The sequence below is a fragment of the Bacillus sp. BSL6 genome (assembly GCF_052928345.1).
In genome coordinates, this window is the sequence record NZ_JAVGCW010000004.1 from 173,015 (window position 1) to 512,398 (window position 339,384).

At 34.0% G+C, this 339,384-nt stretch carries 360 protein-coding genes, 13 pseudogenes, 1 riboswitch and 4 other annotated features (1 of these 378 running past the window's edge); of the genes and pseudogenes, 99 read left to right on the forward strand and 274 right to left on the reverse strand.

Going from position 1 to position 339,384, the window contains the following annotated elements:
* The 6 genes from RCJ96_RS14960 to RCJ96_RS14985 all read right to left on the reverse strand — a co-directional run.
* Positions 1-593, reverse strand: the 5' portion of a protein-coding gene (locus tag RCJ96_RS14960; RefSeq protein ID WP_000010584.1) for an undecaprenyl-diphosphatase. 7 nt of this gene lie to the left of the window's left edge; the window shows 593 of its 600 coding nt (coding positions 1-593); it begins with the start codon at positions 591-593; the stop codon falls past the left edge of the window.
* 370 nt (positions 594-963) lie between these two features.
* Positions 964-3,510, reverse strand: coding sequence for a type I pullulanase (gene pulA / locus RCJ96_RS14965; RefSeq protein ID WP_416504779.1), 2,547 nt, complete (start codon positions 3,508-3,510; stop codon positions 964-966).
* Positions 3,511-3,993: 483 nt separating this feature from the next.
* Complete coding sequence (locus tag RCJ96_RS14970) at positions 3,994-5,697, reverse strand: M4 family metallopeptidase (RefSeq protein WP_242303818.1); 1,704 nt, start codon at positions 5,695-5,697, stop codon at positions 3,994-3,996.
* 452 nt (positions 5,698-6,149) lie between these two features.
* A complete protein-coding gene (locus RCJ96_RS14975) occupies positions 6,150-7,127 on the reverse strand; it encodes a DUF4179 domain-containing protein (protein ID WP_074610986.1) in 978 nt (325 codons plus the stop codon).
* A complete protein-coding gene (locus RCJ96_RS14980; RefSeq protein ID WP_074610985.1) occupies positions 7,128-7,658 on the reverse strand; it encodes an RNA polymerase sigma factor SigX in 531 nt (176 codons plus the stop codon). It lies immediately after the preceding gene.
* A gap of 251 nt (positions 7,659-7,909) precedes the next feature.
* On the reverse strand, positions 7,910-8,389 hold the full coding sequence (locus RCJ96_RS14985) for an AraC family transcriptional regulator (RefSeq protein WP_242303817.1): 480 nt from the start codon (positions 8,387-8,389) through the stop codon (positions 7,910-7,912).
* A gap of 219 nt (positions 8,390-8,608) precedes the next feature.
* Between RCJ96_RS14985 and RCJ96_RS14990 the strand changes: the two genes are divergently transcribed.
* Together RCJ96_RS14990 and secY are read left to right on the forward strand one after the other, a co-directional pair.
* Complete coding sequence (locus RCJ96_RS14990; protein WP_074611000.1) at positions 8,609-9,076, forward strand: VOC family protein; 468 nt, start codon at positions 8,609-8,611, stop codon at positions 9,074-9,076.
* Positions 9,077-9,429: 353 nt separating this feature from the next.
* A complete protein-coding gene (gene secY, locus RCJ96_RS14995; RefSeq protein ID WP_078438494.1) occupies positions 9,430-10,734 on the forward strand; it encodes a preprotein translocase subunit SecY in 1,305 nt (434 codons plus the stop codon).
* Between the two features lie 18 nt (positions 10,735-10,752).
* On the opposite strand, the gene RCJ96_RS15000 is transcribed toward secY, so the two are convergent.
* The gene (locus RCJ96_RS15000) at positions 10,753-11,778 is read right to left on the reverse strand and encodes a DnaA N-terminal domain-containing protein (RefSeq protein ID WP_242303816.1); all 1,026 of its coding nucleotides are present in this window, start codon (positions 11,776-11,778) and stop codon (positions 10,753-10,755) included.
* Positions 11,779-11,912: 134 nt separating this feature from the next.
* Complete coding sequence (locus RCJ96_RS15005) at positions 11,913-12,830, reverse strand: DMT family transporter (protein WP_000234361.1); 918 nt, start codon at positions 12,828-12,830, stop codon at positions 11,913-11,915.
* Between the two features lie 146 nt (positions 12,831-12,976).
* Between RCJ96_RS15005 and pdxR (RCJ96_RS15010) the strand changes: the two genes are divergently transcribed.
* Positions 12,977-14,410: a MocR-like pyridoxine biosynthesis transcription factor PdxR gene (pdxR, locus tag RCJ96_RS15010; protein WP_416504778.1), complete on the forward strand. Its 1,434-nt coding sequence runs from the start codon at positions 12,977-12,979 to the stop codon at positions 14,408-14,410.
* Between the two features lie 177 nt (positions 14,411-14,587).
* Here the strand turns inward: pdxR (RCJ96_RS15010) and RCJ96_RS15015 are convergent.
* A pseudogene (locus RCJ96_RS15015) lies at positions 14,588-14,680 on the reverse strand (NADP-dependent oxidoreductase); the annotation flags it as partial.
* A gap of 180 nt (positions 14,681-14,860) precedes the next feature.
* On the opposite strand from RCJ96_RS15015, the gene RCJ96_RS15020 reads away from it, so the two are divergent.
* Positions 14,861-15,724, forward strand: a complete 864-nt coding sequence (locus tag RCJ96_RS15020; protein ID WP_416504777.1) for an alpha/beta fold hydrolase — start codon at positions 14,861-14,863, stop codon at positions 15,722-15,724.
* Between the two features lie 110 nt (positions 15,725-15,834).
* On the opposite strand, the gene RCJ96_RS15025 is transcribed toward RCJ96_RS15020, so the two are convergent.
* Both RCJ96_RS15025 and RCJ96_RS15030 read right to left on the reverse strand, forming a co-directional pair.
* Positions 15,835-16,170: a hypothetical protein gene (locus RCJ96_RS15025; RefSeq protein WP_001257754.1), complete on the reverse strand. Its 336-nt coding sequence runs from the start codon at positions 16,168-16,170 to the stop codon at positions 15,835-15,837.
* A gap of 11 nt (positions 16,171-16,181) precedes the next feature.
* A complete protein-coding gene (locus RCJ96_RS15030; RefSeq protein WP_000025611.1) occupies positions 16,182-17,351 on the reverse strand; it encodes a ParM/StbA family protein in 1,170 nt (389 codons plus the stop codon).
* A gap of 210 nt (positions 17,352-17,561) precedes the next feature.
* On the opposite strand from RCJ96_RS15030, the gene RCJ96_RS15035 reads away from it, so the two are divergent.
* The gene (locus tag RCJ96_RS15035) at positions 17,562-17,966 is read left to right on the forward strand and encodes a hypothetical protein (protein ID WP_071735896.1); all 405 of its coding nucleotides are present in this window, start codon (positions 17,562-17,564) and stop codon (positions 17,964-17,966) included.
* 44 nt (positions 17,967-18,010) lie between these two features.
* Here the strand turns inward: RCJ96_RS15035 and RCJ96_RS15040 are convergent, their stop codons facing one another.
* The 7 genes from RCJ96_RS15040 to sleB form a co-directional block, all read right to left on the reverse strand.
* Positions 18,011-18,547: a DUF1697 domain-containing protein gene (locus tag RCJ96_RS15040; protein ID WP_416504776.1), complete on the reverse strand. Its 537-nt coding sequence runs from the start codon at positions 18,545-18,547 to the stop codon at positions 18,011-18,013.
* Between the two features lie 16 nt (positions 18,548-18,563).
* Positions 18,564-19,631: an aromatic acid exporter family protein gene (locus tag RCJ96_RS15045; protein WP_416504775.1), complete on the reverse strand. Its 1,068-nt coding sequence runs from the start codon at positions 19,629-19,631 to the stop codon at positions 18,564-18,566.
* 108 nt (positions 19,632-19,739) lie between these two features.
* Complete coding sequence (locus RCJ96_RS15050) at positions 19,740-20,237, reverse strand: GNAT family N-acetyltransferase (protein ID WP_416504774.1); 498 nt, start codon at positions 20,235-20,237, stop codon at positions 19,740-19,742.
* 25 nt (positions 20,238-20,262) lie between these two features.
* A complete protein-coding gene (locus tag RCJ96_RS15055) occupies positions 20,263-20,619 on the reverse strand; it encodes a hypothetical protein (RefSeq protein WP_071735899.1) in 357 nt (118 codons plus the stop codon).
* Between the two features lie 112 nt (positions 20,620-20,731).
* A complete protein-coding gene (locus tag RCJ96_RS15060) occupies positions 20,732-21,328 on the reverse strand; it encodes a YhcN/YlaJ family sporulation lipoprotein (RefSeq protein ID WP_074611031.1) in 597 nt (198 codons plus the stop codon).
* Positions 21,329-21,354: 26 nt separating this feature from the next.
* Positions 21,355-22,695 (reverse strand): germination protein YpeB, encoded by a 1,341-nt coding sequence (ypeB, locus tag RCJ96_RS15065; RefSeq protein WP_416504773.1) that lies wholly within the window; start codon positions 22,693-22,695, stop codon positions 21,355-21,357.
* A 15-nt stretch (positions 22,696-22,710) separates the two neighbouring features.
* Complete coding sequence (sleB, locus tag RCJ96_RS15070; RefSeq protein WP_001249053.1) at positions 22,711-23,490, reverse strand: spore cortex-lytic enzyme; 780 nt, start codon at positions 23,488-23,490, stop codon at positions 22,711-22,713.
* Between the two features lie 143 nt (positions 23,491-23,633).
* Here sleB and RCJ96_RS15075 point away from each other — a divergent pair, with 143 nt between their 5' ends.
* Positions 23,634-23,966, forward strand: coding sequence for a DUF3889 domain-containing protein (locus tag RCJ96_RS15075; protein WP_416504772.1), 333 nt, complete (start codon positions 23,634-23,636; stop codon positions 23,964-23,966).
* Between the two features lie 112 nt (positions 23,967-24,078).
* Here RCJ96_RS15075 and RCJ96_RS15080 read toward each other — a convergent pair whose 3' ends face one another.
* From RCJ96_RS15080 to kynU, 4 genes are all read right to left on the reverse strand, one after another.
* Complete coding sequence (locus tag RCJ96_RS15080) at positions 24,079-24,996, reverse strand: serine hydrolase domain-containing protein (protein WP_416504771.1); 918 nt, start codon at positions 24,994-24,996, stop codon at positions 24,079-24,081.
* 117 nt (positions 24,997-25,113) lie between these two features.
* Positions 25,114-25,953: a tryptophan 2,3-dioxygenase gene (kynA, locus tag RCJ96_RS15085; RefSeq protein ID WP_074608709.1), complete on the reverse strand. Its 840-nt coding sequence runs from the start codon at positions 25,951-25,953 to the stop codon at positions 25,114-25,116.
* A gap of 32 nt (positions 25,954-25,985) precedes the next feature.
* Positions 25,986-26,615 (reverse strand): arylformamidase, encoded by a 630-nt coding sequence (gene kynB / locus RCJ96_RS15090; RefSeq protein ID WP_074608708.1) that lies wholly within the window; start codon positions 26,613-26,615, stop codon positions 25,986-25,988.
* Between the two features lie 2 nt (positions 26,616-26,617).
* Entirely contained in the window at positions 26,618-27,904 is a 1,287-nt protein-coding gene (gene kynU / locus RCJ96_RS15095) for a kynureninase (RefSeq protein WP_074608706.1), read from the reverse strand.
* 159 nt (positions 27,905-28,063) lie between these two features.
* Between kynU and RCJ96_RS15100 the strand changes: the two genes are divergently transcribed.
* Entirely contained in the window at positions 28,064-28,675 is a 612-nt protein-coding gene (locus tag RCJ96_RS15100) for a TetR/AcrR family transcriptional regulator (RefSeq protein ID WP_416504770.1), read from the forward strand.
* 35 nt (positions 28,676-28,710) lie between these two features.
* Here the strand turns inward: RCJ96_RS15100 and RCJ96_RS15105 are convergent, their stop codons facing one another.
* From RCJ96_RS15105 to RCJ96_RS15165, 13 genes and pseudogenes are all read right to left on the reverse strand, one after another.
* Entirely contained in the window at positions 28,711-29,148 is a 438-nt protein-coding gene (locus RCJ96_RS15105) for an NUDIX hydrolase (RefSeq protein WP_074608703.1), read from the reverse strand.
* Positions 29,149-29,447: 299 nt separating this feature from the next.
* On the reverse strand, positions 29,448-30,524 hold the full coding sequence (locus RCJ96_RS15110; RefSeq protein WP_074608701.1) for a YkvI family membrane protein: 1,077 nt from the start codon (positions 30,522-30,524) through the stop codon (positions 29,448-29,450).
* Positions 30,525-30,606: 82 nt separating this feature from the next.
* On the reverse strand, positions 30,607-31,713 hold the full coding sequence (gene menC / locus RCJ96_RS15115) for an o-succinylbenzoate synthase (protein ID WP_074608700.1): 1,107 nt from the start codon (positions 31,711-31,713) through the stop codon (positions 30,607-30,609).
* 53 nt (positions 31,714-31,766) lie between these two features.
* Positions 31,767-32,573, reverse strand: coding sequence for a GNAT family N-acetyltransferase (locus tag RCJ96_RS15120; RefSeq protein WP_074608715.1), 807 nt, complete (start codon positions 32,571-32,573; stop codon positions 31,767-31,769).
* 41 nt (positions 32,574-32,614) lie between these two features.
* Positions 32,615-33,754: a M20 peptidase aminoacylase family protein gene (locus RCJ96_RS15125; RefSeq protein WP_074608698.1), complete on the reverse strand. Its 1,140-nt coding sequence runs from the start codon at positions 33,752-33,754 to the stop codon at positions 32,615-32,617.
* A 17-nt stretch (positions 33,755-33,771) separates the two neighbouring features.
* On the reverse strand, positions 33,772-34,614 hold the full coding sequence (locus RCJ96_RS15130; RefSeq protein ID WP_000364407.1) for a MurR/RpiR family transcriptional regulator: 843 nt from the start codon (positions 34,612-34,614) through the stop codon (positions 33,772-33,774).
* Positions 34,615-34,905: 291 nt separating this feature from the next.
* Positions 34,906-35,069 (reverse strand): annotated as a pseudogene (locus RCJ96_RS15135) (ABC-F type ribosomal protection protein); the annotation flags it as partial.
* 105 nt (positions 35,070-35,174) lie between these two features.
* Positions 35,175-35,432 (reverse strand): DUF3977 family protein, encoded by a 258-nt coding sequence (locus RCJ96_RS15140; RefSeq protein WP_074608696.1) that lies wholly within the window; start codon positions 35,430-35,432, stop codon positions 35,175-35,177.
* A gap of 112 nt (positions 35,433-35,544) precedes the next feature.
* Entirely contained in the window at positions 35,545-37,395 is a 1,851-nt protein-coding gene (locus RCJ96_RS15145; protein WP_446699812.1) for a sigma-54-dependent Fis family transcriptional regulator, read from the reverse strand.
* Between the two features lie 123 nt (positions 37,396-37,518).
* Positions 37,519-37,686: a hypothetical protein gene (locus tag RCJ96_RS15150; RefSeq protein ID WP_416504584.1), complete on the reverse strand. Its 168-nt coding sequence runs from the start codon at positions 37,684-37,686 to the stop codon at positions 37,519-37,521.
* A 23-nt stretch (positions 37,687-37,709) separates the two neighbouring features.
* On the reverse strand, positions 37,710-38,048 hold the full coding sequence (locus RCJ96_RS15155; RefSeq protein WP_416504555.1) for an NIPSNAP family protein: 339 nt from the start codon (positions 38,046-38,048) through the stop codon (positions 37,710-37,712).
* 27 nt (positions 38,049-38,075) lie between these two features.
* Positions 38,076-38,618 (reverse strand): GNAT family N-acetyltransferase, encoded by a 543-nt coding sequence (locus RCJ96_RS15160; protein ID WP_270795808.1) that lies wholly within the window; start codon positions 38,616-38,618, stop codon positions 38,076-38,078.
* Between the two features lie 12 nt (positions 38,619-38,630).
* Positions 38,631-39,401 carry a DeoR/GlpR family DNA-binding transcription regulator gene (locus tag RCJ96_RS15165; protein WP_074608691.1) on the reverse strand — a complete coding sequence of 257 codons (771 nt, stop codon included), beginning with the start codon at positions 39,399-39,401 and terminating at the stop codon, positions 38,631-38,633.
* Positions 39,402-39,651: 250 nt separating this feature from the next.
* Here RCJ96_RS15165 and RCJ96_RS15170 point away from each other — a divergent pair, with 250 nt between their 5' ends.
* A complete protein-coding gene (locus RCJ96_RS15170) occupies positions 39,652-40,149 on the forward strand; it encodes a hypothetical protein (protein WP_416504556.1) in 498 nt (165 codons plus the stop codon).
* 59 nt (positions 40,150-40,208) lie between these two features.
* Here RCJ96_RS15170 and RCJ96_RS15175 read toward each other — a convergent pair whose 3' ends face one another.
* The 4 genes from RCJ96_RS15175 to RCJ96_RS15190 all read right to left on the reverse strand — a co-directional run bounded on the left by RCJ96_RS15175 (position 40,209) and on the right by RCJ96_RS15190 (position 42,983).
* On the reverse strand, positions 40,209-40,814 hold the full coding sequence (locus tag RCJ96_RS15175) for a class I SAM-dependent methyltransferase (RefSeq protein WP_270795814.1): 606 nt from the start codon (positions 40,812-40,814) through the stop codon (positions 40,209-40,211).
* Positions 40,815-40,843: 29 nt separating this feature from the next.
* Positions 40,844-41,749: an NAD(P)/FAD-dependent oxidoreductase gene (locus RCJ96_RS15180; protein WP_242303813.1), complete on the reverse strand. Its 906-nt coding sequence runs from the start codon at positions 41,747-41,749 to the stop codon at positions 40,844-40,846.
* A 93-nt stretch (positions 41,750-41,842) separates the two neighbouring features.
* Positions 41,843-42,244 carry an Rrf2 family transcriptional regulator gene (locus tag RCJ96_RS15185; RefSeq protein WP_074608684.1) on the reverse strand — a complete coding sequence of 134 codons (402 nt, stop codon included), beginning with the start codon at positions 42,242-42,244 and terminating at the stop codon, positions 41,843-41,845.
* 85 nt (positions 42,245-42,329) lie between these two features.
* A complete protein-coding gene (locus RCJ96_RS15190) occupies positions 42,330-42,983 on the reverse strand; it encodes a DUF4085 family protein (RefSeq protein ID WP_242303812.1) in 654 nt (217 codons plus the stop codon).
* A 220-nt stretch (positions 42,984-43,203) separates the two neighbouring features.
* Here RCJ96_RS15190 and RCJ96_RS15195 point away from each other — a divergent pair, with 220 nt between their 5' ends.
* Complete coding sequence (locus tag RCJ96_RS15195; RefSeq protein ID WP_000914447.1) at positions 43,204-43,800, forward strand: hypothetical protein; 597 nt, start codon at positions 43,204-43,206, stop codon at positions 43,798-43,800.
* An 82-nt stretch (positions 43,801-43,882) separates the two neighbouring features.
* Here RCJ96_RS15195 and lpdA read toward each other — a convergent pair whose 3' ends face one another.
* From lpdA to RCJ96_RS15220, 5 genes are all read right to left on the reverse strand, one after another.
* Positions 43,883-45,262 carry a dihydrolipoyl dehydrogenase gene (gene lpdA, locus RCJ96_RS15200; RefSeq protein WP_074608680.1) on the reverse strand — a complete coding sequence of 460 codons (1,380 nt, stop codon included), beginning with the start codon at positions 45,260-45,262 and terminating at the stop codon, positions 43,883-43,885.
* A 15-nt stretch (positions 45,263-45,277) separates the two neighbouring features.
* The gene (locus tag RCJ96_RS15205) at positions 45,278-46,477 is read right to left on the reverse strand and encodes a dihydrolipoamide acetyltransferase family protein (RefSeq protein WP_242303811.1); all 1,200 of its coding nucleotides are present in this window, start codon (positions 46,475-46,477) and stop codon (positions 45,278-45,280) included.
* Between the two features lie 27 nt (positions 46,478-46,504).
* Positions 46,505-47,539, reverse strand: a complete 1,035-nt coding sequence (acoB, locus tag RCJ96_RS15210; protein WP_074608677.1) for an acetoin:2,6-dichlorophenolindophenol oxidoreductase subunit beta — start codon at positions 47,537-47,539, stop codon at positions 46,505-46,507.
* A 17-nt stretch (positions 47,540-47,556) separates the two neighbouring features.
* The gene (gene acoA / locus RCJ96_RS15215; protein ID WP_416504558.1) at positions 47,557-48,555 is read right to left on the reverse strand and encodes an acetoin:2,6-dichlorophenolindophenol oxidoreductase subunit alpha; all 999 of its coding nucleotides are present in this window, start codon (positions 48,553-48,555) and stop codon (positions 47,557-47,559) included.
* A 169-nt stretch (positions 48,556-48,724) separates the two neighbouring features.
* A complete protein-coding gene (locus RCJ96_RS15220) occupies positions 48,725-49,204 on the reverse strand; it encodes a DinB family protein (protein ID WP_000951609.1) in 480 nt (159 codons plus the stop codon).
* Positions 49,205-49,369: 165 nt separating this feature from the next.
* Between RCJ96_RS15220 and RCJ96_RS15225 the strand changes: the two genes are divergently transcribed.
* Positions 49,370-50,215, forward strand: coding sequence for an oxidoreductase (locus RCJ96_RS15225; protein ID WP_217695697.1), 846 nt, complete (start codon positions 49,370-49,372; stop codon positions 50,213-50,215).
* A 37-nt stretch (positions 50,216-50,252) separates the two neighbouring features.
* Positions 50,253-50,762, forward strand: a complete 510-nt coding sequence (locus RCJ96_RS15230; RefSeq protein WP_074608673.1) for a GrpB family protein — start codon at positions 50,253-50,255, stop codon at positions 50,760-50,762.
* A 47-nt stretch (positions 50,763-50,809) separates the two neighbouring features.
* Here RCJ96_RS15230 and RCJ96_RS15235 read toward each other — a convergent pair whose 3' ends face one another.
* The 9 genes and pseudogenes from RCJ96_RS15235 to RCJ96_RS15275 form a co-directional block, all read right to left on the reverse strand.
* Complete coding sequence (locus tag RCJ96_RS15235) at positions 50,810-51,406, reverse strand: uridine kinase family protein (protein WP_074608671.1); 597 nt, start codon at positions 51,404-51,406, stop codon at positions 50,810-50,812.
* A gap of 44 nt (positions 51,407-51,450) precedes the next feature.
* Positions 51,451-51,831: a DUF4181 domain-containing protein gene (locus tag RCJ96_RS15240; RefSeq protein WP_016717673.1), complete on the reverse strand. Its 381-nt coding sequence runs from the start codon at positions 51,829-51,831 to the stop codon at positions 51,451-51,453.
* 19 nt (positions 51,832-51,850) lie between these two features.
* A pseudogene (locus RCJ96_RS15245) lies at positions 51,851-52,291 on the reverse strand (NUDIX domain-containing protein).
* A 35-nt stretch (positions 52,292-52,326) separates the two neighbouring features.
* Positions 52,327-52,665 carry a DUF4181 domain-containing protein gene (locus RCJ96_RS15250; RefSeq protein ID WP_242303903.1) on the reverse strand — a complete coding sequence of 113 codons (339 nt, stop codon included), beginning with the start codon at positions 52,663-52,665 and terminating at the stop codon, positions 52,327-52,329.
* Between the two features lie 41 nt (positions 52,666-52,706).
* A complete protein-coding gene (locus tag RCJ96_RS15255) occupies positions 52,707-53,543 on the reverse strand; it encodes a PP2C family serine/threonine-protein phosphatase (RefSeq protein ID WP_242303809.1) in 837 nt (278 codons plus the stop codon).
* Positions 53,527-54,012 (reverse strand): HIT family protein, encoded by a 486-nt coding sequence (locus tag RCJ96_RS15260; protein WP_139302818.1) that lies wholly within the window; start codon positions 54,010-54,012, stop codon positions 53,527-53,529. The genes RCJ96_RS15255 and RCJ96_RS15260 overlap by 17 nt, the downstream gene beginning before the upstream one ends.
* Positions 54,013-54,114: 102 nt before the next feature.
* Positions 54,115-54,288 (reverse strand): septum formation initiator, encoded by a 174-nt coding sequence (locus RCJ96_RS15265; protein ID WP_074608712.1) that lies wholly within the window; start codon positions 54,286-54,288, stop codon positions 54,115-54,117.
* 284 nt (positions 54,289-54,572) lie between these two features.
* Positions 54,573-55,409 (reverse strand): ABC transporter permease, encoded by an 837-nt coding sequence (locus RCJ96_RS15270; RefSeq protein ID WP_001084757.1) that lies wholly within the window; start codon positions 55,407-55,409, stop codon positions 54,573-54,575.
* Positions 55,402-56,607 carry a quaternary amine ABC transporter ATP-binding protein gene (locus RCJ96_RS15275; protein WP_074608663.1) on the reverse strand — a complete coding sequence of 402 codons (1,206 nt, stop codon included), beginning with the start codon at positions 56,605-56,607 and terminating at the stop codon, positions 55,402-55,404. The genes RCJ96_RS15270 and RCJ96_RS15275 overlap by 8 nt, the downstream gene beginning before the upstream one ends.
* 171 nt (positions 56,608-56,778) lie before the next feature.
* On the opposite strand from RCJ96_RS15275, the gene RCJ96_RS15280 reads away from it, so the two are divergent.
* Positions 56,779-57,636 (forward strand): glycine betaine ABC transporter substrate-binding protein, encoded by an 858-nt coding sequence (locus tag RCJ96_RS15280; protein WP_074608662.1) that lies wholly within the window; start codon positions 56,779-56,781, stop codon positions 57,634-57,636.
* Between the two features lie 45 nt (positions 57,637-57,681).
* Here the strand turns inward: RCJ96_RS15280 and clpP are convergent, their stop codons facing one another.
* Positions 57,682-58,263 carry an ATP-dependent Clp endopeptidase proteolytic subunit ClpP gene (gene clpP, locus RCJ96_RS15285; RefSeq protein WP_000991625.1) on the reverse strand — a complete coding sequence of 194 codons (582 nt, stop codon included), beginning with the start codon at positions 58,261-58,263 and terminating at the stop codon, positions 57,682-57,684.
* 21 nt (positions 58,264-58,284) lie between these two features.
* Positions 58,285-58,971: an RNA polymerase subunit sigma-70 gene (locus RCJ96_RS15290; RefSeq protein WP_000337493.1), complete on the reverse strand. Its 687-nt coding sequence runs from the start codon at positions 58,969-58,971 to the stop codon at positions 58,285-58,287.
* 143 nt (positions 58,972-59,114) lie between these two features.
* Between RCJ96_RS15290 and RCJ96_RS15295 the strand changes: the two genes are divergently transcribed.
* The 3 genes from RCJ96_RS15295 to RCJ96_RS15305 all read left to right on the forward strand — a co-directional run bounded on the left by RCJ96_RS15295 (position 59,115) and on the right by RCJ96_RS15305 (position 60,644).
* Positions 59,115-59,435: a 2Fe-2S iron-sulfur cluster-binding protein gene (locus RCJ96_RS15295; RefSeq protein WP_001125378.1), complete on the forward strand. Its 321-nt coding sequence runs from the start codon at positions 59,115-59,117 to the stop codon at positions 59,433-59,435.
* A gap of 4 nt (positions 59,436-59,439) precedes the next feature.
* Positions 59,440-60,102 carry a ribose 5-phosphate isomerase A gene (rpiA, locus tag RCJ96_RS15300; protein ID WP_416504559.1) on the forward strand — a complete coding sequence of 221 codons (663 nt, stop codon included), beginning with the start codon at positions 59,440-59,442 and terminating at the stop codon, positions 60,100-60,102.
* A 107-nt stretch (positions 60,103-60,209) separates the two neighbouring features.
* On the forward strand, positions 60,210-60,644 hold the full coding sequence (locus tag RCJ96_RS15305) for a GNAT family N-acetyltransferase (RefSeq protein WP_242303807.1): 435 nt from the start codon (positions 60,210-60,212) through the stop codon (positions 60,642-60,644).
* A gap of 130 nt (positions 60,645-60,774) precedes the next feature.
* Here the strand turns inward: RCJ96_RS15305 and RCJ96_RS15310 are convergent, their stop codons facing one another.
* The 11 genes and pseudogenes from RCJ96_RS15310 to RCJ96_RS15360 form a co-directional block, all read right to left on the reverse strand.
* Positions 60,775-62,142: a lytic polysaccharide monooxygenase gene (locus RCJ96_RS15310; RefSeq protein WP_270795832.1), complete on the reverse strand. Its 1,368-nt coding sequence runs from the start codon at positions 62,140-62,142 to the stop codon at positions 60,775-60,777.
* Between the two features lie 357 nt (positions 62,143-62,499).
* The gene (locus tag RCJ96_RS15315; RefSeq protein WP_270795834.1) at positions 62,500-63,693 is read right to left on the reverse strand and encodes a macrolide family glycosyltransferase; all 1,194 of its coding nucleotides are present in this window, start codon (positions 63,691-63,693) and stop codon (positions 62,500-62,502) included.
* 84 nt (positions 63,694-63,777) lie between these two features.
* Complete coding sequence (locus RCJ96_RS15320; RefSeq protein ID WP_416504583.1) at positions 63,778-64,422, reverse strand: formylglycine-generating enzyme family protein; 645 nt, start codon at positions 64,420-64,422, stop codon at positions 63,778-63,780.
* A 65-nt stretch (positions 64,423-64,487) separates the two neighbouring features.
* A complete protein-coding gene (locus RCJ96_RS15325) occupies positions 64,488-65,006 on the reverse strand; it encodes a DNA topology modulation protein (protein ID WP_416504561.1) in 519 nt (172 codons plus the stop codon).
* Between the two features lie 2 nt (positions 65,007-65,008).
* On the reverse strand, positions 65,009-65,932 hold the full coding sequence (locus RCJ96_RS15330) for a phosphotransferase enzyme family protein (protein WP_074608649.1): 924 nt from the start codon (positions 65,930-65,932) through the stop codon (positions 65,009-65,011).
* Between the two features lie 26 nt (positions 65,933-65,958).
* A complete protein-coding gene (locus tag RCJ96_RS15335) occupies positions 65,959-66,345 on the reverse strand; it encodes a ribosomal maturation YjgA family protein (protein ID WP_242303804.1) in 387 nt (128 codons plus the stop codon).
* Positions 66,346-66,410: 65 nt separating this feature from the next.
* Positions 66,411-67,118 (reverse strand): class I SAM-dependent methyltransferase, encoded by a 708-nt coding sequence (locus RCJ96_RS15340; protein ID WP_242303803.1) that lies wholly within the window; start codon positions 67,116-67,118, stop codon positions 66,411-66,413.
* 21 nt (positions 67,119-67,139) lie between these two features.
* A pseudogene (locus RCJ96_RS15345) lies at positions 67,140-67,277 on the reverse strand (MmcQ/YjbR family DNA-binding protein); the annotation flags it as partial.
* A gap of 104 nt (positions 67,278-67,381) precedes the next feature.
* A complete protein-coding gene (locus RCJ96_RS15350; RefSeq protein ID WP_416504562.1) occupies positions 67,382-68,185 on the reverse strand; it encodes a DUF1835 domain-containing protein in 804 nt (267 codons plus the stop codon).
* 75 nt (positions 68,186-68,260) lie between these two features.
* Positions 68,261-68,596, reverse strand: a complete 336-nt coding sequence (locus tag RCJ96_RS15355) for an MmcQ/YjbR family DNA-binding protein (RefSeq protein ID WP_074608633.1) — start codon at positions 68,594-68,596, stop codon at positions 68,261-68,263.
* Positions 68,597-68,611: 15 nt separating this feature from the next.
* Positions 68,612-69,016, reverse strand: coding sequence for a GNAT family N-acetyltransferase (locus RCJ96_RS15360; protein ID WP_000288943.1), 405 nt, complete (start codon positions 69,014-69,016; stop codon positions 68,612-68,614).
* Between the two features lie 247 nt (positions 69,017-69,263).
* Here RCJ96_RS15360 and RCJ96_RS15365 point away from each other — a divergent pair, with 247 nt between their 5' ends.
* Both RCJ96_RS15365 and RCJ96_RS15370 read left to right on the forward strand, forming a co-directional pair.
* Complete coding sequence (locus RCJ96_RS15365; protein ID WP_270795845.1) at positions 69,264-70,649, forward strand: S-layer homology domain-containing protein; 1,386 nt, start codon at positions 69,264-69,266, stop codon at positions 70,647-70,649.
* 2 nt (positions 70,650-70,651) lie between these two features.
* Entirely contained in the window at positions 70,652-70,864 is a 213-nt protein-coding gene (locus tag RCJ96_RS15370) for a DUF3006 domain-containing protein (protein ID WP_416504563.1), read from the forward strand.
* A gap of 140 nt (positions 70,865-71,004) precedes the next feature.
* Here RCJ96_RS15370 and RCJ96_RS15375 read toward each other — a convergent pair whose 3' ends face one another.
* The 8 genes and pseudogenes from RCJ96_RS15375 to RCJ96_RS15410 all read right to left on the reverse strand — a co-directional run bounded on the left by RCJ96_RS15375 (position 71,005) and on the right by RCJ96_RS15410 (position 76,730).
* Positions 71,005-71,421 carry a GNAT family N-acetyltransferase gene (locus tag RCJ96_RS15375; protein WP_044792169.1) on the reverse strand — a complete coding sequence of 139 codons (417 nt, stop codon included), beginning with the start codon at positions 71,419-71,421 and terminating at the stop codon, positions 71,005-71,007.
* A gap of 26 nt (positions 71,422-71,447) precedes the next feature.
* A complete protein-coding gene (locus tag RCJ96_RS15380; RefSeq protein WP_074567961.1) occupies positions 71,448-71,810 on the reverse strand; it encodes a hypothetical protein in 363 nt (120 codons plus the stop codon).
* Positions 71,807-71,962, reverse strand: a pseudogene (locus tag RCJ96_RS15385) (serine hydrolase); the annotation flags it as partial. The gene RCJ96_RS15380 and the pseudogene RCJ96_RS15385, both read right to left, overlap by 4 nt.
* Before the next feature lie 242 nt (positions 71,963-72,204).
* A complete protein-coding gene (locus tag RCJ96_RS15390) occupies positions 72,205-72,717 on the reverse strand; it encodes a GNAT family N-acetyltransferase (protein ID WP_242303800.1) in 513 nt (170 codons plus the stop codon).
* Between the two features lie 34 nt (positions 72,718-72,751).
* Positions 72,752-73,762 carry an HAAS signaling domain-containing protein gene (locus tag RCJ96_RS15395; protein ID WP_242303799.1) on the reverse strand — a complete coding sequence of 337 codons (1,011 nt, stop codon included), beginning with the start codon at positions 73,760-73,762 and terminating at the stop codon, positions 72,752-72,754.
* The gene (locus RCJ96_RS15400; protein WP_074608623.1) at positions 73,749-74,096 is read right to left on the reverse strand and encodes a PadR family transcriptional regulator; all 348 of its coding nucleotides are present in this window, start codon (positions 74,094-74,096) and stop codon (positions 73,749-73,751) included. The genes RCJ96_RS15395 and RCJ96_RS15400 overlap by 14 nt, the downstream gene beginning before the upstream one ends.
* Positions 74,097-74,265: 169 nt before the next feature.
* A complete protein-coding gene (locus RCJ96_RS15405) occupies positions 74,266-74,598 on the reverse strand; it encodes a DUF952 domain-containing protein (protein WP_242303798.1) in 333 nt (110 codons plus the stop codon).
* A gap of 62 nt (positions 74,599-74,660) precedes the next feature.
* Positions 74,661-76,730: a HelD family protein gene (locus RCJ96_RS15410; RefSeq protein WP_416504564.1), complete on the reverse strand. Its 2,070-nt coding sequence runs from the start codon at positions 76,728-76,730 to the stop codon at positions 74,661-74,663.
* A 363-nt stretch (positions 76,731-77,093) separates the two neighbouring features.
* Between RCJ96_RS15410 and RCJ96_RS15415 the strand changes: the two genes are divergently transcribed.
* Positions 77,094-77,960, forward strand: coding sequence for a CPBP family glutamic-type intramembrane protease (locus tag RCJ96_RS15415; RefSeq protein WP_074608618.1), 867 nt, complete (start codon positions 77,094-77,096; stop codon positions 77,958-77,960).
* A 19-nt stretch (positions 77,961-77,979) separates the two neighbouring features.
* Here the strand turns inward: RCJ96_RS15415 and RCJ96_RS15420 are convergent, their stop codons facing one another.
* The 3 genes from RCJ96_RS15420 to recQ all read right to left on the reverse strand — a co-directional run bounded on the left by RCJ96_RS15420 (position 77,980) and on the right by recQ (position 81,434).
* A complete protein-coding gene (locus RCJ96_RS15420; protein ID WP_001004298.1) occupies positions 77,980-78,723 on the reverse strand; it encodes a class I SAM-dependent methyltransferase in 744 nt (247 codons plus the stop codon).
* A gap of 184 nt (positions 78,724-78,907) precedes the next feature.
* Complete coding sequence (locus RCJ96_RS15425) at positions 78,908-79,291, reverse strand: gamma-glutamylcyclotransferase family protein (protein ID WP_076870772.1); 384 nt, start codon at positions 79,289-79,291, stop codon at positions 78,908-78,910.
* A gap of 25 nt (positions 79,292-79,316) precedes the next feature.
* On the reverse strand, positions 79,317-81,434 hold the full coding sequence (recQ, locus tag RCJ96_RS15430; RefSeq protein ID WP_416504565.1) for a DNA helicase RecQ: 2,118 nt from the start codon (positions 81,432-81,434) through the stop codon (positions 79,317-79,319).
* 1,073 nt (positions 81,435-82,507) lie between these two features.
* Between recQ and RCJ96_RS15435 the strand changes: the two genes are divergently transcribed.
* The 3 genes from RCJ96_RS15435 to RCJ96_RS15445 all read left to right on the forward strand — a co-directional run bounded on the left by RCJ96_RS15435 (position 82,508) and on the right by RCJ96_RS15445 (position 84,204).
* Positions 82,508-83,131, forward strand: coding sequence for an acetylglutamate kinase (locus RCJ96_RS15435; protein ID WP_416504566.1), 624 nt, complete (start codon positions 82,508-82,510; stop codon positions 83,129-83,131).
* Between the two features lie 128 nt (positions 83,132-83,259).
* On the forward strand, positions 83,260-83,616 hold the full coding sequence (locus RCJ96_RS15440) for a cytoplasmic protein (RefSeq protein ID WP_071728930.1): 357 nt from the start codon (positions 83,260-83,262) through the stop codon (positions 83,614-83,616).
* Positions 83,617-83,751: 135 nt separating this feature from the next.
* Entirely contained in the window at positions 83,752-84,204 is a 453-nt protein-coding gene (locus tag RCJ96_RS15445) for a hypothetical protein (protein WP_074608608.1), read from the forward strand.
* Here the strand turns inward: RCJ96_RS15445 and RCJ96_RS15450 are convergent.
* The 5 genes from RCJ96_RS15450 to RCJ96_RS15470 all read right to left on the reverse strand — a co-directional run bounded on the left by RCJ96_RS15450 (position 84,189) and on the right by RCJ96_RS15470 (position 88,500).
* On the reverse strand, positions 84,189-84,377 hold the full coding sequence (locus RCJ96_RS15450; RefSeq protein ID WP_416504567.1) for a hypothetical protein: 189 nt from the start codon (positions 84,375-84,377) through the stop codon (positions 84,189-84,191). The genes RCJ96_RS15445 and RCJ96_RS15450 overlap by 16 nt on opposite strands.
* Positions 84,378-84,594: 217 nt before the next feature.
* Positions 84,595-85,425, reverse strand: a complete 831-nt coding sequence (locus RCJ96_RS15455; RefSeq protein WP_242303793.1) for a GH25 family lysozyme — start codon at positions 85,423-85,425, stop codon at positions 84,595-84,597.
* Positions 85,426-85,850: 425 nt separating this feature from the next.
* Positions 85,851-86,585, reverse strand: coding sequence for an N-acetylmuramoyl-L-alanine amidase (locus RCJ96_RS15460; protein WP_000135293.1), 735 nt, complete (start codon positions 86,583-86,585; stop codon positions 85,851-85,853).
* Between the two features lie 239 nt (positions 86,586-86,824).
* On the reverse strand, positions 86,825-87,274 hold the full coding sequence (locus RCJ96_RS15465) for a DUF6884 domain-containing protein (protein WP_074608604.1): 450 nt from the start codon (positions 87,272-87,274) through the stop codon (positions 86,825-86,827).
* A gap of 20 nt (positions 87,275-87,294) precedes the next feature.
* Positions 87,295-88,500: a peptide ABC transporter permease gene (locus tag RCJ96_RS15470; RefSeq protein ID WP_242303792.1), complete on the reverse strand. Its 1,206-nt coding sequence runs from the start codon at positions 88,498-88,500 to the stop codon at positions 87,295-87,297.
* Positions 88,501-88,661: 161 nt separating this feature from the next.
* Between RCJ96_RS15470 and RCJ96_RS15475 the strand changes: the two genes are divergently transcribed.
* Positions 88,662-88,859, forward strand: a complete 198-nt coding sequence (locus tag RCJ96_RS15475; RefSeq protein WP_000790449.1) for a DUF4017 family protein — start codon at positions 88,662-88,664, stop codon at positions 88,857-88,859.
* 18 nt (positions 88,860-88,877) lie between these two features.
* Here the strand turns inward: RCJ96_RS15475 and RCJ96_RS15480 are convergent, their stop codons facing one another.
* From RCJ96_RS15480 to RCJ96_RS15495, 4 genes are all read right to left on the reverse strand, one after another.
* Positions 88,878-90,524, reverse strand: a complete 1,647-nt coding sequence (locus RCJ96_RS15480) for a M3 family oligoendopeptidase (RefSeq protein ID WP_416504568.1) — start codon at positions 90,522-90,524, stop codon at positions 88,878-88,880.
* A gap of 105 nt (positions 90,525-90,629) precedes the next feature.
* The gene (gene ppaC / locus RCJ96_RS15485; protein WP_000416844.1) at positions 90,630-91,559 is read right to left on the reverse strand and encodes a manganese-dependent inorganic pyrophosphatase; all 930 of its coding nucleotides are present in this window, start codon (positions 91,557-91,559) and stop codon (positions 90,630-90,632) included.
* Positions 91,560-91,720: 161 nt separating this feature from the next.
* Complete coding sequence (locus RCJ96_RS15490) at positions 91,721-92,386, reverse strand: lytic polysaccharide monooxygenase (RefSeq protein ID WP_000850061.1); 666 nt, start codon at positions 92,384-92,386, stop codon at positions 91,721-91,723.
* A 224-nt stretch (positions 92,387-92,610) separates the two neighbouring features.
* A complete protein-coding gene (locus tag RCJ96_RS15495) occupies positions 92,611-93,114 on the reverse strand; it encodes a GNAT family N-acetyltransferase (protein ID WP_071728925.1) in 504 nt (167 codons plus the stop codon).
* Between the two features lie 106 nt (positions 93,115-93,220).
* Here RCJ96_RS15495 and RCJ96_RS15500 point away from each other — a divergent pair, with 106 nt between their 5' ends.
* Complete coding sequence (locus tag RCJ96_RS15500; RefSeq protein ID WP_000875269.1) at positions 93,221-93,862, forward strand: HD domain-containing protein; 642 nt, start codon at positions 93,221-93,223, stop codon at positions 93,860-93,862.
* A 67-nt stretch (positions 93,863-93,929) separates the two neighbouring features.
* Here the strand turns inward: RCJ96_RS15500 and RCJ96_RS15505 are convergent, their stop codons facing one another.
* The 7 genes from RCJ96_RS15505 to RCJ96_RS15535 all read right to left on the reverse strand — a co-directional run bounded on the left by RCJ96_RS15505 (position 93,930) and on the right by RCJ96_RS15535 (position 101,591).
* Complete coding sequence (locus RCJ96_RS15505) at positions 93,930-94,298, reverse strand: carboxymuconolactone decarboxylase family protein (protein WP_074608600.1); 369 nt, start codon at positions 94,296-94,298, stop codon at positions 93,930-93,932.
* A 93-nt stretch (positions 94,299-94,391) separates the two neighbouring features.
* The gene (locus RCJ96_RS15510; RefSeq protein ID WP_446699813.1) at positions 94,392-95,891 is read right to left on the reverse strand and encodes an alanine/glycine:cation symporter family protein; all 1,500 of its coding nucleotides are present in this window, start codon (positions 95,889-95,891) and stop codon (positions 94,392-94,394) included.
* 130 nt (positions 95,892-96,021) lie between these two features.
* Positions 96,022-97,506, reverse strand: a complete 1,485-nt coding sequence (locus tag RCJ96_RS15515; protein WP_074608597.1) for an aldehyde dehydrogenase family protein — start codon at positions 97,504-97,506, stop codon at positions 96,022-96,024.
* A gap of 18 nt (positions 97,507-97,524) precedes the next feature.
* Positions 97,525-98,421, reverse strand: coding sequence for a 4-hydroxy-tetrahydrodipicolinate synthase (dapA, locus tag RCJ96_RS15520; protein ID WP_074608596.1), 897 nt, complete (start codon positions 98,419-98,421; stop codon positions 97,525-97,527).
* Positions 98,422-98,443: 22 nt separating this feature from the next.
* Positions 98,444-99,385, reverse strand: coding sequence for a proline racemase family protein (locus tag RCJ96_RS15525; protein ID WP_353823125.1), 942 nt, complete (start codon positions 99,383-99,385; stop codon positions 98,444-98,446).
* The gene (locus RCJ96_RS15530) at positions 99,382-100,419 is read right to left on the reverse strand and encodes a proline racemase family protein (protein ID WP_270795871.1); all 1,038 of its coding nucleotides are present in this window, start codon (positions 100,417-100,419) and stop codon (positions 99,382-99,384) included. Before RCJ96_RS15530 ends, RCJ96_RS15525 begins: the two co-directional genes overlap by 4 nt.
* Positions 100,416-101,591 carry an NAD(P)/FAD-dependent oxidoreductase gene (locus tag RCJ96_RS15535; RefSeq protein ID WP_270795872.1) on the reverse strand — a complete coding sequence of 392 codons (1,176 nt, stop codon included), beginning with the start codon at positions 101,589-101,591 and terminating at the stop codon, positions 100,416-100,418. Before RCJ96_RS15535 ends, RCJ96_RS15530 begins: the two co-directional genes overlap by 4 nt.
* 180 nt (positions 101,592-101,771) lie before the next feature.
* On the opposite strand from RCJ96_RS15535, the gene RCJ96_RS15540 reads away from it, so the two are divergent.
* The 4 genes from RCJ96_RS15540 to RCJ96_RS15555 all read left to right on the forward strand — a co-directional run bounded on the left by RCJ96_RS15540 (position 101,772) and on the right by RCJ96_RS15555 (position 105,341).
* Positions 101,772-103,433, forward strand: coding sequence for a sigma-54 interaction domain-containing protein (locus tag RCJ96_RS15540; protein ID WP_242303784.1), 1,662 nt, complete (start codon positions 101,772-101,774; stop codon positions 103,431-103,433).
* 74 nt (positions 103,434-103,507) lie between these two features.
* On the forward strand, positions 103,508-103,780 hold the full coding sequence (locus RCJ96_RS15545; protein ID WP_000182232.1) for a (2Fe-2S)-binding protein: 273 nt from the start codon (positions 103,508-103,510) through the stop codon (positions 103,778-103,780).
* Positions 103,777-104,109, forward strand: a complete 333-nt coding sequence (locus tag RCJ96_RS15550) for a (2Fe-2S)-binding protein (RefSeq protein ID WP_074608588.1) — start codon at positions 103,777-103,779, stop codon at positions 104,107-104,109. The genes RCJ96_RS15545 and RCJ96_RS15550 overlap by 4 nt, the downstream gene beginning before the upstream one ends.
* A complete protein-coding gene (locus RCJ96_RS15555; RefSeq protein ID WP_416504569.1) occupies positions 104,106-105,341 on the forward strand; it encodes an NAD(P)/FAD-dependent oxidoreductase in 1,236 nt (411 codons plus the stop codon). The genes RCJ96_RS15550 and RCJ96_RS15555 overlap by 4 nt, the downstream gene beginning before the upstream one ends.
* Before the next feature lie 24 nt (positions 105,342-105,365).
* Here the strand turns inward: RCJ96_RS15555 and RCJ96_RS15560 are convergent, their stop codons facing one another.
* Together RCJ96_RS15560 and RCJ96_RS15565 are read right to left on the reverse strand one after the other, a co-directional pair.
* Positions 105,366-105,674, reverse strand: a complete 309-nt coding sequence (locus RCJ96_RS15560) for a YxcD family protein (RefSeq protein WP_000447759.1) — start codon at positions 105,672-105,674, stop codon at positions 105,366-105,368.
* Positions 105,662-106,111, reverse strand: coding sequence for a hypothetical protein (locus tag RCJ96_RS15565; protein ID WP_000914472.1), 450 nt, complete (start codon positions 106,109-106,111; stop codon positions 105,662-105,664). Before RCJ96_RS15565 ends, RCJ96_RS15560 begins: the two co-directional genes overlap by 13 nt.
* Before the next feature lie 259 nt (positions 106,112-106,370).
* Between RCJ96_RS15565 and RCJ96_RS15570 the strand changes: the two genes are divergently transcribed.
* On the forward strand, positions 106,371-107,135 hold the full coding sequence (locus RCJ96_RS15570) for a DUF1836 domain-containing protein (RefSeq protein ID WP_016087514.1): 765 nt from the start codon (positions 106,371-106,373) through the stop codon (positions 107,133-107,135).
* Between the two features lie 180 nt (positions 107,136-107,315).
* On the opposite strand, the gene RCJ96_RS15575 is transcribed toward RCJ96_RS15570, so the two are convergent.
* The 3 genes from RCJ96_RS15575 to RCJ96_RS15585 all read right to left on the reverse strand — a co-directional run bounded on the left by RCJ96_RS15575 (position 107,316) and on the right by RCJ96_RS15585 (position 109,862).
* Complete coding sequence (locus RCJ96_RS15575; protein ID WP_416504570.1) at positions 107,316-108,152, reverse strand: metallophosphoesterase family protein; 837 nt, start codon at positions 108,150-108,152, stop codon at positions 107,316-107,318.
* 64 nt (positions 108,153-108,216) lie between these two features.
* Entirely contained in the window at positions 108,217-108,714 is a 498-nt protein-coding gene (locus tag RCJ96_RS15580) for a GNAT family N-acetyltransferase (protein ID WP_416504571.1), read from the reverse strand.
* A gap of 35 nt (positions 108,715-108,749) precedes the next feature.
* Positions 108,750-109,862, reverse strand: a complete 1,113-nt coding sequence (locus RCJ96_RS15585; protein ID WP_416504572.1) for an HD domain-containing protein — start codon at positions 109,860-109,862, stop codon at positions 108,750-108,752.
* A gap of 276 nt (positions 109,863-110,138) precedes the next feature.
* Between RCJ96_RS15585 and RCJ96_RS15590 the strand changes: the two genes are divergently transcribed.
* Positions 110,139-110,744 (forward strand): DedA family protein, encoded by a 606-nt coding sequence (locus RCJ96_RS15590; RefSeq protein ID WP_270795880.1) that lies wholly within the window; start codon positions 110,139-110,141, stop codon positions 110,742-110,744.
* Between the two features lie 78 nt (positions 110,745-110,822).
* On the opposite strand, the gene RCJ96_RS15595 is transcribed toward RCJ96_RS15590, so the two are convergent.
* Positions 110,823-111,272 carry a DinB family protein gene (locus tag RCJ96_RS15595; RefSeq protein WP_416504573.1) on the reverse strand — a complete coding sequence of 150 codons (450 nt, stop codon included), beginning with the start codon at positions 111,270-111,272 and terminating at the stop codon, positions 110,823-110,825.
* A 140-nt stretch (positions 111,273-111,412) separates the two neighbouring features.
* On the opposite strand from RCJ96_RS15595, the gene RCJ96_RS15600 reads away from it, so the two are divergent.
* A complete protein-coding gene (locus RCJ96_RS15600; RefSeq protein WP_074608582.1) occupies positions 111,413-111,637 on the forward strand; it encodes a hypothetical protein in 225 nt (74 codons plus the stop codon).
* Positions 111,638-111,676: 39 nt separating this feature from the next.
* Here RCJ96_RS15600 and dltD read toward each other — a convergent pair whose 3' ends face one another.
* From dltD to RCJ96_RS15660, 12 genes and pseudogenes are all read right to left on the reverse strand, one after another.
* Positions 111,677-112,858 carry a D-alanyl-lipoteichoic acid biosynthesis protein DltD gene (gene dltD, locus RCJ96_RS15605; protein WP_000782319.1) on the reverse strand — a complete coding sequence of 394 codons (1,182 nt, stop codon included), beginning with the start codon at positions 112,856-112,858 and terminating at the stop codon, positions 111,677-111,679.
* A 266-nt stretch (positions 112,859-113,124) separates the two neighbouring features.
* Entirely contained in the window at positions 113,125-113,652 is a 528-nt protein-coding gene (locus RCJ96_RS15610) for a GNAT family N-acetyltransferase (RefSeq protein ID WP_000461339.1), read from the reverse strand.
* 116 nt (positions 113,653-113,768) lie between these two features.
* Positions 113,769-115,391, reverse strand: coding sequence for a peptide ABC transporter substrate-binding protein (locus RCJ96_RS15615; RefSeq protein ID WP_416504574.1), 1,623 nt, complete (start codon positions 115,389-115,391; stop codon positions 113,769-113,771).
* A 20-nt stretch (positions 115,392-115,411) separates the two neighbouring features.
* Positions 115,412-116,413, reverse strand: a complete 1,002-nt coding sequence (locus RCJ96_RS15620) for a C40 family peptidase (RefSeq protein ID WP_416504575.1) — start codon at positions 116,411-116,413, stop codon at positions 115,412-115,414.
* Positions 116,414-116,452: 39 nt separating this feature from the next.
* Entirely contained in the window at positions 116,453-117,514 is a 1,062-nt protein-coding gene (locus RCJ96_RS15625; RefSeq protein ID WP_416504576.1) for a dipeptide epimerase, read from the reverse strand.
* A gap of 143 nt (positions 117,515-117,657) precedes the next feature.
* A complete protein-coding gene (locus tag RCJ96_RS15630; RefSeq protein ID WP_000271324.1) occupies positions 117,658-117,984 on the reverse strand; it encodes a DUF3870 domain-containing protein in 327 nt (108 codons plus the stop codon).
* Positions 117,985-118,243: 259 nt separating this feature from the next.
* Complete coding sequence (locus tag RCJ96_RS15635; RefSeq protein WP_416504577.1) at positions 118,244-118,600, reverse strand: FtsB family cell division protein; 357 nt, start codon at positions 118,598-118,600, stop codon at positions 118,244-118,246.
* Positions 118,601-118,988: 388 nt separating this feature from the next.
* Positions 118,989-119,585, reverse strand: a complete 597-nt coding sequence (locus RCJ96_RS15640; protein WP_270795890.1) for a DJ-1/PfpI family protein — start codon at positions 119,583-119,585, stop codon at positions 118,989-118,991.
* Positions 119,582-119,668 (reverse strand): annotated as a pseudogene (locus RCJ96_RS15645) (ankyrin repeat domain-containing protein); the annotation flags it as partial. The pseudogene RCJ96_RS15645 and the gene RCJ96_RS15640, both read right to left, overlap by 4 nt.
* Positions 119,669-120,155: 487 nt before the next feature.
* Positions 120,156-120,389 carry a hypothetical protein gene (locus RCJ96_RS15650; RefSeq protein ID WP_270795891.1) on the reverse strand — a complete coding sequence of 78 codons (234 nt, stop codon included), beginning with the start codon at positions 120,387-120,389 and terminating at the stop codon, positions 120,156-120,158.
* A gap of 310 nt (positions 120,390-120,699) precedes the next feature.
* On the reverse strand, positions 120,700-120,963 hold the full coding sequence (locus RCJ96_RS15655) for a hypothetical protein (protein ID WP_416504578.1): 264 nt from the start codon (positions 120,961-120,963) through the stop codon (positions 120,700-120,702).
* A gap of 201 nt (positions 120,964-121,164) precedes the next feature.
* The gene (locus RCJ96_RS15660; protein ID WP_416504579.1) at positions 121,165-121,929 is read right to left on the reverse strand and encodes a class I SAM-dependent methyltransferase; all 765 of its coding nucleotides are present in this window, start codon (positions 121,927-121,929) and stop codon (positions 121,165-121,167) included.
* A 204-nt stretch (positions 121,930-122,133) separates the two neighbouring features.
* On the opposite strand from RCJ96_RS15660, the gene RCJ96_RS15665 reads away from it, so the two are divergent.
* On the forward strand, positions 122,134-122,412 hold the full coding sequence (locus tag RCJ96_RS15665; protein ID WP_242303780.1) for a hypothetical protein: 279 nt from the start codon (positions 122,134-122,136) through the stop codon (positions 122,410-122,412).
* Between the two features lie 58 nt (positions 122,413-122,470).
* On the opposite strand, the gene RCJ96_RS15670 is transcribed toward RCJ96_RS15665, so the two are convergent.
* The 3 genes from RCJ96_RS15670 to RCJ96_RS15680 form a co-directional block, all read right to left on the reverse strand.
* A complete protein-coding gene (locus RCJ96_RS15670; protein WP_242303779.1) occupies positions 122,471-124,264 on the reverse strand; it encodes a Xaa-Pro dipeptidyl-peptidase in 1,794 nt (597 codons plus the stop codon).
* A 199-nt stretch (positions 124,265-124,463) separates the two neighbouring features.
* Positions 124,464-125,840 (reverse strand): sensor histidine kinase, encoded by a 1,377-nt coding sequence (locus RCJ96_RS15675; protein ID WP_416504581.1) that lies wholly within the window; start codon positions 125,838-125,840, stop codon positions 124,464-124,466.
* Positions 125,833-126,480, reverse strand: coding sequence for a response regulator transcription factor (locus RCJ96_RS15680; protein ID WP_242303778.1), 648 nt, complete (start codon positions 126,478-126,480; stop codon positions 125,833-125,835). The genes RCJ96_RS15675 and RCJ96_RS15680 overlap by 8 nt, the downstream gene beginning before the upstream one ends.
* Positions 126,481-126,601: 121 nt before the next feature.
* Between RCJ96_RS15680 and RCJ96_RS15685 the strand changes: the two genes are divergently transcribed.
* Positions 126,602-127,018, forward strand: coding sequence for a hypothetical protein (locus RCJ96_RS15685; RefSeq protein ID WP_074608565.1), 417 nt, complete (start codon positions 126,602-126,604; stop codon positions 127,016-127,018).
* Between the two features lie 146 nt (positions 127,019-127,164).
* Here RCJ96_RS15685 and RCJ96_RS15690 read toward each other — a convergent pair whose 3' ends face one another.
* The 7 genes from RCJ96_RS15690 to RCJ96_RS15720 all read right to left on the reverse strand — a co-directional run bounded on the left by RCJ96_RS15690 (position 127,165) and on the right by RCJ96_RS15720 (position 133,767).
* A complete protein-coding gene (locus RCJ96_RS15690) occupies positions 127,165-127,611 on the reverse strand; it encodes a GNAT family N-acetyltransferase (protein WP_017560147.1) in 447 nt (148 codons plus the stop codon).
* Between the two features lie 268 nt (positions 127,612-127,879).
* Positions 127,880-128,584 carry an alpha/beta hydrolase gene (locus RCJ96_RS15695; protein WP_139302813.1) on the reverse strand — a complete coding sequence of 235 codons (705 nt, stop codon included), beginning with the start codon at positions 128,582-128,584 and terminating at the stop codon, positions 127,880-127,882.
* 51 nt (positions 128,585-128,635) lie between these two features.
* The gene (locus RCJ96_RS15700) at positions 128,636-129,298 is read right to left on the reverse strand and encodes an HAD hydrolase-like protein (RefSeq protein ID WP_242303776.1); all 663 of its coding nucleotides are present in this window, start codon (positions 129,296-129,298) and stop codon (positions 128,636-128,638) included.
* A gap of 19 nt (positions 129,299-129,317) precedes the next feature.
* The gene (locus RCJ96_RS15705; RefSeq protein ID WP_074608557.1) at positions 129,318-130,019 is read right to left on the reverse strand and encodes a 5'-methylthioadenosine/adenosylhomocysteine nucleosidase; all 702 of its coding nucleotides are present in this window, start codon (positions 130,017-130,019) and stop codon (positions 129,318-129,320) included.
* Positions 130,020-130,036: 17 nt separating this feature from the next.
* Positions 130,037-130,786, reverse strand: coding sequence for a WecB/TagA/CpsF family glycosyltransferase (locus RCJ96_RS15710; RefSeq protein ID WP_074608556.1), 750 nt, complete (start codon positions 130,784-130,786; stop codon positions 130,037-130,039).
* A gap of 12 nt (positions 130,787-130,798) precedes the next feature.
* Entirely contained in the window at positions 130,799-132,382 is a 1,584-nt protein-coding gene (locus RCJ96_RS15715; protein WP_270795903.1) for a M3 family metallopeptidase, read from the reverse strand.
* Positions 132,383-132,498: 116 nt separating this feature from the next.
* Entirely contained in the window at positions 132,499-133,767 is a 1,269-nt protein-coding gene (locus tag RCJ96_RS15720) for an APC family permease (protein WP_242303775.1), read from the reverse strand.
* 142 nt (positions 133,768-133,909) lie between these two features.
* Here RCJ96_RS15720 and RCJ96_RS15725 point away from each other — a divergent pair, with 142 nt between their 5' ends.
* Entirely contained in the window at positions 133,910-134,344 is a 435-nt protein-coding gene (locus RCJ96_RS15725) for an Lrp/AsnC family transcriptional regulator (RefSeq protein WP_242303774.1), read from the forward strand.
* 88 nt (positions 134,345-134,432) lie between these two features.
* On the opposite strand, the gene RCJ96_RS15730 is transcribed toward RCJ96_RS15725, so the two are convergent.
* Positions 134,433-135,704 (reverse strand): helix-turn-helix domain-containing protein, encoded by a 1,272-nt coding sequence (locus RCJ96_RS15730; RefSeq protein ID WP_074608548.1) that lies wholly within the window; start codon positions 135,702-135,704, stop codon positions 134,433-134,435.
* A 462-nt stretch (positions 135,705-136,166) separates the two neighbouring features.
* On the opposite strand from RCJ96_RS15730, the gene RCJ96_RS15735 reads away from it, so the two are divergent.
* A complete protein-coding gene (locus RCJ96_RS15735; RefSeq protein WP_074608545.1) occupies positions 136,167-136,370 on the forward strand; it encodes a hypothetical protein in 204 nt (67 codons plus the stop codon).
* A 47-nt stretch (positions 136,371-136,417) separates the two neighbouring features.
* Here the strand turns inward: RCJ96_RS15735 and RCJ96_RS15740 are convergent, their stop codons facing one another.
* Positions 136,418-137,278 (reverse strand): DegV family protein, encoded by an 861-nt coding sequence (locus tag RCJ96_RS15740; RefSeq protein ID WP_074608544.1) that lies wholly within the window; start codon positions 137,276-137,278, stop codon positions 136,418-136,420.
* A 225-nt stretch (positions 137,279-137,503) separates the two neighbouring features.
* On the opposite strand from RCJ96_RS15740, the gene RCJ96_RS15745 reads away from it, so the two are divergent.
* Positions 137,504-137,935, forward strand: coding sequence for a GNAT family N-acetyltransferase (locus RCJ96_RS15745; protein ID WP_074568887.1), 432 nt, complete (start codon positions 137,504-137,506; stop codon positions 137,933-137,935).
* Positions 137,936-138,437: 502 nt separating this feature from the next.
* On the opposite strand, the gene RCJ96_RS15750 is transcribed toward RCJ96_RS15745, so the two are convergent.
* Together RCJ96_RS15750 and RCJ96_RS15755 are read right to left on the reverse strand one after the other, a co-directional pair.
* Entirely contained in the window at positions 138,438-139,235 is a 798-nt protein-coding gene (locus tag RCJ96_RS15750; RefSeq protein WP_074608542.1) for a GNAT family N-acetyltransferase, read from the reverse strand.
* A gap of 249 nt (positions 139,236-139,484) precedes the next feature.
* A complete protein-coding gene (locus tag RCJ96_RS15755; protein WP_242303772.1) occupies positions 139,485-140,264 on the reverse strand; it encodes a BC_2878 family exosporium-associated protein in 780 nt (259 codons plus the stop codon).
* 237 nt (positions 140,265-140,501) lie between these two features.
* On the opposite strand from RCJ96_RS15755, the gene RCJ96_RS15760 reads away from it, so the two are divergent.
* On the forward strand, positions 140,502-140,822 hold the full coding sequence (locus tag RCJ96_RS15760) for a hypothetical protein (RefSeq protein WP_001062732.1): 321 nt from the start codon (positions 140,502-140,504) through the stop codon (positions 140,820-140,822).
* A gap of 54 nt (positions 140,823-140,876) precedes the next feature.
* Here RCJ96_RS15760 and RCJ96_RS15765 read toward each other — a convergent pair whose 3' ends face one another.
* From RCJ96_RS15765 to RCJ96_RS15785, 5 genes are all read right to left on the reverse strand, one after another.
* Positions 140,877-142,412 carry an MDR family MFS transporter gene (locus RCJ96_RS15765; protein WP_000229602.1) on the reverse strand — a complete coding sequence of 512 codons (1,536 nt, stop codon included), beginning with the start codon at positions 142,410-142,412 and terminating at the stop codon, positions 140,877-140,879.
* A 23-nt stretch (positions 142,413-142,435) separates the two neighbouring features.
* Entirely contained in the window at positions 142,436-143,143 is a 708-nt protein-coding gene (locus RCJ96_RS15770) for a cytoplasmic protein (protein WP_242303771.1), read from the reverse strand.
* Between the two features lie 18 nt (positions 143,144-143,161).
* The gene (locus RCJ96_RS15775; protein ID WP_001258377.1) at positions 143,162-143,872 is read right to left on the reverse strand and encodes a bactofilin family protein; all 711 of its coding nucleotides are present in this window, start codon (positions 143,870-143,872) and stop codon (positions 143,162-143,164) included.
* Positions 143,873-143,885: 13 nt separating this feature from the next.
* Positions 143,886-144,509 (reverse strand): YhbD family protein, encoded by a 624-nt coding sequence (locus RCJ96_RS15780; RefSeq protein ID WP_074610045.1) that lies wholly within the window; start codon positions 144,507-144,509, stop codon positions 143,886-143,888.
* Between the two features lie 160 nt (positions 144,510-144,669).
* Positions 144,670-146,406: an ABC transporter substrate-binding protein gene (locus RCJ96_RS15785; RefSeq protein ID WP_074610044.1), complete on the reverse strand. Its 1,737-nt coding sequence runs from the start codon at positions 146,404-146,406 to the stop codon at positions 144,670-144,672.
* Positions 146,407-146,507: 101 nt separating this feature from the next.
* Here RCJ96_RS15785 and RCJ96_RS15790 point away from each other — a divergent pair, with 101 nt between their 5' ends.
* Complete coding sequence (locus RCJ96_RS15790; protein ID WP_074610043.1) at positions 146,508-147,746, forward strand: MDR family MFS transporter; 1,239 nt, start codon at positions 146,508-146,510, stop codon at positions 147,744-147,746.
* A gap of 87 nt (positions 147,747-147,833) precedes the next feature.
* On the opposite strand, the gene RCJ96_RS15795 is transcribed toward RCJ96_RS15790, so the two are convergent.
* From RCJ96_RS15795 to RCJ96_RS15830, 8 genes are all read right to left on the reverse strand, one after another.
* Positions 147,834-148,478: a YjgB family protein gene (locus tag RCJ96_RS15795; protein WP_242303770.1), complete on the reverse strand. Its 645-nt coding sequence runs from the start codon at positions 148,476-148,478 to the stop codon at positions 147,834-147,836.
* Between the two features lie 27 nt (positions 148,479-148,505).
* Entirely contained in the window at positions 148,506-149,351 is an 846-nt protein-coding gene (locus tag RCJ96_RS15800) for an aminopeptidase (RefSeq protein ID WP_074610037.1), read from the reverse strand.
* A gap of 98 nt (positions 149,352-149,449) precedes the next feature.
* Positions 149,450-149,845, reverse strand: a complete 396-nt coding sequence (locus RCJ96_RS15805; protein ID WP_000847587.1) for a hypothetical protein — start codon at positions 149,843-149,845, stop codon at positions 149,450-149,452.
* Between the two features lie 77 nt (positions 149,846-149,922).
* Positions 149,923-150,165: a GlsB/YeaQ/YmgE family stress response membrane protein gene (locus RCJ96_RS15810; RefSeq protein WP_000638307.1), complete on the reverse strand. Its 243-nt coding sequence runs from the start codon at positions 150,163-150,165 to the stop codon at positions 149,923-149,925.
* 179 nt (positions 150,166-150,344) lie between these two features.
* Positions 150,345-151,310 (reverse strand): nucleoside hydrolase, encoded by a 966-nt coding sequence (locus tag RCJ96_RS15815; protein ID WP_001992229.1) that lies wholly within the window; start codon positions 151,308-151,310, stop codon positions 150,345-150,347.
* A gap of 77 nt (positions 151,311-151,387) precedes the next feature.
* Positions 151,388-151,576, reverse strand: a complete 189-nt coding sequence (locus RCJ96_RS15820) for a YvzF family protein (protein ID WP_000621882.1) — start codon at positions 151,574-151,576, stop codon at positions 151,388-151,390.
* 70 nt (positions 151,577-151,646) lie between these two features.
* Positions 151,647-152,432, reverse strand: a complete 786-nt coding sequence (locus RCJ96_RS15825) for a class I SAM-dependent methyltransferase (protein WP_416504629.1) — start codon at positions 152,430-152,432, stop codon at positions 151,647-151,649.
* 196 nt (positions 152,433-152,628) lie between these two features.
* On the reverse strand, positions 152,629-152,997 hold the full coding sequence (locus RCJ96_RS15830) for a hypothetical protein (RefSeq protein WP_074610034.1): 369 nt from the start codon (positions 152,995-152,997) through the stop codon (positions 152,629-152,631).
* Between the two features lie 479 nt (positions 152,998-153,476).
* On the opposite strand from RCJ96_RS15830, the gene RCJ96_RS15835 reads away from it, so the two are divergent.
* The 8 genes from RCJ96_RS15835 (at position 153,477) to coaW (ending at position 159,481) form a co-directional block, all read left to right on the forward strand.
* Positions 153,477-153,629 (forward strand): YqbF domain-containing protein, encoded by a 153-nt coding sequence (locus RCJ96_RS15835; protein ID WP_074610053.1) that lies wholly within the window; start codon positions 153,477-153,479, stop codon positions 153,627-153,629.
* Positions 153,630-153,798: 169 nt separating this feature from the next.
* Positions 153,799-154,233: an exosporium protein ExsC gene (exsC, locus tag RCJ96_RS15840; RefSeq protein ID WP_074610030.1), complete on the forward strand. Its 435-nt coding sequence runs from the start codon at positions 153,799-153,801 to the stop codon at positions 154,231-154,233.
* Between the two features lie 304 nt (positions 154,234-154,537).
* Positions 154,538-155,740 carry an MFS transporter gene (locus RCJ96_RS15845; RefSeq protein ID WP_074610028.1) on the forward strand — a complete coding sequence of 401 codons (1,203 nt, stop codon included), beginning with the start codon at positions 154,538-154,540 and terminating at the stop codon, positions 155,738-155,740.
* Between the two features lie 151 nt (positions 155,741-155,891).
* On the forward strand, positions 155,892-156,191 hold the full coding sequence (locus RCJ96_RS15850) for a hypothetical protein (protein ID WP_001279512.1): 300 nt from the start codon (positions 155,892-155,894) through the stop codon (positions 156,189-156,191).
* Positions 156,192-156,361: 170 nt separating this feature from the next.
* Positions 156,362-156,724 (forward strand): hypothetical protein, encoded by a 363-nt coding sequence (locus RCJ96_RS15855; RefSeq protein WP_416504628.1) that lies wholly within the window; start codon positions 156,362-156,364, stop codon positions 156,722-156,724.
* A gap of 180 nt (positions 156,725-156,904) precedes the next feature.
* Positions 156,905-158,104 carry an LL-diaminopimelate aminotransferase gene (locus tag RCJ96_RS15860; RefSeq protein WP_139302889.1) on the forward strand — a complete coding sequence of 400 codons (1,200 nt, stop codon included), beginning with the start codon at positions 156,905-156,907 and terminating at the stop codon, positions 158,102-158,104.
* A 55-nt stretch (positions 158,105-158,159) separates the two neighbouring features.
* Positions 158,160-158,558, forward strand: a complete 399-nt coding sequence (locus tag RCJ96_RS15865; RefSeq protein ID WP_074610018.1) for a 3-hydroxyacyl-ACP dehydratase FabZ family protein — start codon at positions 158,160-158,162, stop codon at positions 158,556-158,558.
* 92 nt (positions 158,559-158,650) lie between these two features.
* Positions 158,651-159,481, forward strand: a complete 831-nt coding sequence (gene coaW, locus RCJ96_RS15870; protein ID WP_416504627.1) for a type II pantothenate kinase — start codon at positions 158,651-158,653, stop codon at positions 159,479-159,481.
* Positions 159,482-159,487: 6 nt separating this feature from the next.
* On the opposite strand, the gene RCJ96_RS15875 is transcribed toward coaW, so the two are convergent.
* The 7 genes from RCJ96_RS15875 to RCJ96_RS15905 form a co-directional block, all read right to left on the reverse strand.
* Positions 159,488-159,997, reverse strand: coding sequence for a 2'-5' RNA ligase family protein (locus RCJ96_RS15875; protein WP_074610013.1), 510 nt, complete (start codon positions 159,995-159,997; stop codon positions 159,488-159,490).
* Between the two features lie 119 nt (positions 159,998-160,116).
* Positions 160,117-160,596: a CcdC family protein gene (locus RCJ96_RS15880; protein WP_416504626.1), complete on the reverse strand. Its 480-nt coding sequence runs from the start codon at positions 160,594-160,596 to the stop codon at positions 160,117-160,119.
* 32 nt (positions 160,597-160,628) lie between these two features.
* On the reverse strand, positions 160,629-161,300 hold the full coding sequence (locus tag RCJ96_RS15885) for a DUF4052 family protein (protein WP_074610010.1): 672 nt from the start codon (positions 161,298-161,300) through the stop codon (positions 160,629-160,631).
* The gene (locus RCJ96_RS15890; protein ID WP_164690861.1) at positions 161,297-162,169 is read right to left on the reverse strand and encodes an ABC transporter ATP-binding protein; all 873 of its coding nucleotides are present in this window, start codon (positions 162,167-162,169) and stop codon (positions 161,297-161,299) included. Before RCJ96_RS15890 ends, RCJ96_RS15885 begins: the two co-directional genes overlap by 4 nt.
* Complete coding sequence (locus tag RCJ96_RS15895) at positions 162,166-162,546, reverse strand: GntR family transcriptional regulator (RefSeq protein ID WP_074610006.1); 381 nt, start codon at positions 162,544-162,546, stop codon at positions 162,166-162,168. The genes RCJ96_RS15890 and RCJ96_RS15895 overlap by 4 nt, the downstream gene beginning before the upstream one ends.
* Positions 162,547-162,671: 125 nt before the next feature.
* A complete protein-coding gene (locus tag RCJ96_RS15900) occupies positions 162,672-163,160 on the reverse strand; it encodes a DinB family protein (protein ID WP_446699814.1) in 489 nt (162 codons plus the stop codon).
* A 23-nt stretch (positions 163,161-163,183) separates the two neighbouring features.
* Positions 163,184-163,768, reverse strand: a complete 585-nt coding sequence (locus tag RCJ96_RS15905; RefSeq protein WP_074610002.1) for a DUF4825 domain-containing protein — start codon at positions 163,766-163,768, stop codon at positions 163,184-163,186.
* A gap of 440 nt (positions 163,769-164,208) precedes the next feature.
* Between RCJ96_RS15905 and RCJ96_RS15910 the strand changes: the two genes are divergently transcribed.
* Genes RCJ96_RS15910 through RCJ96_RS15935 form a run of 6 tightly spaced genes read left to right on the forward strand, consistent with a single transcriptional unit; the run spans position 164,209 to position 165,194 of the window.
* Positions 164,209-164,349 carry a YrzI family small protein gene (locus RCJ96_RS15910; protein WP_074610000.1) on the forward strand — a complete coding sequence of 47 codons (141 nt, stop codon included), beginning with the start codon at positions 164,209-164,211 and terminating at the stop codon, positions 164,347-164,349.
* A gap of 27 nt (positions 164,350-164,376) precedes the next feature.
* The gene (locus RCJ96_RS15915; RefSeq protein ID WP_029438701.1) at positions 164,377-164,520 is read left to right on the forward strand and encodes a YrzI family small protein; all 144 of its coding nucleotides are present in this window, start codon (positions 164,377-164,379) and stop codon (positions 164,518-164,520) included.
* A gap of 28 nt (positions 164,521-164,548) precedes the next feature.
* A complete protein-coding gene (locus RCJ96_RS15920; RefSeq protein ID WP_074562549.1) occupies positions 164,549-164,692 on the forward strand; it encodes a YrzI family small protein in 144 nt (47 codons plus the stop codon).
* Positions 164,693-164,718: 26 nt separating this feature from the next.
* On the forward strand, positions 164,719-164,862 hold the full coding sequence (locus RCJ96_RS15925) for a YrzI family small protein (protein ID WP_000668976.1): 144 nt from the start codon (positions 164,719-164,721) through the stop codon (positions 164,860-164,862).
* Between the two features lie 25 nt (positions 164,863-164,887).
* Positions 164,888-165,028, forward strand: coding sequence for a YrzI family small protein (locus RCJ96_RS15930; protein ID WP_000669812.1), 141 nt, complete (start codon positions 164,888-164,890; stop codon positions 165,026-165,028).
* Positions 165,029-165,053: 25 nt separating this feature from the next.
* A complete protein-coding gene (locus tag RCJ96_RS15935; protein ID WP_071728872.1) occupies positions 165,054-165,194 on the forward strand; it encodes a YrzI family small protein in 141 nt (46 codons plus the stop codon).
* Between the two features lie 240 nt (positions 165,195-165,434).
* Here RCJ96_RS15935 and RCJ96_RS15940 read toward each other — a convergent pair whose 3' ends face one another.
* Positions 165,435-166,520 (reverse strand): AI-2E family transporter, encoded by a 1,086-nt coding sequence (locus RCJ96_RS15940; RefSeq protein ID WP_000837884.1) that lies wholly within the window; start codon positions 166,518-166,520, stop codon positions 165,435-165,437.
* A gap of 149 nt (positions 166,521-166,669) precedes the next feature.
* On the opposite strand from RCJ96_RS15940, the gene RCJ96_RS15945 reads away from it, so the two are divergent.
* Positions 166,670-167,491 carry an HNH endonuclease gene (locus tag RCJ96_RS15945; RefSeq protein WP_074609998.1) on the forward strand — a complete coding sequence of 274 codons (822 nt, stop codon included), beginning with the start codon at positions 166,670-166,672 and terminating at the stop codon, positions 167,489-167,491.
* 230 nt (positions 167,492-167,721) lie between these two features.
* Here RCJ96_RS15945 and RCJ96_RS15950 read toward each other — a convergent pair whose 3' ends face one another.
* The 22 genes and pseudogenes from RCJ96_RS15950 to RCJ96_RS16055 all read right to left on the reverse strand — a co-directional run bounded on the left by RCJ96_RS15950 (position 167,722) and on the right by RCJ96_RS16055 (position 184,572).
* The gene (locus RCJ96_RS15950) at positions 167,722-167,814 is read right to left on the reverse strand and encodes a putative holin-like toxin (protein ID WP_001289320.1); all 93 of its coding nucleotides are present in this window, start codon (positions 167,812-167,814) and stop codon (positions 167,722-167,724) included.
* A 267-nt stretch (positions 167,815-168,081) separates the two neighbouring features.
* The gene (gene ssuD, locus RCJ96_RS15955) at positions 168,082-169,194 is read right to left on the reverse strand and encodes an FMNH2-dependent alkanesulfonate monooxygenase (protein WP_074609996.1); all 1,113 of its coding nucleotides are present in this window, start codon (positions 169,192-169,194) and stop codon (positions 168,082-168,084) included.
* Between the two features lie 77 nt (positions 169,195-169,271).
* Positions 169,272-170,120 (reverse strand): ABC transporter permease, encoded by an 849-nt coding sequence (locus tag RCJ96_RS15960; RefSeq protein ID WP_000432113.1) that lies wholly within the window; start codon positions 170,118-170,120, stop codon positions 169,272-169,274.
* Between the two features lie 16 nt (positions 170,121-170,136).
* Positions 170,137-171,123, reverse strand: coding sequence for an aliphatic sulfonate ABC transporter substrate-binding protein (locus RCJ96_RS15965; RefSeq protein WP_416504625.1), 987 nt, complete (start codon positions 171,121-171,123; stop codon positions 170,137-170,139).
* 17 nt (positions 171,124-171,140) lie between these two features.
* On the reverse strand, positions 171,141-171,896 hold the full coding sequence (locus RCJ96_RS15970; protein WP_416504624.1) for an ABC transporter ATP-binding protein: 756 nt from the start codon (positions 171,894-171,896) through the stop codon (positions 171,141-171,143).
* 228 nt (positions 171,897-172,124) lie between these two features.
* Positions 172,125-172,853 (reverse strand): hypothetical protein, encoded by a 729-nt coding sequence (locus RCJ96_RS15975; protein WP_416504630.1) that lies wholly within the window; start codon positions 172,851-172,853, stop codon positions 172,125-172,127.
* The gene (locus RCJ96_RS15980) at positions 172,850-173,440 is read right to left on the reverse strand and encodes a TetR/AcrR family transcriptional regulator (RefSeq protein ID WP_446699815.1); all 591 of its coding nucleotides are present in this window, start codon (positions 173,438-173,440) and stop codon (positions 172,850-172,852) included. The genes RCJ96_RS15975 and RCJ96_RS15980 overlap by 4 nt, the downstream gene beginning before the upstream one ends.
* Before the next feature lie 208 nt (positions 173,441-173,648).
* Positions 173,649-174,158: a DUF402 domain-containing protein gene (locus RCJ96_RS15985; RefSeq protein ID WP_416504623.1), complete on the reverse strand. Its 510-nt coding sequence runs from the start codon at positions 174,156-174,158 to the stop codon at positions 173,649-173,651.
* A 101-nt stretch (positions 174,159-174,259) separates the two neighbouring features.
* Complete coding sequence (locus RCJ96_RS15990) at positions 174,260-174,754, reverse strand: NUDIX hydrolase (protein WP_270795934.1); 495 nt, start codon at positions 174,752-174,754, stop codon at positions 174,260-174,262.
* Complete coding sequence (locus tag RCJ96_RS15995; RefSeq protein ID WP_416504622.1) at positions 174,747-175,796, reverse strand: hypothetical protein; 1,050 nt, start codon at positions 175,794-175,796, stop codon at positions 174,747-174,749. Before RCJ96_RS15995 ends, RCJ96_RS15990 begins: the two co-directional genes overlap by 8 nt.
* A gap of 16 nt (positions 175,797-175,812) precedes the next feature.
* On the reverse strand, positions 175,813-176,283 hold the full coding sequence (locus tag RCJ96_RS16000; protein ID WP_071728863.1) for a tetratricopeptide repeat protein: 471 nt from the start codon (positions 176,281-176,283) through the stop codon (positions 175,813-175,815).
* A gap of 123 nt (positions 176,284-176,406) precedes the next feature.
* Entirely contained in the window at positions 176,407-177,096 is a 690-nt protein-coding gene (locus tag RCJ96_RS16005; protein ID WP_074609979.1) for a phosphopantothenoylcysteine decarboxylase domain-containing protein, read from the reverse strand.
* Between the two features lie 15 nt (positions 177,097-177,111).
* Positions 177,112-177,909: a BA2930 family N-acetyltransferase gene (gene aacC / locus RCJ96_RS16010; RefSeq protein ID WP_139302890.1), complete on the reverse strand. Its 798-nt coding sequence runs from the start codon at positions 177,907-177,909 to the stop codon at positions 177,112-177,114.
* Between the two features lie 177 nt (positions 177,910-178,086).
* Positions 178,087-179,334 (reverse strand): glutathionylspermidine synthase family protein, encoded by a 1,248-nt coding sequence (locus RCJ96_RS16015; RefSeq protein WP_416504621.1) that lies wholly within the window; start codon positions 179,332-179,334, stop codon positions 178,087-178,089.
* Positions 179,335-179,354: 20 nt separating this feature from the next.
* The gene (locus RCJ96_RS16020; RefSeq protein ID WP_416504620.1) at positions 179,355-179,966 is read right to left on the reverse strand and encodes a hypothetical protein; all 612 of its coding nucleotides are present in this window, start codon (positions 179,964-179,966) and stop codon (positions 179,355-179,357) included.
* 99 nt (positions 179,967-180,065) lie between these two features.
* Positions 180,066-180,473, reverse strand: a pseudogene (locus tag RCJ96_RS16025) (GNAT family N-acetyltransferase).
* Between the two features lie 56 nt (positions 180,474-180,529).
* Positions 180,530-181,468 carry a DMT family transporter gene (locus RCJ96_RS16030; RefSeq protein ID WP_416504619.1) on the reverse strand — a complete coding sequence of 313 codons (939 nt, stop codon included), beginning with the start codon at positions 181,466-181,468 and terminating at the stop codon, positions 180,530-180,532.
* A gap of 69 nt (positions 181,469-181,537) precedes the next feature.
* A complete protein-coding gene (locus tag RCJ96_RS16035; protein ID WP_000654215.1) occupies positions 181,538-182,059 on the reverse strand; it encodes a DinB family protein in 522 nt (173 codons plus the stop codon).
* Between the two features lie 15 nt (positions 182,060-182,074).
* Entirely contained in the window at positions 182,075-182,575 is a 501-nt protein-coding gene (locus RCJ96_RS16040; protein ID WP_000620334.1) for a GNAT family N-acetyltransferase, read from the reverse strand.
* 34 nt (positions 182,576-182,609) lie between these two features.
* A complete protein-coding gene (locus RCJ96_RS16045; protein ID WP_242303756.1) occupies positions 182,610-183,155 on the reverse strand; it encodes a GNAT family N-acetyltransferase in 546 nt (181 codons plus the stop codon).
* Positions 183,156-183,170: 15 nt separating this feature from the next.
* Entirely contained in the window at positions 183,171-183,872 is a 702-nt protein-coding gene (locus RCJ96_RS16050) for a nucleotidyltransferase domain-containing protein (protein WP_242303755.1), read from the reverse strand.
* 16 nt (positions 183,873-183,888) lie between these two features.
* Positions 183,889-184,572: a DNA alkylation repair protein gene (locus RCJ96_RS16055; RefSeq protein ID WP_242303754.1), complete on the reverse strand. Its 684-nt coding sequence runs from the start codon at positions 184,570-184,572 to the stop codon at positions 183,889-183,891.
* A gap of 377 nt (positions 184,573-184,949) precedes the next feature.
* Here RCJ96_RS16055 and RCJ96_RS16060 point away from each other — a divergent pair, with 377 nt between their 5' ends.
* The 3 genes and pseudogenes from RCJ96_RS16060 (at position 184,950) to RCJ96_RS16070 (ending at position 186,807) form a co-directional block, all read left to right on the forward strand.
* Positions 184,950-185,777 (forward strand): peptidoglycan-N-acetylglucosamine deacetylase, encoded by an 828-nt coding sequence (locus RCJ96_RS16060; protein ID WP_000551424.1) that lies wholly within the window; start codon positions 184,950-184,952, stop codon positions 185,775-185,777.
* Between the two features lie 83 nt (positions 185,778-185,860).
* Positions 185,861-186,020: pseudogene (locus RCJ96_RS16065) on the forward strand (DUF3841 domain-containing protein); the annotation flags it as partial.
* 112 nt (positions 186,021-186,132) lie between these two features.
* Positions 186,133-186,807, forward strand: a complete 675-nt coding sequence (locus tag RCJ96_RS16070) for a TerC family protein (RefSeq protein ID WP_000346935.1) — start codon at positions 186,133-186,135, stop codon at positions 186,805-186,807.
* Positions 186,808-186,863: 56 nt separating this feature from the next.
* On the opposite strand, the gene RCJ96_RS16075 is transcribed toward RCJ96_RS16070, so the two are convergent.
* From RCJ96_RS16075 to RCJ96_RS16130, 12 genes are all read right to left on the reverse strand, one after another.
* On the reverse strand, positions 186,864-188,837 hold the full coding sequence (locus RCJ96_RS16075) for an LTA synthase family protein (RefSeq protein WP_000808752.1): 1,974 nt from the start codon (positions 188,835-188,837) through the stop codon (positions 186,864-186,866).
* A 517-nt stretch (positions 188,838-189,354) separates the two neighbouring features.
* Positions 189,355-190,980 (reverse strand): ABC-F family ATP-binding cassette domain-containing protein, encoded by a 1,626-nt coding sequence (locus tag RCJ96_RS16080; RefSeq protein ID WP_000633868.1) that lies wholly within the window; start codon positions 190,978-190,980, stop codon positions 189,355-189,357.
* A gap of 377 nt (positions 190,981-191,357) precedes the next feature.
* A complete protein-coding gene (locus tag RCJ96_RS16085) occupies positions 191,358-192,206 on the reverse strand; it encodes a PRK06761 family protein (protein WP_074609146.1) in 849 nt (282 codons plus the stop codon).
* A 471-nt stretch (positions 192,207-192,677) separates the two neighbouring features.
* Positions 192,678-195,794 carry an MMPL family transporter gene (locus RCJ96_RS16090; RefSeq protein WP_416504618.1) on the reverse strand — a complete coding sequence of 1,039 codons (3,117 nt, stop codon included), beginning with the start codon at positions 195,792-195,794 and terminating at the stop codon, positions 192,678-192,680.
* A 211-nt stretch (positions 195,795-196,005) separates the two neighbouring features.
* The gene (locus RCJ96_RS16095; protein WP_001107307.1) at positions 196,006-196,572 is read right to left on the reverse strand and encodes a TetR/AcrR family transcriptional regulator; all 567 of its coding nucleotides are present in this window, start codon (positions 196,570-196,572) and stop codon (positions 196,006-196,008) included.
* Positions 196,573-196,791: 219 nt separating this feature from the next.
* Positions 196,792-197,949 carry a GNAT family N-acetyltransferase gene (locus tag RCJ96_RS16100; protein ID WP_446699816.1) on the reverse strand — a complete coding sequence of 386 codons (1,158 nt, stop codon included), beginning with the start codon at positions 197,947-197,949 and terminating at the stop codon, positions 196,792-196,794.
* A 135-nt stretch (positions 197,950-198,084) separates the two neighbouring features.
* A complete protein-coding gene (gene aroA / locus RCJ96_RS16105; RefSeq protein WP_416504616.1) occupies positions 198,085-199,374 on the reverse strand; it encodes a 3-phosphoshikimate 1-carboxyvinyltransferase in 1,290 nt (429 codons plus the stop codon).
* A gap of 16 nt (positions 199,375-199,390) precedes the next feature.
* The gene (gene tyrA / locus RCJ96_RS16110; protein ID WP_416504615.1) at positions 199,391-200,491 is read right to left on the reverse strand and encodes a prephenate dehydrogenase; all 1,101 of its coding nucleotides are present in this window, start codon (positions 200,489-200,491) and stop codon (positions 199,391-199,393) included.
* Complete coding sequence (hisC, locus tag RCJ96_RS16115; protein ID WP_416504614.1) at positions 200,484-201,584, reverse strand: histidinol-phosphate transaminase; 1,101 nt, start codon at positions 201,582-201,584, stop codon at positions 200,484-200,486. The genes tyrA and hisC overlap by 8 nt, the downstream gene beginning before the upstream one ends.
* Positions 201,585-201,602: 18 nt before the next feature.
* A complete protein-coding gene (gene aroC / locus RCJ96_RS16120) occupies positions 201,603-202,775 on the reverse strand; it encodes a chorismate synthase (RefSeq protein ID WP_416504613.1) in 1,173 nt (390 codons plus the stop codon).
* Between the two features lie 53 nt (positions 202,776-202,828).
* Positions 202,829-203,048: a binding site (T-box leader), on the reverse strand.
* A gap of 9 nt (positions 203,049-203,057) precedes the next feature.
* On the reverse strand, positions 203,058-204,134 hold the full coding sequence (locus RCJ96_RS16125; protein WP_001273582.1) for a bifunctional 3-deoxy-7-phosphoheptulonate synthase/chorismate mutase: 1,077 nt from the start codon (positions 204,132-204,134) through the stop codon (positions 203,058-203,060).
* Between the two features lie 195 nt (positions 204,135-204,329).
* Positions 204,330-204,566, reverse strand: a binding site (T-box leader).
* Between the two features lie 54 nt (positions 204,567-204,620).
* Positions 204,621-204,857, reverse strand: a binding site (T-box leader).
* A 108-nt stretch (positions 204,858-204,965) separates the two neighbouring features.
* Positions 204,966-208,478, reverse strand: coding sequence for a DUF4020 domain-containing protein (locus RCJ96_RS16130; protein ID WP_416504612.1), 3,513 nt, complete (start codon positions 208,476-208,478; stop codon positions 204,966-204,968).
* A 150-nt stretch (positions 208,479-208,628) separates the two neighbouring features.
* Between RCJ96_RS16130 and RCJ96_RS16135 the strand changes: the two genes are divergently transcribed.
* The gene (locus RCJ96_RS16135; protein ID WP_000997708.1) at positions 208,629-209,066 is read left to right on the forward strand and encodes a YndM family protein; all 438 of its coding nucleotides are present in this window, start codon (positions 208,629-208,631) and stop codon (positions 209,064-209,066) included.
* Between the two features lie 190 nt (positions 209,067-209,256).
* Here RCJ96_RS16135 and RCJ96_RS16140 read toward each other — a convergent pair whose 3' ends face one another.
* The 3 genes from RCJ96_RS16140 to RCJ96_RS16150 are packed head-to-tail and all read right to left on the reverse strand — an operon-like array spanning position 209,257 to position 210,656.
* Positions 209,257-209,787 carry a cysteine hydrolase family protein gene (locus RCJ96_RS16140; protein WP_270795951.1) on the reverse strand — a complete coding sequence of 177 codons (531 nt, stop codon included), beginning with the start codon at positions 209,785-209,787 and terminating at the stop codon, positions 209,257-209,259.
* Positions 209,788-209,803: 16 nt separating this feature from the next.
* Entirely contained in the window at positions 209,804-210,337 is a 534-nt protein-coding gene (locus RCJ96_RS16145; protein WP_074609162.1) for a GNAT family N-acetyltransferase, read from the reverse strand.
* 13 nt (positions 210,338-210,350) lie between these two features.
* Positions 210,351-210,656, reverse strand: coding sequence for a YfzA family protein (locus RCJ96_RS16150; RefSeq protein WP_000387607.1), 306 nt, complete (start codon positions 210,654-210,656; stop codon positions 210,351-210,353).
* Positions 210,657-210,757: 101 nt separating this feature from the next.
* Here RCJ96_RS16150 and RCJ96_RS16155 point away from each other — a divergent pair, with 101 nt between their 5' ends.
* On the forward strand, positions 210,758-211,273 hold the full coding sequence (locus tag RCJ96_RS16155) for a kinase (protein WP_071735995.1): 516 nt from the start codon (positions 210,758-210,760) through the stop codon (positions 211,271-211,273).
* Positions 211,274-211,324: 51 nt separating this feature from the next.
* Here RCJ96_RS16155 and entB read toward each other — a convergent pair whose 3' ends face one another.
* Positions 211,325-212,899 carry a cell wall-binding protein EntB gene (gene entB, locus RCJ96_RS16160; protein WP_446699817.1) on the reverse strand — a complete coding sequence of 525 codons (1,575 nt, stop codon included), beginning with the start codon at positions 212,897-212,899 and terminating at the stop codon, positions 211,325-211,327.
* 206 nt (positions 212,900-213,105) lie between these two features.
* Positions 213,106-213,183, reverse strand: a pseudogene (locus tag RCJ96_RS16165) (nitroreductase); the annotation flags it as partial.
* Between the two features lie 112 nt (positions 213,184-213,295).
* On the opposite strand from RCJ96_RS16165, the gene RCJ96_RS16170 reads away from it, so the two are divergent.
* Complete coding sequence (locus tag RCJ96_RS16170) at positions 213,296-213,778, forward strand: hypothetical protein (protein ID WP_270795954.1); 483 nt, start codon at positions 213,296-213,298, stop codon at positions 213,776-213,778.
* Between the two features lie 141 nt (positions 213,779-213,919).
* Complete coding sequence (locus tag RCJ96_RS16175; protein WP_270795957.1) at positions 213,920-214,267, forward strand: short-chain dehydrogenase; 348 nt, start codon at positions 213,920-213,922, stop codon at positions 214,265-214,267.
* A 133-nt stretch (positions 214,268-214,400) separates the two neighbouring features.
* Here RCJ96_RS16175 and RCJ96_RS16180 read toward each other — a convergent pair whose 3' ends face one another.
* Positions 214,401-215,447, reverse strand: a complete 1,047-nt coding sequence (locus RCJ96_RS16180; protein WP_416504122.1) for a DUF2332 domain-containing protein — start codon at positions 215,445-215,447, stop codon at positions 214,401-214,403.
* A gap of 380 nt (positions 215,448-215,827) precedes the next feature.
* Between RCJ96_RS16180 and RCJ96_RS16185 the strand changes: the two genes are divergently transcribed.
* Complete coding sequence (locus RCJ96_RS16185) at positions 215,828-217,330, forward strand: malate:quinone oxidoreductase (protein ID WP_000069165.1); 1,503 nt, start codon at positions 215,828-215,830, stop codon at positions 217,328-217,330.
* A gap of 44 nt (positions 217,331-217,374) precedes the next feature.
* On the opposite strand, the gene lsrB is transcribed toward RCJ96_RS16185, so the two are convergent.
* The 4 genes from lsrB to RCJ96_RS16205 are packed head-to-tail and all read right to left on the reverse strand — an operon-like array spanning position 217,375 to position 221,832.
* Positions 217,375-218,418, reverse strand: coding sequence for an autoinducer 2 ABC transporter substrate-binding protein LsrB (gene lsrB / locus RCJ96_RS16190; RefSeq protein WP_074608454.1), 1,044 nt, complete (start codon positions 218,416-218,418; stop codon positions 217,375-217,377).
* Entirely contained in the window at positions 218,415-219,404 is a 990-nt protein-coding gene (locus RCJ96_RS16195; protein WP_139302810.1) for an ABC transporter permease, read from the reverse strand. The genes lsrB and RCJ96_RS16195 overlap by 4 nt, the downstream gene beginning before the upstream one ends.
* Positions 219,401-220,354 (reverse strand): ABC transporter permease subunit, encoded by a 954-nt coding sequence (locus RCJ96_RS16200; RefSeq protein WP_074608458.1) that lies wholly within the window; start codon positions 220,352-220,354, stop codon positions 219,401-219,403. The genes RCJ96_RS16195 and RCJ96_RS16200 overlap by 4 nt, the downstream gene beginning before the upstream one ends.
* The gene (locus RCJ96_RS16205; protein WP_416504121.1) at positions 220,351-221,832 is read right to left on the reverse strand and encodes a sugar ABC transporter ATP-binding protein; all 1,482 of its coding nucleotides are present in this window, start codon (positions 221,830-221,832) and stop codon (positions 220,351-220,353) included. The genes RCJ96_RS16200 and RCJ96_RS16205 overlap by 4 nt, the downstream gene beginning before the upstream one ends.
* Before the next feature lie 197 nt (positions 221,833-222,029).
* On the opposite strand from RCJ96_RS16205, the gene RCJ96_RS16210 reads away from it, so the two are divergent.
* The 4 genes from RCJ96_RS16210 to lsrF are packed head-to-tail and all read left to right on the forward strand — an operon-like array spanning position 222,030 to position 225,701.
* A complete protein-coding gene (locus tag RCJ96_RS16210; RefSeq protein WP_416504120.1) occupies positions 222,030-222,962 on the forward strand; it encodes a sugar-binding transcriptional regulator in 933 nt (310 codons plus the stop codon).
* Positions 222,962-224,524, forward strand: a complete 1,563-nt coding sequence (gene lsrK / locus RCJ96_RS16215) for an autoinducer-2 kinase (protein WP_139302811.1) — start codon at positions 222,962-222,964, stop codon at positions 224,522-224,524. Before RCJ96_RS16210 ends, lsrK begins: the two co-directional genes overlap by 1 nt.
* Positions 224,525-224,549: 25 nt before the next feature.
* The gene (locus tag RCJ96_RS16220) at positions 224,550-224,912 is read left to right on the forward strand and encodes a cupin domain-containing protein (protein ID WP_000909989.1); all 363 of its coding nucleotides are present in this window, start codon (positions 224,550-224,552) and stop codon (positions 224,910-224,912) included.
* A 6-nt stretch (positions 224,913-224,918) separates the two neighbouring features.
* Positions 224,919-225,701, forward strand: coding sequence for a 3-hydroxy-5-phosphonooxypentane-2,4-dione thiolase (gene lsrF / locus RCJ96_RS16225; protein WP_000219783.1), 783 nt, complete (start codon positions 224,919-224,921; stop codon positions 225,699-225,701).
* Between the two features lie 122 nt (positions 225,702-225,823).
* Here the strand turns inward: lsrF and RCJ96_RS16230 are convergent, their stop codons facing one another.
* From RCJ96_RS16230 to RCJ96_RS16245, 4 genes are all read right to left on the reverse strand, one after another.
* Positions 225,824-226,327, reverse strand: a complete 504-nt coding sequence (locus RCJ96_RS16230) for a GNAT family N-acetyltransferase (protein WP_242303746.1) — start codon at positions 226,325-226,327, stop codon at positions 225,824-225,826.
* A gap of 240 nt (positions 226,328-226,567) precedes the next feature.
* Entirely contained in the window at positions 226,568-226,894 is a 327-nt protein-coding gene (gene hmoA / locus RCJ96_RS16235) for a heme-degrading monooxygenase HmoA (RefSeq protein ID WP_000469503.1), read from the reverse strand.
* 96 nt (positions 226,895-226,990) lie between these two features.
* Positions 226,991-228,211, reverse strand: coding sequence for an MFS transporter (locus tag RCJ96_RS16240; RefSeq protein WP_416504119.1), 1,221 nt, complete (start codon positions 228,209-228,211; stop codon positions 226,991-226,993).
* A gap of 51 nt (positions 228,212-228,262) precedes the next feature.
* Positions 228,263-229,306, reverse strand: coding sequence for an ArsR/SmtB family transcription factor (locus tag RCJ96_RS16245; RefSeq protein WP_416504118.1), 1,044 nt, complete (start codon positions 229,304-229,306; stop codon positions 228,263-228,265).
* Positions 229,307-229,469: 163 nt separating this feature from the next.
* Between RCJ96_RS16245 and RCJ96_RS16250 the strand changes: the two genes are divergently transcribed.
* Entirely contained in the window at positions 229,470-230,663 is a 1,194-nt protein-coding gene (locus RCJ96_RS16250; protein ID WP_000273611.1) for a NupC/NupG family nucleoside CNT transporter, read from the forward strand.
* A 49-nt stretch (positions 230,664-230,712) separates the two neighbouring features.
* Here RCJ96_RS16250 and proA read toward each other — a convergent pair whose 3' ends face one another.
* Positions 230,713-231,960: a gamma-glutamyl phosphate reductase gene (gene proA, locus RCJ96_RS16255; RefSeq protein WP_416504117.1), complete on the reverse strand. Its 1,248-nt coding sequence runs from the start codon at positions 231,958-231,960 to the stop codon at positions 230,713-230,715.
* Positions 231,961-231,998: 38 nt separating this feature from the next.
* A complete protein-coding gene (gene proB, locus RCJ96_RS16260) occupies positions 231,999-233,102 on the reverse strand; it encodes a glutamate 5-kinase (RefSeq protein WP_416504116.1) in 1,104 nt (367 codons plus the stop codon).
* A 145-nt stretch (positions 233,103-233,247) separates the two neighbouring features.
* Positions 233,248-233,458: a binding site (T-box leader), on the reverse strand.
* A 338-nt stretch (positions 233,459-233,796) separates the two neighbouring features.
* On the opposite strand from proB, the gene proC reads away from it, so the two are divergent.
* Positions 233,797-234,615 carry a pyrroline-5-carboxylate reductase gene (gene proC, locus RCJ96_RS16265; protein WP_242303739.1) on the forward strand — a complete coding sequence of 273 codons (819 nt, stop codon included), beginning with the start codon at positions 233,797-233,799 and terminating at the stop codon, positions 234,613-234,615.
* A 126-nt stretch (positions 234,616-234,741) separates the two neighbouring features.
* Here proC and RCJ96_RS16270 read toward each other — a convergent pair whose 3' ends face one another.
* The gene (locus RCJ96_RS16270; RefSeq protein WP_074608476.1) at positions 234,742-236,382 is read right to left on the reverse strand and encodes a M20/M25/M40 family metallo-hydrolase; all 1,641 of its coding nucleotides are present in this window, start codon (positions 236,380-236,382) and stop codon (positions 234,742-234,744) included.
* Between the two features lie 75 nt (positions 236,383-236,457).
* Positions 236,458-237,207, reverse strand: a complete 750-nt coding sequence (locus tag RCJ96_RS16275) for an IclR family transcriptional regulator (protein ID WP_000250772.1) — start codon at positions 237,205-237,207, stop codon at positions 236,458-236,460.
* 267 nt (positions 237,208-237,474) lie between these two features.
* Between RCJ96_RS16275 and RCJ96_RS16280 the strand changes: the two genes are divergently transcribed.
* The gene (locus RCJ96_RS16280) at positions 237,475-238,899 is read left to right on the forward strand and encodes an amino acid permease (protein WP_000079977.1); all 1,425 of its coding nucleotides are present in this window, start codon (positions 237,475-237,477) and stop codon (positions 238,897-238,899) included.
* A 62-nt stretch (positions 238,900-238,961) separates the two neighbouring features.
* On the opposite strand, the gene RCJ96_RS16285 is transcribed toward RCJ96_RS16280, so the two are convergent.
* The 4 genes from RCJ96_RS16285 to RCJ96_RS16300 all read right to left on the reverse strand — a co-directional run bounded on the left by RCJ96_RS16285 (position 238,962) and on the right by RCJ96_RS16300 (position 246,053).
* A complete protein-coding gene (locus RCJ96_RS16285; RefSeq protein ID WP_242303738.1) occupies positions 238,962-240,149 on the reverse strand; it encodes an RtcB family protein in 1,188 nt (395 codons plus the stop codon).
* A gap of 275 nt (positions 240,150-240,424) precedes the next feature.
* Positions 240,425-241,456, reverse strand: a complete 1,032-nt coding sequence (locus tag RCJ96_RS16290) for a fatty acid desaturase (protein ID WP_000171466.1) — start codon at positions 241,454-241,456, stop codon at positions 240,425-240,427.
* 280 nt (positions 241,457-241,736) lie between these two features.
* Positions 241,737-244,121 (reverse strand): immune inhibitor A domain-containing protein, encoded by a 2,385-nt coding sequence (locus RCJ96_RS16295; protein WP_074608479.1) that lies wholly within the window; start codon positions 244,119-244,121, stop codon positions 241,737-241,739.
* 258 nt (positions 244,122-244,379) lie between these two features.
* A complete protein-coding gene (locus RCJ96_RS16300) occupies positions 244,380-246,053 on the reverse strand; it encodes an alkaline phosphatase (RefSeq protein ID WP_242303736.1) in 1,674 nt (557 codons plus the stop codon).
* A gap of 267 nt (positions 246,054-246,320) precedes the next feature.
* Here RCJ96_RS16300 and RCJ96_RS16305 point away from each other — a divergent pair, with 267 nt between their 5' ends.
* Together RCJ96_RS16305 and RCJ96_RS16310 are read left to right on the forward strand one after the other, a co-directional pair.
* Complete coding sequence (locus RCJ96_RS16305; RefSeq protein ID WP_242303735.1) at positions 246,321-246,803, forward strand: DUF2975 domain-containing protein; 483 nt, start codon at positions 246,321-246,323, stop codon at positions 246,801-246,803.
* 10 nt (positions 246,804-246,813) lie between these two features.
* Positions 246,814-247,029 carry a helix-turn-helix domain-containing protein gene (locus tag RCJ96_RS16310; protein ID WP_000974621.1) on the forward strand — a complete coding sequence of 72 codons (216 nt, stop codon included), beginning with the start codon at positions 246,814-246,816 and terminating at the stop codon, positions 247,027-247,029.
* A gap of 40 nt (positions 247,030-247,069) precedes the next feature.
* Here the strand turns inward: RCJ96_RS16310 and RCJ96_RS16315 are convergent, their stop codons facing one another.
* The 8 genes from RCJ96_RS16315 to RCJ96_RS16350 form a co-directional block, all read right to left on the reverse strand.
* Positions 247,070-247,381, reverse strand: a complete 312-nt coding sequence (locus tag RCJ96_RS16315; protein WP_062921150.1) for a hypothetical protein — start codon at positions 247,379-247,381, stop codon at positions 247,070-247,072.
* A gap of 106 nt (positions 247,382-247,487) precedes the next feature.
* Positions 247,488-247,874, reverse strand: a complete 387-nt coding sequence (locus RCJ96_RS16320; RefSeq protein WP_416504114.1) for a DUF3887 domain-containing protein — start codon at positions 247,872-247,874, stop codon at positions 247,488-247,490.
* Complete coding sequence (locus RCJ96_RS16325; protein WP_416504113.1) at positions 247,871-248,554, reverse strand: YhfC family glutamic-type intramembrane protease; 684 nt, start codon at positions 248,552-248,554, stop codon at positions 247,871-247,873. The genes RCJ96_RS16320 and RCJ96_RS16325 overlap by 4 nt, the downstream gene beginning before the upstream one ends.
* A gap of 89 nt (positions 248,555-248,643) precedes the next feature.
* Positions 248,644-249,960: a GHKL domain-containing protein gene (locus RCJ96_RS16330; RefSeq protein WP_416504112.1), complete on the reverse strand. Its 1,317-nt coding sequence runs from the start codon at positions 249,958-249,960 to the stop codon at positions 248,644-248,646.
* Positions 249,960-250,694 carry a LytR/AlgR family response regulator transcription factor gene (locus RCJ96_RS16335; RefSeq protein WP_416504111.1) on the reverse strand — a complete coding sequence of 245 codons (735 nt, stop codon included), beginning with the start codon at positions 250,692-250,694 and terminating at the stop codon, positions 249,960-249,962. Before RCJ96_RS16335 ends, RCJ96_RS16330 begins: the two co-directional genes overlap by 1 nt.
* 162 nt (positions 250,695-250,856) lie before the next feature.
* On the reverse strand, positions 250,857-251,438 hold the full coding sequence (locus tag RCJ96_RS16340; RefSeq protein WP_416504110.1) for a kinase: 582 nt from the start codon (positions 251,436-251,438) through the stop codon (positions 250,857-250,859).
* The gene (locus tag RCJ96_RS16345; protein ID WP_000506670.1) at positions 251,438-251,980 is read right to left on the reverse strand and encodes a GNAT family N-acetyltransferase; all 543 of its coding nucleotides are present in this window, start codon (positions 251,978-251,980) and stop codon (positions 251,438-251,440) included. Before RCJ96_RS16345 ends, RCJ96_RS16340 begins: the two co-directional genes overlap by 1 nt.
* A gap of 14 nt (positions 251,981-251,994) precedes the next feature.
* Positions 251,995-252,378: a VOC family protein gene (locus RCJ96_RS16350; RefSeq protein ID WP_270795981.1), complete on the reverse strand. Its 384-nt coding sequence runs from the start codon at positions 252,376-252,378 to the stop codon at positions 251,995-251,997.
* Between the two features lie 283 nt (positions 252,379-252,661).
* Between RCJ96_RS16350 and RCJ96_RS16355 the strand changes: the two genes are divergently transcribed.
* A complete protein-coding gene (locus RCJ96_RS16355) occupies positions 252,662-252,907 on the forward strand; it encodes a hypothetical protein (RefSeq protein WP_000433609.1) in 246 nt (81 codons plus the stop codon).
* A 144-nt stretch (positions 252,908-253,051) separates the two neighbouring features.
* Positions 253,052-253,347 (forward strand): annotated as a pseudogene (locus RCJ96_RS16360) (hypothetical protein).
* 115 nt (positions 253,348-253,462) lie between these two features.
* Here the strand turns inward: RCJ96_RS16360 and RCJ96_RS16365 are convergent.
* Together RCJ96_RS16365 and RCJ96_RS16370 are read right to left on the reverse strand one after the other, a co-directional pair.
* On the reverse strand, positions 253,463-253,918 hold the full coding sequence (locus RCJ96_RS16365) for a DUF2812 domain-containing protein (protein ID WP_001982304.1): 456 nt from the start codon (positions 253,916-253,918) through the stop codon (positions 253,463-253,465).
* Between the two features lie 79 nt (positions 253,919-253,997).
* On the reverse strand, positions 253,998-254,315 hold the full coding sequence (locus tag RCJ96_RS16370; protein ID WP_001092635.1) for a PadR family transcriptional regulator: 318 nt from the start codon (positions 254,313-254,315) through the stop codon (positions 253,998-254,000).
* A gap of 206 nt (positions 254,316-254,521) precedes the next feature.
* Here RCJ96_RS16370 and RCJ96_RS16375 point away from each other — a divergent pair, with 206 nt between their 5' ends.
* From RCJ96_RS16375 to RCJ96_RS16385, 3 genes are read left to right on the forward strand one after another with little or no spacing between them, the layout of a single operon-like run.
* A complete protein-coding gene (locus RCJ96_RS16375) occupies positions 254,522-255,451 on the forward strand; it encodes an AAA family ATPase (protein ID WP_416504109.1) in 930 nt (309 codons plus the stop codon).
* A complete protein-coding gene (locus RCJ96_RS16380) occupies positions 255,448-256,611 on the forward strand; it encodes a DUF58 domain-containing protein (RefSeq protein WP_416504108.1) in 1,164 nt (387 codons plus the stop codon). Before RCJ96_RS16375 ends, RCJ96_RS16380 begins: the two co-directional genes overlap by 4 nt.
* Positions 256,586-257,695 (forward strand): DUF4018 domain-containing protein, encoded by a 1,110-nt coding sequence (locus tag RCJ96_RS16385; protein WP_416504107.1) that lies wholly within the window; start codon positions 256,586-256,588, stop codon positions 257,693-257,695. The genes RCJ96_RS16380 and RCJ96_RS16385 overlap by 26 nt, the downstream gene beginning before the upstream one ends.
* 56 nt (positions 257,696-257,751) lie before the next feature.
* On the opposite strand, the gene RCJ96_RS16390 is transcribed toward RCJ96_RS16385, so the two are convergent.
* Positions 257,752-259,209 carry an MFS transporter gene (locus RCJ96_RS16390; protein WP_001186942.1) on the reverse strand — a complete coding sequence of 486 codons (1,458 nt, stop codon included), beginning with the start codon at positions 259,207-259,209 and terminating at the stop codon, positions 257,752-257,754.
* 238 nt (positions 259,210-259,447) lie between these two features.
* Positions 259,448-260,665, reverse strand: coding sequence for an aspartate aminotransferase family protein (locus RCJ96_RS16395; protein WP_416504106.1), 1,218 nt, complete (start codon positions 260,663-260,665; stop codon positions 259,448-259,450).
* Between the two features lie 272 nt (positions 260,666-260,937).
* Between RCJ96_RS16395 and RCJ96_RS16400 the strand changes: the two genes are divergently transcribed.
* The gene (locus RCJ96_RS16400; RefSeq protein WP_416504105.1) at positions 260,938-262,317 is read left to right on the forward strand and encodes a catalase; all 1,380 of its coding nucleotides are present in this window, start codon (positions 260,938-260,940) and stop codon (positions 262,315-262,317) included.
* 121 nt (positions 262,318-262,438) lie between these two features.
* Here the strand turns inward: RCJ96_RS16400 and RCJ96_RS16405 are convergent, their stop codons facing one another.
* Together RCJ96_RS16405 and RCJ96_RS16410 are read right to left on the reverse strand one after the other, a co-directional pair.
* The gene (locus RCJ96_RS16405) at positions 262,439-262,966 is read right to left on the reverse strand and encodes a hypothetical protein (RefSeq protein ID WP_134197802.1); all 528 of its coding nucleotides are present in this window, start codon (positions 262,964-262,966) and stop codon (positions 262,439-262,441) included.
* 113 nt (positions 262,967-263,079) lie between these two features.
* Complete coding sequence (locus RCJ96_RS16410; RefSeq protein ID WP_416504104.1) at positions 263,080-264,834, reverse strand: adenine deaminase C-terminal domain-containing protein; 1,755 nt, start codon at positions 264,832-264,834, stop codon at positions 263,080-263,082.
* Positions 264,835-265,053: 219 nt separating this feature from the next.
* On the opposite strand from RCJ96_RS16410, the gene RCJ96_RS16415 reads away from it, so the two are divergent.
* The gene (locus RCJ96_RS16415; protein ID WP_416504127.1) at positions 265,054-265,392 is read left to right on the forward strand and encodes a DapH/DapD/GlmU-related protein; all 339 of its coding nucleotides are present in this window, start codon (positions 265,054-265,056) and stop codon (positions 265,390-265,392) included.
* Positions 265,393-265,678: 286 nt separating this feature from the next.
* On the opposite strand, the gene RCJ96_RS16420 is transcribed toward RCJ96_RS16415, so the two are convergent.
* From RCJ96_RS16420 to RCJ96_RS16465, 10 genes are all read right to left on the reverse strand, one after another.
* Positions 265,679-266,317, reverse strand: a complete 639-nt coding sequence (locus RCJ96_RS16420; RefSeq protein ID WP_000624900.1) for a LysE family translocator — start codon at positions 266,315-266,317, stop codon at positions 265,679-265,681.
* On the reverse strand, positions 266,310-266,456 hold the full coding sequence (locus tag RCJ96_RS16425) for a hypothetical protein (protein WP_017561334.1): 147 nt from the start codon (positions 266,454-266,456) through the stop codon (positions 266,310-266,312). Before RCJ96_RS16425 ends, RCJ96_RS16420 begins: the two co-directional genes overlap by 8 nt.
* A 617-nt stretch (positions 266,457-267,073) precedes the next feature.
* Positions 267,074-268,240 carry a serine hydrolase domain-containing protein gene (locus RCJ96_RS16430; protein WP_242303722.1) on the reverse strand — a complete coding sequence of 389 codons (1,167 nt, stop codon included), beginning with the start codon at positions 268,238-268,240 and terminating at the stop codon, positions 267,074-267,076.
* Between the two features lie 258 nt (positions 268,241-268,498).
* On the reverse strand, positions 268,499-269,005 hold the full coding sequence (locus RCJ96_RS16435; RefSeq protein WP_049110800.1) for a DUF3902 family protein: 507 nt from the start codon (positions 269,003-269,005) through the stop codon (positions 268,499-268,501).
* Positions 269,006-269,199: 194 nt separating this feature from the next.
* Positions 269,200-269,934 carry a signal peptidase II gene (locus RCJ96_RS16440; RefSeq protein WP_270796452.1) on the reverse strand — a complete coding sequence of 245 codons (735 nt, stop codon included), beginning with the start codon at positions 269,932-269,934 and terminating at the stop codon, positions 269,200-269,202.
* 15 nt (positions 269,935-269,949) lie between these two features.
* On the reverse strand, positions 269,950-271,059 hold the full coding sequence (locus RCJ96_RS16445) for a DUF58 domain-containing protein (protein WP_074608507.1): 1,110 nt from the start codon (positions 271,057-271,059) through the stop codon (positions 269,950-269,952).
* Positions 271,056-271,988, reverse strand: coding sequence for an AAA family ATPase (locus tag RCJ96_RS16450; RefSeq protein WP_270796450.1), 933 nt, complete (start codon positions 271,986-271,988; stop codon positions 271,056-271,058). Before RCJ96_RS16450 ends, RCJ96_RS16445 begins: the two co-directional genes overlap by 4 nt.
* A 143-nt stretch (positions 271,989-272,131) precedes the next feature.
* Entirely contained in the window at positions 272,132-272,425 is a 294-nt protein-coding gene (locus RCJ96_RS16455) for a putative quinol monooxygenase (RefSeq protein WP_000583810.1), read from the reverse strand.
* A gap of 38 nt (positions 272,426-272,463) precedes the next feature.
* Positions 272,464-273,102, reverse strand: coding sequence for a nitroreductase family protein (locus tag RCJ96_RS16460; protein WP_000185385.1), 639 nt, complete (start codon positions 273,100-273,102; stop codon positions 272,464-272,466).
* 18 nt (positions 273,103-273,120) lie between these two features.
* A complete protein-coding gene (locus tag RCJ96_RS16465; protein WP_000204165.1) occupies positions 273,121-273,549 on the reverse strand; it encodes a MarR family winged helix-turn-helix transcriptional regulator in 429 nt (142 codons plus the stop codon).
* Between the two features lie 264 nt (positions 273,550-273,813).
* Here RCJ96_RS16465 and RCJ96_RS16470 point away from each other — a divergent pair, with 264 nt between their 5' ends.
* The gene (locus RCJ96_RS16470) at positions 273,814-275,757 is read left to right on the forward strand and encodes a GTP-binding protein (protein ID WP_416504103.1); all 1,944 of its coding nucleotides are present in this window, start codon (positions 273,814-273,816) and stop codon (positions 275,755-275,757) included.
* 46 nt (positions 275,758-275,803) lie between these two features.
* On the opposite strand, the gene RCJ96_RS16475 is transcribed toward RCJ96_RS16470, so the two are convergent.
* Together RCJ96_RS16475 and RCJ96_RS16480 are read right to left on the reverse strand one after the other, a co-directional pair.
* Positions 275,804-276,448, reverse strand: coding sequence for an alpha/beta hydrolase (locus tag RCJ96_RS16475; protein ID WP_416504102.1), 645 nt, complete (start codon positions 276,446-276,448; stop codon positions 275,804-275,806).
* A gap of 21 nt (positions 276,449-276,469) precedes the next feature.
* Entirely contained in the window at positions 276,470-276,937 is a 468-nt protein-coding gene (locus tag RCJ96_RS16480; RefSeq protein WP_416504101.1) for an NUDIX hydrolase, read from the reverse strand.
* Positions 276,938-277,118: 181 nt separating this feature from the next.
* On the opposite strand from RCJ96_RS16480, the pseudogene RCJ96_RS16485 reads away from it, so the two are divergent.
* Positions 277,119-277,274: pseudogene (locus RCJ96_RS16485) on the forward strand (DUF4240 domain-containing protein); the annotation flags it as partial.
* Between the two features lie 59 nt (positions 277,275-277,333).
* Here the strand turns inward: RCJ96_RS16485 and RCJ96_RS16490 are convergent.
* Positions 277,334-278,371: an SDR family oxidoreductase gene (locus RCJ96_RS16490; protein ID WP_416504100.1), complete on the reverse strand. Its 1,038-nt coding sequence runs from the start codon at positions 278,369-278,371 to the stop codon at positions 277,334-277,336.
* Positions 278,372-278,598: 227 nt separating this feature from the next.
* On the opposite strand from RCJ96_RS16490, the gene RCJ96_RS16495 reads away from it, so the two are divergent.
* Positions 278,599-279,354, forward strand: a complete 756-nt coding sequence (locus RCJ96_RS16495; protein WP_416504099.1) for a CPBP family intramembrane glutamic endopeptidase — start codon at positions 278,599-278,601, stop codon at positions 279,352-279,354.
* A 154-nt stretch (positions 279,355-279,508) separates the two neighbouring features.
* On the opposite strand, the gene RCJ96_RS16500 is transcribed toward RCJ96_RS16495, so the two are convergent.
* The 4 genes from RCJ96_RS16500 to RCJ96_RS16515 are packed head-to-tail and all read right to left on the reverse strand — an operon-like array spanning position 279,509 to position 282,310.
* A complete protein-coding gene (locus RCJ96_RS16500; RefSeq protein WP_416504098.1) occupies positions 279,509-280,450 on the reverse strand; it encodes a serine hydrolase domain-containing protein in 942 nt (313 codons plus the stop codon).
* 24 nt (positions 280,451-280,474) lie between these two features.
* On the reverse strand, positions 280,475-281,365 hold the full coding sequence (locus RCJ96_RS16505; protein WP_270796435.1) for an AraC family transcriptional regulator: 891 nt from the start codon (positions 281,363-281,365) through the stop codon (positions 280,475-280,477).
* Positions 281,366-281,414: 49 nt separating this feature from the next.
* Positions 281,415-281,885: a GNAT family N-acetyltransferase gene (locus RCJ96_RS16510; RefSeq protein ID WP_074608527.1), complete on the reverse strand. Its 471-nt coding sequence runs from the start codon at positions 281,883-281,885 to the stop codon at positions 281,415-281,417.
* Between the two features lie 17 nt (positions 281,886-281,902).
* The gene (locus tag RCJ96_RS16515) at positions 281,903-282,310 is read right to left on the reverse strand and encodes a DUF3980 domain-containing protein (RefSeq protein WP_042990604.1); all 408 of its coding nucleotides are present in this window, start codon (positions 282,308-282,310) and stop codon (positions 281,903-281,905) included.
* A 96-nt stretch (positions 282,311-282,406) separates the two neighbouring features.
* Here RCJ96_RS16515 and RCJ96_RS16520 point away from each other — a divergent pair, with 96 nt between their 5' ends.
* Complete coding sequence (locus tag RCJ96_RS16520; RefSeq protein WP_270796432.1) at positions 282,407-282,874, forward strand: NUDIX hydrolase; 468 nt, start codon at positions 282,407-282,409, stop codon at positions 282,872-282,874.
* An 18-nt stretch (positions 282,875-282,892) separates the two neighbouring features.
* Here RCJ96_RS16520 and RCJ96_RS16525 read toward each other — a convergent pair whose 3' ends face one another.
* A complete protein-coding gene (locus tag RCJ96_RS16525; RefSeq protein WP_074608530.1) occupies positions 282,893-283,804 on the reverse strand; it encodes a DMT family transporter in 912 nt (303 codons plus the stop codon).
* A gap of 126 nt (positions 283,805-283,930) precedes the next feature.
* On the opposite strand from RCJ96_RS16525, the gene pdxR (RCJ96_RS16530) reads away from it, so the two are divergent.
* Both pdxR (RCJ96_RS16530) and RCJ96_RS16535 read left to right on the forward strand, forming a co-directional pair.
* Positions 283,931-285,373: a MocR-like pyridoxine biosynthesis transcription factor PdxR gene (pdxR, locus tag RCJ96_RS16530; protein ID WP_000454938.1), complete on the forward strand. Its 1,443-nt coding sequence runs from the start codon at positions 283,931-283,933 to the stop codon at positions 285,371-285,373.
* An 80-nt stretch (positions 285,374-285,453) separates the two neighbouring features.
* Positions 285,454-285,894 (forward strand): YaiI/YqxD family protein, encoded by a 441-nt coding sequence (locus RCJ96_RS16535; protein ID WP_000708756.1) that lies wholly within the window; start codon positions 285,454-285,456, stop codon positions 285,892-285,894.
* 76 nt (positions 285,895-285,970) lie between these two features.
* Here the strand turns inward: RCJ96_RS16535 and RCJ96_RS16540 are convergent, their stop codons facing one another.
* A complete protein-coding gene (locus RCJ96_RS16540; protein ID WP_000358170.1) occupies positions 285,971-286,285 on the reverse strand; it encodes a DUF3892 domain-containing protein in 315 nt (104 codons plus the stop codon).
* A gap of 218 nt (positions 286,286-286,503) precedes the next feature.
* On the opposite strand from RCJ96_RS16540, the gene RCJ96_RS16545 reads away from it, so the two are divergent.
* Positions 286,504-287,376, forward strand: coding sequence for a hypothetical protein (locus tag RCJ96_RS16545; protein WP_139302865.1), 873 nt, complete (start codon positions 286,504-286,506; stop codon positions 287,374-287,376).
* Positions 287,377-287,512: 136 nt separating this feature from the next.
* Here RCJ96_RS16545 and RCJ96_RS16550 read toward each other — a convergent pair whose 3' ends face one another.
* The 5 genes from RCJ96_RS16550 to RCJ96_RS16570 form a co-directional block, all read right to left on the reverse strand.
* Positions 287,513-288,337, reverse strand: coding sequence for a DUF2785 domain-containing protein (locus tag RCJ96_RS16550; RefSeq protein WP_074609520.1), 825 nt, complete (start codon positions 288,335-288,337; stop codon positions 287,513-287,515).
* Positions 288,338-288,465: 128 nt separating this feature from the next.
* Entirely contained in the window at positions 288,466-289,137 is a 672-nt protein-coding gene (locus RCJ96_RS16555) for a uridine kinase (RefSeq protein ID WP_074609519.1), read from the reverse strand.
* Positions 289,138-289,309: 172 nt separating this feature from the next.
* A complete protein-coding gene (locus tag RCJ96_RS16560; RefSeq protein ID WP_074609517.1) occupies positions 289,310-290,053 on the reverse strand; it encodes a metallophosphoesterase family protein in 744 nt (247 codons plus the stop codon).
* A gap of 13 nt (positions 290,054-290,066) precedes the next feature.
* Positions 290,067-290,993 carry an aminoglycoside phosphotransferase family protein gene (locus tag RCJ96_RS16565; RefSeq protein WP_074609515.1) on the reverse strand — a complete coding sequence of 309 codons (927 nt, stop codon included), beginning with the start codon at positions 290,991-290,993 and terminating at the stop codon, positions 290,067-290,069.
* Between the two features lie 14 nt (positions 290,994-291,007).
* The gene (locus tag RCJ96_RS16570; protein WP_242303719.1) at positions 291,008-291,805 is read right to left on the reverse strand and encodes a VOC family protein; all 798 of its coding nucleotides are present in this window, start codon (positions 291,803-291,805) and stop codon (positions 291,008-291,010) included.
* Positions 291,806-292,011: 206 nt separating this feature from the next.
* On the opposite strand from RCJ96_RS16570, the gene RCJ96_RS16575 reads away from it, so the two are divergent.
* Positions 292,012-292,914: a sulfite exporter TauE/SafE family protein gene (locus RCJ96_RS16575; protein WP_074609512.1), complete on the forward strand. Its 903-nt coding sequence runs from the start codon at positions 292,012-292,014 to the stop codon at positions 292,912-292,914.
* Positions 292,915-292,934: 20 nt separating this feature from the next.
* Here the strand turns inward: RCJ96_RS16575 and RCJ96_RS16580 are convergent, their stop codons facing one another.
* The gene (locus RCJ96_RS16580) at positions 292,935-293,396 is read right to left on the reverse strand and encodes a GNAT family N-acetyltransferase (protein ID WP_074609510.1); all 462 of its coding nucleotides are present in this window, start codon (positions 293,394-293,396) and stop codon (positions 292,935-292,937) included.
* Between the two features lie 322 nt (positions 293,397-293,718).
* Positions 293,719-293,911, forward strand: a riboswitch (Lysine riboswitch).
* A 112-nt stretch (positions 293,912-294,023) separates the two neighbouring features.
* On the opposite strand from RCJ96_RS16580, the gene RCJ96_RS16585 reads away from it, so the two are divergent.
* From RCJ96_RS16585 to RCJ96_RS16595, 3 genes are all read left to right on the forward strand, one after another.
* Positions 294,024-295,490, forward strand: coding sequence for an amino acid permease (locus RCJ96_RS16585; RefSeq protein ID WP_001083374.1), 1,467 nt, complete (start codon positions 294,024-294,026; stop codon positions 295,488-295,490).
* Between the two features lie 113 nt (positions 295,491-295,603).
* On the forward strand, positions 295,604-295,909 hold the full coding sequence (locus RCJ96_RS16590) for an iron-sulfur cluster biosynthesis family protein (protein ID WP_242303718.1): 306 nt from the start codon (positions 295,604-295,606) through the stop codon (positions 295,907-295,909).
* A 33-nt stretch (positions 295,910-295,942) separates the two neighbouring features.
* Complete coding sequence (locus RCJ96_RS16595; RefSeq protein ID WP_087932022.1) at positions 295,943-296,713, forward strand: DNA alkylation repair protein; 771 nt, start codon at positions 295,943-295,945, stop codon at positions 296,711-296,713.
* A gap of 169 nt (positions 296,714-296,882) precedes the next feature.
* Here the strand turns inward: RCJ96_RS16595 and RCJ96_RS16600 are convergent, their stop codons facing one another.
* Positions 296,883-297,650: a MerR family transcriptional regulator gene (locus RCJ96_RS16600; protein ID WP_242303716.1), complete on the reverse strand. Its 768-nt coding sequence runs from the start codon at positions 297,648-297,650 to the stop codon at positions 296,883-296,885.
* A 342-nt stretch (positions 297,651-297,992) separates the two neighbouring features.
* On the opposite strand from RCJ96_RS16600, the gene RCJ96_RS16605 reads away from it, so the two are divergent.
* Positions 297,993-298,754 carry a class I SAM-dependent methyltransferase gene (locus tag RCJ96_RS16605; protein ID WP_416504097.1) on the forward strand — a complete coding sequence of 254 codons (762 nt, stop codon included), beginning with the start codon at positions 297,993-297,995 and terminating at the stop codon, positions 298,752-298,754.
* An 84-nt stretch (positions 298,755-298,838) separates the two neighbouring features.
* Here the strand turns inward: RCJ96_RS16605 and RCJ96_RS16610 are convergent, their stop codons facing one another.
* The 3 genes from RCJ96_RS16610 to RCJ96_RS16620 all read right to left on the reverse strand — a co-directional run bounded on the left by RCJ96_RS16610 (position 298,839) and on the right by RCJ96_RS16620 (position 300,775).
* Positions 298,839-299,024, reverse strand: coding sequence for an antitoxin VbhA family protein (locus RCJ96_RS16610; protein ID WP_000143190.1), 186 nt, complete (start codon positions 299,022-299,024; stop codon positions 298,839-298,841).
* A 30-nt stretch (positions 299,025-299,054) separates the two neighbouring features.
* A complete protein-coding gene (locus RCJ96_RS16615) occupies positions 299,055-300,176 on the reverse strand; it encodes a hypothetical protein (protein ID WP_416504096.1) in 1,122 nt (373 codons plus the stop codon).
* Between the two features lie 68 nt (positions 300,177-300,244).
* Positions 300,245-300,775: an NUDIX hydrolase gene (locus tag RCJ96_RS16620; protein WP_416504095.1), complete on the reverse strand. Its 531-nt coding sequence runs from the start codon at positions 300,773-300,775 to the stop codon at positions 300,245-300,247.
* Between the two features lie 157 nt (positions 300,776-300,932).
* Here RCJ96_RS16620 and RCJ96_RS16625 point away from each other — a divergent pair, with 157 nt between their 5' ends.
* On the forward strand, positions 300,933-301,556 hold the full coding sequence (locus RCJ96_RS16625) for a cephalosporin hydroxylase family protein (protein ID WP_080493756.1): 624 nt from the start codon (positions 300,933-300,935) through the stop codon (positions 301,554-301,556).
* 33 nt (positions 301,557-301,589) lie between these two features.
* On the opposite strand, the gene lepB (RCJ96_RS16630) is transcribed toward RCJ96_RS16625, so the two are convergent.
* Positions 301,590-302,111 (reverse strand): signal peptidase I, encoded by a 522-nt coding sequence (gene lepB, locus RCJ96_RS16630; protein WP_000806883.1) that lies wholly within the window; start codon positions 302,109-302,111, stop codon positions 301,590-301,592.
* 82 nt (positions 302,112-302,193) lie between these two features.
* Complete coding sequence (locus RCJ96_RS16635) at positions 302,194-304,347, reverse strand: peptidoglycan D,D-transpeptidase FtsI family protein (protein ID WP_416504094.1); 2,154 nt, start codon at positions 304,345-304,347, stop codon at positions 302,194-302,196.
* A gap of 289 nt (positions 304,348-304,636) precedes the next feature.
* Here RCJ96_RS16635 and RCJ96_RS16640 point away from each other — a divergent pair.
* A pseudogene (locus RCJ96_RS16640) lies at positions 304,637-305,207 on the forward strand (hypothetical protein).
* A 46-nt stretch (positions 305,208-305,253) separates the two neighbouring features.
* Here RCJ96_RS16640 and RCJ96_RS16645 read toward each other — a convergent pair.
* The 12 genes from RCJ96_RS16645 to RCJ96_RS16700 all read right to left on the reverse strand — a co-directional run bounded on the left by RCJ96_RS16645 (position 305,254) and on the right by RCJ96_RS16700 (position 315,398).
* Positions 305,254-305,982: an NAD-dependent protein deacylase gene (locus RCJ96_RS16645; protein ID WP_416504093.1), complete on the reverse strand. Its 729-nt coding sequence runs from the start codon at positions 305,980-305,982 to the stop codon at positions 305,254-305,256.
* Positions 305,983-306,057: 75 nt separating this feature from the next.
* A complete protein-coding gene (gene pcp, locus RCJ96_RS16650) occupies positions 306,058-306,705 on the reverse strand; it encodes a pyroglutamyl-peptidase I (RefSeq protein WP_074609496.1) in 648 nt (215 codons plus the stop codon).
* 16 nt (positions 306,706-306,721) lie between these two features.
* Entirely contained in the window at positions 306,722-307,684 is a 963-nt protein-coding gene (locus RCJ96_RS16655) for a DUF979 domain-containing protein (RefSeq protein ID WP_001021658.1), read from the reverse strand.
* A gap of 1 nt (position 307,685) precedes the next feature.
* Positions 307,686-308,381, reverse strand: coding sequence for a DUF969 domain-containing protein (locus RCJ96_RS16660; RefSeq protein ID WP_000239804.1), 696 nt, complete (start codon positions 308,379-308,381; stop codon positions 307,686-307,688).
* Positions 308,382-308,404: 23 nt separating this feature from the next.
* Complete coding sequence (gene pxpA / locus RCJ96_RS16665; RefSeq protein WP_242303710.1) at positions 308,405-309,166, reverse strand: 5-oxoprolinase subunit PxpA; 762 nt, start codon at positions 309,164-309,166, stop codon at positions 308,405-308,407.
* 18 nt (positions 309,167-309,184) lie between these two features.
* Entirely contained in the window at positions 309,185-310,174 is a 990-nt protein-coding gene (locus tag RCJ96_RS16670; protein WP_242303709.1) for a 5-oxoprolinase subunit C family protein, read from the reverse strand.
* Positions 310,165-310,878: a 5-oxoprolinase subunit PxpB gene (pxpB, locus tag RCJ96_RS16675; RefSeq protein WP_242303708.1), complete on the reverse strand. Its 714-nt coding sequence runs from the start codon at positions 310,876-310,878 to the stop codon at positions 310,165-310,167. Before pxpB ends, RCJ96_RS16670 begins: the two co-directional genes overlap by 10 nt.
* Positions 310,879-310,892: 14 nt before the next feature.
* Positions 310,893-311,645, reverse strand: a complete 753-nt coding sequence (locus RCJ96_RS16680) for an IclR family transcriptional regulator (protein ID WP_242303707.1) — start codon at positions 311,643-311,645, stop codon at positions 310,893-310,895.
* 257 nt (positions 311,646-311,902) lie between these two features.
* Positions 311,903-312,454, reverse strand: a complete 552-nt coding sequence (lepB, locus tag RCJ96_RS16685) for a signal peptidase I (RefSeq protein WP_000662493.1) — start codon at positions 312,452-312,454, stop codon at positions 311,903-311,905.
* Between the two features lie 23 nt (positions 312,455-312,477).
* Positions 312,478-313,155: a copper homeostasis protein CutC gene (locus RCJ96_RS16690; RefSeq protein WP_242303706.1), complete on the reverse strand. Its 678-nt coding sequence runs from the start codon at positions 313,153-313,155 to the stop codon at positions 312,478-312,480.
* A gap of 204 nt (positions 313,156-313,359) precedes the next feature.
* Positions 313,360-314,490: a stage II sporulation protein P gene (locus RCJ96_RS16695; protein ID WP_416504092.1), complete on the reverse strand. Its 1,131-nt coding sequence runs from the start codon at positions 314,488-314,490 to the stop codon at positions 313,360-313,362.
* Between the two features lie 203 nt (positions 314,491-314,693).
* Positions 314,694-315,398 carry an ArsR/SmtB family transcription factor gene (locus RCJ96_RS16700; protein ID WP_242303704.1) on the reverse strand — a complete coding sequence of 235 codons (705 nt, stop codon included), beginning with the start codon at positions 315,396-315,398 and terminating at the stop codon, positions 314,694-314,696.
* Between the two features lie 69 nt (positions 315,399-315,467).
* Between RCJ96_RS16700 and RCJ96_RS16705 the strand changes: the two genes are divergently transcribed.
* Positions 315,468-315,938: a DinB family protein gene (locus RCJ96_RS16705; protein ID WP_074610932.1), complete on the forward strand. Its 471-nt coding sequence runs from the start codon at positions 315,468-315,470 to the stop codon at positions 315,936-315,938.
* 199 nt (positions 315,939-316,137) lie between these two features.
* Here the strand turns inward: RCJ96_RS16705 and RCJ96_RS16710 are convergent, their stop codons facing one another.
* The 7 genes and pseudogenes from RCJ96_RS16710 to RCJ96_RS16740 form a co-directional block, all read right to left on the reverse strand.
* A complete protein-coding gene (locus RCJ96_RS16710) occupies positions 316,138-317,286 on the reverse strand; it encodes an acyl-CoA dehydrogenase family protein (protein ID WP_446699818.1) in 1,149 nt (382 codons plus the stop codon).
* A 154-nt stretch (positions 317,287-317,440) separates the two neighbouring features.
* Positions 317,441-318,073 (reverse strand): YdcF family protein, encoded by a 633-nt coding sequence (locus tag RCJ96_RS16715; protein ID WP_016717896.1) that lies wholly within the window; start codon positions 318,071-318,073, stop codon positions 317,441-317,443.
* A gap of 329 nt (positions 318,074-318,402) precedes the next feature.
* Entirely contained in the window at positions 318,403-318,990 is a 588-nt protein-coding gene (locus RCJ96_RS16720; protein WP_242303702.1) for a GNAT family N-acetyltransferase, read from the reverse strand.
* 635 nt (positions 318,991-319,625) lie between these two features.
* Entirely contained in the window at positions 319,626-320,954 is a 1,329-nt protein-coding gene (locus RCJ96_RS16725; RefSeq protein ID WP_242303701.1) for a YjiH family protein, read from the reverse strand.
* A gap of 361 nt (positions 320,955-321,315) precedes the next feature.
* Positions 321,316-321,823 (reverse strand): annotated as a pseudogene (locus tag RCJ96_RS16730) (GNAT family N-acetyltransferase).
* Between the two features lie 26 nt (positions 321,824-321,849).
* Positions 321,850-322,317, reverse strand: a complete 468-nt coding sequence (locus tag RCJ96_RS16735; protein WP_242303699.1) for a DUF2691 family protein — start codon at positions 322,315-322,317, stop codon at positions 321,850-321,852.
* Between the two features lie 150 nt (positions 322,318-322,467).
* Positions 322,468-323,688 carry a YhgE/Pip domain-containing protein gene (locus RCJ96_RS16740; RefSeq protein ID WP_416504126.1) on the reverse strand — a complete coding sequence of 407 codons (1,221 nt, stop codon included), beginning with the start codon at positions 323,686-323,688 and terminating at the stop codon, positions 322,468-322,470.
* 132 nt (positions 323,689-323,820) lie between these two features.
* Between RCJ96_RS16740 and RCJ96_RS16745 the strand changes: the two genes are divergently transcribed.
* The gene (locus RCJ96_RS16745) at positions 323,821-324,438 is read left to right on the forward strand and encodes a TetR/AcrR family transcriptional regulator (protein WP_416504090.1); all 618 of its coding nucleotides are present in this window, start codon (positions 323,821-323,823) and stop codon (positions 324,436-324,438) included.
* 56 nt (positions 324,439-324,494) lie between these two features.
* On the opposite strand, the gene ppsA is transcribed toward RCJ96_RS16745, so the two are convergent.
* Positions 324,495-327,101, reverse strand: coding sequence for a phosphoenolpyruvate synthase (ppsA, locus tag RCJ96_RS16750; RefSeq protein ID WP_416504089.1), 2,607 nt, complete (start codon positions 327,099-327,101; stop codon positions 324,495-324,497).
* A gap of 442 nt (positions 327,102-327,543) precedes the next feature.
* Here ppsA and RCJ96_RS16755 point away from each other — a divergent pair, with 442 nt between their 5' ends.
* Positions 327,544-328,206, forward strand: a complete 663-nt coding sequence (locus tag RCJ96_RS16755; RefSeq protein ID WP_074610847.1) for a DUF1796 family putative cysteine peptidase — start codon at positions 327,544-327,546, stop codon at positions 328,204-328,206.
* A gap of 191 nt (positions 328,207-328,397) precedes the next feature.
* A complete protein-coding gene (locus RCJ96_RS16760) occupies positions 328,398-329,255 on the forward strand; it encodes an MBL fold metallo-hydrolase (protein ID WP_416504088.1) in 858 nt (285 codons plus the stop codon).
* Positions 329,256-329,893: 638 nt separating this feature from the next.
* Here the strand turns inward: RCJ96_RS16760 and cotF are convergent.
* Positions 329,894-330,373 carry a spore coat protein CotF gene (cotF, locus tag RCJ96_RS16765; protein ID WP_074610850.1) on the reverse strand — a complete coding sequence of 160 codons (480 nt, stop codon included), beginning with the start codon at positions 330,371-330,373 and terminating at the stop codon, positions 329,894-329,896.
* A gap of 517 nt (positions 330,374-330,890) precedes the next feature.
* On the opposite strand from cotF, the gene RCJ96_RS16770 reads away from it, so the two are divergent.
* Both RCJ96_RS16770 and RCJ96_RS16775 read left to right on the forward strand, forming a co-directional pair.
* Positions 330,891-331,649: a YqcI/YcgG family protein gene (locus tag RCJ96_RS16770; RefSeq protein ID WP_416504087.1), complete on the forward strand. Its 759-nt coding sequence runs from the start codon at positions 330,891-330,893 to the stop codon at positions 331,647-331,649.
* A gap of 91 nt (positions 331,650-331,740) precedes the next feature.
* Positions 331,741-332,367, forward strand: coding sequence for a LysE family transporter (locus tag RCJ96_RS16775; protein ID WP_000510847.1), 627 nt, complete (start codon positions 331,741-331,743; stop codon positions 332,365-332,367).
* Positions 332,368-332,419: 52 nt separating this feature from the next.
* Here the strand turns inward: RCJ96_RS16775 and RCJ96_RS16780 are convergent, their stop codons facing one another.
* From RCJ96_RS16780 to RCJ96_RS16790, 3 genes are all read right to left on the reverse strand, one after another.
* Entirely contained in the window at positions 332,420-333,763 is a 1,344-nt protein-coding gene (locus RCJ96_RS16780; RefSeq protein ID WP_416504086.1) for an amino acid permease, read from the reverse strand.
* Between the two features lie 14 nt (positions 333,764-333,777).
* Entirely contained in the window at positions 333,778-333,930 is a 153-nt protein-coding gene (locus RCJ96_RS16785; protein WP_071727987.1) for a hypothetical protein, read from the reverse strand.
* Positions 333,931-334,125: 195 nt separating this feature from the next.
* Positions 334,126-334,338, reverse strand: a complete 213-nt coding sequence (locus RCJ96_RS16790; RefSeq protein WP_000069660.1) for an alpha/beta-type small acid-soluble spore protein — start codon at positions 334,336-334,338, stop codon at positions 334,126-334,128.
* A 274-nt stretch (positions 334,339-334,612) separates the two neighbouring features.
* Here RCJ96_RS16790 and RCJ96_RS16795 point away from each other — a divergent pair, with 274 nt between their 5' ends.
* Positions 334,613-335,089, forward strand: coding sequence for a YndM family protein (locus tag RCJ96_RS16795; protein ID WP_242303695.1), 477 nt, complete (start codon positions 334,613-334,615; stop codon positions 335,087-335,089).
* Positions 335,090-335,124: 35 nt separating this feature from the next.
* Here the strand turns inward: RCJ96_RS16795 and RCJ96_RS16800 are convergent, their stop codons facing one another.
* Both RCJ96_RS16800 and sasP read right to left on the reverse strand, forming a co-directional pair.
* Entirely contained in the window at positions 335,125-335,640 is a 516-nt protein-coding gene (locus tag RCJ96_RS16800; RefSeq protein ID WP_000512133.1) for a DUF3231 family protein, read from the reverse strand.
* Positions 335,641-335,933: 293 nt separating this feature from the next.
* Entirely contained in the window at positions 335,934-336,146 is a 213-nt protein-coding gene (sasP, locus tag RCJ96_RS16805) for a small acid-soluble spore protein, SasP family (RefSeq protein WP_000002841.1), read from the reverse strand.
* 199 nt (positions 336,147-336,345) lie between these two features.
* Here sasP and RCJ96_RS16810 point away from each other — a divergent pair, with 199 nt between their 5' ends.
* Positions 336,346-337,479 (forward strand): zinc-dependent alcohol dehydrogenase, encoded by a 1,134-nt coding sequence (locus tag RCJ96_RS16810; protein ID WP_416504085.1) that lies wholly within the window; start codon positions 336,346-336,348, stop codon positions 337,477-337,479.
* Between the two features lie 232 nt (positions 337,480-337,711).
* A complete protein-coding gene (locus RCJ96_RS16815; protein WP_071727990.1) occupies positions 337,712-338,566 on the forward strand; it encodes a manganese catalase family protein in 855 nt (284 codons plus the stop codon).
* A 261-nt stretch (positions 338,567-338,827) separates the two neighbouring features.
* Here RCJ96_RS16815 and RCJ96_RS16820 read toward each other — a convergent pair.
* A partial coding sequence (locus RCJ96_RS16820; protein ID WP_446699819.1) for a lyase family protein occupies positions 338,828-339,384 on the reverse strand: 557 nt, incomplete at its 5' end.

A 339,384-nucleotide genomic window follows, 5' to 3' on the forward strand; every position in this document is an offset into this window, starting at 1 on the left:
CCTTTTGATTTGTTTTTGGATGGTAAAACATGTTTCTCTACTCTTTCATATTGAGTAAGTAATTGCCTAATAAAAGATAATTTCGGTACTAACCAATGCGAAAATACCGCTGAAATACATCCTATTAAAGCCCCTACTGCAACATCAAAAGGATAATGAACCCCTACCCAAATCCGTGAGATCGCTACACAAAATGCAAGTATAAGCCATAACCATCCAGTTTTTTTACGAACAAGCCAAAACGAAAAACAAATCGAAAAAAAGAGAATTGTATGGTCACTAGGAAATGAATTATCTACAGCATGGTCGACAAGTTTATTAACATGAGGCAATACTGCAAACGGTTGATAATTCAGATGGAATTTCCCTGCTATTTTTCCAATCACCTCAGCAATTACAAAAGCAACCATCGCTTGAATAACCATCATTCTACTTTTTCTGGACCTAGTAAACCAATAAGCTAAAATAATTAAAGCAAACATATATACCATATATTCTGCCAAAAATACTATGGCTGGGTTTAGGAATGAATATTGTTTACCTAAATCATTAATGGCTCGAAAAATATCAATATTGAATTGAGAAAAAGACATTTTAAATCTCTCCTTTTAGTAAGGTGTTTTACTGAATGCCATATACTTTCATTACGTGAATAGTTTTGGTTATTGTACTCATCTAGAAATAAAAACTTCTTATGACATCGCTTTCTTCTTTTTCACTTTAATAAAAAAAGAAAAAGGAAAACATCGAACTTTCTTACAAACATTCATGCATTCTTACAGTGTTGTCATTTTTTCGTCACTTTGTAAATAGGTTCATCGTCTTGCCTTTTGCTATATTCATAAACTCGTATGTCTACAATTACGGAAACCCTAATCACACATCAAAAAGAGAAGAACCTTGGTGAGTTCTTCTCTTTTTGATTTATTAAATTGTAATACAATTACAGTATGTGAAATTATACTATTTTAACTTTAAAACAAATGAACTTAACGCAGGAACTTTAATTTTATTGTCATGCACAACATAAAGGGATTTACTTCCCGCCTGCTTCCCGTCTACTAGTACTTTCCAAGGACCTTTCGATGGAAGTGTTATTTCAACAGCTTCTCTATTTGCATTGTGAGCCACCATAAAGTATTCATTTTTATTCCCCTCTATTGTATAAGCTACAGTATTTTTCGGAGCATCAATAAATGATACATGTGTTTTTATTTGCTCTGCAGATGTCATTCGAAAAGCTGAGTACTTTTTGCGTAATTCTATTAAACCTTTCATATAATCTACTTCATTATTAAACGTTGCTCGGCGCAGCCAATCCATCTGGTTAATTGAATCTGGAGATTTGTAACTGTTATGATCACCATATTTCGTGCGCATAAACTCTTGTCCCGCATGTAAGAATGGAATACCTTGTGATGTTAATAAAATCGAAGAAGATAATTTATGCATTTGTTTTCGCACTTCTTCACTGTCACTTGGATTAGTCAACTCAAGTTTATCCCATAATGTATGATTATCATGCGCTTCCACATAAGTTAGCACCTGCTCTGGATCTTGATAAGTCGACGAATTTGTATCGTAGTCAATGCCTGCGGTAATGCCTTTTTTAATACGGTCTTCCATGTTTTCCTTTCCATTTACAAACCCATTTTCTTTCTCTTCAAATACACTACCTTTTAATCCATCACGTATATTATCGTTAAAATGAGCAATCCCTTTCATTTTCTCTGCATTTTTTTGATTTGCTTTCAACTCAGCTGCAAGGGGTGTATTTAAATCCCAACCTTCTCCATGCAGTATAATAGAAGGGTCAATTTGATTAACAGCTTTACGTATTTCATTCATCGTTTCATAATCATGAATACCCATTAAATCAAAACGGAATCCATCTAAATTGTATTCTTTTGCCCAATATGTGACGGAATCTACCATGAATTTCCTCATCATTTTTCTTTCTGAAGCCGTATCATTTCCTACTCCAGTTCCATTTGCAAATGTTCCATCTTCATTGTAACGATAATAATAACCTGGAACCAACTTATGGAAATTAGATTCAGCAGCGTTATACATATGGTTATATACGACATCCATCACAACACGAAGATTATTATCATGTAGTGTTTGAATCATTTGTTTTAATTCAGTTATTCGAACAGTTGGCTCATATGGATTTGTAGAATAGGACCCCTCTGGAACGTTAAAGTTTTTTGGGTCATATCCCCAGTTATATTGTGGTTCGTTTACCTTCTCTTCATTTACTGAAGCATAATCAAATATCGGTAAAAGCTGAACGTGCGTAACACCAAGATCTTTCATATGATCAAGTCCCGTTTTCACACCTTCAGGCCCTTTTGTTCCTTTTTCTGTTACTCCTAAATATTTCCCTTTCTGCTTAATCCCACTTTCAGGTTGGATGGAAAGATCGCGTACATGCAATTCATAAATAACAGCATCTTCCGGATTTTTTAATTTAGGCTTTTTGTTAGTGTTCCATTTTTTCGGATTTGTTTCTTCTAAATCAATAACCGCACCTTTATCTCCATTTACAGAAGCAGCACGTGCATACGGATCAACTGCTTCCGTCCACTTATCACCAATTTTCAACTTATACGTATAATAGAGACCTTTTTGGTTCCCTTTAAGTTCTGCTTTCCAAGTGCCCTTTTCACCTTGTTGCATGTTTATTTCAGTACCTATTTTATCGTTCCATTTTTTATATGTAACTAATTTTGCTTCACTCGCAGTAGGAGCCCATACACGGAACTTTGTATGTTGTGGTGTATATATATTCCCTAAATCGTTACCACTATAATAAAATGAATGATCAAACTCTTCACTACGAATGACTTTACCGATTTCAGTATTTGTATCAGCTAAGTTTTCAATTTTAATTTTGTATGTCTGCTTTAAATCAATTTTCTGCTCCGTAATTACTTTCACCTTATTCGTAACATTCCCACTGTGTATATCATAAGGGCTAATATTCTTAATTTTAATACCTTCCATTTCAATTTTCTGTTCCTTAATATGAAATGGAACATTCGTCGTTACAGTGATTTCATTGAAACTATCAATAGTTGCTTTTTGAATTGATAGATCCGAAGAAGGCTTAGCGTTATATACTTTTTCATCACCAGAAAGAATCCATACTTCAGCACGACCGTCCTTTATATTTTCAATCCAACGATCACCACCATCTTTTTCCCACTCATTTGTACGAATGATGAATCCTACACGATTATAGTCACCATCTATATTAATCTTAGCGTACTTTCCAAATTCATCTTCACCAGTAAATTCATAAGATGTACCATTTGCATTTTCTCCCCATATCCAAAGGTTCCAGTCTTTTGTATTTCCAGACTGCTCTTTGTAATGAATGATAACTTCAGTTGTTTTCGAATTTGAAACTGCCTTTACACTTTGAAAAGAGAAAACAGATAATAACATAACGATTATAGTAAGCAATAAAACTGATTTGTTAATTAATCTTTTTGTCATTTGCACCACATACACCCTTTCTTTAAATAGTATGAACGATTTATTATGCCTGTACTACATTACACAATTTAAATTAATCTAAAAATCTCTTTTGCTTCACCCCCGTATTGGTTATTTTCACATATGTATTTCAATGATCTTTTCGATACGAAAACGTTTGCATTAATTGTTAAAAAAATAGTTTATTTGTGTCTTCATATATTTGTAAATACGAAAAGGTCAGGGAAATTATTTTAAAGCAACCGTTTGTTATCGCTTTCATTTTATAGCACTTTCCATCAAGAGGTCAATATATTATTAATTTTCTGTTTTTATATACTATAAACCTTAAATCTTTGTCGCAACTTCTTAAAGGTAGAGTGCCTAATTATTGCTTAGTAAGTTTATTTTTCAAATACATTAGTATGAAAAAAACAGCTAATATCCTTAAAACGACATTAGCTGTTTTTCATAATGTAATAATATATGAATAAGAACTATATTTCTAACTTACTTAATTTTTGCTGCATCAAATGCCTTTTGTACCGCTTGAACTTCAGCTGAATTCGCACCATATTTATTAGTTGCCACTCGAATACATGCTGATCTCAATTCTTTGAAGTTAGAAGTCATGTTTAACTCATCTGTATTTGCATAATAGAAAATATCAAACATTTTATCTTCACCAATTCCTTTAACAGTTACTCCGTTATGAGTTCCGCCTTTTGCAATGAGATACGCAACTTTATTAATAATGCTTGAATTAAAATGAACGCCACCTTGATCCCATCCATTAAAATCATTGAATTCGCTGTAATCATCTGGATAAGGTACTCCAAGTGAAGATGGAACAGAAGCTGGGTTTTCCATATCACGGAAGACAGATCCAGTTTGTTCTCCCATCGTCCAGTTAAAGCTTCCATTATTTACGTATTTCTCAATAGATGTTCCCATAATATCAGATAGTGCCTCATTAATCGCACCAGATTCACCGTAATATTCAAGATTAGATTCACTAGAAGTAACAGCATGTGTAAATTCATGCCCAGCTACATCATATGCTTTGACGATAGGATCCCCATATACAAGCATACTACCATTATTAGCACTTAACGCATTCTGCCAATTTTTCGGATCATTCGTATCTCCAGAATCCCAAGCATGTACAACTGAAACTACCTTTTGTCCCTTATTATCAAAGCTATTACGGTTGTATTTATCTTTATAAAAATCAAAAACTTTTGTTGCTAAGTAATGAGCACTTACTGCTTTTGGATCGTTAAATGTTGTTGAAGTACTAGTTGCTAATGTACCAGGATAATAGCTTTCTTCTTTCGTAATATCTCTGTAATTCACATCATATGTTTCAATCCCTTGCCCTCTTGTATAATCAGCCAGAGCATATTTGCCATTACTTTGTTTAGAAATACCAAATGAACGAGAGATCCCTAAATCATCTTTTCCAGTGCCCGTTAATGATGTAAGACTGCTTTTTTTACTTTTCTTTAAGGCTCCAACTAGTTTTTCGCTTGCTTTCAAGTTAGACTCTTGCACCATATTTTTTAACATATCACCATTTTGTGCATTTACTAAATATGTTCCAGAAACATAGTTTGGCGTGGCAGCTTCAAATGTAACCTGGTACGCATTGCTAGCTTGGCCATTATTTTCATCAACAAAAATAACTTCCTTAACTTCTGGCTCAGAAATAAAATTGATATCGTTCCCGTACTTCGTATAAATATATTGTTGTGCTTCATCTTTTGATAGATTGATAGGTTTTTTCAATTCTTCTTGTTTTAAATTTTGTGCGCTATCACCTGAAACACTTTTAATAACACCGTTATGATCTACGTGTGCAGTTAATTGATGGCCATATACTTCTTTTCCTTCATATGTTTGTTGTATACGTACAAGTGTAGTCCCATCATATGAATCACGTTTTTGAAGAACTTTATAATCTACTCCAGTTTCTCCATTGACTTGCTTTGAAGAAAGGGCTTGTTCTGTTTTCTCCTTAAGAGCATCTTTTACTACATTCTCTGGTGCCTTTTGTGACGGTTGTGTAAGTTCACCTGAACGGAATGATTCCTCTTGAATTTGAACTTGTAGTTGATCTGTTTCCTCTGCATGACCTACTCCGTATGGTGCTACTGCTGTTAAAGCTAAACCTGTTGTTAATGCTACCTTAGTTAACGTCTTTTTGTTTTTCATTTTTTCACCTCGTATAATTTTGAAATAGAAAGCTTGTACAAAGTATACTGCCTGCTCCTGTCGAAAAAAAGGGAAAATACACAATTTATGTAACATTATGCAAAATTACATAATGTAAGGGCGATAATACAAATAAAGAACAACTTATATATGTGCATGAATTTCAAAAAAAAGAGCACTTTAAGGTGCTCTTCAAATACGATTATAAATTATGCATTGTGTCATTTATTAGTATATGCTCGTCTCATTCAATTGTTTATTTGGTGATTTCGCTGCACAATAACTTATAAAAATTAGTTATCTCATACATTGAAATTCTTCGTTACTATTTGATTAGTAAATAAAAGAGATAGTTAAAATAATGTAAGAAATAAGCATTATAAAAGCAAACCAATAGATAAAGATATCACTCGACATGTATTGTGTTATTCTTTTTTTCATATAAATTTGTTTTACTTATTTACTTTTTCAGGATTAATTTGAAATTGACCTTTCCAAGATCCAGCTATTTTTCCTATTTTATTTATGTTTACATCTAATGTTAAAGGCTGTTTAAAGGAACCTTTTCCTTCAGGACCTTCAACAAATGTAATGACGCCTTCTGGTCTGTCTTTATCACGAATGCCTACATGCTCTAACTGTTTTCCTTCTGACAATAATTCAAATGGTGAATTGTCTTCACCTTGAATAAATGATAATTGTGAAAACATACCATTTCCTGTGTTATATTCAGGATTTTCTTCTTGTTGTCCATTTACTTTTCCATCGCTTTTTATATCTAATCCATTTGTATCAAATTCAAATGGCATTAGAGTTCCATCGGCTTTCTCCACTCTATAATGAACAGATATACGTGCATCTGCCACATATAATTCTTTAAAATGTACAGTTATCCCTTGATCTGTTATCTTTTCATCAATAGGTATAAACTGCCCGTTCAACATACCTTCTTGTTGTACACTGTTTTCATCTTTACTTCCTTCATTCACAACCGTATCATTTAATACTTCATTAGCAAAGTAAGAAGCAATATTAGTTGCTGCAACTTGAACTTGCGGAATCATAGCTATAGTAAAAATGCCTACCGCAGCAACCGACGTATACATGAACCGTTTTGATTTTTTATTCATATTTGAAAATACTCCCTGCTTTCTTTCTATTGTTTGATTTGTACTAAGTACATTATTAGTCTGGTTATAACCATTAAATGTTTGCCATGCTTTTTCGACATCAATATTTATTTCTGGAGTCTCATGAAGCTTCTCCTCGGCTAGTGTTGAATGTTCCCATTGATTTAATTCTGTTAGCTCAATTAATAAATTTTGACACTTCTTACATTTGTCTAAATGCTTTGTAAATTGTTTTCTTTCCTCACGCGAAAGTTCGCCATCAATATATGATTGAATGGATCCCATTTCATAACAAGTCATTTATTTCCCCTCCATTTGTTCAAAAGTTTTTCGGAACTTAAGTTTAGCTCGTGCCAACAATGTTCCAACAGACGAATTGTCAATCTGAAGTACTTGCGCGATTTCTTTATATCGAAACCCTGAAAATTTCATTAATAATATTGTTCGATCTTGTTCTTTCATTTTTTGCAACACCATTTGTACTTTTGTAATTTCTTCTTTTCTAATCCATTCATCATCTAGTGACGAATCAATTTGAACTTCTTGATACTGGGTTTCTTTATCGATTCTTGCCTGATGTCTCTTTTCAGAACGAATGTAGTTATAGGCGACATAAGTAGAAGACTTTATAAGCCAACCACGTAAATTTTCTATTGATTTCCAATCTGAATGATACAGTTGCAAAAACACCTCTTGCGCTAATTCCTCAGCAACTGTCTGTTCTTTAATGATCCATATTATTTGTTTAACAACATACGCATAGTTTTGTTTAAACAACGCTTCAAATGTTATATGTGAAACATTCCTCTCTTCACTTTTTATTGTTTGCATGTAAATAAAACCTCTCTCTCTTTTGATGCCTGCATTATAGAGAAACCAGAATGCTCATTTTTGTGACAAAAAAATAATATTTTTTATTATGTACTACTACGTACATTCATGATATAAACGAATATTCATATTAATTAAAGTAAAAATTTTTCTCAATAACAACATAAAACCCACTCTCAACTATTTTTAAGAGTGGGTTTAATACTATTAAAAAACAATTTTTTAATACCGCTTATAATTTATACTACTTATTATTTGTTCTTTTTTATTGGAACAAATAAATCAACCTTTAATTTTCCTTCTAGGTCTTCTGCAACATTGTTCATACAAAACTCTAAATTATCCCTATCATAATCTGCACTATATTCACTATTTGGTAAACACACTGCGTACATATATCGATACACTTCACTTAATTTATGAGGTTCATCATAGAATTGGTATAGAGCGTATAGACCTCCATCTACACTTTTAAATTGCACACCCTCATGTTGTTCTTTTTCAAAGTTTTCAGGTATGGTCACGCAAGCATCATGTCGGCACATATGGCTTGCAACAAGTTCAGGATTATCTAATGAGATTCCGATAAATGATTGCTCCGGTGGATAAAGCTTATTTTCAATAGACCAGTTCAATAACTTCCCCCAATGATCTTGTGGTTCAAAGTAACTACCAGTTCTTCTTATGAATGCCACTTCTAATGGTCGTAATTCTTTTACAACTACTTTCATCTATATCATCCCCTTATTAAGTATCTATTCAATTTATTTATCTTTCAATTTGATAAATCCCTTTTAAATAAACAAATTTCTTAATTGCATAAATCTTAATTGAAATAAGATTATTTACTACTAAAGTTGTATGTACTTTCATACTTTTACTCGATTCTATATTCTTTTTTAACAGCTATAGTAATGATAAGAAATTGTAAGAATAAAGGAGGATTTAAATTGATTAAAGGAATATACGAAGCACACTTACCGGTTAGCAATTTAAGAAACTCAATTGAATTTTATGAAAAACTAGGATTGAAGTTAGCTTGGAGCGATGAATCAACAGCATTCTTTTGGATTGAGGAAAGGAAAAGTTGGCTAGGATTATGGGCGGGCTCTGAATGTGAAACGAAATATCATCCTTCTTTACGTCATATTGCATTTAGAGTTTCATATGAGAATTTAAAAGAATCATTAAATTGGTTACACTCACTTCAAATTAAAGCTGTTCCGTTTGGGAGTAATGAATCTATTGAACCCTTTGTCCGTCCACATCAAGGTAATGCATCTGTTTATTTTATTGATCCAGATGGTAATAGCTTAGAACTTATTTGTCATATTGTTGTACCTAATGCACTAAAACATATAACTGATAAATTATCCTTTAAAGATTGGGAGACACTATTAGCTGACACATTTGAATGAATATTAACTATAAATCATAATGGATCACCCTTGTTTTATAACATGTATAACAATCCCGACTAATAATGTCCTATCAATTTATCATTAAATAAATGTAAAAAATGCCTCTATTCATTCATTTTTCATGCGTATGTATGTACATTTGTTAATTTATTCGATATATTATGTGTATTGAATGATTACGAAAAGCTTATAGGTCGCTAAAAAACACCTTATATTTTTATATCCATGAAAACTACAAAATGTATAAAATTCCATTTGTCAAATGAATTTAATGCGGAAGGAGGTTTGTGGTTACTTCATCGGGATATAATAATCAGTTTTAAACTGATAAAAATATAGGAGGCGACATTATGTTTCGTACGATTTCAAATTTCATGAGAGTAGCTGAGATAAGAAGGAAAATCCTTTTTACATTAGCGATGTTAATTGTTTTTCGAATTGGCACGTTTATTCCAGTTCCTCATACTAACGCAGAGGTATTAAAAGTACAAGATCAAGCTAACGTTTTAGGTATGCTAAACGTATTTGGCGGAGGAGCACTGCAACACTTCTCAATCTTTGCTGTAGGTATTACACCATATATTACAGCTTCCATCATAGTACAATTACTACAAATGGACGTTATACCTAAATTTTCGGAATGGGCAAAGCAAGGAGAAATGGGCCGTAAGAAATCAGCTCAATTCACTCGATACTTTACAATCATTCTCGCATTCATACAAGCCATTGGGATGTCTTATGGCTTTAATAATATAGCAGGTGGACAATTAATTACAGATCAAAGCTGGACTACATACTTATTTATTGCGACAGTTTTAACTGCAGGTACTGCATTTTTACTTTGGTTAGGCGAACAAATTACCGCTAATGGAGTAGGTAATGGTATTTCAATGATTATCTTCGCAGGACTTGTAGCAGCGATTCCAAATGTTGCGAATCAAATTTATTTACAACAATTTCAAAATGCAGGCGATCAATTATTTATGCACATCATAAAAATGGTTTTAATTGGTCTCGTAATTTTAGCGATCGTTGTTGGCGTTATCTACATACAACAAGCCGTACGTAAAATTCCAATTCAATATGCAAAAGCTGTTTCAGGAAACAATCAATATCAAGGAGCAAAAAACACTCATTTACCTCTTAAAGTAAATAGTGCTGGTGTAATTCCAGTCATCTTTGCTTCCGCATTTTTAATGACGCCGCGTACAATTGCGCAGCTCTTCCCTGATTCAAGCGTATCAAAATGGTTAGTTGCAAATCTTGATTTCGCACATCCAATTGGAATGACACTTTATGTCGGTCTTATCGTTGCTTTCACATACTTCTACGCATTTATTCAAGTAAATCCTGAACAAATGGCAGAGAATTTGAAGAAGCAAAATGGATATGTGCCTGGTATTCGTCCTGGTAAATCAACAGAACAGTATGTAACTAAAATTTTATACCGTTTAACATTTATCGGCGCGATTTTCTTAGGTGCAATTTCAATTTTACCACTCGTATTTACGAAAATTGCTACATTACCACCTTCTGCACAAATTGGTGGTACAAGCTTACTAATCATTGTCGGTGTAGCACTTGAAACAATGAAAACGTTAGAAAGTCAGCTTGTAAAACGTCATTATAAAGGGTTTATAAAAAAAGCGAATTAAGTAAAAAAACACAGTTGGTTATTTTTCCAACTGTGTTTTTAATTCTACTGCATCTAATTTTTCTACTAATGTACCAATGCCCTTTTCCAAGTTCATTATTTTTTCTTCTAACGCTCGAATACGTTTATTGCTCTCATCTACATCATTATATTTCAAACTGTTATTAGAGACTTTGAACTGCTCTCCTAATTCGGAAGTGATATCTTCAATTGTTGATTTTTCATTATTACTGGTTGTATTTGATTTTAATTCAAATTGAATTTCATATGTATTTCCAGTTAACTCTTTAGCTATTTGCGAAATTAAATCTTTATAAGACTTTTTAACCCACTCTTGTTGGAATTCGTTTTCAAAATAAATGATCAATGAATCTTCATTTATTCTAGCTGTCGTTTCTTTGACCCAAGTTTCATATGACGGTCTCGAAATTTTTAATTGCATTTTATCTTTTATTTTATTCCAAATTGTTTTTGATTCCTCTTGTCCGGAAGTACGTTGATTATTTTGCGCGTGATGGATCTGTACTTTAGAAGTAGCGCTTGATCCTATTTCGAACCAAATTTGATATTCTTCATTAGTAATTTTCTGTATGGTACTTGAAATTATATTTTTATACTCCCCTTCAAGCAAATCACGATGAAACGCATCTTCACAAAAGATTATTACTTTATTATCTTTTATCGTAGCGTTTGTATTTCTAATCCATGTCATAAATGTTTTCTCTGCTATTTTAGTTCTTAATGCTTTCTTTACTTCATCCCAGCTACTAAGCTTTTCTTTTTGGACATCTTTCAAGTTAGATGGTTCGCCATTACATAGATCAAACTGAATTTCAAACGTCGTATTAAACATTTCTCTTAATGTATTAAATACTAATTCTTTATAATGAGATTCTAACCAGTCACGTGCAAATTCATTTGGACAATAAATTGTTAATATATCATCCTCTAAATAAACAGTAGTATTAGTAAACCAAGTTTCATATGATGGTTTTGAAATTTGCGGTCGAATTTTTTCCTTTACTTCAGTCCAATTTATTTTCATAATAACTCCCCTCTTCTTACAGATCTCTTTCATATAGCTTAATAGTATTACGCCTTTCCAATAAATAAAGTCAATCCGTATCATGAATAAAATGAAAGCAGCCCTGTTATATGCAGGGCTGCTACTTTATACAACTACATTTCCTTCTCAAATAATCTTCCTTGTTTGAAATAAGACCGGAGTGTGGATCGATTAGCTAAAAATACACCAACCAAAATGAAACAAGCACCTATTCCCATTGTAGGGTTTAAAGGTTCTCCTAATATGATATATCCTACAATAATAGCAATTAATGGAGAGACATATAACCAAGTTGACGGGAATACAGGATTTGTTTTTGATAAGAGCCAATAATATAATCCGTGCCCACCAATTGATCCGATAAAGATAAGATATAAAATAGGCCATTGTACACTCCATGAAGTTAATATAGTTACATTTGGCTGTTCTACAATTATTGATACAATTAGTAGTAAAATCCCTCCATAAAACATTTGAATACCGTTAATAAGAAATGGTGATACACTTTGTAAATCCGAAAGTATTTCTTTTGAGCGAATAGAGCCTATTCCGTAAAAAAATTCTCCTATTATTAATACAAAACAAGCGATACTCCATATGAAACTTACTTCTTGGTGCATTCCTGGTAAAGAAACAAAAACAACGCCTATTAGTGCAATAATTAAAGCTAGCAGTTGCTCCTTTTGTAGTTTTGACTTATTTCGCTTCGCTTGTAATAACAAAATCATCATCGGTCCCGTAGCAGAAAGCACAGCAGCTAACCCTGAAGAAATATATTGTTCCGCCCAGTACAAAGTAGCGAATGTCATAAACGTTAAGCAAAAACCAGCATACATAATACGTTTTGAAAATACATGTGGCATAATTTCTTTTCGCTTTAACTTAAATATAATCATCAGAATTACACCTGCTAAAAAGAAACGAATTCCTGCTGAAAATAATGGGGGCGCTCCTGCTTCAATTCCGATTTTTATTGTTAAAAATGTTGTTCCGAAAATAATACATACTAAAATATAATTAAAAATGACCATTACTCTTCCTCCTTTTTACTCTTAACATGAGTATAGAAGGTATAGTGTATAACAGTGTATCTATGTATATAACAGTTGCCTAAAATTGTAGTTGATTCTCTTTATATTTTTCGCTTAAATTAAATAAAAACGAAAAAGGTGAAACCATGAAGATTGTACTGCGTAAAGAATCCAACATACCGTACTACAAGCAAATATATATGCAAATCGTTGAAAGAGTACAAAGTGGCATGCTTTCGCATGGTGACTCACTTCCATCTTTACGCTCTATGGCCGAAGATTTACAGATTAGCCTATTAACTGTTCGTAAGGCGTATAAACAGCTAGAAAAGAAAGAATATATACGCATTGAACAAGGTAAAGGTGCTTATATACATAAACATGTAAAGAAAGATTCCAAACCAATTCCGTATAAATGGCAACAAACGAAAACCATTAATGTTATGCGATCTCAATATGTAATGAATCAGCACCGGAAATATTACGATTTTTCACAAGCGATTTTATATCCACGTCTATTGCCAAATCCATTCTTGGCAGACGAAATGCATAAAATACTTAATAAAGACCAGATGATCCTAGCAACCTATGGGCCAGTTCAAGGTGATTATGAACTACGGGTTGAAATAACAAAATACTTACATGAACACCAGAAATTAGTGACAGACCCATCTCAATTATTAATTACAAGCGGAGCACAACAAGGAATTGATTTAATTGCTCAAACACTATTAAAACCTGGTGATATTGTGTTAGTGGAAAGTCCGTGTTATAGTGCTGCGCTTGATATTTTCATCAATAAAGGTGCTCAAATTATACCTGTTTCTCTAGATAATCATGGGGTTCGATCCGATTTAATCGATGATATTTGTCAAAGTAAAAATCCCGTTTTATTGTATACGAATCCAACTTTCCAGAACCCGACAGGTACAGTAATGAGTAAAGAACGAAGAATGGAACTTATAGAACTAGCGGAGCTATATGAGTTTTTTATAATTGAAGATGATTCTTTCGGAGAAATATATTTTGAAGATGCTATTGTTCCCCCTCCTATCAAAAATTTTGATACAAACGGTCACGTACTATATATAAAAGGATTTAGTAAAACGTTAGCACCAGGACTGCGTATCGCATCTCTTATTGCCGATGGCCCTATTTTCGAATGGTTATATGCTGTAAAAGGTTCGATGGATATCGGTAGCCCTTTATTAACACAAAAAGCACTTCTACCGTTTTTACGTGCAGAACGTATGAAACATCATTTAGAAAAATTACGTACAGCTTTACAAATTAGACGTGATATAACGATTGATATGTTATCACCACTTAAAGAAATACAATTTGAAATACCTGATGGCGGCTTTAATTTATGGATTACTCTTCCTAATTCGATAGATCCTTTTACTTTATTACAAAAAGCAAATGAAGTAGATGTTTCTTTTTTACCGGGAACAGCTTGTCTATTACATAACGATATAACTCATAACCAATTCAGGATTAGCTATTCTATGTTAAATGAAAAAGATATGTTGATTGGTTTAGAGAAATTACACGATACAATAAGAAACTATACACTTTAAAAGCATATGCACAATCCTTGTAAGCTAACAAGTAAATACCCCAAAATATTTTTATTTTGGGGTATAAAGAAATTTTGAAGTATGCTAAGTCATTACTATTCCACTTTCATTACCACCTTACCTCTAACATGTTTATCTTCACTCAAAATATAAGCTTCTCTAACGCCTTCTTCATTTTAATACCTCGTTATTCTTAACAACCAGTTTTAAAATTTGTCTTTCTTTTCATTCTTCAACACTACTATATTGATTTATAACAATTGCTTTCATGTCCTCTCCCTTGCTGTTTATTTTAATAACATACAATTATTTCTCAAAATTTTTCCCCTTAAATTATCATAAACTTATTTTTGGGGGTAATTATGAAAAAAAACAAAGCAAATCTTATGCAACGTAGAGTCATTCAAAATTGTATTTTAAATTAAATTCAAAAGAAATGGAGAGAACTCTATGACCGAAAAGATATTTAAAATAAACGGGATTGATATATGTACAGAAAGTTTTGGGAATCCTAAAAACCCAGCTATTTTATTAATTATGGGTGCAACATGTTCAATGATTTATTGGGATGAAGAGTTTTGTGAACGGTTGGCTAACAGCGGTAAATTTGTTATTCGTTTTGATAACCGTGATGTGGGACGCTCTGTCGCATATGAACCTGGAACTTCTAATTATTCCGTTACGGATATGGCTGAAGATGCAATTGGGGTACTAGATGCTTATCATATTGACAAAGCGCATCTATTTGGTATGTCTTTAGGCGGTATGATCGCTCAAATTGCTGCTGTAAAACATCCCGAAAGAATATTAACATTAACATTACTAGCTACAAGTGTGATAGGCTCTGACAATAACACACGTGACTTACCCCCGATGGATGAAAGAATTTTAACACATCACGCAAATGGCACGCATTTAGATTGGAAAAATGAAAATATTGTAGCAGAATATTTAGTTTCAGGGTCCCGTCTATTATGCGGGTCCAAACGCACATTTGATGAAAAAAGAGTCTATAATCAAGTAAAACAAGAAATTGAACGAGCTAACAATTTATTAAGCATGTTTAATCACGCTTTACTTCAAGGCGATGATGCATATGAAGGGGTGCTTCACTCCATACAAGCACCTACATTAGTCATTCACGGAACAGACGATACCGCACTCCCTTTTGAACATGGTCTCGCACTTATCGATGAGATTCCTAACTCAGCTCTATTAACTCTTGAAGGCGCTGGACATGAGATTCATCCTGATGACTGGGAAGACATCATTCATACTGTTACTGAACATACAGCTAAAATAATAGAAAAATAATGAATAGGAGGGGCACGCCGCAATTTGTGTCCCCCCTATCTTTACATGTAAAAACGCCCATCACTGTATCCGTATGTATAGTGATGGGCAATACTTATATTTTTCTATGTTTAAAAAAACGGACAATCTAATTGATCAACAGCTTCCCATGATTTTTTTTTTATATTATCGGTGGATTTATTTGCTTCTAGTGGTAAGCTTTTAAAAGGATTAACTTCTACTTTTAATAAAGATGATGGCTCAACGTATAACGAGAAAACATGGCTACTTGGTATAGCTTTTGACACATCAATATCTCCTACTTGTTTAAAAAGTTGCTGCGCTGCAAAGAAAAAGAAGTTGGTTGGATTTGATTGTTTATTCAGCCATGCAAGCATTTCAGGTGATACTGACTTATGAATATTAATTTTTACTCGGTCACCACGTTTATATCGCCTAGATCGCATACTTCCACCAACTAACTTATTGTTAAGTTTGTAAATCCTAACTCTTTTTGCTTATGCTCTCTATATTTTGGCGAACAAGTGTAGACTAATAATCCACGTGCATTTGTAAATAATGGATTATCTACAAAGATTACATTTGTTAAACGCCCTTTTTGTTTTAAAATCATTTTCAGGCTATTTTTTATGATAACTGCGCCCCCGCCATAAATAAAAACATATGGATCGTCTTTCATATCATCAATTTTGTTAATAATATCCGTTGCAACGCGCGCTGCTAAACCTAATAGTGCTGGTTGTGATTCCTCAACTAATAATGCATTTCTAGGGTGTTTATCATTTAAATAAATTTGATTGAATTCTGTAATACTATCAATTGTCTTTGTTGGATACTTCCGGTTCCATCTCGTAATAATTTGTAGTAACGTTTCTTTCACACCGTACGATAACCCCTTACTTAGTTGTGGTCTAAAGTTTACACCTAGTGAAACGACTTCTTCTGTCGTTCCTGCACCAATATCAAAAGATAATAATGTTTTATCAACAAAATCAATTTCTGACACTTTATTTTGTTCACATTCTATTTTATGTTTTACAACATTTCCTTCTTCATCATATACAATGCCCCACGTCCCAGAAGCACCCTCAGGTAGGCATTTGCAATATTCGATGGAAATATTAATTGTAACATCACGTCCGTTTGGATAATGGAACACAACCTTATGATTCCCCATATAACGTTTCGCATTTTCCGCCGCTATTTCTTGTGTAATAAGCTGCATAGGGAGAGCAACAGATAAATCATATCGAATGTTAATATGGCTAGAAGTTGGACTTTGACGCATAGCACTTACCGCTAAACCAGATAGAATCGTAATAACCATTAACTCATCAGTTGACTTATTCGATTTCTTCTCAACCTCAGTACCTTTTAATTGATCTTGAATGACTTTTTCTCCAACGATATACCGCACATTATTTAACATTAACGATGGAGAACTAATGGTCACGTCAATGTGATTTTCTAATTCAGATAATGAAACATCTCCCTCATCTAACAATCCTGTAGGTTCTCCTATATATAAAGCATATATACTCGGAATAAAAATAGGATCTTGCCCTTTCACCATTAACTTCAAACCGTTATTTCCTGCATCAGCACCAGCTTTTAAAAGAATAGACATAACTACCCCCTAAATTAATCTGACATCCCTTCCAAATATATGCGAGCCCATTCTTTTACATTCAAATGTAATGTAATTTTTTATTAATCTTAAAGACAAAATATTGTATTCTTAACCCCTGTATGTAAAAAACATTTGACAGAAAACCTTTCCAATTTTATACTATGAATGTAAAAAGTTTTTTACAAAAATGGAGGTGTCATTTCTAAATTGAACCATAAAAAATTTATTTTCATGATTACCGTTTTATCATTACTTGGAGTGCTTATACATGGGGTTTATAAATACATCACTGAAGGTGAAATTTTAGGTGGCACAATTTTCACTAGCGCTATAATAATTAGCTACCTTATCAATCATATTACATGGGGAGATCCCCACGGTGTATCAAAAGAAAGTCAGGATGAAATGGGACAACAAATTACATATAAAAGCTCTAAAATTGCATATTTTACGCTCGTAGTTGTAATGTTTCTTATATTACTCTTCTCTGAAGGGTTTTCTATGGGAGCTAATTTAGATGGGGTTAAAAACTTCCCTCTTTTTATTGCACTGTGCTCTTCATTCTTTATTTATCCTATCATTGAACTCATTGTAGCGAAACAATATAAATAAAAAGAAGAGGTTTTCTATAGACGGAAAACCTCTTCTTTTTATAGTTATATACTCTCTACAATCGCTTTTAATTTATTCACAGTCCGCCAATTTCTTACTGTAGCTGGTGTATGCAACTTCTGAAACTGGTTCATTAATTTAGAGTTTCGAATGCTAGTTTTGAAAAATAAATACACAACTTTTTCATGTATGTAACAATCTTCAGTCTCATTTTTTTGCATAAGTAACTGATTTTTTTCTGTTTTAGAAAGTTCATGTGCTAAGAAGGCAATATGTATACTTTCGCCTTCTCGCAATGAATTGACTTCATAGGGGCATCTTTTTGTAATGTTTATAAATTCCTCATGTGTTCTTAACATAACCGGAACATCAAAACCAAAAACATTTTTAATTTCAGACTGTATTCGTTCCTTTAGAAATGTTATATCTTCCTCAGATTTAAATACGATATTCCCACTTTGAATATATGTTTTCACTTGTTTCAACCCTATTGATTCAAAAGCTTGTTTTAAATCAGCCATTTTGATTATCTTATGCCCGCCTACATTGATTCCTCTTAGTAATGCAATATAAATTGTCATATCAATCCTCCACATTTTAATGAACTGAGCAATTAAGTTGATTTTCACTCTCATATTTCTCGAATATTTGTTTTAATTCCTCTAACATATCATGTATAGATAATATCTCAAATAAAATGATAGATTCGCTTGAAAAATGATGATGATATTGATTCGGTTTACAATGTGCTAAATCATTTTTATTAGTCCAAAATTGCTTATCTAATTCATCAATCAGTTTAAAATGTTCCTCATCTATTTTTTCACAATGATTTCTTAATATAGAAATTATAGAATGAATTGTTCGTCGCAAAACTTCTTTTTCATTTTGTGACCAATCACATGTTTCAATTGGTGCTCGAGCTAAATTATCTATATGATAAATAATTTGCTGTAATAAATGAAGTTGCTTTTGTACAAGTAAAAAGCTTCTCATTTCTTTTTTTGTATGTCGATGGTATTTCCAATCTTTTTGCTCATATTGAACAAATTGTACTGCTTTATGTAATAATACAGTTAATTTAGAAAGATTATAGGTTGTCTCCTTTTTTATAACTTTCCCATCCATTAACGCAGTAAGCCATTCCTCCATAACATTTGCCGTTTTAACAAATAGCTCCTCTGTACATCCCGAAATTGTTTTAACATAGTGTGGTGGCAAAATAAAAAAATTGACTACAGTAGACACTATAATACCAGTAGATGTAGTAGCTAATCGAATTAAAAATGCAGTAAAATAATGATCTGCCGTAATGGGAATCATTGCAACAGCAGTTAAAGTTGCGACTAACGTTCCAGCGTGTAGCCTTAGTTTTTGACATGTAACGATTGTAAACATTGCCGCTAACGCATAAGAAAGAGCCTGATGACCTAGGAAAAATGTGAAAGTCATTGCATACGCCGATCCAATTGTTGAAGCTGGAAAACGAACTAGTCCCTTTTTTATAGAATCCGTTGCTGTTGGTTCAATCGTTACAATTGCCGTAATAACAGCAAAAATAGTTGGTATATTGAAAAATTCGCAAACTAGAACTGTAAGAAAAACCGCAATTCCTGTTTTTATCACCCTTCCACCAATAATATTCCATTTTCTAACTTGATTCATTTGTATTTCCTTCATTTCTATTTCGTTTATTTATATATTTTACAACATATATTGTTCTAAATAAAAAAACTTACTACTTTGCTATGCAGGAGTAAGTTTTTTTTATTGTTATTCCATAATAGGTAAATGCATTATAATTTGTTGACCAATTGGTCCCATTCTTCTAAGCCCTTTATCTTGGAAACCAACTTTTTCATATAAATTTTGTGCTGGAATATTTTTTTCATTCACAGCAAGTACAATTTCATTTTTTATCGGAAAATAACGTTGTACAAACTCTTGTAATAATGCCAGTGATTTTTTAGCATAGCCTTTCCTTTGCCTATTGTGATTTATAGAAAACGAAGTTAAAAGTAAAGCGTTTTCATTTTCTGTGAATTCCTGTACTCTATCTCCTGTTTGCAATGCAAAAAGACCAACAGGTACCCCATTGTAATCTAAAATAACAATGACATTTTTTGTACGATCATTTTTTGCTTTTTTCAATAATTCAGCTGGGTCCGACGTAAATTGAACTTGTTCACTTGGTAAAGTAAATGTTTCTATAACTTCTTTATATTCCTCTTTATACGGAACTAATTGAATCTCCCCTGTATGTATGTTCATGCTAAACTCTCCCATTTTCAACTTATTAACTTAAGCCTTGCTGCACTTTAGAATGTACTTTTCCATCTAAAAAGGTAATTTCAACTAATGCAGTTGGATTGCTTCCCTTCCAAGCAAAAATTTGCTTAATTTGTGTAGAATGTTCTACACCTTCTTCTATGAGTAAATCCCCTTCAAAACCAATTAAATCTTTCACTTCTTTATAAGTCATTCCTTCATTTATATTTGAAAAATGATTTATATTGATAGGTTCTTTCTTCTGATTTTCCATCACAGTAGAAGAAGTCGCTGTTTGCTTTTTTACTTCTTTCTTCTGTTCACACGCTGTCATACTGAAACCTAAGCATAAACTACATAATATTAATGTGCTTTTTTTCATCATAACAGTTGTCCCTCCCATCATAATTAAACCATATATTCCCTTAAAAATAAACTGAATATTTAATATTATATTGAAAAACCCTGTACAATTTAGTACAGGGTTACTGTTAAATTTATTTATTTAAATGATTATTTGATTGGTCATTCTGTTCTTTTCTCAGTTCTTGCTCTTCATCTTTTGGTAATTGTTTATCATTATCTTTTATTGGATTCGTTTCTCGATTTTCAATCATGTCATTTGGAACTTGTGGCATTACTCGGCCAACAATTGCTGCTAACTCATCCAGTATACCTTCACCTGTTTTTCCTTTTTTAATTTGCTTTCCAATTTGTTTCAGTCTTTCATACGTATCAACATCTGCTACAACAACTGCATTAGCACCATCAGGATCATTTTTCAAACTTTCTGCAACAGAGTATTTAATGGATTCAACACGAGTTCGATCAAGTTTCGCTTTTACATCAATTCCTACGATAGCATATTTCCCAACTACTACCGCTGTCGCATCATTCACACCTGGCACACTTGCTGCTAAAGATGCTAGATGGTCCGCCGCTTTTTCATTTGGCTTATTTGACTTGTTCGTATAATTAACATTTTTCATCGAAACATTTTTTTGCTCTGACTTTTCGTTTGGACTATCCTTTTTTCCAATACTACATCCAGTTATTAAAAAACAAACCATCAATATATATATTAAGATTTTCATTATTCTCACCACTTCACCATTAAAGTTTAATCATAAATTTTTTCAACAGCTTGCATTTTCTTCACTTTTTCTTCTGCTCCGCTATTTGCATTAATGAAGATTTGGTACGTATCTTTCCCTAACGTACCTACAAATTCATAGCAAAGTACTTCATTATGCAGATCATTTACTACGACAGCTTTACGTTCTTCCATAACTTTCACATCAGGGTTTATTTTCTTTCTTGCTTCTGCTGCGGTTAGCTTTGCCGAAGGGATTGTTCGTTTTTGATGTGATGCTAAATATTCTTTCGCCGAAAATCCGACGATAGAACCGTCATCTAAAGCAATTTTCATTTGAATTGCCTCTGGATAAATTCGTACGCCATTCTCATTTACTACATACGTAAATACTCCAACATTATCATATTGTGAGCTATCATAAAGCTCCATATTATGAAACTTATGTTCCTTTAAGAATTTCAAACCTTTACTTCCTGCATCGTTTAAACTAATTTTCTGTTCTTTAATTTCTCGATTATTCATAACCCAAATTGGATATCCGCCTTTTCCGGTAATATCCATATAAAACTCATTATTAGTTGCCTCGTCTTTAATTTTCACACTATAGAAAGATTCTTTCGCACCTTTTCCGCTTTTCTCGACTTCTACTTTTTCATTTCCTTTTAAATTTAAAAACGATTTTGCAATTTTCGCCGCTTCATCTTTTGAAATTGCTTTTCCTTCTGCTGCAAATCCACCTTTTTTATTTTTTTGTGCACTTGTAAAGGTCGGTCCGAAGTTTGTAGATGAATACGATGTTACATTTTTTTCTACTGTCTTTAATCCGTCAATAATTGTATTGTCTGCAGGATCACGATTTGATGCGAGTGCCATCTCAACATCCATCCAGCGTAAATTGTTTTTCAAAACAAGATGTTGCACTTTTCTTAGTTCATCTTGTATATTCCCTGCATTGGAATATAAAGTTTGCAACGTTTTGTATTCTTGATCATTTAATGGTTCTTTTTCTAAATCACGAATGGCTGCACGGTAACTAAAATCACCGATATTCGCTAAAAATTCTTCCGTTTTATTAAAAGGCATTAATGTTAAAGGAAGTTGTCCTACATCCGAACGAGCTTCCGATGTTAATCTCCATACATCTGCTAATGCAGGCGATAAAGATGCGCGCGAATTCATCGCAAGCGTTGTTCCAATTTTATCGTGCAATAAATCAACCTCATACGCTAAATCATGAAACGCACGTTGATAGCTATTTTCTGCTCGAATTAATACTGCATTCTTTTCTTGGTGCTCTTTATAGCCCCAGTATCCGGTTCCAACTACACCAACTGTTAATAATACGATTATAATACCTCGTAACATAGTTCCACCTCCGCTCTATTTACAGAAAATATGTTTCCCGATCTTTTTAATTTGTGGACGAGTCCAAATCCATTTACTTGTTGCAGTATCTGGATTGAAATAATACAATGCGTTTCCTGTTGGATCCCATCCATTAATTGCATCTAATACAGCCTTTTTCGCGGTTTCATTTGGCGTTAAATATATTTGTCCGTCTGCTACCGCTGTAAATGCTCTTGGCTCAAAGATTACACCCGAAACGGTATTTGGAAATGATGCACTTGTAACACGATTTAAAATAACCGCAGCGACTGCAACTTGTCCTAAGTACGGCTCCCCACGAGACTCTCCATATACTGCGTTTGCCATGAGCTGTATATCATTTTGAGAATAACCATTTGGAACATTTGTCCCTTTATTTTGAGGTGGTTTATTTTCTTGTGCAGTACCTCCACTATTTCCTTTATTCGTTGTCGTTCCTTTATTAGCAGTTGACTTATCATACTTCGTTGCCTTCACAAGCATTTGCTTCGTTTTAGCTCCAGCTAAACCATCAACAGGTAATCCAAATTTCTCTTGAAAATTCCGAAGCGCCCAGTATGTACCCCATCCGAAAACACCATCTACTTTTCCCGTATAAAATCCGTTATATTTCAAACGAGATTGCAGTTCAATGACATCTTCACCAGATGCTCCCCTTTGAATGACTTGATTAGAAAAGGCTTCTACATTCTTTAGTTGTATACTACTGACCATTAAAGATAGTCCTATGAACGCAAGTAAAACCGCTATTTTAAAAATAGCTTTTTGGCGCATAATTTTCCCTCCTTAATTATGTAAATGATTTCTTGGTTATGTTTTGTAAAAGCCTCGCTTTTATGTAAAGAAGACAAAAAAATCCAAACTAATATCGTTGAAAAAGTATGTAAACAATATAAAAAAAGTAAAAGGAGTTCATTATGAAAAAATTGTTAAAGCGTGTCGCACTCGTCCTTCTATTCCTAACAACATGTTCAAATGTATATACAGGCTCATCAATTGTTCATGCACAGCCGCCATATGCAAAATGGGGTAAGCTTGCTGTAGAAAAGACGAAAGAACAATACCCGAAAGCTGATATAATTGATTATCTTCATATAGGTAGAAAACCGAAAACCGTTCAAATAACAGTTGAAAAATTTAAATTATGGCTACGTGAGGACGGAAAAGAATATGGTGTTTTTGTTGATGTAGAGTTTGAAACGAAGACAGAGAAATTTATTAAGGTATCGTTTCAGAAGACGAGTAGATAAAATAAAAACCTCACTGTTTACATTATAAACAGTGAGGTTTTTATTTCTAAATTACTTTCAATTGTGAAGAAATGAAACAATTGAAATGGATTGAATAGATCTACTTGTACCCTTATTGAAAATTGCAATTCTCTTGTATATGCTCAATAAATAACTTTAATGGAACGAGCCCACGTTTAGGCATATGACTACTTATTACAGCAATGACCTCTAACTGCGGAATGATAACGATGTATTGCCCTCCGTATCCCATAGCAAAGTACATACAATACGGTATGTGAAATCTTTCGTTATTCAATACCCACCAGTGATATCCATATGCCCCGACATGTTCATACGTTTCAAATAGAGGTGTACTTGATTCTTCTAACCATTTCGATGATACAATTTCATTCCCCTGCCAAATTCCATTCTGCAAACATAATATTCCGAGTTTTAATAAATCTTTAGATTTCATTTTCATACCGAAACCACCGACATATATTCCCTGGGAATCTTGTTGCCACTCATATTCTGTAATCTCTAACGGATTAAATAAGTACCTTTTCGCAAACTGCTCTGTCGACATTCCAGTAGCTTTTTGGATAATGTAGCTAAGCAAATGCGAAGAACCTGAGTTATAATTCATTTTTGTAGCGGGTTCTTCAATTATTGGTTTTTCTAATATATATTGCACCCAGTTCGCTGATTCTACAAAGTCATTCGGGAATACTACTCCATTTCCAAACTCTTTCCACTCCTCACCAGTAGTCATTGTTAATAAGTGATAAAGCGTCAAATCATGTTTTCCCTCAGGTACATTTTCAATCCACTCTGTAATCGGTGTATGTATATCATTTATATAGCCTTTATCAATTGCAATACCAATTAATAAAGATACGATACTTTTTGTAATCGAATTTATTTTATATAAGTTATTTGCACACTCGGGTGTTTTATAATACTCAGTTGTTAATTCCCCTTTTTGATAAACAAGAAATGTATTTACTTTTTTCTTTTCAAATTTATTTTCTAGCTGCTTGAAATCCAATACTTTACCTCCAATTAAATCATTACCTAATTTATTATATCTTGTAGCTTTAATTAAAACATACTTGTGTCCAAATAAAAAAACAAACCTGCCAGTAATGAACTGACAGGTTTGTTTTTATAATTTCGTGCGAACATTCCAAAGCTCTGGGAAGAAACGTTGATCAAGTACTCGTTTTAAATAAGATACACCAGAAGAGCCGCCTGTTCCCATTTTATGTCCGATAATGCGTTCTACTGTTTTCATATGACGGAAACGCCATTGTTGTAGCCAATCTTCAATATCGATAAGTTTTTCAGCAAGCTGATATAAATTCCAATATTTTTTCACATCCGCATACACTTCTAACCATGCTGCTTCTACTGTTGCATCTTCTTCGTATGGCTGCGTAATATCACGATTTAACACGTCTTTATGAATTGGGAATCCTTCTTTTACAAGAGCTTGAATTGCGACATCATACAAACTTGGTGCATGTAGCGCTGTATGAAGTCGAGCGTGTAATTCTGGATCTTTTTCATAAATTTTCAATGCATGCGGCGTTTTATAACCAAGTGCATACTCAATCATACGATATTGATACGATTGAAAACCTGAAGCTTGACCGAGCGAGTCACGAAATTCAATGTACTCGGATGGTGTTAATGTCGCAAGAATATCCCAAGATTGAATAATTTGAGACTGAATTTTTGATACACGTGCTAACATTTTAAAAGCTGGTTGTAATTTATCTTGTTTAATAGATTCAATTGCTGCATGTAACTCATGTAAAATAAGCTTCATCCAAAGCTCACTTGCTTGGTGAATAACGATGAACAACATTTCATCATGGTGGTCTGACAATCTCTTTTGAGAAGATAGTAAACTATCTAATTGTAAATATTCCCCGTACGTCATATTCTCTTTAAAGTCCGTATGAATCCCTTTTTCCATAATTACCTTTTCATTTTCTTTCATATTAGCCAAACGCCCCTTTTATATATTTCTACTTATATTGGTCTAATAACTGCTCGAACTGGACTTCCATCTGCATCTGATAAGGCAAGTGGTAATGCGATTAGTTCGTAATCGCCATCTGCTACATGATCTAGTACGACATTTTCTAAAATGTGTATACCATGTTTAAACAATTGATGATGCGCTGCTAATTCTTTATCATCTAATGGATCAACTGATGGTACATCCACCCCAATTAAACGTATACCTTTTTCTGAAAGAAACGGTGCTATATCCGCACGTAAATGCGGGATTATATCTGGGAATTCATTCGCTTTACAATGTGAAGATGTGCGTAACAACAAGCGTTCTACGCCTTCTAAATGAAATTTCTCTAATTCCTTTTTCCCAATGCTTTCAAGATTAGAAACGTCAATGATTCGCGTAGGTCCGACATAAACTTGAATATCTAAATCTAACACTTTCTTTCCATCATTATCAAAATGAAACGGTGCATCAATATGAGTGCCTGTATGAATACTCATCGTTAACTTTCCGACATTTACTGAGCCACTCTCTTCTTTTGACCATGATACTTCATACGAGAACGGTGTATCCCCTGGCCAAGTAGCAATATCATTATTTAGCGGTTGTGAAATATCAATCCACTCTGATGTTTTCATACTTATGCCACAACCTCTCGCTTATTTTCAAATTGCTTATACTCTTCATCTTTCATAATTTTCTTTAAAATCATAACAGACTGCCATACTTCTTCGTACGTATTATATAAAGCAACTGGCGCAAGTCTCACTCCATTTGGCGCTCTAAAATCTGGAATTACTCCATTTGCTTTTAACGCTTTACATATACGTGCTGCTTCTGCATGCTCTAAATAAATATGCCCGCCTCGTTTTTCATCCTCAAATGGATTTCCAATTGTAAATCCGAAATTTTTTAATTCATGATCAATCAAATTAAGCATGTATCTTGTAATATGTAATGATTTTTCGCGTAAACGTTCTATACCAGCATCTTTAAATATTTCAAGAGAACCGATTAAAGGTGCAGTACTTAATACGTGTGGTGTACCAATTTGATAAGCACCTGCATGATCAGCAGCTGTTAATGTATGTTCCATATCAAACTGCTTATCTTTTCTAGAACTAAACCAACCTGATAATCCAGGAAGTCTATTAAAATGCTTTTTATTTACATAAAGCCCTGCAACGCCACCAGGTCCCGCATTTAAGTATTTATAATTACACCAAATCGCGAAATCAACATCCCACTCTTTGAAATGATGCGGAATAGAACCGATTGAGTGACATAAATCGAACCCGATATGAATACCACGCTTATGTGCTTCCGCTGTTAAACGTTTCATATCAAGAATTTGGCCGCTTCTATACAGTACAGAAGGCAATAAAATTAAAGCGACATCATCTGTCATCGCATGAATAATATCATCTTCAGAAAGTGTTCTACCGTCTCGGCTCTTCACTCGTACTAAATGCTCATCTGGATCTAGGCCCTTTAATCGAATTTGACTTTGAAGTGCATATATATCGGACGGGAATGTTAATTCATCAGCAAGAATTTTTGTCCGAATTCCTTTCGGCTCATAGAAAGTTGCGATTACTTGATGAATATTCGTTGTCGTGGAACCGGTTACAATAGTTTCTTCTGGTAAAGCTCCAATAAGAGGTGCAGTCAATTCACCTAATTTCTCCGAAAGGAAAAACCACGGATGCTCACCCTCGGTCCAGCCGTCAATACCGTACTCTTTCCATGAATCTAGCAAAGTAAGTAACGATTTCTCTGCTCTTTTTGAAAGTAGCCCTAATGAGTTTCCATCTAAATATATTGTTCCTTCTTTTTTATAAAATTCAGTTTGAAAATCTTTCAGTTCATCATGTTTATCACATTCAAGCGCATACTCATAAGTTGGTTGAAATGGTTCTTTATACATGGTGTCACCTTCTCTTAATTTTCTTTTTATTCTAACTAATTGAAATATATCACCTTAGTTGATATAACGTCAATGATATTATGTCAGTTGACTTTATATATGAATTTCTTTTACAATACAGTTATATTTTCAGATATTTCAGTATAAAGAGGTGATTCTTTGAAAAACACTACTCTTTCATCAAGAAAACACCGCTCCTTAGAAACAAAGAAGAAACTATTACACTCTGGTTACACTATTTTTATTCGTAACGGATTTCAAAAAACGACAATTACACAAATTATTAAACACGCTGAAACCGGTTATGGCACGGCATATGTATACTTTAAAAACAAAGATGATCTCCTCATCGTTTTAATGGAAGATGTTATGAATCAATTTTATAATATCGCTGAGCGCTCTTTTTCGCCTCAAACGACAGAAGAAGCACGTACAATGATTCAAAATCAAGTTAAAGCATTTCTACAATTAGCAGAGAAAGAACGAGCAATTTTACAAGTTGTAGAAGAAGCGATCGGGTTATCAAAAGAGATACGTCAAAAATGGGATGAGATTCGAGAAAGATTTATAAACAGTATTGCGCAGGATATTACGCACTCTCAAAAAAGTGGATTAGCACATACTGAATTAAATAAAGAAATTGTAGCGCGTGCTTGGTTCGCTATGAATGAGATGTTTCTTTGGACTATTGTGCAAAATGATAAAAAGATCGACTTAGAGGAGATTGTGCATACGTTAACTGAGATGTATACGACCGGGTTATATAAATAGCACACCTTCAATAAATAAGGTGTGCTATTTTACATCTATAAAAATATTTTATCAGGGTATGGTAGTGCTAAAGGAGGCTTTTCAGATAATGAGAAATATTGTAGTTTTAAAGATTCACCATCTATTGATTTCAGTTTCCCACTAGTAATTTCACATTCAAACACAACAACAATATATTCTACTTGATCGCCATTCGGATATGTATGGCGATACTCTTCTCCTCCAAACACCCCTTTTTGTTTTTTTACTTGCACTTTCAATCCTGTTTCTTCCCACACTTCACGAACTACCGCTTCTTCTGGAGTTTCTCCAGGCTCAATTGCTCCAGCTGGCAAGCTCCAGTATTCTCCGCCAGGATATTGAAATAAGATTTCCCCTTGCTCATTTTTAATAACAGCAGCTACACTCGGTATTAGAATTAGTTCATGGCCTAATTGTTCGCGAATCTTTCTATAATATAATGAGATTGACATATATTTCACCCCTTTTAAATCCAATTCGAAACAATACTGATTCATAGACTCCTGGCTAGGTGTTTTTAACTTTGCCAAAACGGTAGAAGTAATGATAAGAAAGAAGATGTTGCATAAAACACATAATTTTTTTCAACAAAACCAAATACAGTACTATAATTTATTTGAGTTTGCATTCGTGCAAACTTTATTTATAAGACTTCTACTATGCATAGAAAAGAGGATATTTGTTTCTAAATGAAATAAATAATCCTCTCTTTCTAATACTTAAATTCACGTATAATATCTATATTTTGTAATTAAGCGTCTATTTTAGTAATAGCATTCTTCATTCGCTTTTTACCCCTAAGCCAGGTAATGGTGATAGAGGCAATAAGAATGAATCCAAGATAGCCCGTTATAGGATATATAGTTCCTACTAATTTAGTGAATCCGATAAAACTAGCACTAAATGCCACAATTCCAAATAGAACAACAAACATTTTAAATGTTGGTAATTCTGGTTTTATAACCCTTGCTGTGAAAGCATATAACATTCCTACTGCAGTATTGTAAATCATACCTAATAATACAATAGACATCAGCATGCCAAATATTGGAGAAATCTCATTAGCCAAAAATAGTATAGGCATATCTACGTCTGTAATTTTATTTAGTTTAGTGAGCATACCAAGATTAATAAGTAAAATAAGGATGCCTAATCCTATACCACCGAATATCCCTCCAAGTCCCGCTTTTTTTTCATCTTTTATCGTTCCTCCCATCACGATAAGCATAGCAGCACCTGCGGCAATGTTATATGAAACGTATAATAACGCTCCTAATCCCCAATTAGATGCAGCTGCGTTTTGTTTATCTGCAATTTGTTGCAATTCATTAAAACCCATATCCATTGTAATAAAAGAATAAACAGCAATGATGATAACAAGCACAAGTAAAAACGGTGTAACAAGCCCAATTATCGAAATAACCCTTTGAATATTAAAACAAACTGTTACAATAGTTAATACAGTCATAATGATATTACCGATAATACTTGGAATACCAAACTGCTGTTCAAAAATCGAACCTGCCCCAGCCATCATGACAGCTGTTACACCAAATAAGAAAAATGTTATGATTATATCAACAACTATACCGAGGTATGAGCCGCAAATGTAGTAAATCACATTTTTATGAGAATTTGTCTGTAAACGACTGCCCAGTTGAGTTAAATTCATTCCTAAAAATGCAAAAAGAATAGTTGCAACACATGCTCCCAGAATACTTACCCATCCGAAATTTGTGAAAAATTGTAAAACCTCCTGTCCTGAAGCAAATCCTGCTCCGACAATTAAACCAATAAATGCCCCTGCAATTCGAGTACTTTCCTTCATACTTACCTCCTTTTTAATCTGAATTTTCTGATAAATTAATGTGAATAAAGACCAGGAGGAACACGTCCTCCCTTTAGCTATATTAAATATATTTTTTTTCAAAAACTGTAAATCGCTTAATCATTTCTCGATCTGGTTCATAGCCAATCCCTGGTCGCTCTGGAATGATAATCATTCCATTTTCAACAACTACCTCAGGTTCTATAATGTCTTGCTCCCAATAGCGAGAAGATCCTGCAGTATCGCCAGGCATAATAAAGTTTGATAATGTTGTTAAAGCAATATTATGTGCTCTCCCTATACCCGATTCCAGCATACCACCGCACCAAACTGGAATACCTTGTTCCTGGCACAAATCATGTATTTGTTTAGACTCAGTTAGCCCTCCAACTCTTCCAATTTTTATATTGATAATCTTACAACTTCCTAGTTCAATTGCTTTTCTAGCATCCTCATAAGAATGAATACTCTCATCCAGACAAATTGGAGTTAAAAGTTCCCTTTGCAACTGCGCATGATCAACGATGTCATCTGAGGCTAAAGGTTGCTCAATCATCATTAAATCAAATTCATCAAGCTCTTTTAATCGTTCTATATCTTTTAGTCGATAGGCAGAATTGGCATCAGCCATCAATGGAACATTAGGAAACTGTTTCCGGACTTCCCTGATCACCTCGACATCCCAACCCGGTTTTATTTTTATTTTCATTCTTTTATATCCTTCATTAACATACTCATCAACCAATTGAAGTAAATCGTCAACCTTTTCCTGGATGCCAATACTAATCCCAACTTCTATTGCTTTCTTCTCTCCACCAAGGGCGAATGCGAGCGGAATTCCTTTTTGCTTTGCATATAAGTCCCAAATAGCACCCTCAATAGCAGCCTTTGCCATATTGTTCTTACGAATATATGATAGGCATTCAAATACTTCCTGTGGATGTTCAATTTCTTTATTGAGTATACTAGGAATAATAAAATCTTCTAACATATGCCAATTTGTCTTTAGAGTTTCTTCGTTATACCAGGGCGAATGAAATGCAACCGATTCTCCCCATCCGCTAATACCGTTTTCATCCTTCGCTTCAAGCAAGAGAAACTCTTTGTCTTGGAATGTTCCAAAACTTGTCGTGAACGGCGCTTTCAATTGCATTTTTATACGTCGTAAAATAATCTCTTTTACTATCATTTTTCATTTCCCCCTCTATATTTAGATAAGTATAAGTGTATTTTTATCCTCCGCTATTGAATCCTTCTCATAATTCCGTTCTTCTCTAAGTCTTGTTGCTTGACAAAAACATAATAGTGCACAAGTTCATTAGTATCTTTTATTAATGAAACAGCAACATACTGATATGAAAATAAAGTTTGAAAGATTTCCCTCGTTTTAAAACGCCAATCAATTGCAAGTTCATAATCTTTATTTTTCACTTGTTGAAAGCTAGATGGTACCGGTACTAATATAGGTTGATCCATAGTAGCAATACAATGTAGACCTTGCTCAATATTTATAAGTTTTGGCAAATGATTCTTCGATTGTATCCACTGAAAAATATGTTGCGCTTGTTTCATATAATCCTCTTGCCGTTTAGAAATATGAGAACTATTAATCCACCATTCAACTTTAAAACGATCCGAAGGAAGTCCCCGATTCAAGTTATCTTCCATTTCTCCATAGCAATTTTCCATATATGTAGAACAAAAAGCACGTAACTTCGATAAATTTAAATAAGCATTTCGTGTTTCAAGTGGATCATACGTCCATGTGATTAAGTTATATCCCTTTTCATAAGCAAGTTCTTTTTGAACTTGTTTTAGTCTAACTCCAACTCCTTTTCCTTGATGACTTGGATGAATACCAAGCATGTGGGAACATAGATAGTTTTGTCCTTCAAGAAAACCAGGAAAACTGTAGCAAAATCCAATCATTTCCTCATTTATAAAAGCTCCTAGTAAAAGACCTCCATTTTGGGAAGCTGTAATTGTTTGGTGAAGAGGAATTGGTTCCATATTCCATACATCTTTTTCAAGATTTTGCACAAACTTCATCTCGTGATAACTGTTTAATTCACGTATTTCAATTGGTGAATTCACGCTAACTCCCCCGTTTTATATGCTTTTATTGTATTTAATACTGTCCTTGCTAGAATTTCTATACCAGTATATATAGCATTTTGATTAAAGGTCATCTGCGGATGATGAAGTCCTGGCTGCAAATCGCACCCTAATCCCAACATAGTTGCTTTAACGGTTGGATTTTTTAACGTATAAAAATGAAAATCTTCCCCACCTGAAGTAATTATAGGCTCTCGAAGCAGTTGTTCACCTAAGGATTCCACAATCGCTTTTTTCATGAAATGCTGAGCTTCTTTATTTACCTCAGCGGCAGCTACACTCGCTTTTGTTTCTAGCTCAATTTCAACCCCATAAATCTTTTCCATACTCTTAACAATATTCTCGATTTTTTCGGTAAGTTCATTCATGACTCCATTTGTTTGCGCACGCAAATCTATACTAAATGATGCTTTACCTGGAATAATATTTCCTGCCTCACTCCCGGCATAGAACTTTGTCATTTTCGCGGTGTAAGGCACCATCGGGTCTAAATGAATGCTTTTCATTTCATTAATTATAGAAGCCCCAATTTCAATCGAATTTTGCCCCAGATGTGGTCGTGCTCCATGTGCATCTTCACCATGGATTTCACCTACTATAAATTTTGCTGCCCCATGATAAATTGCAGGTATAGCTTGACCATCTTGTAATTCTTGAATTGGTCTAAGGTGAACACCATATAAAAAATGCACATCATCCAACACGTTTTTTTCAATCATTTTTAATGCGCCTGTTCCCTTTTCTTCCGCAGGTTGAAAAATGAATTTAAGTTTAACAGTGGAAACATCTAACTTTTGAAATAAAAGCATTGTACCAAGAACTATGGCCATATGTGCATCGTGACCGCAAGAATGTTTCGCTTGAAATTGACCATCAACCTCTTGCCAGAGCGCATCCATATCTGTACGTAAAGCAATGCAAAAGTCTCCGGTTCCTACCTCACTGACAAGACCTGGACAATCATCAAAGGTTTGCACAATAAAGCCCCGTTCTTGTAAAAAACGTTGGATATATGCCGTTGTTTTATATTCCTTCCAACTAATTTCTGGATGATTATGTAAGTATTCGTAGACTGAATCAATCGTCGACTTAAGTTCTTGTATATATTCCTTCAATTTTTCTTCTCCTCACTTTATACAAAAAAGTAATCTCCATTCAGCTTTTCATATCGGTCCTTACGCTTTTCAAATCGCTCTTTATCTTTGATAGAAACACCGGCAACAATAGCATTCAAAAACGAAAACAGTACCGGAGTAGCATCAATCGTTGACCTCTCAGATGAATACATGGAAAAAATAGCATCTGCATATTCCCTAATTGGAGCAAGTGGTGAATCAGTAATTCCAATCACAAAAGCTCCTTGCTCCTTAGCCATCTCAGCCACTTTAATTGTTTCTTTCAAATAACGATGAAACGAAATAGTAATTAAAGTTGATCGATGATCCATCTCGCTTAAAGTACAAAGCAAATCGTTTGTTTCCGGATGAAGAATTTGAACATTTCCCCTCACTAAACCAAGAGTCATTGTAAGCCAATTAGCTGCAGAAAAAGAAGATTTTAACCCTAAAACATAGATTTTCTCCGTTTTTATTAATTGATCAACAACCTGTTCAATCTCATTTTCATCAATATTATTGATTGTTTGTTGTATATATTGACAATCTCGTTCCATGACTTTTGCATAAAAATGAGGTTGTTCAGCTAACTCGAGTTTGCTAGAAAAGTATTGTCCAAGACTGCTTTGCATTAAAAGCAGTTGCTCCCGAACCATTTTTTGAAGTTCAGAAAATCCCGATAGTTTTATAGAGTAACAAAAACGAATCACCGTTGTTTCACTGACTCCAACTTGCTCACCAATCTCACTTGCTAATTTAACAGCAAATTCGCCTGGTTGTTCTAATAAATATTTAGCAACTTTTTGTTGACCTTTAGAAAGTTGATTATATTCCTGTTGAATAATTTTTTTCAGATCCAAACATGTCATCCTTCCTAAATGAATTTAAAACTTCTATCAATCGAAAACACGAAGTCTAAACTTCACATTTGCGATTGATAGAAGATTAACACATATTACTAAAAAATTCAATAATAATTCTGAAAATTTAATCTTTTATAATAATCTCTCCTATTTTTTTATCATTACCTTAAGGGGTACCGCCACATTTCTATCAAGATAAGAAAGATAAATCCCCAATTACTGAAATATTTAACGAGAAATCTTCATAAAAATAAACCATTACCCCAAATGTTAAGTAATGGTTTATTCAATCGTTCCTTCATATGCGATTATAAAACGTTCTAGTGCTTCAATTGCATACACATCTAAAAAGTTAGTCGGTTTAAAATATGGTATTCTCCTAAAAACAATAAGCACAACTGAAGACGAATAGCTTCCTCTCCATTCAAACATTTCACACTCTTTAAGAGGTTTTCATGACGAAATTACATCGAGTGTAATACTGTAATCTATTTTAAGAAATCGCGGTATTGGTTCATCAGTTGTATATTGATAGCTCCTTAAATTACAGGTGCCAACTAGCGTACTTTTTCTTCATTCGGTCTACTTACAATTCCAAAAATAAATTTATATTCAATCCTCCTCTTTTTAACCTTTTTAAATCCTTCTTTCGTATCTAAAATTAAACACGTTTTCCGAAACCATATTCGTACATATAACGACTCAAAATAAATAGGTTTTATAATTCCTCGTTCTTCAAATTCAGTTCCATCTTTATTTTCAGTTTCTGTTCGAACGAACCACTTATTTCCGATGCCAATTTCAATATACTTCACATAAGTACCCCTTTCGGAAATTAATTTCTAACTATTCTATTATTTCCCCGGTAAGCGCACATTCCGACAGAACATGAGCCCATAAAGAAAAAGTAGATTACAAAAATCTACTTTATAACTTATATTTTTGCATTCGTTTATAAAATGTACTTCGAGGTACATCTAGAAGTTTTGCAGCTAACGAAACATTTCCATTCGTCTTTTCTAGCGCTTCAATCATACTATCACGCTGTATTTTTTCACGGAAATTCAATGTATTTTCTGTTTTATTTTCTGTTTGCAATTCAAGCTGATGTTGATTTCCCATCATTGTTTGTAATAAAAAAGAGATTTGTTTTTCGCATATTTCCCGTCCTTGCGACAAAATGTATATGCGTTCTAATACATTTAATAATTCCCGAATATTTCCGGGCCATGTATGCAGCGCAAATTGATTACAAATACTTTTTGGAAATACAATATTCCAATTCTTTCGTTCACAAAATTGTTGTATGAAGTACGGAATATCCTCTTTTCTTTCTATTAACGATGGAACATATAGTGGATAAACATGTAAACGATAATATAAATCTTGACGAAATTTCCCTTCTTCTACTAATCGCAATAAATCTTTATGTGTCGCAGTAATAATACGAATATTTACCGGTACCTCTTTTGAACTGCCAATTGGGGTTACTGTTCGTTCTTGTAAAACACGCAATAATGCGATTTGCATCTCTGGTGGCACTTCACCAATTTCATCTAAAAATATTGTTCCTCTGTCTGCTTGTTCGAATTTCCCTTTATATCCTTGGCGCCGTGCACCTGTAAACGCTCCTTCAGCATAACCGAACAATTCACTTTCCATTAATTCTTTCGGTAATGAACCGCAGTTAACAGCTATAAAAGGACCATTTTTTCTTGGACTATTTTCATGAATCGCTCTCGCTACATATTCTTTTCCTACACCTGTTTCACCACAAACATATACACTTGCGTCAGTTGGTGATACAAGCTTAATTTCTTCTAATGTATGTTGAAATGCACTACTTGTCCCAATTACTCCAGGAAAAGTGATGCCATTTATAAATGGGGACGTCGAAAATGATTTTACTTGTTTATTTTCCTTTACATAAATACATTTCCCAATCATTCTATTATTACTGTATACTGGAACTTCTAATTTAGTTTTCAATCCATAGTGCATTAAATCTGCAAGTTTCATTCGTGACCAATTACATACTCGTTCCCGAACCCTCTTGCTCGCAGAAACGATAACATCACGATGATTACAAATTACAACTTGTTCATCACTATCAATTACATCTAAAAAACGATGGATTAAATGCAGTTCATTTTGATGTACTCGAATACTACATTCACGTTCAATCGCATGTGCAATCGAAGTTACCATTCCGAGCATATATGGATGCGAAAATTCAATTGGACAGGAGAAATCTAGAACACCAATTAATTTCCCATCATCGTTATGAATGGGGGCAGCCGCACAGCTCCAGCTATGAGATGCGACAGAATAATGCTCTGTACCACTTATCATAATAGCCTCTTCAATCTCAAGCGCTGTTCCTATCGCATTTGTACCAACAGCCGCTTCCGTCCATTTCACACCTTCAATGAAATTAATCTGTTTCGCTCGTTGCAACGTTTGTTTATTTCCACTTAACGATAGAACGTAACCGTCTGGATCGATTAATAATGCCATCATTTGCAGTTCATCAATGGTTTTTCTCATATTTTGTATTTGAGGTATTGCTATATCTAAGAAGATTTCACTCTTTTTCTTTTGGTCTTGAAAAATATTAGAAGACAAAATTTTCTGACCTTTATTCATATGAGGATTCACATTTGCTTGTTTACATCGATACCATGACTCTGAAATTCTTTCGTTTATACGGTTCGAATCAAGGACACCTTCATCAACAAACTTTTTCCATGTATGTAAGTAAAACGGTGAAGCTAGCATTGTATCATCTCCCTATTCATTATTTTGGAGATTTGTAAAAACATACTTTTATTATAAAACTGAATAAAAGCGTTTTCAACAAAACTAGAAAGACGACACAAATATGTTAATAATTTGAATATCTTAATGCGCTTCTTTATTCTTTTTTAGTAGCACTATGTTTTGTACAATGGACGCAAAGAAAATACATAACCAAAACCACATTTGTGGATTACCATTTATAAAGAAAATAATTACGGCTATTGCAAATAAAATAGTAGCTGCTACACTAAAATATAATTTTGTTTTCATTCCCACCATCTCTCACCTCTCTATCACTTTATAGTACATACTAACTCTTCATTTTTCATCTCTACTATGTACTCCTGTAAAACATATTCTCTTCCGCCATGCTTTTCATACCATTCATGTATTCTTCTAGCATGCTTCTCGTCATTTCTAATCTTTGATTCTATTTCTTTATACTGTTCATAACTATCATATTCCCATATGGCAAACACTTCGCTCGTACTATTCTTATTATCTTTCATCCAGCGTCCTATTAGCCTGGAACCATACTTTAACTGATTAGGTAAATTCGTGTTATTAAAATGCTCATTAAATATTTCTACAAATTCATTCTTTACTATATAGTACTTTCTTCTGTAAAACATATATTTTCACCTCTTTTATGAACAGACTCAAATACACCTTCCCATTACTACCGTATTATAATACTTCCCATCCGACAGCCTTTTATCATTTTTTAAAATACCTTCTACTTCAAAACCTAATTTTTTATATAGCTGAATGGCTTTTTCATTTGTCTCTAATACTTGTAATGATATCTTTTTAATCTCATTTTCATCAGCCCAATGAATAGATTGTTGCAATAGACTCTTACCTATTCCATATCCCCAAACCTCTTTTAAAATACAAACGCCAAATTCTACTTTATGAGATAATCTCTTCAAATTTGAGCCTTCGCATCTTGAAAATCCAACGATTCGATTATGCACTTCTGCAACTAAAAACAGATTCTTACTCTCTTCACTATCTGTTTTTATTATGTTTTGGAATCCTATCTTATCTATAAATCCCTCTCCAGCTTCTCTATCCATATTTTCAGTTTCTCCATCGATCTGAACTCTAATTTCCGATAACTGTTCCGCATCTGTTTCAGCTGCAGAACGAATTGTATAAACTAATCCATTTATGTGAAACTCTTGCCTTTTTATAATCATGTTAAACTCCTTTTAAATGCAGTCTATTGATGCTATTATAATTTCTTTACCTTGTTTCTCAAATTCTTGAATCGTTTCTTTACTAGCCTCCGAATCTGTTATTATAAGGTCGATTTCAATCAGTGACTCTCCTTTTATAAAGTAGTCTATTCCAAGTTTATTATGAGGAGCTAAACAAATATTTCTTCTAGCAATCTTACTTACTGTTTTACTAAAAAAAGCAACTTCCGGTGTTGCAGTACTTATACCGTTTAATGAAATGCCACCACCTGTAGAGAAATTAAGATCAATAGAAAATCTACTTATCAACTCTGAGGCAAGTGTATCTGTCATATTTCCTGATGGTTTCACCATTCCACCAATTAAGTACGTATCAATGTTCTTATATTCCCGTAACGTACTAGCAATTTCTAAAGCATTCGTAATAACTGTAAATGATGTTTCAGGTAAATATTTTAACATGGCATAATGAATAGAAGCTCCACCAATAAAAACGGAATCTCCTTTTTGTATATAAGAAGCTGCGATTTTTGCAATTGCATCTTCATATACAGAACCATTACTATAACGTTTCAATGGCTTGGCAGCTAAATTCCTTACTCTAGCAAGTTCAATTGCACCTCCGTGTGTTCTTTTTAACAAGCCATCCTTCTCCATAATAGACAAATCTCTTCTTATAGAATCGATAGACATATCGAAACTTTCCGCAAGATCCTTTGCAATTACCCTTCCATTTTTCTTAAGTAACTCTAAAATTTTCTCTCTACGCTCTTCAGTAAACATGTGTTCACCGCCATTATTGAAGATTCTGAAATCTTATCCTTATTTTAATTATATGCATGTCTCTTCCGCTTTACAATATTTTCAATTCTTATTCACTCCGTTTTATTCAGCTTTTTCCCTCTTTCTATTCTCTTAACTGGATAACGAAATAAATGTATATTTACATATTCCACAAACACACTTCCATTTATCTTCCTATTGATGTAAAATTATTCCTATGTTTTACTTTTTAACACAGAAAGGAATTACTATGAAATCTATAATTAAAGTAACTTGTACAGCACTATTATTTACAGGACTAATGGCAGGATGTAATGGGAATACTGCACCAAAACAAGAAAAGGGCGCTCTTGAAAAGAATGCAATGCGCTATGGTGAAATAGTTAAAAACGAATACTATAGAGCAACTGTTGAAAATGCAAAGTTTGAAAAAATAGACAAAGAACGGCGCATTACTACTCGTGTTATGATTAATAATGTTCGAGACGATGGACAAACTACTGATCTTTCGGAAATAAAATATTTCATACAAGATGAAAAAACTGGTCAGAAATATGAAGGTGAAGCACATCCGATATATGACGAGCACTATAAAAATGTTCCACACGAATTCTCTTTAACTACTGACGTTGTATTTGAACTGAAAACTTCACCAAAAGATTTAAATAATATGTATCTATACATAGATAGCAAAGCTGCACCGTTAACAGATACATATTGGAAGCTGGATCATTTAGTATCTAAATAAAAAGACCAGTCTTAAATGACTGGTCTTTTTACACTCATGTATCTATTTTTCATTAACATTTACATTGATTTACTAATAACAACTTGAATTACATCAGCTAAACCAGTGTGCCCTTTCCCTTCAACTCGCTCTTGTTCCCCATTAAAGAAATGAATTACCTCATGTTCTTCACACCAAGTAAGAATATCAATTGGATCATACAGCATATCAATATCTTTTGGCCCACCAGTACCATAATTGATTTGTTTTTTGGAGTAAACTTCAAACATTATTAATCCACCAGGCCTTATCGTTTGTATCATTTTATCTAATATCATTTTTTGATGATCATTATGAAAATGTCCAAATACCATAATTGCCGCATCATATTCATTTACTGGCAAACTATCAGCTAATAAATCTACTTTTTTTGTGTGTACGTCTACGTTATGCTTCATAGCCAATTTTTTTGTCTTTTCTAATCCATCTTCCGAGTAATCAATAGCTGTCACTTTATGTCCTTGTCTTGCTAGAAATATAGCATTTCTACCTTCTCCCTCTGCGAAAGCTATTACTTTATTATGATTTGCTAAACGAAATGCTTGTTCTCTAATAAATGTATTAGGTTCTTCCCCGTAAAAATATTCATCTGATTTATATCGATCATTCCAAAAGTTATTCATCATCATCTCTCCTTCTTCATATCATTTTCTAGTTAGAACCGCTCATCTGTAATATCACTATTAATAGCTATTGCTGCTTTATTCCCATGTGATGCAGCAATAATTAATGAGGATGGTCCTTGAATCATTGTTTCTCCTGCTAAGTAAATATTTTTTTCTGAAGTACGTCCAAAATCATCAATTACAAAAGTTCCATTACTTTGCAACTCACAACCAAGTTGTTCTATAAATTGATTTGGTCTAAAGAAAGTAGGTACTATAAATCCTCCAGCCCTTTCAATCCGTAAACCTGAATAAAACTCTACTTCTTTTAAATAACCTTCTTCGCCTTGTAGTGCACGTATAGGTTCTGTAATAACAGGTATATTTTTATTAGACAGTTCATCCATAATAGCTTGACTTAGCTCATTACCATTTGTTGCGATTACCAAATCGGTAGACCAATTATAAACTAATTTTGTCATATGCAACGTATAATCTTCGTTTTCAGAAATAATAATGAGCGGTTGATCTTTTAATTCCCATCCATCACAATACGGACAGCTAAATAAACTTTTCCCATAGTATTCTCGAACATTAGGAATAGATGGGAATTCTTCCTGTATACCCGTCGCTAATAAAACTCTTTCTGCCAAATATTTCGTGTGATCTTTGGTCACAATTTCAAATAAACCAGTGGATTGTTTTGTTATCATTACAACTGCTTTTTCATAATAATGAACTGATGGATACTTCATCAATTCATTTAATCCTATTTCCTTAAACTCTTCAGGTTTAATCCCGTCACGCGTAATAAATCCGTGAGAATTTTGTGTTACACGATTCCTATTCGTTTTATTATCAAATAACGCTATTTGTTTACGAGCTCTTCCTAAAACTAAACTCGCATTAAGTCCGGCTGGTCCTGCACCTATTACTGCACAGTCTATATATTTCATAAGCAAATATCCTCCATGAATGAATAAATTTAACTATAATTAAAGATATTAAAGAGTTCTTTTATCTTTAATATCTTTAAAAATAAAAGCGGATTAAAAATCCACTTTTATTTTTTTCGCAAGATCTACAATTTTTTGATTTCGTAACTCTTCTTCCATTTTCTCTTCTGCTGCGAGCATTGCTTCATTAATTAAACATCCAGGTTTTTCATGTAAACAACATTCAAACAATGATGTTTTACCTTCAATCGCATGTATAATATCTAAAAATGAAATATCTTCCCAATTATGACTAAGCGAATAACCACCTTTTGGACCAGATGATGAATGTATCATCCCTTCCTTTGTTAACTTAGTTAGTATTTTAGACAAGTACGTTGATGAAACATTTTGCATTTCTGCTAATTGGTGAACGCTAACTAACTTATTGGGTGTTGCCTTTGCCAGAAAAAGCATTGTATGAAGAGCATAATTTGTAGCTTTAGAATATTTCATAGTACAGCTCCTATTGTAGACTTCATATATCTACAATAACTTTATTTCTGTATCCTGTCAAACATTTGTAATACTCCATGCAAAATTATCTCTCTTCAAGTAATACATCGGCTGCGCAAATCGTTACTTCTCTAAATGGATAGTCAAATAAAACCCCTAGTTCAAAACCCTCTCCAGCAAGATCTATTTCATGACTTAACCACCAAGAACCTTCAAAATTTTCCGGAATAGAACATTTCGTTACTCCTGTAAAAGTTACTTGTAGTTTATCAAATTCACTGAAAGTACCACTGCAATCTAAAGTTATAATTAGCGTAGATTCTGATTTTCTCTCCACTGATTTGACTACACTGTCATGTAGTGAGTATTCATGTAGTTGAACGACATTCTGCGCGAGCTTTTCTTTTATAGACTTATAATTATCTATATAGGCTTGCTCTAAATCATTCATTCTTTTCTCATAATCTTTTGTCCACTCAAGCATAAGTCTCTTTAATTTTTCCGTTGGGTATTCTGAATTAATTGTATTGTCATGAATGTATGGATGCAGTGATTTAGGGAGGAACTTTAATAAATCTTCTTTCTTTTCTTCCACGTCTTCTCTCAAACTTTGCTTATAATCTATTCCTACCTTTTCGCTCTCTCGCAACATCTCTTCCCATTCTTCTACTGTTTCTGAAAAAATTAAAAATCCAGACACTTGCATTTCTTTATACCAATCTTTATTGAAATATTTCAATAGCTTCCCTCCTAAAACATTTTAACATCCAACAAAAGCGATACATCTATTTATTATATCATTCCAATAACTATTTTTTCTAAAGAAAAAATGCAAAACTGTAAATATTCCGCCTTTTATTTCTAAAACTTCAGAATATTTACAATAGTAGATAATTAGAATACATTTTACTAGTACAAAGATTCACATGTACAAAATCTAAACAAAAAGGGATGGTTATATGTTGAAGAAATTAGTAGCAGGTACATTAGTAGCGGGATTTGCATTAACTGGAGGACTAGGGGTAGCAAGTGCTGAAGAAAAAGGTAACACAATTAAGTCTTTTGATTATTTAAAAGTGGATGAACAGAATGTTAATTCACTTACAAAATTAAGTGATCAGGATAAGAAAGATATCCAAATTACTATGGTATTACCAGAGCAAAATGAAAATGGAGATTGGCTAGCTTATGGTTTTACTAGCCGCGAAACATTAGATGCTTATATTGAAAAGGATAAAAAAGTACTTAAAAATAAAATTAATCCTTTAGGTAGCGGTGCTGGTAGTACTGATTTTTATGAACATAAAGATAAAGGTGGCCAATATATTTACTGGAGCAGCGGCTTTAAAAACTTACCATCTAGCTGGAACGACAGAATTTCCTCTGTAAGTACAGCATCACCTTCAGCAAGTTATTCAACGACACTTTGGGAGCATACTTCAACACAAGGCTATGGAAAAGGTGTTGTATTCAAACATGCGGATTGGTACGGTAAAACTGCTAATTTAGCTGCTGATTGGAACGATATTACTTCAGCGATTGACGTAAAAAAATAATAGGATATTCAATTTTTTCTGTAAAAATTCAAACCACTATTCTCTTATTCATTTAGAGAATAGTGGTTTATTATATTTCCATCTAAGCATGTACAGCATGTCCTACCGCTTGCAATAGCGCTTCATGAATCGCTTCAGATAAAGTAGGATGCGCTGCAATATAATCTCTCATAATATCGGCAGTAACTTCTGTATGAATCATTACAGTTCCTTGTCCAATCAGTTCGGTTGCACGTGGACCAATAATAGAAATCCCTACAATTTCTTGATATTTAGGTTCCACAATGACTTTTACTTTACCCGTTTGTTCTCCAATAATAAGCGCTTTTCCATTTGCTGTAAAAGGAAATTCTCCAATTTGTATGTCACCGTACTGCTCTCTTGCATCTTTTTCTGTTAAACCGACACTAGCAATTTCTGGAGCTGTATATATACAGCGAGGTACAGCATGGTAGTTTACTTTTACATCTTCTCCACTCGCGTGTAATGCTGCCGTAGTTCCTTCATGGAAGGCAACGTGAGCAAGCTGGATTCCACCAATCACATCGCCTGCTGCGTAAATATGTGATACATTGGTTTGCATATGTTCATTCACAGAAATTCCTTTATTTGAATATTGAATGCCTGCTTTTTCTAAATCTAATTGTTGTACACGTGGTTTTCGGCCGACAGAAACGAGAACAAATTCTGGATTAACTTCTTGGATACTTCCTTCATATTCAAATGAAGCCTGCTTCTTATAATTATTTAATCCTTTTAAAGCTGCTCCTGTAAATATTTCTACACCATCATTTTCTAGTTTCCCTCTTAAAATGTGTGCGATATCTTCATCTTCACCTGGTAATAATTGCGGCGCCATTTCAACAATCGTAACTTTTGTTCCAAGACGACTATAAATACTTGCAAACTCGCATCCTATTACACCACCGCCAACGATTAATAATGATTTTGGTATATAATCTATGGACATTGCATGGCTGCTATTTAAAATCCACTTTCCGTCAAATGGAGCAAAGGGTAATGCAGTCGGTTCTGAACCTGCCGCTATAATGAACTGTTCTCCATCTACTACATCTTCTTTATCACCGTATATAACTCGCACACGATGATCCGTTTCAAATTTCGCTTTACCTTGTATAACTTTTATTTTATTTTTCTTCATTAAATATTGAATTCCTTGAACGAGCTGCGTTACGATTTGTGATTTCCTCGCCTGCATTTGCTTCCAATCAATTGATATACTTCCATTATTGAGTGTAACTCCATAATGATTCGCTTTTCTCACAATGTCATGCACTTCTGCACTTTCTAACAATGATTTTGTAGGCATGCACCCAACATTCAAACAAGTCCCGCCAAGATCAGCTTCATCAATAAGAGTGACATCTTTTCCATTTTGAGCTGCGGTAATTGCCGCTACATAGCCAGCAGGTCCGCCACCAATAACGACTAGTTTACTCATTCTCTCACCTTCTCTTTATAAAAGAATTGTTACAGGTTCTTCTAAATAACGTTTAATTGTGCGTAAAAATGCAGCTGCTGGTACACCATCTAATACACGATGATCGAATGTTAAACTTAAAGGTAACATACTGCCTTTTTTTATTTTCTTCCCTTTATATACTGGAACATGTTCAATTGCACCTACACCTAAAATACCAGTTTCAGGTGTATTTAATACTGGCGTAAAATATTCAATACCGAAGCTACCTAAATTACTAATTGTAAAGGTTGTCCCTTGCATATCATCACTACTTAAACTACCTTCTCTTGCTTTTTGTGCAACGTTTTTAATTTGTTTAGATAACTCTACTAAAGATAGATTATTAGCAAAGCGAATAGCTGGAACGACTAATCCTTTTTCTAATGCGACTGCCATGCCTAAATGAACATGTTCAAATTGATAAATTGTATCATCCATATAAGCACTGTTCATTTCTTTATGCTCTCCAAGCGCTAATACAACAGCACGAGAAACGAAATCCGTAATAGTTAGTTTGTTATCGTATCGTTTTTGTACAACTGCCGCTATTTCTTTATGTAAAGCAACTAAATCTGTAACATCTACTTTCATCGTTAATGTTAATTGCGCACTATTTTGTAAACTTGCATGCATACGGTTTGCGATTGCTTTCCGCATACCAGTAACAGGAATTACTTTACTTTCTTCTTGTTCAAGTACTTCTGGAATTGTTACTCTTTCTTCAATCGCTTTTAATACGTCTACTTTTGTAATCCTTCCGCCAGGGCCTGTACCAACTAATGCTTTGATATCTAGATTTTCAGACTTTGCAATTTTCTTCGCTACAGGTGAAATTTTGATTCTTTGCTTCGCCACTTCTTTCGCATATGGTTCTGGATGTTGGACCTTTTTAGGCTCTAGATTAGGTGCTTTTTCTTCTACAACATTTATACTTTCATTGATTTCTACTTTTTCGTTCAGCTTACCGATATAGCAAATGACAGTGCCAGGTGGAACTCCCTCATCTTCACTTACAGCTATATCAAGTACAGTTCCATCAGCTGGTGCTTCTATCTCTGTTTCAATTTTTTCTGAATTAATACTAGCAATTAATTCTCCTTTTGCCACATTATCACCCGCTTTAATATTCCAGCTCGTAATAATACCCTCTTTCATCGCCATCCCTAACTTCGGCATTACAACTTCTACAGCCATATTTCTCTCTCCCTTCTCATCGTTTCATTACACATGTAATAAAGATTGGTCTCCGATCATTTCTGATACAGTTTCAATTACTTTCTCTGGCGTTGGTAAATATAACTTTTCAAGTGGTGGCGAGAACGGAACTGGTGTATGTGGTGCTGTAATTCGTTTAATAGGTGCATCTAACAAATCAAATCCTTTATCCGCTACAATTGCCGCAATATCTGTTGCGATACTACATCTAGGGTTTGCTTCATCAATAACAATCAGTCGATTTGTTTTTTCAACAGATGCTAAAATCGTATCTTCATCAAGTGGTGATAAAGAACGCGGATCAATCACTTCTACTTCAAGTCCTTTTTTCGCTAATTGCTCAGCAGCCGCAAGTGCTGTATGAACTTGTTTTCCAATGGCGACGATTGTTACGTCAGAACCTTCTCGTTTAATATCTGCTTTACCTAATGGAATTGTGTAATAACCTTCTGGCACTTCACCTTTCATATTGTAAAGTGTTTTATCTTCAAAGAAGATTACTGGGTCATCATCTTCAATTGCCGCTAATAATAAGCCTTTTGCGTCATATGGAGTAGAAGGAACGACAACTTTTATACCTGGAATGCTCGTAAATAACGCATACAAACTTTGTGAATGTTGTGCAGCTGCGCTAAAACCTGCACCATGCATCGTACGTACTGTAACTGGCACTTTCGCTTTACCACCGAACATATAGCGGAACTTTGCACCTTGGTTTAATACTTGATCAAGACAACTACCGATAAAATCATTAAACATTAATTCAGCAATCGGACGTAGTCCTGTTGCCGCAGCTGCCATTGCTGCTCCCATGTAACCCGCTTCTGAAATTGGTGTATCTAAAATACGATTTCGGCCAAATTCTTGTACAAGGCCTTTCGTAACACCAAGAACACCGCCCCATGCTTCATCATCTTGCAAGTGATCAACTTGTGCACCACCTGCAACGTCTTCTCCTATTAAAATTACGTTTTCATCACGACGCATTGAGATTTTCATCGCTTCATTAATTGCAGTTGACATACTTACTGTTCTAGTCATTATTTTTCACCCTCCTCTTATTTGTAAGAAACGTATACATCTTTTAATAACTCTTCATCCTCTGGATATGGACTATTTTCACTAAATTCAATTGATTTTTGAACCGCTTCATCTACTGCCTTTTCCATATCTACAAGCTCAGATTCAGTTAATAAAGCTTCATGAATTAAATGCTTACGGAAATTCACAATCGCATCTTTTTCATTTAAATGTTCTTCTTTTTCTTCTGAAGTTTTATACGTTTGTGCTTCACCTTCGAAATGACCGTAATTACGATATGTCATACATTCAATTATTGTTGGACCACCGCCATTACGCGCACGTTCTACTGCTTCTTCAGCAGCTTTATATACAGTTAGAAGATCCTTTCCATCTACTTGAACACCTGGAATGTTATAAGCTTTCGCACGATCCGCAATAGAATCACAACTTGAAGCATATTCAAATGTCGTTGCTTCACCGTAACCGTTATTTTCAGCGATAAAAATAACTGGTAACTTCCAAATCGCCGCTAAGTTAACCCCTTCATGAAACGTACCTTCATTATTTGCTCCATCACCGAAGAAACAAACACTTACATCTTTTGTTCCTTTATATTTAGCTGTTAATGCCGAGCCGCAAGCAAGCGGGAAACCACCGCCTACAATACCATTTGCACCAAGCATTCCTTTATCTAAATCAGCAATATGCATGGATCCGCCTTTACCTTTACATAATCCTGTCGCTTTCCCGAAAAGTTCAGCCATCATACCGTTTAAATCACAACCTTTTGCGATACAGTGTCCATGTCCTCTATGCGTACTTGTAATACTGTCACTATCCGTTAAGTGGGCACATACACCAACTGCTACAGCTTCTTCCCCAGCGTATAAATGGACGAAACCTGGCAGAACGCCTTGCGCGAATAATTCATGCACCTTATCTTCAAACTTACGAATCTCTAACATTTTTTCGTACATCCAGCGAGCTTGTTCTTTCGTAATTCCATTCCCTTTACTTTCAGTTGTTTTTAACATGTTCAGCCCTCCTATTTTCTTGTTCATCTTTTATATTGCAAGTACCGTGCCAATTTCCAATCCTTGATTTAATAGGTTTTCTCTCTATGTTGAAAATAAAAAAGTGGACAAAATGAGACATTAGTCTCGTTTTGTCCACTTTTGTTCACCTAATTTGAAAATTATTATCTTATTCACCATCAAAACTCTTCTGTAATTTTCGGATGTAAATAATTTGACCGATATGATATGCATTATGAGTAGTTACATTGGCTAGCACTTCCCACCACTTTGCAGAAACAGGAAATCCCACTACATCGCTTTCAACCTTTTCTTCATTTATGAGATTTTGCCATAGTAACAGTTTCTCTAGTAGTTTTTCTCGTAATTCATCGAAAGTTTGATTATTTGAAAGCATAAAACTTTTGTTATTATCTCCAATAGCGGGCACAGCATTCACATTCGATTCTTTATATCTAGTTTGCCACGTAGAATTCCAATACAGTAAATGTTGTACAATTTCAGCTATACTATTACTCTCTTCATTCGGTTTCCAGAAAGCTTCCCTCTCAGATAAACCCTTAACTGCATCTGAAAACGGAATATACCAACTAGGATCGTTCGCATTCGCTAATAACTGATCTGCTAATACATCTTTCACATGGGCCATCTCTCTTCCCTCATTTCATTATCATATTAATATACACTACTCTATATACGCTAATTTCCTATAATCCCCTTTTTTACATACAAATTGGTTTCATAATGCATGTAAGAAAAATAGATTTTCTTTTTATAACTCGTTATGATAAAAGAAAAAGAAAGCGAGCGACCAATGAATAAAAAAATCGCGGTTATTACAGGAGCTTCAAGTGGGTTCGGTCTTTTAACAACAATTGAACTTGCAAAAAAAGACTATTTAGTTATCGCTACAATGAGAAACCTTGAAAAACAAGTGAACTTACTATCTCAGGCCACTCAATTCAACTTACTGCAAAACATTAAAATTCAACAATTAGATGTAACCGATCAAAACTCTATACATAACTTTCAATTATTTTTAAAAAACATAAACAGAGTAGACCTCCTTATTAATAATGCAGGATATGCAAATGGTGGCTTTGTAGAAGAAATTCCAGTAGAAGAATACCGTAAACAATTTGAAACGAATCTTTTTGGTGCTATTTCAATCACTCAGCTTGTTTTACCATATATGAGAGAACAAAAAAGCGGAAAAATCATTAATATAAGCAGCATTAGTGGTCAAGTCGGATTCCCTGGTCTATCTCCTTACGTTTCTTCCAAATATGCATTAGAAGGATGGAGTGAATCCCTTCGTTTAGAAGTGAAATCTTGTGGAATAGATGTTGCTTTAGTGGAACCAGGTTCTTATAACACGAACATTTGGGAAGTTGGTAAACAATTAGCAGAAAATCAATCTGAAACTACTTCTCCATACAAAGAATATATGGGTAAAATACAAAAACATATTAATAGCGGCAGTGATACATTTGGTAATCCGATAGATGTTGCTAATAAAATTGTAGAAATTGCTGAGTCTAAGCGTACGAATTTACGTTATCCAATCGGTAAAGGTGTAAAATTTATGATCTTTGCAAAGAAAATTCTTCCTTGGAGATTGTGGGAATATCTTGTTTTGAGAAGCTTTAAGAAAATGTAATAGACTTAAAAAACATTTTGAATGAGGTGCGAATTAAATGTTAGGTTTACCATATGGAAAAGTGTTTTTAACTCCGTGGACTGAAGAATGGGAATTTGAGTTTATGAAAGAGAAACAATTCATTGAGAAACAAATTGGCGAACATATTTTAGCCATACACCATATTGGTAGTACTGCTATTCCACAATTAAGTGCAAAGCCAATTATTGATATTGCAATCGAATTAGAAGATTATAACGATGGTTTAAACTGTATTAACAAGTTAGAACTGCTAAACTATAAATATAGAAAAGATGTACTGCCTGAACGATATTATTTTAATAAAGGTGAACCAAGAACTCATCAAATTCATATGTATGAACAAGGGAATACATATTTAATAGAACAATTACAATTTCGAGATTACTTAATAGACAATAAAACTGCTCGTATACAGTATGAACAATTGAAGATTCAACTTTCACAAGCTAATCCTAATGATAAACATCAATATGCAGAGGATAAAACAAATTTTATTACATCGATATTAGCTAAAATACATGCTTAAATACATGCTTAAATTAAATAAGAAACCATTTAGTAGTAAATGGTTTCTTATTTATTAGTTATCTCATTATTTGTACCATCAATAATAAAATCTGCAAATTCATGTGGCTTATGACTTTCTACATACATATCTTCAGCAACCATCCAATTGTTTTCCCACATATCACGCGTAGCTTCCCCGTCTCTAGCAATTCCTCTTTTTATACGTGTTTCACGAGGACAATTCACCCATATTTTTAAATCATACATTCCCGCTAGCTCCTGACGTGTTGCATATACACCTTCAATAATTACAATACCACCGGCAGGAACAATATGGGATCCAACTAAAGAATCCTTTTCCCAATCATAATGCTTATAACGCCCTTCTAGTCCATTACTAATCGGATTTAAAACTTCTTTTAAAAGGCGTTTCCAGTCAAAATCTGCACCAATTGATTTATTCGTAGGATTTTCATTTACAATCTTTGCAGATGGTAAATAAAAATCATCCATATGAACAATCGTTACAGTTGAAAAATTACTTTTTATTTTATTTGCTAACGTACTTTTACCTGCACCGCCACAGCCATTAATACCTATTATTAGTAGTGACTGTTCTGTACATTTTTCTTCAGCCCATTTTAAAATTAAGTCTAAATCCAAACTAACCCATCCCCTTATATCTCTTACATTCCGTTATTAAAGTTTTACGTTGCTGGTGGAACGAAATAAAATAGTATCGAGAGCATCAATATAAAAGAAACCATTCCCGTTATCGAAAGTATATATTCTTTTGATTTTCTATCATATTTCCATTCCATCCATGCTCTTAAAGTCCATGATATCCCTAAATAAGTGAACATGACATAAGCCATTTTAGCGTTTTCAAATTTAAACATATAATAACAACTACTTATTACATAAATAATAATAAGTCCTATTTCTAATTTTACATGTAAACTATTCACATGCTTATATCCAAAGAAGCCTCTTTTCTCAATATTTAATTTTCTTCTTAAAAACTGTTCTATAAAGTAACCACCTATGCCAAGTCCAATAATAATAAGCAAAATTGTAGAAATACCCATCGCTCCCCCTCCTATTACCTTATTTATCTTTAGTAATAAAGTGGACTATATTACGTTTATTCTCTTCTAAATAACTTACAATTCCTTCAGGGTATGTTGGTTTCTCCTTTAATTCCTCTATGCTCCTCCATATTAATATAATATCCTCATATTCTTTATGTCTTATTTCATTTGTAACTCTCTCTTTAACAGTTCCCCAATGTATCAATGTACAATGATGTCCTTTTTCGTTGTTTCACTCGAAAATATGCTCATTTACAACAGCTAGCTCTTGAACATCAATCTTCAAATCGTATTCTTCCATTAATTCTCTTATTATCGCTTCTTTTGCTGTTTCACCAAATTCAATAGAGCCTCCTGGAAAACGATAAAATGATTCATTTTCATCGCATTGAACGAGCACTTTTGAGTTATCTCCATTATCAATAATGACTTCTACACGCAATACAGATCTATTCATTATTTTCCTCCTTTAAATCTTTAATTGAAAATTTATTAAAGAAAGAAATATATAATTAATCCAGTTATTATTAGCCCTGTAACTGCAAATAATGAAATCAAGAACTCGCGTGATTCCTTATCATATTTCCACTCCATATATGATTGAAATCCATATAACGTGATAAAAAACAAAAGAGGTACATACCCCATAAATATACGGTTTGGAAAAAAAGCACTTATCGCAATAACAACTATATAAGAGAAAATAATAATTCTATTCCCCCATTTATGTGTTTTATTCACATATTGATTATCCCATCCCTTTTGTTTCGGGATGTTTAATCTTTTTCTTGCTATTTTTTCAAAAACGAATATACATAGTACCCATAAAATTAATAGAGTTATTTTGGTAATTGACAGAAAAACCTCTCCTTTTATTTTCTTACTTTTATTTTCTCCGGCTGATCACTCGGATACGTAGCACTCATTTTGTTCTCTATGTCCCAACTAATAATCGTCGCACTATCTCTTCCTAATTGCTGGTGAACGTGTTCTAAAATATTATGGATATTTACTTTAAGTACGTTATTATTTCTATTCATATCACTATACAGATTTACAGGAGTTTCATACCGACGTTCCCCGCATTCTAATACCCCATCTGTCACCATTACAATTCGATTGTTCCCAGTACGTAATTCACGAATTCCTGATGAATAGCAAGGAACAGGTAAATCAAAAGTATTTACGTTACCAATCCATTCGTAAAAATGACGTTGATTTAGTGCGTATTGTCCTAATTTGTGTAATTCATCATGAAATACATACACTAAACAGTCTCCGATAGATAACCACCATATGTAGTTTTCTTTTCTTACACATAGTAAGCAAGCTGTTTCACCTTTAATTCTTTTGCACTTTTCCTTAAATGAAGAAGATTGTAAGATTGTAAGAATATGATTTTCAATAGATCGAAATACTGTATCAATCGATTCATTCATCATTTCTTTTATATTTTCATATTCTTTTTGAATTGTATTTACTACTAAATCAACACTTTCTGCACTATTATGTCCATCTAATATAGCTGCAAATTCCCAATCACCATTTGACCAAACTAACGCACCATCTTCATTCTTTTTTGCTCCGGCACTAATATTCCCACCATATGTACCGAGCACGATATCACCATATTGTTTTACTGAAACTTCATCTAAACACATTTCACTACTTCCAACCCATAAATATTGTTTATTATTTGTTGTATGCATATTCACTCACCATATACTTTCGCAATCTTTCACATAGTTTTTTAATTTTTTCTGCGTCACCATAAGGCGCACCCATCCATTTCGCTACTTCAGTCGGTGACCAAAACTCTTTTGGTGTATTTGCATAACGCGGTATGATGTGCATATGCATATGTGGTACACCATTTCCTGAAACAAAAGTGTAAATATGTTCTGCACCTTCACTTTCTTTTAGTGCTTTACTTACTCTACTTGATATAAGTCCGAACCTTTTCGCTTCTTCATCTGTTAGTTCAGCAAGACCAGGTACATGTCTTTTTATATCTATCATTACATAACCAAGATACGTTTCTTCGCTATCCCAGTGGACATGTCCAACGTAAACGAGTTCATCTTCGTAAATAGCTCCACCTGGAACTGTAATATTTCCTTTATGTTTTTCACAAATGAAGCAATTTTGTTCTTCTTGATTATTTGTTGACATATCCATCACCATCCTTTTTATATATAATATCATAAAAAAAGGAAAAATAGGATTTATATTCCGAAAATTCATTCTTTTAATGCAACAATTTTGAATTGAATTTACAGCTCATTTTTTCTTCAAAACCACAACTCCAATTACAATCCCAATCACAATTCCGATTACTAAATTATTTGTAAAATAACCTTGGACTACACCGATTACAACCCCTATACCGACGCCTATTGCCAAGGTATCATTACTTTTTTTCTTTTTAGACAAAATAGCATCTCCTCTCATCATTTCTTCCAAAATAATATCTATTTACATGACGTCACTGTCTCCTAATATATTCGCTATTCCAATTAATAATTTCCAAAAAATGTACTTTATTACTTATACTTTCCCACCACATAATCCTCTTCTTAAGAAGAGATTTTCAAGTCGCTATTATATTAAATAAACATATCGTTATTCATCGAAGAATTAAATCAATGAAATAACAACAAAACCAAGTTTTTGTATCAGCTGAAGGTAATCTATTCAAACAAAAAAACACACTTTGTATAATAAAGTGTGTTTTCCTTTTATCTTCTTTTTTGATGAAATCCTTGTGTAATGCGGTCTAATATAATCGCAATGACAACAATAGCTAGTCCGGCTTCAAATCCCATTCCGATATTAACTTGTGTTACAGAGCGGTATACATCAACCCCAAGACCTGGTGCTCCTACAAGAGATGCTGTTACTACCATAGATAAAGAAAGCATAATGCTTTGATTCACACCAGCCATGATCGTTCCAGTTGCGAGTGGTAATTGTACTTTAAATAATTTTTGTGATGCGGTTGAACCAAATGCATTCGCTGCTTCTATTAAATCTTCTGGAACTTGTCTAATTCCTAAATCAGTAAAACGAATTGTCGGTGGCATTGCAAAGATTACTGATGCAATAATCCCAGGTACTACTCCTACTCCGAAAAATGTAATCGCAGGAATCAGATATACGAAAGCCGGCATTGTCTGCATAAAATCTAATGTCGGTTTTAAAAATTTTGAGAAACGCTCATTTTGAGATGCTAATATCCCAATTGGAATTCCAACAATAATTGAAATAATAACGGAAGTAAGTACGAGTGCTAATGTTTGCATCGTCTGTGCCCAGTAGTTAATATTTAAAATAAATAATAATCCGATCAGTGTAAAAATAACTAAAGATACTTTTCTCGTTGTGTACCAAATGAGGAAACACAGTAAAATAATCATCAATATGGCCGGTATTATTATTAAAAAATTAGTGAGTAAATCAACGAATCCTCCAATAATATAAGAGAATCCTCGGAATAAGCCTTCAAAGTGCTCATATAAACTTGCAACAAATGAATCAACCCATTCCCCTAATGGAATACGCGGAATACTATTCATCGTCTTTCACCTCTTCCTCAATGTTTCCTGCAAGAGCTTGAATGACACTTTCACGTTTAATGATTCCTCTAAGTCTTTTCTTCTCATCAATTACGGGTAACGGATATTTCATCTCTGCCATTTTTGCATACGTTTCCTCTAGTAAAGTATCTAAATACACGTGCGGAATATCGTTAAGTAATAAATCGGCAATCGGCCACTGTTTTTGAACGGCTTTACTTGCATCATCCGCAGTTAATATACCTAAAAATTCATACTTTTTATTAACAACATACACAGTAGAAACCCCGGCGTTCCTCATAATTTGAAGTGCTACACGTGGTCCACGATCAATTAATAAAGTCTCTGGTCGTTTTAGTATAGATTCCGCTGTAATTACTTTTCCTAAATTCACATCCGCCACGAATTTCTCGACAAACTCATTGGCAGGACTCATCATAATTTCTTCTGGCGTTCCAATTTGGACAACTTCTCCGTCTTTCATCAATGCAATTCGATCACCAATTCGAAGGGCTTCATCTAAATCATGCGTAATAAAAATAATTGTTTTTTCCATTTTATCTTGTAATTCTAACAGTTCATCTTGCATTTCTTTTCGAATCAGTGGATCTAATGCACTAAATGACTCATCCATAAGTAAAACATCCGGATCATTCGTAAGCGCTCTCGCAATGCCGACACGCTGTTGCATACCACCACTCAGTTGGCTTGGATAATTATCTTTATGATGGTCTAATCCAACTAACTTCAAGGACTCTAACGCTTTTCTCTCTCGTTCCTCTACTGGAACTCCTTGTATTTCCAACCCATATGCAACATTTTGCAAAACGGTACGATGAGGGAATAGAGCGAATTTCTGAAATACCATGCTCATTTTCGTTCTTCTTACTCTCCGTAATTCTTCCTTGCCCATCGTCGCGATATCTTCACCATCTATGTATATATGGCCCGCTGTCGGTTTAATTAATTGATTTAACATACGAACTAACGTAGATTTCCCGCTACCTGACAAACCCATAATAACGAAAATTTCTCCAGAGTATACTTCAAACGTTGCTTTTTTCACACCAACGTTCATTCCTGTCTCTTTCAAAATTTCCGATTTGCTTTTTCCTTCTTTTAATAAGGTAAGCGCTCTTTGCGGATGTTTCCCGAATACTTTTGTTACGTTTTCAACACGTACCTTTGTATTATCCATGTCACTACTCCTTTTCTACCCATCTATTCACATAGTGTTGCGATTTTGCAAAGAAATATTACATAAAAATAACATTTATAAGATTTCTTTAAAATTCTTTTTTCCGTTCATAATAAGAATGCTTACTTATACATTTATTTAAAGAGGCAAACGTTTCTTAGGAGGTTTTCGATGCGAAAGAAAATTTGGTTTATATGCCTTGCATTATTTATTACTATGATTTTCACTTCATGTAATGCAACAAATGCAAATTCGAAAGGAAAAATTAAACTTGGTGTAACAAGTTGGAAAGAAAATATTGCAACTGCAAACATGTGGAAGGTACTACTAGAACAAAAAGGCTACAAAGTTGAACTCATGTATTTAGAAAAAGCGGCAATTTGGACTGGTGTTGCTCGCGGTGATGTTGATGCTAATTTAGAAGTATGGCTACCCGTTACGGATAAACCACTAAATGATCGTTATAAAGATGATATTGTCTTAAAATCAAAATGGTATGAAGGAACCGGACTAGGTTTAGTTGTCCCTTCTTATGTGAAAAACATAAACAGCATTGAAGATCTAAATGCACATAAAGATGAACTAGATAATAAAATTGTCGGAATTGAACCTGGCAGCAGTCTTATGAACTTAACGAATAAAGCGATGAAGGAATATGATATAAAGCTAAAACTTGTCCAATCTTCTGAAGCTGCTTTGATGAGTGAACTAAAAAAAGCATATACGAAAAAGAAACCAATCGCTGTTACGCTTTGGAATCCACATTGGGGTTTTTCAGAATTTGACTTAAAATATTTAAAAGACCCTAAGAAAGTATATGGTGAAAAAGATGACATTTATTACTCCGTTCGTAAAGGTTTCGAAAAAGATCATCCGGATATCATAAAATACTTCGACAAATGGAAAATGAACGATGAACAACTTGGTACATTAATGGTCGAGTTAAATAAAACGAAAGATCCCGAAGAAGCGGCACGAAAATGGATTAAAAAGAATCAAGCGTTAGTCGATGAATGGATAAAAGATTAATAAAACAGGCTAGAGAATATACTTTACTCTCTAGCCTGCTTTCTGCTATTTTTTCGTAACAACATCATCTACAATCCCATATGCCTTCGCTTCTTCTGCAGTCATAAAATAATCTCTTTCTGTATCATGTGCTACTCTTTCAATCGGTTGCCCTGTTTTTTCTGCAATCATTTTATTAATATCATGTTTTAACTTTAAAATTCTTTTTGCTGTGATTTCAATTTCCGTTGCTTGCCCTTGTGCGCCACCAAGCGGCTGATGAATCATAATTTCACTGTTAGGTAGCGCAAATCGTTTTCCTTTTGCACCTGATAATAATAACAATGCACCAAATGATGCTGCAAATCCCATGCATAGCGTTTGTACATCTGGTTTAATGAGATTCATCGTATCTAATATGGCAAAACCTGCTGTCGTTGATCCGCCTGGACTATTAATGTATAAAAATATATCTTTCTCTGCATCTTCTGCTTCTAAAAATAATAATTGAGCTACGACACTACTCGCTACTTGATCATTTATTTCTGAACCGATAATAACAATACGGTCTTTTAATAACCTTGAGTATATATCATAGGAACGTTCTCCTAATTTCGTTTGTTCTACAACATATGGAATTGCATTCATTTTAAATCCCTCCAATAATTGTTATGCAACGCAAAGCATACAACTGTAGGAAGAAGGTTGTTTCACATTAAATAATAAGACTGGCTGTTTAGATGGTAACTTAGTAAAATCTATTGTTGGAAGCAGTTTCGTTAATAATTCCGGTCTCTCTTCTCGAATAGACGTTACTACAACTTCCATATCATCTGTGAATTCAACTATCTCTATCCCTTCTTCACTTACAGTTTTCAACCTATTTCTACTCCGAAACAAAGAAGCTTTTACTGCCCCTTCCGATACGGAACATACTTTAGCAATATCAGCGATACTATATTGAAAAACATCTTTTAATAATAAAATTGCGGATTGCTGTACATTTAATGAAGATAATACTTTCCCTACCATTTCATGCAAATCTGCAATTTTTTCATGTGGTTCTTCAAAAGTAATTTGGTCTCTTATTTTTTCATGAACTGATTTTGACTTTATTTGATCTAACCAACGATTTCTAGCTATTTTATACACGAGCGTCATACAAATATCTTTATTACTATATTTTTGAAGCACTTTACAAACTGTTTCTTGGGCAAGATCTTCGCCATCCCATTTATTTTTCGTTAAAAATGTACAGTATCTTTTCAACTCTCCGTATTGCTCAATTAAAAAAGTTATATTTGAATGATTCATATCGATATGATTTTTCAAAATATGAGTTACTTTTGTGCACAAAATAACCACTCCTTTTCAGCGCTTACTTAATTAACGATTCAACAAATAAAAAAGTTACGGGGCATATAAAAAAATTATGTTTATGTTCAATAATTCGCGGTCATAAATATGTTATGTACAATTTTACGTGAGGAGGAACAAATTTGCCAAAATTAACAATTGAAGGTGCGGGAACTTTTGATGTAAAAGAAGGAACAAAGTTAGTATTAGCGATTGAAGATAACGGTGTAAACATACTCCATCGTTGCGGCGGAAAAGCACGTTGCACAACTTGTAGAGTAGAAATTATAGCCGGTGATTTTTGTGAAGCGAGTGCGAATGAAAAAAATGCGATGACAGAAAAAGGAATTGAAGATCATTTACGATTATCTTGTCAAATGCGTGTACATAAGGATATAGTAGTTCGTCCGGTACTTACAGTTGAAAATTCAGGCCTTGATGCTGGACCACGTCCGGCGGAGTAAAGCGATGGATTTAAAACAGATAGCTGGTGAATATGCTGCAACCTTCGTAAAAGATGGTATGAAGATTGGTCTTGGCACAGGATCAACTGCATACTGGACGATACAAAAATTAGGTCAACGTGTAAAAGAGGGATTATCAATTCAAGCTGTCCCGACATCAAAGGAAACGGAAGCATTGGCACAGCAGCTAAATATTCCGTTGATTTCGTTAAACGACGTACAAAGTCTTGATCTTACAATTGATGGAGCTGATGAAATTGATTCTAATTTACAGCTTATTAAAGGAGGCGGTGGTGCATTACTTCGCGAGAAAATTGTAGCCTCCTCCTCGAAAGAACTTATCATTATCGTTGATGAATCAAAAGTTGTGACAAGTTTAGGGACTTTTCCATTACCTATTGAAATCATACCTTTTGCATGGAAACAAACCGAACGTAAAATTCAATCTTTAGGATGTCAAACAACGTTACGCTTAAAAAATAATGAAACGTTTATCACCGATAATAATAACATGATTATCGATTGTATATTCCCTAATCATATACCTACTCCTTCCGATTTACACAAACGATTAAAAATGATTACTGGTGTAGTTGAAACCGGATTGTTTGTTAATATGACTAGTAAGGCGCTTATTGGAACAAAAAACGGGATACAGGAATTATAATGAATGCTGACTCTTACAGTCAGCTTTTTTATATTTTCTCGTTATTACGTAACATTATGATATACTATGAAAACAAAAGTACATCACACTAGAAAGGATTGAACAATTTGCACTCCAAACTCATAACAGAACTTACAGATTTAGAAACTGCCTTTCATATTCGAAAAGAAGTATTTGTAAAAGAACAAAATGTCCCACTTGAAGATGAATTCGATATGTTTGATGAAATCGGGGAGGAATGTAAACATATTTTAGTTTATTATAACAATCTTCCTGTTGGTACAGGTCGTATCCGATTTGTTGATGGAATTGGAAAATTAGAACGTATTTGTATTTTAAAAGACTATCGTAAATACGGTTTAGGCAAAGTAATTATTCAAGCGTTAGAAGAAATTGCTCGTGAAAAAGAATCTACAAAAGTAAAACTACACGGTCAAACACAGGCTGAAGGATTTTATAAAAAACTAGGTTATCAAACCTCTTCTGATGTATTTATGGAAGATGGCATTCCGCATATACTTATGACGAAAATGTTATCATAATAAAAAAGGCAGTATATGAAACTACTTTATGTATTCATATACTGCCCTTTTTTATTTGTAGAAAAATGAATTCTCAAGATGTCCTTTTGCATCAAAGCCCATTATCTCTTAGTTCATACCAAGGTAAAGCTTACACTGTTTTCCATAATGATAAGGCATAAATCCAGTTTGGATCCCCATTTCCTTTATAACTTTGGACTGCTTCATATACTTTTCCCTCGTATAGAACTCTATCTCCCTTTTCATATGCTTTCTTTGCATCCCATTCTTCATATGAAACGCTTTCAGTTTTTGTAGTAATTATGAATATATCACTCTGTATAGATTCATTTCCAACTACATCAACAGCTTTCACTACATATTTATAAGTAGTATTAGAGAGTAAATTTTTATCCATATAAGAAGTTGTATTAGATGTTGCAATCTTTTTCATTGCCCCTTCTGTTTCTCTATAAATATCATAATGGTCTACACCAATATTATCGTCAGATGGACTCCACATTAAATCCACACTTGACGCTGTCGTTCCCATACTATGTAATCCTTTTGGTTGTGTTGGTGCTTCTGTATCAGGAGCCTCAACTGCCGTTTTTACTGTAAGCTTTTCACTTTCTTTCGAAGCATTTCCAGCCGCGTCAATCGCTTTTACAGTATAAGAATATTCCGTGCTTGGTTGTAATTTTTTATCAATATAATGAGTGCCCGGTACTGTGTCGATCATCTCTCCGTTACGGAAGATTTGATATCCTTTTACCCCTACATTATCCGTAGAAGTGGTCCATGCTAGTTCAATACTATGCGCTGTTACTTTTTGTGCCTGTATTCCATTTGGAATACTTGGAGCCTCTATATCTGGTTTTACGTCATTGATGAGATTAACATCAATAACATTATAGAACGCATTTGCTGTATCGGCTACATCCCATACTGCTAAAATCACATGATATCCACTACGATCAGTAGGTACATTGATTTTGTGAGTTAAATGATTTGAGGCTGCAGACCCATCATGTTGTACAGTTCCAATTGGTTCAAAATCTGCTCTTGTGAGCGCTTTATTTGGATTCCATCCTTTTTTTGTAATATAGTAATGCCATTTGCTCGTTAAGTGAGGCGCTGTATACTTCCAAGTAAATGTATTTTCCCCACCAGTGATTGTATTTTTAAACCAACGATCGGCTGTTTGTTGATCTAAAATACCACCAAATTTACCACCTGCAGAAGCGATTTTCCCATCAACTGGGCCACCTTGCGGGAAGCCTTTTGGAGCTTCTAAACTTTGTGGTTCATACATAACACTTCCACAATTTACATTTAGTGCACCATAGGCTGGACTACATAAAGCAGATCGGCTGCCAGGTTTTTCAACAAAACCATGCGCGTATGCATTTTGAGGAATAAGTGTCGTGCCAATAATTCCAGCTGTTAATGCAACAGCTCCTAGACTTTTTTTGTTCATTTTCATGTTTTGTAGTTGTTTTAATAATCGATTCTTCATATTCCTGTCCCCTTCTTGTTATAATTTGTAGTGTAATGTGGGCTTCGATGTAAAAGAATAACAAGAGACAATCTTGTATCGATGTATGTGTTAGTTATACATACACCGCAGTGAAAATATATTTCTTTTTATGTGAAATATTTCACTTAACGAATATATCATGACATAGAAATCACAAAAACATGTGCAGAAGTTGTGCAGAGACTGTGAAAGCATTACTAACTTGTAAAACTATGGCCTGAATTTTTAAAACTGAATATTCAACCTTTCAATAAAATTGATTCTTTGCAACATATAACAGAAGAGTGTCTATATCATTTCATATAGACACTCTTCTCATGTATAATCTTTCATTTATCACTGACCTATAAATGTAAAAATCTCATCAACAGCTTCCTTATAGCCACCAGATTTTTGGAAAGACTTCTTCAAATGCAATGCAGCTTCTTTATATGATGGATTATTTAATACAAGTTCTACACTTTCACGTAGTTGTTCCCCAGTTAATTCTTTCATAGATAACTTAATCCCAGCTCCTAGATTCTCTACTTGCTTTGCGATTACTGGCTGATCTGCACTTTGCGGAATTACAATGAGTGGAATCCCGTTATTTAATCCTTCATGTGTACTGTTCATTCCGCCATGTGTAATAAACAACTTTGTATATGCAAGGAGTTTAGTTTGTGGTACATAGTTTTTCACAATGAAGTTTTTAGGAATAGTACCTAAATCACTTATTTTCGTTTTATTACCAATAGACATCATAATAGTATGCTCACTATTTTCAAACGTCTTCATACAAAGTTTATAAAAATCAAGCGCTTCATTAAAAACAGTACCTAGTGAAATGTAAATCAAGCTTTTTTCTTCAATTGCAGTAAAATCAAAGGCTTCATTTTTCACTTGCGTAGAGATAGATGGACCTACAAATTTAAATGTTTCATCAAACATATCTCCAAAAGGTTGGAATTCCCTTATTGTATACACAATAGTAAGTGGCGCTGGATTACAGAAAACTTCATACGGTGATTTTATTTCAACACTATATTTTTCCGCAACCTCCTTAGTTAATCGTTCATAATCATTATGTATTTTATCTTGAACTTCCACTGGTATATTTTTAGACAAATGGTCTAACATTTGTTCAAATGATTTTTCATCCTGTGCAAAAGATGTACAAGAATTTATTGCTGGAAGCTTTAAAATTTGAGCAATTAAACGACCGCAGCCAAACATCGAATCATGAATCATATAATCAAAATGTTCCCCTTCAATTTGTTCAAGAACACTTGGTATAATAACATCTGCTGTATGTAGAAGGCCATTTATTCTTTCCTGTAAATAATTTCGGCCACCGGAAAGAAAAGCTTTTATAAACCTTTGGTCGTCAATTGTTCTTACAATAGCCCCTGTTTTTTCAATACGTTCTCTGAAAGCTTCTATTGAAAAATAAACTACCTCTTCCCCACGCAAAACTAATTCTTCTACAACTTGCAATGTTGGATTTATATGCCCTTCTGATCCAGTATTAATGAATAAAACACGTGCCACTTTAAACACTCCTTAATTTAAATCTTTTCTATGTTGTCATTAGGATTACAGGTATTTCCTATACTCCCAGGTCTTATTATTCTTCTAAATGGACCTAGCGAGCCTAAACCCAAGGTCATCTATATAAAATGTAGGATGACTACGGCGACGACAAGTCGCACCGCAACCTCTAGCTTCTTCAGCCCAACTGCCACCTCGAAAAATCCGGTATGATCCATACACCTTTTCATCATACAAATCATAGCACCATTCCCAAACGTTCCCTAACATATCATACAATCCCCATGCATTCGGCTCTTTTTTACCTACGTCACGAATTTGTCCATTTGAATTTTCATTATACCATGCTATTTTCTGAAGTTCTCCATATGTATATCCTGGCGTACCTGCTTTACATGCGTATTGCCACTCTGCCTCAGATGGCAATCGGTAGCCATTTGAATCTAAATTACAACTAACGATTTGACCACCATTACTAATAGAATAATATTCTTTTAATCCCGCTTTTTTTGAAAGTAAATTACAAAACATAATGGCATCATTCCATGAGATATTTACAACAGGTTTATTATTATTTTCATTACCATTTAGTGCACGATTTGTAATTGAGTAAAATAATTCCATTGTTACAACATACTTTGCAAGAAGAAATGGTTTTATTTGAACTTGCCATTCTTTTTTTATGCGATCATCTCTTAATTCTACTTTTCCCGCTGGAATTTTCACCATATTAAAATAAACCTGGTCAATGAATCTATTCAATCCTATCCCCCTATGTTCATTCTTTTTATAATCTAACTATTTATGGTATCGTACTTCTTTAAAAATTGTCGTACTTCATTTGGAGATTTTAAAATAATAACATCTTTTTCCTTACTCAATTGATTTAACCTTTTTAAAATTGAAGGTCGTTTCGTTTTAGGATATTCCCATATCCATTTGAAAAATTGCAAGTCAAACCTTTCCTCACATCCAGCACCCATATCCGGTCTTGTTTTATTCCGATATTGTATAACTCTTTTAATAGCACGATAAGCACATATTGTCCTATGAATATCAAGAAAGATAATTGTATCAGCTGCGTTCATTCTTATGTCCATTGTCCCGCTATAATTCCCATCAATAATCCATTCATCTTCTTTAACTAATTCATTTTGAACCTTTCTTTGCTTCACTTTCGGTACACCTTCCCAATTCGGTTTCCAAAATAACGCATCAAGATGATGCACTTTTATACTTAATTTATTACTTAACTGCCTGGCTAATGTAGATTTTCCTGAACCACCAGAACCTATTAATATTATTTTTTTCATATTCATACACCCCTTTCTATTGATTCTTCAATAGCTTTTTTATTTAAAAAAATCCAGAAGAACATCTCTTCATTTAACTTTAATAATTCTTTTAACTGAACAAAATAAGTAATAAAGATAATTTGAATAGCAAGCATAACATACCAAACGGCTTGTAGTTCTTCTCGCGTTAAAACGCCCTGCTTATTATACCCTTCAAAAATTTTACTAATGATATGTTGCCATTTCTCTCTTAATTCTTTATCACTATATAATTCACTCAAAATACTCGTACAACAATAACATAAATCAAATACTCTAATATTCTTTTCTAACAGTTCAAAATCTATAAACCCTTGAAATTCATTCTCTTTAAAGATTACATTTGATAAGTGCATGTCGCGATGAATGATTTGTTTTCGTAATGGGCGGATCGTTTCCTTGAAATCTGTATGTATTTGATTCATTTTTCGAATTACATCCTGATGAACATGCTCATTCTTTTCTAAAATAGGTAAAGCCCAACCGTATACTACCTTGTATAAATCTCTTTTTGCGAACCCATTTTCACTATCTATTGAATTAAGAACTTGATGTAGATACGCTATTTCTTCCCCGATTGTGCTTCCTAGCTCTTTCAGATTTTCTATATCTTTTATTTCAAGTACATCTCCAGCAACATATTCATACACACAATAATACTTCTTTTTGTAAAATACATACCTTTCATTATTACTCGTTTTAACTATTCTTTGTACTTTAACCCCTTTTTTATCAAGTTGTTCTATTAGATTTATTTCAACTAATAGCTGTTTTATCGATCCCTTTTCCTTCAAAATATAAGATTTATTATTACAATGAATCTTTGTTACGTTTGCTTTTATTTCAGTAGCTGTGACATCTTTATCTCCAAACCAAAAATTTGCAATTTCTAATATGTCCTCCATAAACAAATACCCCTTTTACAAATCTCTTATTTCCTCTGTAAAATAAACTCAAAAATAAACCCTACTCCAACACCAATTGTATAAGCAACTAAATCACTCCACAAAAATCCGTACCCTAACACAAGTCCACCTAAAGTCGTTGCACGAATATTATCTATCCATTCCGCGTGGTACAATTGGCTCATTTCAATCCCGTAGCAAAACATTAAACTAATAAAAGCCAATTTCTTCATTTCTATTTTAGGAAATAAAAATCCAAATCCAATGAAAATCATTAACGCCCATAAAGCATCACCTAAATAATCATTTAATAGAGCCGGCAGCGCAAAAGCAAATTTTCTTGAACTAAGCCCTAAAATAATAACAAGGATTGTAAACATTGCGTATAGTAATCTATTTCGTTTCGTATTCATTTCAAAACTCCTAATTCCTCATTTATAACTGCAAAATAGCTAGTAAAATATAATCATTTTACTAGCTATTTATTAACTGCTTTAACAATAAGAAAATGTGGATTTGTATTTAAATAGTAATAAGATTTTTCATTTACTTCTTTCATCTTTTCAACTGGCCTTGGTTCGACCATTTTTTCTAACATAAAATAATTTGTTGTTTCATTAATAATAGCTTGAAGTGACCTTCTAAAAAATTCAACTTCAATTGTAATGTTTGGTTTAACCCAAGTATCTACTAATAATTGTTTTTCGAAATAATTTTTACAAGTAAACTTTGTAAAGTCCATAAAAGGATGATGAATGGAGTATATAAATTCTCCACCTGGCTTCAGTACTCGACGAAACTCCTGAAATACTTGATTCCAATTTTCTAAATAATGAAGGGTTAACGAACTCACAATAACATCAAAAGTATTGTCTTCAAATGGTAATATTTCTTGTAAGTCATGACAAAGAAACGTTGCTTTATCACCTGTACATTCCTTTGCAGCTTTTACCATTTCAGAACTTACGTCAATTGCAGTTACATTTGCTCCTCTTTCTATAAATTGAGATGTATACCATCCAGCTGCACATCCAGCATCTAGTATACTCTTCCCGTCTAAATTCTTTGGAATCATCTCCATCATCGCTGGTCTTTCATAATAGCTGTTATATGGATTTGCCACATCTAGATTTTCTTTATATGTACTCGCTAATTTATCATATGTACCTTTTATCGTGTCTTTCAACACACCCACCCCTTATACATATTAATCTAATAACTCTTGCTGCTTTTTCTTTGAAAATGACTGCAGAACTAAATCATACGACCAATCAATCATCTTATTAATTTGCACTTGTTCTACATCTTTATGTATATACACTGTATTCCAATGTTTTTTATTCATCTGTACTTAATTAGGTTTTTTCCTTTGATTAATACCAATCCGTGGATGCATAATATATTTATTTTAGCACAAAAAAAGGGAGCCTCGCCCCCTTTTTTTGAAATTTATGGTAAACGAATTTCCATTTTTGAGAAATTCCCTTTAGAAATCAATTTTCCTTGTTTGATTAACTGCTGCACGCGGAAGTTTAAATAAGTATCGCCCATACGTTGTTCGCTTTTCACCATTACTTCTCCAACGATGACAACAGCTTGTTGGTACTCTTGGGTAACCTGTTCTAATATAGCTGTGTCATAATAATCTTCTGATTCCGTAACTATTTTTCCGTTTTCCAACACTCTCAGTAATCCGTTAGATTGCGAGTAGTTTTCCCAATCCTGCACTAATTCTTGAACCTGTTCTTGAGACAACTCTTTTTCCATTTGAATTGCACCTAGGATAAACTCGGACGGCACTTCTGCCAAACTTTTAAGCGTATGAGACAGTTCCTTGCCTTGTTCATCTTGAACTTTGTAATCAATGCGGCGGCTGAAATCTGTAACATTCACTTCTGAAAATTCTATGCCTTTGTCTTGAAGTAGTGCTACTACATAACTCACTCCAACAACGTCTGAAGCATTTTCTCCGTACCATAAAACTACCTTGCTATTACTTGGAACCTCTTCTATTTTTGGGTTTTGCTTTAGTTTTGCTTCCACCCATTCCACATAATCTAAGTTTGATTCTTGCCCTGTTGATGTCAACACCTCTTTAAGCCATTTCTTCCTAGCTCGCATTCCGTCTGTAAAATTTAACGACCCTATTGAAAAATCATCATTCACGCAAATAATTTTTTCATTTCTTTGTTGGAAAGCGTGCTTTAAATTCCCAAATGCTGAATCTCCAAATACAATGTGTGTAACAGTCATAATGTCTAGTCTCCTTGCTCATTCAATGTGATTTTGTTTCCTTAATAACAGTATAAGCACGGCATTACAAAATAACTATCGTACTTTTATTACATTTTTGTAAGATAAAAATACACCGCCGTTCAATAGCGATGCATTTTTCGTTCTAATATTTTTACAAGTCTTCTGTTTTGAACTCCGTATAACCTTATTCATATGATACCCCGGAATGATTGTTTCTGGATACTCTTCTCTTACTCTTAGCGCAAGTTCTGGATCACATTTCAATGTAATTGCAGCTTTTTCTCCTTCTTCATGGTTTACTATTGCAAATATTTTATTATTAAGCCTCATACATGTTGCATTCCAACCATCAGGAGAATCTTCTGTCGCTTTTCTTTTCGATAAACAATACGCTCTTGTCGCAATCATTCTAATTGTCACCTCTTATTCTTTCACTATTTGATTACGGTGCATCACAATTTGTTTCGTCACTTGAAATTGCTGTTGACCATAAAACTTTATAAGTTTCTCTCCACAAAATAGGCTCACAATATTGATATGAGATATCTCTTCAAGCAACATTGTAAGCATCTTCTCACCAATACCTTTATTTCTTACACTTTCATGCACAACAACATCTTCTAGGTACGCTCGAAAAACACCATCTGAAACAACTCTAGCAAAACCGATTAACTCATTTTCTTTCCATACCCCAATTGCTATACTGTTTTTTAACATTTTTTGAATATCGATTTCTTTTCTTTCTGGCCACCAACCGACAGAATCATAAAGCCTCTTTAATTTTTCTGAACAGATTGGTTTCTCATCTTGTAATTTATATGTGTACATTTTCTTTCTCCCATTTAACATAATATAAATTATTATAAACGATTTTATAAATTTATATTATGGATTTTACAATACAAACAATTCTCTAATACCTTTCCTATCCCCTCTATTAAGTTAGATTATTTCAAATTAACAAATTTATGGAAATGCAAAACAACTAATAAAATATTTACCTATTAAACTTTGAATTACTTGTAATAAATGGTAAAGTTAATGTGGTAAAAAATACATTAAGTGAGGCGATTTTTTGAAAAAGTTTAGTTTATTACTAACAGCATTTGTCATGATTTTAACATTGTTCATTCCAAATCTTACAAGTGCTAAAGCTTTCCCAGATGTCCAATCTAATCATTGGGCATTTAAGGAAATTAACTATTTATCAGATAAAGGTATCATTAAAGGCACACCAGAAGGAACTTTTAAACCGGGTGATGATGTAACTCGTGGGCAAATGGCCTTAATGCTAGATTTATCATTAAAATTAGAAAAACCATCTAGCTATAATCATATTTTTTCCGATGTAGCCAAAGGTATCTATTACTATGATTCTGTACATAAGTTAGCACATAATAACATTGTACAACGTGAAACAAACTATTTCCCTGACCGTTCATTAACTCGTGCAGAAATGGCAGTAGTACTAGTTAAAACTTTTAATTTGAAACCTACAGGTGCAGACGTCAATTTCCCTGATGTTCCATCTAATCATTGGGGTTACAATTATGTCAAAATTTTAGCTCAAAATAATATTACAGCTGGATTTCCTGATGGTACATTTGGTCCAGGCGTAAAAGTAACTCGTGAACAGTTCGCTGCATTTTTAGCTCGTGTATTAGAACCTAGTTTCCGTCCGGCTCTTCCTAATCCTAAAGGTGAGTTAGAAGTTCATTATATTGATGTAGGACAAGGTGATGCTACTTTTATTAAATCTCCAAGTGGCGAAACGATCCTTATTGACGGTGGTAACAACGGAAAAGGTAAAGTAGTAGCAAATTATTTAAAAGGATTAGGATTCCAAACTATCGATTATATGATTGCTACTCATCCTGATGCCGATCATGTAGGCGGATTGGATGAAGTACTTTATGCTATGAATGTAAAAAACGTTTACGCACCTAAAGTAAGTCATACGACACAAACGTTTAAAGACTTTTTAACTGCAGTAGCTAACAAAGGGTTAACTATTAAAGAAGCGAAGTCTGGAGTAACTTTACCAATCAATGGTTTAAACTCACAATTTTTAGCTCCTGTTAAAGAATACGGTAACGATCTAAATGAGTGGAGTGCTGTATTAAAAGTAACACATGGCAGCAAATCTTTCTTATTTACTGGTGATGCTGAATCTAAAAGTGAAAAAGATATGGTTGCAACATATGGTTCTAACCTAAAATCTGATGTATTAAAACCTGGTCACCATGGAAGTAAGACTTCTTCTTCTCAGCCATTTTTAGATGCAGTGAAACCAAGTATCGCTGTGATCAGTGCAGGTGCAGGTAACCGATATGGCCATCCCACACAGGAAACTTTAGCAAAGTTAAATGCAATGTCTGTTAAAGTATATAGAACTGATTTAAATGGAACTGTAATTATTAATAGTGATGGTTCTAACATTTCTGTAAGAACGGAGAGATAATTATGAAGAGAGGTATTATTGACCGTTTTGAAGGCGAACTAGCAGTTATTGAAGTGAATAACGTAACAATTGATGTACCTAAATCCAAACTCCCTTCCACTGCAAAAGAGGGTGATGTTCTTATAATAGAGGATAATACGTATACGATCGATAAGGACGAAACAGATAAAAGAAGACGTGAAATACAAGATTTAATGAATAAGCTATTTGAATAGTAAAAAAAGAAAATCCTTGTAATACGAATCGAACTATTTCTTCGCATAATTGCATCAGATTGATTAGTTTCTATAAACTAAAAAAAGCATCGCCTTATTGGCGATGCTTTTAAAATCCACTTTTTTGTAAAACACGAATACTATAACCTCTTCTCTAAAAAATGTTGGCTATGTCCTTTCGGATGATCTTCAACAACACCATATTCTCGGTAGCCATGCTTTTTATAAAACTCTGGCGCTTGAAAACTAAATGAATCTAATAATATTAATCTACAACCTTTTTCCTTCGCAATATCTTCAATTTTATGTAATAGTTGACTACCATAACCATCATGACGAACTGAATCATCAACCCATAAAAAATCTATATGAAGATGATAAAAATACATCGTTCCTGTTACACCGCCAAAGATTTTCCCAGCCTCATCTTTCAGAACAAAACTTACTTGTTCCATCGGCTGTTTTGCTTCATCTGTTAAAATAGACATGTTATATTGAATGACTTTATTCTTTATATATTCTCCTTCTATGCGAGTACCATTCTCTATGCGTTTCATGTATCTCTTCCTTTCAACTTAGTAAGCTACCTCTCATTTTTACTTTTCCTTTTTAAAATACTAATAAATACGAAACCACCATAAATAACAAAGCATGAAAAGCCAATTATACCTGGTACAGAAACATAGCCTATTCTTATGTAACTTATAACTGCAAAACAAGCGATAGACAGTAAAATAGATGGCCAAAATAAAAGAGCTGTTTTTCTTCGTCTCTCTTTCTTCTCAGAAACACGTGTACCAAAAAGTAATACAATACAAATGAGGATCGCTGCAAAATAAATAGTATCTAATGACAAATTGTGATCGTATAGTGCGATACCCACTTCAAGAGCAATAATCGTTACAATTAACATAATGATTGTTGATGTCTTTAAGTTTCTTTTCAATTACTCACTCCTAGCATGCTTTCACTATATTCTTTGTATATGTACTTCAAAGCTACTGCAAAAGCTTCATCTACCTCTTTATTTTCACGTCGATTAGGTAAATCTTTTCCCCCAATAACATAAAGAAACGGGAATTTGTTAAATATTCCTAACGATTACTTTTTGCAGAATAAATAGCTATCCCAACATAATCAGATTGTATCTCTTTCATTTTTTGAATGACAGTTTCCAGTTTCCATTTTCATTCCTCATTTCATATCGTTTTATCACCTTTAATCATTCAATATAGAATGTAAAAACCCCTTTTTTGCAGATTAAATAGGCTTTTACAATAAAAAAAAGGTAGCATGAATTACTCCTTGCTACCTAAAAGATACATGTTTACGAAAAACCTCTATTCTTCTAAAGGATTTTTAGGACCATTAAGCTCCAATTGATAAAAAGCTAAATCTAGCCATTTATTAAACTTATAACCAGCCTTTTTAATCGTCCCTGCATGAACAAATCCATAGTTTTCATGTAAAGCAATACTTTTCTCATTTTCCGCATCAATTCCAGCAATTAAAGTCATATATTCTCTTTCCCGTGCAATCGCTATCAGTTCTTTCATTAAAGATGTCCCAATTCCTCTATTTCTATATTCCTTATTAACGTATACAGAATGTTCAATTGAATATTTATAGGCAGGCCAAGCTCTAAATGGGCCAAATGTCGCAAATCCTACTATTTTATTATCTAGTTCGTGTACTAAGATTGGATAAGCTTCAGCCTTTTTTTGTCCATACCAATCGATTCTATTTTCAAGGGTTACGGGTTTATACGTATATACAGCAGTTGTATTCAGTATTGCATCATTATAAATATCTAAAATGTATAGTACATCTTTTTCCGTTGCTTCCCTTATCATCGTTTTCTTCCTTTCATATACGTTCTCTTTTTAACTACCTATTTGTTACACGAACACTAGCTTTTCGAAAGCCATCATAAATGTTTAATGCAGCAGATAAAACGTAAATAAGAATACCCCCACCAATTAGCCACTTTTTTAGTTCTTCAGGAGAAATAGTGAACACATTTGCCACAAACGTAATAAATCCATCGGTAAATATGTGCGGATTTACTACAATTATAATGAATACTATCGTTCCAACTATTTGAAGAAGAGCATTCCCGATTGCCAATCTTTTTGTCCATTGTCCCTGTACTAATTTATAAAGAGATATCGCTATTTCAAAAACAATTATCATCACAACGATTGGCCAATACTGAAGTAACACATCTTGATTAAACGTTGGCGCGACAAACTTCAATCCACTTCCCGTACCACTGTATACGCCAACGAGATGATTCGCATAAAAATAAAGTGTACCCCATATTGCCGTCCACATTAACCCTCCAAAAACTTCAAACTTGGAGATTGCTTTTTTCTTCGGAATGTACGAAATGTTTTTCAAATCATCTGGCGTCCACTTTTTTAGACTTGTCGTCAACGGCTCGGTATCTTTGTTTTTATCCGTTCTTTCTAAAATAGCAAATACAAGTGTTAACCAGAAAAATACATGGAGGGCTACTTCAAAAATTTCTCCAATGCCTTTACCTATTAATTGTAAAATAACATTTAATACTGCTTGATCACCAGTATAACTTAAAAAATTTTCTGCAACCATTGTAATGAGTGCGATAACAACTGCAATTGGAATGATCATTTTTAATAATGTCGTATATACATCAAAATAACGCGGTCCAATTAAATGCATCGGTCTATCCAAATATCCATTAGCTAATGAAACCGGACTCCCCAATTTTTCAAGAACTCTTTTTTCATCATCTTCATTATAATCATCAGGCAACATATCCTCAATTGTTGACCGTAGCTCAAGAATAATATCTTCACGATTTTTTTCAGGTAATCTCTTCGCTACTTCCTCGACATAAATATCAATTAAATTCATTCTTGTCCTCCTCCTTTAATAAGTTATAAAGTTCTTTCGAATCCTTTATCCATTCCTTTTTCAACTGTTGGAATATCTCTAATCCGTATTCACTCAAAACATAGTACTTACGAGGCCTACTCTCTGTTTTATCCCAACTACTCGTCACTAGCTCTTGCTTTTCTAACCGGCGAAGTAGTGGATATAAAGTACTTTGATCAATTGCGATTCCTGATTTCTCTAATAATTGGACAAGTGAATACCCATACTGCGGCGTTCTTAATTGACTTAAAACCGCTAATGTTAATGTACCTCTTCTTAGTTCAGTAATTAATGAATTTAATAAAGCATCCATGTGTTCACCTCATTTCCATTACTATATGTCATACAGTATGTGTTTTATACTATGTATCGTACAGTATTAGTGTGAAAAAAACAACAATATTTTACCAAAAAACGGATAATAAAAAGCACAAACTATATGATTTGTGCTTTTCTAACTAAATTATTTACTTGTAACACGCTTACCTTTGTAACTCTGGTAATATAAATTCCCCTTTTCCCTTAGGGAATGGAACAACATCTATAATTGCATCTATATTAATTGCTCCGTAAACATGCGGATATTCTTGGCCGTTAGAAGCAAGTTCATATTTTATTTCTGCTTTTACAACGGCTGGATTAATTGTAAGTAATAAAACATCTTCTTCATGAACGAAATGTTTTTGAGCAACGTTTAAAGCTTGTTCTAAAAATGAACAGTGGATAAATCTCTCTTCTATTAGTGATTTTTCATTAATTTCTCCAGTTGTTTTTGCGATTTCCCAATTTCTTTTTGTTATTACTTTTGTAATCATTATCATGTCCCCTATATTTTTATAAAATAAGATGCTTCTCTATTAAAAAACCATTTGAATTTTTACTTCTTAATTAATGGAGATGCTTCCCCGCTATGGAAAATCCATAAATCATGAAGCGACCTTGTACATCCGACATATAATAACTTCGCATCGTGTTTCGTATTTTTATAATGTTCTTCATCGACATCAATGAGTAGAACAGCATCAAATTCTAACCCTTTCGCTAAGTATACAGGTACTACCGAAATGCCCCCTTCATATTTACTTTGATCTGCTTCAATGACGTTTACAGTCAATCCTGCATTCGTTAATTTCTCATACATATCGCGGCATTCATCGTCTGTTCTTCCGATTACCGCAATTGTTTTCACATCTGCATTTTGTAGCTGTTTTAATGTCTTCAAAATTTCAGTAAACTGATCTTCTGTATGAATTACTTTTACTTCTTCTCCACTACGGAAAACTGGCATTGCAAGCCCTACAGGAATTTCTGCATTTTTTATTATCTCATTTGCGAATTCAATAATTTCTTTTGTAGAACGATAACTTCTCGTCAGTTCATAATAACCTGTTTCTTGGAACACTTCCTTAAACGCACTCCAATCTTCAATCCCTTGATAATCATAAATCGCTTGAGATAAATCACCTAATATAGTGAAAGAGTTACCTAGTGTAATTTCTTTTAATACATAAACTTGGAATGGCGAGAAATCTTGCGCTTCATCGATAACGACGTGATGAAACTTTTGTCCAATTTCAATACCTGTGATGCGGTGATGTATGTATATTAAAGCAGGTAAATCTTCTACATACACTTCTTTTTTACGACAATTCTTTTCTGTTTCTTTAACAAGTTCTTCAGGTAATACTTCGAGTATTTCCTTACTTTTTAATATTGAACTATACAGTGAAAGAGCACTCATTTTCGGCCAAAACTTCATGTAAGTGTTCAATCTTTTAGTTGCTTCTTTTTTGAGTAATTTTTTCTCGTTTGTTTCTCCATACTTTTTCAGTTCAATTTCAATCCAGCGTTTCATTCGGCCGACTAGACGTTCTCTTCTTTTCTTTAATGGATAGTGTTTATATTCGACTTGCATCCACTTTTTAATATCTTCCACTGGAATAACAGCTTTATCCCATGCCTCAAATTTACTTGTTGATACTAGTTCTTTTTCAATTTGAACCATTTGCTCTTCAATAAAGGACTTAAATTCTAGCGTACCTTTCAATTTACCAAGCATAACCTTTCTTTCATCACGATTAATAGAAAATGCTTCTTTCAACTTTTCTTCTGTCTGCTTCAGTTTCACCGAATCATCTAATGTACGTAATGCCCAGTCCAGAAATGTTGTTTGACTAATATTCCCTACACCTAATTCAGGAAGTACACTCGAAATATAGTCTAAAAACAGACTATTCGGAGCGAAAACAATCATTCGCTCCGCTTCTAATTGCTCACGATATTCATAAATTAAAAAAGCAAGGCGATGTAAAGCGATTGTTGTTTTACCGCTTCCTGCAACCCCTTGAATAAGTAATGGTAAGTTTCTTTCCGCACGAATAATATCATTTTGCTCCGATTGTATCGTCGAAACAATATCCTTTAGTTTATTATCTTTATTCTCACCTAATCGATATAGAAGAAAATCATCGGCATGCGAGACATCTTCATTTCCTTTTACATATGTATCAACAACACGTTCTAATTCTCTTTTTCGAATAGAGATGTTTCGCTTTAAATAAACATCACCTTCTACTAATCCGTCTGGTGATTGATAAAACGCTAATTCATCACCGCCGGTAAATGAATAAAACATACTTGCGACAGGTGCCCGCCAATCAATTACAATTGGTTTCATCGTATCTTTATCTGAAACACCTACCTTACCGATGTAGATCGGCATAACTTCTTCCTTGCCATCCTCTTGAAAATCTAACCTTCCAAAGTACGGTTCTTGTACACCAATACGTAAGTTTTGTCTATTAGACTCCCTCATACTTTCAAGAATTTGCTCTTTAAAATCATCGCCATAATAAACTGGAATTTTTTCAAGCTGTTCTAATTGATCATCCATCGTACGTAATGTATCTTTCATTTTTTGTAACTCTTCTTCAAAAATGTTGTTCATTAGATGATTCCCTCCTGTCCGTTCTAATTTTTCAGTCGAAATATAATTGTATTAAAAATCCAATTATAAAGTCAAGGACTTAATTTGTTTTTTCTGAAAAAACTTACTTTTCACCTTTCTAATATTGAAATTCAAATGATATTTTTACATGATAAGAATATATAACATCTAAAACATACAACTACACATATAATAAAGTGATTTATACAAAAGCTGCTATTTTCTATTGATAAAAGGACTTTATACTATCTAACTAAGTTCCCCTTACATACTCTCCAGCTTCTTTTCTAGATATCTATTATTTCATTTATAAAATAACTAAAATCACAAAAACAAAAATAAAAGTAAAGGAGTCTATTCAAAATGACTGCTACCAAAAGAAAACCCATTAAGTTACATTTACTTATTTTTGTGTTCATTGTATTGGCAAGTGGCTGGATTGGCGTAATTCTAGATTCTTTTCTAACAGATCAGCCTGAAGGAAACTCTTTAGGCATGGGACTGTGGCTAATATTACCTTTCCTCTCATGTATTTTCCTTAGAGTTATTAGCCGAGATTGGAATGATTTTGGTATAAAACTAAATTTGAAGGCAAACTTTAAATGGTACTTCGTTGCGATACTAATTTATCCGTTCGTTACAGTAATAACGATAAGTTTAGCACTTATTTTTGGAGTAGCTAACATAACTAGTTTTGAAATATATTCGTTATTGTCACTTATATTCATGTCTACTATTGGTAACTTTATTAAAAATATTTTTGAAGAGTTTTCATGGCGCGGTTATTTAACTCCTAAGCTCATTGAACTAAAGTTAAACGATTGGTTTATTTATATTATTTCTGGTTTAGTTTGGGCTCTTTGGCATGCCGCTTATTATTTAGTCTTTTTACCAAATGAATATTTTGAATCTATTTCAAGGTTACATATGCTTTTATCAGGCTGTATACTTATGGTTTCTTGGTCTATTATGTATGTTGAAATATATAGACTTACAAAGTCAGTATGGCCATGCGTTATCATGCATGCAATTGAAGATGCCGTTCCTACTGTTTTAGTTACAATAACAGGGATCATTACACTTACTAACAGCAGTGATTTTTGGTTAAACCCTATTAGCGGAGTCGTTGCTACTATTATATTTCTTGGAATTGGGATCGTACTAAGATCTATGAGAATAAAAAAAGAACGACAATTAAATACGAAAGATAATCAATTATTCACACTATAGAAGCAAAAAGAGTAAGGAATTAATCCTTACTCTTTTTTACTTTTATTCGATATGATAAACATTCATTTAAAGACGCTTGCTCTTTATATTTCCTCTCTTCAAAGTCATACGCTCCTCCTGGGAAAATCCCAACTATACTGAAACGAGCCTCTGCACATAAATTACTAATCTCATCTATCGTATAGCAACGTAAAGATTGTGTCACGATATCATTTGAAGAATCCTTTTCCCACCAGTGGTCCAGCATCCTAGCATTTTCACTATCATATTCATATTTTCGCATTGCAGAATAAATCGGCATTTCTTGTCCATTTGCTTTTTCCCAATATAATGGTTGATAAATATCAATAAGTGCACACCCATCATCTTTCAACCAATTATGGATTCGCTTTAATAAAACCAATTGTTCTTCATCTGTTCCCACACCAAATCCGTCTAAATAACTAACAACATCAAACTTTTCTTCAAAGTTAATTTTATAAAAGTCAGCACAATGAATCACAATGTCGTTAGTAGAATGTTCTTTAGCAAACATAACTAACTCTGGTACAAGCTCAACAGTAGTCATTTTTACATTCAAATTAGACATCGCTCTTGCAAAACCACCATTTCCAGCTCCTAGTTCTAACATCGTTTGAAATGGATATCCAATTTGTTCTTGTACTTCTTTCGCAACTTCCTTTAACCAATTTTCATTTTTTATATCATAGCTTAGTAATTCAAATTGTTTTTTATAAAATTCTTTTACATTTAATTCGTTCATTATTATTCTCCTCCTGTACGTTATTTTTCTACTACAGGTGAGAAACTAAATTTCTGATACCCATGAAAAATCCTCCTTTTGATTTCCCTATATTTACATTTTATCTAAATAATAAGAATTTTTAAAGCACCAAAAATAAAGGAGCAGATAATGGAAAATTCCACTATCTGCTCTATGGCTGCTATTATTTCCCTTGTTGATACTTCAACCAATCACCAGAAATGATAACTTTCTTTAGCATATTTTTATCTTGAGCGATATACACATATGCCTCTATTTCCCTATCACCATCAAATACTATTTGTGTGATTCGTTCATATAAATCCGTCTCTGCATTACCTGTATATTCTTCTAGTTCGTCTAACTTACGCAATATGTCATCATTTACTTCATAAACTTCTCCATACACCTTTTCTTCATTCGAATAAGTCATCGCCGGATACCCTTCGTTTGTATCAAATAATTCCCCATACGTCCATGCTTTGTCTGCAATGCATATTGCACTTTGCATATAATGAGCATTCGTTTGCTTTTTTCTTAACGTGCCATATACAAAAACGTGATGCATTAATCCCTATCTCCTTTACATGTCACTACTTTCTAATTTGTAAATAAGCACGAATCATAAAGTAACTCACTTCATTCGGAAGTTGTTCCTTTATAGATTTCAAACCACCCTCAGCATTTTGCACAGCAGTTTCAATCAGTTGTTCGTATTCTGCAGGAACAAAACTGTTCCAGTCTACTTCCATTCCATCTTCAAAACAACGAATTAAATGATTTTCAATCGTTTGTCTTGATAAGCCACGTTCTTTCGCAATTTCATCTAGATCAATACCTTGTTTATACATTTCATACGTTTCCAAATGAGAATTTGCTGAAGCTTTCCCTGATTTCTTCCGCTCTGTCACCACTTCTGTTTTAATAGTTTCAGCATAGTTTGGGTTTTCCTCAATAAAGTGCTGAACTGCTTGTAAGAAGTGCGAACCATACTTCACAAGTTTGTGTTCACCAATCCCTTTCACAGTTAAAAGTTCAGAATCGCTTTGCGGCATTTTTGCACACATATCTTTCAACGTTTGGTCAGAGAAAATAACGAATGGAGGTACCCCTTCTCCTTGCGCAATTTCTTTACGTACTTCGCGAAGTACTTCAAATAAAGGATGATCTTGAACGATTTGTCTTGTCTCTACTCGTTCTTTACGTAAAACATTCTCTTTACCAAGTAACACTTCTTTCCCTTTTTCTGTTACTTTTAATGTCGGGTAAGTACCATGTTCAACTGCAATTAGCTCGTCTGAAATTAAAAACTCAATAAATTCACTCACTTCTTTTACACTACGATTTGATAAAAGTCCGTAAGTTGGCAAAGTATGAAAATTAAATTCAATGACTTTCTTATTTTTAGATCCAGTTAGTACTTGTGCAATCATTTGTTTACCAAATCGTTGGTTCGTCCTAATCATACAAGATAAAACCATTTGCGATTCTCTCGTCACATCGATACTTTCTCGGTCGTCTGTACAATTACCGCAGCGGCCACAATCTTCTTTTGGTTCTTCTCCAAAGTATTGCAAAATAAATGATTGTAAACATTGTTCTGTATGACAGTAGTCAGTCATATTTTGCAGTTTTTCAAGTTCATTTGAAAAACGAGACTCTCCTGTCGATTGATCAATTAAAAAGCGTTGTACTTGTACATCTTGAGAAGAATAAAGCAATATACATGCACTATCTAATCCGTCACGGCCAGCACGTCCTGCTTCTTGGTAATAACTTTCCATATTTTTTGGAAGTTGATAATGGATAACGTAACGAATATTCGATTTATCAATACCCATCCCAAACGCAGATGTGGCTACCATTACACTCACTTCATCACGTAAAAAGAGTTCTTGTTGCTCATTTCGATCGTTATCACTCATACCGGCATGATATTTTGATACAGAAACTCCCGCTTTCATTAAATCCTCATACAACTGATCAACTACTTTTCTAGTAGCTGCATATATAATCCCAGATTCCTTTTGATTTTGACGAATATAATCCGCTAAATATGCATGACGATCTTGTCCTTTAATAACAGAAAATGATAAGTTCTCGCGCTCAAACGTTGTCATAATCGTGTTTTCTTGATTAATTCCAAGCGTGTTGCAAATATCATCACGAACTTGTGGTGTTGCCGTAGCAGTTAATGCTAATACGAGCGGCTTTTCTGGAAGATAATCTAATATACGGTGTATATGTAAATAACTCGGACGGAAATCATGTCCCCACTGCGAAATACAGTGCGCCTCATCAATGGCAATCATCGGGATTTTCATATCGATCAGTTGGTCAACAAACTCCATTGAATCAAGTCGCTCTGGCGCTACATAAAGTAACTTATAATGGCCCTGTTTCGCTAATTGAATTCGTTGATTCGCTTCTGTACTCGAAATAGAACTATTAATATATGTAGCTGAAATACCATTTTGTACTAATGTATCTACTTGGTCTTTCATAAGTGATATTAAAGGCGATATAACTAACGTTGTTCCTTCAAATACTAATGCGGGAATTTGATAACAAATTGACTTACCACCGCCCGTAGGCATAATACAGACAGTATCTTTCCCATCTAATACATTTTTAATTGTTTCATCTTGTCCTCTTCGGAATGACGAATAACCGAAATAAGACGCTAAAAGTTCTTGTGCTTTTGTAAACAAAAAAGAGTCACCTGCTTTTCTTTATCTTTCATCTACTCCTATTATATCATCTCTTATGCATCATGAAAGTGATGAATACATGACTATCAGCCTGCTTTTTCATTACTTTATGCTTCTTTACGTTTTAGAGAATGATTAGTACTATAATAAATTTTAAAATAAATACACATTTTATTAATTCTCCTTGAATACTACTAATCTTATACATATGAATTCAGGAGGTTACTATATGAAGCACCGTAATATGAGTGCCATCAAACAAAAAACCGTACCGAACCAACTCCAATTCTCAAATAATGACGCGTGGAAATATGAATCATATTATAAGTACCAGCCATTTTTTTCTTATAGAAAGCTTTTTCATTGTCTTTCTCAACTTTTTAAACGTTAATACACGTACGAAATAGATCATTCATAATCATTTTCTCAATATAAACCTTATGGACTTACTACAATACAATTGTTATCATATGAAATATTCTGTTGGATAAACCCCTTAAGTTGACCCGCTTATATAAGCGGGTCTTTTTTTATTATTATATATTTCATAACACTATTAGATGTAATTATAAATCTTATCGCCATTTTATAATCTTAATCCACTCACTACAAATGGTGATAATCACAAAAGGTAAAATATAAATGCTTAACATTTAATTATCTAATTCTTTTTTCTCAATACACAAAACAAATTTCACTTGTTACTATAAAGGTACTCCAGATGAGTTTTTGCTCATCGACATTATCTAGTGAAAGGGATCTGCCGCGGGAAGCAGGTCCCTTTCACTTTATTAAAGACTCACTTTCAATTGGACACATTTACCAGGTTTTTTTAATAGAATTTTATGATAATATTACGTAGTCGAGTCCGACATCTCGGCAATACCCTTTTGAGGCTCTGCAACTTCCCTTGCAGAGCCTCTTTTACTTTATATTCATTTTATTTATATATAACGCAATAAAATTACTCATCTTTTTCCATATCATTTTTTGAAATTAATCTAGGACACGTAACTAAAAATAAATTTTCATCATACTTTGAGTTATACATGTTCAAAGGAGTGTTACTATTTATGTATTCATATTGGCAATCGTATTACTCCCCCTATCATAATCCTTATGTAAACTTTGATGTATCTGTACGTAATTACCGAATTAGTAAAAACGAGAATTTTTTAAAAGGTTACATGCGTTCTTTATGGGAACAACATGTCGCTTGGACGAGATTAGCTATTATAAGTATTGTTTTCAATTTACCTGACGTAAACGTTACTGTTGGACGGCTTCTTCAAAATGCAACACATATGGGACTATCTCTTGAACCATTCTATGGTGAAGATGCAGTAAAAAAATATAGTGCATTAATTAAAGACCACTTAGTAATTGCAGCAGATCTTGTTAAAGCCGCAAAAGCTGGTGACCAAAACGCAGCTGTCGCTATAGAGAAAAAATGGTACGCTAACGGTGATGAAATTGTAGCGTTTCTTACTAGCATCAACCCATATATACAAAAAGAAGAATTTACACAAATGTTTTATGAACATCTAGCATTAACAAAAGCAGAAGCACTGGCATTTCTAAATAAAGATTATGAAGCAGGAGTAAAATTGTACGATAAAATTGAAAAAGAAGCTTTAGAAGTGTCCGACATGATAACAAACGCAATCGTACAGCAATTCCCGCAAGTATTTCAATAACAACAAGCCGGTTTGAAAAAACAAATCGGCTTGTTAAGTTTTCTATTAAGGATATTTCACCATGCTCTTTACATTTAGCTTATATCGATATATTTTATTAATATCCGTTTTTTATAGGAGGAAATAGTTTGATTAACGCCATTGGTCTCGTATTTATACTTACAAATAAACATGAGAAAAAGAAGAAAGTATATCTGAATGAAAAATTTGCATTAATAGACATTATTGATTCTAAGGAAGTAATTGATGATGAAGGGAACCCGCTAGTAGAACTAACATGTAAATACAGTATATATTTAGATGAAAAATACTACTGTAAATCTCTTGATGATTATACTGGACAAGTCTTTCCATTCTTAAGTGCTAAAATAGGAAAAGGACTTCTAAGAAACTTAAACTACTACTTTTCTTATGTTGATGCCTATGATAAGAAACCACCAGTTAAAGAAATAAGACCACTTATGAAACAAGTAACTAACAGATAGCAAAAAAAAACAAAAAAAGAAAGCATCTAACTCTGGATGTTTTCTTTTTTATTGAAAACTCATTAAATTTCATCCTCTTCTAAAAGTATGTATCCAAGCATATTTTAAATTAAAAACATTGGAGGATTAGACTGAATGAAATACTCAGAAACTATTGTAAGTAAACGACTACGAATGCTTAAAATGACGGGTATGTTTTTCATGCTAGTGTTAATAGCATGGATTGGATATACAAAATTACTTTATGAAAAAGGCTTTCTTCAAGAAAAAAAGAATTCAGTAGAAGTAATGAACACTAGCATTACAGGAGAAATAGAGCAGCTTTTTCATATCAACTTACAAGGCTATCGAAAAACGAACCTTGATGCTGTTATAGAAGCAAGTAAAACAGATCCAAGCGAACTATCCCTAATTGAACTAGTCAACAAATCCTGCTCGCGAGATTGCATAGGCGAACCAGTCACATATGTAAACTCAAACAATGGATATATCTTTTATAAGGAATCTAATGGAACTAATGTAGCTATAACAGTTAAAAAGAAAGACACATGGATAATTGTAAAGAAATCTGTTCAAGATGGAATATAATCTCCCCAAAAAGAGTACGTATCGTACTCTTTTTTATTATTAATACCCTTCCTCTTCATGCCTACAATGGCATTTCGCTTTTGTTTTACAATGACATTTTTCACACTCACACTTTGGTTTCTCTTTGCAACAACACTCGTGAAAATCATTGCGTTTACATCTACATCTCCCAAACATCAAATCATCCCAAAATTTATTACAATCTTGAAAATGTCCACAATGACAAGTATTTCTCATAAATATGCTTCCTCCTTGATAGAATTCATCATATTCTATGTTTGAAAGTATACAAAGGCTTGTTTATTAGTCTATTTTCTCCATATTATAAGTAGAGTTAAAAGATTACATAAAAATAAAAAACCGTCACATGACGGCTTTTTATTTAGCAAACTATTCTTTTGTATAAAAATATTTAAGTCCTTTAGCATCTAACCACGCTGTCGCTCGATCTAATTCATTCCCTTGGCGATATGCTGTTTCAAATCTAACTAATCCTTGTTTATCTCCATATGAGATAATACGAGATTCATACCCAAGAGCATCCATCATTCCTAACATTTCTACTACTAACGCTGTACCAAATTCATACGTAACAACTTTACTAAATTTATTCACTATAATTCCAACTCCTTCTTGTTTTGTCGATTGTTCAACAGTTTGATTAGTAAACCAAACTAACGGCTTCTTTCCCACTAACTTATTTAAATCACATTTTCCTATGCCAGCTACATTCCCTGTTTCTGTGTATTGCCAAATATCACATGGGTAGGCTGGTTTGTTACCACCATAACGAGGAATCCATACAAAATCACAATTGACATTTGCCATTCCAAATGGATCATACATATGATGAGCAATATATAAACCAACCTTCTTAGCTCCTAATCTGCGTAATTCATCAATAAAAGCTTGTGCACCCGCTCTCATATCGTTCATTGTTTTTACTTCTACGTCAGCTACCCAAACTGTTGCATTTTTATCACCACGGTTCCAAAAGTCTCTCGCCTCTATCCGTGCATCCTCTACTGAAACGAAACGACAGAACGCATAATTACCAAACGGAATATTTTTTGCTTTCATTGCTTGTACATAATTTTTATATAAAGGATCTATATAATTTGAACCATCTTGCACACGTGCAATTACAAAATCTAATTGTGGTGCTGCAATATCCCAGTTAATGTCGCCATTCCATTTCGAAATATCTACAATATAACCCATTATTTCACATCCTCTTTTTCATTATTATATTCAAAGCTTGTTTTTTTGCTATTATCATCTAATAAATAGTATGAGAAGTATTGTATTATTTAGTAATAATTTAAAATTCGGCTTATGTATTGAGAAAATAAAATATTATTACGGGTTTAATAAGTAAAGACTTACAAAGCTCTAAACTATAATCAGTAGGAGGCCACAAGCAGTGCAATTCCCAGCTAATTTCTTAGCTTCATCCGAATTTTGAGGTATGAATTTTACTGCCCATTAAAGCGGGATACACAAAACCACCTTTCTGATAGGTGGTTTTGTGTACTACTTTACATATACATTATCCATATTTATAGTTACATAATTATTAATTACTTAATATACTTGTTAGCTAAAAATAAGACAATTTTTAGTTTTTAATCAAACTAATTTTCGTTTTATCTCAAATACTCATAGTACCATTTACGTGCATCTAACCAAGCTGTAAATTTATCGATATTTCCGGACGGATAGCCATTCGTTATAGCATAACCAATGCCATCTTTCTGAACGACAATTTGTCCATCAATACCCGCATCAACCATCGCCTGAGCCAAAGCTTGTAAATTGCTAAATGCTACACCACCAGTTTTTACTTTGAGCAAGTCCGTTGCACCTCCTCCAGTTTGTCCTGTAAGAGCAAATACAATAGAATTAGCGATTTTATCAACATTCCATTTTGCCATGTCGGATTCATTATCAATAAATCCTAATTCAATAAGAATAGCCGGTGCCTTCGTTCCATTTAATACCGCTAAATCTGTACGTTGTTTCGCACCTCGATCACGCCATCCAATATCTTTTGCTAGTTGAGCTGATATTTTAGCCGCCAAATCTTTCTGATCATAATACAAAACCTCAACACCCTGTCCATTTCCATCACTTGCATTAAGATGAAAAGAAATAACTAAATCCACAGCATGGGAATTGCTATTCCGAATGATATTATTTAAATTTTGTGATTGAGTTGTCCCTACCTCGTCCGTATCGTCATAAACCGTGTGTCCTAGGGATCTTAACTTAGCCGCCACAGCATCTTTAACTTGCCTATCTAGAACATGTTCTTTCCGATTCCCAAAATTAGCACCTTGAACAATACTATTGTGTCCTCCGTGCAAACTATATCTGGCCATTATTTATCAACATCTCCTTTCTTAATATCATATTCAAAACTTGTCTTATTGCTATTCCCACTTACAATCTTAACTGTACCCATACATCCTACATTTTCTAAAAGTGAAGGCAATTCGTTTTCGTTATAAAAAGTGGTGACACGAACAAAAAGCATCACCTTTTTGGCGATGCTTAAAAACTCTATTTTACGTTTTAGCTCCCTAAATACAGTTTAAGATCATGGTGACCGAAACTATACTTATATTTCCTCCTCTTCCTTCACTGCCCCTTTTAACCTCTGCAACATATACCCAATCCCTTTACATCCTTCTAACGGATATGTAATCATTTCTTCTGGATATAGCTTTGTTACTACTTTTTTATGCTTTTTCCCTGCAAGTAAGACGATTTCGTCAAACTGTAGTAAACTTTTATCTACCATCTGTTTTTGTAATTGCTCTATACTTATTACCTTATCGCTCTTTGAATCAAACGCAAGATCATAGTTTTCTAGTACAATATCATTTGGCCTTAAAAATCCATGCTTCGCCGATAATATAACCCAACTCTCAAAAAACATTGTTGCATATGCCTGACATGCTTTTCCGAACGGGCTAATATATACATCTTTTGCCTCCATCGGTCCGTAATCAGGATACTTATCCCAAATTTTCTTCTTTCCGCATGGAATTATGCATAACCTTCTCATCGTTTTTACTTACCTCACTTCTAACTTTTTAAATATAAAAATAGAGAATTCTCTACTTCTTCATACTCAGCTTCTATCTCTCCAATCCCCACTACGTTCCAACCATTTTTTGTTTCTATCGGTTTTTCATTCATTATAATATGAACTTGTGTCATATTTTTAAAATCTTCTTCAAATGATGCTAAAACAGGCTGATTTATCATATATGTTTTATTATGTATACTTACACTTAAAAATGTTTTATGTAATACTTTATTTCCGTTTAACTTTACATTCATTGGATTAAACGAATTTAATTTTATATCCCCTACAATATACAGATCATACCCTTCTTCACCATAGAATTGCTTAATCTCCTTATCTCTTTCGTTTTGAACAAAATGAAGGATTTGCTTCGTTTCTTTACTTATTGTAATTTCATTATTTAAACTCAAATCCACATTTATATTTTGTTTTAAAAAAGCATATAACGATTTATCACTATTAAAGAAACTTATTTTCCATTCAGGGAGGATTTCATCTAATAATAAACATAAAAGCATTCCTGAACTATAGCAGCTCTTTCTCATGTTACAATTAGCATCATATACATCTAAAATGAGGCCGCTATATTTTCGTAATGTGTCGCTTTCATCACTTTTACATACTGCATTGTAGGCATTCATTTCAACATACCAAGCAGGCCCCTCTATACTTTCAACCATATACTCATATGTTATAAAAGCTTCTCCCATAACACTAACTCTTTGCTCTCTTAATTCAATAAATTGCTTAATATAATTATTTTTCTCAGCTTGTGACTTGCAATGAACCGCATCATATAAACAAATTCGTTCTTTATTTCGCAATTGTATATTTTCTTCTATTATAGGATATTGAAATCCTAGAGATTCATTTGGAAATCTACTTTCTTTATTCAAATATTGATAGCAATGAAAAAGTTCATGCACCACAATCGCAAGTAAACTTGCATAATCTTTATATCTATTCATATTTACGATGGCAGTTGGATAATCTTTGAATAGAATGCAAGTATCACCTTTAAATTGTTCCTCCCACTTTAAAACTCTATACTCATCATTATCTTTCAAAAATAGAGGATGATGAAATACATACACATGTTCATCATCATATAATGCAAATGCAGCCCTCTTAAAACCAGGCCATAGCCCATTTAATAAATCCATATTTACTTCTTTTTTTATTTGGTTTAGTATATTGTTCATTATATGTAACACCCCTATATCATTCTACATACACCTATTCTATTCCACTTAAAAACAACCCTTTTATTTACATAATTATTAGAAAAACATATATTTTATCTCAAACTATAATGTATTATACAAATATACATGTGATGATTTTATGAAAAGGAGGTGAACAAATGAAAAATATAACCCCTGCACTAGTACTTTATATTATTGTTTGCATAATCGCTATGATTGCTCCATCATCCCAAGGCTATAATCATATTGGCTGGAAATTGTTTGTTGGGCAAGCGTATGCCCTACCTATTTTCCTAATTACAGCTATTATTACATTTTATATAAACAAGAAAAAATCTACGAATAAACAGTTATAAGGATAGCGAATGCTATCCTTATTTTAATTCATTGATTAAATCCAAAATAACACTTGCAGTACTTTCTATCCTTTCTTCCGAAAAATCAAACGTGACACCTGTTTTTTCATATATTTCTTGTATAGATAAATTCCAATCTGCACTCGCACCTTCTTTAAAGAAAGCAATCGCTTTTTCTGGGTCTTCCCGGTAAATTTGAAACAATTGCATTGCTCCTATTTGTGCAATTGCATATTCAATTTTATAAAAAGGAAACTGAACATAGTGAAATGACTCTATCCAACTTGCACCAATTTCATCCTCTAATCCTGCAATGTCGACTGTTGAATATTGATATCTTTTGCATATTTCGGCGTATTTCTTATCACGTTCTTCTGGTGTATGGTTTGGATTCTCATAGATCCAGTGCTGGAATACATCTCCCGCAATTGACGACATTAATAAAGACAAAACACGATATATTTGTACGCGTTGCACTTCTTTATATTCATCCTCTTGCTTATAAAAAACATTCAGCTTATCCATTACTAATAACTCAAGACTGAGGGAATAAAGTTCAGCCACCTCTTCGCGCAGATATCTTTCCTGCATACTACTATCGTTTTTAAATTGTTTATAAAAATGAAATGCATGCCCCACTTCATGTATAAGTGCATTAATTGCATAAAATGAAGGACTAAAATTAGAATACACAAAAACCTCTTTACTATGAGGCAAGGTAAAACAAATAGCTCCTGGTGCTTTATTTTCACGTTCTTCTACGTCAATGCATCCAGCTTTCCTTATATGAATAAATTTCTCATAAAAATATAAATCTGTCGTCCGAAACATTTCTTCCACCCCATCCAATAAATTAATAGCATTTTGGAATGGGGCTTTTGGTAAATTACATGGAGAAAGATCCCAAGGGCGATACGTTTTTACATCGAGATTCTTTTTAGAAATACTTCCTAACTGTTTCCAAATTGGTACAACATACTTTTCTATAGATTCATGGAGCTTATAGCAATCATCAATACTGTAATCTCTGTTTTTTTGTTTAAAAGCATATTCACTATAATTATTAAACCCTGCATTTAAAGCTATCTCATTCCGCAATTGTATAAGTTCATTCATAATACGATCCACTTCTGGTTTCACTACACTCCTTGCTTCACATAAAGCGTACCAAGCTTTTTCGCGAATAGCTCTATTTGGGTTATCTAGCTTTGCTTTAACGTGTGCATACGTCTTTTGCTCGCCTTCCCAATTAATTGTTATGTTAGACATTATTTCTCTATACTTCGTAATGCACTCTTGCTCTTTAATAGAAAGAGCAATGTTTTTTTCATTAAACATTTTACTCTTTACAAATCTTGCTTTTTTCATAAATCCATATTTTCGCTCGTCTAATAAGTCAGAAAACGGACACTCTATAAATTTTTGGTCAAACTTTGCATTGTATCTTTTTAAAAGTGGTTGAATTGTATTTTGATTATACATATGTAAATCACGCATATTTTTGTTATCTGTATCTCTATACGTGGCGATTAAACTACTTGTTATCTTCTCTTCTATTTCAGCGTTTACACGCAATTCATCGAAAAGCCAATTTTCTAATTCTAAAACAGAAGTAATATTTCGCTCTAAAAGTGACTGTAATTTACTCTCCAAATCATTAAACATACACAACTCTCCTTTTAAAATTCTAATTTTCTGTTTTTTAGAGAAAGAAAAAGACAAGTAGCCAATCTGACTACTTGTCTTTTTGTTAAATCATACTCAATAATATTAAGCTTGGAATGCTTCTGTTAATACTGGTACGATTTGTTTTTTACGAGATACTACACCTTTTAATGTAGCAGTATTGTTTTCTAGGGATACATTGTATGCTTTCTCAACAACGTTTGCTGCTTTACCGATTGCAAGACCGACAGAATCGTTAGTTAAGATATCAGTTACAACAAATAAGAATAGGTCTAAACCTTTTTCTTCTACTACTGCAGAGATAACTTTTTCAAGTTCTGCTTGGTGTACAAGAACGTCGTTCGTATCAACAGCGTTTACTTGTGCAATTTCAACTTTCGCATTACCCATTTGGAATTCTTTAGCGTCAAGAGAGATTAATTGCTCCATTGTTTTTCCGCTTAAGTCAGCACCAGCTTTTAACATTTCTAAGCCGTATTTATCAGCATCTACACCAGCGATTTCCGCTAATTCACGAGCTGCTGCTACGTCTTGCTCTGTGCAAGTTGGAGATTTGAATAGTAAAGAATCTGAAATGATTGCAGATAACATTAAACCTGCAACTTCTTTACGAATTGTAATGCCGTTTTCTTTGTACATCTTGTTTAAAATTGTAGCTGTACAACCAACTGGCTCACAACGGTAGTAAATAGGATCGCTTGTTTCAAAGTTAGCAATACGGTGATGGTCAATAACTTCTAACACACGAACAGATTCGATATCGTTAGCACTTTGTTGACGCTCGTTATGGTCAACTAAAATAACGTTGTCCACTTCGTTTGCTACTGTCTCAACAAAACGCGGTCCTTCTACTTTAAAATAGTCTAACGCAAATTGAGTTTCACCGCTGATTTCGCCTAAACGTACAGGCTCAGCATTCATTCCTAATTCTTTTTTCAATTCTGCATAAGCAATTGCAGAACAAATTGCATCTGTATCTGGGTTTTTATGCCCGAAAACTAGTACTTTTTCCATGTTTTCCACCTCTTCATGAAAAGGATATCTTAAAGAAGCAAATATGACAATATTTAAAGCATAATTTTTTATAAATAATTGCACTTTCTTCTATATTTTTCATCGTTTTTTATAAAAAAGATCATCTAAAATGAATTAGATGATCGAAATGTATACTTTATTTAAAATAATGTAGGAACTTGCACTACATGATTTAGCACGTTATTTGATGCTAAACCGTTATTTACAAGGTTAACATCTATCACTTGATAAAATGCATTTCCAGTATCCGCTATTTCCCACACAGCTAAAATAAGGTGATATCCATTTCTATCAGTTGGTACATTTGCTTCATGTGTTACTGAAGTTCCAGGTCTAGCTCCTCCATCATTTTTCACATAGAAAGGTACTAAATCTAAATCAGATCGTGATAGTGGCTTATTTGGATTCCAATCTTTTTTCGTAATATAATATTTCCATTCTTTCGTACTATGAGGTGCAGTTAGTTTCCACTTAAATGTATTCGTCCCGCCGTTTAACGTAACTTTTTTCCACCTATCAACTGTTTGAACGTCTAAAGCAGGGAAATGGCCAGCTCCTGCGATTTGTCCATCAGAAGGTCCTAATTGCGGGAATCCACCTATTCCTTCTACACTTTGCGGCTCATATTGAATCGGACCACAATTTACATTTACCCCTTGCTTACATAAATAAGAACGGCTCGCTGGTGATTCTACGTATCCATGAGCTGAAGCCTTTTCTGAAAAGCCGAATGTTAACAATCCTGTAAGTAATATCCCACCACTTAATATAACTTTCTTCACCTTCTGTAAACCTTTCGTTTTCATCTCGTCATCCCCTTTCCCATAATAAAGCGAAAATAACTATAGTTGCCTAGTCATCTTCTCTACATCCATTATAAGTCGAGGAACATTACTAAAAGAACCCTCTAAAAACTTTCTCAAATTCAATTAGCACATTAATTAAATTCAAATAACACCGCTAGAGAAATATAGACGGTGTTAAAAATCGAACTTTATTATTTTAAGCATGATAGCATTGTAACCATCACTTATAAAAATTTATAATAAATAACCGTGGCATCTAAATTACCATTTGGAGATATTGCGTATTCTGGTATTTTTCCAACTTCTTGATAGTCTAATGATTTATACAATCTGTTGGAAGGGTCTCCTTCTCTCGTATCTAGCACTAAAAGAGACCTATTTTCTTGCTTCGCTCGTTCCTCTGCTTTTTGCATAAGTAAACGTCCAATACCATTACGTCTAAAGTTTGGATGAGTCATTAACTTACAAATCTCGGCTCTATGAATTCCGTTAGGCTTTGTAACTAAATGTAATTGAATACTCCCTGCCAATTGATTGTTTATTTTAGCGACATATAAGATCACTTCTGGCGCTATAACAGTTTGCCAATACTTTATTGATTCTTTTTGTTCCAGTGGAGGTAAAAAACCAATTGACGCTCCATCATCTACAACCGTTTTCAAAAGGTTAGAAAGCTCTTCCACATCATCTTTTATTTGCTTAACCTCTTCAATTACTAAATTTTGCATTACTAATCCCCCCTTTTGTTTCATTGTACCAATTTTTAAAGCAGGAATAATGATATACTAAGATGAAATTCTTTAAAACATGATTTTTTAGGGAAAGGATAACGATATGAAATATATAGTAGATAGAACATATGCAAAAGAAGTACTCGAATGGGCATATGAACAAAACCCCGGTCCTTGGTTTGAACATTCAATAAATGTTGCTCAGGCAACTGAAAACATAATTATAGAACTTATTAAAAATGGGTATAACCTAGATGCTGATATAGCATATAATGCTGCCCTTTTGCATGATATCGGAAGATACAAAGGTTTTACCAAATCGGTCATTCATTCCTATGATGGTTATATGTATATGAATGATTTAGGGTATACAGGAAACGCTGTTATTTGTGTTACACACTCATTCCCATGCAAAAATGAACATATAGATATCGCAGCGGAGTGGAGTCTCGTTCCTGACCATATGAGAATCCAGTTAGTTGAAATATTGAATGAACATTGTAACTACGATTTATACAATAAAGTAATTACTCTTTGTGATGCTCTTGCTGACGCGGATGGTTTTACTACACTGGAAAGAAGATTGATTTCCGTTGGTTTACGTCACGGTACAACGTCTCATACATCATTACATTGGAAAGGGTTTTATGCAATTAAGAAAGAATTAGAAGCTTTAATCGGTAAAAGCATATACACAGTTCTTCCTGATGTAGAGAATTCGATTTATGAAGATATAAAATATTAAAGTGAATACAAATTTAACTTCACATAAAAAACGTTTTAAACATAAAGTTTAAAACGTTTTTTTCTATTCAATGCTTATGATTTTTCAGTTCTGTTAAACACTCTTGCACTAAAGTTACCGTTTGACTCATTGCAGCTCCACCAGCAAATGCTGCTGATACACCACACGCTTCCAGAATTTCTTTATCTGAACACCCTTGATCAAGACAACCTTTTGTATGATAAATGGTACAATATTCATCTTGCGTTGCTAGACTAATTCCTAATGCGATAAGTTGTTTTTCCCTTTTTGTTAAAGTGCCCTCTTGAAAACAAGCTTGCGTGAATGCATTATATGTTTCAGCAATTTCAGGAATTTGGTTTGTAAAACTACCGATTCCTTCTTTATAATGATGTAGAACGTCATTTACTGAACTATGATGTTGTTCGTGTTCCATCTTATTATTACCCCCATTCAAATTATCTGTACCTACTGTAGTATGTGATGAAAAGAAGGCAATATACCTCGTTAAATAGAATTAATATTCAGTTTATTTAAACTGCAGTTTCAGACTATCATCCACTACCGCTTGTTCTTTAACGTTTTTTCTTTGAACCTCTTTACTTCTGTCTTCCCAAAATGTTAAACCTTCAATCCCTACATTTTTAGGATCAAATACTGGATCTTTCCCTTCTTTTTTCTGCGCTTCATAATCTTTTAACACTTTTAATGCGATTTTACTTAATAGTAGAATCGCAATTAAGTTTAACCATGCCATACTACCAATTCCTAAATCCCCAAGATTCCATAAAAGCGACGCTGATTCTATGCTACCAATGTAAACCATAATTAAAAATCCAATTTTCAAAACTGGTTTTAACCAGCTATATTTAAGCTCACGATCTAAATAAGTAAGTGTCGTTTCAGCGATATAGTAGTATGCGAGTAAAGTTGTAAATGCGAAGAAGAAGATTGCGATTGAAATGAATAATGGACCAAACCCAGTCATAACAGTTTCAACTGCTTGTTGTGTATAGATTGGACCAGCATCAACATTCCCTATATTTTTTACAATAGCGCTTTTCCCTTCCGGTATAACATTATACATACCTGTTATTAAAATCATAAGAGCTGTCGCTGTACATACGATAATTGTATCAATGTATACAGAAAAAGCTTGAACTAACCCTTGTTTTGCTGGGTGAGATACTTCAGCCGCAGCAGAGCTATACGTCGCTTCTCCAACGCCAGCTACATTTGAAAATACAGCGCGCTTTACGCCCCATGCAATTGCTGCACCAACGATTCCACCAAACATTTCATTTACACCGAAAGCACTTGAGAAAATTAAAGCGAACATACTTGGAATTTCTGTTACATTCGCAATTAATACGATACATGTAACAATTACATAACCAATTGCCATAAATGGAACGAGCATTTGAGAAACGCCTGCAATTCTCTTTACGCCACCAAAAATGATTGCTGCTAATAATATGACTAACAATATACCAGTTATATATTTGCTAATCCCATTAGAGTTTTCGAATCCAACTGCGATACTACTAGATTGAATACCTGGTAATAAAACACCATATGAAAGTGTTACAACGACCGCTACAATGACAGCAAACCATTTCATGTTTAAGCCTTTTTCAATGAAATACGGTGTACCACCGCGATATTCATTTCCAACTTTACTTTTATATATTTGAGATAATGTTGATTCGACAAAGGCACTAGCTGCTCCTAAAAGAGCCATTACCCACATCCAAAATACAGCTCCAGGCCCGCCGAAAGCGATAGCTGTTGCGACCCCTGCAATATTACCTATTCCGACCCTACCTGATAAGGCTAAACAAAATGCTTGAAAGGATGAAATTCCCGTCTCCGAGCTCTTCCCTTCAAATAATAGTTTAATCATCTCTTTAAAATAACGAATTTGTAGAAAACGAGTTACAATAGTAAAATACACCCCTGCCCCTAATGCGAAAATAACTAGCCCTATACTCCATACTTGCCCTACTAACCACTCTACTAATTGCTCCATCCAAATCCCCCTTATCATTCTTTTGAAAACTATTTTATATATAAGAAAACGGACAACTATTATTAAATCTTCCAGTTGTCCGTATCTCTTATTATTTCATCCCTCTATTTATTAACAGTTAGATTCTCTATTACTTTATATTTACCCAAACACTCTTCACTTCTGTGTAATTATCAAGCGCATATGAACCTAACTCACGACCGATTCCAGATTGTTTAAACCCACCAAATGGTGCCGCTGCATTTTCTAAGTTATAATCATTAATCCATACTGTTCCTGCTTTTAACTTATTGGCAACTTGATGTCCTGTTTTAATATTTTGTGTCCATACGCCCGCAGCAAGCCCATATGACGAACGATTTGCTCTTTCGATTACTTCTTCCGTTGAATCAAATGGAAGTACAACGACAACAGGACCGAAGATTTCTTCCTTAACTATCGTCATATCGTCAGTAACATCTGTGAATACGGTTGGCTGTACAAAATAACCTTTTTCAAATGCACGTTCACCACCAGCAGCAACAGTCGCGCCTTCAGCTTTTCCTTGTTCAATGTAATGTAGTACACGCTCTTGTTGCTTTTTAGATACGAGTGGACCCATTTCTGTTTCCTTCTCCATACCTGCTCCAAGTTTCACGTTATTCGCCATTTTTACTAGTTCATTTACGACGGTTTCGTAATGTTTTCGGTGAACGAACACGCGAGATCCAGCACTACAATTTTGGCCGTGATTATACATAATACCTTGGAATGCACCGTTAATCGCTTCTTCTAAATCAGCATCTTCTAAAATGATATTTGGTGATTTACCACCAAGTTCTAACGTTACATGTTTAATTGTTTCTGCAGATTGACGCATAATATATTTTCCTGTAACTGTTGAACCTGTGAAGGCTACCTTATCAATATCATGATGGTTTACAATTGCAGCTCCCGCTTCAGGGCCGAAACCTGGCACAAAGTTTACAACACCATCTGGAAAACCTGCTTCTTTAAAAAGTTTCGCTGTATATAATAACGATAAAGGAGTTTGCTCTGCTGGTTTTAATACGATCGTACAACCTGTTGCTAGTGCAGCTCCCATTTTCCAAGAAGACATAACGAGCGGAAAATTCCAAGGAATAATTTGACCTACAACGCCAACAGGTTCATGGCGTGTGTAATTTAAGTAATCTTTTGAAATCGGAATGGTTTGCCCGATAATTTTCGTAGCCCATCCCGCATAATAGCGATAATTTTCTACAGTCGCTGCAATATCATCATCCAGTGCTACTTGATATGGTTTCCCGTTATCTAAAGCTTCTAACTGCGCCAATTCTTCTCCATGCTCTTCAATTAAGTCTGCTAATTTATAAATAAGATGTGCTCTTTCAGCAGTAGTCATTTCTGCCCAAGGTCCTGATTCAAATGCAGATCTTGCCGCTTTTACTGCGACATCAATATCCTCTTCTTGTGCTTCGCATACGATAGCTAAAACATCTTCAGTTGCTGGATTGTATGTCTCAAATGTCTTTCCACTAATGGAAGGAACAAATTCACCATTAATAAACATTTTAATTTCTTCATTTAAAAACGCTTTCACTTTTGGTTTTAGTTCAATGTTTTTCGTTAACATTTATGCTCTCCTCCTTATTTAAACAGCTGCATGAGCTGCAATTTTTGAAATAATCGTTTGAAGTTTTTGATCTTCTTCTTCAGTTAATCCGAGTCTCGGATAACGTGAAGGTCCTCCAGCTTGCCCGTGTAATTCCATTGATCGTTTCACAATTTGCACATACTTTCCTGATCCTTCAAGAAACTCGCAAAGAGGTAAAATAGCGTCGTTTATTTCCCAAGCTTTTTCTAATTCACCATTATGAAAATGCTCATACATTTTCGTAACAAGTCCCGGTACGATATTACCTGCTACTGAAACCCAGCCCGTCGCACCAACTAAATAAGATTCCATAACTAAATCTTCAGATCCACAGAATACTTGAAACGCACCTTCGCCTTGTCTTACTAAATCTCTTGCTTTTCGAATATCTCCGCTAGATTCTTTAATATGTGTAACATTTTCACACTCTTTTCCAATACGTAGCATGAGTTCTGTACTCATATCAACACCAGATGTAAACGGATTATTGTATAACATAATTGGTATATTTACAGCGTTTGAGATTTCTTTAAAGTGAAAATAAATTTCCTCTTCTTTTGGCTTACAATAGTATGAGTTAATAATTAATGCGCAGTCCGCTCCGTGCGTTTCTGCATGTTTTGTAAATTCAATCGTTTCTTTCGTCGTTTCTGCTGCAGTTCCAACAATAACCGGAATACGGCCATTAACTTCTTTTAATACTGTTTCTACCATTTTAAATCGTTCTTCTTTTGACAAACTAACAAACTCTCCTGTGCTTCCGTTTATAATAATGCCAGCCACTTTTTGCTCAATAAAGTAGTTTACGTTTTGTTTTACACCGTTCCAATTAATTTCTTGAAACTCATCCATCGGTGTGATTAATACTGGAAATGCCCCTTTAATTGTTTTCATATTTATCTCTCCCCTTACCATTTTATTTTAATAAAAATCCTGCTGGAAATGGATCTGTAGGGTCTAGTAGAAATGTCTGCACCCCTGTAATAAAACCTCTACTTTCAAAACGGAAAATGTAACCCGTTTCTTCCCTTTTCACTTTTTCAACTGTTATAAAGCTATTAAATATACTTTCATTTATAAAAGGTTTATCCGCTATACTATCGTTTTTAAATAACGTATGAACAAATGACACAATAGTAGAGACAAACCCCGGCGAACGTACGATAAAGCTATCTTCATGAAAGGTAATCGACTTTATATGGTTCTTCTCTTTCTGCGAAGGCTCTACTAAAATAAGCCTTTTTATTAGCGACTGTTTTTGTATAGTTTGGAGTGTAGCTTCTCCCCATTTTTTCAACTCAGAAATGTTTTCAATACAAATTTCTGGAGAATACGCACCTTTTTCTACAACTGCGTATACTTTATCTGCCTGTATAAGAGAGTAACTTATATTACCAACCTGTAAATTTTTCTCAATCAAATAACATAGTTTACTTTCAAACGAAACAGATACAACTTCATCATTCTCTACATACGCATGGACTGAAAATATGCCAGATAACGTTTCGATTTTGTATTGATTCGTCTCTCTCTTTTTTAAATAGCCGCTTTCTAGTAACATCGTTATGACTGCGACAATACCTCCGTAATGGAGAGGAATTGACCCTTCATGATTAAAAAATAATACAGCTGCATCGACTTCCGGATGAATAGAAGGAACGACGATACATCCATTTAAACCGATAAAACCACGCGGTTCATTTAATAAAAGCTGCATTTCTTCTGCTAATTCACCTGAAAATTGTTCGTTTAATTGTTCTAAATTGTAGTAGTACTTGCATGGTACATCTTTGATTACACGGAATGCCTCTCCATTTACGTGTACGTCTACTGCTGTATACATTTTTTGAATGTTCATTTTACATCCTCCGTTTCATGTTCCATCGGCGGAATTAGCAAAAAGCCTTCTTTCAGTGGATCCTTTTCATTGTAAAAAAATCTATGCATCCCCATAAGCCAAGCTGAACCTGTAATTTTCGTTACGACAGCTTCAATATTTTCAACATTTGTCGTATTTATGACACAACCTTTAAATAAAGAGCCAACGATACTCTCGTGAACAAACTCTTCATCAATCTCAATTTTTTGGTTAGCATATAATACCGCTAACTTTGCTGATGTTCCTGTACCACATGGAGAACGATCAATTCCTCCAGGCGGAACGACAACTGTATTTTTCACATGCGCACTTTCATGTGTAGGATCTGTATAAAACTCCACATGGGTTAATCCTCTAATAAACGAATGCTCTGGATGAATGATTTCAAATTTCTCATTAATGATATTTCTTATATAAATTGCCTTATCTATGATTGTAGATGCGTTTTCTGGTACTAACTCTAACCCTACTGATTTCGCATCGATAATGGCATAAAAATTCCCTCCATACGCAATATCCGCCTCTACAGTTCCAATGTCTTCGACGTCTACAGTAATGTGTTTCAGTAAAAAAGCTGGTATGTTACAAAAGGAGACTTCTTTCGCTTTTCCATCTTGAACAAAGATATCCACTTCAACTAAGCCGGCTGGCGTGTCTAACTTTAACGAGGTAATCGGTTCAACTACCGGAATTAAACCTGATTCAATTAAAGCTGTACATACACCAATTGTATCGTGACCACACATCGGTAAATATCCACCTGTCTCTATGTAAATAACACCAATATCTGCTTCAGGATGACACGGATCTGTTAATAGTGCTCCTGACATTACATCATGACCACGCGGTTCATTCATTAACAATTTGCGAATCCAGTCATACTCCTTTTTCATATGTAACATCTTCTCTGCCATCGTCTCGCCTATTAACTTAGGCAGGCCGCTAATCAATGTTCTCGTTGGATTCCCACCCGTATGTGTATCAATCGTCGTAAAGACTCTTTGTGACCTCATCCGTTTAACACCCTTTCTGTAAAACGACTCAAACGAAGTGGTTCAATAGGAATGATTGTTTCTTTTTCGTTTAATAACTCTTCAATCACTTTTCCTGTAACTGCGGCAAGACTAATGCCATCCCCCTCATGCCCTGCTGCTATAAAGTAATTTGGGATATGTTCCACACGTGAAATAATCGGCAAATGATCTTCTGTCCACGGGCGTAATCCAGCATATGAACGAATCACCATCATATCCGCCATTTTCGGATAAAAACGTATTGCTCTGTTCGCAATACATTTAATAACCTCGTTATTTATCCTCGTATGAAACCCTACAAACTCTCTACTACTACCAATTAAAAAATTTTGGCTTTCTGTCGGCTCAAACACAAGAGCTACTCCATATTTTTCAGTTAAAGCATCCACTTTTCGTTTTCCACCAAATTTAGAAATTAAATAACCAAATTCCATTACTTTACGGCAACCAACGTGTTGTTGCCTTGAAGCTACAATAATATGCCCTTTTCTCGGTTCAATTGGGATATTTATATCCAACATTTGTCCGATTTTCGGAGCCCACACACCCGCTGCGTTCACCACTTGCTTCGCAGTAAACGTCCCATTTGTCGTTTCTACAATAAAGGAACCGTCTTTATCTCTTTTCATTTCTTTTACTTCCGTATGATTAAAAGCCTTCGTACCATATTTCTTCGATTCTGCAAGAAGTGAAAAAGCAAGAAGATATGGATTTACAGTCGAATCTGTTGCGCATTCTAACCCGCCTAATAAATCATCTGCAAAAAATGGCGATTCCGCTCTTATATCTTGCCTATCAAGCATTCGAAACGGTAAACCCGCTTCTTTTTGACGATTCACCCATTGCTGCGCTGCTTCCATCTCTTCATCCGACTCACATACGAGAATACTTCCTGGTGCCCTATATTCAAATGAGTGCTCTAACTCTTCACTTAAATCCGTTACTAATTTTTGACTTACTAACGACATTTGACTATCAAATCCTGGGTCTTTATCAATAGCCAAAATATTTCCATCGCAGCGTGAAGACGTCCCGCTGACAAATTCTCCTTTTTCAATGATTGTTACGTCTCTTCCGTATTTTGAAGTGTAATAAGCGATCGAGCAGCCAATAATACCGCCGCCAATTATTAAAACGTCGCAGTGCCTCACAAAATACTCCTCCTTCCCCTAAAGCTCTCACTTTCTTTTATGCAATTGACGTGCCAACTGTACATATATACAATTTTTACAAATAATATTTTTACTTGTAAAAATATTTTAAATTTATCGCAAATAAGTGTATTATTTTTTTATCACTGTCAAAATTTTTATACATAATAGGAGGACAATATGGCATTCTCATTTCCCTCAATAAAAGAATTTCTAAAAATTTTATCCATTGATCATACATACTGCTTGCAACATATTGAGCAAATTAACGGAAAGTATTATTACCGCCCTTCTACTACAGAAAAATATAACTGCGCAGTAATATATGAAGATGAATCATTCACCGCTTTAATTGACGCGTTTTCCAATGAAATAGTCGTTATCATAATGAACGAAAATAAAGAGCCTATATGCTGTATAACAGCTCAGCAAATCATCCCGTTTCTTGTTAAGTCATACAATGAACTCCATTCTTTTTATAACACCGTAATACAAACAACGGATTCTTCCGTTACAGTCATCGATGATAAAGAACGCGTTTGCACCTGGACAGATGGCGCCGAGAAGATCTTTTCAGTCAAGCATAATGAAATTATTGGGCAACCTATCACTCGTTTTTTTGACTATAAAGATTTGGAAATTTTGCAATCATTACATGACGGAAAAAGTATAATCGCTCAGTTCCATCAACCTCGTCCAGATTTATTCGTATTAATTAACTCAAATCCAGTTTATTGTAACGGTGAAATTATAGGAGCAGTCGTTTCAGAAACTGACGTTACAAATCAAGTCGCATTAAATGAAAAACTATTCAATATGTCACATGAAATGCACCGTTTAGAACAAGAAGTAGCAAAGTATAAAGATGAATCAGATCCTTTTCTTGCGATGAATGGAAAGAGTCCTGTTATACAAAGAACAATACAATTAGCTAGAAAAGTTTGTTCGGTGAAATCAACTGTTTTAATACTCGGTGAAAGTGGTGTTGGAAAAGAAGTATTTGCGAAAGCAATTCATGAAGCTAGTGAGGCAGCGAAGGCACCTTTTATTTCGATTAACTGTGGTGCCATTCCAGAGGCGTTATTTGAAAGCGAATTATTCGGGTATGAGCGCGGGGCGTTTTCTGGTGCAAATAGTAAAGGTAAGAAAGGTAAAATAGAGCTCGCCCAAGGCGGCACATTATTTCTTGATGAAATAGGAGAAATGCCGCTCGATATGCAAGTGAAACTTTTGCGCGTACTACAAGAACGAAAATATTACCGAGTTGGTGGAGAAAAAGAGATTCATATTGACTTCCGTATTATCGCTGCTACCAATCGTGATTTACAAGAAGAAATGAGAAAAGGCACGTTCCGAGAAGATTTATACTATCGCCTAAATGTAGTTAGTTTGCATATTCCACCGCTGCGCGAAAGACGCGAAGATATTATTGAATTAACCTATTCTTTCCTAAACGATTTTTCAATAAACTATAACAGACCCATTCGCGACTTACCTTCAAGCATTATGCATGAACTGCTTCATTACAATTGGCCAGGTAATATTCGCGAGCTCCGTAACGTTATTGAAAGACTTGTCGTATTTGCGACTGACGGTATTATAAAACAAGAATATTTACCATTCCATACAACTGAAACGTTAGACGAACATTCGACTCATTCCCTATTACTCAGCAACAATAATACAATCCTCTCTTTACAAGAAGAGATGGAGGAACATGAGAAAAAAGTCATTGAGAGGGCTTTACGCATTTTGAATGGGAATAAATTAGAATGTGCGAAACAGCTTGGTGTTACGAGGGCTACTTTATATAACCGTTTAAAAAAACTTGGATTACAATAAACCTTCCCTCCTCTATATTGGCATAGTTTTTGCATTATATAATTTGTGCAAACCGAACTAGAGGAGGAATACATATGACGAATAAAGACCACTTAATTGTTTGTCGATGTGAAGAAGTTACATACGGTCAACTTCAATCGACAATTGCTGATTATAAATGCTCGGCAAGAGAATTAAAACTAAGAACACGTGCTGGCATGGGATTTTGCGGTGGCCGCACATGTAGAATGATGATAGATCGAATGATTGAACATGCAAATCCAGGCGTAACTACAAATGATATTCCATTGAAATATCAACCACCGGTACGAGCAGTTACTTTTGGATCGGTAGGTGAAAGTAAATGAGTAGAATTACACATCACCCTATTTTAGGAAGTTTACATAATAGTAATCGCATTACTTTTCAATTTAACGGTCAACAATATGAAGCATATGAACATGAAACGATTGCGGCCGCTTTACTTGCAAACGGAATAAGAACATTAAGAGTGCACGAAGATAACGGGACACCGCGAGGTATTTACTGTAATATCGGACATTGTTCTGAATGCCGTGTCACTGTAAACAATCAAGCAAACGTACGATCATGCTTAACTGTTGTAGAAAACGGTATGGTTGTTGATAGTGGTAAACAGCATCCAAATATCGTTAGAGAGATGGTGAAAAAGCGATGAATGATGTCATAATTATCGGAGCTGGACCAGCGGGTTTATCAGCCTCTATCTCTTGCGCTCGATTTGGACTGAATGTACTTGTTATTGATGAATTTATGAAGCCTGGCGGGAGATTGTTAGGACAATTACATCAAGAGCCTTCTGGAGAATGGTGGAACGGAATAGAAGAATCGAAGCGACTTCACGATGAAGCAAAATCACTTTCAGTTCATATTCGATGCGGTATTTCCGTCTATAATTTAGATAAAGATGAAAGTTGTTGGTTCGTACATACGAATATCGGTACGTTAGAAGCACCGTTCGTTTTACTTGCTACTGGCGCTGCTGAGTACTCCATTCCCCTTCCCGGTTGGACACTTCCAGGAGTCATGTCAATCGGGGCAGCCCAAGTAATGACAAATGTTCATCGCGTTCAAGTTGGGGAAAAAGGAATCATTATTGGTGCTAACATTTTGTCATTCGCTATTTTGAATGAATTACAATTAGCAGGCATCAAAGTTGAACATATCGTCCTTCCTGAAAAAAGTGAATTAAGTCAACAGGCTGGAGAACCGGAAGAAGTTTTAAATTCTCTATTACATGCTGCACACCTTGCCCCGTCACCTTTATTACGTATAGGTAGTAAATTGATGAAATATAATTGGGCTAAACAAGCTGGATTAACCTTCTATCCAAACAGCGGAATGAAAATAAACGGTACACCTCTTCACCTTCGAAAAGCAGCGCTTGAAATTATCGGAACAGATCAAGTTGAAGGTGTACGCATTGCTAATATTGATACGAAAGGAAATATCGTAACTGGATCGGAACAAATATATGAGGTAGACTTCGTTTGTATTGCCGGCGGCTTATATCCTCTTGCTGAACTAGCTGCTGTAGCTGGCTGCCCTTTCCGTTACATTCCGGAATTAGGCGGTCATGTTCCTCTCCATTCTGAAACAATGGAAACCCCTCTTTCTGGTTTATTTGTAGCCGGCAATATAACTGGCATTGAAAGCGGGAAAATTGCAATGGCACAAGGAACTGTTGCCGGATATTCAATTGTAAAACAAGCAAATAAAAAATCTCATTCGGTTGAACAACACTTACAACAAGCGATCCAACATGTACATGCGGTACGTCAACAAGCTGCTATTCAATTTAACCAAGGTGTTGATGTCGGTAGACGGAAGATGAATGAAATTTGGCAGGATTATTCCCTTGCATATGCCCATACTAAAAAGAGCTGCTGAGATTACTCTCAGCAGCTCTTTTTCCTACTCATCTGAGTTATTAAATTTCGCTAATGCGTAAATGCCTTCTTCATCATCTAATTCAAGTTGTAATCTTGCCGCAAATGAATTGACATTATATTCTCTGTCAAGCAATAAGCGTAGTGCTTCGATTAAGTTCGCTTGAATTAAAATTTGTTGGCGACCATTTACCTCTACTTCAGCAGAGAAACCGTAGTCATCGTCGTACATGAGTTCAACTAAAACTTCTTCTGGACCAACTTGTCTTTTTTCAGCGATATATACGCAAAGTGCATTAATCAGTTCTTGTTCAGAAATTTTTATCGTTTCCATGCTACTTCATCTTCCTTTTTCTTACGTTGATCTTTGAAGTATTTAAATGCACGAACTGCTAACATTACGATACCAGCCATTACTAACATATTTACCATAAATGCTAATACAGAACCAAGAGCTCCCATATTTGCAAATAAGCTACCCATTAGTAAACCACCAAGACCACCTAGTAATAAACCTTTCATAAAGCTTCCTTTATTACTTTTTGGTGCTGTGTTTGTTGCTTTCGTTTTTGAATCTGGAGTCGTTTTTTGAGAATTTACATTTGAATCTTTTTTGTTTAAATCAACTTTTGATTTTTGGCCTGAACTTGGTGAAAATGATTTTTTACCAGATTTGTAACTTTTCGCTGCCGCATGATCTACGAACATAAAGCTACTAGCACCAAAGATTACCATGAATGCTGTCATGACTGCTACAAGTTTTTTCAACATATTATATCCATTCTCCTTTTATATAGATATATGTGAAATCTATCTCTCTAGTAAATTCAGAATGATAGATTTATTTTTAAGAACATTTTAAGGTTCTTATGAACTTATTATATGAACTTTTGTCGAAATATGCAAGTATTATTTACTTCCGACAGTTTTATGACATAAGGAAAAATTAAGCAAAACAGAATTGACTTTAAATGAAACAAAACATATTATAGGTTCATAAGAACTTTTTATTATTTATGGAGGTGAAAAGATGGAAACATTTCATCTCACACGAAACGAAATGGCTACCCTTCTTCTATCACTAAGAGGTTGGAATACGAAAAAGCCTCTCGGTATTTTACAAGAAGCTTGGGCAAAGTCACATAAAAAAGATATTGAAAGCGGACAAAGCGTTACTGCTTTTATTACTACCGCACTTTCACCTATTTTCGAAAAACTAATTAAGATTGAAGATACGGACGTTGGTTTTTCATTAAATGAAATAGTTGCGCTTGGCAATCAAATTGAAAATACAAGTTTCTCAGTAACAGCCATGCAGAACTGGGTGAAACGAGATATAAAAGAAATGATTGGCTCTCCTCAAAAAGGAAAAAAATATTCAATTGAACAAGCAGCCTTACTATTCATTGTTGAAGATTTAAAAACAGCACTTGATTTCGAATCCATTCGTAAGCTATTACGCCTTATCGTAAATGACCCAGCCGATCGAAGTGATGACTTAATCAATCCTGTTCATTTATATGGAGCATACTCTTCTCTATTTGAAGAACTCAATCAAGGGAATTGCTTACAATTAAATGCAACAGATACAATCCATACAATTGAAAACATCGTAAAAGAAAGAGCTGATAAAATTGCAAGCAAGTTCGATCAAATTAATAATGAACAACGCGAAGCAATTCGTAACGCCATTATTATCGCCACACTCTCTGTACATACCGCTTATGTACAAATGTTAGCGAAACGTTACGTAACAGCAACTTTATTTCTACAAAATTTAGATGTGAAACCGTAAAAAAACAAGCATCCCCCTATCTTATATGTAGAACTGGGAGATGCTTGTTTTTTATATCAATATAAGATGCAAAAATCGTTTACATATAAGTTTCATTTTACAATTACTCTTGATTATGTAATTATTATTACTAATCTATAATTCATTCAACAATTTTCATTTCGTGCTATTAAATGCCTATTAGATTTTCTCGATAAACTTAATTACATCATCGTTGTAATTGTATTTATCATTAATTTCTCGCAATAATTCAATATCGTGAGTATGAGTTTTTCCAGTCTCGAGCAATTCGCGATATAAATCAATATAAGGAAGATTTTTACTAATAGCGTTTTTTAATTCCTTTTCTACATCATAAGAAACTTTTTTAAATCTCACCTCCGCAATCCCTGCCTCATCAATCTCAAGAATTGCATACTGAGCACGTAAGTCAGAGTTTAGCTTATTCCACTTGTAAAAAGGTTGTCCAACTGTTCCTGGGTTAATAATTAATTGATCATTGCTACTATAGCGCAACAATTGATGGTGGGTATGAGCGTAAATCGCGATATCATATTCACGATCAAATAACCGGTCAAACTGTTCCTGATTATTAGTTGGCCACAAATCTCCCCCGTAATTTTTATTTTGTAGATTATGACTAATACTGATCGATAAATCATTAACCTGTTTTATTATCTGTAATGGTAAATTTTTAATTTTCTTAATATAGTTTTCATCCAAGTTTTCACATTGATACTGAACTAATCTAGAAACATAAATATCAGTTGCGTTATCAATATCAATGTTTTTATTAAGAACATCAAGAAAGCTATCTTCCCAGTTTCCTTGTACATAAGTATCAACGTTAATACTTTCTAACATTTCAAATAAATCATTCGATCCAGGACCAGGCATAATTAAATCTCCTAAAAACCAATACTCAGTCACACTTTCTTTCATAGAATCTTCGATAACTGCTTTTAAAGCAGTTGCATTTCCATGTACATCTGCCAGTAATGCAATTTTATATTTCATGTATTTTATTCACTCTCCCTAATTCATGCTATATTCAGAATTAAATACACACGCTTTTTTCTTTCTATACTGTTTCATCTTTCTTAACTCTACGCATTTCGTACACTTTCACTTCATTCTCCACATACGATTTTACTTTTTCAAATCCAGCTTTCTCATAACAACGAATCGCCCTCTTGTTATCTTCCCTAACTTGCAATAGAACTGCTTCTATATCAGGGTCTAAAAATGATTTACTAATAAAATACTTTGTAATCTCCGTTCCAAGCCCTTTTGAATATAAATTCGAAACGCCAATGAGAATAGAGTATTCCATCACATATATATCATCATATTTCGTCTTTTTTAATCCAACTCTACCTATTACTTCATCCTTCACTACTATTACATGATAACTTGCATGAGACCGCGACAATTTTTCGGCCCAGTACTGACGAAGCTCTTCGATTGTATATCGCTTAAATGGTTTTATATCCGCTATGTTATGTAATTTTTCATCGTTATACCATTCTAATATAACTGGTAAATCATCCATTTCTAAAAGGCGTTCTTTCCAATCCACATTTCCACCTCGTCCATTTTATGTTTTCAAACCAATTAAATTGAATATGCATATTCTTTTTTAGGTAACCTTACTATCTCTCGAATAAAAGGGGATTTTTCTACAATATCCTCTAGCTGCCCCTCACTATAGACGTAAATACCACCTACATATGAACTGTACGCCTTTTTCTCAGTTATTATTGCTAAATTATTATTCTCCCTCTTAAAATCACCCTCCAGCCCTTTTTGAAATGATAAACTTTTAGCACCTGAAAAATAAAGCTGAATTAACGCCACTAATTGTTTGTCCTCTGATTTTGCCAAGCACTGAATTTCATGTGAAATCATTTCATCTTGTAACGGAAGAAAGTCCTCTACTAATAAATCTTCTTTATGAAAGAAATTTTGTAATTCAGGAGTATAGAACTTAAGATTTTTCTCCATTACCTTTCGAAAAATGGATTGCAACAATAAATCTTTTCCTATTACAAACGGATGACCAAAGCCATTATTATAAAGTCCTTCTTTCATTTTCATTAGTTGTTCGATCAAAGGGATTCCCGATTCTTCAATGACAAGTTTACCGTTTATAAAACGCATACTAGCTATCAGTTCTTCTATCTGTAATCCACCTATCTCAAGCGATGAATAATATAAATCCCTATTCCAAAAATCTAATTGATCCATTCCTAATGAATTAAACAAGAGCTCATCTATAATTGGAAAAACACCATCTTCTGTTAAAGCTTTCGTTACATCATCTAATAATCCGGCGGTCTGATTTAAAATCGTTCGTATTTCTTCATCCTCTTGAATGATTCGTATAGTCCACTCACCATGATCTTCACCTGATATTTGTTGAAAACAATGCGAATACGGGCCATGTCCAATATCGTGTAGGAGGGCTACAACAGATAATAATTCCCTCTTATATTCTGATAAATGAATATCACCAATATTCGTAAGATGTTCTATCACTTTATTTACAAGTACATATACACCTATTGAATGTTCTTTCCTCGTATGTATTGCGTTCTCATGTAAAAAATAAGTATGTCCTTGTTGTTTAATATTCACCAACCTTTGAAATGCTTTTGTATCTATCAATCGAAGGATATGTCTATCACAAATAGTAATTGTTCCATAAATCGGATCATTAAATTGCATGTATTCTCCTCCTGTTTTTATAAATTAAAAACCTATATAATTATACTTAATTTTCAGTTTATTTTCATTAATATATGAGAAATTTTTAATAAACTTTTCATTATCTCTTCATAAAAACTGACCTTATATGCTTCACTATAATACTTATAAGAGACATAAATGAATTGAAATAGCAATCCCCTATATAAATAAGGTATAATCTACATATAGTGAACCTTTTACGTAGTTAAATAAAGGGGCATATATTCAAAAATACATAAACTAGAAGGTGCAACAATGGTAAGTAGTTTTATTCATTCAGTATTAACGTTTTTTGAAGGATTAGGTTATTGGGGCATTATGCTTGGACTTATGATTGAGATTATCCCAAGTGAGATTGTCCTTGCTTATGCGGGATACTTAGTATTCAATGGTAGTATCTCATTTTTAGGCGCAATTGTATTTGGTACAATTGGCGGTGTTATTGCTCAAATTTTTATTTATTGGCTTGGACGATACGGTGGACGACCTATATTAGAACGATACGGAAAATATATTTTCATTCATAAAAAACATATAGATGCTGCAGAAGATTGGTTTAATCGTTACGGAACTGGCGTCATTTTTACAGCACGCTTCATTCCAGTAGTGCGTCATGCGATTTCAATTCCTGCTGGTATTACAAAAATGTCATTTCTACGTTTCACTACGTTAACAGCACTTGCAATCATCCCTTGGTCTATCATTTTCATTTATTTAGGTGAAAAACTAGGTGAGAATTGGGAAAATATTAACGATGTTGCAGGACCATATGTGAAATCATTCGCAATTAGTGGCGTCACACTTATTCTTTTATACTTCGTTATAAAAAAATGGACAAAAAAGCGTAAAAATCTTGCGTAAAAATATAAATAAAAACCGCTATACATTTTATTACAAATGTTAGCGGTTTTTATTATAGGCTTGATTATATATTAGAAATTACTTTATTTCTTCTTTATGCTTTAAGTCATGCTGAATGAGTGAGGAAAAATAATGATTTAGCCTCACTTTTTTAGTACCAAATTGATAGTCATTATAAAAATATTGGGTTGGAATTCGCTCAATTTGATCTATTAATTTTTTACGAGTAACACTAAATTGATCTAATATTTCTTCTTTTGAAATACCAGATCTCGCATATTTTATTGCTTCCTTATTCATTTCCTCAACATCTATTGGAACATTTGGTACAGGTTGTCCACTTATAAAGTATGGAATTCTATGATTTATTAAAAACGTATCCCAAACGATAAAATGTGAAATCACATCTGCAATTCCCCACGAACCCTCTTTAAATGATCGAAGCCACATATCATCACTTAATCCCTTCAATGTTTGACACCATTCTATTATATTTAACTTTTCTTCTAAAATATTTTCTTTCTTCATTATGCATTCCTTTCTCGCACTTGTAATTCATTCATATGAATATCTTCTAGGAATTATATAAAAAGCCTCCATAATTATGTGGATAAGCAACAATTCACTCATTCATTTCGTATATTATCTCAAAAAGGAGTGATTCCCCTATGCATTGGCAACAAAAAATACAATACTTAATCGGACGCCCTATCGGTATTTCCTTCATTAATGGGCAAGGAACCTCTGGTGTATTATGTTCAGCACATGATGGTCAATTATATGTGTATGAATACCTTTATCAAGCGCAGTTCGCAATGAAGCATTATGATTTTAGACAAATTAAAGATATACATGCCTTTCCGAATTGCCCACATCAAAATCCTCTATACTAAAAAAAGGAACAGCTTATAGCCGTTCCTTTTTCTCCACACTTATTTCTCAGTATAAAAGTTTTGCACTGCTTCATCAAAGTAAATCCAGCCTTTCCAACCTAAATGAATTGTATCTTTTAAGAAATACTTATCATATTCATGGCCAGAGAAATCGACTACTGGATACCCAGCTTTCTCAACTTGTTCCCTAACTTTTTTATAATACACTTCACGGCGCTCTTTAGGGAAACCAGCGTAATCATACCATGGTCCGTTTACAGGTACAGAAATAAAGAGCGGCTTGACATTTTTCTCTTTAAAAATATTTAAAACAATTTGTAAGTCATCATATTCTGGTGATTCTTCATACGATTCATTTGCTCTAAAGTTTTTTAAACCTTTTAACTTTTTCTTCAAATTATGTTTATAGTAATATGGATTTTCAATTCCGAATGTGTTTGTAGTAGATTCCGCTTTCCCTTCTTCTTCCGCATGTTTACGTGCATCTACCCAAGAAATTGAACGTAGTCCCACATTTGTTTTTTCTTTCATCGGCTCAATCTTAAATATGGAGTTAAATAAATCTCTATGATCTAAAATATTTCGATGCATATAAGCAAGTGGTTTAACTAAGCCCGCTTTTACGTTATGTTTCGTATCATTAAATACAATACCTTCTAAGGAATTTTTTAATATATCATCTTCTTGAACAACTTTATAATCTAAAAGTCGTTTCGCAATTTGCTTCTTCATTTCTACATTTATTTTATCATTAAAAATAAAATGATATGCTTGTTGTTTAGAGAAATTGTTCGTAAAATCCCCCTGCGATACACCAGTCTTTGTAAACCATTGTGGTGATAAAACAAAGACTACTTTTTTACCTTCTAACTCATCCATTGTAGATGTCATATTTAATATATGAGCTAAACTTTGTGTACCGCCAATTCCGATTAAATATGGCGTAAAACCTGCAGGATTCACTTTAAAGTAATTAGATGGATGATATGCATCCATTCGTAAAAATTCAGATGAACCGTACATCGGTAAATACTGCGAATTCTCTAACATTTTCTGTTGCAAGAATACACTTTGTAATTTTTCTTTTTGTAAAGAAGTTGCCGCATCTTCTACCTTCTTATCACTAATCAGTGATACTAAACTTTTCGATGGGATGAGTATGATAATGAAAAAAAGCACACACGCTAAAATTATCGGACCAAAGGCATGCTTCATTTTCATTTTTTATTCCTCTTCCTATCGCAATTAAATTGTAACCCTTGTCTTTGACACGTCATCATTTCTCTCCTTTTTCTCTATACATGTTCCATTCTATTTATCTATTATATACATGTATGTATTTCTTTCCTTGTTCTATTAAGACCTATATATAGCGCAAGAAAATGTTTCCATAGAAACACGTTAATTATACAAGATTCTACATACATTTCACACTGAAATTTTAGTAATAATTTTATTTTTTAACAATGAAAAAACATATGAAATGTCTAGAATTCTTCGGATGATGTATTGAGTTCAAAATATGATAATAAGCGCCCGCTATAATCAACTTCATGAGTATATATAAACCCTAGATTTCGTAAAAGTTTTTTCGAGTTCTCATTTGCTACTTTTACTCTAGCAATTATTCTTTTTACATTCATCATCTCTTTTGCATATTGAATGGAAGCCTTTGCTGCTTCTGATGCATAGCCATTTCCCCAATATTCCGGATCAAGTAAATACATAATTTCTATTTCACCTGTTTCATCTATTTTTCTTAAACCACAATGTCCTAAAAGCTCTCCTGTATTTCTATTAACTAATAACCATACCCCGAAACCATACTGTTCCCAATGTGATATTAGTTGCATAATATAGTCCTTTGCTTCTTCCTTTGACATTCCCTTTGATTTAGCAAGCCATTTGCCAACAGCCTCTTCTTTTACTATGCTATAAAATTGATCAACATCTTCTATAATGGGCTTTCTCATGAATAACCTTTTTGTATGTATTACTTTCTTTTCTTCAAACATAAAACTTCATTCCCCTCCAAAATTTTATACAGACTAGTAAATTATACCATGTACTATTTACCCGACTTTAACTAAAAAACAGACTACCACAAACGTGGAGTCTGTTTTCTCATCCTTTATTTTTGTACATCTGCCCACTTTAAGCTTGTTGCTGGTCCAAATTGATGTACGTATAAATCTTTCACATATGGCTTTTGTAAGTACGATAATCCGCGCTGGAATACCGGAGCAATTACCGCATCATCCAGCAACATTTTTTCAGCATCTTGCAATGCTTTCCAACGAGCTTTTTCATCATTACCTAATTCTGTTTTAATCTTCTTAATTAACGCATCATATTCTGGATTCGCATATTCAGTATTGTTCACACTGCTTCCAGAAAGGAATACTTCTAAGTAAGTCATTGGATCTGGATAATCTGGTAACCAGCGTGATAACGACATTTCATATTCTTTCTTCTTCTCTAGCGCTAATTTTTGCGTATGTGGTTGTAATTTCACATTTACCTTTAAGCCAGGTAAGTTTTTCTCAAGCTGCTCTTTAATATATTCTCCTACTTTTTTGAAGTTTTCTAAATCATAGTTTAATAACTCAAGCGTTACTTCATTTGTACCTGTTTCTTGCTTCGCCTTTTCCCAATATTCTTTCGCCTGTTTTACATCCGTCTTATTAAACTCACCTGCTGTACTTCTAAAATCTTTTTTATCTGGACCTTTTAAAAATCCTTTTGGCACGTAATAGTTTGCAGCAACCGAACCATCATTTAAAAATGAAGTCGCAAGTCCTTTCTTATCAAACACTGTACTTAGTGCAAGACGTGCATTTTTATTTTTAAGAATCGGCACATTTTCATTAAATCGGAAGAAGTACATAACTGGATCTGTATATTGTTTTAGCTCTTTATTATTTTTATATTTATCTACGAATTCTGTAGAAATGACAGCTCTATCAACTTTATCTGTTTCATATAAATTTACCGCAGTTGAAATTTCTTTAACAATTTGATAGTTTACTTCATCTAGCTTCACTTCTTTTTTATCCCAATACTTATCGTTTTTCTTCATCGTAAAGCTCGCTTCATGCTTCCAATCAGATAGTGTAAAAGGCCCATTATATACCGCTTTATTTGCTTCTAATCCGTATTTATCACCTTGTTCTTTCGCATATTTTTCGTTAATCGGATAGAATGATGGTAAAATAAGTAATTTTGTAAAATACGGTACAGGATGTTCTAACTCTACAACGAACGTTTTATCATCCTTCGCTTTTACCCCTAATTCCTCTAATCCTAGCTGTTTCTTATTTATTTTCTCCGCATTTTTCACATCGTACGCAATGTATGCATATTGAGAAGCAGTATCCGGATTAATAAGCTGCTTCCAAGCATATACGTAATCTTGTGCTGTTACTGGATCTCCGTTAGACCATTTCGCATCACGCAAGTGGAATGTATACGTTTTTCCATCTTTGCTCACTTCATATTTTTGTGCGCCAGCTTCAATTACTTCATCATTTTTCGATAAGCGGAATAATCCTTCCATTACGTTATTTAAAACGTTAAATGATACTGCATCAGTTACTTTCCCTGAATTTAATGACGGAATTTCACCCGTTTCTAATAACTGTAATACTTTCTTCTCATCTTTTGGCTTTGTCGTTGTTTTTTCTTTTGCGCAGCCAACTAAAATTGAAGAAACGAATAGAGTACTAACTAATGAGTAACGAACAACTTTTTTCATTTGAAAACCCCCTCTATTTTTTAAGGTAAGTAACGACGGGCACCAGCATATTCTTCTATATATCCTGTTGTATTTAGCGGTATAATCTCTACTGATCTTTCAGCTCTTGGTGAGTGAATCATATTTCCGTCACCAATATACATAGCAACGTGATGAACACTACCTTTCCCTTGATCATGTGCAAAGAAGATTAGATCTCCTTTTTGTAAATTTGCTTTATCCACTGCAACTCCATTTCTCGATTGCGGACCAGAATCTCGCGGAATGGTAATACCGTGCGATTTATAAATCGTATGTGTAAATCCAGAGCAATCAAATCCGAAGCCACTTGTACCAGCCCAAATGTACGGTAATCCTAAAAACATTTTCCCTGTGTTTATTAAATCATCGGCCGTCGGGGTTGGAATATCATTTTGAGAACGGTAAACCGTTCCATCATTTTTTCGTAGCCAAGCTTTCTGCCCATTTGGTAGCAACACGCGGTATGAAATCGTATCTTCACTAAGTAGCGGCAGTCGCGTATTATAGCTCACTTCAAGCGATTTATGTTTTTCAGAAGGATTTATATATAAAATGGCTGTCGGTTTTGTTACTAATACGAAAGGTTCATTTGTTTTATCTGCAAATTCTTGATTATATGTTAACTGTTTTTCAGGCATCCATCCTGGGTAGCCTTCTTCATTTCGAGGTGTTGGCTGACCATGGACTAACACTTTCACCCAGTCCCCTTTTTTATCAACAACTGTTACTTCTTGACCTAATAACGCTTGCGTTTCTAATTTATTTGCACTTGTTAACCAAAGTTTCTCATCAAGCGTCATCGATTTCGTCCACTTCCACAAATCAACTGGATTTGTAGCACTTGGTGCATCAATTGGCCGTAATGAATCCGGCGTGGTCCAAAGTGTTGCAGCAGATACATCGATAAACGCCTTACTATCTTTCTTTTCTTCAGCATTTGCTGATGTAAACGATGAAAATATAAATAAAGTTGTTAAAAATGCAGTTCCTACTTTTTTCATAAATATCCCCCTTAAAAGATAATTTACTAGTCTCTTCTCCTAAGATTTACTATTCACTGTCGATTGAAGGTTTACCTTTGATCCAGAATAAGTCATTCCTTCCGGTTCTTCCATTAACCAAAGTGGCGCATCAAGATCGAAGTAATGAATATTAGGATGTGCAGCAGCTAAATGTGCAACAGCGCTAACAGAAAGAGAAGATTCCATCATGCTTCCTACCATACATTTCACACCAGCTGCTTCTGCGATATCGGCAATACGCCACGCTTCGCGAATGCCACCACATTTCATTAATTTAATATTGATTAAGTCTGCATATCTTCCTTGCACAATTTTTAATGCATCACTCGCTGAAAATATGCTTTCATCTGCCATAATAGGTGTTTGTACATGATCTTTGACGTACTTTAATCCATCCCAATCTTTCGCATGAACAGGTTGTTCAATAAATTCAATATTTAAATTGCGATTTTCCATCTCTTTAATGATAGAAACTGCCTCTTTTGGATTCCACCCTTGATTTGCATCTAATCGTAACGTCGTATTTTTTGGTATGCTATTTCGAATCGCTTCAATACGTTCTAAGTCTAAGTGTGCAGATTTCCCCACTTTAATTTTTAAAGTTTGAAATCCTTTTTCTACATGTTGCTTTGCCTCTTTCGCCATAATGAAAGGCTCATCTACACTCACCGTAATATCTGTATGAATTTCTTTCTTCCCGCCTAATAATGCGTAAAGTGGAACGTTATGATATTGACAATACACATCATATAATGCGATATCTACCGCTGCTTTCGCACTTGGATTTCCAATGCAACTCACTTGAATGTGCTGTAGTAACTGCTGAAATTGAATGATATCTTGACCGATTAAACATGAACGCATCGGCCCTAAAATTGCTTCTTCAATCCCGTTAGCGAAATCTCCCGTAATAATCGGTGTTGCAGCTGCAGCTCCCTTACCGATAATTCCTTCATCTGTATGAATATATACATCTATACTTTCTATTTCGGTTACGGTACGAAGAGCTGTTTTAAACGGTGTATGAAGATTAACACGTCTACGATTTACTTTTACATCGGTAATTTTCATTTTGTTCATCCTTTCTTTGTCTAGCAAAATGGATCCTTAATTCTTAACTTTTTTGGATCAAAAGATCTCCGCTTGTGCTTACTTTTCATGTAGAAGGTACATGTGAAATAAAAAAATCCAGCCATAAGAAGATTCTTACGGCTGGATTTTGTCTATGAATGGGTAGACAAAGCAGCGATTTGATTATATTTTTTTTGTGCATCTTTTAATGCTACAAGTAGTGCTTTTTGAGACGAACCGAAATAACGATCTTTTATTTCCATTACTAACGCTGGGTCATTAATATTTTTATGTAGAAATAAATATTTAACGAATTGAGACGTTAATGCAATTGTCGCTGAGCAATCTGCATCTACAATTTCCCCAGTCTCCTTAACAAGTACAAACGCTACAAAATAGCTTTTAAACTTTTCGGTAATGGGATTATTTTGAGGTGCTTTCGCATCCCCTACGACATAAATTGTATTTGAAGCGTACACAGCTCTCTTCCTTTCTAATACGGGATAACGGTTTTCTTAATAGGCGTATGAGTTATAAACTCAACATTGATTAAAAAATGTATCCGCTTACCTTGTATTATAATACAATTGACAGAATTTTAACAACATTTATTTTCGTATATATTCCATAAGTATAAAAACAGCTCAAGCTCTTCATTTTTACAATATGTAATTGTTTCTTGTACCATGACATTCCTACATGAAAAAACAGCTAGCTATCGCTAACTGTTCTATTACACTACTTCGGCAACACAAATATAGTTTCATTTGACTTAGAAAATTGATATTCTTTTCTCGCAAATTTCAAAATTTCTTCCTCATCATCTGTTAAATTTTCTATGTTAGTCTTTAAAGAAGCCTCATCTTTCTTTAAAGAAACCAATTGCTTTTTTTGATTCGTAATTGTATCTTTTGTTTCTACAATTATTTCTTGTTGTTTCGTTAAAATAAATTGAACGTACAAAGTAGCCGCCGCAATAAATATAAACATGAATATAAATCGCCTTAGTTTTTTCTTATTAATTGCTTGATTCTCATTAGACTGTGATAGTTGTTCTTGTATATTAGGAACATTTATTCGCTTGAGTTTCCTCATTATGAAATCCCCCTAACACATATATTTTCACTACCATCGGCATGATTTCTTATTAACTTTAATTCTATTCTTATAAAATAAGCTCCTTCACAAAAATATCTCACTAATTAACCAATTAAAGATAGCATTCGACGACATTTCCATATTTACATTGCATTTTTTTATGTATGCTGGCATAAAATAGTAGTTTCTGTTATTCTTTTTCTACTATTGTAGAAGAGTTTTTTTACATACAAAGTTCTCCTTGTTTTAACATGGTTACAAGGAGAAAAGAGATGCATTGTCGTATATTTGATAAAACCAGAATGACTATTTAAGAGCTTAAGTTTAGAGCATAGATCATACCTATATACACTTAAAATAAGAAAAAAGCCCAATTTGGGCTTTTTTAATTTTGTAAATCAATATCATATTCCATACTTTTTGCCGTATCCTCAGCAACCTCCACACCTAACAAATTTTTCACAATATGAAATGACATGTTAATACCAGCTGAAATACCTGCCGATGTAATGATGTGCCCTTCATCTACAAATTTCACATTCTCCATTACTTCTACATTTGGAAAATCTTTTTTGAAAGTTTGAATACTAGCCCAATGTGTTGTTGCTTTTAACCCTTCCAGTAAACCAGCTTTCGCGAGTAATAACGCTCCGGTACAAACTGAAGTCATTAGCTTTACTTCTTTCATTTGCTGACGAACCCAATTTATTATAATATCATTTTTCACTTCATTTTCCCGTGCGCCTTTACCACCTGGAATGATTAATATATCAACTGGTGGTAAATCTTCAATACTATAATCAGGCTGTACCTTTAATCCGTTCCTTGCTGTAATCATTTCTCCATGTTGGCTAACTGTATAAACAGTAAATGGTTTCTCTTCATGTACTTTAGTGATAGAAAAAACTTCAAATGGCCCTGCAAAATCTAACACTTCCACCTCATTAAATAAAAATATCCCTACACTCCATTTATTCATCACACGTTCACTCCCTGTTGCAAATTATGTAAAAGGTGAGTATAACCTTTTTCTAAGGCTATATCATAGTCTGTTTTCTCATCATCACACTCTTCTATATGTTCTGTTGATTATTATATATTCCTTTTTTAATTTTAGTTTACATAATAATATTATCTATTTAATTAATATCTTTTATTTTAAATATTAAAATTTCCTACTAAAATAATACTAATCATGTTTAGTATGGAGGCGAAATTATGTTACAAGTAATACCTTTAAATAGTGAAGACTATGATTTAATTAAAGCGGCTGAAAAGTATACAAGTGAAGTAAAATAATTATTCCAGTTTTCCATTCATCTTATAATATTATTCCAATAAAAAAACAATCCGTTTTAAAAACGGGTTGTTTTTTTATTTCTGTTTTATGCAGTTTATTTTATTTTTCTATTTTTAAAAATGATTAAAATATCATTAACAAAAATGAAATTGAAAATATTTAAGTTTATTTCATTTTTTCATTTGAAAATAAAAATGCACTTTCTCCTTACATTCGATAAATATGAATATAAAATCTCTAAAATCAGCAGTCTTATCGTACCAATCTATAACAATTCTGTCTTCTTCCCTTACCTGTTTCCTTTAACACATATGATTTTAATACAAGCGAAGTTAATGAATCTGTTAATGTTTTATATGATAAATTAGATAATGCCAATAGATCGTTCGTATATAACATTCTATGCTTCTCTAATAATAATAGTACTAATCGTTCAGACGGTTTTAATGCCTCATCACTTTCGAGTATAAAGTCTATATTTTTCATTTCTCTAATTATTACTCCTTATATAAAAAATACTTACACGACTAATTTAATATAAAAATAATACATAACAAAATTTGAAATATATTAAAATAGCATTGTTTTAAAACACTATTATACTATAACATAGAAAAAGCATTTCCCGAAATAGGAAATGCTTTTTTATTGCTTATAGAATTCCTCAAACGATACATTATATTTCAAATATTGATCCGTACAATTCCCTACAAACTTCTCTGATCATTCAAAAGTATTTGTAGTACATCAAGTTCTACTAAAATAAGTTAAGCATTTTCCGGCATTTTGTTCTACCTTAAATATTTCTTGCGATGTGCGGCTTACTGTAATGACTTGTTCCACCACCGCCTGCTACTACTTTTCCGCCTTGTTCGAAAATTAATAATTTACTTGAATCATCTGCAAGAAGTACTATTACTTCAGCATTATTACTTGTTGCTACATAAATTACATAACCACTTTTTGATATACAAGTTTCCCAATTCGCATCAAATTCTGATCTTAATACACGATTTGAATACACTTGATTTTCAATTCTATCTTGTTCTTCGTTTGCCAAATTTATCCCCTACCTCTCTAAAATATCATTTATAGAAACATTACAGTTCTATTTAAAATAGTGACTGTCTTTAATATAAATAGTATATGTAGTTAGTAGAAGGATGCTTGGACAATGAAAACGTAATAATATGTACGTAATATACAATTAAAACAAGACAATCGATATTGTATCGATTGCCTTGTTTTCTTACATACTTCTTTATTTTTCTTTTCGCACTGCTTCAAAAGTAAACATTTGATTTGCCTTTGACGGTTTTTTTTCAAAAACATAGTCAGCAGAGCAAGTAATATTAGAGAAACCAATACTTTCTAAAAGAAGTTTAAACTCTTCTATTCCATACCAACGCACCGCAAAGCGTTGCAATTCCGTTTGTACTAACTGCCCTTTACTCCATTTTTCATATTTTAAATATGATAGAGTAGTTTGATTCAGCCAATCTATTTCAATTGATTTATTTTCTAATGTGATTCCGTCTCCATTTGGCAAAGAAAAAGTCGATGTATGAATCTCCCCCGTCTTCCAGTCATACGGAAGCATAATATCTACGATTAATCGTCCGCCTGAATTAAGGTGTTCATAAAAACATTTCAATGCATTTATAGAATCCTCTCGATTTTCAATTAAGCAAAAAGAACCAGTAGGAATGATAATTGCCTCATATTTATGCGGAAGTGAAAATTGTTGTAAGCTTCCTTCATATAAATTAGGGTGTAAGCCTCTCTCTTTGCATCTTATACGGCACGATTCTAGCATCTCAGGTGAATAGTCAATCCCATCTACTGTAAAACCAGCCTCAAGAAGCGGGATGATGACACGCCCTGACCCTACTGCTGCTTCGAGAATTCTACCTCTACAATTTTTCAAACGTTCTTCGTAATACTCAATATCACCATTTAAAGAATAACCGACAGGCTTTGTGTAATCATAAAGTTCCGTGCAAAGTGAACTATAAAAACTAAACATTTATTTTCTCCTCCGTTTTTACGTACGGAAGATTTTCATTCAATTAATCTTCCTGTACCTTTACTTTTAATGAAAATTCGAAAGAGCTGACTGTCATACTATATCACTCGCTTTCCATAGAATATAATCATATTGTATAATATTTCCTTTGAAATGCCAATGTAAATAATGAAAATTCAAACTCTTCACCAAAAGGAGGATATGATGAATTCATTCATTATATTTCTTTTACTTCTTATTGCTTGTAATGCTCTAATTTTCTTTATAGCGAAGAAATATAGGCAAATACGGAAAATATCTAGTGGTATTTTCATTCTTGCTGCCCCCATTGTTTTCTTCGCCACTTTACACATAATTGGCGAAAAAGTAGGCGATGGCTTCGCTGGAGGTTTTGCGGCCCTTATATTTAGTGGCCTATTGATCATGAATGCAATTTTCTTATTTGTTGTAAGTATTTTTGTATCTACCAATAAAAATTCATAATAAACTCCCCCCTTTCAAAATATAAAGAGCTTACTATACGGTAAGCTCTTCATACTATTTATTTCACAATTGGCAATGTCACTTCACTTAATTTTACTGTAAGCTTCGTGCCCGCTTTCGGTCTAATTGTATAATCATAGTCACTAGCTATTAAAACGACCCCTATTTGATGCCCAGCTTTAAATACATAATCATCTGGCTGCATATCCCATGTAAATGTATAATCTTTGCCCGGTTGAATCGCCGTTGAATTTTCTATACTCTTTACGTTTTGTGGATCCATCCAGCCTCTCGTTACGATTTCCGGCTTCGCTCCTCCATAATCAACAAGTAAAGCGGTTAAATTTGATACAGATCGATCAATATTTCCCGTAATTGAAATCTTTGGTGTACCACTTATACGCGTATCTTTTTGCAGTACAGGCATTGTATACACTAATCGATTGGCTACTTCTAATTCTGGGTTTGCAACTAATTGGTTTGATTTTATTTTTGCATCATCTGCGAATGAAAAAACTTTATTTACAGAACCCATACTTAATGGTAAATTAACGGCTTTATTACTTAAATACATTCGCACTTTTGATGGCACAGCTGATGGATCCGGCCAATTTTTTATTTTATCCCAAGTTTTATTTTCACGTTGTACATCGACCATTGGTTCATTCATAATTCCATTTTCAATTCCGTATAACCAATAATCGAACCATTTATTTTGTGTTCTTTGCCAGTCATTCGTTGATGTTCCACCGTGTCCACCTTGATGTAACCACATTTTACGAGGAACATCATTCTCTCCAAGCGCTTCCCACCATTGCGCGAACTGCTTCGTCTTTACATTCCAATCATTTAAACCATGAACAACAAACACACTCGCTTTTACGTTTTTGGCATCTTTTACATAATTTCGTTTATCCCAAAAATCATTATAATTACCAGTTTTCCGGTCCTGTCCGGCTGTTAGCTCTTTTATTACTTGTCCGCAAACTTCAGGGTTTTCCCTTGTTAATACTGCTTCGGCCATATTATCTGTATCTTCTCCTTGGTATCCACCTGGCGCAATCACTGCACCGTTTGCACGATAATAATCATACCAACTACTAATCGCTGCGATTGGTATAATTGTTTTTAGCCCTTCAACGCCTGTCGTTGCAACAGCATTTGGTAACGTACCATTATACGAAACTCCTGTCATACCTACATTTCCCGTTGACCAATCGGCTTTAACTTCCTCACCATTTTCTGTATATGCTTTCGCACGTCCATTTACCCAATCAATAACAGATTTCGTCCCTAATATTTCTTGCTCATCCCCAGTCGTCGGACATCCATCTGATTTCCCAGTTCCAATACTTTCACCTAAAATGACTGCATAGCCTCTTGGTACATAATAATTTCCATACGAACCAAGATTAACAGCTCCATACGGTTTCCCTTCATACGCATACAATTCTTCATCTACGTTATATACAGGAACATCTTTTAAACCAGCTCGATATGGACTCATTTCATATATAACAGGAACTTTCACATTCGAATCAGTTTTTGGACGCATAACTTTTACCGATACACGATCCTTTTTTCCATCTCGATCACTATCTACTTCCGTTTCTACAAATAAATTTTCAATAATCGCTTCATCAAGCGAATAAATCGGTTTTGTCATCCCATTTTCTAATTCAATTTTCGTGTTTGATTGTAACGCCTCTGAAACACTTTTATTTAACTTCACGTCATTCTCATTTATGTAGTTTGTTTCTTTATTGTCTGCATACGCAGTCATACTAGAAACTCCTGATGTAATTGATAAAGATAATATTGCTGATAATGTTGCTATTTTCTTTTTCCCCATACCCTTCCCTCCCCATATATTTCTCTTTTTACTATACAATAAAATTACAGAAAATTCAGTTTATATTTTATACAACAACTTGAGAAATTTGTAGAACACTCTTCCAACGGGCTTTCAAGGTTATATATTTTGAATTACTACTTACATATATCAATAAAAAACATCGCCTATTAATAGACGATGCTCTACTAGTATTGAATTAGTCATTCTTCATATGAATATAAAATCGTATTTCTCCCCCTATAGTAAATACTCCATAGTCAAAACCATGTCTTTCTAAAATACTTTTCACGATCGCTAAGCCTAGTCCTGTACCTGAACGATCTTTACTACGAGAAGATTCTAAGACGTAAAAAGGTTCCCAAATTTTATCGATATCTTTCATATGTTCAGCATTCATACCATTTTGAATTTGAAAATATACACTCTCATTTCGATCTTCTAATGTAATTTTTATATTTTGATTTGATGTATATTTTATCGCATTAGAAATTAAATTTTGGAACACCATTCTCATTTTATTTACATCTGCATAAACAATTGCATCGCCAACATTATAGTTCACTTGCAAATTAATTTCTTTCGACTCCAGTTCAATCTTATGCTTATCTAATATACTTTGGACTAGTGATTTAATAGAGAATTCTTCTTTTTGTAACAGATCTCTTTCTAGTTTAGAAAATCGTAATAACTCTTCAATTAAGTTTGATATGTGATCCGATTGTTTAATGATTGTATCTATGTATGTACCATCATCTAGACCATCTTTTATTCCCATAGAATATGCTTTCACTAACGCGATTGGAGTTTTCAATTCATGGGTCACATCACCCATAAATCGTTTTAAATGTTCATTACGATCTGTTAAATCTTGATGCGCTCCCTGTAGTTTTTCACTCATGATATTAATACTAGTAGCTAAGTCTCCTATTTCATCATTCGTTTTCACTTTTGTCTTTTTAAACTGTAAACGTGAAATATCTTCTGCGACATTACTTAATTCTTTCAGCGGTGTCGTAATTGTTTTTGACAATATCCATACAAGTACGATAATGAGAAAAATCGTAATAACTAAAATGAATAAATAAAATGAGTTTAACGTTTTTATTATTTCATTTGAATGTGCGATAGAAACTCCTACTAAAATCAACATATCATCCTTCGCCATGTATTTCACAAAAAAACTAGATTTGATTTTCTCTTGATCATATATTTTATTCGAATGTCCGAATTTCTTTACTTTCATTATTTCTTCTTTTGTAATCCAAATTTTATTAAGGGCAACTCTCTTTTTTGTAAGTTGCATACGTAACTCATCATTAATATGATCTTCTGAGTCTTTTATGGATGTATACGCAATCGTAACATTCCCCTCATTTTCAATGCTCGTAATTGCTTCATCCAATTGTTCTCTCGGTATGGACTGAATTTGCGCTGTAATACCTTCTAAGCTTTCTCGTGTTTTGTAAATATTATATTTCGGTAAAAGATAGTTAATTAATAATAAAGAGATCGTAAATATAAGAATAACGGTTAAAGATATACTAAGAAATAGCTTTTTTCCAAGTTTATTCACTCTGTTCCTCCAAACTATATCCTAGCCCGCGGTGCGTCTTTATAATATTTTCTCCAACTTTTTTTCGTAATCTCCTTACATGTGTATCAACAGTTCGCTCTTCTCCAAAATAGTCAAATCCCCATACGATATCTAACAATTTTTTACGATTTAAAATCATCCCTTTATGATTTAAAAAACATTTTATTAATTCTAGCTCTGTTTTTGTAATATCTAATTCTTTGTCATTTTTATAAACTTTATTTTTCGTAAAATCAATTTTCAAATCTTGAACTTGAATGACATCATCGTGCTGTATTAGCTTTTTCGCTCGAGTAATGAGTACACCTGGATGAAATGGTTTTTTTACGTACTCATCTGCCCCGCTTTGAAGAGCTGCTAATTCATCTTCGCTTTCACTTTTCGCCGTAAGCATTAATACTTTTACGCTTGAGTTTTTCTTTATTTCCTTACAAACAGTAATACCGCTATGTTTCGGCATCATCCAATCTAAAATAGCTAAATCAATTTTTTCATCATAAAATATTTGAAGTGCTTCTTCTCCATCTTTCGCTAAGAAAACTTCGAAGCCTTCTTTCTCAAAATAAGCTTTTAAAATCCTTAGCATATCTTGTTCATCATCTGCGATTAATACTTTCATACATTATCCTCCATTGCTTTTAAACAAAAATCAATTGTATCATACAACTTCTTTGTTACATGTATGTGACAGAAAAATATTTGAACCAGTTAAGGGTATAGTAAAAACGAGGTGTTGTACTATGATGAAAAAAATCGGGGTCATTACTCTTCTTTTCTTCTTATTATCAACAAATGCGTTCGCAAATACAAATCAACAAATTGAAGTATTTGATTGTCAAAAAGAAATGGTCGTTCAAAAACAATCTTTAGATCCAGCTATTCAAAAAAAAGCTGTTCAATATGCTAAATCCATTACTGGCCCGTTCAAAAACTTAAATGTCGTTCCAAAAGATGGTCACATGATAAAAATCCCTTTATCTAAACCAGTTTCTATTACAAATCAATGGTTACATACAACAATTGATGAAGTACTTATTCTTCTCCCGCTTAACGAAAAACCTTATATTATGCTTTACGATGATGAAAATAATCCACATTTCTATTATGTAAAAGGTGATCCGAAGAGATTATTGAAGCAAATGAATGTAAGCACATAATTGACTAGAAAAAAAGAGATCTCGTAAGCTTATTTTTAGAAGCTGAGGTCTCTTTTTTATACTATTATTTCGGTAAATGAAATTAAATTTTCTTTTTATAAATATAGGAACTCGAGACTAATAAAATATTGTTTTGATAGCCTTTTCTATAATACTTTATAGTGACTAGATCCTTTATATACTTCTCTCTTCACAAATCCATTTGCAGTATAAAATACATCACCTTGTTTCGTATCTGTATGTAAAACCACCACTTTAAAATACTTTTCTGCATGAGATAATAGTTTGTTTAATAACAACTTCCCTAGTCCTATACGACGATAGTCCTTCGCAATATAAAATCTCCTTAATCGGCCAATCTTATTATTTTCTGTATACGGATCCGCATTTAGCCCACCTATTCCAATTAACTTTTCCCCTTGAAAAATACCATATAAACATTCTCCAGTTTTATTAAATGTGTTTATTTTATTTTCATATTCACTTATTAGTTTTATTAGGAAATAAAACCCTTCATCTTTGCTTTCCTGAACAAGATAATCGGATTCGTATATCATTAAATCTTCAATTTGTTGAATATGTATATCTTTCAAGTAAATCCCCCCCTTAATATGGAAACACATAAAAATGCTCTAGAATCATTTATTCTGAGCATTTTTATGATTGTTATCTTATTCAATTCGTAGTATGTGTATTCTTCACTTCAGTTTTAAATCGATAATATAGTTGTTTAAGTCTTATTGAACTAAAGTAGCTGTTTGCTTAAATGAATAGATTTACATTTATAATGTCTCTCAAATATAATATCAGTTTATAAATTTATCATTCTACTCTAACATGTTCAAGTTAAGTTATAATTTGTTAATCTATAAGCTTGTGTAACCACAGTTCAAATATCTTTAACTGTTCTTCAGTATGAAAATAATGTTCACCTGTCTCCATGACTTCTAATGCACAACGATGTTTTTTTGTAAAATCGTTAATAATTTCAAATTCACACAGTTCATCCTTACCTCCGTACATAATATATGTATCTATGTTCCATGTATTAATAGGATGTTCTTTTACATAGCATAAATAATCCCAATATAACTTTTGACCAATCGGTGTCTCTATAATCATTTCTTTTTGCAAAAGTTCTGGTGTTACATTAAACCATTTCATCATATTTTCGATAATTCGTTCCATATTAACTACTGGTGATAAAAATAATGCCTTTTCAATCACATCATTTTGATAGGCTAAAAGGCTAAAATAAGCTCCTATACTACATGCAAACACACTTACCTCTTTCCAATGTTCTTTTGCGTAATTCATAATTATAGATAATTCACTAACACAAACTTGTACTTTGCAAAGTGTATTATCATTTGTTCTTTCTCCATGCTCAGGTAAATCAAAGCTTAATACTTGATAACCTTTTTGATTAGCTTCTTCAGCTAGTATTTGAATAACTGCATCTTCCTTATTTGACATATTTCCATGTACTGCAATAAAAACTTTTTCACTTTTATCTCCCCACAAAACCGTGGGAATATTATTAATGTTAAAATTATCTTTAAGCATATTTCCTCCGTGGAATAAGATATATAGGGATTGGCAAAAACTGCACACACTTTATAATCTTTGCACAGTAGGCAATATTCCCTTCAACTCCATTAAATCATCTATTACTATATCTGCCTGAGTAAGCTCATCTTCTTGTGCAAAATCAAAATTGCATCCAATCGCAATTAAGCCATTTTCTTTTGCTGCATTTATATCAGATAAACGATCCCCAACTACAGCTGCTTCTTTTATATCATATTTGTTCAAAATACTTTTTACTAAGTCGCTTTTATTAAGTGAGTTTATTTGTTCAATACTAAACGTTTCAGTAACCCATTGCTCTAACTCATAATAAGATACGATTGCTTGTAAATATTCAGTTAAACCATTACTAGCAATATAAATTGAACAATTATTTTCTGTTATATATGTAAAAATTTCTTTTACGTTCGAATATAAAGCACCTTTTCCGCTCTTAATATTTTCAATTAGTCTTTCTAAAAAATATGCATCTGTTTGTTCTCTTACTTCAAGAGAATGATTCGGTAATAAAGTTTCCCAAACTTTCGGTAATGGCACACCCATGATTTCACGGTATTTATCAATAGGTGTTACCGTATCCCATAATTGTAGTGATCTTAAATGATCAAAAGTATCATCTAACGATAATTCTAATATTTTATCTGTTTGAAATAACGTTCCGTCCATATCAAAAATTAATGCTTTTAACATTCCATTCTCTCCTTTTGAACTATAATACAGTTTTACTTGATATATTTTTAAGCATCTCAACGATAATTTCTGAACAATAGTTTGCGGCCGTTTTCGCGAAGTCATCATAAGAAATTTGAGCTTCATCGTCTGCGCTGTCAGAAATACATCTTATAACGAGAAACGGTACTTCATTTATGTAGGCAACATGTCCAATTGCTGCACCTTCCATTTCTGTACAATGCGGTGCGTATTCGTCTATTAATTTCGCTTTTAGTTTGGAATCTTCAACAAAACATTCACCACTTACGATTCTTCCTTCATGAATTTCCATATGTAAAGAACTACTATTACATGCTTTACGCGCTAGCTCTACTAATTCCTTACTTGCGATAAATTCTTCTTGAAACGGGAATAAGTTTTTCATTTGAGTTTTACTTACATCATGGTGGGTAACATTCGTTGAAATAACGATATCACCAACTTTTACATCTAGGTGTAACCCGCCAGCAACACCCGTATTGATGATAGCATCTACATCAAATTTATGAATTAATGTTTGCGTACATGCGGCTGCATTTACTTTTCCTACGCCACACCTTGTAACAATTATTTCTGTTCCCATGAATTCGCCAATGTAAAAAGGCATTCCCGCAATTGTTTGTTCTTCTTGTACAACTAATTTTTCTAAAAGTAAGTCTATTTCAATTTGCATTGCTCCGATAATGCCGATTTTATTCATGTATGTTGTCCCCTTTATTAATTAATCCCTTTAATTCTTTCAGACATAACCGAAAATATAAATCTTGGAAGTACAAGTTGTCTCTTTAATCTGTTCGGCTGTGAGAGTAACCTATACAGCCATTCAGTTCCAGTATCCCTCATAATTTTTGGTGCTCTTTTTACAGTACCAGATAATATATCGATCATACCTCCAATACCAATAGATAGTGGAATGTTTAATGTTTGTATGTTTTCATAGATGAATTCTTCTTGTTTTGGTGAACCTAATCCTACTAGCAGTAAGTGCGGCTTGAATTGCTTTATTTTCATTTTTACTCCTTCTATTTCTTCATCATTTACAAATCCATGCTGTCCCTTAAACTGTGCTCCCGGGAACTGCCCATTTAATTTTTCTAATGCCTTTTTATTACTATCTGGAGCAGCACCAAAAAGAAAGACGCGGTATCTATTATCGTTACAATATTTTATTAAATCGTGAGTGATATCTGCGCCTGTGACGCGTTCTTTCAACGTTCCTTTTAATATTTTCGAGCCAATTATGACACCAATTCCATCCGCTGTTATTAAATCCGCAGATAGTAACATCTTTTTAAACTGTTTAGATTTAGCTGTGCTTTCCTTTGCAGACATAACAATCTCAGGATTTGCAGTTACTACAAATCTTGGTTTCTCTTGTTTTTCATGTAGCCAACTTTTTAATAAACTTATAGCTTTTGTATATTCTAAAGTTGAAAAAGGTATTCCCTTTATAAGTTGGTGATCCACTATACTCTCTCCTTACATAAGTCGCAAATATTCATCAATATCTTTAGAAATTTGTTTAAAGGCTTTATCCCAAAATTCATAGCTCGTTATATCTATTTCAAAATGTTTTTTCATAAGTTCTTCCACTGGGGCTTTTCCTGTTTCTCGTAAAAACTCTTTATATTTCAAGTGAAAAGTACTTTTTCTTTCTTTAGCTATTTCTAATAAACTAAAACTAACTAAATAGCCAAATGTGTATGGATAATTATAAAAAGGAACATCTGCTAAATAAAACTGAACATATTTCATCCAAACAAACGGCTGATATTCTGATAATGCATTCCCGTATGCTTTTTCTTGCGCTACTATAGATAATTTCTCGATTTGATCAGCACTTAAAGGACTTTCTTTACATTTTTCATAAAAGTTCTTCTCAAATTCGAACGATGCTCGAATTGCCATTACATAATTAAAACAGTTTCTTATTTTCCAGCTAAGCAATGACTTTTTTATATCTATACTATCTGTTGTTTGAATTAGATAATTTATAAGCACTGTTTCAAAGAAAATAGATGCTGATTCAGCTGTACTCATTGGCAAATAATCATCTAAAAAAGAAGAGGATGGTTCAAAACTCATATTATAAAAATGCCAAGCATGTCCTAGTTCGTGGGCAAGTATTCTTACACTATCGATACTTCCGTCATAACGCATAGAGATTCGAGATTCTTTTTCACTGAAAAAAGGAGCACAAAATCCACCTGGTGGTTTATTCTCTCTCGGTTCTGCATCTAGCCAACCACTTTCTATTGCATTACGTGCAAATTCTACTAATTCTTCATCTATATTTTTTAATACATCGTATATGTTTTGTACTGCTACTGAAAAAGGAATAATAACCTCATTATTCTCCTTTACTGTCATAAGTTCATGCCATGTAATCGAAGCTCTGCCTTTCTTATACACATTTAAAGCACTAACTAATTTGTCTAGATTTTCTTCTGTCGTATTCCATATTTGTAATAATACAGTTTCTGAAATACCATTCGCATGAAGTGACCTTGCTAAAATCTCTCTATCTTCTAATTCATTACCCTTTGTATTACGCAATCTTCCTATTTGATTTAATACAGTAGCAAAAATTTCTTTCTCCTTATGTAAAGCAAATGTTAATGACTCGAATACTTCTAGTCTTTCCTTTTCATTATCACTATTCATTGCAATATGATTTGCTTGTCCAAATGATAATTGCTTATTATTGTGCTCTATTTCTATCCTATTCCTTAATTGTATGTACATATTTTCCCACGCATTTAGTTCATCTTTTATTAGCCTAGTACTATCGGTAATTTCCACTTCACTTTGCTGTATGACTTGCTGCACTTCACTTTTTAATTCCTTTACTTTCACAGTCAATCTAGTATTATCCGATGCAACACTTTCTTCAGCCGATCGACAGTACAAATAGTATTCTGCTTTTTCAATAGCTTGTATAAGTTTTGAAAGGCCCCCTATATCCTTTGTCTCATAATATTGTTCTTTCAATTCCAATATTGGATTTAGAATATCCTCAACCGGATACAATCGATCTAAATTCCATCTAGCAATTTCATGCATTTTTATAGCCGCCTCCTATTTTTACAAATAGTTACAGAAATTTCCCCCCTCACAATTATAAACGAAATGAAAAATTTTTAATATCTTTAAATATTTAGATTTCTATACAAATATTCTTATTTATGCTCTTTGCTTACGCTACTAAAACGCACATAACATAAACAGATAAATGCTACGGCTACTGGAATCAGTATTACTCCTCCAATAAAAGGGTAAACAACTACACAACATGTAAAAGCTACTATAGAAAAAATTTTACCTAACTTATTCTTTATTAATTTCATCCCAGCCCCAGTACCGACTATATATGTAACAATTCCTAACGAATTCGGTATTAAAACAATTTTATCTATACTAATATGACAAACGAAACTTATTAATAAACCAATTATTGCAATGTAACCAACAACCTTTACTGCATTTGTTGGGGTTTCTCTTTTTTTATTTATATGCGCTAAATAACGCGGTGCAACTTCTTCTTTTCCTAGTGAATAACCTAAGCGCCCCATACTTGCGATAAATGCATTTGTCGTCCCTAAACAAATGATAAAAGCTACAAATCCAATTATCCATGCAAATTGGTCGCCTAATGCTTGCTTCATTACAAGCATCAGAGCTGTAGTATTATCAGCATTGATATGATAGGATTTCGTTCCAATTACTGATAATGCAATACCTATATATAAAACTCCAATAATAATAATCGCAAATCCCGTAGATAAAATAATATTTCTTTTTCTAGGTGATTTAAATTCAGGAGCTAAACTTGCAATAGCTTCCCAGCCGAAAAAAGACCAAAAAATTAATAATGATGCCTCTAAAATTGGATTTATTTCATGCATAGAAATATGTACATTTATATTTTTCATTTCAATATAAGGTAGTGAGCTAATAATTGTTATTAGCAAAATAAAGAAAGTTAATACACCTATACATACTTGAAACAATCCACTCATTTTTAGCCCATATAAATTGAAACCAATTGAAATACTTAAAATAATAAGCGCTATAACGTAAGAAAAATATGATGATAAATCAAACACTCTCACTATATACATTCCACCAGTCATTGAGACAATAATTTGTCCAACACTACCTGCAATAAAAAAACACCATCCTATAATGGCACCAATATTTTTACCGAAAGCTTTTTCTGCAAAAGTAGCTATTCCACCAGCACTTGGATGCTCAATCGATAAAAATGCGAATGTGAATGCAAGTGGAATACTAAGTGATATCATAATAAGCCAAGAAACCATTGCATTCCCCTCTGCTACACTCGCTGTCATACCAGGTAATATAAGAATTCCTGATCCTAGAACCGCTCCGACGTATAAGGCTGTTCCCTTTTTAATAGAAATTGTTTCATCAAAATGATTAGACATTACATGCACCTCCATTTATATTTTAATTATAGAAATTTATCATTCTATTCAATATACAAAAGTGTATGTAATTTAACATTAGATTTTATATTATGTATTCATTTCAGAAATTTACTTTCAATTTTGCAAAGGAGCATAATTCATGGATGAAATTGACAAGAAAATTACGTTATTACTACAAGAAGATGCCAGAATGACAATTACAGAAATGACTGAGCACTTACACCTCAGCCGCCCTAGTGTTACAGAAAGACTAAAGAGATTACAAGATACTGGAATAATCGAGAAATATACAGCTCGGATATCATTAGATGCAGTTGGAAAATCAATTCAAGCATTTTTAAGAATTGAAAATCTAAAGATTCCTTGTAAAAAATTTGAGGAGAAAATCTACGAAGAATATAGAATACTCGAATGTCATCGCGTAACAGGTGAAAGTAGCTATTACTTAAAAGTAGCAGTTCACTCTATGAAGGAATTAGAGGAATTAATTGATATCGTGATACCCTTTGGAACAGTCAAAACTTCGATGATTTTATCTTCACCGATACCATATCGACCAATACTTATAGAATAGCAATGAAAAAGGTTATCCAAAAAGTATAAAATATACTACTCTTTTGGATAACCCCTTACAATTTATTTGAGTTTTTCACTAAACTTCCCTATAAATCCATTTTATTTTCAGCTGATATTTTAAAATACTTCGCAGATAATTTATAAGAGCGATTTTCATTATAAAAGTTACCTAATTCATAGGATAATTCAGCAACTAAACGATGTTGTTTTTTTCCTACTCCCACTTCAATTGCCTTTTGCATATTTTTCTCATATTCATAATAATCCCCACGTATTTTGAATACTTTAGCTTTCAAACCATATAGTTGAACATGTGCAATTGGTACATCATAAATTGATAAAAAATGAAATGCTTCATTCATAACCTTATTAACATTTTCCCAATCTTTAAGTTCTATGTAAACCTCCAACATGTTTCGTAACGCATATACTTTTTGATCTTTCTGTGATAAAAATTCACTTAATTCCAAAGTTTTTTCGTAGTATTTAATGGCATTCGTATAGTCTTTCAAACCTTGATAAATTTTCCCGTAATCATAAGAAATTACAGGTAAATACTTTGACTCACCATTAATAGCCAAACTATTTTCTACTTGCTGTAAAATTTCAAGTGCCTTTTCATATAACTCATCCATAATATACAATATTGTAAGCATTAAAAGTGTATTTATTACGTTTTTCTGCATACCATTTTTTCTGTATATGTTGTAAGCTTTTAAGGCATACAAACGACTAATACTTTTATCTTTATAAAGCTCCTTATATACATGACATAAATTATAGTATATATGACCATGTTGTTCAGTTTCTTCTACGCCAAGTAAACTCTCAGCCTGTACATATATATCATGCGCAGCACTGTAGTCTTGTTGATTATAAAAATATAAACCTCGAGCTTTTAAATAATAAATATAATCTTCAGGATCTTGCATTTCGACCTGACTTGGTATCATTTGCGAAGCTTGATCTATAAGCGATTTCGCATATAACACGTTTTTTTGTCGGGCATGATAGTATATAAGTACACCATATACCTTTAGTAATAAAGGGATTGAATCCACTTCACGAACGTATAATTCTAACAAAGATAAGTCACCTTCTGTAATACTTTTATCTTTTTTATATTTATTACATATTTTTAAAATAGTAAGCTTTATCTCCTCGAAATTTCCATTTATAAGATAATCACTCTTAACTTCTAACTTCTTAGAAACCTTTTTTATAAAAGAAGATGACGGTTTTATTTTTCCACTTTCTATTCTACTTAAATATGTTATTGAACATATTCCTGATACGAGTTCCCCCTGTGTTAATCCTTTATGCATTCGAACATGGCGAATACGTTCCCCTATTTCCATCTTTCTACTCTCCCTGCTTAACCATTTCTTACTTTTCACTAAATAAGCCATTATGTATTGCTTAATCTTTCATATTAAGGAAATGTATAACTTCAAAAATGTAAAAAAATGTATCACACATTTTAATTTTACATTCATACAATGATTATTTCTAGATGCCTTGTTAAATTTAATCGTTAAAATTTAGGTTTTTCACCCATTTTTTTATGTGATTTTACTACTTGTTATTAACAAAAACAGAATCATATACTTGAATTACGATAAAACTAATGAAAAGGATTTAACTACATGTAAACTATCATTCTTCATTTAGATAGTTATAGTTCATTACATTTACCTAGTACATAGAAGATATTTATTGTAAACCGAAAAAATTAAATAAATTTAATAGACGAATTATTAATATCAAATTCTAGAAATTAGTTTATCAAATTATTCAATAAAAATGAAAGGATGATACAAATGTTTGTAAGAATTAAAGATGAATCTTCACGAAAAATAGTTAGATATGCTGGAGGCGCTGCTTTACTTTTAATATTGGCTTCTTTCATTTATCAGTGGAAAAATGACTTAGTAATTGATCAAACTGAAAGATTCGGCTTTGGACTAGCGATTATCATTTTCCTATCTACCTTCTTACCTTTTAAAGAGAAAGTGAATAAATAATTACATATAAATGAGATTAAAAAAGGATTGATCAAAAGATCAATCCTTTACTCTACTTCATTTAAGAAAAATAACGTTATAACGCCAGGTCCTGTATGTGCTCCGATTGCTGCACCAATTGTATTTACGATAAATACTTCACAGCCAAATCTTTCTGTAATTAATGCTTTTAATGCTTCAGCTGTTTCTAAGTCATCGCCATGAGTCATACCAATTGTTTGACCTTTAAGCTCTTTTCCACGTTCTTCCATAATATCAACAATACGACTCAATACTTTCTTTTTCCCTCGTACTTTTTCAAGTGGTACAAGTTTTCCTTCTTCCACGTTTAAAATCGGCTTAATGTTTAGTAAACCACCGATAAAACCTGCTACTTTACTTAAGCGTCCACCTCTCACAAGGTACTGTAAGTCAGCTACAGTGAAGATATGTTCCATATGATTCATTAGAAAATCAACACGTTTTAAAATATCTTCTTTTGATGCACCGTCTTTCGCCATTTTAGCAGCTTCTAATACGACAAGCCCTTGACCAAGCGAAGCACATTTCGTATCGATGATTTCTAAATCTAAATCAGCATATGTTTCTTTTACTTCCTCTTTAATGAGAACTGATGATTGATATGTACCAGACAGTTCAGATGAAAAAGCTAAATATATACAAGGATTACCTTCTTTTGCATAAGAAACAAATTTTTCTTGGAAAGTTTCAAGTGAAGGCAATGACGTTCTATAAACAGCGCCTTCTCTCATATTTTGCAATAATGTAACTGACTCTAATGTAACTCCATCTAAATACTCTGTTTCTGCTTCATCATAAACACGGAGTGGAATTAAATCAATATCATATGCTTGCAGCAATTCTACCGGTAAATCCGCCGCACTATCCGTAATGATTTTAACACCCATTTTTAAACCTCTATTCTGTTATAAATATAAAATAATAAAATAAAAATAGTACTTTTAAATTATATACGTAAAACTTAAATGAAGAAAGGAAAACACTTTATATTGTATGCACTATTCTTCAAAACTTGAACTGATAATAAAAATCATGCCAGTATAATCACTTTTTTCCTGATATTATATTCTATATAATAGGAAAATTACATTTTTTATAAAGGGGAGATATAAATGAGTATTCAAATGGCTACATCTAATGATTTAGAATGGATTAATAATCAATATGACTCAATAGGATTTGTACGAAGTGATTTAAAAAGAGATAAAGTTGCAATTATTACATACAACAATGAGTATGCGGGTGTTGGACGATTAGTCCAAATAGATGAAGATACTTTAGAAATGGGTGGAATTTATATTCTTCCTCAATTTAGAGGGCTACAATTAGCTGGGGATCTTGTTTCATTTTTAGTAGAAACTGCGAAGAAATTACAAGTTCCAAATGTATATTGTCTTCCTTTTGAGGAATTAGAAAACTTTTATAAGAAATATGGCTATACTAAGGTCGATACTACGAAAGAAGTTGTTCATCCAATTATTCTAGAAAAATATAATTGGTGTTTGGATCATTATGAAAAGCATGTTTTATTATTTAAGTTGTAAAGGTACCTAAAGTGAGTATATATAAATATTAATTATACTTTTCCGCATAGATAATAACCCTAATTTATTTGGTCAACATCAGCTTCTACAAGATATACTATTACTTCTTACGCTGTCTTTTTTCTTAACCTTACTTTTGTATAAAAGATTAGTTTGTTTAAAATTACCTTAAATCGTATTCAAATAAACTAATCGAAAGGCCAATTCCTATATAATACAATTAAGTAATTAAAAGGAGCGTTATTTATGATAGATGTAATAAGACTCGTTATCTTTACTGTAGTTGCAATTGGTGCCATTATTAACATATACATAGAATTTAAAAAACCTAAAAAAAGTATATTCTCAATCGTTTTTTTATCAGTACTCTTAATTGGATCCTCAGGGTTAATTAAAAATATTTTATCTCAACTTTTATAGAAGATTGATTAAAAATCAACCTCCCGTCAATAATGTAAATAACATGATTGTATCTCTCCATTCCCCCTTTGGAGAGGAGCAGTTAGCTTTGGCTAACTGCTCTTTTATTTGAACTATTATCCACAAAATAAGTATCATACGCCTTATCAAAAACATATCCTAGTTTTTCAGCTAGTTTTGCAGATGTAGTATTCGCTGCATCCCAGTTTGGATATATCCCTTTTTCTAAACAGTCCAAGATGAGTGCTGCACTAACTATAGTCGCCAATCCTTTTCTTCTATAATTGTGATCAGTCGCAACTTCAATTTCAATGCCATTATCATAAATGCTATATGATGATGCACCGCATACAACTTCTCCTTTATACAAAATACAATACCCTATACCTCGGTTTATATAATCTTCTACTGATTGAAATTGACTTGTAAAATCTTTAGAGACTTTATGTAATGTAGGGTTATTTACGATATTTTCATCTATTCTTCTTAACTCGTATCCTTTTGGAAGCGCTGATATAAGAGATTGTAATTTTGAACGATCAAAAACTTCTGCATTACGTTTAAATTTATATCGTAAAAACTTATCTATTTTTCTTTCGTAAAATGTTTCTAAACGCTTTTTCCATTCTACACTATTTACGATGACTAACATTCTATCAGGAATGTTTCGAAGCAATTCTTCTGTTTCTTTCATCTTTGAATCCCCAGCGTAAAATGTAAAGATCCCTACCGTAATTTGCGCTACTGTCGGATTTTCAAGATCATTTACCCAAGCGGTACCCATATGTCCTTGTAAATAAGAAAGTAAAACAACGTTATTGAAATCTTCGAACATAGTAACTAATTTTTCTCTTGTATGTATATTCGCTTCATATATCATTTACATTCCTGCTTTCTTTAGAATTAATGTACTTCTACTCTTTTCTACATATAAGCAAACGTCTACTACATTCCATATAATTATAAATTATTCATAAATATAAAATTATTATAACATTTAATCAAAAAGTAAATGACTTTCTAGTGTATAGGTTTACAGATAATATACTTAATAAAAATTCACAATCTATAATCTTTTATTATGTAAAAACCCTCAACATTAGTTTAAGGGTTCATTTAAATATATATGTTATAACTCATTCTTATAAACAAATGATTCTGTTCCTCCGTTTTTATATACTTTAGTCACTTTAACAACTGATGTGTACGTATTATCGTCATTCGATATTATCTTTTTCATCTCTTCTATTTCAGCATTACCAGTTCCACTCTCTATCCTCAAACAATTCGAAATGTTGAGGTATCCACTCGATGTGAAAAGAATAATAAACGTAAGATCAGGGAAATGAATGAACAGTATTCCAAACTTTAAAGGATTCGTAGCCGTATCAGATAATACTAGTCGGAAACTTAATAATTCAGGCACTTGAACAAAATCTTTAGAAACAATTGCTTCACCTATTATAGTAATTTGTTTTACTACATTTCCCATCTCATCTATAAACTCAGTACAACTAGGCGCATCAATTGTTTTTGCTTGAAGTGATAAATTCAATTCTGAATTGTGAAAGTCAAAAAAGAGTGTGCTTCCCTCTGTTAAACATTGCGGACAAACGTTTCCAAGTAGACTGAAATCCTCTTCAATAAATTTGACTTTCGTTTTACAACTACAAACTTTTCCTATTCGAATTGCATCAATCTTAGAGCAATCTACAAAAATAACCTCATCGTCCTCTTGTACGAAGGATACGACACCATTCTTCTTATTAAATGAAAGAAAATAAGATACAACAATTTCATTTCCGGCAATTACAATACTCTCAACTTTTGTAAAAGGCTCTAGACTTCGTAAAAATTCACAAATACTATTTTGGCAACATCGATCATTTCGTTTCGGCTCACAACCCACTTACACTCCATCCCTTCTCTATATGTTTTATCTCATACACATAATATGAGCGGGATATGAGAAAAGCTTGGACAATATAACTTTAACGTAGGAATATATTTGCCTACTTATCGCATTAAAAATGAGTACTAACACATAAATTTCCCTATAAATACATATAACAATTTCATCTTTCATGAAAAAAACGTTATAATGAAGTGTAGCCTCTACGATTACGTTATAAAGGAGATTAAAACAATGGCTAAAATTAAAGTATACCAAGCAAAAGAAGAAAATATGGAAGCAGTAAAAAACATCATTGATGTTGAAGAACAAAATCCAACTGCTGAAAACTTACAAAATCTATACGCATGTGTATTAGATACTGAAGATATGGCATTGCCTGAATCATACATTGAAGAAGATATCTTAATTGATTCTATTGAAGTTATGGTTAACGCTTCTCAAAGCAAAATAAGAGACTTAGGTGCTTACGATGTAATCGAAGTTCAAAACAAAGGTAAGAAAACACAAATTTTATTATTAGCAGACGAAGAATACGAAATCATCGAAGGCTAATCTAAATCCGTACATACGAAAAAGCTCCTTTCCAATTGGAAGGGAGCTTTTTCATTACGCTTTTGATGTTTCGCTCTTTTTATTCTTTTGTTGTTTTTTAATTACCATGCGCTCATTTCCCATAAAGAAAATAAATATGAATGCTAAACCAGCTGGTACCAATGCCCACATAAATGTTTGGACAATTGAGCTAGAAAGAGCATCAATAATTTTATCTAATATTTGCGGTGGAATTTGAGATCTTGCCGATTCTGATAAAATAGCTCTTGAATCTCCTAAAGCGTTTGTATTCATTCCCCCGTTCATACCTTTAAATGCTTCTTCTAATTGATCTTGGAAACCTGTTCTTTGGATCATTCCGAAGATTGTAATACCAAGCGTCATGCCTAATGAACGAATAAAGTTACTCGTTGAAGTCGCAGACCCTCGCTGTTCCATACCAAAGTTGTGGATAGCCGCCATACTTAGTACAGAGAATGAGAAACCAACTCCAAATCCAATAATAATCATATACACTGTTAATAATACACGACTTGTTTCTGGCGTTAATGTGCTTAATAAGAATAGTCCAATTAGCATAATAACAGCAGAAATAATCATAATGTTTCGGTAGCTAAGCTTCGTCGTTAAAAACCCACCTAATTGCGCTGTTACAACTGATCCTAACATCATCGGTAATAGTAATAACCCTGAGTTTGTTGCGGTACCTCCGTATACACCTTGAATGAATAACGGAATGTATACAGTTGCTGACATAAACGCAGCACCATAACATAAAGCAATAATGGTACTCATTCCGAATAAGCGCTGCTTAAACATCTCAAATGATATGATTGGCTCTTCTACTTTTCGTTCAATAAATATAAATGCAATAATTAAAATAGCGAATCCACCAAATAAACTTAAAATAAAGCTAGAATCCCAGTCATACTTTTGTCCGCCAAGTTCTAAAGCAAACATTAACGAAACTACTGCACCAACTAAAGTAATTGCACCAAACCAATCAATTTTTTGCTTTCTATGAACTCGTGACTCTTTATAAAAGAATGTAATAAAAATAAGTGCTAAAATGCCAAGCGGTAAGTTAATGTAAAATACCCAGTGCCAGCTTATATAATCTGTAATATACGCGCCAAGCAACGGTCCAAAAATACTTGATAAACCAAATACTGCTCCGAATAAACCACCCATTTTCCCGCGCTTTTCAGGAGGGAAAATATCAAAAACAATAGTAAATGCAATCGGTACTAATGCCCCGCCGCCAATACCTTGAATGGCACGATAAATGCCTAACTGTGTAATGTTTTCAGCAGTACCACAAAGTGCCGAGCCAATCATAAAGACGATTAAACCAAAAATAAAGAATCTCTTTCTTCCATACATATCTGATAGTTTACCGAAAATCGGCATACCTGCCATTTCTGCGACCATATAGGCAGAAACGACCCATACAAAGTTTTCAAGACCTCCTAAGTCACCAACGATCGTTCCCATCGCTGTTACGACAATGGTATTATCCATTGATGCCATTAAAATACCTAGCAATAAGCCCGCCACAATAAAGCCGAGCTTATTATTCTTCTCAACCATAACCTTGCTCTCCCTCATACTACTTATATTTGTTTATGTTCTTTTACGACTGTATTACCCTTTTGATAAAAACTAGTATGATATTCTACAACACTAATTTCACACCCAGGGCCAATTGTAACGTTGTTTCCTCTCACTACGTCAGCAATCGTATGTTCTAAATAAATATCATCTCCTTCAACAATTGAAGTTTGGAGGTTTCCAACATGACTAATAAAAGGAAGAAATCTCGCTTTTTTACGAATCGTAATTTTTTTACCACCAATTTCTCTTACCTTACTTCCTTCATAACGAAGTGAGATTTGAATATTTTCAGCATTAAGTAATCCATCACTTTCAAGACCACCAGTTAATGATAAATCTTCTACTTCAATATTTCCCCTCACATTTAAAGCACCTTTTACATCGACAAAATCACCTGAAAACTTCCCAGCAATATCTATCATACCTCTAACTTTTGTTTTTTCAATATGTGCATCACCATGCATTTGTGTATTACCATATACTTTTACATATTCTGCATCTACATTTCCTTGTACTTCACTATCTCCATACACAACATAATTTTTTACTTTCATATTACCCCGTACATCACTCGTGCCGTACGTTTTAAATTCATTACAGCTCATATCATTAGAAATCGTTCCTTCGCCGCGTATCTTCACTTTATTATAATCTCCGCCTGCTGAATTACCGGAACCATTTACTGTGAGACTATGTGGATGTTCCATAGTGCTTTCTCCCTCCCATTAAACCTGCTTAATTTCTTTTACATTTGCGCTTTTATCAACAGTTAGAACACCTGTATATTCAATGAGTTCAATCTCACAGTTCGGTCCTACTGTAATATTGTTTCCTCTTACCGTTCTTATGTGAGCATAATCAATATCGATATTGTCACCTTCTAATAGTTCAGCTTCTAACTGCAAGCCAAATACTGTTTTAAATAGCCTACTTAATGTACCTGATCTATGTCTTACTTTAATCGTTTGACCACCAATTTCTTTCGCGCGACATGTACCGTGAATATTAATATTTATTTCATCAGCGCTTAATAATCCGCCAATTGTAAATTGTCCTTCTGAAGAAAAAGTATCCACTTCGCAATTACCGTCAATGGTTGCTTGACCATTGACTTTAAATTCTTCACCTGTGACATTTCCGCCTATCGTACCTTTTCCTGCAATTTTCAAACTGTTTGCCTTTACATTTTGCGTAATTGTAGCTTTCCCATCAATTCGCATCGTTTCAGCATGAACTGTGCCATCGACTTTACCAGATCCGCTAATTCGTGCACTGTTACTTTTCAAATCGCCAGTAACTGCTCCGTAACCGTTACATTCAAATTGCTCACATTCGACATTTCCATTCACAGTTCCTTTTCCGTTTAATTGCACTTTATGAAACTCACCGCCATTCGATGAACCGTAACCATTTATAATCAAATTATCTGTACGCATACTTACTCCTCCATTACAACAATTTAGTTTTTAATGCTTCGGTATATTTCATAATCGCTTCGCGTAAAACGATTTTGGTGCCTTTTTCAAAAATTAAGTCGTCCACGTTTGAAACTAATAAACATGTAGAAATCCCTAACTTTCGGATAATAATTAAGTCACACGTTTTATGTTTAATCGCTTCATAATTTTCACGTAAAACTTGCAAGACCATTTTTCCTTCTTCTAAACTAATCTCTCCCGATTGTAGTAATTCTTCTAACATGTACACATAAAGAATATCTACAAATTGAAACTCCGCTGTTTTATTCGTTTGTTCTATGAAAAATTGTAAAACTGGTTCTGATGCAATCCCCTTACGTAAAATGTCTTCCTTCGTTAAAAGAATTTCCCTCACACTCGGCGAAAACATATTCGCTAGTTCATCAAGTGATAGATCCTCTTTCATCGTTTGAATTTTATCAATACGCTCTAATATCTTTTCTTTCGGAAAAAATGTTTCCTGACCCGTGAATGTAGACTTTCGTACAAACCAATCTTCCGGTATTAAATTTTTTCTTTTCCACCTATATAACTGTCCATATGAAATACCAGTAAGTTCTAATAAATCTTTTTTTGAAATTAAATCTGTACTCAACTGTATAACACTCCTTCCTGATAACAATGTAACATAACACTGTTACGCTGTAAATAGACTTTTATAACAAGTAGCGTAACAATGTGTAAAACAACCCTGTTTCACACAAAAAAAACAGGGTTCTCACGCATCTTATAAAATGCGTAAAAACCCTTATATATCAACATGTAAACCATATTTCATAAAAATCAATCCACCCTTGTGAATTAATCATTATATTTTGTACTTTTTCATGAGAAGTTACTTGTTGTTTGTTACGGTATAAAGGAATAACTTGAATTTGACGTAACAATGTCTCCTCAATATCGCGTAACAGTGTAACTCTTTTCTCTACTTGTTCTTGTTTAAAATAAGGGGACAATGATTTATGAAAATCCACGCTGCTTTGCCCATGAATAAAACTGTTTTTTGTAAGAAACATATATAACAAACTATCTTCTATTCGTTCGCTAATTGTTGCGCTATCATGCATCATATCAGCCTTTTGTATCGTACTAATTTCTAAAAGATCTTCTATTTCAAGAAAATTAGTTTCTACACGAATCCCGTACTTCGCACACTCTTTTTGTATCCATTGTGCATCTTCAACGTGATCTCGTCCTGTAAATGTGTATAGTTGTAGCACTTCACTATGATACGTACTCCTTTTAATTAAACTTTCGATATCTTCCTCAATTTCTACTATACTTTCATTTGCTAATATTAGTTTCTTTGCCACTTCTCCACGTTCTCCGCCAAGTTCTTGAACGATTTTATCACCATGAATAATTTTATATAGCGCTTTTCGAAACAGCTCATCTTGCATTGGCCCTTCTTTTACAAGATTACACGTTACATATGTCACATTCGATTCAAGCCGTGAAAGTTCTTTATTAAGATTTTCTTTATCTTTATACTGCGCCTTTACTAATACGTCATATGTATTTACATTTTGCTCTACATTCAATAGTTCAATTCGGTCAAGAAAAGGTCTTTCACGATAATATAAATCATGTACTTCTAATGCAAATAAATGTGTATTCTTCTCTTGTAATATAAAAGGCCCTGTACCTATGAAGTTTCCTGCTTCATCTTCAATTACGATAGAACACTGTTCTGCGCTTAGCATATGTAAAAACATCCTATTTACCGTATGTAATTGAATTTCAACAACAAATTCATCCACTGCACGGAAACTTTCAACATGTTGTAACATCCATGCGTGTGGGTTGTTTTCAGCTTTCATAAATCGATTTAATGAATGTATAACATGATATGCAGTAAGGCGTTTTCCATTATGAAGACGAACGCCTTTTCGTAAATAAAAAGTCCATACTTTTTCAGCATCATTATATTCCCATTGAAAAGCAAGTCTTGGTTCTATAGAATTTGTTTCCTCATTTACATATACGAGTGTATCAAAAATATGTTTAACCATATGACATTCCGATCGCATCGTAGCGTAAACCGGATCTAATGCAATATCTAAATTCATTTGAACCTGCAAACGAAGTACATCTCTTCTCCCTTCGGATGTCCTTTCTATTTGATGCCCAAATATGGAATCTATCCAAACTTCATACTCTTTCTTTACTGACGGAAATTGCGAGCTGTAGCGCTCCACAAATGAGATTCCACTTTTCACATCTCCTTTTTTCGTTAATTCTTTTCCTCTTTCTAAAATTAGTGGAATTGGTTGCTTTTGAAATATTAATTTAGAACGATTCCCTCTCCCCCGACCTGGAAACCAAGCAATCCAATTTAGTTCATCTAACTTTTTGATAATTAATTTACTATTCCGTTCTGTACAAAATAATGTTTCTGCAATCATTTGTACTGTTACTTCAAATTGTTCGCCTTCTTGTCTCCCTTTACCATAGGCACACCATAGTTCAATATATTGATCTAAAATGAACATTATAATCCCCCTAAAAGGTGAAAAATACCCCCTTTTGTTTCTACCCTTTTTCCATTCCTCCTTTTATCTTATCATTTCAATATAGAAAGGAGGAAACAATATTGAATCATCTCTTATTACGTTACAATAAACCAATCATTATTAGACTGGGCGGTGAATTATTAACTCGAACAACAGAATCCATGTTAGCACTCATTATGATTATTTATGTTAATAAAATGTTAAACGGTAATATAATGATTACTATGCTTATTTTCGGGCTACAACCACTTTCAGACATCGTATTTACACTAATTGCTGGTGGAATTACTGATAAATATGGACGAAAGAAAATCATGTTACTAGGATTGTTACTACAAGGTGTTGCAATCGGTAGTTTCGTTTTCGCTCAATCCGTTTTTATATTTGCATTGTTATACGTCATAAATGGTATTGGCCGTTCCTTATATATTCCCGCTCAACGGGCACAAATTGCTGATTTAACAAAACAAGGGCAGCAAGCGGAAATTTTTGCCCTCCTGCAAACGATGGGAGCAATTGGTACCGTAATTGGCCCTTTAATTGGTGCAGTCTTTTATAACACTCATCCTGAATATTTATTTATGATGCAAAGTATTACACTTATGGTTTATGCAGTAGTTGTTTGGACTCAGCTCCCAGAAACCGCTCCGGCAATTACAATGCCCGAGCAAAAACTTGAAGTATCATCTCCAAAACAGTTTGTACGCAATCATTCCGCCGTAATTGGACTTATGGTTTCTACACTGCCTATTAGCTTTTTTTATGCACAAACTGAGACAAATTATCGTATTTTCGCAGAAGATGTATTTCAGAATTTCATTTTCATACTCGCTTTTATTTCAACATGCCGGGCTATTATGGAAATCATTCTACAAATTTTCCTCGTAAAGTGGTCTGAAAGATTTTCCATGGCCAAAATCATCATTATTTCTTATGCCTGTTATATAGTAGCTGCAATTGGCTACGGCCTTTCAGCAACAATCGTGTCACTATTTTTCACGTTACTCTTTTTAGTCATTGGCGAAAGTATTGCTTTAAACCATTTACTTCGATTTGTTTCAGAAATCGCTCCTTCAGATAAACGTGGATTGTATTTTTCAATTTACGGTTTACACTGGGATGTATCTCGAACTTGCGGTCCTGTTATCGGTGCGGTTTTATTAAGTAAACTAAACGGTAGTATGCTATTTTATATTTGTGCTTGTTTCTTAACAATTGGAGGCATTATCCAAGCTCTTTTTGTTCGAAATTTAGAGCGTAAGAACAGAAGAGAAGTTATTCAAAAAGATGTTTTAGAGCATCCCCATCATATTTTATAAAAGGAAGTTTCTTATTTACACCCAAAAAAGGATGTCACATAGTCTAGTCATCGATTTCGACTTTTGTGACATCCTTTTTTTATTATCCTACCCTGCCATTTTATTTATACTATCCTCTGGCGAAAATACCGAAATATGATTTACCTTACCAGTCGATTTTGGAATAATAAATTTTAACTCAAACTGATTGTTTACTCTATATACATATATTTTATCTTCGCCATTTACTTTAACTGAGTTTGGTTTTCCTAATGCCTTTTCAATTTCTTGTAATGTAATTGATTTTAGTTCTGCATGATAGGAGCGTACATCAAAAACTTGTGATCCTTTATTAAAACCGAAGGAGACATTTTTATTTGTAAAAGTTGCGTACATTCCGTTTCCTGCTTGTTCTGTTTTATCTGCTTTTCCCCACGCTTTTTCTATTTCTTCAATATCTCCTGTATGAGCTGCGAACGGAACATTAGGTACTTTTCCTTCTTTCGCTAGTTCAAACAAGTTTTTAACGTGGTTAATTGATTTTTGGTTTATAACTGTATCCTTCGAATTTGAATCGGTATTTGATTTAACCTCAGGCTCTTTCTTTCCTTCAGAAGAAGTATTCTGTTCGTTTTTACTATTTTCCGAAGTTTGGTTTGTTTCCTTTTTTTCATCTGTTCCTTTACATGCCGCTAAGGCAAATATGCATGTAAAAGTAAGACATAATAAAGCTATCTTTACATACACTTTCATACATTTCAGCTCCCTATTAAATGCTATTCATTTCGATAACCAATCCAACACACTACTTTTTAAATTGTATTTATTCCAAAAAGTAAATACCTCACTCTCTCCCAATGCTTGTACAACATATTCTACAAAAGCAGTTCCTAAAAAATAACCGAGTCGGTTGTATCCAAAATACTGTCCACCAGATAACCGAAACCACTCTTTCTCTTTTTCAAACGTCCATCCTTCTATATAATCTTTCAAAAAACGTTTCTTTATATGTTCTTCATTTTCTATATAGCATTGTAACCAACGTTCACCATCATTGTCATATGAGTAATATACTGATTCATTTAATCCTTTTATAATTTGCTTTGATAAGTATGTTGCAACGCCTTCACGATACAAATTAACTGTCGCATCGGCCCACTCGGCTTTCCCCCAGTCCATTCCATCATTTTGTAACATAACATTATGATATATATGTCCTATTTCGTGAGCGACAATAACACGAAGGTGATTTAAATCTGGAGATAATTTTTCTACCGCAAAAAATATATCTCCAATGATCTCCCTCTCTACGAATGCATTAGATCCAAAAGCTCCAATAAATATGTGGAATTTCATATTTACATCAAAGCTATATTTATTACGATATTCATTCGTTATCTCTTGAATAATAGTCGGTAATGTTTCTGCAATGATACGAATATCTTCTATTTTTGCGGGATATAGGTTAATGGCATTAGAAAGACGTTCTTTCGTTTTAGGACAATGATACTTAAAGTATTCTTCAAATATCTCTGGATGCAAAGTGAAGTATTGATTGAGGACCGCTAATTCTACGTCGGTGCTTTCCCATAATTTTAAAAAACTTGGAATTGTATTGTTTATCATTTTTCCATCTCCTTATATATCCCTTCTCGCCATTTACACTGCACTCCTTCCTTAAATAGAAAAAAGCTGTCCAAAAAGGACAGCTTTACATATGTATTTTACACTTCGATTGACTTACCATCTTCAACAATATGATAAAGTAAGTGAGCTAAATGATGAATTGGACCATACTCTTCCTCTTCTTCATCAGTTTCACCTTGGAATTCAAGATCATTTAAGTATAGTGCTAAAAATTGATAGTATAGTTTTAAATCAAATCCGTAGCACGCAGTTGGCTCTTCATGATCTCCTTCATATTGTAACATTAAGTATTGATCATTTCCTTCTGCATCTTCTGCATCAAAGAATACGAAGAATCCAACATTTGTATCTAAATCAAATAGATGACGAGTGCCTTTTTCTGTCGCTTTATTGAAGTCCTCTTCACTTAATTTATGTACTGTTGTCGCTTTAGCATTATCTTCTTGATGAAAATTTACTGTAAATGTTTTCAATGCTGACACCTCCTGATTGTATAATACTAGCATAACATATAAAAAGGACTGCTTACAAATGTAAACAGTCCTTACATTCATTTTCGCATTGCTCGCAATAAGAAACTTACGATGAAGATTAAAATAATCGCACCAATTAAAGCTGGAATAATTGCATATCCGCCGATTACTGGGCCGAAACTACCAAGTAATTTCCCACCAATCCAAGAACCAATAATACCAGCAATAATATTACCAATTACACCGCCTGGTACATCCCTACCAGTAATTAAGCTAGCAAGCCACCCTAATATACCACCAACGATTAAAGACCAAATCATATGATAACCTCCTTTATATTTCACCAATCAAAATATAATTAGAAACAATTGCTTACCATTAGTTATGTTACATTTTTCATAAGTTATTCATGGAGCATAACTGTATTTTCTTGTAAAAATAATGCATGTTAATTAACTTTTTAGACTAACGATTTATGCAGCTTGAGATATTACACTTATTATGGACAATCGGGCTTCAATATTGTCCGCATAAACTCTTCTTTAAATGCAGGATAATTAAAACCAACCGCAATTCTTTGTATCGGCCGATCATCAAACCTCGTCGGCTCAGCTATTTTTCTAAAGTCAGCCACACTTTGTCCTCTTGTTACGTCATTTGTCGTACTAATCCAAACTGCAGATTTTTTATATTCAAAAATATCATCATTTATAAATGAAATGAACGGAAGCAAATCGTGAATCGGACTTCCAGCAATACCCGGGTATTCTTTTTTATAAAAGTTCTCATAATAAAAATCAATCATTGGTTTAATAAGCTTTGCCTGCCCTGTTCCTTCTTTATTAATAATATCCACCATTTCAGGCGTAATTAGGGCCTGTTGCGTTACATTTAATGGATAAATAGTCGTATTCTTTGCGTACTTCATTACAATATTTGCAGCAATTGGATCTCCATAAAAATTTGCCTCCGATACAGGAGTAACGTTACCAGGAAATAAAAACGCACCACCCATAATATAATACGAACATATTTTATCCATTACATTTGGATATAATAAAAATAATGTTGCCAATGTTGTTAATCGTCCTGTCGCTACGATAATAATATCTTCTGGACAAGGCTCAATTAATTTAATTAATTCACAAAAATTTTCCCGTTTACAAATCCTCATTTCAGGTGGAATAATGGGACCTAGGCCGTGCTCTCCATGAATTTCAGGAAAAAACAAAGGTTCTTCAGCTGTCATCGGTCTTGCTGCACCCTCAATGATTTTTACTTCTGTAGCATAGTATCTTTCTAAAAAATACACATTTTCTGTTACGATTTCTCGCGATACATTCCCATATTCAGCAACAATACCTAAAATATCTAATTTACATGTTTTATTTGCATAAATTAACGCCACAGCATCATCAATACCAAAGTCTCCAAAAAAGATGATTTTCTTATTAACTATACTCACCCCTCTTCAGCATTATCTACTATTATTAGTATGTAAAAAAGACAAGGCTGTGAAACGGTGCAAACTAAAAAAGCCGCCTATTTATTGGCGACTTCAATCTTTTTATAAGATAAATATGCTAGTACATTTTTACTTGAATCATATTTTGGATTATTTCCTTTTCTTGGTTCTCTCGTATGTGTTTTTTCAAATCCAGGAATATCCGGCATTTTCTCCATAAATTCAAGCATTTCTTCTTCAGTTCCTTCAATACGTACGCGAATCATTATTACATTTCCTCAATTCTCATTTTCTCTGTTACTAAGTATAACGTACTTTGGAAAGACTGCAAGAAATTTATCTTTTTAATGTTAAACTTTTTTTACATACAAACAATGCCATTTCAGTATAAAACGATATGGTTTTATTATTTTCATATTGAATGTTAAAGAATTCTTGCATTTCAACTGATGTTTTCATCATACATTCTGTTAACTTCACCCGCTTCTGCAAAGGTACATTCATCATATCGCACCACCAGTCAAAATCAAATTTCTTGTCAAAAGTAAGACATGACTGCATTTGCAAACCATTTTTCTCTAATAAGGTAATCCATTCTGTTTTTTTCAAAGCCCGTTCATGACTCGGATCCCGCTTTTTTTCTATAAAATTATAAAATGTATCGTATTCATTATTTTCCGGTGAAACATTATCTATTAAAATAAACAATCCATTATCTTCTAACGTACGATTTACTTCATAAATAAACTGAGCTGGATTCGTAAAGTGATGTGCTGCAATTCGGCACGTAATTGTATCAAAAGAACTATCAGAAAACGGTAAACTCTCAGCGTTTCCAGCAACAAAAGACACATTTTCATGGCCGTTACTTATAATAAATTTTTTTGCATTCTCTAACATTTTTTCTGTTAAGTCTAAAGCAACTACTTCTTTAAACAATGGCGCTAATACATTTGCAACATGTCCTCCGCCAGTAGCAATATCAAGAAGACGATTATTATGACGAGACTCAACTTGTTGAACTACATATTGTAAATCCGGTCCTTTAGCATGAATTTTACTTTTTACATACTTCTCCGCATTATTACCAAACTGTTGTTTCACAAGCTCTTCTTTACTCATTTTATCATCTTCTTTCTATTGTTATTTACATATAGAATTCATATAATAATTAAAGTTCTCTTTATGTATTTTCAAATCCTCTTTTCAGCTCACTTCTTATCATGCTGTCCTATCATCAACATAAAATCGATTTTCCGTTTACATATAAAACAAAAAAGGCTACGGGAACTTGTCCCCTAACCTGACTAAATATCAATTACATTTTTACTTTTTCATATACATCTATATAATATAAATCCTCTTTCAACTTCATAATAACGTCTACTTCGTTATAAGTAGCCTCACGAGCATGTAAACCAAATTGATCCATACCAATCCATATCCATCCAGGTGTATGATAGAGAACATCTACGTTAAAATACTCTAATTTAGTAAGCTCCGATTTAATAAATTTATTTTTATTCGCGGTTTGTTTATCTATTAAACCATATTCTTTTCCATTTTCCAATAGCGATATAATTTTTCCTACAATCGGGTGTTCACGAACAATAAAGTGATATTCCTTTTCCTCCACATTCGCCACAATTAAACGAGAATCAGATAAATCAGCCTCTAAATTCGACATCTTTATTTATTCACCTCCTTTATGAGTTTCACCAATATAATAACATTTAAATATTTAAATACAGTTAATTTAATGTAAAAAATAAAAAATCTGACTCCCTTTTAGAAGTCAGCCTTAATACTTTGAATATCTGTATACTTTTATAATTGATTATATTTTTTCTTTTTCCTCATCGTTCCCGGAAACTAAATTCCCAATAGCATCAGCTGTTACTTCAACTACAAATTCACAAATACCTGCTACAACTTCTCCAATCACTTCATCCATCTTTTTTACCCCCTTATTTTTTATAGCTTATTTGTAGTATAGAAGAGATTGGTTATTTTTAACTATCGGAAAACATGACAACAACATTACATTTTTGTAAGCTTATTCAAATTACGTAGCTTCTATCCTTTGAAACTCTAAGTATGATTCACAAGCATATAGACCATCATAATATTAGGTAAGTTCTAATTATGCTAAAGGAGGTGTGTAAAATTTACTACGTAAAATTAATTAAAGGTCAATCATTCTATGCTTTTGACCACCGTTTCTTAATGTATGAAGAAGAAGAGGTATCCGAGAAAGTTTATAATTACTTACGTCGAAATGAATTTTTTGAAGTACGCAAAGAAGAATATTCTGCATAACTACAAAAAGCATCAAGAAAAATATCACCTAATTGTGTTATTTTCTTGATGCCTTCATTTAATCTTCCTCTTTTCAATAATTGTGCTCAATTCTCTTAAAACTTTCTATTATTTGTCCAATCTATTTTATCGTAAATTTCATATTTTAGCATATGAGGAGGTGAAGAATATGACTCATATCATTGACTATCAAGCTACTCAGCCTATAAGTAAAACGGGTGAAACAACTTTTGCAATCCCAGCTGCTCCAAATAAAGCAATTCTAGCAAATTTGAAATTGAGAATTTCAAGTAGAGATTCACGTAATAATAGAGTAGAATTAATTGCTACAGTTGGTGTAGAAGGTATATCTGGGACTTCACAAATTTTATTCCGAATTTTCCGTGATAACTTTGAAATTTTCAATGCACAAGCAGGTATTGAATCTACAGATTCTGAGCAATTCTACACTCAAACATTTCAAGCTATAGATCAAAATGTTAGCAGTGGAACACACCAATATTCATTAACTGTAGAAAACCTTACTAGTGGTGCAAGCGCAGAAGTTGTTGGTCCTCTATCTTTTAGCGCTTTAGCTATTGGACAAGAGCGTAAATGCTGCTAAGTGAATCTAATGTTTAATTTTGCAATTGAGAAAAGCGAGACATAGTTATATGTTCTTGCTTTTTTATTTTTTTAATATTTATCCCTACTATTCATTATGTTTTAATCATTTAGTATTTACATTTTGATTTGCTTATTTTATCAATTAACGAATCGATTTTTTGACAAATCAAAAAGATTGAAATCCGCTGATGAAACACGTAATATAGACTCTGACTCTAAAAAAGTTCGTTAATAAAAATACATAAAAAAAGGAGGTTTTATATACGAGTTTTTCATTTTAAAAGACGGAGAGGTTTTATATTATGTGGCGTAATAAAAATGTTTGGATTGTTTTAATTGGGGAGTTTATTGCTGGTTTAGGGTTATGGCTTGGAATTCTTGGCAACCTTGAATTTATGCAAAAATATGTCCCTTCTGATTTCATGAAATCAGTTATATTGTTTATCGGACTATTAGCAGGTGTTCTAGTGGGACCTATGGCTGGTCGTATCATCGATCAATATGAAAAGAAAAAAGTTCTTCTTTATGCTGGTTTTGGTCGTGTTATTAGTGTTATTTTTATGTTTTTCGCTATCCAATTTGAAAGTATCGCCTTTATGATTGCATTTATGGTTGCGCTTCAAATTTCAGCAGCATTTTATTTTCCTGCATTACAATCTGTAATTCCACTCATCGTACGTGAGCATGAGTTATTACAAATGAACGGTGTACATATGAATGTAGGTACAATCGCTCGTATTGCAGGTACTTCACTAGGCGGAATTCTTTTAGTTGTAATGAGTTTACAGTATATGTATGCTTTCTCAATGGCAGCGTACGCTTTATTATTCCTCTCAACTTTCTTCCTTCAATTCGAAGATAAGAAATCAATAACACCAAGTAAACAAGCGGCAAAAGATAATAGCTTTATGGAAGTATTTCGTATTTTAAAAGGGATTCCTATTGCTTTTACAGCACTTATATTAAGTATTATCCCTCTATTATTTATAGCTGGATTTAATTTAATGGTAATTAATATTAGCGAAATGCAACATGATCCAACGATTAAAGGATTTATATATACGATTGAAGGTATCGCATTTATGTTAGGTGCCTTCGTTATTAAACGTTTATCGGACCATTTCAAACCTGAAAAGTTACTATATTTCTTCGCAGTTTGTACCGCTTTTGCACATCTATCATTGTTCTTTAGCGATATAAAATGGATGTCTCTTACATCATTTGGTTTATTTGGTTTTAGTGTCGGTTGCTTCTTCCCTATTATGTCGACAATTTTCCAAACGAAAGTGGAAAAAAGCTATCACGGCCGTCTATTCTCATTCCGTAATATGTTTGAGAGAGTTATGTTCCAAATTGTCTTACTTGGCACAGGCTTCTTCTTAGATACGATTGGATTGCAATATATGGTTTTAATCTTCGGAGTTATTTCATTATTAATTATTTTCATATCGCTATCTAAACAGAAACAGTATGAAAAACAACCTTCGCAATCTGCGAATTTATAACATAAACAAAGACGCATGGGTCCTATTAGATTAATCCATGCGTCTTTGTTATATAAAAACTTATTTATTACGCTTATTGTAATTATTTAAAGGAGTACCCCTTTTCTCTTTCGAATACAGTATACTAACATGATATATAGGGGGTGCGCAATTGTCTGATGGCATGCAGTTATTTAGTATATTTATTTTTGTATTAGCTCTGCTTAGCATCATAAACTTTTTAGCTATTTCCTTATCTGGACATAACTTTAAAAAAAGAATTATCGCCGGTTTCATATTTTTACTGATAACTCCTATTGTTTTTTTGGCTACCGTAGCGTTCGCTTCTATATTCGATAAAGCTGGATTTGGCGCAGGGGGCCTAGCCTTTATTGTTGCAATTGTATATATTTTAAATGGAATTGTGATCCTACTTTCCTCTTTATTTTTCCTCAAAAGAAACATCACATAGACTATTGTACTCGGCATGAATCTGACTTTACACTAGACTCATGCTTTTTTAATCCCCCCTAAATTTTTATATGAAATTAAATAATTCTTTATAAAAATTTAAACTTTATTTATTACAATGTTCGTATCGTATTCGCACGTTTATTGAAAATGAAAAGAAAGGAGTACAAAATGAAAAAGATTCTATTAATTATTCCAATATTCATCGTTTTACTTAGCGGATGTAGCAATAATGATATTTACGGTTCTTGGGAAGTCGTTGACAACAAAAACGGTCTTTGTCCTATATCGTATAAATTTGAAACAGTTGTAAAAGAAGAAAAGAAAGAAAAAATCATTCAATATTTAGTAGAGATGCAAACAACGAAGAAAAAAGAAGATTTATACAAAGGCTCATTTGTTAAGGATTCTAATGTATATCACATAGATTATGGTAACTCATTTACATCGGATCAAACTTTACAAATTGTCGATGGCAAATTAAATGTATACTTTTATGCAGTTGAAAAATTATGTACATATAAAAAGAAATGATGACACTTCATATCAAACGCAGAAATTATTTTCTGCGTTATTTTGTATTCCATCCCATTATCCTCCCTCTAAATTTGTCAATCATTTTAATTTTCATAAAAAAGTGATAAAATGTAACCATGTGTTTTCAGAATAATTAAAAACGTAGAAAGAAAACACTGTTTTTTAGGAGGGGTTTTGATGACTTACACGTTAGCAACTAGAATGAAAGCATTCCAATCTTCTATATTTAGTGAATTAGGGGCCTATAAAAAAGAAAAAATTGCAGCAGGTCACAAAATGATTGATTTAAGTATCGGGAATCCTGATATGCCACCTGCTGATTTCGTAAGAGAAGAAATGGTACATACAGCAAATCAAAAAGAAAGCTATGGATACACATTAAGTGGTATTCAAGAATTTCACGAAGCTGTAACTGAATATTACAACAACACTCATAATGTTATATTAAATGCCGATAAAGAAGTTTTATTATTAATGGGGTCACAAGATGGACTCGTTCATTTACCTATGGTTTATGCGAATCCGGGAGATATTATATTAGTTCCTGACCCAGGATATACAGCTTATGAAACAGGAATTCAAATGGCTGGTGCAACATCTTACTACATGCCTCTAAAGAAAGATAATGATTTCTTACCTAACTTAGCGCTAATTCCTGAAGAAATTGCAGATAAAGCGAAGATGATGATTTTAAACTTCCCAGGGAACCCCGTTCCAGCAATGGCTCATGAAGATTTCTTTAAAGAGGTAATCGCATTTGCGAAAAAGCATAACATTATTGTTGTCCATGATTTTGCTTATGCTGAATTTTATTTTGATGGTAATAAACCAATTAGCTTCCTCTCTGTGCCTGGTGCTAAAGAAGTTGGCGTAGAAATCAACTCTTTGTCAAAAAGTTATAGTTTAGCAGGTAGTCGTATTGGATATATGATTGGAAATGAAGAAATTGTCGGGGCACTTACACAATTTAAATCTAATACAGATTACGGAGTGTTTTTACCAATTCAAAAAGCGGCATGTGTTGCACTAAGAAATGGCGCTGCTTTTTGTGAGAAAAACCGCGGTATTTATCAAGAACGTAGAGATACTTTAGTTGATGGATTCCGAACATGTGGCTGGAATGTTGATAAACCAGCCGGCAGTATGTTCGTCTGGGCCGAAATTCCGAACGGCTGGACTTCTATAGATTTCGCATATGCATTAATGGATCGTGCGAATGTCGTTGTTACGCCAGGTCATGCATTTGGACCTCACGGAGAAGGCTTTGTACGCATTGCACTCGTTCAAGATAAAGCAGTGTTACAACAAGTTGTTGAAAACATTAGAAATAGTGGTATTTTTTCTCTTGAAAAAGCAGAAGAATTAGTTAAAAATTAATGATAACTCCCCTGCTTAACTATAAGCAGGGGTATTATTCATTGGAGGTACTTAAATGCATATTAAAGAGACTCTTCCTCATCGTTATCCATTTTTAATGATTGATAAAGTAACAAATGTAAAACAAGGTGAATCCGTTACAGGATATAAACTCATTACAAATAACGAATGGTTTATAAATGATAATCAAAATCATATGCCTCATATGTTAATTGTAGAGGCACTTGCTCAGCTTAGTGCATTTGTACATACAAGTGACTCTGACGGACTAGGCTTCCTTTCCTCGTTAGATGGGGCTGAATTCCATGAAAAAGCATATCCCGGTGATAAACTTACTTTACATTATGAGTTAACTCGCAATCGCCGAGGTTTTGTTCTCGGTAAAGGTACCGCAACCGTTAATAATCAACCGATTGTAACGATAGAAAAGCTATTAATATATCAAGCAGAATAGAGACCTTTTTATTCACCAGGGTATCTATCTCCTACCAATTCGTTTCATCAACATGAACAGAGTAAATAAATTACTTAGTTAGGAGCAGGCAAATGGAAAGTACGATCGGTATCGATGCTGGAGGAACATTAACAAAAATTGCTTATTTAAACGAAAAAAAGAAATTAACTTTTGAAAAATTTTATTCAAATGAACAAGATAAAATAATAGATTGGCTTAAGAAGCAAACTAGTATAAAACAAATATGTATTACTGGTGGTAAAGCGAAACAATTACAGCAACTACTTTCAAACTCATATAAAATAGTAGAACTAAACGAATTTGAAGCTACTCTTGTAGGTGTCCGATACATATTAGAAGAAGAAAAATATGATATAAACAACTTTGTTTTAACAAATATCGGTACAGGTACCTCCATTCATTACATTTATAATGACCGATATATTCGCGCTGGTGGAACCGGTGTTGGCGGAGGTACTATTATGGGACTTTCAAAATTATTAACAAATATAGATCATTTTGAAGATGTGATTCCTTTAACAAAAGTGGGTTCTAGAAAAGATTTAGATATTACAGTTGGAGATATTTATGGTGGGATTCTCTCCCCTATTGATAATAGTTTAACTGCAAGCAATTTTGGTAAAGCCGCTACTATAGAATCAAATTATAATAACTCAGATATACTTGCTACTGTACAAGGACTTGTCGGTGAAGTCGTTACTGCATTAAGCCTTCAATTCGCTGAAACAAAAAACATTGACCATATTATTTATATTGGTTCAACTCTATGTAATAACATACACCTTCAAAATATTATTAGTAGCTACACAAAATATCAAAATAAAACACCTGTTTTTTTACAAGATGGTGGTAATAGCGGTGCGATTGGTGCTTTACTTCATGTTACGAATAAAAAAAGCTGACTTTTGTCAGCTTTTTTGCAACGGTACTTCAAATTCAATAATTGATTCCCCGTTCTCTCCAATTCGCTCTACACTAATTCTATCAATTACACATTGTAACTTTTCAGGTAAACTATGTATATCCTTGGCTACTTCAGCAGCTAACTCCGCGCTTTCTTTTCTCCCAACTGTTACATGCGGTAAGTAAGGAATATCTTCTTTCAAAAATTGTATTAAAGGTCCTGTATACAGCATATCATGTAGTTCTTCTATTGGTTTTCTTCCTCCCTCCACTTCAAAAAACAAATAGTTTCCTACATTAGTGATATGATTTGCAAACTCAACTTCAATTTCCCCTACCCCTTTTGATAAATTTAAAATATGAGATTTTAATGCATCACTTGAAATATTACTCTTAAATGGAAATACGATTGTTATATGCGGTGGAATTAATCCAAATAAAGGATCATGTTTTTGCCTAATGTTCTCTATTTTATCGATGGACATGTTATTTAGAAAGAATAAAATGGTACGCATTTTTATCCCCCTCTACTTTCCTTCATTTTAATAATTATCATATTCTACAACAACATTGTACTTCAACAAATTGTTTTGCTTACATGTAAAAACAAGAAAACTTCTCGAGTGAGAAGTTTTCATATAGCATGGTTACTATTTTCCCGCCAAACTTTCCTAAACTTTATATAACAGGCAATTCTCCAAGGAATAATATACGATACTGCAACGATGTAAAATAATAAACCAATCGTTTGCTGATCTAAGTCAACAATATATTGTCTTGAACCGTATCTCAAAACAACAAGTGCAATAAAAGTAATTAAAAAGGCAGCACTTTTTTTCGTATAAATATTCCCATCATCTCTTCGTTCATAATTCGTTAAAACTATAAGCGGCACAGCAAAAAGTACACCAATGAATACCGCTATAATTACTTGTAATATAGCTGGATGTACTGGACCAAAAAACCATAAAACACCTGGTGTTAAAAATAATAATGGCCACAAAATACGTTTTCCCGATCCCTTTATTGGCTTATACATAGAACGATAACGACGCCAAAATATTAGTAGTGCAATGCATAAAAAGACTTTAATTAGTGAGGATGTGTCTCCCATTTAATCTTCCTTCTCCCTTAAATTAAATGTATTTAAATTGTATCTTCAAATGAAACCTTACGAATAAATAGTGCGCTTATTACAATATATATGAAAATAAGTACTATCGAAACTGATATAAAATGAGGTATTTCTAGTAACATTTTACTATTAATAAACACCAATTCTTTTATTCCTATCCCTGCATACATTGTACTAGCCAATCCAAATAAAAATATTATACTAAAGGCTAATCCGAACCAATTAAATCTTTTCTGAAAAATGATTGTTGATTGGAATAAACAAGCTAATGTACTATAAAATATGAACTGCACAAAGAATTGTTCAATTGCATATGATCCTAAATTTATCTGTTCTGTTTTATAAAATGTACCTTGTAAAAATAAAATTTGAAGACCTGAAAACAATGCTGATTGCAATAAAATAAAACATATTGAACCCATCAAGAATTGCAACCTAGTGACACCGAACGAGACGACCGTAGGGAAAATATCAAGTTGAATAAGAAACATACTTATCACAATAAACATTACGATTGCAATTGATGAATTATTAAAGATATCGTGTAAAAATGCTACCTTTATTCCCTTTAAATCCGTTGCTGTCATTGTCCCTTTTATAAGTAATGCTACAGTCCAAAAGGTAAGAATGGCTTTATACTGATATTTTATATGTAACTTCAACTGTTTCATTAACATCGTCATTTCACTTCACCACCCGTTATATGAATAAATAGTTTTTGTAATGTAATTCTATCAATTGCTAAACCTTCTTTTTCAAGAGAGTAATAATCTTCATTAGAAAGTTCTTTCCATATAACAGCAATCCCCTTATTTCCATAAACTTCTCGGTTTATTACTTTTTTATTGCTTGAAAACTCATCCACTTTATCTTTTTTTCCTGAAATAATATGACCTTGTTGTAGCAATTCTTCCACTGATGATTGAACAACCAATCTTCCTTCTTTTATGATGATTACATCTTCAATAATATGAGTTACTTCTTCTACTAAGTGGGTTGATAATATAATTGTTCGTGGATATTCACCGTAATCTTCTAGTAGTAAACTATAAAACAACTCACGATGCGCTGCGTCTAAACCTGTAGTTGGTTCATCAAAAATAGTAATTGGTGATCTACTTGCTAATCCTTGAATAATACCGACAACTGTTTGCATTCCGTGTGATAATTTATGGTATTTTTCTTTCAAATTAAGCTGAAATTTCCTAGCAAGTTCTTCAGCAAACTTTTGATCCCAGTTTTTATAAAACATGTTACATAAATTAAAAATTTCTTTAACTTTATTATTTAAATAAGCAGCTTCTTTCACTTTAACAAAACAAATATTTTGCATCGCTTTACTATTCTCAAAAACATGTTCGCCAAATATTGATACGCTTCCACTACTTGAAGTAATTTGGCCTGCAAGTAAATTTAATAGTGTCGTTTTTCCTGCTCCGTTTCTACCGAGCAAACCATATATTTTATGCTCTTCCAATGAAATCGTTACTTCATTTACTGCTACTTTCTTTTTGTATTTTTTCGTTATATCTTTCGTTTCAAGTGCAATCATCCCTCGTTCCCCTCCTTCGTAATTTTTTGAATCATATCCATCAATTCATCTTTTGATATTTCTAGCACTTTTGCTTCTTCCCACACTTTCGGTAAATATTCGGTCATAAAAGTGTTTTGTCTTTTTTTTAGTACGACTTCTTTCGCTCCCTTTGCAACAAACATCCCGATCCCTCTCTTTTTATATAAAATCCCTTCATCCACTAATACGTTTACCCCTTTAGCTGCAGTAGCTGGATTTATTTGTAACATCTTCGCAAATTGATTTGTTGATGGAACTTGTTCTTCTTCAAGTAATATGTCTTTTAAAATATCTGATTCAATCGTTTCTGCAATTTGCAAGTATATTAATTTATTTTGCTCCAGAGTAGATTTCATAATTTCACCACCTTAGGTTCATAGGTTCATTACTTATGTAATTAACCATATCACATAAAAATGTATATTTCCATAAATTTCTTTTATAAAAAAAGAGAGTCATTCGTTTAAGAATAACTCTCTTTCTAAAATTTTGAAGTTTCAACTCTAACTCTTAAATTCTTTTCATTTATACCATTTTGACAAAAATTAAATTTTTGTCCCTTTATAGACTTTGTACGATCTACAACTTGCCCTAAATGATAACTTGTGTGCTCCACTAAATGTAATAAACTATGAAGGTCAATATGTCTTTTTTCTCCACATGCTTGTATATATGTTTTTCCCCATTCATCAAATACTTCTTCAACGTACTGTAGCAAAAGTTCAGTACGTTGTCGCTTTACTGGAAAATACTCCTCAATTCCCTTTTCAAAGACTATATTTGAATTTTTATAACGACTAGTATTTCTCTGTATATGTTCACAAATATGTAGTATAATTCCACCAATTGAATTCACAAAATCCCCTTGTTTCCATAAATCTTCTTCACTAACGAACTGAATTGCCTGTACTAACTTAGGTAAATAATGAGCCTGCATTCTATGATAAGAAATTTTGTATACTAACTCCATCTTTGTCCCTCCAATTATTTCGACTACTTTACTGGATGTTTAACAAATAAAGATTTTCGGAAATCTTTATCATTCACAAGCCTATTAATTTTTTCGTTATTATCATTAAGGAACTTTACTACTTTCTTTTTATCCCATATATTATCTTCTTTTGGAAAATCATTAAAATTTTCATACAATGTTGGTAGTATTTCTTCTCTTTTTATCGTAAACTTTTTATTTTCCACTTGAAACTCGTAGCTTTTCGCATTTGGTACTAAAATCGCTAAATAAATAATGTTAAAGAGAAAATTCTTCTCCATCGTATCCTTACCATCAAACCAATACGTCTCAACCATGTCTTCTGTAAGGGGGCCATTCCCTTTTGTACCATAGTTCACCTTTATACTTTCATTCTCTAAACTTACACTTTGAAATGTTTCACCACCGGGTAAATGATTAACAATTGCAACTATATCTGAGTTATTCCCAACGTATGTCCCCGCATATTTCTTAAAATCACCAGGTTCAACATCGGATATTTCTTTTATCCTTTCTCCTTTAGAACAAGCAGTAATACATAAAAAAATTGTTAGCATAACAACTACATTACGATGCATATATTTCATTTAGCATCCCCCATTTTTATCGATATTTCGTTAATTACAATACACCTTATCAAAACCCTTTAAAATATACGCATTTTAATCAAAATTAAAAATTTTCATTTTTTATGTTTACAATTATCCATTAATTGTATATACTTACTAACGTAAGAAAAATATTCTAAAAGGAGGTCGAAGGAAATGATGAAATTACAATTACATGCTTTAACTTTAGCGTTAACTGCACCTGTGTTTTCTGGACAATTAAATATGAATTCGACCACCCTAATGGAGAATTGAAAATCGTACTTTATTTCTATTAATTCATAAATTCGCCACAGGAGGTCGTATACTTTCCTGTGGCTTTTTCACGCCTGGCCATAGGAGAACTATATCTTCCTGTGGCTTTTTTGTGCGATTTTTTAGTCTCTTACATTATTTTTTAAAGAAAGGAGCAACATTCGATGACTATTAGCGTATTGTTTTTAAGTATTACGATTCAAAGAAATAAAATTTCTAAAGATGAAATGTTTCATAATGAGCGAATAGAAAAAGCTATGAATGATGTTAAGGAGCGCCAAGCACTTTATTGTGATCACATGTAATTCCTTTTCGAAAGGAGGAATTCATTTATGACTTTTCATATTTTCTTTTTTACGACTGTACTTCAGAAAAATACTTTAACTGAAGCTGAAATCATTCGTAAACAACAATTAAAACAACTGACTGATAAAATGACTGACATTAAAAGTTCATACTATACGCACATGTATTAAAAATATATTTTTAAGGAGAAATACCTTTATGAAATTTAAAGCATTCTTTTTAACGATTACGATTCAAAAACGTAAACTTTCACAGAATGAGATTTTACGTGAACAACACATTCAAACTATTATGGACGAAGTAAAAGAGCGTCAAGCCTCTTATTACACACGCCTTTTCTAAATTAATTATAAAGGAGCAATGCCTTCATGAAATTTAAAGCATTCTTTTTAACCATTACGATTCAAAAACGTAAACTTTCACAGAATGAGATTTTGCGTGAGCAACACATTCAAACTATTATGGACGAAGTAAAAGAGCGTCAAGCTTCTTATTACAGCCGTCTTTTCTAATAAACTTATAAAGGGGTAATATGTAATGAAATTTAAAGTATTCTTTTTAACCATTACGATTCAAAAAACTAAGTTCTCCGACAGTGAAATATTGCATGATCATCAAATTAATAAAGCTATGGAAGATGTAAAAGAACGTCAAAGTCACTACTGTAGCCATCTATAATTCCTTTCGAAAGGAGAAATGTATCATGAAGTTTCACCTTTTCTTTTTAACAATTACAATCCAGAAAGAAATCTTTTCTGAAGATGAATTAAAGCAAGAGCAACAATACAAAAAGATTATGGACGAAATTCGAGATCGTAGAAGCCAATACTACTCTCACCTATAATCCTTTAAAAATATAAAACTTGAAAGGAGTCGATTATGATGTTGATAGCACGCTCTAGGGAAATGATTTGGATAGTTCAGAGGGATTCCACATAGTTTTATCGGGTCTATATCATACAACTTTACCGTTATATTTGATATGTAATAAATATATAATAAGATTGCATTCGTACACTTTTCAACATTGATTAATAAACAAAGATACACCACTTAAAAAGCGGTGTATCTTTCTAAACATATACTATTTTCGATTACTTCGTTTCGTCTTAAACAGTCTCACTAAGTTCGATACAACTGTTTTCGTTACTGCATAAACTGGTACCGCCAAGATCATTCCGATAATTCCCGCAAAGTTACCTACCCCTAAAATTAAAATAATAATTGTTAACGGATGGATATTTAATTTTGAACTCATAATACGCGGTGAAATGATGTTACTTTCAAATTGTTGTACAATTGTTACGATAATAATTACGTACAACGCTTGCATCGGAGATACGAACAAACCTACAATAACAGCTGGTGCTGCACCGATAAATGGACCTAAGTTAGGAATTATATTTGTAAATGCAGCTATAATTCCTAAAACAAAAGCGTACGGTAAATCGATAATTAAATAACCGATAAAAGTAAAAGCACCTACAAATATACAAACGAGCGCTTGCCCTTGAATATATGCAGATAATGTTTCGTTCGTTTCCTTAATGATACGAAGCCCTTCTTCACGGTATGACTCTGGTAATAAACTTACTGCTTTTCCTGGAAACGCATGTCCATCTTTAAACATATAAAATAAAATGAACGGTACTGTAAAAATAACTAATGCGACGTTCGTTATGATACCAAATAAAGCCGTTGCACTCGACGTAATTGTGTTTGGTATATCCTTTAAGTATTCAATTGCATTTTTTTCAATTGTTTCAATGGAAACATAGTTTTGTGTAGATAACCATTCAAACAATCTATGATGGGATAAATCTTGTATGTATAGTTTTCCCTCTTTTATATAGCCTGGCATATTTTTCACTAAATCCATTAGCTGTTGTGAGATCGTTGGAACAACTACCCCAACGCCAACTGCAGTTAATGTTATGATAAAAAGATATAACAGTAAAATCGCTAAATTTCTAGGTACTTTTTTATCCTCCAAAAAGACTAATACCGGATTAAATATGAAGTATAAAAATAACGCGATTAAGATTGGGAAAAACAGCGTTGATATGAAGATACCAATCGGTTGAAATAGAAACGATATTTTTGTGCAAATAAATATGATCGCTACAACCATTAGCACTTCTAATGTCCAAAAGTGCACTTTCGATTTCAAAAAAACGTCCTCCTTTAAACTAGCACTTCTCTTCATTGTACCAAAATAAGTAACAATTTCACATAATATTTTCCTTTACAATATTCCAAAATACCAATAAATACACTACAATGAGATTACATACAAATTTGCAGGTAAAGGTGATAAAAATGACACAATGCATCATTTGCAGAAAAGATACGAAAGAACTTAGTGAACAATATGTCATCCCAGAAATATTATGTGGATATTATTTCACAAACTCAATTTGTGATACTTGTTATGAACAAATGACAACAAATATTGATCGCCCCTTAATCCGGCATAAATTAAGTCAGTTTAAGATTGAACACATGAAAAAACAAATTGACTCCCCGCTCTATACGAATGAGCATGGTGAGGAACTTGCGGCCGCTGAGACAGATGTTGTTGAAGTAAGCGATGAAATACTTTATTCCAATGCATTAATTATGAAACTATGTAAAAAGCACGATATTTCACTACATAACGAAATCTGGAAAGAAGAACGTGTAACAAAAGTAGCTAGCTCTATTCAACGTGAATTACTTTTAGATAACCGTAAGTATAAAATGAGTGTATTAAAAATGGCTTATACTTTCGCTGTACAAGCAGTCAATGGCTATTTTGAAGATCCAGATGCGATTGATATTTCTAGCATCCTATCGAATGCCGACTTCATGGAATTAAAAGAAAAGAGCATTGTTCGTGATTTAAGCAAAAGTTCTTTATGGAATACATTAAATACAAATAGCGAAAACCACTACTTTATTTTATTGAGTGATAAAGATGGACTGTTCTGTTTCATTCGTCTATTTGATATTTTTGATGTTGTCGTTCATTTATCAGAAAAAAGATATGAACTTCCTTCACCAATTGTCGGCGTAAATGATGTAAATAAGCAAGAATTTTACGTTCAAACTTTAAAACAGTATATGGACGGACTCTTTAAAGAAAAATCACCTTCTATTTAATCACAAAACAGAACATACGGTCTCCTTTCTTGATGAAAAGACACTGTGTTATAATAAGTATGAAAAGAACAATACAATCACATAAACCAATTATAAATTGTATATAAATAAAAAAAGACTAGTGTGCGGCTACACACTAGTCCACGTAACTTAGCAGATTGGATTGTTCATTTATCCTATTTGTTTCTTACAAACAAAACAACCCACATTCTATCGGCATAGGTGGGTTGTTATTTTTTGAGCTTGTCTATTAAAACGACGACGAACGTTAACAATGCAACGAGAAACAGTCCACCTTGCAGTAACAACGCTATTTCACTCACTTATTATCACCCCCCTTCTACTTGGAGAAGTGATAATTGAACAACCAACCATACCTTAAGTTACTATTTAATTTTACCATATTTTCTGATAGTTTACGATGAAAACCCGCAAGTGATTTACTTGCGAGTTTTTTTATCCCGTATTAACAGGCAGTAAATAAAATGGAGTAAAGCATAGGTGAAACTGCCTGTAAATACCCGATTGGTTCAACTAATAATCCTTTGGGACAATTCATCCAAAGGATTAAAGTTTCACTTTATTTCTCACTATTTTTTTAATGCATATGCATCAGCTATCATTTCACCAACAATTTTATTTTCTTGTTTCTTATCTTCTTTCAATAAAGGAAATAACAGTTCGGCCACTTCATATGCCTCTTCTAAATGAGGATATCCTGATAAAACAAATGTATCAATTCCTAACGCTTCATATTCTTTTATTCTATTTGCTACTGTATGCGGATCTCCAACAAGCGCAGTGCCCGCACCACCTCTTACAAGCCCGATGCCAGCCCATAAGTTAGGACTTATCTCTAGCGACTCCCTTGTTCCTTTATTTAAATGTGTCATTCGTTTTTGTCCCACTGAATCATATCTTGCAAATGTCTTTTGAGCAAGCTCAATTGTCTCATTATCTACATATTGAATTAAACGTTCTGCCTCTTCCCATGCTTCTTCTTCTGTTTCTCTTACAATTACGTGTAACCTGATGCCAAATCGTACTGAACGCCCCTTCTCTTCTGCCAGTTTTCTTACTTCCTCTATTTTCTCCTTCACTTGCTCTGGCGGCTCGCCCCACGTTAAATATACATCACTATGTTCTGCTGCAACTTCCTTTCCAGCAGCGGATGATCCTCCAAAATATATAGGAGGGTATGGCGTTTGCACTGGCGGGAACACAACTTTACTTTCCGTAACTTTAATATGTTTTCCTTCTAAAGAAAATGTTTCACCTTGCAATGTCGATTTCCAAACTTTTAAAAACTCATCAGCTGATTCATATCTTTCATCATGCTCAAGATACAATCCATCTCCTTGTAATTCAACTGGATCTCCTCCAGCGACTACATTAATAAGTAACCTTCCGTCTGAAATTCTATCAAATGTAGATGCCATCCTTGCTGCAACTGTCGGTGACATTAGTCCCGGTCTAACTGCTACTAAAAATTTTAGCTTTTCTGTCTCAGCTGCAAGAGCTGACGCTAACACCCATGGATCTTCACAACCTTGACCAGTTGGAAGTAATACACCTGTATATCCTAAATAATCAGCTGCCTGTGCAACTTGTTTATAATAACCATACTCAGCTGCTCTTCCTCTCTTTGTTGTACCTAAATATCTACCATCTCCATAAGCCGGAATAAACCATAATAATTCCATTTTTTTTGCACACCCCTTTATTATTTTGAAACGTATATTAAAGCACTCTATATAAATTACCCCTAATAATTTATATGTTAATTTCCTATCTCGCCTTTAAAATTATCTCGCCATCTTAAAAACTTCACTTCTAGTAAACGTACGAGTGAATCCGAAAACTTCCCAACGAATGCAAAGATAATAATACCGACAAATACAATATCTGTATTTGAAAATTGCCTTGCATCCATAATCATATAGCCAATACCTTCTGTAGATCCCATAAGTTCTGCGACTACTAAACTCACCCATGCAACTCCTAATGATAATCTTGCCCCAAGTAATAGGTTTGGCAATGCTGCCGGTAAAATTAGTTTTGTAATTAATTTTCTTTTACTAAACTCTAACACTCTCGCAACATCAAATAACTTTGAATCTACACCTCGTATTCCTAGAAACGCGTTTACGTATAAAGGAAAAAATGCACCATCTGCAATTAATAACACTTTTGATGTTTCCCCAAAACCGAACCATAATACGAAAAGCGGTGCAACAGCTAAGTGAGGCACAGTTCTTAACATTTGTACTGACGGATCTAAATATTGCTCACTTCTCGTTGAAAATCCAACAATTGTTCCTAAAATAATTCCTAAACTCCCGCCAATAAAGAAACCAGCCGCAGCCCTGAATACACTAATACTTACATGACCGAATAACTCTCCTGTTTTTATAAGTTCTTGAAAAGCTAAAAATATATCTAGCGGCGTTGGTAAAACTGTTTTAGAAACTAGACCGAATACGCCGGCCAATTGCCAAATTATTAATATAATAATTGGTATAGTAATTGCCCTTATCAAAAATTTGATATTCGTCTTCTGTACTTTCTTTACATTGTTTTTCTCAATCGTTATACTCGCCCTTTTAATAACCGCTTTCGTATTCTCCAATTTATACAACCTCTTTTCACTTTGCCTTTAACGCTTTTTCTACGAAAGAATTATCTACAACTTTATCTGTCTTAATTTCTTTCTTTATAGAACCAAGCTTATATTGAAAATCTGCTGTCTGTTGCTGTTCTGCAACTATTTCTTTCGTTACCGGAACTAAGATGGGTTTGTCGTGATGAAACACTTCTTTTACAATATCTGCATCTATTTTCTTTGCAGAAGTGTATATTTTTATTGCTTCATCCAAGTTTTCATCTTGCCATACACGTGCTTTTTCATATACTTTAAGGAATTTCTCCACTAATTCTGGATGCTCTTTCGCAAATTTTGTTCTCGCAATTAAAAACTCTGGAGAAGATACATTTAATTGTTCACCATCTGTAATCACCTTCGCTCCTTTATTTACCGTATGTAACGATATGAAAGGATCCCAAATTGCCCATGCATCTACTGATCCTGATTCAAATGCTGGCTGCGCTTCATCTGGTTGTAACTGAATGACATTTACATCTTTCGCATTGATACCTTCTTTATCAAGCGCTCGATACAATAAATTAAATGCGCTACTTCCTTTTGCTACTGCGATTTTTTTACCTTTTAAATCTTTTACACTCATAATCTTGCTATCTTTTTGTACAAGAATCCCTGTTCCTTTTCTCGCATAACTTGTATTAGCAATTTCGGTAAATTCAATACCTGCTGCTTGCGCGGAAATAACTGGAGAATTGCCAACTTCACCAAAGTCTAATCGATTTGATGCAATCGCTTCAAAATAAGGAGGACCGCTTTGGAATTCTGTCCATTTCACCTTAACTCCTTCTTTTTTAAACTCCTCTTCAAACCATCCCTTTTTCTGCGCGAGTAATAGTGGACTTAATCCTTGCTGAATACCAATTTGTACTGTTACATCTTCCTTCTTACTACTTGCTGTACTTTTCTCACATCCGAATAAAAATAAAGAAATAGCTAATGCAAAAGAAAGAACTTTAAATTTTTTATACATAAATACTCACCTTCTCCCTATAAACTTGTTTGAATCAATCCTCCATACTCAAACTGCTGTAATACTTTCTTTCGAATTTCTTGGAATGACTCCGAAGTTTTACTACGCGGATAAGGTAAATTATTTTCAATTACTTTATGTATTTTTCCAGGCTTTGCACTCATGATGACAATTCTGTTTGAAAGATATATTGCTTCGTCTATATCATGTGTAACGAATATCATTGTCGTCTTTTTTTGTTCCCAAATATTGAGCAGTACTTCTTGCAAATGACTTCGGGTAAATGCATCCAGTGCTCCAAATGGTTCATCAAGTAATAATACATTAGGATCTCTTAGCAACGCTCTTGCAATCGCAACACGTTGTGACATCCCGCCTGATATTTCTTTCGGATATGATTTTTCAAAACCATCTAACCGAACAATTTCAACCCATTCCTTTACCTTATCCTTCACATACTTATCTTTTAATGACAAATCAGCTGCAATGTTTTCTTCAACTGTTAACCACGGAAACAGACGATGCTCTTGAAATATAAATCCTTGCTTCTTACTCGGTTTTGTTATGCGCTCCCCATCAATAATGATTTCACCTTCAAAATCGTTGTCTAAACCAGCAACAATTTTTAATAATGTACTTTTCCCGCAACCACTCGGACCAATTACTGTAACAAAATCCCCTTTTTCTAATTGAAAATTAATATTCTCTAATACTTGAACAGTATCAGTTTGCTTCGAAAAATATTTTGATACCTCATTAATTGAAACAGTCACTTCTTCCCCTCCTTGAAATGATTCATCTAAATGAATAGATTCAGTATTTATGTAATAAAAAAAACCAAAGGCATTTTATCAATAGATAAAATGCCTTTGGTTTCTCCAATCAGCAATACGTTATGGAATTAACTACATATTATACAAATATTTCCGATAAGTCAACTAGGTTTTATTAAAAAATACATATGATTCGTTTAAATATCCTTATTGTTATTTATATAAAAATTATTTTTTATGGTTCTTAATCCACTGTAACCAATAAGAAAACTCACATGCCAAATGCATTTGATGCGATTTAATAAGACTATTAGGACAAAGTGCCGGAAACTCTACAACTAGACTTACTTCTATACCAGTATCTGTATCTTTGAATTGATGTCGAACTCCACCAATAGTAGTACCGTCTTTCATACGTGCAACACCTGTTGATTGGTATTGATAAGACTTATCTCTAGGTGTCTTTAATCCTGTTTCGTCACCAAAAACAATAAAAAATTGAACTGGAAATGGAGAATTACCAGTAGTTTCGATAACCTCCAATTCATTTTCCCCAAAGGGTCTTAGTACGTAGTGATCTGGACAGGCTGATAAATTCACTTGATTATTTTCATCTGATTGTTCAAGCATAAAACTATCAATTCCATTTATCGCCTCTTCTGCTGTAATCCCATCTAAATAAATATTTGTTTTTGAAAATTTTCGTCTATCACCAGATAAAGCAGTACAAATAAGCATACCCATTTCACTTAATTTAAGTTTAGATTTTAACTTATCATACATTTCATTGTATGAATAATTTAATTTTAGTTCTGTTAGTTTTTTTATCATAACGTCTGTATCATTTAATTCTGGCTCTTTATGTCCTAATGTATTGAAAACTTTTTTCATACGTTCTTTTTTCCACTTTGTAAGTTGTTCATTCGAAATATTGTTTCCATCAATCATGATCTTCATATACATTCTCCTTCTCTTTGATCATATCGTAGTGTATTTAATACTAAATTAACCATTTCTTGCTTCGTGTCTAGATTCAAATTCACCTCTGAATGAGCAATACTGCTAAGACCGTATAAAATAAATCCTGATGCTAATAATGAGTTATCAGTATTAAAAATCCCAGTTTTCACCCCTTCTTCGATTACTTGTCGAATTAATGGCTGCATTCGCATAAATAATTTCTGTTCCAGTTGAAAATGTTGTTCCGTCTGAAACGAACTCACATTTTTATAGGGTGCTAATTTTTCGATAAATGTCCAAAATATATTTAGAGAATCTTTCAGCTTTTGCATGACAGACCGTTCATTAGAAATAAGTATTTCTTCAATTAACTCCATATTTTTCACAATAAAATCATTTAATACTTCATCAACAAAATTCTCTTTAGACTTGAAGTAATAATAAAATAAGCCCGTTGCTACACCAGCATGATTCACAACATCTTTTATGCCAAATCCTTTCATACCATTTTTCATATATAGTTCAAAACCAATATCCATCAACTCTTGCCTTCTAACATCTGGTTCTTTCGATATTCTTTTCATATGTTATCTCCTATTATGTTTTTTCTGCGACTGAATCTGATTCAATCATAAACGACTGAACTGTATTCAGTCAATATTAATTTCCACAAAAAAGAGTAATCCCAAGAAATATACATCTAACCTTAAACTTATCAAAAAAGTTAGATTATATAACTTGAGACTACTCAATTTCATTAAACACGTATTCTATTTTCAAATCGATTACAATTTAGTTTAACCTCACTCTTTCTGTTTCTACAATCATTTGAGGAAGGGTCTTTTGAATGATTTCCTCTAATACATTAAGAGCTTCATTCACATAACCATCCTCAAACTCCTCTAAAGACTCAGGCAACTCATCCTCATCTAAAATAAAATATTCTCCGCTTGGAAGTACCAAAATATCAATAATTAAGTCTTCAAATGACACTAGTTCATCTGTTATTTGCGTATTTTTTACAACATTAAAATAAGAGCCTACATACGTTCCATTCTTATCTCTCCATATGTATAAATTGTACGGACGATTTTCCCAATAGTATGCAATGGTGTAACTTCCTTTTGAGATTGTTAAACTCGCACGATGTGCAGTCATTGTAAATGAATACTGAACCTCATGAAATAGCACGATACTTTGCAACTGCTTTTCAAGTAATAAACAAGTGTGTTCTACTGTTGTCGAGTCATATCTTATTTTTCTTTCTATAATTTCACTTTTTGGTGTTAGTAATTTATTCATTCTTTGTTTCCCCTTATGCTATTTCTAGCTTTATTATATCGGTTTATATAGTCATAAAGAAGTGTTTGGTCTCCAAGTATACAATAAAACTCCCTCTTATTTTAGAAGGAGTTTTTCACTGTCCATGTTTCATATTTTTTTACTTCTAATGGAAGCTCATTTGTTTTCAGCCACTCTACTGCACTACATACAAGCGGAGATGAATTGTCTTCTGTAATGCTTTCTATAGAAACCCATCTCGCTCCTAAAGAATCTTGACCTTCAAATTGTTTTGGTACTATGATTTTCCCTGCACTCTTTTCAACTTCATACAAAACTGCAATATGGTGTACATGTGTATAATCTTTAAACTTTGAAGGGTATTGAAAATCAACCGTACCTACTTGCTTTATAACCTTTACTTCTAATCCAGTTTCTTCTTTACATTCCCTATGGAGTGCCGATAACAGCGACTCCTCTTCATATAAGCTCCCACCAGGTAGATCATATCTATTCTTATATGGACCTTTTGATTTATCGATTACTAATATATTATTATTTTCGATACAAATACCGTACACACCAAACACGCGATGAAAATTAATAGCATTACCCATGTTTTAATTTCTCGGTAACTGCATCATAAAACTTCCGTTCCTCATCAACATTTAAGTGAACGTGACTTACTGTTTTAGAAAATCCATATAACAATTGTGCTTTTATTGGCTCTTTGAGTATGATTTCAAATGTTGGAGGTTCCTTTATAAATTCCATCACCGTTGCGTCAAGAAGCTCTTTCTCTTTCTTTAAAAGTTCTCCTTTATAAAACGTAATCTTATCAATTTGTGCAAATGGTATAATGATTTTCTTTCCTAATCCAATTTGAATAATTATTTTTTCTTCCGTAACAATAATTGGATTTTTACGCATTGCTTGTATTTCAGCTAAAAAATAAAACATTGCATATACGTTTAAAATAAGTAACACCCATGCTACAACTGGATTCCATTGATGAAACAAATAATGAAAACCAATACTTTCTATTAAAGTCGCATGGATGATCATAATATATACACCTATTGCACCAGTCTTTTTGTGATATGAGTATACGCATTCACCTTCTGGCACTTTTTCACGCCACGATAAAAATGCATAATAGATTAACTTACACTCTGTTACAATGATATCTACTAATTTATTTCTTTTCATAGTGGTGTCAAACGCTGCATCAATTGCATAAGAAAATGAAGAATACTCACTTTTATATTCTTTATATTTTTTTATTATGTTAGGGAGCTTTCTAACAATTTTATATAGAAGGAATAACTCAAAACATACAAAAGCAATTTCTCCTGCCACTATAATATAAGAAATGTAAGAAAAAGCTTGTAAATAGTCGCTTGGAATAATAAACCTTGCAAATATATAACCAGCTATTACAACAGGAAATATATACGTTAACGAGTATCTTTTTCGAATGATAAAGAAATACGTAATGACCGGAATTACAATCATACAATCTAGCAAGGAACCAAGTACTACTTCTTTCGGAGCAGCTGGTACAATCGGAAGAGCATATAATAAATAGTTTGATAACAAGATTAAAGATACGAGTCCAATCCAGATACCTTTTCGCCTTCGCGAAAGTGTGACACTCATATGTTCACTCCTCTATTTAAAAAACCTCATTTAAATGATCTTTATAAAATGAAATAGCACGTTCAAATTCTTTAACTTCTTCTACTTTTACGACTGTTTCAAGTAATAATTTCATTGCGGATTCATGATCGTTTACGTTATATTTCGCTAATGACAAAAATACTTTCATCACATCATTATCTGGAAACTGCTGTAATCCTGTTTCTAAAACAGTAATTGCTTTGTCATACTCACCTATACAACGATATGTACTACCAAGGCCAATATAAGCTCCGCAAAGTGACTCACCTTCAAGACCGTTTGCAATTGCCTGTTCATAATACGGCATAGCTTCTGTTTCAAGCCCCATTACATCATGTATCCATGCACATTGATAAAGTACTTCTGCATCCCTCGTAAAATTCGTTAATCCAATGAGTATCTCTTTAGACTGCGCATATTTCTTTTCTTTCCGGAGTTTAATAGCTTGCTTTAATAAATGTTCCATAGAATTCACTCCTCACCAATTATTCTATGTATCCATATTGAATGGTTAACGTTTGTATCAAAGCAAAAAGTTTCGCTTACCAATATATACTATGCGGATTCACTCTTATCCAAATACTTGAAATTATAAAGCAGTAACGTGATTACATAGTACTTCTAACCTTTTGACAATTTCTTTCGCTGTTTCATCTTTTCCATTACATAACTGCCCTTTACCATCTTGTCCAATTACGTAGTGCATTGCTCCGCGCGAATATAAAGAATGTGGTGAATTTGCAATCATTACACTTGCCTTTGCTTCTTCCATTCTATTTTTCGCTCTTTCAAACAGTTCTTCTTCATTTATATCGCTTTCAAGTTTAAAGCCAACGAGTACAGTTTCTGAATCCCACTGTTTTATTTGCTTTAATACTTTCGGTGCCTTTTGAAAATGTATAATTGGCGCTATATCACTTGATATTTTTCCATTCATATCAAGAACGTTGCCCTCTTGATCACAAATTTTGTCCACAACCCAATCAGATCCAGCCGCTGCCATAATAACCGCATCGACTTTTTCATGCGTAATGATACTTTTCATTTTATCTTGTAAATCAACAATTCCTTCAAATGGGTGTAATTCTAATTGATTGTTTATATCATTCGGTTTCTCCGCAAAATAACCGTGTAAATATATAACATGAGCCCCTTTACTTATAAGCTCTTCCGCGATTATTCTTCCAATTGTTCCTTTTGCCATATTTGTATGTCCGCGTACTTGATCCCATTTTTCTAAACAACCACCGCTTGTAATTAATACCTTTTTCCCCTTCATCGTAACCATCCCTTACTAATTTTTCTTACGAAACCATTCTGTTCCAAAGTCAACTATATCACGTTGTTTCATAAGACGGCACTTTGCGTTTCCTATTTTCCCCATTGTTACGGTTCCCTTTTGCTCAAACTCTACACCGATTTCTACAAATTTGTCAGAATCGTAATCCATATCAACAAATTCTTTCCATACTCTTTCACCATTTTCTATAATCGGTGCCCCTACTTTTATTAACTCACATGCCCCAGAACGTACTTCTGATAAATGTACAGAAGTATTGGAATCATATCCAACACCAATTAATAATATGTATCCGTCTAGATCGTATATTTTTCTTAATGGAGATTCTTCTCCTAAACTCATCGATAGTGACTGATTTACCGTTATTTCTTCTGCATGTCTTCCCCATGCAGCAAAGCTTCCTAATGGATGGTTACTACGTACTACATTCGGATATGTACGAAAACATTCAACTATTTCCCCCATGCCTCTTGTTGGTGTTATTCGTGGATCATAAGCTGGGACATTATCACGGATAATCTGCCACCAATCTTCAGGAACAGGCGGTCTTGACCAATGTTTCGGATCGGATAAATCTGAAGATTGCGTTGGCATAATGAGTGTTCCTTCTTCTGTAATAACATTCATTAACGCCTCTACTACTGCAACTGCTCCGCCTGATATCCAGCCAATGGAACTTAACGAAGAATGTACAATAACCGTCATTCCTTTTTCTAACCCTAATTTTCTTAAATCATTTGTAATTGTTTTGATTGTATTTGGCAATGCTGTACTTGCCACTATGTCATTCATTTTCACGATTGTTCCCCCATTTGTTTTAAACTACTACATACATATATTATCATATTTTTCTTAATTTTTAACTTAATCGTTTTTATCTATGCAAAAAATGAAGGCGTTACATCAAAAACATAAAAACACTATATACAAACAAAGAGCTCACCAAAAATGATAAGCTCTTTGTTTCATTTATCCTTCAATTGTAACTCCAGTAAACATCGATAAATTTCCTGTTATTTTCTCACCTACACGTAAAAATAAACCAGCAGCTCTCCCGCTAATACAGTGTGAACCAATTAATAGTTTACCAGTATACGGACCGTCCCACGTGTCAATTGTATAGTCTGGCATTTCTATGTATTGCTGATATATTTTCCGCTGTTCAAAGTAATACTCTGTTTTATCTTCAGCTAATAGTTCATTATTTTCGTATATAGATACTCCTCCACCTTCACGGCCGTATAAAGGTTTAGAAACATAGGATTCATTTCTTTCTATAAACGGTTTATTTGTAAAATATGTTGGTAGGAAGTATTTCTGAATGATTCCCCGCTCCTCTTCCTTAAAGAAAACTTCTTCTTCGTAAAGTTGCCAAATTAATGCGAGTACACTTTTATTTTGCATAAGAAAAGCAGCTGGTGGATTAATGATTTTCACTCTGCCTTGCGCTATATGATCTAAAAACTGGAGTCCAATTCTTTTCCCGCTTTTATCAGCATCTGAAACTAAATATTCAATTGGATATAGTCTATATAAATAATGAATTCTCTCACCATTTGGCGTATATATACCATCATCTGCCACGACGATATCTTGTATACCTATATAATCCGTTGACTGATCTAAACAATAGCTTCTTAAAAATTGAACCGTTTGATGGTCTTCATCATGCCAATCATAACTCGTAAAATAAATCGTTTCTCTAGGATCTATACTATAGTCATGTTTAATTTGTTCCCACGCCTGCACAATATGCTCTTCTATATGATTTGGATGATTTACATCGTGATAACGGCATAATACTTCATTTGCGACAGATGGCTCTAAATAACCTGTGGGTGTATCACAATTTACTTCTATTAACTTTATATCTTCACCATTTACGATAAAGTCAAACCTTGTAAAATATGAAAACAAACCTGTATGTTTCATTCTCGCAATTTCCCACGTTTCAGCTGGAAATCCTAATTTTTGAAAATCTTTTGTCGTATTGAGAATGTATTGATATGTTCTATATAGCACATACATAATTTCTTCTGTCGCTTTTGAAATAGCAGTATAAGTTTTTATTGGCATACGATACATACCTGTGGCCATATATTGATTCCATTCTTCATTTTCTAATAGACTCGGCCAAGTAAACCCATTCCGGCCAGCCTCTTCTGCAAGTGAAAACCATACTTTCATATAATCTTTCTGTGCTTGTTCTGTATACATTACTCCATTATCCTTTCATTTTAGGATCCTGCTGGCGCTTTTGCATTCCCAATCCCACTAGAACCAGAATTCACTTTCGGCGTTTGTGTCGTAGATGATTTCGGCGCATTTGTATCTGGTGTTACTTTATTTGATGGATTTGGCTGCTGTTTATTTAAATCTACTTTATTGGAAGAATTACTATTGTTACTGTTAGTTCCGCCGTAATACCCTCCACCACCACTGCCACCAGTTCTACGCTCATCTTTTTCACGATAAGGAATAATATTGTTCGTATATGGTTTCTTCAGTACATTTGGTTTTGCTGAATAATTCATATTTGAGGTTCTGCTTGCTAATAAATATCCTGCAACGAACGGCAGTATCGGTAAATGCGAACTTTCATGATAAGAAGAAAATGACGGATTATTTTCCTTACATAACTCATCTTTTTCTACATTTTCATTAGTCGGGGCTTTATCATCACAATTTAATGTTTCTTGTTCATTTTCTTGTTTTGCACCATCTGTTTTAACAGCATTATTTTCTTGCTGGGCAGTATCTTCTTCATAATCCCCACAGCCCGTTAATAAAAAAGATGATACGCCTATTGAAGTAGCAATTTTTATAAATTTACTTTTATCCATTCTCATGTGTTATACACCCATCTTCTTTTATCTATATTTTTCCAGATAACTATATTATATAATGTTATTATTACTTTTTTCAAACCATACTCAATATGTATATTTTCATTGCTCCTTTTCCAAGTAACAATGAAATCTTTCAACTCCTGGATATTTTTCTCCTAAACTTCTAACCTGAAAACCAATTCTTTTATAAAATTCTACCGCCTCATCGTCTGTCTCTGCTTCTAGATACATCAATTGATGCATTCTTAATACTTCCTTTATCATTTGCCACGCAATTCCATTATGACGATATTGTGGAACGACTGCTATATGACAAATTCTCGCTTTCTTTGCTCCGATTATTTCAATACCTATGCAAGCCTTTTCTTCATATCTATGCAAAGTCGCTTTATTCCTTTCATAAAATAAAACTGCTTTCTTTAAGCTAGTTTCACTTGGTCCGACTGCATATTATAGTACATTTAAAATAGAATCTTTCTCAATTTGTTCAACATGTTGCAAATTCATTTCTTCATCCCTTTCTACGAAAAAAGATTAGCTCTTTATAAAAAGAGCTAATCTCATTACGCAGTTATTTTTTCTTCTTTTTTCACAACGACTGCTACATAACTATGTAGTATCATTCCGATAATAACTAGACTCATACCAATCCAAGATAAAGATGACGGAATTGGCGCAGATAGTAAGATGAGTTCTCCTAATAGCGCAAATAAAACCTCACCGGACTGAGTTGCTTCCACTGTTGCTAGTTTTTGCGGATCATCTTTTACAAGATCTGTCGCAAAGAAGAATAATACCGTTGCGATTAAACCTGAACTAACTGCTACTATAAAACATTGGAAAACTTGGCTACTTGACGGTAGACCATCTGTTGATACTTCATAACCAGATAGTAAAAACCAAAATGGTAGGCTTGCTAATGTCATACCGAGAACTCGCTGGAATACATCTAATTCCCCTTTACAAACTTGCATCATTTTTCGATTTCCAAGAGGATACGCAAACGCTGCAATAAGTACAGGAACGACACATAGAACGGTTTCACGAATTCCTAATGAAGAAGCATGCTCTACTTGCATAAGTACAACACCGCATAAAATAATACCCGACATAACTAATTCCTTCATTGGGAGTTTTTTATGTAACGGATCTACCGCAAAAAATGGTGTTAACAAAATCCCTGCGACGATTGTAATTTGCCATGTTGATGCAACGAGCCAACCAGGTCCAAAAGCTCCAGCAAAACTAAGTGGTGCATAGAAGAGACCGAATCCAACGATACTCCACACTAACCATTCTTTCGGATTATTTTTCATATATTGAAAGAGTTGCTTTAAGTTTCCTCTATACATGACAATAAGTAAAAGCATTGGAACCATAAAGTAGTACCGTAATGATGCACTCCAAATCCAGCTTCCACCTTCTAAATCCATTGCCCGGTTTAAAACGAAGGTAAAGGCAAAGAAAAATGATGCCAATATCCCTACTGCAATAGCTTTCATTATAAAACCCCTTGTTTAGTTTCTTCTTATACTATACAACAAATTAAATATAATTAAAATTCGAAATCTTTATCTCGTATGCATTCTAGCTCTATATAGTTTTCTTAACTGACTAATATGAGCTTGATGGTACCGATTATGATCAGCTATATGCCATATTCCCCACCTTATAGTCGCATTTTCTCCCTTTTCATAAAAAACCTCTCGTGTTAAATCATTTTCTGTTAGTTTCATACATTCCTCATAAAACATATGTTGCACTGCTTCATAATCTTGCATTAATTGTTGCAATGTATGTTTTCTTAAACTGGGCAGCTCTCCTGCTTCATTTAACATAGGTCCATATATATTATCAAGTGCCAGTGGAACGGGTTCTCCTTTTAAGCGGTATACCCAATGCAAATCGACAACTGCTAAATGTTGAAGTAGTTGTCCAATACTATTTTCATTATTTTTTAACCCTTTAAAAGACAGTTCTTTCTCATCGGTACCCTCTACTAACTTTTGCAACCGTTTAAATGTATCGGCAACTGTCGCATATAGAATTGCTACTTGCGGGTTCATATTTTTTTCTAAATAGAGATCTTTCATAGTAAACTCCCTCTTTTAAAGGAACAAAACCATATGTTCATCATCACTATACACACCATTCATCTTTATAGCTCTCTTTTCAATCCCATACGTTTTAAAGCCCATTGATTCATACAACCTTTTTGCTGGCTCGTTAGTGGATACAACACCTAATGTCAATTGTTCCAAGTTCATTTCTCTTGCTTTTTCGATTGCCTTACGTATTAACTCACGTGCAAGACCACTTCTTCGATTGCTTGCATCTACATACATCGCAACGATATGACCTTTATGTTTATACGCCTCTTTCTCTTCTGTTAGTAAAGTAACAACTCCAACTAATTGATGATCTTCATTAAAAGCACCAAATGTACAACTAGTAGCAGCTGTTAAATTACTTTCCACTCGCTTAATCGGATTTTCTTGGTGAATCGCCTCTTCATAAGTTGTTACAAATGCCTCTGGATTTACTTGTAATGCTTGTAAACGTAAGTCCCAATATTTTTTTGCATCTTCTTTCGTAAGTAATCGAATCATATTACTCCATCCCCTTTAAATTAACATAATATTTTTACAAACTACTAATTAAAGATTGATATTCTTCTCTTAACATACTATAACGATAGCGATGAATGAACTGACCTTTACGTAATCGATCATTTCTCATTAACCCTTCGCATACAAAACCAGCCTTTTCATAGCTCTTTCTAGCTTGTAAATTATCTTCATCTACACGTAGCCATACTTTTTCTAATTCGAACTCAAAGAATGCTACATGTAACATACTATATAGAGCTGCTATCCCATATCCTTTGCCCCAATACTCTTTATTACCAATCGCGATTCCCAATTCTGCATTTTTATTTATTTTATCAAAGTTTTTAAGATCTACCCATCCAATATGTATGCCGTTCTCTGCCGTGATAGCTCTTTGTTCATAACCATTTTTTCGATTTATACATGCCTCAATCCATTGTTTTGTATCTTCACGAGTGAACGGTGGATATTGATCTGGTACAACTAAATGTTTCGTTACTTCTGTATCTAATGACCATTGATATCGGTCTTCTACATCATCTAGTGTCAGTTCTCTTAATTGAACGAATGGAACATTCATTGTGCTATCCCCTTTTTATTTTCCTATAGAAAACCCTTCGAACATTCTTCCTCCATACTGTTCTAACGTTTTTTCTATAAAAGTAATTAATTCACTTTTTTCTCGCGTTGTATAAAAATGATCGAACGCTGCCACAAATTGATTTGCGTATTGTTCATCATATTTTCTAAGTACCCTTATAAACCATTTTGAACTTCCAAGCCATTTCCCATTTACTCTTAAAACATATTCATGTAATAAATCAGCTAATAAATTCGCGATAAATAATTCTTCTTCTCTTTTTGATGCACCAATAAAATCATCCAAAGTATCTGTAATAAAATACCGCTTCTGCTTCATCATTTCTTCGGTCCATTTTGCTGGTCCTTTATTTAGTAAATCATTTGCTTCTCTTTTTAGTTTTTCAACAATTTCATTTTCACCTTTTAATACAATCCCCTCTGAAACTAATTGTGGTAACGAAGGTCTCCCGCGATCGCAATCCATTTTAAAAAAGGTTTTATACGTTTCAAAATTATGTACAAACACTTCAACAGGCCATCCATTACTATAGAAAGATTCTCGATAACAAGACGTTAAACTTTGATCAACTATTACAATGTCCAGATCAGATGTTTTTGTCGCTTCTCCTCTTGCAACGCTTCCCCCAAGTAAAGCTACATCACAATCCGGAAAGTGTGATGTAATTATGCTTTGTGCCGCTTCCATTGCTTTCATAACCGTTCCCCTTTTCTTATTTCACTTTCTTTTTTGCAGCTCTTTCTCTCGCTTTTTTTATATACGACTCTGCGTCGGATGTTTTGCATGACGTTGCTCCGTGATCAACCTGTACCTTTCCAATTTTACGTGCAATTTCAATCGCTGTTTGCTCTAAGTCTTCATTACGAATTCCTATCGCGATTAATGCACGATTCATCGCTTCTTTTTTTCTATTTTTTTCATTATGTATATTTACTTTGATTTCTTCTAGATAAGGAGAGAAGAAATCATCTTGTAACGTTTTATTTTTAATCGCTATATTTGCTAATAAAGACCAGCCTGCTCTTCCAATCCATTCATCATCGGAGTTTGTCCATTCTTCCATCCTTTCTATCGCGATTGGTGACGTACAAATAGCTGTCATCAAAACGTCCATTAAACAATAATAATCAACTTCCTGTACCCATTTATTTAACAGTTCTGTCGTAACTTTCTTTGGATCTAAAATCATTGTTGCTAAAGTCATTGCATCCATATTTTTTGTTGCCCATAATGAAATTGCTAAATCATGATCTTTTTTTATCTTCTTTTTTAACAATTTTAAATTAGCAAAACTAACTCCGAATAGTGGCTCTTTCGCTCCGTGGTTTTTATACGTTTTACGATTTTGTTCTGTTCCATATTCCTCTAGTTGCTGTATTACTTCTTCAAGTAACATATACCCACCTCTTTATTTTTTATGTTGACTTCATATATGTATGTACGATATATTCTACATTACTTTTCGATTTTCCTATATTTACTTTTTAAATTCGGTATGTGAAATTTTAAAGACACGTTTTCATACAACAGGCACCCTCTTCGCTAGCATATTATGTATACCCCCTACTAACTCACTCATTGAATTTACTATATATGAACAAATCACATGCATTTTCATTCAATTTTTGTTTCATTTTAGTAAACCTGCAAAATATTGAAATCTTGCATACTTTTGGACAAACTTTTTTGCACTTGTAAAAAAGTTTTTTTGCAATTACCTCCCTATAATTGCTAATATAGTAGAGTAGAACTTTTATAGAGAGAAGGAAAATTATGCACAATGGAATTCGAATGACAACTTTAGTGAAAAGGGCTATTTTGATTTGCGCGGGGGTATTATTTACATACGAAGCGGCTTTAGGATCAACACATACTGCTCTAGCAAGTACAGAGGATGAAGCAAAATCTGTTCAACTTGTAAGTGAAATTCAATCGTCTCTTGCACCGAAAGAAGCTCCAAAACAATACAATGGGCAAGTTAGAAAAGTAGCTTATTTAACATTTGATGATGGTCCTGGAAAATACACAGCTGAGCTTTTAGATATGTTAAAGAAAGAAAATGCAAAAGCAACATTCTTCCTTATTGGTTCAAATGTAAAAGCTTTTCCTGATCTTGTAAAGCGTGAAGATGCTGAAGGCCACTACGTTGGGATGCACAGTATGACTCATAACTACAAGAAACTTTACACAGAAGGTCATTACGTAGATGAGATGAAAGAAGATCAAGGATTAATCGCTGGCGTTCTAGGTAAATCACCAGTATTAACTCGTCCTTCTTACGGCTCAATGCCAGGATTAAACGAAGCGCTTCGCAACAAAGTTGTTGAGAATGGGCTAAAAGTTTGGGATTGGACAATTGATTCATTAGACTGGAGATATAACAAAATGCCGGTTGACGCTGCATCAGCTAAAATTGTAGAAAACGTTATTAATGGTGCAAACAAGCCAACAGAAGTTATCCTTATGCACGACATTCATCCACAGTCCGTAAAAGCAGTACCTGGTATTATTAAAGGGCTGAAAGAAAAAGGATATGAATTAGAAGCCTATAGTGAGAACGAACACTTCCCATTAAACTTCTGGCACGATAATCGTATGTAATAAAAAGACTTGATTTCCTTTAACTAGGAATCAAGTCTTTTTATCGTTTTTGGAATTACTCCTCGTATATTCGACTCAATCCCCCTCTCTCCTTCGTAAAAAAAATACGACGTTTTCGTGCTAAGGAAGATAGATCTATTCATGAAATCAGAAGTAAAAACTTGGATAGTAGAAGAGAAAACCGTATTAAAAAGATGAATCGAAAAGCAAAAGAGATTGCAAAAGCGATTGATACGAAATTAAAACAGATTTATCAAAATACAGTAAGAAATTATAGATTGAATATACAAAGTCAATCCTATTTTTTATATTATCAACACTTTAGCACATATTACTCTTAAGGAGTGATATGTATATGGATTTCCTTTCAGCTGAATATTTGTCAGCCTTACTTGCCATTATTGTAATTGATTTAGTGTTAGCAGGTGATAATGCCATTGTAATTGGGTTAGCAGCAAGACGATTACCGAAAGATCAACAAAAGAAAGTTATTATATGGGGAACTATCGGGGCAATCGCGATTAGAGCCCTCGCTACTTTAGTTGTCGTTTGGTTGTTAAAAATACCAGGGCTACTTCTAATTGGTGGTGTACTCCTTATATGGATCGCTTACAAATTAATTGCTGAAGGCAAAGATCACGATATTAAGGCAGAAGAAGGTTTCTGGTCTGCTATTAAAACCATTATCATTGCTGATGCATTGATGGGAATTGATAACGTTCTCGCTGTTGCTGGAGCTGCGCATGGCAACTTTTCTTTAGTAATCATCGGGCTATTAGTTTCAATTCCAGTAGTAGTTTGGGGCAGTACATTAATTTTAAAATGGGTTGACCGTTATCCCATCATCATTACGATTGGAGCAGCTGTTTTAGCTTATACCGCTGCGAAAATGATTGTAGACGAGAAATGGTTCGCTGCATTTTTCGAAAGTAATCCTTTCATAAAATGGGCATTTATCATTATCATCATTGCCGGTGTAGTTTTCTTCGGAAAGGCAAAACAGAAAGCAACAGATGGTTCTATCTCATGATGATGTTTTATTTACAAACAAAAGGCACTATTCATAGGAATAGTGCCTTTTGTTATTTATTTAGCTTCCCCTTCCGGAGTCGTCTTTACTTTCGTTTTGTTTTTATCACGATTGTTATAGTTATACTTCGAACGATCTATCGGTGTAAATCCTTCCGGTGTGTAGAATCGTAACAAGTCACCATTTACGACTTGGTCAGAGTATTTTAACGAGTTTTGAACCATTTGTTCATTTTGTTTTATTTCATCTGTAAATTCTACTGGTTTTCCAGTCGTTGTATCATAGTATTTGCCGTTTAATGCAGTAACTGTTGGGCTTACGAAGTTGCCGTTACGGAACGCAACAACTTGTTTATGATCTGGTGATAGTAAATCTGAACCAAATTGAACATAATTTTTTGTATCTGTTCCTAGTAAGTGTAAAAGAGTTGGAAGAACATCAATTTCACCACCATATTGATGTTGTACGCCACCTTTCACACCTGGTACACGAACGATAAATGGTACACGTTGTAACTGTGCATTTTCAAATGAGTTAATTTCTTTACCCATTACTTTTGACATTGCTGCATTATGATTATCTGAAATACCATAATGATCACCGTACATAACGATAATAGAATTATCGTATAAACCAGATTGTTTCAAGTAATCGATGAAACCTTTTACAGATTCGTCTAAATAACGTGCTGTTTGGAAATACGTATCTACAGACGAGTCACCTGTGTTTGCTGGTTCAATTGTCGCTTCCTCTTTATCAATCGGATACGGGAAGTGATTCGATAACGTAATAAACTTCGTATAGAACGGTTGTTTCAATGTTTCTAATAACGGAATGGATTCATTAAAGAATGGTTTATCTTTTAATCCATAGTTTACTACATCTTTTTCGTTCATATCATAGTATGAAGCATCAAAGAATTTATTAAAACCAAATGATTTATAAATATCGTCACGGTTCCAAAATGTTTTATAGTTACCATGGAATACAGCTGATGTGTATCCTTGTTGTCCTAAAATTGCTGGTGCTGATTGATACGTATTATGAGATTTCGTTGTAAATACAGACCCTTGTGGTAAACCAAACATAGAATTCTCTAACATAAACTCCGCATCAGACGTTTTCCCTTGTCCTGTTTGATGGAAGAAGTTATCAAAATAAAGCGTATTCGCATCTTTTGTAAATGAGTTTAAGAACGGCGTTACTTCTTGACCGTTTAATTTATAATCAATTAAGAAGTTTTGGAATGACTCTAAATGAATATAAATTACGTTCATTCCCTTACCTTTACCGAAATACTCAGGATTCGGACTAGCATAAGTTGATGTTAAATAATTTCTTACTTCTGTCATATTATCTCCATCAGCTAACGCTCTTTCCGTTGATGCTTTCGCACTTTGAATTCCATCATAAATTGTGTAGTTATACGCCCCTAAATATTTCACAATATAATTTCGGTCAAACGTTCTTGTTAATAATTCAGGACGGTCAGATTCTGCAAGTCCTAAGTTAACACTGAATAATAAAATACCTGCTACAAATACTAGTGATACTTTATGCTTCGCAACACGAATTGGTTTTGGATTTGCAAATTTCGTTGCAACTAACACAATTAAAATAATTGTATCTAAGAAGTATAGCGGATCATAAAGATGTAGCAACGCAACAATACTACCACCTAAATCTCCAAAGTTATTCGTTTGTGTCAACGTCGGGAACGTAATAAAGTCACTGAAAAAGCGATAGTATACGACGTTTGCATATAAAAGAATCGACAATAACAAGTTGATAACAATTAACCAAATATAAGATCGTTTCCCTTTTGCAAATAATGCAAGTCCTAAAAATAGAACTGCTGAACTAAGCGGGTTGAAAAACAGCAAGAATTTTTGGATTGTATTTGAAATACCTAAATTAAATTCTGTTACATAAGCCGCATATGTTTTGAGCCAAAATAAAATAACGGCAAACAGAAAGAATCCAAAATGATTGCTTAGCACGCTTTTGCTCTTTAATAAGAATTGTTTCATTTCTCCACCTCTTTTGATCATCCAAGGCTTATTTTTTTATAAGTCTGTCTCTCTATTCAATTTTTTATCTTCAAATAGATTCTATTTATTTAACTATATGAAGAATAATAGTAATTATAATTTGAAGCTAGTATTTATTCAACTATTTCTTTCTATACATTTTGACCTTGGTTTCTATTTAACAAAATAAATTTGTAACATTTTCTGTTTTCTCCCAAGATTCATCCACTAATTATGACATCACATACTATATACCTTTATTCCCTACTTCGCAAATAAATATGTCTCCAGTTTTGGAACATTAATGTAATATAATTAAATTCACAATAGATAACATTTATTTTTTAATGTATATTATATTTCTTCAGTTATTTATGCTTCAGCCATTCTTCTATGTACAACATTCAAATCTCTTTCCTTCAATAAAATTATTTTTGAATAATTATTCACAATCCATAAAATACAATTTATAAAAAACCCTCGCTCCCAAAACGAGAGCGAGGGTTTTCATCATTTATTATTGACCTTTGTACATTGCATCTACTTGTTTTTGAAGTTCTTCATTTTCTAAGAACTCATCGTAAGTAGCCTCTTTATCGATTACACCGTTTGGCGTTACTTCGATAATGCGGTTTGCAATTGTTTGTACGAACTGATGGTCATGTGATGTGAATAAAATTGTACCTTTAAATGCAATTAAACCATTGTTTAATGCAGTGATAGACTCAAGGTCTAAGTGGTTCGTTGGGTCGTCAAGTGTAATAACGTTTGCACCACTTAACATCATTTTAGATAACATACAACGAACTTTTTCGCCTCCAGATAGTACTGAAACGTTCTTCTTAACTTCTTCGCCTGAGAATAACATACGGCCTAAGAAACCACGTAAGAAGCTTTCTGACTCATCTTGTGGAGAGAATTGACGTAACCATTCAACTAAGTTGTAGTCACTGTTCTCAAAGTATTTAGAGTTATCTCTTGGGAAGTACGATTGAGATGTTGTAACGCCCCATTTAAATGAACCACTATCTGGCTCCATTTCACCCATAAGGATTTTAAATAATGTCGTCATCGCAATATCGTTACGACCGATAAATGCAACTTTATCACCTTTATTTAAAGTGAAGTACACATTATCTAACACTTTTTCACCATCAATTGTTTTAGAAAGACCTTCAACAGTTAATAAGTCATTTCCTACTTCACGTTCTGGTGTGAAGCCAACGAATGGGTAACGACGAGATGATGGCTTAATATCATCTAATGTAATTTTATCTAATAATTTTTTACGAGAAGTTGCTTGTTTCGCTTTAGATGCGTTTGAGCTAAAGCGCGCAATGAAGTTCTGTAACTCTTTTACTTTCTCTTCTTTTTTCTTATTAGCATCTTGTGTTAATTTTAAAGCTAATTGGCTTGACTCATACCAGAAGTCATAGTTACCAACATAAAGTTGAATTTTACCGAAATCAAGATCAGCCATGTGCGTACATACTTTATTTAAGAAGTGACGGTCATGGGATACAACGATAACTGTATTTTCAAAGTTCATTAAGAAGTTTTCTAACCATTGAATCGCTTTTAAGTCCAAGTGGTTGGTAGGCTCATCTAGTAATAGAATATCAGGTTGACCGAATAAAGCTTGAGCAAGTAATACTTTTACTTTCTCTGCCCCAGTTAATTCTGACATTTTCTTATCATGAAGGTCTTCACCAATACCTAAACCTTTAAGAAGAATTGCAGCTTCTGACTCAGCTTCCCAACCGTTAAGCTCAGCGAACTCACCTTCAAGTTCAGCAGCACGCATACCATCTTCATCACTAAAATCTTCTTTCATATAAATGGCATTTTTCTCTTGCATTACTTTGTAAAGACGAGTATGACCCATAATTACAGTTTCTAATACTGGGAACTCTTCGTATTCGAAGTGGTTCTGTTTTAATACTGCTAGACGCTCACCTGGCGTAATATGTATGTCACCTGTTGATGGTTCAATTTCTCCAGATAAAATCTTTAGAAATGTTGATTTACCAGCACCGTTTGCTCCGATTAAACCGTAGCAGTTACCTGGCGTGAATTTTATGTTAACATCTTCAAACAATTTGCGATCCGCGAAACGCAAACTAACGTTACTTACTGTAATCATTTGTGTCCTCCTACTAATACCGCTTATTTCAGCGTTTTCTCACCGATTGTCTTAAAAAATCGCATATTACGACTCAATTATTGTAGACTATAGCTATTATATAGTAGAAGCTGGATGAATAGCAACGGTTGATTGCTATTCCTTTCTTTCCAAACTCGAATAAAACCTTTGTTTTTAATTATATTAAAGTTACATACACGTTTTAAAGAGGATTCATTTTGAAAAAACATTTATAATTGGAGCATTATGTTTATCAATTTAAATAATACAATAATTTGTATGCATTTCGTATTATAAATAGCAAACTAAAACGCTCAGAAAATCTTCTGAGCGTTTTCATTTCCTTCTCCAACTAAAGCACCAGGTAGTGTAAAAAGCTATTTCACCATTTGTATTGTTAATTTATCTTTTAACATTGATCTATATGAGTCAATTTCATATTTTGTATTATTGATTTTTTCTTTTTTCATTTTTAACATATCGAATATTTCTAACTCTAAATCCCTTCTAGCCTCAAGAACTTTTATCGCTCCTTCTACACCTAAATGGTTATGTTCTTTCCCATAGCCTTGGTTCGTGTAATAGTCGACAATTCCTTTGGACCATTCTGGATTTCTTTCTTTTAATGCCTTCCTAAATGAAAATTCAAGATCATCTTGTTCTACATAGAATAACATTGGATTTAAATTCTCTATGATTTTTGCAACTTTCATTACATAATTTATTATTTTTTCTTTTTGTTCACCGTATTTAATCATCCCAATTGTTAATGGATTTTGTATGAAACAACATTCAAAAATATAAACCTTATTATCTTCTAGAGCAATTTCAGCAAAGTCCTGCCATTTGTCAGTAATTAATTCAACATTTTTTTCAAATGGTAATTCATATATATCGTTTCTTGAAATATCGTTACATAATTCGTCCGAAAACTGGTCACCAAACTCATTTTTTATCTTTCTGTATGGTAATAAATAATTGCTTCCTTTTTTTAAAACTCTTTTAAGAAGAACTTCTTTAAAATCTCCACTGTTAGATACTAATCTATCGAATTCAAATTTATTAAAACAAGATACACCATCATAGTCAGCGGGGTGGTTCAAATTCCCCTCTAAAAATAGTTCAACTTCAATTTTATTTTGGTTTAGAATTTCATTTATTAGCTTTGCAGTGGTCGATTTTCCGAATCCAGGTAAACCTTCTACTATTATTAGTTTTGTATTCATAGCTATAAATCCCTTCCCTCAAAGTATTTAACCAAGATTAAAAAAATTACTTACTCCACTGCAATCACTCCTTCAAAATACGATATTCAACATTTCCTTTAAAAAATCCTTCTTAAATTAGCCTGATCGTTAACTTAAGAACATTTTTTCACAATCTCTATCATTATTTTAACATAAATTTTCCATTTACCTTTTAAAAAAGATAGTCCACCATTATTTGAGTGAACTATCTAAAGTAAATTATATCTTTTAAATCAAATACTTTGTCAGGAATCCCCAATCGTTGCGCTGGTGTTTTTACTGGTTTCTTTTTCTCTTCCCTTGCAATTTAACTATATATAAGTGCTTAAACACTATAATAACAGTAAAAAAAAGATGCAAAATCATATGTGACTTTGCATCCCTAATTTGTGTGTTATTTTATATTTTCTATCCTATAACGGAACCAGTTACTTTTAAAAGTGGATTCTTTTATTTCCTTTCACTTAATTTCTTTGCATAATTCTTCATTTTACTCGTTAATCCTATTAAAGCAGGTAACAATATTGGCATCACAATAATAGCTAATAGTAACAGTGCAACACCAACAACCGATGCTACTTGTATAAGCGTTAATACACCTGAAGGGATCAATGCAGCAAATGTACCACCTAAAATTAGTGCTGCTGATAATACGACTCCTCCAATATGACGAGAAGCAGTTACAATTTTCGTCGCTGGGTCCCCTTCTAACTCATTGTATCTCATCATTACAAAAATACTATAATCCACTCCTAAAGCGACTATCATTATGAAACTAAAGAACGGAACATTCCAGCTTAATGAATCTACATGTAAAACATGCGTACTAATTTGTTCACTTATCCCTAATGATGCAAAGTACGCTAATAGTAACGATCCAATAATAAAGATGGTGTTTAATAATGAACGTGTAATGACGATTAGTACGATCGCAATTCCAATTAACATAATTGTAGCTGTACGTAAGAAATCTTGACCTGTTACTTCTTTTAGATCAACGTTTCTAGCTGTTGTACCTCCGATTGCTTTTTTCGCTGATTTTAATTCTGTACCATTTAACGTACCGTCTATCGTTTTATTAATTTCTTCAATAACTGGCATCGCTTCTTTTGAATACGGATTTACGTCTAAAATGATTGTCATTTTAGCAGTCTTTCTATCATGTGACATGTACGTATTCAAAGCTTTTTGGAAATCTTCCCCCTCCAAAACTTCTTTTGGAATATAAAATTTCTCAGAGCTTTTTGATTCATTTAGTTCTCCTAAATATTTCTGAGCATCCCCTAGGCCGTTACTTACCTTTTCAAGGCCTTCTGTACTTTTAGATAGTCCTGATTGTAATTGTCCCATCTGTTCTTGCAAGTCTTTCAGTCCGGTTAATAGCTGACCTTGCCCATCGTTTATTTTCGTTAATCCGGTTTGTAACTCAGATGACTTGTTTGCAATTTGTTTTGAACCTGTTGCTCCTTCATTTAATCCATTTTTAAGATCAGCTGCTCCTTTTTGTAACTTAGTAACTCCATTGCTCATTTCTTTTAAGCCGTTATCCACTTTCAATAACGATTGATTCGCTTCTTTAAATGATCCCATCGCCGCATTGTGCTGCGCTTTCAATTTATTTAATTCATTTGACAGCCCACCTAATTGCTTTTGAGCCTCTTTAGCAATTCCTATCGTCTGCAGAATGTTAGGATCATTTGCTAATTCTGGTTTCGTTTGAATGAAATTGGTCATTAACATTTCAATTTGTTCATAACCTTTCTTCGCACCGTCAATCGCTTGAGAAATACTTCCGAAGTATTGATCGTAAGAACTTAAACCTTTTTCTAACTGCGTATAGCCAGCATGAAGTTGTGAAGTTGCATGAGATAATACACTTATATTTTCATTTACTGAAGTTAACCCACTCTCAATTTGCTGCGCACCTTTTGCTCCGTCATTTATGCCATTTGATAGTTGATTTAAAGCTGTTCCTAATGCCGATACACCATTTTTCGCTTCATTTGTTCCATCAATTAACTTTTGAACGTTTGCAAGACTATTTGAGTCCTTATTACCCATCTTATCTTTCGCAGTAGTTAATCCATCATTAATTTCCTTTATACCACCATTGGCATCTCCTAAACCTGTATTTAGTTCACCCGCTTGTTTATTTATATATAGTTCTTTAATCCTATCACCAGTTGGACGTGTCGGTGAATATACTTCTGAAACACCTTTCACTTTCAAAATCTTATCAGTTAGTTCATCTAAAGTTTGAAGCGAACTCGCCTCATCTAACTTGTTATTCGATTGAATGACTAACGTACTTGGTGAAGAAAAACCAGGTGGAAAATGTTCTTCTATTACGTTAATCCCCATTTTCGACTCATATTTATTGTCCACTTCAAATAAATCGTTGTAATTAAGTGTATTAGAATACTTTAATATGAAAGGAATCGATATCACGAATACAATAATTAAAGCTACAAATGGTCTCACTACTGAGTTTTTCGCAAAGAATCCCCATAGACGACTGTCTTCATGACCTTTAAATGTTTTAACGGGATAAAACATCCCTTTTCCTAAAAGCACCATGAAAAACGGATTTAACGTAGTTAATACTAGTAATAAAACTGCGACACCAATTGCTACCGCTGAAGTAGATTGATATAATTTAAAACTCGCTAAAGCAAGAGATGCAAAACCAATTAGTACTGCTATCCCGCTATATAAAACGGTTTTCCCTGCCGATTTAAATGTTTCTTTCGTAGCCAAAAATGCGTTTTCTTGTTTACTTAATTCTTCTTTAAATCTCGTAAATAATAAAATGTTATAGTCCGTTCCTACCCCAAACAGGACAACAACGACAAACACTTGTGTAAAGTTAGAAAACGGAAAATTAAATTGATCTACAAGATGAGCAATAATCCCCATTGAAACTAAATATGATACCCCAACAGTAAGAAGAGAAACAATGGGAACAATAGGTGAACGGAATACAATGATTAATATTACAAGAATGAAAATAATTGAAATAACTTCAGTCTTTTTCACTCCCTCTTGAGAAGATGTAAGAAAATCAGCCGCGATTAAGTCACTTCCTGTTAAGTACGTTTTTACCCCTTTCGTTTTCACTTTATTATGAAGAGTATTTGAAACTTTCGATATTTCACCATGTTTTTTATCTATCGATATTTGCGTTAAAATAGTCGTATTATCTTTAGAAACTAATTGTTTCTCTAATTCTTTATTATCTAAATGTGAAACAACTTCTTTAATTCCTAATTGTTCTTTTTCATTTTGCAAAGCATTGATTGTTTTTGTTATTTCCTCTTTTTGTTCAGTCGTTAAAGCTGTTTTACTACCACTATTAAAAACTGCTATAATCTCATACTTTTCTGTCCCGTCTTTATTCATTTCTTTTATCATTTTGTCAGCAATACTACTTTGTTCTGTATCAGGAATCGTAATGTGCCCTTTTTCTTTCACTAATTTATCCATATTAGGCATCGTAACGATCATTGTAATGGTAATAACTATCCACAATAGAAAAGATAAACTTCTCCAATTTCTCAGCTTGCTCATTTGCATCATCTCCCGCGATTAAAATTTTATGTTAGTTACGGAATGAATATTCATTCCTATCATTTTATTACATTATTTTGTAAACTCTATTAAACTAGTCTTTCCGGAATGAATATTCATTCCTTTAGTTGCACAAATACCCTCTCCTACTCTCATTTTTTAATTCTATTTAGGAATGAATATTCATTCCTTCCCTTATAAAGCTATAGAATCAAATGATTCTAATAGCGTTCCAAGAGCTTTCTTCCAATTCTTTTACTAACTCTTTCGAGTATTCTAATTGCCCTGTTGCAATTACTTTCGTTAATTTTTCTAACGGTTGATATACAATAATAATTAAAGCAACTGGAGGCAATGGACGAAGAAAACCTTTTGCGATTCCATCTTCAATAATATTCATAAAGAAGCCTATAAAATCGTCAAATATTTTCTTACTTTGTTCATCAAGAAAATAACTATCACAGTGAGAATTTGTAAATAAAAAAGCATCCACATTGTTTCTCGCAAATTCAAATAAACGGTTATACGTATGACTAAACTGTTCACGAATATTTGCTTCAACAGGAAAATCCGTTTTTATCATTTCAGAAAGCTGTAACATACTTTTTGAAAATAATGAGTTAACAAGCGCCTCTTTATTTTCAAAATAGCGATAAATAGTACCCGCACCGACATTTGCTTTTTCAGCGATCATTGGAATTGTCGTACCATCGTAACCACGTTCTGCAAAAAGTTGCATCGCAGCATCAAAAATGTCTTCTTGTTTATTTTTAGCCATTTTTTCACCTCTATTTTCAGGAATGAAAATTCATTCCGTTTTTAATTATAAATTACAGGGAATAAAAGTCAAGTGTGTGACTACGTATAGTTGTAATTTTATTCCCTTATTTGTGAATAAAATTATATCAGCGATTTTCAGGATATATCAACTTACCGACAAAAACCGACGCCCAAAGAAAAAGCTGTCCCAAAATTTGATTTTGGACAGCCCTATTTTTTAAAAGAAATCATAAATAAATGCATCTCGTACCGGAACTATTTTCTCAAACGCTCGTATTTCCTCTTCGCTTCCGCTAATTACTTCTAATTCATTTAGTTCTAATGGGCGTTTGTATCCAAGCAATATTGTAGATAGTGCATTTATATCTAGCTTAATCCCTTTACCCATCGGTTCTTCTATAATTGTTATTTCATAATTTGCAAGTCTCACTGATACATTATTCCACGGTGCAAATGAATCTGTAATATGTAAGATTACTTCTTGCTGTACGTTGTTCCAGTTCAACTCATATTGTTTTAAGAACTGCTCTACATCTACAATTCTTCCCATAAAATATGGTTTTATTTCTGTTTTCACACGTGGTTCTTGCAATGTATATAGCAACTGTTCGTTTTCACTTACTGTCATTTCAAGTTCTTTAATCATAGAATCATGTTGGCAAATAAAGTTCCATAGACCATTTCGTGCTTCATTATGCAGTGGTACGAATTCTTCTACAGTCATTTTAGATTTTTCTATTTTATATAACATGTAACCTGCTGCAGTTTTATTTTCATCGTAGTAAATTGCTAATGTTAAATCATCATAAACTGCTTGTAACCACCATTTTTCATTTCGAACTAGCATACCAGAAAAACGTTCTGCAAATGTTTCATAAAGCTTCTCGACTTCTTCTGAGTGATTTTCTTTATTGAAACGTTTCACAGTACCAATCACTTGTTTTTTCATAACTAAATCACTCTTTGTCATATGACATACGAGAAGATTCGCACAAAGTTCCCAGCCATATTTACGGTAAAATGCAACAGCAAATGGATGTAACATCGATACTGTATATCCGTCTTTTTTCATCGTTTGAAGTGAATGTTGAAGTAATTCTTTCACATATCCGCTTCTTCTGTATTCTGGATACGTTGCTACCCCTGCAACGCCACCCATTTTAAATTTTTCTTTTCCTATGTATATATGAAACGGAATAAGGTGTAGTTTTGCAGCTAAGTCATTACCTTCCATAATTCCGTATACTTCATGACTTTCCTTCATTCTTGTAAGTTGCTGCTGCATTCGTTCTTCTTCAACTTTATATTGAAAAGCGTATTCTGATAAACGCAATGCTTCTCTGAATTTATCTTCTTTTAATCGTATAACGTTCATAAATTTTCCCCCTTCTTTATTTGAATTGTACCATAATTTAAAATATTACAGTGCGGTGAATGAAATTATATAGACTTAACGACACAAATTCAATATAAAAAAAGCAGATACATCCTGTATCTGCTTCTCATCCATTTATTTAGTTAACCTTTGAAGTTCTTCGAAGAATGTAGGGTATGATACGCCTACTGCTTCTGCGTCTTCAATTGTTGTTTTTCCTTCTGCTAGACAGCCGGCAATCGCAAGCATCATTCCGATGCGGTGATCACCGTAACTATTAACTGTATTACCTTTTAGAGCTGATTTTCCGTAAATGATCATTCCGTCATCGGTTGCTTCTATACGAGCTCCTAGTTTCGTTAACTCTGCAACAACTGTATCAATACGGTTTGTCTCTTTTACTTTTAATTCGTGTGCATCTTTAATAACTGTAATTCCTTCTGCTTGCGTTGCCGCTAATGCAATTACAGGAATTTCATCGATTAATCTTGGGATAATATCTCCGCCGATTTCGATTCCTTTTAATGAAGATGTTTCAATTGTAATGTTTGCAGCTGGTTCTGATGCACCTTCGTTAATTGGCTCTACAGTAAATGTAGCACCCATCTTCTCTAAAACATCAATAATACCTGTACGAGTTGGATTCATCCCTACATTTTCTAATACTAGTTTACTATTTGGAATAATCGCGCCCGCTACTAAGAAAAATGCAGCTGATGATACGTCACCGGGCACTTGAACATCTGTCGCTATTAACTTTTGTCCACCTGCTAGTTTCACTGTTTTCCCTTCGCGAGTTACTTTGACGCCAAATGCTTCAAGCATTCTTTCCGTATGATCGCGAGAAATATGTGGTTCTGTAACAGCTGTTACACCTTCTGCACGAAGTCCTGCAAGTAAAATAGCTGATTTCACTTGTGCGCTTGCTACCGGGGAAGTGTATTCAATTGCTTTTAAATCTCCACCACGTATTGTTAGCGGTGTAAACGTTCCTTCTTCGCGGCCATCAATGTTTGCACCCATTTGTTTTAATGGATTTGTTACACGTTTCATCGGTCTTTTTGCAATAGACGCATCACCTTGTACGCAAGAGAAAAATGGTGTATTTGCCAAAATTCCTGACATTAAACGTATAGTTGTACCAGAATTACCAACATCTAATACAGCTTTCGGTTCTTGTAAACCTTCTAATCCTTTACCAACTACAGTGACTTCATCACCGTTTTGCACAATGTCTACTCCCATTTCTTTAAAACAAGAAATCGTACTTAAACAGTCTGCACCAGGCAGGAAACCTTTAATTGTTGTTTTTCCTTCTGCAATCGCACCGAACATGACAGCGCGGTGAGAAATCGATTTATCTCCTGGAATTGTAATGTTGCCATTTAATCCGTTATTAACAGGTTGTATTGTTCTTTCCTTCACGTTTTCACCTTCTCATTTAAATTGTTTCATAAGTTTGGTATTTTTCTTCTCCAAGCGCTAGCTTTGCTTTCATACGATCTTCTTCTCGTTGGAAGCTAATACGTAATACCCCAAGCAATCCTTCACGCGCTTCTAATATTTGCAAGTTCGTAATACTAATTTCTTCGCGCGCTAAAATACTTGTAATGTGAGCCAATGCCCCTACTTTATCTAAAACATCGACGTATAAGTCGTGATAGGCAGGAATCGCCCCTCTCTTTCTTACCGGTAAAGAGTCACGGTATTCTTTCGCATCCGCAAAATAGTTTTGAATCTCACCTGCATCTCCGCTAGAAACTGTATCATATAAATCTTCCATTTCAGAGATCCACTCTTTTAATAATACCATTAAATGCTCACGATTTTGCTTAACAATATCACTCCACATTTTCGGACTACTAGATGCGATGCGTGTAATGTCTTTAAACCCTCCGGCAGCTAGTTGATGAATGAGTGGATTATCTCCTGCATGTTTCTCCACTTGCTTTACTAATCCAGCGGCAATAAGATGCGGAAAATGACTTACAATCCCTGTTACATAATCATGTTCTACTGTATTTAAAACAAGGAAATGTGACCCTGTTCCTTTTAACCAATCTTTTAACTCTTCCACAGGTTCATTTGGCACATGATTCATTGGCGTTAAAATATAAAATGCATTTTCAAATAAATGCGCTTTTGCACTTTCAACTCCCGTTTTATGAGAACCTGCCATCGGATGTCCACCAATGAAAGAAATTTCCTTTGAAAATAAAGCTTCCGCTTCGTTCATAATAGACCCTTTTGTACTACCAACATCAGTCACTATAACATCTTCTCGTAAATGGAATGACGCAAGTTTGTGTAATAGCTTTTTCGTTTCTTCAACTGGAGAAGCAAAAACAATTAAATGTGCCTCTTCACATGCATGCTGTAAATCAACTGCTATTTCATCTACTACGTGTAATTCTTTTGCGCGCTCTACTTGTTCTTGAAATATATCATAACCTGTTATCGTTACATCGTGCTCTTTCTTAATTGCTAATGCGAGAGAGCCTCCGATTAAACCAGTTCCAATTAATACTACCTTCTTACGCATTTGCCTCATCTCGAGACTTTCTTTTTTTATTTTCAAAGTGTTGTTGTAACACTGAAATCACTCCTTCATTTTGCTCCCTTGTTCCGACTGTAATACGGACGCCATTTGGGAACGGACGAATAATAAATCCTGCGTGTGCACAAGCTTCATAAATCTCTCCAGCATTCTCAACTGGCAAGAAGATGAAATTTGTTTGCGATGGATAAAATGGAATATCATGTTCCTTACAAAAGCTCTCGTATTGTTGTAATCCCTCTGTATTTACACGAACTATTTCCTCAATAAACTCCTCATCACCAAAAGCAATCGTCGCTGCTTTTTGCGCTAATGAAGATACGTTAAATGGCAAACGTACGACATTTAATTTCTCGATTAACTCTTCCTGTCCAATTGCATATCCTACGCGGAAAGAAGCTAATCCGTACGCTTTAGAAAACGTTCTAAGTACAAGAATGTTTTTATGTTTTTGTAAAAGCGGTAATGTCTCTGGGAAATCTTTTGCTGTTACGTATTCATAGTACGCTTCATCAATGACAATTAACGTATTTTCACTAATCCCTTCAATGAATTGAGTCAATTTTCGGTCATTCACACATGTGCCTGTCGGATTATTCGGATTACAAATCCATACGATTTTCGTATTATTATTTACCGCTGACGAAATTTCGTCTAAATCGTATACACCGTTATTTAGTGGAACTTCTTTCACTTCACAGCCTTCAATAATTGCATGATGACGGTACTGCGGGAATGTTGCACCTGCCGTTACGATATTATCTCCTGCTTTAAGTACTGCACGGCTTATAATTTGAATAACTTCATCTAAACCACTACCGCAAAGTACTTGTTCCATTTGCACATGTAACTTATTTGCAATTGTTTGACGGAGCGTTGTAGCACCTCCGTCAGGATATAAAGCATGATCCAACCACGATTTTTGCAACTCATCTAAAACTCGTGGCGAACAGCCGAATGGATTTTCATTCGATGCTAATTTAACAAACGAATGATCTCCGTACACTTCTTTCATTTGTTCCGGTGATTTACCTGGTTTATATGGTTGTAATGATGATAGTTGATCTTTTACTTGCATGTTAAAACCACCTTTTTATTAAAATTCTTTTGCGTATTTATTATGTTGCGTAATGTTTTGCTGAATTAACTCCATACGATCTTTTCCGAATTGTTCGACTAGTGCATGTGCAAGTTCCCATGCTACAACAGATTCAGCTACTACCCCTGCAGCTGGTACTGCACAGCTATCAGATCTTTCAATACTCGCTTGGAATGCTTCTTTCGTATCAATATCAACACTTGCTAACGGTTTGTATAATGTAGGTATTGGTTTCATTACACCTCTTACGACAATTGGCATTCCCGTTGTCATACCGCCTTCTAAACCACCGGCATTATTCGTTTTTCTCGTGTATCCTTGTTCTTCATCCCATAAAATTTCATCGTGCACTTTACTTCCTGGCTGTCTTGCTGCTTCAAAACCAATGCCAATTTCAGCACCTTTAAATGCATTAATACTCATAATCGCACCAGCAAGTTTTGCATCTAATTTACGATCGTAATGAACGTAACTACCGACGCCAATTGGCATACCTTCTGCAATGACTTCAACTATACCACCGATTGAATCTCCGCTACTTTTTGCGTTATCAATCGCATCCATCATCTCTTGTTCTACTGTTTTATCTAAACATCGAACTGGTGAGTTTTCAGTAATTATTTGAATTTCTTCAATTGACAAGTTTGAAATATGTTTTGCTTTTACTCCACCAATTTCAAGTACATGCCCTGCAATTTCTACGCCTAATTCTTTTAAAATTTGTTTCGCAACCGCACCAGCAGCTACACGAACTGTCGTTTCTCTTGCAGAAGAGCGCTCTAGTACGTTTCTTATATCACGGTGACCGTATTTAATTGCTCCATTTAAATCCGCATGTCCTGGACGTGGTTTCGTAATTGTACGTTTCATTTCTTTACTTTCTTTTTCCGAAATTGGCTCTGCACCCATTACTTTCGTCCAATGTTTGAAATCATCATTTTTTACGATTAACGTAATGGGTGAGCCAAGTGTCATCCCATGACGAACACCACTTACAATTTCAACTGTATCTGTTTCAATTTGCATACGTCTTCCGCGTCCGTGCCCTTTTTGTCTTCTTAATAATTCTTTATTAATATGTTCCGCCGTCAGCGTTAAACCTGCTGGTACACCTTCTAAAATAACTGTTAACTGCGGTCCATGTGATTCTCCAGCTGTAATGTATCTCATTTCTCTTGCCCCTTTACTATTTTTTTGTACAAAAAAGTCCCTACTGAGCGCTCAGTAGGGACGATATTTATCGCGGTACCACCCTAGTTGTAGACTTCTTTCGTCTACCTCTCTTCTTCTTTAACGATCATTAGACCGTCTTTCCCATCAAAACTTGACGAAAAAGATGCTCCAAGGCTGTAATTCATGCTTACCTTTGTACTGATTCACACCGACCATCAGCTCTCTTTAACAGTGAGATAAGCACTACTGTTTCCTCTTCAACGCATATATAATATGGAATTAAGATAATTTATTTTTGAAACCTTTTAACTCTTCCATGAATCTATGGAATTCCGGAATATCCATTTGTTGTGCAGAATCTGATAATGCAACTGCTGGGTCTGGATGTACTTCAGCCATTACTGCATCTGCGCCAATTGCAAGAGCCGCTTTCGCTGTTGGTAATAATAAATCTCTACGTCCAGTTGAATGCGTTACGTCAACAACAACTGGTAAATGTGTTTCTTTCTTTAAGATCGGTACTGCTGAAATGTCTAATGTGTTACGTGTTGCTCTTTCGTATGTGCGGATACCGCGCTCACAAAGAATAATTTGGTCGTTACCTTGTGCAATGATGTATTCCGCTGCGTTAATGAACTCATCAATTGTTGCTGCTAATCCACGTTTTAATAATACCGGCTTGTTAACTTTACCTACAGCTCGTAGTAAATCGAAGTTTTGCATGTTACGTGCACCAACTTGAATTACATCAACGTAGTCTAATGCCATTTCAACATCGTTTGGATTTAAAATTTCACTAATGATCGCTAAGTCGAACTCATCTGCTACTTGGCGTAAAATTTGTAATCCTTCTACTCCTAAACCTTGGAAATCGTATGGAGATGTTCTCGGTTTGAAAGCACCACCGCGCATTAATTTTAAGCCTTGGTCCTTCATCGCTTGCCCTACTTGGCGAACTTGCTCTAAGCTTTCGACCGCACAAGGTCCCATAATGAACGTTTGTGTGCCGTTACCAATCAATTCACCTTTTACATCAACGATTGTGTTTTCTTGTTTCTTTTTACGTGATACTAGTAATGCTTTACGGTTATCATCTTCTTGTAATTCTAAGCTAGCTTTGAAGATTGTTTTGAAAATATGTTGAACCGTTGACGTTTCGAATGGTCCTTCGTTATTCTCTGCGATCATATCAAGTACTTCACGCTCACGTACTGGATCAAAACGTTTCGTACCTTGTACTTGCTTTTGCTCCCCAATTTTTTGAACGATTTCACCACGTTTGTTTAAAAGGTGTAATAGTTGTAAGTTAATTTCATCTACCTGTTTACGTAATTGATCTAATTCATGATTTGCCATTTGGAAATCCTCCTCTAATGTTTTAAAAGTATAGTAAGAGAATGAAAAATTCTCTATTTTCTGAACTGGTCAATTATACAAATTCAAAGTGGAATCGATACCTCTTCTTATTTTAAACTAATAATTCGTACAAAGACACTCTCTACTAGTTAAAAACCCACTTTTTTTGTACAAAAAATCCCTACTGATGCAATCAGTAGGGACGATATTTATCGCGGTACCACCCTAGTTGTAGACTTCTTTCGTCTACCTCTCTTCATTGTTAACGATCATCTGACCGTCTTTCCCTTCATAAAGATAAATACTATCTTTACTACGAAAAAGATGCTCTAGGACTGTAATTCGCTCTTGTTTTTGTACTGGTTCACACCGACCACCAGCTCTCTGTTACAGGGAAACAACAACTACTGCTTTTCCTTTCAACGCATGCATATTTAATTTTCAAGTTGGGCCACTAAAATACAAAAAGTCCCTACTGAATAAATCAGTAGGGACGATATTTATCGCGGTACCACCCTAGTTGTAGACTAAATTTCTGTCTACCTCTCTTCACTGTTAACGATCAATTGACCGCTTTTTCTTCATAAAGACAATACTATCTTTACTACGAAAAAGATGCTCCAAGACTGTAATTCATGATTATCCCTGTACTGGTTCACACCAACCACCAGCTCTCTGTTACAGTAAGACTAACCACTACTGTGATCTCTTCATTGCACTTTGTTTATTCAAATGTTTTTTGAAATTGAATAAGTATGATTCGTATTATAGAACGCTTTTCAAAACACTGTCAACAACTTTTTATATATTTTTTTAAATTACATTTTTGCCCTACATTTCTTCTTGTAAATTCTCCAGAACAATTCCGATGCGAATTATCTCATTATCTATTGCATTTATTACACATTTTTCTACTCTATACCCGATTAATAATTCTTTTATTTGAATGATTTCCGTTTCAAGTAAATTAGCTTCCTGAAGCGTTTGCAGTAAAGTGAAAAATACGTTTGCATACAACTCTTTATACATCTTTATACTCTCAGTCTTTTCAAGTATTTCATGAAATAACTGTTTTAACTCCGTTTGATTCCCTTTTCCACCCACGTCCGAAAATGTTTTACAAATGATAGATAATCCTCTTTCTACTATTTCATCCATAAATAAAATAATACGTAAAAGCATTACATATTCTCTAGCTGTGATTCCCCCCATTTTCGGTCGCTCTCGCAAAAATATACTGAGCCAAGCTGCCCAAAATTTTTGTTGTTCTTTTGCACTTAACGTTTTGACATAATAGCATAAGAACTGCATAAATTTAATTTTATTTTCTTCATTTTCTCGTATAAGTAAAGGGTATAACCAATCTGTTTTTTGCTCCCAATACAGTACACATTTAATAAATACAAAACTGAGCCATTTTAAGAAAGCTTCCCTCGTATGCGGATGTAATACTTTCAAATGTTCTACCGCATACTTAATAAATCGCTTCATTTCTGTAAATAAAGGTAAATTGATTTGTGTGTAACATAGGCCAGCCCATGCATATTTCGTAATCTCATTTTCCTTCTTTAACTCTAAGTACGGTAACAAATATTTTCGGCACCATTGCTTCTCAATATGATAAAGAAATGTAATATCTGCTACTAAACGAGCTATCATAAAATTTGTCCGTTCTGTACTAATTCTTACTTGTTCTTCAAACAAAAATAAATATTCATACACATTACGATCGTATAAATGATCATATGATAACAGTTTTAATAATACTGCTGTCATTTTCCCAACAGGATGCTGAATCGATTCATTGTAAAAATCTTGTTTTGCCAGCTTAAAATCCGTGTCACTTTTCATGACTTGAGGGAATACCGAAAAAGCAAACCGCTTTACATTGCGTATACTATTTTCCTCTAACTCTTCTAATCGATTACTAATTTCATATAGAAAGCTACTAATTAACCAATGAAAAGCTGTATTTCTAACGAATTTCTGTAATAGAGGAATAACTTTTTGTATTTGTTCATTTGTCAGTCCTCGGTTATTTCGCCACTCCCTAATACAAACAAACCATACTTCATTACTTATTTCGTGCATTCCAACTAATTGATATGCAAATGAAATACTCCATTCTGTATTCAATTTACATGCTTTCGATAACATCTCTAAAAAATGACGTTGTTCAAAAACACCATCTTGAGAAAATTGCTGAACTTGCTTCATAATTTCATCGTCTTTTAGTTGCAATAATCCATCAGCTGTCACATTACAAGTAATACTTTGTTCTGCCGCCTCTTTCTTTTGTACACTGTATCGCTCAGAATGAAAATGAGGATGTTTTTGCTTCATTAACTCGTAACCTTTTGCTGTAGATGGACTATTCGAATCACAAGTGAATAATAAATCCAACACGAAACAAACATCAAATGCTCTTTCCTCCGCAAGGTCCTTTAATACAATTTGAATGACTTCTTCCTTTGTTTTTTCTAAAGAGAGTGCGAAATGATTTTTTATAAGTTGAAAAACTTCTTGTTTATACGTGACGTCTAAAAGAATTCCTTCCTGTAACAACCATTTCATTTTCTCATCGGCGCTAACAAATATATTTTTATTCATCGCATCAATTGCAATTCGGTTTTGAAGTATGCTGTTTGCTTCTATCATTTCTGTAATATAATAATTTGCTTTTTTCTCATCGTTTTCACATAGATAGGCTAAACATTCTTTTACAATTTGAATTAAAAATGCAAGATCATTTTGCTGAAACTCTTTTTCCACATTTTCCTTATCCCTTTTTTTCAGTGCTGTTTGCCTTAGTGATAACATCCGCAACTTCTCTATTCCCATCATCATAATTGGAACGGCGTAATAAGAAATATGCGGTCTCATCTTTTCATTCCAAATTTGCTCCACATAAGAAAATATAGACACGGGTAAACGACTCGATTCCTCAAGTTCTATTGATTCCCCGGTATCATTTCCCCACTTTCTTTCACGCTTCAACTTAAGTTTTCCGTCCAAAATAAACGTTAATAACAATAAAGCGATTTCTTTATGCTCAGGAAAAGAACATTTTTGCAATAAGTAAGAAATTGTTTCAATCGATTTACTATCTTTTTCAGCTGTTTCTAATAAAAGCAGTGTCCATCTTGCAAACAACAACGGGTCCATTTTCATTTTCGTTTCGTTTAAGTAGCTACAAATTGTTCTCCATAATAACGGAGATAGTTTAGAGTGATTTTTAAAAATTAATTGAAATAATTCTTTTTGATGACTAAAAAGAAATTGTTCCACTAACCATTTTGCAAGTAATTCATCTACCTCGTTATAGTTTGATGTAATTAAAAATAAATTTTGTAATTTCCCTTCCGCTTCAAGCCATTCCACCCATTCATAATCGTGAGCAAATTCAACGAAGTAGCGGACTGTTTCAATTTTTTTTATGGATTGTTTTATGTATGATAATTGTTCCTGCTCTACTGACGGCGGAACTGTTACTATGTCACGAATTCGCATTCGTTTTGTAATATAATTATCCCCCATTAACTCCGCCCATCGTTTTACTGCTTTAACGAGAGATTGATGATTATTACCTTTATTCGGATATACAATCGGCCGTATTCCTAAATGCTCCCAGTGGTACGTATTTTCCCCTTGTGCGACAAATGCATAACGTCTTGTACTTGGTGGTAAACCAGTTGCTAAATATTTCATTACTGGATCATTATGGCTATATCCAACGAACAAAACGGTATAATTCGAGAATAAATCAACTAAAAATCTTCTCGCCCATCCTTCCGTCAAGTAAGCCCTTCCAAAATCACCATCTGTTAAAATTAATGCTTCTTTCTCTTGTTCTATATTGCCATGTATGTAAGCGAGTCCTTTAAACGCTCTACCTGTAGGTAACGCAGGTGCGTAATATACGTTTAATTCTCTATTCATTTCTTTCATCGCAGTTGTAAAATGTCGATCAAAATTTGTTGTTACAATGCGGACTTCTGTATCTAAAGGAAACAACCTCGGAATCGCATAATGAAGCGGATTCGGCTTTGACTTTTCAATATGAACTAAATCTCTTGCAACTTGATGTACATCTTTTGTTTTCGCAATTTTACCAAGATAATAATCATGCGGTTCTGTAATTTCACGTTTTTCGACATATAACGTTTTTGCAATTTCATCAACTAAATCATCAAAATTCGGTAAGTTTGATTTCCCTTTCATAGAAACTCCCGCTCCAACAAATAGCACTAACTTTCCTTTTTCAAGATGATCAATTAACTCGTCTGGAATTTCTACTTCTGAAGTAATCCACACCGAGGATTCCCCCTTACCTAAAAATGTCATATACTCTCATTTTACTATAACATTTTTCCTTTGTTTTTTTAATATTTAGACAAATAATTGACATGAAAAAGTTTTATGTAAATATATCCGTTACAATGTATGAACTCCTATATTTATTGCAAAACTATGGATAAAACGGAGGTGTAAATTTTGAATGATTTCACAGTAGTGCTTATCAAGTTTATATCGTGCATTATCGCATTTAGTATCGGACTCGCTTTATTTTTCCCAGCAACGTTCGTCCAAATTATTTCGTTCAGTCTCTTCGTTACAATCGTATCTTATATGTTCGTTGATAAAATTATTTTAAATCGAATTGGCAATACTGGTGCCATTATGTCGGATTTCTTACTAACATATTTAAGCGTATGGATTTTCGGTAATATTTTATTGGACAACTATATGCAAATTGCATGGGGAAGCATCCTTTCCGCGATTGTCTTTACATTATCAGAAGTAATCGTTCATCGCTTCTCTAGCTCCCGCACAAGGCACCACAACGATAATATTCATATTAATCGACGTTTCGCATATGGTACGGAGTTTGCGGAAGAACAGAATATATTGGATAAAGATAAGAAGAAATAATATTTTGATACAGGAGCGCCCTTTTTAATTATGTGGAGCTCCTTTTTTTGTGTTTTTATTATGGTACGTGAAATTATATCAACGATTTTTCAAATATATCAACGATTATTGCAATATATCGACGTTTCGACAAAGGATATCGACTTACCGACATTATTTGACACGATTTCCTCTAATAAAAAACTGCCTCTTATTTAGAGACAGTTTCTTTCAAATCTTTTAACGTAACAACATTAGCAAACGCTCCAAACACTACGTTATGATGCTTCACAATGTCTTCAGCACGTAACACCTCTGTATCAAACGTACTATGTGCATCGCTCACTAACGTTACTTTATACCCTTCACTAAACGCTCTGCGCGTTGTCGTATCCACACAGTACTCTGTTTGCATTCCTGAAAGAATAACGTGTTCAATCCCTTTTTCTTGTAACACTTCGTTTAAGTTTGTCTTATAAAATGAATCTGGCGCCGTTTTTTCAACGATACTGTCTCCCTCTAGTGGAGCAATTGCTGCATGGATTTTCCACCCATCTGTACCTTTTTCTAACGGATGGTCTTTCGGTCCATTGTGTTGCACATAAATTACCGGAATATCATTTGAACGGCATTTCTCAATAAGCTCTTGTAATGTCTCTAAAAACTTTTCCCCATTATGTACTGGCATTCCTGCTGTATACATACCTGCTTGCACATCGATTACTATTAATGCTTTTTTCATTTCGTGCAGCCCCCTTTTATTTATATTCCATCATCCAACAATCTTCTAATACCCCTTCATGCAGTTCATGTTCCTTTAAAAACTTCACCTTTTTAAATCCGCATTTTTCATAACACTTTATTGCACGTTCATTATTTACTTTCGGGTCCATTGCGATTGCTTCTGCTCCCGTGTTCTCCATAATATATGTAATTGCTGCCTGAACAAGTTTAGTTCCAATTCCCTTTTCCCAATAGGCGGGTTCTCCAATAAATTGATCCATCCCCCATACATTTTGCAATTCTTCATAGCCATATAATGTTTTCCACTCCGAATCAACTGGATACATTTGAATATAACCAATCGGCACATCATCAAACTCTATTAAGCACCTTTTTTCAGGACTATTTGGATTATGTATAAAATGATTCAGTACCATTTCTACTGATTGCGGATCATCTCGTCCTTCGTAATACTGCAGTACTTCTGGGTCTGTTAACCATTTTGAAATGATTGGTGCATCCTCTTCTACTACATACCTAACCGATACATTATCTTTTTGAAATAGCATATAGTACCTCTTTTTAATTCTTTATATTTTTTCTTGTAGTGAAATCTTTCATTGCACCTATTAGTGCGTATGGTAACAATGTAATGGCAAAAAATGCTGTAAACACATTAAAATGAGGAATTTTATATGGCGTGAACCATTCTGTAAAAAATTGAGAATTTAATACTCTATTAAAGAATTCTCCGCCAGGTCTAAAGTTTGGTGCCCATGCAGTTACTTCACAAATAATAAACAACAATTGTACAATTATAAATACCCCAAGATAGCGAAACCATGTTCGTTTCCAAATTGGCTGCGCCTTATTTAATTTCGCTTCCATTTCGCCCCCACCTTTTTTATTTACATCATATTAATTATACACTTTCTACGTTTCATTTGTTAAAATTTTCTATATAATCATTCACGTTGGGGGAATACATTATGTCTAATCCTATAAAATCAACATTAATCATCCTTAGAGGAAACTCCGCAAGTGGTAAAACAACAATCGCAAAGCAACTACAAGAACATTTCGGACAAGGCACACTTTTAGTATCGCAGGATGTTGTACGTAGAGATATGCTTAGAGTACACGACACGATCGGTAATTTATCACACGATTTACTATTTGAAATTACAAAGTACGGAAAAGGGAAATGTGAGTTTGTTATTTTAGAAGGTATTTTAAACAGTCGTAGATACGGTGATATGCTGAAAGAATTAATACATTTTTTTGAAGGAAACGCGTATACATATTACTTTGATTTATCGTTAAAAGAAACGATTCGACGACATAACACAAGGGAAAAGCGGCATGAATTTGGTGAGGATTCCCTACAAAAATGGTATAATCCGCACGATACAATCGAAGTTACTAGAGAAACTATTTTTACAGATAACTTCACACAAAAAGATATATTTGATGCAATTCTTAATGATGTGATGGTACGAAAATAAGACCGACAGAATATGTCAGTCTTATTTTCATTATGTTATATTCTAGATTTATTATAAAATCTTCACTTTAACTGTTTGTCTTCCCCAATTCATCGCTTTACTTTTTGAACCCATTAATACATCAATGCGATTACCTTTAATTGCACTTCCGGTATCTCCAGCGATTGCTTCTCCATAACCTTCTACCCATACTTTAGATCCTAATGGGATTACTTTCGGATCTACTGCAATAATTCTCATATTCGGATTAGCCGTTAAATCATGCCCCATCGCAGTTAAAACGCGTCCACCATATGTACCATTCTCACTCGGATCAGCAGTATATGCTGTCGCCACCACCGTTAATTCACGTTTAGCAGACTGCACGTTATTTTTAGACTCTTCTTTTGCCTTTAGTGCTTCTCGTGCTTTTTCCTCTTCCTTGGCTTTGGCTATTTCTCGTGCTTTCGCTTCTTCCTTAGCCTTTGCTATTTCTCGTGCTTTCGCTTCTTCCTTAGCTTTGGCTATTTCTTGCGCTTTTGCTTCTTCTTTAGCTTTGGCTATTTCTCGTGCTTTTGCTTCTTCCTTAGCTTTGGCTATTTCTTGCGCTTTTGCTTCTTCTTTAGCTTTGGCTATTTCTCGTGCTTTTGCTTCTTCTTTAGCCTTTTCTATTTCTCGTGCTTTCGCCTCTTCCTTAGCTTTGGCTATCTCTTGTGCTTTTACTTCTTCCTTAGCCTTTGCTATTTCCTGTACTTTCGCTTCTTCCTTAGCTTTTGCTACTTCTTGCACTTTCACTTCTTCCTTAGCTTTTGCTACTTCTTGCACTTTCACTTCTTCTTTAGGTTTCGCTACTTCTTGCACTTTCACTTCTTCCTTAGGTTTCGCTACTTCTTGCACTTTCACTTCTTCCTTAGCCTTTGCTACTTCTTGCACTTTCACTTCTTCTTTAGGTTTCGCTACTTCTTGCACTTTCACTTCTTCCTTAGGTTTCGCTACTTCTTGCACTTTCACTTCTTCCTTAGGTTTCGCTACTTCTTGCACTTTCACTTCTTCCTTAGGTTTCGCTACTTCTTGCACTTTCACTTCTTCCTTAGGTTTTATTGTTTCTTTTGCCTTTGTTATCTTCTGTGTTTTAGCTTCTTCCTTAGCTTTAACCGATTTTTGTACTTTCGCTACTTGCTTCGTTTTCTCGTCAGCCTTTTTTTCAATTGGTGCTTTACTTGATAAGAAAGAAACATTTACATAAGCTGTTTTTCCCTTATACTCAAATTGTAGCCATCCGTCTTTTACTTGATTCGTTGATTCAATTACATCATCTTTTTTCAGTCTGCCAAGAATTTTTGATTCTGTGTTTGATTCAGAACGTACATTTAACAAATCTGCTGTTACATGGTAAATATCTTTAGTAAACTCTGAGCTTACAAATACTTCTTTACCATTTAACTCAATTTTTGACCAGCCATCTTCGGTATTGATGACTTTTAACTCTTCCCCGTTTTTTACTTTTTCGACCACTTTTGATTCCGTAGTCGGTTTTTCACGTACGTTGAGTACATCTGCTGTTACGATTGTTTCTGCAGTAGCAGTTGTAGTAAATGCTCCCAATCCGAAAACAGTTGCTGTTGCTGCGCCAATTACTTTTTTCATATTAACCTCCATTATATTTTTTGAATTCTATCAAATACTCCCATCAAATCAAGAGATTTAATGAAAGCATTCGCAACAGGTATATTAATACGGCTTAATATACTGTTATTAAAACTCCTTACTCCAATACTATCAAATTCTCATTTCTAATTCTATATATTATAAGTTTCCTTATTTTTTATAAACGTTTTATGCCCTTCTTCACACTATATAGTTGTCGCAATTCCCGCCAAAAACAAACTGACGATTGCTAAAAATTGAGTAGCGACTATAGCTCTCCTCATGATCTTTCACACTATATTCGCTCGTTTTTCACAAAAGGTTCATTTTACATGAAAATTTATTTATTACAATAAAAATATAAGGTATATTTTTATACAAAGGAGGATTTCAAGAATGAATAAAGAAGATAAAATTCATGCTGAAAAAGTATTGAAAAATCTCTTCATCGGATCACAAGTTGATGGATTACAATTTGGTATTTCTTCAGGCACTATAAAGATTCATTTCACAAACTTTCACGACTCCGTTGATTATGACGGACAATTATATATCAATATCGAATCAAAATGGTTTTTATTTAATAAATCTACAAAAAGACACCCATTAAATGAAGATGACTTTGAAGATTATTCTGAGGAAGAGGAATATGAGAGAATATTTGAGATAAGAAGACAAAAAGTTACCGATATACAACTCGGCTTAGAAAGCCCTCATTTAATTATTACATTAGAGAGTGGAAAAATTATTTTTGTAAATGGTTTTCATGATTATTATGAATGTTGGCAAGCTGGTGTCCAATATGAGCAATGGCTTGTAGTTGCTGCACCTAGGAATGAAATCGCCACTTGGACTCCCGATGAGTTTATCGATAAATAAACTGGTTTCACGAAGAAGAACCGAAGATATTTTATGAAGTACTATACTAATGAACTACATAACTATTTCTATTACACGTAAACAAAATGACTATTTTACTTTAATAGAACTCACTTTATTAAAGCTGAAAGGATGATATGGATGGCATGTGTCCATGATTTTGGAATAATTGATGATTTTACTTCTCGAAAAAATTACGAGGATTATACACCAGAGAAATATCATTGTATTTCTGTTGATGATGATATTATCAGTAGTTTAAATCAAAATTTATCAATTATGAAAACCTACTTCCATACAGTCAAAAATCAGGAATACGGTTTAGTCTATTATGGTATTACAATTATCCCACCTGAATCATTAGCAATATTCTATGAAACAGTTACATCTTCAAAGTTCTTCAAAAGTTCTGATGAGCTGAATGCGTTAGCTTCAAAAATTGTACAAGCTAAAGCAGAACAAAAGTACATGATCCATTATGGGGTTTAAATGTAATACAAAAAACGCTTAGGATTTCTCCCAAGAGTTTTTTGTATAGTACTAATAAATTTATTCCTTAGTCATTTAGTAAATGCTTGAACCTATCCCCTCACCTTTTACAAGTAAGGGCGCCCCTATTAATCTAAATAAGCGTCTCCTTCCCAAGCTTCCAACTAAACCATCTCCCATGCCCTTCCGTTTCTCCAACCGTTTCACGATATTCGTTTCCGTTAATATAATAATCAATATGAAGGTCCCGGTCCCACATGTTGTTATATAGGTGGAATACATCGCGTTTTGCACCAATTTCTTGGATTTGTTTTTCCAGTTTACGTTTTACTTGTTCTGGTATTTGATTGGCGACGTGTGTATGGAAAATGCAGATAACAGCATCTTCACTTATTTGTTCAATAATAGATGGTAATAGCTCTACACCGTCTCCTTCTATTAATTGAACAGATTTATTTTTTACTAAAGATGCAGCTTGGTCAAACAGTTCAAGCCTTTCTTTATGTTCTGGCCAAATGAGTGCACGTAGCCATAAATAATCTTCATTACTATGTAGATCGTTTACATGTAAATCTAGTCCGATTCTTTCTACGACAGGTGGACTTTCTTTTAAAAGTTGAGGCACATTTTCCCCTCTTATTTCAGAAGTTACATGTACATTCGAATTTATATTTCCGTAACTTTCACCTGTACCGTACGAATAGCTATATTGGTCCCAAAATAGTTGTAATCCAGAACTTGTCCCAATTTCTATTAAAGCTAACGGTTTATTCACTTTGTTAAATATGTAATTGAAACTTGGATATAAGTACGCACATCGTCTTACTTCATTCGTTTGAACAAGTTTCGTTTGTAATAAAGTAATGATTTCCTCTCTGTACATTTTACAGAAATCTTTAAAATGATGAAAAGCTTGATCTAAATCCGTATTAGCACTTTCAACTAAGCTACTATAATACGTTTTCAGATGATGTTCTTTCCCTGCTAGTAATAAATAATGTACGGCACCTAATAATAAGTTTGGGACTGGTTGACCTGCTTGAGCGTAGGAAGATAGTGTAAGTACTTCCTCATCTTCAGCAATTTGTATTGCTAAGTATTCATATAAGTCACTTGACCCTTTACATTCCTTTATTGAAAAATTTCGAAATAAGTTTGCGATTTGTTCTTGTGTACGCATGTGTATCCCTCCTTTTAACTTTCAGAATAATCATACAATAAACAGGGCAAAAAATCCCATAAAAAGGTATCCTTTCTACTCACTTTTGGATACGTAAGCTTTTTCGAGATAATTTCAAACTGTAATTTTTTTCTATTCATTAACTGAAAAGTGCTTGTTAAATAAGAATTTTGGCAAATAAAGCGTTAAATATTTTAAAATTATCAGATAACACTAGATATTTTAGTCTATTAATTATTATAATAGAGTATGAGATGGTTATATAATTGAGACAAAAAAGGTAAATACCTAGGTGGGGCCTAGGCGGTGTTTCTCTTTTACGGCTTAGACATAGAAAACACCTACTCTTTTTTGCCAATATAGGGGATGGAGAGATTATCATGAGCAACATGCAGCAAAAAACAGACGTTATCTTAATTGGTGCAGGAATTATGAGTGCAACGTTAGGCTCATTACTAAAAGAATTAGCACCTGAATGGGAAATTAAAGTTTTTGAAAAACTTGCAAGTGCCGGGGAAGAAAGCTCTAACGAATGGAATAATGCAGGTACAGGGCATTCTGCACTATGCGAACTGAACTATACTTCCGAAAAATCTGACGGATCTATAGATATTAGTAAGGCTGTAAAAGTGAATGAGCAATTCCAGCTTTCAAGACAATTTTGGGCATATCTTGTAAAAAGCAAATTAATTCGTAATCCACAAGATTTCATTATGCCTCTACCTCATATGAGTTTAGTACAAGGTGAAAAAAATGTTCAGTTTCTAAAAAACCGTTTTGAAGCGCTTTCAAAAAATCCACTGTTTCAAGGAATGGAATTTTCCGATGCTCCTGAAACATTAAAAAAATGGCTTCCACTCATTATGGAAGGTCGTACATCTAATGAACCGATGGCTGCAACGAAGATTGACTCTGGAACTGATGTTAACTTCGGTGCATTAACACGTATGCTGTTTGATTACTTAAAAACGAAAGATGTCGAGCTAAACTACAAACATAGTGTCGAAAATATTAAACGCACGAAGAATGGTTTGTGGGAAGTAAAAGTACACGATATGAATAGTGGTAAAATCGAGCATCATACTGCAAAATTCGTCTTTATCGGCGGCGGCGGCGGTAGTCTACCTCTACTACAAAAGACTGGTATTCCTGAATCAAAACATATCGGTGGATTCCCAGTAAGTGGACTATTTATGGTATGTAAAAACCAAAAAGTTGTAGAGCAACATCATGCGAAAGTATACGGTAAAGCTAAAGTTGGCGCTCCGCCAATGTCTGTACCTCATCTTGATACGAGATATATAGACAATAAAAAAGCTTTACTATTTGGACCGTTCGCAGGGTTCTCTCCTAAGTTCTTAAAAACTGGTTCAAACCTTGACTTAATTGGTTCTGTAAAACCGAATAACGTCTTAACGATGTTAGCTGCTGGTGTAAAAGAAATGGGACTAACAAAATACTTAATTCAGCAAGTTATGTTATCACACGAAAAACGTATGGAAGAATTACGCGAATTCATTCCGAACGCAAAAAGTGAAGATTGGGATATTGTAGTTGCTGGTCAACGTGTACAAGTAATTAAAGATACTGATGCTGGCGGTAAAGGAACACTTCAATTCGGTACAGAAGTTGTTAGTGCGGCTGATGGATCAATCGCAGCATTACTAGGTGCTTCACCGGGTGCTTCTACTGCCGTTCATGTTATGCTTGAAGTATTAGAAAAATGTTTCCCAAGCCGAATGGTAGAATGGGAAGGAAAAATAAAAGAAATGATTCCTTCTTACGGCATTTCATTAACAGAAAATCCAAGATTATTCCAAGACCTCCACACTTCTACAGGTCGTACCCTTGGATTAAATGAAAAAGAAACAGTTCATAATTAATGAAGAAATAAAAACGTCCGATACATTCGGACGTTTTTTCGTTACTAGAAATTATATTTATCAATATTATCCTTCGTAAATACAACTCGTTCTGGTAACACGATAATTCCGTTTCCTTCTGCCTCATAATCATATCCTTGAATGGAGTTTGGCTCTACTTTCACTTTTCCAATTCCTTTTACTTCGAAGCTATCCCCTACTTTTAACTTCTTCCCTTTTACAACAATTTCATTTGCAACATACGTTGCGAGTGCACCTTGTTGTTTTACATCCCATAAACCAAATTGTGCTACTGTTCCTCGTTTTACGTAATCACGCATAACGTTTGGTGTAGAGAAGCCAGTTACGACAACCTTTTTATCCATTTTTAAATTTTCAGCTGCTTGTGCCATTGCCGGAAGTGCCGTTGCATCTGGACAAATGACTGCATTAATATCAGGATACGTTTTTAAAATATTCTCTCCTACTGACAAAGACTTTTGCGCATTATTTTCACCGTACTGCGTCGTTACAATTTCCCAGTTCGGATATTTCTTTTTAATAATTTCTTTCGCTTTCGTTACCCATTGGTTTTGATCTGTTACTGTTGGGCTAGAATAAAAAAATGCTACTTTCCCTTTATCTCCAATTTGCTTGGAAGTCATGTCAATTAATAAGTTAGCAAGTTGGTCTGGTGTTCCTTGGCTGATATAAAAGGAACGGTCTTTCGGATTCACATCAGAATCCCACGTTAAGACAGTCATTCCTTTTTTCTTAGCACGTTGTAGTGATTGCGATAAACCATCAACTGATGTAGAGGAAACCATAAGTGCATCATAGTTTTGGTTAATAAAATTATTTATATACTTTACTTGCCCTGATACGCTCGCTTCAGACGGTCCATCATACTTCACTTGCACGCCTAACTTATCTCCCATCTCTTTTGCTCCTTCACCACCTGATGTAAAGAATCCAACTCCTGTTAATTTCGGGATAAATGCAAATTTCACATCATCCGCTTTTTTCTTATCTGCGGTTTGACTAGAACAGGCGATTAAACCGATTAAACAAATACATACAATGAATACAATCCCTAGTTTTCTCTTCATGACATTTCCCCCTTATGCAAATTCTTTCTTTTCCCCAGTGTGAATTGATGTAATTTGAAATGTCTCATAATAACTGAAAGAATAAGGATAATACCAATTACTACGTTGGATTGTTCATTTGTTAAACCCGTCATTTGCAAGCCATACTGCATGAGTCCAATGAAAATACTCGCCAGTACAGTACCGATAATGCTTCCTTTTCCCCCTGTAATAAGTGTCCCGCCTAATACGACTGCCGTAATGATTGGTAAAATTGTTTCACTTCCCATATCAGCACGTGCGGAACCGAAATAGGCAGTTAAGAAAGTCCCCCCTAATCCACCTCCTAACCCGGAAAGCATGTAAGCGATGATGACTACTTTCTTCGTCTTAATCCCGGTGTATTTTGCTGCATTTTCGTTCGCACCTGTTAATTTTACATGGCGTCCGTATATAGTTCGGTGAAATAATACAGCACATAAAACTGTTAATACGATCAGTAGCCATAATAAATTTGGTATTCCTATAAAACTACCGCTTGCCAGTTGTACAAATGCGTCAGGTAAACCACTGATCCCTTCATACCCAGAAGCACCTGCCCCTCCTGAAATGACGAGTGCAATTCCTCCGTATAAAAACATCGTGCCGAGTGTAACGACGAGTGGTTCTACATCTGTCATTTTTATAATAAGTCCGTTTAAAGCGCCTGCTAAACAACTAATTATTAGAGATATTATGACAGCAAACAAAATAGATATTCCGCTCATCCAAAGTACACCGATTAAGATTGAAGTGAGACCCATTATTGAGCCGACCGATACATCAATTCCTCCTGTTACTATAACGAAAGTCATTGGTATCGCCGCAATTGCAATAAATAGGAAATCATTTGTACTAAAAAGGAGATTACTAATATTTAAGAAATCACTATTGATTAAACTAAAGAGAATGAATTCTATAAGAAGCAATACAATTAGAACACCTTCCCATCTGTATACATACTTCATAGATTCATCCTCCTTTCTGCCTTCCACTTTTTCATAACACTATCCAGTATGATGATAAGTAATAATAAAAAACCTGAAATAGCATTATTCCAAAATGCTGGTATTTTTAGAAAGACGAGTGAACTGCTTATTGTTTCTAAAAAGAATGCTCCTAATGCAGCTCCAAATAAAGATCCTGTTCCTCCTTTCAAATGAATGCCCCCTAGTACAGCGGCTGCGATTACTTGTAATTCTAATCCTGTACCAGTTTGATTTGGAATGAACCCGATATTCATAACAAATATGCAACCAGCGAGCGCAGCACTTATGCCTGAAATCATAAACGCACATATCTTCACTTTATTAACAGGTATACCAATAAGTCTCGCGCCATCTTCATTATCACCTACCGCATAAAAGTATCTTCCAAATGGCACTTTCCTTAAAAAGAAGTATAGTAGTAGTAAAATAATAAGAACGAACCATACAGTTATAGGTAAACCAAGAATGACGATAGATGACAGCTGCTTAAAATCGTTTGGAATATCTTCAATCCACTTCCCGCCTGTGAAAATTAACATGGCACCTCTAATAATTCCTAACATGCCTAATGTCATAATAATGGCTGGTACTCGAAACTTCGCAACGCCCATTCCGTTTACGAAACCGATAATAGCGCCAAGTGTAATAGTAGCAAATATCGACAAGGATGCACTATATTCATTCGTTAGCAACATTCCGCAAACTGCTGCACTTAACCCCATGCTTGAACCAACTGATACATCTATATTTTTAGTAAATAAGACGAACGATTGGCCAATTGCTAACACGACTAAAATAACGCTTGATTTCACCATTAAAGATAACGAGTTAAATTGAATAAAACTAGGATTTATCATTCCTACAATAGCTATATAAATTAGTAGTAACGTTATGATAGACGTTTCGTGCATTTTTAGCATGCGCTTCATTCCGCTACACCTCCGTATGCAAGGCGTGTAACTTCATTCACACTCAGTTGTTCTTTTTCCATATGAGAAACAAATCGTCCATTTCTCATTACATATACACGGTTTACTAATTGAACAATTTCTTCAACATCTGAAGAGATTAATAAAATTGCGAGTCCTTCCCTTTTCATTTTTTCGATCGTCTCATACACTTCAAGCCTTGCTTTCGCATCAATTCCACGAGTCGGCTCATCAAGAATAATAACTTTAGGATTACATGCGAGATACTTTGCAAGCACGACCTTCTGCTGATTACCTCCTGATAAAGATGCCAGTTCTTCATTCATATTCTGTACAACAATTCGGAACTGTTCTATAAACGAATTAACTAAAGCGCTTTCTTTTTCTTGATTTATAAAAAAGCGATTTTTTTGCCGTAAACTTGCTGCTGCAATATTTTCTTTAACAGAAGCAAGTGAGAAAATTCCATTCCTCGCCCTATCCTCTGGCACATAAACTAGTCCTTCGTCTAGCCTTTTATGCAAAGAACATGTATCAATTGATTTTCCATCTAATAAAATAGACCCTGATTTTACAGTTTTCAATCCAAATATCGCTTCTGCTAATTCCGTTCTGCCCGATCCAACAATGCCTGCAATACCTACAATCTCACCCGCATGTACAGTGAATGATATATTTTCGAATGCGTGACCATTTATATCATTCACTTCTAATATTTTTTTCATCCTTGTGGTCTCTTGAACTACTTCTATTTTCTCTTTCTGTTTATACCCTTTTGGCAATAGTCCCTCCATCAGCATGTCATATGTATAGTCACATACATCTCCTTGACTTACAATCATTCCATCTCGTAATATTGCTACTTTGTTAGCAATTTCAAAGATTTCTGGAAAACGATGCGTAATATAAATCATCCCTATTCCTTTTTCTTGTAAACTTTTCATCAACACAAAAAGACTCTTAATTTCGTGAGTTGTTAATGTCGATGTTGGCTCATCTAGAATAAGAATCTCGGCTTCTCGTATTAATCCTCTAACAATTTCTACTAACTGTTGTTGCGCAATCGATAATGATCCTCCTAGTTCATTAAGGTCAATACTCCATCCTAAGCTGCTAATCAATTGCTCAATCTGTACTCTTAATTTCTTTTTCTTTTCTTTTAACCCGATACATATATTTTCTTCAATAGTCATATGCGGAAAAATGAGTGGTTCTTGCGGTATTAAATACATACCTTTTCGATGTGCTTCTGACGGATTTGAAAACTGATGCTTCGTTCCTTTTACATACATTTCTCCATCATCATACGAATATAACCCCGTTAATATTTTCATTAATGTTGATTTCCCGGCACCATTCCCTCCAACTAAAGCGTATATATCTCCGCGCTCTACTTGAATGTTCACTTCTTTTAATACAAGTTGATTTAAAAACGCCTTACTCATTTTTTTTACTTGTAATAAAGGTGCGTTCTCCACATGATGTCACCTGCCTTTATACAGAACATTTTTTGAGAAAATGATTATTTGTTCTACTTGTTTTGTAGCATTGTATATTCCTTTTTTTATATCTAGAACACTTTTTTCTACGTACTATTAATCGCTTCAACTGGAATAAACAAAATATATGGTACATATGTTTAAGCTGTGGTCAATTGTTGAAAGGGATGAAAAGTATGACTCAGCTGAACTTTGAAGAGAATTTATTAACGAAAGTAGCTTGGTACTATTATAAAGACCAATTAACACAACAGGAGATCGCTTCACTTCTTCATATTTCAAGAAATAAAGTCGTCCGGTTATTAGATAAGGCGCGGAGTGAAGGTATCGTTACATTTCACGTAAAAGGGACTGGTTTGCACTGTTTAAGTATTGAGCGTGACCTAATGAAAAAATTCCACTTAAAAGATGCTTTTATTATCCCGACCCCAGTAAACAATTATCACGATTCTCTCGGAAAAGCTGCTGCACAATATTTAGAAACTCAGCTTCAGCAAGGAGATTTACTCGGTATTGGCTGGGGAGAAACAATTAGCAAAATGCTAGAAAACATTCATTTCGAAAGTTCTATTAATCTCTCAATCGTAACGTTAACAGGCGGAGTAAATCACTATCTCCCGAGAAAACAAAACTATTTACATTACATGCAAGGTAATCTTCACATTATCCCTACGCCGTTTCTAGCGTCTACAACCGAAATGGCACAAAGTATTTTATCAGAACCGAGTGTAAAAGATATGCTTCATGTCGCTTCACTTGCTCATACGGCTGTTGTCGGTATTGGAGGACTATCTCAAGACGCTACGATTGTAAAAGAAGAAAAATTAACTTTACGTGAGATGACATATATTCGTAGTCAAAACGGTGCTGGCGATATTTTAGGACAGTTTTATGATACAAATGGCGATTTATTAGAGCTCTCGCATCACAATCGTCTAATTGGCACATCCCTCTCTGTTTTGCGCAATATGAAGCATGTCGTCGGTGTTGCTGGAGGTACTGAAAAGATAGATGCAATTTATGGTGCCTTAAAAGGAAAGTTTATTCATACATTAATTACCGATGAGGAAACTGCCCTCTCCTTATTACGAAAGGATGGTGATTGTTAATGTCCAATTTATTAGCTTTCGATGCTGGTACAGGAAGCATACGAGCAGTTCTTTTTGATTTACATGGTAATCAAATTGCAGTAAGTCAAAAAGAATGGATTCACAAATCTGACCCTCGTTATCCAGGCTCTATGAACTTTGATGTAATAGAAAATTGGAAGCTAGTACAAGAATGCACGAAAGAGGTTCTTCAAAAAAGCAATACTCTTGCCTCTTCCATTCTTGCTATTAGTGCGACAAGTATGCGGGAAGGATTTGTTTTATATGATCAAGATGGGCAAGAAATATGGGCCTGTGCAAATGTTGATGGGCGCGCATCTGCTGAGGTTAGTGAACTAAAAGAAATTCGGTCACATCTTGAAAAAGATTTATATACAAAGTCTGGTCAAACTTTTTCATTAGGTGCTTTACCCCGCCTACTTTGGATTAAAAAACATGAACCCGACGTCTATAATACTATTCACTCTTTTACAATGTTAAACGATTGGATCTTATATAAATTAAGCGGCGTGCTGCAAATCGATCCTTCAAATGGATGTACGTCAGGTATTTTTGACTTACAAAATAGAGTGTGGGATAACGATGTCGCTAAGGAGTGCGGTCTATCTTTACCATTTTCACCAACAGTAAATGAAGCTGGTACAGTAATTGGCAACGTTACAAAAGAGTGTGCAGCATTAACTGGATTACGTGAAGGAATTCCTGTCGTAGCCGGGGGCGGAGATGCTCAAATGGCATCACTCGGAACTGGAGTCGTGAAACCGAATCAAACATTAATATGCGGAGGTAGTTTTTGGCAACAAGAAGTGAATGTTACTGAGCCAATACCAGATCCACAAGCTGCGATTCGTATAAATTGTCACGTCGTACGTAACCTATGGCAATACGAAACAATTGCCTTTTTCCCAGGCCTCGTTATGCGCTGGTTTCGAGACGCTTTTTGCCAAGAGGAAAAGAAACTTGCTGACAAACTCGGTGTAGATGCTTATGAATTACTAGAAGAACAAGCGAAAGACGTACCTGTCGGTTCACATGGCATTATCCCTACTTTTTCAAACGTTATGAACTACATTTCTTGGCGTCATGCCGCACCTTCTTTTTTAAATTTAAGTTTAGACGCTGACAAATGCGGAAAAAAAGAACTGTTTCGTGCTATTGAAGAAAATGCCGCCTTCGTTACACTTGGAAACTTAAAATTAATAGAAAATCTAACTGGTATATTCCCTTCTGAAGTTATTTTTGCTGGTGGTGCCGCTAAAGGAAAACTATGGCCACAAATTCTATCAGACGTCCTTGGTATTCCTGTAAAAGTACCTGTTGTGAAAGAAGCAGCTGCTTTAGGAACTGCGATTGCTGCAGGAGTTGGTGCTGGCATATATGCATCTATGGAAGAGACTGCCGAACAGTTTGTACAGTGGGAGCAAACATTCGAACCAGTTACTGAAAATCACGAACTATATAAAGAGTTCTATGAAACATGGAAAACTGTGTATGACAGTCAGCTCGCTTTAGCTGATAAAGGGCTCACCTCACATATGTGGATTGCGCCTGGTGCACTGTAACACATTACATAAAGGAGTGAACTGTATGCTAAAAGCGAATGAAAATGACTTCTCCTATCGCTTCGGTGATAACGGGCCGAAATATTTAATACAAGGTCCGAATATCGATCTTGGTCTTGTTGTCATTCAGCCTGGGCAGGAGTTTCAAAACCATTATCATACGACGTGCGAAGAGGTCTTTTATGCATTAGAAGGTGAAATAGATTTCTATGTAAATAACGAAAGAGTTCCAATGAAACAGGGTGATGTCCTGCAAGTTCGCCCTCATGAATCTCACTATCTTATTAACCATTCTGACAAACCTTTTAAAGCGGTTTTTATAAAGTCACCACATTTACCAAATAAAGATACTGTTCAAACGGAAAATCCAACATTAACGAAGGAGTGATTTTGAATGACTTGGGGATTTAAAAATCGATTAAATACAATTTTACCTGATGGCAGAGCGGTTATGTTAGCGATAGATCACGGCTACTTTTTAGGACCAATTCACGGGCTTGAACAGCCACTGGAAACTGTTAAAAACCTACTTCCTTACACGGATTCTCTCTTTTTAACGCGAGGTGTACTTAGCTCATGCATTCCTGAAAATTGCAGTACACCGATGGTTATGCGTGTATCAGGCGGAGCTACTGTCGTCGGTAAAGACTTAGCGAATGAAACAATTGTTACCCCTGTAAAAGAAGCAGTAAAACAAAATGCAATTGGCGTCGGTGTATCTGTTTTCGTCGGATCAGACTATGAAACACAAACAGTTACAAATCTCGCAAATGTAGTTTCAGAAGCTCACGATTATGGCCTGCCAGTACTCGGCATTACCGCAGTTGCAAAAGAACTGCAAAAACGTGAAGCTCGCTTTTTAGCACTTGCTTCACGTGTATGCGTTGAAATGGGTGCTGACATTATTAAAACGTATTACTGCGAAGGATTCGAAAAAATCACAAGCACTTGCCCTGCCCCAGTCGTCATTGCTGGTGGACCAAAACTAGATTCAATTGAAGACGCATTAAACATTACGTATAACGCACTGCAAGAAGGTGCAATCGGCGTAGATATGGGCCGCAACATATGGCAATCCGAACATCCAGCTGCGATGATTCAAGCGATACATGGTATTGTGAAAAATGGATTGAATGTGAAAGAGGCGTTGGAATTATATAATGATGTGAAAAATTAAGGTGAGAGATAGACTATTACACTTAAATAAATAAAAAATCAATATTTACTATAAGGAAAAGCCCATACATAACATATGGGCTTTCTTTGACATTTCTTATTATTTCAAATTTGGCCAGGTCTCTATAGATCGCGCACATTCCAAACAATCTCACCGCGTTCGCCAAACGTACTATGATGCCGCTTAAATCCTAACTTCTCTAACACCCGAAAAGACGCAGTATTCCAAGCGCCTACAGTAGACCATAGTCTTTTGCGCCCCGTAGCAATCGCAGCCTCCAATACCGCTGATGCTGCCTCTGTCGCATAACCCATGCGATGAGCACTACGGAACAACTCGTATGCAATCTCCGGCTCTTCAAGCGTGGAACGACCGATAATTAAGCCACAGTAACCGATGAAATCGCCTTCGTCTCGTCTACGAATCGTGAGAAGAGAAATACCATTTTCAGCTGCTATCTTGCGCTTCTCAATAAGATCGTTACGAACAGATTCAACGGTTGGCATTTCCACTCCACGTTCACCAACTAGTTCTCTAAGCCAGACTGCATCGGATTCCTCCCACATATTCAGGTCGAGTCGTTCCGTTCTTAGCTGGAACGCCATATCTTTAAATACAGATGTCATAGCGATAACCTCCTATTTATATCACTGTACTACTTATAATCGTTTCGTACTGTACCATATGGGAAACCTGCTTGATTCTCTAGATTTTCTTACATTAAGATACATTATTGTTATTTTATACATAATTAATTTCTCTGCAAAATAGACCTTGTTATGAAACTTCATTTTAAAAATTTGACTAGAAATCAAAAAAAGAGGATATTTGTTTCTTAATAAACAAATATCCTCTACCTTTATATATTACGACTGTTGATAAGCCGCTTTCGATGATTTCACATAATAAACTGCGTGATCCACATTAATAATATGATCTGGTTTTGGTTTACCACGGCTCGCTCTATGTCCAGCTAAATGTTCTTCACTTGTTTCCCAGTTTTTCCATGCTTCTTCAGATTCCCAGCGAATCATAACGACTACTTCTTCGTCGCCTCGTCTTACTTTTTTCACAAGAACACTCAAGTCGATAAAGCCTTCAAATTTTTCAATAATACCTTCTCCAGTAAAACGTTCTACAACTATATTTGATGTACCTTCTTTTACTGTAAATGTTTTCGTTTCGATAAACATATATCCCACTCCCTCTTTGTAATACGAATACTACTATTCTTCTATTATAGTTGATTATGATAATTATTTTCAATTATAAAGTTTAAATTTTTTGAATCAAGCTGTTTTCTCTTCTATCGCCTCATCTAAAAACTTGAAATACGGAAGTAACATTCCTATTAAAGAGGTGACACATATAATTGCACCGATGATTAAATATAGCGCTCTTACTCCCCACATTTCACTCAATATTCCCCCTACTAATACACCTAACGGCATAGCGGATCGTATGAAAAATAATCGCACTGAAAATACTTGTCCTATCATATTGTTCGGAACTGACTGTTGGCATATCGTTGTGTTATGAACATTGAAAAATGCAATACAAATCCCTGCTATTACTTCAACTATTATTGCAATGATAATACTATGATTGAACCCTAGCGAAATGTATGTGAGCCCCCCTATAAACAATCCTCCAAGCATAAGTATACGCCGACTTTTATATGTTACTTTTCCGACTAGTATAGATCCAACTACATAGCCAAGTGGGAATCCGGCCATAAAATAACCAAATTCCGCATATCTCGCTGACAGCTCGCCCTTTATATAAGGAAGGTTTGTGACCATTGTTACTCCTACTCCAAATTGAACAAAAGTTAGAAATATACCGAGCCAAACGATGATTGGTTTTGTGAAAAAATATGTAAAACCGTGAAGAAACTGTTCTAGCCACGTTTTCCGAATAGGTTGCGACGTTCTATTTTCTTTTATATAAAGTAAGAAAGTGCCACTAACAAATAAACAAATGCATACGAAAGATAACGCAAGTTCTGTTCCAATGAAATGAATGACTACTCCGCCTAATACTGGCGCAAGAAACATCATAAGACGAGTCATTCCATCAATGTACGCATTTGCATCTTGAAGTCGTTCTTTCCTTACAATGCTCGGTGTAATTGCTTGACTTGCAGGTGTATAAAGTGGTGTAATAAGTCCCACTACAATTTGAACAACATAAATGTGCCAAACTTCTAAACTACCGGAAACTAACATTATCAAAGGTAATAAGAATACGGACGCTCGTATCCATTGTGAAAAAATCATAATCCACTTCCGACTCCATTTATCAATAAATGGGCCACTGATTAATTGCAGTATGAGAGACGGGATAAAATATAATAGCCACATACTACTTAAAGCCATTTCCGATCCTGTTAACTCATATACTAGAATTGAATTACATAACGTTCCGAAACCCCCTCCTAATTCTGAGATTGCACTACCAATCCACATAAAAAAGAACGAACGATTTTTCAATACATTTTTCAATTTCATACACCAACTTTTCTTTTATATTCCTCCCTTTATGTACATTCTTGTTGTATATTATCTATTTAAAAACACATCTAATTCTTTCGCTAACGATTGTACTGCTTTCTTTCTTAATACATATTTCCCATCATGTATATCCACTAACTTCGCTGCACGTAACAATTTCAAATGGTGGTGTACAGTCGATTTACCAAGTTGCAATCTTTCTGTAATTTCCTGCAATGTTCGTTCTTTTTCGAACAACATTTTTACAATGCGTAACCTCGCTTCATCTCCAAGAGCTTTATGTTTTTGAACTAAAAAATAGTTCGGTTCATATGGATCTTCAGGATGGATACTTTCGTTTGCAACTGGATAATGAAATACTTTCGTATCTTCAACATCCGCCTCAATATTCCACGGTCTGTACGTTATTTGTGGGATAAGAAGTACGTAATGAACACTTGGTTCTGGCATATAATGAACGCCACCTGTAGCCCACTCGACAAACTCTTCTGGTTTCATCTTTTTATTCATTTCACTCTTTGCTTCATAATCTCGTTTGAATATAGAAAGTATTTCTTCTTCCTCTTTCTGAATAACGCTCTCATACCAACCTGTCATAACAGCAATTAAATGGGATTTTAGCACTTGTACATCAACATCGCATATAAAACGAATATAAGTAGAGAAAAACTGATGATCTTTTGTCAGTTCCATTAGTTCATGTATTGCAGTTACGTTTCCACTTGCCGCTAAAGTTCTTTTTTCTTGGTACTTCTCTCCTAAAAACGGTAAACATATATACTTCAAATCTTCTTCTGAAAGTGAATCGATTTTAGCGTGAAACTGCGATACATCGTGAAAATCTTCTTCATACAACAACTGAAGCAATGCTTTCCACGTATTATGTTCTTCTACAAACTGTAATTGCTCTCTCATCTCTTTTGTTAATGATTGTCTAATCTCTTCCCATTCACTTTGAGACTTTTCAAGTGTATCAATTAACCTCTTATGAGTAATTGCTGCAATGCCAAGCGCACATTCGAAAAGTATCGAATATTTCACTTGAACGTTATAAGTTTCCCTCTTTCTACTCGTTATGTGATAGACCTCCATTTTTATCCCTCCTTGTTTGCTATATATTAAATTCTATGTTTATCGAATTTTACCTTCTATATTTTTAGAATTAACAAAATTTTAGTTGAAATACATTCATTCTAAATTAAGAAGAATAGGAGCTTTTTTATATACAAATAATAAGCCTCAAGGAGTTGTTGACATGTATTTCATATTGAATATGTTAGGGATTTTCGTTGTCATATTAATTGTTTACTTATGTTCGCCTAATAAAAAACATATAAAATGGAGACCAATTGTAATTCTCATCATATTGGAGCTTTTTATTACGTGGTTTATGTTAGGCACAAAGCTAGGCAGTATTATCATTAATAAAATTGCTTCATTTTTCAGTTGGCTACTGGCATGTGCGAATGAAGGAATTCGATTTGCATTTCCTTCTGCTATGGAAAATCAAACAATTGATTTCTTCTTTAGCGCATTACTTCCTATCATTTTTGTTATCACGTTCTTTGATATTCTTTCTTACTTTGGAATCTTAACTTGGATTATTGATAAAGTAGGTGCAATTATTTCAAAGATTTCTCGTTTACCAAAGTTAGAAAGCTTCTTTTCGATTCAAATGATGTTTTTAGGGAACACCGAAGCGCTTGCTGTTGTTCGGGATCAATTATCTGTTTTAAAAGAAAATCGTCTGCTGACTTTTGGAATTATGAGTATGAGTAGCGTCAGCGGATCCATTCTTGGTGCTTATTTATCAATGGTTCCAGCAACATATATTTTCAGCGCAATCCCATTAAATTGTATTAACGCATTAATTTTAGCCAATGTATTAAATCCTGTGGAAGTTTCGAAAGAAGAAGATGTTGTTTACACACCTTCCAAACATGAAAAAAAAGATTTCTTTTCTACTATTTCAAACAGCATGTTAGTCGGGATGAATATGGTTATCGTTATTTTAGCTATGGTAATTGGTTATGTAGCTTTAACTGCATGTTTAAATGGGATTTTAGGATTTTTTGTAACGGGGTTAACAATTCAAAAAATTTTCTCCATTATCTTTAGTCCTTTCGCTTTTTTACTCGGTTTATCGGGCAGTGATGCTATGTATGTAGCTGAATTAATGGGGATCAAAATAACGACGAATGAATTTGTTGCAATGATGGATTTAAAATCAAACTTAAAGTCTTTACAACCGCATACGGTTGCGGTTGCCACAACATTTCTAGCTTCTTTTGCTAACTTTAGTACAGTAGGTATGATTTATGGAACTTACAATTCATTATTTGGCGGCGAAAAATCATCAGTCATCGGGAAAAATGTTTGGAAGCTTCTTGTGAGCGGAATGGCTGTTTCCTTATTAAGCGCTATGCTTGTTGGGCTTTTTGTATGGTAAATAATTTTTAAAATAAAAGACACCCAAACGAATTGAGTGTCTTTTATTTTTATTTTCGAATTTGTCCATTTCCACGAATGACGTATTTTGTAGAAGTTAATGCAGGAAGCCCCATTGGTCCCCTTACGTGTAGCTTTTGTGTACTGATGCCAATCTCAGCTCCGAATCCGAATTCAGATCCATCAGTAAAACGAGTTGATGCATTATGATACAGCGCAGCAGCATCAACAGATACGAAAAATTTGCTGACGTTTTCCTCGTTTTCTGAAATAATCGCTTCAGAATGCATAGATCCATACGTATTTATGTGATGAATCGCTTCTTCTATAGAAGAAACTAATTTAACTGCTAGCGTGAGAGATAAAAATTCTGTCCCCCAGTCTTCTTCTGAAGCAAGTACAATTGATGGATCCATTGCCAATGCTTTTTGATCACCACGTAGCTCCACGCCTCTTTTCTTCAAAGAAGAAAACAACTCGCTACCATATTGCTCTGCCCACTTCTCATGAAGTACAATCGTTTCAATTGCATTACATACAGATGGACGCTGCGTTTTTGCATTTATAATAATATCAAATGCCATTTGTTTATCCGCTGTTTCATCAATGAAAACATGACAATTTCCCGCACCTGTTTCAAGTACTGGGACAGACGCTTCCCTCACAACAGTATCGATTAATTGCTTGCCACCTCTTGGAATAAGAACGTCTAGATAATCATTCATTGTAAACAACTGCTTTGCGCTATCTCGCGTTGTATCTTCTATAAGCTGTACACTTTCTTCTGGTAAGCTTGTTTGTTTGAGCGCTCTGTGAATAACGGCAACGATGGCTTTATTAGAATGAATAGCAGAAGAACTACCACGTAATATGACTGCGTTTCCTGTCTTCAAACAAATTGTAGCAGCATCCACTGTTACATTCGGTCTTGCCTCGTAAATCATCCCAACAACACCAAGTGGTACGCGCATTTCCTGAATAGATAATCCATTTGGCCTTTCCCATGCACTTACACATTCTCCTACAGGATCACGTAATTCAATTAGCTGCTTAATCCCTTCTGTCATATCAACAATACGATTTTCAGTTAGCATAAGACGATCAAGGAGTGAATCCGAAAATCCTTTTGCCTTACCTTCTTCTATATCTCGTTTGTTTTCCTCTAAAATATAAACTGTTTCACTTATTAATTGATTTGCAATTGCATCAAGTGCTTCGTTTTTTTGATGTGTAGATTTTAGTACCAGTTCCCTAGCAACCTCTTTTGCTCTTTTCCCCTTTGTCAACACTTCATTCATTTTTATTTCCTCCTTTTTAAGGTTAAAAAACTATATTCTTAAAGTGAAACCCAATGATCTCTATGGATGACTTCATAATTATGCCTTTCGCCTCTTGCTTGAATATGTTGACTTTGCATACCTTTTATCTCTCTTAATTCCTCTGCACTATATGTGCATTGTCCTTTTCCAATTACGCGCCCTTGTTGCGTCATTACTTCTACAACATCGCCAACTTTGAAAAATCCTGACACATTTGTAACACCAGCAGGAAGAAGACTTTTACCATGCTGAATGATAGCTGTAGTTGCTCCGGCGTCTATTTCAATTTGACCGCTAACAACCGAATGCAAAGCGATCCATTGCTTATTCATCTTCATTTCTTTTTGAGGGGCATTTCCGACATACGTTCCGTCACCTTTCCCCTTCAAAACATCAACAAATTTCTCTTGTCCACGTCCTGTACCGATAAATACACTTACCCCAAGAGATAGCGCCGTCTTTGCAGCATCGACTTTTGATTTCATTCCGCCAGTCCCAAGTTTTGAGCCAGCATCTCCTGCAAGAGAAGCGATTTCTTCTGTAACTTCAGGAAGGAAATAATATTTTTTCGCATCCTCATTTTTCTGAGGATTTTTATCATATAAACCATTCACATCTGTAAAAATCATCAGCATATCCGCCGAAACAAGTCCGCTTACTAAAGCTGACAGCATATCATTATCACCGAACGTTAGCTCTTCTAAAGAAATGGAATCATTTTCATTAATAATTGGAAGAGCAGAACGGTTTAGTAACTCTCCTAACGTAGCGTAAGCGTTACTATATTGTTCTTTTCTAGAAAAATCACTTCTCGTCAGCAATAGTTGTGCAGTAACGATACCGTATTTATGAAACTCCTCCGCGTACGCCTGCATTAATAAACTTTGTCCGACTGCCGCTGCAGCCTGTTTCCCTTTAATTGTTACAGGTCTGCTAGGGTATCCTAGAGCAGAAAAACCTGCAGCAACGGCCCCAGATGTAATTAACAACACTTCATGCCCTTCCTCTTTCAATCGAGCTAATGCCGCAACATGATCTGAAAGTTGTTCTTTAGAAATGCCTCCATGACTATCCGCCAAAGAACTGCTCCCAATCTTTACAACTATTCGCTGTTTCTTCACTTTTTTATCCCCCAAGTCTAAAATCAAAGTTTTTTATACATTACATTTCTATTCATACAGCTTGCAGCGATTTCTATTCTTATGAGTGCTGCACGTAGCCTATTTAAGAGCAAAATAAAAATGACCGCTTCGCCCTTCATAAAATAAAAAGGACGAAACGGTCATTGTTCCGCGGTACCACCTTAATTGATATACATAGATATCCACTTGGTGCCTATAACGCAGGCGAACGCCTAAACTTTCATTTAAGACTCAGGGATAGGTTCGATATATTCTATACGAGGAATCTTTCAGCCGGTGAATTCCACTCTCTTTCGCAAGAAGACATATGTACTATTTCCCTTCAACGATTTTCGGTTTAATTTTTTTATATTATGCGATATAGTTCGATTTAGTGTCAAGAGGTATTTTTAAAAATACATAGAGCTGCGAGTTACTTGTATGAAGTTATTGCCCTACTGAATGAAAATACAAATCAATATAAGTTCAACTCATATTTATAAACATAAACCTTACATTATAGTGTATACATTTACAAAATGTCGAATATAATTAATTTTTATCTTTTCATGTTGCAAAAAGGAATATATTCTCTTAGAATATTTCTTTATATTGCATGGAGATGTTATTGTTATATTAAGATAATACTTTCGAAATGATATAATTTATTAAAAAGGAGCAAGATTGAATTATTATGGATAAACAAATTGGATTCATCGGATGCGGAAATATGGGGATGGCTATAATTGGCGGGATGCTAAACAAAAAGATAGTGTCTTCAAATAAAATCATGTGTTCAGATTTAAACACGACGAATTTAGAAAATGCTAGTACAAAGTACGGAATAACTATAACTACTGACAACAATGAAGTCGCTAAAAATGCTGATATTTTAATTTTATCAATTAAACCAGACTTATACCCATCAGTAATTAACGAAATTAAAGAAGTGATAAAAAACGATGCTATCATCGTTACGATCGCTGCTGGTAAAAGTATTAAAAGTACTGAAAATGCCTTTAATAAAAAATTAAAAGTTGTAAGAGTAATGCCTAATACTCCTGCTCTTGTTGGAGAAGGAATGTCTGCATTATGCCCGAATGAAATGGTGACAGAAAAAGATTTAGAAGAAGTGCTAAACATTTTCAATAGTTTTGGTCAATCAGAGATTGTAAGTGAAAAGTTAATGGATGTTGTAACATCTGTAAGTGGTTCTTCACCAGCATACGTATATATGATTATAGAAGCGATGGCAGATGCTGCTGTACTAGATGGTATGCCAAGAAATCAAGCATATAAATTCGCTGCTCAAGCAGTATTAGGCTCTGCAAAAATGGTACTAGAAACAGGAATACATCCAGGTGAATTGAAAGATATGGTTTGTTCTCCTGGGGGAACAACGATAGAAGCTGTAGCAACTTTAGAGGAAAAAGGCTTACGAACAGCCATCATTTCAGCTATGCAACGTTGTACACAAAAGTCTGTCGAACTATCTGGTCAAACGAAAAAGTAAAACTATAAATTCACATGAATGTAATTAGAAATGCACTACATGATAAACGGCCAAACTCGAATTTACTTGAGTTTGGCCGTTTTAGTTTTTAATTATATTAAAATAATTTCATTTTCCCCTTCCCTACTATACTTGTGTAATTTTATTAGAAACAAGTAATTTTTCAATGCAAATCGGTAACATATCTAATAGCGTTTCAAATGCGTAATTTACATCTAGACGTTCTGTCCATTGATGTGCATCTTTTCCTACCGGCCCCATATTTAATACTGGAACGTCAAATTCTTCTAGTTCCTGAAGTGGAATTGAGTAACCTTTATCCCATAATGGCATATTGTCTACAAGTGAGCTCATTGAATGTAATGGATTTTGTAAGCCCACATAGCTTAAATCTGAAATTCCTCCAAAATAGTTTTGGTTTTCAAATGAAATATTATGATTGAAGTTTGCATACTTTTCCATCTCTCCAACTACCTCTTTAATTAATTGGTTGTTGCGTGAACTTACAGCTGGATAATATGGCGGAGCAAAGAAAAGTACAATCATCGGTGCTTTTTCTTTACATAAGATGGCTAATTTATCTACTAAATCAATCGTTACCGCACGATCATCTTTATCTTCTCTATTTTTTATAATGCTAAATTGAATTTCATTTATTTTCTCTTGCCCATGTTGTTCAATTGCATATGCGATAAGCTCTTCATACGTTAATACATTTACTTTGAGGTTAGGTGGTATAAATGGATTATATTTAGAAAAACGATAAGCTTGCTTCTCATATGATTCTTCTATTTTTCCTGCTACTTTCGTTACTTTTTGACGCAGCAATGAAACGACATCTGTCATTGATTTTTCTAGTAAAAACAAATTAAATAATGTGACTGCACGATGCGGAATTTGTACAGAGTAATCCTCCTTTAAGTCCCTTTGAAGTAAATTAGTTGGCGGAGGACTCGCTTCCCCTTCTACAATATCACAAAGGTCTGTATTCAACTCTAATTCTGCTGTTATTAATGAAGCCATATAACTCCCATTTAGGCCCGCAAAAGGTTCACCTACATGTGTCTCTTTTCCGTAGCAAAGAAAACCAGGTAACACTTTACCAATAGAACCAGTGTAAATATATTTCTTTTGGTCACCAGGATGCCTTGAAAACATAGGCTCTGAATTTAGTACCGTTTTATACTCTAAATCATGTTCTCTTGCTAACTCTAGTAATCTTGGAACAGCAGCTCTCATCCCTACAGAGTTTACTTCTTCATCTGGTACAGCCAATAAAAGAACATTCCCATCAAATCTTCCTTCACAAGCTTGCTCAATCATCGCCATTTGTAACGCAAGGCCGCATTTCATATCCATTGTTCCTCTACCAAACAGCCAATCTCCTTGTTCTATATCTTCACGTACATGGTCTGGTAATTCATCTTTATGAGAATAAAACATAGATGTTAACTTTTTAGGATTAAATGCATCTTCTTTCCACACTCCGTAATCTTGCACATCTACAACATCAAAGTGACTAACTAAAATTACGGTATTTTTTGTACGGTCACTTTTCTTTACTAGTGCTGTAACAAAATATCTTTCGTCCCCTGTCGGATTTTTCTGCAAATGGTACGGATTTTCTTTGAAGTACTGTAAATCAGATAATTGTTCTACAACGAAGTCTGGCAATATCACTTCAGCTTCTGTACCTGTAATACTAGGAATTTCAACAAGACCGCTTAATAATTGAATCAATTGTTCTTTTGATTGCCACTTTGACATATAAATCCCCCTATTTTTCCGTATTATGAAAACGAATTCCAGTATATGAATAAAAAATGACGACAGCTATCAAAACTATAGTTCTGATGTACTGCCGATTTTTATTGATATTTCATGTGCTGCTTGTTTTACCTTACTAATAAGAAAAGATAGTCGATCATCATTAATGCGATGACTAATTAACCCAACACTTAATGCTCCTACTACTTTATGATTAAATCCGATAATAGGTGCAGCTACTGAAGCTGTCCCTTCTGTTTTTTCTCCATAACTGACAGCATATCCTTCGTTTCTTATTTGCTTTATTTGATCAAGAAGAATTTGCTTTTGTTCTGGTAAGGCAGAAAGTAGTTGCTCAACAATATATTCCATTTCATTCTGTTTCATATTGGCAAGCATTGTTTTATTTGCAGCACCAATTGAAAGAGGAATCTGTTCCCCTAAGTTATCAATAACTCGAATTTTTAAAGGGCTATCCATTCTTTCAATAATAATAGAATGTGTTCCATTTGGAATGTTCAAATAAACACTTTCTTCCACTTCATAGGCCAATCGTTTCATTACTTCTCTTGCGACTGATCTGTAGTCTACCTTCTCCAATTGTCGTAATCCTATTTCCATCCACATTGGTCCAATTTTGTACTGTTTCGTCTCTGAAATTTGTGTAACTAGCCCATGCTCGATTAGAGAGTTAAGTAATCTATGTACTGTACTAACTGGGAGATGTGTTCTGTCCGCTATATCAGAAATGGCCCAATACTCTTTTTCATTAGTAGAATTTAATAACTTTATAATACTTATCGCTCGATCAATGGACTGTACCATAACTCACCTCTACTTCACTTGTAATATGTTAGCACGCTCAATTACCTATCAATTTAACAAACATTCGAAATGAAATCAATCTATTTATTTAATTTTCTAAAAATAAAAATATGTTGCGAACAATAATTTGAAAGCGTAAACAAAAAAATATTGACTTTTCTTTTTAATTATCTGAAAATTATAACAAGATTTCACATCACGGAATATATTCCACAATACGGAAAAACATCAAACTTTATTCTATCAACTACGAAAGTGAGGAAAACAATGGCGCAAGTAAATAATACAAACAATGAATTAAAACGTACGATGAAAAGTAGACACTTATTCATGATTGCACTCGGTGGTGTGATTGGAACGGGATTATTTAACGGATCTGGTTTTATTATAAGTCAGGCTGGACCTGGTGGATCCGTACTTGCCTTTATGGCCGGTGGATTATTAATGTATTTCGTTATGCTATGTCTTGGTGAACTCGCTGTAGCCATGCCTGTTTCGGGGTCTTTCCAGGAATATGCCACTAAGTTTATCAATCCTGCAACTGGCTTTACAATCGGATGGTTATATTGGTTAAGCTGGGCGAATACGACCGGCCTTGAATTTACAACTGCCGGCATTACAATGCAGCGCTGGTTTCCTGATATTCCTGTTTGGGTTTGGTGTTTAATATTTGGCGTTACAATCTTCACGATTAACGCACTATCTGCTCGTAGTTATGCAGAAACAGAATTTTGGTTTTCAAGTATAAAAGTATCTGCCATTATCGCTTTTATTATTCTTGGCGGCGCCGCTATGTTCGGTTTAATTGATTTAAAAGGCGACGAACCAGCTCCGCTATTATCAAATTTCGTAAATCATGGTGGTTTATTCCCAAATGGACTTGCAGCTATTCTATTAACAATGGTTACAGTCAATTATTCCTTCCAGGGTACAGAACTTGTCGGAATCGCAGCAGGTGAAAGTGAAGATCCAGCAAAAACTTTACCTCGTTCTATTAGAAATATTATATGGCGCACGATGTTTTTCTTCGTCTTAGCAATCTTTGTTCTTGTTGCTTTAATTCCTTGGGAAGAAGCAGGATTAACAAAAAGCCCGTTCGTTGCTGTTTTTGATAATATCGGTATTCCATATGCAGCTGATATTATGAACTTTGTTATTCTTACAGCTGTTCTTTCTGTCGCAAACTCAGGACTTTACGCGGCAACTCGTATGCTTTGGTCATTATCAAAAAATGAAATGGCTCCAGCCTTTTTAAAGAAATTATCATCACGAGGAATACCTCTAAACGCTTTAATTATGACAATTGCTATTTCTGCTTTTTCTCTTTTAACAAGCGTTGTAGCAGCTGAAACTGTTTACTTATGGTTAATTTCTATTTCGGGCGTCATAACAATCATTGTTTGGATGTCAATTTGTGTTTCTCAATTCTTTTTCCGTAAACATTATGTAGCAGACGGTGGAAAATTAGAAGACTTAAAATTTAAAACGCCACTTTACCCACTTGTACCAATACTTGGTTTTGGACTGTATGGCATTATATTAATTAGTCTTATCTTTATCCCTGAACAACGACTTGGAATCTATTGCACTGTACCGTTTATCATTTTTTGCTACACGTACTATCACTTTAAAGTGAAGAAAAGAATTGCTACTAACACTCGTAGTGAAAGTAAAATTAGCGAAACTATGTAATACTATACTTATATATAAAAGACCGCACATAGCTTTTACCTTATGTGCGGTCTTTTATCCTTCTAATTCGCTTTAAAATTATACAATGGCTTAATAATGTGTTTTATATCTATCGTTTCTTTTGTATTTTCTATAATTTCATCCATTGGCTTATATACCATTGGTGCCTCGTCAATTGTACTTTCTACTACTGATGTAGTCCAAACCTCTGTCATCGTATTTTGAAATTCCTCTAGACTCAATGATTCTTTAGCCTTCTTACGACTCATGATACGTCCTGCCCCATGCGGACCAGAAAAATTCCAGTCTGGATTACCTTTACCAAATGCAATAATTGAACCATCTCTCATGTTAATTGGAATAATGACTCGTTCATCTTTCTGAGCTGAAATAGCACCTTTTCGTAGAATCATATTTTCTATGTCAATATAGTTATGTATTGTAGTAAATTGATCTGTAATTTTCCAGTCCATTTTCGTAACAATTTCATCAATCATTGCTTTACGATTTAACGCCGCATATTTTTGGGCAATATTCATGTCATTCATATAATCTTTGAATCCTTGCCCTTCTAAATAAGCTAGTTCTTTACGAATCTTTGGCTTCTGAATTTCACGTAAAGTTTCTTGTATTTCTTTTGCTCTCCCCTCTTTCATTAATCTCTTAATAATTTCATCTTTCATTGATGTAACATCAATGAGTTGTTCATATGCGAGGTTTTGGTAATACTCTGCTATTTGTTTACCTAAATTACGAGAACCACTATGAATGACAATATATACATTACCTTTATCGTCCTCATTCAATTCGACAAAATGATTTCCTCCCCCAAGTGTACCTATACTTTTTTGAGCGCGTTGTAATGTAAATGGAGCTCTCACACCATCAAAATCAATCATTTTTGAGAATCGATGTTCTTTATCTCGTATACGAAAACCACTTGGAACGAATTTACGAATTGTTTCGTCTAAGTAATCGAAATTAATTTCTTCTTTTTTCTTATCAATTACAACAACTTCCATCCCACACCCAATATCTACCCCTACAAGATTAGGAACAATTTTATCTTGTATTGTCATTGTTGTCCCAATCGTACAACCTGCTCCTGCATGTGTATCTGGCATAATACGAATTTGACTATCCTTTACAAATTCTTGGTTACAAAGATCAACAATCTGCCCTATCGCAGTCTCATCAACGTTATGTGTAAAAATTTTCGCTTCATTGTATTTTCCTTGTAATTTCAACATCTTTCATTTTCCCTTCCTTTTGAAAGAATTATTTTATTACGTTGTTTCTGTTCTTATCATTACTCTCATCCACCTTCTGCTTTCCATTATATATGCACGATATCCATCACAGTAATAAAAAAATATGATGATTATTCTTGTTTACATAATATATTTACCGTCTCTTTATGTTTATACCTACACATGTATTTTTCCACGTCCCCGATATCAGTTATACATAACAAAAACTCCCCTTACATCGATAATGATTAAGGGGAGTTTTATAGCCGATGAATTTATAGTTCCGATTTCACCCGGACAGAAACATTATTTTTAATTATATTTTTGACTTCTTTAAAGCTAACAAAATTGTTACTTTTCTCATCCCAAAGACGGAAACGAAGTGAACGCAAGCTTGTAGCAAGTGTAATCGTTGGTACATTTTTTAACGGAAGCGTATTATTGTGTGCCTCTTCTAGTTTATAGTTAGGTACTCTTGGACTTAAATGGTGAACATGATGGAATCCAATATTACCAGTTAAGAATTGCAAGATTTTTGGAAGTTTATAAAATGAACTTCCTTCCACAGCCGCTTTCACATATTCCCAATCTTTATCTTCTTCAAAATAAGAATCCTCGAATGTGTGCTGTACGTAAAACAGCCAAATCCCTACTGAACCTGCAATTAAGAATATCGTACCATGTACTAATAGGAACGATTGCCATCCTATTGCCCAGCAAAGTATAGCTACTACGGCAACAATTATAATATTCGTCAAATACGTATTCATACGTTCTTTCTGTCTTGCACCTTTTCGGTTAAATCTATTTTTAAGCAAGAATACATAAATCGGACCTAAACCAAACATAACGAATGGATTGCGATATAAACGATATGCTAAACGAAGTCTAAATGGCGCAGCTACATATTCATCCACTGTAAGTGTCCAAATATCTCCTGTACCTCTCTTATCTAAATTACCACTTGTAGCGTGATGAATTGCATGATCATGCCCCCATTGATCAAATGGGAATAACGTTAACACACCCATACATGTCCCTACTATTCTATTTGCACGTCGACTTTTAAAGAATGAATAATGGGTACAATCATGAAAAATAATGAAAATTCGTGTCATAAAACCAGCAGCTAACAGAGATGGAACTACTGCTAACAGATAAGAAACGGACAAACTTTTATAAGCGAGGTACCATAAAATAATAAACGGCACGACTGTGTTAATAAGTTGCCACACACTTTTTTTAATTGTTGATTTTTCATAAGGGGCAACTTGTTTTTTTAAATTTTTAGTTTTTTCTAATGTCATTTTTTTAATTCCCTTCCTTTATGTTGCTAATTCATATTATAGCATACTATTAGTATCAGGTGTTAAAAGTAGATGTAATAAATATTATTATATACTATAAAATTCTCTTTTTTCTTACTCAATACTTACAAATTACTTACTCCCCAAATAGCGCTATAATTGGACAAATGGAGCGTTTTATTTATAAAATGAACTTCTACAAACTTTTTCACAAGCAGAAAAGAGCTGCCATAAGTCAGTTTCACCGGCTTATGGCAGCTCCTCTTCATTTCATTTTATTTTATCGATGGATCCAAACTGCACCTGCAGACTTGTCTTCAGCTTGACCTACTACTTCAAACTTCAATCCTAGTTTAGGTAACTTACGTCCCGCATCTGGAATAACGCTGTTGATGTATTGCTTAGAATCATCAAATTTTGCAACTCCTGGTAATCCTTTATAGTCAAAGATACCGCGAGTTGGTGAATTTACTTTCCATGCTGGCGTTTGATCAAATGAGAATGCCGCATCGGCAATTTGATAACGTGTACTGCTCTTCACAGTAGGTTGTCCGTTTAATGTTCCTACGATTGCCTCTGGATGAGAATCTACTACTCCAAGGAACCCTTCACCTGGATGAACGCCTACCCAGTTATCTGTAAAGCTTTGATCCGCATACCATACAACCATTCCTGTATTAAATACTGGACCACGTGCATATTGTAATGCAGTATCAGACCCGGCGTAATTACGCCACTCGATATAGTAGTTATGTTTCTTCTGTTCAAATCCGTTAGACACAGTAAATCCTTTTAATGTCATTGCTGGCTGGCCTTCTGCGTCATCAGAGAAAACAACTTTTCCATCTACAGTTAATGCTGCATTGTCTAACGCAAATCCTTTATATGCTACTGCAATATCTGTTACATACTCAAATTGCAGTTTTACTTTCTTTCCTTTGAATTGATTTAAATCATATGATTTATCAATCCACTTACCATCCGTTGTATCTATACCGCCTTTTACATCTTTTTCGCCCATTCGATCAATGCGTGTCTTCGTTCCATCTTCTGCAATCGCATATACGTCAAGGAAATCATACTTCGCTTCCAGTTCGTAAAATGCCTTATAATCGAACTTAGCATCCGTTGCAGTCGTTAAGTCAAATACTGGTGTCTCAAGTGTTGTATGAATATCATTTCCTTTCGTGCTGTAATAAAACTTCTTACCAAATGCTGACTCAATATTTTTTATATCTTTGTCTGGCAAGTTAACACGAATGATTCCTGGTCGTTTTGATTTTGTCACACTTTGATCTAAATATGTTGCAGTACCGATTCCCGTACGAAGTTTATCATAATCTACCTCAACAATATTCGCCCAGTTCCCCTTCATATTTTTTTGGAAAAACTCTTTATTTTGCGGTGAGAAACTTGTTGGCTCTGTACCTGCAATTTTTCCAGCCCAGCTACCGCCGCTCATTAGAGACCATGATTCAACTGGTTCACCTTGTCCTGAATACTTTGTATCATATTCATCTGGCAAGCCTAAATCATGACCATACTCATGTGCAAACACACCAACCGCTCCGTCTTCTGGCTCGATTGTATAATCGTATGCAGCCATCTTTCCGCCCCAGTTCGAAACAGAAGATTTTGTCCCATCAATCGCATATGGCTTCGACCCTAGTTTTGAACGATGAGACCAAATTGCATCATCTTTCAATTTACCACCGCCAGCTTCTTGACCCACGCCTGCATGTACTACCATTAAATGATCGATGATTCCATCTGGCTCATTTTTATTTCCATCACCATCTTGATCGTATTGATCAAATTGGTCATAATCTGCTAAATTGATACCTTTTGCTACTGCTGCTTTTAATGCTTCTTTCACAAAATCTTTTGGGCCTAAAGGACCTTTGTTGTCATGACCAGTTCCCGCATCAGCACCATAATCTGACGCTTTTCCTGGAACAGTAAGCCATTCTGTTACAGTTCCATCAACTGTGTAGCTTCCGCCAGATTGTTCTTCATAATATTGTTTAAATGTATTAATCTTCGATCCATCAAATAACGTAAATGGCTCATCACCAAATAACATTTTTTGATAATGTTCACGATTAAAGTCCTTAGAATACATATACCCCGGTTCTTGATCGATATTATTATGCTTAAAATCGCTAAATTCTACGAGTAATACAAGTACTTTATCTTTTCGAACAGCCCCATTGTACTCAGCTTGCTTCGCTGGTGTAGTCGGTACTTTTCCATTTAATTTTCCTGGGTTCAATCCTGGACCTTGCCCAGCTACTGGTCCTACTTCGGATTGCTGCGCCTGTTCATTTTCCTTCATTTTTGCATCTTTTACTTTTTTCATAAAATCTGAAGCTTCTTGCGTAAGATTATCTCCTGTCAAGATTTCTTTTCCAGGGTTTTCCCCTTTCTTTTTCTCAACATATTTTTCGACAGCCTTTGATGTCTCAGCTTGTGATGCAGATTGATCGATTACTCCCCGTTGCTTCAGCGCTTCTGCCAAGCGTTCCTCTGGTATTAAATGCTCATCAATTGGTAGAGATGGTGGCGTATCAGCATACGCTGCATGACTTCCAAAAGCAAACGTACTACTTAGCACTGCTGCTGTTGTTAATACCGCTAAAGGTTTTAATTTCTTTTTCTTTTTCAATGTATTTCCTCCCCAGTGTCTGCAAATTATCGATTTTTGCCGATAGCAATATAATATTCGTTATAATACGAATATTCAATCTTTTTAAAACGCTGAAATGTTGAGAAATATTTTTTCTAGGATGAAAAACATAAAATAGGTAAATTTACAGGAAGTTCACTCTAGAATTTGCGGTTCTCTTTCCTCGTTTTTTCGAATGAAATCTCACCTATACAAAAATGCCAATTCCTAAGTAGTAGCTAAGGAATTGGCATTTTTTTAACGAGAATGCTTTATGAATAAACGACTTGCTTCTTCTGGTACATAGAACTTACCATTGCTTTCTACAACAACACTTCCTAGTTCATAATCTTTATTCTTAATACGAATTATATTTTTGTTAACAAATAATTGAGCTGTTACATTATTATGTTTTACTATGAGTACAGGATTCGCTACATCAGTTTTATCTATTGTTACAGTTGCACCATTCTGCTTAAAAGCTAATTCACTCTCTACAAACAATTTTTTTGTTACTTCTTCTAAGTTAAAGCCCATCGCTTTCGCTATTGTCTTTGCAACGTCTGTGTTTTGAATCAAACCAACTGGCTTTTGAGGACCGTATGAATATAAAAACACATCCTCACCAGTATGTCCTCCTGTTGTGAAGCCTATGTTCGCACGGTTAGCCAATAATGTAGTGAAAATTGGACCTACATCTATTTTCTTTTTAACCACTTTTAACCTTTCTTTTTCATCATAAGTTAAATTGTCCAACCCGTATAATTTAGCTACCTCTTCTACATTGGATATATCAGACTTCAAATTATTGATAGTCCCTTCAAGTGTCATTTTCGCTTTTTTCAACGGATCAATATATGCAGAGACCGGCGTAGTATTATAACCTTTTGTCGTATTCATATTGCCAATAGAAATACCGCTGTTACCATGGTCCGCTACGGCTATTAGCATCGTATTACCATCTTTTTTTGCAAATCTTAATGCTTCTGCAACTGCATGATCAAATGCTAACACATCACTAATCATCCCAATTGGATCATTCACATGTGCCGCCCAATCTGGCTTACTTCCTTCCACAAATAAAAAGAACCCATCTTTATCTTTTGATAACGTTTGAATGGCTTTTTCCGTCATTTGCGAAAGTGTTGGTTGCTCCGGATTTGTTGCTTCACGATCCATATCAAATGCTAAGGCATTATGTGAGAAAGAGCCCCAAATTTTATTAGATTTAGATTTCAATAATGCCTCTTTCGTTTCAATAAAGTCGTAGCCTTTATTTTGAATCACTTTTACTAAATCTTCACCATCTTTTCGAATCCCACTATCTCTCTCAGGTAGAAGTGCCGCTTTTCCCCCGCCTAATACGACATCTATATTTTGATACACTTGTTGCTCCGCAATTACGTCAAAATGCTTGCGGTTTACATGGTGAGCAGAGAACCCAGCAGGAGTAGCATGCTGAATTTCAGCTGTAGCAACAATTCCAGTTGCGCGACCAGTACGTTTCGCACCTTCTAAAACATTGGCAACTGGACGTAACTTGTCCTCTTCTTTTATTGATTTTAAGCCAGGTGAACTCACAATAGTAGGTAATACCCCTACATATCCAGAATTCGATTTATTCCCCGTCGCTAAAGCTGTAGCTGCTGGAGCTGAGTCTGTTATAGCTGATTCCGCCGAATATGTACGAACTCCTCCTGTTACAATTTCATCTAATGCAAGTAGTTTCCCTTTATACAAGCGAGCTAATGTAGTTGCTGAAGAACTCGTTCCGTCCATAACCATTATGATTACATTTTTCGGTTGTCGTTCTACTTTTTTCACTTTCGCTTCCACCGTATGATCATCCATCATACTTTCAGTACATAACATACTTAGTGTGATCGTTCCTACTAACAGTAACTTCTTCATCTTTAAACCCAATACAAACATGATTGCGCCTCCATTAGTTTCACATTCATTTACATACAAAATTCTGACTGCCTACATATGTTTTATTAGTTCCCAATTTTTATAAAGCTAACAATAGTAACTTTCTTATTCATTACATCTCGGTATAGTTCATCTATCTTATAAAGAAGATTTTTCATTATTAACTTGTTAAACAATAAATCCCCAATTGAATTAAATAAAAATTTATTGTTTAACAATAAATTTCGTGGTAAATTAATAAGATATTAAATAAATGAGGTGCTTTTTATGAAACAAGGATCAACACTTTTCTTAAAGACAGCTGTGATTCTAATGGGTATCCCTGTTCTTGCTATGTGCATTTTTTTAGTCCCTAACATAGGGAATTTCGCTGCTAAATTATATCCGGAAATGGCATATATTAAATATCTTGTATTTATCAATTTATACGCGACAGCAATACCTTATTACTTCGCACTGTACCAAACATTTAAGCTTTTAAACTATATTGATAAAAACAACGCATTCTCAGAGCTGTCTGTTAAAGCTTTAAAAAATATTAAGTACAGTGCACTAGCAATTAGTGTATTATATGTATTAGGTATGCCACTTTTCTATCTTGTGGCAGAGAGAGATGACGCCCCTGGTATTATTATTATTGGAATGATTATAATTTTTGCTTCAATGGTAATCGCGGTCTTTGCTGCCGTTCTCCAAAGACTATTAAAAGATGCGATAGATATAAAATCAGAAAATGATTTAACGGTCTGAGGTGAATAATATGGCAATTATTATTAATATTGATGTAATGTTAGCGAAAAGAAAAATGAGTGTAACAGAGCTTTCGGAGAAGGTTGGAATTACAATGGCTAACCTTTCGATCTTGAAAAATGGTAAAGCAAAAGCAGTCCGTTTTTCAACTTTAGAAGCCATTTGTAAAGCATTAGAATGCCAACCTGGGGATATTTTAGAATATCAACCGGAAGAAAGCGAATAAAAAGAGTCCTTCATACGAGAAGGACTCTTTTTATTGCACATTACGGCGCAAAACTAATTTGACCAGTAAACAATAAAATAATTGCGATGATCCAAAATATAAAAAATGATGAGGATAGTATTAACGAAAGAATAGCAATCCCCTTCTTCTCTGTTTTTTTCATCATCGTTATGATAGAAAGTATGATACCTGCAACTGTTAGGGCAACGGTAATATAATCTCCCGCTATATTACCTGCATTCGCTATCCTTGTTGGCGTTATAAAAACGAATAGAAAACATAAAATGCCGATGAGTAAAGATATATAGCTTATTTTACTGTACTTCTTTTTAGGACCTATTTCAGTTTTCATACTAATCCCCCCTTCTATATAGCTATAAGTTCATATTAGCACAAATAACCATAATTTGGTTAAATCAAAAAAAGAGATACAGCAGAACTTCCACTGTATCTCTTTTTTATTTAATAAATAAACCTGCTATTTCTTCTTTGTCATTATAAGTTATAATATATGTCCGTTGTTCTTTACTATATTTCGCTACAAGAATCACAGTATATAAACCATCTTTTTCTTCAATCGATTGTTTTTCAATTTTTTCGAACTTACCAGCTTTCTCAATTACAGGTGTAAGATCTTTCATTTTTTCTTCTGGTAATCCAGCTTTCATTTTACTATCAAATTTTTCATGCACTTCTTTATACTTTGCTTCATTTAATAATGATACAGTTTCTTCCGCTTTCGGAATAAATTTTTTAGACGTATTTTCATCTACTTTATTACCGGTACATGCTGCAAGTGCAAACGCCGCGATAGCACTTATAATAATAAGTAACATTCTTCTCATTTTAATACACCCTTTCTTTTTAGAATGAAACTATAACTAAAAGTGAGTAACGCAAAAATTGCTATTGAAACTTCTGACATAATAATCCCAATTTCCCCTGGCACATATAGCGATATAATGCCAGCTAATGCATTTACAGTCCCATGGATGAGAATTGCATATACAACATAACGAAATTTCTTTTGGACGACAGCTTGCAATACAATGAAAGAAAGCCCAACATGTAATACCATCGCAAAGATGCGCTCAATACCACCGAGATAATAACTGTCACCATTTTGAATGACTGTTTGTGATAATAATAGGGATATTACCGGCATACCAACTATCAACACTGCCTCAATACCACCATGCCCTGCCCCAAATAAAAAACCAGATTGCCAATCTCGTTGTTTCATAAAATAACGCATTGCGATAAAGCGGGCTACCTCTTCAAAAATTCCAGCTGATATACTAAGCAAAACTGCAAATAGTATAGGCTGCATAACAGAAAACATTTGAAAATCTGTGCTAGTTCCATTTAAATAATTTAGCATTGGTATGCGAATCAATATTTGTGATACAACAAAAGCCAATACCCCTAACATATATGGAATATAGCATTTCTTCCAAAAAGCATATAAAAGTGCTATAAGCGGTAAACCAAAGCTAATCATTGTTGTAAAAATAAGACCATTCATCTCGCTTCACCTCTTACTTGAAGTGTATAAAATTGAGTGAAGAAAGTATGTAGTTATTTCTTATTCGGTTTCCTTTTCATCATAGATGGTCATTTCATCTCATTTAATATAAATGTTTGTGTGAAATAAGGACTTACATAAGTTGTTTCTAACGTCGCATTATTTGCTTTATTTATGATTCGTTTTAATGAGAATAGCCCGTACCCTCTAGCACCTTCTTTACTTGAATGGTTTTTCTCATAAATTTTTTGTAAATCAATCGCTTCACCCTTTGAACTATTACGCACGATAAAATATTGTCGTGAATCCATTTCAAAGAATGCGATTTGTAATATCTTTTCCTCACTACGTACTGCTTCCTCAATTGCATTATCTACTAAAACTGAAATGATACGAATAAATGAAATAATCGTCATCGAAACACTTTCAATGTTCTCTGGTATATCAAGCAGTACTTTTATTTGTTGCTGCTGAGCAGTGCTAACTTTTGCTCTTAATACGCTTCTTACTTCAGGAATTTGTATGCGAGATAATTTTGCGATATCAAGTTCATGATCATTTATTGTTTTTAATGTGGGAGCAATAACATCGTAGTACACTTGCTCAATTTCTTTTACATTTTTTGTACGTATTCCCTCTTCTAACGATAGTAATACATTCATATAATCATGACGGAAACTAGCAAGCTCATCATGCATATCCTCTAATTTCTCCACATAATCTAATAACTCTTTATCTAAACGTTTTTCATGCTCTTCTCGTAACTTTTCTTTCGATAAATGTGAGCTTATTAGTACGATGATTAGTAATAATAAAAAAATAATAATCGCTGAATTATAACTTACTTCACTGTATTGTTGATTTATTTTTGCTAAAAACTCAGTTGACGGCTGAGTTAAAATTAGTTCAATAATAAACCCGATAATTAATAATATATAAGTTACATAGTATAACGGACTACTTACTATATATTGAGCGATTTTTTGAATTCTTTTACGCGCTACTAAAATACCGATAAAAGTAAGGATTGATACGATAAGATGAATAATACTACCTGTCCATAAATATAAATTGAATGGCGTTAACATAAAGATTTTCATCCCTAAATCTAATAGCAACATTTTCACTAACGTTATAATCACCATACTCACCAGTGCAAAATATAAATTATGCTTAAATTTTAATTCATTTTGCATTAATCCTAAACTTATTAAAAATAACACAATCGTACTATTCAACTCTGGATATCTCGTTACTGTTACGACTATAGCAAGTAAAATAATGAATACCGTACTTAAAGCTATCAACATTCTAACTGACAATCTGTTGTATCGGATTAATTGTATATATAAAAACGCGTGACACATACTAGTAAGCAGTATTGCAAATAAATCATAAATATACATTACATCTCACCCTTTAATATGTTACGTACTTTACTCACTAAACGACGTGATACCGGAATACGTTTCCCGCTTTTTAAAACTATCATTTTTTGCTTCGCATCGTAAGAAGACATCTGCTTCGTATTCACGATATATGATTGATGACACCGAAATAAACGTTCATCGATTATTTCAATTTCCTTTAAAGTTCCATAAAAATAAACGATTCGATCTAATGTGACTAATGCTAAACGGTGCGGTTCATCAGTCATAACATATTCAACTTCATAAAAAGGAATCCGCACAGTGGCATTACTATTTTCAACGATAAAGTCATCGGACGGAGTAATATGCTTATTTCTTGCTTCATATTGAAGTAAACATTGTTCAAAAACTTTATATCTCTCCTCATATGACGACCCTTTATCAATAAAAGTTAATGCTGATACCATGTATTGATATGAAATAGGTGCAAATTCAGAATGTGTCGTTACAAACACAATAATTCCTTGCGTATCATACTTTCGTATTTCTTGTGCCACTTGTAACCCTTTTCGCTCTTCTCTTTTTATCTCTATATCTAAAAAATAGATTGGGACATACTTCGCCTTTGGAATATTAGTAATAATGTTTTCACTCTTACTAGTTACCTCAATAAAATCAAAAGGCAACATATATTTCTCACAAATCTCTTCAACTAACCGCTTCATTTGCTGTGCTTGTATGACATCGTCTTCTAAAATGAAAATACTCATGTAATCACTCGCTTTATTGAAATCTTTTCATCTATAGATTTATCTATAAATATATAATTCAAATTATAATAATATTCTCCTTCTCATTAATTGAAATAATTAATCTGCTATTACATAGAGAAACCTCAACTTTTCAAACAAAAAGTTGAGGTTTTCTTCAAATCAATTTATAACTAAATCCGCCCTATCCTTCGGCGATTCCATTTCTAAGTAATAATCCTCTGCCTTCCAATACCTATTTTGAAACTTCGAAAGTTTCTTTTGGGTCTCTTCGCTTTCCCGCAGAAAACGTGTCTCTCTTGGACAATCCAAGTACACCATATAATGAAAGAAATCTCTCCATTCTTTTCGCTGTAGAAAAACGCCTTCAATTACAATTACACCTACTATGGGGATCTGTACTTTTTTCATTTCACATGTATCTGTGTCATCATAATAGAACGGTAATTTCAATTTTGTTTCATATTGTAACTTTTGAAAAAACTTCTGCCGAAGCCACTTAATATCCCATTGTAAATAATAATACTCATACCATTCTTCATAGCCAGTATCATAGCGTTTATTATGCTCCACTATATAATCATCAATATGGAAAATATGAAACGGAATACTTTCTTGTTTCATATTTTCTTTTAAGTTTGTTACAAATGTTGTTTTTCCTGATCTACTTAAGCCATCTATCCCTAAAATGAACCTATTTTCTTTATGTTTCTTCATTATATTTATAAGTTCGTTTGTACTCATTACTTCTTCCACTCTTCTTTTAATAAAGAATATAAAATGGTATCATGCGCAACTCCATTTTGAATCATATGTTTTCGAAGTAATCCTTCTTCTTGAAATCCTGCTTTACTTAATAATTTTTGAGAAGATTTATTTTCTACATATACGACAGCAGCAATTCTTATTAGTTGCAGCATTTCAAATCCGTAAGTTAAAATCGCCTGTAACGCTTCCGATGCGTATCCTTGTCCCCAATATGTATCGTCTAATTCATAACCAATTTCAGCTCGCTTATGATGATGGTTAATTAAATGAAAACCGCACGTTCCGATTAATTGGCCCGTCCCCTTTTTCTCTATTCCCCAGCGAAATACACTTCCCTCTTCATAACGATTTTTAAACGTTTGAATCGTTGTTTTCGCTTGCTCAATATTTTCGAAAGAATCCATTCCGAAATAACGTATAACAGATTCTTTTGAAAAATAACGGAACATCGTTTCTGCATCTAACAGCGTTAATTCTCTTAATTGTAAACGTTCTGTTTCTAGTTTCGGAAATCCCATCACTTTTTCTCCTTCTATTCTAATGAACTGCAAATTTCAATATAATTCCCATCTGGATCAGCAATATATGCAATGGTTTGTCCCCACGGCTTTACAATTGGTTCAACTAAAATCGTAATACCTTGTTTTCTAAATTGCTCAATGTTTTTTTCTACATTTTCAACAACAAATCCTAATTCAAAATGAGAAGATTGTAACTCACCTTCTGTAAGTGGTAATCCTGTTAATTCTTTCACGTCTTGCCGCGTATTCATCGCTAATATGGTAGTACCCGTATTAAATTCAATATATGTACCATGCTCTGCTTTTATAGGTAACTGTAAAATATCTTTATAGAATTTTAAACATTCCTCAAACTTTTCTACGTATAAAATGATGTACTTCATCTTCAAATTCATTTTACATCCCCCTTTATATCCATCCCTAAAATTTCGACAAAAGCTTTATAAAAACCTTGTTTCCTATAGTAACGAGCACAAAAAAATGAGGCCGATTTCTCGGCCTCCCAGCTTATTGGCATAAAACAGGAGATTTGGTTTGGACATAACCAGTTCGTACTCTTATTATATTTTATTTTTTCTGAATTTTAAATACATTAAACACCTATTTATATTGAGAAAGTTTTTTTACTTGCATAAAATTAATGAGTTTAAGAAATGCTACAAATGGAGGTGTATACATATGGAACCAATGCTATGTCCAAGTTGTAAAACGAACCGTACCCGCTTTAATATTCTTGAGCAACAAGTAAAACCAGTCAAATTAAATCCACAAACTGGTCAAGTAGAAGAAGAATACACAAATGAAACGATGAATGCTTTTCATATGGCTTATCAAGGACCTACTTATCGCGTCCAATGTGCTGTATGCGGACTCGTTGAAAATCCTGAACAATTTATTAAACCTGCGCAAAATCAGTCTTTCTAATAATGTCATTACTATCCCTTGTAGAAAATTTTTTTCTATAGGGGATTTTTTCTTTAAATACGGTAATAAAAAACGTATCTCTTCCTTATTATATGTTAAAATCCACACCTTTTTGGTAACATTTACATAAGGAAGGTAAAACAAATGATTTTAAATAAAAAGATAATGCTTCCATCAACATTTCTACTATTAATTTGTCACATAGTCATCTTTTACTTTTGGATCTTCGATTGGAAGAAAATAATGACGCCTTACGGTCTAACAATATGGATTGTTTCTACTATTTGTGGTCTTTTACTTTATTACCATTTTAAAAATCAAAAATCTAATAAATTGATATTAATTTCTAGTTCGTTATTATTAATTATTTCTTCTTCATTTATGTTTTTTTAGGTATTGTTACTGGTATCATCTTTGTAACTGTTAGTTCTATGAATTAAAAAGTTGGTCTTTTATTATGTAAAAAAGAGTGAACAAAATAAACATATATATAAATTAGAGAAGGTGATTCCCATACACTTCACTTATACACTCCTCTAAAAATAGCACTCTTTGTTAAAATATTTCCTTTTTCAACTGTTTAAGCTTCCTAAATAAATTAATAAATGCATATGAATATATAAAAACTAAAAGCCCTACCATACCTTTATATAATCCTGATTCTGATACTCCAAGAAAACATAAGTAAAGTACTGGAATTAACGTTACAAACATAATTGCAACGAACTGTATCAATTCAACAAGTTTTTGTATCTTCGTTTCTTTGTCTGAATAAATATCAGGTAACTCATTTTCCTCGTCTACTTCTTTACAAAAATAATTCCATTTCGCAAAACTCGTTACATGTTTCCAGCCACACATTTTATATATATCAATATATTCTTGTTGTTTTTCTTTCGAATCTTTATAATCCAGTCTAAAATCCGCTTTATATATTACATCTTTCGGTTCAGTTTTCTTAAACGTATACATTACATTATACTTTTGTAAAGCCCATCCTTTTTGATGCATTTTTCTTAAAAAAGCTTCTTCTTTTTCCAAGCTCCATATCGCGAAAGGTTTGAATACCTTCTTTGTCTCCATCTCTCATTCACTCCCCTAATATACTATTTCCATTCCTTACAGACCTCTGCAATCTGTTATACTCGAGCTCTAACACTTCTCTCCCAAACGGCGTTAACTCATAGCACTTCTTTCTATCTGTTGAGGCAACTTCAACAATTAATTTCTCTTTTAATAACTTCGTCGTATTCCCGTATAAAGTTCCAGGACCGAGCTTTACTTCTCCATTTGTCATCTCTTCTACCAATTGCATAATTCCATATCCGTGCATTGGTTTCACTAGTGATAACAATATGTAATATGTCGCCTCAGTTAACGGAATATATTTTCTCGCTTTCGTATTCATTATAACCACCTCCGATACATCGTCTCATGATATATCGACTCGCGATACATCGTATACCGATATTATATATTCATATTCCAAAATATGCAAGAGTATAATTTAATAACTGAATATTTATTTATTTGAATTGAAAAACCATATAAATTTTCTGAATAATTTGTTAAAATATAGAAATATCCGTTTATATTTTGAAAGGAATGATACATATGATAAATAAATTGAAAGAAAATATAGGTTCAGTTTTTGTAGGTAAAGAAAATGTTATAGATCTATTAATCGTTTCCTTGCTTGCTGACGGTCATGTACTTCTTGAGGATGTACCTGGTACTGGGAAAACGTTACTTGCGAAAACACTTTCAAAAAGTATTGGTGGTAATTTTTCTCGCGTTCAATTTACACCGGATGTACTTCCGAGTGATGTGACAGGTATTGAATATTTCAATCCGAAAACGAGCGAATTCGAGTTAAGACTCGGACCAGTCGTGGCAAACATTCTACTGGCAGATGAAATTAACCGTGCAATGCCGAGAACACAGTCTAGTTTGTTAGAAGCGATGGAAGAACGACAAGTGACGCTTGAAAAGCAGTCAACTCCTCTTCCAAAACCATTCTTTGTTATTGCGACGCAAAATCCAATTGAATCACAAGGAACGTTCCCTCTTCCAGATGCACAGCTTGATCGCTTTTTAATGACAATTTCTATAGGTTATCCGAATCCTGAAGATGAACTACAAATGATGCGACGTTTTCGTAACGATGCACCACTAGAAAGTGTCACATCTGTTATTACTTTAGATGATATTTTAGAGGCACAGAAACAAGTAAAAGAGATTTTCGTATCAGAACCGTTAGAACATTACATTATTAAACTTGCTCATGCTACAAGAAATCATGATTATATCGCTAACGGTGTAAGTCCACGTGCCACATTAGCTTTAGTACGTGCTGTTCAAGCTTTAGCCTTTTTACGCGGGAGAGAATATTGCACACCAGAAGATATACAATTGTTAGTTCCTTCTGTTTGGAATCACCGTATCATCTTATCAATGGAAGGCGTATTACGTACGACAAAAAATGAAATGATGCAAAAGATTTTAAAAGAAGTGGACGTACCAGTGGAGATTGAGCAAACATGAATGGACAGCGCGTTGTAACTGTACCTTTATTTTTTCAGCTTCATATTATTCAACTATCTGTTCCAGGCGCGATACTATTTACATTTTTTATGCCACAACGAATCATTATGTTTTTCTTTTTCTTTTATTATTTATTTGCGATTTTCATTTATAAATATGTCGCTTACATAGAGAAAAAATTTCAATTGATAAATGAGAAACAAACAACACGTTTATTCCCTGATGAATCTGGACAGTTTTTTATTCATTTAAAAAATGGAGCAAACATACCACTCGTTAACGGTGTTTGTTATTTTCATTTAGATCCGTCCCTACTACCGAATAAAGATCAAGGAATTGAACAAATATCGAAAACGTTATTCTCTTTTCCTTTTTCACAACCTGCTCATTCAGCGCAAAAATGGGATTTATCATTAACTGCAACGAAGCGTGGCGTGTTCCAAATTGAACAATTCGAATGTGTTTTGAAAGATCCTTTTCATTTATTATCTGTACATTTACCTGTATTTGATAAATTAAGAAATGAAATTATTGTGTATCCATCACCTAAAGAAGTAGCAGGTTTGCAAGAACTTCAGCAACTTTTAAACGGATCATATCGAACGAATTTTTCTTTTTACAATGATGAAACATCTATTATCGGTGTGAAACGGTACGAACGTGAATCTTTCCGCTCCATTCATTGGAAAGCATCTGCGAAAATGCAGGAATTACAGGCGAAGCAATATGAACCTGTTAAAAATTATAGTTGGACAATTTGTCTTTCATTATCTGCTGATCGCGGGTTTGGTTGGAAAGATAATATAGAAGATCTTATTTCATTTGCAACATACATTTGTCAATACGCTACGAAGCATCAAATACCGTTTGAATTATTTATTAGTATATTAGCTGAAGGTGGTCCTCTGCACTTACCATTAAATGAAGGGCAAACACATTACGCAAAAGCTTTAGAGGAATTGGCACGTATTTCAGACGATAGCACACTAATTCCGAAACAGGGATTTCTCCATTATACAAATAGAAAAGGAGAACGATCCTCTACAATGATTTACATTGGCTTGCAGGAGAATGACCTCTCTCTTCTATCGCAACCTACGTTTCTCATAAATAACGAAGGGATGGTGGAAAAGCTTGAAAACTTGGCTCTATCACGTTAATGACTTTATTCTGCTGCTCCTCCTTTCGTTATTAACAGAAAGGGGCGAACTTGTTGCTGTTGTTATATTTTTAGCAACGAGCTATATTGCCGTATTTCTTATTCATAAATTAATGAAGAAAAAAACAACAGGATTTGTCATACTGTTAATGACTCAAATAATCGGTTGTTCTATTTTTCTCCCTTTCTCTCTATTTGGCACAATTATGTTACCACTTTTCTTCTTTATCGTACATGTAGTCGGACCTGGCTACCAAGTTCAAAAATCGTTAGGCGGTATTGTTTGGTTTGGTGTTTCGGCTATATTTTATGCTCCCTTTCCAACGCTCGGGAAACTGTTACTATTAGTTATACACATTATGATTACATTTTGGTTAACCGGGGCAAATCGGAATCAACAGTTATTACGTTTCGCTTCTATTATTACGATTGGTGTAATGAGTATAGTACTTATTCAAGTGTTTCCTTTCATTCGGCTTGTTTTTTCATTTATCATAGAAGCAGTTGCATTAGGGTTCGGATACGCTATCAATCCATTATTTTCAGCAGCCGCGTTAAAAGAAACAGATGATTTTTGGTCGAATAAAGGAAATCTAAAAGATCCTACAATTAAGGATGGATTGGAGCCACGTCCTTTTGATCCAACTCTTATAAATAGCATGACCATAATTGCTTGTACAGCTATCGCTATTTATGTCGTTTGGAAAATATTAAAAAAACGAAAACAATTCAGTTTACCAAATATACCTGTCTTTGAATCTACTATCATCACTGATAAAGAAGGAATGAGCCAAAAACGTTTGAAACGAAACAAACCGCCACATAACGAAATTCGAAAAGAAATTTTTAAGCTTGAGAGTAAGTTAATTCCTCCTTTAAATAGAAATCGAGGAGAAACTATTGAGGCATGGTTAGATAGAATAAATAGTGAAGAAGATGTAAATATTCAGAGTCATATTATTAGTAATGCTTATAATACAGTGCGTTATTCAAATGAGGAAAACACCGTACTTTTGTATGAATTTAAGGAAGAAATCCATAAACTCTATGCATATCAGAAGAGTTTAAAGAAAAGAAAGAAATAACACAACAAAAAGACTCCTATTTTCATAGGAGTCTTTTTATACTTCTACGTTACTTTTTAAATTGAGGCGTTTTTCCCTGCTTCAATCTCTAATGACTCTTCATGCCACCAAAGTGTTTCTTCAGGATCTTCTTTAGCAATTTGGTGTGCTTCTTTTTTCGATTCTACTGTAGGATATGAACCTTTTAGCGCACGTCCTGATGTTGTAACGAATAGTACACTAAATACAACTAATCCAATAATACTTACACCTGTTAAATAAAATGCCGGTGCAAGCGGGTTACCGGTTGCATGAACTAAGTATGAACATACAAGTGGTGTTGTACCACCAAATATCGATACAGAAATATTAAATGAGATCGAAAGTGCTCGATAACGTACATCAGTGAAAAAGAGTGATGGTAATAATGAAGGTAATGTTCCTTCATATACACTTAGGAAGAAACCTAATACGAAAATACCTGCAAATATAGCTGCAATATGCCCGTTACCTATTAGTAAAAAGGCTGGAATTGCAAATACAGTTAAACCAAGTAAACCGATTTGCACGACGCGTTTATTACCAATTTTATCACTTAATTTACCGAAATATAGTGCTAGTGGAATCATAAGTGCCATCGTAATAGAAATAATTAGTAAGCCTGTTGTTTCTTCGACTTTAAGTACTTGAGTTAGATAAGAAGGAATATACGAAAGAATCATATAATTTGTAATATTAAAGAAGGCGACAATTACTGTGCTTAATAAGAAGTCTTTTTTGTGATATTTCATAATATCCATAAATGAAAATTGTTCATTGTCTTCAGATTCCTCTTGTGCTTTTTCCATCTCTTCAAAGATGGGAGATTCATCTAAATGACGGCGTAAGTATAAACCGACCAAACCAATTGGTGCAGCTATTAAGAAAGGAATACGCCAGCCCCAGCTGAGCATTTGTTCATCTGTTAACAATAACGTCAAAATGGTAACAATTACCGATGCAGCAATGTAACCTGAGAGTGTTCCAATTTCAAGACCACTACCGAGTATACCACGCTTTTTATCTGGAGAAGATTCTGCGATATAAACCATTGCTCCTGAATATTCGCCGCCTGTAGAGAAGCCTTGAATCATTCGGGCAACTAAAAGTAGTATTGGTGCCCATACACCAATTTGTTCATAGGTTGGTAGTAATGCGATGAATAATGTAGAAAGTGCCATTAAAATAATAGTAGTACTTAACACAATTTTTCGGCCGTACTTATCTCCTATTCTACCAAAGAATACACCTCCGATTGGTCGAACGAGGAAGGCCGCTGCAAATGTACCGAATGTAAGTACAAGTTGCAATCCACTATTATCAACACCTGAGAAGAATAATTGACTTAAAATTACCGCTAAATACGCGTATAATCCGAAGTCAAACCACTCCATTGCGTTCCCTATACCAGTAGCAACTACTGCTTTCCTGGCTTGTTTAGGATTAACAATATTAACGTCTTGAGGTTCAAAATTTAAATCATTATTTTGTTGCATATAATAAAACAGCTCCTTATTTAATTTAACTTCTTTAAGCACACCTTCTCTTATTGAATAAAATTAATTCGAAGCACTTAAGGAAAATTAACGTCTCCTTATCTGTTATTATTGTTTCACATAATTAATTATTTGTCCAATGAGATGCTCTCTAGGTTAAGTAATTTACTATTTTAAAAAGCTGAAGAAGCCGCTAAAATAGCGACTTCTTCAGCTTTTTATATTTTTTTATATTTTTTTAAATACTTGCTGTAGCAGCTATGTTATGAATACAGGAAATAAACTCATAAATGAATGCGTCAATTTCCTCTTTCGTAATAATATACGGCGGAAGTAATCGAATAATATTCCCTTGTGTTACATCGACTAACATTCCTTTACTCATTAACTCAATCTGTAATTTCTTCACATTTTCATTCGTGTCATTCACACTTATCCCAAACATCATCCCCGCATGACGCACTTCCTGAATATAATAAGAATTTTCTTTCTGAGTGTCTTGCAGTTTGTCATTCAAATATAGTGACGTTTCATATGCTTCTTGCATTAAACCATCGTCAAGTAATGTATTTAATACAGTTAAACCTAAAGCCGTTCCCATTGATGAATGAGCAAATGTTGTGCCGTGATCTCCTGGTGCAAATACATCACATAACTTTTCACCTACAATAATTCCGCCAAATGGTATCCCGCCTCCTGCCCCTTTACCAATTTGAATAATATGTGGTGTAATATTGAAATTTTGATAAGCAAATAGTTTTCCTGTTCTCCCCATACCACTTTGAACTTCATCAACGATAAGTAATACATTATATTTCTCACATAAATTTTGAACACCATGTAAAAATTCACCCGATAATGGATAAATTCCCCCGCTTCCTAATACAGGTTCTAACAGAATCGCAATTGGATTTTCATGAATTATTGTCTCTTCTAATTGCTCTATATTCTCGCGCTCAACTTCATATACTGGGATCGATGTTTTCGGGAAATTTTGATATACACTTTCTTGTCTTGTAAAATGAAGTGCCCCCAACGTACGCCCGTGGAAACTATTCTTCAACACTACAATTCCTTCACGTTCTTCATGCATAATAGCTCTATATTTATCAATTAATTTCAACGTCGTTTCTGTCGCTTCCGTACCTGAGTTTGTAAAAAAGACCTTTCCGTTTTTTAAAGAGCAATCAACTAATTTCTTTGCATACTCAATCGCAACTGGATTTAAAAAATGAAACGGTAAATGCAACGACTTCGTAACTTGATCCATTGTTGTTTGTACGATTTTCGGGTGATTGTATCCTAATACATTTACTCCGACACCAGAAAATAAATCTATATACTCTTTACCATCCACATCATACAGCTTACACCCTGCTCCTCTTTCTATCGCAAGCTTTGTACGACAGTACGTTGACATCATATACTCTTTATCTAATTGAAACCAATCCGACATGTTACATTCCTCCTAGTTATTTTCCCTGTTTTATTTATGTTCATTTTCTATAAAGTCATGTATAAATTCATTTTTAAGATTGAAATTTTAATAGTAATGTTCTTCCCGATATTCATTTTTCCATAATTTCTTCTATTTCAACAGGTCCACTACATACGCGTTTTTCTCATCTAGCGGTCTGTAACTAGTTTGAACTTAGCGTGTTATACATAATCAAGGCTATAAAATCATATTTAGTAACAATGGACGAAAAAGATTTGGAGGCTATATTGATGAATGAACACTATGATAAACAGAGACAATCTTTACTAAGGAAAGACTTTAATGATAATGGAGAACGTAATGAACAAGCTATACTTCACTCCCAAACAGTTGGTTCACGTGGACCTGTTCTAGAGCAAGATAGTGTGCTTCACGAGGCGTTACAACAATTTATTCACGAAAAAATTTTAGAAAGACCTGTTCATGTAAAAGGATTTGGTGCGTTCGGTTATTTTCAAACAATCTATCCAATGCCCGAACATACTAAACTAAATTTCCTACAAAATGCTAATGAGAAAGTTCCCGTTATGGTGCGATTTTCATTAGCTGTTAGCACGAAAGGAACACCTGATACTTCTAGAAATGTACGCGGTTTTTCTACAAAATTTTATACTGAAGAAGGTATTTTCGATCTATTATGTAATCACATTCCTGTCTTTTCTGTACGCGATCCGATGCGTTTCCCTGAAACCATTCAAGCGTTGTCACCTTCACCTAAAAATAATTTAATAGACCCTAATAGATTTTGGAGCTTTGTCGCTAGAGCACCTGAATCCATACATTTCGTTGTCCGTTTGTACTCTGATAATGGTACGGCCAAAAGCCTTCGCCACATCCCAGGACATAGTGTAAATACATATGTTTGGAGAAATGCAGAAGGCAATCGAAAGTATGTAAAGTATCATTGGTACCCATTTGAAGGTGTACAATTCATTACTAGCGAGGAAGCAAATAAACTGGCTGCCGAAAACCCAGATTATAGCGGCAAAGATTTATATGATGCAATTGCAAACGGTAAACCAGTGGAATATGGTTTATATGTCCAGCTCATGGACCCGAAAGATGAAGCGCATCTTTCTTATGACCCTCTAGATGATACAAAAGTATGGGATGAAAAGGTGTATCCTCTTATACCAGTAGGCAAAATGGTATTAAATAAAAACCCTGAAAATTATATGGAACAAGTAGAAAAAGTCACCTTCTCCCCTTCTAATTTACTAGACGGTGCTGAATTATCAGATGATAAAATGTTGCAAGGGCGAGCTAACATTTATAGTGATTCTCAAAGAAGAAGAATTGGTCCCGAATTTCGGAAATTAACGATTAACAAGCAACAAAATTGGACACCTGCTAATCAAATAACGAGCGGTGACGGAAGATACGTTGAAGGTAAAATTGAAAGAACTTCAATAACGAAACAAGATGACTTTACGCAGGCTGGTGAATTTTATACGAAGTTAAAACCGATAGAAAAAGAACATCTTGCCGAAAACTTAGCTGGTGATTTGAAAGTTATATCCGATGATATTAGAAAGATAGTGTTAGAGTATTTTCATAACGTGTCAGCTGATTTGGTGAAGAGGATTGAAACTGTGATGCAAAAGCTTTAAGAATAAATAAAAACGTCATTTTAAACATTAAAAATGACGTTTTTTATGGCGAAATTACTAGAGATTTCTATGACTTAATTTACAATGATTAACATTTCCTCCCTTCAAAACTCTCTTTATTTCATTTTAGATTATGGTACTCATTTCTCTTTTTCAAATAATCTTTTTCACATTGTAACGGTTTGAATTTCACTTTTTTCCCTTTCTTCTTTTTCGTTTTTATAACGACCCATTCCCCTTTTTCAACATCTAGGTTTAAGTGTTTCATTACATTTATATTATCTTTTTCTTTATAAAGTAAAAATGCTTCTTGCGCCGTCACAAATAAGCTAGGCTGCTCGCGAAATCCACCACTATCATAAATTTTAGTTAGCGAATTATAATAAGAATCATTTTCCTTTCCACCATACATCAAATGGGCAGCCTCCAGATCTCTTTTACTTACTTCCCAAAAACTATGTTCATCAATATTTAAATTAAATGTGGATTTAATGTCCTGTATTATATTCTTCACATACTTTTCATCTCGAATTTTCCTTTCTTCGAGACAATCCGAAGATAACCTTGGTGCATCTGATTGGGAATGTACAACGTGTTGTATCGATACACACAACATAAATACGCTTAAAATGTAAAATGTTTTTTTCATATTTACATATCACCTCAAATGATTTATATACTGTATCATTTGAGGCTTACAATATTCTTATGCTGGAAATGAGAAAGATCCTATAAAATAAATCTTTTATAGGATCTTTCCGTCTAATATTGCTTTATCAAATTCACCGGCGAAGCAACTACCTTTCCACTTTTCACATCATATAGCCCTATAGGCGTTACCCGTATAAAAGGCAAGTGCGTCGCAGAAAAGAATAAAATTGTAAATGCTGGATCATCATACGCGTAGCCACGCTCTTGTAGTAATTTCACCATCTGTTTCTCTTCCTGTATTAATTCACTCATTTTTAAATTAGACATAATTCCGAGCAATGGTAATGCGATTTCATGTAATACTTCATTCTTCTCAGCTATTACCATTCCCCCGCCAAGCTCTTTTACTCTATGAAAAGCTATAAGCATATCTTCTTTTCTTTTTCCGATAAGAATGATGTCACCTGTACCAGAATAAGAGCTAGCAAGCCCACCTAGTTCTTTCGCAAAACCTTTCACAACTGTATTCACTCGCCAACTGCCATCACGAGCAATCATCATAAGGAAACATTCATCATGATCTGTGGACAATTCATTACATTCTATGTTGATTTTACTAGTATATGGTTTTGTAATAACGTTATTTAATAAGTGTATACCCGTTTTATTAGAGAAAATCATATCCTCTTTTTCTATGGACCAATCTAATGATAATGGAGTTACTTTACATTTACCCCAGTCTATATGTAATGCTTCATGCGTATTTACACCGTCACGCTTCACCCATTTCCCCTTTGCAATAACGCTCGCTGGTACTGGGTTTTCTTTACTTTCTAAAATATTGATATTAGCAATTCTCCCTGTCCCAATCGAACCATGTATATGCTCCATATTATAATAACGAGCAATATTATAACTTGCCATATGATATGCATCTATTACTGGAACACCTTGCTTTATAGCAGTAGTAATCATTACATTCGTCATTCCGTTTTCATAAAAGGACGGATGAGAACCATCTGTTGTGAAAAAGAATCTATCAAATTGCTTCACACCTAATTCCAGTAATTCTTTTAATAAAACTTCTAAATCTGGTCGGATGGAAGAGTTTCGAAGAGAAACAGTGTAACCTTGCATAAGACGAGTTAACGATTCTTGACCCGTCATTGCTTCATGATCACAGTCTGTACCTAACAGTTTTAATTTTACTAACGTTGCTTCAGATGCTCCTGGGAAATGTCCTTCTACTTTTTTCTGTAATCGCTTTGTTTCCTGCACCCAATTTAACATTTCATCATCGCCATGTAATAATTTTGGCCATGCTGTTAGCTCTCCTCCTTGAAGAACTGCTTCATGCTGTAGCCATTCTATTATTTCTTCACTATTAAATAAAGATTCCCCATTTTGCAATTCAGTTTGTCCATCAAAACGGCACCACCAATACATACTAGCTGGAAGCTTTTTAAATTCATCTAATAAATGAAATGATTCCTCACGCTTTAACGTGAAAAATAGAGTTAAATTATCATTAATAAAAGTTGTTGTTCCAAATTGCATCGCATGATTCGCTAACGTCTCTGGATTATATAATTGATATGGATGTGCATGCGGTTCTATGTAACTAGGAACGACATACTTTCCATCACAATCAATGACTTCACATTCATGTAACTGCTCTGGCAACTTTTCTCCTACATATATAATACGGTCATCATAGATCCAAATATTTGCTTGCATCCATTCACGTATATAGGAATTTAAGTATGTTGCATTCTTTAATAATTTGTGTGGGCTTCTTGTACCGTCTATTATTTCAACATGTTCTCGTAATTGCTTGTTACTCCATCTGAAATACTTTTGTTCCACTGTATTCAACTCCAATGCTATATTAATTAAGATGAAAAATAATTAATCAACTAAACTATTTTCCATTCAACCTCACTCGATATGTACCCCTATTATATTTAACAATCACAAAAATTACAATTTTCAGAATACAAATTATTTTATTGTTCACTTCTTCCCCCCTTTGAACATGAACATTTCTGTGAAGTTGTTTTACTGGAACCTTTGAAAGACTAATGAATATTTTGTAAGGGCAAAAACGTATTTTTTAACACTGGATGTTCTTTTCAAGATAGGGGTGGGATTCAAATAGGAGACAATTGTATGATTGGTATGAATGTTACAATTGCCACACTTAATCACGGGTTAACTTTAGAAACAAGAAACACGACATACGCCTCCCCTGTTACAATTGGTGAAAATGTATGGATCGGGTCTAGTGCAACCATACTTCCTGGTGTAACAATTGGAAACAATTCAGTTATTGCTGCAGGTGCAGTTGTTACAAAAGATGTACCTGCAAACATTGTCGTTGCAGGAGTGCCCACAAAAATTGTGAAAGTAATTCATAGCAATTAAAAACATTCTAGATTTTTCAAATGCAAACAAGCTACTTTGATTAAAATTTGCTTTACTACTTATATATTTATTTTATCGCTCTTGTTAAGAATTTTATTTCTCTTTGTGAGAAGAGAATATATCTATATATTTTTCTATACCGCAATAAAAAGACTTATAGAATGATTCTATAAGTCTTTTACTATAAGGAATTAGCCTATACTCATCGATTAACAAATTCAAAAACCAAAAGGTTCGCTATGAATAAAGTTCTAAAAATAACTACCCACTCTAATTACCAATAATTTCACAATAGTCTATCAATCCCTTTTACTGCCTCATAGCCAAAATATATTCCAAACATAATTAAAACAATTCCTGCTACTATAGAAATCCATTTCATTACTGTATGATTAATAAATCTTCTACCAAAATGAATAGATGTAGCCATAAATATATCCCAAAGCATAATCCCAGCAAAAATGGCTGCACTATACCATAAAGCTTGTTCTTTTCCAATAGTATTCATAGCACTAGTTAGAACTGATCCATATATCCCTATCCAAAAAATAATATTTAATGGATTTGAAATTGCGATAGCAAACCCCGATAGAAAAGATTTTAAAGGATGTTCTTTTTCACCTGATGAAATATATTGAACTTGTTTAGTAGCTTCTTTCATACTTTCATAGCCCAAATAAATCATCGTTACAAAACCAAAAATCCAAATGCAAAGCTGGGCAACTGGAGTTGTTAAATAAGTCGAAATACCAAAGTAAATTAAAAACATCATTACAACATCTGCTGACATCGCCCCGACTCCTACTAACCATGCACTCAAAAAACCATTTTTTATTCCTTTATTTATTTGAGCAACATTAATCGGACCGACTGGTGCAGACAATGAAATCCCTAATAATATATAACTGAATATCATGCTAATCATTTTTCTTCAACCCCGTAATAGGACATTTAAACCTTTCTCTAATTTTTCTATCTGTTTCATAATCTAATATTGGCTCATGTGTATATTGTTTATACGATATAGCCGCTTCTTCTAACAGTTCTACTACTTGTTTATACATATTTATCCTCCCTTTGATTTCATTACACAATTTGAAAAGATAGCCTTTTCTATTGCTGTTCCAGCTCCTTATTCTTTTTCACAATATATTCAATTATAGTTTAAGACACAATTTAAACTTGAAATAAAATACATATTTATAATATAAATGGAATTAAAATATAAAACCTATATTAATCACTAATTTCATAATAGTCAATCATTTAGACGCAAATCAGAATTATCTATTTTTGTATGCTTAATTCTATTTGTTATTAATTCATACGATAAAAGTACCTTATTATGTAAATTACAGAAATACATTTAAATATTTTTCAACAAAAATCAGAATTTACTTATTATTAACTCCGAAATTTAGAACTACTTACCTTTGTATGTTGCAATATTTTAAAAATGTAAAAGTCACTATAAATAAGAAATATCAAATAAATATAATAGATTTATAGTAAAATAAAAAAAATTAAAATACATCATTACTTTTCTTGTAACAGCACATAAAAAACCCGAATCATGGGAAGTAAATTGCTCATGATTCGGGTTTTTTAAGACTATATTTTAATAACAATTAAATTACATACAAGTCCTTATATACCTCTATAGTAGAACTCTTTTCATCTATTATTTATTAAATTCAACTTGCATCATTTTATCAAACTGTGTAAGAATATCAACTGGACCTAAAGAGTTAACATTGACAGCAAATGTATGCTTGCCTCCAATTACTCCACCAGCAAAACTCATAAACCCAGGAATTGATCCTCCGTGACCCCATACTGAGACACCATTTGGAAGTTTTGTCTCATAGATTCCAAGACCATATCCATCACCAATCCCTTTTCCTTCTATAGGAACTGTAGTAAGCATTTCTTTTAGCTCGCGTTCCTTCAGTAACTTACCACCGAGTAAAGATGAAAAGAACTTGTTTAAATCATCCGCATTAGAAATCATATCTCCAGCTGCATTAGCTAAACTCGGATTATAATACGTAATGTCTTTCAACTCGCCTGTTTCTTCCATTTTCACATATCCACGAGCATGATTCTTTCCTGGGATGACAGGTGAATTACCTGGTAAAAACGTATTTGACAAGTCCAAAGGTTCAATAATTCGCTTTTCGATTTCTTCCGCATAACTATTACCAGTTATTTTTTCAATTAGCATTCCCAATATTACATATCCTGTGTTTGAATACAACCAGTCTTTACCCGGCGAGAAATCTGGAGGTAGAGAAAGACCTATTTTCACTATTTCTTCTGCTGTATACGTTTTTTTCGAATTCATTATGTCAGCATCTTTTGACTTTAAGTATTCAGCGATACCACTCGTATGATTCAAAAGTTGACGTATCGTAATTTGATTACCATCATACCCATTTCCTTGAACGAGACCCGGTAGCCACTTCTCAATTGAATCATCAAGTTGTACGCGATTTTCTCCTACTAATTGAAGAACAGTCGTGGCGGTAAAACTTTTCGTCACACTACCAATTCGAAAGCGATAATCTGATTTCATCGGTTTCTTTGTACTTAAATCTGCTACGCCAGCAGTATAACTACTAATTTTTCCTTTATTAGATGTCTTAGCTAATACCCCTGGTGCTCCAATTTTGATTGTTTCCTGCAATACTTGTTTCCAGCCATTCTGATTCTTTTGATCATGTACTTTTGACGAATTAGAAATACTTTGAGTAGACTCTGCTTTCACAGTAAAACCAGTTGTAAATAGAGTAGTACCCGCTAATAAAACTGTCAAACTTGCTAACTTCATTGAATTACGTTTTTTCATAAGGATTTCTCTCCCCTATTCATATCGTATTGATTCAAGCTATACTTTCATCCTATATGATAAAACTCTCTTTTTTCTTATCCATTCCTTACGAAATACTTACGTTTAAATTTAAATAAAGTAAACTGAGGAAGAGTTATGCATGCAAATAAAAAGAGAACATGTTTTCATTTTTTATGTAAACATGTTCTCATAAACATTTAAAATTCTATATCAACTTTTCATCCTATTCTTTACACAACTAATCTAAGTTCATTTTTACCAGCCTGCACTAGCATTCATTCCATTTCCAATAATAGAAAGTAATAGTGGCCATAATACTGGACCTAATGTAAGAAATATATTTAGAAGTATGAGCATTCTATATCCACTGGTGAAATTGTGATTTTTACGATTCACAAATACGAGACTGACTAATGAGATTATGGTCGTTAAAAATAACACTAACATTACCAACCAATACCACACCATTAAACTGAGACTCCATGGTGTTAATAGCTCGTGTATGATACAAAACGAGATTCCTAATACCGCAAAACTAAAGCTAGTCACCGCTGTTTTTATAAGCCATTTATTTATTTTTTTATCGTATGTATTTTTACAATATAAATCTATTAAAGTATACAAAGATAAATATGCCATGAATACGCCTACCCAAGACAATAACCAGTCTCCGTCCCCTTTAAATAATAAGAACAGCAACCAACACATACTTACAGCAGAAAAAACAAAGGAAATAAGTATGCTTTTTAATACCGATTTCATTACATTTTCACACCCTTAAAAAACTTAAAAATTAATTATAATTTATAAAAATTAAGTATAGGTTAACATGTAATGAAGTATAAGTAAATAAAGTTAATTTACAGTTAATTTCATTTTCTTATTTGGAGGCAGTTTTATATATGAAAATGATTCATGATAATCAAATTTCTCTACAAAAAAGTAAAGGTGGATATTTACGTATCCACCTTCCCATCTCCCTCTACCCACTTCATTATTTCTTCCACATCTAACTCCGTATATGTCTTTTCTCCATATCGGACAGACTCATATATCGGAATAATATCCCTCGTTCTACAAATTCTGCTTAACCATTGTTGCATCGTTTCATAGGACCTTCTCTGTTCGTGAAATGGTAAAGTTCTTTCCCATTCAACTAATGTTTTCCTTATCGTATCTTTAGGTAACGGCTGTTCAAACTGATGCATCACTTTCTTGTTCTTTTCGGTTCTATCCGTATTTTCTTTTTTTATCGATTGTTTATCCTGTTCTATTTCTGATTTCGTTACCTTTTTCCTCATTAATTTATAAACAGCATATAAAATGACCACTGCAATAATTACATAAAAAATGACACTAATCCATGAATTTGAAAGAACAGAAAACACATCAGTCCATGAATTTTTTCGTACAAAAAGTGGAATTTCCCTATCTATTTTCGTTCTTGTATCTACAACTCCTGTTTCTTCATCTATAATTCTTTCAGGTTCATCAAACTGTGCGTCTACACTAGTAAAATCATAATTTCTTTCTGATATTATCTCCGTCTTATTAGAAAAAAGCCCTTTTACTATGTCTTGTACATACACAACACCTTGTGATAACGTTATCGCACTAATCGCAAAGAAAAGTATGATTAAAGTTCTTACACCCCATAACTTCACTTTCATATGTCGCTTTTTATTCGCCATGACATAAGCCCCTTCTTATTCTTTCATTACAATCCATTTATTCGTTCTACTGTATTTCTTTGGTGAAGTACCAAGGATTAAAGGAACCGCATCCAGTTCCTTTCGACGAAAGCCTGCTGTGTAAAAATAAGAAGAAGATACAGGCGTATCTTGGTCTGATATCGAGGCAAGTACCCTTAATACATTTTGCAAGTGTTTCCGATTATCCCCATTTTTTATATGTAGCAAACCGTTATCTTTTACACTATTGATCCATACTTCAAATGAACAGTTTTGCATGAGCAATTGTTTACATATACCCGCCGTTAATTCGATTAGTTCCTCTGTATCATTTCGCAAAGAAACACCACTTTTATTTTGCAAGTTGAGATAAATCGCGTATTTATCTGATTGCGTTCGCTCATACTTTTTCGCAGTTATCGTCCCCGTTTTCGCCGTTGCACTCCAGTGGATGGAACGAAAATCCTCATTTTCATAAGACTTTACTCCCATTACTTTCGTTTCATCATATAAGGGTGAAGACATCGCTTTTCGAAATCCTCGTGACCATTCTTGTAATTCCGGAACTTGTATTTTCGGAACAGCTGGTAAGACTAAATAAGAGGGCGTATCAACTTGTTTATATGTGATATGGTTCGTTATAAATCCAAAGAGATCGGTAATCACAATTTCAACTTCTTCCCATTTCGCGATGCCTCTTTTTAACGCTACAACTTGCAAATCAAATGAAACTGACTCCCTTCCTTTTAAATTAAAATTCATATAATAATTTGAACCTGTACTATGATTTTTGTTTATATCATCATGATTCCAAGTTAGCTTATTTTCACATTTAAATCGAAATACAACATTAAAAATAGGAAAAATTGATTTGTTTGAAATTTTTATTTTGCATCTGTTCGTTTCACCTATAAAAACGTTCGAATTCCCTTGACTGTATTCCCATTGAACACGAGATACTTTACGTATATATACATACATAGCACCTATTAAAATTACATACAAAAATACGAGAGATAATATGAGTAGATTACTTGAAAATACACTTAAAATAACGGCTACAACTGACATAACTCCTATTACGAAAGGCTCCGCTAAAGGTGTATACACAAGCTGTTGATTCATCGTACATTCTCCACCGGCACATTAATCGTATGAAGAATTTCTTTCATAATTTGTTCTTTCGTCGTTTTCATCTCTCCCTCAATTGTTAACGTTAAACGATGAGCACATATGGAAGCAGCAAGTTGTTTTACATCATCTGGCGTACAGTAATCTCTTTCATTTAATATAGCCCGTGCTTGAATCGCTCTCATAAATGCCAACGTCCCCCGCGGACTTACACCAATTTCAATTAGCTCATGCTTACGCGTTGCCTCAATAATTTCAAGAAGATAATCTTGCACATCATTTCCTACTAACACTTCTCTTGCACGCTTTTGCATCATAATAATTTCTTCACTTGAAATAATAGGGTGTAACGTTTCTAACGGATCATTCGTTTGAAACCGATTCATCATTTCCTTTTCAGCTTCTCTCGTAGGATAACCTTGGCGAATCGTAAGTAAAAATCGGTCTAATTGAGCATCAGGTAAAGGAAATGTACCCGCAGATTCAAGAGGATTTTGCGTTGCAATTACTAAAAAAGGTTCTGGTAATGAATGCGTCTGTTTTGCAATTGTAACAGTACGCTCTTCCATAACTTCGAGTAACGAAGATTGTGTTCTCGGTACAGCCCGATTAATTTCATCCACTAATACTATATTTGCAAAAATAGGACCTAACCTCGTTTTAAAATCCGATTCCTTCACATTAAAATATTCAAGACCAATAACATCTCCGGGCAAAGTATCTGCTGTAAATTGTATTCTTTGAAATTTTGCGTCCACGCTTTTAGCCAAACTTTTCGCTAGTGTTGTTTTTCCTGTCCCCGGTACATCTTCTAATAAAATATGTCCTTTTGCTATTAGAGCAATGGCTGCAAGTTCTATGGATTCATCTTTTCCTATAATAACTTTCGAAATATTATTAGTGATTTTCTTTAATGTGTTCATCTATTTATCCCCCCATTTTCTTTTGTTCTGAAAATTAAGAATTATTATTTTCCAAATTATAACACATTACGATAAAAGTAAATATATTCCTGTCAAAATAAAAAAGATGACCTTAGCACTATAAGCTAAAGTCATCTTTCTCATTATTTCACTAACTCTCCATTATAAGCTTTTATATCAAGAGGAGCAGTTAAATACTGTTTTGCTTTGCTAACGAAAGATGTGAAGTGTTCACTCGTATTATGACTCGCAACCGCTACTTCATCTTTCCATACTTCTACCATCGTATACACATTTTCTTTTTCTGTATCTTTATATAAATCATAAGACACATTTCCACTTTCTTCTCTTGAACTATGAATTAGCGGATGAATTTCTTCTAAAAATGATTGTTGTTTCGCTGGATCTACTTGAAATATTGCGTGAATAATAATCATGGTGTTTCCCCTCTCATATTTCACTTATTTCTTTAAAATTACTTCCACTCTGCAACTTTTTCAATTGGAAGACGTACTGATTGGTAACCACTGTCAGCCGCTTTTCCGACTGAAATTAACATAACTGGTACGTAACGTTCTTTATCTAATCCGAACGCTTCAGCGATTTGGTCTTTTTCAAAACCACCAATTGGACAAGTATCATAACCGTGAGCACGAGCTGCTAGCATAAATTGCATTGCTACAAGACCACCATCAATAAGTACAGTATCTTTCATTACTTCTGGTGTAACCATTGAGAAGTAAGCTGAAAGTTTTTTCATCTGGTCTTCTTTTACTTCTGCTGGCATGAAACCGCGCTCTACTGCTGTACCGTAAATTTCTTCTGCGTTATCAAAGTTGTTTAAATCACCAAATAAAGCGATCATTGCTGAAGAAGTTTCTACTTGAGATTGATTAAATTTCGCAAGTGGCGCAAGTGTTGCTTTCGCTTCGTCACTTTCAATCACTACGAATCTCCATGGCTGCATGTTTACTGAAGATGGTGCAAGTGTTGCTTCTGTAAGAATTTCTGTCATTTCTTCTTTGCTAATTTTCACTGATGGGTCGTATTTACGAATCGAACGACGTCCTGTTAAAATTTCGTTAAAATCATTTGTTTTTACTGAGTTAGTCATAGTTGTATTCTCCCTTTTTTAAAGTTCTTTTATGTTTTCTTGAATATGAATTAACATATTTAAAAGATTGTCGCGTTCTTCTTCACTTAATCCTTTAAATGCCGATGCTGCAAAACGTTCTTTTTCCTCTTGAAACGCCTGAATTTTATTTCGTCCCTCTTCAGTAAGAGAAACTAACGTAATTCTGTTATCGTCTGGATTTTTACGTCTTACAATCATTCCGTTTGCTTCTAGCTGTTTTAAATGCCTCGTTATCGCGGCATTATCAATGTTCACTTCTTGCTGAAGTGCTTTTTGACTAATTTCACCTACTTCAAATAACTGAAGTATAAGCTCTAATCGAGACTGGCTCATACCCGTACACCCTTCAAATTTCGAACTTACTTCTTTATTTAGAAAGTGTAATTTATATAAAATAATCGCTTCTTTTGAGCATGAACTTGTCACATTACCCCTCCTTTACAATCAAAACAAAAACATTTGATGTATCAATAGTTGATATGTCAATTAATATAATCTATATCGATTTAGAATGCAAGCATTTTGTTTTTATTTTATTTTTTCCAAATTAAGGCGCTTTGTAGCGTTACAAAAAATGTAAATTACATTATAATAGTAATAATTTAAATGACTGGAGAGTGATTATAATGCGGCAATACACAAATAGAAATGAGGATATGAAAATGGAAAATGAAATGAGGATATTGATATATGACAACAATAAATATAGGGATTGTCGCGCACGTAGACGCTGGCAAGACGAGTTTGACTGAGCGTATTCTTTATGAAACGAATGTGATTAAAGAAGTTGGCCGAGTTGATAGCGGAAGTACGCAAACTGACTCAATGGAATTAGAAAGACAACGCGGAATTACGATTAAAGCATCTGTCGTTTCTTTCTTTATTGATGATGTAAAAGTAAATGTCATTGATACACCTGGACACGCTGATTTTATCGCTGAAGTGGAGCGATCATTCCGCGTTTTGGACGGTGCGATTTTAGTTATTTCTGCCGTTGAGGGTGTGCAAGCACAAACGAAGATTTTAATGCAGACATTACAGAAACTCAACATACCGACGATTTTATTTGTTAATAAAATTGATCGTAGTGGTGCAAATACTGAAAAAGTTGTAAAGCAAATAAAAACGATTCTTTCAAATGAAACATTCCCCTTCTATTCTGTCCAAAATGAAGGAACAAAGGAAGCTCGTATTATTGAATATAAATCATATGACGATTGTATAGAACGATTAGCACCTTATAATGAATCATTACTTGAGTCATTTATAAATAACGAAATCGTAACGGACACACTATTAAGAGAAGAACTTGAAAAACAAATACAACAAGCAAATCTGTATCCGATCTTCTTCGGTTCAGCACTGACGGGTATAGGAGTAACTGAACTACTTGAAAATATTCCATCCTTACTTCCAGCTAATAATCCGTCTCAAGATGAAGAATTGTCCGGTATTGTTTTTAAAATTGAACGTGAACCTTCTGGGGAAAAGATTGCATATGTAAGAGTTTTTTCTGGTAACTTACACGTTAGAAAATATGTTCATATACAGCGCGATCAGTCTCTACCACATAAGAAAAAGATTAAAAAAATGTGCATGTTTCATAACGGAAATGCTGTTCAATCTACTATCGTTCCTTGTGGAGAATTTTGTAAAGTGTGGGGACTAAGCGATATAAAAATTGGTGATATTATCGGTAAACGGACCGATTATATAAAAGATATTCACTTTGCCGAACCACAAATGGAAGCAGCCATTGATGCAGTACCTAAAGAACGAATTCATGATTTATACGCTGCACTTATGGAACTATGTGAAGAAGATCCACTCATTCAAGTGTGGAAAGACGATGTTCATAACGAACTATACATTCGCCTGTTCGGTGAAGTACAAAAAGAAGTAATTGAAACGACACTTTTTGAGAAATATAATTTGCAGGTTACTTTTTCAGGTACGCGAGTTGTATGTATGGAGAAACCAATTGGCATTGGGAATTCCGTTGAAGTGATGGGTGAAAAAGCGAATCCTTTTTACGCAACAATTGGCTTTAAAGTCGAGCGTGGTGAACTTAATTCTGGCATAACATATAAATTAGGCGTTGAACTTGGCTCACTACCTTTAGCATTTCATAAAGCGATTGAAGATACTGTATTTCAAACGTTAAAACAAGGTTTATATGGATGGGAAGTTACGGACATTTCTGTCACGTTAACGCATACAGGTTATGCTAGTCCTGTTACAACAGCGAGTGACTTTAGAAACTTAACGCCGCTCGTTTTAATGGATGCTTTAAAGCAAGCTGAAACATATGTATATGAACCAGTAAATGAGTTTGAATTAACTGTACCAGAGCATGCAATTAGTACCGCAATGTATAAGCTCGCTGCCATTCCAGCGACTTTTGCAGAGCCTATATTCAATAATGATTCTTATCAATTAACAGGTTCATTACCTGTTGCAAAAACAGAGAATTTTAAACGCATGCTCCATTCCTTTACAGAAGGAGAAGGCATATTTACAACGAAGCCAGCTGGTTTCACAAAACTGAAACCTCCCTTCCCTACTCGAAAACGTGTTGATTATAATCCGCTGAACCGGAAAGATTATTTGCTCCATGTGTTGAAGGCTTATTAAAGTAAAAGAGGTGCAAATTGCACCTCTTTTTGCATGTATTGATAAGTTATTTTTTCCCAACAACTTCTTGAAGCTTTTCTATTATTTTTGCTAGTGCTTCAATTGAATTCTCTGTTTCATATTCCCCAACATTTACAGAATGATTTGCATTTTTGACAACGTCAATCGTTAAATTCGTTTTATATAACTGATCAATTTGATTTGCATTATAATGGTGATCTTTATCCCCAATAACTAAAAGCCCTTCGTGACGACTATGTAAAATAGAATCAAAAATAGATTCAAAAGTTAGTAAAGGTGTAAGTACTATCATTTTCGACTTTAAAAAATTGTCTCTTCTCATTAAATCATTTGCAATCGGAATTGTTCCGAGTGACTTCCCTAAAAACATCGTCTCGTTGTATTGCTCATCTTTTAATACTTCATTCATTATAGGATTAATATCATTCATCATTACTTTCGTTAGTTCTTCTATTGGTTTATTCATTACCTGTTCGTCGTAAGAGTAATGAATATGTACAACATCAATTTGATGTTCAAGCATAAGCATCGTCGCGTAATAAAATAACGGCTTATCGTAATTATATCCTGAACCTGAGAACATAAAGCAAACCGTACTAGAACCTTTTTCGATATGTGTGTAACGAATTACTTTGTCATTTATATGTACCTCTTTTTTAGTCCCCTTCACCCTTTTTCCCTCCGAATACGTTTATTTTTGTAAAACGATATGTTCTGTATGTACTGCTATATCCTTTACTTTCTCTTTTATAAATGCAGGCTGTAAGTTATATGTATGCAGTTCTTCTACTGGCACCCATCTAAACAAATACGTTCTACCCTCTTCTTCCAAAATATATTGATCCGCTCCATTTGCAGGTAATTCATGTAGCTCTACTTTATAATAAAAACTAATCTCATGAAACTTTCGCTCAGAAAGTGTAAAGAAATTTTCTACTGACCATAATAATCTCTTTATCTCAATAGAAACCGCTAACTCTTCAGCAAGCTCTCGTTTTAACGCATCTTCACTATTTTCTAGCATTTTCACTCTTCCGCCGGGTACATACCAAAAACCTTCACCGTCACCTTGCAGAATGAGTATTTTATTATCATGTTTACAAATTGCTCCGACTCGGTAATTAAAACATGTTTCCTCTAATTTAAACGTAAGATCCATCCGTAACACCCCTTTATATAAATATCAAATTATCACAAAACAATTATGTAATTACTGTACAAATAAGGTTACTAAATTTATTCACTTCATTCAATCATTTTCGAATTTTCTAAACTCTTATTTTTCATCATTACAAGTGCATATACATATGTTACAATCACATTGCACACTAGAAAAACATGATGATACTTACTTTACACTTTACCATGTCTTATCTAATGAAGAATTCGACGATGTTGATTTTGAATTTGACTGGGATGAAGACGATGAAGAAGGTTTAAAAAAGATGTTTCCTAAGCTATGGGAGATGTATGGGGAAGAACCGATTGAGTGGTAGATTCATATTAGGACTCTGTTTAACCAATAAACAGAGTCCTTTTTTCACAAAATTCTTATTTAAACTCTCTTTTTTTCATACCGCTTATCCAATAACATCTTTTCTCTTTCCCTTGAAATACCTGCTTTTAATTCCCATTCGTCTGTGCTCTTCATCCACTCATACACATCTGTAACTGTCTCTTCTATTCTTCTAAAAGTAAGCCCTTCTTTCACAGCATTCTCGACACTAATTGAAAATCCACCTTTCCACGGCTTCGTTTCCCCTTCTAATGGAAAAGTTTCCGGAATCCATAAAGGCATCTCTGTCCAAGGCTGCACATTATGTTCACTCATAAACGATTCGTCTACCCAAACAAATCCAGCATCACTATGCGTAACCTTTTTACACGTATTTAATAGTTCTTCCATCGTCAAATCATCATTCGGACCTGTAACATTGAATATACCTGCTTTATTTTTTTCTGCCATGTTGAGTCCAAAGTATGCAACATCTTTTATATCAACTATCTGCACTGGACGTTTTTTTCTTCCTGGAACTAACACTTCTCCTCCTTTTGCTACACGCTGAATCCAGTATGGAAGTCGATCTGTATAATCGAACATTCCTGAAAGAAGTCCTGCTCTTACGTGTAAAACACGCCCCAGCCAATACTTCTCTGCTTCTTTTTCGCATAATACTTTCAGCGCACCATAATGCTCATAAGGAGATATTTCACCATTCTCTACAGCCTTTATTTGCTCTTCCGTCGGTTCAGGTTGTAATATATAGTCTTCTTTTATATGATGTGGAATCCAATCTTTATATACGGAAAGGCTTGAGATGAATATATAGTGTTCAATATTATCTTTAAGTACTTCTCCAACATTTCTAATGTGATGTGGAGAAAATCCACATGTATCTATGACAACGTCCCATTTTCGATTTTCTAAACTTGATACATCACCATTTCTGTCACCGATAAGCTGTTCCACTTCAGGAAAAACTTCTTTGTTTGTTCCGCGGTTAAATAATGTAACTTCATGCCCTCTTTTCAACGCCTCTTCTACGAAAGCTCTGCCTAAAAATCGTGTACCGCCTAGTATTAGAATTCTCATGGTTCTCCCCCATTCGTAATAAAAAATCTATTCTTTTGTTTAACGATTTTTTGTTGTGAAAAGTTACGGAGGATAATTAAATTTTTTCTACAAGTTCAATATATATAATTTCGACACTTTTTCTATGTTAAAAACAATAATATGGAAATATTCATTCTGTCGATTTCCATTTCATATATAATTAAAATATCGGATATTCGATTAACTACTTATACATACTTAGGCAGGTGAAGAATATGAATAAACACATAGTTTATCATTCAACATTATGTATTTATTTTCTCACATCACTTGTATATATCATCTTGCTGAACATAGAAAATGGTCGTAATTATTTGGGGTTTACAATGGTTGTTCCACTTTTAGCTGTTATTTTATTTCAAACATTATATAAGAAACAAAAAATAGTTCATACATTTGGAATTTCACGTCCAAAAATAAAAACACTAATTTTCTCCATTTTATTTCCACTACTTCTAGGACTATGCCTTCATTTTTATTTTTATATTTATGATATAAAGTTCTTATATAATCATTGGAATGAGTTAGGATTTCTCTTGCTCGTTGGTCTTACAGTCGGATCTTTATCTGCATTATTAGAAGAGATTATATGGCGTGGGAATTTTCATTACTGTTTACGAAAAAAATATTCATTCATGCAAACAGCTATTATTATAGCTTTACTTTGGTCTTCATGGCATTTACCAATAGCAATCTTTTATAAAAATTATGAGTTTCAGCTTCTAGGAATATTAAGTTATCTCTCTTTATTATTTATATTATCTATAATTTTAACGTACACGAGAGAATATGGCGGTTCTGTAATATCACCCGCAATTTTACATGGTATGTTTAATGTATTTTATTTAACAGATGTCGTACAAAACAAGTGGGATGCCAGCCTAATAGAATTAATTAAATTTACCTTACTAGTAATTGTGCTGGGCACGATGTATCTTATACTTCACAAGGTTAAAAAATAGTTAAACAGCTAAGAAAAAAGATGTTTCTTCTTTTAGTTGAAAGCAGCTTTAATAGATTATAAAGTACTTCAACACCTTGCAATTATTTAATAATCGTATAGGTGTTGAAGTTTTATAATCTTAGTTGAACAATTTTGTTCTTACAACACTTATATTAATCTTTTAAATGAGGAAATATGCACTCTTTAATCAATTCCCATCTATCCCCTGCATTCGGTATAATTTCAGACGCAATCACCACTACCAATTCCTTCTCTGGAATACAACAAATCATATTCCCACCATCACCCATTGCACAGTATGAAAAGATTCCATCTTCTTCTCGTAACCACCATAAGTAACCATATTGATTTTGGTTCATTGTTGTCGATTCTTTTATCCATGATTTTGATAGAATTTGTTTTCCATTATGAATACCTTCATTCAAATACATCTGTCCAAACTTAGCCATATCTTTAACTGTTAACGTTAGTCCCCAGCCACCTGTCGAAATACCATTTGGATCATGAACCCATCCTTTTACATCTTTTCCGAATAAGTCATCAAATCCAAACGCTTTCATATTGTAGTTTGGAATTTCTCTCATACCGAGTGGCCGAAATAGCTGTTCATTCGCAAATTCACGCGCACTTTTTCCTGTTGTACTCGTGATAATTGCTGATAGTACATGCGCTCCTGCAGATGAATATTTAAAAGATCCAATCTCTCCGCCGTTCCCAATTCTATGAAGTGTATACTGTACCCAGTCTGGTTGTGTACATAATTCTTCTAACGGTTCCTGCCAGTCTACAAAAGGATATGGAGCTGTCATTGTAAGTAGGTGTCGCACTGTTATTTCAGATGCCTTACGTTTATATTCAGGAAAAAACTCTATTACTTTTTGATCAACGCTTTTTATATAGCCCTTATCTATACATATCCCAATTAGCGCAGAGATTATCGTTTTTGTAACTGACGCTACATGAAATGCATCATCTGGACCATGCCCGTTATAATAGTTTTCAAAAATAATATTACCTTTCTGCGCTACTAACATACCATTCATATTTTCATATTCTTCTTTTATAATCTGATCTAACTTTTCAGCAGTTTTCATTATTCCTTCCCCTTTAACCTATAATTAAAAAGGTTCGATGGGTACATATATATCAACTATATGTTTATTTTCTGGGTGCTGCCTTGGGTCATTTTTATACATTTCAAAAGGATACGCATCTCTCGGTTTATATCCGCTATTTGGTAGCCATTCACCGTATATAAAATCCCATGCTCCTTTATATTCATCTTGGAATATTTCAAAATGCCCTACTGCATACTTTCCAGAAGGTATTAGCATTATTCCAATATCACTCGCTTCTACTGCGGACGCATCCGGAATTGTTATACATAAACTTGTTCTTAAATGATAGTCCTCAGTAAATTCATGATGATCGTGGTAAATGGTTAATACTTTCGTATCCTCAAATACATGATAGTTTTGCTTAGCTGCGTAATGAAATAATTTCTCTATCATTTTTGGAAAAGCTATAGTTAACTCCCTATATGTACCGATATGTCTTATGTATGCGACGTTTATATCGTCCGCTGTTACAATTTCAACATTTCCTCGAACCTTCTTACATTCATTGTATTGAGAAGTTCTTCTTACGTCTTTGCAATTCTTGCTATTATGGTTTCGATATTGAGACGGACTTACACCGTAATAATTTTTAAATGTACGGGAGAAAACTGCTGAATCTGTGAAACCAAAATGGTAAGCGATATCAGTAACCGTCATATCCGAACGGTATGTAAGAAGGTTCGTTGCCCTTTCTAACTTCAAGCGATTCACATACCGGGATAACGGCTCGTCTACTATTCCTTTAAAAATCCGATGAAAATGATATTTAGAAAATCCTGCTACATCGGCTAGCTCTTCAATAGATAGTGAACTATCGATGTTGGATTCTATATAATCTTGAACCTTATGTATGCGTCTTACATACTCATTTCTACTTTGTTTATTCTCCATACTTGTTATCTCCTCACAACAAAAAGGCTAACTTTTCGCTAGCCTACTTTTACACATGTTTCAAAAATAAAACTCTACTACCGCCGTTCCCATCATAATTTGTATGTACCGATACACCCTCTACTTCATCATCCCCAGCCTCAATTTGAAAGCCAATCTCCCTATGAAACTGTATCGATTTTTTATTAACTGGTGATGTGATTGCTTTTACAACTTTACGGTTATTTGCACGAGCGACATCAAAGAAATAAGAATACAATGTCGATGCGATTCCTCTTCTTCTATACTTCGGATTTACCCCGATAAAATGAACGTACGCTTCCTCTTTATGCGTTTGCGAAAAGAATCCGCATAAGAAACCTAACGTTTCGCCATCTTCTTCAATGATAAAACTTGATTCTTGAAAATGAACGAAAAATAATTTTGGCAACATAGCAGCCATGTCTCTCCCGCCCCACCAATCATTTAAAACAGAATGAATCTTTACATAATCTTCCCCTTGGATGTTTCTTACTCGCATACGTTTCTCCCTCTCACTCACTTCATTTTTTCATAAATTTTAATGACTGTTTCTACTAAAAGGATAAATACCCATATCCCGCAAAATACAAGAACTGACTGAAATATAGAACCTAACATAACAATACTTATTAAACCTAATTCCGATCCCGAAATAGATATTTCATCAAACCCAAGATTATGTATAAATGGACCAGTTGAAAAAGCCATTAAAATTGATCCTATTAAATAAATCACACTCATTATTTTTAATATTTTTATAGAAAGATATGAAGTTTGTTTTTCTTCCACTTGTGATAATTCGATTTCCCCACTCGCAATTCCTTTTTGCAAACAGTCTTCACATAAAAATTCTTCCTTAATTTTTTTACCACCGTGCAATGTACCTGTTATTTCTTTACAGCGCGAACACTTTCGATTTATCATTTTGTTATCACTCCAATCTCGTAAGATTATACTTATACAATTCCATTTTTACCTTATTATCTATTTTATGTATTTTATAGAGAGGTGACGTGTTTTATGATATCTAAACTTACTTTTGGCTATAAAAAGCCTACTGAGCAATATGTATTACGGCCTAGTTGTTATGCAATTATTTTTAACTCAACTTCTTCAAACATTGCTATTATCCAAAAAGGAGACCGTTATTTTTTACCTGGTGGCGGTATGGAAGGTACCGAAACAAAAGATGAATGCTTACATCGTGAACTACTAGAGGAATTAGGATGGGCAATTGAAATTAATCAATATATCGGTAATGCAATGCGATATTTTTATGCGGAAAAAGAAGATACTTATTATTTAAACGATGGGTTCTTTTATATTGCGAACATGGTGCAGACACAAACTGAAAACTGTGAGGAAGATCATGTTTTGCGGTGGATGTCTCCTTTACTTGCTGTAGAGCTTCTCATTCATGATCATCAAAAATGGGCTGTTGAACAAGCGCTTTTATTACAAAAACCAAAAGGATCTCCTTCTATATGAAAGAGATCCTTTTTACTGTTAGCTTACCTTTTTCAAATTGAGAGCTGGCTTTTTGATTCCACCTTTTTTTACAACATATAGACCCACAAAGATAATAAGTCCGCCAACCAGTTGCATCATATTGATTTGCTCCCCTATTGTTACTGCCGCAAAAATAACTGCGAACAACGGTACAAGATACATATATACCATTACTTTCGTTGAGCCTATTTGACTAATACCGACATACCACATCGCAAGTCCGAAGATTGTCGCGAAGACGATTGAATATGCTAGAGACCCCCAGCTTAGCATGTCTACTGGCCACGTTAATGTGTTTACGTTGAATAAACAATATATAACGAGAGGTACAATTCCAATTAAAGTAGACCAAGATGTGACTCTCATTGCGGAGTATTTTGTAATAAGAGGTTGTGCTAATATTGGATACCATCCCCACGCAATTGCTGCGACTAATCCAATTATATTTCCGAGCCATGCATACTCGTAAGTAGCTCCTCCTGTATGGCCTGTTAATAAAACGAATGCGGCACCAATAAAGGCTACTATTGAACCTATTTGTACTTTCATCGAAAAGCGTTCTTGTTTGTGCAATACTGCTAATATCCCTGTAAATATAGGTGACATCGCAATTAATAATGAGGCGTTCGTTGCTGAAGTATATTTCACAGATAGCATAAACATCGTTTGATACATTGTCGTACCAACGATACCGACTGCTACTAATCGCAGCCAATCTTTTCTTTCAATGCGTAATGAGCGTTCCATTAAAAATGTAATAAGTAATAATACCGGTGATGCTACTAAAAATCGTAAACTATTAAATTGAATGGATGACATAAATGCCACGCCATACTTTCCAATTGTATAATTTGCTCCCCATACTAACGCTACTGATACTAGGAGCCATTCCATTTGCCATCGTTTCATCCGAATCTCCCCTTCCATATTTAGCATAGTAAAATTGGCTGGATATAACACCGTCCAATTGGCTGTTTTTTTACCCAGCCAATTTGCTATACTGGATGTATATAAGAGATACGGAGGCGTTTTTTTATGGAATGGAAACTAGATAGTGACAGTAAAATCCCTATTTATCAGCAAGTTGTTGACTTTATTGAGAAACGTATTACATACGGAGAACTACCTCCAGGAAGCTTCCTACCTTCCGAACGAAAATTAGCTACGCAGTTAAATGTAAATCGAAGTACAGTTACTACTGCTTATAATGAATTACGTGCTATGGGAATTGTAGAAAGTACGACTGGTAAAGGAACACGCGTGAGTACACATATGTGGGGCGTTTCTCCGACATTAACGCCGAACTGGAGAAATTTCGTAGAAGGTGGTACATTTTTACCAAACTTACCGTTACTTCGCCATATTCGGGCAGAAGTACAACAAAATGAAAATATTATAGATTTTGCAAACGGAGAACTCGGTTGTAACCTCTATCCTCACGATCAACTACAAACAATTTTACGAGAACAACCGTTAACGCACTCATTAAGTTACGATCATCCGCAAGGGTACCTCCCGCTAAGACAAGCGGTAGTAAAATATATGAAAGAATATTTAAAAGTTGAAGCGACTGAACAATCGATTATGATTACATCTGGCGCACAGCAAGCACTTCACCTTATCGTACAATGTTTATTAAACCCAGGTGATGCTGTCGCTTTCGAAAGTCCATCACACTGTTATTCCTTACCGTTATTCCAATCAGCAGGTATTCGTATTTTCCCATTACCTGTCGATGAACACGGTATTAATCCGGATGATGTGCAAGAGCTATATAGAAAGCATCGTATTAAAATGATCTTTTTAAATCCAAATTTCCAAAATCCTACGGGCACAATGCTGCATCCAAATCGTAGAAAAAAACTATTATCACTTTGTGCAGACTTACGAATTGCGATTGTGGAAGATGATCCATCTAGTTTACTTACGCTAGAAAAGAAACAACCTTGCCCTACCTTAAAATCAATTGATGAAAACGGAACTGTCATTTATGTACATTCTTTATCTAAAATGATTGCACCAGGTTTACGAGTCGGCTGGCTTGTTGCCCCGCAATCGGTAGTAGAAAGGTTATCCGACGCAAGGCACCAAATGGAATTAGGTATGAGCATTTTCCCGCAGTGGCTTATGCAGCAATTTTTCGAAACCGTACCATTTCAGTCTCATATCGTACCGTTACGAAAACAACTAGCAGAAAAAAGAAACGTTATCGTCCGTGCTCTAAACGAGCAACTTCACGATAAAATCTCTTTTTCAAATCCGACCGGTGGTATATACATATGGGGGAAATTAAAAGAACCGATAAACGAAAAACAACTCATTATGCAAAGCTTAAAACAAGAAATAGCCTTTATGCCGGGGAGTATTTTCGGCGCGAAAGATGGTTATATACGTTTATCTTATGGAAAAGTGGATATTGATCAAATTGAGGAAGGGATTTCTCGCTTGCGTGAGGCTATTTTGGTTTGTGAAAAGTAACTTTAGATACAAATCCTCGTTTGACAAAACCTAAATCTACCATTATCATCAACACGAACCTAGTTATAGGAGTGATACCAATGAAAATCTATGTTGATGCAGATGCTTGCCCTGTAAAAGATGTAATTATTTTTGAAGCAACGAAGGCAGAAATTCCTGTTACCCTCGTTACAAGCTTTTCTCATTATTCTAATGCAGAGCAGCCAAAAGGTGTGGAAACAATTTATGTTGATTCTGGAGCAGATGCTGCGGATTACCGGATTATGCAGTTAGCCCAAAAAGAAGATTTAATCGTAACACAAGATTACGGTCTTGCTTCGCTTGCTTTAGCAAAAGGCTGTATTGTGCTACACCATAAAGGATATAAGTACACAAATGAAAACATTGAACAACTATTACAAACACGATATTTAAGTGCAATGGTTCGAAAAAGCGGTAAGCGTACAAAAGGACCGAAACCATTTACAGCAGAAGATAAAGAGAAATTTAGAGCGCTCTTTAAAAGTATGATCGCACTGTAGAAATGAACCGTCTATTTGTAGAGAAAGAAAAGAAGAGAATATCCAAATGAACATTCTCTTCTTCAGGTTTACCCGTTTAAAATGAAGGTAAATTATCTAAGTTATTTTCTTTTATTCCATCCGGTTCGCTACGTATAATATCTCTGCCATACTTATGAAATACATCCACATGAGCTAATTTCCCTGATTTGGCTTCATTAAGAGCAGTCATATAATCTAACTCTCTTCCGCTACTTGTTTTAAACGCTATTAAATCCCCATCATCATTTTTACGAACGGCAACAATTTGTTCTGCTCCTGTATTAACTTCATGGTCTACTTCAAATTGAGCTTGCTCTTCTCCTTGATGTAAATAATCATTATACACTTTTTCAAAATCTTTTTTGTCCATTAAACTCACCTCCAACACATTTTATTAGTATGGTTGGGAGGTAGTGGTTTTATGTGCTTTTTATTAACTTAACAAGACGATACTACTCCACATAAATAATTCAAATTTATTTTAGAATCCTTCCTTGTCTATTTAAGCTAAATTTAAGTGTTTATATTTTCCTGAAAATATTATAATTTATTATATAGAATAGAAATATGAAACGGAGAATGATTAAGGTGAATATAGATATTAATCGTTTAACTGATATTTGTTTAGAGTATCAGCAATCTAGGTTTTATGTTACTAGAATCCCTAAAGATTTCTTATCAATTGCCCGAAAACGCTTTTCTATACCGACGGATGACCAAATTATTGCTTTTTTAAGTTGTAATTTATTTGGATCTGGAAAATATGGTGTTTACTTTACAAGTTCAGGTTTATACTGGAAAAATTGGTTATTAGGTAAAGGAAATATGCAATGGGATCAATTAAATGAAGTGCGACAAATCGAAATTGATAAAGATGGTTTTTTATCTTTTGATGCACAAAAAAGCTTCAATATTAACGGAAGTGATTATCCACCACTATTATTTAAAGAATTACTTATGGCTCTTACGAATTCATTCCAAAATTCAAAGCAAAATGATATACATCCAGCTATAAAAATTAATGAGATAAAATCAATCTGCTCTTTGTTTGAGACGCATAATGAATTATTAGAACCTGATAATGGATTATTTGTAGAAACTCATATTTCAGACAAAAAGTTAAAAGCAATTGAGGCACGATTCATCATTCCAATAGAAGAACAAATCATTGCTTTTTTAGATACATCTGTCCTTGGGAACATGGGGAAAGGATCTGATGGAGTATTAATTTGTCAATCAGGTATATATTTTAGAGAAACCTTTGTACACTTATATTACCCCTGGCATATCTTTAGAAATATCCCTATTACTTTAGCTTCAGATGATTTTAAAATTGGAAAAAGAAATATTTTTCATCTTCAACATGCTAGAATGCCTAGTGAAGAGATTCTATTATTCATCAAGAATATAAAACAGTATGTGAATAGTTTATATGAAGAACATCCGGAATTACATATTTAATACATTTATTATTATATATAAGCTTGTGTATGGTTAAGTCTAAAATTTCAATTCAACTAAAAAACCGATTATTTTTGTAGAGGACCTACAAGTATAATCGGTTTTTACTCTTATTCTTTTTTTATAATTCTCTTTTTTAATACCTACACAAACCCCTCAAAGTCTCCAATATATCATCTGTAAAGGCTGTGCTACCCTCTGTCTCTAAAACTCTAAAATATAAACTTCTTAAGAAAGCTCTAATATTTTGCACCAAAATATCATGCTGAGGATGCGGGATGTCTTCAACGATTGCTATACTATGTAACCAGTTGCTCCACTCTTCTTCTGTTAAAAGATTTTGATTACGTAACGACATAATTGGCGTTACTAATCTCTCATCCTCAAAGTGTATGTAAACATAGTCATTTAGGCGAACTTTCTGACGAACAGCTGCAAGAATCGCATATGAAAACTCACGATTTTGTATGGTACGAGCTAACGCATCGAGCGCATCCGCTGCATGCGCAGTAGAGTGTGCCCATCCTTTTCCTTCTACATAACCTCTTACATCTTCTTCTAAATATACATATTCCAGCACTTGTTCTGCTACACTGTACAGTTGTTCTTCAGATAGCAACGGTTCTCTTTCATGAACAGATAAAATAAGTGGTGGAATTAAAACAGAGAACGCACGTTTAAAAACAGAGTCTGTTCCCTTTTCACCAATTTTATAAAATAAATAATCAGGACTAATTGCTTGTAGCATTAATCCCCGTAATTCTTTTTGTCTAAATACATCATTTGTAATCCATGTGTGAAGCGTACTATAAATTAAATCATCACGTAATTCAGCATCAGGTGATCCGATATAATCTAGCATCCACTGTGCATATGGATATGCATCTACGTCTTCTGGTACAGCATAATTATTATTTTTAATTTGTAGTAGTTCTTCTTTTAGTTCTAATACTTCATTCATTCTATTTTTTCTCCCCTTTTTGCGTTTCTTATTGCCTTATCCCCCGTTTTTCACTTTCTAAAGCTAATATAATTATACGAGAATTATAACTATTAATAAAAGGCTATACATATACTTTTGATTGTGTATTACATTCGCTCTTGAAATATAACTTCTGGATTTGCTAAATCACTATTCCGAAATACAACATCCGCACACTCTTTCGGATTATGCTCATCTATATACATCTTACAGGCCGCATGATACCTGCTCAAAAACATCTTCTCTGCTTCTTCATAACCTCCAAAAGCTTCAGTCTCGCGCTTTACACCACGTTTTCTCGCAATCTCAAAATCTGTATCTACAAAAATTTTGTAATCAAATAAATGCTCAACGTCTTTTTTTAATAGAAATGTTCCATCTACTATGAGTACCATATTGGGTTGAGCCATTAACGGCTCATTATGTACAAGAATATCCGTTTTTAAATTATGAGAGATCGTTTCATACTGTAAATTCCCATTAGGTCCTAAAGGTTTTAATAGTCTTTCTTTGAAAGCTGTATAATCGTGTGCGTCTTCATAATACCCTCTTGCAGATTCTTTACCTTGTGTATAACGAATCACTTTTGGGTTATGAAAATCGTCAATGCTAGCGCGCGTTACTGGTAACCCTCGCTTTTTTATTTCTTCCGCTAATTCGTTTGCAAATGTTGTTTTTCCTGATGCTGTAATACCGCTTACTCCAACTTTTGTTGGATACGTTAAATTTAACATTAAAATATGATTAGCAATTTCATTTATACGTTGTTTTCGGTTCATGATATTTCCCCCTTCATTTAGTTTACATAACAAAATTATAATTAACTTTTATGTCACTATTTGTCGGTAAGTCGATATCCTATGTCGAATCGTCGATAAATCGAAAAAATCGTTGATATATTTTAAGTTACGATAGATATATTTGAAAAATCGTTGATATATTTTGATTAGCTTACTTCCCCTTAAACCCTCGATATAAAGCAGTCCGTAATTCTTGTTTGTATTCTTCAATTTCTGGCATATCGAGCTCTTCTGCCAGCCTTATAGCTAATTCAATATCGTACGGTACACGTACAAGTTGGACGGAAAAACTTGCTGCTTCTTTTTCATTGTAAATCCCTTCGAATATTAAATAAGAAGCTTGTGTAATTTCAAGCGGATTTCCTACGCTACCAGCGTTACATAACGTTTTGCCTCTGAAATTTTGAACGAATGCTTGGTGAACATCACCGTAGCAAACGACATCTGGTTTTCTTTCCCCTTCTATATTCTCTGTGAGATCACTATTTTCGAACATACTAATACGTTCTTCTCTTGAAGCGTGTGGTTGAATTCTTTCATATAAACTTCTAGGTGAGGCGTGGAACATACGAATGAGTTTTCCGCTCATAAAAAATTCGATCGAAAATGGTAAGCTTCTTAAATAGTCATTTTGTTCTTCTGATAATTGTTTTTGATGCCATTTTAACGCTTCAAATTCAGTCGGTTTTGTTATAAAATCATCCCAGTTTCCCATTACGACTACTTCACATTCTTTACGAATGATTTCAATTGCTTCACTAGAATGAGGGCCTTTTCCGACTAAATCTCCAAGGCAAATTATGCGTTCGATTCCTCTCAATTTAATATCTTGCAGTACAGATTCTAAAGCTGGAATATTACCATGTATATCTGAAATTACCGCAATTTTGTCCATATGTATTCCTCCTTTATTTATTAAATTCACTTGATTGGTACCATTTTGGAATATAGGATGAAAATTGATTATGATCATCTAAAATTCCGTTTAATCTTTCCTTCATATCATCTACTAAATGGGGCGTGCTTCGGTTTGTCCATACGATATCCGCTGGGAATGTCATTGCTGCATATAAGGAGTACAGTTGCCAAAAATGAAGTGACGGTTCTCCCCCGCAATAACCATGAACTTGTCCAACTGCAAATGGTTTGCTTATTTTTGTAGTAAAAATCGCCACGTTATAAAAATCGTGTATAGGATCGCCAAAATCATATCCACCAAAATCGATAACGATAAATTCCTTATTATGAATCATAGTATTTGCTGGATGGAAGTCATCGTGTAAAAAGATGATTGGACGATTTTTCAATAATTGTCTATGCTCCTCTACAAATCTTAAAACTGGCTTCAAATCAAGGAAGTCTATTTTATAGTTTGCTAACGCTTCTACGTATCTTTCATACTTATTCCATCGAATCATTTCCCATTTATTACTTGCACTTTCTTTTTCAATTGAGTGAATCCTCTTTAATACTTCCCCTGCTTTTCTTCCTGCATAATACTGTTCTTCCACCGATAGCTTCGTTAAACCTTCTTCACCATTTACACCTTGGACCCATTCAAATACTTGAACACATTTATTTAATTCCTCAAGTTTTATGAAATGAATTAACTTCGGCGTTGGAATATGTAATAACTCTAATTGTTTCATATACGTATATTCTTCTTGTTTACGTTCAAAATGTACAGCATCACATACTTTTACAAAATATGTTACTCTATTTTCTAATTTTATTTTATATTTCTCTTCATGTGAAAAACCTTTTGAAATAGCTGTACACTTTACAATACGAGGCCATTCTAGTTTTCTCTCTATCTCTCTAAGTATTTCTTCCAAAGCGTTCACCTCTATCAATATATGTACAGACTACCTAACACTTCATACTCTCGTTTATTTTCCCCTTTAAATTCTACTGCAAATGGATATTCGCCATGATTCTTCAAATATTGTAGTACTAGCCCTTTCCCAATTGGTTCACAAAACTGTACTTGAATGTCACCAAACGATACACTTTGACACTCCGCATTCCATTCTTCATTTTTCATGACTGGAGTTGCAGTTAGCTCCATGACTGCTTTCCATTTCCGTACTGTTTCTCGAACATTTTTTACTGCGTAATGGATTGTTTCAATTTGTTGTACTTTGTTTTTATGTTCAGTAATCGTGCCAATGTTACGTAAATCTTTTCTTCTTTCTTCATCTGTTTCATTCCACTGTATAAAGAAAGGTAATTTCGGTCCGTTCTTATCTTGCTTTACAAATAACATTTTCCATTCTAAAAGGCGGCCATCTTTTCTCATACGTTTCCCTTCAAATGGTCCTATTGTTTGTAAACCGTATTTACAAAACTTATCTGCTAATTCTTCAATGGCATCTGTTCGAATTGCGATTTGTAGCATCCCTTCGCCATCTTGTAATTTCACTACCGTTTCTTGTACTAACGGATTTCCTGCTTCTTTCGCTTTTTCTTTATGTTGAACTGCTAAAAATTCTATATAAGATAAATCAAAATAACATAAACTATTCCAAGTACCCCAAGTAGTATGCTCTCCGCCTAGTGCCGTATGAAATCCAAGTGCCTGCATTTGTTTTGCCGCTTCCTCCGGTGTACAGTTCACTGCGTGTACGAGATGATCAAATCGTAACATGTCTTTCTCCCCTTTCTCTCCATCCTTTTATTGTATATTTTATTTTTCTTTCATTCAATTCAAAAAACTTTAAAACCTAGTTGATTTATACGATTAATATGTATTATAATGAAACAAATTTCAATATTGCTGATTGGAAAAACCAAAGGCACTTTTCTCACACGGGAAAAGTGCCTTTTTCATTTACTATTACAGGGGGATTATTTATGCAGAAATTAATTGTCTTTGCTATTATTGGATTTTTCGCTCAATTAATCGATGGAGCGCTTGGAATGGCGTACGGGGTAACGTCTACCTCACTTTTACTAATGTTTGGTATCGCACCAGCGGTCGCTTCCGCATCTGTTCATTTAGCTGAAGTTGTTACAACCGCCGCTTCTGGTGCATCTCACCTCAAATTTGGGAACGTTGATAAATACACCGTTTCCAGGCTTACATTACCAGGAGCAATTGGTGCATTTGTTGGGGCATGTTTTTTAAGTAATTTACCTGGCGATGTCATTAAACCGTACATTTCCTTATTTTTATTTACTTTAGGAGTTTATATTTTATTACGATTCATTATTCAAAAACAGATTGTTACTTCAAATAAACGTATGTCAGCTAAACAACTTGTGCCGCTTGGCTTATTCGCTGGATTCGTTGATTCAACTGGTGGCGGTGGCTGGGGACCGATTACGACACCTGTTCTTCTAGCAAGAGGAAATGAAGCGAGAAAAGTTATTGGATCTGTAGATACGAGTGAATTTCCTGTTTCATTAGCTGCAACAATTGGCTTCTTCATCTCACTTGGCTGGGAACAAGTAAGCTGGGTTTGGGTATTTGCGTTAATGCTTGGTGGTATTGTCGCAGCTCCAATTGCTGCATGGCTAGTACGCATCGTACCATCTCATTTACTTGGCGTATTAGTTGGTGGTCTTATTATCTTTACGAATATACGTACACTACTTACTACTTTTAAAGTAGATCCAACTATTATCTCACTTTCTTACGTCGCAGTTGGTCTTGTCGTTATTATTTCTATTTTCATTGCTGTTCGTAATCATTCCAATCGTTCTAACACATCAACAGCCCAATATCCGAATGATCAAAAACAGATGCTACCTTAATTACTAAAAAACCGCTCAACTTACTTCGAGCGGTTTTTTTCTATTTTCCAATTCATCATTGTTTCTGTCGAATCTACTCTTTTCATATGTAACTTCTCTAACACACGAATCGAACCATAATTATCAAGGAGCGTCTCTGCAATAATCGTTTCTACCTCTCCTGTCTGAAAAGCCCAATCTATTAGTTCTCGTACAGCTTCTGTCGCATACCCTTTATTCCAATATTTCTCAATAAATCCGTAACCAACTTCTACTATATGTTCCTCATTTGGCTTCCCTTTAAACCCTATATCTCCTAGAACGATGTCATCTTCTTTTCGAATGACATACCACGCGCCCCAAGGTAATACATCCTTATTGTGTTTTACATTTTCTACATGCCCTACAATATGTGGGCCACTATTATATCCTTGCTCGTTAGCAACGTGAATACTCTCTTCTGTACACGGCACTATATAGAGCCTTTCTGTTTCTAATTTCATTTTGATTTCCCCTTTTTTGCTTACACGTTACTCTAATTATATCAAAAAATATGACCTGATTATGAATGTCGAATTATATTTTCTGAATTTTCTTTTAATTTTTGAAGGGTTTTTCAATATTTTTTGCGAAACATTTGTATAACAATTTTTTCTTTGCTTATTGTTACATAATAGTAGGTTCGGGTGGAGTTTTGCAAGCGTTTCCTATACAATAACCGATATTTTTTGATTTTTTCCTACAAAATATCTTGCAATATATTCAGAAACTCATTACAATTGCCATATATTAAAAATCTTAGCAATATATAAATCCTCATCAATCCGATGAGGTAGAGGTTGCGACTTTTAAGAGTAAAACGGACGAGATACAGAGAATGTCTAAGACTCCGTTTGAAAGGAAAAGTTGCCGAAGTTTATATTTCTTCTCTGGAAATATGAGCTGGGGCTGTCTCCGAAAGGAACAGAACTGTCACGTTTACAAAATTACCGTGTAAACGTGGGGTGCTATCTTAACGGAAGGGTATGATGGGGTGGTTATTTGTGAAACGTTCCGCCAAATTCCTTTGGCGGTTTTTTGTATTTTTCTCCCCCGCTCCTTCCTATCTTACAAGAAAAGGAGTGTTGAACATGAATAGCGCAACGAATCAAGCTACCTCTAAAACAGAAGCTACAAAAGGAAAAGGTGAATTAAGACGCGGTCTAAAATCAAGGCACCTTACGATGATTTCTCTCGGCGGTACAATTGGTACCGGACTATTTCTTGCCAGCGGTGGTGTCATCCATTCAGCTGGACCTGGCGGTGCATTAATTGCATACGCCGCAATTGGAATTATGGTTTACTTTTTAATGACAAGCTTAGCTGAACTCGCAGCTTACATGCCTGTTACTGGATCTTTTAGCACGTACGCAACAAAATTTGTTGATCCATCACTTGGTTTTGCCCTTGGATGGAACTATTGGTATAACTGGGCAATTACGATTGCTGCTGAACTAGCGGCTGTAACATTAATTATGAAATTTTGGTTTCCAGATACTCCTTCCCTCATTTGGAGCGGATTATGTTTAGCTATTATTTTCCTTTTAAACTACTTATCTGTTAAAGGATTTGGTGAATCTGAATATTGGTTCGCACTTATTAAAGTAGCTACAATTATTATCTTTTTAATTGTCGGGTTTATGATGATTTTCGGAATTATGGGCGGCGAAACTGTTGGCTTCAAAAACTTCACTGTTGCAGATGCACCATTTAATGGCGGCATCATGGCAATTATCGGTGTATTTATGGCAGCTGGCTTCTCATTCCAAGGTACTGAATTATTAGGTGTAGCTGCTGGTGAAACATCTGATCCAGAGCGTAATATTCCGAAAGCAATTCGTTCGATCTTTTGGCGTATTCTTTTATTCTATATCCTTGCGATTCTCGTTATCGGTTTATTAATTCCTTATACAACTGAAAGCCTTGCTGCAAGTGATGTAACAGTAAGTCCATTTACACTTATTTTTGAAAAAGCGGGCGTTGCCTTTGCTGCTTCTGTTATGAACGCTGTTATTTTAACAGCAGTACTGTCTGCTGGTAACTCTGGTATGTATGCTTCAACTCGTATGCTTTGGGATTTAGCTCGCCAAGGGAAAGCACCGAAGTTTCTTGGTAAATTAGATAGCCGCGGCGTACCTGTTAACGCATTAATCGTAACATCGATTGTCGGTAGTATCGCTTTCATTGCTTCTTTATTCGGTGACGGTGTTGTATACATTTGGTTATTAAATGCATCAGGAATGTCTGGTTTTATCGCTTGGGTCGGCATTGCAATTAGTCATTATCGTTTCCGTAAAGCATATATCGCACAAGGAAAAGATTTAAATGACTTACCTTATAGAGCAAAATGGTTCCCATTCGGACCAATCTTCGCATTTGCACTTTGCGTCATCGTAATTTTAGGTCAAAACTACGGCGCATTTATGGGCGAATCAATCGATTGGAACGGCGTACTCGTTTCTTACATCGGTTTACCACTCTTCTTAGTACTTTGGTTAGGATACAAATTTACGAAAAAAACAAAAGTCATTCCACTTGATAAATGTGAACTAAAATAAAGTGAAACGAGCAAACAAATTTGTTTGCTCGTTTTTTATTGCAAACCTCTTTGCTTCCCTATTGCCCCTGTTTTTGCAATAATAAAGGAAATATAAATAAAGGTTGGGATACAATGAACATTCGCATTACTGATGAAGCAATAGCAGCTATACATAGATTAGAACGTGAAGATAAAAAAATCATTCGCATTAGAGGGACAATGACAAACTCTTGTAGTATTTTCGTTGATGTCGATTTAATTTGGGATACATATGTTGCAAATGATGTTGTATATGAAGATGCAGACCTTATCTTGCAAATGGATTCATTTACGAAAGACTACACTGGTGATACGGTGAAGCTTGATTATAAAACGACAGGTTTTAGTATTACGACTCCGAGTGAGACTTTAGTTTATGGATTGTCGATTAAAAAATAAAACTTGTTTTCAACTGACCACTGAGGTGAAAAAATGGGTAAATATGTTCCGCTAAAATTTTTATTTAACGAAGAATTAGCAGAAAAAATGGCTGATTCTATTTATAAACACGATCCTACTTTCTCTAAAAGAAACTTTGTGTCTTCCGTAACATGTAAAGTTGAAAATTTAGAGTTAAAGCAGCGTATTGAAGTATTGGCAGATGAATTACACAATGCTTTACAAAAAGATTTTAATGAAGCAATACATATATTACTGAAAACATTAGGACCAGAAAATACAACAGAAGTAGGCACATTTACAAACGGATATATGTACATGCCTATTGCAAAATACGTTGAAAAATATGGGCTTAACGATTTTGAAACCTCATTCAACGCCATGTATGAAATAACGAAAAGGAATACTGCTGAATATGCCATTCGGCCTTTTCTTCAAACATACCATGAAGACACACTAAACATATTACAAAAGTGGATTCATGATGAAAACAGTCACATTAGAAGATTAGTTTCTGAAGGTACGAGACCTAGACTTCCTTGGGCTAAAAAAATAGGAGCTCTGAAAGGTGACTTTCAGTACAATTTACAGCTTCTTGAGCCTTTAATGAATGACCCTTCTAAATATGTTCAAAAATCTGTAGCCAATCATATTAACGATATTACGAAAGAAGATAAAGAACTCGTTTTTCAATGGTTGCAGCAATTACGTGATAAACAGCATCCAGTTAATCCTTGGATTATAAAACATGGGTTACGAACGGTGATTAAAAATGGTACTTTACCAAAAGATTTTTGTTTTTGAGTATTTTAAACAAAAACGCGTATGCTTCAAAAATAAAGCATACGCATTTCTTTCTTTTAAATACAGCAATAACAAACGTATTTTTCCAACATTCCACTTCTTCAATGAAAGGTCTATAGCATTATTTCGATAAAGCTAAACCACCTACCATTGCTCATAAAATCTATCCCTATTCCATTTCTACTTGCTTCATATAATATTCCATCGCTTCATTAAGCCATTTTTGTTCATCTTCTGTGAAAGGCGAAGGTATCATATTTTCAAGTTCTTGCATATCCAGTTCTTCCACACTAGTATTAGCTAATTTTTGTATCAAATCTTCACTAAGAAATGAAAAAGACTCTTCTATATATTCCTTTACCATCTCTTGTACTTTCAAATCCTCGACTGGTTTACCATATAATTGCTTAACCTTTTTAGACAATTGAATAAACGTTTGATCCAAAGCAATTTTATCTTCTTCTCGTTTCTTTGATAATTCTTCCACGATATTCGTTAACTCATGACGTTTCATCCATTCTTTATGTGTATGTTCTGTATTCATACCGTAAATAAGACTAAATAATACTGTACTATCTATTTCACATTCCTCTTCGACTAACTTCATTAGTCTTTTCATTGCTTGCATTGATTGCTCAATTTGTTCTTTTTCTCTTTCTAACACTTGCAAATGGAGAGACAAACTTTCATTCAAATCAACACCAAAACTTGATTCGTGTAACAAATTAGCGACTTTATCTAGACTATAGCCTAGAAATTTTAAACTCAGAATTTTTTGTAAGGTTATAATATCTTGATACTTGTAAATGCGGTGCCCTGAAGAAGGATTCTTTTCTGGTTGTAACAATCCAATTTCATCATAGTAATGCAAAGTAGGAATTGGTATGCCCGTTTTTTTCGAGAATTCTCCAATAGAAAACTTTTTATCCGTATTCATGTAAATCCCCCTATTAAAAATATAAATTCATTATAAAACCTAAAGTAACTAGAGGTTCAAGAGGATAATTCAAGAAAATTCAAAAATGTTAAAATTCATGTAATCAATACGTATTGCACTATTTCATTTAATGGCCCAATTATTGAAGAGCATAACCTTCCCTCACAAATTCAAAGGACTTTCACTTACTTATCCCGAATATATAAATAACCATTCTTACAAGGAGCGAATTTATATGAATCTATTCGAACACGAAACGTAAAACCGTTCCCCTTTCATAAGAGGTCCTCCTTTTTTCTTTTCTCACCATATCATTTACTTACAAAATAGGAGGATACAATTATGAAACGTGATCCATTATTTTTAACTTTATTAGAAAGTGCTAATACAAATTTTAGCGGTTGGGATTTTTCTTTTATTTCAGAAACGGGTCGAATGAAGAGCGATCCTTTATCGTGGTCATATGGCAGTACAGCTTTCCAGCTTATGCAACGTGCTAAATCAATGCTCGATATGGGTACTGGCGGCGGAGAGTTTTTATCTATGTTACAACCGTTCCCACCAACTATTTATGCGACTGAAGGTTATGCACCAAACTTGCCAATTGCTCGGAAGAAATTAGAACCTTTAGGGGTTACAGTTGTGGCAGTAATTGATGATACTGCTTTACCATTTCAAGATGAACAGTTTGATTTCATTATGAATCAACATGAATCCTATTCTGCTTCTGAGGTAAATAGAATACTTTCTCCTAATGGAATATTTCTTACACAACAAGTTGGTGGTCTCGATTGTGCGGAACTAAATGAGCAGTTTAACGCACCGCTAAATAACGAATTTGCAAGTTGGTCTCTTGAAACAGCATGTAGTGAGTTAAAGGAAAATGGATTTACTATTTTAGAAGCAAAAGAAGAGTTTCCTTTCCAACGCTTTTACGACATTGGCGCTATTGTCTATTATTTAAAAGCAATTCCGTGGCAAATCCCTAATTTTACTGTCGAAAGGTATTATGAGGAATTATATCGTATACATAAAGTCATCTTACAAAAAGGGTATTTTGATGTGACGCAACATCGTTTTCTGATTAAGGCGATTCGCAGTTAATCATGGAGCATATGAAAAAGAGATGGATCTACCATCTCTTTTTCCCCGTTTATTTTTAAAAATTTTGTGGTGGTCTCTAGATTGTTAAGTACGTCCACGTCTTGCAATCACATCAGCTAATGTAATAAGTTGCTCGTGCGTTATCTTTCCGGATACCTTTTCTTTTATAATTTTTTCCATTTCCTTTGTAACAGTCATGCCTTCTATTTCCAGACTCGCTTTGGCTGCCTCGAAAGCTTTATTTAGTTCTTCCTCGTTTTTGAATGTCATAATTTGAGTTACTCCCTTCAAATCATTTTTTTACTCTTTTAATACAAGAAAAGTAATATCATCCCATTTCCTCTCTAATTGTAAAGTAGTCTTTTCAATACTTCCTCCTGTTAACAAATCATATCCTTCAATCTCAGCTACCAATTGTTTCGTTTTACTCTTTGGATTCATATCTTTGTATAAGATGTATAACTTATTACCATGTACTTGTATATCCGAAATCCCTTTGTCCTCTCTAGCGATTTTTGTATCACTCTGCAGTGAATATGTATGTATGATATTCAAATTCTCATCTAACTCTTTTATTTTTTCATCATGATTTAAAACGTACACCTTATTATCATACACCTGCACTAAAACAGGTATGAATTGCTTGTCATCTAATACCGTTTCTTTTTCTACTACTTTAGTTTTCGGGTTTATCATCATTAATTTGGAAGGCAGCTTTTGATTTACATTATCACTTAATGCGAGTATTAGTTTATCTTTATACTTTTGAAAAATTACTTTTTGAGGAGTTGGTGCAAAATACACATTTTCATTAGGAATTTCAAATTCGTTTGTTTTTTTATTTGTGACCAAATCTATTTCTGAAATATATACTTTATCTAGCGTTTGTGAAAATGCGTATATATGATTCTCAATAATATGCGCACCTTGAATCGTTCCCTTTAGTTCTACACTCTCTTGCCTTTTGTCACTCTCTTTCCAATATACAAGTTCACTTGTATATCCCTTCTTTTCGTCTACCAATCCAATATTCACATCATAATATACATATCCTTGTTCTGCATGGATGAAATATGCCCCTGCGTTTACATCTTGTAATTGTTTCGGTCTACTGATTTCTTGCATCTTACCAGTCTTATCAATTGCATAATGATTGTTATTTCTATTTGATGAAAAGTAGTATCCCTTTTCATCTTTTGCATTGCTCATCATACTTTGACCATCTACTTCCATTTTACTAATCGTATTTCCTTTCTTATCATATGCATATATGTAACTACCGGCTTTCATGGCATTTGAATAGGATACGAGGTAATCTGCTTTTTGAATGTCTTTAAGTTCTGTATCACTTTTAGAACAGGCTACAAAAAGGAACATCGTACATATGACGATTATGGTCAATGAATTGCATTTCTGGAACATATCATCACCTCACATATATAATGAGAGCAATCAACATAAAAATGCTGATTGCTCTTTGAAATATTTTATTAACTTGAGTATGAAAGAGTTTTTTTCACATATCGTTTGTTCGCATTATCATCTGTCAAAAATGAAGTTGTGTAATGAATAATATTCCCGTTATCATATGTGAATATATGCTCTAACTTATTTTCTTCTGTTAATACTATTGGTAAGTATTTTGGTAAATTGCTAACTACACCTCTATTATCCTTATTTAATATCCAATCAATTTCTTTCCATTCTAATAATCCTTCCGCCGTACTTAATGGCGTGTCCATATGTACTCCATCTGGCAGATCAGCAAGGAATACATACATTCCTTCACGCCCCTGAGACTCGTCCTTACTTTTAAAAACCACATTCCCTTTATACGTTACACTTGGAAGATCTATGCCTGTTTCCTCAAGCGTTTCTCTAATTATTCCTTCATATGGCGTTTCATTATCTTCAATTTTTCCACCAACACCATTCCACATTCCCATATTCGGCTTTTTATTTCTATTTAATAGCAGTATTTTATCGCTTTTTCTAATAAAACAAATTGTGTACTTGTACATACAATCATTTCCTTTCATTTTCACATGAGTTATTTGACTTATTTTTAAGTAAAAACACTCGCCTTACAATTCCTTACCACATAGTATATAGTATAACTTTCATGCGTAAATACTTTACGTCAAACGAGAGAATCCTTTATAGAAAGGAGAATTTAAAATCGATAATATAAGCAATGAATTTCTAAACCAATATTACGACAGCCTTGTGTGGCTTAAAGATACACACTGGTTCGGTGTTCCAATTTGTAAACTTCCCTCTGATCTCTTTTTGTATCAAGAAATCATTTATGAATTAAAGCCCGATTTAATTATTGAATGCGGGACATTTCATGGTGGTAGTGCACTATATTTAGCTTCTATGTTAGATTTAATTGGAAAAGGTCACGTACTTACTATTGATCTAACTCCGCAGCCAAATCGCCCATCACATAATCGGATTACGTATTTAACAGCTTCTTCTGTTTCTGTACAGGCCATCCAAACAATAGTAAGTATGCGCAAACCTGATGATGTGATTTTAGTTATTTTAGATTCTGATCATAGTAAAGAGCATGTATCCAAAGAACTTTTACTATATAAATCTATCGTCACTACTGGAAGTTATATGATTGTAGAAGATACATCTATTAATGGAAATCCGCTTCTTCCCGATTGGGGGCCTGGCCCAATGGAAGCGGTTGAAGAGTTTTTAGCTACAAACAACAATTTCATAATCGATGAATCTAAGCATAAGTTTTTCATATCATTTAATCCAAAAGGTTTTTTAAAGAAGATAAAGTGAAACGTTAATAAGTGGGGATAGAGAAAACCCCACTTATTCTATGATCTTCATTTTTGAAAAAGGATAATATACAAATTCCACTTTGCCTATTATATTATCTTCTTCAATATATCCTAAACCGTTTCGACTATCTCTACTAAGTTCACGATTATCTCCCATTACAAATAATTTATTTGGCGGGATTTTTGTCTTTTGAAAGTTATAAAACACTTGCGTATTATTGAATAAATCTTTATTTGTATACGGTTCTTCTTGTTTTTTATCATTTACATATACAGATCCATTCGTTATGTTAATTACGTCACCAGGAAGTCCTATTACTCGTTTTACATAATATTTCGATTCATCCTCTTCCTTTATAATAACAATTTCTCCATGCTCTAAATCGGAAAAGTGTACTGCTGCTTTATTTACAAATACGTAGTCTTCTTCATATAAAGTCGGTTGCATTGATTTCCCTTCCACTTTACATAAAGTAAAAGAATGATAGGCTACTACCAAAACAAACACGAAGAGTATGTATTTCCCCCAACCTCTTTTAATCTCCTGTTTCATATCCATTCCCACCTTATTCAAACGCTTTTTAAATCAAAAAATATATCACTGCACCATATATCTCCATGCAGTGATATTATTTTTACTGGGCCTTGTTCGGCTGCTCTACTGGGACTGGATTTCCACCTGCTCTTTTCGCTTTCAATTCAAAATACGCATCCAAAATCTCTTTACCAATCGCGGAATTAATTCCTGATTTGTCATCATTTACCCATGGTACAACAACTGAAAAAGCTACTTCCGGATCAGCATCATACGGCGCATAACCGGCAAGAGTTAAATTATAACATTTTTTTCGATTATTGTTTTCATCTCTTCCAATTTCACTTTCTCCACCATACACAGTTTCAGCTGTCCCTGTTTTTCCAGCTGGTTTATACGGTAATCCTTTAAACGTTGCAGTACCTGTTCCGTCATTCTCTTGAAAAACTCTTCTAAATCCTTCTTTTACATGATTAATGTATGAAGTGTTCATATCTACTCGATTTAAAATAACTGGTTCAATAGATCGAATAACTTTTCCAACATCCTCTGGTCTATGTGGTTGCTCTCTCACTTCTTGCACAATTTGCGGTTTCATTCGATAACCACCGTTTGCAATGGTTGAAATATATTGAGCAAGTTGAAGCGGCGTATATGTATCGTATTGTCCAATCGCATAATCAAGTAAAAAACCAGGTATGTTATCCGTTCTACCCATTTGACCAATCGATTCATTCGGCAAGTCAATACCAGTCGGTACACCTAAGCCAAATTGTCTAAAATAGTAGCGCATTTTATTAAATGTTTCTTGTTTAATATCTAATGGATTGTTTGGCACATAATTTATACCTGCCATTTTTAATGCTGTATTAAACATATATACGTTTGATGAAACTTGTAAAGCTCTTAAATCATCAATATCACCAAAGTCTTTCCACGATTTCTTCGGCTTAGAGCTTCCTTTAAAATACATGGGTGCATCAAAGAAATGCGTATACGGCTTAATTGTGTCAGTTTGATAGCCGGCTAATAATGTAGCCCCTTTCACAGTTGACCCTAACTCATAAGAACTTGTCATCGTCCCTAAAGCATAGTCTTCTATTTGCATCCCGCCATCTTTATTTATAATTTTCTTTCCTGCCATCGATAAAATTTGACCGTTTTTCGGATTCATCATTACAACGAATGCACGATCCATCATCGGCTCTGCAGAATGAAATGCTCGTAAATTCTTTTCAAGACTTCCCTCTACTTTTTTCTGTAACTCCATATCCACTGTTAACATTAAATTATTTCCACTTTTTCCTTCGGTTACTTTTTCTGTCCGAATAATATTTCCTGCTTTATCTGTAATGCTTCTAGACTGTTCTTTCGTTCCATGTAATGCGTCTTCATATTGCTTTTCGATGTAGCTCTTACCAATGCGGTCATTTCGGTTATAATCACGCACTAAATAATAATCTAATTGTTCCCTTGGCAATCCTTCATTTTCAGTAGAAACGCTACCAAGGATAGAACGAAGTATTTTATCATTTGGGTATTCACGTTCCCAGTCCACTGTCGTATCTACTCCAGGCAAGCTTGCCAACCTTTCACTTACGACCGCATATTCATTTTGACTTACATCTTTTTTAACAATTTGCGGCGTCATTTTATATCCCGCATTCATTTTGCTTTTAATTGCTAGTACTTCTAGATCCTCTTTTGAAAGTTCGCTTAATTCTTCTTGTGTAATTCTTTCCCTACGTAACTCTTCCACTTTTTTATCTAATTCTTTCCCTTCTATCTCTTGCTTCCTAAATTTACTCTCATCTTCTTTCGTTACTTTTGCTGCTGCCCGCTTTTCATTTAACTGCATCCAAAAATCTTTTTTATCTGTTTCTGTTAACTTGTCTATATCCTCTGGCGACATTTCAATTAACTGGGCTAACTGTCTTGCTACTTGTAAAACTTCTTTCGAATCTACTCCTTTCATTTTCGTATATGTAACGGTTCGTAGTGGTTTGTTATTTACAATCACCTGACCTTGTCGATCAAACATTTTCCCTCTAGGAACAGGTGTACTTACCGTTACATCTTCCTTTTTGTTCACTTCATTTCTATACGTTTCTCCATCAATGATTTGTACTTTACCTAATTGAATTATAATAGCTGAAAATAAAAGAAAGACGATAAAAAATAGTACATTTAACCGAAAAGGAATATGAGTCTTTTTCTTTTTCGATTGTTTCTTCTGCTCCTTTTTCTGTTTCATTTCGCTCCCTCGCTTCATTCTATTAACATTTCTACATGGAACCACTATGTATCAAATTTATTTATATGATATATATAGAATTTTATATTAATTATAAAAGAAATAAAAGATTTAATTTTCAGTTTTTTAATTTTATATCCTATTTATTACCATTCCCTTAATGCACAATAACATGAATATTATTCTAAAAGAAAAATGGTACAAATTTATTTTTATACCTTTAGTTTACATTTATTTGTATACTAAAAAAATAAATTCATAAAAGACATTACTTAAGGAGAGAACGAAAATGACAGATTCATTTACAATACATACTAATGCGCCCCATTGTTTTAACTTTATGATTTATATTCAAAATATTTATCTCAACCAAAAAGAGAAAAAAGGAAATTTACGTTTTCCTTACATAGCAAGACAATTCAATTTCTCTACTAACTTTGAAGCAAATTTCAAAGAATTATGGCATTCACTTCGCAAACAAATTGCTAATGACAAATATGATTCGCAAATTTTTTATGATGAAAATCATATGTTTTATGAGAAGCTTTTTGATAATCATTTATGTAATGAAGAATTATTCAAAGAATTAATATGTAGTTTTAAAGTATGGTGGACTAGCATAGCAGGTCAGCTTTCATTAGAGTGGTCTGTAAATGAGTATAGTACGCAACTTTATAATGACTTAGTTTTATACCTAAGGCAGCAGCAAATAGAACCTTTACAACAGCTACATATTAGCTTACTTTATGACGACTGTATATTCGTTAAAGAAAACATTTCTTCCTATTTTGCCGACTAAAACCTTTTTTATAGGTTATAGAGATGTGGTTGCTACATTATCGAAATGCTTTAAACTGTGATTCTCCAAATAAAAAACTGAGGTGAATACCTCAGTTTTTTGATAACTTATTTCCTTGAAGACAATCCGCCAACAAACTCACCAATCTTATTTTGAAAAACATAATCAAAGTTATATTCCTGTCCTGTTAACTCTTCATTTACTAAGATGGTTGTTGCTCCTACTTCCCTCTTTGCAATTTGCGGGAATGAAGCGACGGGCTGTACTTTTAGTGACGTTCCCATAACGATAAGCACATCTGTTTCATATAAACGTTTTATCGCATTTTGATATTGCGGCAATGTATCTCCGTATAAAACAACGTCTGGATTTAAAATGAAATTACACTTCTCGCAGCGCGGCACTTCATGATCTATCATATACTGCAAATCATATCCCATTTTACACTTCGGACAATGTGCTGTTTGCAGTGTTCCATGTAAATCAATGACATGTTTACTACCACCTACTTGATGTAAACCGTCAATATTTTGCGTTAAAATCGTAATATCTTTCCCTTGTTCTTCTAATTCAGCTAAAAAGCGATGGCCACGATTTGGCTTATATTGATGAAACGTATTAATTTGAAATATTTCTTTATAATGCTTCCAAAATTCTTTCGGACTTCGGTTATAGTACCCTCTTGATAAGTACATTTCCACATTCGCATCAGCATACAATCCATTTGCTGAACGAAAATCTGGTATACCACTTTCCGTACTTGCACCAGCTCCTGTTAATACTGTAATTTTCTTCGCTTTTTCTAAAATTGTACGTACTTCTTCAAATTGTTGCACAAAAATCACCTCTATGTATATTGCTATACTTATTATACCAGTTGTTTACAGGAGGTGTTGTACAATTCATTCTACTTAATGCGTCGTGCCACCAACCTCTACAATATCCACCTCAACGGTCGTCGTTACCTCAACTGCCAACTCTATCCCTTTACGAATAGTAGAAAGTGACATACTCGGTTGCCCTGGATAATTACTCGCTTGCTCTGGTAAAAACGGAATATGAACAAACCCGCCTTTTATTTTCTGATCCTGTTTCTCTAGTTCATGCATGAGACCATAGAATAAGTGATTACAAACGAATGTACCTGCAGTTTGTGAAACGGAAGCCGGTATGCCCTCTTCCTGTAGTCTTTTTACAATTGCTTTCATCGGAAGTGTAGACCAATAAGCAGCTGGTCCTTCTTCTACGACCGGTACATCTACCGGCTGGTTTCCTTCATTGTCAGCAATTCTTGCATCATCAATATTAATTGCGACACGCTCTATCGTAATATTTGGTCTGCCCCCAGCCTGTCCGATACATATAATTATTTCTGGGTTTAGTTCATCTATATATTCTTTTAAAACTTGTATTGATTTATGAAATACAGTTGGGACTTGTTTACTAATAATCTTATATTCTCCGATTGTTTTTTCATGCAAACTTTTTGAAACTTCCCAAGCTGGATTGATACTTTCTCCGCCGAACGGATCGAATCCTGTTAATAATACTGTTTTCATAGTTTTATCCTCCTAATTAGAAACGATATACAAGGCCGTACATAATAAACATATTAATAATGAAAATGGAAAGAGCAATTGGTACCTGTGCTTTAATAACGGCATTTTTATCTTTTAGTTCTAACAGCATTGCCGGAACGATATTAAAGTTTGCTGCCATTGGCGTAAGTAGCGTTCCGCAATATCCGGCAAACATACCAAGCGCTGCCATAATCGCTGGGTTTCCTCCGTGCATTTGAACAATTAAAGGTAAACCAATTCCGCCAGTAATAACGGCAAACGCTGCGAAAGCATTTCCCATTACGACTGTGAAAAGCATCATTCCTAAACAGTACGCCATAACAGCAACGAACGGATACTCTGTCGGTAACACTTGGCCGACTAAATCAGAAACGACTTGTCCAACGCCAGATTTTGCGAAAATACCGCCAAGTGCCGCTAACATCTGTGGTAAAATAACAGCCCATCCAACAGCTTGTAATAGTCTGCTTCCTTCTTGAACAGGCGTTGTTATTTTCGATTTTGTAATACGCATCGCCGCAACGAATGCAAGTAATGCTCCTAGTGCTAATGCTACTAGCGTTACTTTATCTGGATCAACAAGAGAAACATTTCCCCATTTGATTTTCCCTAACGTTAGCGTACCGATAATTGTAAAAATAGGAATTAATAGTGCAGGCATAAAAATTTTATTTTTTAATTTCTCCGCATGTTTCACACGTTCTTGCACTGGTACTTCTTTCTCCTCTGACTTTGTTACTTTGTTTAATGAAGCTAACACGACCATAGCAAGAACGATACAGCCAACGTAAAACGAAGGGATTACATTTCCAAATAAAAATGTAACTGCAAACAATGCCCAAAATAAACTAGAACCAAATCGGTTTGGATGTTCACGATCAAATGCGATACGAACTGCGATAAAGGCAACGATTATACCTAATACATAATAGATTGTATCCATTGTGATGATGTTCATTTTATATTGCCTCCTTCTCTTCTTTTTCTTTTGATGTCATCGTTTTTGCTATATATTTATCAAACCTTCTAAATCTAATCCAGCTTACAATAAGTGCAGATATTGCAGTTGGAATACCCCAAAGCGCCATATCCCATACACCGACATGCATACCTACTGAATCGAAGAATCCTTTCATTAATAGAATCGCACCAGTTGCGATAAAAATATCTTCTCCGAAAAACCAAGCTGTATTTTCCGCAGCCGCTGCATTTGCTTTAATCTTTTCTCTTAATTTTTCAGGGAGCTTACCGTATTTACCTTGCGCAGCCCCTTCCGCCATCGGTGCAACGAGTGGTCTTACCGTTTGCGCATGACCTCCAATATTCAGTCCAAGTGCTGCTGATGATTCTCTTATCGTAAAATATGACATTAATACTCTTCCAGTTGTTGCACCTTTTGATTTCGTTATAAGTGCTTCTGCTCTTTCTTTCAAACCGTAACGCTCTAAAATTCCGATTACCGGTAAAGTTAGTATGATAGGCATAGACATATATCTATTTTCTATGAAAAATTTACCGAACATGCTGATCACATCATAAAAGCTTAATCCTGAAACCATCCCCGTAACAATACCTGCAACCATAACGACTAATAGTGTATTTAATCTAAATAAAAAGCCCACTGCAACAAGTAATATCCCGATTAATTTCACCAATTCCAACACTTCCCCTCATTATTTTATTTCGGTGTGCATATAGAAATCTCATTATTTTCGAATGTTCTGTATATTCTTCTCGCAAATTGTACAGCTTTCTCTCCATCACCATGTAAACAGATCGTCTGCGCCTGAACTGCTACTTTCTGCCCGTTCACCGAATTTACATAGCCTTCTTTCACCATTTGAAGCACTTGCTTTATCGCTTCTTCTTCATTTTTTATAAGCGCATTTTCTTCCGTACGACTCGTTAATGTTCCATCTTGCTTATACGTACGATCTGCGAAAGCTTCTTGTACGAAAGTTATATTGTATTTTTCCGCAGCCTGTATAAACGCCTCGCTATTTGCTAATCCGTAAAGTGATAGACTTGAATTCATATGATATATTGCCTTTGCAATTGCATCTGCAATTTCCGGATTAGTTGCCGCCATATTATATAGAGCACCGTGTGGTTTCACATGATGCATCTTCCCGCCAGCTGCTTTTACAAAACCGTCTAATGCACCAATTTGATATAGAACATAATCATATACTTCACTTGCTGGAACGTTCATGTTCCTTCTACCAAATCCAATTAAATCTGGAAATCCGGGATGTGCCCCTATCGCAACGTTATGTTGCATTGCCTTTTCAACTGTTTGCCGCATAACGGACGGATCACCCGCATGAAAACCACATGCAACGTTTATAGAGGAAACGAACGGAAGAATTTCATCATCATTTCCCATTTTATAAGCGCCAAAACTTTCTCCTAAATCACAATTCAAATCAATTGTAGTCATGATATTTCCCTCCTGCACTCAGCTTCGTAAAGCGATGAACTTTTTTAATAGATTCATATTTACTTCTTTTTCTATGTACAATTGTTCCGCTTCTTCAAGCGTAATATTCTCAAATGATACATAGTCCCCTGGTTTTAACTGGGCAAGAAGAGGTAAATCTACTGAAATGATACTTCCCATTCTCGGATAACCACCTGTCGTTTGCCTATCTGCCATTAATATAATTGGCTGTCCACCATTAGGAACTTGAATGGTTCCAAATGTAACAGAACTCGATAAAATCTCTTTTTCAACGGCTCTATTTAAAATTTCTCCTTCAACCCTATAGCCCATACGGTCAGCGTAATTAGATACTTTATACTCTTTCGTAAAAAATGCCTTTTTGCTTTCTTCTGTAAATTGATCATATTCAAAACCAGTTATGACGCGAAGTTTAGGATACTTCTTATATTTTGGTAGTACGCTACTGCTAATTGCCCATTTTGTTTTTATGCGCTCACCCTTTTGTAAGCCTTGCATGAAACGATGAGCCATTTCTGATCTTTCCCCAAGTTGAAAATAGTCTCCTTTTTTCAGCATTCTTCCTTCCATACCACCAATCGCAGCACGTATGTAAGTACTTTTGCTTCCCATCGTACGATCAATATAGATACCACCTGCAAAAGTCACATACGCTCTGCAACCACTTTTCACTTTTCCAAAGCAAAGCATACTACCTTCTTCCGCTAAAATGGGACGCCATAATGGTATACGCTCCCCATTTAGTAACGGTTCCATATCCGCACCGCCAATCGCAAGTAACGTCGTTTTCTTTATTAACAATTTCGGTCCCATAATCGTCATTTCAAGTGCCGCTTCATTCTCTTCATTACCAACTAACATATTAATCATCCGAAGTGCACTTTGATCCATAACCCCGCCAACTGGCACACCGTATTGTTGATAATGAGATCGTCCTAAATCTTGGACTGTTGTAAACATCCCTGCATGCAAAACTTCTACATCCATTCTTTAGCCCCCTCAAGTGAAACGTACTCTTCCTTCGTTATTGGGATAAATCGTAAATACATACCGCTTTGAATAAAGGTTGGTGTTTCTTCTTCCGGATTAAATAAGGAGATTGGTGTTCGGCCAATAATATTCCATCCACCCGGTGTTTCAAGCGGATAAATACCTGTTTGATTTCCGCCGATTCCTACCGAACCAGGAGAGATTTGTAACCGCGGTATTTCTTTTCTAGGTGTTTCTAGTTCTTTTGATAGTCCTCCTAAATATGGGAACCCTGGTGTAAAGCCTAACATATATACAAAATACGTTGTTTCACTATGTATGCGAATCACATCTTCTACTTGTAAACCGTGATAATGTGCGACCTCTTCTAAATCAGGTCCATACTCTCCCCCGTAACAAACGGGTATAGAAATATGTTTCACATCTCGTTTCAGCTCTTCCTTATACGTATCTAACATTCTAACTATGTATTGGCATACGTAATCATACGGTCTTATCTTTCTATCATTTCCCTTCCATACTTCATACAAATTATAGTAAACGGCCAATGAAGTAAATGACGGAACGCATTCAATCATTCCTGTAAACGGATGTTGTTGTAACGCTTGAAATAGTCGTTGTACTTTTTCGTATACATCCATCCCGATTTCTTCACCAAATGTAACAATAATTGCTTGATCCCCTAACGCAGAAAATTTCATCCTACTCCCTCTTTCTATGCCAAAAAGCCGAGTTCTTTCGAAATGCGATTCGCTGTCTCTTTCACCTTCGCGATAAAATATGGAATGTTACTTTCGCTGTACTCAATTGCTAATCCTGAAATACTAATGCCTGCTACAACCGTTCCATCACTTGCAAAAATGGGCGCTGCTATAGCGGCTGTATGATTTTCTAACTCAGAATAGCTAATTGTATGTCCTTCCTTTTTCGCCATTTGTAACACTTCTAGCAATTGCTCCTTATCCACGATTGTTCCATCTGCAAACTGTTTTAAATCCGTTTCCTCTATGTAATTCTGTTTCTCTTGCTCTGAAAAATACGATAGCAATATTCTCGGACATGCACCCGCATAAAGCGGCGCTCTTCTTCCAACCGCCGTATACACACGTACAGGCTGAACGCCTTCCATCTTTTCCACATAAATCGCATCATTACCATCTTGAATAATTAAATTAACTGCCTGGCCTAAACTATCTCTAAGCTCTTTCATATATGGAATCGCAATATTTCTTACTGATAGTCTTTGTGAAACAAGTTGACCAAACCGTAAAAAAACGACTCCTAGACGATATTTCCCCTTCTCATTTTTTTGTAAAAATTCCATTTCTTCTAACGAACCAATTAAACGATAAACAGATGTTTTCGGCATACTTGTAAGCTGAACCATTTCTGTTAAACTTAGCTCTTCATGCTCATAAAACAACTGTAAAATATCCATTGTCTTAACTGCCGTTTTATTTATAGTCATTCTCTCTCCCTCTTATTCCGAATTTCGGAACTTAAATTCCATTTTTCGAAACAAACATATAATTTAAAATTATAAAATATTCTTTCAATTCTATCAATATATTTTTCAACTACTTAACCTTTATGTAAAGTGAATACAAAATAAATTCTAGAAATAATGATGCTTCTCTTTCAAAAGCTCAAGTTATAGCAAAACCAAACGTTTAAATAAATAGGCATAAAAAAAGTATGGAAGAATATTTCCCCCATACTTTTTCTTTATAGCGCTCTTACTTGTTTCAACGGCCAGAAAACAGCTTGTCCTTTTCCGACAATTTCATCTTCTGAAATAAATCCAAACATACGACCGTCTTTAGAAACTTCACGATTATCACCTAATACAAACACTTGGCCTTCTGGCACTTTCGTTTTTCCTGTAATTTGTTCTAACGTAAAGTCTGGAGTTAATACACGACCTGCTGCTTTTTCTTTAAACTCTTTTAAATATGGTTCTTCCATCGCTTTGCCGTTTACATATAAAACATCATTTTTATACTCAACTGTATCGCCTGGTAAACCAATTACTCGTTTTACTAAATCATATCCTTCTTTTCCATGGAAAACGATAATATCAAAGCGTTCTAATCCACTTATACTATAACCAATCTTATTGACGAGAACTCGTTCGTTATTTTCTAAAGTCGGCATCATCGATTCGCCTTGTACTAATGACGGTGTAAATAAAACACCGCGAATAATTGCGATTAATACAAGGGTAAATCCTATCGTTTTCGCCCATGAGAATAATTCTTTCTTCGTATTTTCCTTCATCGTTTCTCCTCTTTCTTAATTGTTTATTGTATGATTTGAACTAATTCTTGTACGAAATTAGGATCAATTTCAGCAAAACATGATTTCCCTTCTCTTACCGCTGTACCGACATGAGCTTGCGAAATTCCAGTTTCATTTAGCAATTGCTTTATATTTTCTTTCGTTACACCAGCTCCAACAACAAGCTGAATTTGACCATCGCTTACCTTTTGCATATCTGTAAGCACCGGAATATTCTCTACTATATTCCCTTGTCCACCTGAAGTTAAGACGTGAGTCACTTTATGAAACTTCTTTAACGTTCTCATTGCTTCTACTGGATTTTCCGTGTCGTCTATTGCACGATGATATGTGACATTTATCCCATCTACCACAGATAATAAATCCGTTAGTTTCTCTTCATCCACTTCATTTCTTTCATTTAATACACCTAATACAACACCAGCTACTCCTAATTTCTGAGCAACTACAATATCTTCTTTCATCATTTCAATTTCTTCTTCCGTATATGTAAAAGACTTCGCATGCGGACGAATCATAACGTGAATCGGTATTTGTACTGCTTCTACCGCTTTTTTTATAAATGCATAACTCGGCGTTAAACCGCCTTCTGTATAAGATGAAATTAATTCAATTCGCTTTCCGCCAGCTCGTTCAATTCGTTTCACATCTTCTAAACATGTTGCAATAACCTCTAGCATGAGATAACCTCTTTTCGTGCTTTTTTCTTATTATACAGTAGGTGAAATAAGAAGCATAGCATTCTCCTATAAAACGATAAAAAGAAGAATGAAAAGAAAGATTTTTTCAATTGATAACGTGTATTGGTAATCTTATATTTTTCATATTCTACAAAAAAGGAGTAACCCCCTAGAACGCCTAACTAGGTGTCACTCCTTTTTATTTTAGTTATTTTTCTTTGTTACTTCATTATAGTAATGGCTAAATGCTTCTACTAATGCGTCTACGGAAGCATACAGTTCTTCTGGAGTATTATCTACCCCTCCCATTTCAATAAGTAATGCATTTGGAGAAAGATCTTGATTATATACTCCATTCCCGCTTTTACGATCTTTAATAAAAATGCCTCGGCTTAAACCGTAATACTTCTCGTCTAAATATGAATTGATTGCCGTTACTATTTTTTTATTTTTTTCAAAGCTAGGATTCTCTCGTCCTAAAATAAAATAGAGCCTCGCATAATTCTTTCCGTTAATATTTTTAGTTGTAATATTTTTTCTTGCATCATCTCTATGAAGGTCCATTGGAAACATAATATTTTTATCTTGTGCTAATTTTTCTTGTAATATTTGACGGGACCCTTTATAAGATTGAGCCCAATTTAAATTTTTACTTCGCAGAAAATCTCTCATATTCGTCGTATCATGTGAAACACCTATCCCTTTTTCTTCTAACTTTTGTTTTAAATAATTTCCAACAAACGTAATGTTCACTTCATTATTTGTACTAGAGGCATCATTAGGTTTAGTAGCACCTGGAATGAGAGGAATAAACGCCTCCCAACTATGTGTATGATAAATAAAAACTTTATTTTCACCGTTATTTTGTGTATTTGAATTATTTTCTTTCTCACTCTTTGGGTGTTTAACAGCAGTACCTTCATTCTTAATATTCTCTAAAGGAATACTAGATTCTTCGGGAATGTTCGTATAATCTGTTCCTTCCCCCGCAATTAATATTTCCGAATAAAATTGATTCATATTTGGAAGTTCTCGAGTTAATAAGCTTCGGAGGTCATTTACATTAATATTTGTAGAAAGTGAAAGTAAAAAAGATTCCAAAGACGCTCGTCCTTTTTCTTTATGAAATTCTTCGGCAAAATAACGATTTTCACTGCCTATCATATACATAAGGCCTTTCGTAGAATTCGTTCCTAATAATTGATTAATATAATAAGATTTAAATACGCTTGAATTACTAGAAATGAAGAATGAAGTGAGAATACATATAATCGTGAATAAAATACATATCATTACATACTTTATATTAAATACTTTCAGTTTCACCTTATTCATTTTATATCTCCCTTCATTTACTATATTCTTACGCATAATTTTCAATGAATATGATTACTAATTTAATAGAATCGTCTCAACTACTATTTTTGCAGTTAATCTCTTTCCGTAAAGCAAACGAGGTTAATTTGCCATGCGCAAATATCACTGAAGATTTTTAAAAGAAATGAAATAACCTGAGTCTACATTTGTATAGACTCAGGTTATTTCATTTCTTTATTTTCCATGTCAATGCCTAATTCGTCTTTCAAGAACTTCATACCTTTTCTTGTAAGATGGACAGCCCGATTCTTATCCGTTTTTGTAATCCATTCCTGTTCAAAAAATAGTTTTGCTATTGCAGATCCTAACCAACCAGAAATATGGTAACGTCTTTCACTCCAATCAAGACAAGGTTTTGCAAATATTCTTCTCTTTATATCTGCCGTTTCAATATTTATTCTAAAATTCAGAAACCATTGCTTGCCTTGTTCCGTTACAATGTATTCTCCTTTCTCTAAAATGATAAATTCCTTATCTAATAATTTTTCGGTTATCTCTACACCGAGTCTACCTGCAAGATGATCGTAACAAGTTCGAGCATAACGAATTTGTTTTAGTTGATCTGATTGTTTTAAAGAACGAACTTGAACTGTTGGAGCGATTGTTCCTAACTTTTCAAGAACCTCTGCTACCTCTTGATTAGCAAGTCGATAGTAACGATGTCTACCATGTTGTTCAACTGTAAGTAGATTCCCCTCTACTAATTTAGAAAGATGAGAACTAATTGTTGGATGTGACACCTTTGCCATGTAAGCTAATTCGCTAGCAGGTAGTGCTTGATTATTCATTAAACAATCTAAGATGATTGCTCTTGTAGGTTCAGCAATTAGTTTAGCTATATATGAGATATTCGGATATACATTCATATTTCGATGATACCCTAACTATTAAATTGATACAATTATTTTAAATTTAACAGTAAAGGAGAATGTATTATGAATGCAATTGATCTTAGTATATTAAATTTGAAAGAAACGAGAAGGCGCTCAGAAAAATTATGGAATTCTCTTCCCGATAATTTTCTTAATTGGAAGCCTGATCACGAGGCTATGTCCTTTGGTGAAATGATTCGTCACGTATGGAGCTCAACTTTTTACTATCATATGATTTTAAAAAACAACGGCTCAATAAACGACATACATATCCCGTATGATGACGAGCCAATTACTTGTGTTAAAAAAGAGATTGAATTAGCACAATCATGTTTTGCCGATTTCATAGAATATGTTCAATCAATAAGCATAGCAGAGCTAGATTCAAGACTTATTGATCGAAGCGATGTTGGCTATCAACGATATTTAGGCGATATGCTATTACGAATTGCCTATCATGATGCGGTCCATGCAGGTCAATTTTTACAATATTTACGAATGGTAGATTTGGAAAGACCATTAATTTGGGATTAAAAGCTGTCAAACTAACATTGTAATAAATATTTTTTTAATCAGGAACACTTCCAAAATCATGATAACCATTTATATTAAAAGCCTACATCTCAACTTGGTACGTTCCTGCACATAAAAAGCACGTGTTCGATTACTAATTAAACACGTGCTTTCAAAATAACTATATTGTCCATAAACAATAAAATTCAAGTTAAAAAACCTACGACCGAAACGCCGCATCCGCAAGCATAGACAGTGTTGCATCGTCCATCGGCGGATTGTGTAGTCCTGCTCTAACGTTTAAATAATAACGGTGAAGCGGATTTTTTTCTGACAAACTTTTTGCTCCTACGATGCGCATTGATTTATCTACAATAGATATTGACGCATTTGTTACAGCATATTTCACTGCCGCTAGTTCGGCTTGCAGTGACAGTTTATCTTCTGCCTCATCGTATTTTTTCGCAATTTGATATAAAAAGACGCGAGCTTGCATAAGCTCGAGTTCTAATTCTCCAACTAATCTTCTAACATTCGGTAATAAACTAATAGAATGGTTTAAACTATTTGGTTTGTATGATCCCGCAAACTGAACTGCATAATTTCTTGCTGATTGTGCAATTCCTAAATAACATGCTGGTATATGTAGCAACCAGCCAATACCCTTTTGTTTCACTTTCCCGCCTTTTACATCCGTAAAAAATCGGTTTTCTATCTTTACATTTTGTAAGACAAGGTCGTGACTAGCGGTTCCTCGCATCGCAACGCTATCCCACGTTTCTTCAATAGATACACCGAGTGTATTTCTTGGAATAACAAACTCACCAACTTCATCTCGGCCTTCCATACTCGCTGAAATAATAAAATAATCAAGTATTGGCGCCATCGTTGTAAAGGTTTTCCTTCCGTTTATAACCCACTTCTCGCCTTGTTGAACCGCTATTGTTTCTGGTTTGCCGCCACGCGTCGGACTCCCTGTCTTTGGTTCTGTTGCTGCCCTGTTAAAGAGTGCACCGTTACGCACTTCTTCGCAAAACCATTTGAACATCTCATCATTCCAAGAGCGATTTTCCGCTAGCTCTTTCACAATGCCAAGATGCCAGCCAATCGATAATGCAGTAGCTCCGCAGCCTTCCGCGATTTTCTCTTGAAATAAAACGAAGTCATATAAAGAAATCGCACTACCACCAAATTCCTTCGGTAACGTTAATTTCGTATATCCGATATCTTTCAAATCACTTATATTTTCATACGGAAATGATCCTAATTCACTTAGTTGATGCTCCCTTTCCATGAACTTCGGAATCAATTTATTTATTTGTGTAATAATGAAAGATTGTTCTTCTGTTTCAACAAATGAGAGTGCCATACTATAATCTCCTTTATGTTCGATTCATAAACCGTTCATTTTGTCATTATGATTATATGAAGCTACCTCTCTATTGTTTCACTATTCCGATAAAAATACAATGTTTTTGACTAATAAGAAAAGTTCCTATTTAAAGATAGGTTCTTTTCTTATGTTAGTCTCCCTTTAATGCCTTTAATGGCAAAGAGGTTACATATCCAATATACGAGAATAATTCTTTAAAGAAGAATGGAATTTCTGTGTCTAACGTTTTATATGCTGATGTCGGCGTTGGTGAAGCATACGCTTCAATATTAATATGTTTTGCGATTCTCATTGCGCGTTTCATATGAAGTGGATCACTTACAATCGTGTATGTGCGTATTCCGTTCTCTATTCCAACTTCCTTCGCATTCTTTAAGTTTTCTTCCGTGAAAAGGGATTTTGTTTCAATTAAAATATCTTCGTCTTTTACACCTTGTTTCATTGCATATACTCTTGCAGTACGCGCTTCCTCAAGTTCTGCCTCAAACTTTGTACCACCCGTAAAAATAATCTTTTTAATGTTTCCGTTCTTATATAAAGAAATCGCATGATTAATTCTTTCTTTAAATACAGGGGATGGTTTCCCATTCCAAGAAGCCGCTCCTAGTACGATACCAGCATCCGTTTTCACACTATCGTCTGTTTTAAAACGATAGCTCCAAATATCGTAAGCTGCATAACTTACATATAAAATAGCAGAACAAATCATTAGTAAAAATACTTGAAAGATTCGTCTTTTCTTACTTTTCTTATTTTCTTTCATTTGTAATTGCCTCCGTACATCATCCATACTTCTATAAAAAACATTTATATCAAATCGTTTTGTTTGAGTTTATTTAAAAGAAGGAACTTTACTTGTTATTTATGTATAAAAGGGTTTTCATTTAAAATTGAGGATTATCAATTCATTTTCATTTGCGGTTTTCATTACATGTTTTAAATTCATAAGTTTATTACCATACAACTACATTGTAACGAATTTTTTCTCAGAAGGGAACGATGAAACAAAAGGAATTAAAATAAAGTAGCATTTTGTAAGAAAAAAGGTATATTTTTCATGCATCACGAACAATATACCTTTCAAAACACGAATTATAGCTTTTCTTTATACAACTCTAACTTTTCTAACAATTGTTCTTTTACGCCTGGCCATTCACTCGAAATAATACTGTATACCACTGCATCTCTCACATATCCGTTTGGCAATTTTCTTTCATTTCTAAGCACGCCCTCTTTTACTGCACCTAACCTTTCAATTGCTCGCTGTGCTTTTTCATTCCTTGCATCCGTCTTAATTTGTACCCTGAGCATATGCAGTTTTTCAAAAGCATACTGGAGAAGCATATACTTACACTCTGTATTTATACTCGTACGCTGGACACTTGGATGATACCACGTTTGTCCTAACTCGACTGTTTTATCTTCCACTGAAATATTATATAGACGTGTACTTCCTACAATCTTATTCGTCTGTTGATCCACTACAACGAAAGGGATTTGCGTACCCTTTCCATAACCTTGTATCGCTTTTTGCACATATTGTTGCATATCTTGCACACTATCCATTTTAGAGATTAAATACGCCCAAATACCCCGATTTCCTTCTACAATCGAAAACAAAGTTTCGACATCATCACTATCTATTAACCGTAACTTTGCTCTTTCGTGAATGATTTCCATTTGTAAGCCCCCTTTTTTCTTACTATATCACAGAAATTATAATTTAATTATATAGATGTTAAAATGTTAAAACTAACTTTTAAATGTATTTAAAATTCAATTTCTAATACATTCTTACATAATAATCCGTAAAATCCTGTAACAAATACCGTGTCCATCCCATTATAGCAAGCTACATTTATATTGGTTTCATTTCATGTAAATTAAAAACGCTATTATTTCTACAAAAAAATCATTGTTTTTTCATTTATGAATCAATTTTTCAGGTTGATATTGTGGATAAATCTGGATAACTTCCAAAAAATACTATATAATAATGAGGTGAAACTTTAAACGGTGAAAGTTTTACAGTTAATTAATATGGGATAAATGGGAGGATATAAAAATGCTAGATCAAATTACTTGGGGAACGCCAGGCAGCTTATTATGCTTAGGATTCTTTTTTGCAGGATTAGGAATTTTCTTAAGAAGTATTACGTCATATACAAAAAACAAATAAAACATCAAAAAGGTTTAAGTTTTCATCTGAAAATATACACCTTTTTCGTTTTAGGGTATTTACTTAATAAAAATAACAAAAGAAGCCTTCCTTTTACAGAAGGCTTCTTTTGTTATAGCTTTATCTTTTTAAAACTTTAAAGCAACAAATAAGCAATCGGTGTAATTATAAGCAACGTTAGTATCGTTCTTTGCACATATAGAATAATAAGTTCTGATACTTTTAACGGAATATCTGTCGATAAAATACATGGGATGGATGCTGAGAAAAACAATATAGATGATACCGAAACAACCGCAATGACAAACTTTGTCACAAGTGGTGCACTAACTACTAATAATGATGGTAAAAACATTTCCGCAATACCGACGGATGCCGCTTTAGCAGCTAGTTCTGCTTCTGGTAATTGTAATAACCATGTAAAAGGATAGAAAATATAACTGATCCAATCAAATATTGGCGTGAATTTCGCTAAGACGATACCAATTAATCCGACTGACATAATGGATGGCAAAATTCCCATCGTCATAATAAATCCATCTTTTAAATTCACTGCGATATTTTTCGTAATACTCGGTGCAGATTTCGATACTTCTAACGCGTCTTCCCAAGCGCGTTCTAACATTTTCTCCTTATAAACAGGCTCTGGGAACCCTTCTTCCGTTACATATGTATCTGGTTTTCTACTAAGTGGTGGGATTCTTACGGTGATAGCAGTTACGATGAATGTTACAACGAGAGTAGTCCAAAAATAAACATTCCATAAATGCATAATGTCTAATGTTTTTGCGATGATAATCATAAATGTAGCGGATACTGTAGAAAAACCTGTAGCGATAATAGCTGCTTCTTTTGTTGTATATTTCCCCTCTTTATAAACTCGGTTAGTAATGAGAAGCGCAAGCGAATAACTTCCAACGAAAGAAGCAACTGCATCAATTGCTGATCGTCCAGGTGTTTTCCATAACGGTCTCATAATTGGTCGGCAAAACGTACCGATAAATTCAAGCAATCCATATCCGACTAATAGCGCTAAAAACGCCGAACCAATCGGAACGAGTAAACTTACCGATATGACTAGTTTCTCATACAAAAACGGCCCTACATCTGGCGCAAAGAACCAAGCTGGCCCTACTTTCAAACAATATACTACACCGAAAACGATACCAACTACTTTTAAAATAGAAAAACAAATGTCTACGAGGGACGTATTCCATTTTTTCGTATAAAACGGATAAATTGCCCCCACTACCATAACGAGTAGTGCGTAATAAGGTACTATACTCGGAACGGACGCCCTAATCCAAGATACGATATGATCAATCATAATGGACGAAGCACCGTTTATCGTAACTGGTACGAAGAACATAAACACCCCAACTAGACTAGAGAGTATAAAACGAAGAATAATCCTCTTCTCACTCCCTGTCTTAATTACATTCCTTTTTAATTCAATTTCACTCAAAATTCGACACCTCCTATTTATCTAAATATTCTGTATAATTATATTAAATTCCTTCTTTCGTATTCAAATATGTAAACAGATTTTAAATATTAATTGTTTTATATAGATAAACAAATTAAAATAACCATAATAAGGATATTTCAAAGGGGGCATATAAACTATGAAAAAAAATAAATATTAATTATGAAAAAACATTGCTTAAAAAGAAAATTGTAAAAAAAACTCAACTGCAAGCTGCTAGAGGTCTTGGATATCTAGCTGCCCAAGTAGTTAACTTAAAAATAAATCAAGTTTTAAAAGACAGTGAAAAGAAATAAGAAAAAGCTTAGAAATTCCTACGCTTTTTCTTATTTCTTTTCAACTATATTATTCTCTTCTGAAACATACTATGTCCATCCGTACTACCGACATATTCAAAACCACATCGCTTATAGAAATCATTCAACGTAACATTATGCCCTACACAATCTAGTTTCAAAAACTCTTTGTCATGTTGTACATTCTCTTCTATCCACCGTAAAATCCATTCTCCTATTCCGTTACCTTTATACTTCCGTTTTACCGCAAATCTATGAATATATAATGAATTAGAAACTTCCTCTTTACCAAAAATATGTTCATCCCATTCATTTTGTTTAGGAGATACTGTAACTGTACCGATAATTTCATCTTCTTTCGTAATCACATATGTATATTTCCCTCTTATACCTTCTAGTATTTCATCCGTAGCCTCTCCGCCTAACAGATACTGCCACTGATCCACTTCTTTATGTTGTAGCCACTTCTTTTAATAGCGTAATAATGCTATCGCTTTCCTCTTCCGTAGCAGTTCGAATTGTATATTCTTTCGTTATGGTGTTTCTCTCCATACTGCCGTTCCCCTTTCAATTTACTACTATACTGACAAACATGTTCTACCGTCATTTTCATCTGTAACATATTCCACATAAAATCCCTGATTCCGTGCGTTTTCATACATCAGTTCAATCGCTTTCTGATCTTTCGCATAAATTTGTATGTAATCACCATCCGCTACTAATACGACTATCTCACACTTACTTTCCTTAAACTCTTCATATGTTTCAATATCTATTGCTATTTCTCCTTTAGGATACGCTTTTAAATCTGCAAAAATGAGATAATATATGTTATCTTTAACTAACTTTTTCAAATCTAATCCTTCCACTACACTTGGTTGCTCTGGAAATAATGCCTCCTCCAATCCACCACGCGCTATTAAGTAGGACTCCTCATTCCCCACTCGCCAATTTAATGAAGCAATATCGATTGGCTTTAACACTTTCCAAAGTAGATTATCATTTGCATATCCATCTAGAATCTCTACTGTAATTCCTCTTTTCATTTATTTTCTCCTTTCCTCTACATTGTCTTTTTTGTGTTATACATTCATTATATAACACCATTAATTTCTACTTTTAAATATCTCTTCTATGCTACTTAGCTTACATCTAAACAAAAAAACGCTTCACTCATAGTGAAACGTTTTTATCTTTTATACCTGTAATTCCGTTTTATGTCCCTTTACTGCACTACGTTTTAAAGCAGTCGCTAAAATAATAACGATACTTACCGCACCAATCCAAATAAGCACAATAACAGGTGTACTCCAGCTTAATCCATTTCCAAAGAAGAATATTTCTCTAAGTCCTTCAATCATAAATCGCATTGGTAACCATGAATAAACCCAATCTTGATAAAATGGAGACAACATTTCAGGTGCTAATGATAATAACGGTGCTCCGAAAAATAGTAATAAAGCGAATAAACCGATTCCTTTTAGTCCAACTAATGAAAGTACCGCCGATATCATTAAGAAGAAACTAAAGGATGTAATAGATAAAAACAATGCCGTATCAGTGAAATTTGAAATATTTAGTCCTACCATTCCATCCGCAATCCATGTAAGACCGAACCCAATAACAAGTGCTGCAATTGCGCCTGTTACAATTTGCTTTAGTTTTACTACAATGTTTTGTTTTCTTGTATCTACCGGCATTTTAGTTATTGCGATAAAGATAAGCGCTGCGCTCGCTAAACTGGCAATCCATAACGGTTGGAATAAAGAAATTGGCGAGTTACCATTCGCACTATTTTTTCCGGTTTCATTTACATTTATCACTTTCTTTGTAATCGGTGTTACTACATTTGAAACTTGATCTGCTGTTAAAGTAGCTCCTTTTGCTTTCAGTCCTTCTAATATTTGTTTACGAACATTGTTGTTCATATTATCAACTACACTATTTAATATTTGTCCTGCCATAGTTGAGGCCGCTGTATTCATTCCTTGATTGATGAATATTTCTACTTCTGGCGAAGATGGCTGTGGTGTTCGTAATGATGCTTGTTTTGTACTAAAGTTTTTCGGAATGACTAATGCTGCGTAATACTCTTGATTATTTAAGCCTTTTTGAACTGTCTCTTTATGTTTCACTTCTACCCACTTCACCGCAGGTTCTTTCTCTGATTTTGATGTCTTTTTCATACTATCAACGATTGTTTGCCCCATGTTCATTTTCGGTTGATTTGGAATTTCTACTCCTTGATCCTCATTTACAATTGCGATTGGCAAATTTTTCGGCTGAGGTTGAACGGTTGGAAATAACGTTAATGAGAAAATAAAAACAACAAGTAGTGCAATAACTGGTGATAACAATAAAAGTTTATTTTTAAACATTTTCTTTTCTCCTCCTATCATTTGATTTATAATAACCAACAACGTGTTGTTTATTTATATTTTGAATTATATGTTCGAGTTGAACCTTATACAATAATCAAAAATCGTAAATGTGTCGGTTATAAGACACATCTTTGAAATGTGTTGGCTAAAATGAAGGAGGGACATGCTTTGCGTGATAGTAATTTAGATTTACGTGTTGTTCGTACGAAAACTGCCATTCGAAATGCATTGGTGGAATTAATTGAAGAAAAAGGTTTTGACGCCATTACAGTGAAAGATATTACATCGAGAGCAAACATTAATCGCGGTACTTTCTATGCGCACTATCAAGATAAATTTGATTTAATGACAAAATGCCAAGAAGACATTATGTATAAAATTTCTAGCATTGCCAAACAGAGATTACCTGAAGTGATTGCTGATCTTGGGTCAAACCCTTCCCCAACAATGCCGTTTCTACTTATCACTTCTATTCTTGAATTTCTAAATGAAAATAGTGATTTTATGAAAGTTGTATTAAGTCCAAAAGGAGATTTATCTTTTCAAACAAAGTTGAAAGACTTTATGTGGAAAACATTATTTGAAGATACGAATGGTGCTCTCATTAATAAGGAAAATTTACTTGTTCCAAGCCAATATTTAGCTTCTTATATGGCATCTGCTCATATTGGTGTCATTCAGCAATGGTTAAATAGTGGCCAAAAAGAAACACCAGAGGAAATTGCTCGTATTTTATCAACAATCGCAGTTCATGGACCTTTTTATGCAGCTGGCTTAAAGAAGTGAGTTATTGCAAAATAAAAAGATCATCCACTATTTATAGCGGATGATCTTTTACTTCATTACAACACTTCAATATACCCTTCTGTTCCATGTACTCGTATTCGTTGCCCATCTTTTATTAATTTCGTAGCGTTCTCTACCCCAACAACTGCCGGTAATCCATATTCACGTGCAATCACTGCTCCGTGCGTCATAAGTCCGCCGACTTCGGTAACTAATCCTTTTATAGATACAAATAATGGTGTCCAGCCAGGGTCAGTAAAAGCTGTAACTAATATATCTCCCTCTTCTAAATTCGCCTCTTCCATGTTTAAAATAACGCGAGCTCTCCCCTCAACTAATCCAGAAGAAACAGGCAGACCTGCAATCGCATCAGCTGGGAGTTTTTCTCGTTTATATTTACCCGTAATGATTTCTCCATCAGACGTCATTATACGAGGAGGCGTTAGTTTTTCATATAATTTGTAATCATTTTTTTGTTTTTGTATCAGCTCATAATCTAGTTTATTCGTGCGGACTACTTCGTGAAGTTCTTCAAAAGTTAAATAGTATATATCATCAACTTCATGAATGACACCGCTCTGCACAAGTTGCTCAGCTTCTTTCAGTAACGCCTGCTTATATATGAAATAACGATTAATCATACCGTATTTCGGATATTCACGATAGCCGATAAAATTACGGATATTGCGAATCATTCGCTTCGTTTCTTCTACTTTTTGTTTTCCATCCGGCAATTGCTGCAATCGCTCTAATAATTCTTCTTCTTTTTTCAAAGCTTCTTGCAGTCCTTCTTCAAATTTCCGTTTACTAGCACCCGCTTCAAAGTCTCTTATATTATTTAAAATCATCGGAATAATTGTAGTTGGCTTTTCACTCCAGCGCGTTTTCGTAATATCAATTTCTCCGCTACATCTCATTCCGTATTTATTTAGAAAAGTTAGAATCGCATCTCGGGCTTCTTCTCCACCTTTAAACTGAACTATTTCATCTAAAAAGTTATCGTTTTCTACGTGTTGTAAATGCGCAATAACTTCTGGGTACGGCCGAATCACATCCGCAACATCCATTAATGCTAAACCCATTTCTGACGTAATATTGTTTTGTACCGATTGAGAAAGCGTATCTGCTGCATTTTTTTCGCCTAACCATTGCTCCATCTTTTCATTCATCCATGTTGAAGCATTCATACCAGCCATAATGACAGCGATACTTTGCGGGTTAAATAATACTTTTTTTAATTGCTGAATATCTTCCAAAATAAAATCAAGTACATCCGTCCCTGATTTCGTTTGCATGTTTCGTTTTAACTCTTCGATGGATGCTTCACTATTCTGTATTAAATTCGTAACGATTGCCGGATCATTTTCGATTTCTGGTTGCGAATTTGCAGGTTGCTTACTTTTACTAACACTCTTTTCTTTTTCATCATCCGGCAACAATGTAATAAAATTATCTCGCTCGATTATAGTCGTTAATGCATCTCTTACGAGTGGATCTGATTTTCCTAAAGTGTTTATTAAATAATCTCTGCTAGCAGGTGAAGCTAATTGTTGAGTGGCATCCACAAACAGCCTTCCTCCCGCTTTACGCATAGGAGCATTAGTCGTTAACAGGAAAAAAGATAACCCAAGTGGTTTCATCGCATCAGTCATCATTTGTTGATGGCCAACTGATATATATACATGATTTCCCCCATCATTTTCTTCAGGAATTGGATATAAAGTCGTAATGGGGCGACTTTGGACAATATAAAATGTATTATGGGCTAAACACCATTCAATATCTTGCGGACAGCCAAAATAAGCTTCTATCTGTCTTCCGATACTTGCTAGTTGTAATATTTGTTGTTCAGACAATGTTTGAACCTTTTGCTGAGCCGGATCAATCTGTTTCGTCTCTGTTCCGCCCTCTTTTAAGGCATAGATAGCTACTTTTTTAGTTGAAATCACCTTATCGATGATTTCCCCCTCTTTTACTTTATAATTATCAGCAGAGACGAGGCCTGATACTAACGCCTCACCAAGTCCAAAACTGGCATCAATTGATAGCACCTTTCGGTTAGAAGTAACCGGATCAGCCGTAAATAAAATGCCCGAAGCCTCAGGGAAAACCATTTTTTGAACGACAACACATATAGAAACTTGATTATGTTCAAAACCATTTTGCATACGGTACATGACTGCTCGCTCTGTAAATAAAGAAGCCCAGCACTTTCTTACATGCTGCAAAATCGCTTCTTTTCCGATAATATTTAAATACGTGTCTTGTTGACCTGCAAACGAGGCATACGGTAAATCTTCAGCCGTAGCACTAGAACGCACGGCATACGCATGTTCATTTCCAAAACGTGAGAGATAATGAGTTACCGCTTCCACTACATCTGAAGGGATTTCTACTGCCATAATAACTTCTCTAATTTTCTTACTAATTTCACCAATTTGAGCTCGGTCTTCCTTTTTCAACTTGGTTAGCTGCTGCAACAAAGTGCGAAAATCTTCATTTTGTTCGATAGCCTTTTCATATCCTACTGTTGTCACACAAAATCCTTCTGGCACTTGTATCCCTTGAACGCTTGATAACTCCCCTAAATTCAAACCTTTCCCACCAACGAGTGAAAGCTGCGTGTTTTCTATTTCCTGAAAATCGAGAACGAAAGAACTCATATAACATCTCTCCTTACTATGCATATGTTCTTGATTGTAGCAGGAGTAAATGAGAAGAAACAGTCTATTTCGAATTTGATTTACATGATATAATTAAGTTAGGAAGAGATTAAAAAATGCCCCAGTTGCATAATGAAGCAACTGGGGCTTCTTATTTCCACTCAATTTCAAATTATAATTTACTCACAACTCACTTCAATGTATTTCTATTTTTCCCATTTTTTATAAAATGTTATTAATTATCACACACAATTCTTATCTCGACAAATGGTATATAACCCGAAATACGCTTTAGTTTAACCTCTTGTAAGCCTTTTCACATAAGGTTTTATACATACATATATTATTTATAATGAATTAGTTCTCCTATTTTTTAAAAGCATATTCTATGTCATAATAACGCTTTTTAGAATATATATACCTTCTATTTTTCCAAAAAAGGATGATTGTATTGGAAATAAAAAAACTTCAAGGGATTTATGATGATGTTATTAGTTTAGGGGAAAATTGCTATACCGCTATTCATCTAAAAAAATATAGGCTGCGGAAATATTCAGGTCCTCTAGATTGGTTTGAATCACCGAATCTTTCTTCTATCAATACATTATTGAAAAATAATTTTATAGACTTTATGGATTTAAAAAACATGCACCCAATGCCGGAACAAAATATTGTGTTTAATGATGGCGTGATACAACCTGTTTTTTCTCATATTATAAAAGACACAAAATATAACGTAACATCTTATCATGATTTCCCTGTTATTCCAAATGAAGATTGGTTCATCACATACCATGATTTTAAACAACAATTAGATCGAAGAATCGATAACTTTTACGAAAAAATTCATCATTCACAATCCATTTTATTTGTTAGATGGGGCGGAAACTTAACTGAAGCACTAGAATTACAAACCGTTTTATCAAATATTGTTAAAAATAATTTTAAGATCCTTTTACTCTATCCAACAGGACTTGAAAATGAAATAAACGAATTAGAATGGGGGCTTGATCATGTTTTCCCTATTCAAGTTTCAAGTAATTATCAAAATAACAGAACTTGGTATATCCTCTTAAAAGATATACACTTAAACTCAAAAAAATAGTAGAAACTACGACTTTACAATCAATATTTTTTGTTTACACTTTATATAAATTGATATGTCCCCACCTTAATTCTAGGAGTAAATTATTGTTTTTTAATCCCCCACTCATTCTTTTCTCAAATCCTCCAAAATGGATTTTCAAAATTAGGGAACTATAATGTCGTATTAAAATATATTAAGGGGGAAAACAAGTGGGAAATGAAATGAATTATGGAAGTGATTATAAGTTTATTCCAGCAACTTCAATTGAAAGTGGTCATGGCATCGAAGTATTGCCTGATTTGTTTTGTTACACGATTCAAATCGTCAACATCTGTTTTGTTGGACATCCCAAGAGCAATGATTTTGTTTTAGTTGATGCTGGAATGCCTAAATGTGCAAATGAAATTATCTCTGTCACTGAGAAGCGATTTGGTACAAATAGTCGCCCAAAAGCAATTATTTTAACTCACGGGCATTTTGATCATGTTGGGGGAATAATTGAACTTATCAAGTATTGGGATGTTCCAGTCTATGCCCATCAAATGGAGATACCTTTCCTGACTGGGCAACAAAGTTATCCTGAACCAGATCCAACAGTTGAAGGTGGTATGGTAGCGAAAATGTCCCCTCTATTCCCTAACGAACCGATTGATTTAGGGAATAGCATAAAAGTACTTCCTACAGATGGAACTGTTCCTCATATGCCAGAGTTTAGATGGGTGCATACACCAGGACACACTCCAGGTCATATTTCATTATTCCGAGAAAAAGACCGAACTTTAATTGCTGGGGACGCTTTTGTTACGGTGAAGCAAGAATATCTATATAAGGTAATTACTCAGGAACAGGAAATAAGCGGTCCGCCTCGTTATTTAACAACAGACTGGAAAGCTGCTAAAGAATCAGTTATTACACTAGAGAAGCTAAAGCCTCTAGCCGCTGTTACGGGACATGGGATACCGATGTCAGGTAGATTACTGTCAACAAGCCTCAACACACTCGTTCAAGAATTTGATAAAATTGCTGTACCGGATTACGGAAAATATGTAGATAAAAAGAGGCATTAAGCACGAAAAAACTTTAGTTTTTTACGTTAAAGAATTAAGATATTATACAAAATCATCATTCAGCTTTTAAACTTAATTTGTTTAAAAACTGAATGTAGGCAATATCTATATTCTAAAAATAGAAGTACTCCTTTGGAATAAAAATCGAGCTTTCGCACAAACTCTTTATAATAAAGTCTGCTTCTTACCCAGGCTTTATTCTTACCATTAAAGAGCAGTCATAATGAATAACTGCTCTTTTTAATTTCATAGTATAAGCTTACATTCTTTGTTCATACTATACTTAACCATGATATAGTTATACTCCTTAAATTCATGGATGTAATTTTCTCGCTGCAGTTAGCTTTTGCTAGCTGCTTTTTTATTTATAGAGAGCAATTTCATAAAATATGCAGTTGAAAAACAACATAATAAATTGCTTGTTATTTAGGGGGAGAACCTTAATTATGTAAAATAAAACAGACGTTCTCGCATTCTAAAATAGCGTGAGTATAACTTCTTTCATATCTTAGAATGAATTTATATTTTTAGCATATAATCAATTCATTAATAATGGAAATTACCATTTAGTCTTAACTATTTAATCCTCTATAAATAAACTATAGTTTTCCTCTAAAGATAATTTCCATATCTCTGTTTTAATATTGCATTTGTATTGCCTTTTGCACATTTTGAACATCATTTTTTAATAGCTGCTTTAAATCATAAGCTGGATAGTAACCACGTTCATACATAAAGTTAAAAACCTGTGCATGTAATTGTATAGCACCATTTATTTGACGGGTTAAAACTTCTCTAAGACGAGGCGTTGCAGTTTCAGTAATTGCAATTGCATAATTTCGAACAGATGTCTTTGCTAATCCAAGTAAATCTCCAGCGTAAAATCCAGTGTCATCACGATGCTGCGCTTGAAATTCAGGAGCATAAGGATAAAATTGTACTAACTCTTGTAGATTGTTTTGGATGGCATTTATAGCTTTAATATATAACGATTGAAGTGCTTGATCCGGTACATTCCTAACTGATTTTTTTAATTTGATTAAACCGTTTGCTTGAAATGCTACTAATTCATGTAACTCCAATGTTTCATGCCAAGCTAGCTGATTAGGATAAGACATAGACGTTCCCCCTTAATATTCATTCATGCTACACTATGCAAAAAAATTCAAAAAGGGCCTATACTACTGAATTCATTTCAATCTAATTCATGATTACGTTTCATCCTTCTATGTTAATCACAATAAAGTATCCTTAATTCCTCTTCCCTACTTTTTTATATCCTTAATTTTGATTTTCAAAATGACTTCCTCGCCTTTACAATCTATAAATTTAATTTTTTCTTCCTTAAAAATCCCCACCATTATACATCCTTTCTTGTTTCGTTATAAACCATATTAGTTAGAAAATATAAATGTGAACATTGTACCTACATATTCCTTATATATTTTTCGAATTTTATAGCTACTTAAATTTATACGTTATTAAAGATCAACTATTAAAGTAACTACATTGAAGGGGATTCTTCACTAAATCATTTTATTTTTATAGATTAAAAAATAATTATTCTAGCCGTGTTAGTCACCTATTCTTAAATAATTAATAGGTTATATATTATGACTTAGGAGGGATAAAAAGATGACTATACTTTATGATAAAGACTCTTTACAAAAAAATATTATTACCCTTCCACATTGGCAACAAGAAGCTTTCCGTTCTTTTAAATTAAAAATGACAGATAAAGATAAACTGTTTCCTTGTATACCAGCTCAACACGGCTTTACAGCCAATCACCTCAGGTACGGGTTCATTGGTGATCCTAGAGATACGAATACTAGCGAGGATTTTGCTGCATTACTTAAAGAATATACTGAATGTTCTAGAGACACAGGTCAATACGCCTCACTTATTGTTTTTATTCATACACCAATAGATTTACTGCGAGAAACTACAGTTGAAGATTTTGAACATATGTATTGGTCTCTACTTAATACAACTAGTCGTTTGGACGAGATGGAATGGCCTACACACATTCCAAATGACCCTATGGAGAATACTTGGGAATTTTGCTTTCATAATGAATCATATTTCGTTTACTGCGCTACACCTGCCCATGTTAATAGACAAAGTAGACATTTTTCATGTATGATGCTTGCTTTAACACCTAGATGGGTTTTACAGGGGATTATGAATTCTGAGAAACGCAGTAGGAAACTAAAAAACTTAATACGTCAACGTCTAGCCGCTTATGATAAAGCTCCTATTCATCCCTCTCTGAAAGATTATGGTGGAAAAGATAATTATGAATGGCAACAATATTTTTTACGTGACGATGAAACCATCCCATCCAAGTGTCCATTTTCTCGAATCATAAAATATTTGCATAAAAATAAGTAATCCACTCCGTTTTTTATTATTTAGTTGTACAAACTTTAACCACTGAATAGATTTAATATAGATCAAATTTAGTGGGAGGAGCATATTATACGTGGGCATATTTTTAAGCTATGTTTTCTTAGGTTTATCATTATCTGCTCCAATGGGACCTATAAATGCTGCGCAGCTAGAAAAAGGTATTAGGAGTGGGTTTTTTCATGCTTGGATCCTTGGTATAGGAGCCTTACTTGCAGATGTTATCTACATGGCACTTATTTATTTAGGTGTAATTCATTTCCTCGAAAAAGATATTATAAAACTTTTCTTATGGTCTTTCGGCGCTTTTGTTTTAATCTATACAGGTATTGAAAGTTTAAAAAATGCGAATCAAATTAGCATTAGTAATACGAGAAATGATGATTCAATTATTAAAAGCTTTTTTTCTGGTTTTTTTATGTCTTTATCGAATCCATTAACAATTCTATTTTGGCTTGGAATTTTCGGCTCTATATTAGCAAAAGCCGCTTCTTCCTATAATAAAGAGCAGCTTTTGTTATATAGCTTTGGTATTATTTTAGGTATTTTTATTTGGGATATTACGATGGCGAGTACATCTAGTATATTCCGCAAAATTTTGAATGCTCGTATATTGTCTCTTATAACGGTAGTATCTGGCATATCACTTATTATTTATGGATTATATTTTGGTTTTCAAACTTACCAAATCATTTTTCAATAGCTTCTATTATTTAGTTTTCACATACTATTCATGTTGTGTAAAAATAGATTCTTCATATAGCTGTATTCCTTTTTCTTGAGACAAAATGAACAATTATAGTAACAATAATAACTATTCCTAAAAACAACAAGCTCACTAGGAAACCAAAACGCGTTGTTTTTTGCAATAATGTTCCACTAACAGCTAGTGCAATCATTATAAGACCAATAATGCTTTTTATCTGCATCCAACCCTTTGGATTCATTAATCTCCAAAATGAAAGAAGAATAAGACTCCATGTATATAACAACATTAATCCAGCTGCAGTTGTTACATATTCATATATATTTTTCGGTAGTAATAAAGCACTAAGGATAGAAGCACCAAGTCCAATTATAATAAGCAGTAAGGCTGGGAACGAGATATTTTTTTTGTTTTTTTTAGCAAACATTGCAGGTGCATCACCTTCTTCAGCTAAGTTCATTAGTACACTTGTCACTGCAAATAATGAACCAACTAATGTTGAAAAACCCGCTAAAATTAACACTACATTTAAAATAAATGGCACATACGGCAAATTATAGTCTTGTAATGCTATTACAAAAGGGCTTTCTTTCGTATTAAACTGGTTTAATGGAACCATCATAATTGCCAACCCTAAAGAGACTACGTAAATAATCGTTAAAATCATTAACATTACTCTTCCTGATTTTTGTGCATCTTTAGGGTCTTTCAGTCTTATTGTCATTAACCCCATAATTTCGATTCCTCCAAATGCATAAAATGCATAAATTAGAGAGGACCAAGTGCCTTTTAATCCATTTGGGAACCAATCTTTAAAATTCTGCGGAATTTGTGCTTTATATAAACCGCCCTTTATAAATCCTAAAATAACTAAAATAGCAATTACAATAAACCCCATAATAGCAGCGATTTTTATAATAGCCATCCATTTCTCTAAACGTTCGAATATCTTTACCCCTATAAAAATAATTAATATAGCCGCTACTCCATATATAGCAGCAAATATCCATAGTGGTATTTTAGGAAACCAGTAACGTGAAAAGATTCCTAACGCACTTAACTGGCTGCCCATAATAAGCAGTTCAGAACACCAATATGTCCATCCATGGCTAAAACCCGCCCAATTTCCAAAAGCTTTTTTTGAGTAAATGCGAAAAGATCCTTTTTGCGGATCTTCTACAGCCATTTTTGCCAATGCTTCAAATACAATATAAGTAGTAAATCCAGTTAAAATGAGAATGAGAATAATTGAAGATCCACCTATTTTAATACCTATACTGGATCCTAAAAAGAAGCCGGTTCCTATCGTACAACCAATCCCAATAAGTGAGAGCTGCCACCAATTTAAATCTTTTTTTTCTTTCGTTTCATTCTTAACATCATGACAGGTCATATCACTATTCTCCTTTATTCATCTTGAGAATGCCCCTCATGATCACTTAAGTACTTCTCAGCAAGCTTTTCAACAACATCAACGACATTATGAGCCTTTATTTTATGGTTTGCTACTAGTTCACTTCCTACAGAAATCTCAATTGTAAATAACGCTTCATATTTCATTTTTTCTACCCCTTTCGCATCAAATATAATCTCTTATCTTTTATCCTTTTATTACGCAAAAATTAATTATGTATTTAAAACCTTGTGAGTCTAAAAGTTAAACAAATAAATTTGAGTTATAGTTGTAAGTTTTAAAAAATGTATGAGAAAGGAGAGACGGCATGCCTCTCCTCTATATCCATTTCATATATAAAATTAACGAGTAACGCCACCGCCAAGTTGTTGCTCAGCTAATGATACAAGACGTTTCGTAATTTCACCACCAACAGATCCGTTTGCACGAGCTGTTGCATCTGCACCAAGTTGTACGCCAAATTCTTGAGCAATTTCATATTTCATTTGATCAAGAGCTTGTTCAGCGCCACGTACTAATAATTGATTGCTGCTTCCACTGTTATTGTTTGACATGTTCATTCACCTCCTTCTTTCTTTAATATGTTAAATTACATGCTAAAATATATAGCTAATTAATTGGTAATTACGACCGTGAATTCAAAGGTATAGTTGATCTTCTTTAAACTAAAAATAATCATGTATAGGAGAACGAAATACATCTTACGTGCCATGGGATATCATAAATAGGCCTCCATTACAACATAAAACGGGTTAAGCTATTTAACAGCATAACCCGTTTTTAATGAAATATTTTATTCCATATACTTTTGAACAATGGAGGAAAATGATGAAACATTTTGTTGCTTTATTAATTAAATACACAGCGATAACTGCTGTATTACTAATCATACTTAGTATCTTTAAAGGCATTTCAATTCCTAGAGTATTACTAATTTCTCTTTTCCTTACAGGAGCTGCCTATTTAATCGGAGATCTCTTCATTTTACCTAAATACGGAAATATGATTGCTACAATAGCAGATTTAGGCTTAAGCTTCTTTGGAATTTGGTTACTAACATCCTTGTTTACTGATTTAGATGTTACTCGTAACATTGGACTTTCTTCATTTATAGCCGCTTTAATTATTGGTGGAACAGAAATTTTCTTCCATATTTATATGAAGAGGCTGGTACTGCGTAACGACAATGAATTAAGACATCGTAATCATATTCATCATGATAAATATGTTATGGAAATGTCAGATGAATATATAGATTCTTCCACAATAAATAAATCCAAGCTTGAGGATACATCTAAAAAATAAAAAAGTGGCCAACGCCACTTTTTTATTTTTGTTTATTAAGCTTGATCTGAATTTCTTACATGTAATGGAGGTGGAACTACCCATCCTTTTTTCTTACTTAAACGGAGCAAAGTTACACCTGCCTGCGCTTTTTTCATATGAAATTGTCCAAATAGCATGCCTACATCTTCTCGAAGGCATTTTCCCATTACCTGGCTACATGTCACAAGTCCAGCTGCTAATCCTGTAGAAACAGCTGCTGCAATTTCAGCATCATTAATACGCGCTCCTGGAGGAATATCTTCAATAGATGCAACTGGTCGTTCTGGCGGAGCAGGCGGTAAAGCTACACCATTAACCTTTAAAAGAGTTTTTAACTCTTCTATTTCCGAATTCATATCATTTTCAATTAAGCTTTCTAAAAACTTCTTCAAGTCTTCATCACCTGTATGATTCATAAATACTTGATGACTTGCGATTGCACCTTGTGCAGCTAGAAGATAACTCCAAATATCAAATACTTCTCCGTAATGTAACGGTTCATTTTGAGGATTTCCACTTAATATACCCATTTTTAAATTCCTCCCTTTCGAAAAGATAATAATAAATATTGATTTTAATATTAAAATCAAATTTTTAAGTATGCTTTTTCCTGCAAAAGCTTTTCTACTATGCATGGAAAACACCTTTCCAACACTGCGTGTTTATTGTTTAGGAAAGTAGTTTACAAATAAAATACCCAAAGATTATGAAAGAAGATTATCAATAATCTTTGAGTGAGAATTCATTTACTATAAGAGTTTGTTTTTTATACATATACAAAAGAAATTGATTTACATATTCGCTATATTTTATACGAATTCTCTTAGCGGTTAGCTCTACCACCAAGTTGTTGTTCAGCCATTGCTACTAAACGTTTTGTAATTTCACCACCAACAGATCCGTTTGAACGAGCTGTTGTATCTGCACCAAGTTGTACACCAAACTCTTGTGCAATTTCATATTTCATTTGATCAAGAGCTTGTTCAGCACCTCGAACTAATAATTCATTACGACTTCCACTATTATTGTTTGCCATATTATTTCACCTCCGATGTTTTTAATATGCTTCAAGTTATGAAATAATAATTATCCTTTTTATGGGAATTATATTATGTATAAATATTGGGTTTCTTCTTAAAATAGGAAAAAGACATAAGAAAGAAGAGTTGCTATAACATACTTTCATAACAACACTATGTATAGATTATGAAAAATGATTCCTAAGGAGATATGAGATGAAAGCCGTAACCTATCAAGGACCAAACAAAGTACAAGTTAAACAGGTGGCTGATGCAAAGTTAGAGAAAAAAGATGATATTATTGTAAAAATTACTTCAACCGCTATTTGCGGTTCTGATTTACATTTATATCAAGGCAACATGCCTTTACCACAAGGATATATTATTGGCCATGAACCAATGGGTATTGTTGAAGAAGTAGGGCCAGATGTCACTAAAGTGAAAAAAGGCGATCGTGTTGTGATCCCCTTTAACGTTGCTTGTGGACATTGTTTCTATTGCCAACACGAAATGGAAAGTCAATGTGATAACTCGAACCCTCATTATGATTCTGGTGGATACTTTGGTTATACAGAGAAATTTGGTAACCATCCGGGCGGACAAGCTGAATATTTAAAAGTTCCTTTTGGAAATTTCACTCCATTTGTTATACCAGAATCATGCGAACTTGAAGATGAATCCCTACTCTTTTTATCTGATGTTTTGCCAACAGCCTATTGGAGTGTAATAAATGCAGATGTTAAGCGCGGTGATACTGTTATTGTCCTTGGCTGTGGACCTGTTGGATTAATGACACAAAAATTTGCTTGGATGCAAGGTGCTAAACGTGTAATCGCAGTCGATTACTTAGATTATCGAATACATTATGCAAAAAAGATTAACAACGTTGAGGTATTTGAGTTTACAAAATTTCCTGATATGGGAGAACATTTAAAGGAAATTACGCATGGCGGTGCGGATGTAGTTATTGATTGCGTGGGCATGGATGGGAAAAAATCTCCACTAGAATTTCTGGAACAAAAATTAAAATTACAAGGCGGTACCCTCGGTCCTATTCAAATCGCTACGAAAGCTGTAAGAAAATATGGAACAGTTCAAATGACTGGTGTTTATGGTGGCAACTATAATGCCTTTCCACTCGGTGCATTTTGGGTTAGAAATATTAATCTTAAAATGGGACAAGCACCTGTCATTCATTTTATGCCGGAATTATTTAAGAAAATAACAAACAAAGAATTCGATCCAAAAGAGATTATTACACACAAAATCCCCCTTGAAGACGCAAGCTATGGTTATCAAATTTTTAATAATCGTGAAGATGATTGTATAAAAGTCATTTTAAAGCCTTGAAAATATAATTCATTATTCTTAATGAAAAGATAAGATTACATTTCGTAATCTTATCTTTTTTATTAAAACACTAAGTATCTCCCCCATTTTCATCTCACATCGAAAATAGTTATTTTCAAAAACTTTGTATTTCGAGACAGTAATTAATTGGTAAAAAAATGAATTTCAGTATTAACTAACCAATTAGCGGACACGATAACAATGTTAACTAACTTAAAAAGAGGTGTACTTCATGTTTTATTATAAAGAGGAAATAATTAATATGATTAAGCCGGACAAACCAGATCCAGCTGCTGCAAAAGTTTTACAAGAAATATTAGGTGGGCATTATGGTGAAATGCGTACAATGATGCAATACTTTTTCCAAAGCTCAAATTTTAGAGGTAAAGAGAAGCAATATCGTGATTTACTTCGAGGTGTTTTTTTAGAGGAAATAAGCCATGTAGAACTTGTACAACATACAATTAATCAACTATTAACTGGATCTGGTGAACCTACACCTGGAAATGCCGGTATTGACACAGCACCACTTGACGAAGCGGTTAAACATGCAAATCCTCATCACTTTATTGTAGGGGCACAAAGTTCATTACCTGTTGATGCAGCTGGCAACCCATGGAATGGATCTTGGGTATATAGTCATGGAAACTTAATTAGCGATTTACTAGATAATGTCGTACTTGAATCTACAGGTGTACTTCAAAAAACTAGAATTTATGAAATGAGTTCTAATCAAACCTTTAGAGAAACTCTTGCATTTTTAATTGTACGTGATAATGCACATCAAAATGCTTTTGCAAAAGCTTTAGAGACACTTGGGGTTGAATGGGGCAAACTCTTCCCTGTGCCGAACTATGATATTAATAAATACCCAGAGTGCAGAAAGTATGTAGACATGGGATTCCATAACGCACAATTTAATTTCAGCTTAGATCCAACAAGAATGGGAGAAATATTCCAAGGTGAATCACCAAGTAGAAACAAAGGAACATTAACAGTAACTGAACCGCCAAAAGGTTTTCCTGTACCAGAGCTTCCTGAAATACCAAATGAGCATAGTCCCGGATTAAAAGATATGGATCTTTAAGATTATTATGGCCAACTATTTATTCATGGTTGGCCATAGTTATTTATAAAGATTCATGTAAACTTGTTGTTAACATGATAGGATGTTTTAATAAATCCTCTTTATTTAAAAGTGATATTGATTATATTGCTGCTCCTCTTAATTTTGTTTCTATGAACCATTAAACGCCACTGTATACTTACTTATAATCTCCCTACCTCTATTCACGTATAACATCCCTATATTGTAAACAAAGAGAAGGGACTTGTCCCCCCTCTTCTTTTAATTTTTCTTTAAAAGAGTTGCTCCTGCAATCCCTGGGTGTGTCATTTCGAATGGATCTAGAATTAATTCTAAGTCCTCTTGTGACAATACACCATTTTTCACACAAAGTTCTCGAACGGATTGCTCTGTCGCGATTGCTTCTTTCGCAACGCGAGCTGCTGCTTCATAACCGATATGAGGGTTCACGGCTGTAATAATTCCTACACTTTTCTCAACATACTCTTTTAAGCGATCTTCATTCGCTTCAATTCCTTTTAAGCAATTATCTGTAAAGGCACGGAAACCGTTATTCATAATGCTAATCGATTGAAGTAAGTTGAAAACAAGTACTGGTTCCATTACATTTAATTCTAATTGTCCTGCTTCTGAAGCAAGACAAATTGTATGGTCGTTACCAATTACTTGGAACGCAATTTGATTAATTACTTCTGGCATAACAGGGTTTACTTTCCCTGGCATAATAGATGAACCTGGTTGACGAGCCGGTAACATAATTTCTGCTAAACCAACACGTGGACCTGATGCCATTAAGCGAAGGTCATTCGCAATTTTAG

Coding starts and splice junctions, on each gene's coding strand:
- RCJ96_RS14970 (WP_242303818.1), bottom strand. CDS start 5,697: ATGAAAAACAAAAAGACGTTAACTAAGGTAGCATTAACAACAGGTTTA.
- RCJ96_RS14975 (WP_074610986.1), bottom strand. CDS start 7,127: ATGACTTGTTATGAAATGGGATCCATTCAATCATATATTGATGGCGAA.
- RCJ96_RS14980 (WP_074610985.1), bottom strand. CDS start 7,658: ATGCAAACAATAAAAAGTGAAGAGAGGAATGTTTCACATATAACATTT.
- RCJ96_RS14985 (WP_242303817.1), bottom strand. CDS start 8,389: ATGAAAGTAGTTGTAAAAGAATTACGACCATTAGAAGTGGCATTCATA.
- secY (WP_078438494.1), top strand. CDS start 9,430: ATGTTTCGTACGATTTCAAATTTCATGAGAGTAGCTGAGATAAGAAGG.
- RCJ96_RS15000 (WP_242303816.1), bottom strand. CDS start 11,778: ATGAAAATAAATTGGACTGAAGTAAAGGAAAAAATTCGACCGCAAATT.
- RCJ96_RS15005 (WP_000234361.1), bottom strand. CDS start 12,830: ATGGTCATTTTTAATTATATTTTAGTATGTATTATTTTCGGAACAACA.
- pdxR (WP_416504778.1), top strand. CDS start 12,977: ATGAAGATTGTACTGCGTAAAGAATCCAACATACCGTACTACAAGCAA.
- RCJ96_RS15020 (WP_416504777.1), top strand. CDS start 14,861: ATGACCGAAAAGATATTTAAAATAAACGGGATTGATATATGTACAGAA.
- RCJ96_RS15025 (WP_001257754.1), bottom strand. CDS start 16,170: ATGCGATCTAGGCGATATAAACGTGGTGACCGAGTAAAAATTAATATT.
- RCJ96_RS15030 (WP_000025611.1), bottom strand. CDS start 17,351: ATGTCTATTCTTTTAAAAGCTGGTGCTGATGCAGGAAATAACGGTTTG.
- RCJ96_RS15040 (WP_416504776.1), bottom strand. CDS start 18,547: ATGACAATTTATATTGCATTACTAAGAGGAATCAATGTAGGCGGGCAT.
- RCJ96_RS15045 (WP_416504775.1), bottom strand. CDS start 19,631: ATGAATCAAGTTAGAAAATGGAATATTATTGGTGGAAGGGTGATAAAA.
- RCJ96_RS15050 (WP_416504774.1), bottom strand. CDS start 20,237: ATGAACATACATACAGGGGAGATTCAATTAGTTCCGTATAAAGAGGAA.
- RCJ96_RS15055 (WP_071735899.1), bottom strand. CDS start 20,619: ATGATGAAAAAAAGCACATTAATATTATGTAGTTTATGCTTAGGTTTC.
- RCJ96_RS15060 (WP_074611031.1), bottom strand. CDS start 21,328: ATGAAAATCTTAATATATATATTGATGGTTTGTTTTTTAATAACTGGA.
- ypeB (WP_416504773.1), bottom strand. CDS start 22,695: ATGTTACGAGGTATTATAATCGTATTATTAACAGTTGGTGTAGTTGGA.
- sleB (WP_001249053.1), bottom strand. CDS start 23,490: ATGCGCCAAAAAGCTATTTTTAAAATAGCGGTTTTACTTGCGTTCATA.
- RCJ96_RS15075 (WP_416504772.1), top strand. CDS start 23,634: ATGAAAAAATTGTTAAAGCGTGTCGCACTCGTCCTTCTATTCCTAACA.
- kynA (WP_074608709.1), bottom strand. CDS start 25,953: ATGAAAGAAAATGAAAAGGTAATTATGGAAAAAGGGATTCATACGGAC.
- kynB (WP_074608708.1), bottom strand. CDS start 26,615: ATGAAAACATCAGAGTGGATTGATATTTCACAACCGCTAAATAATGAT.
- kynU (WP_074608706.1), bottom strand. CDS start 27,904: ATGTATAAAGAACCATTTCAACCAACTTATGAGTATGCGCTTGAATGT.
- RCJ96_RS15105 (WP_074608703.1), bottom strand. CDS start 29,148: ATGTCAATCTCATTATATTATAGAAAGATTCGCGAACAATTAGGCCAT.
- RCJ96_RS15110 (WP_074608701.1), bottom strand. CDS start 30,524: ATGAAGGAAAGTACTCGAATTGCAGGGGCATTTATTGGTTTAATTGTC.
- menC (WP_074608700.1), bottom strand. CDS start 31,713: ATGATAGTAAAAGAGATTATTTTACGACGTATAAAAATGCAATTGAAA.
- RCJ96_RS15120 (WP_074608715.1), bottom strand. CDS start 32,573: ATGAAGTTTGTGCAAAATCTTGAAAAAGATGTATGGAATATGGAACCA.
- RCJ96_RS15145 (WP_446699812.1), bottom strand. CDS start 37,395: ATGCTAGCTTCACCGTTTTACTTACATACATGGAAAAAGTTTGTTGAT.
- RCJ96_RS15150 (WP_416504584.1), bottom strand. CDS start 37,686: ATGAAAACAAAATTATATTTTAGTGTAGCAGCTACTATTTTATTTGCA.
- RCJ96_RS15155 (WP_416504555.1), bottom strand. CDS start 38,048: ATGTTTTACAGAAGAAAGTACTATATAGTAAAGAATGAATTTGTAGAA.
- RCJ96_RS15160 (WP_270795808.1), bottom strand. CDS start 38,618: ATGATTATAAAAAGGCAAGAGTTTCACATAAATGGATTAGTTTATACA.
- RCJ96_RS15165 (WP_074608691.1), bottom strand. CDS start 39,401: ATGTTTACTGAAGAGCGTAGAGAGAAAATTTTAGAGTTACTTAAGAAA.
- RCJ96_RS15170 (WP_416504556.1), top strand. CDS start 39,652: ATGAAATCTATAATTAAAGTAACTTGTACAGCACTATTATTTACAGGA.
- RCJ96_RS15175 (WP_270795814.1), bottom strand. CDS start 40,814: ATGATGAATAACTTTTGGAATGATCGATATAAATCAGATGAATATTTT.
- RCJ96_RS15180 (WP_242303813.1), bottom strand. CDS start 41,749: ATGAAATATATAGACTGTGCAGTAATAGGTGCAGGACCAGCCGGACTT.
- RCJ96_RS15185 (WP_074608684.1), bottom strand. CDS start 42,244: ATGAAATATTCTAAAGCTACAAATTATGCTCTTCATACAATGCTTTTT.
- RCJ96_RS15195 (WP_000914447.1), top strand. CDS start 43,204: ATGTTGAAGAAATTAGTAGCAGGTACATTAGTAGCGGGATTTGCATTA.
- lpdA (WP_074608680.1), bottom strand. CDS start 45,262: ATGAGTAAACTAGTCGTTATTGGTGGCGGACCTGCTGGCTATGTAGCG.
- RCJ96_RS15205 (WP_242303811.1), bottom strand. CDS start 46,477: ATGGCTGTAGAAGTTGTAATGCCGAAGTTAGGGATGGCGATGAAAGAG.
- acoB (WP_074608677.1), bottom strand. CDS start 47,539: ATGACTAGAACAGTAAGTATGTCAACTGCAATTAATGAAGCGATGAAA.
- acoA (WP_416504558.1), bottom strand. CDS start 48,555: ATGTTAAAAACAACTGAAAGTAAAGGGAATGGAATTACGAAAGAACAA.
- RCJ96_RS15220 (WP_000951609.1), bottom strand. CDS start 49,204: ATGGCCCATGTGAAAGATGTATTAGCAGATCAGTTATTAGCGAATGCG.
- RCJ96_RS15225 (WP_217695697.1), top strand. CDS start 49,370: ATGAATAAAAAAATCGCGGTTATTACAGGAGCTTCAAGTGGGTTCGGT.
- RCJ96_RS15230 (WP_074608673.1), top strand. CDS start 50,253: ATGTTAGGTTTACCATATGGAAAAGTGTTTTTAACTCCGTGGACTGAA.
- RCJ96_RS15240 (WP_016717673.1), bottom strand. CDS start 51,831: ATGGGTATTTCTACAATTTTGCTTATTATTATTGGACTTGGCATAGGT.
- RCJ96_RS15255 (WP_242303809.1), bottom strand. CDS start 53,543: ATGCATACAACAAATAATAAACAATATTTATGGGTTGGAAGTAGTGAA.
- RCJ96_RS15260 (WP_139302818.1), bottom strand. CDS start 54,012: ATGGATATGTCAACAAATAATCAAGAAGAACAAAATTGCTTCATTTGT.
- RCJ96_RS15265 (WP_074608712.1), bottom strand. CDS start 54,288: ATGATGAGAGGAGATGCTATTTTGTCTAAAAAGAAAAAAAGTAATGAT.
- RCJ96_RS15270 (WP_001084757.1), bottom strand. CDS start 55,409: ATGAATAGTATTCCGCGTATTCCATTAGGGGAATGGGTTGATTCATTT.
- RCJ96_RS15275 (WP_074608663.1), bottom strand. CDS start 56,607: ATGGATAATACAAAGGTACGTGTTGAAAACGTAACAAAAGTATTCGGG.
- RCJ96_RS15280 (WP_074608662.1), top strand. CDS start 56,779: ATGCGAAAGAAAATTTGGTTTATATGCCTTGCATTATTTATTACTATG.
- clpP (WP_000991625.1), bottom strand. CDS start 58,263: ATGAATGCAATTCCATATGTTGTAGAACAAACGAAATTAGGAGAACGT.
- rpiA (WP_416504559.1), top strand. CDS start 59,440: ATGGATTTAAAACAGATAGCTGGTGAATATGCTGCAACCTTCGTAAAA.
- RCJ96_RS15310 (WP_270795832.1), bottom strand. CDS start 62,142: ATGAAGAATCGATTATTAAAACAACTACAAAACATGAAAATGAACAAA.
- RCJ96_RS15320 (WP_416504583.1), bottom strand. CDS start 64,422: ATGGTGAAAATTCCAGCGGGAAAAGTAGAATTAAGAGATGATCGCATA.
- RCJ96_RS15325 (WP_416504561.1), bottom strand. CDS start 65,006: ATGAAAAAAATAATATTAATAGGTTCTGGTGGTTCAGGAAAATCTACA.
- RCJ96_RS15330 (WP_074608649.1), bottom strand. CDS start 65,932: ATGGAGGACATATTAGAAATTGCAAATTTTTGGTTTGGAGATAAAGAT.
- RCJ96_RS15335 (WP_242303804.1), bottom strand. CDS start 66,345: ATGAATACGAAACGAAATAGATTACTATACGCAATGTTTACAATCCTT.
- RCJ96_RS15350 (WP_416504562.1), bottom strand. CDS start 68,185: ATGACTGTTACACACATTGTATTTGGAGATTCAGCATTTGGGAATTTA.
- RCJ96_RS15355 (WP_074608633.1), bottom strand. CDS start 68,596: ATGATTGCGACAAGAGCGTATTGTTTATCGAAAAGAAAAGCGACAGAA.
- RCJ96_RS15360 (WP_000288943.1), bottom strand. CDS start 69,016: ATGTACACATATAAATTACAAGATGAGAAACCAATCTGTTCAGAAAAA.
- RCJ96_RS15370 (WP_416504563.1), top strand. CDS start 70,652: ATGAAGAGAGGTATTATTGACCGTTTTGAAGGCGAACTAGCAGTTATT.
- RCJ96_RS15375 (WP_044792169.1), bottom strand. CDS start 71,421: ATGAAACGCATAGAGAATGGTACTCGCATAGAAGGAGAATATATAAAG.
- RCJ96_RS15390 (WP_242303800.1), bottom strand. CDS start 72,717: ATGATAAGGGAAGCAACGGAAAAAGATGTACTATACATTTTAGATATT.
- RCJ96_RS15395 (WP_242303799.1), bottom strand. CDS start 73,762: ATGAATTTAATTGATATTTATGTCGAGGAAGTAGCGAAGAGATTACCT.
- RCJ96_RS15400 (WP_074608623.1), bottom strand. CDS start 74,096: ATGGATGCTTTATTAAATTCATTAATTACTGAACTAAGAAGAGGTACA.
- RCJ96_RS15405 (WP_242303798.1), bottom strand. CDS start 74,598: ATGATTACAAAAGTAATAACAAAAAGAAATTGGGAAATCGCAAAAACA.
- RCJ96_RS15410 (WP_416504564.1), bottom strand. CDS start 76,730: ATGAACAACATTTTTGAAGAAGAGTTACAAAAAATGAAAGATACATTA.
- RCJ96_RS15415 (WP_074608618.1), top strand. CDS start 77,094: ATGACTGCTACCAAAAGAAAACCCATTAAGTTACATTTACTTATTTTT.
- RCJ96_RS15420 (WP_001004298.1), bottom strand. CDS start 78,723: ATGAACGAATTAAATGTAAAAGAATTTTATAAAAAACAATTTGAATTA.
- RCJ96_RS15425 (WP_076870772.1), bottom strand. CDS start 79,291: ATGCATCACGTTTTTGTATATGGCACGTTAAGAAAAAAGCAAACGAAT.
- RCJ96_RS15435 (WP_416504566.1), top strand. CDS start 82,508: ATGTATTCATATTGGCAATCGTATTACTCCCCCTATCATAATCCTTAT.
- RCJ96_RS15445 (WP_074608608.1), top strand. CDS start 83,752: ATGAAATACTCAGAAACTATTGTAAGTAAACGACTACGAATGCTTAAA.
- RCJ96_RS15455 (WP_242303793.1), bottom strand. CDS start 85,425: ATGGGTTATATTGTAGATATTTCGAAATGGAATGGCGACATTAACTGG.
- RCJ96_RS15460 (WP_000135293.1), bottom strand. CDS start 86,585: ATGGCCAGATATAGTTTGCACGGAGGACACAATAGTATTGTTCAAGGT.
- RCJ96_RS15465 (WP_074608604.1), bottom strand. CDS start 87,274: ATGAGAAGGTTATGCATAATTCCATGCGGAAAGAAGAAAATTTGGGAT.
- RCJ96_RS15470 (WP_242303792.1), bottom strand. CDS start 88,500: ATGAACAATATACTAAACCAAATAAAAAAAGAAGTAAATATGGATTTA.
- RCJ96_RS15475 (WP_000790449.1), top strand. CDS start 88,662: ATGAAAAATATAACCCCTGCACTAGTACTTTATATTATTGTTTGCATA.
- RCJ96_RS15480 (WP_416504568.1), bottom strand. CDS start 90,524: ATGTTTAATGATTTGGAGAGTAAATTACAGTCACTTTTAGAGCGAAAT.
- ppaC (WP_000416844.1), bottom strand. CDS start 91,559: ATGGAAAAAGTACTAGTTTTCGGGCATAAAAACCCAGATACAGATGCA.
- RCJ96_RS15490 (WP_000850061.1), bottom strand. CDS start 92,386: ATGAAAACGAAAGGTTTACAGAAGGTGAAGAAAGTTATATTAAGTGGT.
- RCJ96_RS15495 (WP_071728925.1), bottom strand. CDS start 93,114: ATGCAAAATTTAGTAATTGAAGAGGTTAAGCAAATAAAAGATGATGTG.
- RCJ96_RS15500 (WP_000875269.1), top strand. CDS start 93,221: ATGAAATATATAGTAGATAGAACATATGCAAAAGAAGTACTCGAATGG.
- RCJ96_RS15505 (WP_074608600.1), bottom strand. CDS start 94,298: ATGGAACACGAACAACATCATAGTTCAGTAAATGACGTTCTACATCAT.
- RCJ96_RS15510 (WP_446699813.1), bottom strand. CDS start 95,891: ATGGAGCAATTAGTAGAGTGGTTAGTAGGGCAAGTATGGAGTATAGGG.
- RCJ96_RS15515 (WP_074608597.1), bottom strand. CDS start 97,506: ATGTTAACGAAAAACATTGAACTAAAACCAAAAGTGAAAGCGTTTTTA.
- dapA (WP_074608596.1), bottom strand. CDS start 98,421: ATGAAAACAATTAAAGGGGCATTTCCAGTATTAATCACACCGATGGAT.
- RCJ96_RS15525 (WP_353823125.1), bottom strand. CDS start 99,385: ATGAACATTCAAAAAATGTATACAGCAGTAGACGTACACGTAAATGGA.
- RCJ96_RS15530 (WP_270795871.1), bottom strand. CDS start 100,419: ATGAGGTCACAAAGAGTCTTTACGACGATTGATACACATACGGGTGGG.
- RCJ96_RS15540 (WP_242303784.1), top strand. CDS start 101,772: ATGGCATTCTCATTTCCCTCAATAAAAGAATTTCTAAAAATTTTATCC.
- RCJ96_RS15545 (WP_000182232.1), top strand. CDS start 103,508: ATGACGAATAAAGACCACTTAATTGTTTGTCGATGTGAAGAAGTTACA.
- RCJ96_RS15550 (WP_074608588.1), top strand. CDS start 103,777: ATGAGTAGAATTACACATCACCCTATTTTAGGAAGTTTACATAATAGT.
- RCJ96_RS15555 (WP_416504569.1), top strand. CDS start 104,106: ATGAATGATGTCATAATTATCGGAGCTGGACCAGCGGGTTTATCAGCC.
- RCJ96_RS15560 (WP_000447759.1), bottom strand. CDS start 105,674: ATGGAAACGATAAAAATTTCTGAACAAGAACTGATTAATGCACTTTGC.
- RCJ96_RS15565 (WP_000914472.1), bottom strand. CDS start 106,111: ATGTTGAAAAAACTTGTAGCAGTCATGACAGCATTCATGGTAATCTTT.
- RCJ96_RS15570 (WP_016087514.1), top strand. CDS start 106,371: ATGGAAACATTTCATCTCACACGAAACGAAATGGCTACCCTTCTTCTA.
- RCJ96_RS15575 (WP_416504570.1), bottom strand. CDS start 108,152: ATGAAATATAAAATTGCATTACTGGCAGATGTACATGGAAATGCAACT.
- RCJ96_RS15585 (WP_416504572.1), bottom strand. CDS start 109,862: ATGCAATTTAATGATCCGATTTATGGAACAATTACTATTTGTGATAGA.
- RCJ96_RS15590 (WP_270795880.1), top strand. CDS start 110,139: ATGGTAAGTAGTTTTATTCATTCAGTATTAACGTTTTTTGAAGGATTA.
- RCJ96_RS15595 (WP_416504573.1), bottom strand. CDS start 111,272: ATGAAGAAAGAAAATATTTTAGAAGAAAAGTTAAATATAATAGAATGG.
- RCJ96_RS15600 (WP_074608582.1), top strand. CDS start 111,413: ATGCATTGGCAACAAAAAATACAATACTTAATCGGACGCCCTATCGGT.
- dltD (WP_000782319.1), bottom strand. CDS start 112,858: ATGAAAATGAAGCATGCCTTTGGTCCGATAATTTTAGCGTGTGTGCTT.
- RCJ96_RS15610 (WP_000461339.1), bottom strand. CDS start 113,652: ATGTTTGAAGAAAAGAAAGTAATACATACAAAAAGGTTATTCATGAGA.
- RCJ96_RS15615 (WP_416504574.1), bottom strand. CDS start 115,391: ATGAAAAAAGTTGTTCGTTACTCATTAGTTAGTACTCTATTCGTTTCT.
- RCJ96_RS15620 (WP_416504575.1), bottom strand. CDS start 116,413: ATGAAAAAAGTAGGAACTGCATTTTTAACAACTTTATTTATATTTTCA.
- RCJ96_RS15625 (WP_416504576.1), bottom strand. CDS start 117,514: ATGAACAAAATGAAAATTACCGATGTAAAAGTAAATCGTAGACGTGTT.
- RCJ96_RS15635 (WP_416504577.1), bottom strand. CDS start 118,600: ATGAGGAAACTCAAGCGAATAAATGTTCCTAATATACAAGAACAACTA.
- RCJ96_RS15650 (WP_270795891.1), bottom strand. CDS start 120,389: ATGAAAAATATAGACTTTATACTCGAAAGTGATGAGGCATTAAAACCG.
- RCJ96_RS15660 (WP_416504579.1), bottom strand. CDS start 121,929: ATGTTTAGTTTTTATAGTTCACTTTGCACGGAACTTTATGATTACACA.
- RCJ96_RS15665 (WP_242303780.1), top strand. CDS start 122,134: ATGAATTCATTCATTATATTTCTTTTACTTCTTATTGCTTGTAATGCT.
- RCJ96_RS15670 (WP_242303779.1), bottom strand. CDS start 124,264: ATGGGGAAAAAGAAAATAGCAACATTATCAGCAATATTATCTTTATCA.
- RCJ96_RS15680 (WP_242303778.1), bottom strand. CDS start 126,480: ATGAAAGTATTAATCGCAGATGATGAACAAGATATGCTAAGGATTTTA.
- RCJ96_RS15685 (WP_074608565.1), top strand. CDS start 126,602: ATGATGAAAAAAATCGGGGTCATTACTCTTCTTTTCTTCTTATTATCA.
- RCJ96_RS15695 (WP_139302813.1), bottom strand. CDS start 128,584: ATGCTTAAAGATAATTTTAACATTAATAATATTCCCACGGTTTTGTGG.
- RCJ96_RS15700 (WP_242303776.1), bottom strand. CDS start 129,298: ATGTTAAAAGCATTAATTTTTGATATGGACGGAACGTTATTTCAAACA.
- RCJ96_RS15705 (WP_074608557.1), bottom strand. CDS start 130,019: ATGAATAAAATCGGCATTATCGGAGCAATGCAAATTGAAATAGACTTA.
- RCJ96_RS15715 (WP_270795903.1), bottom strand. CDS start 132,382: ATGCATGAAATTGCTAGATGGAATTTAGATCGATTGTATCCGGTTGAG.
- RCJ96_RS15720 (WP_242303775.1), bottom strand. CDS start 133,767: ATGTCTAATCATTTTGATGAAACAATTTCTATTAAAAAGGGAACAGCC.
- RCJ96_RS15725 (WP_242303774.1), top strand. CDS start 133,910: ATGGATGAAATTGACAAGAAAATTACGTTATTACTACAAGAAGATGCC.
- RCJ96_RS15730 (WP_074608548.1), bottom strand. CDS start 135,704: ATGGAAATAGGGGAACGTATTCGCCATGTTCGAATGCATAAAGGATTA.
- RCJ96_RS15735 (WP_074608545.1), top strand. CDS start 136,167: ATGTTTGTAAGAATTAAAGATGAATCTTCACGAAAAATAGTTAGATAT.
- RCJ96_RS15740 (WP_074608544.1), bottom strand. CDS start 137,278: ATGGGTGTTAAAATCATTACGGATAGTGCGGCGGATTTACCGGTAGAA.
- RCJ96_RS15745 (WP_074568887.1), top strand. CDS start 137,504: ATGAGTATTCAAATGGCTACATCTAATGATTTAGAATGGATTAATAAT.
- RCJ96_RS15750 (WP_074608542.1), bottom strand. CDS start 139,235: ATGATATATGAAGCGAATATACATACAAGAGAAAAATTAGTTACTATG.
- RCJ96_RS15760 (WP_001062732.1), top strand. CDS start 140,502: ATGGCTAAAATTAAAGTATACCAAGCAAAAGAAGAAAATATGGAAGCA.
- RCJ96_RS15765 (WP_000229602.1), bottom strand. CDS start 142,412: ATGGTTGAGAAGAATAATAAGCTCGGCTTTATTGTGGCGGGCTTATTG.
- RCJ96_RS15770 (WP_242303771.1), bottom strand. CDS start 143,143: ATGGAACATCCACATAGTCTCACAGTAAATGGTTCCGGTAATTCAGCA.
- RCJ96_RS15775 (WP_001258377.1), bottom strand. CDS start 143,872: ATGCGTACAGATAATTTGATTATAAATGGTTACGGTTCATCGAATGGC.
- RCJ96_RS15785 (WP_074610044.1), bottom strand. CDS start 146,406: ATGTTCATTTTAGATCAATATATTGAACTATGGTGTGCCTATGGTAAA.
- RCJ96_RS15795 (WP_242303770.1), bottom strand. CDS start 148,478: ATGAAAGTGTATGTAAAGATAGCTTTATTATGTCTTACTTTTACATGC.
- RCJ96_RS15800 (WP_074610037.1), bottom strand. CDS start 149,351: ATGATAAACAATACAATTCCAAGTTTTTTAAAATTATGGGAAAGCACC.
- RCJ96_RS15810 (WP_000638307.1), bottom strand. CDS start 150,165: ATGATTTGGTCTTTAATCGTTGGTGGTATATTAGGGTGGCTTGCTAGC.
- RCJ96_RS15820 (WP_000621882.1), bottom strand. CDS start 151,576: ATGATTCGCGTACGTATTGAAGGAACTGAAGAAGAAATGCTTGAATTT.
- RCJ96_RS15825 (WP_416504629.1), bottom strand. CDS start 152,432: ATGAGTAAAGAAGAGCTTGTGAAACAACAGTTTGGTAATAATGCGGAG.
- RCJ96_RS15830 (WP_074610034.1), bottom strand. CDS start 152,997: ATGTCGAATTTAGAGGCTGATTTATCTGATTCTCGTTTAATTGTGGCG.
- exsC (WP_074610030.1), top strand. CDS start 153,799: ATGACTCATATCATTGACTATCAAGCTACTCAGCCTATAAGTAAAACG.
- RCJ96_RS15845 (WP_074610028.1), top strand. CDS start 154,538: ATGTGGCGTAATAAAAATGTTTGGATTGTTTTAATTGGGGAGTTTATT.
- RCJ96_RS15855 (WP_416504628.1), top strand. CDS start 156,362: ATGAAAAAGATTCTATTAATTATTCCAATATTCATCGTTTTACTTAGC.
- RCJ96_RS15860 (WP_139302889.1), top strand. CDS start 156,905: ATGACTTACACGTTAGCAACTAGAATGAAAGCATTCCAATCTTCTATA.
- RCJ96_RS15865 (WP_074610018.1), top strand. CDS start 158,160: ATGCATATTAAAGAGACTCTTCCTCATCGTTATCCATTTTTAATGATT.
- coaW (WP_416504627.1), top strand. CDS start 158,651: ATGGAAAGTACGATCGGTATCGATGCTGGAGGAACATTAACAAAAATT.
- RCJ96_RS15875 (WP_074610013.1), bottom strand. CDS start 159,997: ATGCGTACCATTTTATTCTTTCTAAATAACATGTCCATCGATAAAATA.
- RCJ96_RS15880 (WP_416504626.1), bottom strand. CDS start 160,596: ATGGGAGACACATCCTCACTAATTAAAGTCTTTTTATGCATTGCACTA.
- RCJ96_RS15885 (WP_074610010.1), bottom strand. CDS start 161,300: ATGACGATGTTAATGAAACAGTTGAAGTTACATATAAAATATCAGTAT.
- RCJ96_RS15890 (WP_164690861.1), bottom strand. CDS start 162,169: ATGATTGCACTTGAAACGAAAGATATAACGAAAAAATACAAAAAGAAA.
- RCJ96_RS15895 (WP_074610006.1), bottom strand. CDS start 162,546: ATGAAATCTACTCTGGAGCAAAATAAATTAATATACTTGCAAATTGCA.
- RCJ96_RS15900 (WP_446699814.1), bottom strand. CDS start 163,160: ATGGAGTTAGTATACAAAATTTCTTATCATAGAATGCAGGCTCATTAT.
- RCJ96_RS15905 (WP_074610002.1), bottom strand. CDS start 163,768: ATGAAATATATGCATCGTAATGTAGTTGTTATGCTAACAATTTTTTTA.
- RCJ96_RS15910 (WP_074610000.1), top strand. CDS start 164,209: ATGACTATTAGCGTATTGTTTTTAAGTATTACGATTCAAAGAAATAAA.
- RCJ96_RS15915 (WP_029438701.1), top strand. CDS start 164,377: ATGACTTTTCATATTTTCTTTTTTACGACTGTACTTCAGAAAAATACT.
- RCJ96_RS15920 (WP_074562549.1), top strand. CDS start 164,549: ATGAAATTTAAAGCATTCTTTTTAACGATTACGATTCAAAAACGTAAA.
- RCJ96_RS15925 (WP_000668976.1), top strand. CDS start 164,719: ATGAAATTTAAAGCATTCTTTTTAACCATTACGATTCAAAAACGTAAA.
- RCJ96_RS15930 (WP_000669812.1), top strand. CDS start 164,888: ATGAAATTTAAAGTATTCTTTTTAACCATTACGATTCAAAAAACTAAG.
- RCJ96_RS15935 (WP_071728872.1), top strand. CDS start 165,054: ATGAAGTTTCACCTTTTCTTTTTAACAATTACAATCCAGAAAGAAATC.
- RCJ96_RS15945 (WP_074609998.1), top strand. CDS start 166,670: ATGACACAATGCATCATTTGCAGAAAAGATACGAAAGAACTTAGTGAA.
- ssuD (WP_074609996.1), bottom strand. CDS start 169,194: ATGGAATTATTATGGTTTATTCCGGCTTATGGAGATGGTAGATATTTA.
- RCJ96_RS15965 (WP_416504625.1), bottom strand. CDS start 171,123: ATGTATAAAAAATTTAAAGTTCTTTCTTTTGCATTAGCTATTTCTTTA.
- RCJ96_RS15975 (WP_416504630.1), bottom strand. CDS start 172,853: ATGAAGATCATGATTGATGGAAACAATATTTCGAATGAACAACTTACA.
- RCJ96_RS15980 (WP_446699815.1), bottom strand. CDS start 173,440: ATGAAAAGAATATCGAAAGAACCAGATGTTAGAAGGCAAGAGTTGATG.
- RCJ96_RS15985 (WP_416504623.1), bottom strand. CDS start 174,158: ATGAATAAATTACTAACACCAAAAAGTGAAATTATAGAAAGAAAAATA.
- RCJ96_RS15990 (WP_270795934.1), bottom strand. CDS start 174,754: ATGGGTAATGCTATTAATTTTCATCGCGTGTTTGGTGTGTACGGTATT.
- RCJ96_RS15995 (WP_416504622.1), bottom strand. CDS start 175,796: ATGAGTGTCACACTTTCGCGAAGGCGAAAAGGTATCTGGATTGGACTC.
- RCJ96_RS16000 (WP_071728863.1), bottom strand. CDS start 176,283: ATGGAACATTTATTAAAGCAAGCTATTAAACTCCGGAAAGAAAAGAAA.
- RCJ96_RS16005 (WP_074609979.1), bottom strand. CDS start 177,096: ATGAAGGGGAAAAAGGTATTAATTACAAGCGGTGGTTGTTTAGAAAAA.
- aacC (WP_139302890.1), bottom strand. CDS start 177,909: ATGAATGACATAGTGGCAAGTACAGCATTGCCAAATACAATCAAAACA.
- RCJ96_RS16015 (WP_416504621.1), bottom strand. CDS start 179,334: ATGTATACAGAACAAGCACAGAAAGATTATATGAAAGTATGGTTTTCA.
- RCJ96_RS16020 (WP_416504620.1), bottom strand. CDS start 179,966: ATGAGAATGGATAAAAGTAAATTTATAAAAATTGCTACTTCAATAGGC.
- RCJ96_RS16030 (WP_416504619.1), bottom strand. CDS start 181,468: ATGAAAGCTATTGCAGTAGGGATATTGGCATCATTTTTCTTTGCCTTT.
- RCJ96_RS16035 (WP_000654215.1), bottom strand. CDS start 182,059: ATGAAAGATCTCTATTTAGAAAAAAATATGAACCCGCAAGTAGCAATT.
- RCJ96_RS16040 (WP_000620334.1), bottom strand. CDS start 182,575: ATGATTCGATTACTTACGAAAGAAGATGCAAAAAAATATTGGGACTTA.
- RCJ96_RS16045 (WP_242303756.1), bottom strand. CDS start 183,155: ATGAATGTTCCATTCGTTCAATTAAGAGAACTGACACTAGATGATGTA.
- RCJ96_RS16050 (WP_242303755.1), bottom strand. CDS start 183,872: ATGAAAGCAATGGAAGCGGCACAAAGCATAATTACATCACACTTTCCG.
- RCJ96_RS16055 (WP_242303754.1), bottom strand. CDS start 184,572: ATGTTACTTGAAGAAGTAATACAGCAACTAGAGGAATATGGAACAGAA.
- RCJ96_RS16060 (WP_000551424.1), top strand. CDS start 184,950: ATGCACAATGGAATTCGAATGACAACTTTAGTGAAAAGGGCTATTTTG.
- RCJ96_RS16070 (WP_000346935.1), top strand. CDS start 186,133: ATGGATTTCCTTTCAGCTGAATATTTGTCAGCCTTACTTGCCATTATT.
- RCJ96_RS16075 (WP_000808752.1), bottom strand. CDS start 188,837: ATGAAACAATTCTTATTAAAGAGCAAAAGCGTGCTAAGCAATCATTTT.
- RCJ96_RS16080 (WP_000633868.1), bottom strand. CDS start 190,980: ATGATTACAGTAAGTAACGTTAGTTTGCGTTTCGCGGATCGCAAATTG.
- RCJ96_RS16085 (WP_074609146.1), bottom strand. CDS start 192,206: ATGAATACAAAACTAATAATAGTAGAAGGTTTACCTGGATTCGGAAAA.
- RCJ96_RS16090 (WP_416504618.1), bottom strand. CDS start 195,794: ATGAGCAAGCTGAGAAATTGGAGAAGTTTATCTTTTCTATTGTGGATA.
- RCJ96_RS16095 (WP_001107307.1), bottom strand. CDS start 196,572: ATGGCTAAAAATAAACAAGAAGACATTTTTGATGCTGCGATGCAACTT.
- RCJ96_RS16100 (WP_446699816.1), bottom strand. CDS start 197,949: ATGAACGTTATACGATTAAAAGAAGATAAATTCAGAGAAGCATTGCGT.
- tyrA (WP_416504615.1), bottom strand. CDS start 200,491: ATGCGTAAGAAGGTAGTATTAATTGGAACTGGTTTAATCGGAGGCTCT.
- hisC (WP_416504614.1), bottom strand. CDS start 201,584: ATGCAAGTAAAAGATCAACTATCATCATTACAACCATATAAACCAGGT.
- aroC (WP_416504613.1), bottom strand. CDS start 202,775: ATGAGATACATTACAGCTGGAGAATCACATGGACCGCAGTTAACAGTT.
- RCJ96_RS16125 (WP_001273582.1), bottom strand. CDS start 204,134: ATGGCAAATCATGAATTAGATCAATTACGTAAACAGGTAGATGAAATT.
- RCJ96_RS16130 (WP_416504612.1), bottom strand. CDS start 208,478: ATGACATTTTTAGGTAAGGGGGAATCCTCGGTGTGGATTACTTCAGAA.
- RCJ96_RS16140 (WP_270795951.1), bottom strand. CDS start 209,787: ATGAAAAAAGCATTAATAGTAATCGATGTGCAAGCAGGTATGTATACA.
- RCJ96_RS16145 (WP_074609162.1), bottom strand. CDS start 210,337: ATGCTATTTCAAAAAGATAATGTATCGGTTAGGTATGTAGTAGAAGAG.
- RCJ96_RS16150 (WP_000387607.1), bottom strand. CDS start 210,656: ATGGAAGCGAAATTAAATAAGGCGCAGCCAATTTGGAAACGAACATGG.
- RCJ96_RS16155 (WP_071735995.1), top strand. CDS start 210,758: ATGTCTAATCCTATAAAATCAACATTAATCATCCTTAGAGGAAACTCC.
- entB (WP_446699817.1), bottom strand. CDS start 212,899: ATGAAAAAAGTAATTGGCGCAGCAACAGCAACTGTTTTCGGATTGGGA.
- RCJ96_RS16170 (WP_270795954.1), top strand. CDS start 213,296: ATGAATAAAGAAGATAAAATTCATGCTGAAAAAGTATTGAAAAATCTC.
- RCJ96_RS16175 (WP_270795957.1), top strand. CDS start 213,920: ATGGCATGTGTCCATGATTTTGGAATAATTGATGATTTTACTTCTCGA.
- RCJ96_RS16180 (WP_416504122.1), bottom strand. CDS start 215,447: ATGCGTACACAAGAACAAATCGCAAACTTATTTCGAAATTTTTCAATA.
- RCJ96_RS16185 (WP_000069165.1), top strand. CDS start 215,828: ATGAGCAACATGCAGCAAAAAACAGACGTTATCTTAATTGGTGCAGGA.
- lsrB (WP_074608454.1), bottom strand. CDS start 218,418: ATGAAGAGAAAACTAGGGATTGTATTCATTGTATGTATTTGTTTAATC.
- RCJ96_RS16195 (WP_139302810.1), bottom strand. CDS start 219,404: ATGAAGTATGTATACAGATGGGAAGGTGTTCTAATTGTATTGCTTCTT.
- RCJ96_RS16200 (WP_074608458.1), bottom strand. CDS start 220,354: ATGAAGCGCATGCTAAAAATGCACGAAACGTCTATCATAACGTTACTA.
- RCJ96_RS16210 (WP_416504120.1), top strand. CDS start 222,030: ATGACTCAGCTGAACTTTGAAGAGAATTTATTAACGAAAGTAGCTTGG.
- lsrK (WP_139302811.1), top strand. CDS start 222,962: ATGTCCAATTTATTAGCTTTCGATGCTGGTACAGGAAGCATACGAGCA.
- RCJ96_RS16220 (WP_000909989.1), top strand. CDS start 224,550: ATGCTAAAAGCGAATGAAAATGACTTCTCCTATCGCTTCGGTGATAAC.
- lsrF (WP_000219783.1), top strand. CDS start 224,919: ATGACTTGGGGATTTAAAAATCGATTAAATACAATTTTACCTGATGGC.
- RCJ96_RS16230 (WP_242303746.1), bottom strand. CDS start 226,327: ATGACATCTGTATTTAAAGATATGGCGTTCCAGCTAAGAACGGAACGA.
- hmoA (WP_000469503.1), bottom strand. CDS start 226,894: ATGTTTATCGAAACGAAAACATTTACAGTAAAAGAAGGTACATCAAAT.
- RCJ96_RS16240 (WP_416504119.1), bottom strand. CDS start 228,211: ATGAAATTGAAAAATGTATTGAAAAATCGTTCGTTCTTTTTTATGTGG.
- RCJ96_RS16245 (WP_416504118.1), bottom strand. CDS start 229,306: ATGGAGGTCTATCACATAACGAGTAGAAAGAGGGAAACTTATAACGTT.
- RCJ96_RS16250 (WP_000273611.1), top strand. CDS start 229,470: ATGTATTTCATATTGAATATGTTAGGGATTTTCGTTGTCATATTAATT.
- proA (WP_416504117.1), bottom strand. CDS start 231,960: ATGAATGAAGTGTTGACAAAGGGGAAAAGAGCAAAAGAGGTTGCTAGG.
- proC (WP_242303739.1), top strand. CDS start 233,797: ATGGATAAACAAATTGGATTCATCGGATGCGGAAATATGGGGATGGCT.
- RCJ96_RS16270 (WP_074608476.1), bottom strand. CDS start 236,382: ATGTCAAAGTGGCAATCAAAAGAACAATTGATTCAATTATTAAGCGGT.
- RCJ96_RS16275 (WP_000250772.1), bottom strand. CDS start 237,207: ATGGTACAGTCCATTGATCGAGCGATAAGTATTATAAAGTTATTAAAT.
- RCJ96_RS16280 (WP_000079977.1), top strand. CDS start 237,475: ATGGCGCAAGTAAATAATACAAACAATGAATTAAAACGTACGATGAAA.
- RCJ96_RS16285 (WP_242303738.1), bottom strand. CDS start 240,149: ATGTTGAAATTACAAGGAAAATACAATGAAGCGAAAATTTTTACACAT.
- RCJ96_RS16290 (WP_000171466.1), bottom strand. CDS start 241,456: ATGACATTAGAAAAAACTAAAAATTTAAAAAAACAAGTTGCCCCTTAT.
- RCJ96_RS16300 (WP_242303736.1), bottom strand. CDS start 246,053: ATGTTTGTATTGGGTTTAAAGATGAAGAAGTTACTGTTAGTAGGAACG.
- RCJ96_RS16305 (WP_242303735.1), top strand. CDS start 246,321: ATGAAACAAGGATCAACACTTTTCTTAAAGACAGCTGTGATTCTAATG.
- RCJ96_RS16310 (WP_000974621.1), top strand. CDS start 246,814: ATGGCAATTATTATTAATATTGATGTAATGTTAGCGAAAAGAAAAATG.
- RCJ96_RS16315 (WP_062921150.1), bottom strand. CDS start 247,381: ATGAAAACTGAAATAGGTCCTAAAAAGAAGTACAGTAAAATAAGCTAT.
- RCJ96_RS16320 (WP_416504114.1), bottom strand. CDS start 247,874: ATGAGAAGAATGTTACTTATTATTATAAGTGCTATCGCGGCGTTTGCA.
- RCJ96_RS16325 (WP_416504113.1), bottom strand. CDS start 248,554: ATGAATGGTCTTATTTTTACAACAATGATTAGCTTTGGTTTACCGCTT.
- RCJ96_RS16330 (WP_416504112.1), bottom strand. CDS start 249,960: ATGTATATTTATGATTTATTTGCAATACTGCTTACTAGTATGTGTCAC.
- RCJ96_RS16335 (WP_416504111.1), bottom strand. CDS start 250,694: ATGAGTATTTTCATTTTAGAAGACGATGTCATACAAGCACAGCAAATG.
- RCJ96_RS16340 (WP_416504110.1), bottom strand. CDS start 251,438: ATGAGTACAAACGAACTTATAAATATAATGAAGAAACATAAAGAAAAT.
- RCJ96_RS16345 (WP_000506670.1), bottom strand. CDS start 251,980: ATGGGATTTCCGAAACTAGAAACAGAACGTTTACAATTAAGAGAATTA.
- RCJ96_RS16350 (WP_270795981.1), bottom strand. CDS start 252,378: ATGAATTTGAAGATGAAGTACATCATTTTATACGTAGAAAAGTTTGAG.
- RCJ96_RS16355 (WP_000433609.1), top strand. CDS start 252,662: ATGGAACCAATGCTATGTCCAAGTTGTAAAACGAACCGTACCCGCTTT.
- RCJ96_RS16365 (WP_001982304.1), bottom strand. CDS start 253,918: ATGCATCAAAAAGGATGGGCTTTACAAAAGTATAATGTAATGTATACG.
- RCJ96_RS16370 (WP_001092635.1), bottom strand. CDS start 254,315: ATGAATACGAAAGCGAGAAAATATATTCCGTTAACTGAGGCGACATAT.
- RCJ96_RS16375 (WP_416504109.1), top strand. CDS start 254,522: ATGATAAATAAATTGAAAGAAAATATAGGTTCAGTTTTTGTAGGTAAA.
- RCJ96_RS16380 (WP_416504108.1), top strand. CDS start 255,448: ATGAATGGACAGCGCGTTGTAACTGTACCTTTATTTTTTCAGCTTCAT.
- RCJ96_RS16390 (WP_001186942.1), bottom strand. CDS start 259,209: ATGCAACAAAATAATGATTTAAATTTTGAACCTCAAGACGTTAATATT.
- RCJ96_RS16395 (WP_416504106.1), bottom strand. CDS start 260,665: ATGTCGGATTGGTTTCAATTAGATAAAGAGTATATGATGTCAACGTAC.
- RCJ96_RS16400 (WP_416504105.1), top strand. CDS start 260,938: ATGAATGAACACTATGATAAACAGAGACAATCTTTACTAAGGAAAGAC.
- RCJ96_RS16405 (WP_134197802.1), bottom strand. CDS start 262,966: ATGAAAAAAACATTTTACATTTTAAGCGTATTTATGTTGTGTGTATCG.
- RCJ96_RS16420 (WP_000624900.1), bottom strand. CDS start 266,317: ATGATTAGCATGATATTCAGTTATATATTATTAGGGATTTCATTGTCT.
- RCJ96_RS16425 (WP_017561334.1), bottom strand. CDS start 266,456: ATGTATAAACAAGTAGTAGAACTGTTAGAAGAAGCGGCTATATCGTAT.
- RCJ96_RS16430 (WP_242303722.1), bottom strand. CDS start 268,240: ATGAAAAAACGTAATTCAATGAAGTTAGCAAGTTTGACAGTTTTATTA.
- RCJ96_RS16435 (WP_049110800.1), bottom strand. CDS start 269,005: ATGAAATCGGTATTAAAAAGCATACTTATTTCCTTTGTTTTTTCTGCT.
- RCJ96_RS16440 (WP_270796452.1), bottom strand. CDS start 269,934: ATGGCGAATAAAAAGCGACATATGAAAGTGAAGTTATGGGGTGTAAGA.
- RCJ96_RS16445 (WP_074608507.1), bottom strand. CDS start 271,059: ATGAATCAACAGCTTGTGTATACACCTTTAGCGGAGCCTTTCGTAATA.
- RCJ96_RS16450 (WP_270796450.1), bottom strand. CDS start 271,988: ATGAACACATTAAAGAAAATCACTAATAATATTTCGAAAGTTATTATA.
- RCJ96_RS16455 (WP_000583810.1), bottom strand. CDS start 272,425: ATGATTATTATTCACGCAATATTTCAAGTAGATCCAGCGAAACAACAA.
- RCJ96_RS16460 (WP_000185385.1), bottom strand. CDS start 273,102: ATGACTAACTCAGTAAAAACAAATGATTTTAACGAAATTTTAACAGGA.
- RCJ96_RS16470 (WP_416504103.1), top strand. CDS start 273,814: ATGACAACAATAAATATAGGGATTGTCGCGCACGTAGACGCTGGCAAG.
- RCJ96_RS16480 (WP_416504101.1), bottom strand. CDS start 276,937: ATGGATCTTACGTTTAAATTAGAGGAAACATGTTTTAATTACCGAGTC.
- RCJ96_RS16490 (WP_416504100.1), bottom strand. CDS start 278,371: ATGAGAATTCTAATACTAGGCGGTACACGATTTTTAGGCAGAGCTTTC.
- RCJ96_RS16500 (WP_416504098.1), bottom strand. CDS start 280,450: ATGAAAACTGCTGAAAAGTTAGATCAGATTATAAAAGAAGAATATGAA.
- RCJ96_RS16505 (WP_270796435.1), bottom strand. CDS start 281,365: ATGGAGAATAAACAAAGTAGAAATGAGTATGTAAGACGCATACATAAG.
- RCJ96_RS16510 (WP_074608527.1), bottom strand. CDS start 281,885: ATGCGAGTAAGAAACATCCAAGGGGAAGATTATGTAAAGATTCATTCT.
- RCJ96_RS16515 (WP_042990604.1), bottom strand. CDS start 282,310: ATGATAAATCGAAAGTGTTCGCGCTGTAAAGAAATAACAGGTACATTG.
- RCJ96_RS16520 (WP_270796432.1), top strand. CDS start 282,407: ATGATATCTAAACTTACTTTTGGCTATAAAAAGCCTACTGAGCAATAT.
- RCJ96_RS16525 (WP_074608530.1), bottom strand. CDS start 283,804: ATGAAACGATGGCAAATGGAATGGCTCCTAGTATCAGTAGCGTTAGTA.
- pdxR (WP_000454938.1), top strand. CDS start 283,931: ATGGAATGGAAACTAGATAGTGACAGTAAAATCCCTATTTATCAGCAA.
- RCJ96_RS16535 (WP_000708756.1), top strand. CDS start 285,454: ATGAAAATCTATGTTGATGCAGATGCTTGCCCTGTAAAAGATGTAATT.
- RCJ96_RS16540 (WP_000358170.1), bottom strand. CDS start 286,285: ATGGACAAAAAAGATTTTGAAAAAGTGTATAATGATTATTTACATCAA.
- RCJ96_RS16550 (WP_074609520.1), bottom strand. CDS start 288,337: ATGAATGAAGTATTAGAACTAAAAGAAGAACTACTACAAATTAAAAAT.
- RCJ96_RS16555 (WP_074609519.1), bottom strand. CDS start 289,137: ATGAACCGAAAACAACGTATAAATGAAATTGCTAATCATATTTTAATG.
- RCJ96_RS16560 (WP_074609517.1), bottom strand. CDS start 290,053: ATGGACAAAATTGCGGTAATTTCAGATATACATGGTAATATTCCAGCT.
- RCJ96_RS16570 (WP_242303719.1), bottom strand. CDS start 291,805: ATGTTACGATTTGATCATCTCGTACACGCAGTGAACTGTACACCGGAG.
- RCJ96_RS16575 (WP_074609512.1), top strand. CDS start 292,012: ATGCAGAAATTAATTGTCTTTGCTATTATTGGATTTTTCGCTCAATTA.
- RCJ96_RS16580 (WP_074609510.1), bottom strand. CDS start 293,396: ATGAAATTAGAAACAGAAAGGCTCTATATAGTGCCGTGTACAGAAGAG.
- RCJ96_RS16585 (WP_001083374.1), top strand. CDS start 294,024: ATGAATAGCGCAACGAATCAAGCTACCTCTAAAACAGAAGCTACAAAA.
- RCJ96_RS16590 (WP_242303718.1), top strand. CDS start 295,604: ATGAACATTCGCATTACTGATGAAGCAATAGCAGCTATACATAGATTA.
- RCJ96_RS16595 (WP_087932022.1), top strand. CDS start 295,943: ATGGGTAAATATGTTCCGCTAAAATTTTTATTTAACGAAGAATTAGCA.
- RCJ96_RS16600 (WP_242303716.1), bottom strand. CDS start 297,650: ATGAATACGGATAAAAAGTTTTCTATTGGAGAATTCTCGAAAAAAACG.
- RCJ96_RS16605 (WP_416504097.1), top strand. CDS start 297,993: ATGAAACGTGATCCATTATTTTTAACTTTATTAGAAAGTGCTAATACA.
- RCJ96_RS16610 (WP_000143190.1), bottom strand. CDS start 299,024: ATGACATTCAAAAACGAGGAAGAACTAAATAAAGCTTTCGAGGCAGCC.
- RCJ96_RS16615 (WP_416504096.1), bottom strand. CDS start 300,176: ATGTTCCAGAAATGCAATTCATTGACCATAATCGTCATATGTACGATG.
- RCJ96_RS16620 (WP_416504095.1), bottom strand. CDS start 300,775: ATGTACAAGTACACAATTTGTTTTATTAGAAAAAGCGATAAAATACTG.
- lepB (WP_000806883.1), bottom strand. CDS start 302,111: ATGAAACAGGAGATTAAAAGAGGTTGGGGGAAATACATACTCTTCGTG.
- RCJ96_RS16635 (WP_416504094.1), bottom strand. CDS start 304,347: ATGAAACAGAAAAAGGAGCAGAAGAAACAATCGAAAAAGAAAAAGACT.
- pcp (WP_074609496.1), bottom strand. CDS start 306,705: ATGAAAACAGTATTATTAACAGGATTCGATCCGTTCGGCGGAGAAAGT.
- RCJ96_RS16655 (WP_001021658.1), bottom strand. CDS start 307,684: ATGAACATCATCACAATGGATACAATCTATTATGTATTAGGTATAATC.
- pxpA (WP_242303710.1), bottom strand. CDS start 309,166: ATGACTACAATTGATTTGAATTGTGATTTAGGAGAAAGTTTTGGCGCT.
- RCJ96_RS16670 (WP_242303709.1), bottom strand. CDS start 310,174: ATGGATGTAGAAGTTTTGCATGCAGGGATGTTTACAACAGTCCAAGAT.
- pxpB (WP_242303708.1), bottom strand. CDS start 310,878: ATGAAATTTTCTGCGTTAGGGGATCAAGCAATTATTGTTACATTTGGT.
- RCJ96_RS16680 (WP_242303707.1), bottom strand. CDS start 311,645: ATGACTATAAATAAAACGGCAGTTAAGACAATGGATATTTTACAGTTG.
- lepB (WP_000662493.1), bottom strand. CDS start 312,454: ATGAAGGAAAATACGAAGAAAGAATTATTCTCATGGGCGAAAACGATA.
- RCJ96_RS16690 (WP_242303706.1), bottom strand. CDS start 313,155: ATGCTAGAGGTTATTGCAACATGTTTAGAAGATGTGAAACGAATTGAA.
- RCJ96_RS16695 (WP_416504092.1), bottom strand. CDS start 314,490: ATGAATAAGGTGAAACTGAAAGTATTTAATATAAAGTATGTAATGATA.
- RCJ96_RS16700 (WP_242303704.1), bottom strand. CDS start 315,398: ATGAATGTATATCCGAATATCTCATATATAGCTAAACTAATTGCTGAA.
- RCJ96_RS16705 (WP_074610932.1), top strand. CDS start 315,468: ATGAATGCAATTGATCTTAGTATATTAAATTTGAAAGAAACGAGAAGG.
- RCJ96_RS16710 (WP_446699818.1), bottom strand. CDS start 317,286: ATGGCACTCTCATTTGTTGAAACAGAAGAACAATCTTTCATTATTACA.
- RCJ96_RS16715 (WP_016717896.1), bottom strand. CDS start 318,073: ATGAAAGAAAATAAGAAAAGTAAGAAAAGACGAATCTTTCAAGTATTT.
- RCJ96_RS16720 (WP_242303702.1), bottom strand. CDS start 318,990: ATGGAAATCATTCACGAAAGAGCAAAGTTACGGTTAATAGATAGTGAT.
- RCJ96_RS16735 (WP_242303699.1), bottom strand. CDS start 322,317: ATGAAAAGAGGAATTACAGTAGAGATTCTAGATGGATATGCAAATGAT.
- ppsA (WP_416504089.1), bottom strand. CDS start 327,101: ATGAGTTCTTTCGTTCTCGATTTTCAGGAAATAGAAAACACGCAGCTT.
- RCJ96_RS16755 (WP_074610847.1), top strand. CDS start 327,544: ATGATTGTATTGGAAATAAAAAAACTTCAAGGGATTTATGATGATGTT.
- cotF (WP_074610850.1), bottom strand. CDS start 330,373: ATGTCTTATCCTAATCAGCTAGCTTGGCATGAAACATTGGAGTTACAT.
- RCJ96_RS16770 (WP_416504087.1), top strand. CDS start 330,891: ATGACTATACTTTATGATAAAGACTCTTTACAAAAAAATATTATTACC.
- RCJ96_RS16780 (WP_416504086.1), bottom strand. CDS start 333,763: ATGACCTGTCATGATGTTAAGAATGAAACGAAAGAAAAAAAAGATTTA.
- RCJ96_RS16785 (WP_071727987.1), bottom strand. CDS start 333,930: ATGAAATATGAAGCGTTATTTACAATTGAGATTTCTGTAGGAAGTGAA.
- RCJ96_RS16790 (WP_000069660.1), bottom strand. CDS start 334,338: ATGTCAAACAATAACAGTGGAAGCAGCAATCAATTATTAGTACGTGGC.
- RCJ96_RS16795 (WP_242303695.1), top strand. CDS start 334,613: ATGAAACATTTTGTTGCTTTATTAATTAAATACACAGCGATAACTGCT.
- RCJ96_RS16800 (WP_000512133.1), bottom strand. CDS start 335,640: ATGGGTATATTAAGTGGAAATCCTCAAAATGAACCGTTACATTACGGA.
- sasP (WP_000002841.1), bottom strand. CDS start 336,146: ATGGCAAACAATAATAGTGGAAGTCGTAATGAATTATTAGTTCGAGGT.
- RCJ96_RS16810 (WP_416504085.1), top strand. CDS start 336,346: ATGAAAGCCGTAACCTATCAAGGACCAAACAAAGTACAAGTTAAACAG.
- RCJ96_RS16815 (WP_071727990.1), top strand. CDS start 337,712: ATGTTTTATTATAAAGAGGAAATAATTAATATGATTAAGCCGGACAAA.